General features: G+C 53.9%; 410 protein-coding genes, 10 tRNA genes, 1 other RNA gene and 1 pseudogene (1 of these 422 cut by a window edge). 275 read left to right on the plus strand and 147 right to left on the minus strand.

All coding sequences use genetic code 11. From position 1 onward, the window contains the following. Window positions 1–97: 97 nt before the first annotated feature. Together KUO20_RS04520 and KUO20_RS04525 are read right to left on the minus strand one after the other, a co-directional pair. Window positions 98–1,462, minus strand: coding sequence for a hypothetical protein (locus tag KUO20_RS04520; protein ID WP_235041715.1), 1,365 nt, complete (start codon window positions 1,460–1,462; stop codon window positions 98–100). A gap of 112 nt (window positions 1,463–1,574) precedes the next feature. Then, window positions 1,575–2,381 (minus strand): sulfite exporter TauE/SafE family protein, encoded by an 807-nt coding sequence (locus tag KUO20_RS04525; RefSeq protein ID WP_235041716.1) that lies wholly within the window; start codon window positions 2,379–2,381, stop codon window positions 1,575–1,577. 147 nt (window positions 2,382–2,528) lie between these two features. Between KUO20_RS04525 and KUO20_RS04530 the strand changes: the two genes are divergently transcribed. Beyond that, a complete protein-coding gene (locus tag KUO20_RS04530) occupies window positions 2,529–3,113 on the plus strand; it encodes a hypothetical protein (RefSeq protein ID WP_235041717.1) in 585 nt (194 codons plus the stop codon). Between the two features lie 5 nt (window positions 3,114–3,118). On the opposite strand, the gene KUO20_RS04535 is transcribed toward KUO20_RS04530, so the two are convergent. Further along, window positions 3,119–3,643 (minus strand): helix-turn-helix domain-containing protein, encoded by a 525-nt coding sequence (locus KUO20_RS04535; RefSeq protein ID WP_235041718.1) that lies wholly within the window; start codon window positions 3,641–3,643, stop codon window positions 3,119–3,121. A gap of 284 nt (window positions 3,644–3,927) precedes the next feature. On the opposite strand from KUO20_RS04535, the gene gltX reads away from it, so the two are divergent. From gltX to KUO20_RS04550, 3 genes are all read left to right on the plus strand, one after another. Then, window positions 3,928–5,409 (plus strand): glutamate--tRNA ligase, encoded by a 1,482-nt coding sequence (gene gltX / locus KUO20_RS04540; protein WP_235041719.1) that lies wholly within the window; start codon window positions 3,928–3,930, stop codon window positions 5,407–5,409. A 143-nt stretch (window positions 5,410–5,552) separates the two neighbouring features. After that, window positions 5,553–5,628, plus strand: a tRNA-Ala gene (locus KUO20_RS04545). Window positions 5,629–5,654: 26 nt separating this feature from the next. Further along, window positions 5,655–5,730 (plus strand) — tRNA-Glu (locus tag KUO20_RS04550). A gap of 674 nt (window positions 5,731–6,404) precedes the next feature. Here the strand turns inward: KUO20_RS04550 and gltA are convergent. Then, window positions 6,405–7,691, minus strand: coding sequence for a citrate synthase (gene gltA / locus KUO20_RS04555; RefSeq protein WP_235041720.1), 1,287 nt, complete (start codon window positions 7,689–7,691; stop codon window positions 6,405–6,407). A 501-nt stretch (window positions 7,692–8,192) separates the two neighbouring features. Between gltA and sdhC the strand changes: the two genes are divergently transcribed. The 9 genes from sdhC (at window position 8,193) to sucD (ending at window position 20,019) form a co-directional block, all read left to right on the plus strand. Beyond that, window positions 8,193–8,570 (plus strand): succinate dehydrogenase, cytochrome b556 subunit, encoded by a 378-nt coding sequence (gene sdhC, locus KUO20_RS04560; protein WP_235042418.1) that lies wholly within the window; start codon window positions 8,193–8,195, stop codon window positions 8,568–8,570. Further along, window positions 8,564–8,911 carry a succinate dehydrogenase, hydrophobic membrane anchor protein gene (gene sdhD / locus KUO20_RS04565; protein WP_096281448.1) on the plus strand — a complete coding sequence of 116 codons (348 nt, stop codon included), beginning with the start codon at window positions 8,564–8,566 and terminating at the stop codon, window positions 8,909–8,911. Before sdhC ends, sdhD begins: the two co-directional genes overlap by 7 nt. Before the next feature lie 3 nt (window positions 8,912–8,914). After that, window positions 8,915–10,687 carry a succinate dehydrogenase flavoprotein subunit gene (gene sdhA, locus KUO20_RS04570; RefSeq protein WP_235041721.1) on the plus strand — a complete coding sequence of 591 codons (1,773 nt, stop codon included), beginning with the start codon at window positions 8,915–8,917 and terminating at the stop codon, window positions 10,685–10,687. Between the two features lie 27 nt (window positions 10,688–10,714). Then, window positions 10,715–11,425: a succinate dehydrogenase iron-sulfur subunit gene (locus tag KUO20_RS04575; RefSeq protein ID WP_235041722.1), complete on the plus strand. Its 711-nt coding sequence runs from the start codon at window positions 10,715–10,717 to the stop codon at window positions 11,423–11,425. 410 nt (window positions 11,426–11,835) lie between these two features. After that, the gene (locus KUO20_RS04580) at window positions 11,836–14,670 is read left to right on the plus strand and encodes a 2-oxoglutarate dehydrogenase E1 component (protein WP_235042419.1); all 2,835 of its coding nucleotides are present in this window, start codon (window positions 11,836–11,838) and stop codon (window positions 14,668–14,670) included. 38 nt (window positions 14,671–14,708) lie between these two features. Then, entirely contained in the window at window positions 14,709–16,289 is a 1,581-nt protein-coding gene (odhB, locus tag KUO20_RS04585; protein ID WP_235041723.1) for a 2-oxoglutarate dehydrogenase complex dihydrolipoyllysine-residue succinyltransferase, read from the plus strand. Between the two features lie 105 nt (window positions 16,290–16,394). Further along, window positions 16,395–17,834, plus strand: coding sequence for a dihydrolipoyl dehydrogenase (gene lpdA / locus KUO20_RS04590; protein ID WP_235041724.1), 1,440 nt, complete (start codon window positions 16,395–16,397; stop codon window positions 17,832–17,834). Window positions 17,835–17,980: 146 nt separating this feature from the next. Then, complete coding sequence (gene sucC, locus KUO20_RS04595) at window positions 17,981–19,147, plus strand: ADP-forming succinate--CoA ligase subunit beta (protein ID WP_008958560.1); 1,167 nt, start codon at window positions 17,981–17,983, stop codon at window positions 19,145–19,147. Further along, window positions 19,147–20,019, plus strand: coding sequence for a succinate--CoA ligase subunit alpha (sucD, locus tag KUO20_RS04600; RefSeq protein ID WP_235041725.1), 873 nt, complete (start codon window positions 19,147–19,149; stop codon window positions 20,017–20,019). Before sucC ends, sucD begins: the two co-directional genes overlap by 1 nt. Window positions 20,020–20,087: 68 nt before the next feature. On the opposite strand, the gene KUO20_RS04605 is transcribed toward sucD, so the two are convergent. Both KUO20_RS04605 and KUO20_RS04610 read right to left on the minus strand, forming a co-directional pair. Then, window positions 20,088–21,110, minus strand: coding sequence for a glucosaminyl phosphatidylglycerol flippase (locus KUO20_RS04605; protein WP_235041726.1), 1,023 nt, complete (start codon window positions 21,108–21,110; stop codon window positions 20,088–20,090). Next, window positions 21,088–22,206 carry an N-acetylglucosaminyl phosphatidylglycerol synthase gene (locus tag KUO20_RS04610; RefSeq protein ID WP_235041727.1) on the minus strand — a complete coding sequence of 373 codons (1,119 nt, stop codon included), beginning with the start codon at window positions 22,204–22,206 and terminating at the stop codon, window positions 21,088–21,090. The genes KUO20_RS04605 and KUO20_RS04610 overlap by 23 nt, the downstream gene beginning before the upstream one ends. A gap of 236 nt (window positions 22,207–22,442) precedes the next feature. Here KUO20_RS04610 and KUO20_RS04615 point away from each other — a divergent pair, with 236 nt between their 5' ends. Together KUO20_RS04615 and KUO20_RS04620 are read left to right on the plus strand one after the other, a co-directional pair. Further along, window positions 22,443–22,859 carry a CopG family transcriptional regulator gene (locus tag KUO20_RS04615; RefSeq protein ID WP_235041728.1) on the plus strand — a complete coding sequence of 139 codons (417 nt, stop codon included), beginning with the start codon at window positions 22,443–22,445 and terminating at the stop codon, window positions 22,857–22,859. Window positions 22,860–22,889: 30 nt separating this feature from the next. Continuing rightward, a complete protein-coding gene (locus KUO20_RS04620; protein WP_235041729.1) occupies window positions 22,890–24,011 on the plus strand; it encodes an extracellular catalytic domain type 1 short-chain-length polyhydroxyalkanoate depolymerase in 1,122 nt (373 codons plus the stop codon). A gap of 96 nt (window positions 24,012–24,107) precedes the next feature. On the opposite strand, the gene KUO20_RS04625 is transcribed toward KUO20_RS04620, so the two are convergent. Continuing rightward, complete coding sequence (locus KUO20_RS04625; RefSeq protein ID WP_235041730.1) at window positions 24,108–26,048, minus strand: exoribonuclease II; 1,941 nt, start codon at window positions 26,046–26,048, stop codon at window positions 24,108–24,110. A gap of 161 nt (window positions 26,049–26,209) precedes the next feature. Here KUO20_RS04625 and KUO20_RS04630 point away from each other — a divergent pair, with 161 nt between their 5' ends. Next, entirely contained in the window at window positions 26,210–27,007 is a 798-nt protein-coding gene (locus tag KUO20_RS04630) for a Cof-type HAD-IIB family hydrolase (RefSeq protein ID WP_235041731.1), read from the plus strand. A 53-nt stretch (window positions 27,008–27,060) separates the two neighbouring features. On the opposite strand, the gene KUO20_RS04635 is transcribed toward KUO20_RS04630, so the two are convergent. The 4 genes from KUO20_RS04635 to KUO20_RS04650 form a co-directional block, all read right to left on the minus strand. Next, window positions 27,061–28,701: a BCCT family transporter gene (locus KUO20_RS04635; RefSeq protein ID WP_235041732.1), complete on the minus strand. Its 1,641-nt coding sequence runs from the start codon at window positions 28,699–28,701 to the stop codon at window positions 27,061–27,063. A 106-nt stretch (window positions 28,702–28,807) separates the two neighbouring features. Beyond that, entirely contained in the window at window positions 28,808–29,845 is a 1,038-nt protein-coding gene (locus KUO20_RS04640) for a YcjF family protein (RefSeq protein WP_235041733.1), read from the minus strand. Continuing rightward, complete coding sequence (locus tag KUO20_RS04645; RefSeq protein ID WP_235041734.1) at window positions 29,842–31,230, minus strand: YcjX family GTP-binding protein; 1,389 nt, start codon at window positions 31,228–31,230, stop codon at window positions 29,842–29,844. Before KUO20_RS04645 ends, KUO20_RS04640 begins: the two co-directional genes overlap by 4 nt. 218 nt (window positions 31,231–31,448) lie before the next feature. Continuing rightward, window positions 31,449–32,318 (minus strand): D-hexose-6-phosphate mutarotase, encoded by an 870-nt coding sequence (locus tag KUO20_RS04650; protein ID WP_235041735.1) that lies wholly within the window; start codon window positions 32,316–32,318, stop codon window positions 31,449–31,451. A 148-nt stretch (window positions 32,319–32,466) separates the two neighbouring features. Between KUO20_RS04650 and KUO20_RS04655 the strand changes: the two genes are divergently transcribed. From KUO20_RS04655 to KUO20_RS04670, 4 genes are all read left to right on the plus strand, one after another. Beyond that, window positions 32,467–32,712: a GlsB/YeaQ/YmgE family stress response membrane protein gene (locus KUO20_RS04655; protein WP_235041736.1), complete on the plus strand. Its 246-nt coding sequence runs from the start codon at window positions 32,467–32,469 to the stop codon at window positions 32,710–32,712. A gap of 175 nt (window positions 32,713–32,887) precedes the next feature. Next, on the plus strand, window positions 32,888–35,353 hold the full coding sequence (locus KUO20_RS04660) for a DUF1266 domain-containing protein (protein ID WP_235041737.1): 2,466 nt from the start codon (window positions 32,888–32,890) through the stop codon (window positions 35,351–35,353). Window positions 35,354–35,553: 200 nt separating this feature from the next. Then, window positions 35,554–36,075 (plus strand): C40 family peptidase, encoded by a 522-nt coding sequence (locus tag KUO20_RS04665; RefSeq protein WP_235041738.1) that lies wholly within the window; start codon window positions 35,554–35,556, stop codon window positions 36,073–36,075. 30 nt (window positions 36,076–36,105) lie between these two features. Next, window positions 36,106–37,296, plus strand: coding sequence for an MFS transporter (locus tag KUO20_RS04670; RefSeq protein WP_235041739.1), 1,191 nt, complete (start codon window positions 36,106–36,108; stop codon window positions 37,294–37,296). Here the strand turns inward: KUO20_RS04670 and KUO20_RS04675 are convergent. From KUO20_RS04675 to KUO20_RS04695, 5 genes are read right to left on the minus strand one after another with little or no spacing between them, the layout of a single operon-like run. Beyond that, on the minus strand, window positions 37,289–37,906 hold the full coding sequence (locus KUO20_RS04675) for an ABC transporter ATP-binding protein (protein ID WP_235041740.1): 618 nt from the start codon (window positions 37,904–37,906) through the stop codon (window positions 37,289–37,291). The genes KUO20_RS04670 and KUO20_RS04675 overlap by 8 nt on opposite strands. After that, on the minus strand, window positions 37,899–38,768 hold the full coding sequence (locus KUO20_RS04680) for an ATP-binding cassette domain-containing protein (RefSeq protein ID WP_235041741.1): 870 nt from the start codon (window positions 38,766–38,768) through the stop codon (window positions 37,899–37,901). Before KUO20_RS04680 ends, KUO20_RS04675 begins: the two co-directional genes overlap by 8 nt. A 34-nt stretch (window positions 38,769–38,802) precedes the next feature. After that, complete coding sequence (locus KUO20_RS04685) at window positions 38,803–39,603, minus strand: ABC transporter permease (RefSeq protein ID WP_235041742.1); 801 nt, start codon at window positions 39,601–39,603, stop codon at window positions 38,803–38,805. Continuing rightward, the gene (locus KUO20_RS04690) at window positions 39,600–40,598 is read right to left on the minus strand and encodes an ABC transporter permease (RefSeq protein WP_235042420.1); all 999 of its coding nucleotides are present in this window, start codon (window positions 40,596–40,598) and stop codon (window positions 39,600–39,602) included. The genes KUO20_RS04685 and KUO20_RS04690 overlap by 4 nt, the downstream gene beginning before the upstream one ends. Before the next feature lie 8 nt (window positions 40,599–40,606). Further along, a complete protein-coding gene (locus KUO20_RS04695; RefSeq protein ID WP_235041743.1) occupies window positions 40,607–42,196 on the minus strand; it encodes an ABC transporter substrate-binding protein in 1,590 nt (529 codons plus the stop codon). Window positions 42,197–42,294: 98 nt separating this feature from the next. Here KUO20_RS04695 and nikR point away from each other — a divergent pair, with 98 nt between their 5' ends. Next, window positions 42,295–42,708 carry a nickel-responsive transcriptional regulator NikR gene (gene nikR, locus KUO20_RS04700; RefSeq protein ID WP_235041744.1) on the plus strand — a complete coding sequence of 138 codons (414 nt, stop codon included), beginning with the start codon at window positions 42,295–42,297 and terminating at the stop codon, window positions 42,706–42,708. Between the two features lie 62 nt (window positions 42,709–42,770). Here the strand turns inward: nikR and KUO20_RS04705 are convergent, their stop codons facing one another. Continuing rightward, the gene (locus KUO20_RS04705) at window positions 42,771–43,253 is read right to left on the minus strand and encodes an FKBP-type peptidyl-prolyl cis-trans isomerase (RefSeq protein ID WP_235041745.1); all 483 of its coding nucleotides are present in this window, start codon (window positions 43,251–43,253) and stop codon (window positions 42,771–42,773) included. Between the two features lie 176 nt (window positions 43,254–43,429). Here KUO20_RS04705 and KUO20_RS04710 point away from each other — a divergent pair, with 176 nt between their 5' ends. Further along, the gene (locus KUO20_RS04710) at window positions 43,430–43,711 is read left to right on the plus strand and encodes a hypothetical protein (protein ID WP_235041746.1); all 282 of its coding nucleotides are present in this window, start codon (window positions 43,430–43,432) and stop codon (window positions 43,709–43,711) included. Window positions 43,712–43,821: 110 nt separating this feature from the next. Here KUO20_RS04710 and KUO20_RS04715 read toward each other — a convergent pair whose 3' ends face one another. From KUO20_RS04715 to KUO20_RS04755, 9 genes are all read right to left on the minus strand, one after another. Beyond that, window positions 43,822–44,292, minus strand: a complete 471-nt coding sequence (locus KUO20_RS04715; RefSeq protein ID WP_235041747.1) for an outer membrane lipoprotein — start codon at window positions 44,290–44,292, stop codon at window positions 43,822–43,824. 304 nt (window positions 44,293–44,596) lie between these two features. Beyond that, window positions 44,597–46,195: an isocitrate lyase gene (locus KUO20_RS04720; RefSeq protein ID WP_235041748.1), complete on the minus strand. Its 1,599-nt coding sequence runs from the start codon at window positions 46,193–46,195 to the stop codon at window positions 44,597–44,599. A 262-nt stretch (window positions 46,196–46,457) separates the two neighbouring features. Next, entirely contained in the window at window positions 46,458–46,883 is a 426-nt protein-coding gene (locus tag KUO20_RS04725; RefSeq protein WP_235041749.1) for a GNAT family N-acetyltransferase, read from the minus strand. Next, on the minus strand, window positions 46,883–48,070 hold the full coding sequence (locus tag KUO20_RS04730) for a cupin domain-containing protein (protein WP_235041750.1): 1,188 nt from the start codon (window positions 48,068–48,070) through the stop codon (window positions 46,883–46,885). Before KUO20_RS04730 ends, KUO20_RS04725 begins: the two co-directional genes overlap by 1 nt. 47 nt (window positions 48,071–48,117) lie before the next feature. Further along, window positions 48,118–49,503, minus strand: coding sequence for an adenylosuccinate lyase (gene purB, locus KUO20_RS04735; RefSeq protein WP_235041751.1), 1,386 nt, complete (start codon window positions 49,501–49,503; stop codon window positions 48,118–48,120). 96 nt (window positions 49,504–49,599) lie between these two features. Then, a complete protein-coding gene (hflD, locus tag KUO20_RS04740) occupies window positions 49,600–50,241 on the minus strand; it encodes a high frequency lysogenization protein HflD (RefSeq protein ID WP_235041752.1) in 642 nt (213 codons plus the stop codon). Then, window positions 50,238–51,410, minus strand: coding sequence for a tRNA 2-thiouridine(34) synthase MnmA (gene mnmA / locus KUO20_RS04745; RefSeq protein ID WP_273543303.1), 1,173 nt, complete (start codon window positions 51,408–51,410; stop codon window positions 50,238–50,240). Before mnmA ends, hflD begins: the two co-directional genes overlap by 4 nt. A 104-nt stretch (window positions 51,411–51,514) precedes the next feature. Beyond that, complete coding sequence (locus KUO20_RS04750) at window positions 51,515–51,955, minus strand: NUDIX hydrolase (RefSeq protein WP_235041753.1); 441 nt, start codon at window positions 51,953–51,955, stop codon at window positions 51,515–51,517. After that, window positions 51,952–52,563, minus strand: coding sequence for a pseudouridine synthase (locus KUO20_RS04755; protein ID WP_235041754.1), 612 nt, complete (start codon window positions 52,561–52,563; stop codon window positions 51,952–51,954). The genes KUO20_RS04750 and KUO20_RS04755 overlap by 4 nt, the downstream gene beginning before the upstream one ends. Window positions 52,564–52,783: 220 nt before the next feature. Here KUO20_RS04755 and KUO20_RS04760 point away from each other — a divergent pair, with 220 nt between their 5' ends. From KUO20_RS04760 to clpA, 3 genes are all read left to right on the plus strand, one after another. Beyond that, window positions 52,784–55,018: an NADP-dependent isocitrate dehydrogenase gene (locus KUO20_RS04760; protein WP_235041755.1), complete on the plus strand. Its 2,235-nt coding sequence runs from the start codon at window positions 52,784–52,786 to the stop codon at window positions 55,016–55,018. Between the two features lie 274 nt (window positions 55,019–55,292). After that, window positions 55,293–55,601 carry an ATP-dependent Clp protease adapter ClpS gene (gene clpS, locus KUO20_RS04765; protein WP_235041756.1) on the plus strand — a complete coding sequence of 103 codons (309 nt, stop codon included), beginning with the start codon at window positions 55,293–55,295 and terminating at the stop codon, window positions 55,599–55,601. Window positions 55,602–55,740: 139 nt separating this feature from the next. Beyond that, window positions 55,741–58,014, plus strand: a complete 2,274-nt coding sequence (gene clpA / locus KUO20_RS04770) for an ATP-dependent Clp protease ATP-binding subunit ClpA (protein WP_235041757.1) — start codon at window positions 55,741–55,743, stop codon at window positions 58,012–58,014. A gap of 166 nt (window positions 58,015–58,180) precedes the next feature. Here the strand turns inward: clpA and infA are convergent, their stop codons facing one another. The 3 genes from infA to aat all read right to left on the minus strand — a co-directional run bounded on the left by infA (window position 58,181) and on the right by aat (window position 60,092). Beyond that, window positions 58,181–58,399 carry a translation initiation factor IF-1 gene (gene infA, locus KUO20_RS04775; RefSeq protein WP_007111068.1) on the minus strand — a complete coding sequence of 73 codons (219 nt, stop codon included), beginning with the start codon at window positions 58,397–58,399 and terminating at the stop codon, window positions 58,181–58,183. A gap of 161 nt (window positions 58,400–58,560) precedes the next feature. Then, the gene (locus tag KUO20_RS04780; RefSeq protein WP_235041758.1) at window positions 58,561–59,295 is read right to left on the minus strand and encodes an arginyltransferase; all 735 of its coding nucleotides are present in this window, start codon (window positions 59,293–59,295) and stop codon (window positions 58,561–58,563) included. A 47-nt stretch (window positions 59,296–59,342) separates the two neighbouring features. After that, complete coding sequence (gene aat / locus KUO20_RS04785) at window positions 59,343–60,092, minus strand: leucyl/phenylalanyl-tRNA--protein transferase (RefSeq protein WP_235041759.1); 750 nt, start codon at window positions 60,090–60,092, stop codon at window positions 59,343–59,345. Between the two features lie 162 nt (window positions 60,093–60,254). Here aat and KUO20_RS04790 point away from each other — a divergent pair, with 162 nt between their 5' ends. Further along, on the plus strand, window positions 60,255–63,518 hold the full coding sequence (locus tag KUO20_RS04790; RefSeq protein ID WP_273543305.1) for a DNA translocase FtsK: 3,264 nt from the start codon (window positions 60,255–60,257) through the stop codon (window positions 63,516–63,518). 163 nt (window positions 63,519–63,681) lie between these two features. Beyond that, a complete protein-coding gene (gene lolA, locus KUO20_RS04795; RefSeq protein ID WP_235041760.1) occupies window positions 63,682–64,332 on the plus strand; it encodes an outer membrane lipoprotein periplasmic chaperone LolA in 651 nt (216 codons plus the stop codon). 35 nt (window positions 64,333–64,367) lie between these two features. Here the strand turns inward: lolA and KUO20_RS04800 are convergent, their stop codons facing one another. Next, window positions 64,368–65,702 carry a replication-associated recombination protein A gene (locus tag KUO20_RS04800; protein ID WP_235041761.1) on the minus strand — a complete coding sequence of 445 codons (1,335 nt, stop codon included), beginning with the start codon at window positions 65,700–65,702 and terminating at the stop codon, window positions 64,368–64,370. Between the two features lie 341 nt (window positions 65,703–66,043). Here KUO20_RS04800 and KUO20_RS04805 point away from each other — a divergent pair, with 341 nt between their 5' ends. The 5 genes from KUO20_RS04805 (at window position 66,044) to KUO20_RS04825 (ending at window position 74,923) form a co-directional block, all read left to right on the plus strand. Continuing rightward, window positions 66,044–66,589, plus strand: a complete 546-nt coding sequence (locus KUO20_RS04805; protein WP_235041762.1) for a hemerythrin domain-containing protein — start codon at window positions 66,044–66,046, stop codon at window positions 66,587–66,589. Between the two features lie 185 nt (window positions 66,590–66,774). Beyond that, entirely contained in the window at window positions 66,775–67,581 is an 807-nt protein-coding gene (gene murI, locus KUO20_RS04810) for a glutamate racemase (RefSeq protein WP_235041763.1), read from the plus strand. Window positions 67,582–67,648: 67 nt separating this feature from the next. Continuing rightward, entirely contained in the window at window positions 67,649–68,767 is a 1,119-nt protein-coding gene (gene trmA / locus KUO20_RS04815) for a tRNA (uridine(54)-C5)-methyltransferase TrmA (protein ID WP_235041764.1), read from the plus strand. Between the two features lie 163 nt (window positions 68,768–68,930). After that, a complete protein-coding gene (locus KUO20_RS04820) occupies window positions 68,931–73,766 on the plus strand; it encodes an NAD-glutamate dehydrogenase (RefSeq protein WP_235041765.1) in 4,836 nt (1,611 codons plus the stop codon). Between the two features lie 125 nt (window positions 73,767–73,891). After that, window positions 73,892–74,923, plus strand: coding sequence for a quinone-dependent dihydroorotate dehydrogenase (locus KUO20_RS04825; protein WP_235041766.1), 1,032 nt, complete (start codon window positions 73,892–73,894; stop codon window positions 74,921–74,923). 52 nt (window positions 74,924–74,975) lie between these two features. Here the strand turns inward: KUO20_RS04825 and rmf are convergent, their stop codons facing one another. After that, window positions 74,976–75,185 (minus strand): ribosome modulation factor, encoded by a 210-nt coding sequence (rmf, locus tag KUO20_RS04830; RefSeq protein WP_235041767.1) that lies wholly within the window; start codon window positions 75,183–75,185, stop codon window positions 74,976–74,978. 370 nt (window positions 75,186–75,555) lie between these two features. Here rmf and rlmKL point away from each other — a divergent pair, with 370 nt between their 5' ends. After that, a complete protein-coding gene (gene rlmKL / locus KUO20_RS04835) occupies window positions 75,556–77,841 on the plus strand; it encodes a bifunctional 23S rRNA (guanine(2069)-N(7))-methyltransferase RlmK/23S rRNA (guanine(2445)-N(2))-methyltransferase RlmL (RefSeq protein WP_235042423.1) in 2,286 nt (761 codons plus the stop codon). Window positions 77,842–77,864: 23 nt separating this feature from the next. Next, complete coding sequence (locus tag KUO20_RS04840; protein ID WP_235041768.1) at window positions 77,865–78,200, plus strand: glutaredoxin family protein; 336 nt, start codon at window positions 77,865–77,867, stop codon at window positions 78,198–78,200. Between the two features lie 12 nt (window positions 78,201–78,212). On the opposite strand, the gene KUO20_RS04845 is transcribed toward KUO20_RS04840, so the two are convergent. Next, window positions 78,213–78,494 (minus strand): hypothetical protein, encoded by a 282-nt coding sequence (locus KUO20_RS04845; RefSeq protein ID WP_235041769.1) that lies wholly within the window; start codon window positions 78,492–78,494, stop codon window positions 78,213–78,215. An 84-nt stretch (window positions 78,495–78,578) separates the two neighbouring features. On the opposite strand from KUO20_RS04845, the gene pdxB reads away from it, so the two are divergent. From pdxB to KUO20_RS04860, 3 genes are all read left to right on the plus strand, one after another. Continuing rightward, on the plus strand, window positions 78,579–79,724 hold the full coding sequence (gene pdxB / locus KUO20_RS04850) for a 4-phosphoerythronate dehydrogenase PdxB (RefSeq protein ID WP_235041770.1): 1,146 nt from the start codon (window positions 78,579–78,581) through the stop codon (window positions 79,722–79,724). Between the two features lie 133 nt (window positions 79,725–79,857). Continuing rightward, window positions 79,858–80,949: a cobalamin-independent methionine synthase II family protein gene (locus KUO20_RS04855; RefSeq protein WP_235041771.1), complete on the plus strand. Its 1,092-nt coding sequence runs from the start codon at window positions 79,858–79,860 to the stop codon at window positions 80,947–80,949. Further along, a complete protein-coding gene (locus tag KUO20_RS04860; protein ID WP_235041772.1) occupies window positions 80,942–81,904 on the plus strand; it encodes a diguanylate cyclase in 963 nt (320 codons plus the stop codon). Before KUO20_RS04855 ends, KUO20_RS04860 begins: the two co-directional genes overlap by 8 nt. Before the next feature lie 57 nt (window positions 81,905–81,961). Here KUO20_RS04860 and htpX read toward each other — a convergent pair whose 3' ends face one another. The 4 genes from htpX to msrB all read right to left on the minus strand — a co-directional run bounded on the left by htpX (window position 81,962) and on the right by msrB (window position 85,794). Next, window positions 81,962–82,864, minus strand: a complete 903-nt coding sequence (gene htpX / locus KUO20_RS04865) for a protease HtpX (protein WP_235041773.1) — start codon at window positions 82,862–82,864, stop codon at window positions 81,962–81,964. A 155-nt stretch (window positions 82,865–83,019) separates the two neighbouring features. Next, window positions 83,020–84,267 (minus strand): pyridoxal phosphate-dependent aminotransferase, encoded by a 1,248-nt coding sequence (locus KUO20_RS04870; protein WP_235041774.1) that lies wholly within the window; start codon window positions 84,265–84,267, stop codon window positions 83,020–83,022. Between the two features lie 89 nt (window positions 84,268–84,356). Further along, entirely contained in the window at window positions 84,357–85,313 is a 957-nt protein-coding gene (gene ylqF / locus KUO20_RS04875) for a ribosome biogenesis GTPase YlqF (protein ID WP_235041775.1), read from the minus strand. A gap of 82 nt (window positions 85,314–85,395) precedes the next feature. Beyond that, window positions 85,396–85,794 (minus strand): peptide-methionine (R)-S-oxide reductase MsrB, encoded by a 399-nt coding sequence (gene msrB, locus KUO20_RS04880; RefSeq protein WP_235041776.1) that lies wholly within the window; start codon window positions 85,792–85,794, stop codon window positions 85,396–85,398. A gap of 242 nt (window positions 85,795–86,036) precedes the next feature. Between msrB and KUO20_RS04885 the strand changes: the two genes are divergently transcribed. From KUO20_RS04885 to KUO20_RS04945, 13 genes are all read left to right on the plus strand, one after another. Beyond that, window positions 86,037–86,112 (plus strand) — tRNA-Glu (locus tag KUO20_RS04885). A gap of 25 nt (window positions 86,113–86,137) precedes the next feature. Beyond that, a tRNA-Gly gene (locus KUO20_RS04890) sits at window positions 86,138–86,212 on the plus strand. Window positions 86,213–86,233: 21 nt separating this feature from the next. Then, window positions 86,234–86,309, plus strand: a tRNA-Glu gene (locus KUO20_RS04895). A 24-nt stretch (window positions 86,310–86,333) separates the two neighbouring features. Beyond that, window positions 86,334–86,408: transfer RNA gene (locus tag KUO20_RS04900), tRNA-Gly, on the plus strand. Between the two features lie 21 nt (window positions 86,409–86,429). Next, window positions 86,430–86,505 (plus strand) — tRNA-Glu (locus tag KUO20_RS04905). A 29-nt stretch (window positions 86,506–86,534) separates the two neighbouring features. Further along, window positions 86,535–86,609 (plus strand) — tRNA-Gly (locus KUO20_RS04910). Window positions 86,610–86,774: 165 nt separating this feature from the next. Next, window positions 86,775–87,773, plus strand: coding sequence for an ABC transporter ATP-binding protein (locus tag KUO20_RS04915; protein ID WP_235041777.1), 999 nt, complete (start codon window positions 86,775–86,777; stop codon window positions 87,771–87,773). Then, window positions 87,770–88,543, plus strand: a complete 774-nt coding sequence (locus KUO20_RS04920; protein ID WP_235041778.1) for an ABC transporter permease — start codon at window positions 87,770–87,772, stop codon at window positions 88,541–88,543. Before KUO20_RS04915 ends, KUO20_RS04920 begins: the two co-directional genes overlap by 4 nt. Window positions 88,544–88,577: 34 nt before the next feature. After that, window positions 88,578–89,411, plus strand: coding sequence for an NADPH-dependent 7-cyano-7-deazaguanine reductase QueF (gene queF / locus KUO20_RS04925; RefSeq protein ID WP_235041779.1), 834 nt, complete (start codon window positions 88,578–88,580; stop codon window positions 89,409–89,411). A gap of 73 nt (window positions 89,412–89,484) precedes the next feature. Then, window positions 89,485–90,045 carry a nitroreductase family protein gene (locus KUO20_RS04930; RefSeq protein ID WP_235041780.1) on the plus strand — a complete coding sequence of 187 codons (561 nt, stop codon included), beginning with the start codon at window positions 89,485–89,487 and terminating at the stop codon, window positions 90,043–90,045. Window positions 90,046–90,057: 12 nt separating this feature from the next. Continuing rightward, complete coding sequence (locus KUO20_RS04935; RefSeq protein WP_235041781.1) at window positions 90,058–90,567, plus strand: YiiD C-terminal domain-containing protein; 510 nt, start codon at window positions 90,058–90,060, stop codon at window positions 90,565–90,567. 107 nt (window positions 90,568–90,674) lie between these two features. Further along, window positions 90,675–90,762: transfer RNA gene (locus KUO20_RS04940), tRNA-Ser, on the plus strand. A 442-nt stretch (window positions 90,763–91,204) separates the two neighbouring features. Further along, window positions 91,205–92,305, plus strand: a complete 1,101-nt coding sequence (locus tag KUO20_RS04945) for an endonuclease/exonuclease/phosphatase family protein (RefSeq protein ID WP_235042424.1) — start codon at window positions 91,205–91,207, stop codon at window positions 92,303–92,305. 481 nt (window positions 92,306–92,786) lie between these two features. Here the strand turns inward: KUO20_RS04945 and KUO20_RS04950 are convergent, their stop codons facing one another. Both KUO20_RS04950 and KUO20_RS04955 read right to left on the minus strand, forming a co-directional pair. Next, window positions 92,787–92,942 (minus strand): metallothionein, encoded by a 156-nt coding sequence (locus KUO20_RS04950; protein ID WP_235041782.1) that lies wholly within the window; start codon window positions 92,940–92,942, stop codon window positions 92,787–92,789. Between the two features lie 84 nt (window positions 92,943–93,026). Next, window positions 93,027–93,800, minus strand: coding sequence for a CLCA_X family protein (locus KUO20_RS04955; protein WP_235041783.1), 774 nt, complete (start codon window positions 93,798–93,800; stop codon window positions 93,027–93,029). 178 nt (window positions 93,801–93,978) lie between these two features. Between KUO20_RS04955 and KUO20_RS04960 the strand changes: the two genes are divergently transcribed. Then, window positions 93,979–94,665, plus strand: a complete 687-nt coding sequence (locus KUO20_RS04960) for a type 1 glutamine amidotransferase domain-containing protein (protein ID WP_235041784.1) — start codon at window positions 93,979–93,981, stop codon at window positions 94,663–94,665. A gap of 224 nt (window positions 94,666–94,889) precedes the next feature. On the opposite strand, the gene KUO20_RS04965 is transcribed toward KUO20_RS04960, so the two are convergent. The 3 genes from KUO20_RS04965 to KUO20_RS04975 form a co-directional block, all read right to left on the minus strand. Then, a complete protein-coding gene (locus KUO20_RS04965) occupies window positions 94,890–95,645 on the minus strand; it encodes a MipA/OmpV family protein (RefSeq protein WP_235041785.1) in 756 nt (251 codons plus the stop codon). 330 nt (window positions 95,646–95,975) lie between these two features. Continuing rightward, window positions 95,976–97,433, minus strand: coding sequence for an SLC13 family permease (locus tag KUO20_RS04970; protein WP_235041786.1), 1,458 nt, complete (start codon window positions 97,431–97,433; stop codon window positions 95,976–95,978). A gap of 240 nt (window positions 97,434–97,673) precedes the next feature. Beyond that, window positions 97,674–98,948 (minus strand): M20/M25/M40 family metallo-hydrolase, encoded by a 1,275-nt coding sequence (locus KUO20_RS04975; RefSeq protein WP_235041787.1) that lies wholly within the window; start codon window positions 98,946–98,948, stop codon window positions 97,674–97,676. A 225-nt stretch (window positions 98,949–99,173) separates the two neighbouring features. Between KUO20_RS04975 and KUO20_RS04980 the strand changes: the two genes are divergently transcribed. After that, a complete protein-coding gene (locus tag KUO20_RS04980) occupies window positions 99,174–100,397 on the plus strand; it encodes a YbfB/YjiJ family MFS transporter (protein ID WP_235041788.1) in 1,224 nt (407 codons plus the stop codon). A gap of 114 nt (window positions 100,398–100,511) precedes the next feature. Beyond that, complete coding sequence (locus KUO20_RS04985; protein WP_235041789.1) at window positions 100,512–101,975, plus strand: sodium-dependent transporter; 1,464 nt, start codon at window positions 100,512–100,514, stop codon at window positions 101,973–101,975. Between the two features lie 4 nt (window positions 101,976–101,979). Here KUO20_RS04985 and KUO20_RS04990 read toward each other — a convergent pair whose 3' ends face one another. The 3 genes from KUO20_RS04990 to KUO20_RS05000 are packed head-to-tail and all read right to left on the minus strand — an operon-like array spanning window position 101,980 to window position 104,888. Further along, window positions 101,980–103,089, minus strand: coding sequence for an LBF_2804 family protein (locus KUO20_RS04990; protein WP_235041790.1), 1,110 nt, complete (start codon window positions 103,087–103,089; stop codon window positions 101,980–101,982). 41 nt (window positions 103,090–103,130) lie between these two features. Beyond that, window positions 103,131–104,435, minus strand: a complete 1,305-nt coding sequence (locus KUO20_RS04995) for a Y-family DNA polymerase (protein ID WP_235041791.1) — start codon at window positions 104,433–104,435, stop codon at window positions 103,131–103,133. A 9-nt stretch (window positions 104,436–104,444) separates the two neighbouring features. Next, on the minus strand, window positions 104,445–104,888 hold the full coding sequence (locus KUO20_RS05000) for a LexA family protein (protein WP_235041792.1): 444 nt from the start codon (window positions 104,886–104,888) through the stop codon (window positions 104,445–104,447). Between the two features lie 269 nt (window positions 104,889–105,157). Between KUO20_RS05000 and glyA the strand changes: the two genes are divergently transcribed. After that, on the plus strand, window positions 105,158–106,423 hold the full coding sequence (gene glyA, locus KUO20_RS05005) for a serine hydroxymethyltransferase (protein ID WP_235041793.1): 1,266 nt from the start codon (window positions 105,158–105,160) through the stop codon (window positions 106,421–106,423). Window positions 106,424–106,485: 62 nt separating this feature from the next. On the opposite strand, the gene KUO20_RS05010 is transcribed toward glyA, so the two are convergent. Further along, entirely contained in the window at window positions 106,486–107,298 is an 813-nt protein-coding gene (locus KUO20_RS05010) for a glycosyltransferase family 32 protein (RefSeq protein ID WP_235041794.1), read from the minus strand. Window positions 107,299–107,765: 467 nt separating this feature from the next. Here KUO20_RS05010 and KUO20_RS05015 point away from each other — a divergent pair, with 467 nt between their 5' ends. Together KUO20_RS05015 and KUO20_RS05020 are read left to right on the plus strand one after the other, a co-directional pair. Continuing rightward, entirely contained in the window at window positions 107,766–108,680 is a 915-nt protein-coding gene (locus tag KUO20_RS05015) for an HAD-IIB family hydrolase (RefSeq protein WP_235041795.1), read from the plus strand. Between the two features lie 21 nt (window positions 108,681–108,701). Next, window positions 108,702–109,922 (plus strand): glycosyltransferase family protein, encoded by a 1,221-nt coding sequence (locus KUO20_RS05020; protein WP_235041796.1) that lies wholly within the window; start codon window positions 108,702–108,704, stop codon window positions 109,920–109,922. 38 nt (window positions 109,923–109,960) lie between these two features. Here KUO20_RS05020 and dsbG read toward each other — a convergent pair whose 3' ends face one another. Together dsbG and KUO20_RS05030 are read right to left on the minus strand one after the other, a co-directional pair. Further along, entirely contained in the window at window positions 109,961–110,743 is a 783-nt protein-coding gene (gene dsbG, locus KUO20_RS05025) for a thiol:disulfide interchange protein DsbG (protein ID WP_235041797.1), read from the minus strand. A gap of 14 nt (window positions 110,744–110,757) precedes the next feature. Further along, entirely contained in the window at window positions 110,758–112,524 is a 1,767-nt protein-coding gene (locus KUO20_RS05030) for a sugar phosphorylase (RefSeq protein ID WP_235041798.1), read from the minus strand. Between the two features lie 133 nt (window positions 112,525–112,657). On the opposite strand from KUO20_RS05030, the gene nrdR reads away from it, so the two are divergent. The 10 genes from nrdR to KUO20_RS05080 all read left to right on the plus strand — a co-directional run bounded on the left by nrdR (window position 112,658) and on the right by KUO20_RS05080 (window position 123,280). Further along, window positions 112,658–113,161 carry a transcriptional regulator NrdR gene (gene nrdR, locus KUO20_RS05035; RefSeq protein WP_235041799.1) on the plus strand — a complete coding sequence of 168 codons (504 nt, stop codon included), beginning with the start codon at window positions 112,658–112,660 and terminating at the stop codon, window positions 113,159–113,161. Next, a complete protein-coding gene (gene ribD, locus KUO20_RS05040) occupies window positions 113,158–114,324 on the plus strand; it encodes a bifunctional diaminohydroxyphosphoribosylaminopyrimidine deaminase/5-amino-6-(5-phosphoribosylamino)uracil reductase RibD (RefSeq protein ID WP_235041800.1) in 1,167 nt (388 codons plus the stop codon). The genes nrdR and ribD overlap by 4 nt, the downstream gene beginning before the upstream one ends. Before the next feature lie 57 nt (window positions 114,325–114,381). After that, window positions 114,382–115,548 carry a bifunctional 3,4-dihydroxy-2-butanone-4-phosphate synthase/GTP cyclohydrolase II gene (gene ribBA / locus KUO20_RS05045; protein WP_235041801.1) on the plus strand — a complete coding sequence of 389 codons (1,167 nt, stop codon included), beginning with the start codon at window positions 114,382–114,384 and terminating at the stop codon, window positions 115,546–115,548. A 4-nt stretch (window positions 115,549–115,552) separates the two neighbouring features. Then, window positions 115,553–116,041 carry a 6,7-dimethyl-8-ribityllumazine synthase gene (gene ribH / locus KUO20_RS05050; RefSeq protein ID WP_235041802.1) on the plus strand — a complete coding sequence of 163 codons (489 nt, stop codon included), beginning with the start codon at window positions 115,553–115,555 and terminating at the stop codon, window positions 116,039–116,041. Further along, on the plus strand, window positions 116,038–116,532 hold the full coding sequence (gene nusB, locus KUO20_RS05055) for a transcription antitermination factor NusB (protein ID WP_235041803.1): 495 nt from the start codon (window positions 116,038–116,040) through the stop codon (window positions 116,530–116,532). The genes ribH and nusB overlap by 4 nt, the downstream gene beginning before the upstream one ends. A gap of 36 nt (window positions 116,533–116,568) precedes the next feature. Beyond that, window positions 116,569–117,555: a thiamine-phosphate kinase gene (thiL, locus tag KUO20_RS05060; protein ID WP_235041804.1), complete on the plus strand. Its 987-nt coding sequence runs from the start codon at window positions 116,569–116,571 to the stop codon at window positions 117,553–117,555. Continuing rightward, window positions 117,552–118,025 carry a phosphatidylglycerophosphatase A family protein gene (locus tag KUO20_RS05065; RefSeq protein WP_235041805.1) on the plus strand — a complete coding sequence of 158 codons (474 nt, stop codon included), beginning with the start codon at window positions 117,552–117,554 and terminating at the stop codon, window positions 118,023–118,025. The genes thiL and KUO20_RS05065 overlap by 4 nt, the downstream gene beginning before the upstream one ends. A gap of 160 nt (window positions 118,026–118,185) precedes the next feature. Continuing rightward, window positions 118,186–119,439, plus strand: a complete 1,254-nt coding sequence (locus tag KUO20_RS05070; protein WP_235041806.1) for a DUF945 family protein — start codon at window positions 118,186–118,188, stop codon at window positions 119,437–119,439. A gap of 140 nt (window positions 119,440–119,579) precedes the next feature. Next, the gene (lon, locus tag KUO20_RS05075; RefSeq protein WP_235041807.1) at window positions 119,580–122,096 is read left to right on the plus strand and encodes an endopeptidase La; all 2,517 of its coding nucleotides are present in this window, start codon (window positions 119,580–119,582) and stop codon (window positions 122,094–122,096) included. A gap of 125 nt (window positions 122,097–122,221) precedes the next feature. Continuing rightward, a complete protein-coding gene (locus KUO20_RS05080) occupies window positions 122,222–123,280 on the plus strand; it encodes an oxidoreductase (RefSeq protein WP_235041808.1) in 1,059 nt (352 codons plus the stop codon). A gap of 51 nt (window positions 123,281–123,331) precedes the next feature. On the opposite strand, the gene nudE is transcribed toward KUO20_RS05080, so the two are convergent. Next, window positions 123,332–123,958: an ADP compounds hydrolase NudE gene (nudE, locus tag KUO20_RS05085; protein ID WP_235042425.1), complete on the minus strand. Its 627-nt coding sequence runs from the start codon at window positions 123,956–123,958 to the stop codon at window positions 123,332–123,334. 92 nt (window positions 123,959–124,050) lie between these two features. On the opposite strand from nudE, the gene yrfG reads away from it, so the two are divergent. The 8 genes from yrfG to KUO20_RS05125 all read left to right on the plus strand — a co-directional run bounded on the left by yrfG (window position 124,051) and on the right by KUO20_RS05125 (window position 133,775). Next, window positions 124,051–124,713 (plus strand): GMP/IMP nucleotidase, encoded by a 663-nt coding sequence (gene yrfG / locus KUO20_RS05090; RefSeq protein ID WP_235041809.1) that lies wholly within the window; start codon window positions 124,051–124,053, stop codon window positions 124,711–124,713. A gap of 17 nt (window positions 124,714–124,730) precedes the next feature. After that, complete coding sequence (locus KUO20_RS05095) at window positions 124,731–125,120, plus strand: RNA-binding S4 domain-containing protein (RefSeq protein WP_235041810.1); 390 nt, start codon at window positions 124,731–124,733, stop codon at window positions 125,118–125,120. A 64-nt stretch (window positions 125,121–125,184) separates the two neighbouring features. Further along, complete coding sequence (hslO, locus tag KUO20_RS05100; RefSeq protein WP_235041811.1) at window positions 125,185–126,060, plus strand: Hsp33 family molecular chaperone HslO; 876 nt, start codon at window positions 125,185–125,187, stop codon at window positions 126,058–126,060. 362 nt (window positions 126,061–126,422) lie between these two features. Then, a complete protein-coding gene (locus KUO20_RS05105) occupies window positions 126,423–127,979 on the plus strand; it encodes a phosphoenolpyruvate carboxykinase (RefSeq protein ID WP_235041812.1) in 1,557 nt (518 codons plus the stop codon). A gap of 232 nt (window positions 127,980–128,211) precedes the next feature. After that, window positions 128,212–130,557, plus strand: coding sequence for a Tex family protein (locus tag KUO20_RS05110; protein ID WP_235041813.1), 2,346 nt, complete (start codon window positions 128,212–128,214; stop codon window positions 130,555–130,557). Window positions 130,558–130,737: 180 nt separating this feature from the next. After that, on the plus strand, window positions 130,738–132,378 hold the full coding sequence (gene gshA, locus KUO20_RS05115) for a glutamate--cysteine ligase (RefSeq protein WP_235041814.1): 1,641 nt from the start codon (window positions 130,738–130,740) through the stop codon (window positions 132,376–132,378). Then, on the plus strand, window positions 132,375–132,878 hold the full coding sequence (locus tag KUO20_RS05120) for a disulfide bond formation protein B (protein ID WP_235041815.1): 504 nt from the start codon (window positions 132,375–132,377) through the stop codon (window positions 132,876–132,878). Before gshA ends, KUO20_RS05120 begins: the two co-directional genes overlap by 4 nt. A 42-nt stretch (window positions 132,879–132,920) precedes the next feature. Further along, the gene (locus KUO20_RS05125; protein ID WP_235041816.1) at window positions 132,921–133,775 is read left to right on the plus strand and encodes an alpha/beta hydrolase; all 855 of its coding nucleotides are present in this window, start codon (window positions 132,921–132,923) and stop codon (window positions 133,773–133,775) included. A 29-nt stretch (window positions 133,776–133,804) separates the two neighbouring features. Here KUO20_RS05125 and KUO20_RS05130 read toward each other — a convergent pair whose 3' ends face one another. The 13 genes from KUO20_RS05130 to KUO20_RS05190 all read right to left on the minus strand — a co-directional run bounded on the left by KUO20_RS05130 (window position 133,805) and on the right by KUO20_RS05190 (window position 146,593). Next, window positions 133,805–134,224: a RidA family protein gene (locus tag KUO20_RS05130; protein ID WP_235041817.1), complete on the minus strand. Its 420-nt coding sequence runs from the start codon at window positions 134,222–134,224 to the stop codon at window positions 133,805–133,807. Window positions 134,225–134,235: 11 nt separating this feature from the next. Then, entirely contained in the window at window positions 134,236–134,643 is a 408-nt protein-coding gene (locus KUO20_RS05135) for an acyl-CoA thioesterase (protein WP_235041818.1), read from the minus strand. A 45-nt stretch (window positions 134,644–134,688) separates the two neighbouring features. Further along, complete coding sequence (locus KUO20_RS05140) at window positions 134,689–135,369, minus strand: ABC transporter ATP-binding protein (protein ID WP_235041819.1); 681 nt, start codon at window positions 135,367–135,369, stop codon at window positions 134,689–134,691. Further along, window positions 135,362–136,114: an ABC transporter ATP-binding protein gene (locus KUO20_RS05145; protein WP_235041820.1), complete on the minus strand. Its 753-nt coding sequence runs from the start codon at window positions 136,112–136,114 to the stop codon at window positions 135,362–135,364. The genes KUO20_RS05140 and KUO20_RS05145 overlap by 8 nt, the downstream gene beginning before the upstream one ends. Beyond that, window positions 136,107–137,207: a branched-chain amino acid ABC transporter permease gene (locus KUO20_RS05150; protein WP_235041821.1), complete on the minus strand. Its 1,101-nt coding sequence runs from the start codon at window positions 137,205–137,207 to the stop codon at window positions 136,107–136,109. The genes KUO20_RS05145 and KUO20_RS05150 overlap by 8 nt, the downstream gene beginning before the upstream one ends. Beyond that, entirely contained in the window at window positions 137,200–138,120 is a 921-nt protein-coding gene (locus KUO20_RS05155; RefSeq protein WP_235041822.1) for a branched-chain amino acid ABC transporter permease, read from the minus strand. The genes KUO20_RS05150 and KUO20_RS05155 overlap by 8 nt, the downstream gene beginning before the upstream one ends. 63 nt (window positions 138,121–138,183) lie before the next feature. Next, a complete protein-coding gene (locus KUO20_RS05160; protein ID WP_235041823.1) occupies window positions 138,184–139,326 on the minus strand; it encodes an ABC transporter substrate-binding protein in 1,143 nt (380 codons plus the stop codon). A gap of 16 nt (window positions 139,327–139,342) precedes the next feature. Further along, the gene (locus tag KUO20_RS05165; RefSeq protein ID WP_235041824.1) at window positions 139,343–141,010 is read right to left on the minus strand and encodes a benzoate-CoA ligase family protein; all 1,668 of its coding nucleotides are present in this window, start codon (window positions 141,008–141,010) and stop codon (window positions 139,343–139,345) included. A 169-nt stretch (window positions 141,011–141,179) separates the two neighbouring features. After that, entirely contained in the window at window positions 141,180–142,313 is a 1,134-nt protein-coding gene (locus tag KUO20_RS05170; protein ID WP_235041825.1) for an acyl-CoA dehydrogenase family protein, read from the minus strand. Further along, window positions 142,313–143,125, minus strand: a complete 813-nt coding sequence (locus KUO20_RS05175) for an enoyl-CoA hydratase family protein (protein ID WP_235041826.1) — start codon at window positions 143,123–143,125, stop codon at window positions 142,313–142,315. The genes KUO20_RS05170 and KUO20_RS05175 overlap by 1 nt, the downstream gene beginning before the upstream one ends. Then, a complete protein-coding gene (locus KUO20_RS05180; protein WP_235041827.1) occupies window positions 143,122–143,574 on the minus strand; it encodes a MarR family winged helix-turn-helix transcriptional regulator in 453 nt (150 codons plus the stop codon). The genes KUO20_RS05175 and KUO20_RS05180 overlap by 4 nt, the downstream gene beginning before the upstream one ends. Next, window positions 143,571–144,311 (minus strand): SDR family NAD(P)-dependent oxidoreductase, encoded by a 741-nt coding sequence (locus KUO20_RS05185; RefSeq protein ID WP_235041828.1) that lies wholly within the window; start codon window positions 144,309–144,311, stop codon window positions 143,571–143,573. Before KUO20_RS05185 ends, KUO20_RS05180 begins: the two co-directional genes overlap by 4 nt. Continuing rightward, on the minus strand, window positions 144,308–146,593 hold the full coding sequence (locus KUO20_RS05190; protein WP_235041829.1) for a bifunctional salicylyl-CoA 5-hydroxylase/oxidoreductase: 2,286 nt from the start codon (window positions 146,591–146,593) through the stop codon (window positions 144,308–144,310). The genes KUO20_RS05185 and KUO20_RS05190 overlap by 4 nt, the downstream gene beginning before the upstream one ends. Before the next feature lie 419 nt (window positions 146,594–147,012). Here KUO20_RS05190 and rsd point away from each other — a divergent pair, with 419 nt between their 5' ends. Further along, window positions 147,013–147,501, plus strand: coding sequence for a sigma D regulator (gene rsd, locus KUO20_RS05195; protein ID WP_096281237.1), 489 nt, complete (start codon window positions 147,013–147,015; stop codon window positions 147,499–147,501). Window positions 147,502–147,600: 99 nt separating this feature from the next. Here rsd and KUO20_RS05200 read toward each other — a convergent pair whose 3' ends face one another. Then, entirely contained in the window at window positions 147,601–150,693 is a 3,093-nt protein-coding gene (locus KUO20_RS05200) for an efflux RND transporter permease subunit (RefSeq protein ID WP_235041830.1), read from the minus strand. Further along, window positions 150,677–151,810, minus strand: coding sequence for an efflux RND transporter periplasmic adaptor subunit (locus KUO20_RS05205; RefSeq protein ID WP_235041831.1), 1,134 nt, complete (start codon window positions 151,808–151,810; stop codon window positions 150,677–150,679). The genes KUO20_RS05200 and KUO20_RS05205 overlap by 17 nt, the downstream gene beginning before the upstream one ends. Window positions 151,811–152,090: 280 nt before the next feature. On the opposite strand from KUO20_RS05205, the gene KUO20_RS05210 reads away from it, so the two are divergent. Next, window positions 152,091–153,065, plus strand: coding sequence for a malate dehydrogenase (locus KUO20_RS05210; RefSeq protein ID WP_235041832.1), 975 nt, complete (start codon window positions 152,091–152,093; stop codon window positions 153,063–153,065). 94 nt (window positions 153,066–153,159) lie between these two features. Here the strand turns inward: KUO20_RS05210 and KUO20_RS05215 are convergent, their stop codons facing one another. Next, on the minus strand, window positions 153,160–153,816 hold the full coding sequence (locus KUO20_RS05215; RefSeq protein ID WP_235041833.1) for a histidinol-phosphatase: 657 nt from the start codon (window positions 153,814–153,816) through the stop codon (window positions 153,160–153,162). Between the two features lie 192 nt (window positions 153,817–154,008). Here KUO20_RS05215 and rppH point away from each other — a divergent pair, with 192 nt between their 5' ends. Together rppH and ptsP are read left to right on the plus strand one after the other, a co-directional pair. Beyond that, window positions 154,009–154,524 carry an RNA pyrophosphohydrolase gene (rppH, locus tag KUO20_RS05220; RefSeq protein WP_235041834.1) on the plus strand — a complete coding sequence of 172 codons (516 nt, stop codon included), beginning with the start codon at window positions 154,009–154,011 and terminating at the stop codon, window positions 154,522–154,524. A gap of 63 nt (window positions 154,525–154,587) precedes the next feature. Next, complete coding sequence (ptsP, locus tag KUO20_RS05225) at window positions 154,588–156,849, plus strand: phosphoenolpyruvate--protein phosphotransferase (RefSeq protein ID WP_235041835.1); 2,262 nt, start codon at window positions 154,588–154,590, stop codon at window positions 156,847–156,849. A 9-nt stretch (window positions 156,850–156,858) separates the two neighbouring features. On the opposite strand, the gene KUO20_RS05230 is transcribed toward ptsP, so the two are convergent. Continuing rightward, window positions 156,859–157,641, minus strand: coding sequence for an NRDE family protein (locus KUO20_RS05230; protein ID WP_235041836.1), 783 nt, complete (start codon window positions 157,639–157,641; stop codon window positions 156,859–156,861). Between the two features lie 127 nt (window positions 157,642–157,768). Here KUO20_RS05230 and KUO20_RS05235 point away from each other — a divergent pair, with 127 nt between their 5' ends. From KUO20_RS05235 to KUO20_RS05400, 34 genes are all read left to right on the plus strand, one after another. Next, window positions 157,769–158,971: a response regulator gene (locus KUO20_RS05235; RefSeq protein ID WP_235041837.1), complete on the plus strand. Its 1,203-nt coding sequence runs from the start codon at window positions 157,769–157,771 to the stop codon at window positions 158,969–158,971. 82 nt (window positions 158,972–159,053) lie between these two features. After that, entirely contained in the window at window positions 159,054–159,857 is an 804-nt protein-coding gene (gene lgt, locus KUO20_RS05240; RefSeq protein WP_235041838.1) for a prolipoprotein diacylglyceryl transferase, read from the plus strand. Between the two features lie 120 nt (window positions 159,858–159,977). Beyond that, window positions 159,978–160,751, plus strand: a complete 774-nt coding sequence (locus KUO20_RS05245) for a thymidylate synthase (RefSeq protein ID WP_235042426.1) — start codon at window positions 159,978–159,980, stop codon at window positions 160,749–160,751. Beyond that, entirely contained in the window at window positions 160,748–161,278 is a 531-nt protein-coding gene (locus KUO20_RS05250; protein WP_235041839.1) for a dihydrofolate reductase, read from the plus strand. Before KUO20_RS05245 ends, KUO20_RS05250 begins: the two co-directional genes overlap by 4 nt. A 20-nt stretch (window positions 161,279–161,298) precedes the next feature. After that, window positions 161,299–162,111 carry a ProQ/FINO family protein gene (locus KUO20_RS05255; protein ID WP_235041840.1) on the plus strand — a complete coding sequence of 271 codons (813 nt, stop codon included), beginning with the start codon at window positions 161,299–161,301 and terminating at the stop codon, window positions 162,109–162,111. A 264-nt stretch (window positions 162,112–162,375) separates the two neighbouring features. After that, a complete protein-coding gene (locus tag KUO20_RS05260; protein WP_235041841.1) occupies window positions 162,376–163,470 on the plus strand; it encodes a porin in 1,095 nt (364 codons plus the stop codon). Between the two features lie 221 nt (window positions 163,471–163,691). Continuing rightward, window positions 163,692–164,711 (plus strand): porin, encoded by a 1,020-nt coding sequence (locus KUO20_RS05265; RefSeq protein ID WP_235041842.1) that lies wholly within the window; start codon window positions 163,692–163,694, stop codon window positions 164,709–164,711. Between the two features lie 503 nt (window positions 164,712–165,214). Next, entirely contained in the window at window positions 165,215–166,009 is a 795-nt protein-coding gene (locus tag KUO20_RS05270) for a lipopolysaccharide biosynthesis protein (RefSeq protein ID WP_235041843.1), read from the plus strand. Window positions 166,010–166,118: 109 nt separating this feature from the next. Then, window positions 166,119–167,363 (plus strand): hypothetical protein, encoded by a 1,245-nt coding sequence (locus KUO20_RS05275; RefSeq protein WP_235041844.1) that lies wholly within the window; start codon window positions 166,119–166,121, stop codon window positions 167,361–167,363. Next, window positions 167,360–167,821: an oligosaccharide biosynthesis protein Alg14 gene (locus KUO20_RS05280; protein ID WP_235041845.1), complete on the plus strand. Its 462-nt coding sequence runs from the start codon at window positions 167,360–167,362 to the stop codon at window positions 167,819–167,821. Before KUO20_RS05275 ends, KUO20_RS05280 begins: the two co-directional genes overlap by 4 nt. Continuing rightward, window positions 167,818–168,324 (plus strand): glycosyltransferase, encoded by a 507-nt coding sequence (locus tag KUO20_RS05285; RefSeq protein WP_235041846.1) that lies wholly within the window; start codon window positions 167,818–167,820, stop codon window positions 168,322–168,324. The genes KUO20_RS05280 and KUO20_RS05285 overlap by 4 nt, the downstream gene beginning before the upstream one ends. Next, complete coding sequence (locus KUO20_RS05290) at window positions 168,321–169,409, plus strand: glycosyltransferase family 4 protein (RefSeq protein ID WP_235041847.1); 1,089 nt, start codon at window positions 168,321–168,323, stop codon at window positions 169,407–169,409. The genes KUO20_RS05285 and KUO20_RS05290 overlap by 4 nt, the downstream gene beginning before the upstream one ends. Window positions 169,410–169,453: 44 nt before the next feature. Next, window positions 169,454–170,839 (plus strand): undecaprenyl-phosphate glucose phosphotransferase, encoded by a 1,386-nt coding sequence (locus KUO20_RS05295; protein WP_235041848.1) that lies wholly within the window; start codon window positions 169,454–169,456, stop codon window positions 170,837–170,839. Between the two features lie 110 nt (window positions 170,840–170,949). Beyond that, complete coding sequence (locus tag KUO20_RS05300; RefSeq protein WP_235041849.1) at window positions 170,950–172,224, plus strand: O-antigen ligase family protein; 1,275 nt, start codon at window positions 170,950–170,952, stop codon at window positions 172,222–172,224. A gap of 321 nt (window positions 172,225–172,545) precedes the next feature. Continuing rightward, window positions 172,546–172,926, plus strand: a complete 381-nt coding sequence (locus KUO20_RS05305; protein ID WP_422823135.1) for a DVU3141 family protein — start codon at window positions 172,546–172,548, stop codon at window positions 172,924–172,926. A 50-nt stretch (window positions 172,927–172,976) separates the two neighbouring features. Next, window positions 172,977–174,632 (plus strand): polysaccharide biosynthesis/export family protein, encoded by a 1,656-nt coding sequence (locus tag KUO20_RS05310; RefSeq protein WP_235042427.1) that lies wholly within the window; start codon window positions 172,977–172,979, stop codon window positions 174,630–174,632. 165 nt (window positions 174,633–174,797) lie between these two features. Further along, window positions 174,798–175,613 (plus strand): ABC transporter permease, encoded by an 816-nt coding sequence (locus KUO20_RS05315; protein ID WP_235041851.1) that lies wholly within the window; start codon window positions 174,798–174,800, stop codon window positions 175,611–175,613. Window positions 175,614–175,616: 3 nt separating this feature from the next. Further along, window positions 175,617–176,714, plus strand: coding sequence for a KpsE/RkpR family capsule polysaccharide export protein (locus tag KUO20_RS05320; RefSeq protein ID WP_235041852.1), 1,098 nt, complete (start codon window positions 175,617–175,619; stop codon window positions 176,712–176,714). Window positions 176,715–176,741: 27 nt separating this feature from the next. After that, the gene (locus KUO20_RS05325) at window positions 176,742–178,175 is read left to right on the plus strand and encodes an MBL fold metallo-hydrolase (protein WP_235041853.1); all 1,434 of its coding nucleotides are present in this window, start codon (window positions 176,742–176,744) and stop codon (window positions 178,173–178,175) included. Window positions 178,176–178,216: 41 nt separating this feature from the next. Further along, the gene (locus KUO20_RS05330) at window positions 178,217–179,329 is read left to right on the plus strand and encodes an ABC transporter ATP-binding protein (protein WP_235041854.1); all 1,113 of its coding nucleotides are present in this window, start codon (window positions 178,217–178,219) and stop codon (window positions 179,327–179,329) included. A gap of 62 nt (window positions 179,330–179,391) precedes the next feature. Beyond that, entirely contained in the window at window positions 179,392–179,853 is a 462-nt protein-coding gene (locus tag KUO20_RS05335; RefSeq protein ID WP_337926496.1) for an adenylyltransferase/cytidyltransferase family protein, read from the plus strand. Window positions 179,854–179,861: 8 nt separating this feature from the next. Further along, window positions 179,862–181,136, plus strand: a complete 1,275-nt coding sequence (locus tag KUO20_RS05340) for a tetratricopeptide repeat protein (protein ID WP_235041855.1) — start codon at window positions 179,862–179,864, stop codon at window positions 181,134–181,136. Between the two features lie 35 nt (window positions 181,137–181,171). After that, the gene (locus KUO20_RS05345) at window positions 181,172–182,482 is read left to right on the plus strand and encodes a LicD family protein (RefSeq protein WP_235041856.1); all 1,311 of its coding nucleotides are present in this window, start codon (window positions 181,172–181,174) and stop codon (window positions 182,480–182,482) included. A 12-nt stretch (window positions 182,483–182,494) separates the two neighbouring features. Beyond that, entirely contained in the window at window positions 182,495–185,305 is a 2,811-nt protein-coding gene (locus KUO20_RS05350) for a CDP-glycerol glycerophosphotransferase family protein (protein ID WP_235041857.1), read from the plus strand. Window position 185,306: 1 nt separating this feature from the next. Then, window positions 185,307–187,154 (plus strand): glycosyltransferase, encoded by a 1,848-nt coding sequence (locus tag KUO20_RS05355; RefSeq protein WP_235041858.1) that lies wholly within the window; start codon window positions 185,307–185,309, stop codon window positions 187,152–187,154. 444 nt (window positions 187,155–187,598) lie between these two features. Continuing rightward, the gene (locus tag KUO20_RS05360) at window positions 187,599–189,680 is read left to right on the plus strand and encodes a capsular polysaccharide biosynthesis protein (protein WP_235041859.1); all 2,082 of its coding nucleotides are present in this window, start codon (window positions 187,599–187,601) and stop codon (window positions 189,678–189,680) included. Between the two features lie 84 nt (window positions 189,681–189,764). Continuing rightward, a complete protein-coding gene (kdsB, locus tag KUO20_RS05365) occupies window positions 189,765–191,054 on the plus strand; it encodes a 3-deoxy-manno-octulosonate cytidylyltransferase (RefSeq protein WP_235041860.1) in 1,290 nt (429 codons plus the stop codon). A gap of 189 nt (window positions 191,055–191,243) precedes the next feature. Next, complete coding sequence (locus tag KUO20_RS05370; RefSeq protein ID WP_235041861.1) at window positions 191,244–193,544, plus strand: capsular polysaccharide export protein, LipB/KpsS family; 2,301 nt, start codon at window positions 191,244–191,246, stop codon at window positions 193,542–193,544. A 103-nt stretch (window positions 193,545–193,647) separates the two neighbouring features. Further along, entirely contained in the window at window positions 193,648–194,490 is an 843-nt protein-coding gene (gene kdsA, locus KUO20_RS05375; RefSeq protein WP_235041862.1) for a 3-deoxy-8-phosphooctulonate synthase, read from the plus strand. A 51-nt stretch (window positions 194,491–194,541) separates the two neighbouring features. Then, on the plus strand, window positions 194,542–195,513 hold the full coding sequence (locus tag KUO20_RS05380; protein WP_235042428.1) for a KpsF/GutQ family sugar-phosphate isomerase: 972 nt from the start codon (window positions 194,542–194,544) through the stop codon (window positions 195,511–195,513). A 57-nt stretch (window positions 195,514–195,570) separates the two neighbouring features. Continuing rightward, window positions 195,571–196,161 carry an acyltransferase gene (locus KUO20_RS05385; RefSeq protein WP_235041863.1) on the plus strand — a complete coding sequence of 197 codons (591 nt, stop codon included), beginning with the start codon at window positions 195,571–195,573 and terminating at the stop codon, window positions 196,159–196,161. 186 nt (window positions 196,162–196,347) lie between these two features. Beyond that, on the plus strand, window positions 196,348–197,514 hold the full coding sequence (locus KUO20_RS05390; protein WP_235041864.1) for a nucleotide sugar dehydrogenase: 1,167 nt from the start codon (window positions 196,348–196,350) through the stop codon (window positions 197,512–197,514). A 140-nt stretch (window positions 197,515–197,654) separates the two neighbouring features. Then, window positions 197,655–199,250, plus strand: a complete 1,596-nt coding sequence (pgm, locus tag KUO20_RS05395) for a phosphoglucomutase (alpha-D-glucose-1,6-bisphosphate-dependent) (protein WP_235041865.1) — start codon at window positions 197,655–197,657, stop codon at window positions 199,248–199,250. Between the two features lie 192 nt (window positions 199,251–199,442). Beyond that, complete coding sequence (locus KUO20_RS05400; protein WP_235041866.1) at window positions 199,443–200,216, plus strand: glucose-6-phosphate isomerase; 774 nt, start codon at window positions 199,443–199,445, stop codon at window positions 200,214–200,216. A 6-nt stretch (window positions 200,217–200,222) separates the two neighbouring features. Here KUO20_RS05400 and KUO20_RS05405 read toward each other — a convergent pair. Next, window positions 200,223–201,790 (minus strand): IS3 family transposase gene (locus tag KUO20_RS05405; RefSeq protein ID WP_235040485.1). Its coding sequence is split into 2 segments (ribosomal slippage): window positions 200,223–201,325 and window positions 201,325–201,790, totalling 1,569 coding nucleotides; the frame shifts between segments, so codons are not numbered across the junction. 118 nt (window positions 201,791–201,908) lie between these two features. On the opposite strand from KUO20_RS05405, the gene KUO20_RS05410 reads away from it, so the two are divergent. The 6 genes from KUO20_RS05410 (at window position 201,909) to rnk (ending at window position 208,058) form a co-directional block, all read left to right on the plus strand. Then, window positions 201,909–202,802, plus strand: coding sequence for a glucose-6-phosphate isomerase (locus KUO20_RS05410; protein WP_235041867.1), 894 nt, complete (start codon window positions 201,909–201,911; stop codon window positions 202,800–202,802). 56 nt (window positions 202,803–202,858) lie between these two features. Beyond that, a complete protein-coding gene (locus tag KUO20_RS05415) occupies window positions 202,859–203,719 on the plus strand; it encodes a UTP--glucose-1-phosphate uridylyltransferase (protein ID WP_235041868.1) in 861 nt (286 codons plus the stop codon). Between the two features lie 162 nt (window positions 203,720–203,881). Next, window positions 203,882–204,634, plus strand: a complete 753-nt coding sequence (locus KUO20_RS05420; RefSeq protein WP_235041869.1) for a glycosyltransferase family 25 protein — start codon at window positions 203,882–203,884, stop codon at window positions 204,632–204,634. 27 nt (window positions 204,635–204,661) lie between these two features. Further along, window positions 204,662–205,885, plus strand: coding sequence for a hypothetical protein (locus tag KUO20_RS05425; protein WP_235041870.1), 1,224 nt, complete (start codon window positions 204,662–204,664; stop codon window positions 205,883–205,885). A 256-nt stretch (window positions 205,886–206,141) separates the two neighbouring features. Beyond that, window positions 206,142–207,494: an NADP-specific glutamate dehydrogenase gene (gene gdhA, locus KUO20_RS05430; RefSeq protein ID WP_235041871.1), complete on the plus strand. Its 1,353-nt coding sequence runs from the start codon at window positions 206,142–206,144 to the stop codon at window positions 207,492–207,494. A 150-nt stretch (window positions 207,495–207,644) separates the two neighbouring features. Continuing rightward, entirely contained in the window at window positions 207,645–208,058 is a 414-nt protein-coding gene (gene rnk, locus KUO20_RS05435) for a nucleoside diphosphate kinase regulator (protein ID WP_235041872.1), read from the plus strand. A gap of 6 nt (window positions 208,059–208,064) precedes the next feature. On the opposite strand, the gene rfaH is transcribed toward rnk, so the two are convergent. After that, entirely contained in the window at window positions 208,065–208,601 is a 537-nt protein-coding gene (gene rfaH, locus KUO20_RS05440; RefSeq protein WP_235042429.1) for a transcription/translation regulatory transformer protein RfaH, read from the minus strand. Here rfaH and KUO20_RS16830 point away from each other — a divergent pair. Further along, window positions 208,534–208,731 carry a pentapeptide repeat-containing protein gene (locus KUO20_RS16830; protein WP_422823136.1) on the plus strand — a complete coding sequence of 66 codons (198 nt, stop codon included), beginning with the start codon at window positions 208,534–208,536 and terminating at the stop codon, window positions 208,729–208,731. The genes rfaH and KUO20_RS16830 overlap by 68 nt on opposite strands. A 4-nt stretch (window positions 208,732–208,735) precedes the next feature. On the opposite strand, the gene KUO20_RS05445 is transcribed toward KUO20_RS16830, so the two are convergent. From KUO20_RS05445 to KUO20_RS05470, 6 genes are read right to left on the minus strand one after another with little or no spacing between them, the layout of a single operon-like run. Beyond that, the gene (locus KUO20_RS05445; protein WP_235041873.1) at window positions 208,736–210,049 is read right to left on the minus strand and encodes an aminotransferase class I/II-fold pyridoxal phosphate-dependent enzyme; all 1,314 of its coding nucleotides are present in this window, start codon (window positions 210,047–210,049) and stop codon (window positions 208,736–208,738) included. Beyond that, window positions 210,046–217,497, minus strand: a complete 7,452-nt coding sequence (locus KUO20_RS05450; protein WP_235041874.1) for a type I polyketide synthase — start codon at window positions 217,495–217,497, stop codon at window positions 210,046–210,048. Before KUO20_RS05450 ends, KUO20_RS05445 begins: the two co-directional genes overlap by 4 nt. Continuing rightward, entirely contained in the window at window positions 217,494–219,119 is a 1,626-nt protein-coding gene (locus tag KUO20_RS05455; RefSeq protein WP_235041875.1) for an LTA synthase family protein, read from the minus strand. The genes KUO20_RS05450 and KUO20_RS05455 overlap by 4 nt, the downstream gene beginning before the upstream one ends. Next, entirely contained in the window at window positions 219,112–219,924 is an 813-nt protein-coding gene (locus KUO20_RS05460; protein WP_235041876.1) for an SDR family NAD(P)-dependent oxidoreductase, read from the minus strand. Before KUO20_RS05460 ends, KUO20_RS05455 begins: the two co-directional genes overlap by 8 nt. Beyond that, window positions 219,921–221,159, minus strand: coding sequence for a capsule biosynthesis protein (locus KUO20_RS05465; protein WP_235041877.1), 1,239 nt, complete (start codon window positions 221,157–221,159; stop codon window positions 219,921–219,923). The genes KUO20_RS05460 and KUO20_RS05465 overlap by 4 nt, the downstream gene beginning before the upstream one ends. Before the next feature lies 1 nt (window position 221,160). Then, complete coding sequence (locus tag KUO20_RS05470) at window positions 221,161–223,176, minus strand: capsular polysaccharide biosynthesis protein (RefSeq protein ID WP_235041878.1); 2,016 nt, start codon at window positions 223,174–223,176, stop codon at window positions 221,161–221,163. Window positions 223,177–223,454: 278 nt separating this feature from the next. On the opposite strand from KUO20_RS05470, the gene KUO20_RS05475 reads away from it, so the two are divergent. The 4 genes from KUO20_RS05475 (at window position 223,455) to KUO20_RS05490 (ending at window position 227,840) form a co-directional block, all read left to right on the plus strand. Beyond that, window positions 223,455–225,470: a sensor domain-containing diguanylate cyclase gene (locus KUO20_RS05475; RefSeq protein ID WP_235041879.1), complete on the plus strand. Its 2,016-nt coding sequence runs from the start codon at window positions 223,455–223,457 to the stop codon at window positions 225,468–225,470. A gap of 155 nt (window positions 225,471–225,625) precedes the next feature. Then, window positions 225,626–226,573 (plus strand): AEC family transporter, encoded by a 948-nt coding sequence (locus KUO20_RS05480; RefSeq protein ID WP_235041880.1) that lies wholly within the window; start codon window positions 225,626–225,628, stop codon window positions 226,571–226,573. Between the two features lie 65 nt (window positions 226,574–226,638). Further along, a tRNA-Arg gene (locus KUO20_RS05485) sits at window positions 226,639–226,715 on the plus strand. Window positions 226,716–227,366: 651 nt separating this feature from the next. Then, window positions 227,367–227,840 (plus strand): CreA family protein, encoded by a 474-nt coding sequence (locus KUO20_RS05490; RefSeq protein ID WP_235041881.1) that lies wholly within the window; start codon window positions 227,367–227,369, stop codon window positions 227,838–227,840. A 111-nt stretch (window positions 227,841–227,951) separates the two neighbouring features. Here KUO20_RS05490 and KUO20_RS05495 read toward each other — a convergent pair whose 3' ends face one another. Beyond that, entirely contained in the window at window positions 227,952–228,440 is a 489-nt protein-coding gene (locus KUO20_RS05495) for a pyridoxamine 5'-phosphate oxidase family protein (protein WP_235041882.1), read from the minus strand. A 238-nt stretch (window positions 228,441–228,678) separates the two neighbouring features. Between KUO20_RS05495 and KUO20_RS05500 the strand changes: the two genes are divergently transcribed. Next, window positions 228,679–228,978 carry a DUF333 domain-containing protein gene (locus tag KUO20_RS05500; RefSeq protein ID WP_235041883.1) on the plus strand — a complete coding sequence of 100 codons (300 nt, stop codon included), beginning with the start codon at window positions 228,679–228,681 and terminating at the stop codon, window positions 228,976–228,978. Window positions 228,979–229,069: 91 nt separating this feature from the next. On the opposite strand, the gene KUO20_RS05505 is transcribed toward KUO20_RS05500, so the two are convergent. Further along, window positions 229,070–229,387: a hypothetical protein gene (locus KUO20_RS05505; RefSeq protein WP_235041884.1), complete on the minus strand. Its 318-nt coding sequence runs from the start codon at window positions 229,385–229,387 to the stop codon at window positions 229,070–229,072. Between the two features lie 145 nt (window positions 229,388–229,532). Here KUO20_RS05505 and KUO20_RS05510 point away from each other — a divergent pair, with 145 nt between their 5' ends. Continuing rightward, window positions 229,533–230,492, plus strand: coding sequence for a GlxA family transcriptional regulator (locus KUO20_RS05510; protein WP_235041885.1), 960 nt, complete (start codon window positions 229,533–229,535; stop codon window positions 230,490–230,492). A gap of 154 nt (window positions 230,493–230,646) precedes the next feature. Then, window positions 230,647–231,585, plus strand: coding sequence for an ABC transporter substrate-binding protein (locus KUO20_RS05515; RefSeq protein WP_235041886.1), 939 nt, complete (start codon window positions 230,647–230,649; stop codon window positions 231,583–231,585). 57 nt (window positions 231,586–231,642) lie between these two features. On the opposite strand, the gene KUO20_RS05520 is transcribed toward KUO20_RS05515, so the two are convergent. Genes KUO20_RS05520 through KUO20_RS05535 form a run of 4 tightly spaced genes read right to left on the minus strand, consistent with a single transcriptional unit; the run spans window position 231,643 to window position 234,792 of the window. Then, window positions 231,643–232,464 carry an alpha/beta hydrolase fold domain-containing protein gene (locus tag KUO20_RS05520; protein ID WP_235041887.1) on the minus strand — a complete coding sequence of 274 codons (822 nt, stop codon included), beginning with the start codon at window positions 232,462–232,464 and terminating at the stop codon, window positions 231,643–231,645. A gap of 29 nt (window positions 232,465–232,493) precedes the next feature. Beyond that, window positions 232,494–232,949, minus strand: a complete 456-nt coding sequence (locus KUO20_RS05525; RefSeq protein ID WP_235041888.1) for a thioesterase family protein — start codon at window positions 232,947–232,949, stop codon at window positions 232,494–232,496. Next, the gene (locus KUO20_RS05530; RefSeq protein ID WP_235041889.1) at window positions 232,949–233,902 is read right to left on the minus strand and encodes an L-carnitine dehydrogenase; all 954 of its coding nucleotides are present in this window, start codon (window positions 233,900–233,902) and stop codon (window positions 232,949–232,951) included. Before KUO20_RS05530 ends, KUO20_RS05525 begins: the two co-directional genes overlap by 1 nt. Beyond that, a complete protein-coding gene (locus KUO20_RS05535; RefSeq protein WP_235041890.1) occupies window positions 233,899–234,792 on the minus strand; it encodes a beta-keto acid cleavage family enzyme in 894 nt (297 codons plus the stop codon). Before KUO20_RS05535 ends, KUO20_RS05530 begins: the two co-directional genes overlap by 4 nt. A gap of 250 nt (window positions 234,793–235,042) precedes the next feature. Between KUO20_RS05535 and KUO20_RS05540 the strand changes: the two genes are divergently transcribed. The 8 genes from KUO20_RS05540 to uxuA all read left to right on the plus strand — a co-directional run bounded on the left by KUO20_RS05540 (window position 235,043) and on the right by uxuA (window position 243,741). Beyond that, window positions 235,043–235,798: a GntR family transcriptional regulator gene (locus tag KUO20_RS05540; RefSeq protein ID WP_235041891.1), complete on the plus strand. Its 756-nt coding sequence runs from the start codon at window positions 235,043–235,045 to the stop codon at window positions 235,796–235,798. Then, entirely contained in the window at window positions 235,795–237,006 is a 1,212-nt protein-coding gene (gene manD / locus KUO20_RS05545; RefSeq protein WP_235041892.1) for a D-mannonate dehydratase ManD, read from the plus strand. Before KUO20_RS05540 ends, manD begins: the two co-directional genes overlap by 4 nt. Before the next feature lie 46 nt (window positions 237,007–237,052). Continuing rightward, a complete protein-coding gene (locus KUO20_RS05550; protein ID WP_235041893.1) occupies window positions 237,053–238,075 on the plus strand; it encodes a Zn-dependent oxidoreductase in 1,023 nt (340 codons plus the stop codon). Window positions 238,076–238,136: 61 nt separating this feature from the next. Next, window positions 238,137–239,105: a TRAP transporter substrate-binding protein gene (locus KUO20_RS05555; protein ID WP_235041894.1), complete on the plus strand. Its 969-nt coding sequence runs from the start codon at window positions 238,137–238,139 to the stop codon at window positions 239,103–239,105. Between the two features lie 104 nt (window positions 239,106–239,209). Further along, window positions 239,210–239,791: a TRAP transporter small permease gene (locus tag KUO20_RS05560; RefSeq protein ID WP_235041895.1), complete on the plus strand. Its 582-nt coding sequence runs from the start codon at window positions 239,210–239,212 to the stop codon at window positions 239,789–239,791. Window positions 239,792–239,793: 2 nt separating this feature from the next. Next, entirely contained in the window at window positions 239,794–241,077 is a 1,284-nt protein-coding gene (locus KUO20_RS05565; RefSeq protein ID WP_235041896.1) for a TRAP transporter large permease, read from the plus strand. 2 nt (window positions 241,078–241,079) lie between these two features. Further along, window positions 241,080–242,552 carry a mannitol dehydrogenase family protein gene (locus KUO20_RS05570; protein ID WP_235041897.1) on the plus strand — a complete coding sequence of 491 codons (1,473 nt, stop codon included), beginning with the start codon at window positions 241,080–241,082 and terminating at the stop codon, window positions 242,550–242,552. A 10-nt stretch (window positions 242,553–242,562) separates the two neighbouring features. Continuing rightward, the gene (uxuA, locus tag KUO20_RS05575) at window positions 242,563–243,741 is read left to right on the plus strand and encodes a mannonate dehydratase (protein ID WP_235041898.1); all 1,179 of its coding nucleotides are present in this window, start codon (window positions 242,563–242,565) and stop codon (window positions 243,739–243,741) included. Between the two features lie 71 nt (window positions 243,742–243,812). Here uxuA and KUO20_RS05580 read toward each other — a convergent pair whose 3' ends face one another. The 4 genes from KUO20_RS05580 to KUO20_RS05595 form a co-directional block, all read right to left on the minus strand. Further along, window positions 243,813–245,309, minus strand: a complete 1,497-nt coding sequence (locus KUO20_RS05580) for a sodium:solute symporter family protein (protein WP_235041899.1) — start codon at window positions 245,307–245,309, stop codon at window positions 243,813–243,815. Between the two features lie 144 nt (window positions 245,310–245,453). Continuing rightward, on the minus strand, window positions 245,454–245,846 hold the full coding sequence (locus KUO20_RS05585; RefSeq protein WP_096281009.1) for a RidA family protein: 393 nt from the start codon (window positions 245,844–245,846) through the stop codon (window positions 245,454–245,456). After that, window positions 245,843–247,330 carry an N-acyl-D-amino-acid deacylase family protein gene (locus KUO20_RS05590; RefSeq protein ID WP_235041900.1) on the minus strand — a complete coding sequence of 496 codons (1,488 nt, stop codon included), beginning with the start codon at window positions 247,328–247,330 and terminating at the stop codon, window positions 245,843–245,845. Before KUO20_RS05590 ends, KUO20_RS05585 begins: the two co-directional genes overlap by 4 nt. A 1-nt stretch (window position 247,331) precedes the next feature. After that, on the minus strand, window positions 247,332–248,195 hold the full coding sequence (locus KUO20_RS05595) for a MurR/RpiR family transcriptional regulator (RefSeq protein ID WP_235041901.1): 864 nt from the start codon (window positions 248,193–248,195) through the stop codon (window positions 247,332–247,334). A gap of 137 nt (window positions 248,196–248,332) precedes the next feature. Between KUO20_RS05595 and KUO20_RS05600 the strand changes: the two genes are divergently transcribed. Further along, entirely contained in the window at window positions 248,333–249,541 is a 1,209-nt protein-coding gene (locus KUO20_RS05600) for an amino acid deaminase (protein WP_235041902.1), read from the plus strand. Here KUO20_RS05600 and kduD read toward each other — a convergent pair. The 5 genes from kduD to KUO20_RS05625 form a co-directional block, all read right to left on the minus strand. Beyond that, a complete protein-coding gene (kduD, locus tag KUO20_RS05605; RefSeq protein WP_235041903.1) occupies window positions 249,538–250,290 on the minus strand; it encodes a 2-dehydro-3-deoxy-D-gluconate 5-dehydrogenase KduD in 753 nt (250 codons plus the stop codon). The genes KUO20_RS05600 and kduD overlap by 4 nt on opposite strands. A gap of 29 nt (window positions 250,291–250,319) precedes the next feature. Next, window positions 250,320–251,018 (minus strand): HAD-IA family hydrolase, encoded by a 699-nt coding sequence (locus KUO20_RS05610; protein ID WP_235041904.1) that lies wholly within the window; start codon window positions 251,016–251,018, stop codon window positions 250,320–250,322. Further along, window positions 251,015–251,989 carry a 2-hydroxyacid dehydrogenase gene (locus KUO20_RS05615; RefSeq protein ID WP_235041905.1) on the minus strand — a complete coding sequence of 325 codons (975 nt, stop codon included), beginning with the start codon at window positions 251,987–251,989 and terminating at the stop codon, window positions 251,015–251,017. Before KUO20_RS05615 ends, KUO20_RS05610 begins: the two co-directional genes overlap by 4 nt. A 29-nt stretch (window positions 251,990–252,018) precedes the next feature. Then, the gene (locus KUO20_RS05620) at window positions 252,019–253,002 is read right to left on the minus strand and encodes a sugar kinase (RefSeq protein WP_235041906.1); all 984 of its coding nucleotides are present in this window, start codon (window positions 253,000–253,002) and stop codon (window positions 252,019–252,021) included. 104 nt (window positions 253,003–253,106) lie between these two features. Next, the gene (locus tag KUO20_RS05625; RefSeq protein WP_235041907.1) at window positions 253,107–254,123 is read right to left on the minus strand and encodes a LacI family DNA-binding transcriptional regulator; all 1,017 of its coding nucleotides are present in this window, start codon (window positions 254,121–254,123) and stop codon (window positions 253,107–253,109) included. 135 nt (window positions 254,124–254,258) lie between these two features. Between KUO20_RS05625 and KUO20_RS05630 the strand changes: the two genes are divergently transcribed. Together KUO20_RS05630 and KUO20_RS05635 are read left to right on the plus strand one after the other, a co-directional pair. Next, complete coding sequence (locus KUO20_RS05630; protein ID WP_235041908.1) at window positions 254,259–255,098, plus strand: methyltransferase domain-containing protein; 840 nt, start codon at window positions 254,259–254,261, stop codon at window positions 255,096–255,098. Further along, complete coding sequence (locus KUO20_RS05635; protein ID WP_235041909.1) at window positions 255,095–256,114, plus strand: methyltransferase; 1,020 nt, start codon at window positions 255,095–255,097, stop codon at window positions 256,112–256,114. The genes KUO20_RS05630 and KUO20_RS05635 overlap by 4 nt, the downstream gene beginning before the upstream one ends. A gap of 23 nt (window positions 256,115–256,137) precedes the next feature. Here KUO20_RS05635 and KUO20_RS05640 read toward each other — a convergent pair whose 3' ends face one another. Next, window positions 256,138–256,893 (minus strand): FadR/GntR family transcriptional regulator, encoded by a 756-nt coding sequence (locus tag KUO20_RS05640; RefSeq protein WP_235041910.1) that lies wholly within the window; start codon window positions 256,891–256,893, stop codon window positions 256,138–256,140. A gap of 260 nt (window positions 256,894–257,153) precedes the next feature. Between KUO20_RS05640 and KUO20_RS05645 the strand changes: the two genes are divergently transcribed. From KUO20_RS05645 to KUO20_RS05685, 9 genes are all read left to right on the plus strand, one after another. Continuing rightward, the gene (locus tag KUO20_RS05645; protein WP_235041911.1) at window positions 257,154–257,894 is read left to right on the plus strand and encodes an SDR family oxidoreductase; all 741 of its coding nucleotides are present in this window, start codon (window positions 257,154–257,156) and stop codon (window positions 257,892–257,894) included. A 22-nt stretch (window positions 257,895–257,916) separates the two neighbouring features. Then, on the plus strand, window positions 257,917–258,759 hold the full coding sequence (locus tag KUO20_RS05650) for a fumarylacetoacetate hydrolase family protein (protein WP_235041912.1): 843 nt from the start codon (window positions 257,917–257,919) through the stop codon (window positions 258,757–258,759). Between the two features lie 218 nt (window positions 258,760–258,977). Continuing rightward, window positions 258,978–260,015, plus strand: a complete 1,038-nt coding sequence (locus KUO20_RS05655; protein ID WP_235041913.1) for a zinc-binding alcohol dehydrogenase family protein — start codon at window positions 258,978–258,980, stop codon at window positions 260,013–260,015. Further along, entirely contained in the window at window positions 260,012–261,649 is a 1,638-nt protein-coding gene (locus tag KUO20_RS05660; RefSeq protein WP_235041914.1) for a UxaA family hydrolase, read from the plus strand. The genes KUO20_RS05655 and KUO20_RS05660 overlap by 4 nt, the downstream gene beginning before the upstream one ends. Then, a complete protein-coding gene (locus KUO20_RS05665; protein ID WP_235041915.1) occupies window positions 261,646–262,758 on the plus strand; it encodes a mannitol dehydrogenase family protein in 1,113 nt (370 codons plus the stop codon). The genes KUO20_RS05660 and KUO20_RS05665 overlap by 4 nt, the downstream gene beginning before the upstream one ends. A 75-nt stretch (window positions 262,759–262,833) precedes the next feature. Continuing rightward, complete coding sequence (locus KUO20_RS05670; protein ID WP_235041916.1) at window positions 262,834–263,820, plus strand: C4-dicarboxylate TRAP transporter substrate-binding protein; 987 nt, start codon at window positions 262,834–262,836, stop codon at window positions 263,818–263,820. Between the two features lie 58 nt (window positions 263,821–263,878). Then, a complete protein-coding gene (locus KUO20_RS05675) occupies window positions 263,879–264,352 on the plus strand; it encodes a TRAP transporter small permease (RefSeq protein WP_096280974.1) in 474 nt (157 codons plus the stop codon). Window positions 264,353–264,364: 12 nt separating this feature from the next. Beyond that, window positions 264,365–265,648: a TRAP transporter large permease gene (locus KUO20_RS05680; protein ID WP_235041917.1), complete on the plus strand. Its 1,284-nt coding sequence runs from the start codon at window positions 264,365–264,367 to the stop codon at window positions 265,646–265,648. Between the two features lie 170 nt (window positions 265,649–265,818). Further along, window positions 265,819–266,550, plus strand: coding sequence for an SIMPL domain-containing protein (locus KUO20_RS05685; protein WP_235041918.1), 732 nt, complete (start codon window positions 265,819–265,821; stop codon window positions 266,548–266,550). Between the two features lie 14 nt (window positions 266,551–266,564). On the opposite strand, the gene greB is transcribed toward KUO20_RS05685, so the two are convergent. Beyond that, window positions 266,565–267,098, minus strand: coding sequence for a transcription elongation factor GreB (gene greB, locus KUO20_RS05690; protein ID WP_235041919.1), 534 nt, complete (start codon window positions 267,096–267,098; stop codon window positions 266,565–266,567). A gap of 160 nt (window positions 267,099–267,258) precedes the next feature. Here greB and KUO20_RS05695 point away from each other — a divergent pair, with 160 nt between their 5' ends. From KUO20_RS05695 to cysN, 6 genes are all read left to right on the plus strand, one after another. Continuing rightward, window positions 267,259–267,918 (plus strand): TRAP transporter TatT component family protein, encoded by a 660-nt coding sequence (locus tag KUO20_RS05695; RefSeq protein ID WP_235041920.1) that lies wholly within the window; start codon window positions 267,259–267,261, stop codon window positions 267,916–267,918. A gap of 72 nt (window positions 267,919–267,990) precedes the next feature. Further along, window positions 267,991–268,689, plus strand: a complete 699-nt coding sequence (locus KUO20_RS05700) for an NUDIX domain-containing protein (RefSeq protein ID WP_235041921.1) — start codon at window positions 267,991–267,993, stop codon at window positions 268,687–268,689. A gap of 38 nt (window positions 268,690–268,727) precedes the next feature. Next, window positions 268,728–269,174 carry a DUF1249 domain-containing protein gene (locus KUO20_RS05705; protein ID WP_235041922.1) on the plus strand — a complete coding sequence of 149 codons (447 nt, stop codon included), beginning with the start codon at window positions 268,728–268,730 and terminating at the stop codon, window positions 269,172–269,174. After that, window positions 269,174–269,923, plus strand: coding sequence for a phosphodiesterase (locus KUO20_RS05710; RefSeq protein WP_235041923.1), 750 nt, complete (start codon window positions 269,174–269,176; stop codon window positions 269,921–269,923). The genes KUO20_RS05705 and KUO20_RS05710 overlap by 1 nt, the downstream gene beginning before the upstream one ends. Before the next feature lie 177 nt (window positions 269,924–270,100). Further along, a complete protein-coding gene (gene cysD / locus KUO20_RS05715) occupies window positions 270,101–271,093 on the plus strand; it encodes a sulfate adenylyltransferase subunit CysD (RefSeq protein ID WP_235041924.1) in 993 nt (330 codons plus the stop codon). 13 nt (window positions 271,094–271,106) lie between these two features. Continuing rightward, window positions 271,107–272,549 (plus strand): sulfate adenylyltransferase subunit CysN, encoded by a 1,443-nt coding sequence (cysN, locus tag KUO20_RS05720; protein WP_235041925.1) that lies wholly within the window; start codon window positions 271,107–271,109, stop codon window positions 272,547–272,549. Between the two features lie 71 nt (window positions 272,550–272,620). Here cysN and KUO20_RS05725 read toward each other — a convergent pair whose 3' ends face one another. The 3 genes from KUO20_RS05725 to KUO20_RS05735 all read right to left on the minus strand — a co-directional run bounded on the left by KUO20_RS05725 (window position 272,621) and on the right by KUO20_RS05735 (window position 274,953). Next, window positions 272,621–273,430 carry an ABC transporter substrate-binding protein gene (locus tag KUO20_RS05725; protein ID WP_235041926.1) on the minus strand — a complete coding sequence of 270 codons (810 nt, stop codon included), beginning with the start codon at window positions 273,428–273,430 and terminating at the stop codon, window positions 272,621–272,623. Window positions 273,431–273,505: 75 nt separating this feature from the next. Then, window positions 273,506–274,252 carry an ATP-binding cassette domain-containing protein gene (locus KUO20_RS05730; protein WP_235041927.1) on the minus strand — a complete coding sequence of 249 codons (747 nt, stop codon included), beginning with the start codon at window positions 274,250–274,252 and terminating at the stop codon, window positions 273,506–273,508. Then, window positions 274,249–274,953 carry an ABC transporter permease gene (locus KUO20_RS05735; RefSeq protein ID WP_235041928.1) on the minus strand — a complete coding sequence of 235 codons (705 nt, stop codon included), beginning with the start codon at window positions 274,951–274,953 and terminating at the stop codon, window positions 274,249–274,251. Before KUO20_RS05735 ends, KUO20_RS05730 begins: the two co-directional genes overlap by 4 nt. A gap of 267 nt (window positions 274,954–275,220) precedes the next feature. Here KUO20_RS05735 and KUO20_RS05740 point away from each other — a divergent pair, with 267 nt between their 5' ends. Together KUO20_RS05740 and KUO20_RS05745 are read left to right on the plus strand one after the other, a co-directional pair. Beyond that, a complete protein-coding gene (locus KUO20_RS05740; protein ID WP_422823122.1) occupies window positions 275,221–276,336 on the plus strand; it encodes an App1 family protein in 1,116 nt (371 codons plus the stop codon). Between the two features lie 110 nt (window positions 276,337–276,446). Beyond that, on the plus strand, window positions 276,447–277,121 hold the full coding sequence (locus tag KUO20_RS05745) for a zinc metallopeptidase (RefSeq protein WP_235041930.1): 675 nt from the start codon (window positions 276,447–276,449) through the stop codon (window positions 277,119–277,121). A gap of 102 nt (window positions 277,122–277,223) precedes the next feature. Here the strand turns inward: KUO20_RS05745 and KUO20_RS05750 are convergent. Next, a pseudogene (locus KUO20_RS05750) lies at window positions 277,224–277,382 on the minus strand (DUF1698 domain-containing protein); the annotation flags it as partial. Between the two features lie 352 nt (window positions 277,383–277,734). Here KUO20_RS05750 and KUO20_RS05755 point away from each other — a divergent pair. The 5 genes from KUO20_RS05755 (at window position 277,735) to KUO20_RS05775 (ending at window position 283,589) form a co-directional block, all read left to right on the plus strand. Continuing rightward, entirely contained in the window at window positions 277,735–279,102 is a 1,368-nt protein-coding gene (locus tag KUO20_RS05755; protein WP_235041931.1) for an MmgE/PrpD family protein, read from the plus strand. Between the two features lie 538 nt (window positions 279,103–279,640). Continuing rightward, a complete protein-coding gene (locus tag KUO20_RS05760) occupies window positions 279,641–280,090 on the plus strand; it encodes a tripartite tricarboxylate transporter TctB family protein (RefSeq protein ID WP_235041932.1) in 450 nt (149 codons plus the stop codon). Window positions 280,091–280,099: 9 nt separating this feature from the next. Continuing rightward, window positions 280,100–281,608, plus strand: coding sequence for a tripartite tricarboxylate transporter permease (locus KUO20_RS05765; protein ID WP_235041933.1), 1,509 nt, complete (start codon window positions 280,100–280,102; stop codon window positions 281,606–281,608). 9 nt (window positions 281,609–281,617) lie between these two features. Beyond that, entirely contained in the window at window positions 281,618–282,565 is a 948-nt protein-coding gene (locus tag KUO20_RS05770; protein ID WP_235041934.1) for a Bug family tripartite tricarboxylate transporter substrate binding protein, read from the plus strand. 88 nt (window positions 282,566–282,653) lie between these two features. Continuing rightward, window positions 282,654–283,589: a LysR family transcriptional regulator gene (locus tag KUO20_RS05775; RefSeq protein WP_235041935.1), complete on the plus strand. Its 936-nt coding sequence runs from the start codon at window positions 282,654–282,656 to the stop codon at window positions 283,587–283,589. A gap of 203 nt (window positions 283,590–283,792) precedes the next feature. Here the strand turns inward: KUO20_RS05775 and cmoB are convergent, their stop codons facing one another. Both cmoB and cmoA read right to left on the minus strand, forming a co-directional pair. Continuing rightward, window positions 283,793–284,803, minus strand: coding sequence for a tRNA 5-methoxyuridine(34)/uridine 5-oxyacetic acid(34) synthase CmoB (gene cmoB, locus KUO20_RS05780; protein ID WP_235041936.1), 1,011 nt, complete (start codon window positions 284,801–284,803; stop codon window positions 283,793–283,795). A 2-nt stretch (window positions 284,804–284,805) separates the two neighbouring features. Beyond that, window positions 284,806–285,549 (minus strand): carboxy-S-adenosyl-L-methionine synthase CmoA, encoded by a 744-nt coding sequence (gene cmoA / locus KUO20_RS05785; RefSeq protein WP_235041937.1) that lies wholly within the window; start codon window positions 285,547–285,549, stop codon window positions 284,806–284,808. A 98-nt stretch (window positions 285,550–285,647) separates the two neighbouring features. On the opposite strand from cmoA, the gene pgi reads away from it, so the two are divergent. From pgi to serB, 4 genes are all read left to right on the plus strand, one after another. Next, window positions 285,648–287,330: a glucose-6-phosphate isomerase gene (pgi, locus tag KUO20_RS05790; RefSeq protein WP_235041938.1), complete on the plus strand. Its 1,683-nt coding sequence runs from the start codon at window positions 285,648–285,650 to the stop codon at window positions 287,328–287,330. A 138-nt stretch (window positions 287,331–287,468) separates the two neighbouring features. After that, window positions 287,469–289,364 (plus strand): DNA topoisomerase IV subunit B, encoded by a 1,896-nt coding sequence (gene parE / locus KUO20_RS05795; protein ID WP_235041939.1) that lies wholly within the window; start codon window positions 287,469–287,471, stop codon window positions 289,362–289,364. A 6-nt stretch (window positions 289,365–289,370) separates the two neighbouring features. Then, complete coding sequence (gene parC, locus KUO20_RS05800) at window positions 289,371–291,623, plus strand: DNA topoisomerase IV subunit A (RefSeq protein WP_235041940.1); 2,253 nt, start codon at window positions 289,371–289,373, stop codon at window positions 291,621–291,623. Between the two features lie 3 nt (window positions 291,624–291,626). Next, window positions 291,627–292,556: a phosphoserine phosphatase SerB gene (serB, locus tag KUO20_RS05805; protein ID WP_235041941.1), complete on the plus strand. Its 930-nt coding sequence runs from the start codon at window positions 291,627–291,629 to the stop codon at window positions 292,554–292,556. 120 nt (window positions 292,557–292,676) lie between these two features. Here the strand turns inward: serB and KUO20_RS05810 are convergent, their stop codons facing one another. The 6 genes from KUO20_RS05810 to KUO20_RS05835 are packed head-to-tail and all read right to left on the minus strand — an operon-like array spanning window position 292,677 to window position 298,523. Beyond that, on the minus strand, window positions 292,677–293,063 hold the full coding sequence (locus tag KUO20_RS05810; protein WP_235041942.1) for a Na+/H+ antiporter subunit G: 387 nt from the start codon (window positions 293,061–293,063) through the stop codon (window positions 292,677–292,679). Between the two features lie 22 nt (window positions 293,064–293,085). After that, window positions 293,086–293,355 (minus strand): K+/H+ antiporter subunit F, encoded by a 270-nt coding sequence (locus KUO20_RS05815; RefSeq protein ID WP_096280932.1) that lies wholly within the window; start codon window positions 293,353–293,355, stop codon window positions 293,086–293,088. After that, window positions 293,349–293,846: a Na+/H+ antiporter subunit E gene (locus tag KUO20_RS05820; protein ID WP_235041943.1), complete on the minus strand. Its 498-nt coding sequence runs from the start codon at window positions 293,844–293,846 to the stop codon at window positions 293,349–293,351. Before KUO20_RS05820 ends, KUO20_RS05815 begins: the two co-directional genes overlap by 7 nt. Continuing rightward, window positions 293,843–295,354, minus strand: a complete 1,512-nt coding sequence (locus tag KUO20_RS05825) for a monovalent cation/H+ antiporter subunit D (protein ID WP_235041944.1) — start codon at window positions 295,352–295,354, stop codon at window positions 293,843–293,845. Before KUO20_RS05825 ends, KUO20_RS05820 begins: the two co-directional genes overlap by 4 nt. Next, window positions 295,351–295,683, minus strand: a complete 333-nt coding sequence (locus KUO20_RS05830; RefSeq protein WP_096280926.1) for a Na+/H+ antiporter subunit C — start codon at window positions 295,681–295,683, stop codon at window positions 295,351–295,353. Before KUO20_RS05830 ends, KUO20_RS05825 begins: the two co-directional genes overlap by 4 nt. Next, window positions 295,683–298,523, minus strand: a complete 2,841-nt coding sequence (locus KUO20_RS05835) for a monovalent cation/H+ antiporter subunit A (protein WP_235041945.1) — start codon at window positions 298,521–298,523, stop codon at window positions 295,683–295,685. The genes KUO20_RS05830 and KUO20_RS05835 overlap by 1 nt, the downstream gene beginning before the upstream one ends. 173 nt (window positions 298,524–298,696) lie before the next feature. On the opposite strand from KUO20_RS05835, the gene KUO20_RS05840 reads away from it, so the two are divergent. Continuing rightward, window positions 298,697–299,572: an ion transporter gene (locus tag KUO20_RS05840; protein WP_235041946.1), complete on the plus strand. Its 876-nt coding sequence runs from the start codon at window positions 298,697–298,699 to the stop codon at window positions 299,570–299,572. A 169-nt stretch (window positions 299,573–299,741) separates the two neighbouring features. Here KUO20_RS05840 and KUO20_RS05845 read toward each other — a convergent pair whose 3' ends face one another. Further along, window positions 299,742–301,775: a pyrroloquinoline quinone-dependent dehydrogenase gene (locus tag KUO20_RS05845; RefSeq protein ID WP_235041947.1), complete on the minus strand. Its 2,034-nt coding sequence runs from the start codon at window positions 301,773–301,775 to the stop codon at window positions 299,742–299,744. A 10-nt stretch (window positions 301,776–301,785) separates the two neighbouring features. After that, complete coding sequence (locus KUO20_RS05850; RefSeq protein ID WP_235041948.1) at window positions 301,786–302,151, minus strand: hypothetical protein; 366 nt, start codon at window positions 302,149–302,151, stop codon at window positions 301,786–301,788. 184 nt (window positions 302,152–302,335) lie between these two features. Between KUO20_RS05850 and KUO20_RS05855 the strand changes: the two genes are divergently transcribed. Continuing rightward, on the plus strand, window positions 302,336–303,478 hold the full coding sequence (locus KUO20_RS05855; RefSeq protein ID WP_235041949.1) for a hypothetical protein: 1,143 nt from the start codon (window positions 302,336–302,338) through the stop codon (window positions 303,476–303,478). On the opposite strand, the gene KUO20_RS05860 is transcribed toward KUO20_RS05855, so the two are convergent. The 6 genes from KUO20_RS05860 to KUO20_RS05885 are packed head-to-tail and all read right to left on the minus strand — an operon-like array spanning window position 303,402 to window position 309,187. Continuing rightward, window positions 303,402–304,613 carry a four-carbon acid sugar kinase family protein gene (locus KUO20_RS05860; RefSeq protein ID WP_235041950.1) on the minus strand — a complete coding sequence of 404 codons (1,212 nt, stop codon included), beginning with the start codon at window positions 304,611–304,613 and terminating at the stop codon, window positions 303,402–303,404. The two genes, KUO20_RS05855 and KUO20_RS05860, sit on opposite strands and share 77 nt — an antisense overlap. Before the next feature lie 2 nt (window positions 304,614–304,615). Next, a complete protein-coding gene (locus tag KUO20_RS05865) occupies window positions 304,616–305,863 on the minus strand; it encodes a RuBisCO large subunit C-terminal-like domain-containing protein (protein WP_235041951.1) in 1,248 nt (415 codons plus the stop codon). Further along, window positions 305,860–306,405, minus strand: coding sequence for a VOC family protein (locus KUO20_RS05870; protein WP_235041952.1), 546 nt, complete (start codon window positions 306,403–306,405; stop codon window positions 305,860–305,862). The genes KUO20_RS05865 and KUO20_RS05870 overlap by 4 nt, the downstream gene beginning before the upstream one ends. Before the next feature lie 8 nt (window positions 306,406–306,413). After that, entirely contained in the window at window positions 306,414–307,688 is a 1,275-nt protein-coding gene (locus tag KUO20_RS05875) for a TRAP transporter large permease (protein ID WP_235041953.1), read from the minus strand. Then, a complete protein-coding gene (locus KUO20_RS05880; RefSeq protein ID WP_235041954.1) occupies window positions 307,679–308,179 on the minus strand; it encodes a TRAP transporter small permease in 501 nt (166 codons plus the stop codon). The genes KUO20_RS05875 and KUO20_RS05880 overlap by 10 nt, the downstream gene beginning before the upstream one ends. 3 nt (window positions 308,180–308,182) lie before the next feature. Beyond that, a complete protein-coding gene (locus KUO20_RS05885) occupies window positions 308,183–309,187 on the minus strand; it encodes a TRAP transporter substrate-binding protein (protein WP_235041955.1) in 1,005 nt (334 codons plus the stop codon). A 111-nt stretch (window positions 309,188–309,298) separates the two neighbouring features. On the opposite strand from KUO20_RS05885, the gene KUO20_RS05890 reads away from it, so the two are divergent. After that, window positions 309,299–310,330 (plus strand): LacI family DNA-binding transcriptional regulator, encoded by a 1,032-nt coding sequence (locus KUO20_RS05890; protein WP_235041956.1) that lies wholly within the window; start codon window positions 309,299–309,301, stop codon window positions 310,328–310,330. 41 nt (window positions 310,331–310,371) lie between these two features. Here KUO20_RS05890 and epmB read toward each other — a convergent pair whose 3' ends face one another. After that, window positions 310,372–311,382, minus strand: coding sequence for an EF-P beta-lysylation protein EpmB (gene epmB / locus KUO20_RS05895; protein WP_235041957.1), 1,011 nt, complete (start codon window positions 311,380–311,382; stop codon window positions 310,372–310,374). A 99-nt stretch (window positions 311,383–311,481) separates the two neighbouring features. Between epmB and efp the strand changes: the two genes are divergently transcribed. Together efp and epmA are read left to right on the plus strand one after the other, a co-directional pair. Beyond that, the gene (gene efp, locus KUO20_RS05900; RefSeq protein WP_096280910.1) at window positions 311,482–312,048 is read left to right on the plus strand and encodes an elongation factor P; all 567 of its coding nucleotides are present in this window, start codon (window positions 311,482–311,484) and stop codon (window positions 312,046–312,048) included. Between the two features lie 81 nt (window positions 312,049–312,129). After that, window positions 312,130–313,110, plus strand: a complete 981-nt coding sequence (gene epmA, locus KUO20_RS05905; RefSeq protein ID WP_235041958.1) for an EF-P lysine aminoacylase EpmA — start codon at window positions 312,130–312,132, stop codon at window positions 313,108–313,110. Between the two features lie 14 nt (window positions 313,111–313,124). Here epmA and KUO20_RS05910 read toward each other — a convergent pair whose 3' ends face one another. After that, a complete protein-coding gene (locus KUO20_RS05910) occupies window positions 313,125–314,675 on the minus strand; it encodes a DHA2 family efflux MFS transporter permease subunit (protein WP_235041959.1) in 1,551 nt (516 codons plus the stop codon). Beyond that, window positions 314,672–315,811, minus strand: coding sequence for an HlyD family secretion protein (locus KUO20_RS05915; protein WP_235041960.1), 1,140 nt, complete (start codon window positions 315,809–315,811; stop codon window positions 314,672–314,674). The genes KUO20_RS05910 and KUO20_RS05915 overlap by 4 nt, the downstream gene beginning before the upstream one ends. 212 nt (window positions 315,812–316,023) lie before the next feature. Between KUO20_RS05915 and KUO20_RS05920 the strand changes: the two genes are divergently transcribed. Beyond that, window positions 316,024–316,692: a TetR/AcrR family transcriptional regulator gene (locus KUO20_RS05920; RefSeq protein ID WP_235041961.1), complete on the plus strand. Its 669-nt coding sequence runs from the start codon at window positions 316,024–316,026 to the stop codon at window positions 316,690–316,692. A 25-nt stretch (window positions 316,693–316,717) separates the two neighbouring features. Here KUO20_RS05920 and asd read toward each other — a convergent pair whose 3' ends face one another. From asd to rsgA, 3 genes are read right to left on the minus strand one after another with little or no spacing between them, the layout of a single operon-like run. Then, on the minus strand, window positions 316,718–317,551 hold the full coding sequence (asd, locus tag KUO20_RS05925) for an archaetidylserine decarboxylase (RefSeq protein ID WP_235041962.1): 834 nt from the start codon (window positions 317,549–317,551) through the stop codon (window positions 316,718–316,720). Window positions 317,552–317,561: 10 nt separating this feature from the next. Further along, on the minus strand, window positions 317,562–318,404 hold the full coding sequence (locus KUO20_RS05930; RefSeq protein WP_235041963.1) for a sulfurtransferase: 843 nt from the start codon (window positions 318,402–318,404) through the stop codon (window positions 317,562–317,564). A gap of 18 nt (window positions 318,405–318,422) precedes the next feature. Next, the gene (gene rsgA, locus KUO20_RS05935) at window positions 318,423–319,442 is read right to left on the minus strand and encodes a small ribosomal subunit biogenesis GTPase RsgA (protein WP_235041964.1); all 1,020 of its coding nucleotides are present in this window, start codon (window positions 319,440–319,442) and stop codon (window positions 318,423–318,425) included. 167 nt (window positions 319,443–319,609) lie between these two features. Between rsgA and orn the strand changes: the two genes are divergently transcribed. Continuing rightward, window positions 319,610–320,203, plus strand: coding sequence for an oligoribonuclease (orn, locus tag KUO20_RS05940; RefSeq protein WP_235041965.1), 594 nt, complete (start codon window positions 319,610–319,612; stop codon window positions 320,201–320,203). Window positions 320,204–320,206: 3 nt separating this feature from the next. Here the strand turns inward: orn and queG are convergent, their stop codons facing one another. After that, on the minus strand, window positions 320,207–321,328 hold the full coding sequence (gene queG, locus KUO20_RS05945) for a tRNA epoxyqueuosine(34) reductase QueG (protein WP_235041966.1): 1,122 nt from the start codon (window positions 321,326–321,328) through the stop codon (window positions 320,207–320,209). 201 nt (window positions 321,329–321,529) lie between these two features. Here queG and KUO20_RS05950 point away from each other — a divergent pair, with 201 nt between their 5' ends. The 11 genes from KUO20_RS05950 to KUO20_RS06000 all read left to right on the plus strand — a co-directional run bounded on the left by KUO20_RS05950 (window position 321,530) and on the right by KUO20_RS06000 (window position 334,728). Beyond that, complete coding sequence (locus tag KUO20_RS05950; protein ID WP_235042430.1) at window positions 321,530–323,002, plus strand: NAD(P)H-hydrate dehydratase; 1,473 nt, start codon at window positions 321,530–321,532, stop codon at window positions 323,000–323,002. Window positions 323,003–323,013: 11 nt separating this feature from the next. Then, window positions 323,014–323,529 (plus strand): tRNA (adenosine(37)-N6)-threonylcarbamoyltransferase complex ATPase subunit type 1 TsaE, encoded by a 516-nt coding sequence (gene tsaE / locus KUO20_RS05955; protein WP_235041967.1) that lies wholly within the window; start codon window positions 323,014–323,016, stop codon window positions 323,527–323,529. Continuing rightward, window positions 323,520–324,983 carry an N-acetylmuramoyl-L-alanine amidase gene (locus tag KUO20_RS05960; protein WP_235041968.1) on the plus strand — a complete coding sequence of 488 codons (1,464 nt, stop codon included), beginning with the start codon at window positions 323,520–323,522 and terminating at the stop codon, window positions 324,981–324,983. The genes tsaE and KUO20_RS05960 overlap by 10 nt, the downstream gene beginning before the upstream one ends. A gap of 32 nt (window positions 324,984–325,015) precedes the next feature. Beyond that, window positions 325,016–326,950, plus strand: coding sequence for a DNA mismatch repair endonuclease MutL (gene mutL / locus KUO20_RS05965; protein WP_235042431.1), 1,935 nt, complete (start codon window positions 325,016–325,018; stop codon window positions 326,948–326,950). Between the two features lie 78 nt (window positions 326,951–327,028). Next, a complete protein-coding gene (miaA, locus tag KUO20_RS05970) occupies window positions 327,029–327,967 on the plus strand; it encodes a tRNA (adenosine(37)-N6)-dimethylallyltransferase MiaA (RefSeq protein WP_235041969.1) in 939 nt (312 codons plus the stop codon). A 137-nt stretch (window positions 327,968–328,104) separates the two neighbouring features. Further along, entirely contained in the window at window positions 328,105–328,353 is a 249-nt protein-coding gene (gene hfq / locus KUO20_RS05975) for an RNA chaperone Hfq (RefSeq protein ID WP_235041970.1), read from the plus strand. Window positions 328,354–328,390: 37 nt separating this feature from the next. Then, window positions 328,391–329,701, plus strand: a complete 1,311-nt coding sequence (gene hflX / locus KUO20_RS05980) for a ribosome rescue GTPase HflX (protein ID WP_235041971.1) — start codon at window positions 328,391–328,393, stop codon at window positions 329,699–329,701. A 148-nt stretch (window positions 329,702–329,849) separates the two neighbouring features. Further along, window positions 329,850–331,139 carry an FtsH protease activity modulator HflK gene (gene hflK, locus KUO20_RS05985; RefSeq protein WP_235041972.1) on the plus strand — a complete coding sequence of 430 codons (1,290 nt, stop codon included), beginning with the start codon at window positions 329,850–329,852 and terminating at the stop codon, window positions 331,137–331,139. Then, complete coding sequence (hflC, locus tag KUO20_RS05990; protein ID WP_235041973.1) at window positions 331,140–332,036, plus strand: protease modulator HflC; 897 nt, start codon at window positions 331,140–331,142, stop codon at window positions 332,034–332,036. 200 nt (window positions 332,037–332,236) lie between these two features. Then, window positions 332,237–333,433, plus strand: a complete 1,197-nt coding sequence (locus tag KUO20_RS05995; RefSeq protein WP_235041974.1) for an ATP phosphoribosyltransferase regulatory subunit — start codon at window positions 332,237–332,239, stop codon at window positions 333,431–333,433. Continuing rightward, complete coding sequence (locus tag KUO20_RS06000; protein WP_235041975.1) at window positions 333,433–334,728, plus strand: adenylosuccinate synthase; 1,296 nt, start codon at window positions 333,433–333,435, stop codon at window positions 334,726–334,728. Before KUO20_RS05995 ends, KUO20_RS06000 begins: the two co-directional genes overlap by 1 nt. Before the next feature lie 124 nt (window positions 334,729–334,852). Here KUO20_RS06000 and cobO read toward each other — a convergent pair whose 3' ends face one another. After that, entirely contained in the window at window positions 334,853–335,452 is a 600-nt protein-coding gene (gene cobO / locus KUO20_RS06005) for a cob(I)yrinic acid a,c-diamide adenosyltransferase (protein WP_235041976.1), read from the minus strand. A gap of 246 nt (window positions 335,453–335,698) precedes the next feature. On the opposite strand from cobO, the gene KUO20_RS06010 reads away from it, so the two are divergent. The 4 genes from KUO20_RS06010 to KUO20_RS06025 all read left to right on the plus strand — a co-directional run bounded on the left by KUO20_RS06010 (window position 335,699) and on the right by KUO20_RS06025 (window position 340,659). Further along, on the plus strand, window positions 335,699–336,184 hold the full coding sequence (locus tag KUO20_RS06010; protein WP_235041977.1) for a YajQ family cyclic di-GMP-binding protein: 486 nt from the start codon (window positions 335,699–335,701) through the stop codon (window positions 336,182–336,184). A gap of 80 nt (window positions 336,185–336,264) precedes the next feature. Next, a complete protein-coding gene (gene pepN / locus KUO20_RS06015) occupies window positions 336,265–338,895 on the plus strand; it encodes an aminopeptidase N (protein ID WP_235041978.1) in 2,631 nt (876 codons plus the stop codon). Between the two features lie 41 nt (window positions 338,896–338,936). After that, the gene (gene yegS / locus KUO20_RS06020; protein WP_235041979.1) at window positions 338,937–339,896 is read left to right on the plus strand and encodes a lipid kinase YegS; all 960 of its coding nucleotides are present in this window, start codon (window positions 338,937–338,939) and stop codon (window positions 339,894–339,896) included. 43 nt (window positions 339,897–339,939) lie between these two features. Next, window positions 339,940–340,659, plus strand: a complete 720-nt coding sequence (locus tag KUO20_RS06025; RefSeq protein ID WP_235041980.1) for a hypothetical protein — start codon at window positions 339,940–339,942, stop codon at window positions 340,657–340,659. A gap of 54 nt (window positions 340,660–340,713) precedes the next feature. On the opposite strand, the gene KUO20_RS06030 is transcribed toward KUO20_RS06025, so the two are convergent. Next, window positions 340,714–340,917, minus strand: a complete 204-nt coding sequence (locus KUO20_RS06030) for a cold-shock protein (RefSeq protein WP_096280842.1) — start codon at window positions 340,915–340,917, stop codon at window positions 340,714–340,716. 137 nt (window positions 340,918–341,054) lie between these two features. On the opposite strand from KUO20_RS06030, the gene KUO20_RS06035 reads away from it, so the two are divergent. After that, a complete protein-coding gene (locus KUO20_RS06035; RefSeq protein WP_235041981.1) occupies window positions 341,055–341,711 on the plus strand; it encodes a LysE family translocator in 657 nt (218 codons plus the stop codon). A gap of 73 nt (window positions 341,712–341,784) precedes the next feature. Here KUO20_RS06035 and KUO20_RS06040 read toward each other — a convergent pair whose 3' ends face one another. Next, window positions 341,785–343,734 (minus strand): transglycosylase SLT domain-containing protein, encoded by a 1,950-nt coding sequence (locus tag KUO20_RS06040; protein ID WP_235041982.1) that lies wholly within the window; start codon window positions 343,732–343,734, stop codon window positions 341,785–341,787. A gap of 122 nt (window positions 343,735–343,856) precedes the next feature. On the opposite strand from KUO20_RS06040, the gene KUO20_RS06045 reads away from it, so the two are divergent. The 4 genes from KUO20_RS06045 to sixA all read left to right on the plus strand — a co-directional run bounded on the left by KUO20_RS06045 (window position 343,857) and on the right by sixA (window position 348,016). Then, a complete protein-coding gene (locus tag KUO20_RS06045) occupies window positions 343,857–344,189 on the plus strand; it encodes a YkvA family protein (RefSeq protein ID WP_235041983.1) in 333 nt (110 codons plus the stop codon). Between the two features lie 155 nt (window positions 344,190–344,344). Beyond that, window positions 344,345–346,249: a molecular chaperone HtpG gene (htpG, locus tag KUO20_RS06050; protein ID WP_235041984.1), complete on the plus strand. Its 1,905-nt coding sequence runs from the start codon at window positions 344,345–344,347 to the stop codon at window positions 346,247–346,249. Window positions 346,250–346,404: 155 nt separating this feature from the next. Beyond that, on the plus strand, window positions 346,405–347,526 hold the full coding sequence (locus KUO20_RS06055) for an NAD(P)H-dependent glycerol-3-phosphate dehydrogenase (RefSeq protein WP_235041985.1): 1,122 nt from the start codon (window positions 346,405–346,407) through the stop codon (window positions 347,524–347,526). Between the two features lies 1 nt (window position 347,527). Beyond that, window positions 347,528–348,016, plus strand: coding sequence for a phosphohistidine phosphatase SixA (gene sixA / locus KUO20_RS06060; RefSeq protein WP_235041986.1), 489 nt, complete (start codon window positions 347,528–347,530; stop codon window positions 348,014–348,016). 60 nt (window positions 348,017–348,076) lie between these two features. On the opposite strand, the gene gatB is transcribed toward sixA, so the two are convergent. The 3 genes from gatB to gatC form a co-directional block, all read right to left on the minus strand. Then, on the minus strand, window positions 348,077–349,531 hold the full coding sequence (gatB, locus tag KUO20_RS06065) for an Asp-tRNA(Asn)/Glu-tRNA(Gln) amidotransferase subunit GatB (protein ID WP_235041987.1): 1,455 nt from the start codon (window positions 349,529–349,531) through the stop codon (window positions 348,077–348,079). Further along, window positions 349,531–350,991 (minus strand): Asp-tRNA(Asn)/Glu-tRNA(Gln) amidotransferase subunit GatA, encoded by a 1,461-nt coding sequence (gatA, locus tag KUO20_RS06070; RefSeq protein ID WP_235041988.1) that lies wholly within the window; start codon window positions 350,989–350,991, stop codon window positions 349,531–349,533. The genes gatB and gatA overlap by 1 nt, the downstream gene beginning before the upstream one ends. A 99-nt stretch (window positions 350,992–351,090) precedes the next feature. Next, window positions 351,091–351,378 (minus strand): Asp-tRNA(Asn)/Glu-tRNA(Gln) amidotransferase subunit GatC, encoded by a 288-nt coding sequence (gene gatC, locus KUO20_RS06075; RefSeq protein WP_235041989.1) that lies wholly within the window; start codon window positions 351,376–351,378, stop codon window positions 351,091–351,093. A gap of 229 nt (window positions 351,379–351,607) precedes the next feature. Between gatC and KUO20_RS06080 the strand changes: the two genes are divergently transcribed. The 7 genes from KUO20_RS06080 to tldD all read left to right on the plus strand — a co-directional run bounded on the left by KUO20_RS06080 (window position 351,608) and on the right by tldD (window position 361,522). After that, window positions 351,608–352,645 carry a rod shape-determining protein gene (locus KUO20_RS06080; RefSeq protein ID WP_096280814.1) on the plus strand — a complete coding sequence of 346 codons (1,038 nt, stop codon included), beginning with the start codon at window positions 351,608–351,610 and terminating at the stop codon, window positions 352,643–352,645. A gap of 23 nt (window positions 352,646–352,668) precedes the next feature. Continuing rightward, window positions 352,669–353,613 (plus strand): rod shape-determining protein MreC, encoded by a 945-nt coding sequence (gene mreC / locus KUO20_RS06085; protein WP_235041990.1) that lies wholly within the window; start codon window positions 352,669–352,671, stop codon window positions 353,611–353,613. After that, window positions 353,613–354,101: a rod shape-determining protein MreD gene (gene mreD, locus KUO20_RS06090; RefSeq protein WP_235041991.1), complete on the plus strand. Its 489-nt coding sequence runs from the start codon at window positions 353,613–353,615 to the stop codon at window positions 354,099–354,101. The genes mreC and mreD overlap by 1 nt, the downstream gene beginning before the upstream one ends. Then, entirely contained in the window at window positions 354,098–354,685 is a 588-nt protein-coding gene (locus tag KUO20_RS06095; protein WP_235041992.1) for a Maf family protein, read from the plus strand. Before mreD ends, KUO20_RS06095 begins: the two co-directional genes overlap by 4 nt. Before the next feature lie 70 nt (window positions 354,686–354,755). Beyond that, the gene (gene rng, locus KUO20_RS06100) at window positions 354,756–356,219 is read left to right on the plus strand and encodes a ribonuclease G (RefSeq protein ID WP_235041993.1); all 1,464 of its coding nucleotides are present in this window, start codon (window positions 354,756–354,758) and stop codon (window positions 356,217–356,219) included. A 3-nt stretch (window positions 356,220–356,222) separates the two neighbouring features. After that, window positions 356,223–360,074 carry a YhdP family phospholipid transporter gene (locus KUO20_RS06105; protein WP_235041994.1) on the plus strand — a complete coding sequence of 1,284 codons (3,852 nt, stop codon included), beginning with the start codon at window positions 356,223–356,225 and terminating at the stop codon, window positions 360,072–360,074. Next, window positions 360,071–361,522 carry a metalloprotease TldD gene (gene tldD / locus KUO20_RS06110; protein ID WP_235041995.1) on the plus strand — a complete coding sequence of 484 codons (1,452 nt, stop codon included), beginning with the start codon at window positions 360,071–360,073 and terminating at the stop codon, window positions 361,520–361,522. Before KUO20_RS06105 ends, tldD begins: the two co-directional genes overlap by 4 nt. A 20-nt stretch (window positions 361,523–361,542) precedes the next feature. Here tldD and yjgA read toward each other — a convergent pair whose 3' ends face one another. Then, window positions 361,543–362,064 (minus strand): ribosome biogenesis factor YjgA, encoded by a 522-nt coding sequence (yjgA, locus tag KUO20_RS06115; protein WP_193062528.1) that lies wholly within the window; start codon window positions 362,062–362,064, stop codon window positions 361,543–361,545. Between the two features lie 109 nt (window positions 362,065–362,173). Here yjgA and pmbA point away from each other — a divergent pair, with 109 nt between their 5' ends. Continuing rightward, a complete protein-coding gene (gene pmbA / locus KUO20_RS06120) occupies window positions 362,174–363,514 on the plus strand; it encodes a metalloprotease PmbA (RefSeq protein ID WP_235041996.1) in 1,341 nt (446 codons plus the stop codon). A gap of 13 nt (window positions 363,515–363,527) precedes the next feature. Here pmbA and KUO20_RS06125 read toward each other — a convergent pair whose 3' ends face one another. The 10 genes from KUO20_RS06125 to KUO20_RS06170 all read right to left on the minus strand — a co-directional run bounded on the left by KUO20_RS06125 (window position 363,528) and on the right by KUO20_RS06170 (window position 370,714). After that, window positions 363,528–363,797 carry an HPr family phosphocarrier protein gene (locus KUO20_RS06125; protein WP_235041997.1) on the minus strand — a complete coding sequence of 90 codons (270 nt, stop codon included), beginning with the start codon at window positions 363,795–363,797 and terminating at the stop codon, window positions 363,528–363,530. 45 nt (window positions 363,798–363,842) lie between these two features. Continuing rightward, window positions 363,843–364,775 (minus strand): RNase adapter RapZ, encoded by a 933-nt coding sequence (rapZ, locus tag KUO20_RS06130; RefSeq protein WP_235041998.1) that lies wholly within the window; start codon window positions 364,773–364,775, stop codon window positions 363,843–363,845. Between the two features lie 62 nt (window positions 364,776–364,837). Then, window positions 364,838–365,308, minus strand: coding sequence for a PTS sugar transporter subunit IIA (locus KUO20_RS06135; protein ID WP_235041999.1), 471 nt, complete (start codon window positions 365,306–365,308; stop codon window positions 364,838–364,840). Between the two features lie 4 nt (window positions 365,309–365,312). Continuing rightward, window positions 365,313–365,621: a ribosome hibernation-promoting factor, HPF/YfiA family gene (gene hpf / locus KUO20_RS06140; protein ID WP_007114683.1), complete on the minus strand. Its 309-nt coding sequence runs from the start codon at window positions 365,619–365,621 to the stop codon at window positions 365,313–365,315. 146 nt (window positions 365,622–365,767) lie between these two features. Continuing rightward, on the minus strand, window positions 365,768–367,180 hold the full coding sequence (locus KUO20_RS06145) for an RNA polymerase factor sigma-54 (RefSeq protein ID WP_235042000.1): 1,413 nt from the start codon (window positions 367,178–367,180) through the stop codon (window positions 365,768–365,770). A gap of 123 nt (window positions 367,181–367,303) precedes the next feature. Continuing rightward, on the minus strand, window positions 367,304–368,053 hold the full coding sequence (lptB, locus tag KUO20_RS06150) for an LPS export ABC transporter ATP-binding protein (protein WP_096280778.1): 750 nt from the start codon (window positions 368,051–368,053) through the stop codon (window positions 367,304–367,306). Between the two features lie 11 nt (window positions 368,054–368,064). After that, complete coding sequence (lptA, locus tag KUO20_RS06155) at window positions 368,065–368,556, minus strand: lipopolysaccharide transport periplasmic protein LptA (RefSeq protein ID WP_235042001.1); 492 nt, start codon at window positions 368,554–368,556, stop codon at window positions 368,065–368,067. Window positions 368,557–368,567: 11 nt separating this feature from the next. Beyond that, window positions 368,568–369,137 (minus strand): LPS export ABC transporter periplasmic protein LptC, encoded by a 570-nt coding sequence (gene lptC, locus KUO20_RS06160; RefSeq protein WP_235042002.1) that lies wholly within the window; start codon window positions 369,135–369,137, stop codon window positions 368,568–368,570. Next, window positions 369,138–369,680 carry a KdsC family phosphatase gene (locus KUO20_RS06165; protein ID WP_235042003.1) on the minus strand — a complete coding sequence of 181 codons (543 nt, stop codon included), beginning with the start codon at window positions 369,678–369,680 and terminating at the stop codon, window positions 369,138–369,140. 47 nt (window positions 369,681–369,727) lie between these two features. After that, the gene (locus KUO20_RS06170; protein WP_235042004.1) at window positions 369,728–370,714 is read right to left on the minus strand and encodes a KpsF/GutQ family sugar-phosphate isomerase; all 987 of its coding nucleotides are present in this window, start codon (window positions 370,712–370,714) and stop codon (window positions 369,728–369,730) included. Between the two features lie 276 nt (window positions 370,715–370,990). On the opposite strand from KUO20_RS06170, the gene KUO20_RS06175 reads away from it, so the two are divergent. From KUO20_RS06175 to hisD, 9 genes are all read left to right on the plus strand, one after another. Continuing rightward, a complete protein-coding gene (locus tag KUO20_RS06175) occupies window positions 370,991–371,803 on the plus strand; it encodes an ATP-binding cassette domain-containing protein (protein ID WP_235042005.1) in 813 nt (270 codons plus the stop codon). Between the two features lie 84 nt (window positions 371,804–371,887). Further along, window positions 371,888–372,688, plus strand: coding sequence for a lipid asymmetry maintenance ABC transporter permease subunit MlaE (mlaE, locus tag KUO20_RS06180; RefSeq protein ID WP_235042006.1), 801 nt, complete (start codon window positions 371,888–371,890; stop codon window positions 372,686–372,688). 16 nt (window positions 372,689–372,704) lie between these two features. After that, window positions 372,705–373,169 (plus strand): outer membrane lipid asymmetry maintenance protein MlaD, encoded by a 465-nt coding sequence (mlaD, locus tag KUO20_RS06185; RefSeq protein ID WP_235042007.1) that lies wholly within the window; start codon window positions 372,705–372,707, stop codon window positions 373,167–373,169. 105 nt (window positions 373,170–373,274) lie between these two features. Next, the gene (locus tag KUO20_RS06190) at window positions 373,275–373,886 is read left to right on the plus strand and encodes an MlaC/ttg2D family ABC transporter substrate-binding protein (RefSeq protein ID WP_422823137.1); all 612 of its coding nucleotides are present in this window, start codon (window positions 373,275–373,277) and stop codon (window positions 373,884–373,886) included. Continuing rightward, entirely contained in the window at window positions 373,883–374,221 is a 339-nt protein-coding gene (locus KUO20_RS06195) for an STAS domain-containing protein (protein ID WP_235042009.1), read from the plus strand. The genes KUO20_RS06190 and KUO20_RS06195 overlap by 4 nt, the downstream gene beginning before the upstream one ends. A gap of 93 nt (window positions 374,222–374,314) precedes the next feature. Further along, window positions 374,315–374,566 carry a BolA family protein gene (locus tag KUO20_RS06200; RefSeq protein ID WP_096280750.1) on the plus strand — a complete coding sequence of 84 codons (252 nt, stop codon included), beginning with the start codon at window positions 374,315–374,317 and terminating at the stop codon, window positions 374,564–374,566. 10 nt (window positions 374,567–374,576) lie between these two features. Next, on the plus strand, window positions 374,577–375,839 hold the full coding sequence (gene murA / locus KUO20_RS06205) for a UDP-N-acetylglucosamine 1-carboxyvinyltransferase (protein WP_235042010.1): 1,263 nt from the start codon (window positions 374,577–374,579) through the stop codon (window positions 375,837–375,839). Between the two features lie 18 nt (window positions 375,840–375,857). Beyond that, complete coding sequence (gene hisG / locus KUO20_RS06210; protein ID WP_235042011.1) at window positions 375,858–376,511, plus strand: ATP phosphoribosyltransferase; 654 nt, start codon at window positions 375,858–375,860, stop codon at window positions 376,509–376,511. 13 nt (window positions 376,512–376,524) lie between these two features. After that, on the plus strand, window positions 376,525–377,853 hold the full coding sequence (hisD, locus tag KUO20_RS06215) for a histidinol dehydrogenase (RefSeq protein WP_235042012.1): 1,329 nt from the start codon (window positions 376,525–376,527) through the stop codon (window positions 377,851–377,853). A 27-nt stretch (window positions 377,854–377,880) separates the two neighbouring features. Here hisD and KUO20_RS06220 read toward each other — a convergent pair whose 3' ends face one another. Then, window positions 377,881–379,137 (minus strand): Do family serine endopeptidase, encoded by a 1,257-nt coding sequence (locus tag KUO20_RS06220; protein WP_235042013.1) that lies wholly within the window; start codon window positions 379,135–379,137, stop codon window positions 377,881–377,883. A gap of 131 nt (window positions 379,138–379,268) precedes the next feature. Here KUO20_RS06220 and KUO20_RS06225 point away from each other — a divergent pair, with 131 nt between their 5' ends. Next, window positions 379,269–380,030 (plus strand): Nif3-like dinuclear metal center hexameric protein, encoded by a 762-nt coding sequence (locus tag KUO20_RS06225; RefSeq protein WP_235042014.1) that lies wholly within the window; start codon window positions 379,269–379,271, stop codon window positions 380,028–380,030. An 89-nt stretch (window positions 380,031–380,119) separates the two neighbouring features. On the opposite strand, the gene KUO20_RS06230 is transcribed toward KUO20_RS06225, so the two are convergent. Continuing rightward, on the minus strand, window positions 380,120–380,572 hold the full coding sequence (locus tag KUO20_RS06230) for a Z-ring associated ZapG family protein (protein WP_235042015.1): 453 nt from the start codon (window positions 380,570–380,572) through the stop codon (window positions 380,120–380,122). Between the two features lie 204 nt (window positions 380,573–380,776). Between KUO20_RS06230 and zapE the strand changes: the two genes are divergently transcribed. The 8 genes from zapE (at window position 380,777) to KUO20_RS06270 (ending at window position 387,198) form a co-directional block, all read left to right on the plus strand. After that, window positions 380,777–381,964: a cell division protein ZapE gene (zapE, locus tag KUO20_RS06235; RefSeq protein ID WP_235042016.1), complete on the plus strand. Its 1,188-nt coding sequence runs from the start codon at window positions 380,777–380,779 to the stop codon at window positions 381,962–381,964. Between the two features lie 176 nt (window positions 381,965–382,140). Then, window positions 382,141–382,569, plus strand: coding sequence for a 50S ribosomal protein L13 (rplM, locus tag KUO20_RS06240; RefSeq protein WP_096280728.1), 429 nt, complete (start codon window positions 382,141–382,143; stop codon window positions 382,567–382,569). Between the two features lie 13 nt (window positions 382,570–382,582). Then, window positions 382,583–382,972 (plus strand): 30S ribosomal protein S9, encoded by a 390-nt coding sequence (gene rpsI, locus KUO20_RS06245; protein ID WP_096280725.1) that lies wholly within the window; start codon window positions 382,583–382,585, stop codon window positions 382,970–382,972. Window positions 382,973–383,178: 206 nt separating this feature from the next. Further along, window positions 383,179–383,775 carry a ubiquinol-cytochrome c reductase iron-sulfur subunit gene (gene petA / locus KUO20_RS06250; protein ID WP_235042017.1) on the plus strand — a complete coding sequence of 199 codons (597 nt, stop codon included), beginning with the start codon at window positions 383,179–383,181 and terminating at the stop codon, window positions 383,773–383,775. Next, window positions 383,775–385,034, plus strand: coding sequence for a cytochrome b (locus KUO20_RS06255; RefSeq protein ID WP_235042018.1), 1,260 nt, complete (start codon window positions 383,775–383,777; stop codon window positions 385,032–385,034). The genes petA and KUO20_RS06255 overlap by 1 nt, the downstream gene beginning before the upstream one ends. After that, window positions 385,034–385,789, plus strand: a complete 756-nt coding sequence (locus KUO20_RS06260; RefSeq protein ID WP_235042019.1) for a cytochrome c1 — start codon at window positions 385,034–385,036, stop codon at window positions 385,787–385,789. The genes KUO20_RS06255 and KUO20_RS06260 overlap by 1 nt, the downstream gene beginning before the upstream one ends. Window positions 385,790–385,940: 151 nt before the next feature. Then, entirely contained in the window at window positions 385,941–386,567 is a 627-nt protein-coding gene (gene sspA, locus KUO20_RS06265) for a stringent starvation protein SspA (RefSeq protein ID WP_096280716.1), read from the plus strand. Window positions 386,568–386,631: 64 nt separating this feature from the next. Beyond that, window positions 386,632–387,198, plus strand: a complete 567-nt coding sequence (locus KUO20_RS06270) for a ClpXP protease specificity-enhancing factor (RefSeq protein WP_235042020.1) — start codon at window positions 386,632–386,634, stop codon at window positions 387,196–387,198. Between the two features lie 83 nt (window positions 387,199–387,281). Here KUO20_RS06270 and KUO20_RS06275 read toward each other — a convergent pair whose 3' ends face one another. From KUO20_RS06275 to KUO20_RS06290, 4 genes are all read right to left on the minus strand, one after another. Further along, entirely contained in the window at window positions 387,282–387,854 is a 573-nt protein-coding gene (locus KUO20_RS06275) for a BON domain-containing protein (RefSeq protein WP_235042021.1), read from the minus strand. Window positions 387,855–387,940: 86 nt separating this feature from the next. Next, the gene (locus tag KUO20_RS06280) at window positions 387,941–388,531 is read right to left on the minus strand and encodes a phosphoheptose isomerase (protein ID WP_235042022.1); all 591 of its coding nucleotides are present in this window, start codon (window positions 388,529–388,531) and stop codon (window positions 387,941–387,943) included. Window positions 388,532–388,554: 23 nt separating this feature from the next. Continuing rightward, window positions 388,555–388,926, minus strand: a complete 372-nt coding sequence (locus tag KUO20_RS06285) for a YraN family protein (protein ID WP_235042023.1) — start codon at window positions 388,924–388,926, stop codon at window positions 388,555–388,557. After that, a complete protein-coding gene (locus KUO20_RS06290; RefSeq protein WP_235042024.1) occupies window positions 388,916–390,421 on the minus strand; it encodes a penicillin-binding protein activator in 1,506 nt (501 codons plus the stop codon). Before KUO20_RS06290 ends, KUO20_RS06285 begins: the two co-directional genes overlap by 11 nt. Window positions 390,422–390,535: 114 nt before the next feature. On the opposite strand from KUO20_RS06290, the gene rsmI reads away from it, so the two are divergent. The 17 genes from rsmI (at window position 390,536) to lpxC (ending at window position 409,541) form a co-directional block, all read left to right on the plus strand. After that, window positions 390,536–391,393 (plus strand): 16S rRNA (cytidine(1402)-2'-O)-methyltransferase, encoded by an 858-nt coding sequence (rsmI, locus tag KUO20_RS06295; protein WP_235042025.1) that lies wholly within the window; start codon window positions 390,536–390,538, stop codon window positions 391,391–391,393. A gap of 32 nt (window positions 391,394–391,425) precedes the next feature. After that, an RNA gene (gene rnpB / locus KUO20_RS06300) (RNase P RNA component class A) lies at window positions 391,426–391,797 on the plus strand. 52 nt (window positions 391,798–391,849) lie between these two features. Next, window positions 391,850–392,806: a 16S rRNA (cytosine(1402)-N(4))-methyltransferase RsmH gene (gene rsmH / locus KUO20_RS06305; RefSeq protein ID WP_235042026.1), complete on the plus strand. Its 957-nt coding sequence runs from the start codon at window positions 391,850–391,852 to the stop codon at window positions 392,804–392,806. A gap of 2 nt (window positions 392,807–392,808) precedes the next feature. Beyond that, window positions 392,809–393,144: a cell division protein FtsL gene (ftsL, locus tag KUO20_RS06310; protein WP_096280691.1), complete on the plus strand. Its 336-nt coding sequence runs from the start codon at window positions 392,809–392,811 to the stop codon at window positions 393,142–393,144. Beyond that, window positions 393,141–394,847: a peptidoglycan D,D-transpeptidase FtsI family protein gene (locus tag KUO20_RS06315; RefSeq protein WP_235042027.1), complete on the plus strand. Its 1,707-nt coding sequence runs from the start codon at window positions 393,141–393,143 to the stop codon at window positions 394,845–394,847. Before ftsL ends, KUO20_RS06315 begins: the two co-directional genes overlap by 4 nt. Before the next feature lie 16 nt (window positions 394,848–394,863). Then, the gene (locus KUO20_RS06320; protein WP_235042028.1) at window positions 394,864–396,357 is read left to right on the plus strand and encodes a UDP-N-acetylmuramoyl-L-alanyl-D-glutamate--2,6-diaminopimelate ligase; all 1,494 of its coding nucleotides are present in this window, start codon (window positions 394,864–394,866) and stop codon (window positions 396,355–396,357) included. After that, window positions 396,357–397,715: a UDP-N-acetylmuramoyl-tripeptide--D-alanyl-D-alanine ligase gene (locus KUO20_RS06325; RefSeq protein WP_235042029.1), complete on the plus strand. Its 1,359-nt coding sequence runs from the start codon at window positions 396,357–396,359 to the stop codon at window positions 397,713–397,715. The genes KUO20_RS06320 and KUO20_RS06325 overlap by 1 nt, the downstream gene beginning before the upstream one ends. A 9-nt stretch (window positions 397,716–397,724) precedes the next feature. Continuing rightward, window positions 397,725–398,807, plus strand: a complete 1,083-nt coding sequence (mraY, locus tag KUO20_RS06330) for a phospho-N-acetylmuramoyl-pentapeptide-transferase (protein WP_235042030.1) — start codon at window positions 397,725–397,727, stop codon at window positions 398,805–398,807. A gap of 60 nt (window positions 398,808–398,867) precedes the next feature. Further along, window positions 398,868–400,256 (plus strand): UDP-N-acetylmuramoyl-L-alanine--D-glutamate ligase, encoded by a 1,389-nt coding sequence (gene murD / locus KUO20_RS06335; RefSeq protein WP_235042031.1) that lies wholly within the window; start codon window positions 398,868–398,870, stop codon window positions 400,254–400,256. Beyond that, the gene (gene ftsW / locus KUO20_RS06340; RefSeq protein ID WP_235042032.1) at window positions 400,253–401,434 is read left to right on the plus strand and encodes a putative lipid II flippase FtsW; all 1,182 of its coding nucleotides are present in this window, start codon (window positions 400,253–400,255) and stop codon (window positions 401,432–401,434) included. The genes murD and ftsW overlap by 4 nt, the downstream gene beginning before the upstream one ends. Window positions 401,435–401,452: 18 nt before the next feature. Further along, complete coding sequence (murG, locus tag KUO20_RS06345; protein WP_275415678.1) at window positions 401,453–402,550, plus strand: undecaprenyldiphospho-muramoylpentapeptide beta-N-acetylglucosaminyltransferase; 1,098 nt, start codon at window positions 401,453–401,455, stop codon at window positions 402,548–402,550. Between the two features lie 17 nt (window positions 402,551–402,567). Further along, window positions 402,568–404,016 (plus strand): UDP-N-acetylmuramate--L-alanine ligase, encoded by a 1,449-nt coding sequence (gene murC / locus KUO20_RS06350; protein WP_235042433.1) that lies wholly within the window; start codon window positions 402,568–402,570, stop codon window positions 404,014–404,016. After that, window positions 404,013–404,954: a D-alanine--D-alanine ligase gene (locus KUO20_RS06355; RefSeq protein ID WP_235042033.1), complete on the plus strand. Its 942-nt coding sequence runs from the start codon at window positions 404,013–404,015 to the stop codon at window positions 404,952–404,954. Before murC ends, KUO20_RS06355 begins: the two co-directional genes overlap by 4 nt. A gap of 10 nt (window positions 404,955–404,964) precedes the next feature. After that, window positions 404,965–405,678 (plus strand): cell division protein FtsQ/DivIB, encoded by a 714-nt coding sequence (locus tag KUO20_RS06360; RefSeq protein ID WP_235042034.1) that lies wholly within the window; start codon window positions 404,965–404,967, stop codon window positions 405,676–405,678. Window positions 405,679–405,989: 311 nt separating this feature from the next. Then, entirely contained in the window at window positions 405,990–407,279 is a 1,290-nt protein-coding gene (gene ftsA, locus KUO20_RS06365; RefSeq protein WP_235042035.1) for a cell division protein FtsA, read from the plus strand. A gap of 34 nt (window positions 407,280–407,313) precedes the next feature. Beyond that, the gene (gene ftsZ / locus KUO20_RS06370) at window positions 407,314–408,495 is read left to right on the plus strand and encodes a cell division protein FtsZ (protein ID WP_096280659.1); all 1,182 of its coding nucleotides are present in this window, start codon (window positions 407,314–407,316) and stop codon (window positions 408,493–408,495) included. A gap of 134 nt (window positions 408,496–408,629) precedes the next feature. Beyond that, entirely contained in the window at window positions 408,630–409,541 is a 912-nt protein-coding gene (lpxC, locus tag KUO20_RS06375; protein WP_235042036.1) for a UDP-3-O-acyl-N-acetylglucosamine deacetylase, read from the plus strand. Window positions 409,542–409,654: 113 nt separating this feature from the next. Here lpxC and KUO20_RS06380 read toward each other — a convergent pair whose 3' ends face one another. Beyond that, window positions 409,655–410,119: a DUF721 domain-containing protein gene (locus tag KUO20_RS06380; RefSeq protein ID WP_235042037.1), complete on the minus strand. Its 465-nt coding sequence runs from the start codon at window positions 410,117–410,119 to the stop codon at window positions 409,655–409,657. Between the two features lie 97 nt (window positions 410,120–410,216). Between KUO20_RS06380 and KUO20_RS06385 the strand changes: the two genes are divergently transcribed. From KUO20_RS06385 to KUO20_RS06400, 4 genes are all read left to right on the plus strand, one after another. Then, on the plus strand, window positions 410,217–410,579 hold the full coding sequence (locus KUO20_RS06385; RefSeq protein WP_235042038.1) for a hypothetical protein: 363 nt from the start codon (window positions 410,217–410,219) through the stop codon (window positions 410,577–410,579). Between the two features lie 91 nt (window positions 410,580–410,670). After that, the gene (secA, locus tag KUO20_RS06390; protein ID WP_235042039.1) at window positions 410,671–413,403 is read left to right on the plus strand and encodes a preprotein translocase subunit SecA; all 2,733 of its coding nucleotides are present in this window, start codon (window positions 410,671–410,673) and stop codon (window positions 413,401–413,403) included. A gap of 43 nt (window positions 413,404–413,446) precedes the next feature. Next, on the plus strand, window positions 413,447–414,676 hold the full coding sequence (gene argJ, locus KUO20_RS06395; RefSeq protein ID WP_235042040.1) for a bifunctional glutamate N-acetyltransferase/amino-acid acetyltransferase ArgJ: 1,230 nt from the start codon (window positions 413,447–413,449) through the stop codon (window positions 414,674–414,676). 103 nt (window positions 414,677–414,779) lie between these two features. Beyond that, on the plus strand, window positions 414,780–415,736 hold the full coding sequence (locus tag KUO20_RS06400) for a Nudix family hydrolase (RefSeq protein WP_235042041.1): 957 nt from the start codon (window positions 414,780–414,782) through the stop codon (window positions 415,734–415,736). A gap of 163 nt (window positions 415,737–415,899) precedes the next feature. On the opposite strand, the gene KUO20_RS06405 is transcribed toward KUO20_RS06400, so the two are convergent. Both KUO20_RS06405 and KUO20_RS06410 read right to left on the minus strand, forming a co-directional pair. After that, window positions 415,900–416,802 (minus strand): carbon-nitrogen hydrolase, encoded by a 903-nt coding sequence (locus KUO20_RS06405; RefSeq protein ID WP_235042042.1) that lies wholly within the window; start codon window positions 416,800–416,802, stop codon window positions 415,900–415,902. Between the two features lie 13 nt (window positions 416,803–416,815). Beyond that, window positions 416,816–417,865 carry an agmatine deiminase family protein gene (locus tag KUO20_RS06410; RefSeq protein ID WP_235042043.1) on the minus strand — a complete coding sequence of 350 codons (1,050 nt, stop codon included), beginning with the start codon at window positions 417,863–417,865 and terminating at the stop codon, window positions 416,816–416,818. A 239-nt stretch (window positions 417,866–418,104) separates the two neighbouring features. Here KUO20_RS06410 and KUO20_RS06415 point away from each other — a divergent pair, with 239 nt between their 5' ends. Together KUO20_RS06415 and KUO20_RS06420 are read left to right on the plus strand one after the other, a co-directional pair. Then, window positions 418,105–419,346, plus strand: coding sequence for a lipoprotein-releasing ABC transporter permease subunit (locus KUO20_RS06415; RefSeq protein ID WP_235042044.1), 1,242 nt, complete (start codon window positions 418,105–418,107; stop codon window positions 419,344–419,346). Between the two features lie 43 nt (window positions 419,347–419,389). Further along, window positions 419,390–420,118 (plus strand): ABC transporter ATP-binding protein, encoded by a 729-nt coding sequence (locus tag KUO20_RS06420; protein WP_235042045.1) that lies wholly within the window; start codon window positions 419,390–419,392, stop codon window positions 420,116–420,118. Between the two features lie 34 nt (window positions 420,119–420,152). Here KUO20_RS06420 and KUO20_RS06425 read toward each other — a convergent pair whose 3' ends face one another. Continuing rightward, entirely contained in the window at window positions 420,153–420,704 is a 552-nt protein-coding gene (locus KUO20_RS06425; RefSeq protein WP_235042046.1) for a DUF2062 domain-containing protein, read from the minus strand. Window positions 420,705–420,801: 97 nt separating this feature from the next. Between KUO20_RS06425 and KUO20_RS06430 the strand changes: the two genes are divergently transcribed. From KUO20_RS06430 to murB, 6 genes are read left to right on the plus strand one after another with little or no spacing between them, the layout of a single operon-like run. Beyond that, the gene (locus KUO20_RS06430) at window positions 420,802–423,093 is read left to right on the plus strand and encodes a DNA internalization-related competence protein ComEC/Rec2 (RefSeq protein WP_235042047.1); all 2,292 of its coding nucleotides are present in this window, start codon (window positions 420,802–420,804) and stop codon (window positions 423,091–423,093) included. A 56-nt stretch (window positions 423,094–423,149) separates the two neighbouring features. Next, a complete protein-coding gene (gene msbA, locus KUO20_RS06435; RefSeq protein WP_235042048.1) occupies window positions 423,150–424,886 on the plus strand; it encodes a lipid A export permease/ATP-binding protein MsbA in 1,737 nt (578 codons plus the stop codon). Then, complete coding sequence (gene lpxK, locus KUO20_RS06440) at window positions 424,883–425,896, plus strand: tetraacyldisaccharide 4'-kinase (protein WP_235042049.1); 1,014 nt, start codon at window positions 424,883–424,885, stop codon at window positions 425,894–425,896. The genes msbA and lpxK overlap by 4 nt, the downstream gene beginning before the upstream one ends. 13 nt (window positions 425,897–425,909) lie before the next feature. Next, window positions 425,910–426,119, plus strand: coding sequence for a Trm112 family protein (locus KUO20_RS06445; RefSeq protein ID WP_096280618.1), 210 nt, complete (start codon window positions 425,910–425,912; stop codon window positions 426,117–426,119). Then, the gene (kdsB, locus tag KUO20_RS06450) at window positions 426,119–426,922 is read left to right on the plus strand and encodes a 3-deoxy-manno-octulosonate cytidylyltransferase (RefSeq protein WP_235042050.1); all 804 of its coding nucleotides are present in this window, start codon (window positions 426,119–426,121) and stop codon (window positions 426,920–426,922) included. Before KUO20_RS06445 ends, kdsB (KUO20_RS06450) begins: the two co-directional genes overlap by 1 nt. Beyond that, window positions 426,915–427,940, plus strand: coding sequence for a UDP-N-acetylmuramate dehydrogenase (murB, locus tag KUO20_RS06455; protein WP_235042434.1), 1,026 nt, complete (start codon window positions 426,915–426,917; stop codon window positions 427,938–427,940). The genes kdsB (KUO20_RS06450) and murB overlap by 8 nt, the downstream gene beginning before the upstream one ends. Before the next feature lie 115 nt (window positions 427,941–428,055). Here the strand turns inward: murB and rne are convergent, their stop codons facing one another. Continuing rightward, a complete protein-coding gene (gene rne / locus KUO20_RS06460) occupies window positions 428,056–431,403 on the minus strand; it encodes a ribonuclease E (RefSeq protein ID WP_235042051.1) in 3,348 nt (1,115 codons plus the stop codon). 728 nt (window positions 431,404–432,131) lie between these two features. On the opposite strand from rne, the gene KUO20_RS06465 reads away from it, so the two are divergent. From KUO20_RS06465 to sppA, 3 genes are read left to right on the plus strand one after another with little or no spacing between them, the layout of a single operon-like run. Continuing rightward, a complete protein-coding gene (locus KUO20_RS06465; RefSeq protein ID WP_235042052.1) occupies window positions 432,132–433,073 on the plus strand; it encodes an RluA family pseudouridine synthase in 942 nt (313 codons plus the stop codon). A gap of 40 nt (window positions 433,074–433,113) precedes the next feature. Beyond that, entirely contained in the window at window positions 433,114–433,767 is a 654-nt protein-coding gene (locus tag KUO20_RS06470) for an HAD family hydrolase (RefSeq protein WP_235042053.1), read from the plus strand. 24 nt (window positions 433,768–433,791) lie between these two features. Beyond that, window positions 433,792–434,832, plus strand: coding sequence for a signal peptide peptidase SppA (sppA, locus tag KUO20_RS06475; protein ID WP_235042054.1), 1,041 nt, complete (start codon window positions 433,792–433,794; stop codon window positions 434,830–434,832). A 50-nt stretch (window positions 434,833–434,882) separates the two neighbouring features. Here the strand turns inward: sppA and KUO20_RS06480 are convergent, their stop codons facing one another. Beyond that, window positions 434,883–435,497, minus strand: a complete 615-nt coding sequence (locus KUO20_RS06480) for a Maf family protein (protein WP_235042055.1) — start codon at window positions 435,495–435,497, stop codon at window positions 434,883–434,885. A 250-nt stretch (window positions 435,498–435,747) separates the two neighbouring features. On the opposite strand from KUO20_RS06480, the gene KUO20_RS06485 reads away from it, so the two are divergent. The 15 genes from KUO20_RS06485 to KUO20_RS06555 all read left to right on the plus strand — a co-directional run bounded on the left by KUO20_RS06485 (window position 435,748) and on the right by KUO20_RS06555 (window position 448,884). Next, a complete protein-coding gene (locus KUO20_RS06485) occupies window positions 435,748–436,278 on the plus strand; it encodes a YceD family protein (protein WP_235042056.1) in 531 nt (176 codons plus the stop codon). Window positions 436,279–436,314: 36 nt separating this feature from the next. Then, window positions 436,315–436,485, plus strand: a complete 171-nt coding sequence (gene rpmF / locus KUO20_RS06490) for a 50S ribosomal protein L32 (RefSeq protein WP_096280598.1) — start codon at window positions 436,315–436,317, stop codon at window positions 436,483–436,485. Between the two features lie 43 nt (window positions 436,486–436,528). Next, a complete protein-coding gene (plsX, locus tag KUO20_RS06495) occupies window positions 436,529–437,572 on the plus strand; it encodes a phosphate acyltransferase PlsX (protein ID WP_235042057.1) in 1,044 nt (347 codons plus the stop codon). A 119-nt stretch (window positions 437,573–437,691) separates the two neighbouring features. After that, window positions 437,692–438,651: an ACP S-malonyltransferase gene (gene fabD, locus KUO20_RS06500; RefSeq protein WP_235042058.1), complete on the plus strand. Its 960-nt coding sequence runs from the start codon at window positions 437,692–437,694 to the stop codon at window positions 438,649–438,651. A 57-nt stretch (window positions 438,652–438,708) separates the two neighbouring features. Then, window positions 438,709–439,452, plus strand: coding sequence for a 3-oxoacyl-ACP reductase FabG (gene fabG, locus KUO20_RS06505; RefSeq protein WP_235042059.1), 744 nt, complete (start codon window positions 438,709–438,711; stop codon window positions 439,450–439,452). Between the two features lie 124 nt (window positions 439,453–439,576). Next, window positions 439,577–439,810: an acyl carrier protein gene (gene acpP / locus KUO20_RS06510; RefSeq protein ID WP_008956801.1), complete on the plus strand. Its 234-nt coding sequence runs from the start codon at window positions 439,577–439,579 to the stop codon at window positions 439,808–439,810. 191 nt (window positions 439,811–440,001) lie between these two features. Continuing rightward, the gene (gene fabF / locus KUO20_RS06515; protein ID WP_235042060.1) at window positions 440,002–441,240 is read left to right on the plus strand and encodes a beta-ketoacyl-ACP synthase II; all 1,239 of its coding nucleotides are present in this window, start codon (window positions 440,002–440,004) and stop codon (window positions 441,238–441,240) included. Between the two features lie 6 nt (window positions 441,241–441,246). Then, window positions 441,247–442,086 carry an aminodeoxychorismate lyase gene (gene pabC / locus KUO20_RS06520; protein WP_235042061.1) on the plus strand — a complete coding sequence of 280 codons (840 nt, stop codon included), beginning with the start codon at window positions 441,247–441,249 and terminating at the stop codon, window positions 442,084–442,086. A 30-nt stretch (window positions 442,087–442,116) separates the two neighbouring features. Continuing rightward, window positions 442,117–443,124 carry an endolytic transglycosylase MltG gene (mltG, locus tag KUO20_RS06525; RefSeq protein WP_235042062.1) on the plus strand — a complete coding sequence of 336 codons (1,008 nt, stop codon included), beginning with the start codon at window positions 442,117–442,119 and terminating at the stop codon, window positions 443,122–443,124. A gap of 62 nt (window positions 443,125–443,186) precedes the next feature. After that, complete coding sequence (gene tmk / locus KUO20_RS06530) at window positions 443,187–443,840, plus strand: dTMP kinase (protein ID WP_235042063.1); 654 nt, start codon at window positions 443,187–443,189, stop codon at window positions 443,838–443,840. Then, the gene (locus KUO20_RS06535) at window positions 443,831–444,817 is read left to right on the plus strand and encodes a DNA polymerase III subunit delta' (protein WP_235042064.1); all 987 of its coding nucleotides are present in this window, start codon (window positions 443,831–443,833) and stop codon (window positions 444,815–444,817) included. Before tmk ends, KUO20_RS06535 begins: the two co-directional genes overlap by 10 nt. Window positions 444,818–444,858: 41 nt before the next feature. Beyond that, window positions 444,859–445,194: a PilZ domain-containing protein gene (locus tag KUO20_RS06540; protein ID WP_235042065.1), complete on the plus strand. Its 336-nt coding sequence runs from the start codon at window positions 444,859–444,861 to the stop codon at window positions 445,192–445,194. Between the two features lie 41 nt (window positions 445,195–445,235). After that, complete coding sequence (locus KUO20_RS06545; RefSeq protein ID WP_235042066.1) at window positions 445,236–446,066, plus strand: TatD family hydrolase; 831 nt, start codon at window positions 445,236–445,238, stop codon at window positions 446,064–446,066. Window positions 446,067–446,104: 38 nt separating this feature from the next. Further along, window positions 446,105–446,677 carry a DUF1285 domain-containing protein gene (locus KUO20_RS06550; RefSeq protein WP_235042067.1) on the plus strand — a complete coding sequence of 191 codons (573 nt, stop codon included), beginning with the start codon at window positions 446,105–446,107 and terminating at the stop codon, window positions 446,675–446,677. Continuing rightward, window positions 446,674–448,884 carry an ATP-dependent helicase gene (locus tag KUO20_RS06555; protein ID WP_235042068.1) on the plus strand — a complete coding sequence of 737 codons (2,211 nt, stop codon included), beginning with the start codon at window positions 446,674–446,676 and terminating at the stop codon, window positions 448,882–448,884. The genes KUO20_RS06550 and KUO20_RS06555 overlap by 4 nt, the downstream gene beginning before the upstream one ends. A gap of 84 nt (window positions 448,885–448,968) precedes the next feature. Here KUO20_RS06555 and KUO20_RS06560 read toward each other — a convergent pair whose 3' ends face one another. Continuing rightward, complete coding sequence (locus KUO20_RS06560; protein WP_235042069.1) at window positions 448,969–450,633, minus strand: electron transfer flavoprotein-ubiquinone oxidoreductase; 1,665 nt, start codon at window positions 450,631–450,633, stop codon at window positions 448,969–448,971. A gap of 477 nt (window positions 450,634–451,110) precedes the next feature. On the opposite strand from KUO20_RS06560, the gene KUO20_RS06565 reads away from it, so the two are divergent. From KUO20_RS06565 to KUO20_RS06620, 12 genes are all read left to right on the plus strand, one after another. Further along, window positions 451,111–451,860, plus strand: a complete 750-nt coding sequence (locus tag KUO20_RS06565) for an electron transfer flavoprotein subunit beta/FixA family protein (protein ID WP_235042070.1) — start codon at window positions 451,111–451,113, stop codon at window positions 451,858–451,860. Between the two features lie 40 nt (window positions 451,861–451,900). Beyond that, window positions 451,901–452,827, plus strand: a complete 927-nt coding sequence (locus tag KUO20_RS06570) for an electron transfer flavoprotein subunit alpha/FixB family protein (protein ID WP_235042071.1) — start codon at window positions 451,901–451,903, stop codon at window positions 452,825–452,827. A 105-nt stretch (window positions 452,828–452,932) separates the two neighbouring features. Then, window positions 452,933–453,544 carry a superoxide dismutase gene (locus tag KUO20_RS06575; RefSeq protein ID WP_235042072.1) on the plus strand — a complete coding sequence of 204 codons (612 nt, stop codon included), beginning with the start codon at window positions 452,933–452,935 and terminating at the stop codon, window positions 453,542–453,544. A 250-nt stretch (window positions 453,545–453,794) separates the two neighbouring features. Further along, entirely contained in the window at window positions 453,795–454,016 is a 222-nt protein-coding gene (gene nrdH / locus KUO20_RS06580) for a glutaredoxin-like protein NrdH (protein WP_096280553.1), read from the plus strand. Window positions 454,017–454,029: 13 nt separating this feature from the next. After that, window positions 454,030–454,464 carry a class Ib ribonucleoside-diphosphate reductase assembly flavoprotein NrdI gene (nrdI, locus tag KUO20_RS06585; RefSeq protein WP_235042073.1) on the plus strand — a complete coding sequence of 145 codons (435 nt, stop codon included), beginning with the start codon at window positions 454,030–454,032 and terminating at the stop codon, window positions 454,462–454,464. Then, on the plus strand, window positions 454,446–456,641 hold the full coding sequence (nrdE, locus tag KUO20_RS06590) for a class 1b ribonucleoside-diphosphate reductase subunit alpha (RefSeq protein WP_237673375.1): 2,196 nt from the start codon (window positions 454,446–454,448) through the stop codon (window positions 456,639–456,641). The genes nrdI and nrdE overlap by 19 nt, the downstream gene beginning before the upstream one ends. Window positions 456,642–456,715: 74 nt before the next feature. Further along, complete coding sequence (nrdF, locus tag KUO20_RS06595) at window positions 456,716–457,687, plus strand: class 1b ribonucleoside-diphosphate reductase subunit beta (protein ID WP_096280544.1); 972 nt, start codon at window positions 456,716–456,718, stop codon at window positions 457,685–457,687. A gap of 249 nt (window positions 457,688–457,936) precedes the next feature. After that, on the plus strand, window positions 457,937–458,719 hold the full coding sequence (locus tag KUO20_RS06600; RefSeq protein WP_235042074.1) for a DUF3450 domain-containing protein: 783 nt from the start codon (window positions 457,937–457,939) through the stop codon (window positions 458,717–458,719). Continuing rightward, a complete protein-coding gene (locus tag KUO20_RS06605) occupies window positions 458,716–460,134 on the plus strand; it encodes a MotA/TolQ/ExbB proton channel family protein (protein ID WP_235042075.1) in 1,419 nt (472 codons plus the stop codon). Before KUO20_RS06600 ends, KUO20_RS06605 begins: the two co-directional genes overlap by 4 nt. 1 nt (window position 460,135) lies before the next feature. Next, the gene (locus KUO20_RS06610) at window positions 460,136–460,678 is read left to right on the plus strand and encodes a MotA/TolQ/ExbB proton channel family protein (RefSeq protein WP_235042076.1); all 543 of its coding nucleotides are present in this window, start codon (window positions 460,136–460,138) and stop codon (window positions 460,676–460,678) included. Next, entirely contained in the window at window positions 460,671–461,078 is a 408-nt protein-coding gene (locus KUO20_RS06615; protein WP_096280532.1) for an ExbD/TolR family protein, read from the plus strand. The genes KUO20_RS06610 and KUO20_RS06615 overlap by 8 nt, the downstream gene beginning before the upstream one ends. After that, a protein-coding gene (locus KUO20_RS06620; protein WP_235042077.1) for a TonB family protein crosses the window boundary here: on the plus strand, window positions 461,075–461,373 show its 5' portion. It continues 469 nt past the right edge of the window; the window shows 299 of its 768 coding nt (coding positions 1–299); it begins with the start codon at window positions 461,075–461,077; its stop codon lies beyond the right edge, outside the window. The genes KUO20_RS06615 and KUO20_RS06620 overlap by 4 nt, the downstream gene beginning before the upstream one ends.

Genomic DNA, 461,373 nt, shown 5'->3' on the forward strand with positions numbered 1-461,373 from the left:
ATTGATCAGTAAAGCTATATATGGCAAGAGCGCGAGAAAACTATAGGATTAGTAGCCCCCTGAGGATTCAGGGGAGCTATGACTGGATTCAAATAGTTTACTCATCATCAGTCTTTGTTATCTGTGCTTCAGTTTCTTCTTCAGGATCTTTTTCAGATTGCTTTACGCGTGGAGCGGGAGCAACCCAGGCTTTCAAGTATTGGCCTGCATGGCGGTAAAAGTCAGGCACAATTTTTTCCAGATACTCAATGAAAACGCGATTACCTGAAAACTTTCCACCTAAGTCTAGTGAGGTGAATACTTCAAAGTAAATGGGTAGTGAACTTGTATTCTCAGCATCTAAAATAATCGGGTTTTTTCGGACTTCTTCTAGCGGCTTATCGATATTCATGGCTTGCCCTTTGCGGATAGCCCTAACTCTAACCACTGGCCCTTTTTCACTAGCCGGTAGCTGTCTAGTGAGCCAGTTAATTTTTGCTGAGCTGCTTTTCTTATCTCCAGGTGCTTCAAGCCGCATGCTGCATGTGATCGATTTACGCGCAATGTCGACGATTACAAGAAGGTCAGCCGCAGCATTAGGAATTGCAATGGTGCTGGTGAGAAGGTGCTCTGAAGCTAGCTTATCGCAGTCATCAGTAAGGCGCTGCTTAGGATCATTGCGGTGAGTTCTAGGAAGTTTAATTTCGACTTTTTCACCGACTAATGGCCACATTTGAAGGCAAAGCTCGCGTTGTTCCTGGTGCCAACTACTGATGGTTTTTAATACTTCATCAGAGCTTTTGTTAAGTTTGGAATTATTAAAGGCGCTTTGAACCACCGTTTTCCACTCAGCGTTCATGCTGGTAAAGCCGGCTTTACCACTATTTGGGTCTTCCAGATACTTCACCACTTCATGCAGAATGAACCGTTGATCTTGGCTTTCTATTTTGTCCTGGGTTAAGAGCAGCTGAGCCATCGTCACGATGTATGTCCATGACCAATGAAAAATCTCAACCGTGCGCAAGTTCTTTTTGGGTATGGGAACAGGATGATGGGTTGGTAATGCAACAAACTGGTTGGTAATGGTGATAACAGCATTAATGCCATGTTCTTTGGCTTGTTTGATATATTTTAGTAGCTGCTCTTCTCCAACGGTCTCGCTTCCTACTTTTGCTTCGATCAGGGCATGCCATTTTTTACGACCCGTATCTAGAACGACGAGACCGTCGGGCCTGTCGTCTGGTCCCTTTTTTTTGGCTGGAGTTTCGTCTTTAAAAACTACTTCGGTCCAGGCTTCAAGCTTGGTGCGGGCGCCAACACGCAAGTTGATTGATTGAAGCATCGCTTTGCGAAACTCATATACCGACATGAGTGCTGCCAACAGTATTGAGGTTGCTCGTTCCTCTTTTTTGCTATCAGCCAGAGTGGGGATTAAGCGGGCATATTTACCCTGTGATGTGTAATCAGGACGAGTTTCGCTCATGTGGACTCCTGGATTGTTTTTGGTTAATCAATCCACAAGAGCGAAATTTACTTTGATTGTCAATCAGAAGCTTTAAACGTGAAGGCCATCCCTTGGCGTATGCCGAAATAGCTCACGCCGTAAACACGGTGTAAACCATCTGCAGTGCCAGCCCCATCAGCAAAAAAGCGAATACTCGCTTGAGCAGCGCCACGGGCAGCTTGTGGGCGAGCTTTGCGCCGATCGGTGCCATGAGGATGCTGAAGGGTGCCATTAATAGAAAGGCGGGTAGGTAAACAAAGCCTAGCGTTGCGTCGGGTAGGCCTGAAACGCCCCAGCCATTGATGATGTAGCCAAGTGCGCCCGCCAGCGCGATGGGTAAACCTACGGCTGCCGAGGTGCCTATGGCGCGGGGAAGCGTGACGTTGCACCAGGTGAGGAAGGGGACCGTTAGCGAGCCGCCGCCGATAGCGACCAGCGCCGAAATGCCGCCGATGCCCAGGCCCACACCGCTGACGCCCACGGGGCTGGGCAGGCTGCGGCTGGGTTTAGGCTTAACGTTTATCAGCATTTGAATCGACATCAGTACCATAAAGCAGGCGAAAAAAATCGCCAGGCTGCGGGTGGGAATGAGTGCGGCAACAAAGGTTGCTAAAAAAGTACCCACTAATATGCCTGGGGTAATAAAACGCACGATATCCCAGCGAACCGCCTCGTGCCGATGGTGGGAAAGTAAGCTTGCGGTGGAAGCGGGAATAATCGCAGCCATAGCAGTGCCTAGCGCTAAGTGGGCAAGGTGCTCATGGGGCACGCCTTGAAGCACGAATAACGAGGTGAGAATCGGCACCATAATGCCGCCGCCTCCAATGCCTAATAAGCCTGCCATAAGGCCAACAAAACCGCCCAACGCCACATACGCCACCCACCAAATGATGTCCAAAGCTGCTGCTCCTGAAAGTGTCTTGTTAGCACGATAAGCACATTGTACCGGAAGTAGCGCGTGCCGCGGGTTCAAAAAGGCGTATTCCGCTGTGGCGGCCGCTATGCAGTGGTAAGCTGCAGGCTAGGTAACGTTTTGGGAGTTCGTATGGGCACTATAATAAATCGCGCTGGCGTATTGATCGTGGCTGCTGCGCTGCTGGCTGGCTGTGGAGAAACCGAGCCGCCGGCGAGTGAATCGGTGGCGACGGCGCAACCTGAGCAAGCTCCCCCGGAGTCGTCCGCGGTAGAAGAAGACGTTGCGCCGCTTATCGTCGAGTTATCCACACATGTAGCGCTGCGCACTGATCGGCGCTTAATGGTCGAGGGTGAAAGCAATTTGCCTGACGGTACTCAGGTGCGAATTATTGTCGAGCGTGAGATAAGTCGGGTGCGCTGGCAGGCACGAACTCAGATAGAAGGCGGGCTTTTTGCAGCGGGGCCATTTGGCTCAGGTAGTGGATTACCCGATGGTGGTTACGACGTGCGTGTTGAGGTTTCAGAAGGCAGCGTTCAACCCGTCGCGGTGCAGGCTATCATTGGCCACAATGGCCAGCACCTGGCGGGAGAGCTGGTAAGCCAATCCCGCCATGGGCTGGGCCAAGTGGCCACCTACTCACGGCGCTTTTTGGTAGGGAGTGAACCAAGACGCACGCGTGACCAGGTGGAAGTGCTAGAGAGTCCGGGGAGATAGACGCTTTAGGCAGAATGCCAATGGGCTAGCAATACTGCGTGGATGGCGGTATCGCTGGGGGCCTTGGCGAAGTGCTCGATCACGAAACGATCGTCGCGCTGTACAACGTAATGGCCCGCTTTGTGGAATACATGCGTTGGGCCAAGCAGCAGTAAATCACCAGGGGTGGCCGGTGAGAAGTCTGTGTCAGGGCCGGGTGTGGTCATGACGCAGGGTGCTTTCCAGTCGATCTTTAGCGGCAGATGGCTGGGGACTCTTATTTTCGTTGCTTGTACCTGTTCCCAGGGGAGGGGGCCGGTATGTGTCAACGTTAAAAGCTCAGGAGCACTATCACCTTCTAATAGCGTAGCCAGGGAGCAGTCAAGGGCGTCTGCGAGCGCAACTAAGCGTTCGTGACCGATCTGTTTGATCGCCCCGGATTCCCAATAAGAAATGGTGACATCTGACACGCCAACTTTGCGTGCAAGAGCTGCTTTGTTGAGCTTGGCCCGAAGCCGCAATTGCTTAATACGTGAGCCTAGCGATTCCATTTCATCTTCCTGTTGAATGAGCTAAATAAGCTCGTTGAGATCCATCCACTAAAACAGTGGCGCTATAACCAAGCGTTATATCCTAACTCAGTCTTGAGATACTCACTCAAGATTTTGCTGCAGTGCCATATTAATCGATAGAGTTTTAGCGCGCATTAAGGGACAAATAACGTTGAGTTCCTTCTATGACGCTTTTGAGCGCCAGATGTTCCCCGCGTGACGCTGTAGGTTGCGGCTAAGGTGGGTATAATATGGCCATGCTTATTTGCCAATAGGACGTTTTCATGACCGTACGTACTCGCATCGCACCTTCTCCCACCGGGGATCCCCACGTTGGTACGGCATACATCGCGCTTTTTAATCTATGCTTTGCGCGTCAGCATGGCGGCCAATTTATTTTACGTATTGAAGACACGGATCAAGTGCGTTCCACGCCCGAGTCGGAGCAGATGATTCTCGACTCCTTGCACTGGCTGGGCCTTGAATGGGACGAAGGTCCTGATGTCGGTGGTCCTCATGGTCCGTATCGGCAGAGCGAACGTGGCGAAATTTACGCGCAGCACGTTCAGCAGCTGTTAGACGCTGGGCATGCGTTTAAGTGCTATCGCACCAGTGAAGAGCTAGATGACCTGCGTGACGCCCGCAAAGCGGCGGGCATGCACTTGGCATTAAAAGCCACTGACTTAGCGCTTGATGAGAGTGAGCTTGCGCGCCGCCAGCAAGAGGACTGGCCTTTTGTGGTGCGTATGAACGTGCCTGCTGAAGGCGTTTGCGTCGTCAGTGACATGCTGCGTGGCCCTATTGAAGTGGACTGGGCCCAGGTCGATGCGCAGATACTGCTTAAATCAGATGGCATGCCGACCTATCATTTGGCTAACGTGGTCGACGACCATTTGATGGGTATTACGCACGTACTGCGCGGTGAGGAGTGGATTAATTCCGCACCTAAGCATCAGCTGCTGTATGAGTATTTTGGCTGGGAAATGCCCGTGCTGTGCCATATGCCGCTACTACGCAATCCTGACAAATCTAAGCTTTCTAAGCGCAAAAATCCTACGTCGATTAATTATTATCGCCGTATGGGCTTTTTGCCCCAGGCCGTTACCAATTATTTAGGCCGTATGGGATGGTCAATGCCTGACGAGCGTGAAAAATTCAGCTTGTCAGAAATGATTGCAGATTTCGATGTGACGCGTGTGTCGTTGGGTGGCCCGGTCTTTGATTTAGAAAAATTGACGTGGCTGAACGGTGTTTATATCCGTGAAGACCTGGATGACGATGCATTGTTGAAAGCGCTACGCGAATGGGCATTCAACGAGGCGTATGTGAAGCAAATATTGCCTCAGTTACGGCCTCGGGTCGAAACGCTTTCTGAGGTCATGCCGTTAGCCGGTCATTTCTTCGCGGGTCAGCCGGCGTTAACAAAGCACTCGTTCGATAGTGTGAAGCTAGATGAAGAAGATCTGGTCAAGCTGCTTCAGTTCCTTGTTTGGCGCTTTGAAGGCGTTTCAGCATGGAATAAAGAGGCGTTGCTTGACGAGGTGAAAACGCTGGCCGAGCATTTTGAATTGAAAATGAAGGTGTTCCTCGCGCCGGTATTTATTGCTATCACTGGCAGTACTTCAAGTACCTCAGTGATGGATGCGATGGCGATTCTCGGCTCTGACATGACTCGGGCACGCTTGCGGGGCGCCATTGACGTGCTAGGCGGTGTTTCGAAAAAACAGGCCAAGCGCTTTGAAAAAGAGTTTCGTGATATTGCGTAACAGTTCTATAAGAACAGCCCCGTAAGATAGTCATATCGAAAGCGTCTGTTTTTGTCACTGATGTTGTCAGAACTAAATAGACGTTTTCGCTGTTGACCGAGGTGGGCATAATCAGTATTATACGCTCCGTCTTCGCGACATGTGGGGCCTTAGCTCAGCTGGGAGAGCGCAACACTGGCAGTGTTGAGGTCAGCGGTTCGATCCCGCTAGGCTCCACCATTTTGTTTCGTGAATTCACGTAATATGTCCCATTCGTCTAGTGGTCTAGGACACCGCCCTTTCACGGCGGTAACAGGGGTTCGAACCCCCTATGGGACGCCATCACATCGCTATCCCCTGATCCCTGTTTATTTTTCTGGCAATGAGTCTTCTCATCTGCTGGTTTTTTGCATCCCTGCGATCCACAAAAAAGCTATAAATCGGTATTTTTTAGACGATTTTATGCTTGACTTGTCCACTTTTGCTTTTCCCTCATCAGGGTTGTGCACAACCTGTTGTTGTTAACGTAAAAAACTTTAACATAACTTTAAACTGTTAAAAAACAATGACTTATCGTAGGTCAAAAATTAACCAATTTAAGGCTGGCCCACTGTTCATGGCGATTTCGGGACGTTTTGTAGTGGTTGTGAACAGGGTTATCCACAGATAGTGTGGAAAACATTTTTCTGGATGCTGCGGTTTAAAAGTCAAGCGCTATTGATGCTTAAAAGCACCTTAATCGAGTGGCCCAATCGTCTAATGCCGCTGGCTGAAAAAGATGATGCGCTGCGCTGTTGAGGGAGCTTGATGGCCATTGCGTTAACGGGCGAAGGGCGAACTCTAAGAGACGATCGTGTTAAAGGCGTTGTAGCCGGTAGCGATGGTTCTGCACAGCCTGTGGTGAAAAGAAGGGCGTAAATAACGGGTGGTGATATTAGCTCATACGAAAAAGGCCACCCGTGGGTGACCTTTCGCGTTGCTATCAACCAAGAAGAGGTCGATTTATTTTGCCTGACTTATTTCGTTGGGTAGTCGCGTTGGTCATGGCCAATGTACAGCTGACGTGGGCGACCGATTTTGTAGCTTTCACTGAGCATTTCATTCCAGTGAGAGATCCAGCCAACGGTGCGGGATACCGCAAAAATCACGGTAAACATATTGGTCGGAATGCCCATTGCTTTCAAAATGATGCCGGAATAGAAGTCAACGTTCGGATACAGTTTGCGCTCAATGAAGTATTCATCTTCAAGGGCGATTTGTTCCAGGCGCTTGGCAATTTTGAGCTGCGGGTCGTCAGCCATACCTAGCTCGGCGAGTACCTCGTCACAGGTTTCTTTCATGACCTTGGCGCGCGGATCGAAGTTACGATAAACGCGGTGACCGAAGCCCATTAGCTTGAACGGGTCTTCTTTATCCTTGGCCTTATCAACAAAGCGCTGGATGTTCTCTTCGGAATCGTCACCAATTTCGTCAAGCATTGCCAGGACGGCTTCATTGGCGCCGCCGTGAGCGGGGCCCCACAGTGCCGCGATGCCGGCACTGATACAGGCGAACGGATTGGCGCCTGTTGAGCCCGCTAGGCGTACTGTCGAGGTAGAAGCGTTTTGCTCGTGATCCGCGTGTAGCATGAAGATGCGGTCCATGGCTTTCGCGTATACTGGATTGATTTTGTACTCTTCGCACGGGTTGCTGAACATCATGTAGAGGAAGTTCTCTGCATAGCTCAGGTCATTGCGCGGATAGTTGAACGGTTGGCCAACGTTATACTTGTGTGACATGGCCGCCAGCGTCGGCATTTTTGCAATCAGACGGATGGCGCTAATCTCACGGTCTTCTTGCTGAGTGATGTCCATGTGGTCATGGTAGAAAGCCGCTAAGCCGCCTACAACGCCACACAAAATAGACATCGGGTGCGCGTCACGGCGGAACCCTTTGAAGAAGTTATTGATCTGGTCATGAACCATGGTGTGATTGCGAATACGCGATTCAAAATCGGCGTACTGCTCTTCACTGGGCAGCTCACCGAACAGCAGAGTGTAGCTAAGCTCAACGAAATTTGATTCTTTGGCCAGTTGGTCAATGGGGTAGCCGCGGTGCAGCAATACGCCCTTGCCACCATCAATATAGGTAATGGCAGACTGGCAGGAAGAGGTGGCCATAAAGCCGGGGTCGTAGGTGAACAGGCCTTCAGCACCCAGCTCACGTACGTCGATGACGTCGGGGCCAAGTGTGCCGGAATACATGGGTAGCTCGATCGGTTTATCGATGCCGTCTACCGTCAGTGTCGCTTTCCTGTCAGCCATGCAGGCCTCCTTTCGTATTCGGGTTGGGACATAAAGTCATTGCTGCGCATACCGCGCCGGCGAAAAGGCCTGCCCACTATAGAAGTGTGCGACATTTTGTCAATTATCCGATGCGCTAGGCGTAAACTGTGCAGGTATTATTGTTGTGAATAGTTTTTGTATAAGATTCAAAAAAGCCTACAATATATGAAGGCGTCAAAAAGCGCGAAAAAATTACCATAGTACGTTAACAGGCTTATCAATCTGCTAATCTATGGACACTATAACCATGCTGCAGCGCAAAATCGACTCACTATAAACGGATTTTTTTCCACCAGAGTCGACTTAGGCCTGAGTTCGGTTTGTAAGCGAGGGCGAAGGTTCTTATAATCCACGGCGCGCGACCGGCAGGTAGGTGGTCGTGCCCGACTTGGCAACGGCCGAGCCCCTTCCAGCAACCACTGCCCGCTCGGGCCATGCCCGACCTGTCGCAGAGCGGGCCAAGAGAGTGTGTATAAAGCCGTGAATAGCAAACGACCCGTAAACCTAGATCTATCTACGATACATTTCCCACTACCGGCATTGACGTCGATCACACACCGCATCACGGGTGTCATCCTGTTCGTTGGCCTGATTTTCGCTTTTTGGGCGTTGGGCAAGTCATTGTCATCTCCGGCGGGTTTCGACGCCGTTAGCAATGCGTTAGCCAATAATTTCTTGGCTAAGTTCATTGCTTGGGGACTGTTATCCGCCTTGGCATTCCATTTTGTCGCCGGTATTAAACACCTGCTGATGGATGCCGATATTGGTGTGACCCTTGAAGGTGGCGTGAAAAAGGCCCAGATCACCATCGTGGTCAGTGCCGTTCTGATTATTTTGGCAGGAGTTTGGGTATGGTAACTAATATCACTAGCTTTGGCCGTAGTGGGCTTTCTGACTGGCTGATGCAGCGCGTATCCGCGGTGATTCTGGCTCTTTATACGGTCTTTATCGTCGGCTTCTTGCTGTTTAATCCGAACCTTGATTATTACGCATGGAGCGGCCTGTTCAACCAAACGTGGATGCGAATTTTCTCGCTACTGGCCTTTATCGCCATCGCGGCACATGCCTGGATCGGCCTGTGGACCGTAACCACTGACTATCTTAAGTCTACTTGCCTGCGCATGGGTGCCCAAGCTGTCATCATTTTGGGTATTTTTGTGTACTTGGTGTGGGGCATTCAAATTCTGTGGGGAGCTTGATACATGTCTAATCTGCGTAGCCTGACGTTTGACGCCATTATTATTGGTGGCGGTGGCTCTGGCCTGCGAGCCGCTCTGGAGCTTGCGAAGTCCGGCAAAAAGACGGCCGTGTTATCAAAAGTTTTCCCGACGCGCTCTCACACCGTTTCTGCTCAGGGCGGCATTACCTGCGCGATTGGGTCTGATGATCCGAACGATGATTGGCGCTGGCACATGTACGATACCGTTAAAGGCGGTGACTATATTGCTGACCAGGACGCGGCTGAGTATATGTGTTCTGAAGGCCCGAAGGCGGTATTCGAGCTTGAACACATGGGTCTGCCGTTCTCGCGCTTAGATAACGGCCGCATTTATCAGCGCCCGTTTGGTGGCCAGTCTAAAAACTTTGGTGAAGGCGGCCAGGCAGCACGTACCTGTGCCGCGGCTGACCGTACCGGCCATGCGCTGTTACATACCCTGTATCAGAACAACTTGAAGAACGACACTGTGTTCCTCAATGAGTGGTATGCGGTAGATTTGGTCAAAAATGCTGACGGTGACGTGGTTGGCTGCATCGCTATGTGCATCGAAACCGGTGAAGTGGTTCACGTTAAATCGAAAGCCACAGTACTGGCGACCGGTGGTGCGGGCCGTATTTACGCCTCCACGACCAATGCCTTGATCAATACGGGTGATGGCATTGGCATGGCAATGCGCGCCGGTTTCCCGATGCAAGACATGGAAATGTGGCAGTTCCATCCGACCGGCATTTACGGTGCGGGTACGCTGGTTACCGAAGGTTGCCGCGGTGAAGGTGGCTACCTGATCAATAAAGACGGCGAGCGCTTTATGGAGCGTTATGCGCCGAACGCCAAAGATTTGGCCGGCCGTGACGTTGTTGCCCGCTCTATGGTCATGGAAATTCTGGAAGGTCGTGGCTGCGGCGAGAAGGGCGATCACGTCTTCTTGAAGCTTGATCATCTGGGCGAAGACGTTCTTGGTAAGCGCCTGCCGGGTATCGTTGAGCTTTCTAAGACCTTTGCACATGTCGATCCTGCTACCGATCCGATCCCGGTCGTACCGACCTGCCACTACATGATGGGCGGTATTCCGACCAATATTCATGGCCAGGCGATTACACAAGACGAAAGCGGTAACGATCATATCGTTAACGGCCTATTCGCTTGTGGTGAAGCGGCGTGTGTATCTGTTCACGGTGCTAACCGTTTGGGTGGTAACTCACTGCTTGATTTAGTGGTCTTTGGTCGTGCCGCAGGCATGTTTATCGAAGGTGCGCTGAACGAAGGCATTGAGTATCTGGATGCTACCGATTCTGACGTTGAATCAGCCATGAAGCGTATTACGCGCTGGAATGAGTCGGAAGGTGGTGAAAGCATTCCTGAACTTAAGGCTGAGCTTCAGGAAATCATGCAGACCTCCTTCGGCGTATTCCGCGAAGAGAAAAACATGCTGGAAGGCGTTGAGAAGCTAGCGCTGCTGCGTGAGCGGATCGGCCAGGCGTATCTGCCTGATAAGTCTAATGCGTTCAACACCGCACGGGTTGAAGCGCTAGAACTTGATAACTTGATGGAAGTGGCAGAAGCGACGGCGATCGCTGCCCTTGAGCGTAAAGAAAGCCGTGGCGCCCACTCGCGCTATGACTATCCTGACCGTGATGATGTCAACTGGCTGAAACACTCGCTCTACTTCCCGCTGACCAAGCAGATGAAGCAGCGTGACGTTAACTTCAAGCCGAAAACTGTTGATACGTTCGAACCTAAGGTTCGTACCTACTAAACGCCGCATTGACGAGAGGGAGTCACTATGTCCAATCTTCAGGTATCCGTATACCGCTATAATCCGGAAACCGACTCCGCACCTTACATGCAGGAGTTTCAGGTCGATACCAAAGGCCGCGATGTAATGGTGCTGGATGTTCTTCATCTAATGAAGGAGCAAGACAGCGGTCTGGCGTTTCGTCGCAGCTGCCGTGAAGGCGTTTGCGGTTCAGACGGCATGAACATGAACGGCAAAAACGGCCTGGCGTGTATCACGCCGCTGTCAGACGTTGTGAAAAACAACAAGCTGACCCTGCGCCCGCTGCCTGGCTTGCCGGTTATTCGCGACATGGTCGTTGATATGGGCTTGTTCTATAAGCAGTACGAGCGTATTCAGCCCTACCTGCAAAACGATACGCCTGCGCCGGCTATTGAGCGTCTTCAGTCTCCGGAAGAGCGCGAAAAGCTAGACGGCCTGTATGAGTGTATTTTGTGTGCATGCTGTTCTACGTCGTGCCCGTCGTTTTGGTGGAACCCTGAGAAGTTTGTGGGGCCTGCGGGTCTGCTACAGTCATACCGCTTTTTGGCCGATTCTCGTGATACGGCCACTAGTGAGCGTCTAAGCAATCTGGAAGATCCTTTCTCGGTTTTCCGGTGCCGTGGCATCATGAACTGTGTGGCGGTATGTCCAAAAGGCCTGAATCCTACTCGTGCGATCGGTAAAATCCGCGAAATGCTACTCGCCGATGCTACCTAAGCGTATGACATTTGAGTAAAAAAGTGAGCGCCGCTTAAGTTGAGCAACAATGCCACTTAAATCATGGGGCTTCGCTTGTTATCATAGGGTTCGTCACGTAGTGCGGCGTCACGCCGCACTGCTGACCAGGCAAGTTTGAAAGCCGGTGCCTTGAGTACCGGCTTTCGAGCATGAACTGAAGATTAAAAGCCGTATGAACCGTTAGGTGATGAATTGCTAGACGACGAATTGCTTGATGAAGAATTGCTTGATGAAGAATTGCTTGATGAGAAATCGTTAGATGAATAGGGTTTCCGGCCGCTGGCCGGCGCCGCCGGTAAATGTATCGCCCCGCCGGCAGGGCAACAGCGATGTCGCCGCACGCTTGCGACGATACCGATACCACCCCATCAGTGCAGGGTGACCGAGAGATGCAACAAGGCATAATGGAGTTGATGTGGCGTTCCTCTCACGTTAGTGGCGGCAATGTTCACTACGTGGAAGCGCTTTACGAGCAGTACCTCGCAGATCCTGAGTCTGTCCTTGACGAATGGCGCAGCTATTTTGATCAGCTGCCTCGTCCCGAGGGCGGCGCCTCCCACGATGTCCCACTAAGCCCAGTACGTGATCAGTTCTACCAGCTAGGGCGTGAAAATCGCCCGGGCCGCGTAGTCGCCGCTGCCGATAGCGGAGAGAATAAAAAGCAGGTGAAAGTCCTGCAGCTGATTAACGCCTACCGCTTTCGTGGCCATCAAAAGGCCAATATCGACCCGCTAGGACTGCGTAATCCCACCCCCGTACCGGATCTCGATCTGTCGTTTCATCAGCTTTCAAAAGCTGATTTGGACACCGAGTTCCAAACCGGTTCTTTCTTCTTAGGCATCGACAAAGCACCGCTGCGCGATATCGTGGATGCGTTGGAGCGTACGTATTGCCGCTCCATCGGCTGCGAGATCATGCACATTGTCGATACAGAAGAAAAACGCTGGTTGCAGCGGCGTTTTGAGTCGGTTCGCAGTGCGCCCGAATTCAGCGCTGACGTGCGCAAGCACGTTCTGGAGCGCTTGACGGCGGCTGAAGGCTTGGAGAATTACCTGGCATCCAAATATCCAGGTACCAAGCGTTTCGGCCTTGAGGGCGGTGAAGCGTTTGTGCCCATGATGGATGAACTCATCCAGCGTGCCGGGGGTTATGGCACCAAGGAAGTGGTCATCGGTATGGCACACCGCGGGCGACTTAACCTGTTGGTCAATATTTTGGGCAAAAACCCAGCTGATTTGATCGATGAGTTTGATGGTAAAAAAGTCATCGAGCGTGGCTCAGGTGACGTTAAGTACCATCAGGGCTTTAGTTCTAACGTCATGTCTCCGGGTGGCGAAGTTCACTTGGCCATGTCGTTTAATCCATCGCACCTAGAAATCGTGGCGCCGGTGGTAGAAGGTTCGGTTCGCGCTCGTCAAGATCGCCGCAAAGATGAAGATGGCAGTAAAGTACTGCCTATCAACGTCCATGGTGATGCTTCTTTTGCTGGTCAGGGCGTGGTGATGGAGACATTCCAGATGTCCCAAACCCGTGCTTATAAGACCGGCGGTACCGTCCACGTTGTGATTAATAACCAAGTGGGCTTTACCACGTCACATCCGCTGGATGCACGCTCTACCGAATACTGCACTGATATTGCCAAGATGGTTCAAGCGCCTATTTTTCATGTTAATGGCGATGACCCGGATGCAGTGCTGCACGCAACACAGGTCGCTCTCGACTATCGCCAGCAGTTCAAAAAGGACGTGGTGATCGATCTGGTTTGTTACCGCCGTCGCGGTCACAACGAAGCTGACGAGCCATCCGGCACGCAGCCAATGATGTATGCAAAAATTAAAGGTCATCCGTCTGCACGCACGCTGTATGCCAAGCGCCTGGTTGATCAGGGCGTGCTGTCAGAAGAGTCCGCCAAAGCAATGGTGGAAACGTATCGCAGTGATTTAGTTGCCGGCAACCACGTTGCCAATGCGCTAGTGCAAGAACCCAATGCTTCGCTGTTTGTTGACTGGGCACCTTACCTGGGCCACGAGTGGTCGGGCGATGCAGACACCACCTTCGATATGAAGCGTCTGCAGCAGCTAGCCGCACGCATGTGTGAAGTTCCAGACGGTGTCGAAGTTCAGCGTCAGGTCGCTAAGATTTATGAAGATCGGCGCAAGATGCAGGCCGGTGGGCTGGCGCTTAACTGGGGGTTTGCAGAAACGCTCGCTTACGCCACGCTGTTAGAGCAAGGTCATCCGATTCGTATTACTGGGCAGGACGTAGGACGCGGTACTTTCTCCCATCGCCATGCGGTGGTGCACAATCAGAAAGACGGCTCGACCTATGTTCCGCTGCAGAATATGACCGACGGGCAGCCGTGTTTCACCATTCATGACTCTTTCCTTTCTGAAGAAGCGGTGCTGGCATTTGAGTATGGTTACTCAACGACCGCGCCGAATGATCTGGTGATCTGGGAAGCACAGTTTGGTGACTTCTTTAACGGTGCCCAGGTGGTGGTGGACCAGTTCATCTCCTCAGGTGAGACGAAGTGGGGCCGGGTGTGTGGTTTAACCATGCTGTTACCCCATGGCTATGAAGGTCAGGGCCCGGAGCATTCCTCCGCACGCTTAGAGCGTTTCCTGCAGATGTGCGCCGAGCAAAATATGCAGGTATGTGTGCCGACGACTCCCGCACAGATTTATCATTTGCTGCGTCGTCAGGTAATTCGCCCGCTGCGTAAGCCTCTTGTGGTGATGACACCTAAATCGCTGCTGCGTCATAAAGAAGCGATTTCGAGCCTTGAAGATCTTGCCCACGGTAAGTTCCACATGGTGCTTGCCGATCAAGCAGAGCTTGCGCCAGAAAAGGTTAAACGTGTTGTGCTGTGCGCTGGCAAGGTTTATTACGACCTGGCCGCTTCGCGCGCTGAGAATGAGCGTGAGGACACGGCGATTCTACGCCTTGAGCAGCTCTATCCCTTCCCGAAAGAAGAACTTCTGGAAGCGCTTAAGGACTATACCAACGTAGAAGACATTGTGTGGTGTCAGGAAGAGCCGCTGAACCAAGGCGCCTGGTACTCTAGTCAGCACAACATACGTGCAGTGGCCGATATGCTGAAAGATGGCTTCGGGCGCGATTTGAAATTCGCAGGACGTCCTGCCTCTGCTGCTCCGGCAGCCGGCTATATGTCCGTCCATACTGAACAGCAGCGCCAGCTGGTGGAAGACGCTTTTAACCTATAAGCGGCCACTGGATTTAGAGAACACATAAGGGAAACGACATGGCTACTGAGATCAAAGCGCCAACCTTTCCGGAATCCGTTGCCGAAGGCACAGTGGCGGCGTGGCATAAAAAGCCGGGTGACAGCGTTGAACGTGACGAGCTGATTGTTGAAATTGAAACCGACAAAGTGGTGCTGGAAGTCGTTGCACCGGAAGCGGGTACCCTGACAGACGTGATGGCCGAAGAGGGCGAGACCGTTTCTTCAGAGCAGCTGCTAGGCAAAATCGGTGAAGCCAGTGCCTCTGGCGATAGCGCTGAGAAAGAAGAGAAATCTTCTGACGAGCCGAAAGCCGAGGCGTCTGACAAGCAAGACGAAAAGAAAGAAGCTAAGCCGGAAGAGAAAAAGCCTAGCGGCGGTAAGCAGCACGATGTCAAAGCTCCCAGCTTCCCTGAGTCTATTCAGGAAGGCACCGTGGCAACATGGCACAAAAAAGTCGGCGAAGCGGTGAAGCGCGATGAAGTGCTGGCCGACATCGAAACCGACAAAGTAGTGCTGGAAGTCGTTGCACCGGCAGACGGCGCCCTGGCTGAAATCAAAGCCGAAGAGGGTAGCCAAGTAGAATCCGAAGCGATTCTGGCCGTGTTTACTGAAGGTGCTGGCGGCGATAGCAGCGGTGCTGATGAAGCGCCTGCTAAAGCAGACAGCAGTAGCGATGATGATGGCGCCGATGAGAAAGTGGGCGATAAAATCCTTGCTCCGTCTGCCCGTAAAATGGTTGCTGAGCACGACCTGGATGTCGCCAAGATCGAGGGCACCGGTAAAGGTGGCCGTATCTTGAAAGAAGACGTTCAGAAAGCAGTCAAAGACGGCTCTGCCAAGAAAGCTGCTAAGGCTGCTGCACCGGCGAAAGCGGCCGCTGCACCGGTGGCTGAAGGTGATCGCGTTGAGAAACGTGTACCCATGAGCCGCCTGCGCCAAACCATCGCTAAGCGGTTGGTTCAGGCACAGCAAACGGCAGCGATGCTGACGACGTACAACGAAGTGGACATGACCGAGATCATGGCCCTGCGTGCCCAGTACAAAGAAACCTTCCAAAAAGCTCACGATATTAAACTGGGCTTTATGGGCTTCTTTGTAAAAGCGGCCTCTGAAGCGCTCAAGCGCTACCCAGACGTTAACGCTTCTATCGACGGTACCGACATCGTTTATCACGGCTACCAAGATATCGGCGTCGCGGTATCCACCCCTCGTGGGCTTGTCGTGCCGGTGCTGCGTGATACCGACAGCATGAAAATTGCTGACGTTGAGCGCACCATCGTCGACTTCGGTAAGCGTGCTCGTGACGGCAAGCTGGGCATGGACGACATGATCGGTGGCACCTTTACGATCACCAATGGCGGCACTTTTGGCTCATTGATGTCGACGCCGATCATCAATCCGCCGCAAACCGCCATTCTGGGAATGCACAAAATCCAGGATCGTCCGATGGCAGTTAACGGTAAGGTCGAGATTCGCCCGATGATGTATCTGGCGCTCTCTTACGACCACCGTATGATCGACGGCAAAGACGCTGTCCAGTTCTTGGTTACCCTTAAAGAATTGCTGGAAGATCCTGCACGTCTGCTGCTGGATGTCTAAATAAGCATCGGCATATGACGCTAATGCATCTTCCAGGATTTATCTGCAATCGCACACAGCCTTCCACCCCAGAGGGTGGAAGGCCAGCAAGCTAAAGGAGCCAACATGGCTGATAAGTTTGATGTGATCGTTATCGGTGCCGGCCCTGGCGGTTACGTGGCCGCTATTCGCGCAGCACAGATGGGCCTGAAAGCGGCCTGTGTCGAAAAATGGATCGGTAAAGAAGGCAACGTTGTTCACGGCGGCACCTGTTTGAACGTTGGCTGTATTCCGTCTAAAGCACTGCTTGAAGCCTCGCATAAGTTCGCCGAAGCGAAGCACGATTTCGACGACATGGGTATTCAGGCGAGTGACGTCACGATGGACGTTGCCAAGATGATTGCGCGCAAGGACAAGATCGTTAAGAACTTGACCGGCGGCATCTCTGGCCTTTTCAAAGCCAACGGTGTAACGGCTCTTGAAGGCACCGCTAAAGTGATTTCTGGTAAGCAGGTCGAAGTCACCGATGCTGAGGGCAATACCTCTACTTACGACGCCGATAACATCGTTATTGCCGCAGGCTCTGTGCCGGTTGAAATTCCGCCGACGCCGTTGACTGAAGGCCTGATTGTTGATTCTACCGGCGCGTTGGAATTCACTGAAACACCTAAGCGTCTAGGCGTTATCGGTGCTGGCATTATTGGTCTTGAGCTGGGCAGCGTATGGAACCGTTTAGGTTCTGAAGTGACCGTGCTTGAGGCGATGGACTCTTTCTTACCAATGGTGGATGCCACCGTTGCCAAAGAAACTCAGAAGCTGCTCAAGAAGCAGGGCCTGGATATTAAGCTTGGTGCGCGCGTGACCGGCTCTGACGTCAAAGGCGAAGAAATCGTTGTGACATACAGCGATGCCAACGGCGAGCAGGAAATGACGTTTGATAAGCTCATCGTTTGCGTTGGTCGTCGTCCGTACACCAAAGGCGTCATTGCTGATGGCGTAAGCATTGAGCTGGACGAGCGTGGCTTTATCTTTGTCGATGATCAGTGCCGTACTAATGTGCCGGGCGTTTACGCCATCGGTGACTGCGTACGTGGCCCGATGCTGGCACACAAAGCGTCTGAAGAAGGCATCATGGTCGCTGATATTATCGCGGGCCATAAAGCCGAGATGAACTACGACACTATTCCTAGCGTCATCTATACCTATCCGGAAGTCGCGTGGGTCGGTATCACTGAACAAGATGCCAAAGCGAAAGGTATCGAAGTCAAAACCGGCACCTTCCCGTTCGCGGCCAGCGGTCGTGCGATGGCTAATAACGCCACCGAAGGTAGCGCTAAGATCATCGCTGATGCAGAAACCGACCGTATTCTCGGCATGCACATTGTGGGTCAGCACGCCGGTGAAATGATTGCCCAGGGCGTAATTGCGATGGAATTCGGCTCTAGCGCTGAAGACTTGGCCCTCACCTGCTATGCACACCCGACGATGTCGGAAGCCGTGCACGAAGCAGCACTTGCGGTAGATGGCCACGCGATCCATATGGCCAATCGTAAGAAGCGTAAATAATTCAGTAAGCAACAACGAAGCGCCACCTCTGGGTGGCGCAACACTTTCGGCTTTGTCGTCATACGCAAAGATCGAAAGAACGGGGATGACCAGTTTGATAGAAACTGATCATCGTTCGAGTCACATGCAACCAATGGCATGAATCGATGAATCTTCACGAGTATCAAGGTAAACAGCTGTTTGCCGACTATGGTCTACCAGTGTCTAAAGGCTTTGCTGTCGACACCCCCGAAGAAGCGGAAGAAGCTTGCAAAAAAATCGGCGGAGACATGTGGGTTGTTAAAGCCCAGGTTCACGCTGGTGGCCGCGGTAAAGCAGGCGGCGTTAAGCTGATCAAAGATCCGGCTGAAGCTAAAGCATTCGCTGAAAAATGGTTAGGCAAGAACTTAGTAACCTTCCAAACTGACGAAAAAGGTCAGCCGGTTGCCAAGATTCTAGTTGAAACCTGCACCGATATCGCCGATGAGCTGTACCTCGGCGCTGTTGTTGATCGTACTACCCGTCGCGTTGTCTTCATGGCTTCTACCGAAGGTGGTGTAGAGATCGAGACAGTTGCAGAAGAAACGCCGGAAAAAATTCTTAAAGCAGAAATCGATCCGCTGGTCGGCGCACAGCCGTACCAAGCGCGTGAACTAGCGTTTGCACTGGGCCTGAAAGGCGACCAGATCAAACAGTTCACCAAGATTTTCCTAGGTTTGTCGCAGTTGTTCCACGACAAAGACCTGGCGCTGTTGGAAATTAACCCGCTGGTTGTCACTGAAGAAGGCAATCTGCACTGCCTCGATGCCAAACTGGGCCTCGACAGCAATGCGCTGTACCGCCACCCAGACCTGCAAGCTATGCGCGATCCGTCTCAAGAAGACCAGCGCGAAGCCGATGCGGCGAAGTGGGAGCTTAACTATGTAGCGCTTGATGGCAACATCGGCTGCATGGTAAATGGCGCAGGCCTGGCCATGGGTACGATGGATATTGTTAACCTGAGCGGCGGCAAGCCAGCAAACTTCTTGGACGTCGGCGGCGGCGCAACCAAGGAGCGCGTAGCTGAAGCGTTCAAAATCATCCTGTCTGACGACAATGTTAAAGCCGTACTGGTTAACATCTTCGGCGGTATCGTACGTTGCGACATGATTGCTGAAGGCATTATCGGTGCCGTTGAGCAAGTCGGTGTCAATGTGCCGGTTGTCGTACGTCTAGAAGGTAACAACGCCGAGCTGGGTGCTGAAAAATTAGCGTCTAGCGGTCTGAATATCATCGCGGCTACCAGTCTGACCGACGCGGCTCAGCAGGTCGTTAAAGCGGCGGAGGGCAAGTAATGAGCATCCTGATCGATAAGAACACCAAGGTCATCTGCCAGGGCTTCACCGGTGGCCAGGGCACGTTCCACTCCGAGCAGGCGATTGCCTACGGTACGCAAATGGTCGGTGGTGTTACGCCGGGCAAAGGCGGCCAAACGCACCTCGGTCTGCCCGTTTTTAACACCGTTAAAGAAGCGGTAGAGAAAACCGGTGCGGAAGCCAGCGTTATCTACGTGCCGGCGCCGTTCTGTAAAGACTCAATCCTTGAAGCGGCGAATGCCGGTATCAAGCTGATTGTGTGCATCACTGAAGGCATCGCTACGCTAGATATGCTCGAAGCAAAAGTTAAATGCGACGAGCTGGGCGTACGTCTGATCGGCCCTAACTGCCCGGGTGTTATTACACCGGGTGAATGCAAAATCGGCATCATGCCGGGGCATATTCATCAGCCAGGCCGCGTCGGCATCGTATCGCGTTCAGGTACCTTGACCTATGAAGCCGTTAAGCAGACAACTGATCACGGTTTTGGTCAGTCTACCTGTGTTGGTATCGGCGGCGACCCGATTCCGGGTTCTAACTTCATCGACATCCTTGAGATGTTCGAGAAAGACCCGAAAACCGAAGCCATCGTTATGATCGGTGAAATCGGCGGTACGGCGGAAGAAGAAGCGGCGGCTTACATCAAAGACCACGTTTCTAAGCCTGTGGTTTCTTACATTGCCGGTGTTACTGCACCTCCTGGCAAGCGTATGGGCCATGCGGGCGCAATCATCTCTGGCGGTAAAGGCACCGCTGACGAGAAGTTTGCGGCCCTTGAAGACGCCGGTGTTAAAACCGTGCGCTCTTTGGCTGACATTGGCGATGCGCTAAAAGAAGTTACTGGCTGGTAAGCCATTGACGTTTAGCTGCACGCTGTAAAGGCGCCCTTCGGGGCGCCTTTATTCGTTAGCGGATAAGGTTATTGTTCAGAATAACGACTGAGCAGACGGTAGCCATACACAACGAATAGCGGTGCACCTGCTGCTAGGTAAAGGTGATAGCTGACTAACCGCCACACCAGCACCGCTGCTGCGGCCTGTTCGCGTCCCATCAATGGCAATAATAGGCTGCCCACGCCCACTTCAGCGGCACCCGCGCCACCGGGCAAAAAGCTCAGCTGGCTGGCCGCCATCGAGAGCATTTGGGTTAAGAATGTCCACATCCAATCCGCATGCCCACCAACCCCCAGCACCGCTAAATACAGTAAGCTATAGCGCATTAGCCAATGGATCGTCGTTAGCAGCAGCATGGCCAGTAGCGTAACGCGCGGCAGAGAAAGCGTTACCTTCAACGCATGTCGGCAGCGTAATAAACGGCGTGTTAGCCAGCGGCGCCGGTAGCGGCTTGGCCACGGCGTTGCTAAGCGTTTTGTTCGCAATAAGTACGGCAAATAGCGCATGATCAAACTGATCAGGGCTGCCATGAAGGCTAAGCCAGCCAACGCCCACTGCACTAGCGATTGATGCGGCCACTGGGTATCGGTGACCAGCGAAAAAAGCACCAGCCCACTCAGCATGGCGAGAAAAAACACTAGGTCGCAGCCCTGATCAATCAGAAACACCGCCGTGCCTTTGGCCGGTGGAAAGCCGCGCCTAGCCAGTAGCAATAGCAGCGTCACAGGCCCGCCACTGCCTCCTGGCGTGGCGCACAGCGCAAATTTAGACGCCAGTTCAATACCCAGCGCGCTGCGTTGGCCGAGTCTGCCTGCACGGCCGCCCAGCATTAACCGTAGCCTCACTGCATTAATGTTCCAGCACATAAAGGCCATCGCCAGCATCAGTGCTAATAAGCCCAAGGGGAAATGCCTGACACGCTGCAGCGCCTCAGTGCCGCCCAGCCATGTGGTGAGCACTAACGGCGCAATCAGCGCTAACGCAATCATCACGCCATGGAGCGGCCGCCACTGCAGCAGCCGACGATTAGCGGTGTTGGGGGAGAGCATAGGGCTGGCTGCCGTGACAAAGGAGGCGGTAGTGCTCAAGCAGTGAGTGCATGACGCCGTCCCAATTGAAGTGGCGCTCTACATGCCTGCGCGCGTGATGTCCGCTGGCCGCAACGTCATTGCTGAACAGCGCAACGCAGGCTTCCGCCATCGCCGCAGGGTCTAGCGGGCGGCATAAAATGCCGGCCCCCAGCGGCACGTTTTCTGCGAGCGCGCCCGCTCTGGCCGCGACCACCGGAATTCCGCTCGCCATGGCTTCCTGGGCAATTAAACCGAAGGTCTCCCGTGTGCCGGCATGTAGCAGAGCATCGCTACTGGCCAATGCTTTTGCCACCTCATGCACGCCGCAGCAGCGGTTCACAATGGTGACATTGCTGGCAGCGTGATGGGGCATGCCAGGCCCCATTAGCAGCAAATGATAATCGCCACCTAGCTGGCGCATAGTTGAAAGCAAGATATCGATATTTTTCTCGCGGGAGTTTCGCCCCACGAAGATCAGCAGCTTTTTATCGGGAGGTATGCCCAGCGTTTGGCGAAACGTCGCGTCACGCTGTTGAGGGTTAAAGCGTGCTAAATCGACGCCCAGCGGCTGTACCCTAACGTTGTCGACACCCCAGTCGCGTAAACGATTAGCCATCGCGTTGCAGGGCGCCAGTACGCTATCAAACTGGCGGTAAAGATTGGTGACGTAGCGAATTAGGCGCTTTTCAACGTGGCGTCCAAAGCGATCGCCCATCAAGCGCGGTAGGTCTGAGTGATAAAAGCCTACCACCGGCACGCCAAGTTGTTGGCCTGCGGCAAGCGCCGCCCACGCCGTCACGTAAGGATCACCGGCTTCAATAAGGTCTGGCTGTAGGTCAATCAGGGTGTCTCGCCATGCTCTCCCGCGTAGCGGGAAACGGTAGCCCTGGCCCAGCGGTAAATGTAATGCCGGCAGCGTGTGATGATCGCCAAGGCTATCGCGCTCTGCCCCCGGCACCAGCAGGCTAGTGCGCAGCTGAGGCAGGTGTGAAAACACGCGATGTTTGGCCTGTAAGTAAGTGCGTACACCGCCACTGGCGGGTGCATAAAACATCGTTACGTCTGCGATGTGCAAACTAACCTCCAAAACCTAGCCGTGTCATCGTTTCACCATAAGGGAGAAATAAGTCAGTTCGGCGACAGCGAGCGTGAGCGTCTTGGATTATTAGCGCTGGACTCCTGTTTAAATAAGGCTATGATAAATACCATCCATATGGATGGTATGGGGATGTTTTTTTATTATTGGGTGTCGCTCCGATGCAGGGGGGCGTGTCATTGTTTTCACCTTTATAAAGCAATAAGGAATGGGCCATGAGCGTGCATGAATTTCGCCGTAAAAGCGCAGACTCGAGCGAGAAGATCACCATTAATCTGGGGGTTGTCGATCTGGGGCAGATCGACTTGCTCGTTCAGGAGGGGTTCTATTCCAACCGGACCGATCTAATTCGTACCGCCATCCGCAACCAGCTGGCAACGCATGCCGATGTTGTTAAGGAGACCGTCTCCCGCAAGGCATTCGTGCTAGGCCTGGAGCATTACAGCCGTATTGATCTGGAAGCCCTGCAGTCGGCGGGCGAGACGCTGCAGATTCAGGTACTGGGCATGGTAAGTATTGCCGACGATGTGACGCCTGAGCTTGCCCGCGACACGATTGAATCGGTGGTAGTGCTTGGCGCCCTGCATGCAAGCGCCGCGGTCAAGGCCGCTTTGGCGGATCGCATCTACTAATCTCTGTATGAATCAATAAGGACATTGACGATGATTGACGCCAACATGACCAAGCGAATGGAAGAGGCAACGCGGCTCACGCGCGCAGGAAAGCTGCACGAGGCGATGGCGCTTCTTAACGGCGGCGCACCCGAAACGAGAAGTAAGCAAGCGCCGAGTAAGGCTTACCGGGGCGGCGATACCTACATGGGCACCTGCCAGCGTGTTGAAGACGAACCGACGGTGTCGCGAGCATCAACGGCGCAACCATCCACAGCGTTTGATCGTACCCGTGCGAAAAATGCGGGCACTTTTACTGCCGGTCGCTTTACGCATCATGTTGGCTCGCGTGATTACAAACTGTATCTGCCTAGCGGCTATCACGGCCAGGCGCTGCCTCTGGTGGTGATGCTTCATGGCTGCACACAGAGCCCGGATGATTTCGCCGCGGGAACCGCGATGAATGGTCTCGCCGAAGCGCAGCTGTGCTGCGTGCTTTATCCGGCTCAGCCGATGACCGCTAACAGCTCAAAGTGCTGGAACTGGTTTAGAGCCGAGGATCAGCAGCGCGAGGGCGGTGAGCCAGCCATTCTTGCTGGCATGACACGTCACATCATCGACACTCACGGGCTTGATGCTACGCGGGTTTATGTCGCGGGGCTTTCAGCGGGCGGGGCCATGGCGGTCACGCTGTCGATGACCTATCCGGAGCTATTTGCCGCAGCGGGCATTCACTCCGGCCTGCCTCACGGCGTAGCGCAGAGCCTTCCGGATGCGCTCGGCGCCATGCAAGGCGGAACAGGATCCCTGGGAAGAGGCAACGTAAAAGCCGGCGGATGGGCATCGAAAGTGCCCGCCATTATCTTCCATGGCGACCGTGACACCACCGTGCACCCCAGCAATGCGGAGCGCGTTGCTGCTCAGTACCGCGCAGCAAGTATCGGTGCGGTGCCTAACATAGAGCAGGGTAGAGCCGCGAATGGGCATGCCTATACACGCACAGCGCATAATAACGCCGACGGCATATCACAAATGGAGCAGTGGCAGATACACGGGGCGGGGCACGCCTGGTCAGGCGGCAGTGCTAAGGGAAGCTACACCGATCCTAAGGGCCCTGATGCCAGTAAAGAAATGCTGCGTTTTTTCTTACAACACGGGCATCAGCACGGCTAACCCTAGCGTTGAATAGATACTTTAAGTGACCGCTCGATAGACACAATAACGGCGCCCTAAGGCGCCGTTATTGTGTACCGCTGATGGTTACGTTGCTTAGACCGCTGGCTTAGCAACCAAAGAGCGAGTCTCTTCGCGGGCTTCGGTGAGCACGACGCGAAGCGGATCGCCTAGCTTATAGCGTTCTTCGCCTTCGATCTGAATGCGACCCTCTTTATCATCAATCACCACTTTGCTGCGGTCACTGTGCATTAAGGGGGCGGGTACAAACGCCGTTGCGCCATTCTCCAGCAGGCGAACGCGCATACCGCCACGGTTGATGGCCATAATTTCGGCGTCAAACGCATCTTGATTCTGTGCGGCAGGCGTTAAATAGCGCACGTAAAGCCAGTCTTTCACATCGCGCTCGGCCATACGGTTCAGGCGGCGGCGCTCCGTCAGCTGCTCGGTGAGCTGCTGAGTCGCTTCGGCGGGCGCCTGTTCGCCTTTAAGTACAAGCTTGATGAGGCGGTGATTGACCATGTCGCCGTACTTACGGATTGGCGAGGTCCAGGTGGCGTAGGCCGCGAGACCCAGGCCGAAGTGTGGGCCAGGCTGAGCCGACATCATCGTGAAGCCTTGGAAGCGGCGCAGACGAGCGTCTAACCAAGCGTCATCGCGACTTTCCAGCGCGCGCTTAAGCTCGGTGTAACGGGCAAGCTCGGTTAACGCTTCGCGATCTACCACGATCTCTTGGCCTGCCAGGAATTCTTGGGCGGCCTCGGCTTTTTCCGGTTCAAACGCGCGGTGCACGTTAAAGATCCCGTGGCCGATGTTGGTTGCCAGGAAGTCGGCGCAGCAGGCATTGGCCACAATCATCGACTCTTCGATCATGCGGTTGGCGATACGGCGCTCTTCGGTGCGCACTGCCAATACGTTACCGGCCGCATCCAAATCAAAGACGTAATCCGGGCGGTCTTTAAATACCAGCGCATGCTCGTTGCGCCAAGCGGTTCGCGCTTCAGTTAAATCACGCAGCGCGGTGAGCTGCTCAGCGATAGCGTCCGCCGGTGCCCAGTCGCCTTGACCTTCAATCCAGTCAGAGACGTTGTCATAAACAAGTTTGGCGTGGGACTTAACGTTGGCTGCAAAGAAGCGATACTCGCCCAGGCTGCCGTCGGCATTAATTTCCAGCGTGCAGGCTAGCGCGGGGCGATCCTGGTTTTCCCACAGCGAGCAGAGATCGTCGGCCAGCTGTTCTGGCAGCATGGTGACATTCTGACCAGGTAGGTAAACGGTAAAGGCGCGGACGCGGGCTTCTAAATCAGCGGCATGGCCTTCTTCCACGTAGGCGGTGGGGTCGGCAATGGCCACGCTTAAACGCCAGCCGCCTTCGCTGCGGATGGCGACGTGCAACGCATCATCCATGTCGCGGGTTTTTTCACCATCAATGGTGAAGAAGGGCGTGGACGTTAAGTCTTCACGGGTAAGGCCTTCATCATGCAGCGGCCATTCGCTGCCTGCGTCGGGACATTCTTGCTCCAGCGCGTGGCGGGCCAGGGTGACGCGCCACGGCACGGCCGGGTTATCGCTTTTAGCGACCAGCTCATCAATCTGGGCAAAGAAGGCGCGGTCATCGGCTTTCAGCGGATGGCGCACCAGTCGAGCTACCACCCAGTCGCCGTCGGCAATGCTGTTTTCATCAAGGCTGTTTTTAATTCGCGCCTTAAGCACATTTTTGATCGACGGATGGTCAGGCACGACGGCAAGGCGACCTTCACGCTTTTGCACGCGGGCCACAAATCGATCCAGCCCAGCCTCAATCAGCTTTTCAGGCTCAACGGATTTTTTGTCACCGTTCTCGTGGATAACTGCTTCCACGCGGTCACCGTGAAGCACTTGCTTCATGGCCGGTGGCGGCACGAAATAAGATTCACCGTCGTCAGTTTCAAGAAAACCGAAACCTTTGTCGGTGGCTTTGATCACCCCTTCAGCGCGGGGGGTGGTTTGACGAATCTGTTGCTTGAGCTGGGCAAGCATGGAGTTATTCTGAAGCATGAGCTCAATCAGTTGGCGAGAGTTAGGGTGCCACTATACGGATTCCCGCAGGCCGCGCCAATTGTCACCATGCGAAGTTGGCGCAGATGACGGCGAGTCAAAGGCTTACACGCGCTCAGCGGAATCGGTTAAGCTAAACAGCCATGCCGATGGAGCGCGCTATGACACCCCGCCTGATTGTTTCTGACCTGGATGGAACCCTGTTGGGAGGTGACCACACGCTGCACCCAAGCACCATTGAGGTGCTGCGAGCGCTGGTCAAAAAAGGCCATCACGTGGCGCTTGCCTCGGGCCGCCATTATGACGATATGAAGGTGTTTCGCGATCAGCTAGCAGTTCCTATGCACATGATCAGTACCAACGGCGCCTATGTTCACGACCCGGCAGGCAAACTGCTGGCGTCGTCTCATTTAGCGGGTGAGCACACGCAGGCGCTGATCGACCTGCCGCGCCCGCCTGAGGTGCGGCTTAATCTGTACCGCGAAAGCGGCTGGCATATTGACCAGGATGCCCCGCAGTTGCTCACTCTGCACGCGTCCACCGGTTTTCGCTATCAGGTAGTTCCCCCCGCACAGATGGATAGCAGCGGCGTCGGCAAAGTACTCTATTTAGGCGATCCTAATGCGCTTAAACGTCTTGAGGCGCAGATTCAAAAGGCCTATGGCGACGCGTTGCACATTACTTATTCAACAGAGTATTCGCTGGAAATTATGGCGGGCGGGGTCAATAAAGGCGTGGCGTTAGCAGCGCTGCTTGAACGCTTAGAGTTAACCCCGGCTGCGTGCCTGGCATTTGGCGATAATCTCAACGATACCGAAATGCTCGACCTGGCAGGGGAGGCGCAGATAATGGCGAATGCCCATCCTGCGCTATTTGATCGCATCCGCGGCGCTGAGCGCATCGGCGATCATGGTGATGCCGCGGTTGCCGAGTGGCTGAAAAAGCGGTTTAAGCTTTAAACGTTGAAGAACACATTAAACATCCCTGCTGATCTCTCAGCAGGGATGTTCTTTCAGGAACGTATAAGCCGCAGTTCGCTATTAAGCGCTTTGATGATTGAGTAACACATCAGCAGCATAACGACGGAGAAAGGTATGGCCGTCGCGGTGACGCCTGCCTGAAGTGCGGTCAGACCGCCGCCGATAAGCAGCACAATCGCGATGAGACCTTCAATGATGGCCCAGAACATCCGCTGCGGGCGGGGAGCATCAATTTTGCCACCGGCGGTGATGGTATCAATTACCAGAGAACCTGAATCTGACGATGTTATAAAGAAAATCAGCGCCAGAATAATGCCAAGCGTCGACATCAGGCCTGTCAAGGGTAGCTCATTAAGCATGCCGAACAGCGAAAGCTCGGGTCTGTAATTGTCGATCACGTACTCTTTGACTAGGCTGGTTGCCGGGTCAGCATAAAGCTGTTCAAGCGCGGTTGAGCCAAATACACCCATCCAGATAAAGATAAACATGCTGGGAACCAGCAGTACACAAAGTATGAATTCGCGCACCGTACGACCCTTCGATACACGGGCAATAAACATACCGACGAAAGGTGCCCAGCTGATCCACCAGGCCCAGTAGAAGATTGTCCAGGCCTGGCGATAGGCATCATCATCACGACCAAAGGGCGCTGATAACGGCAGAAATTCAGTAACATAGGTGGTGAGTCCCGACCAGAATCCTGTTAAGGACAGCAAGGTTGGGCCAGCAAACAGAACGAAAAAGAAGAACAGAACTGCCAGCACCATATTGATTTCGGAGAGCTTCTTAACGCCACCCTCAAGTCCACGCCAGACCGAGATCAGAGCCGCTGCCGTGACCAGTACGATGACAATGACCTGGGTCGTAGTGTTTACTTCCAGGCCAAAGACGAAGTTCATCCCCGCATTAGCCTGCTGCGCCCCTAGCCCAAGCGATGTAGCCAACCCAAATAAGGTAGAAAACACCGCCAGGATATCGATCACATGGCCCCACCAGCCCCAGACGCGGTCACCCAAAATTGGAAAAAATACCGAGCGAATCGAGAAGGGTAGACCCTTGTTATAGGTAAATAGGCCCAGCCCTAGCGCCATCACCACGTAAACTGCCCAGCCGTGTATACCCCAGTGGAGATAGGTTCCTGCAAGGCCCATAGCGCTAGCGTCCGCAACCGCTTCGGGATTCAGCTCGCCATTGGCACCGAACGGTGACTCAATGCCCAGGGGCAGGGAAACGTTGGCATGGTAAACCGGCTCCAGCACGCCAAAAAACAGCAAGCCAATGCCAATGCCTGCCGTAAACAGCAGTGCGAACCAGGAGAGGTAGCTGTGATCGGGGCGTGCATCCGCACCGCCCAGTCTGACTGATCCATAAGGTAGAACTACCAGCGCTAGGCAAAATACAATAAAGAAATCGACCAAAATCATGAAATACCAGTCCAGCGTGCCTGTCGAGAATGCGACTATGGACTGGAAAATACTGGCCGCTCGTTCTGGAAACAGCAGCGTGAGTATGATGAAAATGGCCGAGGACAATGCCGATACCACAAAGACGCGGTTATGAATGTCGAAGCCGATAGGGCCAAACTGCCCCTTAATATTGTCCTGACCAACGACATAGTCGGTTTGCATGTCGGTTGATGCCGGGGGCGAATCCGGCTCATTGGGATTGCTCATAACCAATTGTTCCTCATTGGCGCATGCCATATAAAAAACACATCATGAGACTAAAGAACGTTGAATCCAACTTGTTTGCGAGTTGGGTTGGCCGGCGTGTGCCTAATCAGCGGCTCTGCGGCACGGTTTCTTTATCGAGGCGCTTAATTTGCCGCCAAAGATCTTGGCGTAAGTCGGCGAGCTTCGGCTGCTCATCGGCCGTGAAGGGAACCGGGCGGCAAAGGCGTTGAGCGCGAAGCCCTAAGCGTGCGCTCAGCAGCCCAGTGGCGAGCCCTTGCCCGGCTCGGGCAGAAAGGCGCCCGGCTAAATCGAGCGAAAGCATGTCCATGCTGGCGTCGGTGGCCAGTTCACTGGCGCCGGCAAAGGCCATGTTATGCAGTACGTTGCGAAACAGCCGCAGGCGGCTGGCATAGCCTAGCTCAAGCCCGTAAAGGCGGCATAAGCGATCGACCATCGCTAAGCTGCGCCAGGCCACCAGCGCCATATCCACGAGTGTCAGCGGGCTGATCGCCACCATAATGGCGGTTTCACCCGACATGCGTGTAATCAAGCGCTGGGCTTCACGGTCTCTTGGCACCAGCAGGTGATAGCGCAGCAGCGTTTGAATTTCTTCACCGCTATGATGCGGTTGGCTGGCGCGCTGGAAGGCCAGCCAGTGTGGGTCATCGTCGGCGAGCTTGAGCTGGCGTTTAAGCTGTGCCGCCATGGCAAGCGCCTGCTGAGGTGAGCGCAAGGGCAGCTCCGCAAGGTCGCCGCGCAGTTTGTCGTGACGTTTTAAGCGGTGCAAACGACCCAGTTCTTTGAGCAGTGAAAGACTGCCTAAGCCAATCAGGCTAATGCCAAATAGCTGCCACGCAATGGCTAGCCACTGAGACTGTGCCAGCGCGTCTGGAATGCCGGTGACCAGCTCTGCCGTGCCTAGGCCTGCACCGCCCACTAGGGCAAAAAGTAGCCCCCAGCGGCGCTTGCGCGGAGCGCCCAGGCTGGCGGCAGGCAGCGCTTTATCTTCTGCAAGCGGCGCCAGCGGATGATGCTCGCTGGTGCCAGTGAAGGCTTCACGCTGTCGTAAGGTGGCCGCTACTTCGGCATCATCTTCCGGCGCGTCATCCAGCGTGAAGTGACGGCGTGGCTGAGGGGTGGTCATGTCAGTTTGTCTCCAATCAGCCAGTCAATGGCGGCGTCCATGCGAATATGATCCAGCGCTTCTGAGGTGGTTTGCATCGGCCGAAAGCCGGGGAAGTCGAAGCCCTGCTGGTGCCAGAAGTCGGCGGTGGGGAGTCGGGTAGGCACATCGCCGGGATAAACCAGCACGTCTTCGCCTTCTAGCGTCGTGCCGCGAAGTGCCGGCGAACGCTTTCCTTCGTGAGTCACTTCGCGTGCTTCTGTGGCGCGTATCGAGGCGAGCGAAAGCGCTTTAACCGGCACGTTGGCGAAGCGGAGATCTTTCAGCGGCTCTGCCAACAGAGCTTCAAGCAGCTGCACCACGTGCCCGTGCTGATCGGGTGTGACGTGATCGGCCTTGGTCGCCGCAATCGCTAAACGATCAATTCTTGGTGCGAATAGGCGCGTCAGCAGGCTTCGCTTGCCGTAATCAAAGCTGTGCATTAGCTGGCGCAGCGCGCGGGAAAGATCTTCAAACCGTTCAGGCCCGGCGTTGAGCGCGCCTAGCACATCCACTAGTACGATTTGGCGATCAAAGCGGCGAAAGTGATCGCGGTAAAAGGGCTTCACTACCTGCTGTTGATAGTAGCGAAAACGCGCCGCCAGCGTGGCGTAGAGGCTGTTGGCTGGCAATGCTTCCAGCGCCTCTTTGGAGTCGCTTAGCTGCGGTAGGGGGAAAAACTGCAGCACCGGGGCGCCTTCTAACTCACCCGGCAGCAAGAAGCGCCCTGGCTGAAGATCAGAAAAGCCGGCCTGCTTGGCGCGCCGCAATCCTTGCGCGTATTCCTCAGCGAGCGTGGCGAGCTGGGCTTCATCGGCTTCGCTGGCCGGGTCGAGCGAGGCCACGGCTGTCAGCCACTCGCTAAATAGGCCGCGGCGCTGTTCGCCTTCGTGCATTGCCTGTGCTTGGCTCCAGCTATAAAAGTCATGCTGTAGCAGTGGCAAATCCAGTAGCCACTCACCGGGATAGTCAAAAAGATCCAGAGTGAGGTGGGCAATCTCAGGGGTAAGCCAGCCGCTGCGGGCAGGGCGGTAGCGCAGTTGCAAGCGTAGCTCGCTGATGCCGCGGGTTGCTTCCGGCCAGCGCGGCGGCGTATCGCGTAGAGCGGCCATACCTGGGTCGTAGGGAAAGCGGGGCACGCCTAGGTCGGGCTGATTAAGCCGCTGTGCGCCGAGTAGACGGCCTTCACGGGCGGCAGGCAGTAGGTCAAGGCGCGCTTCGACACCGGCATGGCGCAGCTGATTGACCAGTGAGGTCAAAAAAGCAGTTTTACCCGCTTGCGAGAGGCCCGTAACCGCTAAGCGCAGCTGGCGATCGCGCCCCCGCTCTAGCAAATTGCTTAATTCGCGACTTAACGGTTGGCGCATCCTATCGATCCCTTTTATGTTGCTTTCCTATGTTGACTCTGCCGCTCGCCGTTAAAACCCTTGGCTATTGCGGCACTCGTTAGTAGCAGTATGCGCTATGTGGTCAATCATAGCGCTGGCACAGATTAGCCCTGTGTAGAGTAGCCCTGTCTAGATTAACGATGCCTAGGCTTATAACCGTGTTTAGCTAGCGTAGCAACGCATTGATGAACGGGCGATTAACCGCGGCTCAGAGTGGTACCTAGCAGATGCTGGGCAGCGGGCACGAGCCAAACAGGATCCAGGCGCGTATTGGCGGCTTCGACACAGATAAAATGACGTGCCGCGTCGGCGGGTGTGTCGCTGGGAAGATCGTTATTAGGGTGCCATACGACGGTTGAATCGCTCGACTGCTTGCTAATGCGCAGGCTGCGCTCACCGTCGTTTAGCAACACCGCTGCGTTGGTATGGTAAATGCGGTCTACTGCACCCTGAACCGCCAGCGTGCCTTGCTGCTCACTTTCGGCAAAGTCGCGCAGCTTATCGAGATAGCGTGCTCCGGAAAGGCCTTCCAGGCGGCACTGATGGACGTCGGCAACGGCTAGGTAAGTGTGCAGTGCGGCGCTCGTTTTGACCGGCGTTTCGCCAATGTTCTCACTAATGAGCTCAACGTTGAGTCGCTGGGCATTGGCTTGAACGACCAGTCGTGCGGTGAGCTGAGTATGCAGGCGCTGCTGCGGAGAAAGATGCACTTCAATGCCTTCAGCATGCTCGTCAACGGCGTCTAAGTGCCAGTCGGCGTGGCGTGCGAGGCCATGAAAAGGGCCATCATGATTAGGGCTTTCATCGGCATAGCGTTCGTCGGCAAACCACGGCCAGCAGACAGGAATGCCGCCCCGTATTGCGCCTGGTAACGCTTGCGGCGTGGGCGTCAGCCATAGCCAATCGGTGTCTCCCTGGGGACGAAAATGCAGTACGTGAGCGCCCTGTAGGCTGATCACCAACTCGCCCCAAAGCATATTGAAGAGTATCACGTCGCGGCCTTCCCACTGAGCCGTTTGTTGGCCCTGTGTGCTGTTAAGCAGCTGTTTGAGCGAGTCGGGAATCATGAATTTTCCTTTAAAAGTTGCTAAGCATCTATGTCTATAGCGCCGAAAAGTAACGCTATATGCTATGGTAGAACAAGCGTGATTAGTAGGTAAAACGCCTATTCAAATACGCAGGTAAAACCCATCATTGAAATAGTAAGGAGGCTCTATGGGCTCTATTATTGGAGCGTTGATTATTGGTGGTTTAGCTGGCTGGATTGCTGGCAATATCATGCGCGGCGGCGGCTTCGGCATCCTGGGTAATATCGGTGTCGGTATTGTAGGTGCGTTAATTGGCCGTATGCTCTTTGGCCTCCTTGGGCTATTTTCTGGTAATATCATAGGTTCTTTGGTGACCGCGACCGTTGGTGCTGTGCTGCTCCTGTGGGTGATAAGCAAAGTGAAAAAATCTTAACTATTGAGCGACTAGCCTCATGACAACCGCCTGGCCCCGTGCCGGGCGGTGTTGTTTTACGCCTACCTCTACCTGCGAGCGCCTCTGACTCTCGGTGTTTGCGCCACTTTCCGTTACACTAAGCGGCTTTATTCCAGCTATTTGCTGGCGACATTGTGCTTTCTCGAGGTGCCTCTTGACCGACGCGTTAAATGCCTGGTGGGCCCAGCAGCTTTTGCTGTGCGATTGGGCGGTTACTTCTCATCCGCTGGCGGTCGATGCAGGAGCGGCGGAGCAGCGCCTGCTGCAATTAGGGATTACAGGCCGTGGAGAGCTGGCCGAACAGCTATTCCACGGCCTAGGCGCCCCTGCGGGTCGGGCCGACCGTTTGCTTGGCGGCCTGGAGTGGGCCGCTCTGGCGGGCGCCGCGGGCTGGCTTGAGCCCAGCCAGGCGCAAGCCTGGGCGCATCATTTAACGCGTCGTATCATGAGTGACTACAGCGATTTACGCGCGTGGCTGGCCGACCTGCGCCGTTCGCTAGGCGCACGAGGCTGGGAGTTTGGCGCCGACGACCGCTTTATGGATGCCTGCCAGACATTGGCGAATCTTGAAACTAGCGGCGAAGGCATTAGGTGGGGCTCGCTTGAAAGCGCCTTAAGCCAATGCCCGGCGCCGGCGCCGCTATGGCCTCAGCAGCCTCAGGCGCAAAGCTGGCGACTATGCGCATTATTTCGGCCGATTATTGCCTATCCTGCTAGTCAAACGGACTGGCCTGATGCCACCGAGTGGCTGGCCCAGGTGTGGGATGTGCGTGATCGTGATGCACTGCTCGGGGCGATGCTTTGGCTCGGCGCGCAGGGCGAGCGTCAGCGCTGGGATATCGAAGCGCGTGAGCTATTGGGCATGGATAATGCTCAGCGCATGGAATGGCAGCGCAGCGTGGTAGAAGAATCACCCTATGCGCCGGTGTTGAACCAGTTTGTCACCCAAGCCGAGCCATTAGAATGGGCGGCCTGGGACTGGTTACGGTTGGTGGAGCTCGCCTGGGCGGGCGCCTGCTGTGGCTGGCTTAGTCAGGATGAAGCCGATGACTTGGCGGGTCACGCCGCCGATTTAATTAGCGCCCGCTATTCTGACTGGCAGGCACTTGTGGATGCCTACGGGCGAGGGCAGAGCCTTTTTGACGGTATTGATCGGCGCGACAAAACGCCTAGCGAACGATATCAGTTGCTGCTTCATAGCGCCGATAGCCCGTGGCAGGCTGCGCCCAACAAACTATTAGATGAACCGACGCGCAAGGCTTCTCAAGCTCGCATTCGTCAGTGGCGTAATACCTCTCATCACTGGCTTTTGGCGCTGGCAGGCGTTCGCGAACCGGATGTCATGCTGCGTCAGATAGATCCGTCCGCCGCGCTTGCCGAAGAGCAGCGCGCCGATGCGGCGCTGTATTTACAGGAGTCGTTAGATCTTCATGCCGATGAGGGGGCCGGTGCGTTAGCGCGCTACTGGCTACCGGCGCAGGCGCATCATCTTAATCAGCTAGCCGCCGATGCCGTCCATGGCGTGCTGCCACCGTCGCAAAGCTGGTTTGGGCAGCCGACCCCAGAAGAGCTTAAACAGCGCAATGCGGTTAAGGGTGTCAGTCGCCATGCGGCGACTATTCACATGGCCGAAAAGTTCGCTTTCTACCTGCACATGTCGCTGGATAGCGGGCTATTAGAGCGCGAGCCTTTAATGGCGTATGCCAGCGAATTGCGCAGCTGCCTGTGTCGTTTTTATCCCAATGCAAAGCGTTTGCTAGAAGCATGGTTTGCCTGGGAAAGCTGCCTGCCAGAGCCTGAGCACGCCTCGCTAATCAATGAAATTATTTGGCACATTGAAGACCCCGGCAGCCTGTTTCACTGGCTGGACTGGCGCCACGATGCATGGTGCGAGCCGGGCAATCGCCCCACCTTAAGTCACTTCACTGCGATGTCGCTGGTAGGGCCGCTGAACAGCGCCGTGTGGAGCGAACCTCAGCCTGAGAGCGTGCGCGAGTGTGCTGAAATCCGCGAGTGGGTGGATAGCCACTACCATTTGAACAGCGCTGACGATATGCAAGAGTTTCTGGCCTATATGTTGGAGTCTGGCGATCGTCAGGAATACCAGATTAACTACGCGCCCTACACGCTGAACCCTGAGCGGCTGGACGCAGAAATCGCCATTTTGGAATCTGGCGACTGCGCTGAAGATGAGCGCCATCATTTGCTGCGCTTACGCCGCGTTCGCGACAATGAAGATAGCTGTAATGATGTTGATATGGCGGCGTGGGATATTGCTCAGCTGGTCGACTTGGCGATTGCCGCCCGACAGCTTGGTTGGCTCGATGGCCAAGCCTTTGCGACGGTGCTGGATCGAGCCTACCAGCTGGCCGCAAACCATTACGCTGGCTGGCAGGAATACGCGAAGGGTATGTACGCAGGTTTCTCGTTTTTTATGGGCGAAACCCCTGAACGAGAAAGCTTTTTAGCTGGTTTTCGTCAGGCGTTAGTGGCCTGGGTTTGCGGTGCGCCTGTTCTGGCAGGGCCGTGGGTGAGCCTGGATTTTCCGGGTAATAAACCGCGCCATTTTGCACCCTTACATATCGATACGTTGCCGGGCGATCAACGCACCTTACATTGATGCTCGCCAAACATATGATAACTAGCTTATAGTCGTGCGTTGAAAAATTTAATTTTGTTATACCACACTCCTATACATGTCTTGAGGTTAATCGCATGGTTGCGTTGCCACGCCCCGCTGTGACCGCTGTCCGTGTTGCAAGTGTTTGTTTTTTAGTTACATTGGTGGCTGGCTGTGCAGGATCTGCTCGACAGAGCAACATGCAAGCACCTGAGAACTACTTCTCTATGTCGTTGCCGGGAATAGGGGCCAATCCGCAAATGTCGCCGATTGACCCTATCAATGCTCAACTGCTTAGTCAGCAAGTTCCGCCACCAACGGTTATTCGCGAGGCACTTCTGGCACAGCACCAGCGATGGGCCGGAACGCCCTACCGGATTGGCGGCACGTCAGAAAGAGGCATTGACTGCTCGGCCCTGGTTCGCAATGTTTACCGAGACACTTTCAATTTAGAACTGCCGCGTTCCACCCGTGGTCAAGTACACGAGGGACGCCCGATCGACCGCCAACAACTACAGGCGGGCGATCTGGTGTTCTTCAGTCCCCCGGGCCGCTATAACCATGTGGGTATTTACGTAGGCGATGGTTATTTTCTCCATGCCTCAACGTCAAAAGGGGTAATTATTTCCAGCTTGGATAATAGTTACTGGCAGCGTTACTACTGGCAGGCACGCCGGGCGCTGGAGCCGACCCATTTGGCTCAGTTAGGCAGTAATTTCTAGTCGCAAAACGCCTTTTACTTTAGGAATGGCATGATTGAAGCCAAAACGCGCGCCTGGTGGCGCGCTACCTTGGCGCTTTGCCTGGGTTCTTTTCTCGTTTTTATCAATTTATACGCGCCCCAACCGCTGTTGCCAGGGTTAAAAGAGACTTACGGCGTCTCTACCCTCGGTGTTAGCCTACTCATGTCGGTCTCGACGCTTTCTCTTGCCTTGGCACTGCTGGTCTTCGGGCCGCTTTCAGATGCTATTGGCCGCGAAAGCATTATGCGCATTACTTTGCTGCTGGCAGGCGGCTGCTCCCTTGCTTTGGCCTTCGCGCCTACTTTTGAAAGCTTGCTACTGCTGCGCTTAGTGCAGGGCTTTGTGCTGGGCGGATTGCCAGCGGTGGCGATTGCCTGGATGGGTGATGAGTTTGAAAAACCTGCGCTGCTAAGTGCCGTGGGGCTTTATATCGGCGCTAATTCGCTCGGCGGTATTAGCGGGCGAATTGTAGGCGGTGCCGCCGCTGAGATAGGCGGCCCTACCGCTGCGTTTTTGGCCGTAGGCCTCATTACCCTGGTTGGCTGCGTGGTATTTTGGCGCCTGCTGCCTAACAGTCGCGCGTTTGTACCCCAGCGTTTTGAGCTGCGTAAAGCGGCAAGTGATCTACTGGGACATTTGCGTAGCCCGATACTGCTCGCTGCCTATTGCTTGGGTGGCATCAACTTTTTAATCTTTATTAATCAATACAGCTATATCACCTTTCGATTGGCCGACGAGCCCTACACGCTGGCGGCCAGCGGCCTGGGTCTGATTTTCTTAACCTACCTGGGAGGCACTTTTGGCTCCATGATGTCAGGACGTCTAGCCGGGCGCTTTTCACCCGCGGCGTGCATGATGGTGGGGGTGATGATTTTGATGCTGGGTACTGCCATCACGCTGTCGGAATCACTGGTGCTGATCATCGTTGGGCTAAGCGTTAATGCCTTTGGCTTTTTCTTAACTCACTCATTGGCCTCTAGCTGGGTGGGGCGCTATGCCCAGGGAGCCCGCGGCAGTGCCTCGGCGCTGTATCTGGTGTTCTATTATACGGGGGCAAGCCTGGGTGGTTTCTGGCTAGAGCCGTTCTGGCGCTGGGCCGGCTGGTTAGGCGTTGCCGTCGGGTCATGGCTACTGCTGAGCATTACGCTGACGATTGCCTTTGGTCTATGGCGTTTCGAACGCCGCCAGGCCGCTAGTTGATGCGCGTAAGCTGGGCATTGCTTAAGTGATAATGCTGCGTGCATAGCCGTTTCAGTAGCGCGGTATCGTGGCTAATCACCAGCACGCCAAGTCGGCGTTTTTCCGCCTCCTGCTTTAAAGACTGCCAAAGCTCAACCTGAGTGATGGGGTCGAGCATGGTCGAGATTTCATCGGCAACCAAAAAGCGCACCCCTGGTGCCAGGGCGCGTAGCACGCAAACCCGCTGTAACTCGCCTCCGGAAAGCGCGTGGGTAAAGCGCGATAGCCAGCGTGCCTGCACGCCAAACGCTTGGCACTGCGCCTCGGAGGGCGTCCAGGCTTCACGTAGTATTTTAGCCACCCGCCAGCGCGGATTAACCGCAAGCTCCGGCGATTGCGGCAGCCACTGCACGGGCTGCACGCCGCTTTTGGGAAGTGCCGCGTCGTCTAGGCTGACAGCGCCCTCGCGCGGGGTTAAATAGCCTGCCAGCAGTTTTCCTAGCGTTGATTTGCCCGCCCCAGAGTCGCCGCTTAGTCCTACCCACTGTCCAGCGCTTATCGCTAGGGAAACGTTCTGCAGCAGCGGCGCCCCGGCTGCAAAGTGAAAGCTAAGCTGATGCGCTCTAAGCAATGCTGATCTCCTGCTGTGCCTTGATGATGGTGGCGTTGTCGGCGATAGAATCCACGCAAGGCTTGGGGAGCGTAAACGCATTGTCTGGCAACGCTAGCCACAGCGCTTGGGAATAGGCGTTGGTGAGCGTGCTGCCGGTGTCTTGAAAGGCGTGAGCCGGAGCGGTTTCGATCAGCTTGCCGCTGCGCATAATAGTGACGCGGTCGGCAATCGGTAGGGCGTGGCGAAGATCATGAGTGATTAAAATGACGGTTTTGCCTTGATCTGCCAAGTCTCTTAGCGCTGCCAGTACGCGCTGGCGCTGATGGGGGTCAAGGCCCACGGTAGGCTCATCGGCAATCACCAGCTGCGCCTGGCTAACGTGGGCCATGGCCGTTAGAACGCGGCGTGCCATGCCTCCTGAAAGCTCATGGGCGTAGGCCTGCTGAGCGCGAGTATCTAGCTGATAGTGATCCAACGCTTGCCGTGCGGATTGCCGGGCGCCCCCTGAGGGCTGGCCTGCGCGCTCGGCCGCCCAGGCCACTTGGCGCTGGATGCGTACCAGCGGGTCCAGGGCGTTCAGCGATTGCGGGATGAGCGCTAGCTCACGGCCGCGCAGCGTTTGCTGGCTTTGTTTGTCGAGGCGTTGGCCTTGATAGCAAAGCTGGCCGTTGAGCCGTGCCGATGCTGGCAACAGCCCCATAATGGCATACGCCAACAGGCTCTTTCCGGCGCCCGATGCGCCTACCACGGCATGTACCTCACCTGCCGAAAAGTGCAGCGATAGATTATCTAAGCAGATCGACCAGCTACGCTTCCACCAGGCTTTATAACCGGTGCCGTAGTGGGGCAGGCGTAGCGATAGCTGTTCAATGGTTAACATGGCAAGCCTCTTATCAGCCGTTGCTTAAAAAGCGCTATAGCGCTCGCCGTAGATTGCTGCCCAGGCGCTCAAAACACAGCACCATGATGAGTAGCCCTAGCCCAGGAAATACCCCAAGCCACCAATAGCCGCCCGTTAAATAACGCATGGCGTCAGCCAACAGTACACCCACGGCGGGTTGGCTAGGGCTTAGGCCAAAGCCTAAAAAAGTTAATGCCGCTTCGTGCAAGATTGCGTGAGGAAATAGCAGCAAAGCGCCGATCAGGCAGTGGGGTAGCAGGTGAGGTAGTAAATGGCTATGCAGCACAAACCAGCGCGACTTGCCAAGCGAACGAGAAATGCGCACGTAGGGTGCCTGGCGTAAGTGCAGTAATTCAGCGCGCAGCACGCGGGCTAAGCTAGGCCAGTGAGTGGCGGCAACCGCGATAATCACTGCCTGAGTGCCTCCGCCAAGGGCAAAGGCGATGAGCATTAATAAAATAAGATGCGGCACACTAAGCAGCGTATCTATCAGTAGGCTGACCAGGGCATCCAGCCGCTGAGACAGTGTGGCCAATGCCGCCAGGCTTAATGCAATCAGCGTGCTCAGCAGCGCTGCTAGGCAGCCTACCCAAAAGCTAATGGAAAGCCCTGCCAGAGTGCGCGCCCACAGCTCGCGCCCTAGTGCATCGGTGCCAAACCAATGATCAAGGCTCGGCGGCGCTAGCCGTGCTTCAAACTGCATCTGCTGATGAGTGTCACCCAGCAGCCACTGGCTGGCGATGAGCCCTATAATGAGTAGTAGGGTGATGCCAACGCTGAGTAGGGCACGCAGGCGCGGCTGGTGGTGGCTCATAGGCCACCCGATTTGATGCGCGGATCGATAACGCCGTAAAGACTATCGGCGATTAGGTTGCCAATACTGACAAATAGAGCGGTAAACAGCGCAATGCCCAGCAGCAGCGGAATATCGCTGCGCAGGCCAGCGGCCACCGTGGCCTGGCCAAGGCCGGGGTAGGCGAACACTTGCTCAATTAAGATAGAGCCGCCAAACAGCTCGCCCAGTGATGCAAACGCCAGCGTAATGGCAGGTAAGCATGCATGGCGTATGCCGTGTCGCCACGCGACGTCAAGTCGGCTAGCGCCTTGGGCGAAGGCGTGAGTGGCGACTTCTGAGTGCATAAATTCAAGCATGCGATGGCGCGTGTGCAGCGTGATATTGGCGATGCCCAGCAGTGCCAATGTAGCGATTGGCAGTACGAGATGATGCAAGCGCTGAACGAGCGATACCTGCTGACTCAGTATGCCGGTCGGGCCGGCACAGCAAGTGGGTGTCCAGCCCAAAAATACCGAAAACAGCAGCACAGCGAGTATCGCCAGCCAAAAAGCGGGGGTAGAGGCGGTGATATAGGCGTAAGTGCTGATGATCTTATCCAGCGTTGAGCCCTCCTTGGCGCCTACCACAACGCCCAGACTAAAGCCTAGCAGTGCTGACAATAGCCAGGCGCCGCCGAGTAGGGCAATAGAGCGCTGAAAGCGCTGGCCGATGACTTCGCTGACCGGCTGGTTATACACATGGCTCCAGCCTAGGTCGCCGCTCAATAGTTGGCGCAGCCAGTGGCTAAACTGTACGACAGGCGGCGCGTCAAACCCCCAGCGCTGGGCAATTAGCTCGCGCTGTTCAGGGCTAACCTGAGCCATTTGGGGGCCTAAGTAGGCATCAATGGGATCAATTGGCGAAGCCATCATCAGTCCAAATGACACCAATGCCACGCAAAGTAATACCAGTGTGAGGCGCGCTAAACGCTTGGCTATTCCCTGCGCTAATTCCTTTGCTAACCCCTGCGCCATGCGATTAATCAGTCGCACGTCCAGCGCCATTCAAGCAGATTGCTAGTGATTGGCCAGCCGTGCCCATGCGGGGCGATACCCAGCTCACCCATATCCAGACAGCTGTTGGTAAAGTAGACATGCTCAAGATTGGCTAGCCACGCCCAGCTAGCATCACCGCGAACGCCGTAGCCTGTTGTGCCGTCCCACTGGGCTGCGCGCCAGTAGTCGTTGGCTTGTGCAACGCTTTCTGCCGCTTGGGCGGCGTCAAGGTTGGCATCAACCTCAGGATTGGCGTAGAAACCGCTGTTATAGAAACCGTTGCCCGCGTGCTGGCTGTGGAAGAGATAGTAAATCTCTTGCGGGCTGTGGCTGCCAAAGCCAAACATGATGGCATCCTGGTGCAGCGCCTCACGCTGAATTTCATTCCAATGGCGGCCGGTGGGCTGCATGTCAATGCCTAAAGGGCGAACCATCTCGGCGCTGACTTCCGAGAGTAGCTGTCGGGTGGTGTCACTTGAAGGATAGGTGAGCCGAAAGCGTGCAGGCAGGCCATCTTTATAGCGCAAGCCGTCATCACGCAGCTCCCAGCCTGCCTCGTCGAGTATCTCGGCGGCCAGGCCAAGATTTGGCGCTGCTATTTGCTCTTCTTCCGCGCTCCAAGGCAGGCCATCGGCTGGGCCAAACGCCGGCCGACCAAACCCATGAAGTGCCACGTCGACCAGGGTGTCGCGATCAACGGCTAAATTGATCGCCTGGCGAATGGCAATATCAGCGGTCACGTCATTGCCAATGGGGGCACCAGACGCCGCTTGCTCGCCATTCGCTGGCTGCATGGGGAAAAGAATGCCGCGGTTATCGACGCTTTGCATGATCGTTCGGTTCATATGCGGCGGCAGATTGGCGGCCAGTGCGGCGGGGGCAGAGGCGATATCTACCTGGCCCGCATGGGCGGCGCTTAGGGCGGCGTCCTCACCGGTAAATAGAAACACCAGTCGCTCAAAGGCAGGTTCGGGGCCGTAGAAATAAGGGTTGCGTTCAACAATCAGCTGCTCGCCTTCCTGCCATTCAACCAGTTGATAAGGCCCGGAGCCAACAGGGTGCCGGCCGTAGCGCTCGCTGTAGCCATTTTCGCGCTCTGCGCTGGGCACAATGCCGAGTGTCAGCAGCTGGTCGATAAACGTTATTCGCGGGGCCTGCAGGCGTAGCGTAACGGTATGGGCGTCAAGCGCCGTGGCTACTTCAAGGGCGCTTAGATCGGCCCGACCGCCTGCTCGTGCCGCTGTGTTGAAGGTATAGGCGACGTCTTCAGCGGTGAGCGGCGTGCCGTCAGAAAAGCTGGCATCGTCGCGCAGCGTGAGCGTCCAGGTAAGCCGGTCGTCAGAAAGCGACCACGCGGTGGCAAGCTCGGCCTGTGGCGATAGATCTTTGCCCCGTGAGAGTAGCGTCGACTGAAACAGTGGATTGCCGTACTGCCCCCAGCCCAACAGCGGGTCGAAGCCTTGCTCGGGCTCTCCACCAATCGCCAGAATTAATTGCTCTTTTGCCTGTACGCCACCGGCGACAGCTAAACAACTTAGCGCAATACCCAGTAAGATAGGCCTAAATGGTTTAGCCATCGCTTGATCCTTTATGCCGTTAGTATGATGTTTTTACAATAACATCATACTAACGGTGTCGTCAGCACGTGAACAGTCAATCAGCAAAGGGGGCGTGAATGCAGCGTGTAACGGTAACGCTTGACCAGGAACTGCTCGCAGAAGTCGATGCGCTAATGCATGAACGCGGTTACCAGAACCGCTCAGAAGCGATTCGCGACTTAACGCGCAGCGGTTTAAAGCAGGTGAGGGAAGAGGCTGCGCCCGATGCGCCTTGTATGGGCGCGCTGGTGTATGTTTATGACCATGCTGCCCGGGAGTTGTCTAAGCGTCTAACGCGTCACTCCCATGATCATCACCACCTAACGCTTTCAACGTTGCATGTGCACATCAACCATGACAGCTGCCTTGAAGTTGCTCTGCTCAAGGGCCAGGGAAGCGCGTTAAAACAGTTTGCGGCCGAAGTGATTTCATCAAGAAGCGTTCGTCACGGGCAGCTAATGCTGATTCCCAATGATGAAGAAAAAGCTTAATCATAGGCATAAAAAAAGGTGACCCGAAGGTCACCTTTTTTCTGATCGGTATCGCGAGGCACTTAGTGCTCAACGCCACCTTCACCGTGCACGTGGCCGTGCTCAACTTCATCAGCGCTTGCTTCGCGTACTTCAGCGATTTCAACGTCAAAGTTGAGATTCTGGCCAGCCAGCGGGTGGTTGCCATCAACAACGACCGTATCGCCTTCAATTTTCTTGACGGTAACCATTAGCGGGCCGCCTTGAGTCTGGGCTTGGAACTGCATGCCCGGCTCAATGCTCTCAACGCCTTGGAAGGCATCGCGAGGTACTTCTTGCATCAGCTCTTCTTGCAGCTCGCCGTAGCCTTCTGCTGGAGATACTGCAACGTTCAGCTTCTCGCCAGCTGCACGACCTTCTAGCTCTTTCTCAAGGCCCGGAATAATGTTGCCGGAACCGTGTAAATAGGTAAGCGGCTCGCGGCCTTCAGAACTGTCTAACACTTCACCTGCGTCGTTAGTCAGGGTGTAGTGGAACGCGACAACCGAGTTTTGCGCAATTTGCATGGAATAACCTTTCGGGGAGTGCATGTCCCAATATGGTAACGCGTGTGAGCTGGCTTGTCAGGGGGGTAGAGGCGCTTTTTCCCATCCAAGTCTTTAGACGGTGTTGCGCGTTAGGGTGACCAGGGATACCCTACGACCATCACTTTTTCCATTGCCCTATTATTTTGGAGCACTCAATGACGATTTTTTTTATTTGGCTTATCGCGTTTTGCCTGATTGCTTATTTTGTCAATCAGCGCTGGAATAACGGCGTTAGCCAGGGGTTAGATAAGGTACTGCCCGGTTTTTTGAAAAGCGACGGTGATAACCGTTACCTGTGGGTGATCACGCTAGCGGTACTGGGCGCAACGACCCTGGTGCAGCCAGTGGAAATGCTGCTGGTGGCGATACTGCTAGGCCTGATCGGCTGGGGCGTCTCGGCGCTAGTGAGCTGGGCCGGCAACAAGGCTAACTTTTAAACGCCGCTTAGTAGCATCCGATAAAAAAGCCCGGCCATCAATGATGGCCGGGCTTTTTACTAACGTTAAGCGGCCATTGAAAAAGCGTCTTCAATAGCAGCCATTATCCGTTAGTAGGGCGCAACGCTCATGCTGCCGCCATTACCAATCAAGCGTACACGCTGTCCTGCTTGGAAGGGATGATCTGCACGCTGTACAACGACAACGTCAGTGCCGTCATCGCGACGAATTTCCATTTCTAACGCCGCTACGCGGTTAGCACCGCCTTCCGCTGCGGTGCCTGCGACTGAACCACCCAGTGCGCCGGCAACGGTGGCTAGCTGACGTCCTGAACCGCCGCCAATTTGGCTGCCCAAAAGACCGCCGATGATAGCGCCGCCGCCGGTGCCCAGCAGCCCGCCCGCACGGCTTTCAGCCTGAATCTGTACCTGACGAACCGCCACGATCGTGCCGTAAGTCACGTTTTGGCCTGTTTGTGCTTGGCTTCCGCGATAGACATCGCCAGAGTAGCCAGACGTATTGGCACAGCCTGCCAGCGTAAGAATGCTCATCGCGGCAACAGGAAGAAGAAGACGTTTCATTAAAACCTCCAGGGTATATCTATTTGAATAACTGTCTTGAATAGCTGCTATCAATAGGATAAGCAAGCGATGGATTGCGGTTATAGAACAGTGTTCGTTAAAGATAGCTGATGCTAACACCTTTGACCAGCTATCATCTAAAAAGATCAGTGCGGAAAAATAATAACCTATAAATAGCTAGGTCGAGAGTGTAACAGCGTATTAAGAAATCAGTGTGCAAATGCCACAATATAACGACAAACAGGAGACCGTAAGGCCTCCTGTTTAAGCTTCGCTGGATATTTTAACGCATCAGACGCCTTCATTAGCCAAACTGGTTCATGGTGTTATCTTTGCCACCGGCTTTGAGCGCGGCATCGCCGTGGAAAAACTCTTTGTGGTCATCGCCAATGTTGGAGCCGGCCATGTCCTGATGGCGAACCGTGGCAATGCCCTGCCGAATTTCTTGACGCTGTACGCCTTTCACGTACGCCAGCATGCCTTCATCACCGAAGTAGCCTTTCGCCAGATTGTCGGTAGACAGGGCCGCTGTATGGTAGGTCGGCAGTGTGATTAAGTGGTGGAAGATACCCGCATCGCGAGAAGAATCACGCTGGAAGTTACGTGTCCACTCATCGGCCAGCTGGCCAAGCTCGGTGTCGTCGTACTCGGCGCTCATCAGTTTTTCACGCTGATACGCCGCCACGTTTTTACCTTCTTCTTGCCAAGCGTCAAACACCTGCTGGCGGAAGTTGAGCGTCCAGTTAAACGACGGCGAGTTGTTGTAGACCAGCTTGGCATCCGGCACGACATCACGGATACGGTTCACCATGCTCGCAATTTGCCCAACGTGAGGCTTTTCGGTTTCAATCCACAGCAGGTCGGCACCGTTTTGCAGGCTGGTGATGCAGTCCAGAATAACGCGATCTTCGCCGGAGCCTGGCTTGAACTGATAAAGGCCTGAGGCAAGCCGCTTAGGTTTAACCAGCTTGCCGTTCTGTTTGATGACGACATCGCCGTTGTTAATGTCAGCGGCGTTTTCAATCACATCGCCGTCGATGAAGCTGTTGTACTGATCGCCAAGATCACCGGGCTCATGCGTAACGGCAATTTTTTGCGTCAAGCCGGCGCCCAGTGAGTCGGTGCGCGCCACGATCACGCCGTCATCAATACCCAGTTCTAAAAAGGCGTAACGCACGGCGTTAATTTTGGCCAGGAAGTCTTCATGAGGCACGGTAACTTTGCCGTCCTGATGACCACACTGCTTCTCATCAGAGACTTGGTTTTCCAACTGGATACAGCAGGCGCCCGCTTGGATAAATTTTTTGGCCAAAAGATAGGTAGCTTCCGCGTTACCAAAGCCTGCATCGATATCGGCAATGATTGGCACGATATGCGTTTCATAATTGTCAATTTTGCTGATCAGGCGCTGCTCTTCGCCACTATCGCCCGCGTCTTTAGCATCGTCCAAGGCGCGAAAAAGGTGGTTCAGTTCCCAGGCATCGGCTTGTTTCAAGAACGTATAAAGTTCTTCAATGAGATCCGCGACCGAGGTCTTTTCGTGCATCGACTGATCAGGCAGTGGGCCGAACTCGGAGCGCAGTGCGGCGACCATCCAACCAGAAAGGTAGAGGTAGCTACGTTTAGTGGTACCAAAGTGTTTTTTGATTGAAATAAGCTTCTGCTGGCCAATAAAACCGTGCCAGCAGCCAAGCGATTGAGTGTACTGCGCAGTGTTAGCGTCATAGGCGGCCATATCTTCACGCATGATTTTAGCGGTGTAGCGAGCAATGTCGATGCCGGTGTGAAAGCGGTTTTGAGCCCGCATTCGGGCGGCATTCTCAGGTTTAATGGCTTCCCATTTGCCGCCCTGTGCTTCGCGTAGTTGGGCCATGGCTTTGATATCGTCGAGTAGTCCTGACATGAGCTTACCCTCTTTAATAATGGCTTGAGTCGTAATGGTCTTGCGCAAATTAGCAACGCATTGCCGTAACGCTGCAGTGCAACAACTATCGGTGAGTATGCTCAATTCAACAATTGACACTTGGGTGCACAGGCCGTTGTAACCCGACGACAGCGGGGTAGCGGAAGGGAGGGTTTGTGGCGGGTTTAGGTAGTCGTTTTTTGCCAAACAGGCATAAAAAAGCACTGCCGAGGCAGTGCTAGAGATTAATTACGGCGGCTTGTTACGCCAGTGAGAACGTCATATCGCGATGTGGGATGCCCGCATCCATATACTCATCGCCGTGAGCGACGAAGCCTAGCCGCTCATAAAACGCCAGCGCATGAACCTGGGCACTAAGCGCTACCTGAGAGTGGCCCGCATGGCGTGCCGCCTCTATCGCCGCCTTCATCAGCAGGACGCCAATGCCGGTGCCTCGGGCGTTAGCGAGCACGGCAACGCGACCAATATGCGCATCCGGCAGTAGCCGAGCGGTGCCTGCTGGCTGCCCGTCAAGCGTGGCTAGAAAGTGCAGGCATTCAGGGTCAAGGCCGTCCCATTCCTCTTCCTGTGGCACGCTTTGCTCGTCAATGAATACCCGGCGGCGGATCTCGCTGGCAGCCGGGCCAAGTGTTTCCCAATCGCCAGAGCTAACGTGGGCAATCGCCATTAATACTCCTCGTCGTCGCCTTCATCGCTCATAAAGCCGAGGCTACCGGTGTTAACCAGCTGCGTAATCAGCGCTGCTGCGCCGTCAATTTCCATGTCTTCAGCGTAGAGCGGGGTTGCGTCAGCCAAGCGCTGGGCTAGCTCAGCAGAGCAGGCGTGGCTGTCGCCATCGACAAACAGCGTGGTGCCGCCTGCTTCGCTGCGCCAAGCAAAGCGCGAGCCGGGCATGTGATAAAGCGGTTCGCCGTCTTGTAGTTGAGCAACAAGCGCCGCCTCGGTCAGCGGTGTTTCAAGCGGCACCACTTGGTCGACATATTTTGGCTGGGTCATGGCGCGGCCAAACCATTGAGCTACTTGCACCGGATTATCGAGTGTAGACACAATCAGCTGACGCATACGCTCAATGGCTGCATCGTCCAGCTCGCCGGCTAGATTCGCAGGCGCCATACCCGCATCGCTATAGCGCTGGGAGGCGGGAAGCTGTTCGCCCAAAAAGTCCGCATAGGAAGTGATGGCTTCGTCGGCAGAGGGCGCGCGAAAGCCGAGCGAAATAGTCATGCAATCATCGCTTTGACTAACACCGTGGTGCGCCCAGCCGGGGGGAAGGTACAGCATATCGCCCGGTTCAAGCACCCAGTCGGAGTCGGACTCAATGGTAAATTCTTGCAGAATACGCAGATCAATGCCGGCGATAATCGGTGCATCTTCGGTTAATTTGCCACCTAGCTGCCAACGACGGTGCCCGCTGGCCTGGAGCAAAAAGACATCGTATTGATCAATATGCGCGCCCACGTTACCGCCAGGAGGTGCGTAGCTGATCATCACGTCATCGAGTCGCCAGCGCGGTAGAAAATCAAACTCATCCATTAGCGCCGCAACGGCGGGCACGTAGTGATCAACCGCTTGAACCAGCAGGCTCCAGTTAGTTTCCGGCAGCCGTGCAAAGGTGGCTTCATCAAAGGGGCCGTGAGAGACCTGCCAAGGGCCGTCCGGACCTTCTTCCTCGACTAGGCGAGCCTCTACGCCAGGCTCACAGGCAAGCCCTGCCAGTTCGTCGGCCTCGATGGGGCTGATAAGGTCGGGCATGGCGCCACGAATCAGCAGTGGTTTTTGCTGCCAATAATTGGCTAAGAAATCTGCGGCGGTAAGGTCGCCTAGCAGGGTTAGCGGCTTATCGTGATGGTTCATGGCGTATCCTGTCGTGCTGGAGAAGGAAGTGGTCGCAGCAAAGGGCGTTACAAGGAGCCGAGCTGTTTTGTCAGCGCTTCGGCCTGTGCCTGGGCGTTGCCAATGTAGCTTGCCGGTGACAGCGCTTTCAGCTCGGTTTTGACATCATTAGGCAGCTCAAGAGAGTCAATGAACGCGGCAAAGCCGGCCTGATCAATGCGCTTGCCCCGCGTTAACTGCTTAAGTTTTTCATAGGGTTTTTCGATGCCGTAGCGGCGCATTACCGTTTGGATCGGTTCTGCGAGCACTTCCCAGCTGTTATCCAAGTCGGCGTCTATGCGCTCTGGGTTGGCTTCTAGCTTGCTGATGCCTTTTAGGCTGGCGTGGTAAGCAATTAAGCCATACGCCAGGCCTACGCCCAGGTTGCGCAGTACGGTGGAGTCCGTTAGATCGCGCTGCCAGCGAGAAATAGGCAGTTTTTGGGAAAGATGGCCAAGTATCGCATTGGCGAGACCCAGATTGCCTTCAGAGTTTTCAAAATCAATCGGGTTAACTTTATGCGGCATGGTGGAAGAGCCAATTTCGCCTTCAACCGTGCGCTGCTTAAAGTAGCCCAGTGAAATATAGCCCCATACGTCGCGATCAAAATCGATCAGGATCGTGTTGAAGCGGCACATGGCATCAAACAGCTCGGCAATGTAGTCGTGTGGCTCGATCTGAGTGGTGTAGGGATTGAACGTCAGTCCTAAACCTTCCACAAAGGTGCGCGCGTTGGCTTCCCAGTCGACTTCAGGGTAGGTCGTCAGATGGGCGTTATAGTTACCCACGGCACCGTTGATCTTGCCCAGCATTTCCACTGCTTCGATCTGCTTTAGCTGACGCTTGAGACGGTACGCCACGTTTGCCATTTCTTTACCCAGCGTTGTGGGCGTAGCGGTTTGACCATGGGTGCGCGACAGCATCGGCTGGGCGGCATGGGCAATGGCCAGTTTGGCAATGTCGTCAGCCACTTCATGCATGGTGGGCAGCATGGCCTTAAGGCCGTCGCTGAGCATCACACCATAAGAAAGGTTGTTGATGTCTTCGCTGGTGCAGGCGAAGTGAATGAACTCGGTGACCGCATGCAGCTCGGCCTGATCCGCAATCTTCTCTTTAAGGAAGTACTCAACCGCTTTGACATCGTGATTGGTGGTGCGCTCGATTTCTTTGATGCGCTCGGCATCGTTAAGCGAGAACTCGGTAATCAGCTGCTCAAGAAACCCGGTCGCGTCAGCGGACAGAGGCGGCACTTCGGTGATTTGAGCTTGCTCAGCCAGACGCTGTAGCCAGCGAACTTCCACAATCACACGGGCGCGGATCAGGCCGAATTCACTGAAGTGTTCGCGCAGGGCGGCAGCTTTAGAAGCGTAGCGGCCGTCAACGGGGGAGAGAGCGGTCAAAGCGGAGAGTTGCATGGCATCGTTTCCAGGTGGTTCGAGAGCAGGTTATTCAAAAACAAACAGTTCAAAAACAAACGGTTCAAAAGCAGGCTAGTTAATGGCTTCAGCAGCCTAGCTGAGGCTGTCCAGCGCGCGACGAAGCGCTTTACGCTGGAACACAAGCTTCCAGCGGCGCCCGCCTTGCTGGTGCCATAATAGCCCAAAGCGGATGCCGCCCATTAAGCAGGCGCGTACGCGTTCAGGCATCATGCGGCTTTGCAGCAGCGACGGGTCGCCCTGCACCACAATGCGGGTTTTAAAGGTAGAAAGCGTCTCTTGATACGCTTCGCCTAGGCTGGCAACGACGTTTTCATGGGTGGTGCCGAAGTGCTCGGCCTGCCCCTGAATACGCGTTAATTTTTGGCCGAGCGAATCCATCATCGCGTTATTGGTGCGCAGCTTATTCATCAGCATGAGCAGCGAAAAACCGTAGCGCAGCACCACAGGATTGGCCTGTTTGCGGCCCACCAAGGCTTCTAAGGTTTCCAGGCCACGGCGAAGATTGTTGGGATGCCCGCCATAAATGGCTTCGAAGCTAGGAGGGTTGGTATCCACCGTGGCTTCAATGAGCGTGTCCCAGGCGCGCGTGTCGACTTGGCCGGTGCGGGCAAGTTCGTCGACCAGGCTGGCGGCTTGAAATACGCCTGCCAGGGCCAGCGCTTGGCGCACGGCAGGAGAGTCGGGCGCACGATGAATCGGAGTAGTGGAGTTCATGCCGCAGCCTCCGCGTCTTTTTTCCAAGTAGCGCAAATCACACCACCGCCTAAACAGATATCGCCATCGTAAAGCACCAGTGACTGGCCGGGCGTTACCGCCCATTGCGGGTCATCGAAGGTCACCTCGACGCCACCGCTGGGTAGAACGTGTATTTCGCAGCCACAGTCACTTTGCCGGTAACGCGTTTTAGCGGTAAAACGGCCCTGTTGAACCGGCGCCTCGCCCGCCACCCAGTCCATGGCCTCGGTGGCTAGCGTGTCGGAGTAGAGCAGCGGATGATGCTTGCCCTGCACGGCGATTAGCACGTTGCGCTCCAGATCTTTGGCCGCCACGTACCAGGGCTCTTCTGAGTAGTTGGCAAGCCCGCCAATACCTAGCCCCTGGCGCTGGCCAAGGGTGTAGTACATCAGCCCCATGTGCTCGCCAATCACATCGCCTTCCGGCGTTTCAATACGACCGGGCTGCGCGGGAAGATACTGCTGCAGGAAATCGCGAAAGCGGCGCTCGCCGATAAAGCAGATGCCGGTGGAGTCTTTTTTCTTGGCGGTAATCAAGCCGTGCTGTTCAGCGATGGCGCGCACAGCGGGCTTTTCAAGCTCGCCAACGGGAAACAGCGTGCGTGCAATGGCGGCTTCTGGCACCGCATGCAGAAAGTAGCTTTGATCTTTGTTGCCATCCAGGCCTTTTAGCAGGCGAGGGCGACCGTTGTGCTGCGCTTCGCGAACATAGTGGCCGGTGGCGATTTTGTCGGCACCCAGCATTTCGGCGTACTCAAGAAACACCTTAAACTTGATTTCCCGATTGCACAGAATGTCAGGGTTAGGCGTGCGGCCCGCTTTGTACTCGGCTAAAAAGTGCTCAAAGACGTTATCCCAGTACTCTGCTGCAAAGTTTGCGGTATGCAGCTTAATGCCCAGCTTTTCGCACACCGCCTGCGCGTCAGCAAGATCCTCTTTGGCCGTACAGTAATCGGTGCCGTCGTCCTCATCCCAGTTTTTCATAAACAGGCCTTCCACCTCATAGCCTTGCTGCATGAGGAGAACGGCCGAAACAGAAGAATCGACGCCGCCGGACATGCCGACAATGACTTTGCCGCGAGTGGCTGGCCCAGGCGTGGACAGCGCCGGCGCCGTGGAATCAGTGGATGACCCGGTTTGAAATGACATAGGTATCCTTCAGGAACAGTGGTGTGCAACAAAAATAGGAGTATGTAAATAATGAGCTGCAATTGGGCGAAGATTATACACGATGGAGAGGGGCTTTGAGTGGTTCACTCACGAATCACTGCCAGCGGATAACAGCATCCGTTTAAAGCGTCCTCAATACGCTGCAGCACCAGCGGGCTACGCAGTCGTTGCTGCTGGTCTAGCGCACGTATTTGCTCAAGCGTCAGCCAGTGAGCGGCGATAATGTCAGGATCGAGGGCGAGGTCGAGCTGATCAAGCGGTTCAGCCGTAAAGCCGTGGCTGTGAAACGTTTGCCCGCCATCGGCATGGAAAACGTAGAGCCCCAGATAGCCGGTTAGCGATACCTGCCAGGCCGTCTCTTCCTGCACTTCTCGCAAAATAGCCGCGATGGGGCCTTCGCCGGCTTCGATATGCCCAGCAGGCTGGTTAAAAACGCTGGCGGGGCCGCCGCGCTGTTCTTCGACCATCAAGAAATGCTCGCCACGCTGAATCACGCAGGCCGCCGTACTGTGAATCGCACTCACGTTGGTTTTCGACGCTTTGCGGCAGGCTGTGCGCGTTTTCGCTGAGGCGAATTGGCTGGGCGGGGCGCGTGTAGCGTTTCTTTACGCCACTCGCCGGGAGCAAGGTCGTCTAGCCGCCAGGGGCCAATCGCCGCGCGAATTAAGCGCAGCGTCGGAAAGCCAACGTGAGCGGTCATGCGCCGCACTTGGCGGTTACGGCCTTCGCTAATGGTGAGTTCCAGCCAACTGGTCGAAGGATGGCGTTTGGGGTCGATGGACGGTTGGCGCGGCGCGGTCGTGGGCGGCTCAATACGGCTTGCCTTGGCAGGCTGCGTTGGGCCATCTTTCAGTGTGATTCCCTCTCGCAGCGCTTTGAGCGCAGCGTCGTCTATCTGCCCCTCAACCTGAGCCCAATAGGTTTTGGGCTGTTTGTGGCGCGGGTGCGAGATGCGGTGGATTAGTTCGCCATCACTGCTGAGCAGCAGCAGTCCTTCGGAGTCGTAATCAAGCCGCCCCGCGGGATAAATATCTTTTACGTCAATATATTGAGCCAATGTTTGACGCCCTTCGCGGTCGCTAAACTGGCTCAATACTTGAAAAGGCTTGTGTAATAAATAGAGGTTGCTCATGACATCTTTTGATCCATTTCTTGATTCGCGGCCCCTGACGTTTTGATACATCACTCATGCGCAAAAAGTGCAGCGCTGGTATACTCCGGGCTAACTGCTGGGGGCGAGCTTGTTCGCTGAACTCGCACTCTGCTCATGATTTGTTGCCATCCATGGCTTCTTGCCATCTGTAGTGTTTTTCCCATCGTAGCGATAAGAGATAAGAGAGGTTAACGCAAAAATGACCAAAACGCCGAAGATCATCTACACGCTCACCGACGAAGCGCCAGCGCTTGCGACTCACTCCTTGCTGCCGATTATCGACGCTTTTACCGATTCGGCGGGCATCAAAGTAGAGACGCGCGATATCTCCCTGGCCGCGCGGATTATCTCTCAGTTTCCTGATTACCTGAGTGACGAGCAGCAGATCGACGATCATCTGGCGGAACTTGGCGAACTGACCAAGACCCCTGAAGCTAACATTATTAAACTGCCTAACATCAGCGCGTCTTTGCCGCAGTTGAAGGCCGTGATCAAAGAGCTGCAGCAGCAGGGCTATAAGCTTCCTGATTACCCGGAAGCGCCGCAGAGTGATAAAGACAAAGACATTCAAACGCGTTACGACAAAACCAAAGGTAGCGCCGTTAATCCCGTGCTGCGTGAAGGTAACTCTGACCGTCGTGCGCCGCTGTCAGTTAAAAACTATGCCCGTAAATATCCGCACCGCATGGGTGAGTGGAGCAGCGACTCCAAGTCTCACGTTTCACACATGCGTGATGGCGACTTTTATGGCAGCGAAAAGTCAGCGCTGATTGAGCAAGCCAGCGATCTTAAGATCGAGCTAGTGGCAAAAGATGGCACCACGACTGTGCTCAAGCAGAAAACATCGGTGCTTGCCGGTGAAGTTGTTGACGGTGCGGTCATGAGCCGTAACGCGCTGCGTCGCTTTGTGGCTGAAGAAGTCGCGGACGCAAAAGCGAAAGATGTGCTGTTCTCGCTACACCTTAAAGCGACCATGATGAAGGTCTCTGATCCCATCATGTTCGGCATGGTGGTAACTGAGTTCTATCAGGACGTGCTGAGCAAGCACGCGGACGTTCTCAAGCAGGCCGGTTTTGATCCCAATAACGGTATCGGTGACCTGTATTCAGCGATTAAAACGCTGCCTGAAGAGCATCAGACGCAAATTCAGGATGAGATCCAGGCGCTTTATGCCGAGCGTCCGCGCTTGGCCATGGTGAACTCGCACAAAGGTATCACCAACCTGCACGTGCCTAGCGATGTGATTATCGATGCGTCGATGCCTGCGATGATCCGCGACTCCGGCAAGATGTGGGGCGCCGATGACCAGCTTCACGACGTGAAAGCGGTGATTCCTGATCGCTGCTATGCCGGTATCTATCAGAGCGTAATCGAAGACTGCAAGCAGCACGGCGCGTTTGATCCGACCACGATGGGCAGCGTGCCTAACGTAGGCCTGATGGCGCAAAAAGCCGAAGAGTACGGTTCTCACGATAAAACGTTCCAAATCGCCGTAGACGGCACGGTGCGTGTCACCGATTCCAGCGGCAGCGTAGTGCTTGAGCACAGCGTTGAGCAGGGCGATATTTGGCGTATGTGCCAGACCAAAGACGCGCCTGTGCGTGACTGGGTCAAGCTGGCCGTTAACCGTGCCCGTGAAAGCGGCACGCCCGCTATCTTCTGGCTGGACGCCCAGCGTGCCCACGATGCTCAGCTAATCAAGAAAGTAGAAAGCTACTTGAAAGATCATGATACCGAAGGCCTGGATATTCGTATCATGACTCCCGAAGAGGCTATGAGCTTCTCGCTGGCGCGCATCCGTAAGGGCGAAGACACGATCTCCGTCACCGGTAACGTGCTGCGCGACTATCTGACCGACCTGTTCCCGATTATGGAGCTGGGTACCAGCGCGAAGATGCTCTCGATCGTACCGCTAATGAACGGCGGCGGCTTGTTTGAGACAGGCGCGGGCGGTTCTGCACCCAAGCATGTACAGCAGCTGCTTGAAGAGAACCATTTGCGCTGGGATTCGCTGGGCGAGTTTTTGGCCTTGGCCGCGTCTTTGGAACATCTGGGCAGCACCTTCGATAACGCTCGTGCGACCGTGTTGGCGAAAGCGCTTGATCAGGCTAACGGGAAATTCCTGGACAGCAATAAATCGCCTTCACGCAAGGTGGGTGAGCTCGACAACCGTGGCAGCCACTTCTACCTGGCGCTTTACTGGGCACAGGCGTTGGCTGAGCAGAATGACGATGCTGAGCTAAAAGAGCTGTTCGGCCGTTTGGCAGAAGCACTGACGTCCAAAGAAGCTGCTATTTTGGAAGAGTTGAACGGTGTTCAGGGCCAGCCTACCGATATCCGTGGCTACTACCACCCTGACCACGCATTGACTGAGCAAGTGATGCGCCCCAGCAAAACGCTAAATGCAGCGTTAGCAATGGTCGCTAAGGGCTAATCGTACGCTTTGATTTAGCCTGTGAACCCCCGTCCGCTTGGCGGGCGGGGGTTTTTGCATTGCACCCTCTGTTACACCCTGTGCTGTTACACCCTGTGATATTTTAATTTTTCATGAACCCTTGCTGATCGGCAGCGTCTGAGAAGTATTATTAATATTCCTCAGGCTCTTTCATCGGTCAGCGTCGAGACAACTCATTGTGCTGCTTATGTCCAATCTAGAAAGCCCATGCTTGGCCTCTTTCTCCGTGAAAGCCGGAGCGTCGCGGCCAAATATGCCTGATGAAGACGGTGATATAGCGGTTCAGTCAGCGGAACCCGCGCTGGCGCAGCCGCCGCTTTATAAAGTGGTGCTTCATAACGACGACTACACGCCGATGGAGTTCGTCATTGAAGTACTGCAAGATTTTTTCAACATGGATAGCGAGAAGGCCGTTCAAGTCATGCTCGCGGTACATACCCAGGGAAAGGGCACCTGTGGCGTGTTTACTCGTGATATAGCTGAAACTAAAAGCTATCAGGTAAACGAGTACGCCAAAGAGTGTGAGCACCCGTTGATAAGTGATATTGAGGCCGCCAGTTAAAAAGCGTGAGAAAAAATTGGCGGTGAGGCTTGCAACCGTGCCATTTGTACCCGATGTTGAGAGTACTGGTCGATTACACTGATCCGACGCAAGCCCTAGGTGGCGACACGCCCTAGGAAGTAGCGAAAAGGGGACTGCCATGCTGAGCAAAGAACTTGAAATGACCCTGAACACGGCCTTTACCGTGGCGCGCTCTAAGCGCCATGAGTTTATGACCGTTGAGCACCTGCTGCTCGCGTTGCTGGATAATGCCTCCGCAGTTGACGTACTGAAGGCTTGCGGAGCTAATCTCGACAAGCTGCGCTCCGATCTGCAGGATTTTATTAACTCGACCACGCCGCTTATTCCTGAAGGGCAGGGGGATCGCGAAACCCAGCCTACGCTCGGTTTTCAACGCGTTTTACAGCGCTCCGTTTTCCATGTTCAGTCATCGGGTAAGAGCGAAGTTACTGGCGCTAACGTGTTAGTAGCGATCTTCTCTGAGCAAGAGAGCCAGGCCGTATACTTCCTTAAGCAGCAGAGCGTTGCCCGTGTCGATGCGGTGAATTACATCGCGCACGGAATTTCAAAAGTGGCTGGCCACGGCCCTTCGCCTTCTTCTTCTTCAGAAAACGATGATGTGGAAGAGGGCGGCAGTGAAGGTGCAGCGCATCCGCTTCATGGCTATGCCACCAATTTAAACGAGCAGGCGCGGCTGGGTAAAATTGACCCGCTGATTGGCCGTGACCATGAGCTTGAACGCGTCGTGCAGATCTTGGCGCGCCGGCGTAAGAACAACCCGCTGCTGGTAGGCGAGGCGGGCGTGGGTAAAACGGCGATCGCAGAAGGGTTGGCTAAACGCATCGTCGAAGAAGACGTGCCCGATGTTATTGCTGACGCCGTTGTCTACTCATTGGACATGGGCGCTTTGCTCGCGGGCACCAAATACCGCGGCGACTTTGAGAAACGTCTCAAAAGCCTGCTGAGCGAGCTTCGCAAGCAGCCCAACGCCGTGCTGTTCATTGATGAGATTCATACAGTCATCGGTGCTGGTGCTGCCTCTGGTGGCGTGATGGATGCCTCGAACCTGCTCAAGCCGCTGCTTTCTTCTGGCGAGCTGCGCTGCATTGGTTCAACGACGTTCCAAGAGTTCCGCGGTATCTTTGAGAAAGACCGTGCTTTGGCGCGGCGCTTCCAAAAAGTGGATGTAATGGCGCCATCGGTCGATGACACTATTAAAATCCTTAAAGGTCTGCGGTCGCGCTTTGAAGAGCATCATGAGTTGAAGTACACCGACGCGGCGCTGGAAAGTGCGGCGCGCTTAGCAGATCGCTATATCAATGACCGTTACCTGCCCGATAAAGCGATTGATGTCATTGATGAGGCGGGTGCTCATCAACGCCTGCTGCCGCCAGAAATACGTGCTAAAACGATTGACGTTGAGCAAGTGGAAGCCGTGGTTGCATCAATTGCGCGCATTCCGCCGAAGAGCGTGTCCAGTTCAGATCGCAAGCAGCTTGAAAAGCTGGATCGTGATTTGAAAATGCTGGTTTTCGGTCAGGATGAGGCGATTGATAGCCTTTCTGCGGCCATTAAGCTCTCACGAGCCGGTTTGAAGTCACCTGATAAGCCCGTAGGCAGCTTCCTGTTTGCAGGGCCGACAGGCGTTGGTAAGACCGAAGTGGCCAAGCAGCTTGCCCATATTATGGGCATTGAGCTGGTGCGCTTTGATATGTCGGAGTACATGGAACGCCACACCGTATCGCGGTTAATTGGTGCGCCTCCGGGCTATGTCGGTTATGACCAAGGCGGTTTGTTAACCGAAGCCGTGACCAAGCAGCCGCACTGCGTACTGCTGTTAGATGAGATTGAGAAAGCGCATCCGGAAGTCTTCAATCTGCTGCTGCAGGTTATGGATCATGGCCGTTTAACGGATAACAACGGGCGTCAGGCTGACTTTCGTCACGTCATCCTTATCATGACGTCTAACGCGGGTGCAGAGCAGGCCTCACGTCGTTCGATTGGTTTCCAGCATCAGGATCACTCGACCGATGCTATGGAAGTTATTCGGCGCACTTTCTCTCCCGAGTTCCGCAACCGTTTAGACGGCATTATCCAGTTCCATGCGCTGCCTGTTTCAGTGGTGCGTAACGTGGTGGATAAGTTCTTGATTGAGCTACAGGCCCAGCTGGATGAGAAGCGCGTGCAGATGGATGTGGACGATACGGCCAGGAATTGGTTGGCGGATAAAGGCTACGATCCTGATATGGGCGCACGCCCAATGGCGCGTCTCATTCAAGAGAAGCTGAAGAAACCATTAGCCGAGATGATTCTGTTTGGCGAGTTGGCAGAGAGCGGCGGGATTGTTCACGTCAGCCTGGAAGATGGCGAGCTGCATATTTCCACTGAGGTTGAAATGGCTGATGCGCCCTGAAAAGGGCGCTAAGCCCGCCTAGCCAATCATCAATTTAGTATGCACAAATGTATCATGCGTAAAAGCACAGCGCCCTGTCACTGACGGGGCGTTGTCGTTTACAGTGAACGGCGCAGGAATCGTTACCGCCGAACGCGGTCAGCTATCAAACGCGAGCGACAGCGACTTAGCGCGAACGGTAAACGATACGGCCTTTGGAAAGATCGTAAGGCGTTAGCTCTACTTTTACTTTATCGCCGGTCAGAATGCGGATGTAGTTTTTGCGCATTTTTCCGGAGATGTGAGCAGTAACAACGTGACCGTTTTCCAGCTCAACACGAAACATGGTGTTCGGAAGGGTATCGACGATAACGCCTTCCATTTCAATATGATCTTCGCGTGCCATATAGGCATTTCCCCACTTATGAGTTAGTAATGTACAGGTACTTCATGTACGAATTAATCAGGTAACAATACATCATCACTTGGGTGCATCTAGGTAAGCACTCAAGAATCAGCGCTATATTGTGCCGTAAGCCCGCCGCCAAGGCAAAAAAGCTGACGTGTTTAGCGAATTAACTGTCGCCAGTGACGCCCGTCGAGCATTTCCAGCGGTGCAAAAGCCTGCTTGTAGCGCATCTTACGGCACTCTTCGATCCAATACCCTAAATACAGGTGCGGCAGCGCTTTTTCTCGGCTGAGTTCGATTAGCTGGAGAATAGCGAAAGTTCCTAGCGAGCGCTTGTCTAGCGTATCGCTAACGGCAAAGAAAGTGTAAATCGCTGAGAGGCCGTGCTCCAACTGATCAAATGCCGCTACGCCGACCAGCTCGTCGCCGAGATGCATCTCCATAAGATAGGCGTAGGGCTCATCAAGGGTTAAAAACGTGCGGTACTGCTCGCGACTGGGCGGATACATGTCGCCGTCAGCGTGGCGCTGGCGGATGTAGTCAGCGTAAAGCGCGTAATGTTGAGCCGAATAGCGGGCGGGTGCCACGCGAACGCTAATGTCGGCATTACGATGCCCGATTTTGCGCTGAGTACGGTTGGCGGCAAACTGCTCAACGGGAATGCGCACCGAGCGGCATGCGTTACATTCCTCGCAGTGGGGGCGATAAAGATGGCGCCCACTGCGCCTAAAGCCAAGTAACGCCAAAGAGTCATATACGCCCGGTACCGGTGACTCCTGCGGATCGAGAAATAGCGTAGTCGCTTCTTTGCCGGGCAGATAGCTACAGGCATGAGGCACGGTAAGGAAGAAGCGCAAATCCCGCACCGGGCGGGGCGGAGTGTTACTACTCACGGCTTGCCTCCTTGTCGACAATAAATCGTTGCTACAGTGTGAGTTTGTCAATATGCGTTACCCTTGGCGGCAATCGCATGAAGCCAAGGTGACGCCGGAACTGCCGGTGCTTCAGCGGGGGATGAAGCTTGCGCAAAAGCGTCATCGGGCAGCCAGTTTTTAAGATAGTTGATGAATGACGCACGAGCGACTGTAATCGCGCCCAGGCTTGCCAAGTGGGGCGTGTGCATTTGGCAATCAATGAGACGCCCGCCGTGGTCACGCATGGCTTTGACTAAGTGTGCCAGGGCCACTTTTGAGGCGTCGGGGGCACGAGAAAACATCGACTCGCCAAAAAACACTGGGCCCATGGCTATGCCGTATAGGCCGCCGACGAGTTTTTCGTCTTGATGGACTTCAATGCTGTGCGCAATGCCTTGAAAATGAAGCAAGTTATAGGCATCGCGCATTTCATCCGTGATCCAAGTGCCGGCCTCTTCACCGCGTGGAGCCGCGCAGGCTTGAATAACTTGCTCAAAGTGTTGATCCACGGTGATATGGAAGCCACCATGGCGTAATCGTTTAGTAAGACTACGGCGCTGCTTAAATTGCTCCGGTAGGAGTATCATGCGCGGGTCTGGGCTCCACCATAGAATAGGATCGTCGTCGCTGAACCACGGAAAAATGCCGCGACGATAGGCTTCTATTAGCCAAGCAGGGGAGAGTTCGCCCCCGGCAGCCAGCAGGCCGTTGGGTGAGTCCAGCGCTGTATCAGTAGATGGAAAGGTAGGAAGTGGCGAGGAAAGCCAAGGTAGCATTACTTGCTCCTGTTACAACGTGCTTGTACGGCGTATTTGTACTGGGCGCTTAGTTTGTGCTGGTTGCTTAGTGAGCAGCGCTGTGACGGAAGAAGGATGCTCGGTATGATGCAAACTCGCAAGTGGATTAAAGACGCCATTGAGGTGTAAAGGGAGAGTCGCTTGAAAGTGAATAAAGCAGCAAGCAAGCGAACGCAGCGTAACGCGCGTCAAACGCCATCGTCAGCTTCTTCTGCGCGTGTTAATGCCGCGAAAGATAAAGCTCGACGTGTTGGTCTGCGCCTACAAGGCTCAGTGCGCGAATGCGTGGTGGTAGTACTGCTTGCGCTATGTGTTTTCTTATTATTAGCACTGTTTAGTTATCAGCCGTCTGACCCTGGTTGGTCGTATCAGGGGCCAGAAACGGATATTCGTAACTGGATGGGACAGGTCGGCGCATGGTTAGCCGATGTTCTCTACTCGCTGCTGGGCGCTAGCGCGCTTTGGTGGCCGGGTATGTTTGGCTTTGCCGCCTGGTGGTTGATTCGCTCACGTCAGGTACGTTTTGAGCTCGACCCGGTGGCTATTGCGGTGCATGCGGGCGGTTTAGTGCTGCTGATGTTTGGCACCACCATGCTGGGTGCGCTGCATTTTTATCATCCTAATAGCATGTTGCCCTACGCCTCCGGCGGTATTTTAGGTGAAGGCTTAGTGGCTTCACTAAAACCGCTGGTGGGCAGTGGTGGGGTTGGGTTAATTGCCGCCGCGCTGATTTTAAGCGGCTTCCCGCTGTTTAGCGGTATGTCATGGCTCCAGGTTGCCGATGAGCTTGGTAAGCGAATCTGCCGCTTGGGCGGATGGTTCTCGGCCCGTCGGCAGTCGCGGCGTATGCGTGCGGCACAGCGCGCGGCGGCTAAGCCGGCCCCTGCACCCAAGCCTCAAGCGCGCACAGAGGCACCGCCTGCTGAGGTGGAGACACCCGCTGCTAAGCCTGCGGTAAAAGCACCTGCTGGCCGTGAGCGTCGCGAGCCGGGTTTCTCGACTGCCTTCTCAGCGTATGAGCCAACGGCTGAAGAGAGCCCAGACGCCAGCCCCACCATGGGGAATACCACGGACACCTCGATTCCTTGGGAAGCGGCTTCTTTTTCGAGCAATAAGCATGTGCCTGCTCAGTCAAGTGAACCCACACCCAAGCCTGCTGTTGCGGAGCCGGTAGCGCCCGCAGCGCCAATGGCTGAAGCCACGCCGCCTGTTGCGCCGCGCGAAAATGCCTTTGCGTCTGTGACGCCACGCGTTGCAGAGCCTGCGTTTCAGGCAGCTGATAGTGATGAGTTTTCAGCCGATAAACCTGAGTCAGATAAAGCAGAGATAGGGAGGCCTGGTTTAGATAAGCCAGAGATCGCTCAACCAGCAGTAGACAAGCCTGCTGACACAGCAGCGGCCTTCCCGCTGCGGGCGTCGCGGCAAGAAGCGTCACCGGCGTCTGAGACGACCAGCTACTTTGTTAATGATGACGCGGCCGTCGAAAAGCAGCCCATCGAGGCCCCGCACGTTGAGCCGAGCCGCGCTTCATTTGAGCCGCCGGCCAGCGAGCCTGAGCAGCGAGAGCGTACTGCCGCCATCGTGCCCGAGCGGACGCCTGCTTTTGAGCGTGTTGCTGAGGTCGTGCCGGAGCCGGTTTGGGACGATGAAGATATGGATGACGAGCTGGATGAGGCGCCAATGCAGCCCGCCGCCCCTATTCAGCCCACACCGCAGCCTGCATCATCTACGCCAGCAGTACCGCCTGTACAACCTATGCAACCTCAGCCCCCCACTACGCGTCGGGAGCCCACCTTTGCCCCTGAGGAAAGCGCGCCAGAGGCGGATGAAGGCCCCACGCTGTGGACCGTGGAGCACTTGCAAAGTCAGCGCCCGGCGTTTGAAACCATGGACGAGCCCGAGGGCGATGTGCCTAGTTTTCAGTTGCTAACGCCGGCGGAGCCGCATCAGCCCAACTATACCGAAGAGCAGTTAGCCGATATGGCAGAGCTGCTTGAAGTGCGGCTACGCGAGTATGGTGTTAAGGCTGAAGTCGTTGATACATGGCCGGGGCCGGTCATCACACGCTTTGAAATCAAGCCTGCGGCCGGCGTGAAAGTGTCGAAGATCAGTAATCTTGCCAAAGATTTAGCGCGCTCGCTGATGGTCAAGAGCGTACGCGTGGTCGAGGTTATACCGGGGCGTCCGACGGTGGGTATTGAAATACCCAATCCTAATCGCGCCATGATTCGGCTGCGAGAAGTCATTGACTCAGACCGTTACCAGCAAGAGACCTCGCCGCTGACGATGGCGTTAGGCCAAGATATTGGCGGCAGCCCGGTGGTCGCCAACCTTGGCAAGATGCCGCACCTGCTGGTTGCCGGTACCACCGGCTCGGGTAAGTCAGTGGGTGTCAATGCCATGCTGATCTCGATGCTGTTGAAAGCAAAGCCCAGCGAGCTAAAGCTGATCATGGTCGACCCCAAAATGCTCGAACTGTCGGTATATGACGGCATTCCTCATTTGCTGGCGCCGGTCGTCACGGACATGAAAGAAGCTGCCAACAGCCTGCGCTGGTGTGTGGCTGAAATGGAGCGCCGCTATAAGCTTATGGCGGCCATGGGCGTGCGTAATATCGCCGGCTTTAACGGTCGTTTAGATGAAGCTGAACGTGCCGGGGCCCAGGTTGCAGACCCGCTGTGGGAGCCGCAGCCGTGGGAGATTCATCAGCCGCACCCCGTGTTAGAGAAGCTGCCCTACATCGTGGTGGTAATCGACGAATTTGCCGATATGTTTATGATCGTCGGTAAAAAGGTTGAAGAGCTGATTGCTCGCCTTGCGCAAAAAGCGCGTGCCGCCGGTATCCATTTGATTTTGGCCACCCAGCGCCCCTCGGTTGATGTGGTCACCGGCCTGATTAAAGCCAACATTCCTTCTCGGATGGCCTTTCAGGTTTCATCAAGAATCGATTCGCGGACCATTCTTGATCAGGGCGGCGCTGAAAGCCTGCTGGGTCACGGCGATATGCTTTACTTGCCCGCCGGGTCTGGACCGCCTAATCGCATTCATGGCGCCTTTGTTGATGACGATGAAGTGCACCGTGTCGTGGATGACTGGAAGCGTCGTGGCGCGCCTCAGTATATAGAAGAGATTCTCTCTGGCGGCGTGACGGCAGATGCTTTAACCGGCCTTGAGGCCGATGGCGTAGACGGTGACGATGCGGAGCAGGATGCGCTTTATGATGAGGCCGTTCAGTTCGTTACCGAAACGCGCAAAGCGTCTATTTCTGCCGTTCAGCGCCGCTTTAAAATTGGCTACAACCGGGCCGCACGCTTGGTTGATGCGATGGAAAGCGCAGGTGTCGTAACGGCGATGGGATCTAACGGCGCTCGCGAGGTTCTCGCGCCACCGCCGGTTGGTCACTAATCGCTTGGTGTTATTAGTAATTATGCAATAAGCGTGAAAGTTGCGTCGCTGATGAAACCCAGCGGCGCTTTTCACGTCTTAATCACACACGGGCCCATTAAGTCAGCCTGACGAATTTTTATTTGGCAACGAATATCCGGCAACCGTTGCCTAGGGAGATCATATGCGCGATACCCAAACACGACGACATTCATCGCTGGCATTTGCGGCTAGCGCCTTGGGTTTAACGTTCGCAGCGCCAGTATTGGCGGACGATGCCGCTGAGCGGTTAACCGAGCGCCTAGACCCGCTAGAGAGCTATCAAGCGTCGTTTGAGCAGCAAATTTTAGATGGTAGCGGTGATCGCCTGCAGAGTGCGCGCGGTGAAATGTGGCTTTCACGCCCGGGTCTGCTGCGCTGGGAAGTGGATGCACCATACTCTCAGATCGTTGTTTCAGACGGCGACGATGTGTACTTGTATGATCCTGATCTTGAGCAGGTCACGATTCAGGCAATGGATGATCGCGTCACGCACACGCCTGCCTTGTTGTTATCGGGCAGCGCCAGTGACCTAACCGAAAGCTATGAAGTATTTTATGAGCAGAACGACGGCGACGATGTATTTACCCTCGTGCCTATTTCTGCCGATACGCTGTTTGAAGAATTAAGCATGGTGTTCGATGCCGATACGTTAACCGAGCTGTGGATGATGGATAGCACCGGGCAGCGCACCTCGATTACCTTTAGCGATATCACTAGCAATGGCAATGTCGACCGGAGCAAGTTCGACTTTGATATTCCTGAAGGCACCGACGTCATTCGTGAAGAGCTGTAAGCAAGCCTTAGAATAGAACCCACAGATAAGGCGCCCTAGGGCGCCTTATCTGCTTCTTGATCAAGGCTTTCGCGCCATGCCATTATCTCGCCAAAACGCTTCTCCTGACCCAGCAGACTAGGCTTAAAGAAGGTTGCTTTAGGCAGCTCTTCGGGCCAGCAGTCGTGTGCGCTGCCCGCCGGATATCCGTCTGGCTCATTGTGCGCGTAGCGATACCCTTCACCATGACCTAATTGCTCCATCAGCTTGGTCGGGGCGTTGCGCAAATACGTGGGGACTTCAACCTGCGGCTGTTGGCGCACATACTGCTTGGCCTCATTCCAGGCGCGGTCGATGCGGTTGCTTTTAGGCGCGACCGCCAGGTGAATCGCCGCATGGGCAATCGCTCGCTGACCTTCATAATCGCCCAGGCGCAGGTAAGCATCCCAGGCGGCAATCACGAGCGGCAGGGCGCGTGGGTCGGCATTGCCGACATCCTCAGACGCAATGGCGGTCAGCCTGCGTACTACGTCTAGCGGGTCGCCGCCGCCCTGCATGAAGCGCGCCATATAAAGCAGCGCGGCATCGGGCCGTGAAGAGCGGATCGATTTATGAATTGCTGACAGCAGATCGTAATAGCCGTCGCCCTGCTTATCAAACGCGCTTGCCTGATGGCCAATGACATCGGCGAGCACGTCTTTGTACAGCACCTCTGAACCCGCTTCTAAACGGGTGAAGTCGCAGGCCGTTTCTAGTAATCCCAATGCTCTGCGCGCATCGCCGGCGCTTGCGTGGGCGAGGGCGATGAGAACATCGTCATTGACCTGAATAGCGCGTTTGCCAAGCCCGCGCTCGGCGTCTTTAAGCGCTTGACGCATCACTGTGATCAATTCTTCCTGAGCGAGTGATTTGAGCACATAAACCCGCGCTCGCGAGAGCAGCGCTGAGTTGACTTCAAACGATGGATTCTCAGTGGTTGCGCCAATCAGGGTCAATAGGCCCGACTCGACGTGAGGCAGCAAGGCATCCTGCTGGCTTTTGTTGAGACGATGAATCTCATCTAAAAACAGAATCACCGTTGAGGACATTTGCTGTGCCCGGTCAACGACCGCACGAATCTCTTTGACCCCCGCCATTACCGCGCTGAGATGCTCAAGGTGCGCTTGGGAAGCCCTTGCCAATAGTTCAGCCAGCGTCGTTTTGCCAACGCCCGGCGGGCCCCAGAGAATCATCGAGCGCACTATGCCTGACTCCGCCATGCGGCGTAAGGGTTTGCCTGGCCCTACCAGCGCTGGCTGGCCAACGTAATCATCCAAATGACGTGGACGCATACGAAAGGCCAGCGGAGCATCCTCGGCAGGCGCGGCGTGGGCGCTATTAAACAGATCCATGTCACCTTCCGTTGTTTATGTAGGCAGAGAATCGAGGCGCTGAGCAGCAAAGTACCAGCGAGTGTCGATGGTAAACCACGGTTTAGCAGGCTACCTTTGGCATATTCTACTCGCAATATACACTTGCTAGGATAGCGCCTGAAGGGCATTGTGGTTGCTAGTCGTTATTGATAATAATAGGTGATAGCCCTCGCAAGTTGTTGTGTGTACGCACTATGGGCTATGTGTTTTATTAGCTTTACGTTTAATAATGACGCGCTGGGTGGCTGAGCGCTCATGATCGCATGTCGTCACCCCGTAAGGTGCGATGGCAGGCATGACCCAATAAAGGAGACGGTTCGATGTTAAACCAACTGCGTCTAGATCATGCCAACATGGCGAGATTGCTCCACGTGCTGCAGCTCAAGCAAAAAACGCTGGCACTGGGCGAGCGCCCCAACTTCAAGTTAATGCGCGAAGTCGTCGATTACATTTTATCTTACATGGATGGCTTTGCCGCCCCGCTTGAGCGTGTCTGCGTTGAGCGGCTTCAGGTGCAGGCCCCTGAGCATCTTGCGCTCACCGAACAAATGGCGGTTGATTACCGCGAGCTAAAGCCACGCTTGCAGCGTCTATCCAACGATATCGACATGATTCTGATGGACAGCGTGCTGCCCATGGATCGCTTTGCCGAGGACCTGAAGGACTATTTGGAAGCGCATCGTGCCTATCTGCGCCATGAGCGCGAAGGGCTATTCCCGTTAATTGACGAGCACTTTAGCCCCGACGATATGGAGGAGCTGCGACAAGCACTGCCCGCAGGCGCCGAGCAGGAGTTGGAGCGTTTGCAGGAAGCCTATCCAGAACTCTACGCAGAATTGCGCGGTGCCGACGTGCCCGCGGTATAGCCTCAGCGATTACTTACTTCTTGTTAACGTCAGCCAATAATCTCACCCGCGGGGCATGCTAAACTAGCGGCCCCGTTTTTTATGCTGCGCAAGGCTCAGCGATATTTTTTCTCGCCGCTGAAAAAAACAGCGTCAGCAGCGCTATGCAAAGAGCGTCATGAGCAAAACGTTATGCAGAGAGAATCATGCCAGCCCCTGTATTAATTTTTGATTCCGGCGTCGGCGGCCTATCGGTGGCGCAGTCGCTACGCCAGCACTATCCTGATGCCGCCATGTGCTATGCCTGTGATAATGCGTGGCTGCCCTATGGCTTGCGCGATGACATTGCCCTGGCTGGGCGTATTGTGGCCGTGTGTCAAGCCGCCGTTGAGGCCTGCCAGCCCAGCGTACTGGTGGTCGCCTGCAATACTGCCAGCACCTTAGCGTTGGAGAGTTTGCGCGAGCGGTTGACGATCCCCGTGGTGGGAACGGTGCCCGCTATTAAGCCCGCCGCCGCGGTAAGTCAGACGCGCCACATTGGGCTGTTAGCCACGAAAGCAACGGTGGGGCGTCCCTATACCCAGCGCTTGATTGATAGCTTTGCCAGCGACTGTGTCATTACGCGGGTTGCTGCCGATGCGCTGGTGGTCGAAGCAGAGGCGTACTTAGCCGGTGGGGCGCCCAGCGTTGCGCGTATGCAGGCGGCGCTGGCTCCGCTGTGGCAGGCCGCGTTGCCTACGCCTTCAACGCAACCGGCGCTAGACACCGTGGTGCTGGGATGCACCCATTTTCCGTTACTTAAGCCGTGGCTGGCTCAGCTTTCCCCCGTGCCGCTGCACTGGATTGACTCAGGCGACGCTATCGCCAGGCGGGTTGCGCAAGTCGTTGATCAGCTCACAAGCGATTATCACGATGGCCGCTGCTTTACCACCGCGCCCGCTGTTAACCTGACCGAGGGTTTCGCGCGCTATGGGTTTAAAGCGCCCCAGCTGCTAAAAAGCATGGCTAATTAAGACTGATGCCGAACGATGCTAAATCCCATCACCGTTATTGAACTGATTAAATCCATGAGGAGCAGCCTTGGCTATCCCCGTAGTAGAACCTGAACGTTACGCTGAGCAGCTAGCCGCTAAACGCGACTATCTGGAAACGACGTTTGCCGCTTTCCAGCCGCCTGCGTTAGAAGTCTTTGAGTCGCCGCCTGGCTATTACCGCCAGCGCTGTGAGTTTCGTATTTGGCATGAAGATGACGATCTTTATTACGCCATGTTTGAGGTGGATGCTGAAAATCCCAAAAATAAGCGTGTCGTTAGGCTAGACCAATACACCGTTGCCAGTGCGCGCATTAACCAGCTCATGCCTCAGCTGCGTGCAGCCTGCCTTCAATCAGATGAGCTGCGCCGTCGCTTATTTCAGGTCGAATTTTTAACCACCTTGTCAGGCGAGGCGCTGGTAACGCTGGTTTACCATCGGCCCCTAGGGGATGCGTGGGAGCAAGAAGCGCGCGCTTTAGAAGCAGCGCTGGGCATCATGATTATTGGCCGCTCACGTAAGCAGCGCATTGTCTTAACGCGCGACCATGTCTGGGAGCGTCTAGAGGTAGACGGCCGTACGTTGCACTATCAGCAGGTCGAAAATAGCTTCACTCAGCCTAACGCGCATATTTGCCAGGAAATGCTCAGCTGGGCGCGAGAAGTGACGGGCGAACAGCAGGAAGGCACGCAGAGAGATCTAGTTGAGCTGTACTGCGGTAACGGCAATTTCACGATTGCCTTAGCGGATAACTTTCGGCGTGTGCTGGCCACCGAAATTTCCCGCACGTCGGTAGCCAGTGCCAACGTCAATTTAGATGCCAACGGCGTGACTAATGCCCATATAGCGCGGATGTCAGCGGAGGAATTTTCACTGGCGCTCAAAGGCGAGAAAGCCGGGCGCCGCGTGGCGGAAATGGCCTTGGAAGACTACGATTTTTCCACCGTGTTGGTCGACCCACCGCGTGCAGGCTTAGATGAGCAGAGCTGTGAACAGCTCAGTGAATATGCTCAGATCGTCTATATTTCATGCAACCCTGCCACGTTAGCGGAAAACTTGACCATACTGACCAAAACGCATCGGATTGAGCGCTTTGCACTATTTGATCAATTCCCATTTACAAATCACTGTGAATGCGGGGTATTGCTGCAGCGGCGCGACGGCTAGATTTTACCCGTAGCCTAATGCATAAGTGGCATGTGCCATGATTAACCTGTCAGGTGATTAGTGAGGCGGCCACAGGTAGCGTAAGCTAGACGATATGTTGGCCTAAAGGCCTATTGTCCTTCGTTTTTTGGCCGAGAAAAGGCCTAAGCAGTCGAGGTGATGGATGCACTACGTTGCGATTGAAGAGAGCCGGCAAGATCTTTTGAAACAGCTGCAGGAACGACTAAATGCGCGGTTAGAGCCTGCCCGCGCGGCAACTGTAGATGCCTTCGCTCGACACTTTTATGCCACCGTGCCGGTGGAAGACCTAGTGGATCGTCGCTTAGACGACCTGTATGGCGCCACGCTGTCGATCTGGCAGTTCTTGCAGCACCACGACCCGCAAAGCCCCAAGGTACGGGTGTTTAATCCCGACTTTGAAGAGAACGGCTGGCAGTCGACACACACCTTTGTGGCTGTTCTGCATGAGGATATGCCGTTTCTAGTTGACTCGGTGCGTATCGAGCTTAACCGTCGCGGTTTGACGGTTCACGCCATTCAAAACGCCGTGCTGGCAGTGGCGCGTGATGAGCGCCATCAGCTGCAGTCGCTGACGTCGCCACGCGATGAGAACGCGCCTGAAGCGCGTGAGTCGCTAATCGTGATTGAGGTCGACCGCCATACCGATACGGCGCTGCTGGAAAAAATTGAGCAAAATTTGCACGAAGTGCTGCGCGATGTACGTACTGCCGTGGGCGATTACGACGCCATGTGCTCGCAAATTACCGAGTCGATTCAAGAGCTAGAAAAAAACTGCCCGCCGCAAATTGATCCCGACGACCACGAAGAGGCGATTGCCTTTTTAGAGTGGCTACTCAAGGATAACTTTACCTTCCTGGGCTACGATGAATATTGCTTGGAAGACGGCGAGCTAGGAAGCCAACTGCAGCGCGATAACGACAGCGTGCTGGGCGTTTTCCGCCTAGACCAGCCGCGTTACTGTGAGCGTATTCGCACCGAAGAGGGTGTGGATGAGGACAATGGCTACGTGCTGGTGCCCCAGCTGCTTTCCTTCGCGAAAAGTGCGCATCATTCGCGGGTACATCGCCCTACGTATCCTGATTACATCACCGTTGACCGCTACGACGATGACGGCAATGTTATTGGCGAGCGGCGTTTCTTCGGTTTGTTTACCTCGACGGTTTATAACGAATCGCCACGCAATATTCCGCTGCTACGCCGTCGGCTGAAAGCGGTGATGGATATCGCTGGCTTCAATCCTCAGGGGCATAACGGTAAGCAGCTGCTTCAGGTATTGGAAGTCTATCCCCGCGATGATCTGTTTCAGATTGACACCGAGTCGCTTGCCAGCACTTCGCTTGGCATTCTGAATATTCGTGAGCGCCGCCAGGTGCGGCTATTTATCCGCGCCGATATCAGTGGCAAGTTCTACTCCTGCCTGGTCTTTGTACCTCGCGATGTGTTTACGACGGACCTGCGTCAGCGAATTCAAAACGTGCTGTGCGACGAGCTGGATGCCCACTTTGGCGATTTCAATACTTATCTCTCCGAGTCGGTGCTGGCGCGTATTCAGCTGATTCTGCGCTTTAACGGCGATGCGCCAAGCGACTACGATCTCAAGCGCCTTGAAAGCAAAGTGGCGCGGCTAGCGCGTAGCTGGCGGGATGAGCTGCAAAGCGCGATGATTGAAGGCTTTGGTGAAGAGCACGCGAATCACCTGATGGATCAGTTCCGCGAAGCGTTTTCAGCCAGCTACCGTGAAGACTTCTCGGCGCGTACGGCGGTGTTTGACGTCCAGCATCTGCTAACGCTGGACAACGGCGATGACCTTTCGCTGTCGCTTTATCGCCCGCTAGAAGAGCAAGGCGGCGGTGTGAACCTGAAACTGTTCCACCGCGAATCGCAAATTCCGCTCTCAGACGTGCTGCCGATGATGGAAAATCTCGGCCTGCGGGTAATCGGTGAGCGTCCCTACGACATTAACGCCCCCGGCCAGCGCTACTGGATTCACGATTTCGAGCTTGAGCACAGCGGTACGGACGTCAATCTAAGCGACATGCGCGATGTGTTTAGCGAAGCCTTCAAGCGCATATGGGCCGGCGAAGCTGACAACGATGCCTTCAACCGCCTGATTATTGGCGCGGGGCTCGACTGGCGAGAAGTCGCGATGCTGCGCGGCTACGCACGCTATCTCAAACAAATCCGCTTTGGTATGTCTCAGGATTACATTGCCGCTACGCTGGCGAATTATCCGGCGATCACCAAAGAACTGGTGGCGCTATTCAGCCTGCGCTTTGATCCTGAACAGCAGAGCCATGCAACCGATGACTCCATTGCGCGTTTGAACGAGCACTTGGAAGGCGTTGGCAGCCTTAACGATGACCAGCTGCTGCGCCGCTTTATGGAGCTGATCCTCGCCACGCTGCGGACCAACTATTATCAGCTCGCCGAAGACGGCCGCTTTAAAGACTATATCGCCTATAAGCTTGAGCCCTCCAAAGTCACCGGTATGCCTAAGCCGCGGCCGATGTTTGAGATTTTTGTCTGCTCGCCACGGGTTGAGGGCGTGCATCTGCGCGGCGGTAAAGTGGCGCGTGGCGGTCTGCGCTGGTCTGATCGTTTTGAAGACTACCGCACCGAAGTATTAGGGCTAGTCAAAGCACAGCAGGTGAAGAATGCGGTGATCGTGCCGGTAGGCGCCAAAGGCGGCTTCGTTTGCAAACGCATGCCTGAGAATGCCAGCCGTGAAGTGGTGCAAAAAGAAGGCATTGCCTGCTATCAGATATTTATTCGCGCGCTGCTGGATGTCACGGATAACTTAGTCGGCAGCGAGGTTGTACCGCCGACAAATGTTGTTCGCCATGATGAGGACGATGCGTACTTGGTCGTCGCTGCAGATAAAGGCACCGCGACGTTCTCTGATATCGCTAACGCTATTTCTATTGAGTACGGCCATTGGCTGGGCGATGCGTTTGCGTCGGGCGGCGAAAATGGCTACGACCATAAGAAAATGGCGATTACCGCCCGCGGCGCCTGGGAGTCCGTTAAGCGACACTTCAAAAACCTTGATTTGGATACCCAGCGTGAGCTGTTCAGCGTGGTCGGGATCGGCGACATGGCCGGTGATGTGTTCGGCAACGGCATGCTGCTTTCCGACAAAATTCAGCTGGTAAGTGCGTTTAACCATCTGCATATCTTTGTCGATCCTAATCCGGATGCCGACGCCGCCTTTGCTGAGCGCAAACGGCTGTTTGCACTGCCGCGCTCCAGCTGGGAAGACTACAGCCAGGAGCTGATCTCTGCCGGTGGCGGTATCTTTAGCCGCAGCGCTAAGTCGATCGCTATCACGCCTGAAATGCAGCAGGTATTTGGCATTGAGGAGGCGCGCCTTTCGCCTAATGAGCTGATTCGCGCCATGCTCAAATCCAAGGTGGATTTGATTTGGAACGGCGGTATCGGTACCTATGTGAAAGGCTCTGATGAGACCGACGCTGACGTGGGTGACAAAGCCAACGACACGCTGCGGATTAACGGCAACGATTTGAACTGTCGGGTGGTCGGAGAGGGCGGCAACCTTGGTATGACCCAGCGCGGACGTATGGAAGCGGCTGCCAACGGCGTACGTGTGTATACCGATTTCATTGATAACGCGGGCGGCGTGAACTGCTCTGACCACGAGGTCAATATCAAAATCTTGATTGACGAAGTGGTCAAACGTGGCGATATGACTGAAAAACAGCGCAACCAGCTGTTAGCGGAAATGACAGACGAAGTGGCCGATCTGGTCATCCTGGATAATTACCGCCAAAGTCAGGCGCTAGACCTATCGGCGATTCTTTCTAATCAATCGCTGGGGCCCTATCGCCGCTTTATCAGCGAGCTGGAGGCTGCCGGGCAGATCGATCGCGAGCTTGAGTTCCTGCCCACCGATGAGGTGTTAAAAGAGCGCGGCAGCAATGCGCAAGGTATGCGCCTGCCGGAACTTTCGGTACTGATTTCTTATGCCAAGAGCACGCTGAAGGGCGATTTGATCACGTCCGATGTGCCCGACGACAGCTACATTCATCGCCATCTTGAGCGGCTGTTCCCAAGGGTGTTGGTTGAGCGTTTTAAAGATGAAATGTATGAGCACCGTCTAAAGCGTGAAATCGTTGCGACCCAAGTCGCCAACGACTTGGTGGATCACATGGGCATCGTGTTTGTGCGCCGCCTGATTGACTCAACCGGGGCGGGCCGTGCTGACGTTGCGCGCGCCTACGTGGTGGCGCGCGATAGCTTCAACTTGGCCGGGCTGTGGGCGCAAATTGAGGCCTTGGATAACCAGGTGCCTAACCGCATTCAGTATTCCATGATGCTCGATTTGATGCGCTTAATTCGCCGCGCTACGCGCTGGTTCGTGCGCCAGCACATGGGGCTTTCCACCCAGGATACTATTGAGTATTTCGCTCCACGCTTGGCGCAGTTGCAAGAAGGAATCGGTGAGCTGCTGAGTGGCGAAGAGCTTAGCGGCTGGAATGCGCGCCGTGACGAGCTGTTAGACGCCGGTGTGCCTGAAGCCTTAGCGTCTACCGTCGCGGCGTCATCAAGCCTTTACGCCGGCTTAGGTATCATCCAAGCCGCTCGTTTAACCAATGAAAAACCTCAGCGAGTCGCCGAGGTGCTGTACGCCATTGGCAGCCGGTTAGAACTGCCGTGGATGATTCAGCAGGTGAACCAATTGGAAGTTCGTGACGCTTGGCAGGCCCAGGCACGGGAAACTTTCCGTGACGATATCGAGCGCCAGCAGCTGGCCCTAACCACCAGCGTATTGAAGCTTGATGCGGGTAGTCGCGATGCTGAGGAGCGTGTGGCGCAGTGGTTAGATCAGCACGCTGATCTGCATCGCCGCTGGTGTCGTCTTATCGAAGAGGTGCGCAGCGGGAATGAGGGTGGCTTTGCACTCTTCGCCGTGGCGGTGCGCGAACTGGTGGATCTGGCCGAGAGCGATAGCGAAGCCTAACATCGCGGCTTTTATTGCTTAGTCATTGGTTCGTGGTACGTTAAAGCGCGCCCTGGTTCTCCACCAGGGCGCGCTTTATTGCGTTATACTGGCGCCCGTTTTCGATCCGCTTCAAGAGACTCGCCATGTACGCCCTTGCCCGCTCGCTGTTCTTTCGTATCGATCCAGAAACCTCCCACGGGATCGCGCTAAGCGCGCTTGAGTCACTGCATCGTATCGGTGGCGTGCCGCGCTTGTTTGGTCAGCCGGTCAATGATCCTATCGAGTTAATGGGGCTACGGTTTGCTAATCGGGTTGGCTTGGCCGCCGGGCTGGACAAGAATGCAGACCATCTTGACGCGCTGGGTGCGCTGGGATTTGGGTTTGTAGAGGTCGGGACCGTCACCCCAGAGCCACAGCCAGGCAACCCCAAGCCACGGCTATTTCGCTTGGCTCAGCATGACGCGATCATCAACCGCTTTGGTTTTAATAACAAAGGGGTTGAGCATCTGATTCAACAGGTTAAAAAACGCCATTACGGCGGCATTGTGGGCATCAACATTGGTAAAAACCTAACCACCGCGGTAGAGCAGGCGCTGGACGATTACCTGCTGTGTCTAGACGCAGTGCATTCTTGCGCGGATTACATTGCCGTTAATGTCTCCTCGCCGAATACGCCTGGCCTGCGCAGCCTACAGTTTGGTGAACAGCTAGATGCACTGCTGGGGCCTATTCGCGCGCGCGCCACAGCGTTAAATACGCAAGCGGGTCGCCACGTGCCTCTGCTGATCAAAATTGCCCCAGACATGAGCGAAGAAGAAGTCGCGCTGATGGCGGGAAGCATTGAGCGCAACGCGTTGGATGGCGTCATCGCTACCAATACCACTGTTTCCCGTGAGGCGGTTCAGGGCGACCCACAGGCTGACGAGGCCGGTGGGCTGTCAGGGCGGCCGGTTTTCGAGGCGTCTAATCGTATTATTCGACAGCTGCGTGAGCATTTGCCAACGCTGCCCATTATAGGCGTCGGGGGGATTGATAGTGCCGCTGCGGCTACGGCGAAAATTGCCGCTGGTGCGGATTTAGTGCAGCTTTATTCAGGCTTGATTTATCAAGGCCCGAAGCTAGTGGGCGAGTGTGCTAAGGTATTGAAGACATCCGGCACTAAAAAAGCCCACTGAATAGGGTGGGCTTATTAAAAACATTTCGTTTAAACGTTAGAAAATATAAACGTTAAGTCATGACCATGGGATTTTTGTGGATACCGGAAACGCCGGTCATCCCGTCCCACTGGTCGCCGCGACCTTCACGCCAACCGCTCATCCAGTATTCGCGTAAATTGATATCTTGACTGGGACAATCATCACGAGAGCGACCCGATACACCTGCTTTATAGCCGTGGACATATGCCCGCTGGAAGCGATCACGCTTTTGTCGTTTCATTGGCTAACCTCTTTTCACGAAAGCCTTTAAGAAGAAATAGGATGTTATCGAAGCTATTCCTAAAATATGCCCGACAGCATCTGCTATTCCGGGAGCTTGCTTCAAGAGCGAGCTGCCGCATCAACTTAACTGTCTAGCCCTCACGAGCTGAACGGGTCGAGCGGCGAACTCTTATCCATCATAGGCCTCTTTTAAACTACCTTTTTAAGAGACCCTGACAGGTAACGCATGCGTTTTTCAGTAGCTACTCTCTTATTGTTAGACCATGATGGGGTCATCTGTCGACTATAAATTGTCATAAAACGTAAACTCATTTGCTATATATAGGAATATCGCGCCTTTCCGCGCAGCTATTATCATGACCAATACCATGACTGAGCCGAGTCAAAACGCCCCCTTAAGTCTGCTAGCCACCTGCCCGAAAGGCATTGAAGGCCTGCTGCACGATGAACTCATGGCGCTGGGCGCCACGCCGGGTAAAACAACGGTGGCTGGCGTTTATTTTACTGCCAGCCAAGCGATTGCCTATCGCGTATGCCTGTGGTCGAGATTAGCCAACCGCATCATTTTAACGCTGGTGCGCGAGTCGATGATCGATACCGCCGAGCAGGTGCGCGACGTGGTCGCGCGCATTGCCTGGACAAACCACTTGGCGCCCGGCAACACGCTGGCGGTGGATTTTCATGGCCGCAGTGAGCAGATACGGCATACCCGCTTTGGCGCACAAACGGTCAAAGACGGCGTGGTCGATGCGCTGCAGCTGGCGGGGCAGGAACGCCCCAACGTCGATATTAAAACGCCGCATTTGCGTATTTATGCTCACCTGCACCGGATGAACTTGACCATTGGCCTCGATCTTTCAGGTGAAAGTTTGCACCGCCGTGGCTATCGACTCGATGTTGGCCATGCCCCACTGAAAGAAAATTTGGCCGCCGCGCTGCTGGTGCGTGCGGGATGGCCGGAACGACTTAAAGCCGGTGAGCCGCTGATTGACCCGCTGTGTGGCGCGGGAACGCTGCTTATTGAAGCCGCGATGATGGCCGCCGATCAAGCGCCTAACCTCAATCGCGCGCGGTTTGGTTTTCACGGCTGGGCAGGGCACGATGACGCCCTATGGCATGAGCAAAAGCGTGAAGCCGAAGCGCGCGCATCGATTGGCCGTAAACGTTGCAAAGCCCAGCTGTTAGGTTTTGATCAGAGTCCGGCGGCACTAACGGCTGCGAAAGCCAACGCTATGCGGGCCGGTATCCCCGCGTTAATGACCCTGCATGGTCAGAGTCTTGCTCAGCTTACCCGGCCCGATACGCTGACCGCGCAAAGCGGCCTGCTGATTACTAATCCGCCTTATGGCGAGCGCCTGGGTGAGCTGCCCGAGCTTGTGCGCCTATACGCGCAGCTGGGCGAGAAAGCCAAAGCACTGTTCCCTGGCTGGACGCTGGCAGTCTTTACCGGCAACCCTGATTTGGGTCATCGGCTAGCAATGCGGGCGCACAAGCAGTACGCGCTCAAAAACGGCGCCCTGGATGCCAAGCTGCTGCTGATGGATGTGGGTGGGCCGGCGCATGCCCCTGATGCCGAGAGCGCGGCTTCCGCGGATAATGGCGGGGTGGCGTCAGCGGCTAGCGCAGAAAGTCGTGAGGCCTCAAATGAAGTCTCGGCTGCTTCCGATACGCAAGTGGTTGCAAACGATTCAGCTGCGCCAAAAGCTCAAGACAATGCGCAAATGTTTGCCAATCGCCTGATCAAAAATCAGAAGCGCCTGAAAAAGTGGCTGAAGCAGAGCGGCGAAACGAGCTACCGCGTGTACGACGCCGATATGCCCGAGTATGCCCTGGCGGTGGACCGTTACGGTGATCGTGTGCACGTGCAGGAATATGCGGCGCCCAGCTCAATCAACCCTTCTCAGGCGCAAAAGCGCTTGTATGACGCCTTGGAAGTGATGCCAGAGGCGCTGAACGTTGATGCCAGTAAAATCTATATTAAACGCCGCGAACGGCAGACTGGCAGCGCCCAGTATCAAAAGCGTGGCGCGAGCGGTGAGCGTTTTGAAGTGCAGGAGGGAGACGCGCGGCTTTGGGTGAATCTGCGTGACTATCTCGACACCGGATTATTTCTGGATCATCGTCCGGTGCGTCGCATGCTGGGTGAAATGGCCAGCGGCAAGCGCTTCTTAAACTTGTTCTGTTATACCGCTACGGCAACGGTGCAAGCGGCATTGGGCGGCGCTAGTGACAGCGTCAGCGTGGATATGTCTAACACCTATCTTGAGTGGGCTAAAGACAACTTCGCGCTGAATAAGCTTGATACACGCCTGCACCGGGTCGTACGCGATGACTGCTTCCGCTGGTTAGAAACCGCGAGTACCGAGTTTGATCTGATCTTCATGGATCCGCCGACATTTTCTAACTCTAAGAAGATGCGCGACACGCTAGATGTGCAGCGTGACCATCCGCGTCTCGTGGATCTCGCTATGGCGCGCTTAGCACCCGGCGGCACGCTAGTGTTTTCTAACAACCAGCGGCGATTTAAGCTGGATGAAGCGCTCAGCGAACGTTACGCGGTAGAGGATATTACCGGACGCAGCTTTGACCCCGACTTCCAGCGGCGGACTAATTTGCACCATGTGTTCCTACTCCGTCATCCAGCGGCGCATTAAGTCTGCCAGAGGAGAGCATTGGTATGATTCGGCTATCGCTTTATACAACCCAGGGCTGCCACCTATGCACTCAGCTAGAGACGTTGGTGGCCACGCTGACGAATCAACGAGTGTGGCTGCATCATATTGAGATTAGCGATGATGCTGAGCTGGTCGAGCGCTACGGTACGCGCATACCGGTGCTGATGGATAGTCGAGGGGATGAGCTGGAACGTGGCTTCGAATTAGCGCGCTTGAGCGCTTGGCTACGTGAACGCGGCTGGTTGAATGAAACGGCGCTGGCGGCGCTTGCAACGCCGCCAGATGCTGCGGCACCTAGCGGTGCTCATGAGCGTAGCGGGCGACGCTTTTTAGGCTAGCGAGTGAGCTGCTTAAATCAAATCCAGCAGTGAGAGCTGACGCATGGCCTCTTGGCCTTCAGGCGTATGGTCGGCCACTTCCAGTATCTTGCGGAAACCCCGTGAGGACTGGATCGTGGCCTCGTCTTCAAGCCACATCTGGGCTTGGCCCAAGGTGTCGGCTAGCTGATGTTTCAAACCGCCAAACTGAGTGCCAATTTGGCCCCAGGCGCGACTGAAAATCCAATCACCAAACATATCCTGGTGAATATGAACCAACACATAGTCATGGTTGGTTTCCCAGCGTACGATCACAACACTCTCCTTAAATGCCCTTTAAACACGCCTGCACATCAAACTCTCGCGGGCGTATTGTAAAGCCCGGATACCCAAACGCCTATGAAACTTATAATCGACGCCAATATCCCCGCCGCTGATGCCTGCTTTGGCTCGTTTGGTGTCATCAGTCGCGTGCCTGGCCGGGAAATAACGGCTGCTCACCTGCACGATGCCGATGCGCTGATTGTGCGCTCCATTACCCAGGTTAACGAAGCGCTGCTAGCAAACAGCCCGATACGCTTTGTCGGCACCTGCACGATCGGCACCGATCATATCGATCATGCTGCGCTCGCTCAGCGGAATATCACATTCGCAAGCGCCCCGGGTTGCAATGCTGAAGCGGTGGTCGACTACGTGTTGAGCAGTTTATTGACGCTAGCGGAGCGCGATGGCTGGGTGCTTAGCGAGCGCAGCGTCGGTATTGTGGGGGTAGGTAATGTGGGTCGCCGGCTGCAAGCACGGCTAACGGCCATGGGCGTGACTACGCTCGCCTGTGACCCGCCCAGGGCAGAGGCCGAGGGTGAGCAAGGATTTCACTCGCTAGAGGCTGTCATCGAGCGCTGTGACGTGATTTGCCTGCATACGCCGCTGACTCACGACGGCCCTCATGCCAGCTATCATCTGCTCAATGCTCAGCGTATCGATAACATCGCGCCGGGTAGCGTGTTGCTTAATGCTGGGCGGGGTGACTGTGTGGACGGCCTGGCGCTGCGTAGCCGTTTAGCCAGCCAGGGCGATATCCGCGCGGTGCTTGATGTATGGGAGAACGAGCCCGCCATCGACGCTGGCTTACGTGACCTGGTCTCGCTGGCGACACCGCACATTGCGGGGCATAGCCTGGATGGTAAGCTGCGGGGCACTTGGATGATTCAGCAGGCGTTAGCCCGTTACTGCGAAAAGCCTAGCGGCCACTCGTTTGCCGATATCTGCCCGCCGCCTGCGCTGGCATCGCTGCATATACAGCATGCGCTGGCGCCGGAAGATGCGCTGCGGCTATGTGTGCGAGCCGTCTATGACGTGCGCCGCGATCACGATGCGCTGCAGCGCCAAGCATTGCATCAGGGATTGCCCAAAGGTTTTGATGATTGTCGTGCTAACTACCCGTTGCGGCGAGAGTTCGCCACGCTCAACGTGCAGCTGTCAGGGGACGCGGTAGCGCTAGAAGGTATCGTGCGTGGGGCTGGGTTTAATGTGAATGCTGGTTAGCATTCAAAGCTTACTCACATTGGTCTTGGGCTTGGAAGTAATATGAGTCGCTTTTAAACCGTATTGAGTGTTTATCTAGCATTTAACATCTAACGGTTAAACTGTGCGTATTTGCACGTTGGGAGCAATAAAAATGGTCACATTACCCACCGAAGCTATCGGCAGCATACCCCGAACGGAAAAGTTAATGCAGGCACAGCGTCAATTTGATGCTGGCGAGATTGATGCCAAGGTTATGGCCACCTTCTATGACGAAGCTGTTCAACTGACAATGCAAGAGTTAGAAGCAACAGGCTCCCCGATTATTACCGATGGGGAACAGCGTAAAACGCACAGCTTTGCTACCTATTCGGTAGAAGGAGGCGCGAATTTTGCCCCCGATGGACTTGAAATTCCCTTCCAAGATGGTCATGTGCGTCGGTTGCCACGCTTAACGGCTGGGCCTTTTCGCTTTATTCTTTCTGCTTCAGTGTCACTGGCTTCGGCTAAGCTATATACGCAGCGGCCAATGAAGCAAGCGATTATCTCGGTCTCAGCATTAAGTCTGTTTTATCCCCCAGAGGCTATTCCGGGTTATAGCCGCGAAGATTTTTTGGAGGACTTGGTCAATGAGCAGGAAAAAGAAATTCGTGCCTGCTTCGTTGCCGGCGCACAAAAAGTGCAAATCGACTTCACTGAGGGGCGGTTGGCGCTTAAGCTCGACCCAAGCGGTAGCATACTAAATGGGTTTATCGATTTAAATAATAGAGTTCTAGATCGGTTCAGTGATGAAGATCGCCAATGTATCGGTATCCACACCTGTCCTGGTGCTGATCACAACTCCACGCATAGTGCCGATGTAGACTACGCTGAACTACTGCCCAGTCTCTTTGAGCTTAAGGCTGGCAATTTTTATATTGCGATGGCGGCTGAGGCAGAGCCTGATAGGGCACTAAGAATTATTGCCCGCTATTTAAAGCCAAGGCAGCGAGCCTTCATCGGTGTTATTGATGTCAACCATCCTCATGTTGAAACGCCTGAGGAAGTCTGCCAGCGTGTATTGGAAGCAGCGCGTTATATACCGCTTGAGCAGTTAGGCACAACCGATGACTGCGGTTTTTCTCCTTTCTGCGACGACATTTACACTTCCCGTAAAAACGCCTTTGCTAAAATTCGTGCACGCGTATTGGGTACAGAGATGGCTTCAGAGCAACTAACCTCGAAGCTGAGTGCCCGGCATGATTGATGGGCCTGCTTTTTTTCAAAGCTTTGCCATTTTCGATGCTGAGCAACGTTTGGTTGACTGGAATTCGGGGTTTGTGGAAGAGTTTGCTGATGCTGGGCCTTTATTAGTTAAGGGACTTGGGGTACGTGATATTCATGCAGCTTGTTTGCTTCCAGAACGAGCGCTGGATTTATCTTGGGCATTAAATGACGCACCCCCCTCTGTTTTTGAATACATTAATAACCGATGTTCTATTTCTGTTGCCCAAGAGCTTAGCGCCAATGGCAGCATTTTTCGTATTGCTCAGAGCACTCATGCTGCGCCTCAACTTCATCCTGCTATGCCTGACCAGAGTGCTGAATTGCTGCGATCAGCTGCTTTGCAGATTTCAGCCGCTGTACTAAAGCGTCGTGATCAAGAAATGCTTCGGCTGAATGAGTTGGCGCTTACTGATGGGCTGACCGGAGTCGCCAATCGGCGTTATTTTGACGAGTTACTGGGCTTTGAATGGAAGCGCTGTCAGCGTAATCAATTGCCTTTATCCGTCATCTTTATCGATATCGATTTTTTTAAGCGCTATAACGATTTTTACGGCCATCTCCAAGGAGATGAGTGTCTAAATGCTATTGCCTCCAGCCTAAAAGCGGTGCTGAACCGTCCCGGAGATTTGGTAGCTCGTTATGGTGGAGAAGAGTTTATCTGCCTCTTGCCGGAAACCGATCTTTTCGGTGCCAGCCATAAAGCCGAAGAGCTTGAATTGGCCGTCAGAACGCTGACCATTCCCCATGATAAGTCGGAAGTTGCGCCGGTCGTTACGATCAGCCTTGGAGTTGCTACCGCGCAGCAGGTGACGGGAGAGGATGCTTCGGCGCTGGTAAGCGCTGCCGACGAACTGCTTTACCAAGCCAAGGCAGAAGTAAGGGGATGTTATCGTGCTGCACTTTTGCAAAACTGGGTTAGTGTCAAACTGAATTAGTTTGAAGAGTTAATCAAGCCGCCCCTGTGATAGTGCGAGGCGGCTTATGGGTTGCGCTTACTGACGGTAGGCGGCTTCTTTCAGTGCGCGAATGCGCTCATCTAACGGCGGGTGGCTGGCAAACATCTTCTCAAGCAGTGAGCGCGTTTGGCCTTTGGTGATGGCCATAGCACGGAGCGTATCGGGCATCTGATCGGGCATTTCGGTTTCGGTTTTCAGCCGCGCAAGGGCGCTGACCATTGCATTAGTGCCTGCCAAGCGCGCACCGGCTTCATCGGCGCGATATTCGCGATAGCGCGAGAACCAGGCAACGATGGCCGAGGCTAAAATGCCGAAGACGATCTCTGCAACCATCACGACTGCGAAGTAGCCCATAAAGCCTAGGCCTCCGCCATCGCTGCGGCTTTTTAGGAAGCTATCGACTAAGTGCGCTACGACGCGGGCAAAGAACATGACGAAGGTGTTCACGACCCCTTGAATTAGCGCCAGCGTGACCATGTCGCCGTTGGCGACGTGGCCAATTTCGTGGGCCAATACCGCGCGGACTTCTTCAGGGCGCATGCGGTTCATTAAGCCTGCCGATACTGCGACGAGCGCATCGTTTTTATTCCAGCCGGTCGCAAAGGCGTTGGATTGTTGGGCCGGGAATATGCCCACTTCGGGCGTTTTGATACCGGCCTCGCGGGAAAGCTCCGCGACGGTGTCCAGCAACCACTGCTCAGTAGAGTTGGATGGGGTTTCAATAATCACCGTGCCGGTGCTGCGCTTAGCCATCCATTTGGAAATAAATAGCGAGATGATCGAGCCCGCCATGCCGAAGATGAAGCAAAAAATCAGCAGGCTAGTAAAGTTGATGCCTTGACCACGTAAATAGCCTTCAACACCTAGCAGGCGAAGGGTAATGCTGGCGACCAGTAACACCGCTATGTTGGTGCCTAGAAACAGCAGAATTCGCATCATGAGGCAGGTTCTCCCTTAACGTTTATGGAAACGATTTATACACAGCTAGTGAAATGAATCACAGAATAGTTGTTTAGATACGTACTGTTCGTGACAGTTTCAAGTCATCGCTGCGTTAAGTAGCTATTTTAATCGGCGCGTTCACCTTTTCAGCCTCACTGCCGGTAACGCGACAGGAAGTTAGCAAAGCGATCAAGCGCATCACCGAGTTGGTCTGCCCAGGGCAGCGTCACAATGCGCACATGGTCAGGCTCGGGCCAGTTAAAGGCCGTGCCCTGCACCAGCAATATTTTTTCCTGTAGCAGCAGATCGAGCACTAGCTGCTGATCATCTTTAATATTGAACACCTTGGGATCGAGCCGCGGAAACGCGTAGAGCGCGCCTTTGGGCGTCACGCAGGAGACGCCGGGGATGGCGTTTAGTTTCTCGACGGTAATATCACGCTGCGCCAGCAGGCGTCCGCCAGGCAGGATTAAATCATTAATTGATTGATAGCCCCCGAGTGCGGTTTGAATCGCATGTTGGGCGGGTACGTTGGCACAGAGACGCATGGAGGCCAACATATTGAGCCCCTGGATATAGTCTTTGGCATTTAACTTAGCCAGGGTGCCGGAGATGGTCATCCATCCCGAGCGAAAGCCTGCGCAGCGGTAGCTTTTCGATAGCCCGTTCATGGTAATGACGAGCTGATCATCGTCGGCCAGCGCACCGGTGGCGGTGTGCTCTACGCCGTCATACAGAATTTTGTCGTAGATCTCGTCGGAGAACACCACCAGGTTGTGCTGTTTAGCAATCGCCAGCACGTCTTTAACGACCTCCGGCGGATATACGGCACCGGTAGGGTTATTGGGGTTAATCAGCACAATGGCGCGGGTGTGGCTGGTGATCTTAGCGCGAATGTCTGCCATGTCGGGCGTCCAGTCGGCCTGTTCATCGCACAGGTAGTGCACCGCGTGGCCGCCTGAAAGGTGTGCGGCTGCTGTCCAAAGCGGGTAGTCCGGCGCGGGAATAAGCACTTCGTCGCCGTCATTAAGCAGCGCCTGCATCGTCATCACAATTAGCTCAGACACGCCGTTGCCGATGAAGATGTCCTCAATGCCCACCCCTGGAATCTGCTTGCGCTGGCACTCCTGCATAATCGCTTTGCGGGCGGAGTAAAGTCCCTTGGAGTCGCAGTAGCCCTGTGCCGTCGGCAAATTGCGCATCACATCCTGAAGAATCTCTTCCGGCGCTTCAAAACCAAAAGGTGCAGGGTTGCCGATGTTCAGCTTAAGGATTCGCTGACCTTCTTCTTCCAAGCGCTTGGCGTGGTCGAGCACCGGGCCACGAATGTCGTAGCAGACATTGTGCAGCTTATGAGATTTCTTTAGCGGTTGTGGTTCGTGCGACTGCGGGGTATCCATGAGGTGTCTGTCCAAAAGTAGCTAGAGGCCCAAAGTGTCCAAAAGATAAGCGCCTACAAGCCGTTATCGGCTAAAAGGCTGCCAAATCATTATGCGTCGGAAAGGTCTTGATTGTCTTCGTCGTTTTGCACCGGTGGCGGTGGAATATCCGCAGGCGTCTCCAGCGTCATTCGCCCTAACTTGCCGTCGCGCAGTTCGTGGAGCAGAACTTCCGCGCCGCGGTGCAGGTCGACTGCGCCACCGGCACGCAGTCCGCCGCGCCGGGCGGCGATGTCTTTTAAAATGGCATGACCATCGAAGCCTGCAATGGCAAGAAAATCGGGCTTTTTTGGGCCGTCGGCATCAATGTCGTGTGGAATGTCCGGCGCGGCGTAAGGCGGCAGCTCTTTGAGCTTATAGCGCGCAGTGAGCGCCTCAGGATAGCGTTTGGCAAGTTCGGCGCTGGTGACAATTCCTACATCGATGTACTCAATGGCCGTATCACGGATAGCGCCGGTGGCTGCAAGACGATAGGCGCTGGCCTGATCTTCTATTTTGGGCCACAGCACTCCCGGGGTGTCGGTGAGCGCTACACGCCCATCAATGCGCACCTTTTGCTGGCGCTTGGTGACGGCAGGCTCGTTACCCGTTTTAGCAATTTTACGCCCGGCCAGGCCGTTAATCAGGGTAGATTTGCCCACGTTGGGAATACCCATCACCATCACCCGAACATCACGGTCGGGGCGTACCGCACCGGCCAACTCATGGCAAAGTTTGGGGATTTGCTTTAGCTCACGAACGTTAGTGGTGGTGACCGCGAAGGCGCGCATGTTCTCTTGGGCATCGAAAAAAGCGACCCACTCGGCGGTCTTCTCTGGGTCGGCAAGATCGGCGCGGGAAAGGATTTTTAGCACCGGCTTATGGCGCGTCAGCTCGGCCAGCATCGGATTGGCGCTGGAGTAGGGCAGACGTGCATCAAGTACTTCAATGACGACGTCGATTTCAGGCAGCACCTCTTTGATCTGGCGGCGGGCCTTGTTCATATGTCCGGGGAACCAGCCGAGCATGAGTCTCTCCTACAAGCACAAAAAAGCGGGCTGCCATTCTATCAGATGGCGCCCGCCTTGCTGGGTTTCCTTTTAGCCGCGATTACTCGTCGGGGTGAAACTCCAATGACACTGAGTTAATGCAGTAACGCAAACCAGTCGTTTCTGGCGGCCCGTCTGGAAAAACGTGGCCCAGGTGGGCATCGCAGTGGGAACAGACCACCTCAGTACGCTGCATACCATGGGTGCCATCTTGATGCTCTTCCACGCAGCGGGTGCCTAACGGCCGATCAAAGCTAGGCCAGCCACATCCAGCGTCGAATTTATGCTCGTTCTCAAATAGCGGGGCGTTGCAGCACACGCAGTGATAAATGCCTTGGGCATCCAATACCTGATAATCGCCGCTGAACGGGCGCTCTGTACCTTTTTCACGCGCTACGCGGTACTGCTCTGGCGTCAGCTGTTTTTGCCACTCTTCGGGCTTTTTATCAATTTTAGCCATTCTGGTTAATCTCCCTTTGCAGTGCTTGGCCTAAAGGCCGTTAACGCTTCTAACCTAATGACAGCGCTTAGTCACCTTGAGTTTCAGCATGGGCGATTATGTCACGCCTTGCCAGCGGCACGCTGAATCGCGATGTTAAAGGCTTGTGGCGCCGTTAAGCACACTAAACCAGTGTGTTAGAGTGCTTGACAGCTAAGAGAGGTCTGAGTAACATACGCGCCACCTCAACGAGGTATTGAAACGTCCCATTCGTCTAGTGGTCTAGGACACCGCCCTTTCACGGCGGTAACAGGGGTTCGAACCCCCTATGGGACGCCACTTTCGTCGTTAGGTTTATCGGAATGCGGGAATAGCTCAGTGGTAGAGCATCGCCTTGCCAAGGCGAGGGTCGGGAGTTCGAATCTCCTTTCCCGCTCCAAGTATTTGTAATGCTTACAGTGTCCCATTCGTCTAGTGGTCTAGGACACCGCCCTTTCACGGCGGTAACAGGGGTTCGAACCCCCTATGGGACGCCATCTCCGATAGCAAGAATTCTATAAGCGGGAATAGCTCAGTGGTAGAGCATCGCCTTGCCAAGGCGAGGGTCGGGAGTTCGAATCTCCTTTCCCGCTCCAAGTATTTGTAGTGCTTACAGTGTCCCATTCGTCTAGTGGCCTAGGACACCGCCCTTTCACGGCGGTAACAAGGGTTCGAACCCCTTATGGGACGCCATCTTGCGCTTATATGCAGTTTTTTGCGTTGCGGGAATAGCTCAGTGGTAGAGCATCGCCTTGCCAAGGCGAGGGTCGGGAGTTCGAATCTCCTTTCCCGCTCCAAGCGCATTAAGTGTTATTTTCCCCTATTTCTATGATGCGTCAGCTATTTGCTGGGCGTCATTGTTTGTGTGTCTGGCGCTTGGTGAGTGGTCTCTCGCCTTGAAAAATTAGTTTGCGCCCTAATCTTTTACCTTCTCTTCTTATATTTGCTGACAGGACATTTTCATGGCCGAACCGGCATTGTCGATCCGTGGCCTTACCAAAGTGTACGCCAACGGCTTTCAGGCGCTTAAAGGTATTGATCTCGACGTCCAGCAGGGCGATTTTTTTGCGCTCTTAGGCCCCAATGGCGCCGGTAAGTCCACGACCTTGGGTGTTGTTTGTTCGCTGGTGCAAAAAACAGCGGGTAACGTATCTATATTTGGCATCGATATTGATAAAGATTTTGCCAAAGCCAAGTATCAGCTAGGCGTTGTGCCCCAAGAGTTTAATTTCAATCAGTTCGAGAAAGTGCTCGATATCGTACTGGCTCAGGCCGGCTACTATGGTATGACCTCTCGCGAGGCGCTACCGCGGGCCAAGCAGCTTCTTACGGATCTCGGCCTTTGGGAAAAGCGCGATGGCAACGCACGCATGCTCTCCGGTGGAATGAAACGACGGCTAATGATTGCCCGGGCGCTAATGCATCGCCCTCGGCTGCTGATCTTGGATGAGCCCACTGCCGGTGTCGATATCGAGCTGCGGCGCAGTATGTGGGAATACATGAGGCGGATTAACCAAGATGAAGGCACGACGATCATCCTGACGACGCACTACCTGGAAGAGGCGGAGAGCCTATGTCGCAATGTCGCTATTATCAATAATGGTGACATTGTGCGTAATACCAGCGTGCGTCAGCTGTTGGCTGAGCTTGATACAGAGACCTTTCTGATTGATTTGGCTGAGCCGGTCGCAGAGACGCCGCATGTTGAGGGCTTTGAGCTGCATCAGCTAGAGCCCACCCAGCTTTCACTGTTGGTGCATCGCGGCCAGCGCTTGAATGATGTGTTCAATGCGCTAAGTGAGCAGGGTGTGCAGGTGGTGTCTATGCGTAACCGAGCCAATCGCTTAGAGGAGATGTTTGTGTCGATGGTAAAAGGCAGCAACCAGGGGGCGATAGATCAGCGTGCTGACGCTTCAAGCGGTGAGAGCTCGGATGCCGACAACAGGGAGCCTCGCTCATGAATGCAAGCCAAACATTGATCGCTCTGTGGACCCTGGTGCTGAAAGAAATTAAGCGTTTCACGCGCATTTGGCCGCAAACGCTGCTGCCGCCCTCTATCACGATGGCGATGTATTTCATTATTTTTGGCAATTTAATCGGCTCGCGCATTGGCGACATGGACGGCTTCAACTACATGGACTTTATTGTTCCAGGGCTGATCATGATGTCCGTGATTACCAACAGCTATTCCAACGTGGCATCGAGTTTCTTTTCGAACAAATTTCAGCGTTCAATTGAAGAAATGATGGTATCGCCGATGCCTAACTGGGTGATTTTGTCCGGCTTTATTTTAGGCGGTATGGCGCGTGGCCTGGGCGTGGGGCTTATTGTGACCGTGGTTTCGCTGTTTTTTACTCGCTTAACCATGGAGCATACGCTGCTCACAATATTAGTGGTGGTGCTCACGTCTGCGCTGTTTTCCATTGGTGGCTTTATCAACGCTTTGCTGGCCAATAAGTTTGACGACATCTCCATCGTGCCGACCTTTATTCTTACCCCGCTGACCTATCTGGGCGGAGTGTTTTACTCTATCTCGATGCTGCCGGACTTCTGGCAGAGCGTTTCCATGCTCAACCCTATCTTGTACATGGTTAACGTGTTTCGCTACGGATTCTTAGGCGTCTCGGATATCCCCGTTGGCTGGGCGCTCGCCGCTATTTTCGCTTTTATTGTCGTGCTCTTTAGCATTGCGCTGGCGATGCTGGAGCGCGGTAAAGGTATTCGTAGTTAATTGCATAACAGCATTAAGCAGAGAGTGACAGATAATGGCACATCGCCCTGATACTTTAGAAAATGCGCCGCTAGGGCGCGATTCCGCGTATCCCGAGCAGTATGACGCGGCGCTGCTTTATCCCATTTCGCGCGCGGCCAACCGAGCGCCGCTGGGGATTGAAGAGGGGGCTTTACCGTTTGTGGGTGAAGACGAATGGCATGCGTTTGAAGTGTCCTGGCTAAATTCTCGCGGCAAGCCCGTGGTGGCCGTGGCTCGCTTTCGCCTGTCCGCCAGCTCGCCCCATTTGATTGAGTCTAAGTCGTGGAAGCTCTATCTCAATAGCTTCAATCAAACCCGCTTCTACAGCCGTGAAGACGTGATGCAGACGCTTGCCAATGATCTTTCTATCGCAGCGGGTGCCGAGGTAAGCGTTGAGTTATTTGATGTGGATGCCCCTGAGCTTACCGTGCAGTGCTTGCCGGGCGAATGCTTGGACGACTTAGACATCGCAGTTAACGATTACACGCCGAGCAGCGCTCATCTAAGGGTAAGCGATGAGATCGTCGAAGAGACGCTGTATTCGCATCTGCTCAAATCTAACTGTCCCGTTACCGGCCAGCCGGACTGGGGCAGCGTGCTGATTCGCTATAAAGGGCCAAAGATTGATCGCGAAGGGCTGTTACGCTATCTGATCGGGTTTCGTCAGCACCAGGATTTCCACGAGCATTGTGTAGAGCATATCTTTACCGACCTAATGACGTATGCACAGCCCACCCAGCTACTGGTGCTTGCCCGCTATGTGCGTCGTGGCGGTTTGGATATTAGCCCTTGGCGCGCAACGCCAGGGCTGACGCCGCCTACACCGCTGCGGCTGGCAAGGCAGTAAACGGCGGTGTTATAAATGACGATGCTAAAGTAGTCTCACGCGATTGAATTTGAACTTGGATGGGGATTCATTAATGGATGCACTTACGCTTCTTCACAAACGCAGCTCAATGGGCAAACTGGTTGAGCCGGCGCCCAGTGCCGAACAGCTCAGTGCCATTTATCAGGCGGCACTGCGCGCACCCGACCATAAAGAGCTGCGCCCCTGGCGCTTCATTGAATTCAGTGGGGAAGGGCGTGAGCGCCTAGGCGAGCTATTTGCCGAAGCAGAGTTTCAGGAAGACCCTAGCGCCGGCGACGAAGTTCTCAATTCGGCGCGTAAAAAGCCGATGCGCGCGCCGATGGTGATCGCCGTCATCGCAAAGGTCACGCCAGAGCTCGATAAAGTACCTAAAATGGAGCAGGTGATTTCCGCAGGCTGCGCCGCCCACGGTATTTTGCTGGCCGCCCACGCACAGGGCTTAGGCGCTATGTGGCGCAGCGGGAAGTACGCGTTCGACTCGGTGGTACGCAAAGGCCTGAGCCTGAGTGAAGACGATGAGGTTGTCGCGTTCATCTATTTAGGCGCGCTAGGCGGTCGCCATAAGCCAGTGGCGGAGCATAGCGTTGCTGACTTTGTCGAGCGCTGGGATTAGGCAGGCGTCCCTATGAAGCTATCCCGCCAAGCGGGCGTACCGCATCCGCGCCTGCCGCTGCCCAATGGTCAGCAGGAAGATCTCGCTGCCTTTCAGCAGTGGCTAGGCGAGGCGATCCCTATGGTGGGCGCGTTAGGCATCAGCGAAATGGCGCGCGAAGGTGATGCGCTCACCTGGCAGTTGGCACTGGAGCCTAACCTTAACGATAAAGGTACGGGTTTTGGCGGCGCGCTGACGGCGCAAACCACGCTGCAAGGTTGGTGCTGGGTCACGCTATGGCTGCGCGAGCGCGGCATCGCGCGCGATGTGGTGGTGGCTGAGGCTAGCCAGCGCTTTCTTGCCCCGGTCGCGGATAACTATCGTTTAGTATGCACACCGCTTGAGCCCGAAGGCCCCGAGCAGCTTGCCAATAGGCTGGTCGAACGTGGTAAAGGGCGTATTGCACTGAGCCATCAGCTCTACTGTGGAGAAACGCTCTGCTTGGAAGCCAGCGGCAGCTACGCCGTGTTGCCGCAACGCTAATCCATAGGCGCTCCAGGCCTGAAAAGGCTTGCTATTTCGCGGCTTAGACCATAGTATGTGCGCCGTTCTGTTGAGAAAGGTTCAGCCTTTGAATGGAGCCAAAATGTGGAGAGGTGTCCGAGTGGTCGAAGGAGCACGCCTGGAAAGTGTGTAAGCCGCAAGGCTTCGAGGGTTCGAATCCCTCCCTCTCCGCCACAGAATTTAGATTAAGCCGCTGATTTCAGCGGCTTTTTTGTTTCTTGAGTTTGACCGGCCCATACTTTAGTTTTGGCCCTCAACTGAGCAGAGTTGAACAATTTTGGACGCTGCACCACTGTGAGCAAGTCCCTTTACTAGGCGTAAGCCGCCGCCGTCTTTTTTTCAGGCCCTGCATCAACTATTGTTTATTGGCTAATATTTTGAATTTAAAGAGCTTTTATCTAAAGTTTGGTGGGTCTGCTCAGTTTCGACGGATGCTTTTATTGACTTAGATTTTTCATCAATATCCCTGATCGTCTTCGAAAGAACATAAGGGAGTTCCCGCGTTCATTGCCACCAAATTTAGGTGGTGCTAATGAGAGGTGCTATGTCTTTTAAAAGTCTTCTATCTTTTAAAGCTCCAATGTTTTTAAAGCTACTCTTATGGATCATCCGCTTGATGATGGTCTTTCTGGTAGTGGTGAGCCTACTGCCGTTGGTGCCTAGCGGTCAGTGGTGGATAAGGGTGTGGGATTTCCCTCGCCTACAGTTGACCGTATTGCTGGTTTTGCCTCTATCGCTATTGGCAATACACGCGTGGCGAAGCCGACAATGTAAAGAACACAAAGCGTGGCTGGCTGTCATTGTGATGATTGCGGGCTGGCACGCGTGGCATATCTTGCCTTTCACGGCGGTATGGGCGACTGAAGTTCCAACCGCCCAAGCTGAGCCTGACAGGCCTCATCCGACGCTGAAAGTACTCACCGCCAATGTCACCTTCGCTAACGACCACTATGCTGAAATACTAAACATGGTTGAGCAGGAAGATCCAGATATATTGCTGCTGATCGAAGTTGATAGTGCATTGAATGAGGGGCTAGCGTCACTTGATGAGGAGTACGCACACCGAGTTGGAGAAGTTCGTGAAGAGGGGCTTGGAATCGTGATGTGGTCGCGTATCCCGCTGCTGGAAAAAGGGGTTGAGCACTTGGTCTCTGAACGTCGACCTTCGGTCTTCGCGACCCTTGATATGCCAGAAGTCGGGCCAGTACGGTTCATTGGTGCTCATCCGGTTCCGCCAGGGCTACTGGAAAGAAATGCTGCTAACGACGATGAGGAGCGTCAGGACAGTCGTGAACGCGATGCTGAACTGATGCTGATTGCCCGGCATGTGCAAAAAGACCCGGACAACCGTTGGATCGTCGCAGGGGATTTTAATGACGTTGCGTGGTCTAGGACTACTAAGCTATTCGCTGAATTAAGCGATCTTAAGGATCCTCGGCGTGGTCGGCGCTTGTTGAGTACCTATCACGCTGAACGCCCCTGGTGGCGATACCCGATTGACCACATGTTTGTTTCAGACGGTTTTCACCTGATTGATATTGACCGGGTTAGAGTCCAAGGCTCCGACCACTTCGGTATATTGACAACTCTGACTGCTGCGCGGAAGGATCAGGCCAAGCCTGAAGCTTCTGAGGGGCAAGAGCAAGAGGCCGAAGAGATAGTCGAGGAGGGTGAAGCGGACGCCGCTGAGTCTGGTGCAGGCGTTTCTGAGCAGTAAGGTTCAGCTCAAACCATTCCTTTACTTTGTAACACGCCATTCCTAAAGGAGTGTGCGTGAACAAAGAAGTCGAGAGCTGCTGCCAGCTTAGGTCTCTACAGCGTTCCAGTGCGGCTCTTTAACACCGTTACGCCACGGCGTGCCGGATGACGTAGAGTATTGAATTTATACACTGGGCTTCAATGGCGAGATTCCATCGCCATTGAAGCCCAGCATGATTAATTTAGAACGGCAGCCCACCGCTAAAGCCAACACCCAGCACGGCAACGAGAACAACAACGATAACGACGATAGTAGTAGTAGACATTTTCTCTTCCTTTGAGTAGTGAGCGTTGCTACAGCTTAGTCACAATTACGCTATTTCGCACGCTGGCGAAAGGGGCTGAGCAACTTTTCCATATTGGCAGCCTGAGCTGCAAAAACGCCCGGCAGTGGTACTGTCGGGCGCGGTTACAGTAGCAGAAAATGCTAAGTAGAAGGATTATTTCCCGCACTTGCAGTTATGGCCACAGTCTTGAGAGCCATCAGCGTGGCCGGTGGCGCAGGATTCACAGCAGTACAGCTTTCCCTCTTTCTCAACGGGCTTGCTATCGATAGAACACGTACATTTCGGGCATGCGCACGTTTGTTCAGACATAATAAACCTCCAATGTTGACGATATAAGCGTAGACCATTCCGTCGATATATCACCACGCTTTATGCGAACTCTCAGGACGTATGTTAAGCGCTAAGCGCGTTGCCCAGCCTGCCAAAATATTCGCCGAATGCGGTATTAATATGGATCCTTTGCTCGCCCTGGGGGTAAAGCCCTTTGTCTGCCTCCGGCGACGCTTTTGTGCCTTTGACTAAGAAGTGATTGGTGATGGCAGCGTCCTGTATAAAAGCCTCGAAAGCGCGGGCACAAAGTTCCTCGGGCTTACTGTAATAGAGCTGGCCAAGCTGCTTGTCCATCTGCACCGAGCGTTTAAACAGTGTGCTTGGCTGGTCGCCTTCTGGTTGCAAAAGTACGGCCTTGAAGCAGCGCATTAGCAGCTGATTTAGCGAGTGGGGAACCGGCGTGGCTTCGGCTAGCCAGGCAGTCGAGGCGAACATGCTGGCGGGCGTGCCGCGAAAACATTTCTGGGCAATGTAGTGGTCGAAGGCATGAAACCACTCATGCGCAATACTGCCGGGCCCGGCATTTTTAGCGAGTGCAAAGCTGCGTTGGCTGGGGTCGTAGTGAGCAGAAACCCCAGGCCGGCCGCCACAGCCGTATTGTAAGGCTATGGAGCCGCGCAGCGAAATCAGTGTCTCTGGACCCTCTAGAATCAGCATTAGGTCGCACAGCGCATCGTGAAAGAGTTCCGCTGCCCGGTCGCGCTCAGCGCTAGTGACCCAGCGGCCAATTTCAATGGATCGAAAATCGAACTGGCGCCGGATTAAGGCAAAGCTGCTGGCGCATTCAGGGCGGTGTGCTGGCCCATTGCGATAAAAATCTCTCGCTTCAATGCTCACGGCGTGCTCGCTGGTATGAAAAAATAATCACCGCGCTATGTTATCGCATTGGCGCATAGAAGCGCTAAGTGGCTATCTGCTTGTCGCTAGCAATATGGCTTGTAACTCAAGAACTGTGCCCCCAGTAATAGAGGTAGCAATCAACGCTGTTTCTCTACTCACTGTCAGGAGAACATGTATGAGCAAACGTATTTTAATGGTGCTGACATCTCACGACCAGTTAGGTGATACCGGCAAGAAAACCGGCTTCTGGCTAGAAGAATTTGCTGCCCCTTATTATGTGTTTAAAGACGCAGATGCTGAGGTAACTCTGGCCTCACCTAAAGGTGGGCAGCCGCCGCTGGACCCCACCAGTGATGCAGAAGATAGCCAAACCGATGAAACGCGCCGCTTCAAACAGGATGAAAAGGCCAAGGCTGAGCTTGCCGCTACCCATCGTTTAAGCGGTATGAACGCCAATGACTTTGACGCGGTTTTCTACCCAGGTGGCCACGGCCCGCTATGGGATCTCGTCGATGATCCTAATTCTATTCGTCTGATCGAAACGTTTATTGCCCAAGGCAAGCCGGTGGCATCGGTATGCCATGCGCCGATTGTGCTGGTGAATGCCAAAAACAGCGCAGGCGAGCCGCTGGTTAAAGGCCGTCAGGTAACGGGCTTTACGAACGGCGAAGAAGAAGCCGTTGGCTTAACCAATGTCGTGCCGCATCTCGTCGAAGATGCTCTGCAAAAATGCGGAGGCATTTACAGCAAGGCGGATGATTTCACCCCCTACGTGCGTGAAGATGGTCAACTGATCACGGGCCAAAACCCACCTTCTTCTGCGCTCACGGCTGAGACACTGATGGCGTGGCTGGCGCGGTAATCAGCACGATGTGTATATAAAGCGAAAACAGCGGCGGGCATTGCCCACCGCTGTTTTTTAACTACCGGCTGGCCGGCCAGGAAAGAGGATGAGCTCACGCTCATTGCCAACCGGTAAACGAGACCGATCATGCTCGAAGTTGCCTTTGATTCAGGCCTCTTTGGCAGCGTCTAACCGCTGGCGAGATGATGCGACGAAGCTTCACGAAATATAGCGCGGGCCTGTTAAAAATTATAATTGAGAGATAAGCCGGTCACCGTTTGCCAATCGCTGCCTAGCTCATCCACGATAGGGCTGTCGGATGCGCTGCCCGTGAGGTAGCTCGTTCCCACGAAACCTGTTGCCGACCATTCTGGTGTTAACGCGTAAGTCAGGCTGCTGCTTACACCAAGCCGCCAGTATCCGTCGTCAGGATTGTATTGGGCAATGCCGCTGCGCAGGCTGTCGCGTGCTGAAACGCCGAACATATACTCTGTCCATTTTTCGTTTGAGTAATGAACGCTTGGCGATAAAGAGAAAAAGAGGCGCTCACTGAGCGGAGTACGCCAAGCCGCTGCTATTTCAAACTCAGCGCCATCCACATCACCGGTGAACGGCGTGCTAGCTGCTACGCTGTATTGCCATTCTCTTTGCTCATAGCCAACGCGAAGCCCTAGCGTTGCACCGCCATCTACTTCTTCGAAAGCGCTGATATCACCTTTGTTGTCACGCCCAAAGGTGTAGCCAACAAAAGGCGATACGGTCCAGCCGCCATCACGAATAGCGTGCCATTCAATGCCAGAGCGCGGATTGATGGTGAAGGTCTCGCCATAGGTGAGATTTACCGATGGCCATAGCTTTGTGTCGTAGTCGTCGCTGCCTAAGTAATCAGGCGTGTAGAGCACGCCAGCGCCAATACTTCCTTCCCAACTATCTGCCGAGACAATCGGCGAAATAGCCAAGCCAATCACGGCGGCAGACAACCAAGTATATTGAGTCACGGGTATCATCCTTGTAGGTAGCGAAACGTGCATGATTGTATGTTTTTGGTTGGAAAGTTGGCAAGTTGCTTGTTCTAATTTTAAATCTTTCAACCGTCATTTATTTTCGACTGCATATCACAGGTTAGATAAATCCATGGGTATAAGGCGCATTGTGGCCTTCAAGAACAGGGACGTGGCAACAGGGAAGATAAGGCTAGGAATGCTTTAAGTACTCATGGAAGCACAAACAGGACGTTTGTGAAGAAGTATCATGGAAGGTTTAATAAAGCCCCGGCCAAGGAATGGCCGGGGCTTCTTTTTGTGTGCAATCTTAAACTGCTTTATGGATTAAGACGGCATAGGGAGCAGCAACGGCATAATAAAGTAAACAAATAGTGTGATGATAATAGCGCTAACGATATTCATCGCAAAGCCTGCTTTTGCCATTTCCTTAATCGAAATTCGCCCGCTGGAGAAAACGGCAGCGTTAGGTGGCGTGGAAATCGGCATCATAAAAGCGCAGGTGGTTGCCAGAGCAACGGCCACCATTAGGCCCAGCGGATTGCCTGTGGTAATCGCGGCAGCCATTCCCGCCGTAATAGGCAGCGCCATATTGGCCGTTGCGGTGTTAGAGATGATTTCGGTGAGGAACAGCATCAGCAGCACCATAAAGAGAATTAGCACGAAGTAATTAACCCCGTCCAGTACCTCCAGCTGTTGACTGATCCAGCCCGTTAAGTCGCTCGCACTGAAGGCGGCGGCGAGCGTCATACCACCGCCCCAAAGTATAAACAGCCCCCACGGCAGGCGTGCCATATCATCCCACACTAACAGGCTACGTTTTTCGCTGTGGGCTGGGATAATAAATAGTGCCACGGCCGCGATAACTGCAATTAATGTATCGTTTAGCGGTAGATCAAAGAAGGGCGCTAACCAACCCCTTAACGCCCATGCGAGTGCGGTGGTGACAAACACCGCCAGTACGCGCTTTTCTTCGGGCCCCATGGGGCCAAGTGCTTTTAACTCTTCGGCAACGAAGTTAACTTCTAAGCGCGTATTGGGAACCTTGGCATAAATGTGGGTGAGATAGACGTACAAGATGACGAGCATGATCAGAGTGAGAGGCAGTGCAAAAATCATCCAATCTAAAAAGCTAATTTCAACCCCGTCAAAAAATTGCGGGATCATGGCGACCACAATAGCATTGGGCACTGAGCCAATAATCGTTGCCAGGCCACCAATGGAGGCTGAGTAAGCAACGGTAAGTAGCAGCACGCGTGCAAACGAATCGCGCTGCTTGCCATCGAACTGATCGCGCTCATCCAGCTCTCCGAGCAGGGCAATGGCTATCGGTAGCATCATTAATGCCGTGGCGGCATTTGAAATCCACATGGAAAGAAAGGCTGAGGCGATCATCACGCCGAGCACAATGCTACGCAGGCTATTGCCGATACGGCTAACGATATTCAGTGCAATGCGGCGATGTAAATTCCAACGCTCAATGGCAATGGCCAGTATAAAACCACCCATGTACATATAGATAACCGGGTTTGCGTAGCCGACCACGGTGTCATCGAGTGTCATCACGCCGCTTAGCGGCAAAATAATCATGGGTAAAAACGAGGTGACTGGAATCGGTACGGGTTCCGTTACCCACCACACGGCCATCCAGACGGTTAGGCCAAGTACCAGGCGTGGCGCCGGGTCGATAAGTGTGGCGGGCATGAGTAGCTGTACCAGTATGCACAGCAGTGGCCCGGCCAGCAGGGGCGTCCAATGGCGCCAGCCTTGCGATGAAACTCCCATTTATTAACTCCATTGATAAGCAATAATGTGTAAGTACTGGCTAATTAACGGAGGGAATCCTACCACTTTCGTTTATTGAACGTTGGTCGTAAGAATGCAACTTTAGTAGTGGTCGGAAGGTGAGGAAAGACGTAGTACTGAGTAGCGACGGGATGAGCTTAATCAAAAAATGGCCCGCTAGAAGATCTCTAGCGGGCCATTTTAAAAGGACGTAAAAAGCACTAATAGCGCGGGCGCTGCCTACGCAGGCTTAATCTCTTCGCTTTCATCACTTTCACTGTCAGGCTTATCGCTTCCCTGATGGGTTAACGGGCTTGCTTGATCCAAGCGCGGATGGTTGTCCAAGAATTCACGCTGTAAGTCTGGAATAGCATCGAGGGCTTGCAGTGTGTGCGTCAGCGCATGAATAGCGGCCAGTACGTCTTGGGTATGGCCGGTTTCCGAGATGGTATGCATGTTGCGTATCGGGAAGCCAATAGAAGTGGCGGCGCTGTCGATAGAAGCTAATACTCCCGCCATGCCATCGGTTCCGGTATCAACGCCAACAATGTCGCGCTGCAGCGGAATATCATGTTCTTTCGCGGCGCTGGCAATAATACGGTTCAGCTGCTCGCTGGCAATCGATCCCACGGCCATGGTGAAGCCTTTACCCATCTCTAGCGGCTGCATGCGCTTGTCGCCGATACCCGGTGCGCCCACATAGTCGTGGTTAACATCGACGCCAATCAGTGCGTCGGGCTTCATTTCCCCGGCCATCACGCGGCTGCCAAAACGGCCAATCTCTTCATAGCTGGCGATCGCAAACAGTACGCGTACGTTTTTCGTGCCGCCAGCCTCGGCGATCAGGCGTGCTACTTCCGCTGCCACAAAACAACCTAGGCCGTTATCTAAGTAGGCGCCATAAAAGGTGTCGGGGCTAAAGCCGGGGCGAATAGGGCGGTCAAAAATAATCGAATCGCCTGGGCGCACACCCAGGTTCAAGACCTGCTGCTTCTTATTCTTGCCATGAATCTGCAGATCCAGATAGATCTGTTCTTTCTTAATACCCTTACTGCCATCGCGCTGCGCAGGGTCGGAGAAGTGAATAGCGCCCAGCGCTTCGACCGTACCGCCTTCAATGCTGCGATAGCTACCGGGTTTTTCCGGGTCTTCGCTAAATAGCTTCACTTCATGACCAATCAACACAGAAGGTAAGAAGGAGTCGGTGTTAATCCAAATCTTGCCGTCTTCACCAATAGAGCGCACCTGCATACGGATTTTGTCCGCATGGCCGATGATCATCACTTTGAACATGTCATCGCGGTCAGGGTGAGTATCTAGCACCACGCCCGCATTGCCCTTGAACTGATGAAGATGCCAGCTTTTAGGCGCAAAGCTTTCAAAATGGGGCTTGAGCACGCCGTACGTCATTGCGGCTTCCAAGCCCACAGGGCTCGGCGCGGCAAGAATATCGCGCATTAATTTGAACTGTGCCTCAGGCATTGGCTGTGTCCAGGGTTTTGCCGTATCGCTCATCGTTTTTGCTCACTCATTAAGGTGGATGTTTATCGCCTCTAGTCTGCCAGATTCCGGCCCGCCGTGTAGAAAAAGCCGTGGTGAAGGCTTCGCTGGTTCGTGCTCAACCGGTTAGGCGTCATGACGCGCTGCCTAAAACGCCTTACTATGTTAATAAATGCATGTCTGTGAATATATGCATGTTAATTAACATAACAATAAGTGACGTTGTTTTAGGAGCCCTTGATGACCGCAGTAACGCTAAGTTCCCGGCGCTTTAAAGTGCTGCTGGCAGGGGTTTTTAGCCAGATATTATGTGTCGGGGTCGCCCGGTTCGCCTATACACCGTTATTGCCGGTGATGCAGCAGCAGACCTGGATGAGCGATGCTGATGGCGGCTGGCTTGCGGCGCTTAATTATTCGGGCTACATCCTGGGGGCGGTGCTGGCGGCATCCGTGCGCAGTATTTATATCAAGGACACGTTGTACCGGATTGGGTTAGTGCTGGCGGTGCTGACCACCGCTGGTATGGCGTTAACCGATCACTTTTGGCTATGGGCGGGTCTACGCTTTCTGGCGGGCCTGTCTAGCAGTGGCTCAATGCTACTGGCCTCTGGTCTCATTCTCCACTGGCTGATTCAGCATCGTCAGCGCGGCGAGCTAGGTATTCATTTTGCCGGGGTGGGTTTGGGCATTATAGTCGCGGCGCTAGCGGTCGAGATGATGCTCCAGCTTTCGCTTAATTGGCAGACCCAATGGTGGGGCTTTAGTGTGCTGGGTGCTGTGCTGCTAGTGCCAGCATGGCGGTGGCTGCCACGCCCGGTAAAACCCTTACTTGGCGCAGGTGAGGCAAGTGCATCCCCCGTTATGCCGCCTTCGCGTACGTTTATGCGCTTGATGTTGCCTGCCTATTTCTGTGCAGGCTACGGCTATGTCATCAGCGCCACGTTTATTGTCACAATTGTGGAGCGCGAGCCGCTGCTGGTGGGGGCGGGCAACTGGACGTTTGCCCTGGTGGGCTTAGCGGCAGCCCCTGCGGTGATGCTTTGGGATTTGATCGCCCGGCGGATAGGCTATTTGGGCGCACTGATTGTCGCGATGCTGATACAAGCCGTCGGCATCGTGCTGCCCGCCATAACTTCAAGCCTGGCCGGCATACTGCTGAGCGCCGTGCTGTATGGCGGTACCTTCCTTGGCTGTGTCAGCCTTGTGTTGACCATGGCGGGCAGGCTGTATCCATCAAGCCCCGCACGCTTGATGGGCCAGATGACCCTAGCTTATGGCGCGGCACAAATTTGTGCGCCGGCGTTAACCGGTATGCTGGCAGAGGCGTCAGGGCATTATAGCGTTGGGCTTTGGCTGGCCGGCGGTTTTGTGATAATTGGCGCAGCGCTGTTGGCCTGGCTGCGCCAAGTGGATCAAACTGCTCAGCGTTTGGATGCCGCGGCTAAAGCCTCCGTGTATGCCTAATTAATGAAATCGATTGCGTGAAGCGGGTTGAGAGATCGGCATTTGCAGTAGATCTGCGTTAAGTCCGGCAGGCTGCTAGAATAGGCGCCTTTTTATGACAGGATAAATGCGCTAATGACCTCATCTGGGCAACCTCGCACTCAGTGGCTAGGCCGCTGGGGGTTTATGTTGGCAGCAACCGGCTCGGCGGTTGGGCTAGGCAATATCTGGAAATTCCCGTATATCACTGGGGAGTTTGGTGGCGGGGCCTTCGTCTTGGTTTATCTAGCGTGTATCTTTGCCGTCGGTGTGCCGGTAATGATGGCGGAGATTGCCTTTGGGCGACGTGGGCGCGGCAGCCCCGTGGACGCTATTCGACGCGTGGTCAATGAGTCTGGCCGCTCCTCTGCGTGGTCATTGATTGGCTGGATGGCGATGCTGTGCGGCTTTATGGTGCTATCGTTTTATGTGGTTGTGGCCGGTTGGTCATTTGCCTATTTGTGGAAGATGCTGACCGGCGGGCTTTCAGCCAGCAACGTTGATGATATGGCGGCGGTGTTTGGCGCTAATAATGCTAACCCGCTCAACCTTGGTTTCTGGAGTACCTTTGTCACGCTGCTTACGATGCTCATTGTGGGCAAAGGCGTGCAGCGCGGCATTGAAAAAAGCGTCAGCTGGATGATGCCAGGGCTGGTTGTCATGCTGGTCGTGCTGATTGGCTTTGGACTATTTTCCGGTGGCTTTGGCGCGGCGGTGAGCTTTCTATTCTCTTTCAATGCCGGCAGCCTCTCCAGTGAGGGCATGTTGGCAGCGCTCGGACACGCCTTCTTCACGCTCTCACTTGCCTCTGGCGCGATTCTGACCTACGGCAGCTACCTGCCCAAGGACGCCTCTATTGGCCGCACCACGGTGAGCGTTGCCGTCGCCGATACGGTCGTTGCTTTGATGGCGGGCCTGGCGATTTTCCCCGTCATTTTTGCTAACGGAATGAACCCTGGTGAAGGCCCTGGGCTGATCTTTATGAGCCTGCCGCTGGCCTTCCAGGCGATGCCGCTGGGTACGCTATTTGGCATCTTATTCTTCTTAATGCTTTCTATGGCGGCGTTGACCTCCGCTATTTCCATGGTGGAAGCCACGGTCTCTTGGCTATGCGATAACAAAGGGTTGTCGCGCCCGGCCGCTGCTTGGGCAACGGGTATTGTGCTGTGGCTGATCAGTACCCTGGCAATGCTGTCGTTTAATCTGGGCGCTGATTGGACGCTGGCGGGAAAAACCTTTTTCGACTGGCTGGACTACCTGACGTCACGCTGGATGATGCCGCTGGGTGGGTTGGGCATGGTAGTGCTGGCAGGCTATGTATTAAAAAGCGAGACCTTTCGCGATGAGCTGGGGCTGGCGCCGCTATCCTATGCGCTGTGGCTGACCATGGTGCGCTACGTGAGTCCGCTCGGTATTGTGGTGATTTTTGTCGACGCGCTCGGCGTTTATCAGGTTTCGTTTGCCGCGCACTGGCCGTGGCTCCTGGCAATCTTGGTTGCTATGGCGATCCTCGGTGAAATCCTCAGTCCGCGGCTACGTCATGCCCTCAAGTCTGTTTAAACCGTTACGGCACCTCGCCTGATAACAGACGCTGCTGCTGGGCCTTCACATCCTTCTCTAGCAGCGGCGTTTGACACGTCGCAAATACTTCTTTTAAAAATCGCTTCCTCGCACCACGGTAGGTGCCGCTGAGCAGCGCCGTCTGGGTAAGTGCGCTGAGCAGCGTATGCCGTGACGGGCCCGTTAGCTGCGCGTAGTCGTGGAGCGCAGCTGGCCAATCAACGTCAATAGCCTGCGGTTTGTCGGGCAGGCTGTCTAGCAGACGGGCCAGAAGCAGTACTAAATTCGGATGCGGGTGCTGGTTGCGCATAATGAGCTCACCCACCCCTTGTGCCACTAAGCCGCGAGTATGAGCGTCGCTGTCAGCTAGCGTTGCCATTAACTGCTTTATTAGCGCTGGCCCTCGGGCCTGTAAGTAGGCTTCTTGAATAATACTTGCGGCAATCCAGGCGTTCCAAATAGCGTACAGGGGCCCTGTTAACACGGGCAGAAAACCGCGCAGCGTCAGGCGGCCTAATAAGCGGCGTAGCAGTAAACGAAGCAGGAAGCTGCTTAAGCTGATTTTTAAGCGATAAAGCAGGGCCCTGGCGGTTATTTTCCAGCCCTGCAGGTAGGCATGTGGGTCAACGCCATAGATAAGACTGCCCGGGCTTGGGTACTCCAGGGCTGCCCGTGAAACGCCGTGTACCGTCAGTTGAATATCCGGTTCTAGCGGTTCGGTTTGGCCATAGTGCAAGCCTGCCAAGCGCGTAATGTTCGCGACGCCGCGTAGCGCATTCCAGTACAAGAAGCCAATTTCTAGCGCGGTAATGCTGCCTGCCACGGCCATGTAGCCGGCCCAGTAGGGAAGCTGATCTCTGAAACTCAGCGCATTCCAATTATCGGTGGCAAATTCACGCATCCACCATTCCGCGCCGCCAATCAGCGTGCCGGAAATCATCCCGGCAACCGCCGCCCAGGTGATAATCCAGCGCCGTGCGCGTTTCAGCGCCTGCGGGTTGGGTGCTGCCAGTGCCGGATGGCGGCGAAAGTAGCCTTGTATATAGCGGTTTGCCCACCGCTGCGCTAGGCCAGGTGCTGGAGCGTACTCTTGATCGGGACGAGAGAGGGGCATAGAGGCAACGTTATTCGGGCAATGGATGCCTAGGGTAGCGGTTACGTCCGTGAAGTACACGCATCGATAGCGCCAGGATGAGTGCCTGCCTGCATTAACTCATCCCAGCGCGTAGTGAAACGAGGCGAGCGATGGGCGCAGCGCAGCTGCCAGGCGGCCGGCGCATTGGTCATGCCAAAACTAATCGTTCCTTGTCCCATTTGCTGATTGATCTGGTCCACGGTTGCCATCAGCAGTGGATGATGATGGTGGTGGGGCGTTGGCCCTAACAGTGACAGCTGGTGTCGCTCGGCATCGACTAAGTCGACGAGCATTACACCAGCCTTCATAAAGTGGTGATGGGGGCGGTACATTTGCTCCAGCCCTTGGCGAACCGCATCAAGGATAGCGCGGGTATCGTCGCTGGGCGACGGCAGGGCGATTAGCGCCTGCGGGAAGTATGGCGGCTGATCGCGACGGTGGCGGTTGGTATTAAGAAATACCATCACGGCGCTGGCTAAGCTACGCTGCTCGCGCAGCTTTTCAGCGCTACGCTGGGCGTGTCGGCGTAGGGCGTTATGCACTTGTGTAAAGTCGCCAGTCGATTTACCAAACGAGCGCGATGTCATAATGCGCTGGCGCGGCAGATCCAATGCGTTCATTGTTAAACATGGCGTGCCGCGTAGCTCAAGCGCCGTGCGTGCGAGCACTACTGAGAAACGCTTACGCAGCTGTTTTTCATCGCTTTCTCTTAATTCCCAGGCGGTACTCACGCCGCTAATGGCTAGGCGCTCGGCCAGCCGATGCCCGACGCCCCACACGCTGCTCACCGGCGTACGCTTGAGCAGCGCCTCCGTCTTGTGATCCTGCCCTCCAAGTAGACAAACGCCTTGGTAGTAAGGATCTTGCTTAGCAACGTGGTTAGCCAGTTTGGCGAGCGTGTGCGTGGGGGCCAGCCCAACGCATACCGGCAGGCCTAAATGACGCCGAATGCGCTGACGCAGCTTGCGCCCTAGAGCCTCACACTGCTCCGTCGTGAAACCGTCTAAATAGACGAACATTTCATCGATTGAGTAAGGGGCAACGTCCGGGCAGGCATTGCGCAGCAGCTGAGTCAGCCGTGCTGACATATCGCCGTAAAGTTCGTAGTTAGACGACAGCAGGTGGATCTCGCCACGCTGACGCAGCTCTTCAAGCTTAAACGCCGGTGTCCCCATGGGAATATCCAGCGCTTTAAGTTCAGCTGAACGGGCGATAATGCACCCATCGTTATTCGACATAACACCGACAGGCTTGCTTTCGAGCTTGGGCTGAAAGATACGCTCGCAGCTGACGTAGAAATTATTGGCATCCACTAAGCCAATCATCTTAAGCCCTCATCTCAAATATTCATGCACGACGGCGCGCACCACGCCCCATAGCTGGCAGTCGGTGCCTTCAAGCGGCAGGGGCGGATAATGCGGATGGGCAGAGCAAAGATGCGGTGTACCTTGATAGAGCGCGTAGCGTTTAATCAACACTTCGCCGTCAAACATTGCCACCAATATATGCCCTAAGCGAGGTTTTACTCCTCGGTCGACAATCAGTAAATCGCCGTCAAAAATACCCCAGCCTTCCATGCTGTCGCCCGCGGCGGTGATATAAAACGTCTCAGTAGGGTTTTTTATCAACCGTGTGTTGAGGTCTAGCGTGCGTGGCTCATAATCCTGCGCAGGCGAAGGAAAACCGCTAAACCCCGCTCGCCCCGTCAACGTTAGATAAGGCTGCGGCTGAGATATTAACGGCAAGGCAGGGATGAGTAGAGAGTGCTGGCCCGGCATTGTCGGCATCCTGGCTGGTTAAAATATGTATGAATATACAGTATTCGATCTTGGCGACAAAAATGCAAGTCATCAGGGATGAGGTGGATAGCAATCTAAAGATGCGCGAGCTGAAGCTGCTTCTCACAGATACTTACCACCAAGCCCTAAAGATGAATGCTGTTCACTAACAACCTGACGCGGATGCGATGAAAGTCGCGTCAGGCTGCGTTATGATAGCGCCCTCGCTTCTTCCATGATGACTCTTTCTCGTTACGAGGTGCCTGCCGATGTTCAGCCGCGATATGACAATTTCCGGATTTGATGATGTGCTTTTTGATGCCATGCAGAAAGAAGTAGCACGCCAAGAAGCCCACATCGAACTGATTGCTTCTGAAAACTACGCCAGCCCCCGCGTACTGGAAGCGCAAGGCAGCCAGCTAACCAATAAATACGCCGAAGGCTATCCCGGTAAGCGCTACTACGGCGGCTGCGAATTCGTCGATATTGCTGAAAATCTGGCCATTGATTACGCCAAAGAGCTGTTTGGCGCAACCTATGTCAACGTTCAGCCGCATTCTGGCTCCCAGGCCAATAGCGCTGTTTTTTTAGCGCTCGTTAAGCCCGGCGATACCATTCTAGGGATGAGCCTGGATGCAGGGGGGCACCTGACCCACGGTGCCAAGCCAAGCTTTTCAGGCAGGCACTTCAATGCCATTCAGTACGGTTTGAATGAGCAGGGCTTGATCGACTATGACCAAGTGGCCGCGCTTGCTCGCGAGCACAAGCCGAAAATGATCATCGCCGGTTTTTCCGCGTATTCTCAGATCGTTGATTGGGCCAAGTTCCGCGAAATCGCCGATGAAGTGGGCGCTTACCTACTGGTAGATATGGCTCACGTGGCAGGTCTTGTCGCGGCGGGTGTCTATCCAAGCCCGTTGCCCCATGCCCACGTGGTGACATCTACCACCCATAAAACGCTACGCGGCCCGCGTAGCGGTGTGATTCTCTCGGCGGAAAACGACGCTGATATCGAGAAAAAGCTGCAGTCAGCGGTGTTCCCTGGAGGTCAGGGCGGCCCGTTGATGCACGTGATTGCCGCTAAAGCGATCTGCTTCAAAGAAGCCATGGAGCCCGAATTCAAAACCTACCAGCAGCAGGTGGTTAAAAACGCTCAGGCAATGGCCAAGGTGTTTATTGATCGCGGTTATGACATCGTTTCTGGCGGCACCGAAGATCATCTCTTTCTGCTGTCGCTGATCAAGCAAGGCGTTACCGGCAAAGATGCGGATGCGGCACTCGGTCGTGCTCACATTACGGTTAACAAAAATGCTGTACCCAACGATCCACAAAGCCCGTTTGTAACCTCAGGTTTGCGTATTGGTACGCCTGCGGTGACCACGCGTGGTTTCGGGGAGCAAGAGTGCAGCACGCTGGCTGGCTGGATCTGCGATATTCTGGATGTGTTAGCCAAAGGCGAAGACACCAGCGCCATTGAAGCGCAGGTGTTGGACAAAGTCGCTGAGGTTTGTGCGCGGCTGCCTGTTTATAAGTAAACGTCACATTGGCGCTTATGTGAAAAGAGGCCCTGTTAATTCAGGGCCTCTTGCTTAGATACTTACGATTCTTCTTGGCGAACAATGCTCACTTTTTGTTGCTCTTTGGTCCACTTGCCCGCGGCTTTATCGATGTACTGGAAGTGCTCGTTAGTAAAGCTGCCTTGGTTGCAGGCATGGCGGTAAGAAACCGTGGGCACCTCTTGTATGTTTAGCAATTGATTGAACACGCCTGGCCCGGTTAGCTCAAATACGTTAATGAGCTGATTGTCTTTAATGTTGTTATTAACCTGATTGATTAATTTTTCGAGATTCGGGTTTTGAGGCTTGCTGGCAATAAAGTAATTACTGAAATCCCCACGCCGCGTGACGACGTACAGCTCCTCCGTATTTCTGGCTAACGTATCGCTTAACGGCCAAATAGCATGGGCATCGATATCTAAATAAACGCCGCCATATTCTTGTAGTACCAGCAGCCGCCAGAAATCAGCCTGTGCGGCACCTATCTGTAATTTCAAATAGTTCTGAGTGATTTCACTGTCATAGTGATCCGCAATAAACAGATGCCTTGCTTCCGTCACCATAAAGCGATATTCAAAACGTGGGGCCATCAGGCGATTAAATAAATAGTTTAGATAAACAGGCAGCGTCACTTTGTCTGTAAAGTTGGTCTGCCAAATAATCTGCGGGATTGCCACCTTCTTGGCGGTGGGCTGAAGCAACGGCGGCGCATAGGCTGGCAGCGTAAAGCGCTTGTTAGGAAAGGCAGCGTGAAAAGGATAGCAAAGCACTTTGGTGATATTGGCGGCCAGTTTGATGACGCGGCTAGCAATAACAATAATATGCTGCTTAACAGTCTGTCGTTGACGACCCATAGGAAACCTTTACATATTTGGCGATGGGATGAGATGGCGTTACCAGCCCCCTTGGCCCTCTAACAAGGTAACCAATTACGCTGACCGTTGGCTAACGGCTGGTGGGAAAGGGCTCACTCTGCAGTCATTTCTTCGGTGAGTATGCTAGCGCGCATTTTGCTTTAATGCATCATTTTAGAAAGGTTTAGCCTACACGCGGTGGGCAGGTTATTAGCACCACTGTGCATTAGCCACACAGCCGTTGGAAGACAGCAGCACGTGCCAGTTTTTCTATGCGCTTTTTTGGTGCGCTCACGGTGCTGCTTTTTGGTGCTGCCATTGGCTTGAGCGCTATGCCGCTACACTAGTGATATGTAACTCACTGCGAAATAAGAACTTATATTTTTTGGCGTGTTATTTGCGTTATAAGCTTGGTAATCCAGACACGACGTCTTGGCAGTGCGTTAAGACTGAAACGAGGTAGTGCCATGCCTGAAGCCAATCATCCCTCAGCACCCATTTTGTCTATAGATCCTGCTTTGCAGCCTCGCTTAGTTGTCACCGACTTAGATGGCTCGCTATTAGACCACCATAGCTATGACTTCAGTCCCGCTGTGCCGTGGCTTGCCCGATTAAAACAGCTGGGAGTACCGGTAATCCCTGTCACCAGTAAAACCCGTGCCGAGCTAATCCCTTTACGCGAAGCGCTGGGTCTTACCGCAACTCCTTTTATTGCTGAAAATGGCGCTGTCATTGGCCTGCCGCCGGGCTGGTGCCATGCACGCTTAGATCGCCCGAGCAGTGGGCGCGACGGCGTAGTGATCAAGCATCCGGGGGTCGATATTGGCTTTATTCGTGCTCGCCTAAAGGTGTGGCGCGAACGACTTGGGTGTCGCTTTACGCGTATGGGTGAGATGAGCGTCTTAGAAGTGATGGAGCTCACCGGGCTTGACGAAGCGCGCGCCCGAGACGCGCGTCAGCGAGAAGGCAGCGAGCCACTGTTATGGCAAGACAGTGCGGCTGCCTTGGATACCTTCCGCTCTGCCTTGGAAGGCGATGGATTGGCGTTGACCCAAGGCGGGCGTTTTTGGCATGTCATGGGGCGCACCGCCGATAAAGGTAGCGCGGTGGCGTGGTTGATTAAGCGATTTGCCGCCTTAAGAGGGCGCACGCCGCTGTCACTTGGCCTGGGGGATGGGCCCAACGACATCACGATGCTGGAAGCCGTCGATCACGCCGTGGTTATTCGCGGCTGCCATGATTTGATCGTTGAGCCTAAAAACCTGTCGTTATATCGCACGCAAGCAGCAGGGCCGACTGGCTGGGCCGAGGGGGTGGCCCATTTTTGGGGGCGAGACGAACGCCGTTTAGTCGCGGCACCAACATGTGAAGCCGTTATTTAACTCACTCAGGAAGGCAGGCATATGAGCGACTTTCATCAAAACGGCATTATTACTGATTTTCACAACCTCACTCGACGCTCAGTAGAAGCGCTAGAGCAGGAGCTATGTCAATTTTCACGTCGACGCCCAATGGGATTGATCCTGCCTTCGTTATTTTCCGAATTGGAAGGAACCGCATTACCGGCGATTGTTGATGAGTTAGTGAAAGTGCCTTATCTCAATGAGATTGTGATCGGCCTGGATCGGGCTGATCGTGAGCAGTTTTTATATGCCAAGGAGTTTTTCTCTCGCCTGCCTCAGCATACGCGTATTTTGTGGAATGACGGCCCGCGGTTACGTGCCTTGGATGCGGAGCTAGAAGAGCACGGGCTGGGTGCGTTAGAACCAGGCAAAGGGCGCAATGTGTGGTACTGCGCAGGGTATGTCTTGGCGTCTGGGCGGTCATCGGTAGTCGGGCTGCACGATTGTGATATTTTGACCTACGAGCGGGGTTTGCTGGCGCGTTTGATGTATCCGGTCGCTCATCCGAATTTTAACTACCGTTTCTGTAAAGGCTATTACCCGCGCATTGCCGAAGGGAAGCTCAATGGTCGCGTCTCACGGCTATTAGTAACGCCGCTGTTGCGGGCGTTAAAAACCGTTTGTGGGCCGCTGCCTTATCTGGACTATTTGGATAGCTTTCGCTACCCGCTCTCGGGTGAGTTCGCCATGCGCAGCGACGTGTTGGAAGGTATCCGTATACCGGCAGACTGGGGGCTAGAAATTGGCGTTTTGTCTGAATTACAGCGCAACTACTCCCTGCGTCAACTGTGCCAAGTGGATATTGCCGATGCGTATGATCACAAGCATCAGCCGGTCAGCGAAGATGATCCAGACGGTGGTTTAAATCGCATGAGCCTAGATATTTCTAAAGCGCTGTATCGCAAATTGGCGACCCAAGGTATTACCTTTAGCAGCGAAGACTTTCGCACGATTAAGGCCACCTACTATCGTTTCGCGTTAGATTTAATAGAAGCCTACGACCACGATGCGACGATGAACGGACTAAGCCTAGACCGACATACGGAAGAGCAGGCCGTTGAGCTGTTCGCCAGCAATCTACTCGAAGCGGACAACCTGTTTATGGATAACCCGCGTGAGCGACCCTTTATTCCTAGCTGGAACCGTGTGCAGGCCGCTGTGCCTGATCTGCTGGCCCGCATGCACGAAGCGGTAGAGCTGGATAATCAAGGGAGGGTTTAGTGTCTGGCCAAATGCCGCGCTCATCATGAGCGTGGCAGTTAAGGCGCTTCGCTGCCCATCATGTCGATCAGCTGTTCATCGCTAGGCAGGCCTTGAATACGATCAATGCGAACGGTGCCGTTTTCCGTTTCACGCTGAAAGGCACTGGTCGGCGTTGCGTACAATCCTAACTCCTCAAACAGCTGGTTATTGGCATACACCTGTTCTTCGATATCCCGTGGCTGGGCGCTTGCTTCAATACTTTGCTGGCCACTTTCATGTGCCTGCAGCGTGGCAGCGGGATCGTCGGCACCTAGTATAGCGGCGGCTTTGCCGGGGCTGTCAGGGGCTAAAATGCCCACCATAATATGACGCAGCTGCACATCGCCGGCCTCTACCCAGGGGCGAACGTTTTGCCAGAACTGGCGGCAGTAGGGGCAGTTGGCATCGGTGAAAACGTAAATCACTCGGGGGGCGTCGGCATCGCCATCTTGAATCCAGTGGCTCTGTGCTAATAGCTGCCAGGTTTGTGCTTCTAGCGGCGCTCGTACATGCTCATCCAGCTGCGCGTCAGTGAGGTCATTGCCCTCACTATCCATCAGCGTGCCCACAATGACGTGTTCCCCATCGGGGGTTAAGTAGGCGGCCATCTCCTGGCCCTGCCTCGTCACGCCATAGCCGCGTAAATCGCCGGGTGAATCAAACTGTCCATGGATTTCAAAGCCTTGGTCAGCGAGAGACTGTATCGGTGTAGGAAGGTCGTCGGCATAGCCGATGGCTGTGCTTCCCAGTCCTGTGAGTAATAACACGCCACTGATGATGGGTCGGTAATGTAAACGCACGTTCGGTTATATCCTTAGCTGTAGGTGACTAGCCAGCGTACCGCATAAGGAGAAAGAGCGCCTTCAGCATTCCAAGGATTATCGGGATCAAGCGCTTGCCAAGTATGTCTATCCAGCGCCTGTATGACGGCCTCACCGCTATTTCCCAGCGCAAACGGCGTATCGGTGACGTTATACAGCGCTAGCAGACGCCGGCCATCTGCAAGCGGCCCGCGTTCCACGGCGAGTAGCTCAGGGGCGGATGCCAAGACCCACTGTGCGGCATTAGGGTGAAAGCAGGGCTCTTGGCGGCGCTGGTCCAGCAGCCGATTTAAGGTGTGAAAAACATCGTGGGTGGGCGTGGAAGGGCTGTCTAGCAGTAGATCAAGTTCGCTGCGCTGCCATCGGCGTCGGTTAATCGAGCGCAGACGGCCGCTGCGTTCAACGCCTTCTACATCGTTGAGCGTGCCCGTTAGTGTGTGGATATACAGCGCTGGGATCCCTTGTAAGCTCAGCATAATCGCTTGGCTGCATATAAACCGGGCAATCTGCCAAGGGTCTGGGCCACGGCGGGTGCCGCGCATGGCTTCGAACCAGGTAATATTAATCTCGTAAGGCGTGTCGCTGCCATCAGGATTGCTGCGCATGCTGACAAAACCACCAAAACGATGCATGAGTTCCAGCAATGCATCACGCTCATGATCAGGCAGCAGTCCTTCTAGCGGGCGTACGCCAATGCCGTCGTGGCTCGCGGTAAAGTTCAGGTAAGTGCAGTGATCGGGGAGGATGGGTAGGCTCGTTAGCCATGCTTGCAGCGTATGGGTCTCGCCACGGGTTAATGTATGCAGTAGTAAAGGCGGCAGTGCAAACTGATAAACCATGTGCGCCTCATCGGGTTCGCCTTCGGGAAGCCGTTCCAGCCCGAAATAGCTGATGTTCTCCTGATGGGGAACGTTGGTTTCGGTAATGAGCAGCGTGCCGGGCGCGACGTGATCCACTATGGCTCGCAGTAGGCGCACGACGGTATGCGTTTCTGGCAGATGAATACACGAGGTGCCTAGCCGCTTCCATAAGAAGGCCACCGCGTCCAGGCGCACAATCCGCGTGCCTTGCTCCAGGTAGAACAACAAAATACCCACGAACTCTAGCAGTACGTCCGGGTTTTCAAAATTCAGATCAAGCTGGTCTTCGGAAAACGTTGCCCACAGATAGCGCGTGCCGCGACGGGTTGATATCGGCACTAGAAGAGGGCTGCTACGAGGGCGCACTACCTGAGTCACATCGGTACTGGGATCAACCTCGATAAAGTAGTCGCGACCGGGCAGGCTGCCGCTAAGATAATCGACGCACCACAGCGATTCCCGCGAGACGTGATTGAGCACTAAGTCGGCCATCAAATCATAATGGCTGGCGAGCTCGCGAATATGTGACCAGTCGCCCAGGTCGGTATTGACTTCCCGATAGTGGATGACGGAGAAGCCGTCGTCACTGCTCCACGGGAAAAAAGGCAGTACGTGCACACCGCTAATACGCTCGCCTAACCGCGCCTGGAGGAAGTCGCTGAGCACGGCCAGCGGTGGCAGGTCTTCATCAATAATGGAGTCGCCATAGCTGATCACCCACTGATCCTTCTCGCTCCAAGACGGTGCATTGTTAGATTGAGCGTCGATGCCCGTAGACGAAAAGGGTGCAAGCGACAGAAAGTGCGTAATATGCTGGTTTAAACGACGCTGAATCTCGCAAGCTCTAGGGCCATAAAGATGGCTGAGGTAGCCGTGGACAGCCTGCTCAAAGGGGGGCATGACGAACTCCTGATAAACAATCTGCTACAAACGCTGCAGCTTGTGTGCCAAATCGCTACAATGCGAGGTAGATACCGCGTTTAAACGCTAACTCGTGGGCCCGCTGACACGAGCTGACAACAGGTTGACCGCCATGCATTGCCCTTTTTGTGGTGCAAACGATACTCGAGTGACCGATTCGCGGTTAGTAGCCGATGGCGACCAAGTACGCCGCCGGCGCCAGTGTGCGAGCTGCCAAGAGCGCTTTACTACCTATGAAACCGCTGAACTCGTCATGCCGCGGGTAGTGAAATCCGACGGTTCGCGAGAAGGTTTTAATGAGGCCAAACTGCGGGCCGGTATACTGCGTGCGCTAGAGAAGCGTCCGGTCAGCGCAGAAGCCATTGAAGCGGCGGTGGAGCGCATTCGTCAAACCCTGCGCGCGCGGGGTGATCGCGAAGTCAACGCCCGCGATATCGGCGAGTCGGTCATGCTGGCGCTAAAAACGCTGGATCATGTGGCCTATATCCGATTCGCCTCTGTATACCGTAAGTTTCAAGATTTGGACGAGTTTCGCGCCGAGATTGATCGTTTGTCTCAAGAGCCGTCTCAAGTGCCATCTGCCAAGCCTGGCCAAGGCAGCGAGCCGCTGAAATGAGTGCCGCCTTTAGTCAAGCCGACCACCGTTATATGGCGCGGGCGCTACAGCTGGCAAATAAAGGGCTTTACACGACCGACCCTAACCCGCGGGTTGGCTGTGTGATCGTGAAAGATGGGCAGGTTGTTGGCGAGGGTTTTCATCTACGTGCCGGAGAACCTCACGCGGAAATTCACGCCTTAAACGCCGCGGGCGAGCTTGCCCAAGGCGCGACGGCATACGTGACGCTGGAGCCCTGTTCGCACACCGGCCGCACCGGGCCCTGCGCTCAGGCGCTCTTGGTAGCCAAGGTGGCCCGCGTCGTTGTTGCGATGGTCGATCCTAATCCTCAGGTCAGTGGCCAAGGTCTACAGCGCTTGGAAGCGGCAGGCATTGACGTCGCGGTGGGGTTGCTCGAGAGCGAAGCGCGCGCGTTGAACCCTGGTTTTATTGCCCGAATGACGGCTCGGCGGCCCTTTGTGCGCTTGAAAATGGCGATGAGTTTAGATGGTCGTACGGCGATGGGGTCAGGGGAGTCACAGTGGATTACCGGGCCAGAGGCGCGCTGCCAAGTGCAGCGACTGCGCGCACGGTCTAGCGCGATATTGAGCGGCGTTGAGTCGATGATTATGGACGACCCGCGCCTTACGCTTCGCGCTGAACAGCTTCAGCTCGATAATGCTGACGACGTGGTTCGTCGACAGCCTCTGCGGGTTGTTTTAGATACTCGGCTGCGCTTACCTTTAGCCGCTGCCTGTTTGAGCGAACCCGGGCGCACCTTGGTCATCACTACGCCAGAACACTTGGCTGAAAAGCGCGAACGGCTAACCCAGGTGGGCGCTGAAGTACACGTATTGCCAGCCGGTAGCGACGGTCGTATCGATCTAGATTTAATGCTGCAGTGGCTAGCTGAGAATGAGCAGATTAATGAGCTGCTGGTAGAAACCGGCGCGACGCTCGCGGGGGCCATGCTTGATGCTGAGCTGGTCGACGAGCTGCAGCTGTTTGTGGCGCCGACGCTGCTAGGGGGTGAAGCGCGGCCCCTGTTTGCGCTGCCCGGGCTTTCCCGTATGGCCGATCAGCGGCGTTTAACTATTCATGATATGCGCGCGGTGGGGCGTGACTGGCGCATTATCGCTTCCCCTCAGCCGACTAGCGCCAGTGACGATACCAAGGTACCCTGACGCGCGAAATCGCAGCAAACGCGAGCACCTTTCGCGACAACATTTTTTGGAGATTCCATGGCGCACTCCTCCTCTAGGGGACTATCCCCTATCGCTGAGCTGGTGGACGATATCCGCCAAGGCAAAATGGTGATTCTCATGGATGATGAGGATCGCGAAAACGAAGGTGATATCATTATGGCCGCCGAAAAGGTGCAGGCCGAGCATATCAACTTCATGGCCCGTTTTGCCTGCGGTCTTATCTGTATGCCTATGACGCGAGCCCGCTGTGAGCAGCTTAATTTGCCGCTGATGGTGCGCGACAACGGCTCTGGTTTTGGCACCAAGTTCACGCTTTCGATTGAAGCGACTGAAGGCGTTACTACGGGTATCTCCGCTGCTGATCGTGCGCGTACCGTACAGGCTGCCGTGGCTGTGCATGCCAAGCCGGCCGATATTGTTCAGCCGGGGCATATTTTCCCGCTGATGGCCGAGCCGGGGGGCGTGCTGCGTCGCGCAGGGCATACCGAAGCCGCCTGTGACTTAGCGGCGCTGGCGGGATTTGACCCCAGCGGTGTCATCTGTGAAATCATGAATGATGATGGCAGTATGGCGCGCCGCCCAGAGCTTGAAGCGTTTGCTGAGAAACACGATATTAAGATCGGTACCATTGCAGACTTGATCCATTATCGTATTGTCAATGAGCAGACCGTTGATCATATTGAAGCGTCTTCTGTGATGACCTCTCACGGTGAGCTGACGCTGCACGTGTTCCGTGACCGCATTCAGGGCGCTCATCATTTGGCGCTCGTGAATGGCCAGCCTACCGCTGCGGATGTCACCACGGTTCGCGTGCATCTGACCGATACGCTACGTGATGTGATGGGGCTGATGAAAGGTGAGCAGTGCCGCTGGGATGCGCACGGCGCACTTGAAGAGATTGCCGGCTCGGCGCCCGGCGTATTTGTGTTGATCGATGACGGAAGGCCGCATCAGGATTTAAAGGATCAGCTGGATATTTTCCTTGATCGCGTTCGCCAGCCGCGTACCAGCGATTCCGACGGCGCCGGCAATTATTTAACCATCGGCACTGGCTCGCAAATACTGCGCTATCTAGGCGTGGGTAAAATGCGATTACTTAGTTCACCGTGGAAGTTTTCCGCGCTTTCCGGCTTTGATCTCAAAGTCGTTGAGCGTCTTGGCCCTAATGACACGGCGTATGAGCCAACTTCTCAGCAGGAATAAATTGATGCACTCCCTCTCTCAAGTTGAAGGTACTTTTGTTGATGTCGATGGCCGTTACGTCATCGTGGTCGGCCGTTTTAACCACCATATCGTCGATAGCCTGGTAGAAGGCGCTATCGACAGTTTGACGCGTCATGGCGTCGACGCTGAGCATATTCACATTGTGCACGTGCCGGGAGCTTGGGAGTTGCCGCTGGCGGTTAAGCGCGTGCTGACAGTTATGAAGCCTGATGCGGTGATTGCGCTAGGAGCGGTGATTCGCGGCGGAACGCCTCATTTTGAATACGTAGCTGGCGGCTGCAACACGGCTATTAACCACCTGCAGCTTGAATTTGATACCCCGATTGCCAACGGCGTGTTAACCGTTGAAAGCATTGAGCAAGCGATTGAGCGCGCGGGTACGAAGGCGGGCAATAAAGGTACTGAGGCGGCGATGGCAGCAATGGAAATGGTCTCTTTGCTACGCGCACTTTCGGCAGGAGATTCCCAATGAGCGAGCGTAAACCGTCTGCCGCTCAGCAGAGTCGTCACGCAGCGCGTGAGTTAACCGTGCAAGGGCTTTATCAGTGGCACATGACGGGCAAATCCATCACGACCATTGAAGCCGAGTTTCGAAGCCAGGTTGCCGATGATGACTTGGAAGATCACGAAAACTGGGTGAAAGTGATGGAAATCGCCGATAAGGCGCTGTTCCATGAGCTGCTTCACAACACGGTGCGTTTTAAAGCAGAGCTGGACCGTGATATTTCGCCGCTGTTAGATCGCCGCTTGGAAGATCTTGATGCAGTGGAACTTGCGATTTTAAGGCTGGGCGCTTACGAGCTATCGCGCCGTATGGAAGTGCCTTATCGTGTCGTGATTAATGAAGGCGTTGAGCTGGCTAAGTCATTTGGCGCCACCGATGGCCATAAATACGTGAACGGCATTCTGGACAAGCTGGCCATTCGCTTGCGCAGTGCCGAAGTCAGCGCTCGTCGTCTCTGAACGTGAGCGGTATGACAATGCGTTTAAGGGGCCTTTGTGCTTGCCGAATTTGATTTGATTCAACGCTACTTTATGCCGTCGCAGGAGGCGACGGCGTCTGATGGCGTCGCACTAGGATGTGGCGACGATGCCACGCTACTGGTGCCGCAAGCAGGCCAGCGGTTGGCCGTGAGCGTTGATACCTCGGTAGTGGATGTGCACTTTCCCCGCGAAGCCCCGGCATTTGCGGTGGGCCATCGTGCATTGGCCGTAGCGCTTAGCGACTTAGCGGCCATGGGAGCAGCGTCGCGCTGGTGCTTAATGGCGTTGACCTTTGATCAGCGCTCGTTTGCTGACGACGACGCTACCCAGGCATGGCTAGCCGACTATGCGCGCGGCTTTCACGCGCTTAGCAGGCGACATGCCACGACGCTGGTCGGAGGCGATGTCACGTCAGGCGCTCTTTCTATTGGCGTTACCGTGATGGGTGAAGTGCCGGTAGATGAGGCGCTCACTCGAGGCGGTGCTCAGGCGGGCGATTTAATTGCGGTGACCGGTGCGCTAGGCGGCGGAGCAGGCGGTCTGGCGCTCTGGAAACAGGGCGAGCGTGATTTAATGCATCCACTGTTGCAGCGTTATTTATTGCCAGAACCGCGCCTGAGCGCAGGCGTTGCGCTGCGTGGTTTGGCTACCGCGGCCCTGGATATTTCTGACGGTCTGCTGGCCGATTTAGCGCACTTACGCGCGGCCTCTCACGTTGGGGCGGTGATCGATATAGACGCCTTGCCGCTAGCGCAAGGCCTGGAAGGCGCGCTAGGCCGAAAAGCCGCGCGGCAGTCAGCGCTTTGCGGTGGTGACGACTATGAGCTGCTAGTGACATTGAGTAGTGACAATATTGCTAAAGCGCAGCAGCGCTTGGCGCCATTGGGGTTGACGTTAACCGTCATAGGCCGCTGTCAGGAAGCGCTAGGTCTTAGTGCTGCTGATCAGACAGATATCAGTGGCTATGCTGGTTGGCAGCATTTTAGTGGGGAAACGCCATGAATCGAGCACCGAAAAGTGTCTGGCGTCGCCCAACGCATTTTTTTGCCTTTGGCTTAGGCAGCGGTACAGTGCCCTGGGCACCCGGTACGTTTGGCACCCTAGCCGCGATTCCTTTTTATTGGATGATGGCGGATTTACCTCTGGGGTGGTATTTAAGTATCTGCTTTATCGCCTTTATTGTGGGCGTTTGGCTCTGCGATAAAACATCACATGATTTAGGCGTGCATGACCACTCAGGGATTGTGTGGGATGAGTTTGTCGGTTATTGGTTGACCATGGCGGCGGTGCCTTTTTCGTGGGAAGCTGCGCTATGGGGATTTGTATTGTTCCGCATCTTTGATGTCTTTAAGCCTTGGCCAATCCGCTGGGCAGACCGCCGCGTCGCCGGTGGTTTTGGCATTATGATCGATGATGTTATGGCGGGGGTTTACGCCTGGAGTACGATGCACCTCTGGTTCTGGCTGCATTAAGCAAGATACTTATTCAGCGGTCAGTTGCGAGGTGAGCAGGGCGCAGTCAGTAGAACCAGCGCAATAGGTCGGTTTTTCGGGTGCATTTTCTTCGGCTATTGGCTTCAACTATTGGCTTTAAATATGTTTGCGTCGAGTGCGTTGGTTTCAAGGAGAGAGTATGCGCAAGGAACGTCTGATTGTCCCCACGCTGGCGGTAATCGCCGTGGTATGGGTGGCAGCGCAGCTTCTCTCAAGCATTCTTTTTGAACGCAGCCTGCACCAGGCTTTAGAGGATTTAGAGGCGCGTGGCGAGTGGCGTGTTAGCCGCACTGAGAGCCGCCAAGGCTGGTTAAGCTCCCATGGTAGGCTTATTCTATCTCCGCTTTTAGGCCGTCCTTGGCGACTTGAGCTTAACTACAACGCCCGCCACGGTATTTTAAGTACCGACGTCGAAGGTTCCCTTTTACCCCGCTTAGATACCGTGCTGCAGCAAGCCGTGGGTGAAGTCACCGCGCCTTCTGTACCACGCTGGCAAGGTCGCTATCACACCTTGAGCGGCCACAGCGAGCTGCGCCTCGCACTGGCTCCCTTCGTCATTCAGCAAAATGGTCGCGAGCTATCCGTTCGGGGGGCTCGTCTACGCCTGGAAGGCGTGTTTGGCGACTGGCGTTTGCGTGCGATGTTAGATCAGCTCACCTTGACCGATGGCATGTCCCAGCTTGCGGTTGGGCCAACCGTTCTTGAAAGTCGCTATACCTATACCGATGGTGCCTATCACTTTTCACAGCGCGATCATTTAAATATTGAAACCCTGCAGCTGAGCTACCCCGCGTTTGATATGCAGCTTTCGCCCTTAGATTTGCATAGCCACATGGTGTTGGATGAAGGCGAGCTGCGTATTAAAGGTGAGCTAGAGGTCGGCGACGTGCTGGTGCCCTCAGAGGCGCCCGATACGCCGCTAATGAATGGTCGAGTCGAGATGGAGCTTTCTCGCTTGAACGCCGACGCGGTGCGCAATGGCATTCGTCGTTTACGTCAAGAAGCCGCCTGGGGAGACTCAAGCCTGCCGATGGCCGAGGGGTTATTAGCCCGCCTTGAGCCAGATCTACGCAGCATGCTCAGTGATTCACCGCGTCTGGATGTCATGACCGTCGCCGTAGACAGCCCCTTATTGGGCATTCGCTTAGATGCGGACGGCGCGCTCTTTTTCGATGCCCGCAAGTTAGATGAGCTAAGTGTCGTCGATTTGGACAAAGACAAAGAGCAGGCTAAGTGGCTTGAACGCATTGATGGCGATTTCACCTGGCACGAAGCCCCCACCGTAGCCGCGCTGTGGCTAGGCCTGCCGCTCGGCACCCGTGAACTGCAGTTTGACGTTATACGTGGCGTATGGCGGGTTAACGGTCGCCCAATGCCTGAACTTTGGCCGTAATCATTGATGAGTGCTTAGCTTGCCGCATGATTTAAACACTCGGTTATAGGCGTGAAGGGTTGAAGTTTTGGCTATGTGCCCGCATTCCATTGGCAACGTTAGGCGGTTCTCACCGCTAATATCGGTTCATTGGAGGACGCATGAGCGACCAAGATTACGACCGCGATGATGAGCATCTTGACTGGCAAGTAGACGATGAGTTCTCTACAAACTCTGACAAAGCCTCCAACTCTAATCAGAATTCTGATAAACGCTCTCAAAAAGCGAATGAAGATCAGGGCGGCCAAGACTACCGTTCAGACGGAGAGCGGGTAAATTCGTTAGTGCCCGCCAGCGAAATGCTGCCGGAGCGCATCTATCTTCTTCCCATTCATAATCGTCCTTTCTTCCCCGCCCAGGTTCAGCCTTTAGTGATTAACCGGGAGCGCTGGGAAGAGACCATGCGTCGTGTCGGCAACACGCCACACCACATGATTGGCGTTGCGTTTGTTGGTGAGCAGGGCGTCAGCTCCATTGATCACGAAAACTTTCCCGAAATTGGCACCGCCGTCAAAGTCCATAAGCTAAAGAGTGAAGATGAGCAGATTCAGTTTATTGCTCAGGGCCGGCAGCGCTTTAAAATTACCCGCTGGCTCTCCAAAGAGCCGCCTTATTTAGTTGAGGTCACTTATCCAAAAGAGCCGGTTGACGCGGAGAATGAAGAAACCCGCGCCTACGCTATGGCGATTATCAACGGGATTAAAGAGCTGCTGCCGATAAACCCGCTGTATGGCGAAGAGCTTAAGCACTATCTCAATCGCTTTAGTCCCCATCAGCCAGGTCCGTTGACCGACTTTGCGGCGGCGATTACCTCTGCCAAAGGCCCCGAACTTCAGGATGTGCTGGCAACACTTTCGGTAGAAGAGCGGATGCAGAAAGTGCTGCCGCTGCTGCGTAAAGAAATCGACGTTGCGCTGCTGCAGGGCGAAATTAGTGAGCAGGTTAATGCGCAGATGCAGGAGCGTCAGCGCGAATTCTTCCTGCGTGAACAGCTGAAAGTGATCCAGCGCGAGCTGGGTATTTCTAAAGATGATCGTGAAAACGATGTGGATACTTTCAGGGCTCGCCTGGATGCGCTGGTGGTGCCTGAACGCGTTCAAACCCGAATTGATGATGAGCTTAACAAACTCAGCGTTCTGGAAACCGGATCGCCAGAGTATGGCACCACGCGTAATTATCTCGACTGGCTAACTTCACTACCCTGGGGCGTGACCAGCCAGGATCAGCTGGATCTGCCTCGTGCTCGCCAAGTGCTGGATCGGGATCACGACGGCCTTCAAGACGTTAAAGAACGTATTATCGAATTTCTGGCCGAAGGCACCTTTAAGGGCGATGTTGGCGGCTCGATTGTGCTGCTAGTCGGCCCGCCAGGGGTGGGTAAAACCTCGATCGGACGGTCAATCGCTGAGGCCCTAGGACGTCAGTTTTACCGGTTTTCGGTCGGGGGGATGCGCGATGAGGCGGAAATTAAAGGGCATCGACGCACCTATGTAGGCGCTATGCCCGGCAAGCTCGTGCAGGCCTTTAAAGAGGTGGAGGTCGAAAACCCTGTCATCATGCTGGACGAGATCGACAAGCTGGGGCAGTCCTTCCAGGGGGACCCTGCTTCAGCGCTGCTGGAAGTGCTTGATCCCGAGCAGAACGTCGATTTCCTCGACCACTATCTCGATGTTCGGATGGACCTTTCGAAAGTGCTGTTTGTTTGCACGGCTAACACCTTGGATTCGATCCCCGGGCCATTACTTGATCGTATGGAGCAAATTCGTCTTTCCGGCTATATCGCGGAAGAGAAATTAGCAATTGCCAAGAACCACCTGTGGCCGAAACTGCTTAAACGCGACAATTTGCCTAAAAAGCGCATTAACTTAACCGATGCGGCTTTAAGACAGGTGATTGAAGGCTACGCCCGTGAAGCGGGAGTAAGGCAGCTGGAAAAGCAGCTTCACCGCATCGTGCGTAAATCAGCCGTGAAACTGCTGGAAGAAGATATTGAGACGGTCAAGATTTCGGTTAAGAACTTAGAAGAGTTCCTGGGTGCGCCGATCTTCCGTAAAGAGAAAGTGTTAACCGGTGAAGGCGTCGTAACGGGTCTTGCGTGGACGTCCATGGGCGGCGCAACGCTGCCGATTGAGGCGGGTAAAGTGCACTCCTTGGACCGCGGCTTCAAACTCACCGGGAAGCTGGGTGAGGTGATGCAGGAGTCGGCTAATATCGCCTACAGCTATACGCTTGGTCACTTGAAAGAATACGGTGCCGATGCCGATTTCTTTGATTCAGCGTTTGTGCACCTACACGTGCCGGAAGGGGCGACGCCTAAAGATGGCCCTTCGGCAGGCGTTACGATGACAACGGCGCTGATGTCACTAGCCAAACATCACGCTATTGACCGGCCGCTGGCAATGACCGGCGAGCTGACGTTAACCGGTCAAGTGTTGCCGGTCGGGGGTATTCGCGAGAAAGTGATTGCCGCACGGCGTAGCGATATATTCGAGCTAATTCTTCCCGACGCTAATCGGCGTGATTACGAAGAATTGCCGGATTATTTGAAAGAGGGCATGACAGTGCACTTCGCCAAGCGCTATCGCGACGTTGCTGATGTCGTATTTGGCCGTGACTAAGATTAGAGTCAATTCAGAGATTAAAGCGATGCCAATAACCCGGCGCTGCCCTTGCGAGACTGCTTTGCTCGAATGGATAGCTCAAGTCGGGTAATAAATCGCGCTAATACATGTGAAGGAATGCAATGAAGGCGACCATTAACGTTGGATTAGTTGGTTTCGGTTTCGCTAGCCAAACCTTCCACGCACCGCTGATCCAGGCCACGGAAGGCCTGGATTTGGTGGCTGTTTCATCCAGTGATGCCGCCAAGGTGCGGGCATCATTACCGAACGTCGAGGTAGAGAGCCAGGCGCTAGCGCTATGTCAGCGTAGCGATATAGACCTCATCGTTATCCCAACGCCCAACGATACGCATTTTTCACTGGCTAAAGCGGCGCTCTCTGCCGGCAAACACGTGGTGGTCGATAAACCGTTCACGGTCACGTTGTCAGAGGGCAAGCTGCTTAAAAAATTAGCTGATGATAAAGAGCGCCTACTTTCGGTATTTCACAACCGCCGCTGGGACAGCGATTTTCTAACCGTCAAGGCATTGCTTGATGCTGGAACGTTAGGCCGCGTTGTCAGCGTTGAATCACGCTTTGATCGTTTTCGTCCGCAGGTGATTGACCGCTGGCGTGAGAAGGCCGCGCCCGGAGGCGGCATTTGGTACGACCTGGGCCCTCATCTGCTCGACCAAGCCTGCGAGCTGTTCGGGATGCCTCACGCCATTTTGCTGGACGTCAGTGCCCGGCGTGATGGTGCAAAGGCTGATGATGACTTCCTTGCCGTGCTGGATTATGAAAGCTTTCGCGTTACCCTGGCGGCGAGCACGCTAGCGGCCGACCCCACGCCACGCTTTCGGATTCACGGCACTGAGGGCAGCTATGTCAAGTATGGTTTGGATCCGCAGGAGGAACGCTTGAAAGCTGGTGAGATGCCCGGGCCACGCTGGGGTAACGATACTCAGCACGGTACGTTAACGCTACGCGAAGGGAACAGTGACGGCGCGTCGCTAGTGCAACGTGAACATGCCACCTTGCCCGGTGATTATCTTGCCTACTATCAAGGTGTGGCCGCCGCTATTCGTGAGCAGGCGCCGCTGCCGGTTAGCGTGGATGACGCACTGCGCTCAATGGCGTTGCTAGAAGCAGGGCTAGACAGCCACCGTCAACGGCGCTGGATTTCTCTTAGGCATCACTTCTGAAGTGAACGCAGCGTTGGGTAAACGCCAACGCTGCTGCCCGCTCATCTGTGGCTAGAGTAAATCAGTGGCGCTGTTACGTTTTTCTTCCCGCATCTTATCCCTGGCGATATAGAGGGCGGCAATGGTACGCCCTTCATGGAAATCATCGCGCATTAACAGCGCAGGCAGCTCTTCTAAGGCATGCGTTTCCACAATCAGCGGTTCGGGTTCATCACCCGGCAGCCGTTTAGGATATAGGTCGGTGGCGAGCAGCACCTGCATACGATGGCGCATGTAGTTAGGGGCCAACGAAAGCTCGACCAGCGGTTCAATGCAGTGCGCACCAAAGCCGCACTCTTCCATCAGCTCACGATTGGCCGCGGTGATGATGTCTTCACCGGGGTCGACCAGCCCTTTCGGCAGCGTCAGTACGTAATCCTCAAATCCGGCTGCGTATTCTCGGATTAGCAATACGTGATCAGGGTCTGGCATTGCCACAATCATCACCGTCCCGCGATCAGCGCCGGTTAAACGCTCGAACTGGCGCTCCTCGCCGTTAGAAAAACGCAGTGCTAATGACTCCACTTGAAATAAGCGACTTTGCGCCACACATTCACGGGATAGAATTTGCGGTTTGCGCAGGTAATCAGTGCTGCTGCGGGTGTCTGGATCATGAGGAGCGGTGGGGGAGTTGGGCATAAAGGAGTCGGACATAAAAGAGTGCCTCCATGGCTGGTAAAAGGCGGTTAAGCTACAATAGCACGCTTACTCCTTACGCGACCGGAGCGACAATGATTGATTGGCGCGAGATAGACACCGTCCTTCTCGATATGGACGGTACGCTGCTAGATTTACATTTCGATAGCCATTTTTGGCTTGAACATTTACCGCGACGCTACCGTGAGTTGCACCAGTTAGATGAAGCCTCTCAAGAGGCGCTAAAGGCTCGCATTATTGGTGAGCAGGGCACTTTGAACTGGTACAGCCTGGCGTACTGGAGCCGTGAGCTCGGGGTAGACATTGTTGCCTTAAAGCGCGAAGTGCAGCACTTGATTGGCCTGCGCAGTGACGCGCTGGATTTTCTTAAATGGTTAAAGCAGGCGCACCCTCGCGTCATCCTGGCCACTAACGCCGATCGTGCAAGCCTTGCCTTGAAGCTCCCGCTCACTGGCTTGGAAAGCTACCTTGACGCGATCGTTTCGTCCGAGGACGTGGGCGCTGCCAAAGAAGAGCAGGCGTTTTGGTTCGCGCTACAGGAAATCGAAGCCTTTGACCCTGCCCGTACGCTATTTATCGATGACAACGCCAGCGTGTTAGAGAGTGCCCGTGAGTTTGGCATTAAGCATTTATTGGGCATTAAACAGCCGGATAGTCAGCGGCCTGAAAAAGAGCTGCAGGAATTTATTGCTCTGGATCGATTTGCCCAGCTGCTGCCTGAGCAGCTGCCGTCGTAACGACAAGGAGAGCATGCATGAGTGAAAGCGTACGCTTAGATAAATGGCTGTGGGCTGCGCGATTTTTTAAAACGCGCGCGCTTGCCAAAAAAGCGATCGAAGGTGGCAAAGTGCATTACGACGGTGCCCGCGTTAAGACCAGTAAAAATGTCGAAGTGGGGGCCAGTATTCGCGTGCCGCAAGGATGGGAGGTTCTTGAAGTAGACGTGGTATCGCTTTCGAACCAGCGCCGTGGTGCGCCGGAAGCACGCATGCTGTATGCCGAGACCGACGACAGCATCCAGCGCCGTGCGCGTGAAGCCGAGGCGCGGCGGCTCACCAATGAGGCGATGCAGCATCCGCTTAAGCGCCCTGATAAAAAGCAGCGCCGCGATATCCAGCGCTTCCAGCGCCATCAGGGAGACTAATTTCCGCGCTTTTAGTCGTCACCGTTAAACATCAGCTGCACTTTAAACACTAGGTAGTTAAATAATGTCCGATCAAATTCAACGCTTTATATTCGATCAAACCAATGTGCGCGGTGAAATCGTCACCCTGTCGGCCGCCTATCACGAAGTGTTGGATCGCCACGCTTATCCGGCCGCGGTCAATGAGCTGCTGGGCGAGCTTCTGGCCGCGGTGGCGCTGCTGACTGATACGGTTAAGCTGGATGGCACGCTGAGTATTGAAGTGCGCGGGCGAGGCGTGCTGTCGTTATTAATGGCTGAGTCTAACCCCGGCGGTGAGCTGCGTGCGATTGCCCGTATCGCCGAAGATGCCGCGCTGCCAAGTGAGCATGCAAGCTTTCGCGAACTGGTGGGCGAAGGCCAAATTGTGATCACTCTCGATCCTCGTGAAGGCAATCGTTATCAAGGTATTGTGGCGCTAGACCAAGACACGCTGAGCGGCTGCCTGGAGGACTATTTCAGCCAGTCAGAGCAGTTGCCGACTCGCCTATGGCTGGCAGCGAATGAGGGGCGCGCCGGTGGTTTGCTGTTGCAGCGCCTGCCGGAAGCGTCGCAAAACCAAGATGTTGATGCCTGGAGTCGCAGCGTGCAGCTGGCCGATACTATCAAAACAGAAGAGCTGTTGGGTCTTGAGCAGCGTGAAGTGCTCTATCGCCTTTATCATGAAGAAACGGTGCGCGTCTTCGATCCGAAAGCGTTACGCTTTGGCTGCACGTGCTCTCGCGAGCGAATGACGTCCGCGCTGTATTCGTTAGGCCAAGAAGAGCTGCGCGATATTCTCCAAGAACAGGGCGTAATCGACACGCAATGCCACTTTTGTCACACGAAATATCACTACACGGCGGCGGATATTGAAACTTTGTTGGATGACCCAGAGGCGCCATCACCGATAATTCACTGATTGTGTAGTCAGATACAGCCACCAATGGATCTTCTGCCCGTTGGGGGAGGCTCAATGGATTCAATGAATTCGGCGCTTCTGGCAAACGCCCGTTTGATTATTTACTGCGCTGCAACACAAAATGTAGTGCCTATGTAGTAGTTTAACTACACGATCTTTGATCTTCGCCCCCGTTTCCCGGGGGCTTTCTTTTTGCCATAATGCGCCCGACTTCAGCGCACCCAGCCGGTTTTGTCATGGCTGGGATGAACTTTAAGGCGATGGTAATGAAGATGTTTGCACGTTAGACGCATTGCGTTTTTGCAAGCAGCTCCTTTCGCCCGGTAAATGAGACACAACGGCCTCAACGCCCAGGAATCGACATGACCACGACTCAAGCTGCTCCCCAAGCCCACGTCAACCTCAGCAGCGCCGAACTGATCGAGCGCGCAGTGGCACGTGGCGAAGGCCGCCTGTCGGCCAACGGTGCTCTGGTAGTAAATACGGGCCTGCGTACCGGTCGTTCTCCGAAAGATCGTTTCATCGTCGATGAGCCCTCTACGCGTAGTCAAATCGATTGGGGCGGTGTCAACCTGCCTTTCGATGCCGACAAGTTCAGCGCTTTGTGGAACCGGGTTGATGAGTATTTAGTTAGCCAAGAACACTTCGTTACTGAACTGCACGTCGGCAGTGACTCTACTCACTACCTGCCGGTTCGCGTCGCCACCCAAACCGCTTGGCAAAACCTGTTTGGCCGTACCATGTTTGTACGTCCTCAGGCCTACAACCAAGCCGCTAAAGACGAATGGACAATCCTTAATGCCGCAGGCTTTGAGTGTGATCCTTCGCGCGACGGCACTAACTCTGATGGCTGTGTGATCATCAACTTCGCTGAGAAGAAAGTGCTAATCGCCGGCATGCGTTACGCTGGTGAAATGAAAAAAGCCATGTTCTCGGTGCAAAACTTCCTGCTCCCGGCTGCCGACGTGCTGCCGATGCACTGCTCGGCTAACGTTGGTGAAGATGGCGAAACGTGCCTTTTCTTCGGCCTCTCTGGCACTGGTAAAACCACGCTTTCCGCTGACCAGGCGCGCTTTTTGATTGGCGATGACGAGCACGCTTGGGGCGATGGCATTGTCTTCAATATGGAAGGCGGCTGCTACGCCAAGTGCATCGATCTTTCTGAAAAGAACGAGCCGGTTATTTGGAACGCCATTAAATTCGGCACCGTGCTTGAGAACGTTGTCTTGGATGACCGTCGTGAGCCCGATTACGCTGACGACAGCCTGACTCAGAACTCCCGTGCCGCCTACCCGTTAGAGCACGTCGAGAAGCGCGTACCGGAAAACCTGGCGGGCGAGCCGAATGCTATTGTGTTCCTGACTTGCGATATGTCTGGCGTGCTGCCACCGGTGTCCGTGCTGTCTAAAGAAGCGGCGGCTTATCACTTTCTGTCAGGCTACACCGCCAAAGTGGGCTCAACCGAAATGGGTTCGTCTGAAGGCTTGGCCGCGACGTTTTCTACCTGCTTCGGCGCGCCGTTCTTCCCGCGTCCTGCACGTGAATACGCGGATCTTTTGATCAAGCGTGTCGACAAAAAAGACGCTCAGGTATATTTGGTCAACACTGGCTGGACAGGCGGCGCTTACGGTGAAGGCGGCTCACGCTTCTCCATCCCGACGACGCGCGCCATCATCAGTGCTATTCAGTCCGGCGTGCTGCGCGATATCGAAACCAAGCATATTGATGGCCTTAATTTGCAGGTGCCTGTTTCCGTGCCGGGCGTTGATTCTAGCCTGCTTGATCCGCGTGAAACCTGGCAAGACCGTGATGCATACGATCGTCACCTCAAAGAACTGGCGACGAAGTTTGTTGATAACTTCAAGAAATTCGAAGGTGTCAGCGACGCTATCGTCAAAGCGGGCCCGCAGGTGAGCTGAAAATAGGCTTGCCTGTCAGTGTTATCAAAATGGGACAGTGCTTCGGCACTGTCCCATTTTTTATGGGTGGCTGCGGATCATTGTGATGTCGTCTGATCATAGCTTTTGTTTATGGCCGATGACGAGACGCCGCAAATGGGCCTTGCCCGGTTGCGCTGCAAGTCATGCCAGCCGCGGCAGGTTTGTGGTACCTTGGCAACATATCAAATGCTGCATGAGTTAGTTGTAATTTATGGATGTCAATCAGCGTATTATTTCCCGCCTAGCCACTGAACTAGGCGTACGTCCCGAACAAGTTTCTGCCACGGTAGAGCTGCTGGATGGCGGCGCCACCGTGCCGTTTATTGCCCGCTATCGTAAAGAAGTCACCGGCGCCCTGGACGATATTCAGCTACGCCAGTTAGATGAACGGCTGCGCTATTTGCGCGAGCTGGAAGAGCGCCGCAGCGCAGTGCTCACCGCCATTGATGAGCAGGGCAAGCTAGACGGCCCGCTGAAGGCCAGCATTGACGCCGCTGAAACCAAGCAGCGGCTGGAAGATCTGTACCTGCCCTTTAAGAAAAAGCGCCGCACTAAAGCACAAATCGCCCGTGAAGCAGGGCTTGAGCCGCTGGCCGATGCGCTGCTGGCTGATCCTACGCTCAACCCTGAAAGCGAAGCCGCTCATTATTTACGCCCGGCGGAAGGTGATATTCCCGCCATCGAAGATGCCAAGGCTGCGCTAGATGGCGCCAAGCAGATTTTGATGGAGCGCTTTGCCGAAGACCCCGAGCTGATTGGCCAATTACGCGAACGGCTGTGGCAAGAGGGCGAACTTAGTGCGCGCGTGCTTGAGGGCAAACAGCAGGAGGGCGCTAAGTTTTCCGACTACTTTGAGCACGACGAGAAGCTGGCCAAAGCGCCGTCTCACCGCGCGTTGGCAATGTTCCGCGCGCGCAACGAAGGTGTTTTAAGCCTGTCGATTCGTTTGCCTGGTGAAGACGATGCTCCAATTCATCCTGCTCAGGTGACGATTGCCAAGCAGTTCGGCATTAGTGATCAGGGGCGTGCGGCGGATAAGTGGCTCGCTGAAGTTGTCCGCTGGACCTGGCGCGTAAAGCTTTATACCGCACTGGAAACCGAGCTGCTGGGCCGCCTACGCGAAGCCGCTGAATTAACGGCGATCGAAGTGTTTGCAGCCAACCTGAAAGACCTGCTGCTAGCGGCACCCGCGGGCCAGAAGATTACGCTCGCGATTGATCCCGGCCAGCGGACGGGCTGTAAAATTGCGGTGATCGATGCCACCGGGCAATTTATCGACCAAGCGACTATTTATCCTCACGCGCCGCAGAATCGCTGGGATGAGTCGTTAGGCGTGCTAACCAAGCTGATCAAGCAGCACGGCGTTGCGCTGATTGCTGTTGGTAACGGCACCGCTAGCCGTGAAACCGATAAGCTGGCAGGTGAGTTGGTCAAGGCGCTGGCGCCCGCGCATCGGTTAAGCAAAGTGATGGTCTCAGAAGCAGGTGCCTCGGTGTATTCTGCCTCTGAATACGCCTCGCGTGAACTGCCTGATTTAGACGTTACTATCCGCGGCGCGGTGTCCATCGGCCGTCGCCTGCAGGACCCGCTCGCGGAGCTGGTCAAAATCGAGCCCAAGTCGATTGGCGTGGGGCAATATCAGCACGATGTTTCCCAGGTACAGCTGTCGCGTAGCCTGGAAGTCGTGATCGAAGACTGCGTTAATGCGGTCGGTGTCGATCTCAATACCGCCTCCAGCGCGCTCCTTTCACGGGTGGCTGGGCTGAGTGCGGCGCTGGCTGAAAATATTGTTGCTCAACGCAATGCAAAAGGCGCTTTTAAAAGCCGTAAAGAGCTATTAGAGGTAAGCCGCTTAGGCGCGAAAACCTTTGAGCAGTGCGCCGGCTTTCTGCGTATTCATAATGCGAATAACCCGTTGGATGCTAGTGCCGTTCACCCTGAGGCCTATTCTTTGGTGGAGCGTATCGCTAAGCAGGGTGGTCGTGAAGTGAAAGGTTTGATCGGCGATAGCGCGGCACTCAAAGCGTTCAAGCCTGCCGACTTTGCCGACGAGCGTTTTGGGGTGCCTACGGTTAGCGATATTCTTAAAGAGCTAGATAAACCCGGCCGCGATCCGCGCCCTGAGTTTAAAGCCGCTGAGTTTCGTGAAGGGGTTGAAACACTTAAAGATCTCAAGCTCGCCATGGTGCTTGAAGGTACGGTTACCAACGTCACGCACTTTGGTGCCTTTGTTGATATTGGCGTCCATCAGGATGGCCTGGTGCATATCTCGGCGTTATCAGACCGTTTTATCGACGACCCGCGCAGCGTTGTAAAGGCCGGGGACATTGTGACGGTTAAAGTGATGAGCGTTGATATTGCGCGTAAGCGAGTAGGGCTCTCCATGCGCTTGGATGATCAGCCTGAGGCTGAAAATGATGCTAAGAACGGCGCTGACTCGCATAACGCTCAGCGAAAGCCTGCGCGGGGGCAGCGTAGTGCTTCGAAACCCTCTGAACAGGCGGCGCCCATGGGTGCACTTGGCGCCGCTTTGTTAAAGGCGCGTGGCGGAAAATAGTCACAGGCAGCGGTTAAGTTTCGCGTGCCTTGAAAAAGCATGTCTTGAAAAGCATGCCTTGAAAAATGCATGGTTGCCGCCATATCCTGCCTTCTACTCGCGAAGCAGAGATGCTGACGATGCCACCTGATTTCACCAAGGCCCGCCATCGGCGGGCTTTACTGACAAGGAGTGTTCACCTTGCCTGAACCACTCACTGTGCCATCCGCGCTGACCGCGCAAGTTGAACGCCTGCTTCCCAGTGCGCGCCTTGGCCGGTTGGGCCGCCTGCGTCGTGGGCTTGAAAAAGAAGGGCTGCGAGTTGACGCCAATGGCCACATTGCGCAAACCCCGCATCCTCACGCGCTGGGCTCCAAGCTAACTCACCCGCATATCACCACCGACTACTCCGAGTCGCTGATTGAGTACATCACGCCGGTTTACTCACAGCCGGGTGAGGCGCTGTGCTTTTTATCTGACCTGCATACGTTTACCTATCATCATCTGCAAAACGAGTGGATTTGGCCTGGCAGCATGCCGTCCAGGCTGTCGGGTAACGACAGTGTGCCGATTGCCGACTACGGCAGCTCCAATGTTGGCACCATGAAGCATGTCTACCGCAAAGGGCTCGACATGCGCTATGGGCGCATCATGCAGGCGATTGCCGGCGTTCATTACAACGTATCGTTGCCGGATGATATGTGGCACGCCCTGCGTGAAATGGAAAAAGCCACTAACATTCCCTTCAACGATTATCGCTCCACCCGCTATTTCGGCATGATTCGTCATTTCCGTCGCCATAGCTGGCTGCTGCTGTATCTATTTGGTGCGTCACCGGCCATTGATAAAAGCTTTCTGCCTGCAGGCAACGTGCCTGAGAAGCTGCAGTCGCTCAGTGACGACACTTATTTTGCGCCTTACGCGACGACCCTGCGTATGTCGGATCTTGGGTACCAAAATAAAGTGCAGTCGCAGCTTAAAATCTGCTTTAACTCGCTGTCGAATTACGTCAATACGCTGCGTCACGCGATCTCATCGCCATGGCCCGACTATGAAGCAATGGGCGTTAACGTAGATGGCGAGTGGCGTCAGCTAAACGCTAATATTCTGCAAATCGAGAACGAATATTACAGCGATATTCGTCCCAAGCGTGTCGCCAAGCACAACGAAACGCCGAGTCAGGCGCTGGAAGCCCGCGGCGTGGAATATATTGAAGTGCGCTGTTTAGATCTCAACCCCTTCGATCCGCTGGGCGTTAATGAAATCCAAATGCGCTTTGTGGATACGTTCTTGATGTGGTGTCTGCTTAGCGACAGCCCGTGGATTTCCGACGAGGAATGTGACCGCTTAGACGACAACCGCCGTTGGGTCGTCGAGCGCGGTCGCGACCCTGACCTTAAGCTGTTTCATAATGGCAAGCCCACCTCGGTGAGCGAGTGGGGCGAACAGATCTTTGCGGAAATGGGCGAAGTGGCCCGCCTGCTTGACGGAGTAGAAGACGGCGCACCTCACGCAGAGGCATTAGCGAGCCTTGCGCCAAGGCTGAGTGACCCCTCACTAACGCCTTCCGCTCAGGTGCTTGAACGCCTGAAGGAAAACGGCGGCTCGTTAAGTGATTTGATGCTGAGTCTGGCCCAAGAGCAGGCGGAGCAGCTGAAGGCTGCGCCGATGCAGCGCTGTCGCGAGGCGTTATTAGCCCAGCTAATTGAGACATCGCACCAGCAGCAGCATGATATTGAAGCCGCTGATAAAGAGACGTTCTCTGAGTTTTTGCAGGTTTACTTTACTAAAGCACGCGAATCCCGCGCGTTGTCGGCGCTACCTTCTGAGGCTCGCCAATGATCCTGCACTCTTTTCGCTCAATAGCTCTGGCCGGTTTAGCTTTCTGCGTATTGATGATGGCGGTTGCCCTTGGCCTTGAGCATATAGGCGGTTATGAACCCTGCCCGCTGTGTATTTTTCAGCGCGTAGCGGTGATTGCGGCTGGGATTGTGTTCGCCATTGCCGCTATACATAACCCAGCGGGCCGCGTCGGCAAAGTCATTTACGGGCTTCTGTCGCTGGTGGCCGTGGGAGCCGGTGTGTTTGTCGCCGGGCGCCACGTGTGGTTGCAGTCGCTGCCTGCCGACGAGGTTCCTTCATGCGGACCTGGGCTGGATTACATGATGGATATCCTGCCCATGCGGGACGTCGTGGCCATGGTGTTAAACAGCTCCGGTGAGTGTGCCAACATCGATTTCTCGTTGTTAGGGCTCTCACTGCCTGCCTGGACGTTGATCGGTTTTGCCATTTTGGCGATCGCCGTGCTGCGTATGCTAGTGCTAGCCGCGCGTCAACGGTAACGTTAAGGCTGTGCGATAGTGCTATCTGACAAGGAGTGCGGCGTGCTTTATAAACACTTTACCAGCCAAGAAGAGATCGATCGTGCCTACGACCCGATGCTGGGTCGTGACCCGATAGTGTTGGTAAATGATTGGCGGCAGCGCAGCGAAGCATCGCGGGAAAAGCATCGCGTCACCTTAAATCTTGCTTATGGCGCCTCGCTTGCTGAACGTATGGATATCTTCCATGCCGATGGCCCTAAAGCGCCCGTGCATGTGTTCTTTCACGGCGGTTACTGGCGCTCACTCAGTCATCGTGAATTTAGCTTTATCGTCGATGATCTCGTTAAATCCGGTATCACGGTAGCGGTGGTCAACTATGCGCTGTGCCCTCAGGTGCGCTTTAGCGAGCTGGTGCGGCAGAGTCAGGCCGCGGTGGCCTACGTTTCTCGTCATGCCGCCGAGCTGGGCGTTGACTCGGATCAGCTAAGTATTTCAGGGCACTCAGCGGGCGGGCATCTGTGTGCCATGCTGATGTCGACCGATTGGCAGGGCACCTTTGGCTTGCCGAACCAGCTGATTCGTGGCGCGTTGTGCGTGAGCGGCTTATACGATCTGCGGCCGTTTCCGTGGTCGTGGCTGCAGGCTAAGCTTCAGCTGACGGGGCATGATGTGCACGAATTCAGTCCTTTAGGGCTAGCGTGTCGAGTGCCTGCGCCTATGCATCTCGTGGCAGGTGAGCTGGAGCTGGAGGGGTTTCAAAGCCAAATGAGCGACTATAGCGAGCATTTGAGCCAGCACGGTCAGCATGTTACCCAGCAGCTAATCCCCAACGTGGACCACTTCTCAATTCTCGAGCACTATCTTAACGATGGGTGCTTTGTGGAATGGATTAAAGCCTTTCACGGTTTAAGCTAGCGCCCCGCTGGGGGCGCTGTTTATGGCCGCTAGGTGGAGGCGGAAGGTATCACCGCGGTTGCTTCGATCTCTACTTTAGCCTGGTCTTCGACAAGCCCCGCTACCTGAACCATGGTCATCGCCGGGAAATGCTTGCCGAGCACTTCTCGGTAGGCGGCGCCTACGTCTTTAAGGCGGGCTAAATACTCCTTCTTGTCCGTCACGTACCAGGTTAAACGTACCAGGTGCTCTGGGCCTGCTCCCGCCTCTTTTAGTACCGCCACAATGTTTTGCAGCGCTTGGTTAACTTGCACAGCAAAGTCATCGCTTTCAAAGATATGCTCGGCATTCCAGCCAATCTGCCCGCCGACAAAAACAGTCTGGCCGGAGGCAAGTACGCCATTGGCATAGCCTACGGCTGCCTTCCAGTGAGAAGGATGAAGAAGCTGATGAAAGGTGGCGTCACTCATTAGGGCTATCCTTATAGGTTATCAACGGTAATGTGCTGGCGTATCGCGTCGGTCCATGGCATAGACTTACCGCTCGTTAAATCCATAAATACCAAAGTAGAACAACTTGTTAGGCGTTTTTGCTCACCACAGTAAGCAACGATCTTAAGATCCAAACTGCTGCGTCCAATGGCCTGAACGGTTAATTCAAAGTTAAGCAGCTCGCCGAGCCGGCTAGGCGCGTGAAACTGCGTGTCGATAGCGGCGGTGGGCACTCCGGTGCCGCTTTCAACATGCAGCTGATTAAAATCGTGATGCACGACTTCCGCAAACCAGTCCTCGACGACCGAGTTGATCAACTCAAAATAGCGAGGATAAAAAACGATCCCCGCCGGATCGCAGTGCTGAAAGCGCACTTTTCGCTGGGTCCTAAACGCCATGGCTTCCCCCTGTGCTTATTCTCAATGACACGCCCAAGCTCTCAACTAAACGCCCAGATAACGGTCGCGAACAGCGCTGTCCAGCGCCGCCGGCTTGCCATCCCAGACGGTGCTGCCTTTTTCAAGAATGGTGCAGCGGTCAGCGATAGGTAGAATCTCGCTTAATGATTTATCCACCAGCAGCGTTGACTGGCCTTGTTCCTTGAGCAGGCGAATCGCCCGCCATATTTCCTGACGAATCACCGGAGCCAGGCCTTCTGTGGCTTCATCTAACACCAGCAGGCGCGGGTTCGTCATCAGCGCGCGGCCGATTGCCAGCATTTGCTGTTCACCGCCAGACAGCGTTTTGGCCATTTGCGCGCGGCGCTCTTCCAAGCGCGGAAATAATCTTTCCACCCGCTCTAATGTCCACTCGCCCGGGCGGGCGGTGACCAGCAGGTTTTCGCGTACGGAAAGATTGGGAAAGCAGCGCCGCCCCTCCGGCACTAAGCCCAAACCCGCTTTGGCAATTCGATAGGCGGGCAGGCGGCGTAGATTCTGAGATTCAAACTCAATCGTGCCGCGGCTGGCCGGCGTGAGGCCGAATATAGAGCGAATGGTGGTGGTTTTTCCCATTCCGTTGCGCCCCATCAATGCGACCATCTCACCCGCATTCACCTCAAGATTAACGCCAAACAGCGCCTGGGAAGGGCCATAAAAGGTTTCAATATCCGCAATCTTAAGCATCTGAATCTCCCAGGTATGCTTCACGGACGCGCGGGTCCTGTTTAATCGTCTCGCTGTCGCCATGGGCAATGACGCTGCCGGAGACCAGCACTGAAATGCGATCAGCAAGGCGAAATACCGCTTCCATATCGTGTTCAATCAGTAGAATCGGGACTTCGAGTTTTAGCGCTTCAAGCAGCTCAGTGAGTTTGGCAGAGCCCTCTGGGCCTAAACCCGCCATGGGTTCGTCTAACAGCAGGGCGCGCGGCTTAAGTGCCAGGGCGCAGGCCACTTCTACCTGGCGACGCTCGCCGTGAGAAAGCTCGAATACCGGCGTCCAAGCGCGGTGGCTTAGCTGCATGCGCTCCAGCGCCTCATAAGCGGGTTCAAGCAGGCGCTGGTCGCGGGCGACCGGGCGCCAGAAACGAAAGCTGTGACTTTGTAGCGCTTGAACACCCATCATCACGTTACGCATGACCGATAGCGGCTCAGCCAGTGAAGACACCTGAAAGCTGCGCCCTAGCCCCAGGCGAGCGCGCTGGGCAATATTCATGCCGGTAATCTCGGTGTCAGCCAAATAAACGTGACCTTCGTCCGGGCGTATATTGCCGGCGATTTGCCCAATCAGCGTTGATTTCCCCGCACCGTTAGGGCCAATCAGCGCATGAATTTCCCCACGCTTAAGATCCAGCGAGACATCGTTCGTCGCCTGCAGGGCGCCAAAGCGTTTATGCAGATTTTGCAGTGAAAGCACGCGATCATTCATTACGCTCTCTCCCTGCCAGCCAGCCCATGATCCCGTGCTTGGCAAATAGCACGACGCCAAGTAGCACTAGCCCTAAAAACAGCTGCCAGTACTGCGTGATGCCGCCCAGAAAGGTTTCCATCATTACAAATAGAATCGCCCCGGCGAGGGGGCCATAAAGACGCCCTACGCCGCCTAAAATCACAATCACCATCAGCTCTCCCGAGAAATGCCAGCTGAGCACTGACGGGCTCACAAAGCCATTGAGATCGGCATAGAGTGCGCCCGCCAGCCCGGTAATCGCGGCAGAAATCACAAACGCCACCAGGCGAATCGGGTAGGGGCTGACACCTGCGGTGGCTAGGCGCACGTCGTTTAAGCGCGCCATCGTGAGCGCCGCGCCAAAGCGCGATTTCATTAGCCGCGAGGTAATCGCCATTGCCATGACCAGACCCCCAAAGCAGATCAGGAAATAGGTCAATGCATTGGTGGTGTCGACCAGAGGTAGGCTATTGCGTATGTAGATGGGCAGGCCGTCTTCACCGCCATAGGTTGGCCAGGAGTTAGCAAAGTAATAAATCATCTGTGCAAAGGCGAGGGTGATCATAATGAAGTACACCCCTGTCGTTCGCAGCGATATAGCGCCGATCGCCAGTGCCAGCAGCGCGCATAGCAGGGCGGCGGCTAGCCATACCACTAATAAGCTGTCGCTGCCGGGAATGCTCATCGGCCAGGTCATAAACGGCGTGAAATCAAACGCATGATAGGCGCTGATGCCGGCCACGTAGCCTCCCAGGCCGAAATACGCCGCATGGCCAAAACTGACCATGCCGCCATAGCCAATTGCCAGGTTCAGTCCTACCGCCGCCATGGCAATAATGGTGATGCGCGAGGCTAAATTAACGTAGTAGAGGTGGCCAAAAAAATACGCCGCCACGGGCAATAACAACAACAGCCCAAGCAGCGCAATTTGCACCAGTCCTTTGCGGTTAAAATGGCTGTCTGCCTGGATAGCAAGCGCCGCGCCTGAGCCGGCTGAGGAGTGCTCAGGAATAGAAGCACGAGCGCTGTTAGACGTAGACGATCCGTCAGACGTAGGAGTGTTATTAGTCATGGGCGGCAAACAGTCCTTTTGGCTTGAAGGCGAGTATCACGGCCATGAGGATATAAATCAGCATTGCCGCCAGCGCCGCGCCAACCCCGCTGGCCTCAGAAGGTGGCATGAACGCGCGAAAGAAAATCGGCAAATAGACGCGCCCAAGTGTATCCACAAGCCCGACTAACAGCGCACCTAGTAGCGCACCTTTGATCGAGCCAATACCGCCAATCACGATGACTACAAAAGCCAGAATTAGCACCGGCTCGCCCATGCCCACCTGCACCGACTGCAGCGCGCCCACCAGCGCACCGGCTAAACCCGCTAGCGCGGCGCCTAAGGCAAACACGACGGTATACAGCTTGGAAATATTAACGCCGAGTGCACCAATCATTTCGCGGTCGCTTTCGCCGGCCCGAATGCGCATGCCTAAGCGTGTTTTAGAGATAAGAACGTAAAGCGCGATTGAAATAACAATACCGACGCCAATCAGCATTAGCCGATAAAGCGGGTAGCGGGTGTCGCCCGGTAGGGTGACAAAGCCGGTTAGCCAGGAAGGCGGGCTTAGCCGCATGGGGGACGAGCCAAAAATCCAGCGTGTGCCTTCCGAAAAAATCAAAATAAGCGCAAACGTTGCCAATACCTGGTCGAGGTGAGGGCGATGATAAAGCCTGCGTATGACCAGCAGTTCAACCAGCGCACCGACCAAGGCCGCGGCCGTCATGCCCGCTGCCAGCCCCACCAGAAAAGAGCCCGTTGACGCCGTCACCGCCGCAGTAGCGTAGGCGCCCACCATGTAAAAGGAACCGTGGGCGAGATTGATCAGCCCCATCACTCCGAATACCAGAGTGAGGCCGCTGGCCATCAGAAACAGCATCGTGCCAAGCTGTACGCCGTTGAGTATTTGCTCGATTAGCAGTGTCACGGACACGTTAGTTAGCCTTTGCGAAGGAAGAGAGTAAAGGCTGGGTGATAGCACCCAGCCGCGGCGAGTTTACATCTGGCACTCTTCAAAGTAGACGTCTTGAATATCTTCAATGGCGATACCCAGCAAGCGATTGGTGGGCTGGCCATCGTCACCTTCTACGACTTCGCGAACGTAAATATCTTGGATCGGATGTTGGTTAGGGCCAAAGCGGAAATCACCGCGCACGCTGTCAAAGTCTGCTGCGCGCAGCGCTTCGCGGAAGGCGTCTTTATCATCAGGGTGGGCAACATCAAGCGCGCTCAGGATTAAATTAGCCGTGTCATACCCTTGGGCTGCATAGAGCGTCGGCGTGCGGCCATAGGCTTCTCGGAAGCCTTCAACAAAGCGCGCATTGGCGTCATTCTCTAAGTCGTAAGCCCACAGTGACGTGTTGCGTGCACCAATCGCCGCGCTGCCTACCGCTTTAATCAGAATTTCATCAAACGAGAATGCCGCGCCAAAGATTGGCATGTCGACCCCAGAGCCTTCCCACTGCTTCATGAACGAAATGCCCATTCCGCCGGGTAAGAAGAAGAACAGGCTATCGGCATCGCTGGCACGGATTTGAGCAATTTCAGCGGCGTAGTCGGTTTGGCCCATTTGGGTGTAAAGCTCGTCGACAACCTCGCCTTCATAAAGATGTTTAAAGCCCGCTAACGCATCGGTGCCTGCCGGGTAGTTAGGTGCCATGATGATTGGCCGCTCATAGCCTTGTTCGCGCATATAAGCGCCCATCGCGCCATGCAGATTGTCGTTCTGATAGGCCACGTTGAAGTAGTTCTCGTGACACATGCGACCCGCTAAATCAGAAGGGCCTGCGTTGGGTGAAAGATAGAAAGTGCCCTGGCGCACGACGGCGGGAACCACAGCCATTGCCAAATTAGACCAGATGATGCCGGTCAGAATGTCGACCTCATCGCGCTGCATAAACTCATTGGCTAAGCTGCGCGCCAGGTCAGGGCGATTAGCATCGTCCTGAATTAAGACCTCAACATCGTCACGGCCCGACTGTTCAAGCGCCAGCATAAAGCCATCGCGAACGTCCACACCTAAGTGCGAGCCGCCCCCTGACAGGGTCGTGATCATGCCAATTTTGACGTCATCAGCGTGCGCTGTCGCCAAGCTTGAAGAGAGCAGTAAACCAAGGCCCAAGCGAGTTATCTGTTTCATAGCAGTTCCCTCATTGTTAAATCGTTTTTTTGCTTGTGTTAGTGCAAGGAGAGTCAGCGCTGGGATAATGCTCTTGGCTCAAGCGAAAGCGCTGAACCTTTCCCGTTGTTGTTTTTGGCAGAGCTTCAATGAAACGTATGGAACGAGGATACTTATACGGCGCAATGGTCTGCTTCACGAAGTCTTGGAGCATTTGCTGACAAGCTTCATCTTGCTGAAACCCATCGTTTAAAACCACAAAAGCTTCGACAATTTGGCCGCGGGCCTGGTTAGGCGCTCCGATTACCGCGCATTCTTTCACCGCGGGGTGGGCTAGCAATGCCGCTTCGACCTCAGGGCCGGCAATGTTATAGCCTGCCGAGATAATCATGTCGTCGTTGCGAGCGGCGAAATGGAAGTAGCCATCGTCATCCTGATAAAACGCATCGCCGGTGATATTCCAACCATCAGTGACATACCTGCGCTGGCGCTGGTCGGCTAAATAGCGACAGCCGGTAGGGCCGCGAACCGCCAGCTTGCCGACCGTGCCGCGGGGCACATCGTGCATTGCATCATCCACGATGCGCGCCTCGTAACCTGCCACCGGTTTGCCAGTGCAGTTAGGGCGATGGTCGTCCAGCCGATTCGAGATGAAAATATGCAGCATTTCCGTCGCGCCGATACCGTCAAGAATCGGTGTGCCCGTTTGCTTTATCCAGTCATGATAAATCGGTGCTGGCAGCGTTTCGCCCGCTGAAATAGCCACCCGTAGAGTGCTTAGATCCGCTTGAGTGGTGGGCGCCGAGAGCATTGCCCGGTAAGCCGTTGGCGCGGTAAAGACCACCGTGGCCCGATACTCGCGGATAATATCCATCATATTGGGCGGCGAGGCGTGTTCAAGTAACACGGCCGTAGCGCCAAAGCGGAGTGGAAATATTGCCAGCCCACCCAGGCCAAAGGTGAAGGCCAGCGGCGGGGAGCCAACGAAAACATCTTCCGGCGTGACCTGCAGGACTTCTTTGGCGTAGCCATCGGCAATCGCCAGCAGGTCGCGATGAAAATGCATGGTAGCTTTTGGTGGGCCGGTGGTGCCGGAAGTAAAGCCGAGCAGCGCCACGTCGTCGGCAGCGGTATCCACCGCGTCAAAGGTGGCGGGTTTGCCCAGCGCCAAACGATCTAGCTCCGCATCATGATTGGCCGTGCCATCAAAGCCAACGATACGTTTGAGCACCGGACACTGCTGCTGGCATTCCAGCAGTTCGTCGAGTAGGCGCGTATCGCATAAGGCCAGGCTAATTTCTGCCTTATCAATCACCTGACTAAGCTCTTTCGTGCGCAGCATCGGCATGGTATTCACCACCACGGCACCCGCCTTTGTGGCGGCTAGCCAGCAGGCGACCATGGCCGGGTTATTCGCTGAGCGAATCAGCACTCGCTGGCCAGGTGTAACGCCTAGATCTTCTACCAATACGTGCGCCAGACGATTGGTCCACTCGGTGAGCTCGCGATAGGTGCGTCGACGGCCATTGCCCGCTAAGGCAATGCGTTCGCCAAAGCCTTGAGAAAGCAGCCGGTCGCAGAGCTCAACGCCTGCGTTGAGCCGTTGAGGATAATCGCAGCCTGCGAGCAAAAACGCGGGCTGGCAATCAATGGGTGGCAGGTTATCCCGCGCAAAAGTATCAGCATGGGCTGACTGGATGTACATGACCAACCTCCGTATTCGGTGTCGTTGTTTATTCCTGACCACGTCTTGGCTCTGTCTTAAATACGTCTTAAGCGCGGCGCGGGCAGGGATACGGTGTCTGGCGTAATGTTTTATTGTTTTGGATAAAACTTACTTAAGCAGTGTGGCTTCTGGCTGTTTATTCCTTTGCTTATTCCTGGGCGAGCATGCTGCGGGCGATCACTATTTTTTGTACGTCGGACGCACCTTCATAAATACGCAGCGCGCGGATTTCCCGGTAAAGGCTTTCGATGATATGGCCTTTACGTACGCCGTCACCGCCATGCAGCTGAACCGCCTGGTCAATAACGAGCTGCGCTTGATCGGTGGCAAAAAGCTTGGCCATCGCCGCTTCACGGGTCACGCGTTCAGCGCCTTGGTCTTTCGTCCAGGCGGCGCGATACACCAATAGGGCGGCGGCATCGACGTTCAGTGCCATATCGGCTAAGTGGCCCTGCACCATCTGCAGATCAGAAAGCGTGGCGCCGAACAGCTCACGAGAGCGGCTGCGGGATAACGACTCATCGAGCGCTCGGCGGGCGAAACCGAGGGCCGCGGCACCTACCGTTGAACGGAAAACATCCAGTACCGACATGGCAATGCGAAAACCCTGCCCGGCTTGGCCGATCAAGGCGCTGGCCGGCAGCAGCATATCGTTAAAGCCCAGCCGCGCTAACGGATGAGGCGCCACAGACTCTAAGCGTTCACGAATTTCCAGCCCGGGGGTATCTGCCGGCACTAGAAAGGCGGAAAGCCCTTTGGCGCCGGGGCCTTCGCCTGTGCGAGCGAATACCGTGTAAATATCGGCAATGCCGCCGTTGGAAATCCAGGTCTTTTCGCCATTGATACGGTAGCTGTCGCCGTCGCGCTCAGCCGTGGTGTCCAGCTGGGCGACATCTGAGCCAGAGCGAGGCTCGCTGAGAGCAAACGCCGAAAGCGCTTCGCCGCGGCGGGTTTTATCCAGCCACTGTTTCTGTTCATCGCTGCCGTATTGATTGATGGCGCCGGTGCCTAGCCCCTGCATGGCAAAGGCAAAGTCGGCCAACCCATCGTGGCGGGCCAGCGTTTCGCGAATCAGGCACAGGCTGCGCACGTCGATATGCTCGCCCGAGGTGCCTTGTAAGAAGCCCGCGGTGCCCAGGTCGCGTACAAGCTGCACGCAGGTCGCATCCACATCGCTATGCTCGCGAGGCAGCTGCGCTTGGCACCAGGCTTCAAGCTGCTCAGCAAGCTCGCGGTGCTTAGCCTCAAAGAAGGGCCATGTTAGGAAGCTCTTGTCGCTCATCAGTCCCCCTTGAACTCAGGTTTTTGTTTGGCTACAAAGGCGTGGTAGGCGCGTTCAAAGTCATTGGTTTGCATGCAGATAGCCTGCGCCTGCGCTTCTGATTCAATGGCCTGCTCTAGGCTCATCGACCACTCTTGGTTGAGCTGTGTTTTGGTAATGCTATGGCCGAAGGTAGGTCCTTGAGCCAGGCGGGTGGCGTAGGCAAGGGCGTCGTCAATAAGCGACTCAGGGGCCACTACGCGATTATAAAAGCCCCACTGCAGGCCTTCCTCGGCGCTCATGCTGCGCCCGCTATAGAGCAAATCCGCGGCCCGGCCTTGGCCGATAATGCGCGGTAGTATCGCGCAGGCGCCCATATCACAACCCGCTAGCCCCACGCGAGTAAACAGGAATGCGGTGCTGGCGCGGGGGGTGGCAAAGCGTATATCCGAGGCCATGGCGATAATCGCCCCGGCACCGACGCAAATGCCGTCGACGGCGGCGATAATCGGTTTTCCGCAGTTCAGCATCGCCTTGACTAAATCGCCGGTCATGCGGGTGAATTCAAGCAGGCCTTTCATGTCGCGGCCAACTAGGGGGCCAATAATTTCATGCACATCGCCGCCCGAGCAGAAGTTATCGCCGTTAGCGGTAAACACCACCGCGTGAACGTCCGTGGCGTAGGCAAGGTCGCGAAAGGTATCGCGCAGCTCAGCGTAGCTTTCGAAGGTCAGCGGGTTTTTACGTTCCGGACGGTTCAGCCGAATAACCGCGACATCACCCTTCATTTCCCAGATAAAGTGCTCTGGGACTAATTCCGTCATGCTTTTCATTTTATTGTTCTCGTATCGGTAGGTAAGCGGTGAAGCAGCTCGCCTATATGATGAGCATCCGCTTCGGTGACTTCTTCAAACAGTGCGTTCACCCAGCGCTCATGGGCAGCGGCCATGCCGTTAAAGCTTTCCTGGCCGGCCTTCGTAAGACACACACGGGTGGCACGACGGTCGCCCTCAATTGCAATGCGTTGCACGGCGCCATCCTCCACCAGGCGATCAATAATGCCGGTGACGTTGCCGTTGGAAACCCGCAGGCGGCGAGATAGCTCGTTCATTTTCAGGCCCTCTGCATTGGCAGATAAAGCGGCCATGACATCAAAGCGTGGCAGCGTAGAGTCATATTCCGTCCGCAGGCGTTCACGCAGCGCGGACTCTACCTGGCGGGTAACGCGTAGCATGCGCAGCCACAGGCGCAGGCGCTCTTTGGTTAAACGTTCGTCCGTCATACTTCACCGCCTGAAATAGAAATTGCCTGTCCGGTGATCGCGCTACTGTGGGCGCCACATAGCCAAAGGGCCGTTGCACTGACTTCCGCCGGCGTGACCAATCGCCCGGTTGGGTTAGTCGATTCAAAGTGTGAGGTTGCCTGCTCGGCTGACTGGCCCGTTTTGGCCACAATGGTGTCAACGCTGGCAGCCAATAACGGCGTGTCGGTAAAGCCGGGGCACAGTGCATTTACGGTAATGTTGCGAGTGGCCGTTTCGATAGCGAGGGAACGTACCAGGCCGATCACGCCATGCTTTGCTGCGCAGTAAGCGCCCACATAGGCATAGCCTTTAAGGCCTGCGGTGGATGCGACGGCAATCAGGCGGCCGCCGTCATTCAACTTTTTAAGGCCTTCGCGTAGCGTCAGAAACACGCCGCTAAGATTAACGTTGAGCATGCGCTGCCATTGTTCAAGCGACGTTTTGGCGAAGGGCGCGCTTTCCGCCGCACCCGCGTTTGCAACCACAATATCGACTCTGCCCAGCTGTGCAAAAAAAGCCACCATGGCGGCTTCATCGGTGACATCAACGACCGCGAATTGAATACAACGATGCTGGTCAGCGACAGCTTTAAGAGCCGCTTCGCGACGCCCGGTAATCGTCACGTTAGCCCCTGCATTGGCAAAAGCTAGCGCCATGTCGGCGCCGATACCGCTACCGCCACCGGTAATCACCGCTCGCTTGCCGGTCAGGCTCATACCCAGCCCTCGCCACGTTCTGCCAAACGCTGCAGCTGATCGGCACCTGCTCGGTAGGGCGCTGGCCACTCAACGCCGCTGTCGCCTAGCCCTGCCGCCACGTGAAGAAGCCAGTAAGGGTCAGCGAGGTGAGGGCGGGCGATACAGACTAGATCGGCGCGACCGGCCATCAGAATCGAGTTCACGTGGTCGGCCTGGTAAATATTGCCCACGGCCATGGTGGCAATGGGGGTCTCGTTGCGTATGCGGTCAGAAAAGGGCGTTTGGAACATGCGCCCATACACCGGCTTGGCGTGGGGCGACGTTTGCCCGGCTGAAACATCAATGATATCTACCTGGGCATCGCGCAGTCGCTTGGCAATCTCAACGGCATCATCGGGTGTAATGCCTTCTTCGCCACACCAGTCGTTGGCGGAAATACGTACCGAGAGCGGCTTATGAGCAGGCCAAACGCTGCGCACAGCGTTAATTACTTCCAGCGGATAGCGGAGTCGGTTATCAAGATTGCCGCCGTATTCGTCGTCGCGATGGTTGGTCAGCGGGGTAATAAATGAAGAGAGCAAGTAGCCATGCGCCGCGTGAATCTCAATCATGTCAAAGCCCGCGCGATCCGCCATTTGCACAGCGCTGACAAATTCATCGCGCACGCGGTCCATATCGTTGCGGTCCATTGCTTTGGGCACTTGGTTACGCGCGGCCCACGGCACAGCGGAGGCTGAAAGCAGTGGCCAGTTGCCGTCGGCAAGCGGCGCATCCATCTCTTGCCAGCCCAGCTGAGTGGAGCCTTTAGCGCCGGAGTGGCCCAGCTGCGCGCACAGCTTGGCCTTGGTTTCCGCGTGCACGAAATCACATAGCCTGCGCCACGCCGCCTCGTGTTCAGGTGCGTACAGCCCTGGGCAGCCTGGGGTAATCCGGCCGGTGGGGCTAACGCAGGTCATTTCGGTATACATCAAACCAGCGCCGCCTTTAGCACGCTCGGCGTAATGGCTAAAGTGCCAATCGGTAGGGCAGCCATCAATGGCCTTATACTGCGCCATGGGTGAGACCACGACGCGATTGATCAGCGTCATATCACGCAGCTGGTAAGGCGCGAACATCGGTGCGCGGGCGCTGCCAGGGTTGCCCGCTTGGGTTTGAAACCAGCGCTCAGCGCTTTCTAGCCACTGCGGGTCGCGTACTCGAAGATTTTCATGGCTAATGCGCTGGGAGCGCGTCAATAGCGAATAGTTGAACTGCACCGGGTCGAGATCTAAATAGCGTTCTACTTCTTCAAACCATTCGGTGGAGTTACGGGCGGCCGACTGTAAGCGCAGCACCTCGAAACGACGCTCTTCCTCATAGCGCGCAACCGCCGTGGTAATGCTGCTCTCGCTGTGGAGGCAGTTAGCCAGCGCAATGGCGCTTTCAAGCGCGAGCTTGGAGCCCGAACCAATCGAGAAGTGCGCCGTCGCGGCGGCATCGCCCATGAGCACGACGTTTTCATAGCGCCACTGTTCACACAGCACGCGCGGGAAGTTGATCCACGCCGAGCCGCGCACATGGTGGGCATTGGTCATCAGCGAGTGTCCATCTAAGTGCTTGGCAAAGATGCGTTCGCAGACGTCAATCGATGCTTGCTGGCTCAGCTCGCCGAAGCCAAACGCCTGCCAGGTGGCTTCGCTGCATTCGACGATAAAGGTCGCAGTGTCATTATCAAACTGATAGGCGTGCGCCCAGACCCAGCCATGTTCGGTCTTTTCGAAAATAAAGGTAAACGCATCGTTAAAGGTTTGGTGCGTTCCTAGCCAGACAAACTTACACGCTCGTACGTCAATATCAGGTTTGAAATGTTCCGCGTAGGTTTGGCGCGTACGCGAGTTAAGGCCATCGGCAGCCAGTACCAAATCGTACTCGTGCCGATAACGGTCAATGCTGGCTTCCGTGGCATCGGTTTCAAAGCGCATCTCTACGCCCAGTTCACGTGCGCGTGCCTGTAAGAGAATTAGTAGCTGACGCCGGCCAATGCCACAAAAACCGTGGCCTGTGGAAACGGTTTTAACGCCTTTATGAACGACTGCCACATCATCCCAATAAGCGAAATGCTCGCGAATACGCGCTGCACTCACCGGATCATTAGCGGCTAGGTTGTCTAAGGTTTCGTCTGATAAAACCACGCCCCAGCCGAACGTGTCGTCTGCACGGTTGCGTTCGATCACTACGATGTCATGGGAAGGGTCCTGCAGTTTCATACTGATGGCAAAATAAAGGCCGGCGGGCCCTCCACCTAGGCAGGCAATTCTCATTTTTGTTCTCCACAGGGAAACACGCTCTTTTATGAAGATAGAAAAAGACCCAATAAAATTCAAGTATAAAATGTTTAAGTATAAAATATATTTTCAAAATGCTTGCCACTGCACGTATTGCTGCTTTGCTCGCAAAAGCCGCCGGAAGGTGAGAGCATAAAAACGTTAACACCACGCCACGGCCTGCTGCTTGGAGGCGCTTGCCATCGGGCATAGAAGAAAGTGTTATGGTGAGTGAGTTTTTAGTGCTACGGAAACCGTACTGGCTGGGATTGACAGGGGTAGGTAGAGAAGAGAGTCTAAGCCTATTCAATGTTAGTCGCGGCTAAACGAGTCGTTAAATAAATACTTACGCATAGGATTATGCAGAGCGTCACGCATAATTATGAAGAGTTATGCATCGTTAAGGAGATAGCTCCATGCTCGAAGATTGCAAAAATGCCCTGGAGCGCTGGGGAGGCGTGCACGCCTTGATCGACCGCTGGCTAGATCAGCGTCGCCAGCTGTTAATAAGCTTCATTGAGCTAAAAGAGGCGTGTGATGCTGAGCTAGAAGCGGTGAGCAAAGCGCCTATCGATACCTTCAGTGAGCAGTTGATGGACTACATCAGCGCCGGTCATTTTGAAATTTACCCTCAGCTTTCGGAAGAAGCGCAGGCGTTTGGTGATGAGGCCGCGCTAGTCATCGCGGCTAAATTACTGGAGCGCTTAGAGATGTCGACCGAAATGGTGCTGGAGTTTGATGCTGACTTTGGCTCTACGCTCAGCTGCGAGCAGAACATTGCCCGTCTGCCTGCCTGGATTGACCGTTTGGCCCGGGGCCTGACGGAGCGCTTCGCGCTTGAAGATCAACTGATTGCGCGCCTGCATGCCGCTAACAGCCCGCAAAACGCCAAAGCACCTGCTTAATTTCCTCATATAAGCTAACGCAGACAATCTAATAGGCGCCGCCATGCGGCGCTTTTGTCGTCGTGGCACCTTGTTGTTTCTCTGCTTACTTTTACTTGCTTATCGTTCGCTGCTGGCTACTCGTGATTGACGGTGCAATTTGCCGCCAATTACCAGCATGCAGGGGGTGAGCAGTAGTGTGAGCGCGGTGGCGAAGGTGAGGCCGCCTGCAATCGCGCTCGACATCTGTGTCCACCACTGGGCGGAAGGCGCATTAAAGCCTAGCGCAGGGGTAAATAGGTCGACGTTGATACCCAGTACCATCGGCATCAGCCCCAGCACCGTGGTGATCGCCGTTAGTAGTACCGGGCGTAAACGCAAACAGCCCGCTTCCAGGGCCGCCTCGCTTGGCGCCATGCCCTCGCCACGCAGCTCGTTATAGGTGTCAATCAAGACAATATTGTTGTTGACGACGATGCCCGCCAGGGCAATGACGCCCATGCCCACCATCACAATGCCAAACGCCTGACCGGTTATTAGCAGGCCCATCAGTACACCGGCGGTAGAGAAAACGATCGCCGATAGCACCAGACCCGCCTGATAGAAACTGTTGAACTGGGTCACCAAAATAATCGCCATCAGGCCGATAGCGATTAAGAACGCGCTGACCAGAAACTGCATCGACTCCTGCTGGTCTTCCTGCTCGCCAGCAACGTTCACCATTAGCCCGTCGGGTAGGCTGTCGCGGCTGGCATCAAGCAAGGCGCGCAGGCGTTCGTCGGCGAGATAGCCCGGGGCTAGGTCAGCGTCGACCGTAATGGCGCGGCGGCCATCAATACGGCTAAGGGTGCCCACTTTAGGCGCGGGCTCTAGCGTCACGAAATGCGAGATCGGCACCTGCCCGCGCTGAGTGTTTATGGTCAGGCGCTCTAACTGATCTAACGAGCGCCAGTGTTGCGGTAGGCGCACGCGAATATCGACCTCATCGCTGACTTCCGGCGGCCGGTAGCTCGCTACCTGAAGGCCCGTGGTGAGCAGCTGCACCGCGCTACCAATCGTGGTGATGTCGGTGCCCATGCGCGCGGCGGCCTCGCGGTCCACGTTTACCTGCCATTCCACGCCCGGCAGGCTGCGGTTGTCCTGAATATCTACAAAGCCACCCAGGTCGCGCATTAGCTGGGTGAGCTGGCCGACCCCAGTGTCAGCGATATCGGGGTTGGTGGCACTTACTTCTAGCACAATCGGTTTGCCGCCGCCGGGGCCCGATTCCTGCTCCTGAAACTCAAGTGTAATGCCGGGAATGTCGCGGGCGCGATCGGCCATGTCGGCTAATATGTCCCGGGCAGGGCGGCGCTCATGCCAGTCAATAAACTGGAATTGCAGCATGCCAATCACATCATTGCCCATCTGCTCGTTGGGTAGCGCAAAGGAGCGTGCATAGAGCGCCCTCACTTCGCTCAGGCCCGAGAGCTTGGCTTCCACTCGTTGGACAATGGCATCGGTTTCTTCTGCCGAGAAATCACCGCGGGCGCGAACAAGCACCTGAGCACTGTCAGGCTCAACGTTAGGGAAAAAATCGATGCCGTGATTAAAGCGTGCATAGCCGGTATACAGCAGCACCATCAGCAACACGCTGACCAGCAGCACCCACGCCGGATGCTTGAGTAGGCGGCCGAGCACATGTCGGTAGCCGCGGCCAAACGAGGTCGTGGCAGGCTCAAAGCTAGCATCCGCTTGATTCTTGGCAGTGCGGGTAAACAAGCGGCCTAGCGTAGGTAAAAATATCAGCGCCATGGCCAGCGACGCCAGTAGGCACAAAATCACCGTAGCGGGCAGATACTTCATAAATTGACCCACCACGCCGGGCCAAAACAGTAAGGGGATAAAAACGGCTAGCGTGGTGGCGGTAGAGGCAATCACCGGCCAGCTCATACGTGATGCGGCGTTTAGCCACGCCTGGTGAGGCGTTTGGCCATCACGTAAGTAGCGATCAGCAAGCTCGCTCACCACGATCGCGCCGTCAACCAGCATGCCGGCCACCAGAATCAGCGCGAACAGCACCACAATGTTGAGCGTAAAGCCAAACGCCCACACCAGCAGTATGCCGGTTAAGAAGGCACCTGGAATCGTCAGGCCGACTAGCAGCGCCATGCGCCATCCCATCACCGCGACCACCACAATCAGCACCAGCACCACGGCGGTCAGTACGTTGTTTAATAGCTCGGAAAGCATATTTTCAACGGTTATCGACTCATCCAAAATAGTGGTGAAGCTCAGCTGCTCGGGCAGTAAATCACCCGCTTGTTCTAAACTCTCACGCACCGCGCTAATCGTTGCGATGATGTTCGCCCCGGCGCGCTTGGAAACCTCTAGCACTACAGCTGGCTGGCCATCTATACGGGCAAAGCCCTCGGGAGATTTATAGGTAGGCTGAATCCATGCCACGTCGCCAAAGGTGACGACCCGGTCATCCTCGACCTTGACCGGCATGTTCATGACGTCTTCAAGGGACTCAATGATGCCAGGCACTTTGAGCGCTAAACGCCCGGCGCCGGTATCGATACTGCCCGCAGCGACCAAGCGATTATTGCGCGACACTTGATTAAACAGGGCATCAAAATCGACGCCGTAGCTTTCGAGCACTAGCGGATCAACGACTATTTCCAGCAGGTCTTCACGATCGCCGGCAATATCGACTTCTAGCACATCGGCGATGCCTTCAATTTCCTCTTGCAAGCGCCTGGCTACAGTAATGCGTTCGCGGGTATCCAGCTGCCCGGAAAGGCCAATCGTTAGCACCGGGAACTCTGAAACGTTGACCTCCATTACTCGCGGCTCATCGGCTTCTGAAGGTAGTTCGCTACGAGCAATATCTACCCGGTCGCGAACGTCAGTCAGCGCGGTGTCCGGGTCAAAGCCAGGATCAAACTCTAGCGTGATGGAGCCATGCCCTTCGCTGGATTGGGCGGTGAACTTGCGTAGCCCCTCAATGCCGCGAAGCTCTTGCTCCATGGGCCGAATGAGCAGCCGTTCTCCGTCCTCTGGGCTAACGCCTTCCAACGACAGCGAGACATAAATCATCGGAATCGTGACGTCAGGGTTGGCTTCTTTAGGAATCATCTTCCAGGCGACGGTGCCCGCGAGCAGTAAGCTTACCAACAGCAGCAGCGTCGTGCGTGTGTGGGCTAGCGCCGCACTAATCAGCTGGCGCATGAACACTGTCCTGAGCGGTTGAGTGCGAATTCGGCTCTTGGGTAGTCATCTGCGACTGTGCGGGCACCGGCGAGACGGTTTCGCCAATAGCGACTATGCCCGCACCTAGCGTAATCAGGCGCAGCGGGTCAGGTAAGCCCGTGACGTAGGCACGCTGTATGTCGGCGCTGACCAGCTGTACAGCGGTCTGCTGCACTTGGTCGTTAGCATCTAAATGTTTAACGGCCAGTTGGCCTTCGCTGTTAAGGCTGAGTAGCGCCGGCGAAAGCGTATGCACTTGGCGAGGCGGCAGAATAATCGTGAGCTCCGCACTGGCGCCGGCTAGGCGCTTACCGGCCGGGTTATCCAGCGTGGCTTCAATATAAAAGGTGCGTGTGGCTTCTTCGGCACGGTGACTTATAAAGGTCAGCTCGCCTTCCAGGTGGTCGCCATTCAGCAGCCGTGCGGTGACCGGCAAACCCTCGGTCAAATCGCCTACCTGCTGTTGAGATACCCAGGCTGCGCCCTTTAAACGGCGGTCATCCACTAGCTGGGCCCACTCTTCACCGGGCTGCAATAGATCACCCACCTCTACCTGCACGCGATCTAGCACACCATCAAAAGGCGCCGTGGGGCGACTATCATTGAGTTGTTTCTGTAGCTGTGCCACCGAGGCCGCGCTAGCGCTGAGTGCACTCTGTAAGCGCAATAATTCGGGTTGCGAAATTAGCTCTCGCTGGCGCAGATTGCGCGCACCGCTGTACTCCGCTTCGGCCACTGCCAGTTCGTCGCGGGCTTGCTGCAACTGCTCGGGCAGGGCATCGTTATCCAGTACTAATAAAGTATCGCCCGCCTGAACACGGCTGCCTTGAGCCACCGGCTTTTCCGCCACAAAACCCGCCAAGTTGGCACGCAGCGTGGTTTCACGTTCGGCGGTTAGCTGGCCTTGGATAATCTGCTGTGGAATGAACGGCGTGCTCTGCTGCTCAATTACTTCAACGCGCGGACCTGCTTGGCTGCGCGGGGGTGCATCTGGCGGCGTTGTTTGGAAACGCTGGAAATTACCAAACGCTAGCCATATCACCAGTGCCAGCACCAGTAGGCTGGCCAGAGCATAAGAGAAGGGGATTCGTCGCATGGGGGCGTCCATGTCCTTAATAACATGTCCTTAATAAAAAGCTTAACAAAAAAAGCGTAGCAGCAAGCAAGGAGGGCGTTAAGCCGATGACACCATAACGCAACTCGGTGTTTTCAGCGAGTAGCAAGCCGATGGGGAGCGGTAAGTTGTTTAAATGGGTCGTAGTCGCATGTCTGATTGAGTTTTTGCCCGGCTGGGCATACCATCTTGGCGTCTTGAGTTCTGTTGAACCACTCCTCAGGCGAGAACCATCCCTAGGCGAACCAATCAAGGAGCAATGATGAAAGATCCAGTACGTATTGCGATTACCGGCGGTGCCGGCCAGATCAGCTACTCTCTTATTTTCCGCATCGCCGCTGGCGACATGCTGGGGCCGGATCAGCCTGTCATTCTCCAGCTTCTGGAAATTCCTCAGGCAATGGACGCCCTGAACGGCGTGGTCATGGAAGTTAACGACTGTGCCTTCCCGCTGGTGAAAGACATCGTCGCGACTGACGATCCGAACGTCGCGTTTAAAGACGTCGACTTCGCTCTGCTGGTTGGCGCACGTCCGCGTGGCCCGGGCATGGAGCGTAAAGACCTGCTGGAAGCCAACGCAGCGATCTTCTCTGTCCAGGGTAAAGCGCTGAACGACCATGCTAGCCGTGACGTTAAAGTGCTGGTGGTGGGTAATCCTGCCAACACCAACGCGCTGATTGCTTCTTGCAACGCGCCGGACCTAAATGCCGGTCAGTTCACCGCCATGACGCGTTTGGATCACAACCGCGCCCTGACGCAGCTGGCACAGAAAACCGGCAAACACGTGACTGACGTTGAAAGCATGATCATCTGGGGCAACCACAGTGCCACCCAGTATCCGGACCTGGCCCAGTGCAAAGTCGACGGCAAAGCGGCGTTTGATCTAGTTGAGCGCGACTGGTACGAAAACGACTTTATCCCCACCGTGCAGCAGCGCGGCGCGGCTATCATTAAAGCTCGTGGCGCCTCTTCTGCCGCCTCTGCTGCCTCTTCAGCCATCGACCATATGCACGACTGGGCGCTGGGCTCTAAAGGTATCGTCAGCATGGCGATTCCGTCAGACGGCAGCTACGGCATCAAAGAAGGCATCATCTACTCCTACCCAGTGCGCTGCCAGGGTGGCAAGTATGAAATCGTTCAAGGCTTTGAGCTGGACGAATTCAGCCAAGAGAAAATGAAAGCGAGCGAGAAAGAACTGCGCGAAGAGCGTGCAGCGGTTGAGCACCTGCTCGGCTAAACGCATTAACTGCTACGCCAACCCCACAAGCCATGCTTGTGGGGTTTTTTATTGGCACTGACTCCTTACTACTTACTACAACGGTCTACTGATATCAGTCGCGCAGGCTCATGATCCGCCATTGGCGTTCTTCGGCCACTTGGCGCAGGGTGTCGTCGGGGTCTACCGCGACGGGGTGGTCGACTTTTTCCAGTAACGGCAGGTCATTGTGCGAGTCGCTGTAAAACCAAGCGCCGTCCATCGAGAGATCCTGCTGCTCTAACCATTGATTCAAGCGAGTCACTTTGCCTTCACGAAAACTGGGAATGCCGGAAACGCGTCCCGTGTAGCGGCCTTCTTTCACTTCCGGGTTCACGGCGATCAAGTTATCCACACCCAGTCGCTCGGCGATCGGTGCAGTAATAAAGCGGTTGGTGGCGGTAATGATCAGTAACGTATCGCCTTGGGTGCGGTGACGCGCCAGCAATTCTTCTGCTTTGGGCAAAATATGCGGTTCAATTTTGCTAGCCATAAACTGCTGATGCCAAGCAGCCAGCTGTTCGGGCAAATTATCGGCCAGCGGTTTAAGGGCTACTTCCAAAAATGCCGCCATATCCAGCTTGCCCGCATTGTAGTCGGCCATAAAGCGTTCATTGGCTTCGCGGTAAGCAATGGGATCAACGACGCCCTGTTCAAGTAAAAACTCACCCCACGCATGATCGCTGTCGGTGGATAGCAGCGTATTATCCAAATCGAAAATGGCCAGACTCACGATGCTCACCCTTTTTAATCAGTGGTTATAAGTGCTTGGTATTGGTCTACAAAGGGGCGAATTATCGCAGAGTCGCCCAGGCTTTCCCACCTGCGCAGCATAAGCATTCAACACATGGCGTTATAATGTATTGATACGCTTGTCACCCTTGTGGAAAAATGGGGGTAACTGAAAATTTATAAGGTGATGTCCGTGATCGACGCTGACGGCTTTCGCCCCAATGTTGGCATTATCATTGCCAATAGCCAGGGGCAGCTGCTTTGGGCGCGTCGGGTAGGACAGAATGCGTGGCAATTTCCCCAGGGGGGCATCAATGCAAGCGAGACGCCACAACAAGCGCTTTTTCGTGAGCTTTTTGAGGAGATCGGTTTAACCGCCGACGATGTTGATATTGTTGCTTGCACCCGGGGCTGGCTACGCTACCGTCTGCCACGACGTATGATTCGCACACATTCGCGTCCGGTCTGTATAGGCCAGAAGCAGAAGTGGTTTTTACTTAAAATTCGTTGCCAGGAAAGCCAAATATGCATGACGGCTACCCCAACGCCTGAGTTTGATGGTTGGCGCTGGGTCAGCTATTGGTATCCGCTAGGGCAAGTAGTGCCTTTTAAGCGAGAGGTTTATCGGCGTGCGCTGCGGGAGCTTTCTCCCCGCGTTCAGCGCCTGGCACAGGATGATGAATGGGGCGACTGCCCGCTGCCAAACTAGGGCGGCGCGAGTCTGCCAGGAAATTCCTCAGCGAGGCAAATAACAGTGAAAGGTAAAACGTCCATGCTTGAGGTGCTGCGCCGCGTTATTCAGGAAGTGAATAGCGCGCGTACCCTCGACGCCGCGCTGTCTACGATGGTACGCCGAATCCGTAAGGCTATGCAGACCGATGTGTGCTCCTTCTACCTTTATGATAAAGCGCTTGATTCACTGGTATTGATGGAAACCATTGGCCTGCGCACTCAGGCCGTGGGCCGCGTTGTGCTGCCGTTAGGGGAAGGCCTAGTTGGCTTGGTGGCCAAGCGCAGCGAGCCGCTTAATCTTGAAGATGCCCAGGCTCACCCGCTGTTTCGCTATTTTGAATCCACCGGTGAGGAGCGCTACTCAAGCTTCTTAGGCGTGCCAATCATTCACCAACGGCAAATGCTCGGCGTACTGGTTGTTCAGCAGGCTGAAAAGCGCAGCTATGATGATGAAGATGAGGCCTTTCTGGTCACGATGGCCGCTCAGTTGGCGGGCGTGTTGGCGCATGCCTTGGCCACCGGTAACCTAATGCGCCCGGCGCTTGCGGGTGGCCAGGCAATGTTTAAAGGCGTTGCGGCCTCGCCAGGTATGGCTATGGGTGAAGCGGTGGTCATTACGCCACCGGCTGATCTGAACAGCGTGCCGGATCTAGTGCCTAGCGATCAGGACTACGAAGTCGCGCGCTTAAAAGAGGCGATCGGCAAAACCCGTAGCGAAATTCGCGCGGCGGCCGAGCGGTTGGCAAGCCGTATATCGGTTCAAGAGCTGGCGCTGTTTGATGTTTATCAGCAAATGCTGGGCGAAGCGGCGCTGGCCGATGAAGTTGAAAAACGTATTCGTGAAGGGCAGTGGGCCCCCGGCGCTCTGGCCGACGTTGTTCGTCGTCACGTGCAGTACTTGGAGCGGGTTGATGATAACTACCTGCGTGAACGTGCGGCCGATATTCGTGATTTAGGCCGCCGCGTCCTTGCCCATCTGCAGGAAGACACGCCCTCTACGCCAGAAACCTATCCCGATAACGCCATTTTAGTGGGCGATGAAATTAGCGTAGCGATGCTTGGTGAAGTCCCCCGCGATAAGCTTAAGGGGCTGGTATCGGTACGCGGCTCCAGCACGTCGCATGTGGCGATTGTCGCCCGCGCGATGGGTATTCCCACCGTGCTAGGCATGGTGGATTTGCCGCTGCCGCGCCTAGGCGGAGCACCGGTGGTGTTAGATGGCCATCGCGGCCGCCTATTTGTGCGCCCAGCCCCCGAATTGACTGCGCGCTACGCAAGCCTGATTGCGGAAGAGAAGGCGCTTAGCGAGTTTCTGGAGCATGAGCAGGATTTGCCCAGCGTAACGCCCGATGGCTATACCATGCCGCTCATGGTCAATACCGGGCTTGCGGTAGATGCCACCGCGCTGCTGAAAAGTCGCATAGGGGGCGTAGGCCTTTATCGTACCGAAGTGCCTTTTATGATTACCGAGCGCTTCCCCGGCGAAAAAGAACAGACTCGTCTTTACCGCGACCAGTTAGAAGGCTTTGCGCCGCTGCCAGTCGTTATGCGTACGCTGGATATCGGTGGCGATAAAGATTTGCCCTACTTCCCGATTGAAGAGGCTAATCCGTTTCTTGGCTGGCGCGGGATGCGCGTTACGCTTGATCATCCGGAAGTGCTGATGGTGCAGCTGCGCGCCATGCTAAAAGCGTCGGTGGATCTGGATAATCTCTACGTTCTGTTTCCGATGATCACCAACGTAGAAGAAGTGGATGAGGCGCTGCGCCTGCTGGACCGCGCTATTTTGGAGCTAGGCGAGGAAGGTATCAGCGTCATCCGACCTCAGGTGGGGGTAATGATCGAAGTGCCCGCGACCATTTATCAAATGGATGCCCTGGCCAAGCGTATCGACTTTTTCTCCGTGGGTAGCAACGATCTTACCCAGTATCTGCTGGCGGTAGACCGTAATAATCCACGGGTATCCAGCCTTTACGATGCTATGCATCCGGCGCTGCTGGGCGCCTTACAGGAGCTTTCCCACGACGCTAAGCGGCTCAATAAACCTATTTCGCTATGCGGTGAATTGGCCGGTGACCCGGCCGGGGCGCTGTTGCTCATGGCGATGGGCTTTACTAGCCTCTCCATGAATGCCCCCAGCCTGCCTAAAGTGCGCGCGGCCATTCGCCGAGTACCGATGACGGATGCCCAGCAGCTGCTCAAAGAAGTCATGACGTTAGATACGCCTGCGCTTGTGCATGCGCATCTTGAGGCTCGTCTAGATGAATGGCAGCTTTCGCACCTGATGCCGCCGCGAGACTAGAGGGCGTTATTACAAGCCGCTGGGCAGCGCTAGGGACGTTTCACCTTCATCGCTTCCCAGTGGCCCAAAGCGCTGTTCAGTGATGTCGATATTACCTTGGGCATCAAGCGTGAGCCACGACGTGGCGCGCGTGCCATAGCGCTCGCCAACAATAAACGCCGCGGAAAGCTGGCGTTCTAAAGCAACACCTACTCCTGTATCAGGCAGCTCTTCATTGGCGGCTTCTTGCGGGTTTTGCATTGCTTGCTGAACGACGCTGGGCCAACCGCCCAAGAAATTGTTTTCAAATGCGCTGCCAAGTGCACTGCGCACATGCAATAGCTTGGGCCACGGTGAATTAAGGTCGGCGTTGGATAAGCCGTGCACGCCAGGCGGTACTTCATTGAGCGTAAGACGCTCTCGGCTACGGTGCAGTAGCCACAGTCGCTGCGGTGTTGCCACTAACAGGTTAAAGCCGGCGTAGCGTAACGCCTCACCTTGGCTGAGCGCTGTCAGCCACACGTCAATATCATTACATTGCAGGGCATCAGTCACTAACTCACCTCGACTTGGCGCGCCGGGCGGTACGGCGAGCTGGGGGTCGCGGACATTGGTTAATGCAGCCACTACGCCGCCTCGCTTGGCCGCAAGCCAGGAACCACCTGCTTCTAAATCACGCCCGCCTGCAATGTCAGCGCTTCCTTCCCAGTAGCCAAGCGGTGCAGTAGGCCGCGCGTGGAGTTCATCGCGATTGCCGATGAGGCGTAACGGCATGGAGGTATTGGGCTGCCAGGCGAACGTTATTAAGCACATAGCGGAAACTCACTGATCAGGAAAGTAAAAGGCGTTCAATCAACGGCCTGCATGACAGTCACGAAGTGTAGACGTACACTTAGGCCGGTATCATTATTACAGGCCCTATGGCCACCAGGAAGGCGAGATGACGCAACGCTATCAAAGGGAGCATTTTTGGGGAGCCATTATATGGCCACTCCTTTGGCCGTTGTTTTTTTTACAAGCAGCGCTAATACTTCTGTGCCTAGCCGTAGCTGCGATGGTGTGGTGGATGTCGCCAAGCTACGTGTCATGGAGCACTATGCTTTGGTTGGCGCTGGCAATGCTGATCGGCAGTAGTCTGAATGTCGGTGCTTTCCTGATGCTGATTAAAACCCGAGCGCGGCGTAAAGATAGCCACTTTATGCAAGAGCTTGCTGAGCTTGAACGCCATGGTCAGGCGCTGTACGCCACGGCATCACGTTCGCTGCCAGAACAGCGCTGCGCGCCACTTAAAGCCGCCGACGAGTCCCAGCTGCCGCTTCAGCGATTGGCCAGCGTTAATGTGGTATTAGCCGATATCGAACGCTGCATTGTCTGCTCACAAACAGCCGGCGCCGCCGCTAAACAGACGCAGCAAGAGCACGAACAGTCGCTGCTGGACGATATTCAGCAGCAGCAGCGCCAGCTGAAACATTTAACGACGGGGCGTGAACGGGCGCGTGAAGAGTCGCGGTTAAAGTCCGGTTACTTAGCGTTACTGCAGAATGAGACTGACAAGCTGTTCGAGTATCTGAATGCGATGGCTGAGCAGGATCTGACGAATGGCTGCCGACAGCGGGTGCTTGACGTGCGAGAGCGCCTTTCGGATATCCGGTCGCTGCTGGACAACCTTGCTCACCACAATGCTGACAAAAATAGTGATCAGCAGAGAGATCGTTCGGTGCTCCAGGACGATGCCTCGCAACGACACTTGCGTGTGCTGGTGGTCGATGATGGGCCTGTCAATTTGATGCTGGCGCGCCAAATGCTTGAGGCCCAGGGGCTTCAGGTGGAAAGCGTTAGCAGTGGTGAGGAAGCGCTTGAGCGCCAGCGAAGCGCTATGTTTGATTTAGTGTTTATGGATATTTTTATGCCCACGCTTGATGGGCTCGAAACGACCCGGCGCTGGCGCGATTACGAGCGCACTCATGATTGCGGTAAAAGCGTGCTGGTAGCATTAACGGCTAACGGCGACAACGCAGGGCGCGATGCCTGCCTGGCGGCGGGTATGGACGATCTATTAGCAAAGCCGTATCAGCCAGAAACCCTGCTCAATATTATCGTTCACTGGTTTCCGGATACGGTAGAAGCGGATGCTCCTGCATGAGCTGTCGACTCCTTAGTGAAACTCGGGCTGCTGTTTTAATAGCCTCGATTATTGATCCCTTTAGTTAGATTAGAGAGTGTAAATGATTAACTATCCGACGATTGACCCGGTGGCTATTTCTTTAGGCCCGCTGCAAGTGCATTGGTATGGCTTGATGTACGTAGTAGGTTTTGTAGCGGCCTGGTGGCTTGGCTGCCGGCGCGCCTCGCGCTTAGGTCTCAATAATGATGACATTGGTGACTTGCTTTTCTACTGTGCGATAGGCGTGGTGGCGGGTGGGCGGCTAGGTTACGCGCTATTTTATGGGCTGGGGCAGTGGTCCGCCGATATTTTGTGGATTTTCCGCGTGTGGGATGGCGGGATGAGTTTTCACGGTGGCCTGCTCGGCGTATTGCTCGCTGCCTGGATCTTCGCAAGACGGAAAAAGTTAGCGTTTCTAACGCTGACAGACTTTATCGCGCCGCTAGTGCCGATTGGTTTAGGCGCGGGGCGTATCGGTAATTTCATTAATCACGAGCTGCCTGGACGTTTAACGTCGTTGCCATGGGGTATGCCATTTCCAGGCATGGGGCCTGAGCCGCGTCATCCATCAGCGCTGTATGAGGCGCTACTGGAAGGAGCCGTGCTCTTTGCCATTTTATGGTGGGTTTCTGCTAAGCCAACCGCGCGAGGATTTCTCTCGGGCCTGTTTTTAGTCTGCTACGGCGTTTTCCGCTTTATGGTCGAGTTTGTGCGCCTGCCAGATGCCCACATTGGATTTATTGCTTTCGATTGGGTAACGATGGGCATGCTGCTAACGCTACCTATGATTGCGTTAGGACTGATAATCATCGCCTGGTCACGCTCCCAGCCAGTTGATGTTCAAATGCCAAGTACCAATGGGTAAGTATTAGCTGGTTGAGTAAAGGTATCTCTCCACCTAAAATGAACCGCTACTATCGCCTGTTAATTTGGAAATTCTGTGACTGCTATAACGCCCGCGCTAGAGCAACCCTATTTAGATTTGATGCAGACCGTTTTAGAGCATGGCGTTGATCGCCACGACCGCACCGGCGTAGGCACTCGCTCCGTGTTTGGCCATCAGATGCGCTTTGATTTGTCGCGCGGATTTCCGCTGCTGACGACTAAAAAGCTGCACCTGCGCTCCATTATTCACGAGCTTCTGTGGTTCCTGAAAGGCGACACTAATATCGCTTACCTAAAAGACCACGGTGTGCGGATATGGGACGACTGGGCGGATGAAAAGGGTGATTTGGGCCCCGTTTACGGCTACCAATGGCGTAGCTGGCCCGACCCAAAGGGGGGAAGCGTTGACCAAATCGCTAAGGTGCTAGAACAAATTCGTACGACGCCCGAATCGCGCAGGCTGATTGTGTCCGCCTGGAACCCAGCCCAGGTAGATGAAATGCAGCTGCCGCCGTGCCACTGCCTTTTTCAGTTTTATGTGGCTAACGGCAAGTTATCGTGTCAGCTTTACCAGCGCAGTGCCGATATTTTCTTAGGCGTGCCGTTCAATATCGCCAGCTACGCATTGCTGCTAACGATGGTAGCTCAGGTGGCCGGCCTTCAGCCCGGCGAGTTTATTCATACGCTGGGCGATGCTCACCTGTACAGTAATCATAGGGAGCAGGCACAAGAACAGCTGGCCCGCACGCCAAAGGCAGCGCCGCAGCTAGTGCTTAATCCAGAGATCAACGACTTGTTTGCGTTCCGATTTGAAGATATCCAGATTAATGCATACGAGGCACACCCTCACATCAAAGCCAAGGTGGCGGTATGACCAATAACGTCGACCCATTAGTGCCGGTGGCTATGATTGTCGCTATGGCGAGAAATAGAGTGATTGGCGTAGAGGGCAAGCTACCTTGGTATTTGCCTGAGGATTTGAAGTTCTTCAAGCGTATGACACAGGCAAAGCCGCTGGTAATGGGGCGCAAAACGTTTGCATCGATTGGCAAAGCGCTGCCGAACCGGCTCAATGTTGTGGTAACTCGTAATGCTGAGTTTGCTCACGAAGGCGTACGTGTTTGCCATGATCTTCCAGCAGCGCTTGCACTAGCCGACCAGCATGCCACCATTGAGGCAGCAGAAGAGATTATGGTGATGGGGGGCGGCGAGATTTATCGCCAGGCGTTACCCTTTGCTCAGAGGCTCTATATAACAGAAGTGGATTGTGACGTAGAGGGTGATGCCACGTTTCCGGAAATCGATGGCCGGATGTGGCGCGAAGTGCAGCGCGTAGCGGGGCAGCCAGCGGAAGGGCAGCCAAATTACGATTTCGTCGTCTACGAGCGCACCGCCGACTGATAAGGTCAAAGGAGAAGGCTATGGCCGCCAGCTTAATAACTATGCTAGATGATTTGGAGCAGCGTCTTGAGAGCACCCAAGCTGAGCTGCAGGCCCTGCGTGAGGAAAATCAGCGCTTAAACCAGTTGGTAGGCAGCAATGCACTACCGCAGAGCGAGCCGAATGCGACTACGTCCCAGGACTCTCCCGCAGCCGAAGCAGTCACTGCCACTGAAGGCAGTGCGGTAGCTGAAGAAGCTGAAGCTGAAAATCCCGCCGAAGCGTCATCTAATGCTCCGTCTACAGAGCTAGTAAGCAGTGAGGGCCCAGTTGAAAGGCAAAAGGCTGAACCTGCAGCACAACAGCCTTCTTCTGTCGCGCCGCAAGCACCTTCGCCACACGCGCTGCTAAATGAATGGTACGAGCGCTACCCGAAGGCGTTCTTCAAAGGTCATACTAAGCCGCTTAAGGTAGGTATTCATCAAGATTTAGCCGAGCGCGAAGCATGGCCGAGCAAGCTTGTACGTAGAGCTTTGGCTAACTATGTTAATCTGCCGCGCTATATAAAAGCCGTGCGCGCAGGCGTCGAGCGGGTTGATTTGGATGGGCAGCCGGCGGGTAATGTTGATAAGCAGGCGGCGTTGCACGCATCAGAAAAACGCGGTGAGCCGCAAGATGGTGAGTCGAAAGTACGTAAACCGCAAAAAAAAGCTCAATCTAAATCTACCCCAGTCGTTGAGAAAAAACGCCAGGAAGTGCCGAAGTCTGCAGAAGTGGAAAAAATTGAGCCACGCAGCTCGCTTAGCATGGAAGACAAATTGTTAGGGCTACAGCAGAAGTTCAAGGGCGGCTGAGACCGGATGGCGGGGCAGGGGTTCCATAAAAAAGTGCAAATAGTAAAGAAACACTGTTTTTTTCTATTGCGTTCATAGTAATCCCGGTATAGAGTTTGTCCTGCGAGCATTGGACTATAACAAGGCTTAGTTGAGGACATGCCGCATACCTCCGGAAAAGACCGGCGGATGGGAAAAGAGCATGGCCCGCAAAAGCCACCTGCCGGCTTATTAAGAGCCGAGCAGCAACGATCGAAACAGTATACGAGTTAAGGAACTTACATCATGAAAAAAACACTTTTAGCGACTGCTATCGTTGGTGCCTTGGGTGCCTCTGCTGCAGCACAAGCAGCAACTGTATACGACCAAGACGGTACTAAGCTGGATATCTATGGCCGTATCGCCATGGGTATCGCTGGTGGCGGCCCTGAATTCAACAATGACGGCAACCGTGTTGATGACGGCGCTGAGTTCGTAGACGTTTTCTCTCGTCTTGGTCTGCGCATGAGCCATGAAGTTTCTCGTGACCTGACTGCTTTCGGTCGTCTTGAGTGGCGCTTTACTGGCGATGAAAACCGTTCAGATCGCGGTTTTGACTCTATTCGTCAGAGCTACTTAGGACTGCAGAGCGACCAGTTTGGTACTTTCCAAGCGGGTAACTTTGACAGCTTCTACAACCAGTTCGTTTCTCTGCCGTTCGATGTTTACATCGATCGTGGCCTAGAATTCGCTGGTCACCGCAAGCAGTCGCGTGGCGACTCTATCGGTTACTACACGCCTGACCTGAGCGGTTTCACTGCCTTCCTGCAGCTGAAACACTACAGCGAGCGTGGCCTGACTGAAGGCGAACAGTCAGGTGAAGGCTCTGTTGTTGCACCGCAAGGTGGTGTTCGTTACGCACAAGGCCCTGTGACTGTCGGTTTAGGTTTTGTTGAAGACGTTGAGCGTCTTGATACCAACAGCCGTGGTAACGGTGGTGGTAACGGCGAGATGATGTACGGTCTGATCGGTTCTTACGACTTTACTGATCAGTTCTCTGCACGCCTTGGCTATGAAACTCGTGACAACAACAGCGGCTACGATCTTCGTGGCGCTACCGATGAAAATGGCTACGACAAAGTTGGCCTAGGTGGTACTTTCACCACCGGCCCTTGGGCATTCACTGGTGATTTCTACAACGTCGAGCGTGACGGTGAAGAGACCAGCAAATCCTGGGCACTGGGTAGCTATTACAACGTTTCTAGCAGCTTCGACGTATTCCTAGAAGTAGCCGATGCTGATGCGTCTAACCGCATCAACAGCGATACTGATCTTGGCGACGTAGTTGGCGATCTGACTGACGACGTATACTGGCTAACAGGCGCTCGTTACCACTTCTAAGCTTGGTTTAACCACCTTGCTTTAAGGGTAACTGCCTAGCAGAACCAATAGAACCGACCTCTTATGAGGTCGGTTTTTTTTATGGTTTTTTATAAACACACCTAATGCAAATAAGAACGATTTTTCTTTAATAATAACTTGATATTGTATAACATTAGTTCGCCGCGTAGCTGCATAGCTAAAGCTGCCAACAATATTGGTGTATCAAGGGATTATTTCTAATGCAAAAGAAGCAGTTAGCAGTGTGTGTCGCAGGTCTGTTAAGTATTTGCTCGGTTCAAGCTGCAACGCTTTATGATCAAGATGGCACTCAGCTGGATATTTATGGGCGTATCGCTATGGGCATTGCGGGTGGCGGCCCGGAGTATGATAGTACTGGTAATAAAGTCAATAACGACGCTGAATTTGTTGATGTCTACTCCCGGTTAGGGTTTCGAATGAGCCATGCGGTCACTTCTGATCTAACGGCGCTAGGGCATTTGGAGTGGCGCTTTACCGGTGATGAGAACAATACGGGCCAGGGCTTCAACGAAATCCGCCAAAGTTACATTGGTTTATCAAGTCAACAGTACGGCACCCTGCTGGCGGGTAATTTTAATAGCATGTATGCCCAGTTTGTCTCGCTGCCGTTTGATGTGTATCAGGATCGCGGTTTGCTGTTTAAGTCGTCTGGCCTGCAGTCGAGGGGTGACTCAGTGGCCTATTACACGCCGGAGCTCAGCGGCTTTACCTCCTTCGTACAGTTAAAGCACTACAGTGAGCGAGGGCTGGTGAGCGCAGAACAGAGGAGTGAGGGTGACGTCGTTGCTGCACAGGGCGGTGTTCGCTATCAGCATGGCCCGCTCAAAGTGGGGCTGGGTGCGGTAGAAAATGCCGTGCGCGGTGGCGGTAATGGCGAAATGCTCTATGGCGTAATAGGCGCCTACAGCATCACTGATCAATTCTCCACGCGCCTGGGGTTTGAAACACAGGAGAATAGCGACATCTATGGTGGAGGGTTCGACACAGTGGGTTTAGGCGGTACCTACACTACCGGCTCGTGGGCATTTACCGCAGACTACTACAACGTAGACCGCGACGAAGGCAAGCAACGCAATGCCTGGGCAGCAGGCACGTATTACAAGGTGTCTAGCGCGTTTGACGTATTTGTAGAGTTAGCTGATGGTGATGTGCCTAACACACGTTATGAAAGCGTGACTGATAGGACGTATTGGTTGGCAGGGGCGCGCTATCGTTTTTGACCCGGTAGCTTAACGAAAAATCCTGATATTTAGCGTTAAAGTGCATTTGCGCCTTCATTATTAAGTGAAGGCGTTTCTTTATGGCATCGGTTGCCAATAAATTATCATGGATGCTTTAGGAGTGCTATTGTTAGCGTTTGCTTATTTAGTAGGCTACATACTGCTATTTTTTATGCTTGCTAAGTGCTTGGCTACATAAAATTAATCAAAAAAGGCATGATGGCGGCAGTTTTAGGGTGTGTATTGTGAGACTTCCATCGTGTGTGGTGGAGCGTGCAGAAGGATGTGCCTCCTTGATGCTACCTTATGTCCATAATAAATTGAGAGGCGTGCCTAAAGTCAAGCGAGCCAGAGTGGCGTGAGAGTTGACGTTGAAAGTATGTTGATGGCATCGTGTTAAATGGAAATGCTGTTATAATGTGCCAAGGCATGTTTTTTATTAATTACATTTATTTAGTTGATCAAAGCTTAAGTCGCTGCTATGCAAAAAAAGGAGATAGGTAATGAGGGACGTAGATAGCTATAGTCAGAAAGATCATTCAAAGAGAGTGGAAGATTTAGGTCTTGTTGAGTTTTCTGTAATGCTTTTGAAGCAATGGAAGACTATGCTGCTATCCGTGTTGTTTTTGCTTGCTGCTACTATTGCTATCACTTTTTTAAAGCCTGTTAAATATGATTATACGACTATGTATGGTATAGCTTCTTTTGAAACCTCGGAAGGCATTAAGCGAGGTGTGGAGACTCCTCAGGAGGTTATTGCAAAAATAGAAAATATATTCCTTGAGCAAGAGCGTAGGGCTATATTCTCAGAGGGTGAAACAGCTAGCCTTCCTTTTGAAATGAATATCAGTAATCCAAGTAATACGATTTTATTAAGAATAACAAGTATTGCAGATAGTACACATCAGCCTCTAATCGAGCGTTTTCATGAGGGATTGATAGAGGCGCTTAAAATAGATCAGGCGAGCCTAGTTGACTCATTGCGTGGTAGTTTGGAACAGCAGTATGAGGCTTATTCAGAAGCTCTGTCAGTTGCTCAGAATTCAGTTAGTGAAAATGCGAGCGAATTGACAGCTTCGTATTTTGAAAAAGTTTTTTTGATAGAGCGACGCCTTGGGTCTATTAATGAGGGTGATGCTTCCCAGATTGCTGTTAGAAGTATAGAGCCAGTGGGAGTTGGGAGAGGGGTTGTTTTAGCAATAGGTTTAATGCTGGCTTTTGTTTTAGCGCCTTTAGTCGCTGTTTTGGGTATATTTGTTAGGAAGGTGGTTTTTGTTTATCGTAAAGGTAGTCGATAAAATATTTTTATGATCTATGTTTGATGCTGATGAGATTTTCTTCTCGTTAGACTGATGCAGGTTTACGTAAAGATTCGTTTTTTATAATTAGATTCGCTGAGGTTATTAGATGATTCAAGAAGCGGATGTTAGCCTTAAAAGAGTTTTAAATTTATGCTTATTAGCCTTTCTGCTTCTTTGGCCTGTGGTGGATGCCCTTAACGGGTATCTATATTATAACTATTCCTCTTTTACTAGCGTGTCGGCCCCATATAAGGCTTTAGGATTTGTTTTTGTTTTAATGCTGCTTTTTGTTTTTGAGATATTTTCTTTTATAAAGCTCTTTATTCTTGCTGCATTGTCTGTTTTTTGTATAGTGTATCAATACTTGGTTTATGGTTATGCCGTCGAAAGCATTTCTTGGATTGTTAGAGCTTTGCTGACAGTTGCGTTAATACTTTATTTGGTGAGTGGGCGAGGGTGTGATTTTTTTTGGTGTAAAAATAAGCTGGCAAAATTGATGATGTTTTATTTTTTTGTAATGGCTTTTAATGTTGCTCTAGGTGTTTTGGGGGTGGGCGAGTCTCAGTATTCTGGAGGGATAGGTGGTAAGGGATTTATTATCGCAGGGAATGAGATGAGTTTCCTTATGCTTGTGTCTGCAAGTATTATGCTTGTACATGTTTCTGATAGGGTGTGTTTCTTAAAGTTGTTTTTTTTGCTTTTAGTGTTATTAGTATTTTTTTTAATGAAGGCAACTAAGGTTGCTATATTAGGTATATGTTTAGTTTATTTTTGTGTTTTGATACACCGAGGATGTTTTAAAGTAAAATACTTGCCTGTAGTATATTTATCTATGTTGGTGGGTGGAGCCATTGTCTTTTTTTTAGGTTATCAGTTTGTGGTTGCAACGGGCCTTATGGACAGGATGATTTATTTATATCACTTACATGGGGGCTTTTGGGGGGCCATGCTAAGCGGTAGGATAATTTTTTTACAAGATGCTTTTAACGAATTGATTGTTGGTTTTAGTTTTTTTGATGTGCTGTTTGGTATTGGGGTAGATCAGTTGCTTTTTGTCGAAGACTTATTAGTTGAAATAGATCTTATTGATGTGTTCATGGCGTTTGGTGTTGTAGGGCCTTTGGTTTTTTATTTTCCATGGATATTAGGGTTGGTATGGTCATGTGAATTATTTAAAGAAAGCCCTCGAAGCGGCGTGTGTTTCATCTTCCTTATTTTTATTTTCATAGTCGTGAGTGTAACAGCAGGTCACGTAGTCAACTCAGGTATATCCTCTAGCGCAACAGCTTTTTTTATTAGTTACCTGTATATGCTCAAAGAAGAGCAGAAAAATGCAAGGAGAGATGAATGAAAATACTTATGGTGGCATCTTTTGGAGGACATTTTATACAGTTGAAACGCTTGCATCAGCAAATCAGAGAAAGAATTGAAGGTGAGGAGGTGATGTTTGAGTTTGCTACCACGGCTGAAAATGTAGCTCTAAATAATGACAAGGCTCATAACTTCCCGAATGTGCACCGTGGCAGTGGCTGGGGAGTAATGATCGTTGTTTTTAAAAGGGCTTATAAGTTGTTAAAATTGATAAAACCTGATGTTGTTATATCGACAGGTGCTTTGCCAGGGCTAATTGTATGCCTAATGGCCAAGCTATTAGGCAAAAAAGTGATATGGGTAGATAGTATGGCGAACTATCAGAAGCTTTCTTTTTCTGGTCATGTGGCTAAGTATTTTTGCAATATATGCCTTACTCAATGGGAACATTTAGCTGAAAATGATGATCGTGTCGTCTATTGGGGTAAAGTGCTATGATATTTATCACTGTTGGGACTCAGCTTCCTTTTGACCGATTAATCAATCTTTTCACTGAATGGCAAGAGTATTCAAGATATGGTGGTGATGTTATCGCGCAGGTTGGCGAGGGCAGTCACTTCACCAGTTCACGAATTAAGGTAGTCGATTCTCTTTCTAGTGATCAATACTATCATTGGTTTTCCCGTGCAGATGGCGTTGTTTCTCATGCCGGAATGGGCAGCATCTTATCTTGTTTAGACTATTCTAAAAGAGGCGTTTTTCTGCCAAGAGAATATGCATTAGGCGAACATCGTAATGACCATCAATTAGATACCGTCAATGCATTTGAGAGACAGTACGAAACGCTTTATTTTTGTACAGATAAAGAGTCTTTTTTTAATGCTATGAATGTGTTAGTAGAGAATATAGGTGTAGAAGTGCAACCTATGGTTCCAAAAAATGAAAGTGAGCTAGGGAAAAACATTGCAGCTTACCTTGGGTTGGGGGGGCGCTTGCCATGAGGCAGCTAGTACTTTGGACAAATATGTACCCGACGCGACTAGCACCTTATTATGGTACTTTTGTGCGCTCTACCGAGCAGGCATGGAGGAAGTCTTTAGGCGCTGAAAATGTGCAGCTCGTTGCTATTCGAGATAAGCCTGTTGGCGCTTTACAAAAAATTTATTTTTATGCAGAGTTAATGATTAAGTGTTTTCTTTCAATTTATAGAAACCCGAAAGGGGCGATTTTAGAGATTCATTATCCCGTTTATTTTTTGCCGGTTTTATATGCAGCAAAAATTTTTAAACGAAGAAATTATCTTGTATTACGATTTCATGGTAACGATTTAAAACAAATTATCAATTCGAAATTTTTTATGTATTTATATCGAAGCATAAAGAGTCAAGTAGATCTTTACGTTGTGCCGTCCGATTTCTATCGGGAAAAAGTTAGTAAAAACCTAAAAGTTCCCATAGAAAGAGTGATCAAGGTGTTTCCTGACTGTGTAGGAGCGGAGTTTGCCGACACGTCACTTGATAAACCTGCCAATGACAGTGAAAGGTTCGTTTTAGGTTTTGTATCTCGGTTAGAAAGGAAAAAAAATTGCCATGAGCTAATAGAGGCATTTGCTAAGCTTAAAATTCCAAATGCACACCTTGTAATAGCTGGAGATGGCTCGCAGCGTAAAAATTTAGAAGATTTAGCCGAAGAGCGCGGTGTGTCCTCATCTGTTACTTTTTTGGGCGCAGTGCCACGTGAACGGCTGCCCAACATTATGTCGCAGTTTTCGGTGTTTATTTTTCCTTCAGTTTCTAAGACTGAAAGCTTTGGGTTGGTGGCGATTGAGGCGCTAGCTTGTGGAGCGCCTGTAATTGCTAATGAACAACTTGAAGCGGCTTCAGAGTACTTGGAGGTTGACCGCAACGGCTACTATTATAGCGGAGGTGTAGAAGGGCTATGCCATGCGATAGAGACATTTTATGCTTTGGCTGGATCTAAAAAAATCGCGCTTGCAACTCATGCTAGAACGGTTGTGCAGCGGTTTGACTATGATCGTGTATTTACCCGAGGTGTAGAAAAAATATTGAGTAGTCTAAACCGCTAACAAGGAATGTTTATGAGCGTGGATATGACTAGAGGGATGCCGTAATGGGTAAGCTTAAGACAATGACGTTTTCTGAGCGTTACCCGCCTCAGGTAGTGTTTCCATTTTTTGATATATTTGCCATTTTTCTTGGTGGGTGGATAGCCTATGCCATTCGTTTCGACGTTGTTGAGCTTCATGAGCGATACGTATTAGCCATTATATGTATCGCGCTATTAGTATTGGTAATCAATAGCATGACGGGAAGCTATCGTCGCTGGCGGATCATTCCTGTTTATCAAATGCTTGGTAAATTGATGCTAGTGTGGGCGGCGGTAGGAATTACGGCGGCTTCATTAATATTTTTTGCCCATGCAGCTGAACGCTACTCCCGTTTATGGATTGGATTTACGCTAACGATTTCTTTTTTCTTAGCTGGTGGTGCGAGGCTGTTAGTTCAGCTAGGCCTACAGCATGTAAGAGTGCGAGGCGGTGCTCGGCGCCCCGTTTTTTTAGTTGGACCCAGTCAAAATGTATTAAACGTGGCACAGGGTATTCGCCGTGCTGCGTGGGAAGGCCACACCATAGCTGGCGTTGAGCGTTTAAAGGCAAGGCCTACCGATGATGGCGTTGAGCGTATCGTGCGCCGTATTATTCAGTCCAATGCTCGCGAAGTATGGATTTGTGTACCTCTGGAAATGGGGGAGACGGTGCGAGTGCTTTTTTATGCGCTGCGTAATCATACCGCTGAGGTGCGGTTTATCCCTGATTTTCAAGATATGCATTTGTTGAATCATCGCATGAGTGAAGTGGCGGACCATTACGCGATAGATCTTAGTGTTTCGCCGATGAGTGGCATGTCACGCTTTGTAAAGCGTGCTGAAGATCTCATTCTTGGCTCACTCATATCTCTCTTCATCTTGCCAATATGTGCCATGATTGCCCTGGTCATTAAGGTCAACTCTCCCGGACCTGTGCTTTTTAAGCAGTACCGGGAAGGTTCAAATGGACGTTTTTTTAAAGTTTACAAATTTCGTTCAATGTATGTTCATAAAGAAGATAGTGGTCATATCACTCAAGCCAAAAAACATGATCTCCGCATTACCCCGATAGGTGCTTTTTTGCGGCGCACATCCTTAGATGAATTGCCTCAGTTCTTCAACGTGCTTCAAGGGCGCATGTCTATCGTAGGGCCTCGCCCTCATGCGTTAGCACACAATGAACAATACAAGAGTCTTGTCGAATCTTATATGCGCAGGCATAAAGTAAAGCCTGGCATTACTGGTTGGGCACAGGTGAATGGCTTAAGAGGTGAAACGGATACGCTTCACAAAATGCAACGCCGGGTAGAGCACGATTTATGGTATATCGATAACTGGTCGCTTTGGATTGACTTGAAAATTATATTTTTAACCATTTTTAAAGGTTTTATTAATAAAAATGCCTACTAATATAAGTGTTAGCTTCGATAAGCGGAAAAACAAGCTGTGGTAGTATGCCGCTCTTCTCAACCGGCCGCGACTTGACCCGCGCTGTATGATCAATAGGATTTTGTATTCCGATGCTTTCTTCAAACTTATCCTCCCACGAAACCACTTTCTCTAAATTGAGCTGGTTCACTAACGTTGCCGTTTTCCTGTTCGGTGCGATCGCGCTGGTCATTCCTAGCGGTTATTCAGTGGGGGCAGCTTTGCTGCTATTAGGCGGGCTTGGCCTGCTGTTCACCATGCGCGTGCCGCGTCTTTCAAAAGAAGATGTTTGGATAGTAGGTGCTGTTTTGGCCTATGTCCTCGTTGCATTCGCAGAAGTTTGGTGGGATGGCCAGGGCAGCCGAGGATTAGATAAACCAAGTCGTTTCATTTTGGCAATACCTGCGCTTTGGTGGGTACTGCGTTATCCACCTAATATGGCATTTTTATGGAGTGGGATGGCTGTTGGTGCCATTGCTGCGGGAAGTTGGGCAGGATGGCAAAAACTATTTGAAGGTGTAGATCGAGCCCAGGGCTACACATATGTCATTCAATTTGGCAATCTCAGTATGCTGCTGGGTGTCATGTGCTTAGCCGGGCTTGGGTGGGCGATCATGCAGCGCTATCGCCATGCGTGGATATGTCTTTTATTGCTGGGGGCATTAGCCGGTATTCTTGGGTCTTTGTTCTCAGGTAGCCGGGGCGGCTGGGTAGGTTTTCCTATTGTGTTGCTAGTGCTTTACCGCGCCTATGGCAGAAACCTCTCCAACAAGTTAAAAACGGCTGTGGTCGCGGCTGTTATTGTAGGTGCTATCGTTGTGTATGCCGTTCCGCAAGTAGGTGTGCAAGGGCGTGTTCACGAAGCATTTAATGACGTCAGTCTTTATGTATCTGGCGAGAATCGCACCACCTCAGTAGGCGCGCGTTTTGAAATGTGGCGTGGAGCGGCAAATCTCATCCAAGAAAAACCACTACTTGGGTGGGGATATAACGGCTACAAGAACGAGATGCTCGCATTGTCCGATCAAGGGTTCATCTCGCGTGAAATAGGGGAGTATGGCCATGCGCACAATGAGTTTATTGATGCTTTTGCTAAGCGTGGCCTGCTCGGGTTGGCAGTGCTAATTGGGCTTTATTTAATCCCGTTGAGGCTATTTTCAAAAGGGCTCTCTGCGGAGAATTTATCAGACCGAGCGTTAGCAACGGCGGGTGTGTTATTGCCCGTGACATATATCGATTTTGGCTTGTCGCAGGTGTTCCTTACTCATAATAGCGGCGTCATGATGTATGCCTTCTTGCTAGCCATTTTATGGGGTATTCACTCGGGGCGTCTTAGGCGCTTAGCCCTGAAAGGGAACCATCCGTAAAGAAGGCGTTCTTACCCAGGCGATCACAGGCGGCCGATCATTGAAAAATGGTCGGTTTTTTCTTTTTGCCATCGCATGAGTATTGTCATACATATAGGGGCGTGGGAGATACTCCGGTCTCCAATGTAGAGGCGGCGGCGGTAATCCCCTACAATGGAGGCTTGGTGTGAGGAAGTTTTGTCTACAATACACCACCCCATTCACCCGCACAGAAGAGTAGGGCAAGGGAATATGCCCGTTACGATCCCTGGGCGGTAGCGTGCCTTTTATTTGGAATCAATTATGCCAATACCTCAGCGTTCATTTTTATTGCCAGTACGCATGCTGCTGGCAGCAGTGAGTGTGGCCGTTATCAGCGGTTGCGCTACGAATTACCCCTCTGGTAGCAACCAGCAAGAAGCGCGATACGTACTTAATAACGATGCTGCAACGCTGCTCAAGGACGAAAGTCTAAATAATTTCCTTTCCCAAGCACCGGCCAGCGGCATTCTCAACGTGGCGCGCAGCCCCTGGGGTGATAACGTCGAAATTGTGGCTGACGAGTCCTACTTAGCCGCCAGCGGGCGGGAGTGCCGTAAACTTCGCGTAGTTGCAGCAGGAGGCAGCGCTAATAGCGCGCTTGTCTGTGAAACACCCAACGGCTGGGTAAATCAGCGCGTAGTGACGCAGACCGGTACGCAAACAGTTGAAGGGCGCTATTAATGTTCAAGCAAACCGCAGCAATCGTGTCTATTACTTTGTTCAGCGCGCTCATGGGAGGCAATGCCTTTGCGCAGTCGCTTAGCCTTTCCGATACTATTTTGCCGTCTCAGGGGAGCCAGCAAGGGGCTGCTCAGCAACAAGATGAGGTGAACGATACACCTCGTGCAGATTGGCGCAGTGGTACTTATGGCCCTGTGACGCTGCCGCTACAAGGTGCCGATACCTTACCCCCGTTTGGCGCTAGCCTATTTACTGGCGGCTTTCGTGGCGCCATGGGCGATGGTTTAAATCCGGATTATCGTATTAAGCCCGGCGACCAAGTCACCGTCCGTGCCTGGGGGGCGTTTGAGTTTGATCGCGTGCTACCAGTCGATGCTCAGGGCAATATCTTCATTCCTGGTTCCGGCCCGCTTAATGTAGAAGGACAAAGCAGTCAGGAAGTCGATAACAGCGTGCGACGGGCCATTACTGCTGTCTATCCGGATAACGTAGAGGTCTACACTAACTTACAAGGCGTGCAGCCAGTGGCGGTATACGTCACGGGTTATGTAGAAAACCCTGGCCGCTATGCAGGTACGCCCAACGACTCGCTGCTTTATTTCCTAGATCAATCAGGCGGTATTGATCAAGATCTAGGGAGCTATCGACAAATTCGCGTAGTGCGCGATGACCGTACCGTAGCGACCGTCGATCTTTATGATTTTTTAATTAACGGCGAGATTGCCCGCCCACAGTTTCAAGATGGTGACACCATAGTGGTGGAGGAGCGTGGCCCCGCCATTGCCGTGGGCGGTGATGTGCATCGCGAATATCGCTATGAGCTTATTGGTAACCAGTTAAGCGGCGCCGAAGTTGTTACCCTTGCCCGCTTAAGAAGCGGCGTATCACACGTGCTGCTACGCGGTAACCGTGAAAGCGGCCCTATTGCTCAATACTTCCCCATTGATATGTTCTCTGGTCAAGTGATTCGCAGTGGTGACGAAGTGACGTTTAGCGCGGATAAGCGTAGCGAAACTATCGTAGTGCAAGTAGAGGGCAGCTATTACGGGCCTTCTCGCTATGCACTGCCACGTAATGCGCGTTTAAGTGAGCTGCTGGACGCTATTGCCGTACCTGAAAATATGACGGCCGTAGAAAGTATCTCTCTTCTGCGCGAAAGCGTACGTCAGCAGCAGGCTGAGGCTCTTGAAGACAGCTTAAGGCGTTTAGAAACTACCTACTTAGGTGCCGGTTCGCGTACCGACGAAGAAGCGAAAATTCGCCTGCAGGAAGCCGAGTTGATTGAGCGCTTTATCGCAAGAGCTCGCGACTTAGAGCCTAGCGGCCGGTTGGTAGTAGCCAACAGTGGGGGTATTTCTGATATTCGTCTGCAGGATGGCGATGTGATCACCATTCCCGAAATTAGCGATTCAGTTTTGATCAGCGGTGAAATACTCGTTCCTCAAGCCGTTGTTTATCGCCCAGGAATGAGCGTCATTGACTATGTAGAAGGTGCAGGCGGCTTCACTGAGCGTGCCGATGAAGACCAGATTCTGTTGGTTCGCCAAAACGGTGCTGTTGAACATGCCAGCAATTCGCCGCTACGCCCGGGTGATGAGATTTTGGTGATGCCTGCCGCACCCATACACAACCTGCAGTTAGCGGCTACGCTAACTCAAATCTTGTTCCAGATTGCGGTCACCACTCGTGTCGCTTTAGATCTGTAAAAGAATGATTCTGAATAGTAAGTGGTGAATCGAAAGTTTTGCAGCGCGGGTTAAGCCTCTGTAAACCCGCGAAGGCGATTCTCCCGAAAGTGGAGAGTTTCACCCAGCAAAACCGTCATATAATGCGCAGGAACATGCTTTGTTTATCCCTAAAGAATTAACGCTATGGAAAACATAAACGCTCAGCCTACGCCACGGCGTGCCCGCACGCCGTGGCAGGTAACACGGAGTGTGTGGTACGCCATGTTTATGCGCGAAGCCATTTCGCGCACTATGTCCGACCGCATGGGTTGGTTCTGGATGATTTTCGAGCCAGTAGCTTTTGTAGCTATCATGGTGGGGATTCGTAGTTTTATTCGCGGTGATAGGTTAGTCGTTAATGCTGAGTTTATCCCTTGGCTTATTGCTGGCTTGATGGGGTTCCTGTTAGTCCGAGAAGGAATGCTACGAGGAATGGGTGCAATCGAAGCCAACAGTGCGCTATTTGCGTATCGTCAAGTTCAGCCCATCGACCCAGTATTAGTGCGCAACTTTTTGGAAGGCATGCTGCGCAGCTTTGTTTTCTTAATTTTTATTGTGGGTGGCCTAATGATCGGGCTGGATATGTATCCCGATAATGCCATTCGCGCCATGGGAGCTTGGCTATCGCTTTGGAGCTTAGGTATTGGCCTAGGGTTAGTCACTTCGGTATCTGCGACACTGGTTCCCGAAGTAGGCAGAGTAATACGCATGCTTTCTTTGCCGTTGTTAATTCTATCTGGCGTCATATTTCCACTCAACAACCTTCCACACTGGTTGCTGGAATACATAATGCTTAATCCAATACCCCATGCCTTGGAAACATTGCGCTTAGGCTTTTTCGAGAAGTACCAACCCATCCACGGAACCAGCATGCTGTATTTTTGGTTGGTAACGCTTAGCCTAAATGCTCTGGGAATTCTTATGCACTTACGTTTTGTTGATCGGTTAAAGGCCAAATAACACATGCAAGTATCATTGACGCGTTTTGTTAAAAAGTCGCCGCAGTGGGCCGTGGCAATAGCTGCAATTTTAATCGTTTCCTTTTACTGGTTTGTTTGGGCGCAGGAACGTTACGTTTCACGCGCCACCGTGGTGTTAGAAAGCCCGCAGGTCGCCACGCCAGAGTTAAGCCTCTCATCGCTAATGGGTGGTGGCGGTGGTAATACTCATGACTTGCTGCTGTTACGTGAGCATTTACTTTCTGTCGATATGCTCCGCTTACTTGATAATCAGCTGGATATTCGTAAGCACTATAGTGAGCATGGCGATATATTCGCTAAACTACGCAGTGCCGATGTGCCTATTGAGGACTTACATAAATACTACCTTCGCAGAGTAGAAATAGAACTAGACGAGTATGCGGGCGTATTGAATATCGAAGTTCAGGGCTATACCCCCGAGTTTGCCAATCAGGTGACCACTCTGCTGCTAGAGGCAGGTGAAGACCACATGAATCAAATGGGCCACCGGTTAGCGGATGAGCAAGTGCGCTTTTTAGAGCAACAGATGGTGCGCCTGGATGAGCGCTTTAAAGAAACCCGCGCGGCGCTGCTAGAATACCAAAATGAGTTTGGCTTGGTATCGCCCACCGACACTGTCGCAAGCATTAATCAAGTAGTCGCCACACTGGAAGCTGACTTGGCGCGCTATCAGGCCCAGCGCAATGCCTTGGCGAGTTTTCAAAGCTCACAATCGCCTGAGTTACGGCAAGTAGAGCGCAATATTACCGCGCTGCGCGATCAAATTATTGAGCAGCGTGACCGAATAGCTCAAGCATCTGGCGGGTCTTTAAACAGTGTTTCCGCCGAGTATGAAACGCTAGAGCTGCAGGCGCAGTTTGCTCAAGAAACTTATTCCAGCGCGCTCGCCGCATTAGAGAACACCCGTTTAGAAGCTGCTCGCCAACTCAAGCAAGTAAGCGTGCTGCAGAGCCCGTTAATGCCTGAATACCCAACTGAACCCAACCGGCTATACAATAGCAGTGTCTTTGCGATCATCACCATCTTCCTGGCTTTCATTCTTAGCATGATGATGATGATCATCAAAGATCACCGCGATTGACCATGTAAGTAAATAGAAAAGGTTTCAATGCTTGATATCATCCACCACGGTGGCGCCACCGGTGTCACGGGTAGTTGTCATCAACTGCTGCTCAATCGCCATGAATCACTATTGGTAGATTGTGGACTTTTCCAGGGTGAAGATGCCGCCGAAGACAGCTTTGAGCAGCTACAAATTGAATTCGATATCAGCACGGTCAAAGCGCTGGTCATCACCCACGTTCATATCGATCACGTGGGACGGCTGCCTTACTTGCTGGCAGCAGGCTTTACCGGGCCTATCATCTGCTCCATACCTACCGCTAAACTATTGCCGCTAGTCATTGAAGATGCGTTAAAAATTGGCTTTACTCGCAAGGAGCAGCTGATTGAGCGCTTTCAAGCTCAGCCCGACAAGCAAATTGTTAGTGTTCCTTACGGTCAGTGGTACAGCTTAGATTTAATAAGCAACGAAAGCGGTAATGCTTGTATTAACTCTAAAAGTGACTATCTGGCTACAACTCGTGTAAAACTCAAACGAGCTGGGCACATTTTAGGCTCCAGTTTCTTCGAAGTAAGTTACCAAGATGTTACAGCTGGCAAGAAAAAGCGTGTTATATTTTCTGGTGACCTGGGCGCCCATTATGCTCCGTTACTGGCTGCGCCCAAGTCACCCTACGGTTGTGACCAGCTGATCCTTGAAAGCACCTACGGTAACCATCTTCATCCAGACCGCCGACAGCGCCGCGATACCTTAAAAGCCGCTGTGGAGCACGCTCTGGCTAACGGCGGCACGGTGATGGTGCCAGCTTTTAGTATTGGCCGAACGCAGGAACTGCTTTACGAGCTGGAAACCATCATTCATCAGGCGCGCTCACCCCAGTGGAAGTCACTCGAAATCATTGTCGACTCACCACTAGCCGCACGCTTTACTCAGGTTTACCGCGAGCTAAAACCCTATTGGAATAAAGAAGCCCAGTGCCGCCTGCGCAGAGGCCGACATCCGCTCAACTTTGCCAATCTATATACCGTCGATAGCCACGCTGAGCACGAACAAACCGTTGAGTACTTGGCCAAAACTGGCCGCCCAGCGGTAGTGATTGCCGCCAGCGGTATGTGCGCAGGCGGCCGCATCATGAATTATTTAAAAGCCATGCTGAGTGATGAACGCCACCAAGTACTGTTCGTAGGTTATCAAGGTGCAGGCACCCCTGGGCGAACCATTCAGCAATATGGCCCGCAGGGTGGGTGGGTTGAAATTGACGGTCAGCGTCTTGATATTAAAGCAGGCGTTACCTCCATTAGCGGTTACTCCGCCCATGCGGATCAAAAAAATTTGCTCAACTTCGTAAAGCGGATGCATCGCTGGCCGCGCATCATACGCCTCGTGCACGGTGACCAAAACGCCCGCACTGCGCTTAAATACAAACTCGAAAGTCTATACCAGCGTAAAGGCAAGCACGTAAACATTGCTAATGGTTAGGTGCCTACTGCATACCACTCACACCTTACGATTCACTAAACATGATTGAAATTCGTAATCTCTACAAGCGTTACCACAATCACCACGGTAGCGATTGGGTACTTAAAGATATTAACCTCACGATTCCTAGAGGTGTAAGTGTCGGTTTAATTGGTCCTAATGGGGCCGGTAAGTCAACGTTATTGCGTCTTATCGCAGGTATGGATTCACCCGACCGAGGAGAAGTGATTCGTCACAGCCGCGTTTCCTGGCCGGTTGGGCTATCGGGGGGAATGCAAGGCAATATGACCGGGCGCCAGAACGTTAAATTTGTAGCACGCGCCCAGGGAAGTGGCTCCCCAGAGGTAAAGCGTATCATTGAGTTTGTTGAAGAGTTCGCAGAAATAGGTGAAGCCTTTGATGAGCCCATTCGCACCTATTCTTCCGGCATGCGTTCAAGAATTTCGTTCGGTCTTTCGTTAGCATTTGACTTTGATGTTTACATTTCTGATGAGGCCACTGCAGTAGGTGACCGCTCCTTCAAAGCAAAGGCGAAAGAGTTATTTAAAAGTAAAGTAGGTAAGGCTTCCCTCATTATGGTATCGCATGGTGAAGGGATACTTCGTGATCTTTGTCAGGCAGGTATTTATCTTAAGCACGGTGGTGCCTATTGGTACGATGATGTCAATGAAGCAATAGCGACTTATCATGGCGATGTTGATCATCTTTCGGGCTTAGAGCTAACAACCGGCTCACTGGCCGATGTTGATGTTCAGCAGTTGACCAAGGAACAACTGCGTGCGGTAAGGGAAGAGCATAAACGAACCAAGCAATACATGAATGGGCTTGGGGTAATGGCAAAGCTTGCTCAGCAGCAACGGTGGGAAAAATATGAGGTTGAAGTATTAAAGTCTACACATCTTGAAGTGCGCAGAGCGCTCAACGGTTTGACCGAGGTCATTCAGCAAAGCCATGAAAGCCAAGTCAATCGCGCTAATGCAGAAATAAAAAAATTTCAAAACTCAATTATGGCATATAAATTAAATATTAAAGAAGCTGAAAATAATAATCTGGATGTTCAGGAAAAACAGGTTCTTGAAAAAGCACTAAATGAAGCACAAAAACAATTAGCCATAGCAGAATCAGCATTAGAGGAACTCGAAGGTGACGATTAACTTGGCAATATATTGCCAATGTTAGGTGTCATAATAGAATTTACTTGAAAAGAGAAAAGAAAATGGCTAAGACGATTATCACTTATGGCACGTTCGATATGTTTCATGTCGGGCACTTGAACTTATTAAAGCGTCTTAATGAAATGGCGGATAATGTAATCGTTGCCGTTTCCACTGATGAATTCAATGAAGGAAAAGGAAAAAAAACACTGATCCCTTACGACCAACGAGCTTCGATTGTTGAGTCGATTAAATATGTGCACAAAGTTATTCCTGAAAACTCTTGGGAACAAAAGCTTTCCGATGTGAAAGAACATGATGTTGATATTTTTGCTATCGGCAATGACTGGAAGGGAAAATTTGATTTTCTTTCTGAGCTTTGTGAAGTGGTTTACTTGGATCGTACTAAAAATATATCGACCACAGACCTTAAAAAATCGCTCACCCGATTTCTTTCTATTCCCCATAAAGATTTAATGAAGGCATTTGAAGCGCTAGAAATGCTGCGCAGAGACCTGGAGTAACCCTCTGCATGGAAAAAGCAACGTGGGCAAAGCGAGAGCCAAAAGTGCTTCGTGTTTCGAAAGGGCTGGTAACTCCTCAGCGTTGGACGAATCGCGCGCCCCAGCGCATTGAGCGTTTGTTTTGTCAAGCACGCCATGAAGAGCTGCGCGACTATTGCGAGTTGCTGGTGCATCGCAGTGATGCTAGTCACAATAAAACGGTAGATAGCATTGCCGCTAAAGCTCTTTTTTTCCATGCAAGAAGCCATTATTACCAAGGGCAGTGGCAAGCCGTATCCGAATCGTTGAAAAAACTCTTCCACTATTTGCCTAACCACGCAGATGCACACTATTTGGCCGCTGATAATGCCCGGATGGCGGGTGATACCGTTGCGGCCAGAGATTATTTAGAAGCTCTATACCCTAAAAGTAAGCGCTTAAAAACCTGGCTATATATGGCAGAGCTGGTGCAAACGCCAGACGACTGGAAGCGTATGCAGCGCTGTATTAAGCACGCTCTTCAGCTCAAGAAAATACCAGAGTTTAACCCCAGCCTGAACGACTATTTCGCTAAAGGCGCTCAGCGTGGGGGCGATTTTACCGTCGCAAAATCTTATTGGCGTCAGAATCTTAAGGACGCAATACAGAATTCTGAGTCTTTTAGGGTTCGCAGCAGGAAAGTGAATTTTTCGGTACTCGAAGCAAGCCAAGCATTAACGGATATTAAGGCAGCCTTAAGTCTAGCGGGAATTCCCATGTTTTTGGTAAGTGGTACTCTGTTGGGATGCATGCGTGAAGGCGGCTTATTAGGTCACGATCACGATATTGATATAGGTATATGGGACGATATTAATCCCCAGAAATTGATAGAGATAATATCCCAGGCTGGCGTGTTTCACCTATTGCCCCAGCGCTATTCAGGCTGCCTACGGGTGAAACACATCAATAGCACAGCTATTGATGTGTTCACTCACTATCGCGAACGGCATACGTACTGGCACGGCGGGGGTAAAGTCAGGTGGCACAATAGCGCTTTTACGCTAAAGCAGCATAAATTTCTTGCACAATACTATTTCGTTCCTGAAGATCACGACACATATTTGACGGAAAACTATGGTGAGTGGCGCATATCACAGCACACCTTCGACTCAACGTTGGATACCCCAAATGCTGAAGTGCTTTGTGAAGAGGAATTAATTCTTCACGTCTATCAGCAATGCTATAAAGCCGTTGTTAATAATCGCGCTAACCAAATTGAACGTTACAGAACCTTGCTGGCTTCCTTGGGTGAGCAATCTATTTAATGCTATGAACTCAACAGACACTCGAAAGGACTCCAATGAACCCTGTCGTTTACCGAAAGCTAAAGAAGCTGATAACCAAGCCAAGGCTCTATTTTGAAGATGCAAAATTAAACAAGCAGTCTTTTAATTTTAAAAAAATATCTGAAGAGTTAATTAAAGCCGAGATGTTTTTTGAAAAAGGGGAAATTGATAAAGCCAAAGCTTTGGCGGAAAATATACCTCGTTCTTCTCAATTAGGGGCTCTTTTTTTAGCAAAAATAGCATTGTTTGAAAAGCAATATGCTCAGTCAGAACAGGATGCCTTTCAAGTGATGCAACTTTTAAGCCCGTATAGCGCTGAGTTTAAAAAGGCCTTTTATTTGCATCAAGAGGCACTTCGTTGGCAACACCAATACGATTCTGCCCTAACCATGATCGAAAACATGCCATTTAAAGACAATGCTTCTCGATATTATAGAGCATTAAGGCTTGCTTGCTTGGGTGCTAATGCCCCAGCCAAATTTGAAAGACAGCTTATTAGGCTTACATCAAATCATAAGGAATGGCTAAGGGCACGTAATCACTACATTATGCTGCTGCGAGATTTAGGTAAAGAGCAGCGCGCACTAATTGAGGCAAACCGATTAGTGCAGGAGATATTGCGCCAGCCTAAGGGTAAACCAAAATCACCCTGTCAGCGTACAGAATCCCAAAAAGTACAGTGGCAAGCAAAGGCAGCCACTGCACTCTTACAGTTAAAGCAGGATTTAAACAAACATGATATTGAGTTCTTTCTGGTAAGCGGTACTTTATTAGGTTGTGTACGAGAAGGCAGAATACTGGGCCACGATACCGATATAGATGTAGGGGTTCTTCCTCAGACATCTATGAAACAATTAAGACAAGCCCTTAGTGAGTCGTCGCGTTTCAAGTTTCTTGAAGTGTTTAGTGAAAATACTCTGTATGTCGAGCACGCTAATGGCGTACATGTCGATATATTTCGTCACTATGAACAGGATGGAAAGCTTTATCACGGCGGTATTAAATGCCAGTGGTGGAATTCTCCATTTACACTCTTACCTCAAGTTTTTTTGGGGGAACAGTATCTAGTTCCCGAGGACACCAATAAATATCTCACCGAAAATTATGGAGACTGGCAAACTCCGGTCACAGATTTTGCTACTTTTTTAGATACGCCAAATATGGAAATAAATAATCCGGCCAACATGGCCCTATATTACGCCACACAAATTATAACGGCTTATCGCCAAAGTGAAGTCGAAAAATACCAACGTTATCAATGTTTTTTTAAAGCGTTAATGACAAAACTTACGAAGAATATTCGCTTAGACACAAGCGAAAAGTAGGAACCTAAAAATATGACATCATCATTCGATTCTATGGTTACAACATTAAAAGGCTGGCTGCCGCTTAAAAATCCACCTAGCTATACGTTAGGGCTTCAGTTTTTTCGCAAAAAGGCTTGGAAAACAGCTCAGCAGCATTTTCAAAAAGCTGTACGAGAGAGGCCTAAGCATCCGGCCAGTCATTTTAAGCTAGGAATGTGTTATTTTCATCAATTTGATTATACAAAGGCGAGCCGCTCTATCAGCAAGGCCGTGGCGCTTGCACCTGAACAAGTGCAATGGCAAGAACAACAGCAGCAAGTTAAGAATAAATTAAAAAAAATCAATAAGCCGAAAGTTTCTGAAAATAAAGTTATTGCTAATACCAGTGAGCCCCAAGCCTTATTGACTGTCATTCAATTAGCAGCGTTGAATGCTGAATATCACAAAGTAGTTGACCTATCCCGTTGGGTTGAAGAGCTGCTTGGAGCCTCTAAAGCACATAGTATTAGTCTTAAAAAAATACGACATTTCGCCTGCGAAAGTGCTTTAATGAGTGGTGATTTAAACGTTTTTGAAGAATCCTTATTACGGTTGGATGAGCAAGATTCGGCTAGATATCGATATAGTGCTATCGCAAACTATTATCGAGGCAACCTGCAGAAGGCTATTGATGAGTTTCAGTTATTGATCACCGTATCAAATAGTCCCGATGTTATTTATTGGTATTCTAAAGTTCTGGTGGCAAATGGTGATAAGCAGCTTGCTTGGCAGTTATTAGAAAATGTCGCTCGAAAAAGCCGTCGTGCCGCTACTTGGCAACACCTTGCTGATCTAGTGGATACTCTTCCCCAGCTACAGCAGTACTTAATGTTATTAGATGAGTGGTGCGTTAAAAGCTCCACAGCACGGCACCATCGTGACGTAGCTGTGGCAACGTCAAAAGCAGCCATTGCGGGCGGAAACGGGGCCTTAGCTCGCAAAGTCCTTCACGACAGCATTGAGTATCATCAAAAACGTCAAGGAGGGCCAAGCTCCGTATTGCCTGACGATGTAAAGAACGTCCAGGATGCTGGAACACCCATATGGGTAACGCCCTTTGCCTCAGTACCCTATATTGCATTGAAGAGCAGCCGATCAGCTCGGGCAAAAGAGTGCTTACAATCGCTAATGGCGGTCGCGAGTAAAACTGCGAGCACACCCATTGCGTTGCAGTACACGCTTCAGTGGATGCTCAATGATCTACGCAGTGATGCTCCTGCCACGCTTCTGTTTGGTGTCGAGGCGACAGAAAGCCTAGAGTCTTTTTTCGAGTCTCTAGTTAATCAGACTTTTTTTATTCAACAGCACCGAGAAAAAAATAGGTTGGAGCTAAGCCACACGAACGGGTTAAGTGTCACAATTGTTGTGTTTGAGTCGGAGGGAGGTCTCGAAAAATATCATGAGCATGGTGCTACCTATACTCATGCAGTGCTGGAAGCGTCTGTGTTTGAAACGCAAGATTTGAAGTGTTATGTGCCAAAAGAGATTGGTATATATTTCAGTGAAAGCGGCATTGATCAAAACCGCTTAACCGAAGAGTGGTTGTTGATATCTGAAAATAAAACTAAGGTTGATGAAGATGTATATACAGCGCATGCTTACAAGGTTTGGCTATACGCACTGATTAATCAATCAAGTGAATTAGAAGGCCAAGCGGTGCGCGCGCTACGCAAAAGCAATGAGCATAAGCAGCCTTATCAGCGTCAACTCCAAAGCTATACTATTCCTGATGCTGAAACTATCCGCCGCGATGGCGTTAAAGTTGTCCTATATGTTAGTGGCCTTGAAAAAGTGGGCTATCAAGCTAATATGTGGATTCCTGTTCTGGAACGATTAAGCAAGCCAGCTGCGATTGTTGTGCGTGAGAAGCGCATAGCAGAAGAGTTGATTTCTACACAATTACCTATTTATTTTATGAGGACAATGCGTGACGTTGAGTGTTTAGAAGAAGCTGATGTTGAAACTATTTTATATCCTGCTAATACACAAAAAAATATTCACACGCTGCGTTTTCATCGTATGCAACACTATTTTATTAACCACGGCGAAAGCGATAAAGTAGTTAATCAAAGTAAGTTTTTAATGGCCTATGATAAATTATTAGTTGCTGGCCCACTGGCTGAGCGCAGGCTCAGAGAAGCTGGGTTGCCTCTACGTGATAATCAAGTGGTGCACGTGGGTCGCCCCCAAGTTGAGCTGCTGTTAGATAGGGTAGATAGCCCATGTGTTGATATTAAAACAATACTCTATGCCCCTACATGGGAAGGCTTTGTGGAAGAGGCAAATTATTCATCAGTTAGCGAGTTTGGCTACAATTTACTCAAGAGACTCGCTGCAAGTGAAAGTCTTGAAGTTTTATTCAAACCTCATCCTTATACTGGTTACAATAAAAATGATAATAAAGGTTACTATCTGAAAGAGATGATTGCTCTATGCAATAGCAAAGATAATTTGCATTATATTGACTCATCTGAAGGCATACATAAGTATATGAATCAGTCAGACATGCTGATCACAGATATATCAAGCGTGCTGAATGATTATTTATATACGCAGAAACCACTCGCCTTATGTAATGTTCAATGCCTTAGTCTTGAGGAGATGAAGCAACAGTTTCCGTCGTCGAAGGCTGCTTATGTTTTAAACGATAGTGATGAAATTATACCCACTTTAGAGGGGATGATTGATGGCGATGAGAAATTTAATGATCGAAATTTAACACGTGCAGACTCTTTAGGTAGTTTCAATGAGGGGTATATGCGTCGCTTTGATGATGTAGTTACAGATCGTAATGAGGTTTAAAATGTCTTTAGTAACAGTTGCTATCACTGGCTATAATATCAGTGAATATGTGGAAACCGCTATTGATTCGATTTTGAATCAAACCTATAAAAATTTAGAAATAGTTTTTGTGGATGATGGTTCCAAAGATGACACCTTCAGAAAGGCTTGCCAACTTTTACAAGCTTATTCAAAGCGAGTGTTAGTTGCGCAGTATAATAAGGCAGCGGGGGGAGCTAGAAATACGGCAATTAATGTTTCAACTGGAAAGTACATTGTATTTCTCGATGGTGATGATTGGCTAGCCCCCGGTGCCGTTCAGGATTTAGTTGCTACTGCTGCTAAAAAACCTGTTCAAGCTGTATTTAGCGATAGAAACACTTACTATGATAAGACTGGAGTCTCAAAGCCGTCTATCCTTTTCAAGGAAAGAGTAGGTGTTGATATTAAAAAAATTCCTTATATTAAGAAGAGGATAGCTATCCATGGAAAACTTTTTGATAGAAAGTTCTTAGTTGATAATAATGTTTTCTTTCCAGAGAATATGAGTGTTGAAGATTTTGTTTTCTCATATGATTTTTTGGCTAAGGCTAGCTCGGTTTCTACTTTGCCAGTAGCAACTTATTTTTATAGAAAAAGGCAAGGAGGTAATAAGTCTTTAACTCAAGATAGACTTACGGAGTTCTCATTAACTAGTCGCTTTAAGCAAATTGAGATGACCCAAAAGATAGCTGCTACAGAAGGATTTAAAGAAAAATATCCTAATGTAAATGAGATGAAAACAAATTTTCAACACCGATTGATGCGACACATTGTTTGTTTGCCAAAAGAGCAGAATGTTGATTTGAAAGATAACGCTTTTGCTCTCATCAAGAAGTTTGTGAGTAAAAATGAGGAAGATATTTTTCAGAATGTAAGTGCAGGATGTGCTGAGGTTTATTCTGAAATATTATGTGCCTCTCAAAAAGTTGCATTAATTGCTATAGATAATTATGTAAAAAAAAGAATTCAGACTTCTAAACCACTGTTGAATTCTCTTCCAAAAAGTAAAGTTGGCGTTATTAATTTATTCTATTGGGATAAGAAGAAAAATTTTGGCGATAAAATTGGACCTTTTTTGGTGAAGCAGGCATCTGGTCGGCTAGTGCAAAATGTATTTCAGCAGCCAGATGAGGATCATGGATTATTAGTGGTTGGTTCGATAATTGGTATGCTAGACCGGCCGGGTCTTGATATTTGGGGGAGTGGCTTAATCCGACCTCTTTCTAAATCAAAAGCAGCTGAGTTAGCAAAGTTTGAACCTAGAATGATTTTGGCTGTACGTGGTTACAAGACCTATTCTGAATTGCGTCAAAAGCTTGGCTGGGATGTGCCTCGTGTATTTGGCGATCCTGCGTTACTGCTACCTAATTATCTTTCTAAGAATAAGAATAAATCGAAAACTTTAGGTAAAGTGTGCATGGTTCCACATTATAGCCATGCTTCACTCTTTAGTCATCTGCCAGAAAGTGAAAATCTTTCTGTTTTGAGTGTTAAAGATGATCCGCTAAGTGTAGTGAATGATATTGCCACATCAAAGGTATGTATATCTACTTCCTTACACGGCATCATTGTTGCACACGCATATGGTGTGCCATGGGTATGGTTGCGCATTGCTGACAAAGTCTTAGTTGGAGATGCATTTAAGTTTGAGGACTTTTTTACTGTTTTGAATGCTGGTGCAGTTGCAACCTGCGATGTAAAAGAGGAACAAGCTTTATTGTTGTCTGAGTTAGAAATTTTAAAGTTGGCAGAAAAAGCAAATTTGCCGAAGAATAAATTCGATTTCACGGATTTGGATGATGCGTTGAAGAACTATATAAATTCGTGAATTTTGTTGTTTCTTTGGTTTTGCTTAGAGCCGGACTAATAATAGCGCCCATTTTTTTCAGCTTGGTTGGTATTTGGTGGTAGTGTAACAGTGCTGATTGATTCGTTATTTATGCCTGCTAATTAGATTGCATGTAGTGTGAATTTGCCAAATAGAGGCTTGATTATCGAGTGGTGGATATATGCTTATAATGGAAGGTGGAGGCTGCTGTACAGGAATTTGAACTCATTAGATAATCGATGTCTTTATAGTCAAGCTTGAGCAATGTTAGCAGCCGAAATTTACGGATTTACCTGTCATTATCCGCCATGGTTGGCCTTGGATAAGAAGATAGCTGGGCATTAAGATACTTTCTTGCATCTAGTTGTCATTACATTGTCGCATTCTTTTGGGCGGAATAAGCCAGCTATTATGCTGGTTTTTTTATTACGGGAAATTCATTGGGTGTTTATTGCAACCTCTAAACCGATAGCTGAATCACCGGTGACTACTCTTTTGCTTGGAGGGGAGTGTTGCTGGAAAAAGCGCTGGCCCCGATTTCGTCGAGTGCAGGCGGTTGTTGGCTGGGGTGCTAAGCCCAGCGGGCAGCGGGCTGAGGCGTGGGCGCTGAAGTACAGGGTGCCATGTTGGCATCTTGAAGATGGCTTTTTACGCTCTTATTTGCCTGGTCACTCATCGGTGGGATTGTCCCTAGTAGTGGATGAACAGGGTATCTACTACGATGCCACCCGTCCTTCTGATCTTGAATCACTTCTGGCGTCTAATGCCGATCTACTGAGTGGCCTGGAAGACAAAGTGGCTCTAGCCCGTTCTTTGATCACCACACATGAATTAAGTAAGTACAACCATGCGCCCACCTTTAAGACTTCGGACTTGTCTAGCCAAGATGAAGAGCGGGTGTTGGTGGTTGATCAAACCTTTGGTGATCTTAGCGTGATGCTTGGGTTGGCAGATATTGAAACGTTTGACCTGATGGTTGAAACGGCTTTGGCTGAGAACCCGCATGCGACTATTTATATTAAGACGCATCCTGAGGTAAGCAGCGGCAGTAAGACGGGTTTTTTGTCGGCGTGGCCTGTGCATCCTCGAGTCGTCATGCTACGTGATGCGGCCAACCCTATCAGCCTCTTAAAGCATATGAGCCGTGTCTATGTGGTTAGCTCTACGTTGGGATTTGAGGCGTTATTGGCAGGTAAGCCCGTTACTGTTTTCGGTATGCCTTGGTATGCCGGGTGGGGATCGACTGATGATCGCCAAATCTGTGAGCGTCGAAATCGCCAGCGTTCAGTAGCGGAACTTTTTGCTGCGGGCTATTTTCACTATACCCGCTACGTAAACCCAGAAACTCATGACCCAGGCAGTATATTTGATGTAATCAGGTGGCTAATTCGGCAGAAAGAGTCTGAAACGAGCGTTACTGGGCGTAGAGTGGCTGTTGGATTAAACGCTTGGAAGGCTGTGAACCTAGCGCCTTTACTAAGTTTGTCAGCTCATCGCCTTCATTTTGTACCAAATGTGGAAGAGGCTCGCGCGTTAAACCTTACCCAGAGAGACAGCCTGTTGGCCTGGGGGCGAGATGCTCCTGAGGGTGTGAAAGAACTGTCAGATGAAACCGGTGCGAGACGCTGGCGGATCGAGGATGGATTTATACGATCGGTTGGGCTGGGGGCGCATATGGTGCAGCCTCTTTCCTTAGTGTTGGATGGTCAGGGTATCTACTTTGATCCATCTGAACCTTCTGATCTTGAAGCTTTGCTGGCAGCCATCGACTGTTCCGAAGAGGAGCTATCAAGTGCTCGGTTGGCTCGTCATATCATCGTTCGTGAGGGGCTGACTAAGTATAACGTTGATCCGCGGGCGAAGCCTCAATGGGCAGGCCAGGCGCGGGAGGTTGTCTTTGTTCCAGGCCAGGTGGAGGACGATGCCTCTATTCGTTATGGCACTTCAACGATCAGTACCAATCTTGGCTTGCTGCAGGCAGCTCGTAAAGCTCACCCTGATTCCTATGTCGTTTACAAGCCGCATCCGGATGTCATGTTTGCGATGCGTCAGGGCAATCTGGCGGATGCCAAGCAGTGGGCTGACTATATAGAAACCAAGTGTTCGGTTGTGAGTTGTTTGGAGCATTGCGATGTGGTCCACACCATGACGTCATTAACCGGCTTTGATGCGCTGTTGCGAGGTAAGAAAGTGGTCACCTACGGTGAGCCTTTTTATGCAGGCTGGGGGTTGACCGAAGATCGCGTCCAGAGTGGTAAAGCGCTGAACCGGAGGCAGCGGAAGTTGACGTTAGATGAGCTGGTAGTGGGTGCATTGCTGCGCTATCCGCGGTATTGGGATCCTGTCATGAAAGGATTTACCACCTGTGAGTCTGTTCTTCGGCAGATCATTGCTCAGCGTAATGCGTTGGAAATAACGGGCAAATTAGGGAATAAAAAATTGAGCTTTTGGCGGCGTAAATGGCGTAAAAAACAGATACTCAAGAGTGCGCGTTCCAGTGCCGTTAAGCCTGTTGATGTGCATTAATGGTTGTGTTTTTTGAAGCGGACGTTTTTACCATATATTATTTTTGAACCGAGTTCGTTTTGAATTCAGGTTAAGGAGTTGTGAGTGTCTGAGTCACAGCGCGTTGTTTTAGTTATTCCTGCACGCTATGGTTCCAGCCGTTTGCCGGGTAAACCACTGGCTGACTTACTTGGCAAACCCATGGTGCAGTGGGTATACGAAAAAGCACAGCAGGTTCCTTCGGCCAGTCAGGTAGTGGTGGCAACCGACGATGGACGTATTGTTGAGGCGGTACGCCGTTTTGGTGGCAACGTTATTTTGACATCATCTGATCATCCCTCTGGTACCGACCGGTTAGTGGAAGTGATGGAGCAGGTGGATGCCGATGTGTATATCAATCTGCAGGGAGATGAGCCGTTGGTGCGTCCCGACGACGTGGAGCGATTGGCCCAGGGGATGTTAGCGGATAGCGCAACTGATGTAGGCACTCTTTATCACGCCATCGAGCCTGAGGAAGCGCAGAATCCCAATGCGGTGAAAGTGGTGCTTGGTCATCAAGGTAATGCGCTATATTTCAGCCGTTCACCCATCCCATATCCACGTGAGCTTGAGCACCACCCTGGCTATTTTAAGCATGTGGGTGTTTATGCATATAGAAAGGGGGTTTTGAAGGCATATTCTAGCTTGCCGGCCTCGTCACTGGAGCAGACAGAGCAGCTTGAACAGCTGCGGCTACTTTCGGCGGGAATGCGAATTCGCGGGTTTGAAGTTGAGCCTACCGGCCCCGGCGTTGATACACCAGAATGCCTGCAAAAGGTGCGCGCCATACTCGCCGGTGAGCCCTACGTTCTTGTCTCTCCATTGGCCCGTATTAAGTTATTGATCACGGATGTGGACGGGGTGCTTACCGACGGTGGTATTTATTACGATGCTACCGGTGAGTGCATGAAGAGGTTCCATGTGCGTGATGGGTTGGGAATACGGCTATTGGAAGAGAGTGGTATACGTGTTGCTGTTCTCTCGGGACGTGATTCAGCTACGCTCCGAAAGCGTGTTGCCGATTTAGGGATAACGCTATGTGCCTTTGGTGTTAAGGATAAAGAGACTGCGTGTTATCGCCTGATGGAAGAGGCTGGCTTTACAGCGGAACAAACCGCCTGTATTGGAGATGATTCCATTGATCTACCGGCATTTTCAGCCTGTGGGTTATCCTATGCGGTGGCAGATGCCCCTATTTATGTTAAGCAGCAGGCCTCAGGTGGCGTGCTTACGCTGGCGGGTGGGCAAGGCGCACTGCGGGAACTGGCGGATGCGATTCTGGTTGCCCACGGTAAGGCCGATGTTTTCAATTCAGCCGTAGGTTTTAATGCGGTGGCGGGAGGCGTGACCCAATAGCGTTACGGTGGTTTTTTTACTGTCATCAATTTGTCGTAATTCCCTGCATAAAATAGCCAGCCATAGTGCTGGCTTTTTTTATGGATTAAAAAGCACGCGCTTTCTGGCGATAGTCTGGCGAATGAAGTGGCTGAAATAAGAGGGGCTATCGAGATGGACTGTTCGCTGCCGAAAAAGGGTATTAAGTACATGAGCAAGCTGACCAAGTTTTTCAAGCATCCTGTACGGTTTTTCAAAGATGCTCAGAAAAAAGCGCTTTATAGGAAAAGAGCTGGTGAGCTGATTAATCCCATCTTTGCCTTTCATGTGAATGATTGGAAAAAGCCGATACTTCAGCGTTGGTTTCCCGATAGGACATTTGTTTTTGTACCTATAAAGGTGAAACAGGATGAGCTAAAGCGTAAATGGATACCGCTCATCAAGGCTTCCCGGCAGGGGGAGGTATTTAGCTGGGGGGTAAATTTACCGGACGAGGTTAAAAGGCTGGGCAAAAAGGTGACTCACATTGAGGATGGTTTTATACGCTCGATGGAGCTTGGGGCGTTTCATACGCCGCCCTTGTCTTTGAATTTCGATACCTCTGCGGTTTACTTCGATAGCTCCCAGCCTTCCGATTTGGAGCAACTGCTCGCTAACTACAATTTTGATGCGGATTCTGAGTTGATGCAGCGGGCCGTCAAATTACGAGAATGCATCGTGGCCCATGGGATCAGTAAATATAACCATGCCGCCCATGTGGATATCATCAGCGTGTATGGCCCGAAAACGAAAGAGCGAATTTTGGTGATTGGGCAGGTTGAAGACGATGCTTCAATCCGCTACGGCTGCGATAAAAATTACACCAATAACGATTTGGTGCGTATAGCCAGCCTTGAGAACCCAGATGCAGAGATCATCTATAAACCACATCCAGATGTTCTCAATAGGAAAAGACAATTTCTGTCTGACCCCGAAGAAGTAAAGGATATTGCTAGCATTATCTATAGCGATATTCCTCTGACCGATGCATTCGAAACGATTGATCGTGTTTATACCATTACCTCTCAAGCGGGCATTGAAGCGTTGATCAGAGGTATCCCTGTCACAACGCTGGGCTGCCCGTTTTATGCTGGATGGGGGATCACCGATGATCGCCAGCAGAACCCAAGGCGGAATCGAACACTGACTGTCGATCAAGTATTTGCCGCTTCTTTTATTCTCTATCCCCGTTACTTCAGTGATGTATATAAACGTGATGCGTCGCCAGAGGAAATTGTGGAGCACATCATTAAGGCCAAAAAATTGCGCGCTGCGTTGTTGCTCAATCAACAGATCGAGCGGAAAAGTCTCTATGCATTTCACGTTAATGATTGGAAGCGTGACTTTCTGAACACCATTTTCGATGACAAGCATATTATCTATTTACCATTCAAAATAACGGATAAAGAGTTCACATCTAATTGGCTAGAAAAGATCAAAAAGGATCGGCAGGCAGAAATACTTGTTTGGGGTATGAATGCGCCTGGCTCAATCAAGGCTGCCGGTAAAAAGATCACTTATGTTGAAGATGGTTTCGTTAGGTCTGTTGGGTTGGGCTCAGCGAGAACGCTACCGTTTTCACTTAATTTCGATACCCGAACGCCTTACTTCAATGCACAAGAACCCTCTGATCTGGAAACGCTGCTGAATACCTATGATTTCAAGCGCGATCCTGAGTTGCTTGATAGGGCACGGGTGCTAATGGAGAAGATTCTGGCGCTGAAAATGAGTAAATATAACCACGCTAAGCCTGTTTCGGTTAGTGATATATATGGTCCTAAACAGCAAAAACGGGTACTGGTAGTCGGTCAGGTCGAAGATGACGCTTCTATTCTATATGGCTCCAATAAGCGTATGAATAATAATGACTTGGTGCATTGTGCATTTATGGAAAACCCCGACGCCCATATTATTTATAAGCCTCACCCAGATGTTCTCGCAGGGCGGCGTAAGCACCTTTCAAATTCTGCCGATGTCGCACACATCGCTCAAATTGTTGATCAAAGCTTATCGATAGCGGATGCCCTAGAAACCATCGACCATGTTTATACCATCACTTCCCAGGTGGGTTTCGAAGCGCTGCTGAGAAATATTCATGTCACCACCTTCGGTTGCCCGTTCTATGCAGGGTGGGGGCTGACGGATGATAGGCAGCTCAATTCCAGAAGACAGACCAAATTAAGTGTTCTCGAACTGTTTGCAGGTTCCTATCTGCTATATCCCCAATATTTCAATCCCTACTCTAAAGAGCGGATTTCAGCCGAAGAGGCTATCGGTGCGCTGGCTCAATTGATCGCTGCCCATAATAGCTACACTCCGCCTGATGAAAGTGCGGCACATTGTGCTGATGGGTTGTTAAATGAGCAGACCACGATTATCTCTGCCCCCAATGCCATGCCAGATGATACAGAACATTCCCTGATGTTCACGGTCAAGGTGAGGAAGTCACAGCTAGCACTGGAAGGTGCATGACCAACAGGCATTAATCATAAAACGGTGGTTGTCTTTATTCACTGACCGTTACTGATCCCACTAACACGGGTTGCCAGTTCACGTTTTAAAGGAAGACGAAATAATGACATTGGATGGCTACGGTATTTCAATTGCTAATACGAATGGGTTTACTTTGTTGGCGGGTATCAATGTTCTTGAATCGCGCGAGCTAGCACTCACTGCTTGTGAGCACTACGTAGAAGTCTGCAGCCGCTTGGGCATTCCTTATGTATTCAAGGCCAGCTTTGATAAAGCAAACCGTTCTTCCATCCACTCCTATCGTGGGCCTGGCTTGGAAGAGGGTATGCGTATTTTTGAAGAGATCAAAAAGACGTTTGATGTCCCCATCATTACTGACGTACACGAACCCTGCCAGGCAGAAACGGTAGCAGAGGTAGTCGATATTCTGCAGTTGCCTGCATTTTTGGCCCGCCAGACAGATTTAGTCATGGCATTGGCCAGTACAGGCAAGCCTATTAATATCAAAAAGCCCCAATTCCTAAGCCCTGGGCAGATGATCAATATTGTTGAAAAGTTTAAGGAAGCCGGTAACGATAAATTGATGTTGTGCGATCGTGGAACCTGCTTTGGTTACGACAATTTGGTTGTGGACATGCTGGGCTTTGGCGTTATGAAAGAAAGCTGTGGCGACCTGCCCATTATTTTTGATGTTACTCATGCATTACAGCAGCGTGACCCTCTGGGGGCAGCGTCGGGCGGTCGACGTAAACAGGCTTTGGAGCTCGCCCGGGCAGGTATGGCGACGGGTATTGCGGGGTTGTTTCTGGAGGCTCATCCAGACCCAGAAAATGCTAAATGCGATGGCGCTAGTGCATTGCCCCTACACCTGCTTGAACCATTTCTTACCCAGGTAAAAGCGATTGATGATGCCGTAAAGTCCATGCCCCCACTGGAAATAGAGTAGCTACCACGGAAGCATAAAAATGTGGTTGGTGGGAGTAGATGATTGAATAACGTGATGGAAAAGGAAACTAAGTACATGTCGAGCGTCAGCATCGGTAAACAGGTTTTTGAAGTACAGGCCAGGGCATTGGAAGCGACGACCGCTCGACTCAATGGTACCTTCGACCAAGCTGTCAATATGATTCTCGAAACATCTGGACGCGTAGTAGTATCTGGCATGGGTAAGTCTGGCATTATCGGTAACAAGATTGCAGCCACCTTAGCTTCCACCGGTACGCCTAGTTTCGCTGTGCATCCTGCTGAAGCTTACCATGGTGATTTAGGTATGTTCACTGGTGGGGATATAGCGATTCTGATCTCATACAGCGGCGAAACGGAGGAAGTGATTCGGCTAATTCCTTCATTGCGCCACTTCGGAGTTAAAATTATCGCTGTGGTTGGCAACCCGGATTCCACGCTGGGCCGCAACAGTGATCTGATACTGGATGTCTCGGTGGAGCGTGAAGCGTGCCCGAATAACTTGGCACCAACCACGTCAACGACCGTCGCCCTGGTAATGGGCGATGCGTTGGCGGTTGCGTTGATCGAACGGCGTGATTTTAAACCCCACGATTTTGCGGCCTTCCACCCAGGCGGCAGCCTTGGTCGTCGTTTGCTGACGCGCGTTAAGGATGTCATGCATACTGACCTACCTATATGTAGCCCTCAAGGTAGTCTCAAAGAAGTCATCATGACGATTACACAGGTTGGACTTGGGCTTGCCGTCGTTGTAAATCGGGGATTCATTCAGGGCGTAATCACCGATGGTGATCTGCGTCGTGCCCTATTTAATTACAACAGCCTGGATGGCATGACTGCCTCTGATGTGATGACTCTTAGCCCTCTGACGGTCAATGAGAAAGAAATGTTTGCTGACGCCGAAAACATTATGTTGAGAGCAAATGTCACGGCGCTATTGGTGGTGAGCGAAGAAGGTGTTCTAAGTGGTGTGCTTAAACTCCAAGACGCCAGTAAGGTGTCCTGATTCTAAAGAAACCGACTCAGGTCGACTTCTTTAATTAAGCTAGGAAGAGCCGCAACTATGAATGTGACGGGTAGCATTGAGCATAATTCGGTACTGCTTGGAAAAGGGGCGGTCCTGAAGGGGGAGTGTGTCATCAATTTTTGGCGGGCCTCAAGCAAGAATGTCGTCAAAATAGGTGAACGTGCTAGCTTTAATAATCTAAAGGTGGTTTTTAAAGGACACGGTAGCACTTTGCATATCGGTGATGATGTTAAATGGACTGGTCACATACTAATCGTCGGCAATAATAGAAGCGTGCACATTGGTTCGCGATCAACAGCCCAGGGTGTTTACCTTTTATGTAGAGATAAAGACGTTACCATCGGTGCAGACTGCATGTTGTCTCGGGAGATCGAAATAAGGTCAACAGATGTCCATAAGATTTTTTCAATGGATACCGAGGTACAGGTAAACGAGCCTGGTGATGTAGTGATTGGCGACAGGGTGTGGGTGGCGGCGAGAGCACTTATCTCTAAAGGAGCCATCATACCTTCCGGATGCGTGGTGGGAGCATGTTCGTTTGTTAACAAGCCATTCTCTTCCGAAAATACGCTATTGGCTGGTGCGCCTGCTAAAATAATAAGAGAAAAGATTCGTTGGGAGAGGTAGGGTTACTTGTTCTGGCAAATGCTCCTGGACTTATTGTTGTCAACAATTCTGCATGGCATTTTGTCAAAATAAAAAATGATAGAATGCTGTTTGACAGGCTTTAGTCATTTTTTTAACCGTCATTGCGGTACTTCATTCTGAATCTCAATACGTTGAGGTTTTTATGTTTTTTTGAGTAATGTTTAGATGAAAATTGCCGTTGCTGGAACAGGCTATGTAGGTTTATCCAACGCGATGCTGCTAGCGCAGCACCATGAAGTGGTCGCGGTGGATATTGTGCCGGAAAAAGTCGAGCTGCTGAATAATCGCTGCTCGCCGATTGAAGATACTGAAATAACGGCCTTCTTAGGCCGAGATGACCTAAATTTTATAGCCACATTAGATGCCGAACGAGCCTACACGGATGCTCAGTTCGTCATCATCGCCACGCCCACAGATTACGATGCGCAAACGAACTATTTTAATACTCAAAGCGTAGAAGCGGTCATCGAGCAGGTAATGAGTATTAATCCTCATGCCGTAATGGTTATTAAGTCTACGGTGCCGGTGGGGTACACCAAAGGGGCTTCTGAGCGTTTTAATACCCAAAACCTTATTTTTTCGCCTGAGTTTTTGCGCGAAGGTAAGGCGCTTTACGATAACCTTTATCCTTCGCGCATCATTGTGGGTGAGCGCTCTGAGCGTGGCGAGGCATTTGCTGAACTTCTTAAGCAGGGGGCGAAGATTGACGATGTCGAGGTGCTGCTGACTAATAGCACCGAAGCCGAGGCGATAAAGTTATTTGCGAATACCTACCTGGCAATGCGAGTGGCTTATTTTAACGAACTAGACACCTATGCGGAAACCCACGGCTTAGATGCCAAGCAGATTATTCAAGGCGTTGGCCTCGACCCGCGAATTGGTAAGCATTACAACAACCCAAGCTTTGGGTACGGCGGTTATTGTTTGCCGAAGGATACTAAGCAGCTGCTTGCCAATTATGCCGACGTGCCGAGTAATATGGTTCAAGCGATTGTTGATGCGAATCGTACGCGCAAAGATTTTATTGCTGAATCAGTGCTGCGACGCAATCCGACCGTGGTAGGCGTTTATCGGCTTATCATGAAAACAGGCTCGGATAATTTTCGCGCCAGCGCCATGCAGGGCGTTATGAAGCGCATCAAGGCAAAAGGTGTGGAAGTGGTCGTTTATGAACCGGTGTTGCAAGACGATAAGTTCTTCGGCTCAACCGTGATGCGTGATTTGGCCACCTTTAAAGACAAGTGTGACGTCATATTGACTAATCGAATGGTGGCTGAGCTTAGCGACGTGGAAGCGAAAGTATATACCCGCGACCTGTTTGGCAGTGATTGAAAACAGGCAGTGTTGAAAAGGAAGCATTAATGATGACATGGCCCCTTGCTCAGGGGCTTTAGTCATTATGGTGCTTGTTATTATAGACTTGTTATCTGTGATCATCGCTCGCGGGTCTTGTTGTTAAAAGGAGTTTACAAATGGAAGCCATTTTAAAAGCATTTCACGAACAACAGCCCGATGCTAGTGTGGCTAAAGAGCTAGTCTCTTTTGGCACATCCGGTCACCGTGGCCGCTCACTTGAGCGAACGTTCAATGCTGCACATATCTACGCAATCACCCAAGCGGTAGTCGATTATCGACGTGAAGAGGGCTATCAAGGGCCGCTGTTTTTAGGCTTTGATACTCATGCGCTTTCTCGCCCAGCTTGGGAGTGCGTGCTGCAGGTGTTGGCCGCTAATAAGGTTCCGGTCTTTGTTGAGAAGGCTCACGGCTATACCGCGACACCCTTAGTTAGCCACGCCATTTTGCAGCATAATCGCTCTCAAGATCAGATTGAATCTCATACCGGCTTGGCGGATGGCTTGATCATCACGCCATCACATAACCCTCCGGAAGATGGTGGCATTAAGTACAACCCCCACCATGGCGGTCCCGCTGACACGGATGCGACGGGCTGGATAGAGCAACGCGCCAATGAGTATCTACTTCGCCATTTAGACGATGTTCTCACCGTCTCTATTGAAGAGGCGATTGCGCACGCTCAAGAGTACGATTACACCGCGCATTATGTGACTCAGCTTGGCACCGTGGTGGACATGAGTGCGATTCAGAAATCGAACCTAACGCTGGGCGCTGACCCGATGGGCGGCACGGCGCTGCCGGTATGGCAGGCGGTCGCGGCGCATTACCAATTGAATCTTGAGGTGGTGAATACCACCATTGATCCTGAATTTGGGTTTATGCCGCCGGATCACGACGGTAAAATCCGCATGGATTGCTCAAGCCCCGCTGCCATGGCCAATTTATTAAAGATTAAAGATCGCTTTGATATCGCCTTTGGTAATGATCCTGATGCGGATCGCCACGGCATTGTTGATGCTAGCGGATTGATGAATCCGAACCACTTTTTAGCCGTGTGTATTGATTATCTGATCACACATCGCCCAGAGTGGGGCGCTACCTTGAAAATAGGTAAAACACTGGTCTCATCTTCCATGATTGATCGCGTGGTTGATTCGCATCAGCGTGAGCTTTATGAGGTGCCAGTAGGCTTTAAGTGGTTTGTGGAGGGCCTGCATGAAGGGTGGTTGGCCTTTGGCGGTGAAGAAAGCGCTGGCGCCAGCTTGCTGACTTGCGATGGAAGTGCATGGTCTACTGATAAAGACGGCATTGTGTTGTGCCTTTTAGCGGCTGAGATCATGGCAGTCACGGGCAAAACGCCTAGCGAGTATTACCGTACACTCACTGAGCGCTTTGGCGAGCCTTTCTACAAGCGTGTTGATACTGCCTGTTCGTCTGAAGAGAAAGCAGCATTTAAAAAGTTAAGCGCTGATAGTGTGACTGAAAAAAACCTGGCAGGTGATGCCATTACTGCCGTGCTAGTCGCAGCGTCTGGTAATGGCGCTTCTATCGGCGGTATTAAAGTCACCACTGAAAACGGCTGGTTTGCCGCACGCCCCAGTGGCACTGAGTCACTTTACAAAGTGTATGCAGAAAGCTTTAAAGGCGAACAGCACTTAGATGAGCTGATTGAGAATGCCAAGACGTTACTTTCAAGTGTGTTAAAGGGATAGCACCGCCATAAGGTGCCATATTGTGCCGCAATGACACATTGATGCGCGTTCTTTGTGGCTTTGGATAATATACCATATTGATGCCATCGTACTGTAAATTATACAGTTACCTATAAAGGTGGCGTGGCTGGCTTGGAGCTTGCTTTGCAAAGGTAACGGTTGTTATCTAGTCATTATCACGGAAGATACACTATGAATGCTCCTCTCACTGCGGTGAATCACCGCCTATATACGCCTGCTAATGAGCTAGCGGCTCATGCTGAGCATTTGCAGGCGATGTCGTTAAGCGATTTACTCGTCAGCGATTCTGCGTCTGCCGTTCAACGTGCTGAGTCACTGGCGTTTACTGTTGGTACGCTTCATGTGGACTTCAGTAAGCAGCGCCTGACGACAAGAACTATCGCTTTACTCGTAGAGTGGGCGCAGAGCTGTGGGTTGGAAAAAAAACGCGAGGCACTATTTGCGGGTGATGTGGTTAACCCTTCAGAGCATCGTGCAGCGCTGCACATGGCCGCTAGATGGCCTGCTGGTGTGACACCCCCTGAGGGCATGGCACCCGGCGTGAGTTTTTGCCAACAGCAGCGTTTAAACATGGCTGAAATGGTTGAGCGTTTACATTGTGGCCAATGGTTTGGCGCAATCGGCCAGGCCATCACTGATGTGGTACATATTGGCGTTGGTGGCTCTGATTTAGGGCCCAAAATGATCAGTGAAGCGTTATCCGATCGACCAAGCCAAGCTCACTTAAACGTTCACTATGTATCGAGTATGGATGGGGCTCAGCTTCTGCCGCTAATGGAACGTTTAGATCCAGCTACTACGCTGTTAGTGCTGGCTTCTAAATCGTTTACCACCGCGGATACTCAGTTCAATGCTCGTACTGCCCTGGCATGGCTGAGTGATTCCCTTGAGGTCGATGTGGCAACGGTTTGTCGCGGTAATCGTCAAGTAAGTTGTCGTCTCTGACTATATTTATGCAGCCTTCTTTTCTGGTTCGTTTACCGTCACACTCAGCTCTCTTTCTGGGTTAAGTGATACTGTCTTTACGGGTGTCCAGTTACGTGTGTTGCCGCTCCATCGCGCTGGGTTGGCGTTGCGCGCTGCTCGATTGATTTGATCGCGCTTAATCAGTATTTCCGTGTCCTGACCCGCGTGCCGTTGGGCGGGGGTGACGAGACGGATTCCGCTGTGGCGGTGCTCGTGGTTGTACCACTGAACGAAGCCAGCTACCCATTCCCGTGCAGCATCAACATGGGCGAAGCCCTTCGTTGGATAACAGGGACGATACTTGCACGTACGGAACAGCGACTCTGAGTAAGGGTTATCGTTGCTGACCCGGGGTCGACTGAACGAGGGGGTGATGCCTAGCTCATGCAGTTTCTCTAATAGCGTGGCCCCCTTAAACGGGCTGCCATTATCGGCATGAAGTACCAAGGGCTGATCGACGACCTGCTCGGCCAGCACTGCACGTTCCAGCACCGTGCGGGAGTTATGGGCTGATTCCGCGAGGAAGACTTCCCAGCCGATGATTTTGCGGCTGTAAATATCAAGCATCATGACCAGATAGTAATACTCACCTTTGATGGGGCCACCCAGCCAGGTCGCGTCCCACGTCCAAACGCAGTTAGGCGCCGTCGCCTGATACGTCGTCGGTCGGGCGTGACGCTTCGGCAACTTGGCGCGGCCCCGATGGATCGCTTCTTTGTGTTTATGCAACACGCGATAGAAGGTGGAAGCTGAGGCGAGGTAGCGCGCTTCCTCATCGAACAGTCTTACCACGATCTGTTCCGGCGGCAAGTGGGCATAGTCTGGCCGGTGGCAAATGTCGAGGATTTCCTGCTGCTCTATCGGCGTGAGCGCATTCGCCGGTGTGGGCCGCTCAACTAAAGGCCGCAGGTCTTCGCGAAGTTCACCATCGCGTGTCCAGCGTTGATACGTCCGAGCACTCATGCCCAGTTCACGGCAGGCGGCTGCTAAACGTGCACCGTGAGCACGGGCGTTATCGATCAGCGCAATGGCATGTCGGCGATCAGGGGTGCTAATCATTCGTCCTCGTCCCCCCAGATCGCCGCTGCTTTTTTTCGCAGCGTTAACAAGGCCGCTGTTTCGGCTAACGCACTGTTCTTGCGAGCCAGTTCTTTCTCCAGTGCTTTAATATGTTTGCGCTGCTGTTTGAGCTCATCTGCCTCACGCTGGCGTTCTGACTGTGACAAGCAGGCCGCCTGTTCACAGTCAGAACGCCATTGCTCCAATTGTTCTGGATAGAGGCCGCGACGGCGGCAATACTCAGCCACGTCGTGAGCATTCATTGAGGCCGTCTCAACAACAGCGCTAAATTTATCACGGGAAGACCATCCATCAGCGCCTTTGCCCAAGGCATCTGGTAAACATTTTCCATTAATACGTGCTTCTTTACGCCATTTATAAACCGTGGCTAATGAGATGCCTTCCTGTGCTGCAATCTCATGGGGTGAAAGGGCATGAGGCGGCAGTAATTTGGCCACCACCGCTTGCCGACGTTCATCTGAATAGCGAGGCATGAGTGTCTCCTTTGACCCCCTGATCAATGTTTAAGAAAGAATATCAGAGGGTGCGACACTTATCCTGACACTGGGGGGTCGCCACCAATTGATCGGGGTGTCTTCCAAGCCTGAAAAAATGACCGAGTTTGGCGTCCCAGAGGCTCACCAACTGGTTTTTAAAGACTGGATCGGCGGGCGTTTCTCGCTGTGGTCGCCCATTGGTGTCAGCATTGCTATTCAGCTAGGTATGAGGAGCTTTAATGCGTTGCTGGAAGGCGCGCATGCTATGGATCATCATTTTCTTGAAACACCGCTTACAGAGAATGTACCTGCACTGCTCGCATTAGTGGGCGCTTGGAATTGCCAGTTTCTCAATATCTCGACCCATGCGGTATTACCCTATGATGGCCGGTTAAAAAGCCTGCCTGCTTATTTACAGCAGTTAGAGATGGAGTCGAACGGTAAGAGTGTGTGTCTTGATGGTCGCTCGGTTACCCATACGACCTGTCCCATTATTTGGGGGGATGTGGGGCCGAATGCGCAGCATGCATTTTACCAATTGTTGCACCAGGGCAGTCATACGGTAAGCGCAGATTTTGTGGCCGTCGCCAAGCGCAAGGTGAACGCAACGCCACGAGTAGAAAAATCGCTGGCGACTCAGGAGCAGCTAACCTTAGCTAACTGCTTAGCGCAGGCTCAGTTGTTTGCATTGGGGGATGATGCTATTCCTAGCGCACTGCGTGGGCACATGGCACAAGGTTATCGCGGTAATCAACCCAATTCGGTGCTATTGCTTAAGCAATTAGACGCGTGGAGTATGGGGGCCTTAATAGCGCTTTATGAGCACAAGGTGTTTGTGCAATCGGTGTTGTGGAATCTTAATCCCTTTGATCAACCAGGTGTTGAGCTAGGTAAAAAGCTTGCAAATAGCTTGTGCCATACATTGGAAGGCAACCCCGCTGAGCAAAGTGTGGTGAGCGATCCAAGCACCGAACAGCTGGTGCGAAAAGTAGGCGAATGGCGTCACTGATGGTGCCAGCTCAGCCATGAATCAAACGACTAGTAACGTTATAAAGGAAATCATTAATGACGCAGGTGCGTAAAGCGATTATTCCCGTAGCAGGTTTTGGTACCCGTTTATTGCCAATCAGTAAGGCAATTCCCAAAGAGATGGTGCCGGTAGTCGACCGTCCATTGATTCAGCATGTGGTGGAAGAAGCGCTGGCGGCAGGGATTAATGAGATTATCTTGGTGACGCGATCAGGAAAATCCGCCATTGAAGATCACTTCGATGCGCATGCTGAGCTTGAAGACTCACTGGCTAGCAAAGGTAAAGACGCGCTGTTAGAAGTATTGGCTGCTATCGCCCCGCCGCAGTTAAAAATTACCAGCGTGCGACAGCCTAACGCGAAAGGTCTTGGGCATGCGGTATTTTGCGCAGCTCATTTACTAGGCGAGAACGAGCCCTTCGCTGTGATTCTGCCCGATGTGCTGGTCAAACCACAGGCGGGCGATGCTCGCTGTGACCTTGGTGACATGGTGATGCGCTGGGATGCGAACAGCGCTGCGCAAATCATGGTGGAAGCCGTGCCGGAGAATGAAGTGTATCGCTACGGCATTGTGGACTGTGGCGGCAGCGAACCGAATGCAGGTGAAAGCGCCGATATGCGTGGCGTGGTTGAAAAGCCTAAGCCAGAAGAAGCGCCTTCGCGTCTTTCTGTCATTGGGCGCTACGTGCTGCCTTACCGTGTGATGGAGCTATTAAGCGATCAGTCACCCGGTGCCGGTAACGAGATCCAACTGACCGATGCGATTGACCGTTTAATGCAGGAAGGCCATTCAGTGCAGGCTTTCCGCATGACAGGCCGTACCTTTGATTGCGGTCACATTGAGGGCTGGTTGAAAGCGAATACTGTTCTCGCTCGGGAAGCAGGTTATGATGTATAGCTAGTGACGAAGCCTAATACATATAATCATGAAGTTGGCAGGCGACATAGGCCGCCTGCTGTCGTTTAAAGACTTTATTATTACGAATAAATGGCTTCTAAAGTTGCAGGTATGAGGATTGAATCTCAGCCTAAAAACATCCATGTTTGATGGAGAATTCTAGTGAGAAAGGAGTCTTTTGATTTTTATGTTTTGACCATGAGAACCCCTGAAAGGGTTGAATCAATTGAACGTCAGCTATCTAATATGTCTATTGATTATAAGTTGATTGATGCTGTTCGATATAGCAAGGAGACTTTTAATGATTCTGTTTTTATTGACAAAAAAATTGTTTTCGGTAGAAATGGTAGAGCACTTACCAACGGTGAAGTAGGTTGTTTCTTAAGCCATAAGAAAATATGGGAACAAGTTTTTCTGTCTTGTAATGCTGGAGTTGTTTTTGAAGATGATGCCATTGTCGATAAAAGACTTGTGGGTTTTTTGGCACAGCTTGAATGTAGCAAGCTTGACTATGATGTTATTCTTCTTGGTCACTCTAAAAAAGATCATCGATCTCGTAAACTTTACCATTTTTTAGAGCCTCTTAAAAATCACATTAAATTAGGAGATTACTCTGTCGGTAGAGGATTTAAAACCTGGCCTTCTGGCGCTGTCGGATACGTTGTGACTCCACAAGGAGCTGAGAAACTTCTAAATTCTTCTATTGAAATTAAAAGCGTTTTAGATGATTGGCCTTTGTTTGAGCAGCAAGGCGCTATTGTTAAAGAAGTTAGGCCTTTGCTTGTTTGGGAAGATTTTATCAATATGAAAAGTTCTTTAGAAAATGATAGGAAAACGCCAGCAAGAAAAAAAATATTTTTTCTTGCTCGCATTTTAAGAGGTCTTGTTAGAAATGCTATCTCTAAATTAGGTTGATACTGATATATGGCACGATTTTTTAGTATGCTTGATAGAAGCCTTCCCTTTTTAACCGCCGCTAGCCCAGGTGGTTTTAGAATATTTGTGCTGGGCTTTACTGGTTTTTTTATGGCCCGAGAAGATATTACATACTTTTCGGCTGAATATACATTGGCATCATTTTTCGTGATGATATCTGGAATCGGATTTGCCACCATTTTGATGAAAAGTATGGCAGAAAAAGAAAGCTTTGCGCTTTTTCTGAACTATGCAATTTCTTCGGTCTTCATCGGAGGGGGGGTGTCGATATTTTGTTTGTTTTTGATCTCTTATATCGTACCCGTGCCAGATTTCTATTCGGTTTTCGTATTGATAGTGGTTACTTCAGTTTATCAGGTGTTTCGTAATTACTTGGTTTTTAAGCGAAGCTTTTTAATGCTGTTGGTTAATGATTTATTAGTTGGCATTTTCTTTGTCGCAGTATCGTTGGTGCTGTTTTTGAACTTTGGTCATTTAGATGTCGCTGATGTGTTAGATCTACTGTCAGTTTCATATTCTTTAGCCTTGCTAATGATGATTTCATTTATGTTGATAATCAAAAAGGTACGATTGGCAGATGGAGTGGGATGGGTGTCTAAACAGAGTGTTATATCTAGTTTAGTTGTAGGTCTATCTAATTCTGCCAGTAGCGGAGTCGGTTTTATTCTTCCATCGCTTTTTGTTTCACTAGGTGGAGGAGATGTCGCTATAGTAGCTTCGCTGGCAGCCGCTGTTTTTAGTGCGATGTCAGCTCTGCCCCGGGGTATGATCAATAATAATGCTGCCAGTTTGTCACGAATGGTTTTAGTTCGTGAATACTCTTATCAATTTATTATTAAGCTAAAGCAAAAAATAAACAGATTGGTTTTTGTGTTGGTGCCTTTATTGTCTTTTCTAATAATTTTTTACTTCTATGTGATAGGCACTGTCAGTGAGTTTTGGATGGTGATTTTTTTTGTATGTTCTTTTGGATTTAACGTCGCATCTGGGCAGTTAGGGGTAGTAGAGTCAGTGCTCATTAATTTTTGTGGATATGAACGTCTTTCACTTTATTTTAATGCCGCTGTCTTTAGCTTGATAATGACTTTGTTTTTTATCGTAAAATATTTGCCTTCCGCGGGTGAGCTTATATTTTTAGTTTATTTTATTCCCATTTTCCTAGGAATTGTTAATATTTTAAGGATGCTCTGGTATCAGAAATTAGTTAAGCGGTTTTTTCAACCATGTTGATCTCTTCTCTCAGTCCAGTACAGTTCTTTTAGTCTAGCTGTAAGATTAGCTATGTTGTTTTCGTTTAAAAATCGTTTATTTTATTTTGATGTTGCACCAGCCTTGTGCAAAAAAATATAGACTTTGGTCTTAATTTTGCGCATTAAAACGTTATACCGAACCGGCATAGGGTATGCAGGAGGGCGCGCCCGCAGTTAAATAAGACAGCGCTCTGGCCAGCCCACTGATCTTTGACACTGCAAGGGTATGTCGCTTTATGCCTTACGTTCACGACACGCTTACTAGGCTTGCCAAAAGCAGCCCAGCCCAATCTGAATTTTATCAAGCCACAGAAGAAGTGCTTGAATGCCTGCGTCCGCTGTTTGAGCGGGCTCCGCACTATCTTGATCACAGTATTATCGAGCGAATAGTTGAGCCGGAACGCCAGGTGATGTTTCGCGTCAGCTGGTTAAACGATGCCGGTCAGGTCAAGGTTAATAAAGGCTACCGCGTCCAGTTCAACTCTGCGCTTGGGCCCTATAAGGGCGGCTTGCGTTTTCACCCTAGCGTTACCTCGGGCACCATTAAGTTTTTGGGATTTGAGCAAATCTTTAAGAATGCGCTGACCGGTTTGCCTATCGGTGGAGGTAAAGGGGGTTCCGATTTTGACCCTAAAGGGAAGTCGGATAATGAGATTATGCGGTTTTGCCAGTCTTTCATGTCGGAGCTATATCGGCATATAGGCCCTAATAGCGATGTTCCCGCTGGTGATATCGGCGTTGGCACGCGTGAGATAGGTTACCTTTTCGGCCAATATAAGCGTCTGACGGGCCGTTATGAGGGCGTGCTAACAGGTAAAGGGATTAGCTGGGGCGGCTCGCTTGGCCGCAAAGAAGCGACGGGCTATGGCGCCGTCTACTTTGCCCAGAATATGCTGGCGGCGCGCGATGAAACGCTAAGTGGCAAAACCTGCCTGGTGTCTGGGGCAGGCAATGTCGCTATCTATACCATCGAGAAACTTTACGAGCTAGGCGCCAAACCAATCTCGTGCAGTGACTCTCAGGGGACTATTCATGACCCCGAGGGTATTGATCTTGATTTGCTGAAGCAGCTTAAAGAAGTTAAGCGGGTTTCTTTAGAAGCGTATGTTAATGAGCGGCCTAACGCGCAGTATATTTCCGTTCGTGATTATCCTGAAGGTGGTCATGCCGTATGGCATCTTCAAGGGGATGCGGCTTTTCCTTCCGCCACGCAAAATGAGCTAACGGAAGTCGATGCACGGGTAATGCTAGTTAACGGCGTGCGCTGCGTGAGTGAAGGGGCCAACATGCCCTCTACTACAGAGGCGGTAGACCTCTTCTTGGAAGCCAAGATTGACTATGGCCCCGGTAAGGCGGCTAATGCAGGTGGTGTTGCGACGAGCCAGCTGGAAATGGCCCAAAATAGCAGCATGGAGCGTTGGCCGATGGAAAAAGTCGATCAAAAGCTCAAGCAAATCATGAGTGATATTTACCAGCAGTGCGCTACGACGGCGGAAGAGTTTGGTGAGCCGACCAATTTAGTCCTAGGGGCTAATATTGCGGGCTTCCGGAAAGTCGCTGATGCCATGATCGAACAGGGCGTCACCTAATCGCCTTTGTTATGTGAATCGCCTATACTGATGGCATACAGTCCTTCCCTTCTGGGGGAGGACTGTTTTTGTTGGTAGCTTTTCATACCGTTAATTCATCTTCAAAACAAATTAATTTTTTGATTTTGTTGCTTTCTAAGGAGAGTAAGCATGGGGCAGCGTCCTCCTATTACCATTAACCGTCTTGATGCCGAGCGCCTTCAGCGCCTGATTGATAGTGCATCTGACAAGGACTTGATGGTGGCGGAACTACTCGAAGAAGAGTTGTCTCGTGGGGAAGTTATCGATCCTCAAGAAATTCCTGACGATGTTGTCAGTATGAATAGCCAGGTACGTTTTACCGATTTGTCTAGGGAGCGCAGCATGGTTCGCACCTTAGTGTACCCCCACTTGCTGGACAGTGTGGCTGATGGGATTTCAGTGATGGCCCCCATCGGTGCGGCGTTAATTGGCTTAAAGGTCGGCAGCGTCATCGAGTGGCCATTACCTAATAACACCGAAGTTCGCCTGCGTATCGATGCTATCGTTTGGCAGCCAGAGCGCGAAAAACAGTTTCATCGCTAGGTGACGCTAGGATTTTACCAAGCTGCCCACAGGTAGTTCGATGTGCTGAGGGCGCTGCAAAACATTGAGTAAAACGATGGCGCGTTCTTCGCCTTTGCAGTGCGTGAAAATAGCTTCTAAGTCTTTAAACGGGCCATCAGTGATAGTAACTTTCTCGCCGGCGCTGAAGTAGCTATGAACGCCTTCCTGACGATGTGGCTGTGCACGTAACGTTTCGACCAGCGATGCGGGCACAGACACCGGCCTGTCGCCGAAAGTTAGCAGCCGGAGGACGCCACGGGTGGAGCGAATGGGTCGCCAGTTGCTGGCTATCTGGTCTAAGCAGATAAACAGGTAGTAAGGAAACAGAGGTTCAACGACGGTGGTTAGCTTACCTTGACGTTTGCGTTGGGCATTCAGCACCGGATGGAACACTTCATAACCTTGGTTAGCGAGGTGCTCGGCGGCGCGAAATGACTCGCTTCCTTTGCACTGAATAACATACCAGGCGGAGGCTTGGTTTTCAGATGCCAGGTTTTCAGATGCCAGGTTTTCAGATGCCAGGTTTTCAGATGCCAGGTTTTCAGATGCCAGGTTTTCAGAGACCAGGTTTTCAGAGACTGAGTGTTCTGAGACGGTGCTTTCCGCGCCTTCGTCGACGTCCATGCGATCATCCTTAGCTTTGAAGCGCTGATTTATTAGGGCAGCAGTCTGGCGAGTGCATCTAGCGTTTGATCAACCTGCGACTGAGTATGATCACACGAAAGGAAGAAGCGTAGCCGCGCGCTTTTTTCAGGAACCGCCGGGTGCAAAATTGGCTGTACGTTAATGTGCTGAGCCAGTAGCCCATGGGAAAGCCGAGCGGCGGCGGCTGAGCTGCCAATAATCACCGGGACCACCGCTGCACCGATGCTTTTGCCGGTATCCAGCCCGCGCGCCTTTGCCTGCTCAAGGAAGTAGCGCGAAATGCTGTGGAGTCGCTGTACGCGTTCCGGCTCCTGCTGAAGTAGTTCTAGGGCCATCAAGGAAGGCGCAGCCACCTGGGCTGGCATGCCAACGCTGTAGAGAAAGCCTGGCGCAAGGTAGCGAAGCATTTCAACCAACGGTTTGCTGCCGGCAATATAGCCCCCGCAGCCCGCCATGGATTTACTCATGGTGCCCATCCAGATATCCACGTCTCGCGAGTCGATATCAAAATATTCGCGCAGCCCAAGGCCGGTATCGCCCATCACACCAAAAGAGTGTGCTTCATCAACCATTAGCCATGCTTGATGGCGCTGCTTAATTTCGATAAAGCGGGGAAGCTCAGGGATGTCGCCATCCATGCTGTAAAGCCCTTCAATCACCACCAGCACGCGTTCAAACTGATGGCGGTGACGTGCTAACAGGGCTTCCAGCGCAGCGGGATCGTTATGGCTAAACGACATGCGTTTAGCGCCAGATAGCTGCGCGCCGACTAACGAACTGTTGTGAATATATTCGTCGTGAAGCACCAGGTCTTTAGGGCCAAGCAAATAGCCAAGCGTTGACACGTTGGTCGCGTGGCCGCTGACAAAGGCGACGGCATCTTCAACGTCATACGCCTTCGCAAGGGCCTGTTCCAATTCCTGGTGGATGGGCCGCTCGCCGGAAACCACGCGGCTGGCAGAAACCGATGTGCCATAGCGTGCTACGGCATCACAGGCGGCTTGGTTAATGCGCGGGTCGCCGGAGAAGCCAAGGTAGTTGTAGCTGGCAAAGTTAATGCAGGTTTGTCCATCGATGACGCTGGTCGCTCCGGCGGTGCCTTCATGCACTTTAAAGAACGGATCGATCAGGCCCAGCTGCTCCGCAGCTTGACGCATCATGGCAATTTGCTGGTAGCCAGGCTGGGCATCAAAGCGTGTGAAACGCTCGGGCACCGGACGCTGCTCTGCCCCTTGCTCAGATGAGGCATTGCTAGCACGCGACGTGGAACGCCTGCGTGCTTGTTCCAGAAGCTGTTGTTTCAGGTCAGAGCGCTTAGCAGTCATGATGTCTCGGTTGTCGATGATGATGTCGCGGGCGCCGGCTCGACGGTCAATTTTTCACTGCCGAAACCCTCCGTGCCGTGCTGTGCGGCCAGCGAAGCAATCGCATTCTGCGAGTCGTCGTCAATGTCGTCGTGCTGATGCATTTTTTGAATCAGCACACCCGCCAATTTATCCAATGTCGATGCTTCACTGAGTACCATGACTGACACCTGGACGCCCAAACGGTTCTCAATGGCCGTCATTAGCTCAACGCCCATCAGCGAGTCAAAGCCCATGTCGTAAACCGAGCGATGAACATCGAGCTTGTCTTCATCAATCAGCAGGATGCTGGCAAGCTCAGTGCGCAGCAGCTCTGTTACCGTGCTGTGCAGCTCCTCAGGAGAAAGGTCGGCCAGCAGGGCGCTGATGTCATCGTCTGCATCCACGCTGTTATCGTCGTCGCTGGCGCGGGCAATTTCGTTAAAGCGTGGCGCTTCAGCTGTCGGCAGGAAGCGAGCAAGCGCGCCCCACTCAAGCTCTAGCACGCCCAGGCTTGGCCCTGGCGTTAACAGCATTTGTTCGAGCACGTTAAGCGCGTCATCTGAATGCAGCGCCGAACCGCCTAGGCGTTCTTGCAGCGCATCCCGAGTGCGGGTGTTGCGCGCCAAAAAGCCAACATCGTCAATTGCGCCCCAGCGTACGCAGGTTGCCGGTAAGCCTGCCGCGCGCCGGTTTGCGGCAAAGCCTTCCAGCCAGTGGTTAGCCGCCACGTAGCTGGCTTGGCCCGGGTTGCCGAACAGCGTAGTGGCAGAGGAGTAGACAATAAAGAAGTCCAGCGTCGTCTCGCGCGTCAGCGCATCTAAATGCCGGGCGCCGTCTATTTTGGGCGCCAATACTTTCTGGATACGCTCGGCATCTAAGTTGCGAATCAAACCGTCGTCAATCACCGTGGCGGCGTGAACAATGCCGCGCAGCGGTGCGAGCTCGCTTTTCGCCCGCTCAAGTGCTGCTGCCAGTGCGGAGCGATCGGTAATGTCACAGGCTAAGGCGAGTACTTTCACGCCTTCCCGCTCAAACGCCGCAATAGCCGTTTGGGCCTCTTCGCTGGCGGGGCCGCTGCGGCTAAGCAGAATCAGCTGCCGGGCGCCTTTCGCTACCAGCCACTGAGCCGTTTTTAAGCCAAAGCCGCCGAGGCCGCCCGTCACTAGGTAGCTGGCATCTGCGGATAGCTGCATCGCTGCTGTGCCCATTAAATCGTTCTTGGGCGGCGAGATAGCCTGTTCGTACGTCACAACCACTTTGCCGATTTGTCGCGCCTGCTGCATGTAGCGGAAAGCGTCAATCACCTGGCTGTGGCTGAACGAGGTAAACGGCAGTGGGTTCAGCGTGCCGTCATTAAACAGTGCCATCATTTCGCCAAACAGGCGCTGGGTGAGCGCAGGCTGCACCTTCATAAGCTGGTCGGAATCGATGCCAAAGTAGCTCAGGTTGTTGCGGAAGGGGCGCAGGCCAATGTGAGTGTTTTCATAGAAATCGCGCTTGCCTAGTTCCAGAAAGCGACCAAACGGGCGCAGCGCGCGCAGGTTCTGATTGATTGCTTCCCCGGCTAGTGAGTTAAGCACCACGTCAACACCTTCGCCCTGGGTATCTTCGAGGATCTCCTCGGCGAAGGTGAGCGAGCGTGAATCGTAAAGCCGCTCGATGCCCATCAGGCGTAGGAAATCGCGCTTTTCGTCAGAGCCGACCGTGGCGTAAATTTCCGCACCCAGCCACTGAGCGATTTGTATAGCCGCAATGCCCACGCCGCCTGCTGCGCCGTGAATCAATACTTTTTCGCCTGGTTCTACCCGGGCTAAATGCTTTAGCGCGTAGTAGACCGTGAAGAAAGTGGTGGGAATAGTGGCCGCGGCGGCAAAGCTAATGCCTTCCGGCAACGGCGCGACAGCATGTTGGCTAGCGATGACGCGGTCACTGAAGCTGGCCGGGCCGAAGCCCACCACGGCTTGCCCAGGCGTCACGTGCGTCACGTTGCTGCCCACGGTTTCCACCACGCCCGAAAACTCAAGGCCTAGCGTTGGTCCGGCAAAGCCGTTTTCAATCGCTTCATCAGAGAGCAGGCCCAGGGTATACATTACATCGCGGAAGTTCAGCCCGGTGGCTTTAACGCGAATTTCTACTTCGTCAGCATCGGCTTCGGGCAGTGGGCGCGGGCGCCATGCCAGCTGGCGTAGCTGGCCGGGCATAGCAAAACCCAGCGTCATCGCCTGGCGCGGCTGCTCGCTTGAGGCTGGCGCTGCTGGCTGCGGCGCGGGTAGCGTGCGTAGTCGCGTCGCAAAGCGATGGCCTTGGCTATCGATCAGTGCTTCGTTTTCGCTATCCGGCTGACTGAGTATCTTCGCCCATGTTTTAAGAGCCGGCCCGCTAATGGCCGCCGGTATATCCAGCAGATAAACGCTATGCCCCACGGCTTCATTGGCAAGCGAGCGGCCAAAGCCCCACAGCACAGCATCGCCTGGTGCATCGTTATCATCAGGCGTGTGGCTAGTGCCTGGCATTGTTTGCCAAAGCGGGCTAAGACCACGGGTGACCAGCCATAGTGAGGCCGCGAGCGACTGCTGCTCTAGTGCCAGCGTCCACTGCAAAGCGTGTTCGCAGCGTGCAGTTTGCTCGGCGGTGCTGCTTGCGCCTAGGCCGCGCAGGTCGATCACATTAAGCGTTAGATCACTATGGTTCACTAACTCTGGCTGGGCCAGCACATCAGCCAATAACTCAGCAGGTGCGTTTTGGCTGACGCTGAGCAGGGCTGGCGCACCCAGCTGCTGCAGCGTTTCAACTAAGCGTGCTGCGAGGGTTTCGCTAGCTGAATCAGCGACCACCAAGTGGCGTCGTGAGGTGGCGGTTGAAACCGCTGCCGCTGACGTTTCTGGATAGTGTGCATGCAGAAGATAAGCGCCGCTGCCGCTTTCTTCTAACGCTATGGGCGCAGAAACGACAAAGCCTTGATCGTTTAGCCAGCCGATCAGCGTATCTTGCTCCAGCGCCGTTTGATCGATACCCGGTGTGGCCAGCAGATCATCAAGCCAGCGGCTGGGAGCAATGCCCACCAGCATTAGCTGAGCGCCAGGGGCCAGCTGCGCGGGTAGCGCTTCAATTAACTGACGCGTGGCGAAAGGCTGAGTGACATCGATGCTGACGAATGCCAGCTGTGCTTTTCCAGCGCAAGCCGGTTCAGCAAGCGAAGAAGAATCCTCTTGGCTCAGATGCTGTACGTCTATCAGCGGGAAGCGTTCTTGCAGCTGATCGGCCTGATGGCGGGCGGTGTCGTGGGTGGTAATCACACGATAATGGCTGAGGTCGCTATTGGTTGCTTGCCCGCTGCGCTCCAGTAAACGCTCGCCAAGCGCAGGCGCACTAGGGCCGGCTTCCAGTAGCTGCAGGCGCTGCCCGGCGGGTAGTGACGCTAACAGTGCGTCCACCAACTCCCCCAGCTCGCCCGCGATGGCTTGCCAGCCGCTTTCACCCACTAGAACACGATTTAAGCGCGCTAGTTGGTTATGGCTAATGCCTAGAGAGTCTAAGTCGCTGGTGCCGCTACGCAGTGCCTGCTGATGTAATCCCAAACGGCCAACGAGGTGAATCGGGGCAAAGTAGTCTGGGTAATCTTGTACCAGCAGTTGCCAGATAACGTCTGGTGAATGCTGATCTTGAGATGCTTCGTGCGCTGTTTTTTGAGCTGTTTGTTGAGCCAAGCTTTGCTGGGTAAACGCCTCGCTCAGGCTATCAAGCAGCGGTGCTACCTCATTGCCATAGCGTTGGCCGGTTCGTTCAGCGTAAGTGCTGGCGATATTGGCCAGCTGCGTCAGTGCTTCGGCGGGGAATGCCAGCGGTCTGGCCTGTAGCGGCGCTGGGGTGAGCTCAATATCAAGATAGCTAAAGTGCTGATGATGGGCGCGGTTGAGACGAATTGCTTTAAAGCGCGTTTTGCTCAGTACGGCAACAGCGTTCCCGGCCGCGTCATACAGCTCAAAATCAGCGGTAAACGAGTGCGGCGCACGTTTGCCCATCACCGCGCGGGCTAATACGGGCGCGCCTGCCTGGGTATTTACCTGAATGCGCCCAACGCGTACCGGCACAAAGGCCAGCTGCGCAGCAAACTCGCTGTGCTGCGCGAGCAGCGGTATAAACATTTGAAAGGCGCTGTCGAGAATGCCGGGGTGAACATGCAGTGTGGTGAGCTGCGCCTGAATCGAGTCCGGCAGGGCGATTTCGCCTATGACCGCATCGCCTTCAATCCATCCGCGTGAAATGGCCTGAAAAGAAGGGCCGTAGTGCAGGCCAATGCGCTCGGCCATTTGCAGGTGGTCGTTTAGCGTATAGTCCGGCGCGCGGCTGGGGAGCACGGGTGCTCTGCGATTAAGCAGGAAGCCACGGCTCTCACGCATTGTGCGGGCCACGGCGTTGAGCTGCCATTCACTGCTGGTCGCTGGTTCGCGAGAGTGAATTTCAAGACGGCCGTCTTCCGGCAGATAGGTAAGGCGCATGGCGCGACCATGTGTGCCGTCTAGCAACAGCGGGGCGCGAATTTCCAGCTCTTCTATATCCAGCAGCGGAGTGTCTTTTAGCTGCAGCGCTGCCGCAAGCGTGAGCTCTACAAAACCGGCGCCGGGGAAAACCGCCCCTTCGCCAACCACGTGGTCTGCCAGCCAGGGCAGGCGCTGGGTATCAAGTTGGCTTTCCCACGTGTGTTCATGCTGAGACAGCGGGTAGCCCAGCAGTGGATGCTGATAATAGCGGCCGAGCAGACCTTGGCTGTCGCCGGTGCTTTGTACCCAGTGATGCTCGCGTTGCCAGGCATAGCGCGGCAACGAGACGCGCCGACCCTCAACGGGGAAAAAGTTGCTGTCTAGAGCAAGGCCGCTCAGCAGCATCTGGCTTAAGCAGCGCTGTAGTCCATCCAGCCCCGATTTGTGGCGCTCAATGGTGCCAAAAACGAGGCCTGGGCATTCTAATTGGCGCAGTGAGTCGTTGAGATAGCGACGCAAAATAGGGTGCGCGCCGATTTCAATAAACACGTTATTGCCTTGCTGAATCAACGCGCTTGCGGCAGCGTCAAACAGCACCGGTTCACGGATATTCTTCCACCAATAGGTGGCATCTAACTCATGACCGTCAATCAGCGTGCCGGTCACGGTGGAATAGTAGGGAATTTGCGTGGGCTGCGGGGTAATGTCGCCCAGTGCATGAACGACGCCTGCTTCAATGCTATCCATTGCCGGGCTGTGGAAGGCGTAATCCAGCGGTAAACGCTTAGCGAAAATACTTTGCTCGCTCAGGGCCGCTTCCAATGCGCTTAGCTGTGCGCTGTCGCCTGCCAGGGTAATGCCTTTCGGGCTGTTAATGCTTGCCAGGCAAACGTTTTCGAACGCAGGCTTTGCCAGCCATTCGGCAATGTCGTCGGCGCTGATAGCGACAGCGGTCATGGCGCCTTGGCCACGCGTTTTACCCTGATAGTCGCTACGAAAGTAAATGACTTTGACCGCATCTTCCAAGCTTAGCGCGCCGCTGGCCCAGGCGGCGGCAACTTCACCGACGCTATGGCCGAAAACCGCGGTGGGCATAATGCCTTGTTGGCGCAGCCACTCTGTGAGAGCTATCTGCAGTGCAAACAGAGCAGGTTGCGCTATCTCAGTCAGTGCAAAACGGTCTTGCTCTGGCTGGGCTTCGGCCTTTGGATTTTCAGTATTGTGACCTTCAAGCTCGGCGCGTAAAGAGAAACTACCGTACTGCTGGAATAATGCATCAACACGGTCTATCGCCTCAGCGAAGACCGGTGAGTCCTGTAGCAGGTCGCGCCCCATGGTTTCCCACTGGCAGCCGTTGCCGTCATAAACAAAGACAGGCCCCGCCGCGTTGGATAAGCGCGTAAGTAGCGTGGCGCTTTTTGTTTCACCCGCCGCAAGTTTACTCAGCGCGATAGCCGCTTCTTCTGGCGTCTGAGCAAACAACAGAGCGCCGTGGCTATGCTGGTCGCGGCGGTTAAACAGCGTATGGGCTATATCGTACAGCTGCGTAGTGCCGTTTTCGCGCAAATAGCTGGCCAGCGCTGCGGCGCTTTGCGTGAGCGCGGCTTCGCTGCGCGCGCTAAGGCGAATGGGTAGCTGTGCGCCGGGCGCTTGTGGCGTTGGCTGAGCTCGTTCAGGTGGGCTTTCTAAAATAACGTGGGCATTGGCCCCGCCAAAACCGAAAGAGTTAATGCCAATAACCAGCCGGCCCTGTTTTTTCAGCGCTTGGCCCTTGGTGACCACCGATAGATTCCACTCATCAAATTTGATGCGTGAGTTCAGTTTACGAATGCCAATGGTGGCCGGTACTTCGCGGTGCTGAATGCTATAAAGCGCTTTTGCTAGCCCCGCAACGCCAGAGGCCGTTTCCAGGTGGCCAAGGTTGCTTTTAACTGAGCCAATAAGTAGCGGTGTTTTACGGTACTGACCGAGCGCCTCGCCAATGGCGCGAGCTTCAATCGGGTCGCCCACAGCGGTGCCGGTGCCATGAGCTTCTAAGTAGTCGATCTCATCCGGCGCTATGCCCGCCTGCTGATAGGCGCGCTTCATCAAGTCAATCTGGGCGCTGGGGTTCGGGACGGTCAGGCCAGATTTGTGACCGTCGGTGTTAACCGCCGAGCCTGCGACAACGGCCATAATATTGTCGCCATCGGCAACCGCTTGATCATAATCTTTGAGCAGGAAAATGCCGGCGCCTTCCGAGCGCACATAGCCGTTGCCCGACTCATCGAATACTTGGCAGCGGCCCGTCGGTGAGAGCATGCTGGCTTTGGAGAAAATAATAAAACCGTAAGGGTGCAGGTGTAGGCTAATGCCGCCTGCCAGCGCCATATTAGTTTCACCGCTGCGAATCGATTGGCAGGCCTGGTGAAAGGCCACCATAGACGACGAGCAGGCAGTATCCAGCGACATGCTGGGACCATGTAAATCGAACACGTAAGACAGCCTGTTCGATGCAATGCTCGACGTATTGCCGGTAGCGGTTGAGGCATCAATCGCCGCCATATCGTCTGCGATGCGATAGGAATAGTCTAAGCTGGCGACGCCTAAAAACACCCCGCACTGGCTGCCACGCAGAGAGCTAGGCGCGATGCTGGCATCTTCCATGGCCTCCCAGGCAAGCTCTAGCAACATGCGCTGCTGAGGGTCCATGTTGGCCGCTTCACGTGGCGAAATACCAAAAAACTCAGCGTCAAACCCGCTGATATCACCCAGGCTACCGGCGGCAAACGTCACGCTGGTGCCGGGGTGGCGTTTATCCGGGTGCTGAAAAGCCTCGTGGCTCCAGCGGTCAGCGGCCACTTCAGTGACTAAATCTTTTTCGGCTTGCAGATCCTGCCAGAACGTTTCAGGGGTGGTGCCGGGGAAACGATGGGCGGCACCGATAATGGCAACGCGTTTAGTCATTCTTGCTCCTGAGGTTCTGGTTCTGCCTTGATCATAACGCTACTTATATCGTGTCCAAACACTTGTTTGAATAACTGGACGCCAAGTTCGTTTGCGGCTAATTCGTAAGGCTCGTTGGCACATGCCAACCGTTCGCCCGCTGCTGGCAACTGCTCTGCCTGTGGGCCCTGCGTTGACCATATCATGTAGGGGGTACGGCTATCCGGCGGCGTAAAATATTCATAGGCCTCCGGTAGAATAGGCACATGGTCACCATACCAGCCTAGCAGCCCCTGTCGATTTGCTGTATTTAATGCGCTTTTAACGCTCGCTAGCATCTTGTCGGATTCACTGAGATGGTGCAAATAGACAGCAAGATCACGTAAATGATTCGGTAACGGCCAAGTTGCGCCGGGCATTGTTGTAGCTAGCGTGTCTTGACGGGGCGTTTCTAAGTGCAGCGGGCCGTGATTTTCCATGGTGATCACAAAAACAAATAGCGGCCTATTATCGTCATCTTCAAGCAGGCGTCCAATCTTTCGTGCCACCGCTCTGTCACCGATATATTGACCTGCTTTGTCGCTGCTCTCAAATGCACTGATATCGATGAATTGGTCAAAGCCCATTTGCGGCATCACTTTGTGGCGAAAATAAAAACTTGCCAGGTAGGGATGTACGCAGACCGTACGGTAACCCGCAGCTTTAAGGGCACTTGCCAAGCTGGGCAGCGGGTGGCGCGATAACGTACGGTAAGGGTTGAATTGGCGCGCTCCCCATTTTTCAGGAGCGATGCCCGTTAGTACGGCGCATTCGGTGCGAACGGTATTGGCGCCCCAGGCAGGCACGTTTAGCGAGCCGTGAAGCGTAGCGCTTGCGCGGGTGGCATCAAAATGATGAAGAAGGCCGCTGTCAATCTCGTCACACCACGAGCGTGGGTCAAAAAATGACTCGCTCTGAATTAATACCACATTGGGCAGTGATTGCTTGGCTTGATGCGCTTTCGCAACGTCCGTTAATGCGTGAAAAGGCGATTGCTCAGGTTTAGGCACTGGGGAGCGCATCAGTGCCACGCCGTAGGCCCAGAGGCTGGCAAATAGCCCTAACTGGTGCATGTCGTGTACGGGTTGCAATGTGATGGCAGGCTGCTTAGGGAGACTGAACGACAGCAGCAGCACGCCTATGGCAATGATCTCAAACGCACCGATTAAGAAGCGGCTCGCGCCTTCGCTCGTAACAAGCGACGTTTCCAAATAGAAAAAAACACCGATAGCCACAGCCCCGGCGCTGCTAGCGGCAATTGCAAGCCCAACGCCAAAGAAGGGAACGTAAAGGCGTGGATGCAAAATAGCGTCCCAGAAATATTCAAAATCGTGGCAGATAAACGGCTCGTTGAGCGTGCGTGATTTGCTATTGCTCGACTGAATAACAACCAATTGCAGCGAAAGCACTACCACTACCGTAAACCAGGGGCGTTGTAGCAGTAATGCCAAGAGTCCAAAGAGCAGCAGCCAAGAGCCGGTATGGGTGACATTAACCGCGATGCTGCGCTGCCAAAATGGGCGCGGTCGCGGGTTGAGCAAAGCTTCAAAAGCGCTGCACATTATCAGCCCCACAAGAAGTGGCCACATCAGCGCACTAATCATGAGGCGTCTCCCCGTGATGATTAAAGCCCAGGCGTTGAATTAGCCACTGAGAAACGCCACCGGGCAGTACGGCAAGCCACCAGGTGCCAAAGTTAAGCGGGAAGGGAAAGCTAATGCGCGAGCGATTAGTCGCGATGCCGCGCTTAATCGCCTTAGCGGCGCGCTCGGGGGGCCATTCCCAGGGTTTAGGCCCAGGCATAGCGTCACACATAGGCGAGGTAACATAGCCGGGCATCACCACTGTCACGCCAATGCCGTGAGGGGCTAGCAGCCCGCGAAGGCCTTCGCCGTAAGCTTTTATGCCTGCTTTACTAGCGCTGTAGCTGGGCGTAGTGGGCAAGCCGTGCCATGCGGCAAGCGAGCTAATAAAGACCAGCTGACCGCTGCCACGATTTTGCATAGCAGGTACTAAATGCTGTGCCATCGCGATAGGCGTTTTAAGGTTAAGATCTAGCAGCGCTTGTACTTCTCCCCAGGGCTCTAGCATGTCGGCTCCTTGGGGATGGGTGTTTTTGCCCGCGTTAGCGATGACGATGTCTGGCACTTGGTTGGTGCATAGTTCGTCCAGCCACGCCTTTAGAGCATGATCATCGGTTAGGTTGATGTTCGAAAGCGTGACCTTGGCACCCTGATGGCGGCAAATCTCGGCTAGGGCCTCTAGTTTATCCTGCTGTCGTCCGTGCAGGATAAGCTGCGTATTCGGAGCAGCGTAGGCGCGCGCCAGGGCACCGCCAATGGCGCCGGTAGCGCCGGTGATCAGGACGCAGCGATGATGGTTTTCAGCCGCTTTCTGAAGGGTGGTCATAGCAGTTTCTCCAGCGGCGACGGGCAGGCTTCTAGCACCCGCGCGGCGTTGTCGACGGCTAAATCAATGCTAGGCTGGCAGTAATAGCCGCCATTGATTTGAACCGCATGCATCACCGTTTTCTGAAAATAGCCAAACAGCTCTGCGCTAGGCGGCTGTGGCTGCTGCCAAAAGTCTTCAAGGCTGCCTTGGTCGGTGAGCCCCGTCAGATTGTAGATAGGGTCGCTTAGTGCGAACGTTGGGCAGTGTTTTTCAAGCGAAACGATACCCACCGTACTGTTAACGGTTACGTTGCCTTTGGCGTGCTTGAGCAGCGCGTTAAGGTCGCCAGACTCCAGGTAAACAATGCGCCCTTGCAAGCCGTAGTGATCAGCGAGCCGGCGGATGATTTTAGGATAGTTGGTGAGGCCCATATCCAGCGGATGATTCTTAATGCACAGCATCGCATCGCTGGGTGCATGCTGCGCAAATGAGCCCATAACATGCTCCATCACTGCCTGCATATCGGCGTAGGGTGAGTGGTAGCGAATCTGGGCATCGCTGTTTAATTGCAGCGGCAGCATAAAGTAGGGGCGGCCGCTCTCAATCAGTTGTTTGATACGCTGGGCGTCGCGTTTTTTCCAGAACTTCAGCTGGGTGAAGCGCTTGACGTAGCCTGCATACTCAACGGGTGCGCTAATTGGCGCATGATTGCGATAGCGGGGCGCGACCAGCGAGTTCGCCAGGCCAGCCAAGTGATAGCTAACGTCATGCATTGCGCGAATCTTAAAAGAAGATCGAAAGCGCACCGGGGTGGGTGGTTCGGGTAGCGCTTTGCCGGTCTCGTAAAACCAGCGTGGATCACGGGGCAACAGCGAATGGCCATTAACGCCTTCACGCTCTAAGGTAATCCAGAAGGGGCGAAAGTAGCCTTCTTCAAACACATGAGTACGTACGCCAGCTGCCGCCGCATTATCGACCGCGGGGCGATGAATGGGCCTACGGTCACCAAACATCACTTGGTCAGTAATGGCGTACTTTTGCCACAGTGCTTTGATATAACCAGGTAGCTCGTCTTCAGCGCCGCGAAAGAGGTGGCTTTCGCCATGGGTACGCTGCCAGTAGGCGATATCGCCTGCATTGAAGTTGACCTTTACAACGCGATGCCCGTCATTCACCAGGCGCTTGGCTAAGCGTGGGTAAAACGGTGAGCACACGCCTTGCAAAAATAAGAATGCACGCTTCGGATGCTTCAACTCAATGCCTTTTAATCAACAAGTTACGATAACAGCGGTAAAGATGCTGTTTCCATGTAGGGGTAGAATGTTGTGTTCTTGCCTGTTCCAACAGGCTAACGACCGTTTCAGCATTGCATAGCTGCCCGGACGCTGGGTCCACATAGCCGGGATACAAAATCAGCGTGCCTGCAACCAGCGCGTCCAATGAGAGCGTACGCGTGCGGCGTGGGCAGCTAAGCGAATCCTGTGTTAACCCCCAGCCAGCATAAAATGGCAGACCATACGTGCACACTTCACGCTTGCGCAGCAGTGCTTCAAATCCTGTTAAGGAACTCATCGTGTGAACGGCATCAACACGCTCTAATAACGCCGCGATATCGAGACCGCTGGCCTCTAGATCATACAGGCGTTTGGCATTGGTATCGAGTTTACCGATGCGCGCCCCGCTCAATACGTCAGGGTGGGCTTTATAAATAATAAAAGCGTCTGGGTGGGCGCTACGAACGGCGCTTAATAACCCGCTATTGGTGGTGATATGGGGTGAGCCTGTAGCAATAGAAGCATCGCTTTCCACCTGGCCGGGTACCAGAATCGTATAACGATCCTGAGGTAGATCAATGCCTGTTTGTCCGCGCACGTTGTATTTAGAGAGCTTGAGCGCCACGAGCCGTTCACGCAGTTGCTGGGCGCGAAGTAGTAGGTCATCGCTAAACGTGGTGTTGGTGAGCAGTGTCTCTAAGTCACTGGGTTGGCCGGGATCGTAATAGATACCCTGGGAGTCAATGACGAGAGACAGCGGCTGAGTTAAGTCAACTCCCAGGCCCACCGAGCGAATAAAACCATCTTCCATCCGCCATAATGTTTCCATGTGCTGGTCATATTGGCGTTTAAAGTTCGCATCAATGCGGCTTGACCAGACCAGTAGCCGCTTTGGATCTGGCTCAGTGGTTAGCGCACCAGGTAGCTTTGGCTGATACTCGACCTGAGCGGCGGTGCCTAGAAAATCGCCAATAAAGCGTCGCTTCCAGGATGAAAAGCCACAGGCTAACCATGCGCCTCGATAGCGTTCCTGCTGGCGCTTTTGATCGGTGATCAGGGCGATGGTTTCTTCCAGCGTGGCGGGCTGTTGGGTGTAAGGGTTAGCGTAGCGGCAGTAGCGCAAATAGGCCGCGGCAAACACTTCTGTCAGCGTACGCGCTTGGCGGCGTCGATGGCAGGGAATTTGATCAAGTGTTAATCCCCAGCCTGCGTAAAACGGTATGCCGAAACAGTTGACCTGCTTGCCCGCTAGTAGGGCTTCAAAGCCGAGTTGGCTGGTCACCACATAGACGTGGTCCACGTGATCAAAAAGCGCCCAGGGATTGAGATCTTCACTGATGACATGGCAACGAGGGTGCTCAGCAGCTTTTAGCAGGTGGCCTTGCTTCTTACCCGCGATGACGTCCGGATGAATTTTAACCAAAATCTCAGCATCGGGGTGCTCGCTCAAGGCCGCTTCAAGCATCTGCTCAAAGCTTTCAGCACTCGCGCCGCCATAATGAATGGACGCGTCGCCAGCGGTTTGATCAACAACCAATACACGCGCCTGGTTTGATGCCTGAATAGGGTGGTCCGCGGCGTGGTTATATTTGGATAGCCGATAGCGGGCAATCAACGCCATACAGCGCGTTGCTTGGTCTAGCTCTTCATCATCAAAGGTATCGGTGTTGAGCCAGTTTTCTAAGTCAGAGGGGCGCGAGGCATCGTAATAAATACCGGTATGGTCGACGACAAGACTATGTGGCTGAAAGCCATTAACACCCAGGCCTAGCGAACGTAGGAAGCCATCCTCTAGCGCAATATAGGGCAGTTGATGGCGCTGAGCATAACCACGAGCACGCACGCTGGTCTGCTTTAATCCCCAGCCGACCACCGCGTTTGGTTTCCGCTTCACTGGATTTATGCGTTCAAAACGATCAAATTCGGTCAGCAGGGCAGGCAGGGCACTAACCTTGCGAATGCCTGATGATGTGTAGCCTGCTGTTCGTTTCGCCATAAATTAAGGCCGCAGTGAGATGACAAAAGAGTAGGCGGGCGAACATACGTGAAATAGCGGTAGGTATCAATTCAGCAGTGCGGGTTGTGCATACTTCTGACCGTTGCCTGCCATGTAACGCTGAACGCGATTTTTAAATAGCAGTGAATCTCCGTATAACTTACATGTTTTAACGCGCGCCCAATGCTCTTTTTTGATAACCTCATGATGTGAATATAATTAATAATACTGAGGTTTTAGTTGCGGCGAATGAATGTGACCTATAGCAAGTTAATCCGATGCCATTAGTGCAGCGTTTAAAATTCAAGCGATTTCCTCGCTTTCATTCTTTAAAAGGTCGGCTTCTGCTGGGCTTGGCTTTTACCTGGCTTCTAGTCGTGACGTTAGTGCTTGGCATGGCTTGGCAAGCAGGCAAAGCGATGGTGCAAGAGACTAATATGGTTCATCTGCGCTACGAAGCTACGTTACTAGCTGATGAGGTCACCCAGCAAATAGAGTCGCGCTTTCAAGCGCTTAATTATTTAAGCGCCATCATTGGTAATCGCGATGATACGGAATGGTTAAACGCCCAACTGCGAGTAAACGACGCCCTAATCGCATGGTTTGAGGGTGTGATAGTGGCGGATTCAAGTGGACGCATAATAGCTGACTGGCCCGCCGTTAGTGGACGCATTGGGCTCGAAAGTGAGGAGCGTGAGTACTTTAGAATGGTTCGTGGTACTCGTCAGCCTTACGTCAGCGAACCCTTTATAGGGCGTGCGAGTGGCATTCAGATGGTGCTGGTAAGCGTTCCACGTCTCAATGCAGAGGGCGAATTCATCGGTTTGATTGGCGGCATTGTTAGCCTCAATTCTGGCGGTTTATTTGATCGTTTGTCAAAGGTGCGATTGGGCGAGAAAGGCTATGCAGGTGTCGCTACGGCTTCGGGCAAAATTTTATATCACCCAAATAAATCGCTGATTAATTCTTTTGTACCCAGTGCTTCATTTAATCCTTGGTTGGACTTGGCGCTGGATGGATGGGAGGGCGATAGCCTTGGAGTACTCGAAGATGGTCAAATGGCGCTGCAATCATACGCTCAAGTATGGCCGGCCAGCTGGATAGTGGGTATCTATTTACCCGTTGATCAGGCTCAGATCCCACTATCAGAGTTTATTTATCGGCTATGGTGGACGTGGTTGGTGCTCGTCATATTGATGATGCCATTGATGGGGTGGGTTCTCGCGCGCGTTTTGACACCACTGAAGCATTTAGAGGTGCAAATTGGTGAGGTGGGAGTAGGTGAGCGTGAGCAGGTTGCCCTAGCAACGAGCATGGAAGAGTTGCAGCAGGTTGCTTCCACTTTTAATCGGGTCGAAAGCGAGCGCCAGCAACTCGTCGAACATTTACAAGAGCGCCAAGCTTTTTTAGATTCTGTTCTCAATGCTACGCCTCAGGGAATGTTTATTACCAATTGTGATGGTGCTATCACCTATATGAACCCGGCATTGCTGGAAATGCTTGGCATTGATAGCGCCTTCCAAGTAGAGGAATTGTTGCAGCATATCCATAGCGAGGATCGTGCTGGCGCTAAAGACATGTGGCGGCATAGCTTGAAGAATGGCAGTGATTTCGTTAGGCAACTGCGCTTTAAGCGTAGTGACAGCGAAACGTATTGGCTGGATTTTCATGCGCGGGCGGTTGTGCTCAAGCTGGGTGGGCAGGCGCTAGGTTGGGTGGGTGTTGTTAAGAACATCACTGAACGTCGCGAAAGAGAAGCTATTCAGCGTTGGGAAGCCGAGCACGATCCACTGACCGGCCTATTGAACCGGCGAGGCTTTGAACGGCGTCTCGAAGAGGCTTTTGCTGAATTTAAAAAAACCAATACCTCTTCGGCATTGCTACTTTTTGATTTAGATCATTTTAAACCTATTAATGATCAAGGTGGCCATGCTCTGGGCGATGAAATGTTAAGGAGAGTCGCCCAAGTCGTGGTCTTGAAAGTCCGTCGTAGCGACCATGTGGCGCGCCAGGGCGGTGATGAGTTTGGTGTGCTGCTTTCTAAATGCACCCTATCGCAAGCAGAAAAAATTGCAGACACGTTGCGTCGCGCCGTTAGCGCTGTTTCGGTTATTCATGAAGGTAAGGAATACAGGGTGACAATGAGTATTGGCGTCACGACTTTTAATGAAAGCGATACGAACGAGGCTGATGTACTTGTTCGTGCCGATTTAGCCAGTTATGAGGCTAAAAATCTTGGCCGAGATAGTGTCGTGGTGAATGTTCCTACTAACGATCATAATTCCGCCGGGTGATGAGATTAATAGAGATAGCTTCGCTAAAACGCAGTCAAATGACATGTGATTCTGGCCACCAGTTTTCTACTGCCAATCGTTCATGGCTTCGCCAGTCGACAAATCATGCTTGGCAGTAGAGTATAAGCAGGTGCTTAATTGACCGAGATATTGTTGTGAACCTACTTGAACTGTTTGCCCGCACGCTTGATGTCACGCTGCCTGTTTTTGCAATGGTATTTGTTGGCTTGATGCTAAAACGGTTGAAGTGGATCGATAGTGCTTTTGTCTCGACGGCCTCTGCGCTGGTTTTTAAAGCAACACTCCCGACGCTAATTTTTATTAGCTTGATCAAGGCGGACTTGGGCGTTGCGCTGGACGTATCGCTCATGGTGTTCTTCGCTGCCGCCACCCTGGGCCAGTTTCTACTCAGCTGGCTGTGGGCGCATTACCGCGTGCCACGTCAAGAGCGCGGCATTTATGTGCAAGGGGCATTTCGCGGCAATTGCGGCGTGGTGGGGCTGGCACTGGCAGCGGGCATGTACGGTAACTATGGCATTTCAGCGGGTAGCCTGCTGCTAGGCGTGGTGATTGTGATGTACAACGCGTTTTCGGTTGTTGTCCTGGCGTTCTATCAACCGGGTCAGTCAACGGACTGGCGCAGCCTGTTAAAACACGTAGCCACCAACCCGCTGATTATTTCCGTGTTTGCGGCACTGCCTTTCACCGTGTTTGCGATCCCGTTACCCAGTTGGCTAATTACCTCAGGCGATTACTTTGCGTCTTTAACACTGCCGCTGGCATTGATTTGTATCGGTGCAACACTCTCAGTGTCGAGTATGCGTACCGGTAGCCAGGTGGCCCTAGGCTCAAGCTTGATGAAGATGGTGACAATGCCGGTGCTCTCCACCGTAGCGGCGTGGATGGTGGGTTTTTCGGGCGAGCAACTAGGTTTATTGTTCCTGTTCTTTGCCAGCCCAACCGCTGCGGCAAGCTTTGTAATGGTCAAAGCGATTGGGGGTAATGTGGCATTAGCGGCCAATATCATCGCGATCACCACACTCATGGCGAGCGTCACCGTGACGGTCGGCGTTTTTGCCTTACGCTTGCTGGGGTGGATTTAGCCTCCTCGGTGGCCCTGCCTAGGCTGACGCGTTATACTGCCGCCCGCTTATTTTAGAAAGCTTAAGTCCCTGTAGCTCAGTAGGATAGAGCAGCCGCCTCCTAAGCGGCAGGTCGCAGGTTCGACTCCTGCCAGGGACGCCATATCATTTATTCTAGTCTTCACTGCCACTTTTTTAATCCCCGCCGTTATGGTCTTTAGGCCGCATCCAGATTGGAATCCCTCCTCAGCTCGAAGCTTAAATGGCTGATCAGCGTCAGCCTGGGTATTAAGAAATCCCTATTTAATCCGTTCCCGCTTATACTCCGCTGCCAAAAAAATAAACGAAGGGAACGCAGGTGACTATCCGAGCAATAATATTAGTACTGGTGCTATGCTTCGCCGGGGCCGTGAGTGCTGAGCAGCCAGCGGTCGATTCAGAAACATGGATAACCCAAGCTGAGCTGCAAGTGAGTGAGGAGAACGCAGAGTGCGGTCTGGTTTTAGATACTCTTCCCACAGAGCTGGCCTTAGCCCAAGGCGGTTGCTGTAAAGTTTGCAGGAAGGGTAAAGCGTGCGGCAACACCTGCATCAGTCGCAGCTATACCTGCCATCAGCCAAGTGGCTGTGCTTGCGATGGATAGACACAGCACTGTGGTGTTTCCTAGGGACGCCATATCCCCACCAAAGTCGTTTTTCTTCATTTACATCTTCGTTTTGCTTTGTGATTTTCAGCGGCTGCCGTTTAAATGGCAGGCGTTAGCCATGCTCTGCGTCTAACGCTTACTCCGCTACTTACGGAAAGGACACTCCCCATGTTTTTCTCTAAACGCATTGTTCTAAACACACTTGTCGTGATGTTGGCGCTTATGCCGTCGGTGCTGTTGGCGCAGGATGCTCATATTGGCAGCGTGCGTACCGAGTTTCGTATGCTTGGGCCGAATAACACCATTGAAGTAGAGCGTTTTGATGACCCGAAGGTGCAGGGTATTTCCTGCTACATTTCCTACTCGCAGGTCGGCGGCATTTCCGGGGCGGTAGGGTTGGCTGAAGAGGCAAGTGAGGCCAGCGTGGTATGCCGGCAAACGGGAGAGATAGTGTTCGCCCCGGCTGACGTAGAGGAGCAAGAGGTGATTTTTACCCAGCGCCGCTCAGCATTGTTCAAAAATCTGCGCGTTGTTCGTATGCACGACACCGAAACGCAAACCTTTGTTTACCTTACCTACAGCACTCGGCTAGTGGATGGGTCGCCTAAAAATGCTATTACGGCCGTTCATTACGGTGATTGATAGTCAACGCTTCTGGCCTTGAAGCGGTTCAGGTCGGCTATGCGATATAAGAAAGTAGATATAACGGCGTAACGGAATAAGCGCCCCGTAGTAGGGCGCTTGGGTATGACGTTAACCGCCGAACTTTTCGTTTTCACCGAGGTTCGGCGTGGCGTCCTTTTTCAGGTTAGCTTTCGCAATTTCGTAAAGCTGGAAGGCTTTGCTCTCTTTTGACTTCCAGTGCTCGCCCATCTCCACTTTAATTTCCAGCAGCGCAACATCCGGGTCGTCTTTGCCTTCAGGGAACCAGGCTGCAATGAAAGAGTTCCAGTATTTCTCGATCAGGTCGCGATCATCGGTAAGGTTAGCTTTGCCGGAAAGCGAAACGTAAACGCCATCTTCTTGATCGGAAAAGCTAAGGCACACATCGTGATCTCTTTTGGCTTCAAACACCTTTTCGGCGCTGCGCCGAGTAAAAAACCATAGGGTGCCGTCGTACTCTTCTTGCACTAGGTGCATTGGCCGGGCGCGCGGGGTGTCGTTGTCTAGCGTCACCAGCATGCCAACTTTGATATCTTTGATCATCTTCCAGATCTTTTGCTTATGTTCAGGGCTGGACATAGCTTCACTCTCCTTATGAATTCAATACTGGCCTTGTGGATTCGATCTTGGCCTTATGATCAGGGTACTGCCCGCAGATACAGCTCATGCCTATCTACAAGAGCTGTACATCTACGAGACTGATTACAGCTTAGCTACCATTTTTGATAACAGCAAATGGCGGCATCAATAAGATAGCCATTGATAGCGTGCGGCGCTAAGGTAATGAATGAGTGTTCGAAACATAAAGGAGGCCGCCATGCGAATGATTTCAACGCCGGTAGAGGCAGGATGTAACGTTAAAAGGCTGATGCGTGATGGCCGCCAGGTTTTTTTAATGAGCGGTTTGCTGTTGCTGGCAGGTTGTGCAAGCGAGGGTGGGGGCGATAACACGCAAAACTACATGACCCAGCGTGCAGCTCAATACTGCGAAAGTATTGGCGGTGAGACGGAGGTTCAAGAAACCAGCTTGGGCACCGGACGATATTGCCGCTTACCCGATGGGCGAGTAGAAAATCAGGGGCAGCTCTATCGCAATGAGCGGATGGAGAATGACTGATCAGTGCTCGGTGCTACCAGTTTCAGCGTGTTTAAACTCAGAGGTCAGGAGCCAGAATTCAGGAGCCAGAGTTCAGGAGCCATAAACATGGCTATTTGAGCGTGCTGCTTTTTCTACGCCAAACGCTAATAGCAATGGCTAGTACGGCACAGGCTGCTGCTGGTAGCAGTACGTCGAGCGCTGAGTCGAGGGTCCAGCCGCGCCAAACGCCCTCGAACATGCCAACCGGTAATGTTTCACCCCATTCCCAGCCGCGTTGAATACCCAGCCGATATTCGTGCTGTGCAATCTCTCTTCCCAGTAGCAGCGCAATGGCGATAGAGCCTCCCACTCTCGCTGAGACTAGCCACAGCAAGGCGCACTGAATCAGCAACGCAATAATGACGTGCTCTAAATGTGTAATGTTCATGATGACGTCCCCTATGCGGCACTGTTTCGACTAACTGGTACTGAATATACAACGCCATTATTTTCGATGGATTGCCGATCTTGATAGCCGAACACGCTATGGTAGAGCTGCTTATCTAAAAAACGTTTCAATTCTAGGCAATGCTATGCGTCTTGATTACCAAGGCCCTTTACCTGAAATGGTGGGGTTTTTATTGTTACCGCAGTTTTCCATGATGGCTTTCTTCGCAGCGGTTGAGCCGTTACGGATCGCAAATCGTATTTCTGATCGCCCACTGTTTGATTGGACGCTGATTAGCGCTGACGGTGGGCCGGTAACGGCGTCGAACGGTATGACGTTAATGGCCGATCAATCAACTGGCCAGGTGCACCATTTGCCCTCACTGGCAGTGTGCAGCGGTTTCACGCCAGAAGCCCACCTTACTCGGCCCTTAATGGCATGGCTGCATCAGTTAGACCAGGCAGGCTGCTGCTTAGGCGGCATTGATACTGGAGCATTTTTGCTGGCATCCACCGGGTTGCTAACGCATGAACGGGTGGCGCTGCACTGGGAGAGCCTGCCTGCTTTTCGCGAACACTTCCCGGGTATCGAGACAACCGACGAACTGTACGAGCTGGGCGAGCGGCGTTTTTCCTGCGCGGGTGGGGCGGCCGCTATGGATATGGCGCTAGAGGTGATTGCGCGCCGCCATGGAGTTAAGCTGGCGATTGATGTTTCTGAGCAGCTAATTCACGACCGTATTCGAACACGTAGCGACCAGCAGCGCATGGCGTTGGTGAAGCGGCTAAGTACTCATAACCGGCACGTGGTAGAAGCGGTTGCGCTAATGGAGCAAAACATTGAAGAGCCGCTCAGCCTGGAAGAAGTAGCAAGCCGCGTTGAGGTATCGGTTCGCCAGTTGCAGCGCTTGTTTGAGCAAGAGCTAAGCATGACGCCTCGCCAGTGGTACTTGCAGCTACGCGTTAAACGCGCCAAGCGGCTGCTGGTCGAGACCGACTTAGCGGTACTGACGGTGGGGCTGGCCTGTGGGTTTAGTTCGTCATCAAGCTTTGCGCGCACGTTTCGTGCCCATTACGGCTACTCACCAAGAGCCGTTCGCAACTGATGATTTCCAACTCCGTCTCAGAAAAGCCCTTTATATAAGAAGTGGCGCCTTTTGGTTAGTAAACGTCGCTTCATGCTTAGTGACCTGTTAGGAGCAGCGCATACTGGTTTAATACAGTAAATAACATAATCCAGTTAATAAAAGGTTTAGCCTCATGTCTGACACTACCAAGTCGTTGTCGCTTACAGCGGGTTTTCTACTTTCTGCGTTCGCTGCCGCCCCAGCGATGGCGGAGCTTGATGAACTGCGCTTTGGCGTGCCGCCGTGGCCTGGCGTTACCGTGAAATCGGAAGTGGCTGCTCAACTACTTGAGACAATGGGGTATAAAACGCGCCAGCAAGATTTAGCCGTGAGCATTATTCTGGGCGGCTTGTCGCGTAATGATCTGGATATCTACTTAGGCGGCTGGTATCCCGTCCAGACCGACATGATCGAGCCCCTGGTGGCTGACGGAAAAGTAGAAAAAGTGGTTTCCAATATCAAAGGCGCTAATTCAGGGCTCGTCGTGCCGCAGTATGTTTATGATGCGGGGGTGACCACCGTGGCTGAGTTGGCCGAACATCGTGATCAGTTCGATGGCGAAATCCAAGGCATTGAAGCGGGCACCGGCATTAACGAGGCGATCCTTAACGCCATTGATAACGACATTGGAGGCCTGGGGGATTGGCAACTGAGTGAAAGCTCAACCTCGGCCATGCTGGCTCAAGCTGAACAAAAAATAGCCGATGAAGAGTGGGTGACGTTTGTCGGCTGGGAGCCTCACTGGATGAACGTGAGCTTCGATTTGGCGTATTTAGCCGATAGCGATGATGCAGGCGTGGCCTCAATCGAAAGCACCGTCTGGACAGTCACACCTGCCAGCCTGGCTGAGGAAGCCCCCGAGGTTCACCGTTTTTTGTCACAATACGTGATCGATATTGAAGACCAAAACGACTGGGTGCATGAGTATAGCTATGAAGAGCGTGCGGCGGATGATGTCGCGCAGGAGTGGATTAGTAACAACTTGGACACTGTAGCCCAATGGTTAGACGGCGTTAAAACCCGCGATGGCGAACCCGCCATTGATCAGGTGCGTGCGCAGTTCGGTTCTTAACGTATCGGTTGATCTTAAAACGGCTGATCTTAAAACGGTTGTTCTTAAAGCAGCGCCTTATTCATTCAGGCGCTGTTTTAGTTTAAGGCAAAAGTCCTGCCATGCCGCGCCCATTGCGGGCAGTTGCGATTGGGCGTGAAGGGCGGCGTGCACCATTTGCGGTGCACATCGATAGCCGACCGAAGCCCCTGCTTTACGCCAGTTAGTAACGGCAGCTTCCATTGGCAGCGTTAGCGGGTCGTGCGCTACCGTCAATACTTCAATGCAAGTGCCAGGAGGGCGTCGATCACCCTGATGTGCATTGATTTCTGGGCAGTATTTTCGAATGCCGAGTACGTCACTGCGTGACAGCAGCGGTGCATCTTCACCGAGATATTCCAGCAACAGTTCGCCAATCGGCGGGTAAATCAACCCTAACGCCGGTGCCTCGATAAGTGAATGCGCAAGGTCGAGAGTTAACCTCCCGCCGGCGCTGTCACCCACTAACGCGATAGGTTGAACGGCCGTTCGTACCGTTTGGCAGTCTGCCAACATAGTCGCGTAATCTACCTCTGGCGCCAGCCGATAGTTCACGCTGACCAATTCACGCCCTAACGCTTGAGCTAAGCTTACGGCGGTGCCGTGGTGGCTCTCCACTGAGCCGATGGTGAATCCGCCGCCATGGATAAACAGCACGCAGCCCGATGTTGGCCGTTGGGGAATAAAGCGGCGCACGCTAACGCCGCTCAAAACAGTATTTTCAATCCGCATTCCCGGCGGGTCAGGTGGAGCGAACGTGCGGCAAAGCTTATCGTAGGCGCTGCGCGCTTGTGGCAAGGGCAGCTCCTCCATTGCAGCCAGCCCTTCGCTAAAGCGCTCAATAAAGGCGTCTACGTTCATCTTTATTGTCCCTATTAGCGTCGTAATCCTTAGCGTCGAATGCCAATGGTGCGGCCAGCAAGTTCCGGCCAGGCATCGCTGCTTGCCCGTGGCAGTGCTGCTACAAGATGCGCGACCGCGTCTGGAAACGGGCTTGATCGCCCAGAGTCCTGTGCCATGCCCATCAGCATTTGTTCGCTGGTCGCCAGTAGGTTGCCCGCATCGTCTAGCATGGCAAAAAACACGTGCAGACGTTTTGCATCGTTATCGAGTAGCGTCAGTTCTATCTTAAGCGATTGGCCTTGATGGGCCTCGCGCCGATAGCAAAGGTGGGTTTCCAGGGTATAAGTCGTGTAGCCATAGTGCTCACGGCCCGCTTCATCTAAGCCTATGTGGTCTATCAGCGATTCGCAGGCTTGGGAAAAGACGCGGGCGTACTCCGCGTCGTTCATGTGTCCGTTGTAGTCGACCCACTCGGGGGCAACGTGGGTTTCATGGATGATCATTAAATGCGTCCCTTTAGTCCTTCGGCTTCCGGCCAATATTTTTGCACTACTTCCAGCAGCTCGACTAAAAAGTCATCCCGACGCCGGTCCAGCGTGGCCACTGAGCGCCCCGCGGCTTGATGCTCACAGCCCTCGACCACTTTGTCGATTAGCTCATCGGTGAGTTCTGGAGCCTCTAGCTTGGTCCAGGGGAGTTTTAACGCGGGGCCAAACTGTTCCAGCATATGGCGCATGCCAGGCTCGCCGCCGGCTAAGTGGAAGGTGAGGAACGTGCCCATCAGCGGCCACCGCAGACCACAGCCATAAACCACGGCGGCATCGATTTCTTCAGTGGTGGCCACGCCATCGTTGACTAAGTGTAAGGCTTCGCGCCACAGCGCTTCCATTAAGCGGTCGGCGATGTGGCCCTCAATTTCACGACGAACCACCAGTGGTCGCATGGCGAGCGACTGATAAAGCGCTTGGGCGCTAGCAATCTGCGCGGGCTGTGTGGCTTCACCCCCGACAAGCTCAACCAGCGGCAATAAATATACCGGGTTGAAGGGGTGTGCGACGATGACACGCCCCGGCGCTTGCTGGCAGTTCTGCTGCAGGTCGGTAGGTTTAAAGCCAGATGTGGACGAGCCAATGATGACGTCGGGTGCCGCGGCGGCGTCAATGGCGGCCAGAATCTTTTGTTTAAGCTCTAGTCGCTCAGGAACGTTTTCCTGAATCAGGTCCGCACCGTTAACTGCCTCTTCAATCGTCGCTGCAAACGTCAGTCGGTCTGGGCTGGCGTTGGGTGCCAGGCCAAGCTGTGTTAGCGAGGGCCAGGCGTTGTCAATAAACGCTTGGGTGCGCGCTGGTGCGTTCGGATCAGGATCAAAGGCAACCACATTCCAACCCTGGGCGAGGGCGCGAGCAATCCAGCCGTTGCCAATCACGCCGGTACCGATAATGGCTAAGCGATTCATAGGCCACCTCCGACAGGGTCACGTAATTTAAGGTGAGCACGGGTTTCAGCAGGTGTCATCACCCGGGCGCCAAGATTCTCAATGATGGTCGCGGCTTTCTCGACCAGTTGGCCGTTGTTGGCCAGCACGCCTTTCTCCAAAAACAGGTTATCTTCCAAGCCGACCCGTGCGTGACCACCCAGCAGCACCGCTTGGGCAACCATCGGCATTTGATGGCGGCCTATGCCAAAGGCCGCCCAGTTGGCGTTTTCCGGAAGCTTATTACGCATCGCCAACATAGTTTCGGTGTCCGCTTCGGCGCCCCAAGGAATGCCCAGGCAGAGCTGGTAAAGCGGGTCGCCGTCGATCAAGCCTTCTTGCTGAAGCTGGCGGGCAAACCAGACGTGGCCTAGGTCAAAGCATTCTAGTTCCGGCTTAACGCCGGCAGCCTGAACGATGCGTGCATGTTCACGCAGCCAATCGGCATGATTGACGTAGACCATGTCGCCAAAGTTGAGGCTGCCGCAGTCTAGGGTGCAGAGCTCCGGGAGTAGCTCACCCACCGGCGCATGGCGCTCCGCAGGCGTCTGAATATCAGTGCCCGGGCCTCCGCGAGTGGGGTCTTGCGCATCCGGTATCCAGTCACCGCCACCGCCCGCTGTGATATTCATAACGATATCCACATCGGCCTCGCGGACGCGCTCCATCACTTCACGAAACTGCTCGGTAGAGTGGCTAATACCACCGGTTTGCGGATCACGAACGTGGATGTGCGCGATGCTGGCCCCGGCGCGCGCGGCTTCAATGCAAGAAGCTGCAATGGCCTTGGGCGTAATGGGAACATTGGGGTTTTTAGCGGTGGTATCACCTGCGCCAGTAACGGCACAGGTGAGAATGACATTGCGGTTCATAGCGCGCTCTCTAATAAGCAGTTTGTTCACTTACTAGTGTGTCGTCATGAGCAGCAAAAAGTTGTCGAAAAGCGTCAATCAATATACATAAAATGCAGTTTGGGCAGAAAAAAATCAGCGCGCTGCGCTAGTTCCGAGCGACTAAAGTATAAGCGCTGGGGGCTTTCTCTATCCCCTCCATACTACCATACTAGTCATATCAGAAGGTGCCGCCACCGGTGGCAAGCTTCCATATCCGGATTCAGGTTTTATGCAGACGACATTACAAACGCTATGGCAGGAAACCCGCGACAGCGACTCAGTTCGCCAGCGGCTGTTTCAAGTATTAAGGCAGTCGATCATTCAGATGGTGCTGGCGCCTGGCCAAGCGCTGTCTGAAAAAGAAATTGCTGACACGTTCTCTGTCAGCCGCCAGCCAGTGCGGGAAGCGTTTATAAGGCTATCTGAGGCTGGACTGGTGGAGGTGAAGCCTCAGCGCGGCACCTACGTGGTCAAGATATCGCAGCGAGCGGTGTTAGAAGCGCGCTTTGTTCGCGAGTCAGTTGAAGTGGCGGTCGTGAAGCTGGCGGCAGAAAAAGGCATTGATGCAGCCATTTTAACGGAGCTGCATGATTTGTTGGCGCGGCAACGGCGCTGTGTGGAATCGCATGATCACGACCGCTTTTATCGGCTGGATGAAGCCTTTCATCGCACGCTTTCACTGGGCGTAAAGCAGCAGACTGCCTGGAAAGTCATCGAAGAAGTGAAGGCGCAGCTTGACCGCGTACGCTATCTCAGTGTGCCGCATAGCACGCCGCTGGAGCGGCTGGTGGATCAACATACCAACATCGTTGCGGCTATTGAGGCGCGTAACGTCGCGCAAGCAGAGCAGGCCATGTGCCTTCATTTACGCGAAATACTCGTGTCTATGCCTGATTTAGTGCGCCGTTTCCCCGCCATGTTTGAAGGCCGAGAAGCGTTCGATGCACAACCACCCCATTCTCTGATGCAGGAGGCGATTCAATGAAGATCGAGCATGCTTATACCATTGTGACCTCGCCGGGACGTAATTTCGTCACCTTAAAAATAGTAACGGATCAAGGTACTTACGGCATTGGTGATGCCACCTTGAACGGTCGGGAAATGGCCGTCGTTGCGTACCTTGATGAGCATGTCATTCCTGCTTTGATAGGGCGCGATCCTCAGCGCATTGAAGATATTTGGCACTATCTCTATCGCGGTGCTTACTGGCGTCGTGGTCCCGTCACGATGAGCGCAATTGCCGCCGTGGACATGGCGCTTTGGGACATTAAGTCCAAGCTTGCGGGCATGCCGCTGTATCAACTGCTGGGTGGCAAAAGCCGGGATCGCGTCATGGTGTATGGCCATGCGACGGGGCGCGATATTGAAGCGTGCCTAGAAGAAGTCGCTCGCCATGTGGATGAAGGCTATAAGGCGGTGCGCGTCCAGGCGGGTGTGCCCGGTATTGCCAGCATCTATGGCGTCGCTAAAAAAGATGGCGAGCCTTACGAGCCTGCCGATGCTGATTTGCCCGCAGAGCACGTGTGGAGCACCAGCAAATATCTAAACCATGTGCCTAAGCTGTTTGCCGCCGTGCGCGAGCGTTTCGGTGAAGATTTGCACGTACTTCATGATGTTCACCATCGCCTGACACCGATTGAGGCAGCAAGGCTAGGTAAAGAAGTAGAGCCCTATCATCTGTTTTGGCTTGAAGACTGCGTACCGGCTGAAAACCAGGAGGCCTTTGGGCTTATCCGTCAGCACACCACCACGCCGCTCGCGGTAGGCGAGGTGTTTAACAGCATTTATGACGCTAAAGCACTGATTGAAAATCAGTGGATTGACTATATTCGCGCCACGCTCACCCATGCGGGCGGTATTACTCACGTGCGTCGCATCGCTGATCTGGCGGGTCTTTATCACGTGCGGACTGGTTTTCACGGGCCAACGGATCTTTCGCCGGTGTGTCTGGGCGCGGCGATTCATTTTGATACCTGGGTGCCCAACTTTGGTATCCAGGAATATATGCCGCACACCACCGCCACTGATCAGGTATTTCCACACGATTACCGGTTCGAAGACGGTCACTTTATCGTGGGTGAAACGCCAGGCCATGGCGTCGATATCGACGAAGAGTTAGCCAAACAATACCCCTATAAGCGCGCGAGCTTGCCGGTTAACCGGTTGGAAGACGGCACTCTATGGCATTGGTAAATTCGTGGCATTGGTGACTTTGAGAACGGGTAAGGAGATTCGGTAAATGAAAGCATTTCAAGTTAAGGCGCCGCACGACTATCAGGTTGCCGATATTGAAACGCCGACGGCGAACGCGGGAGAAGTCCTGGTACGAGTAGCGTTTGCCGGTATCTGTGGTTCTGATATGCACATCATCCATGGCGATAATGCCTTCGTACGCTTTCCGCGTATTACCGGCCATGAGTTTGCTGGCGTCGTCGAATCCCTAGGTGACGACGTGGAGGGTGTGGCGGTTGGTGATCGCGTATGCGTTGATCCCGTGATCAGCTGCGGTGAGTGCTATCCCTGCAGAATTGGCCGCCCTAACGTGTGCGGCTCACTTGAAGTTATCGGCGTGCATCGTGACGGCGGTTTTGAGGAGTTGGTTGCCGTTCCTGCCGCTAACGTGCACCGCTTGCCTGATCACATTGGGCTCGATGCCGCTGCTTTGGTTGAGCCTTATACCATCGCGGCCAACGTCCTTGATCGCATGCAGCCGCATCCTGGCGATCGCCTGATGATTCTTGGTGCGGGCGTTATTGGTATGACGATTCTACAAATGGCCTTAGCGAAGGGCATTAAAGACGTCATCGTCACGGATGTGATTAACGAGCGCCTGGCAGCGGCTAAAGAGCTGGGTGCCACGCACGTGTTTAATAGCCTTGAACACGATGTTGAAAAAGAAGTGCTCGCCTTGACCCAGGGCGAGGGCGTGCCGCTGATTGCCGATGCGGCCTGTGTTCCTGCGCTGCTACCTCAAATGCTGCGCCTGGCATCAGCTGCCGGCCGTATTGGCTTGCTCGGCTTTAGCGTTCAGCCAAGCGACCTTGTGCAGCTAGAGGTTATTAAGAAAGAGCTGACCCTGGTGGGGTCGCGTCTTAATAACCGTAAGTTTCCAGAAGTGCTTGGGCTAATGGCCAGTGGTCAGCTCGATCCATTGGCGCTGGTGAGCCATCGATTACCGCTTAGCGACATGCCAAGCGCCATCGATATGCTTGACCACCGTCCTGAAGAAGTCCGAAAGGTACTGATTCAAATTAGTACCTAGCGGTGCATGCCAACTCACGTTCCACTAACAATAAACAAGTGCAAATGTGCAGGAGTAGAAAATGATTAAGCAACTGTTAACAACGGCGGTACTTGGAACCATGCTGCTGAGTAGCCAGGCGGCATTAGCGGCAGACTACACGCTGCGTTTTGGTCACTTAGCCAACGAGCAGAATATCTGGCATCAGGCGGCTGAGAAGTTCAAAGAAGAGGTCGAGGCCAATTCCGACGGTCGTATTGAAGTTCGTCTTTATCCCAGTGAACAGCTGGGGAGTGAACTGGACGTGATTAACAGTATCCAGCTGGGTACAGCGGATATGACCATTACCGGCGAGAGCCTGCAAAACTGGGCGCCTAAGGCAGCCATGATGGCCGTTCCCTACGCATTCAGGGACTCCGAGCATATGCAGGCCGCGGTTAACGGCGATGTAGGCGCTCAGATTGAAGAGCAGATCATTGAGCGGACAAACCTGGTGCCGTTGGCGTGGTTTGAGCGCGGCCCGCGTGAGCTGACGTCTAACCGTCCTATCCGCACGCCGGATGAACTGGATGGCCTACGCCTACGTGTGCCGAACGTGCCGCTATTCGTTGATACCTGGCAGTCAATGGGCGCTCGACCAACTCCAATGGCGTTTAGCGAAGTATTTACCGCACTTCAGCAAAACACGCTGGAAGGCCAGGAAAATCCACTTAGCCTGATCGAAAGTGCCAGCTTCAATGAGGTACAGGACTACGTCAACATGACCGGGCATGTGCGCAGCTGGATCTACGTCGTCATCGGGCGCAATCAGCTTGAAGACATGCCTGACGAGCTTCAGCAAGTAGTGCGCGATGCGGCGCAAACCATGCAGACGTATGAATCTGAGCTGTTTATCGAGGACCAGGCTCGTCTGGAGCAAGCCCTGCAGGAACGCGGTATGGAATTTGTGGAAGTCGATCTTGATGCGTTCGCCGAAAAAGCACGCCCAGCGGTACTTGAGGCATTAACCGAAGAGCAGCGCGAACTCTTCGACGCTATTCAGGACCTGTAAGGCCGTTGGAAATGAATTTGTAGTGAATCGGTAATGCGGGTGGGCTGGTCTCGTGCCAGCCCATCCGCTATTTGCAAGAGCAGCTTGCCCATGAGGATACGTTTATGAGCTCGGATCAAAATGCGCTTGAACAGGAAGCGTTAGACAGTCTGGATTCGATGTCGTCGGTGCCAAAAATCCAAGGCCCCATTGGGCGCATGATTGGCTGGGTAGATACCTGTTTTCTGACCCTGTCGGTCCTGGCATTAATTGCCATTGCTGCCACGGTACTGCTGCAAGTTTGTTCACGGCTGTTTTTACCGTTCTCCATTGCCTGGACCGAAGAGCTCTCGCGCTATTTGTTTATTTATATGGTGGCCTTATCGGTAGGCGTTGTACTGCGTCAGAATCGAAACATCAGCGTTGAGCTTTTTCATCATATGCTGGGCCCACGCGCCAAGGCTGGGTTTCAGGCACTGATTTACTTAATGGTGGGCTTATTTGCTTTTCTAGTACTGCCGTACGCTTGGCAGTATGCACAAAACGGCGCATGGCAGACCTCGCCAACGCTGCGTGTACCTATGCTGTATATCTTTTTCTCAACGGTAGTCACCTTTGCGCTGCTCCTGGTTTACAGCTTGCTAGGATGCCTTGAGGGAATTATCGCAATGTGTCGCTCCTCTGCCTCGCTTGATCAGGAGTTGTAAGCATGGAAGTTATTATCCTCTTTAGCGTCTTTTTAGTCTTACTGGTGGTGGGAATGCCCATCGCGTTTTCGCTCGGCATCGCGTCACTGTCTTATCTACTGTTGGAAGGTATTTCGTTAACGATTGTGCCGCAACGTATGTATGCGGGTATCGATACTTTCGTATTGCTGTGTATTCCCGGCTTTGTGCTGGCAGGCAATTTGATGAATGTGGGCAATATCACTGAGCATATTGTGCGCTTTGCGAATGCGCTGCTGGGCCATATCCGTGGTGGTTTGGGGCTTGCCAACGTAGGCGGCTCAATGATTTTTGGCGGTATTTCCGGCACGGCCGTCGCGGACTCCGCCAGCATTGGCGCGGTAATGATTCCGGGCATGGCGCGGTCGGGCTATGACAAACCGTTTGCAGCAGCGGTCACGGCAGCATCGTCTACCGTAGGGCCGATTATTCCCCCCAGCGTGCCGATGATTATTGCGGGCTCTCTCAGCGGCATTTCAGTCGGGCGCATGTTCCTTGCGGGTGCCATTCCAGGCCTGCTGATGGGGCTTGCCATGATGATTACGGTTTACGTTCTGGCCGTGCGTCGCGGGTACCCAAAAGAGAAGCGCGTGCCGGTCATGCAGTTGCTTAAAGAAGCCAAAACGGCATTCTGGGCACTCTTGATGACCGTGATTATTCTCTACGGCATCATTGGCGGTTTATTCACGCCGACCGAAGCATCGATTGTCGCCTGCCTTTATGCGCTGGTAGTCGGCATGTACGTTTATAAAGGACTGACGTGGAGAAAACTTCCCTCGATCTTAGCTGACACAGTTTTAACCTCGTCGGCGCTGCTGCTGATGGTTGGGCTGGCAAACCTGTTTGGCTGGATACTGACCAGCGAGCAGATTCCTCAGATGATTGCGAGCCTGATTTTATCCATCAGCGATAACCCGCTGATTGTACTTTTGATCTTGAATTTAATTTTGCTGTTTGTGGGTGCCTTTATGGAAACCATCGCAGCATTGATCATTCTTTTCCCCGCGCTGGTCGGCGTGGCGACTGGCGTTGGTGTCGATCCGGTGCACTTCGCGGTGATTGCCGTTATGAACCTGATGATTGGACTAACAACGCCGCCGGTGGGCGTGTGCCTGTTTGTCGTCGCCGGGATTGGCAAGCTGCCGATGCTGACGGTCGCCAGAGCGATCATACCGTTTTTGCTGTGCAACTTAGCGGTACTATTTCTCGTGACCTACGTTCCTGCCATTTCGCTTTGGCTGCCTAATCTGTTGATGGGGAGTAATTGAAAATGGCGACACAGCGTATAGACGCGATGCCTAAAACGGGTCAGATTGGGATTGTGCATTTAGGTTTAGGCGCTTTTCATCGTGCACATCAGGCGGTTTACCTTGAGCGCTATCGACAGCGCAGCGATGACGGCGAATGGGGCGTATGCAGCGCAAATTTACGCTCAAGTATTGAGTTGGTTGATAGCTTGCGCGAGGCTGATTATCGCTACCATGTAGCTGAATATGCCGATATCCAAACGCTAACGCTGCGCGAAATCGGGGTTATCGAAGAAACGCTATTTTCCGGATGCGATGCAGCGGGTAACTGGGGGCGCGATCGAGAAACGCTGCTTACTCGGCTAGCCGCGCCGACTACTCGGATTGTGACGTTAACCGTCACGGAAAAAGGCTACTTTCTTAATCCGGCCACGGGTGAGCTGCGCATTGATGACCCGATGGTAGCCGGCGATATTGCCTCGCCTGAACAGCCCCGCACTGCGCCAGGGCTGTTGGTAGAAGCATTGGCACGACGCTATAGCGCGGGCACTGAGCCATTCACGGTGCTTTCTTGTGACAACATGTCCCATAACGGTCAGCGTACGCGAATGGCCGTTTTGCGCCTTGCCGAACAGCGCAGCGCTGAGCTGGCTCGCTGGATTGAACAGCGAGTCGCGTTTCCCAGCAGCATGGTTGACCGTATTGTGCCCGCGATGACCGATGCGGATTTCGAGCGCCTTGCGGCATTAGGTGTTAACGACCCTAACGCCGTCGTGGGCGAGGCATTTTCACAGTGGGTCGTAGAGGATAACTTCCCCACAGGCCGGCCTCGCTGGGAAGTCGAAGGGGTTGAAATGGTGCGTGACGTCGCGCCATTTGAAACCATGAAGCTGCGCATGTTGAACGGCAGCCACTCACTGCTGGCTTACCTTGGCGCATTAGCCGGAATCGAAACAGTAGTTGACGGCGTTGACCAGCCAGCGCTGCGGGCACTGCTGCGCCGCTATATGCTTGAAGAAGCAGCCCCTACGCTCGATATGCCCGAAGGCGCCGATCTCGTTGTTTATGCGCACTCGCTGCTGGCTAGATTTACCAACGACAGCCTGCGTCATCGCCTACAGCAAATTGCCATGGATGCCAGTCAAAAGCTGCCTCAGCGCTGGCTAACCGGTGCCTTATCTCGCGCTAACGCGGGGCAGGCTTCGCCGTGTGTGGCGTTGGGCATGGCGGCATGGATCCACTATACCGCGGGCTATGATTTAAACGGGCAGGCGTATTCTGTCGATGACCCGATGGCCAAGCGTTTTGCTGAACTGCATCACGCCCACGGCGGTCACCCTGATGCACTTGTAGGCGCGTTTTTAGCAATCGATGAAATAGTGCCTGCAGAGCTTGCCACGAATCAGCCCTTTGTTAACGCGGTGGCGTCAGCGTATCGCGTGCTGAAACAAGACGGGCTGAATGGGGCGTTAGCCGCACTAGATCGCGAACAATAGGGAGAAAGTAATGGAGCATACGTGGCGCTGGTTTGGTCCTAATGATGCCGTCCGACTTGAGGAAGTTCGCCAAACAGGTGCGACTGGTATTGTCACGGCACTGCATGAGATACCCAATGATCAGGTGTGGTCGGTCGCTGCCATTCAAGCGCGCAAGGCTATGATTGAAGCTGCCGGGCTGCGCTGGTCGGTGGTTGAAAGCGTGCCGGTGAATGAAGCGATCAAAAAAGGCCTGCCCGAGCGCGATGCGCTGATAGCAACGTATTGCCAGACGCTGCGCAACTTGGCGGCCTGCGGAATCGATACCGTTTGCTACAACTTTATGCCGGTGCTCGACTGGACGCGTACCGACCTTACCTATGCATTGCCGGATGGCGCGTTGGCGTTGCGCTTTGATCAGGTGGCCTTTGCAGCGTTTGATTTGTACCTGCTTCAGCGCCCAGGTGCTGAAGCAGAGTACAGCGATGAAGATAAGTCGCAGGCCAGCTGCTACCTGGAAGGGTTGGATAGCGATGGCCGTGAAAAGCTTATCAATACATTGATCGCAGGGCTGCCCGGTGCCGAAGAGCACTATACGCTGGAGCAGTTTCGAGGCGTGCTGGCCGAGTACGCTGAGATTGATGCGACGCGACTGCGGGATAATCTAGGCTATTTTTTGCAGGCCATTATCCCGGTAGCGGAAGAGGTGGGCATTCGTATGGCGATTCATCCGGATGATCCGCCTCGATCGCTGCTGGGATTGCCTCGGGTTGTTTCAACTCGTGACGATGCGCAGTGGATTATCGATTGCGTGCCAAGCCCGGGTAATGGTTTGACGCTGTGTACGGGCTCTTACGGCGTTCGTGAGGACAATGATTTGGTTGCCATGACGCGCCACTTTGCCCCGCATATTCACTTTATCCACCTTCGCGCCACAAAGCGCGAAGAAGATGCGCGCTCGTTTCACGAGGCGCCGCATCTCAATGGCGACGTGGATATGGTCGGCGTCATAAAGGCGCTGGTGGAAGAGGAATGCCGCCGTGAAAAAGAGGGTGGCGCGCGTTTGCCGCTCCGCCCCGATCACGGTCATCACATTCTGGATGATCAGCAGCGTAATACGGCACCCGGTTACCCGCTTTACGGCCGCATGCGCGGCCTGGCCGAGCTTCGCGGTGTAGAGCTTGCCGTAAGGCAGTTAGCCGTGAGTTAGTCGCTTAATGTGCAATGAAAAAAGCCCCGCTGATGACAGACATCAGCGGGGCTTTTTTACGCGGCTGGCCGCTAGCTATTCTCGGATGTTTCCGTCTTAGTCAGGGTTGGCTCAGGCACTTGCTCCATACGCTGGCGCTCTTGGTCGAGAATTGCCAGCGCCTGCTCTGAAGTGACGCGTGAGGCGGGTGTAATGAGAGTAACGATCACTCCTGCAACCAAGGCGGCTAGCACTGCGGGAATGCTCGGGTTGCCCCAGAAAGCCGTCCATTCGCTGTTAGCGATAATGGTGAGTGATGTTGCTGAAGCGAAAATTAGCGTGGCGATAGCGCCTTGCCAGTTATAGCGTGGCCAGAATCGACCCAGCATGGCTGTCACAAACAAGCCTGACAAGATCGTTGAGATCATTCGGGTGATGTAGGTGATCACGTTGTCTGAGGCAAGCGCGAAGAGTAGCGCCAGGCCAATGGTGGCGACGAGCGCAATACGCGAAAAGCGCACGACGTTGCGTGCTGAAGGTGTGCGTCCCATGACGAGCACATATAAATCACGAATCAGCGTGGAAACACCGGCAAGGGCGTCTGAGCTTGCACTCGACATGGTCGCAGAAAGGCCGGCTACTAATAGCAATAGCCCTAGCCCGAGTGGCATGATTTCAGTCGCCAGAAAGGGGAAAGCGTAGTTACTATTATCAAGCCCAGGATTAAGGGCGTGGGTGGCCATGCCAATGATCGCGGGGATGATAGAAAAGCCTAGGTAAAGCACCCCCGTGATTAAGAACGAGCGACGGACTGACTTAACGGACTCGCCAGAATAAATGCGCTGGCGGAAAGACGGTGTTGCCAATACGCCAATAGCAATAACGACTGCTAACGAAAGGGCGGGGAGTGCGCCTATTTTATCAATGCCTAGAAAGCTTGTGGCACTAACCTCCATACCTGCCGTTAACCCTGAGAAACCGCCGACTTCGATCAAAGCAAGCACGGCCATCAAAATGAAGCCCGCAAAGAGCACGACGGCTTGAATGGTGTCGGTCCAGATAACTGCAAAATATCCTCCCACCACGCAATAAATACCGAAGCCTAAGGCGACGAGAATGCGGGCAGTGGTCAGATCAATCCCCGCCATCCAGGAAAGATACAGACCGCCCCCCAGAATATGCGCGCCCAGCCAGCCTATGCAGGCGATATAGATCAGCAGGGCAACGACGTTGCGTACTAGACGGTTAGCGCCAACGTAGTAGGCCAATTCTTCGCTCATGGTCATAAACCGAAACTTACGAACCGGTGCAAAACAAACGGCGAGCAATAAAATACCCACGGCGCCGCCGAGCCCGTATAGCGCGCCGGCCCAGCCATTGGCGTAGCCGAAACCGACGGCGCCCATACTGGAACCGGTTCCCACCATAGTGGCCACCGTTGTGCCCACCGTGAGAAAGAGAGGAACGCTGCGCCCGCCGAGTAAAAAGTCGTCGCCACTGCCGCGTTTGTGTCTTGAAACCCACCATCCAAATACCACCATCGCGACAATGTAGAGCACAAAGGTGGTGAGGAATATTTGACTGTTCATGGTAACCTCTTATCGTTGTTTATCCGGCCGTTGTCGCGGCCGCCAGTAGGCAATGCAAGCGACTACCGCGAGGCTTTTTTATCCTAATCACGCGGTAATCTGGCGCCGCACCCTTGCCGGGGTGCGGCGTTTTCTTTATGGCTTTTAGGCGCGGTCAGCGCGGTAACACTTCACGTCTACTTCCACTTTACAGTCCACCACTAAGTCCTGAACGCTACAGATGCGCGCCGGCGGGTTATCGCCAAATATTTCCTTAAAGACTTTATTGAAAGAGCTAAAATAGCGTGCATCCGTTAGCACGGTGGTGACATGAACGACATCTTCGACGCCATATCCGGCTTCTTGCATGATGGCGATGCAGTTGTCGAACGCGAGGCGGGTCTGCTCAACGATGCTGCCTTCAACGACTTCACCGTCGGTCATAGGCGTTTGGCCTGATACATATAGCCAGCCGCCTGCTTCTACGGCGCGTGCAAAGGGTAGCTTTTGTCCGCCGGTGCCTACGCCGCCTTCAGTGCCGTATCGAGTAATGCTCATGGTGTTTGCTCCTGGTTGGGTTGAACGATGAAATTGTTTTGAGGAATACGCTCAGTGCGGCGTAACATTCGCCCATGGCGCTGGTCGGTAATAGCGCCCTGGTAATAGGCGATCCTGCCATTGACCACGACCATATCGATGCCTTTGGCAGCCGCGATGGGGGTCTCGTAATTAGCGGTATCTTCTAATGCGTCGAGATCAAAGAGAGTGAGATCGGCGTAGGCGCCGATGCGCACAGTGCCGCGATCCGTTAAGCCAAAGTTGGCCGCTGAAAGACTGGTCATCTTGCGCACCGCTTCTGCCAGTGGCATTAGGTTTAAATCACGGCTGTAGTGGGCAAGAACGCGCGGGAAGGCGCCCCATAGCCGTGGATGCGGGTGCGGGTCGTTGGGCAGGCCATCGGAGCCCACCATGGAGAGCGGGTGCGCGAGCACTTGCTGCATATCCGCCTCACTCATGTTGTGGTAAACCGCCCCTGCAGGCTGAAGCTGCTTGGCAGCGTCCAGTAATGGTAAATTCCATTCGGCAGCGATGTCTTTCAGCGGGCGCCGCGCCTGTTCTGGGTGGGGGTGTGACCAGGTAATCGTAATCTCAATTTCATCGGTCACTTGGCCCAGGTCGAGAGTAGAAGAACCCGCCGTGTAGGGGTAGCAGTCACAGTGAGCATGTTGATGCTGTGCGGCGATTTCAAGTTTATTAAGTGCTTTCCCAGCACCTCCCCAGTTGCCTGCGCCGGCGCATTTTAGATGTGAGATCACTAGTGGCACGTTGCCATTGCGAGCAGTGCTAAAGGCCTCGTCCATCGCATCCAGCAAGCCGGCAAACTCATCGCGAAGGTGAGTGGTGTAAACGCCACCCGATTCCCCGACGACCGCTACCAGCGGGGCCATCTCTGCGCTCGGCGCGTGGATCGCATTACGATAAGCAAGTCCTGAACTTAGCCCAAGCGCGCCCTCATCAAGCGCTTGACGCAGACGTGAAGCCATCGAATGGATCTCGTCTTCGCTGGCAGGTCGCGAGAAACTGTCCATGACCTGGCTACGCAAACTGGTGTGTCCCACTAATGCCGCCACGTTAATACTTGGCATCGCGGCGTCTACCGCGTTGGCATAGTCTGCAAAGCTTGGATAGCGGAAGTCTTCTAAATCGCCCAATAGGTTCATCGGATCGGGAACGTTATGGGTTAGTGTGACGGGGCTGGCACTAATGCCGCAGTTACCCACTACTACGGTGGTTATTCCCTGGGTCAGTTTTGGCAGCATTGCTGGACTACGCACGACATTCGTATCGTCGTGGGTATGAACATCGATAAAGCCCGGCGCCAGGTAGCGCTCTTGCGCATCAATAATGGTGGTGGCCGTTGCATCGGGCATATTGCCAATGGCGCAGATGCGCTCGCCTTGAATAGCAACATCAGCACGAAAATGTGGTGCGCCAGAGCCATCGAGCACATTGGCATTACGAATTAGCAGGTCATAGACCATTTTAGTCTCCTAATGGCTGGCGATTATCGCCACCGCGATGGTCATCTAGGCTCAGCTTGAGCCGGCGCAGCTTAGTGCGCGAGCGCTCGCGATGGCGCATAGCAAGCTCAAGTGCCAAGACATCAATGACGGCTAGCATGGCGTAGCGGGAGGCCGAAGGATGATAGATAAAATCGGTTTCACGCGAGGTCACCGGCAGCACAATGTTGGCAGTGTTGGCGAGCGGCGAGTTCATCGCCGTAATAGCGATAACGGTGGCGCCGTACTGCTTGGCAATTTGCGCAGACTCCACCATTTCAGGGGTGTAGCCGGTGACAGATAGAACAACGACCACGTCATCCGGCTCAAGCGTTGATGCCACCATGCGAGGCAGCAGCGCTTGAGGATAGGCGCATACTGCATAGCCAAGGCGTACTAGGCGAAACTGCAGTTCCTGCGAGAGAATGCTGGAACCACCCCCCGCGCCAAAAACGAGTATTTGGCGCGCTTTATCCAACTGCTCAACGGCGCCGGGTATATCCGCCTGAGCGAGAAGATCGCGGTTAAACGCCAGCGTCTGCATAGCAATGTCATACACCACGCTTGAGCTATCGTCAGGGGTCGCTTCTTGAATAAAGCGTCGGCCTGCTGCCAACGCTCGATTTAAGCGTGTTTTTAAGTCACGTACGTTGGTGCAGCCGACGGCGCGTGCAAAGCGCGTCACGCTTGCATCGCTAACACCGGCGCGCTGGGCAATCTCACCGATACTAGCTTCGGTGACAAAATCGATATCGGCGAAGATAAGCTCAGCCACTTTTTTTTCCGCATCGCGAAGCGCGCTAACGTCAGTCGTAATACGAGATAAAATATCTATTTCTTGGCTCACCGTAGACTCCTGAAGGTTGCCTTGCTTTAAAAGTATGTTAGTTTCTAACTTGAAGTCAATAATTGTGAAAGTATCTAACATTATCGCTTGGTCAGCCGTCCTGATAAAGCGTAGGTAAAGAGCGAGGAGATGGGCGCATGGAAGTAGTGACGTTAGCAGTGGAAAAAGGCAGCGTGGAGCTGGGTCCCAATCTCTTGTCCGGTGTCAGCCTACCCGCCGCGGTAGTGCATGAAGGGCCACTTGACCATAACCTGGCTTGGATGCAGCGTTTTGCAGAGGCCCACGGTGCTCGCTTAGCGCCCCACGGCAAGACCACCATGACGCCAGCACTTTTTCGTCGCCAGCTTCAGGCAGGGGCGTGGGGCATAACACTGGCGACCGCACCACAGTGTCGTGCTGCTTTCACCCATGGCACCACGCGATTATTAATGGCTAATCAGTTAGTTGGACAGGCGAACATGGCGATTATCGCGGGCCTGATCGAGCAGGGGGCTACGTTTTACTGTGTGGTTGATAATCATGACAACGTGCGCGAATTAGGGCGCTTCTTTGCCGACCGTGGCTTGACGTTATCGGTTCTCATTGAAGTGGGCGTAGCGGGGGGGCGCTGTGGCTGTCGCAGTCAGCAGGAAATTCTCTCACTGGCGGAGGTCATTGCCGGTGAGCCTGCCCTTTCATTAGCGGGCTTAGAAGGCTATGAAGGCGTTGTTCACGGTGATAACCCAGAGGCGGGCATCCGTGCCTATGCCAAGTATTTAGTGGATGTTGCTCTAGAGCTTGAGGCTGAACAGCGCTTTTCCGAGCCCAGTCCCATTGTGACGGCGTCGGGTTCGGCCTGGTACGACGTAATTGCTGAAGCCTTTCAAACATCCCAGCTTCAGGAGAAGTTTACCCCCGTGCTGCGCCCCGGTTGTTACGTCGTACACGATCACGGGCTGTACCGTGAAGCGCAGTCTGCGGTGCTAGAGCGCCGCCCTGATTTGCATCAAGGGCTTGAGCCAGCGCTGGAAGTTTTTGCCCAGGTACAGTCGCTTCCTGAGCGGGGGCTTGCCATCGTTGCATTAGGAAAACGCGATATTGGCTATGATCCGTTACCGGTGGTCTTACGCCGCTATCGGGAAGGCGGTGACCCAGCGCAGCTTTTGTCAGTGGCTGGCTGGGAGGTGACGAATATTATGGATCAGCACACCTTTATAAAGCTTCCCGAAGGAGCATCGGATGTGAAAGTGGGGGATATCCTCGCTTTTGGTGCTTCCCATCCCTGCTTAACGTTCGATAAATGGCGCCAACTGCTGCTAATAGATGCAGATCTCAACGTTAAGGAGCGCTTGGCCACCTGCTTTTAGCGAGCGAGCCAACCACCGTCAACGGCTAAGGTTTGGCCATGGACGTAGCGGGCGGCGTCAGAGCACAAAAAAATCACGGCGCCCGCTAAGTCTTCAGGTGTGCCCCAGCGGCCCGCTGGAATACGGGCCAGGATTTCGTCATGGCGCTGAGGATCATCGCGCAGCGCTTGGGTATTGTCCGTTGCCATATAGCCAGGCGCGATGGCGTTGACATTGATATCCTGCGCAGCCCATTCGTTGGCCATCAGGCGCGTCAGGCCTAGTATGCCGCTTTTACTGGCGGTGTAAGAGGCGACGCGGATGCCGCCCTGGAACGAGAGCAACGAGGCAATGTTAACGATTTTGCCCGGTGCCTTACGTTCAATGCAGTGCTTGGCAACCTGCTGGGCCAGAAAGAACGCGGCCTTTAAGTTAACGTCTATTACCGAGTCCCAGTCGTCTTCAGAGAACTCAATCGCGGGAGCTCGGCGGATTATTCCCGCGTTGTTAATCAGAATATCCAGCTTGCCAGCGTGAGCGATGGCTTGATGAACGATGTCGGTCGGCGAGTCATGGCCTAACTCTGCTTCAATGCTGTAAAACCGCTTGCCTAAGGCCTCGACCTGCTGGCGCGTGTCATCAGCAGGTTGGCGGCTGACGCCAACGATGTCTGCCCCTGCCTCGGCTAATGCCAAGGCAATACCTTGGCCTAAGCCTTTATTGCAGCCGGTGACCATGGCTACTCGGCCTTGTAGTGAAAATAGCTGCATTGACTCCCCCTATATATCACCCAGAAACACTAGACCGTTGCTTTAAGAGACAAGCGTGCGATAGCGGCTGGCAGTTCACTGGCGTGATGAATGCCCAGCGCACCTTCAGGCGTGTTTTCTTCTTCTGGAAAGTGATTGAGATGCACCACGTGCATACCCGCCCCCAAACCTGCTTCTACGCCCACGGCTGCGTCATCAATCACGATGCACGCCTGGGGGGCGTAGCCCATCGCGGCTGCCGCCTGCCGATAAAGCTCAGGGTCTGGCTTCCATACATTGAGGGTATAGGCGCTGAACAGGCGGTCGCCAAAATGATGGCCAAGCTCGGTGCTTTCTAGCGCGCAGCGGATTTTGGGTTCAGGACCGTTGGAAACCACCGCTTTAGGGTGGGCTCCTAGCTGTTCCAGTGCGGCGGGCATGCCGGGAATCGCTTCAAGCTCTGAGCGCATACGTGTCTCCATACGTGCGCGCATGCCTGCTTCCAGCGCGGAAAAATCGCTGTCAGTGAGCGCTTGAAAGCGGCTTTCCAGCGTTTGAACGATGGTCTTAAAACGCACTCCCCGAAATTCCTCCATGTACTGCTGGGCGGAAAACGGCAAACCGAATTCGGGAAGAATAGTCCCCATGACGTCGGCGAGCAGCACCTCGCTATCAACCAGCGTGCCGTCGCAGTCAAAAAGTAGGCAGAAAGGAGCTGGGATTAGTTTAGCGGGCGTCACACTGCTCATTGCCATGTTTCTTCGTTGACCAGGCTAATGGGCCGCTCGCCCTGCAGCGCCAGGCGGACATTATCCACCGCGCGCTGGGCCATCGCATCGCGCGTTTCATGGGTGGCAGAACCAATATGAGGCAAGGCAACGACATTCGCCAGCGTGGTCAGCGGTGATGAGGCGGGCAGCGGTTCTTGCTCAAACACATCCAGACCGGCCGCTTTAATCACGCCGTTTTCGAGTGCCTGGATCAGCGCATTTTCATCGACCACTTTGCCACGGGCGATATTGATGAAGATGCCCGATGGCTTCATCAGTGCAAACTCTTGGGCGCCGATCAGGCGCTCGGTTTCAGCGGTAAGAGGAACCGTCACGCAGACAAAATCGGATTCAGCCAGCAGCTCGCTGAGTTCGCGGTGCTGGGCGCCTAGTTCACGGTCTAATTCAGGCTTGGCAGAGGCTTTCGCGTAAAGCACCTTCATGCCAAACCCCAGGGCACCGCGCCGAGCGACGGCTTGGCCAATGCGTCCAAAGCCGACCATGCCCAGCGTTTTGCCGTGCACATCGCTACCGAACTGTTCAGGGCCAACGCCGGCCTGCCACTGGCCATCTTTGACCCACTGGGCTAATTCAACCACGCGCCTTGCGGTGGCCATAATAAGCGTAAAGCCCGTATCAGCCGTGGTTTCGGTGAGTACGTCAGGGGTATTACACAGCATAATGCCGCGCTTAGTGAGTTCATCAACGGGGATGCTGTCATAGCCGACAGAGATGGTCGCGATGACGGCAAGATTGGGCGCGGCGTCTAAAATCTCTGCTGTAATCGGCAGGCCGGAGCCCACAATGCCATGGGCCTGGGCCAATAATGCGCGAGTCTCTGGGGCATCAAGCTTGGCTGATTTAGACAGTACGTCTACCTCAAACAAGTCGCTAAGCTCTGCTAGCTGAGCATCATTAAGACGTCCTTGAACCACTAAGCGTTTTTTCACTGATACTTCCTTATTAAAATTGTGTCGAGTTAAGCCGTCGGCTGGTCGGCTTCAAGCGTGCTTAGTCGCTCGCGATCAGGCAGACCCTCCATATCGCCAACGACCTGAATCGCTTGAGCGCCAATCAGGTTGCCGCGCATGGCCGATTGGCGTGCAGAGCGGCCGTCTAACAAGGCGCTGATCACACCCACTGCAAAGCCGTCGCCGGCACCTACGGTATCCACAACCTCGGCTACTTGGCAACCGTCTACTGTAAAGCTCTCTTCTTGACCGTCTAAATGGCCGCGATAATAGCTGCCTTCTGGCCCCAACTTGATTATGACGGCGCTGGCGCCTTGATCAAGATAGTAACCTGCTACGTCGTAGGGCGTCTTCTGACCGGTAAGTAGCTGGCCCTCTGAAAGCCCTGGCAATACCCAGTCAGACAAGGCGGCAAGGGCATTGAGCGTCTCGCGCATGTCGGATTCGCTGGCCCACAGGCTGGGGCGTAAATTGGGGTCAAAGGAAATGCTGGCACCGCCCGCACGTGCCTCTTTGAGCATGTGATAGGAAAGCTCGCGGGCACTGGCAGACAGCGCCGGGGGAATGCCGGTGGCGTGCACATGGCGAAGCGCCGAGAAATCGACATCGCTAGCGTCTTGCGGGGTTAGGTGGCTAGCGGCACTGCCGCGACGAAAGTACTCAACGCGCGGGTCGGCACCATCAAGCGCGCGCTCTTTAAACAGTAGCCCCGTAGGATGCTCGCTATCGTTATGCAGAAAGCGGCAGTCGAGCCCTTCATGTTCGAGCGTTTGGCGAATAAAGTCGCCAAAACTGTCGCTGCCCACCCGGCTTAACCAGCCAACATGAAACCCTAATCGTGCCAGGCCAATCGCGACGTTAGTGTCTGCTCCGGCAATCCGGCGCTGAAAATGCTCTATTTCCGAAAGCTTGCCTGGCGACTGTGCCACAAACATGGTCATGGCCTCGCCAAAGGTGAGAATTTCCGGATGGTTTGAAAATGAAGGAGGCATAAGTCATCTCGTAATGTTGTAAGTAGCCCAATATGGGAACGATACCATTTGTGACCGCAATGATTAATTCGTGATCGCAGTGATTGATTTGTGCTGCAAAAATATTAGCGCTGCGTAGAGCCGCGTGCCATCAATTTGGGTGGAAAGCTGAGCTGTTTAGGCATGGCCACTTTGTGAGGCGTAATGCGATGCATCAAACAATGCACGGCAGTTTTGCCGATTGTATCGGTGGGCTGAGCAAGTGTTGTGATGCCGGGAGCGACGAGTGCACACCAGTCGAGCTCGTCGATGCCCATTAGTCCTACCTCGCCCAGGCGCAGCCCGAGCTTTTGAAACAGCCGTGCGACGTTTAACGTCACGTTGCCGTTAGCGCACAGAACCGCGCAGCTCAGCGTGCTGTGCTCGCTGAGAAAGCGGCGAAGCGTCTCAAGCGCAGCGGTATCGCCATCGGCTGGTAGCAGCAGCGTGGCGTGCGTCAATTCGCGCCGTGTGGCGTCATGAGTAAAGTGGGTTAATCGCTGCTGTCGGCTACTCGACCGCTCAGGCGCTTCGCTGACATACAGCACGGCTTGGTAGCCTTGGGTAGAGAGATGATCGAGCGCCAATGCGATGGCTCGCTGGTTGTCTAGGCCTACCACCTCCGCATCGACGTGATTCACTTCACGGTCGAGCAAGACAACGGGTGTTCCCTGGCTGATAAACCGATGCAGCTGGCGCTCTGGGCTACCGGCGGCATTAACCACCAAGCCTGCCACCTGATAAGCGCCCAGCAGCGCCAGATGCTGGCGTTCCTGCGCGGGGTCATTGTCGGTGTTGCACATCAACAGCGAATAGCCATGCTGGCGGCATGCTTGTTCAACGCCGTGCGTAATCGCGACCGAGAAAGGATTGCGGATATCTGCCACCAGCATACCGATTAGCTTGGAATGGCCGCCTTTTAAACCGCGCGCCATTTGGTTGGGCTGATAGCCCAGCCGCTCCGCCGCCTCGGCAATACGTATCTGCAACGGAGGCGATAACCGCTCGCGCTCATCGCCGAAGTAACGCGAAACGCTGGTTTTAGACGCGCCGGCTAAGCGCGCGACTTCAATAAGGGTGGAACGGCGAGCGGCGGTGGACATGGCGAGCGACTGTGAAGTGGGAACGTTCCCACGATAAAAGGTTTAGCGCGTGGGAGCAACCGATTTACAAGCAAGCGTTTGACCGCTAAGGAAGGTAAACTACGGGCCCTTTATGCCTAAAGCGACGCCCGTGGTATGCACCCCAACGATATGTCGAAGAGCAACCTTATAAGTAGCTACGAATTAACGCAGGCTGGCGATCGCTATTTTGACGGTTTAGCCGATAAGTTTTCCCGCTCTCTCTATCAAGCGCCCCGAGGCGAGCTGCGCCTAGCCATGCTCGACTATCTGTTGCCTACCATGCTGGCGTTAAAAGGCCAGAAGGTGCTGGATGTGGGCGGGGGGTTGGGCCAGCAAGCGGCGTGGTTTGCTGAGCGAGGGCACGCGGTGACCATGTCTGAACCTTCAGAAGATATGCTGAATTACGCTAAGCATTGGCACCGTGACGCGAAATCGCTACCGGAAGAGGCCGTTACTTATGTGCAGGCGCCGCTGCAGTCATTAGCCGATCAGGCGCCCGGGCCATGGGCGCTGATTACCTGCCATGCGGTGCTGGAGTGGCTGGGCGATCCGCGGGCGGCAGTGGCTACCTTGAGCACGTTATTAGCGCCCGGCGGGCAGCTGAGTTTGATGGTATTCAATCGCGACGCGCTGCGTTTTTCGAACGCGGTCAAAGGCAATCTAGAAAAGGCTTTGAGCGACCGTTTAGCAGGTAAAGGCAAGCGCCAGCGATTGACGCCCATCTCACCCGTGACCCACGCTGATATTGAGCAGTGGAGCGCTGAGAACGGGCTGCGGATAGAGGCCGTCGCCGGCATTCGTGTGTTCCAGGATTATTTGCGCCAGCCACCCACGACGCCGGTTGAGCGTGAAACGCTGCTGGCACTGGAAAAACAGTACTGCCGCCAAGACCCGCATTGGCGCCTAGGCCGCTATCTACTTTACACATTAAGCAAACCGGAGATCACTGAATGAGCGCAAGAGTGCCCGCGTGTCAGTTACTAGAACGTCAGCAGGATAATTATGCCGCGCTGTGGGTCATCGACCCTCCCATGGATAGCTGGCTGGTGGATCAGTCAGCGGGCGTGGTCAGTGGCAATCAGGGCGTGTTGAACGAGTGGGCCGCCAAAGGCAAGCAAGCGAACAACCCTTTTGAAAGAGCCGTCGGTGAGCCGTTGGGCAAAGAGGTCGTATTGTTTTGGCCCAAAGCGCACCAGCTGGGCATCTGGTGGCTTAAGTGGCTGTGCGAGCAGCTACCCACCGGCACGCCCATTGAAATAGTGGGTGAGCATCAGGGGGGCATTAAGCGGGTGCCTAAGATACTGGCTGAGCTGGGGATGCCCTGCGATAAGCGAGACAATGCGCGGCGCTGCTCGCTTTTTGTCACGCGCAGCGCGGCGTTAGACTTAGCCAATGGGAATGCGGCCAGCGAAAGCGCTTGGCAACGTTTTGAGGCCGTCGGGGTAACGCTGGAGAGCCATCCCGGCGTTTTTGGTCATGGCAAAGTGGATGAAGGCACGCTGCTGATGCTGGAAAGTCTCGACAGCTGTTTGCCAAACAAGCCGCTTAAAGTGCTCGATATGGGCTGTGGCGACGGCATTGTGAGCGCTTGGCTGGCGCAGCGTGGCCATCATGTGACCGCTGTCGACGTCAGCGCTTTTGCAATAGAAGCCTGTAAGCGCACGTTGGCCGCTAATGGGCTGGCAGGGCGTGTGCTGCATAGTGATGTTTTTAGTGCGCTGGAAGGCGAGCAGTTTGACTGGATTATCAGCAATCCGCCGTTTCACAAAGAGCGTGATATTAGCTATGGACCCAGCCAGCGCTTAATCAACGGAGCGCCAGAGCATCTCGTCGCGGGTGGCCGTTTAGTGATTGTCGCCAATGGCTTTTTACCTTACCCAGAGCACTTGCAGCGCGCGTTCCAAGACTTTCAAACCCTGGCGGATAACCGTCGCTTCAAAGTGTATTCAGCGATCAAACCATCGCGCTAGTGCGGTGGCTTAAGTACGGCGGCTCATTCTGCGAAGAAAACGTTGAGCACGTGGTCCAGATGTACTTCCATCGCATGGCGGGCCGCATCGGGATCACGTGCCTCAATGGCCTCAACGATTCGTTCGTGGTCGTCCTGAGAGCGTTGCGGCATGTCCGTTTCCATAAACAAGTCTTGGAGTCGGCGGAACATGGGGCCGTATTTATGCCCAAGCAGGTGCTTGATCAACAGCGCATAGGCCGCGTTGCCCGATGCTTCGGCAATGCGGATATGCAGCAGGCGATCCCCCGCGCAGTTGCGCCCGCCGTTGGCGTTGTCGGTCACGTTGCGCTTATACGCTAAGCGCATCGCTCTCAGATCCTCTTCAGATGCATTCTGGGCTGCCAAGGCAGCAATTTCTGGCTCCAGGTAGCGACGTGTCTGAAGAAGAGAAAAGGGCGGGATTTCTTCATTTAAATTGAGCTCGATTTCGCTCTCGAACTCGGGGTCCAGCGCCCAGGGTTCGGTGCGTGCAGCTGCGCGCATCACCGGTTCGATAGGTGTGTAGCGAGACTCAAGTACCACCACGCCATGGCCAACACGCACGGCCACTTGGCCTACCACTTCCAGCGCAATCAAGGCTTCTCTAACGGATGCACGACTAACGCCAAGCGATAGGGCAAGCTCGCGCTCAGCAGGGAGTAGCGTTCCCGGCGGGAATTCTCCTTCGCTGATAAGCTGCTGAAGCTGATCAGCAATCTGACGATAAAGGCGCTGTGAGCGGATAGCTTGAATCGGCATTCGTGGTGCTTCCTGTCCATTTTTTCGATGGTTTTCGGCTACAAGGCGTGGCGACTAAAGTCTATAAAGACAAAAGTTTATAGCGACTAAAGTTCATCTCTAAAAACCGGCATTTGGGCTTTTTGTGGCTTGCCAGGATGAAAGAAACTCGCTCATACTCGATTCATTGGTCAGGCCATTGGATATCTGGATGATCTGGCCTTATGTATGTTCCCACGATTTTCAGAGACGTGCCATCGCTATTAAAGGTGTGATATAGCATGAGACTCAAGAATAAAACTGCACTGATCACCGCCGCTGCGAACGGCATTGGGCGTGCCAGCGTCGAGCGCTTTGTTGCCGAAGGCGCGCGCGTATTCGCTACCGATATTGATATTAGCAGCCTAGAAAATATGCCGGGCGTTGAAGCGTATCGCCTGGACGTAACGGACAGCCAGGCGATCCATGAGTTGGCTAGCTCGCTGCCAGCCTTGGACATCCTGTTTAACTGCGCAGGCATGGTTCCCGGAGGCAGCATTTTGGAGTGCGACGAAGCCTCGTGGCAGCGCTCCATGGACCTGAACGTCACCTCGATGTTTCATACTCTGCAGGCTTTCTTGCCCGGTATGTTAAAAAACGGTGGCGGCAGCATTATCAATATGGCGTCACTGGCGTCTAGCATTAAAGGTGTGCCCAATCGCTGTGCCTACGGTACGTCCAAGGCGGCGGTCATTGGACTAACCAAGTCGGTAGCAGCCGACTTTATGACCCAAGGCATTCGCTGTAACGCGATTTGTCCTGGCACCGTTGAGTCACCTTCGTTGAAGCAGCGTATCGCTGAGCAGGCCCGCCAAGAAGGGCGCAGCGATGCCGAGGTGCTTGAGGCGTTCAAGGCGCGGCAGCCGATGGGTAGACTAGGGCGCGTTGAAGAAGTGGCGGCGCTAGCGACATTTTTGGCCTGCGATGAGTCGCAGTTCATTACGGGCACCACTCAGTTAATTGATGGTGGCTGGGCCAACTGATCATTATAGGAGTCATAACAATATGAAACTCGTACGTTTTGGACAGCCGGGCCAAGAGAAGCCGGGCATTATCGACAGCCAGGGCGCTGTGCGTGACCTTTCCGCCATCGTTGATGATATTGCCGGCGATGTGCTCAGCGATGAAGGGCTGCAGGCGCTTCGCGATCTGGATCTTTCATCATTGCCAGAAGTCGCGGCGGATACTCGTCTAGGACCCTGCGTAGGCCGCATTGGTAAGTTTATTTGCATTGGCCTTAACTATTCCGATCACGCTGCGGAAACGGGTTCTGAAGTGCCGCCAGAGCCGGTCATTTTTAACAAATGGACCAGCGCGGTGTGTGGGCCTAACGACAACGTGGAAATTCCCCGCGGCTCCAAGAAGACCGATTGGGAAGTAGAGCTTGGCGTTATTGTGGGCAAGGGCGGGCGCTACATTGATGAAGCCGATGCCATGTCTCATGTGGCGGGTTTTTGTGTAGTTAACGATGTCTCTGAGCGCGAATATCAGCTGGAGCGAAGCGGCACCTGGGATAAAGGTAAAGGCTGCGATACGTTTGGCCCCTTGGGCCCTTGGCTCGTATCACGCGATGACGTTGCTGACCCTCATCAGCTGAATATGTGGCTTGAGGTGGATGGCCACCGCTATCAAAACGGCAACACCCGCACAATGGTGTATCAGGTGCCTTTTCTGATTAGCTACCTGAGCCAGTTCATGAGCCTGCAGCCGGGTGACGTTATTTCAACCGGAACACCGCCTGGCGTGGGCATGGGCCAGCAGCCAGCAGTTTATCTTCGTGATGGGCAGCAAATGCGCTTAGGCATCGACGGTCTGGGTGAGCAGCAACAGCGCGTCGTTCAAGCCTAGGATAAAGAGCATCAGTTAGATCTAACGTCGGCGTCAGCGGCTTACTTTGCCGCTGACGCTTTAGTCAATGAGTTTGTCAGACCACATGCTGGTGAAATTTTACGCCGCCAAAGGTCAGACCACTGGATCAATGTACCTGTTCATTTAACGTTCTTATCAGGCTGTGTGGCACACGGTCTGTGCTTGGTGACCAGTGCTACGCGAAAAGGAATGCACTAATGCAAGTTCTCGTCTGTTCAAAACCGCATCACCTCGAGCTAAGCCAGGCCAGCCGCCCAGCGTGTATCACTGGCCACGCGGTTGTGCGTATTCGTCGTATTGGTATCTGCGGTACGGATATTCACGCCTATGGTGGCAACCAGCCCTACTTTGAATATCCTCGGGTGTTGGGCCACGAGCTTGCCGGGGAAGTGGTCGAGACTGCGGACGAGCAATCGCAGCATTTGGTCGGTCAGAATGTTTACGTGATTCCTTATCTACATTGCGGTGAATGCCGCGCTTGCCTGCAGGGAAAAACCAACTGCTGCCAGCACATGCAGGTCATTGGCGTGCATCGAGACGGCGGAATGGCCGAGTACTTAGCCGTTCCAACCAGCCACCTTGTAGTCTCAAAAACGTTGAGCCTTGATCAGCTTGCGCTCGTGGAATGTATGGCTATTGGTGCGCATGCGGTACGACGTAGTCAGCTGCAGGCGGATGAACTGGCCGTGGTGGTTGGAGCCGGCCCTATTGGAATGGGCGTGCTGCAGGTGGCTAAAAGCCGTGGCGCGCGTACGCTGATGGTAGACACTAATGCTTCACGATTAGCTTTTTGCCGCGATGTGCTGGGTGCTGATGCCGTTGCGAACCCGCTGGAAGACGATGTTGCTGAACGCATCAGCCAATTGAACGGCGGGGCGCTGGCAGAGGTTGTTTTCGATGCAACCGGCAATCCTCGCGCAATGGAGGCCGGTTTCGATCTTGCCGGCCACGGCGGTCGTTATGTGCTGGTCAGTATCGTCAAAGCCGATATTTCATTTAACGATCCTGATTTCCATAAGAAAGAACTCACGCTGATGGGCAGCCGCAATGCGACGCCTGAAGACTTTGCCTGTGTCGTGTCGCTCATGGAAAGTGGCGCTATCAATGCCGATGCGATGATTACGCATCGTGCGCCGCTCACGGATGTGCCCGCCAAAATGCCGCAGTGGTGCGACCCTGCCAATCACGTCATTAAAGCCATGATCACCATCGATACTGACGAGGCGCACTCATGAGTGACCTGATTGCGACGCAAACGCCGCATCTCACTCTGCGCGTTCACGCGCTGGATAATGTCAGAGTGGCACTCACCGACCTGCCCGCAGGCACGGTGGTTGAAGATCATGACACACAGATTACTCTCCCTGGCCCCGTGCGCCATAAGCATAAGTTTGTGCTCGGTGACATGGCGGTTGGTGATTTGGTCGTCATGTACGGCGTTACGGTGGGTAAAGTGACTCAGCCGATTGCCGCAGGCGGCGCGCTTACCACCGAAAACCTAGTGCATTCGACGGATGATTTGTCTGCCAATAGCCAACAAACTGCGTGGCAGCCGCCCGCGGTCGCCGCGTTTGAGAAGACCACGTTTGACGGCTATCACCGCCCCGATGGCCGAGTTGGAACGGCCAACGTGTGGCTCGTGGTGCCGTTGGTGTTTTGTGAAAACCGTAATATTGAGGTGCTTCGCCAGTGCGTTGCTGATGCCCTGGGTGACGATCCTTTTCAAGACTACAAGCGCATGGCGCGGCAGTTATTGCATGGCGAGAGTGCGGCTGCGTCCGCGATACCGTCGGGAGAGCGTTTGTTTCCTAACGTTGATGGCGTGCGTTTTCTGGTTCATCAGCTGGGCTGTGGCGGCACCGACGGCGATGCCGAAGCGCTCTGTCAATTGCTGGCAGGCTATATTTGCCACCCCAACGTAGCGGGGGCAACGGTGCTGAGTTTGGGCTGCCAGAAAGCGCAGATCACCATGCTACAAAATGCCATCGCAGAACGAGATCCCGCGTGCTACAAGACCGTTAGCTATTTCGAGCAGCAGCGCTCTGAGAGTGAAGAAGTGTTAATTCGCGATGCGCTAACGGCTATTTTTGATGGCCTCAAGCAGGCCAATAAAGTCACCCGGCAGCCCGCGCCGCTTTCTGAGCTCACGCTAGGCGTTGAGTGTGGCGGTTCGGATGGTTTTTCCGGGCTTTCGGCCAACCCGCTAGTAGGCGCGGTGGTTGATCGTTTAGTTGCGCTGGGTGGCAGCGGGATTTTAAGTGAGTTTCCTGAGCTGTGCGGTGTCGAGCATGAGCTGCTTGCTCGCTGCAGCGATCCAAACGTTGCCGAGCGGTTTAGCTCGCTGATGGCGGCCTATCAGCGCCATGCCCATGCGGTCGGCGCCGATTTCTCTATGAACCCTTCGCCGGGCAACGTGCGTGATGGCTTGATCACCGATGCGATGAAGTCAGCCGGGGCTGCCAAAAAGGGCGGCGATAGCCCGGTGGTTGACGTACTTGATTACACCGAGCCCATGACGCGTAAGGGGCTTAATCTACTGTGCACCCCAGGCAATGACGTGGAGTCGACGACAGGCTTAGTGGGTTCCGGCGCTAACCTTGTGCTGTTTACGACCGGATTGGGTACGCCGACCGGGAACCCCGTGGCGCCAGTGATTAAAATTGCCAGCAACAGCGAACTCGCCAGCCGTATGAGCGACGTGATCGACTTTGATGCCGGCCCTATTATTCGCGGTGAAGCTGATATCGCAACACTGGCTGATGAACTGCTGACGATGTGTATCGACACCGCATCGGGGCGCTATGTCACCAAAGCCGTGCGGCTTTCACAGCTGGACTTTATCCCCTGGAAGCGGGGCGTCTCGCTGTGAGCCTCCCACTGCATCAAGCAAGCATCGTTCAGTTTGGTACCAGCCGTTTTCTGCTGGGCCACGTGGCCGCCTTTGCTGGCGAAGCCATAGCCCAAGGCGTTAGCCAGGAAGCGGTGCTGGTAGTGCAGACTTCTTCTCGTCCGGAAGGCAAAGCCAAAGCTTCGGCTCTGGCGCAGCAGGCTAGCTACCCTTTACATGTTAAAGGCTTGCGCGATGGGTTACCTGTTGATGAGCAGTATGCCGTTGGCAGTGTCGCCGGCTGTATGGTGGCTGCACAAGAGTGGGCATCATTAGAGCGCCACTTTATCGAAACGGCCCGCTGGGTGGTGTCCAATACGGGCGATAGCGGCTATCAAGTAGCCAATGATTTCAGCTTGGCGGATGTACCTTCCAGTTTCCCAGGCAAACTTACCAAGCTGCTTTATGCGCGTTTCAAGGCAGGGCGGCCGGGGCTGACGCTCCTCCCCTGCGAGTTGATTAGCTGCAACGGTGACGTGCTAAAAGAGCTTGTCGCTACCTTGGCGCGAATGGACTATCAAGATGCCGACTTTGACGCATGGCTGGTGTCCCAGTGCTGCTGGGTTAATACGCTGGTGGATCGCATCGTTTCGGCGCCGCTTGAACCCGTCGGCGCCGTTGCCGAACCCTACGCGCTTTGGGCCGTGCAACAAACGCCAGGCCTGGTCATGCCGTTTGAACATTCTGCCGTGCAAGTGGTGAGCTCACTGCAGCCTTATGAATTACGCAAACTGCATATTCTCAATCTGGCGCACAGCTACCTGATAGATCAGTGGCGCTATCTGGGGTTGAGTGAATCAATAACCTACGTAAGAGAAGCCATGCAGGAGCCGCGGCTGCGTACGGCACTTAATGAGGTGATAGCAGAGGAGGTGCTGCCCACATTATCCCGTGAGCTGCCCGATATGGATTTAGCAAGCTACTGGCAGAGCACGCTGGAGCGATTCGATAATCCCTATCTGGATCACCGCTTAGAAGATATCGCGAACTATCACCACGACAAGCTGGAACGTCGTTTGAAACCCGTGGTGAGCATGGCTAAACAACATAGCATTCTAACGCCTCGGCTTGAAAAGGCGCTTGAGCGATAAGCATTGGAAACCGCGGCTTACCATGTGTTTGGCCGTCACTATCACTGCAGTTAAACAAAAAAAGTGGAGTACTACATGCGCCTTAATAAACTCACTCTTGCTATGACGCTTGCGACCGCAACCAGTATTGGCATTGTTAGCACCGCGAATGCCAGCACGGTGATTCGCGTGGCTTATGGCAACCAGCCCGGCGAGCCGGTGGACGTTGCTGTCAACCAGTGGGCCGAATGGGTGAACGAGGCTAGTAACGGCGAGCTGGAACTGAAGGCGTTCCCCGCAAGCCAGCTAGGCTCGGAAACCGACGTAATGGAGCAGGCGCGGTTTGGCTCAGCCATTATTTCGATTACCGCCTACAGTAATTTTCTTGACTCAGTGCCTGATCTGGCCGTTTTAGATGCGCCGTATTTAAGCGAAGACTTCGACTCTAAGCTCAAGGTTTTTGACTCCGAGTGGTTTGCTGAGCAAATGACCCTCCTACAGTCGTCTGGCTACCACATTGTCATCCCTAACGCGGTGTATGGCGTTCGCCATTTGCTCACGCGTGATCCGGTCAATACGCCGGAAGACCTCGACGGTGTTGGCGTGCGCGTGCAGAACTCGCAGATGTATGTTGAAGCGATTCGCGCCATGGGCGCAACGCCGACGCCTATGTCGCTGGGTGATGTCTATCCCGCCTTGGCTCAGGGAATGGTCGACGGTGTCGAAAACCCGGCTGCCGTACTTTACGGCGGAAAATTTTATGAAGTGGTCAAGCACTTGAGTTTAACGGCGCATATGCACACCGTTGCGCCTTTCGTTACCGGCCAGGCCTTCTGGGAACAGCTTGATGAAGAGCAGCAGCAAATTTTGACCGATACAGGCCAGCAAATGGCTGAATACCTGGCTGAGCTTGTCGCTGAGGATAGTGAACAGGCGCTGGAGAAGCTGCGTAGCGAAGGCGTGGAAATTCACGAAGTAGATACCGCTCCTTTCCGTGAGCGGGCAGCCGAGCAAATTCCCTCCGCTTTTCCGCAGTGGACAGATGGTCTCTATGACAACGTCTATAAGATTATCAACGGCTGATTAGCGTGTGATTTTATGGCTCTCCGGCGTGCCGGAGAGCCTAATCAAGGAGGCTGGTATGAAGCGTATTTTTACGTGGCTGGATCGGGTCATGCGCCTTGATGAGGTTATCGCCACCGCCGCTGTTTTTGCTCTTTTCCTGGTGGCTATTAGCAACATATTTATGCGCTATCTGTTTGGTTCGCCGCTGGCTTGGACAGAAGAGATACTCCAATTGCTGCTGGTATGGGCCACCTTTTTAGGCGCCAGTGCGCTGGTTAGGCGCCGTGAGCATGTGTTTATCAGCTTCGTTACTGACAAGCTTCCACCTCGCTTAGCACATTGGAATGAGCAGGTGTTCAGCGTTGGCATCATTTTGATCAGTGCGCTGGTCATGCTGTATTGGGGAACTCAGCTGCTCAGTTTCTCAGCGTTTCGCAGCACCCCGATGCTGCAAATTCCCTATTACTGGATTCACGTAGCCATCCCTGTCAGTGCGGTGGTGATGATTTATCACTGTGTGGTCCGGCTGATTCAGCGACATACACCATAGGAGCTCAACCACATGGCTGTGAGTATTGCTATTGGCGCACTGTTTTTGCTGTTTCTTGTAGGGACGCCCGTCGCCTTCGCGCTGTTTTTTTCTACGTTTCTTTACTTCATTGTCGGGGCCGATCAGCCGACGATGCTGCTGATTCAACGCCTGGCTGGGGGCTTGGAATCCGTATCGTTATTAGCGATACCGTTTTTCATTATGGCCGGCGTGTTCATGAACTATTCCGGCATTACGGACCGGCTGCTCAAACTAGCAGAGCTGCTTACACGGCGTATGCACGGTGGTTTGGCGCAGGCCAACGTTCTGTTAAGCACCTTTATGGGCGGGCTGTCTGGCTCTAACATTGCCGATGCCGCGATGAACTCAAAACTGCTGGTGCCTAGCATGACCGCTAAAGGCTATCCCAAGCCTTTTTCCAGTGCGGTAACGGCAGCTTCGTCGTTAATTACCTCTACTATCCCTCCCGGTATTGCATTGATCGTCTATGGCTACGTCAATAACGTATCGATTGGGCGGCTATTTCTGGCGGGGGTGGTGCCCGGCGTGTTGATGGCCATCAGCTTGATGGTGTTGGTGTCTTATTTATGCCGTCGGAATAACTATCAGCCGCCTGAGCGCAGCAAAGTGAGTCGCCATGAGTGGGTTAGCGTCACGCGGGCTGGCATCATCGCCTTAATGCTGCCGCTGGTTGTGATCGGGGGCATTCGTATTGGTGTCTTCACGCCAACCGAAGCCGGCGCTATTGCGGTGCTCTACGCGCTGATTGTAGGGGTCTTCGTTTACAAGCAGATGTCGGTCAAGAGCATTGCGCTGGCCACCAATGAATCACTGTTGGCGTCGGTCAATGTGCTCTTTATCATCGCTGTCGCTTCGGGCTTTGCGCGTTTTCTTACCTGGGAGCAGATCCCTCAGGAAATCGCTATGCTGCTGTCTTCAGAGGTGGGTAGTGCCATTGTCTTCCTGCTGTTGGCCAACTTGCTGCTGCTGGTGCTGGGAATGTTTCTGGAGGGCAATGCGATATTGATTGTGCTGTCTCCGTTATTAGCCCCTGTGGCTGCTCAGTTCGGCATCGATCCGGTTCACTTTGGTATCATTTTTATCATTAATGCCACGATTGGAACCATAACGCCGCCCTTGGGCACCGTCATGTTCACTACCTGCAGCATCACAGGCGTCAAGGTTGCGGACTTTATACGTGCGGTCATGCCATTCTGGATGGTGATGGTAGGCATACTGCTACTGACCACCTTTGTGCCGGCGATCTCTCTTGCCCTGCCCGCGTTAGTTTTCTAACCGTTCTGTTTATATCCCTTTGCTTGTCTAAATAGATAAAGGCGCAGAAGATTCTTCTGCGCCTTTATCCTTGAAATTGCCACATTCAGCCACCGACGAGGCAGCCATTCGGGTCTATGATGTGTCACAAGCATTGGGCGATTTGACAGGCGTTAGTCGAGGTGGCCGTTATGACAGGAAACGTTCGAAATACTGCGGTGCTGGGCAGTGCCGTTTTGCTAGGCGGCCTGCTCGCATTGGGGCTCGTGTGGAGCGGCAGCTACATCAAAGGGGCGGCTGAGGTATGGCAGCAGTCGTCGCGTAGCGTCACCGTGCGAGGGTTGGCCGAGCGAGACGTCGAGGCCGACTTGGTATTGTGGCCGTTTAACTACACGGTGAGCGCCAATAGTTTAAGTGATCTAGAGCAGCAGCTAAGCAACGGCGAGGGAGCAATTCGCGATTTCCTCCAAGCTCAAGGCTTCGCTCCCGAGCATGTGAGCTCGACACCGCCACGCATTACTGATCAGTACAGCAACCAGTACGGTGGCGGCCAACGCCCCGATGAGCGCTACCGTGCCGAGGCAACGCTGCTATTGCGCTCACCTGACGTGGAAGGGGTGATTGAAGCGATTCCCAATGCGACCTCGTTAGTGCGAGAGGGCGTACTGCTTTCACCTAGCTACGAATACCGCACGGAATTTCTGTTTACGGGCCTTGATGCCATTAAGCCTGAAATGATTGCGGCCGCAACGGCGGATGCGCGTAACGCTGCACAGCAGTTTGCTGAAGATTCGGGTAGCCAAGTGGGCCAGATACGCCAAGCGACCCAAGGCTACTTTTCGATTGAAGATCTAGATAGCTACACGCCGCAAACCAAGCGCGTGCGCGTGGTGACTACGGTCGACTACTCGCTAAAGGATTGAGCCTTACAGCGTCGCTATGAGCCGGTGTAATCGATGACGGTGATGGTATAAAACGTATAGCCGTTAGGCGTAAGCACTTTTGCTTCTTCACCGACCTGTTTACCTAGCAGCGCTTTGGCCATGGGGGCATCGATACTGATCCAGCGCTTTTTGGTATCGATCTCATCGTGGCCAACAATTCTAAGATGAACCTGCTCGCCGTTTTCATCTTCCAGGCTCACGTAGGCACCAAAAAACACTTTGCTGGTGTCGGCGGGAAGACGGTCAACAATTTGCAGCTCATCCAAACGCGTCGTCAGGTAGCTAATTCGCGCAATCACGCGATTTAGCTCTTTCTTATTATAGGTGTAATCAGCGTTTTCACTGCGATCGCCCTGGGCTGCGGCTTCGCCGACTTTGGCCGAAATTTCCGGGCGTTTAACGCGTGACAGGTGATCTAAAATAGCGCGTAAGCGTGAAGCGCCCTCGCTGGTAATCAGGTTGCTCTTAGGGGCTTGACGCGGATCTTTTGCTGGATCGCGCCAGCGGGTCATGTTGCGGCCTTTCATTACCGGTTCCCTATTATGTATCGAGCTATCTACCTTACGTTAATTGCGGGAAGCATACCAAGCAACATGCGACTGGCGAATCATTCAAACGTTCGTTACATTGTTGGAGAGGCCCGCCGTTGTTAGGTCTCCACGGGACAACAATAATTTAGGAGCATGTATGCGAACTCTGTCTTTTTCACGTCTACCGTTAGCGCGCTCGTTAATGGCGATCCTCATTGGCAGCGCGCTTACGCTGTCACCACTTGCCGCCACGGCCTCTGAAGGCGAGCTGTTCTCGCTCAAGAATCGCTGGGAACATACCGTCACCGACATGCCGGTGAATGAGCGGGAAAGCACCCTGAAGGCGCTGGCGGTAGAAGCAGGGCAGTTGGCTGAGCAACATCGCGATAACGCCGACGTGCTGGTCTGGCAGGGCATTATATTGGCGTCTTATGCCCGTGAACGGGGCGGTTTAGGGGCGCTGGGCACCGCGGGTGATGCTCGTGATGTGCTTGAGCAGGCAATTGAAATTGATCCCCAGGGTAGCAACGGCTCGGCTTATGTCACCCTAGGTGCTTTATACGACCGTGCACCGGGGCGCCCCATCGGGTTTGGTAATAGCGATACCGCCGAGCGGATGTTCCAACGTGCTTTAGAGATTCGCCCCGACGGCATTGACGTTAATTATTATTACGCAGCTTTTCTAAAAGAAGAGGGCAATGAGCAGGCCGCCCGGGAACATGCGCAGCGCGCGGTAGAAGGTGCGGCCCGCGATAGTCGACAGGCGTCTGATGAAGCCTTGCGACGTGATGCACAGGCAATGCTAAGCGAGCTTTAACCTAGCGTCTGAATTGGCATTCCCAGTGGCAAGCATTGATAATAGCGTCATTATCATCACTGGGAGTGCCTCATGGCGACCCGCTCCAAGAACGTATCTTCTCCAGGCTCTGTACAGCCAGCCGCTCCTTTTAAGAACACCACGCTTAGCGTTGCGTTGCTAAATGGCGACGACGTTGAGCTGTTCAAGCGTGAAACGCTGCACCAGGGGTTTTTTCGTCTCGATGGGTTAGAGCTCCGTCACCGCCTCTTTGAAGGCGGTTGGAGCGAGCCTATGCGCAGAGAAGTGCACAGCCGCTTTGATGCGGTAGGGGTACTGCTTTACGATCCAGAGCGTGATTCACTGGTGTTAATCGAGCAGTTTCGTGCGGGCGCCGTTGATGATGCTTTATCGCCCTGGAAGCTAGAGTTTGTGGCCGGCTTAGTGGAAAAAGGCGAGTCGCTGGAAGACGTTGCCCGCCGAGAGGCGTGGGAAGAAGCCGGCTGTAAAGTAACGGAGCTCACCAAGCTGCACACTTATTACCCAAGCCCCGGTGCCTGCAACGAGCAAGTGACTTTGTTTTGTGGTTTGGTAGATACCCAAGGATTAGGCGGTATCCACGGGTTAGATGAAGAGCATGAAGATATTCGTGTCCACGTGGTGCCGTTTGCTAATGCTTGGGAACTATTGGGCCTGGGAAGACTCGACAACGCCATGTGTTTGATTGGGCTACATTGGTTAAACAGCCAACGAGCGTCACTGCGCGCCGCCTCTCAGCGGGCGTCGATCTAACGTAAAATACATGCAAAAGTAAAAAACGAGGAGTGAACATGGCGAGAACGGCCTATGTCACCGATTTAAAATCGCTCCAGGGGGAGTGCAGCGCCAACTACTTACGTCTGGTGCGCCTGGTCGGCGATATGGAGGCCGGCCAGCGTCGTGATATCGCCCTGCGGGGAGATAAACAGCATTTTGGTGACTTGCATCTTTATATTCACGAGCAGGCGCCTTACACCACGATGGTGGATGTGTTTCAAAGCGGGCCGCTAGATACCGTCATGGAAAGCCCGCGTATGCGCGTGCATCTCTATCACGATGTGCGCATGGCGGAAGTGACCGACTTTCAACGTGAGCGCCATTTCAACGGCCGCTATCGGTATCCCAATGCCCGCATGCATCAACCGGATGAAAAGCTTCAACTGAACCGCTTTTTAGGTGAATGGCTGGCTCATGGTCTTGCCCACGGCCACAGCGTTGACGTGCCGGAGATTCCCTAATGCGCCTGGTGCAAGTTACCGATGCCCACCTTTACGCTGATATCAATGCGCGTTCTCGGGCGGGCGTGCCCTGGCGGCAATTTCAGCAGGTGTTAAGCGCGGTGGCGGACGAGCAGCCTGATATCGTGCTATTCAGTGGCGATATCAGCCAAGACGAGTCCGCTGAATCTTATGCCTTAGCGGTTCAGGCCATGGACACACTGCCGTGCCCCTGGTATTGGCTGCCAGGCAATCATGATCAGCTGGCGCTAATGACCGCCGAGCGCCCGCTGATGAATGACGTAGCGTGTGGTGCATGGCGTTTGCTGCTGCTTAATACGCGCGTGGAGGGCAAGCCTTTTGGGGAGCTGGGCAGCGAGCGATTAGCGGCATTAGACGAGCAGCTAAAAGCAGATGATCGGCCGACGCTGATTGTGATGCACCACCCGCCAGTGGACGTTGGCGCCGCATGGATGGACGCCATTGGTCTGCAAGATAGAGAGGCGTTTTGGCAGCTGCTGAGCACGTATCCTCAGGTTAAGGTCATCCTGTTTGGTCACGTGCACCAAGCCTATGCCCAGCGTCATGAAATAACCAGCCATGAAGTAAGCCACCATGAGATCGGCGTCTACGGCTGCCCGGCAACGGCCGACCAGTTTTTACCCGGTGCTGAGCATTTTGCTATTGATGAAGCGTCACGGCCCGGCTATCGGGTGATCGACCTAGAAGGACGCGAGTGGCAAACCTGGGTCGAGCGCGTCGCGGTATAGCTATTTTACGGCTATGAATATCTCGATAGTCGATAAAGATATAAAAAGATAGTTATTAATTCTTTTGGGTTATTATAAGCCCAGCGTTACCCTACCTGCATTCGAACGTACATTTTAAGAACGTACACTGTATTTAATAGCTTGTACGATGAGCTAGTTCTTGCGAGGTATGGGCACATGACCCAATTTTCTACACTGTCCTCAGAGATACCGTCTTTAAAAACGGTCTCTTCATCGCCACTGCGCGAAGTGTCTGTTACACCTGACGCCGCGCGCTTGACCCACCTTAAACAGTTAGAAGCTGAGTCTATCCATATCATCCGTGAAGTTGCGGCTGAGTTTTCTAACCCGGTCATGATGTACTCGATCGGTAAAGACTCTTCGGTCATGCTGCACCTAGCGCGTAAGGCCTTTTATCCCGGTACGCCGCCATTCCCGCTGTTGCACGTTGATACGACGTGGAAATTCCGCGAGATGATCGAGTTTCGTAACCGCATGGCGGCGGAAGCGGGTATGGAGCTGATCGTGCATACCAATGAAGAAGGGCGAGCCGCCAATATCAATCCTTTTGATCACGGCAGCGCTAAATATACCGACATTATGAAAACCCAGGCGCTCAAGCAGGCGCTGGACAAGCATGGATTTGATGCCGCTTTTGGCGGCGCGCGCCGTGATGAAGAGGCGTCGCGGGCCAAAGAGCGCGTTTACTCATTTCGCGACAAATACCATCGCTGGGACCCTAAAAATCAGCGCCCTGAACTGTGGAATGTGTATAACGCCAAGGTCAATAAAGGCGAGTCAATTCGCGTGTTTCCGCTTTCCAACTGGACCGAGCTGGATATCTGGCAGTACATCTATCTAGAGTCGATTCCTATTGTACCGCTGTACTACTCGGCCAAGCGCCCCATCGTTGAGCGCGACGGTATGCAGGTGATGGTCGATGACGATCGCCTGCCGCTGGCGACTGGTGAAGTGCCTGAAGAAAAGTCGGTACGGTTTAGAACGCTTGGCTGTTACCCGCTGACTGGTGCGGTGGAATCAACGGCCGCGACGCTTCCGGAAATTATCCAAGAGATGCTGCTGACCCGAACAAGTGAGCGAAGTGGCCGTGCCATTGACCGCGACCAAGTCGGTTCGATGGAGAAGAAAAAGCGCGAAGGCTATTTCTAAAGGAGTAGGGCTAATGTCACATCAATCGACGTTAATCGCTGACAATATCGATCAATACCTGCACGAGCACGAAAATAAAGACCTGCTGCGCTTTATTACTTGCGGCAGCGTCGACGACGGTAAATCAACCCTCATTGGCCGTTTGCTTCACGATTCTAAAATGATCTTTGAAGATCAGCTGGCAGCCATTACTCAGGCCTCTAAAACCAGCGGTACTACCGGTGATACCGTCGATCTGGCGCTGTTAGTGGATGGCTTGCAGTCAGAGCGCGAGCAGGGCATTACGATCGATGTGGCGTACCGTTTTTTCTCCACCGATAAACGCAAGTTTATTATCGCCGATACGCCGGGGCACGAGCAGTACACGCGCAACATGGCCACCGGAGCCTCAACGGCGAGCCTGGCGATTATTTTAATCGATGCCCGCTACGGCGTGCAGACGCAAACCCGTCGCCATAGCTTTATTGCCGACCTGCTGGGTATCCAGCACCTGGTCATTGCGGTCAATAAAATGGATTTGGTGGGCTTCTCCGAGCAGCGTTTTAACGAAATAGTGGCTGAATACCGTGCGTTTGCCACGAACCTTCAGGCGCCGGACATTCGCTTTGTGCCTATGTCCGCGCTGAATGGCGACAACGTGGTCAATCGCAGCGAGCAAACGCCCTGGTATTTTACCGCCGACTACCAGGGAAAAACGCTCATTGAGCTACTCGAAAGCGTTGAAATTAGCCGCGATCAGAACCTGACCGATTTGCGCTTGCCAGTTCAGTACGTCAACCGTCCAAATCTTGATTTTCGCGGCTATTGCGGCACCTTAGCGGCGGGCGTATTGCTCCCTGGGCAAGCCATTAAAGTGCTGCCTTCGGGCAAAATATCCAAGGTGGCAAGAATCGTGACCTTTGATGGCGATCTCGCGGCGGCTTATCCAGGCCAGGCAATTACCGTTACCTTGGAAGATGAGATCGATATTTCACGCGGCGACTGGATCGTGGCCGCCGAAAGCGAGCTGCCGCTCTCAAATACCTTTAAAGCCGATATCGTCTGGATGCAGGAAGAGGCATTAACTCCCGGCAAGCTCTACGATTTCAAGTTAGCGACCCGCGATCTTTCCGGCCAGGTCAGTACCATTGATTATCAAATCGATGTGAATACGCTAGAAAAGCATGCCACGCATTCGCTAGGGCTCAATGCTATCGCTCGTTGTGACGTTGAATTGACCGCTGCGATTCCGGTTGATGATTACCGTACCAGCCCTGGTACCGGCAGCTTTATCATCATTGATCGGCTGACCAACGTTACCGTCGGTGCGGGGATGATCAGAGGCGTTGCCGGTGAAGCGAGCGATGCGGCGAAGACCACCGACTGGGCCGCCTTTGAACAAGACCTCAATGCGCTAGTGCGTAAGCATTTTCCCCATTGGGAAGCTAACGATATTAGTAAGCTGTTAGCGCGATAAACTGCATGGGCGGTTAATATATAGCAAAACGGCACGCCTTTAAGGCGTGCCGTTTTGTTTAGACGAGAGGGCTACTCAGCGTTAGGGAAAAACAGCTGCTGTCCATCGACTTCAAAATCGGCAATCGCTTGCTGACCTTCTTCAGATACCAGCCATTCGTGCCACTGAGCGGCCAGGTCATGCTTCAAGTGCGGGTGACGTTCTGCTGAGAGCAGCAGACTGCCGTACTGATTGAACAGCGCCTCGTCACCTTCAAACAGTAGCGTTAAGTCCTGCGGGTTTTCAAACGCCACCCAGGTAGCGCGGTCGGTGAAAGTGTAGGCACCCATGCCCGCTGCCGTGTTGAGTGTAGGGCCCATGCCGCTGCCTAGCTCGCGATACCATTCGCCCTGCGGAGTGATGCCGGCATCTTCCCACAAGCGCAACTCTGCTCGGTTGGTGCCGCTGTCGTCACCGCGCGAGGCGAAGGGGGATTCATTCTCAGCAATCAACTGCAGAGCATCAACAACCGTTTCGCTCTCACTGATGCCGGCAGGGTCACTGCTCGGGCCAACGATTACGAAATCGTTGTACATCACATTAAGGCGCTCAGTCGCGTAACCGTCAGCCACAAACTGCTCTTCACCCGCCGTATCGTGAACCAGCAGGCTATCGGCATCGCCACGGCGGCCTATTTCGAATGCTTGACCGGTGCCTACGGCCACGACGCGAACGTCTATTCCGGTTTTTTCAGTAAAGGCGGGAATAATGGCGCCAAATAGACCCGAATTCTCAGTAGAGGTCGTCGAAGCCAGCGTAATGTAGTCATCGTCTGCTAGTAGCGTGCCGCTCCAGGTTAGGCTCAGAGCGCCTGCTGTCATCAGTGCGGTGGTCTTATTCATTGTAGTGCTCCTTGAACTTTGCTCATCATTGCCAGGGTAAATCAATGTTAATGCCAGTGTGAAGCAAAGCCAGCGCTACCACACCAGCTCGCCGCGAATAAAGGCGCTCGCCTCACTGCAGGTAGGCGCGGAAAAAAATTGCTCGGCGGGGGTGTGTTCAAGCAAATGCCCGTTATGCAGAAACACGACGTCGTCGGCTAAGCGACGTGCTTGGTGCAGGTCATGGGTGGACATCACGATGCGTGTGCCACGGCGATGAAACTCCAGCACCGCATCCTCAACGGCCTTGATGGCAGCAGGGTCTAGTGCAGAGGTCGGCTCATCGAGAAACAGTACCTGTGGGTTCAGCAGCCAGGCTCGCGCTAACGCTAATCGCTGCTGCTCCCCGCCAGACAGCACGCGCGCAGGGCGCTGCGCTAAATGCGCTAAACCAAACTTGTCCAATGCCTGCATCGCCTGAGATTTGCGAGAAACGCTGTGACCTGCTGTGCGACTAAGCGCTGGCCGCAACGTTTTGTTAATGGCTAGCACATAGGTGAGGTTATCAAGCGCTGAGCGGCGCAGCAGTACGGGGCGCTGAAACACCATAGCCTGCGCAGGAGGCGCACCTTGCCAATGCACAGCGCCACTGGTAGGGGTCAATAAGCCATGTGCTAGGCGCATTAGAAGGCTTTTGCCTGCACCGTTCGGGCCCATGATCAGCGTACGCTGGCAGCCCGATAGGCGAAGCGAGATGGGCTTAAGCAACGTATGGCCGCGGTGGGTAAACGCAGCGCCTTCAAACGCAAGTGTCGCCACCGGAGGCGGTTGGCTTGCATTCATCCCAACCTCCTTTTGGCCGCTTCGCCGATCATGTGCGCAATAGCGTTAATCATCGTCACCAGGGAGAGTAAAATAATCCCTAAGCCGAGCGCCATGGGCAGGTTGCCCTTGCTGGTTTCTAAGACAATGCTAGTGGTCATCACGCGAGTCACGCCATCAATATTGCCACCTACAATCATGACCGCACCTACCTCTGCACTGGCGCGGCCAAAGCCTGCCAGAATGACCGTTAGGAGCCCAAAGCGCGCATCCCACAGCAGCGTTGGAATCATGCGTTGGCGCGTTAGTCCTAATGACTGCAGCTGCTCGGCATACTCGCCATGCAGCGTTTCAATCTGCTGGCGGGTCAGTGCGGCGATGATTGGCAGGACTAATATGACCTGGGCGATGACCATGGCAGTAGGTGTAAATAGCAGCCCCCAGCTTCCTAATGGGCCGGCGCGTGAAAGCAGTAGATAGACGCACAGCCCTGCCACGACGGGTGGCAATCCCATTAATGCATTGAGAATGACGATAACGGCATTACGCCCCGGAAACCGCCAAAGGGCCAGGGCAGCACCTAAGGGCAGCGCTAATAAGCTGGCGATCACTACCGCCATAAGTGATACCTGCAGGGACAGCATCACGATGGAAATGAGCGCGCTGTCCATACTCAAAATAAGAGCGAGGGCAGTGCTAAAGGCATTGTCACTGGTTAGCATAGTGGCTGGTCGGCATGGAACGTAGGCATCATTCTTATGTGTAATTAAGCATGATGTACTGAACCGCCAATAATTGCACACCTGACGGGCATTAATTGTGCATCGTGGTTCATCAGCGCTAAGCGATTAGCAGGAGTGCTTGACGCTGTTACCATATACGCCAAACTGATAATTGGCGGTTGCCCCCTGTCATCACGAAAAGGACTGCACGATGAATCAATTACTGAATGGCTTCGTTTACGCTGGCCAGTGCGCTTGATGGGCCTAATGCGCCGGTGGGCAAGCTTTGTCAAAAGGGTAGTGCACATCATTGCCAAGCCTATTAAGGGCGATAGTGGCCGTGGTGGCATGGTGGTTCATCCCTATCGAGGTTACGGCTCACAGAGTGAAGTGTTTGTCATGGGGCGAGTCTTTCGTCAGGCTGCCTTAGGCCGCGCTATCCCACGGCATGGAATGCTGCGTGATACTGCCGACGTTGCACGCCGAATTTTTCGTCGCGGCCTGGCTAACGCCCAGGTCGAAATTCATATTGGCGAAAACCAGCTCTGCGTTGGCACGGATCGCGATGGCTATTTTGACGTGCATTTGCCGATTAGCCACGCCCTGCCCATTGATGTGTCTTGGCACCGTGCCGACATTTTGGTGCATTGCCCGGGCGAGAACCCGGTGCGCGCTCAGGTCGAAGTGTACGTGCCGCCGCCAGAGGCAGATTTACTGGTGATCAGCGATATTGATGATACGGTCATGTTCACCGGCGTGGCCGAAAAGCTTAAAATGCTCTATCGCTTATTCGTTAAAAAACCTCATCGCCGTACTGCCTTTCCCGGCGTAGCAGCGCTTTATCAAGCGTTACATCGTGGCGTTAGTGAGCGCGCCGAACGGCCCATTTTGTATGTCTCGCGTGGGCCCTGGGCAATTTATGAAATGCTCGAGACGTTTTTCCAAATTAACCGTATCCCGGTTGGGCCCATTTTGTTTTTACGCGAGTGGGGGATCTCCTGGCGCCGCCCTTGGCCGCGCCGTGCCGAAGAGCATAAGCGGGATCTCATCGACCGTATGCTGACGCTCTACCACGATATGCCGTGTATTTTGATTGGCGACAGCGGCCAGCACGACCCAGAAGTTTATATCGAGATCGTCAAGGCTTACCCGCACCGCATTAAAGCCATTTATATTCGCCGCGTAGATAAAGATCCTAAGCGGGAAGAGGCGATTCAAAGGCTGCGTGATGAGCTGGCCGGTACCGATTGTGATTTGGTGCTCGCTGCCGACAGCGTGCTGATCGCTGAGCACGCCCACTCCCAGGGCGATATCTCTGCCCATGGCTTAGCGGCGGTGAAGCGCGATGTTGAAGAGCATCGCAATGATCCTGACCCTAGCTAAACAGCCTGGGGCGGTGAGAAATCGTCAACTGCACTTATGCCATGATCATGGTAAAACAATCGGCCTGTTCACGGGCCTAGAGACAGCCCCTTCATCTGCGGTGAATTGCCATGGTCGTTGTGTTAATCGTGCTGGCGCTGGCTATTTTTGTGCTCCCCAATGTATGGGCTAAATGGGTGCTCAAACGCCATACGCGTGGACGCGATGACTATCCGGGAACGGGCGCTGAGCTTGCTGAACACTTGCTTCGCCGCCTAGGCGTGGAGGGCGTCAACGTAGAGCGCACTGAATACGGGGATCATTACGACCCAGAAACGCGCTGCGTTCGCCTTTCATCAGATCATTATGATGGCCGATCGCTCACGGCGGTGACGGTGGCTGCCCATGAGGTTGGGCATGCCATTCAGCATCATCAAGGCTATTCGCCGCTGCTTGCGCGCAGCCGTTTAGTGGGGGTCGCTCAAAAGGCTGAAAAGCTTGGCGCTATTTTAATGATGGCCGCGCCTTTTCTATTCCTATTAACGCGGCTGCCGGGCGGGCTTGCCATCGTTGTGGCGGTGGCGGTTATCAGTTTTGGCACCGCCGCGGTGGTGCATCTAGTGACGCTGCCGGTGGAGTTTGACGCAAGCTTTAATCGGGCGCTGCCGCTGCTGAAAGAATACGTGCCGCCTTATGACATGGCCGGCGCGCGGCACGTACTTACTGCCTGTGCTTTTACCTATGTGGCGGCATCACTCGCCAGCGTCATAAACCTAGGCCGCTGGCTGGTGATTTTACGGCGCTGAGCCTAGCCGTGTTACCTGACAATATTTTATTGAAAATAGCGTGTCTAAAAGGGCTTATTAGCCAAAATGAGCGCTCGACGCGGTGCCAGGCGCCAAAGCCTATTTGAGCTGCTGAAGATGTTCAAGCGGTGCGGGGCGGTGATAGAGCGCGCCCATAGAGAATGCCGTGTCGAAAAAGCCCAGATTCTTGGGTACATCTTCAATACCAACACTGATGGTCAGTGCTGCATTATCTAGCAGGTACGCAACGTTTTTTTGCATGTCGCTAAAGCTACTGAGTGTGGTAAAGCGCCTATCAATAGCTATTTTAGGGATACTGCTGCATTAATTAGATCGGTATTCAAATAATTTATACCCCCCTTAAAAAAACCAATTTGTTGAGCCGCGCTCTTCTATGACATTTTGTAGTACTTATTATGTGCTTAACTATGTCAATAGGATTGGACGATGGACGCATGCCTGCCGATTAATACTGTTTGTTTGTTAAATGATCTAAAGTTTATGAGAGAGCTTTTGTCTTTTGCATAATCTCTTTGGCTAATAAATTTTTATTTATTAAATTATATTCAGAGTTTTTGAATGCTCTCTTCTCTATCTTTAGAGGAAGTTCGCGATGATGTTTTCAAGGGAATTATCAAAATTAATTATATCTTTATGTGATGAAGATCTTACATTAAGTGCTCTGGATAATGCGAAGACGGTTATATTGGATACATTAGGCTGCGCTTTAGCTGGTGCGAATGAGCCAGCCGTCGAAATGTTAGTTACCACTCCTGGTATTGCTACGAAAGGAAACGTTAGGTTAATTGGCCGAACTGAACGATTAGATGTACTCAATGCGGCGCTGGTTAATGGCACGGCGGCGCATGCTTTGGATTTTGACGATGTAAATACAGCCATGGGGGGGCATCCTTCCGCCCCTGTACTTTCTGCATTAATGGCTTGCTGCGAACTTGCACCATATTCTGGAAGAGAGCTGCTGTTAGCATTTATAACGGGATTTGAAACAGAGACTCGTTTGGCGCGTGCGGTTAACTTTCATCACTATCAACTAGGATGGCACCCTACCGCCACGCTGGGAGTATTTGGTGCTGCTGCTGCCTGCGCTAAGTTAATGAAACTGAATGAGGAGCAAGTAGCAACTTCGCTCGCATTTAGTGCAAGCCTAGCCAGTGGGTTGAAAGCTAATTTTGGCACTATGACAAAGCCCTTTCATGTGGGCCATGCCGCGCGTCATGGGCTAATGGCTACATTAATGGCACGCCAAGGATGGACCGCTAGCGCAGATGCATTCGAACACGAACAGGGGTTCTTTAATGTGTTTAATGGTAAAGGTAACTATAACTTTTATCGTGCGCTTGAAGAGTGGGCAGCTCCTCTAGACATAGTATCCCCTGGTATTGGCATCAAGCTTTATCCATGTTGTGATAGTACCCATACTAGTATCGATGCCGTAAGGCTTTTACACGCTGAGCATCAGTTCAATGAGGTTGATATTGAGCGAATTGAGGTAATGATCCATCCTCTTAGGTTAACCCATATCAATCGTCCTAATCTTCGTAGCGCAACAGATGCAAAGTTTAGTGTTCAGTACTGCATTGCATGCATGTTAATTGATAAAAAGATTGATTTTAATAGCTTTTCGCCTTTGGCATACGAAAACTCTAAGGTGCAGGCTTTAATGTCAAAAATTCAAGTGTTTCCACATCCCACCCCTGAACAATCTTCGGTTGGAAACTATCTAACGGATTTTCGTATACAAATGAAGGACGGTATTTGGCTCGAAAAACGAATGGAACAACCGCTAGGTCGACATATTGACGAGCCTGCTCCATTAGAGTTAATCCTAGAAAAATTTGAAAGCTGTGCTTCTTTGGTATTGAAGGCTAGTGCTGTAAAGAAACTCTCCAACGCGGTCATGAATATAGAGAATTTTTCGGATGCTTCTGAACTTGTAAAGCTCTCCTCGCTAGATACTTGAAACGATCGTTAAATAAAGTCAGCTCATTGTCTTTTCGCTAAGCTAATGATTATACTCTAGCTGTATGCATATACTCTCTATCGTCCTCTGGGTAGATTGTAAAGAAATCAATAGTGTAGAAAGAAACGAAAACTCCAGTAGCAGTAGCGGCAACACAAAAAGTTCAAAAGCGGTAAGTTATTCTAAAAAGCGATGGGTTTTATATTGTTTGTTTTAATTAATTTTTTTATGCGTTATATGATTGGCTTTTGTAGTTCCTAAAGATAGCACCATGCGCTAGGAATCAAATTTAGCAGCATGCTGTGAGTGGAGCCGTGTATATGATTAATTAAAAAGATGTTAATAATTAGTCTAATAGACTTTTGTTGTAGATTGTTTTTTTAAATTATTATTTTTTAAGCTATTGTTTTTTAAGTTTTTTTTAATTATATTTTTAATTTTTTTCGGGTATAGGTCGAGGCTATATCTTTTGACAAAAAACGCATTCGATTGCCCTTGGCCTTTTATTTAAAGTGTTATTTCTAACGGAGGGGTTTTAATGAAAATATTTTTAAGGCGAGTCACGCCAACAGGTTGTGCATGTATAGGGTTGCTAGGAGTCGCATTGTTCTTTGTAGTGATAGGGAGTCGTTTGGATTTTGATGCTGCTTTTTTTCCTGTCACTATTTTAGTAGCAATCTCTGCCCTTAGTATCATTCTTTTTTTCCAAGAGGGCCTTTTTAAGGCATCAGATAGTGCCGTTAAAGACTTATCAGTTCCTATTGGTAAGGTTTTGCTAGGGATTTTATTTACAGCTATATATGTATTAGCTGTTCATTTTATAGGTTTTTTCTTCTCTACCTTTATAATGATTCCTATTGTGAGCAAGGTGTTTGGTTATCAATGCTGGTCGCGAAGCATCATTTGTTCATCTGTATTTACAATAATGCTTTATCTTCTATTTGAAATTGCTATGGGAAGAAGTTTGCCCCACGGCCTATTGATCTGAGGTTGACATATGTTTCATGCATTATGGGACGCATTGCCAGGTATTTTGGACTTAAGTAGTCTATTGGCAATTGCAGTGGGTGTTGTCGCCGGTATATTTCTTGGGGCTCTTCCTGGCCTTAGCGCTACACTAGGTATTTCTGTATTACTGCCTTTTACTTTTGGGTTAAGTCCCCAAGTTGCTTTAGGTATGATGGCAGGGATTTATAATGGATCAATGTATGGTGGAGCTATTCCGGCTATTCTGCTTAATATTCCTGGGACGCCTTCTGCAGTAGCGACGACATTTGATGGCTACCCGATGGCGCAGCAGGGGCGCGCAAATGAAGCTTTACGGGTTGCATTAGTTTCTTCCGCTATTGGTGGTATTGCCAGTGGCTTAGCGTTAATGCTTTTAGCACCTCCACTAGGCAGTGCAACACTCATGTTTGGGCCTATTGAGATATTCTGGGTTTCAGTTTTTGGTATTTTGAGTATTGCGTTGTTAATTAAGGGAAATGCAATAAAAGGCCTCATTAGTGCAGGCATAGGCATTTTTGTGGCTACTGTTGGCATTGATCCCGTAAGTGCAAGTGAGCGTTTTACATTTGGTTCTATATATCTTGGTGATGGTATAAGTGTCATTGTACTTCTTATCGGTCTATACGCTCTTCCTCCAGTAATTGATACGCTAACTAATCCTTCATCTAATAATAAACAACACCAAAATAACTATAGTGCTGGAGGTGTTGCATCTTTTATCTCAATGTTAAGATTTTGGAAAACTTGGATAAGATCTTCATTGATCGGTATTGCAGTAGGTATTTTGCCAGGAGCAGGTGGATCATTTGGAACCTTCATTAGCTATAATGAAGCAAAACGCAACGCTCGTAATCCGGATGACTGGGGTAAGGGGGAACCAGAAGGCGTGGCTGCTGCAGAAACTTGCAACAATGCTGATACTGCTGCTTCAATGATTCCTGCGTTGACACTTGGTATACCTGGTACTTCGGTAGCCGCCGTTATGCTTGGTGGTTTTTTAATTCACGGTCTTCAGCCGGGTCCCAATTTGTTCCGAGAGCATCCAGATGCTGTTTTTGGCTTTATGTGGCAGTTCTTAATTGCCTCAGTAATGTTGATTTTTCTTGGTGGATCGGTAGCAACGAGAATTTTTTCGAAAGTTCTTTACTTGCCTAAGCAATTGCTCGCAAGCACCATTTTATCATTGATGGTTGTGGGGGCTTATTCTATTCATGAATCTATGTTCGATGTTTATTTAATGCTTGGTTTTGGCGTTATTGGATATATTCTTGATAAATTGAAATTCCCTATGGCTCCAGTAGTCCTTGGTGTTATTTTAGGTGGCTTTATGGAGTATAACTTTCGGCTATCTATGCTTATGAGTGGTAATGATATTAGTGTCTTGTGGGGGTCTATAACATCTGTAGTTTTGATAGTATTAGTCGTCGGGCTAATAGCTTTAACTCTGCTGAAAGATAAGGTTTCGGCAATGATCGGCAAAAAATACCAACCTAGGTGAGGGCTTGAAATGAATTACAATAAAACTTTATTAGCAACGATGTTTGCATTGTTAGCGCCAGTGGCAGCCCAGGCTGATTTTCCTCAAAAAAATATTACGATTGTTGTTGGATATGGTCCAGGAGGAGGGTCTGACATAACCGCACGCGTGGTTTCTCAGTATCTTGAGAAATACCTAGATGGGAATGTCAGTGTTGTGGTGAGAAACGTTCAAGGTGCTGGCGGAGTCATTGCATTAACTCAAGTTTCTCGAGCCGAGCCTGATGGCTATACCATCGGTGCATTTAATGTGCCTGCATCTAACGGTAGGATGAAAGATCGCTCTGTTTCATATGGACTGGATAGTTTTGATTTTCTGGCAGGTGTAGCATCAGACCCGAATACGTTAGTCGCATTGAAAGGAAGCGGTATAGAGACCCTTGATGAGCTAGCAGAAGCATGTGCTAGTGAAGAGCGTCTGACATTGGGTGTTGCTGGGTTCGGTGGTGAAGACCATTTTGCCGCCCGGCAAATTGAAGATAAACTAGGGTGTAGCTTCACCTATGTTCCGTTGGGTGGGGATGGCCCAGCTCGAACAGCCGTAATGGGGGGGCATGTTAACTTGGCCGTCGTGAATGTCAGCGCGGCTTATAATTACCAGGAGGCGCTCAGTTTCCTTGGTGTGATGGATCAATCTCGTTCTCAATATGTAGAAGAAGTGCCAACTTTTATAGAGCAAGGTTATGATATTGAGATGGCTTCTACTCGAGGCTATGTGTTGCCTGCCGGAACACCGCAGGAGATTGTAGAACAGTATCTTTCTGCATTTACAGAGATGTTTAATGATCCTCAGTTTATTCAGGATATGGGACGTGAGGCGGTGCCTGCGATTTATTTCGATGCAGTGGAATGGACAACGTTAGCTGAAGCTCAGGATAAAATAGTCACAGAGCTTTGGGAAAACTCTCCATGGAAGTAGTCCGAGAGGTCTTAAGGTTTAAGTGAGGATGCTGTGGGTATGGTGCGGTCGGCTCTAATGAGGGTAGGCCGAAAGAGAAGGAGGAAATATGAAAGCCAGTATTCGCAGTCTTGAAGTATTTCGTTCAGTGATGCATACGGGGTCTGTCAGTAAAACAGCCATTGAATTAAATGTATCTCAGCCAACAGCCAGCGGGATTATTAAACGCTTGGAAGACATTATCGGCGTACCGCTTTTTAACAGGTTAAATTTCGGTCTATCTCCGACGCCAGAAGCTGTTCAGTTGCTGCCAGAGGTAGAGAGAATATTTGATCACTTTGCACACATGCAGGCCAAAATTGATAACATCGTCCAGGGTGGCGATGCCTTTTTAGCGGTTCAGTCGATTCACTCAATGTCCAAGCGTTTTGTTGCACCAACGATTAAAATATTCACTGAATTGCACCCCCGTGCTCGTATATCAATTCACGCTGGGCAGTCTTCCCAAGTTATTGGTAATGTGGAAGTAGGCTCATTTGATGTTGGATTTATTTATGGCACTAAAGCGAGTGAAGTGCTTGAAGCGTTGCCGCTGAAAAAAATACAGTATCGTTGCATCGTACGTGAAGACAGCCCCTTGGCGTCAAAATTAATGTTAGATATTGATGATATCCTTACTGAAAAGCTAATACTTAACCGGAGTGGTACTTATTTGCGCCAAGCAGTAGAGCGTACATTTCAAGCGCAAGGGATTACTTTAACACCACAAATTGAAGCAGGTACGATACAAGCCTATGAGTTGATCAGTAATGGTGTTGGTATAGGTATTCTTGATGATTCACTCATTTCAGAGGGATATTACAAGGGGTTGGTGTCCTTGCCCACAGCGTTTGATATTAGCGTTCAGGCATCGCTAATCTATAATAAGAATATCTCGCTATCCTATTTTGCTAAACAGTATATTGAGTTGGTTTGTAATTATTTTCATGATGACGAGGGGGTTGAGGTAAGTGCACTAAAAAATGTGCTGAATAGCTCACCTTAATATGAAGTACGATGAGTTGAATAAATTGTCGAGTAATTTGCTCTTGCTATGTTTGGGGACCACGTTTGAGTGCAATAATGAGCCCTATCATCGGTGAAAATGTGGTCATGAACTACATAGAACAGACGATTAAAAAACGTGCCATCATCCAGCCCTGTCTAATAGCGCGATTCATTGAAAATGGCTTATCGACAATAGTATGCCTAGAAAGGCTTATTGGCCAAAATTACTGCCCGACGCGGTGCAGGGTAGCCTTCTATGGTTCGGGTGCGGTCGTCAGGGTCAAGAAAATCAGCCAGCGACTGATAGGTCATCCATTCGGTTGAGCGCTGCTCTTCGAGCGTGGTGACGGCTTCATCGACCACTCGCACGTTGGTGAAGCCGCAGCGCTCCAGCCAGTGGCAAAGCGCTTTTGATGAAGGCAGAAAATAGACGTTGGGCATCGCGGCGTAACGCTCGCCGGGAACAAACACCGTCTGCGCATCGCCTTCAACGACTAACGTTTCTAAGACCAGCTCGCCGCCAGGCGCCAACGCCGCTTTTAGCTGCTGTAGATGTTCCAGAGGGGCAGGGCGATGGTAGAGCACGCCCATGGAAAATACCGTATCGAAAAAGCCAAGGTTCTCCGGCACATCTTCTATGCCGACGGGTAAAAACTGCGTTCTCCCGCCGTCGGCATCGCCCACAAAGTGGCGAACCGCCTGAAACTGCCAATAAAAACGCGGTGATGGATCGATCACTAGTACGAACGCTGCGCCGGCGCCGGCCATTCGCCATGCGTGATAACCACTGCCACCCCCGACATCAAGCACTTTACGATACTTTAGCGGCGCCAAATGCGGTAAGACTCTTTGCCACTTCCAGTCTGAGCGCCACTCGGTATCAATATGAATGCCGCCCAGCTGAAAAGGGCCTTTGCGCCAGGGCGCGAGCTTTTTGAGCAGATTAAAGCATTGGCGCTGTTGGCTATCATTGAGCGCCATATCAACGCTGACGGTATCGCTGTTTAAATCTACGCGGCGCTCAGCTGTTAGAGGCGGAAGCTTGGCCACGGCTTTTTCCCAGGCGGAAAGGTCGCCGTGGCGGTTGCGGTCAAGCCCATGGGCCAGTTGTTCAGGAAGCTTCGCTAGCCAGGGTGTTAGCGAGGCATCAAGCGTTGCTTGATCTAAAAAAGCCTGATAAATCGCGCGATGATCGTCGGATAACGGCGCCACCTTTAACCCTCCTTAAACGCAATCAGCGAGGCAAAATTCAGGTACTGAAACCACGTCATTGAGCGGGGAAATCCTGCTTTTGCTAAACGCCCATGAAGCGCATCTAGCGTGTCGGGTACCAGCACGTTCTCAAGCGCGGTGCGCTTCTGGCTTATCTCTAAGTCGCTGTAACCGTTGGCGCGCTTAAAGTCGTGGTAGCGTTCAACGCGCCAGGCATTGTCGCGTTCGTCAGCGTCCACGGTTTTTTCTGAGAGGATCAGCACGCCGCCGGGCTCCAGCGCGGCATACAGTTTCGCCAACAGGGCATCGCGATCAGCGGCGGGAAGAAACTGCAGCGTAAAGTTGAGAATGATCAACCCAGATGGCGCATACTCAAGCGTGCGAATATCGGCCTCTTCCACCTGCATGGCGTGATCAGAACACTCTGCAAGGAAGGTTTGGCGCGCCTGGCTTACCATGGCGGGTGAAAGATCGACCCCGGTATAGCGAAAAGCGTCTGGTGGCAGCGTGCCTGCCAGGGCAAGCCCTGAGGCACCAAGCGAGCAGCCTAAATCATAAACGTGGGCGCCATGGCGCAAGTGACGCTGGGCAATCAGGCTCAGCATGCCCAGAATTTGCCCATAGCCAGGCACCGATCGACGAATCATGTCAGGGAAGCACGCGACCACCTTTTCGTCGAATGAGAACCGCGCTACTCGGTCAAGGGGTGTCGAAAAGATAGCGTCACGGTAAGATGCATCACTCATGGGCAAGCCGGGATCATGGATGGGGCGTCATAGTTTACCCGCCCTGATATGTCTATAACAGACCCTGCTGCACGGATCGACGCCACTGGAGATGTGAAATGGCCTCAGCATCAAGCGCTACCCCCGATATGTTACCCGCTTGGCAGACGTTGAAGCATCATGCGCAAGCGCTGCAGAACGTTCACTTGAAAACGCTGTTTGGCACCGAGCCTTCGCGTTGGGAAAGCTTTACTCGCCAAGTGGCGGGCTTAACGCTGGATCTTTCCAAGCAGCGCTGGGATGACGATACCCTAGAGCACCTCTTTGCACTGGCCACTGAAGCGGGCGTCCCGTCAGCGATTGAGGCATTACTTAGCGGCAAGCGTGTGAACGTCAGTGAAAATCGGCCCGCTTTGCATACGGCGTTGCGCCTGCCCGCCGATGCAACGCTGGACGTTGAAGGGGACGATATCGTTGCCGCGGTGCAGGAAAGCCTTGCCCAAATGGAAAGCCTGGTCAGCCGTTTACACGCCGGGCAGTGGCGTGGCGCGACCGGTAAGCCAATTCGCGATGTCGTCAATTTAGGTGTGGGTGGCTCTGACCTAGGCCCTTTGATGGTGACTCACGCCCTGGCCGATTTTCGCCCCAAGGGTATTCATCCTGTAGAAGTGCACTTTGCTTCCACGATGGATGGCTCGCAGCTGGCCGACTGCTTAAGCCGTTTAAATCCTGAAACGACCATTTTTGTTTTGTCATCTAAATCGTTCACAACGATCGATACGCTGTCTAACGCCAACACTGCCCGTGAGTGGCTCTTAGGCCGGTTAACGCAGCATGGCTCGGCGCCTATTAGCGCTGAGATGGTTGTGCGCCAGCACTTTATTGGCGTTTCGGCGAGCCCGGACAAAATGACCGAGTGGGGTATTACGCCAGACCATCAGTTAACCTTCTGGGAATGGGTCGGTGGCCGCTATTCACTGTGGGGCACCATTGGGCTGCCGATTGCGCTCGTGGTGGGGATGGAGAACTTTCGCGAACTCCTAGCCGGCGCCCATTCCATGGATCGGCATTTTGCCGAAGCGCCCATGGAAGATAACTTGCCCATACTGCTTGGGCTGGCCGGTATCTGGAACGTCAACTTCCTGGACATTCGTGCGCACTCAATTCTGCCCTATGACGGGCGGCTGGAATATTTCGCGGCCTATCTCGAACAGTTAGAAATGGAATCCAACGGTAAGTCGGTCACCCGCCAAGGCCAGCCGGTTAACTATTCCACCTGCCCGGTGCTTTGGGGTCAGCTGGGTCCTAATGCTCAGCATGCGTTTTATCAATTGCTGCATCAGGGCACTCAGCCTGTCGTTTGCGACTTTATTGCGCCGCTTAAACGCTACGATGAAGTCGAAGATCCGGATACCCGCCGTGATCTTAAAACCCAGCACCGCTTATCGCTGGCCAACTGCTTTGCTCAGTCGCGTGTGCTGATGCTCGGTGACGACGCCTTAGAAGACGATGGGCCGCGCCCGGAGCACAAACGCTATCGTGGCAACCAGCCTTCGACCACGGTGCTGCTTGACCAGCTGACGCCGTCCACACTGGGGGCGCTCATCGCGCTCTACGAGCACAAAGTATTTGTCCAAGCGGTGATTTGGGATATCAATCCGTTTGACCAGTGGGGCGTAGAATTAGGTAAGAAAATTGCCACGGATACGCAAAAAATTATTGATCATCAAGGTGATATTTCACTTATGGATGCCTCTAGCCGCGGCCTGATCGAGGCGTTTTGGGCCGCTGAGAAGGAGTAGTCAGCAGCCCTGCCAAAGCGCGGCAGGGCGACTCTGACACTTTGCCAATAAGCATGGCTAGATATACAGCTTTTTGCTTTTCAGCTATCCTGTGTTCCTTTGCTAGCTGCCAGCACTTTTTTCAGGAATCGACGTTACATGACCCAGTTTGATGCCTCTCAGTACGGTGCGAGTTCCATCGAAGTCCTGTCCGGGCTCGAACCGGTACGTAAGCGTCCCGGTATGTATACTGACACCTCACGACCCAACCATCTTGTTCAGGAAGTCATTGATAATAGCGTCGACGAAGCGCTGGCAGGTCACGCCTCAGTCATCAACGTTGTGCTGCATAGTGATGGCGGGATTGAAGTGCAGGATAACGGCCGGGGTATGCCCATCGACCTGCATCCCGAACACGGCGTGTCGGGCGTTGAACTGATATTTACCAAGCTTCACTCAGGGGGAAAGTTTTCTTCCACAAGCTATCGCTTCTCGGGCGGCCTGCACGGCGTTGGGGTGTCAGTGGTTAATGCGCTGTCGCGACGGTTAGACGTGGAGGTTACCCGTAATGGCGCACGCCACGCCATGGCTTTTGAGTTTGGTGAGAAGGTCGAAGAGCTGCATGAAATTGGCAAAGCGCCAAAGCGTGCGAGTGGCACCCTAGTGCGTTTCTGGCCAGATGAAAGCTATTTCGATAGCCCTAAATTAGCGCTAACGCGGCTGAAACATTTGCTGCGTGCCAAAGCCGTGCTTTGCCCAGGGTTAAAAGTCACGCTGGTAGAGCCCGATGGCACGTCCTCCGAGTGGGAGTTTGCCGACGGCCTGCGTGATTATTTGGTAGAAGCAACGGACGGCTATGAAGTGCTGCCCCGTGAGCCTTTTGTTGGCCACTTCAATGACGACGAGCACGGCGTTGACTGGGCGATTCAGTGGCTACCCGAAGGCGGGGAGGCGCTGTTGGAAAGCTACGTCAATTTGATACCCACGCCCCAAGGCGGCACTCATGTGAACGGGTTTCGTTCCGGCCTGCTGGACGCGCTTCGTGAGTTTTGCGAATACCGCAGCCTGCTGCCCCGTGGTATCAAAATCACCGCTGATGATTTGTGGGAGCGCACCTCGTTTGTACTCTCGGTGAAAATGCTCGATCCGCAGTTTGCCGGACAAACCAAAGAGCGGCTGTCTTCGCGAACCATTGCAGGCTTTGTATCGGGCGTGGTCAAAGACGCTTTCTCACTGTGGCTAAACCACCACGTCGATCAAGCCGAAGCGATTGCTGAAATGGTGATTAGCGCGGCGCAAAATCGGCAGAAGAAAGCCAAAAAAGTACTGCGTAAAAAGGTCACGTCTGGCCCGGCTTTGCCCGGTAAACTGGCCGACTGTTCCGGCCAAGACCCCGCGCAAAGCGAGCTGTTTTTAGTGGAAGGGGACTCCGCTGGCGGCAGTGCCAAACAGGCACGTAACCGTGAAACCCAGGCGATCCTGCCGCTGCGCGGTAAAATATTAAACACCTGGGAAGTCGAGACCCACGATATCTACAGCTCTCAGGAAGTTCATGATATTGCGGTCGCCATTGGCGCCGACCCAGGCAGCGACGGCCTTGATAAGCTTCGTTATCACAAAATTTGTATTCTCGCCGATGCCGACTCCGACGGCCTGCACATTGCCACGCTGCTGTGCGCGCTTTTTGTGCGCCACTTCCCAAGCCTGGTAGACGCTGGGCATGTCTATGTCGCGATGCCGCCGCTTTACCGCATTGATCTAGGTAAAGAAGTGCATTACGCCCTAGATGAAAGCGAAAAAGCCGCGATTCTCAAGCAGCTGGCCAACAAGCGCGGTACGCCTAACGTGCAGCGTTTTAAAGGCCTGGGTGAAATGAACCCGCTACAGCTTCGTGAAACGACGATGGCGGTGGAAACCCGTCGACTGGTTCAGCTCACGTTGACCGAAGGCGACGGCACCATGGAAATTATGGATATGCTGCTGGCCAAAAAGCGTGCCGGTGACCGCAAAAAGTGGCTGGAAGATTACGGCAACCTCGCAGACATTGAGGTATAACACCCGATGACCATGGATATTCAAGTAGCAGAGGGCGACGTCGAACGCTTGTCCCTGCGCGACTATACCGAAAAAGCCTACCTCGATTATTCGATGTACGTGATTCTCGACCGTGCGCTGCCCAATGTTGGCGACGGCATGAAGCCCGTGCAGCGGCGCATTATTTACGCTATGCGCGAGCTGGCGCTGCACGCAAGTGCCAAGTATAAAAAGTCGGCGCGTACCGTCGGCGACGTGCTGGGTAAGTTTCACCCCCATGGCGACAGCGCTTGCTATGAAGCCATGGTGCTGATGGCGCAGTCGTTTAGCTATCGCTATCCGCTGGTGGATGGTCAGGGCAACTGGGGCAGCCCCGATGACCCTAAGTCGTTTGCCGCCATGCGTTACACCGAAGCGAAGCTTTCCAAGTTTGCCGAAGTGCTGTTAGGTGAGCTAGGCCAAGGCACCGTTGATTGGGCGCCCAACTTTGATGGCACCATGCAGGAACCGCTGGTACTGCCCGCCAAGTTGCCGCACGTATTGCTAAACGGCGGTACGGGCATCGCGGTGGGTATGGCCACCGATATTCCGCCGCATAACGTAGCTGAAATTGTCGAGGCGACCTGTCATCTGCTGCGTAACCCAAAGGCGACCACCGCTGATTTAATGGAGTTCGTGCCCGCGCCCGATTTTCCTACCGACGCGGAAATTATCACCCCGCCTGCGGACCTGCGTAAGCTCTATGAATCAGGCCGTGGCTCGGTGAAGCTGCGCGCGCGCTATATTCGTGAAGAAGCCAACATCGTTATCACCGCGGTGCCGTATCAGGTTAGCGGCGCCAAGGTGCTTGAGCAGATTGCCGCTCAAATGCAGGCTAAAAAGCTGCCTATGGTGGCCGACCTGCGCGATGAATCGACCCACGAAGAGCCAACGCGCTTGGTGATTGAGCCGCGTTCCAGCCGTATTGACGTTGAGTCGCTGATGGCGCATCTGTTCGCCACGACCGATTTAGAAAAGAACGTGCGGGTCAACATGAATGTGATCGGCTTAGACGGCCGGCCACGGGTAATGCCGCTGCCTGAAATGCTGGGTGAATGGCTGCAGTTTCGTCGCAGCACCGTACGCCGCCGCTTAGAGCATCGACTAGGTAAAGTTGAAGACCGCCTGCACATCTTGGAAGGCCTGCTGACTGCCTACCTGAATCTCGACGAAGTGATCCGCATCATTCGGGAAGAGGATGATCCTAAGGCTTCGTTAATTTCCACCTTTAGTCTTTCTGATCGCCAAGCAGAAGCCATTTTAGAGCTGCGCCTGCGTCATCTTGCCAAGCTCGAAGAGATGAAAATTCGTGGCGAGCAGGATGAGCTGGAAAAAGAGCGCAAGCACTTGCAGGGTTTGCTGGGCAGCGAAGCTAAGCTCACCACGCTAATTGAAAAAGAAATTCGCGCCGCCGGTAAAGAGCACGGTGATGCGCGCCGCTCACCGCTGGTTGAGCGCGAAGAATCCAGGGCGCTTTCAGAAGTAGAGCTGCTGGGCGCTGATCCCATTACCGTAGTGCTATCAGACAAAGGCTGGATTCGGGCGGCCAAAGGGCACGATATCGACCCCGAGGGGCTTTCCTATAAAGCCGGTGACAGCTTCCAGCTCGCGGCGCGGGGCAAGACCAATCAGCCGCTGGTACTGTTGGATGATACCGGGCGTGCCTATACGCTTTCAGCGCATAATCTTCCTAGTGCACGGGGCCAGGGTGAGCCGGTGACTGGGCGCGCCAATGTGGCGGCTGGGGCGAAAATGGCGGGGCTGATGTTTGCACCACCCGAGCGGCGTTTTGTGCTGGCCACTGACGGCGGCTACGGTTTTGTCGCTAGGCTCGACACGCTCACCGGCAAAAATAAAGCCGGTAAAGCGGTATTGAGCCTGCCCAAGGGCTGTAACGTGATGGCACCTATTGAAGTACCGGAAGGCGATGAGCTTTGGGTCGCTTCGGTATCAAATGAAGGGCGTTTACTGCTGTTCCTCTTGGCTCAATTGCCTGAGATGTCCAAGGGCAAAGGCAATAAGATGCTCGATATACCTGGCCCTAGAGCGGCACGCCGGGAAGAGTTTGTAAGTGGCATTGTAGTGTTAGCTTCCAGCGATGCACTGGTGCTGCATGCCGGTAAGCGCAAGCTGACGCTTAAAGCCGATGACTTGGCCTATTACCGCGGTGAGCGCGGCCGACGCGGCAGTAAGCTACCGCGCGGTTTCCAAAAAGTAGATCGTTTAGAGGCAGGGGAATAAGTAATGGCACGCGGTGAATTTATTCTAACCGTCTTAGGATCGCGTTTGACTGCGGATACTCAGTCGCAGGTAGATGCCTTAGTAGCGCAATTTGGCCTTGAGCAAAAAAGTACCCAGCGGCTTGCCGATGCCTCATTGCCGGGTGGCGATGGAATTGACTGCATTGAACACCGCTTGGTCGGTGACAGCGTTGACCTTGAGGCAGTACGCAAAGCGACATTAGCCCTGGGTGAGACGCTGGGCGTGGATGTTGTCATTCAGGATGATACCCGTGACCGAGTTCAACCTCGCTTGATCTGCTTTGACATGGATTCCACGCTTATCAAAGCGGAAGTGATTGATGAGCTTGCGCGTCGTCACGGGGTAGGAGACGACGTCGCTGCGATTACCGAGCGTGCCATGCGCGGTGAGCTCGATTTTCAGCAGAGCTTTCGCGAGCGCATGAGCAAGCTAGCCGGTTTGGATGAGTCGGTGTTGGCTGACATCGCTAAAGAATTGCCGCTGATGGATGGCGTTGAACGCTTGATGGCCAACCTAAAGCGCTTGGGTTATCGCACGGCGATTCTCTCCGGCGGCTTTACCTACTTCGCTGGCTACTTGCAGGAGACGCTAGGCTTTGACGAGATCCATGCTAACGAGCTGGTGATTGAGCAGGGCAAGGTGACCGGTGACGTTCGCGAGCCGATTGTCGATGCCGAGCGCAAAGCGGAGCTACTAGCCGCCATTGCAGAGCGTGAAGGCTTTAGCCTGAATCAAACCATTGCGGTGGGCGATGGTGCGAACGATCTTAAGATGCTCGCGAGTGCCGGCTTGGGCGTCGCTTTTCATGCTAAGCCCGTGGTGCGTGCCCAGGCGCGTCAGGCAATCTCAACGCTAGGCATTGATGCGTTGCTGTACGTGATGGGCTATCGTCAGCAGGATTTAACGCCGTAAAATACACATAAGGCGGTGCTTTTCAGCACCGCCTTATGTCGTTGTTACGAGACGCTTTGGAACTGCTTTCAACCACTGCTTTTAACCACTGTTTTTAAAAACGGTTTTTAACAACTTATATTAGCCATGGCCCTTGTCGGGATGTGGTACAGGCTTTTCGCCGATTTCTTCGGGCTTAAGCTCCAATGGCTTACCCTGGGTTTTATCGGTATGCTTTAAGCACATGTGCAAGCCGGACTTAGCCAGCAAGTGGGCGCTCACGGGGGCGGTGATAAACAGAAATAGCGTAATGAGCAGCTCTTGAATATCCGGCTTACCGTCCACACTCCAGAAATACAGCATCGAAGCAACCAGCATGCAGCCGATTCCCAGCGTGGTGGCCTTGGTAGGGCCATGCAAACGCATATAGAAATCTTTCAGATGCGCCATTCCCAGCGAACCGATAAAGACGAAGATACCGCCAGCGATCAGCAGCAGTGAAATAAGCGCTTCAATGATTACTGACATAGTGTCCCCTGGCTCATATTCATCATTCGATAATATCTCCGCGCAAAATATATTTACACACTGCCACGGTGCTAATGAAACCTAGCATCGCGATCAATAGCGCCGACTCGAAATACGTTTTGCTGTTAAGCCATAGCCCCAAGAGCACAATGAGCGCAATTGAGTTTACGTACATTGTGTCCAACGCTAATACCCGATCAGGCAGACTGGGGCCGATGGTGAGCCGGTAAAGGTTCAGCAGCAGTGCCATCACGACCAGGGTTAAGGTGATGTACAGCGCTATGCTTAACATTCGTAAATCTCCTTTAATGGACGCTCGTAGCGCTCACGGATCTGGTTAATTAGCTCCTCTTCATCATCCACGTCTAGGGCGTGAATCAGCAGCGACTTACCGTCCAGACGTAAGTTAGCCGAGACGGTGCCCGGCGTAAGGCTAATAGTGCTGGCCAGTAAGGTGATGGTGAACCGCTCTTCGAGTATTAGCGGGTATTCAATAAAGTGGGGGCGAAGCTTACGCCAAGGATTGGTAATTAAATAAGCCACTTCAAAGTTGGCAACGACGATATCGCCAAGAACGCGAAAGAAGAAGCGCAGCAGAGCGAAAGGCTTAGAGATGCGTGGGCGTGCATCCCAAAAGCGATGCGTCAGCAGGGGGATCAAAATGGCTAAGGAGCCACCTAGTACAAATTGACCAATGGCGTAGCTGCGCACTAACAACAGCCAAACCACCAGCAGTAATAGGGATAAAACAGGCGTGGGCAGCCAGGCGCGCGGGGCAATCATTGAGCTTCTCCAGCGTCAGGTAGTAGCGTGCGAATAAGCACCTGCGGGTTAGCTAACTGCTCAGCCGTGGCTTGTGTGTAGGTGCTCACCGGCCCCGCAAATGCCACTAACAGCGGAGCTGCGCTAAGCAGCCAGATAACGCCAAACCACTGGCGATACGGTAACGGACTGCCGCTAATGTTACCGCGATAGCTGCGCCAAAACAGCGTAGATCCAGCGCGCGCCAGGGCGACCATGGAACACAGTCCTGCTATCAGCAACAGCGGCCATAGCCATAGGCGCTGAGTGCCTACTGCTGAATTGAGCATTAACGCTTTACCAATGGCGCCCGACAGCGGCGGCATGCCCGCTACGGCGATAGCCCCTAGAAAAAATAGAATTCCCAGCGCGGTGCCTTGTACCATGGGCCGACCCTTGACTAGGCGAGTGCCGGCTTTGCCACGCTGCAGGCCAATCATTTCTGCTAGCAAAAACAGCCCGCCGGTAATCAGCGTCGTATGTATCAAGTAGTACAGTAGTGCCGAGGTCGCTTGAGGCGTGCCTATGCCGATGCCGGCTAGCAGCGTGCCCACTGACACCAGCACTAAATACGCAACCAATAGCCGCAAGTCCCGTGCAGCCATTACGCCCGCGCCCGCGGCTGCAATAGTGGCCAGCGACAGCCACCAAACCCAGGGCTGTTCAAGCGCTTCCAGGGCACCGGCACTATCGCCAAAAATCAGCGAATAGACGCGTAGGATCGCGTAGATGCCCACCTTCGTCATAATGGCGAAAAGGGCGGCGACTGGCGCCGGCGCTGATGCATAGGCTTTGGGTAGCCAAAAGTAGAGCGGCAACATAGCGGATTTTAAGGCAAAAACGACCATCAGCATCAGTGCGCCAGCCGTGACTAAGCCTTCGCGCTCAACCGGCAGGTCAGCCACCCTAATAGCCATGTCGGCCATGTTGAGGGTGCCCGTTGCGCCATAGAGTATTCCCACTGCGATCAAGAACAGCGAAGAACCTGCTAAATTGAGCACCACATAGTGCACGCTGGCTTGAATGCGCGCTTTACCACCACCGTGCAGCAGCAGGGCGTAAGACGCCAGCAGCAGTACTTCGAAAAAGACGAAAAGGTTGAATAAGTCGCCGGTTAAAAAGGCACCGTTAATCCCCAACAGCTGCCATTGAAATAGGCCATGGAAATTGCTGCCCTTTTCGTCGTCACCCGCGCAGGCAAATACCACCGCACCCACTGCTAGCGTGGCGGTTAACAGCACCATTAACGCAGAGAGACGATCCAGCACCAGTACGATACCAAAGGGTGCCTGCCAATCGCCCAGCGCATAGTAAGTGACGTCGCCGCTGGCGGCTTGGCGTACTAAGCCTATCGCCACCAGCAGTAACAGCAGCGTAGCCGCCACGCTAACCGTGCGCTTATAGCGCACTAAGCCTTGGCGCTGATAGAGCATTAAGATGCCCGCGATCAGTGGCAGGACAATAGGAAAAACAATCAGGTGCTGCATCATTCTCGGTCTTCCTTATTGCCGTCGACGTGGTCGTTGCCCACTTCGCTGCGTGCCCGCATGGCCAGGATCACTACAAAGGCCGTCATCGCAAAGCCGATAACGATGGCGGTAAGCACCAGCGCTTGAGGAAGAGGGTCGGCAACGTTTCCGCCCTCGGACACAATCGCGGCGCCGTCAGTGGTCAGTCCGCCCATCGAAAACAGAAACAGGTTTACCGCGTAAGACAGCAGCGTAAGACCCACCACGACGGGAAAGGTACGGCCCCTCAACGTGAGATAGAGACCGGAAGCGGTTAATACACCGGTGGTCATCGCGTAAAGCAATTCCATTAACGAGGCTCCTGAGTTACTGAAGAGGCAGGGGGCGCGTCGATATCTTTTTCCGTCGCTTCGGTCACCGGGCGATGCGCGGTGGTGACTTTACCAAGGTTGGCAAGAATCATCAGCGTGGCACCGACGACGGCCAAGTAAACGCCCAGATCAAATAGCAGCGCGGTGGCCAGCTCAAACGTGCCTATCAGCGGAAGACTAAAGTAACCGAAGGCGGACGTTAAGAACGGATGCCCAAACAGCCAGCTGCCTAGGCCGGTGAGCGTGGCCACGGCCACCCCGATAACGGCCACCGGTTGGAATGGGAAATCCAAACGTTCTTGTGCCCACGCCACGCCACGCGCCATATACACCAGGATAAGCGCGACGGCGGTAATTAATCCGGCAATAAAGCCGCCGCCTGGCTGGTTATGGCCGCGCAAGAAAATAAACGCAGATACCAGTAGTGCCAGTGGAAGCAGCGTCATTGATATGGACGTAAGCACCGCGGGGTAGCGGTCAGGTGACCAAACGCGTCCTTCGCCGTCGCTATGTGGCATAAACAGACGCAGGCGATTCAATAGCTTAAATATCGCTAGGCCAGCGATGGCCAGCACGGTAATTTCACCGAGGGTATCGAAGCCACGAAAGTCGACCAATATAACGTTGACCACGTTATAGCCACCGCCGCCAGGCTTACTGTTTTCTAAAAAGAAGTTGGAAATTGACTGCGTCTCATGGGTCATGACCGCGTAGTTAAGGCTGGCAACCACTAAGCCTAGCGAACCCGCCAGTAACAAATCGCGGATATTACGCAGCGGGCTGGATTCTCTGGGTGTTTTCTGCGGTAAGAAAAATAGCGCCAGCATCAGCAAAATCATGGTCACAACTTCGACCGACAGCTGTGTTAAGGCAAGGTCCGGCGCTGAGAAGCGTGCGAAGGTGAGCGCGACAAAGAGGCCCACTACCGACAGCATCAGCAGAGAAATAAGCCGATAGCGGTGAGTGGCAGCGGTAGCTATGCCACCGAACATCAGCATTCCCGCACCTAAAATGAGCACGCCGTCTAAGGGTTGATTGCCCGCCGCGCCGGTTAAGTCGGGTATTTGAACGAGGCCGATGCCGCCCATCAATAGCGCCGCTAACCATAGCCAGCCCACATAGCGCTGTAAGGAGTTACCGTCGAGCGCTGTAATAAGCTGTTCAGCACGGAAGCTAATGGCGATAAGGATACGTTCAAATATACGGCGAGCATCCACGCCCTTAAACTGCTGAGTAAAACGATGAACGTTGCCGTAGCGCCAATAAAGCGTGATGCCGGCCACCAACGCGAGCATGCTCATCAGCAGTGGCAGATTGACGCCATGCCAGATCGCTAGATGGATTTCCAGGGGGCTACCAATCACGGCCCGACTGGCAAGCGCTAGGATGTTGGTGGCCATCACTGCGGGAAATAACCCGACCACCACGCACAAGGCAACCAGTATTTCCATCGGCAGGCGCATCAGGCGAGGCGGCTCATGAGGCGACTTAGGCGGTGCTTCGCGAGCGGGCTTGAAGAAGACTGCGTGGACCAAGCGCAGCGAGTAGGCCACCGACAGAACGCCGCCGATCGTTGCTAGCGCGGGTAATAGCCAGCTTATTCCGCCTAGTACGGGGGTTGCCAGCGTCTCGGTAAAGAACATTTCTTTAGATAAGAAACCGTTTAACAGTGGAACCCCCGCCATGGACGCTGCCGCCAACGTGGTTAGCAGGGCCGTGACAGGCATCGCTTTTCTCAGGCCACCCAACTGCTTAAGTTCGCGGGAACCGGCTTCGTGATCAATGATGCCCGCACTCATAAACAGCGCGGCTTTGAAAGTGGCATGATTGAGAATATGAAAAAGGGCCGCCAAAATTGCCATTGGGCTGCCAATACCCAGCAGCACGGTAATTAAGCCCAGATGGCTAACCGTAGAAAACGCTAATATGCCTTTCAGGTCGCTCTTTATAAGCGCAAACCAAGCGCCATACAGCATCGTTACGATGCCGACCAGCGAGACAACCACGCTCCAAAGCTCGCTGCCAGCAATCGCCGGATGCAGCCGTGCCATCAGGAAAATGCCCGCTTTAACCATGGTGGCGGAGTGTAGGTAGGCCGACACCGGCGTGGGAGCGGCCATCGCGTGGGGCAGCCAAAAATGAAAGGGAAACTGCGCTGATTTGGTAAAAGCGCCGAGTAATACTAAGCACAGCATCAGTGGGTAGCGCGGGTCGGCAAGAATCGCATCGCCGCTTGCTAATACGTCGCCCATGCTGAAACTGCCCGCCATATTGCCAAGCAGTAGCAAGCCCGCTAACAGGGCAAGCCCACCGGCGCCGGTGACCGTTAGCGCCATGCGGGCGCCTTTACGAGCATCCGATTGATGTGACCAATAACCAATCAGTAAGAATGACGAGAGGCTGGTTAATTCCCAGAAAAACCACAGCAGAATCAAATTATCTGACATTGAAATGCCCACCATTGATGCCATAAATAGCATCAAGAAGGCGTAAAATCGGCCAAAAGGCTCATCTTTGGCGAGATAGTAATGGGCATAAAGAATAATCAGTAGACCAATGCCCAGGATCAGCAGGTTAAATAGTAGCGATAATCCATCCAGCCGAAACGCTAAGCTTAGCGCCAGCTCGGGCATCCAGGTGGCTGAAAAACGCAGCTGCTCGCCATCTTGTAGCGCCGGCACGTTGAGTAGCGTCATTGCTAGGGCGGTCGCTGGTAGCACCGCGGTCATCAGTGAACAGGCACTGCGACCAAATCGTGCGGTGAGTAGCGGCACCAGTACGCCTAGCAAAGGCAACAAGGCTATCCAAAGCAATGTCATGGGTGTCATCCAGCGGCTAAGTTAAAAAAGTCAAAAGAACACCACCAGAGCGCCTGGAGAGGGTTCTGGTCGTGCAGGATACATCAAGTGGAACAAGAGGATATCACTTGTGCAGTAGCTGTGTAATTTTAGTATAAAGTGTGACGGTCAACCGATGAGAGATTTTTTGTTCCATGAGTGAGCCCTTTAATACCTGGCAGGCCCGTTTTGAAAAGCTACGGTCGAACAAGCTTTTCGAAGCCGTCGTGATTGCCATTATCGTTGTTTCTGCCTTAGTGATAGGGGCTAAAACCTACGAAGAAACCTCACGGATTGAGCAGTGGCTGCTGTATTTAGATGTCGCCGTCACTATCTTCTTTTTGATAGAAATTTTAATCAGGATGGCCGCTGAGCGCACTCTTCTGAGCTTCTTCAAAAAGGGCTGGAACGTTTTTGATTTTCTGATTGTGACCGCCAGTTTAATCCCTATGGATGATTCTGAAATGGTCCTGTTGGCGCGGCTGCTGCGTATTTTTAGAGTGCTGCGCTTGGTGTCGATGATTCCTGAACTGCAGATGCTGCTCAATGCCCTGGTGAAGTCGGTGCCGCGGATGGGCTATGTCGTTCTGCTGATGTTTATCATTTTCTATATTTATGCCGCCATTGGCAGCTTTCTATTTCATACCGTTGATGAGGGGCTGTGGGGCAATATTTCGCTGGCAATGCTAACGCTGTTCCAGGTGGCGACCTTTGAAAGCTGGGCGACGGCCGTGCTTTACCCCACCATGGAAGTTTATCCCTATGCCTGGATATTCTTTTTAACGTTTATCTTTCTGAATGCGTTTATTTTTCTCAACATGATGATTGGCATAGTGCTGGATGTGATGCAGAAGGAGAGCGCGCAAATGGCGCTGGACAGCGGCGAAGGCGAAGAAGCCGAGCTGCACTCACTGCGCAATGATGTTCGCGGACTGAAAGCACAGCTTGATCGCATGGAGTCAGTCCTCGTTCAGCGCGATGGAAATTCGCCACAGCAGGCCGCTGATAGTAATAAAACCAGCCACGAATGATGTTTTTCGGTGGGCGGCTTGGCTATTAAAGGTGTCAGAAGAAATGTAAAGGTATCAGAAGACATTCGCTGAGCGTTTTTTGGCGATCGAAAGCAGAACGGGGCGGCCCTTTGCAAAGCAAAGAGTCACCCCGTCGGACTACGCGACTTTAGCGTAGGCTTTACTGGCGTTATTTAGGCAGTGCGTAGACCGCGACTTGATCGCCGACCTGATCCTTGAGAATGGAGTTGCCGCCGGCGATAAAGGCAACGTATTGACGGCCTTCATATTCGTAGACGGCAGGAATGGACACCGACGGTGCCTGTGCTTGGTCAGACCACAGCTCTTCACCCGTTTCCAGAGAGTAGGCACGCACCTTGGCATCCATCGACGCGCCGATGAAGATAATACCGCCAGCCGTTATTGCCGGGCCGCCAATCGTAGGTGAGCCCCAGCTCTCTGGCATGAAGAAACCATACTGTTGCGTTACACCCACTGGCCGGCGCCATTTGACGTCGCCGGTGGTCATATCCAGCGCCACAAGCTCACCGAAAGGCGGTTCCCAGCAAGGCATGCCAAGCCAGTTACGAGCTACCTCAAGACGCATGCCGTAGGGCGCGCCTTCCTGGGGTGAAAAACCACTCTCGTTGCCTGAACCGCTATCCGCTTTATCGTAATCTTCCCGGCTGTAAAGTTTCACGTATTGCACGATGTGAGACGTGTTGACCACCGCAATCTGGTTCTCAGGGTCAAAGGCAACGCCTCCCCACTGAACGCCGCCGGAGCTGTCTGGGTAGGTGAGTGCCCCTTCGCCTTGCGTGGTTGGCGGGGTGTACATGCCTTCATACCAAAGATCTTCCCACAGCGCCGAACATTGGCCAAAGCTAACCGCGTCGGCAAGTGCCCATATCTTAGGCTTCTCTGACTGGTCTAGCAGCGGTGCGGGCTTGGTTGGGAAGGGTTGAGTAGGGGCGTAAACCTCGCCTTCAACCGAGCCATCGCCGCCTGGCACCGGACGTTCCTCAATAGGCCAAACGTCTTCGCCGGTTTCACGGTTTACGACGAACAGGAAGCCCATTTTGGTTGCCTGGATCAGAGCCGGAATCTCTTCGCCGTCCACGGTAATATCCATCAGCGTGGGGGCGGAGTTAATATCGTAATCCCAGATGTCGTGATGCACCCATTGACGCGACCACACTACCTCACCGGTTTCGATGTCGAGTGCCGTCGTCGACGTCGCTAGTGGAGCACTCTCAGTGCGATTGCCGCCCCAGTAATTGGGTGAAGGCGAAGAGACGGGCAGATAGACCAAACCAAGCTCTTCGTCCGCGGACATGTGCGTCCAGATGTTTGCTGTGCCGCTTTGCTCACGCACTTCTTCGGGCAGTACCTCAAACGTCCACTCACGCTCGCCGGTACGCGCGTTGATCGAGAACACGTTGCCTGGAGGCGCCTGCTCAAATGCCCAGTCTTTACCTGCCCAGCCGAGTATCAGATGATCACCGACCACGGTCGGCGGCTGAAGCAGCGAAAGCGGCCACTCAGCGTTGGTGTTATTCCACTGGTTGACATCCAGTACGCCATTGTCGGCAAAGCTTGCACACGGCTCGCCGCTATCGGCATCGACTGCGAACAGCTGCGCATCCATGGTGCCCAGGTAGACTATTTTCTGACAGGCTTCGCCAGCGTCAGGTTCAGCGGCCTCCCAGTAAGCAACGCCACGGTTTTTTAAGGCCGGCTGGGTCAAGGCCTCGAGCGTGGACTGCGTATCAAAGCTCCACTTTTCTTCGCCAGTGCCAGGGTCAAGCGCCAGAATGCGGTAGAAGGGCGTACCGATATAGAGCGTATCGTTGGCGAATACCGGCGTTGCGGACCAGACGGTCGGCGGCAGATCACCGTGGCCATCTGACACATCGCCGGTATGCACTTCCCAGACCTTCTCTAGGTCACCCACGTTGTCGGCATTAATTTGCTCAAGCGGGCTGTACTTTTGTGCATTGAGCTGGCCGTGAAAGCTATCCCAGGTCGGCTCGCCGGGTACTAGTGGAATCGGGGCAGCGTTAGTCTGTGGACCTTGTTCCTGGGAGCCGGTCTTCTGCGGGCTTGGCTGATCTTGTGCCAGCAGCGTGATCGGCGTTAGACAAGCGGCCAGAGCGGTGGCTGTGCCCAGCACCGATGTAACAGATCTAAAGCGAGGATGGGTAGCAGGTAAAAAAGTTGGCATGGACGGCTCCTCAGAAGTGGGCGGGGCGGGCGTGGGATGATGGGCGGGCGATATCAATAATAAGGCCAATCAGGCCGACCACCATTGCCGCGTCGATCCACCTCTGGTGCAGCAGTAATCCAGCGAAAAAAGTACCGGCAATGCCAATCAGAATCAGCAACCGTAATGCGATAGTGGCGCCGCGCCCCGTGACCAGCATAAGAAGTAGCGCCATGACTGCCAGGGCAAAACAGGCCGCGCCGGCAACGAGCGCGCCGAGCGTGCCGGTGACCCCGGTCAGCGGCGTGAAATAGGCATAGAGGGCGATGGCGAGCCCGACGAGCGAAGCTATCAACAGCACGATAGCGCCCATTTTAGCCCTGAGTGGTTGCGACATGGCGTTCTGGTCTCCAGGTGGGGAATGCCTTAACACGAATTCAATATTGAGAATAAAGTTAGCCTGGTAACTTTACCATAGGGCTATGTTTATTCGTATCTAATTTGCCATAGCCCGCCAGCGTGTTTTGTGAATGAGTGAGCGCGTTACAATAATAGTCACTGCCCAATAGGAAGAGCTAAGTATGCGTATCTTTTTTACAATGCTGGCACTAGCGACCATGTTGGCGGGTGGTCTATCGGCGCTGGCCTCGAGTGAAGCCTTTGAGCCACGACTAGTGCGGCTTGAGGTGCAGCGCGCACTCCCCAGTATTGAAGCGTCACTGGCTCAAGAGTCCGCGGATATCAACGCCGTTTTTCTTCATTACGCCAACGACCAGGCGCTTTGGATGAGCGCCCATTTAGCCATCTTGCGTTATGGCGATACCGCCCGTGTTACGTTACTGGAGTATGCCGCACTGCCTGAGTTTCAGCAGCTGCTCGTGCGTTTTGGCCCCGATGCCATACTGCCGATTATCTACTATCGCGATAATGATATCGCCACGCTGCGTGCTCAGGCTTGGGTGGGTGAGCACTACCAGCAGCTGAGCCGCTGGTGGAATGAGGACGCTGAGCAGGCGCAGCGCCAAGGCGAGGCAACAGAAGTATCCGAGTGGAGCCCATATCGGCGAGGCCAAATAGGCATTGCCTTACTGGACGCTGAAGGGCATGGCTTGCTCAATCAGTTTGTGGTGGATAGCGCGGGCGATGTGCATTGGCTCCAAGGTGAGCGTGTCGTCGCAGGACTCAGCGATTTCTTTACCAGCGGTCTTCGTAATCTGGAAAATCAATGGCGCCGCGACGAAGCGATTGGTACCGCGGACGTGGGTTGGGCGGGTGTCGATCTTTTATTGATGGCCAGCACCGTTAAAGTGCTGCGGGTGGGGCGTTTTGCGAGAGGCGCACGGCTAGGCAGTGTTGAGGCCCAGGGAGCGCGCACTGGATTACGCTCAGGCATAGCGGCAGGCGGCGGGCGGTTTGCCAGTCTGCCACGTATGGCCAAAGTGGCAGCAGTTGCTGGCACTGCTTATGTGGTGGTTCGCCACCCGTCGCTGGTAAGCGCACTGGGCGCCAATGTAGCTAAATGGTTCAGCTTGCCAATATGGCTGGGGCAGTTCGCACTCTGGCTGCTGGTGCTGCTGCCGGTTCTTCTGATGGTGCGCTTTGTTTGGCGCTGGGTACTGCTACCTGTTTTATGGCTTCTACTGCCGCTTATTCGTCGTTTTGACAGGTTAGCTCGCAAACCTTATCAAACAGCGCGACTGAGCCCATTTGGCCGCCCTTCATAATGACTGGGAGGCGGTGGCCATTGGCAAAGTTTGCCGCACAAACGGGGACGCCCGCTTCCAATGGGCCGATATAGTCGATGCTCTGTGGCTGTAAATGATGGATCGCCAGGCTAGACGTATCCCCACCGGCGATCAGCAGAGTGCCGATGTTGCCGGAACGAACCAGCTTTGCAATCAGCGCTGCAGCATACTGAGCGACCTCTAGCGCGGTTAGCCCATGCGTCGTATCGTCATCCAGCACCGCAAGCGTTGCTTTACCGTCTTGCAGCGGTGCCGTTATTTGCGCATAGAGTTCTTGCGGTTGGCTGGCGAGCTGGCGTGCCGATACCGTCACGATTGTCATGCTATGAGAAGCCGCAACCTGGGCAGCGGTGACAGAAGACCGGCTGCCCGCAAACACAAGCAGCGGGCCGGGTAGGCTGCTAGGCATCTCGATCGTCTGATGATTGGGATAAAGCGCTTCTGCAACGCTGCTGGCACCCACCCACAGCTGGGGCGCAGGGGCATGACGAAACCGCTCGCCAATGCGTGTTAAATCACTAGCGTCAAGCGCATCGCATAGCACCGGCGCGTTGGGCAGGGCTACATCAGTGTGCAGCGCGACCCTATCTAAGCCGTGAACGTTGGTAAGACCCATATCGCTAAAGTGGCGGCGTAGGTCGGCTTCCTGCATGGGCGTGACGGGGTGGCGATGCATCACTGGGTGGCGGTCGATGCGATATACCTGGCCATCAGCGCCCTTGGCAAACAAATTGCCAAATAGGCAGTAGCGACCCAGGCTTGGCTGGCCCCCTACGATCAGCGTGGTGGCTGGCTTTAGCTGAGTAGACAGCGCGTCCATAGCTATCGCAATATTGCCGGTGTGGACGCTGCTATCAAAGGTAGAGCACACCTTTAAATGCACAACGTCGGGCGCGTGCACCTGTAATTGATGACCTATACGCTGCATTTCTGAGCGAATCGCCTGCTGATCCATACTGCGTGCCGCGGTGGCTATCCCAAAGGCATCCAGATCGGCCACTTCATCGCAAGAAGGAACCGTCAGGTAGAGCCGGGCGTTTAAGCCGGCGCGGCGTAGGGTTGCCAACGTATCTGAAGCGCCGGTGAAGTCATCCGCGACAAATATATAGCGCATGCTTAACGTCCGCCGTAGAAGTCGAGAGCCTTGGCAAGCGCCGGGCGGTTGGAGCACTCCAGCGGCGTACCGGCTTCAATGCTTTGCCAGGCTTCCTGAAGGCTGGCAACCCCCGCGGCGACACCGTCTGGATGCGCAAGAATGCCGCCGCCAGCCAGGAACATGAAGTCAGCGCTTTGGGTTTTCTCGAGCGTCAGCGGCAGGGTGCCGGCCCATTGCCCGGAGGAAAATACCGGCATCACGCGATCATCCGTAGCACTTAGCGCCGTGAGCGAAAGCTTGGCCGCATTGGCCACTTCTTCGGTCAGGTCAGCAAATTTTCCACCCATGCCGTGCACGTGCATATGGTCGATGCCGGCTAAGCGGTACAGCGTTTGATAGGCGGAAAAATCAATACCTAGCGCCGGGTGGCGTGCGAAGGCGCCAAAACCGTTACGGTGGCCGTGAATGGCCAGTGGCGTAGAGGCGCGCAGGCTTTGCATTGCAGACAGCCCGCACCAGTTTAGGCTCGCCATCACGCAGCTGCCCCCCTCGGCCTGGACATGGTCGGCGTGACTGCGCATGGCATCCAGTTCATCGGTGATATTAAACGCGATCATAACGTCGCGACCACTGCGTTCTCTAAACTTTCTAACGCGTTCCATCACGGCGCTGACGCGCTCTTTAACCGGCGCGTAAGGGTGATTGCCCGCAATTTCATCATCTTTAATGAAATCGACGCCGGCTTCGCAAAGCTGTTCGACTAAATCGGCCGTTTCCGCCGGAGTCATACCAATATTAGGCTTTAAAATAGTGCCAAAAAGCGGACGTTTACTAACGCCGGTCACCGCACGGGTGCCCGAAACGCCGTGAGCGGGTAGCGCATAGCGATCTCGATATTCGGGGCGCAGGTGCAGGTCCATCAAGCGCAGCCCGGTGAGCTCGCCTAAATCGAAAAGGTTACCGGCCACGGTAGCGGCAAGGTTCGGTAGGTTCACCCCGACGTTGTCTTCCGGGTACTCAATCTCTACCGCCACTTTTTTCCAAGGGCCTTTAATTTCTTTACGTTCCAGGTAGGCGCTGCGCAGGCTGGGTGAGTCCAGCTCCTCCAATACTTCTAAATGCGTCACTCGGGCGCCAAATCGATCTCTGATTGCTTGGGTCTCGCCTTGTACTTTGACGAACGTGCCTGAGCTTTGCTCACCGGCCATCATTTCTGCTACAAGCGATGGATCTAACGGCGTTTCTATCTGATAAGCAGCGCGAATCATGCTTCTGCCTCACTTAGATTCGGGAAGGGGCGCACCGGATCACTGCCGTCCCAGTTCTCTGATGCTTCGCGAATCATGCGAAACATTTTGCCTTTTGGGCCAAGCACTTCAGAAAGCTCAATCACGGTGCCGGGGTGGTATTCGCGATCAAAATAAGCAAAGCGTCCGTTGGTGCCTACCTCACCGCTCATTTTGACGTGATAGCCACGTGCCTGCATGTTAGCCAGATCGGTATCGTAGTCTTCAGTCCAGAAGGCGACATGCTGCAGCCCCGTGTTACCCGCTTGCATAAAGTCACGGTACATCGAGGGGGCATCATTGCGGGTTTGAATCAGCTCAACCTGAATGAAGCCAGAGTTAGCCAAGGCCACCGAGTTGTGCACATCGTACTGCTTACCGTCATAGGTGTAGTTCTCAATCGGCACCCGCGGGTTGTAGAAAAAAGGCCCCACGCCCATCACATCGGTCCAGTACTTCATGGCCGCTTCGATATCGTTGACCACATAACCTAACTGACGAATAGCTCCAAGATATTGGCTCATGACATTTCCTACATGACAAGGTTAGGCAGCCAAGTGGACAGAGCGGGTATTAGAGTAACCGCTGCCAGGGCTGCAAAAAGAGAAAGATAGAAAGGGGCGACGCCGCGGATAATTGACGATAACGGCATCTTGGTAATGATCGATACCATATAGAGACTCATGCCCACCGGCGGTGTTAGCAGCCCCAGCATTAGATTGAGTACGAACACGACGCCGAGCTGCTCAGCAGGCACGCCTGCCTGTAACAGAGCGGGCGCGACAATCGGGGCGATAATCAGTATTGCCACGATCGCTTCTAGAAACATGCCCACCACTAGCAAAAGTACGTTCAGCAGTAACAGCAGCACCAAGGGGTTGTCCGACACGCTTAGCAACCACTCGCCTGCATGGGCAGGCACACGGTCCATTGTGAGTACCCAGGCAAATAAGGCAGCGGACGCGACAACAAACAGTACGTTGGCGGTCGACAGCACGGTTTCTCTCGTGCAGCTCAGGAAGGATCGCCACGTTAGCGAACGATAAATGGCCAGGCCAATGAGAATGGCATAGGCGGTCGTCATTCCAGCCGCCTCAGTGGGGCCAAAAAAACCGCTGATCATGCCGCCCACTAGAAGTACAGGGGCGAGTAGGGCAGGCAACGAGATCAGCGTCTTTTTACGAAAGGCTTTGAAGCTTGGCTGGGCATCGTCGCGTGGCAGCTTATAGTGCCTTGCCATCACGGCGACTTGGACCATCAGCGCAATCGCTACGACGAGCGCAGGAACGACCCCCGCCAGCAGCGCACGGATGGTGGAAACTTCCGCGGCGGTGGCGAAGATGATAAGCGGAATAGACGGTGGAAAGATCGGCCCGATAGTGGCGGCGGCAATCGTCAGCCCAGCAGCAAATCGCTTGGTGTAACCCTGTTGCTCCATCTGACGAATTTGAATGCCACCCAATGCGCCGATGTCAGCGAGTGCCGCGCCGGACATGCCTGAAAAGATCAGGCTGGTGAGTACATTAACGTGCGCCATGCCCCCGCGAATGCGGCCCACCACCATGCGCATTAATTCAAATAGGTGGGTGGTGACTCCCGTCGCACCTAGCAGAGACGCTGCCAGTATAAACAGCGGTACCGCCAGCAAGGGCGTGCTGTCCAGGGTGTTAATAGCCCGCTGGGCCATAACAGTGAACGGCAGATCGTAGAGAAAGATCACCAGTCCAGCCGATAAGCCCAAGCTAACAGCAACCGGCGCACCAATCAGTAGGCTGGCTGCAAAGAAGAGCAATAACGTTAGGGACATACTAAAGCCCTCCGGCGCATTATCCGTCCTAGACGATAGAGTGATATAAGCGCGAGTAATCCGATGCTGATAAGTGCCGGCATGTATAGCCACAGATTAGGGATGCCAAGTGCCGGTGAAGAAAAGCGTGCTGCTCTGAGTAGAAAGCGATAAAAGCCGTAAAGCGTCAGCACACAAAAGCCGAGCGTTGCCAGTTCTGCAATGGCTAAACACAGCGTGCGCTTAATACCGGATAGCGCATCGGCTAGCATGGTTACTGCCACATGTTGGCCATGAAACAGTAAGTAGGGCGTCGCCAGATAGACCATCGCAATGCCGGCAAACCGGGAGGCTTCATCCGCCCATGGCAGGCCAACGCTGAAAAAGTTTCGGGCCAGCACCTGCGAGACGACTAATGCGGTAATAACAATCAGCAGCAGCATCGCAATACCAACACAAACTTCAGACAGCCGACTAAGACTGCGCCCTAGCAGGGATTCATGACCGTTCATGGCTTAACGCGTTTCGCTGATGAGTTGATAAAGATCGCCGTACTGATCGTCGAATTCTTCGGCAATTCTTGCTTGGACGCGGGTACGGAAAGCATCAACGTCGAGCCCTTCGTCAGGACCGATAATCTGCATGCCCGACTCCCTAAGCTGAGCAAGATCACTCGCTTCCGCTTCCAGCATGGCCGTTGTGGCACGTTCACGTACTTCTAACGCGGCTTCAGCAATCGCGGCTTGGTTCTCAGGAGATAGTGACTGCCAGGTGTCATCGTTAATCACTATGACCTGGGCGGCACTGATGTGGCCGGTCAGCATTAAGTGACTTTGTACTTCATTCAATTTTGCAGTCACCACCACGTTGACCGGGTTTTCCTGCCCTTCAACCACACCGGTTGCCAATGCCGTTGGCACTTCTGACCAATCAACGGGAACAGGAATAGCGCCCATTCCTTCAACGGTCGCCATGTAAATAGGGAAAGGGATCGAACGGATCTTGACACCTTCTAGATCTTCCGGAGTGTGGATTTCCTGATTGGCCGTTAGGTGGCGAGTGCCGAAGTAGAACGCATACAGCAAGCGTACGCCTGACGCATCGGCTAACTCTTCGTTCAGTGTGCTCATGACCGGAGAGTCAACGTCCATCACGGCCATGAGGTGGTCAACGTCGCGATAAAGATACGGCGTGTCAAAGGCTGCAAAGGGGGCATAAAGTGAGCCAATGGCGCCCGCAGTGTTGTGGGAAAGCGCGATGGACCCGGTCGAGACGGCCTCAGCAAGTTCTTGCAAGCGGCCAAGCTGTGAGTTGGGATATATCTCAACGGCCACGTCGCCATTGGTTTTTTCTTCAATCGCTTCAGCCAGCCATTCAGCCTGCATGCCGGCAATTGAGTTAGGCGTATGCATATGACCATAGCGAAGCGTGACTTCCTGCGCAGCCACACTGCCTGCGCTCAGTGCGACAGTGCCTGCAATTAACGCGAGATGGCTATTACGGAATAGTTTAACTAGCATTGTTGTTCTCCAGACTATGATTGTTTTTTATTGTTTTGTAGCCAAGTGACTTCCACCTGCTACGAGCTAATAGGCTAGGGCAGGGCTGCTCCTTTAGGCAATGAGGAATTCATGATGGTTTTTGATGTAAAGCGACCGTTAATACCTGATATCGCAGCCGCCGCCGGCGTGTCGACAGCAACCGTTGACCGTGTGCTCAATCGACGCCCCGGCGTGCGTAAAGTCACGCTTCATCGCGTGCTGGAAGCCGCGGTAAAAGTGGGCTACCTAGGTGAAGATGAAGTCAAAATGCGCCTTGGGCCGATCTTTTCCAAGGTTGTTTTTCTATTGCCGCAGGGAACCAATCCTTATTTAACGGGGCTGAATTCTTATGTGCGGGCCTTGGCGGAACAGTCAATGGAGCCGCTTAAAGTGCGCAGTCACTTTATTGAAAGCTTCAATCCGGAGGCGTTAGTTCGCGCACTTCGGCGCTATGGAAAAACCTCAGATACCGTCATTTTCATGGCTATAGAGCATCCAAAAGTGCGCCAAGTGATTGATGAGCTGATTATGGCGGGCAAGCGGGTCATTACGATTATTTCAGACCTGCCCACGTCGAACCGGCATGCCTATATTGGTATCGATAACTTCGCCGCAGGGCGAACGGCGGCGAAAGTCATGGGCGGCTTTTGTCATGTGCCAGCAGGGAAGTTGGCCCTCGTGGCTGCCAGCCGTGCCTATCGCGCCCATATGGAGAGGGAAATGGGGTTCTTGGCATTGGCCGAGGAGAGTTTTCCGCATCTTACGGTGATTGGCCCCCATGAGGGGCACGACAACCGAGATGAGAACTATCACAACACCTGTCGCTTGTTGGAACAGCATCCTGATCTCGTCGGTATCTACAACGTGGGCGGCTCGTCCGATGGCATTGGCCGCGCACTGCGTGAATCAAAGCGCGACAAAGAGATATGCTTCATCGGCCATGGGCTAACCCCCGATACCCGGGGCATGTTAATCGAAGGCGTGATGGATATGGTGATCACCCAGAGCCCACATAGCATCTATGCACAGGCCATTGAGATAGCCAGCGGCGAGAAGAAAGAGCCCGCCCCGACGACAATGGCGATCTATTTTGCAGAAAATCTTCCCGCTGTGAGTGGGTAGTAATGCGTTAAAAGTCGATCCGGCAGATGAGTGCCGCGATATTAAAGCGGCGTTTTGCTCCCTTTGCCGGGGATTTCCCGCACTAGGCGTGGCATTAAAAAACCGGGCAAGTGATCACGAAGCTCGGCGATCAGTTCCTTTGCTTCATTGTCCGCCACATCAAAATGCGCCGCGCCCTGTACCGGGTCCAATACGTGCAGGTAGTAAGGCAGTATGCCTGCTTCAAACAGGCGCTCGGAAAGAGTGGCCAGCGTCGTCACATTATCGTTCACGCCGCGCAGTAGCACGCTCTGGTTAAGTAGCGTCACGCCTGTTTGCTTCAAGCGCGTGCAGGCATCTATCACGGCTTGGTCAATTTCGTTGGCATGGTTGATGTGCAAAACGATCACTTTCTGTAGCCGCGTATTGCTTAGCCATGCCAATAAGGTGTCGTCAACTCGGTCAGGTATTACCACCGGCAGGCGGGTGTGAACGCGTAGTCGTTTAATGTGCGGGATGCCTTCAAGCTGATCAACCAGCCATGCTAGCTGGCGGTCATTGGCAGCCAGCGGGTCGCCCCCGGAAAGAATCGCCTCATGGATCGACGTATCTGTTCGCAGGTAGTCGAGCGCTTCTTGCCACTGCGCCCGCGAAGGGGCGTTGTCGCTATAGGGAAAGTGACGGCGAAAGCAGTAGCGGCAGTTGATCGCGCAGGTCGGGCTGGCAATTAACAGTACACGGTTAGCGTATTTGTGGATTAACCCTTTTGCCGGTTGATGGTCGCTCTCTTCCAGCGGGTCAGCCACATAGCCTGGGGGCGTAAGCGCCTCTTTATCGACGGGCAGAACCTGGCGTAGCAGCGGGTCGTTTAGATCGGCATACGCTATTCTGTTGAGATAAGCATCGGGCACGCACACGTCAAACAGCGCATGCCCCGTCTGGGCGCCTGCTAGCCACTGGCTGCTTAATCCTAGCCGGTCACACAGAACCTGCGGGTCGCGAATGGCCATAGAAAGTTGCTGTTGCCAAGTCAGGGGCGTCTTAGACGCGGCAATAATGATGTTCTCCTGCAAAAAAGCCCTCCTTCGGGTTATCATGCGACGCACTGATCATAAGCGTGAAGCCGCGGCTTCGCAGACCACGTAGCTAAGAATAGGTAATTGAGAGGCGATATGGCGAACTATTCTACCAATGAATTCAAAGCCGGTTTGAAAGTAATGCTCGACGGTGACCCTTGTTCGATTGTCGAGAACGAGCTGGTCAAGCCCGGTAAAGGGCAGGCGTTTAACCGCGTTAAAATGCGTAACCTGATGACTGGCCGTGTGGGTGAGAAGACGTTCAAATCTGGTGACTCGCTGGAAGGCGCCGACGTCATGGATTTAGAGATGGAATATCTCTATACCGACGGTGACATGTGGCACTTCATGAAGACCGATGGCTCCTTCGAGCAGTATGCCGTGGAAAAGAAAGCCCTAGGCGATACCTCAAAATGGCTTAAGGAGCAGGTGCCTTATACCATTACGTTGTGGGACGACAAGGCTATTTCTGTTACGCCGCCCAACTTCATTGAGCTGGAAGTCGTCGAAACAGACCCTGGCTTGAAGGGCGATACGGCCCAGGGCGGCTCTAAGCCTGCAACGCTTACCTCGGGTGCCGTGGTACGCGTGCCGCTGTTTATCAACCGGGGCGAAGTGCTAAAAATTGATACGCGCAGTGGTGATTACGTCTCGCGCGCTTAAATCAGTTTTGCTGCCGATGATATGATTTAAAGGCCACGCAACGAGCGTGGCTTTTTTTCGTGCTTTGCCCTAGGAGTCGTCATGGCCATTGATTGGCAACCCACAGCGTCTATCGAAACATTGCGCGAGCGTGCGCGTTTAATGGCCAGCGTGCGAGCATTTTTTGCTGTGCGTAATGTGCTAGAAGTCGAAACGCCGGTGTTAGGGCAGGGCGGCAGCACGGATGTGCATCTGGTCTCACTGAATACCCTGGCACGCACTGACCGAGGTCAGCGCAGTCTCTGGCTGCAAACCTCGCCTGAGTTTCATATGAAGCGGCTGCTGGCTGCCGGCAGCGGGCCGATTTTTCAGCTAGCCAGAAGTTTTCGCGATGGTGAAGTGGGTGCGCGGCATAATATCGAGTTCACCATGCTGGAGTGGTATCGGCCTCAGTTTTCGCTCAATGAGATGATTGCTGAAACGGCGGCGCTGGTCATGGCCCTGCTGCCAGCGGCGCCTGGCGACATCGTGCATTATCGTTACCGCGAGCTATTTCATACCCATCTGGCGGTTGACCCCTTTACATCGTCGCTGGAAAAGCTGCGGGCGCTGGCCTCAGAGCGGGGGCAAATGTCTGCCCATGCCTTGGCCGATGAAGGGCGTGATACCTGTTTGGACTTATTGATGAGCATGGTAATTGAGCCTCAGCTTGGCCAGCAGGAGCTGAGCGTGGTCACCGATTACCCTACCAGCCAAGCGGCGCTGGCTCGACGCCATCAGGATGCGGATGGCGAGTGGGTGGCGTCTCGTTTTGAGCTTTATGTAAACGGTATTGAGCTTGCCAACGGCTACGATGAGCTAACTGATGGGGAAGAACAGCGCCAGCGCTTTAATGATGATAACGCCGAGCGGCGGCGTCTAGGTTTGCCGGAAGTGGACATTGACGAGAACCTGCTGGCAGCGCTTGAGCACGGCATGCCCGAGGGGGCTGGCGTGGCGCTGGGTATTGATCGTCTTATTCAGCTGGCGCTGGGGAAGGCGCGCCTGGAAGACGTGCTCGCGTTTTCAACACCTAACTGTTAGAAGTGGCATAAGCTTTATGCCTTGATGCGCTTGAGTAGAAACACTAGCGGTACCGTGGCGATATAGATCAGGCCCATCCACGTAAAGATATCGTTAAAGGCCAACACCTGGGCCTGCTGTGAGACTCGCTGCGCCAGCAGGGCAACGGCCGCGTGATAGGCATCAGGCACCGATCCGCTGAGCATGGCTTCATACTTGGCGATTTCCGTCACCACCACCTCGCGGCCGGTGTCGATGGCTGGGATTAGCTGATTCCAGTGATAGTCTTCGCGGATGTCGCGTACCGTATCAAGCAGCGCAAGCCCCATGGCGCCGCCTAAATTGCGCATCACGTTAAACAGCCCGCTGGCATTGCCAACTTCGCTGGGAGGAAGGGTGCCTAGCGCGATTCGCGAGGCCGGAATGATGCACATGATCAGCCCCATCCCACGCACAATTTGCGGCACGCAGAACTGCCAGAACCCTGACTCCACGGTGAGGTTGCTGTTCATCATGGTGCCCACGCCTACCAGCAGCAAACCAAAAAATAGCATCACGCGAAGGTCTAGATGATTAGTGGCCTGGCCGACGATTGGCGCACACAGGAACATCGTTACCCCGGTGACAAACATGACTTGGCCAATCTGTAGGCTCGAGTAGCCGCGTACGTAGCCAAAGAACAGCGGCATGATATAGACCAGCCCATACAGCGCGATGCCGATAATAAAGCCCATGCCGGCGCCGATCGCAAAGTTACGGTTGGCGAAGGCGCGCAAGTCGACAATCGGGTGAGCGCTGCGCAATGTGCGAGTGAAAAACCATACGCCCGCCAGTAGACATACCAGGCTGAAGATAATGATGCGGTCACTGGCGAACCAGTCATCGCCCGGGCCCTCTTCAAGAACGAACTCAAGTGAGCCTAGAAACACCGCGATCAGGGCCAGGCCGATAAGATCAAGGTTGCGGGCCAGCGCGTGATTTGGTTTGTCGATATCTAAAAATTTCCATGCTGCCCAGCACACCAATATTCCCGGAATGATATTGGCTAAGAATAGCCAGTGCCAGCTCTGGGTTTCGGTGATGTAGCCGCCCACCGTGGGGCCGATTGAAGGCGCCATGGTCACGACCATACCAATCACTGCCTGTACGCTGCCCATCACTCGGCGGGGAAAGATCGAGAAGCTGACCGCTTGCGTAATCGGAATCATCGCGCCACCCATGAAGCCCTGAATGGCGCGCAATACGATAAGTTGTTCGATTGACGTGGCCATGGCGCAGCCAAGGCTTGCCAAGGTAAAGCCCGCGCAGGAGAGGGTAAAGGCTACGCGGGTCGAAAGAATCCGCATCAGCATACCCGATAGCGGAATCATCACTATCTCTGCAATTAGATAAGAGGTTTGCACCCAGGATATCTGATCTGCGCTAGCCGAAAGACCCGACTGGATCTCGTTTAGCGAGCTGGCGACGATCTGAATATCCAGAATCGCCATAAACATGCCAAACACCGCGGCAATGAAGCCGACTCGCTGGCGCCAGGACGGCATGTCGCTGACGCCTACTGTCGGGCTTTTGGCCGCTTCGCTCATAGGTCGGAGTGTTCCTGGGTGCTGTCAGGGCTATTCACACGGGCAAACTCTGCTTCATTGCCTGGCTCAAGATCGCGAGTGTCGATTTCCGGCACTGCCGAAAGACCTGCACGCAGCAGATTTAGCGCATTTTCTGGGCCGGTAAAGCGAATCTTGACGGGCACTCGCTGCACGATTTTATTGAAGTTGCCGGTAGCGTTATCTTGAGGCAACAGGCTGAACTCAGTGCCCGTGGCCGGAGACAGGCTGTCGACCACGCCCTGATACGTGATATTCGGGTAGGCATCTAAATGAATATTGACCGGCTGACCGATGCGTATCCGCTCAAGCTGAGTTTCCTTGAAGTTAGCCGCCACATAGGCTGATTCAATGGGCACCAGCTGCAGCAGCGTTAGCGACGGCTGAGCCAGCGCGCCGGCCTTCACCTGCAGGTTGCCGATGATGCCCGCCCGCGGCGCGACGATACGCGTTTTGTCGAGCTGATGCTGGGCGTAGTCGAAATCGGCGCCTGCGGCATCCAGATTGGCTTCGGCGCGAGTCACGTCGCTTTCGGCCACTTCCAACTGACGCCTGGCCGAGACAGCCGCGGCGCGGCTCTGGGCTAGATTGGCCTCAGCAACCCTGAGCGTGGTCTGGTCGTCCTCGTTTTGCTGGCGAGAACCATAGTTGCTGGCGGCAAGAGAAGACGAGCGTTCAAGATGCTGGCGAGCCTGGCCGACATCGGCTTCGGCGGCATCCACCTGGGCGTTGGCCTGGTCGATAGATGCCTGCTGTAAGGCTATCTGACGCTGTGACTGAACGATTGACGCCGCGGCCACCGCCTGTTGCGCTCTAGCTTGAGCCAGCTGGTCGCGGTAGCTGGCATCGTCCAGACGTATGAGTAGATCACCTTGGTTTACCGTTTGGTTGTCATGCACGGCCACTTCCACGACGCGTGCCGACAGCTCTGCACGCACGGCGACGCTATCGGTGCGCACATAGGCGTTGTCGGTTTCTGCCATGAATCGCCCGGTCTGCCACCAGCCGACGCCCCACCAAATCAGCGCCCCTAGCGCGATTAAGCCGATGATGACAGCCATTATCTTGCCCTTGGATTTTTTACCGGGATGAGCTTCTTGCTTGCCATCTTCCGACATGGACACTCCTTAACGATGTCATCCCTAAGAAACGCTATCACCCCGAAGAGACTGCTCAATGGTGAGAAGTGACATGCTGAACGTAGGCGGGAATGGTTGTGAAGACACATAGTGTAATGAATGCTACATTACATGGCTAGTGTAGAAAATAACTGTTTACGGCAGCGTCTGTATAATTAACGCTCTTTTAGCCTGCCTCTATAGGAGTGTGGATGTCTCTTCCAATCATGAAAGATCCGGCCGATAGTGCTAAAAAAACCGATGCGACGCCGACGGCGCGCGGCGTGGCCCGTCGTGAGCGCTTGCTAGACGCGGCGCGAGATGTGTTTCTCGAGCAGGGTTATGCTGGCGCCAGTGTTAATGAGGTGGTTGCCCGTGCGGGCGGCTCATTGGCAACGCTCTACAAGCAGTTTGGTAATAAAGAGGGGCTGTTTATGGCGGCGATGGAGCGTCATATCGCTACCGCTTGGACGGTGCTAGAAGAGGGGCGGCGTGATCAGCAGGCCCCCGAGCAGGTGCTTTACGAGCTGGGCCGCCGCATGCTGATGCTGGTGTTCGATGCCGGCGTGATTCGCTTGGTGCGAGGCCTAGCGTTTGAGGCCGAGCGAGCCCCTGAACTTGGCGAGATGTTCCTGACCCGTGGCCCAGATCACACCCGCCAAGCGCTCGCCAACTACCTTCGTGATCAGGTTGAAAGTGGCCGCCTGGCGCTTGAAGAGCCCCGTGAGGCTGCCGGTATTTTCATGGGCATGCTGCTTGGCGAGTGGCATATCGACGCCTTGCTCGGCCGCGAGCTGCGGTTTGACGAGGCAAAGTGTAATGCCCGCGCACGGCGCTGCGTGGAAATATTTCTCGCTGGTGTGACCCGCCCGCAGGCTTAATGCCAATGATTATTCCGTGAGCTCTTCAGCAGTGGCCCAGGGATTGACCCATCTGAACCGCAGTGGTTTGAGCCGATTCGTCAAAGCTCACGGGCTTGGCAAAGCACATCACTACCGTAGAGCCGAGTTTGAAGCGCCCCATCTCGGCACCTTTGGCTAACGTGATAGGCTGACCAAATTGCATGCGCTGTGGCTTGCCCGACAGCGGCGTGACCTGCCCGGACCAAACGGTTTCAATCGCCGCAACAATCATCGCGCCGACTAAGACCATCGCAAGGGGCCCGTGTTCGGTGTCAAAAATACACACCAAGCGTTCATTCCGTGCGAATAGCCCCGGCACGTAAATGGCCGTCGCTTGATTCACGGAGAACAGCCTCCCCGGGACATAAATCATTTCCCGCAGCGTGCCGGTGACCGGCATATGTACGCGGTGATAGTCCCGCGGTGAAAGATAAACGGTGGCAAAGCTGCCGCCGAGAAACTCTTCAGCCAAAGCGGTATTGCCACCCAGCAGCGTCTGAGCCGAGTAAGTGTGACCCTTGGCCTGCACTAGCTGACCCGCTTGCAGGCGCCCGTATTGCGACAGCGCGCCATCGGCCGGGCTTAGTATGCCTTCACCCAGAGGGCGAGCATCTGGCTTTAAGGCGCGGGTGAAAAAGTCGTTGAACGTTGCGTACGCGCTAGGATCGGGCTCTAAGGCTTGGCTCATATCCACATTAAAGCGCTTGATAAAGGCTTTAATCAGGTTGTTTTTCACCCACGGATTGTCGCATTGAGCAAAATGCCCCGTCAGGCGCGAAAGCGCGTGGTGGGGCAGCGGATATTGAAGTAGCGAAAAAGCTTTTTGGGAAACGGTCACGGTCGTCGGTTCACTTCTCAATCGGTGTGTCGTCGCGGTTGCCCCACTCGCCCCAGGAGCCAGCGTAGCCGCGCATATTAAAGCCCAGCGCCTTGCCTACCAGCCACGTAAAGCTGCTGCGGTGATGGCTTTGGCAGTGGGTCGCCACTTCCATATCCGGCGTTAGGCCCAGGGCGCCCAGCTCAGTGATGAGTTCGGCATAATCACGGATACGCAAAGCGCGATGGCGATCCATGACCTGCAGCCAATCCATGTTGACTGCTCCCGGTATATGGCCCAGGTGCTTGTTGTTACCCCGCTCGCCGTCGTATTCACCCTGCGAGCGAGCATCCCATACGGCGAACTGCTTATCGTCGAGCTTTGACTTGATCTCTTCACACGTAATAAGGGCGTGCGGGTTAAGAATGTCAGCCTGGTAGTCGCTGGGAGTAGGGGCGTTGGATTCGCTGCTTTCCTCAAGCCCTGCGTCACGCCAGGCATGAATGCCGCCGTTTAGATAGGAGTAGCGGGTATGGCCGATCAGGTCTAGCGTCCACAGAAGGCGTGCTGCCCAGCCGCCACCTTCATCGTCATAAGCCACGACGTGGGTGTCGCGTGTCAGGCCTAGCGCACTAAACAGGCGGGACAGCGCTTCAACGCTGGGGACGTCGTTGGGCACCGGCCCTTCGCCGCGCATTAAATAGCGAAAATCGAGGAAAACAGCCCCCGGCACGTGGCCCTGACGATAGCTATCGCCATTAACGGGCACGTCGATAATCAGCAGCTGGGGATCATTTAAGTGTTCCTGAAGCTGCTCAGGCTCTACGATCAGCGAAAAAAGATTGGCTTCTGACGATAGGCTTTCAGTGCTCATGGGTAACTCCTGTAAACGTTAGCCATCCAGGCTATCAAGAATGCGTCGATAGCTGGCAAAACGGGCGGGATGAATCTTGCCGGCCTCAACCGCTTCGAGCAGCGCGCAGCCGGGCTCGGCGCGGTGACGGCAGTCACGAAAGCGGCAGTGGCCAATGAAGGCATGAAACTCAATAAAGCCGTCGGTGACTTCCTGCTCATTAAGGTGAATCAGGCCAAACTCACGAATGCCCGGTGAGTCGATTAAATCACCGTCGGCCACTTCTTCACGGCTCATCGTATAAAGGCGCGCCGTCGTGGTGGTATGTGTGCCTTTACGAGAGTCTTCCGAGAGCGCGCCAATGCGCAGGGTTTCATCCGGCAGCAGCAGGTCAATCAGCGATGACTTGCCCACGCCGCTCTGACCAACAAATACCGACGTGCGCCCCTCAAGCTGGCTACGCAGCTCATCAAGCCCCGTCTCTGTGGCGGTGGTGGTGCGCACGACCGGGTAGCCCAGAGCGCGGTAGCGCTCCAAAAGTTTGCCCAGTTCGCCGCCATCCTCGGGCAGTAAGTCGGTTTTGTTGAGGACCAAGACTGGCGTAATGCCGGTGGCTTCGGCAGCGACGAGATAGCGGTCGATCAAATTAGCATGGGGCGCGGGCTCCACAGCAAACACAATCAGCAGCTGATCAATGTTAGCCGCAACCGGTTTTAGCAGGCCCCGGGCGTCGGGGCGCTTAAGTACGCTGTCGCGTTCTTCTCGCGCTACCACAACGCCTGAGCCTTCTTGGCCGGCGCGCCAGATCACGCGGTCACCGGTGACCAGACCGTCTAGGTTGGCGCGTAAGTGGCAACGCACCGGTTCATTATCGCTATTGCGCACCTCTAAGGTGCGCCCAAAGTGAGCAACGACTCGGCCCGGTTGTTCGGCACCGTATTCGCCAGCAGAAAGCTTTTCAGCGTCTTGCACATCGCGCTTTTCAGCACGCTGGGCGCGTTCCGCCTGAACCTTGTCGACTCGCCACTGCTGCTGGCGACTTAATTTGCGTTTGCTCATGTCCACCTGATGCTAAGTACAATAGCGGCCATTGTACCTACCAAGTAGCCAAGCTGTCCTGCATGGGCTGCTTGGCAATGCGATTTAAGGCACTATTCTGATTTTAAACTGACTTTACGCCATAATTGCACGCTGATAACGGCTATTTTGGCAAAGGAATGAACGCAATGAGCAATGATACGACCGAGACCGACGTGCCCCGCGATGACTTATTGATATGGATAGACCTGGAAATGACCGGTCTAGATCCTAATAAGGAGCGCATTATTGAAGTGGCAACGCTGATTACCGATGCGGATTTGAACGTGGTGGCAGAAGGGCCGGTCATGGCCGTGAAGCAGCCCGACAGCCTGCTGGCGCAGATGGATGATTGGAATCAGAAAACCCACGGCGAATCGGGTCTGGTTGCTCGGGTGAAAGCCAGTCAGGTGGAAACCGCAGAAGCTGAGCAGAAAACCTTGGCGTTTTTAAAGCAGTACGCCGTGGCCGGGTCGTCACCGATGTGCGGCAATAGCATCCATCAGGATCGGCGTTTTTTAGAGCGTGAAATGCCTGAGCTTCTCAACTTCTTTCACTATCGCAATCTCGATGTATCGACGTTGAAAGAAGTGGCGAAACGCTGGAACCCAAGCGCGCTGGCAGGCTTTAGTAAGCGCAACGTGCACCTAGCAATGGACGACATTAAAGAGTCTATTGCCGAACTTGCCCACTATCGAACGACTTTTTTACGCGTTGATCAGGGCCGCGACGAAGAAGAGTAGCCATTAGGCGGTGGCAATACGCTCGCCACGTTTGAGGCGCTGTTCCTCCAGCGCCCAGGCCACGTGCTCGCGCACCAGTTCGCTGGGAAAGCCGCGCCGCGCCCACAGCGCCGCTTCCGTGGCCTCGCTCCATGGAGCGTTGCCAAGGCCAATGGCGATGTTGCGCAGCCAGCGCTCGTAGCCAATGCGCCGGATGGGGCTGCCCGCGGTCTTGTCCAGGAACTCCTCTTCGCCCCAGGCGAACAGGCTGATAAGCGCTGCGCGGTCTAAATCATGGCGCGGTGCAAAGTCATCTTCCTGGGTAATGCGAGTGAAGCGAGTAAAAGGGCAGACTAGCTGGCAGTCGTCGCAGCCATAAATCCGGTTGCCCATGGCGCGGCGAAACTCAATGGGTATTGCGCCGTGGAGCTCAATGGTGAGATATGAAATGCACTTGCGCGAGTCGACCACTTTGTCGTCAACGATGGCGCCGGTGGGGCAGGCGGTACGGCAGCTGTTGCAACTTCCGCAGTGCTCATGCTCAAAGGGCGCATCAATAGGCAGCGGTAGGTCGGTGTAAAGTTCGCCAAGAAAAAACAGCGAGCCCGCTTTAGGGTTGAGCAGCATGGCATTTTTGCCAAACCAGCCTAACCCGGCCTTTTGGGCCAGGGCGCGCTCCATCACCGGCGCTGAATCGACAAACGCGCGGTAGCCGAACACGCCGACTTCCTGCTCAATTTTTTTTGCTAATAGAGCTAACCGTTTACGGATGAGCTTGTGATAATCGCGCCCCAGCGCGTAGCGCGATACGTAGGCTTTGCTGGGCTGGCCAAGCACTTTGGTGGTTTCTACCTCGGGGGGCAGGTAATCCATTCGGACGCAGATAATGCGCTGAGTGCCGGGTTCCAACTGCGCAGGCCGCGTGCGTTTGGTACCGTGTTTGGCCATAAAGCCCATCTCGCCGTGATAGCCTTTTTCTAGCCATGCGTCGAGATGAGCCTCGTGGGCCGACAGTTCAGTATCGGTGATGCCGACTTGCTGAAAGCCGAGCTCCTGCCCCCAGGTCTTGATTAGACCAGCAAGGCGAGCAAGCTTTTCGTCAGTCAATGCATCGCTAGGGCGTTCAACGGCAGTGAAATCCGGCATAGTTAATCAAATCAGTCGTTCATCAAATAGATAGAGAGTTAAATAATATAGTCAGGTCGTCGTCAGTCTAGTCATGCAAGCTAAACAGTTGCCAGCACAGCGGTTGTCAGACTGCGACAAGGTTTTAAGCGCGCTATGCTAACGCATTGGCAGCCATCAAAATACGTGAAAGGAGAGATCGTGACGGTCCCGAATACTTCCATGCTACGCCCTCTGTATAAAGCCGCCCAGGTGCGCGAGCTTGACCGACGCACGATTGCCGGTGGTATTGATGGCTTTGCATTAATGCAGCGCGCTGCATCCAGCGCTTGGCATTGTTTCCGCTCACGCTGGCCGCAGGCGCGCAGTTTAACGGTGATATGTGGCCATGGTAATAACGGCGGCGATGGTCACGTGCTCGCGGCGCTGGGGATGCAGTCTGGTCTTAAGGTTCAGCGGATTACGCTTAAGCCTCTTGATGAGCTAACCGGTAGCGCGGCCCGCGCCGCAGAGCTGGCAACCTCGGCAGGCGTTGGCTGCGAAGAGTGGCATGCGGGCATTGCGTTAACGGGCGAGGTGATTATTGATGCGCTGCTGGGCACCGGTTTTAATGGTGCAGTAGAAGGGCGCTTCAAGCGTGTCATTGAAATGATCAATGCCGCTGATCGACCGGTACTGGCGATTGATATCCCCTCTGGGCTGGTAGCCGATACCGGTGCCATCCCCGGTGTAGCGGTTAACGCTGCCTGCACGGTGACTTTTATTGGCGATAAAGTCGGTTTGCACACGGGCGATGCGCCGGCCTGCACCGGCGAGATCGATTTTCGCTCCCTGGGCGTTAAAGCCCAGGCGTATTTTGATATTCCCCCCGCCGCCTGGCGACTGGATGAGTCGCTGTTGGCGGGCGCTTTTACACCGCGCCTGCGCACTAGCCATAAAGGCACAATGGGTCATGTGCTGGTGATGGGGGGCGCGCCTGGATTTGGCGGGGCCGCTTTATTGGCGTGCCAGGCGGCTGCGCGCATGGGCGCGGGAAAAGTAAGTTTGGCAACGGCGCCTGAACATATCACTGCCAGCTTAGTGCGCTGCCCCGAGGTGATGGCGCATGGGGTGCGCGGTGGCGCTGAGGCAGGCGAATTGCCACGCCATGCCGATGTTGTCGTTGTGGGGCCGGGGCTTGGCCAGGCGGCCTGGGGGCAGGCCGTGCTGCAAAGTGCGTTGCAATCGGACGCGCCGCTGGTCGTTGATGCCGATGCTTTGAATCTTTTGGCGCGCCAGTGGCCTGATGTTCAACGGGATAACTGGATTTTGACGCCGCATCCTGGCGAAGCCGCAAGGCTGCTGGGGTGTACGATCGCCGATATTCAGGCCGATCGACCTGCTGCCGTTCAAGCACTGCAGCGAGCACGCGGCGGCGTGGTGATATTAAAAGGCGCAGGCAGCTTAATCGCCGGCCCTGGCGGCTTGGTCGTTTGCCCGTATGGCAACCCAGGCATGGCCAGCGGAGGAATGGGCGACGTGCTGAGCGGCATGCTGGGAGCGTTGATCGCCCAGCGCGGTGAGGTTGAGTTCTGCGCTTGGCTTGGCACGATGGTGCATGCGTTAGCAGCTGACCGTGCGGCTGAGCAAGAAGGCGAGCGTGGCCTGCTGGCCAGTGATCTGGCATCCTATGCGCGAAAATTGATTAATCCTTGAAGGCAGCCCACATGCAGGTGCAATTAGATAATGAAGATGCCCAGGTAACCTTTGGTGAGGCGCTAGGGCATGCTTTGCAAGGCCGCGGGCTGGTATATCTTGAAGGTGAGTTAGGCGCCGGTAAAACAACGCTCTCGCGCGGCATTCTGCGTGCCTATGGTTATCAGGGGGCTGTGAAAAGCCCTACCTATACGCTGGTAGAGCCTTACGAGATTGGACCTCAGCGGGTGTATCATCTGGATTTGTATCGACTGTCTGATCCAGAAGAGCTTGAGTTTATCGGTGGTCGCGATGTGCTGGCCGACGCTGCCCTTAGTATTGTTGAGTGGCCCAGTCGTGGCGAGGGTTGGTTGCCTGCACCTGATCTTCGCTTAATGCTAGAGGTGGCTGCTCACGGGCGTTTGGCCTCATTAACGGCGTGCAGTGATAAGGGTAGGCTTGTGCTGGCATTATTACAGCGCCAAGTGGATGAAGGAAGTCAGGTTCGTTCCGACCAGCTGGAGAGTGGTGTGATTCAATGGAAATGAAAGGCGCAGTAGCACGCGCATGCCGGCTGCTGGCCACGGGTCTTTTTACCTTAGTGGCGGTCAATGTTCAGGCGGCGACTGTGGACAGTATACGTTTATGGGCGGCGCCTGATCATGCGCGCCTGGTGTTCGATTTGTCGGCTGCCGCAAATGCCAACGTCTTCTCGTTGGAAAATCCCGCGCGGTTAGTGATCGATTTAGACGATACGCAGATGGATACTGACCCCAGCACGCTGCCGCTTCACGACAGTGCCATCACGTCGGTGCGTTCAGGGTTGCGTGACGGTGGTGGCTTGCGGGTAGTGCTTGAGCTTAATCGCGAGGTAGAGCCGCGCCACTTCGCCCTAACGCCGAACGACCAATACGGGCATCGTCTGGTCGTTGATCTTGAGTATCCCGGCGAGAGTGCCGTTGAAAATCCCATTGATCCCATTGAGGCAATGATTCGGGATCAGGAAATTCAGTCGCAGCTTGCCATTGCTCAACAGCAGGTGCCGGGCAGTCCGCAGGTGTCTGCACCCGCCGAGCCAATAGAAGTGCAGGAAGCTAAGCCGCATCCGCGTCGAGATATTATTATTGCCGTTGATGCCGGACACGGCGGCGAAGACCCGGGCGCGATTGGCCCTTCAGGTACCCGCGAAAAAGACGTCGTGCTTGAAATTGCCCGACGTTTAGCCGCTGAGGTGAACAGCACCGAAGGGTTCAAGGCGGTGCTGACGCGCGACGGTGATTACTACATTGGCTTGCGTCAACGTACGGCGCTGGCCCGCGAACAAAAAGCCGATTTCTTTGTTTCAATTCATGCCGATGCCTTCACCAGTCCGCGCCCTCAGGGCAGCTCGGTGTATGCGCTTTCTCAACGCGGGGCAACCTCGGAAACCGCGCAGTGGCTGGCCGATAGCGAAAACCGCTCTGATCTTATTGGCGGTGTCGATGGCAGCCTTTCGCTGCGTGATAAGGATCAAGTGCTGCGCGGCGTGCTGTTAGATTTGACTATGACGGCCACGTTGAACGATTCGTTATCCATCGGCGGGCAGGTGTTAGAGCAGCTTGGGCGGATCAATCAGCTGCATAAACCGCGCGTCGAGCAGGCCGGGTTTATGGTGCTTAAATCGCCTGATATTCCGTCGCTACTGATTGAAGTTGGCTTTATCTCCAATCCTGATGAAGAGCGTCGCTTACGCGACCCGGTGCATCAAACGGGGCTGTCGCGGGCTATTTTTGGCGGTCTGCGCGAGCATTTTGTTCGCTATCCGCCGCCCGCCAGTTTGCTTTCTTGGCAGCGTGATAACCAGCGCCGGCCGTCAGGTAACGAGTACCGCATTCAGTCAGGCGATACGCTGTCGGCGATTGCCATCCGCCACGGCGTGCCAGTGAACCAGCTTCGCCAGGCCAATGACTTAAACGGTGACGTTATTCGCGTTGGCCAAGTGCTACAAATTCCCAGCTCATGAGGTGCTGTTTATGAGGTGCTGTGTTGACTGATATGACCGCTACCGCATCGCGTATTCATGTGCTCGACCCGCGCTTGGCCAACCAGATTGCGGCCGGCGAGGTCGTTGAGCGCCCTGCATCGGTAACCAAAGAGCTGATAGAAAACGCCATTGATGCCGGCAGCCAGCGTATCGATGTCGATATTGAGCAGGGCGGTACGCGGCTCATCAAGGTGCGTGATGATGGTATCGGCATCGGTGAGCAGGACTTGCCGCTGGCCTTGGCGCGCCACGCAACCAGTAAAATTGGTAGCCTGGAAGACCTGGAGGGCGTTAGTTCGCTAGGTTTTCGGGGTGAGGCGCTGGCGTCTATCAGTTCAGTTTCACGCTTAGAGCTGATCTCTAACGCTGAAGATGACCCTCGCCATGGCTGGCGAGTGGTGGCAGAGGGGCGTGGAATGGAGGCCAGGGTCACGCCAGCGCCGCACCCCCGAGGCACCAGTGTTGGCGTGCGCGATTTGTTTTTTAACACGCCGGCTAGGCGTAAATTCTTACGTACCGAAAAGACAGAATTTGCTCACGTGGAAGAAGCGTTTCGCCGTCAGGCGCTGTCGCGTTATGACATCACGTGGGTGCTGCGGCACAATCAAAAGGTCATTCATCAGCTGCCTTCCGGGCACTCTGTCGCAGCCCGAGAGCGTCGAATTGCCTCGCTGCTCGGTAAGAATTTTATTGAGCATGCTCGCTACATTGAACGCGAGGCGGGCGGCCTGCGGTTAAGTGGCTGGGTAGGTCTGCCTACTCATTCGCGCTCGCAGGCCGATCAGCAGTATTTTTTTGTGAATGGACGTGTGGTTCGCGATCGGCTCGTCGCCCATGCGGTGCGCCAAGCTTACCGTGATGTGCTGTTTAATGGCCGTCATCCGGTGTTTGTGCTCTATCTTGAACTTGATCCTGACGTTGTCGATGTCAACGTTCATCCGACCAAGCACGAAGTACGCTTCCGTGATGGCCGCATGGTGCACGACTTTCTGTATTCGAGTCTGCACCACAGTCTGGCGTCCTCTAAGCCCTCAGCTGATCATGATGCCGACGGCGATGAGGTAAACGAGAGCGACGACGGTCATTCACAAGAGGGTGTAGCAGAAAATGCCGAGCAGCCGCGCTGGCAGCAGCAGGGGATTGCACTGACTCACTCGCCGGATCGCCACCCGGGCGCTGAGCGCGTGCGCCGCTTCATGCAGGGCTATCAGGCGCTTCATCCCAATCATGAAGAAACCCTGTTGACCCCGCAGACTAGCGATTCAAATGAGCTAGGCGGCAGCGCGATGAGCAACAGCCATGGCGCCAACCAAGTGCGCGAAGCGCCGCTGGCAATGCCGGATGACGACCCGACCGCGCCGCCGCCGCTGGGGTTTGCGCTAGGCCAGTTACACGGTATTTATATTTTGGCGCAGAACGCGCAGGGGCTCGTGTTGGTGGATATGCACGCTGCTCATGAGCGCATTGTTTACGAGCGTATGAAAACCCAGCTTGCAGCCGCGAAAGGCTTAGATGCTCAGCCGCTGCTGGTGCCTGTTTCTATTGCCGCTAGCGGGACGGAGGTGGCGACGGCCGAGAGCGAGCAGGCGGCCATTGCCAAGCTGGGTATTGAGCTTGATATTGCCGGGCCAGAGACATTGCTGGTTCGCCAGATGCCAGCGCTACTGGCGCAGGCCGATCCTGAAGCGCTAGTGCGCCAGATGCTTGAGGAACTCGCCCGCTATGGCCGTACTCACCAGGTTGAAGCGCGGCTGCATGAGCTGCTCTCCACGATGGCCTGCCATGGTAGCGTGCGCGCCAATCGGCGGCTTACCCTTGATGAGATGAATGGGTTGCTGCGCGATATGGAGCGCACCGAGCGCAGCGACCAGTGTAATCACGGTCGCCCCACCTGGACGCAAATGGGCTTAAAGGCGCTTGATCGTTTGTTTTTACGTGGGCAGTAGCCACTAGTCGCTTGATAAGTGATGTCTTGTTCAATAGGCGCTAAGGCGCCTTTTTTTAATCCGGAGTTTTAACAGCGCATGGCTGATACGCGCCCCTGGGCGATTTTTTTGATGGGCCCTACGGCTGCGGGTAAAACCGACGCCGCTATGGCGTTACACGAGCGCTTGGGGCACGAGCTGATTAGCGTTGATTCAGCCATGGTTTACCGCGGCATGGATGTTGGCAGCGCAAAGCCTAGTGCTGCAGAGCTTGCCCGCGCGCCGCATCGCTTGATTGATATTCGTGACCCTGCGGAGCCTTATTCAGCCGCTGATTTTCGTGAGGATGCACAGGCGCACATGCGACAAATTAGCGCGGCTGGCAAGGTGCCCCTGCTGGTAGGCGGCACCATGCTGTATTTCAAGCAATTGATGGAAGGCGTTGCCAATCTTCCCTCGGCGGATTCGGCTATCCGTCAACAGCTTGAGGATCAGTGTCAGGCGGAGGGGCTTTTGGTGCTCCATAAGCGCTTGGCGCAGGTTGATGCGCTGTCCGCTGAGCGCATTCATCCTAATGATCCTCAGCGCATTATGCGCGCGCTGGAAGTTTATTACGTCAGCGGACGGCCGATGAGCGAACTTTGGGCAGAGCAGCAGCCGGAAACCTTTCCATGGCGGGTGCTGTCGATAGCTTTAGCGCCTAATGATCGCAGCTTCTTGCATCGGCGTATCGAGCAGCGCTTTGAACTAATGCTGGGCGAAGGCTTGATAAATGAAGTCGCCGCCCTCAAAAAGCGTAATGACTTACATTCAGGCTTGCCTGCTATGAAAAGCGTTGGCTATCGCCAAGTCTGGGAATATCTGGATGGCGAGTACGATTATGCCACTCTCGTTGAGCGTGGCGTCATAGCTACGCGCCAGCTTGCTAAGCGTCAATTGACGTGGTTAAGAAGCTGGCCTGAGTTAACGTGGGTAGATTCGCAGCGTGACGATGTGTTCGATAACGTGCTGAAAATCGTGCGTGAAAGCGGTGCTTAGCGTAAGATGATGATCTAGTGAATGTGTGTTTTCGAGCGGCCAGTTGACTAGGCCTTTCGGGCAACAAGATTGCGGCGTAGCACCAGTAGGGCACGCCATTGATAATTAACCCCAACGACAGTTTTAGGGAGAGCAACATGTCCAAAGGGCAGTCCCTTCAAGATCCTTACTTGAATATTTTGCGCAAGGAGCGCATTCCGGTCTCTATCTTTTTGGTCAACGGCATTAAGCTGCAGGGCCAGATTGAATCGTTTGACCAGTTTGTTATCTTATTGCGTAATACCGTCAGCCAGATGGTTTATAAACACGCTATTTCTACGGTTGTGCCTTCTCGCAATGTACGCTTGCCTGCGCCAGATCTGGCAGAGCAGGATGCAGAGATTTAACACCGCTGGAAAAGCAAGAGAATCCACGAGGTATTGATTGTTTTTCGAACGCCCAGACGCCGGTGAAACGGCAGTTCTTGTTCACGTTGATTTCCATGATGAACAAAAACGTGAAGACCCGGGTGAGTTTTTAGAGCTCGTGCGCTCTGCTGGTGCAGAGCCTGCGACTCTACTCACTGCTAGCCGACATCGTCCAGATTCGCGCACTTTTATTGGATCCGGTAAGTTGGAAGAGTTGCGGGCATTGCTTGCGGCTCATAAAGCAGAACTGGTCATCTTCAACCATAGCTTAAGCCCCTCTCAAGAGCGCAATGTTGAGCAAGAGCTCAAATGCCGAGTGTTAGACCGTACCGGTCTTATTCTCGATATCTTTGCGCAGCGGGCACGAACTCATGAAGGTAAGCTGCAGGTAGAGCTTGCCCAGCTTGAATATATGTCTACTCGCTTAGTGCGAGGCTGGACACACCTAGAGCGCCAAAAGGGCGGTATTGGCCTGCGCGGCCCGGGTGAGACACAGCTTGAAACTGACCGACGCCTATTGCGTGGTCGGATTAAATCGATTCATAAGCGGCTTGATAAAGTGCGTAGCCAGCGAGACCAGAATCGTCGCGCCCGCGCTCGCGCTGAAATCCACAGCGTCTCGTTAGTGGGTTATACCAACGCCGGTAAGTCAACGTTGTTTAACGCGTTAACCAACGCCGATGTGTATGCCGCGGATCAGCTGTTCGCAACGCTGGACCCGACGCTACGCCGCCTGGAAATTGCAGACGTTGGCCCTGTGGTTATGGCAGATACGGTTGGTTTTATTCGCCATTTACCACATAAGCTGGTTGAGGCGTTTCAGGCAACGCTGCAGGAGGCGTCCGAAGCTTCACTGCTGGTGCATGTTATTGACGCCGCGGATCCTGACCGCGAACTCAACGTGAAGCAGGTAGAGTTAGTGCTAAAAGAGATCGGTGCTAACGATGTGCCGGTGCTCAAGGTTATGAATAAAATTGATAGGCTGGGCAGCGCGCCGCGCATAGAGCGTGATGGCCAGGGCGTCCCGGAAGTCGTTTGGCTCTCGGCGCAGGAAGGGCAAGGCCTTGATTTGCTGCACGAAGCGCTCAGTGAGCGGTTGGCAAACGATGTCATTGGCTTTTCGCTGACACTCAGTCCTGAGCAAGGTAAGCTGCGTGCAGGGTTGCATGAGCTTAATGCCGTTCGCACAGAGTCCTTTGATGAGCAGGGTCATTCTGTATTGGGTGTGCGCCTGCCACGGCGTGATTTTAATCAGCTGATGGCGCAACTGGGCGAGCGCGCCAATACGTATCTACCTAAAGCACTACGTGAAACCGATGAGTGGTAGTCTAGTTGTTAAGATATTCCGTGCACTGCCGGTTTTCTGTTTCGCATAAGAATGAGACAAGATTTATATAGCAACAATATCAAAACGCGACGGCTTCTCTTACCGGTGGAGTCACGTCCGTTAGTGAATTTCTTAGTGGAGACGATGTATGGCCTGGAATGAGCCTGGTGGTGGGAACAAGCACGACCCGTGGAGCAGCGGCGGCCGACGTGGTGGAAGCGACGGCGACAGAAGCCAAGATGGCAACAACGGCGGCAATAACGGCGGTGGCAACAACAATGGTAATAAAGGGGGCAATAACCAAGGCCCGCCTGACCTTGATGAAGCGCTGAAGAAATTCCAGGAAAAGCTTAGCGGCATCTTTGGCGGTGGCAAGAAGAGCGGCGGTAAAAAAAGTGATGGGGGCGGTAGCGGTAAAAACCGTAATCCTCTTGCTTTGCCAGGTCTGCTGATTGTCGTTGCGCTGGCTATCTGGGCTGCCATGGGTTTCTACCTCGTTGACCAATCTGAGCGCGGCGTTGTACTGCGCTTCGGTGAATTCCAGGGGATTGTCGACCCAGGCCTTCAGTGGAACCCACCGCTGATAGACGAAGTGCGTATGGTTAACGTGACGCGGGTGCGTTCGCTGACACAAATGCAGTCGATGCTGACGCGTGATGAAAATATTGTAGAAGTGGAAATTTCGGCGCAGTACCAGGTCGCTAACCCTCGCGATTTTGTACTAAACGTGCGTGATCCCGCCATTTCGATTGAAAACGCGCTGGACTCTGCACTGCGTCACGTGGTCGGCGGTACCGATATGATCGATATCCTTACCTCTGGGCGTGAAATTTTGGGCAGCTCTGTGTCAAGTCGTCTGCAGTCTTACCTCGACAACTATGGTGCCGGTATTCGTCTGCAAACTATCAACATTGAGTCTACCTCTGCGCCTGGGCCCGTTATCGATGCCTTTGATGACGTTATCCGCGCTCGTGAGGATCGTCAGCGTACGATCAACGAAGGGATGGCTTATGCGAACGCTATCATTCCTGCGGCTCAAGGTCAGGCGCAGCGTGTGGTAGAGCAGGGTCAAGGTTATCGCGAATCGGTTGTCGCCGAGGCGCAGGGTCAGGCCAACCGATTTAACTCGCTGTTGACCGAGTACCGTAATTCGCCTGAGACCATGCGTGAGCGTATGTACTTAGACACGATCGAAGACGTGTTCAGCAGTACGCCTAAAGTGCTGTTAGACGTCAGCGAGAACGCGCCTTTGATGTATCTCCCGCTAGATCAGATGCGTGGCGGCAGCGGCGGTAATCGAACTGGCTCGTCGTCTAATAGCAGTAGTGATGGCAGTCAAGAGCAATTAGATCCTGATGTGATTGAGCGTTTGCGCAGCACGCAGAGCAGCTCTTCAGGCAATACCAATAGTAGCTCCATCCGCAGGGAGGGCCGGTAAATGATTAATAATCGATCCTTACTAGTGGTTGGTGTTTTAGCCGCAGTCGCATGGCTTGCGAGCAACACTCTGTACGTCGTTGACGAAACCGAGCGCGCTGTTAAATTGCGTTTTGGTGAAGTCGTTGAAGAAAATATTCAGCCTGGTTTGCACGCAAAAGTGCCCATTGCCCAGACGATCCGTAAGTTTGATACTCGCTTACTGACACTGGATACTGATACCAGCCGCTATCTGACGCTTGAGCAGAAAGCGGTCATCGTAGATTCCTACGTGAAATGGCAGGTCATTAACCCCACTCGTTACTACGAAGCAACGGCTGGCGATGAAATGATGGCCGTTCGCTTGATTCAGCCGCGCGTTGACGAAAGCCTGCGTAACGAGTTTGGCCGTCTTAATCTCCAAGAAATTATCGCTGAGCGTCGCGATGACCTGATGGTTGGGCCAACCGCTGAGCTTGATGAGCTGATGCGCGAAGAGCTAGGCGTGGCCATCCGGGATATTCGTATTAAGCGAATCGACTTGCCCGAAGACGTTTCCGCTGCAGTTTTCGAGCGTATGCGTTCTGAGCGTGAGCGTGAAGCTCGCGAGTGGCGCGCTCAGGGTCAAGAAGAGGCGGAGCGTATTCGCGCTAACGCGGATCGTCGCCGTCAGGTATTGCTTGCCCAGGCTAACGAACGTTCTGAAACGTTACGTGGTGAGGGTGATGCGCAGGCCGCTGCGATCTTCTCCGAAGCCTATGGCCAAGATCAGGAGTTCTTTTCTTTCTGGCGCAGCCTGGATGCCTATCGCGCAAGCTTCTCTGGCGATGGCAATTTGATGGTTTTAGAGCCTAATAGCGATTTCTTCCGCTACTTGCGTAGCGCTGATCCAGAAAGTGGTGAAGACACAGGCGAATAATTCGCAGGTGTTCGTGGTGGTCCTCGTCTTAGCTGGTTGACGGCCAGGCGGGGTTCACCTAGCCAATAAACGTGATAGAATTTGTTAACCGGGCGTCGCCCGGTTTTTTTGTGGCCCTCATTTAATGCGAGCGGCATCGACGGTCGTGAGCCGTTACTGCTTGAATTTGTTGGGCCTTCATCGTCTGTAGGATTGTTTACATGACCATCGCTGACCGCTGGCTACTGCCCGACGGCATGGATGAGGTGCTTCCGCCTCAGGCAAGCCGTATGGAAGAACTGCGCCGTGCGCTGCTTGATCTTTACCATTGCTGGGGCTATGACCAAGTAATGCCGCCACCGGTAGAGTTTTTAGACTCTTTGCTCACCGGTACCGGTACGGACCTTGATCTGCAGACCTTTAAGCTGACCGATCAGCTAACGGGCCGTATGATGGGGGTTTCGGCGGATGTTACGCCGCAAGTCGCGCGTATGGATGCCCACTCATTAAGACGCCAGGGCCCGGTGCGGCTATGCTATTGCACTAATGTGCTGCGCGCTAAGGCCGATCAGCACCAGGGCGGGCGTAGCCCCGTGCAGGTAGGCGCAGAGCTTTTCGGTCATGCGGGGCTTGATGCCGATAGTGAAATTATTTATCTAGCCTTGGCCAGTTTAAAGACTGCTGGTGCAGAAGAAATTCATCTGGCGCTGGGGCATATCGGTATCTATCGCAGCCTTGTTGAGGCGGCGGCGCTGAATAATGAGCAAGAAAGAGCGCTCTTTGAAGCCCTGGCGCTAAAATCGCCTAGTCAACTGGCAGAGGTTGTGCAGTCGAGTGTCTCAGAGCCTGCATTGGCCGAGATGCTGCTGGCACTTGGAGAGCTGCACGGCGGGGCAGATGTATTGAGCCAGGCGCGGGATCGCTTTGCCGGCGCACCCGCGACGGTAACGGCGGCATTGGATCAGTTGGATGCTCTTTATCAAGGTGTGCTCGCACGCTTTGACGTGTCGCTGTACTTTGATTTGGCTGAGCTGCGCGGTTATGAATACCATACCGGTATGATGTTTGCCGCCTACGTGCCCGGCTATGGGCATGCGCTCGCGAAAGGCGGGCGCTATGACGATACTGGTCGGGCCTTTGGTCGTGCGCGTCCGGCGACTGGCTTCTCAATGGATCTGAAACAGCTAGCTTCGCTGGCGTTAGTATCGTCGAGCCGCGGTAGCATTTGGGCGCCTGCTCATCAGGATGAGTCGCTCAACGCTGCCATTGTCGCGCTGCGTGAGCAGGGCGAACGCGTGATTCAAGCGCTGCCTGGGCAGCGTACTGGGCCGGCGGAGCACGACTGTGACCGCTGTCTTGAGCTTATCGATGGTCGTTGGCAGCCAACGACCCTGACACAAGAGACGAGTGCATCATAATGGGTAAGAATGTCGTAGTGCTAGGCACCCAGTGGGGTGACGAGGGCAAAGGTAAGATCGTTGATCTGCTAACCGAGTCCGCATCTGCCGTGGTACGTTTTCAGGGTGGTCACAATGCTGGCCATACGCTGGTCATCGACGGTGAAAAAACCGTCCTGCACCTGATTCCTTCAGGTGTTCTACGTCCAGGCACAAAGTGTGTGATCGGCAATGGCGTGGTGCTTTCACCAGAAGCGTTGATCAAAGAGATCCGTGAGCTGGAAGCCAAGGGCGTACCCGTGCGTGAGCGACTGCGCCTTTCGCCTGCCTGCCCGCTAATTTTGCCGTACCACGTACGTTTGGATCAGGCGCGTGAAAAAGCCCGTGGTATCGCTAAGATTGGCACCACCGGCCGCGGCATTGGCCCCGCCTATGAAGACAAGGTGGCGCGCCGTAGCCTGCGTTTAGGCGATATGCTGCACCGCGAGCGTTTCGCTTCTAAGCTGGGAGAAGTGCTCGACTACCACAACTTTGTGCTAGTTAATTACCACGGCGAACCGGCAGTCGATTTTCAAGAAGTACTCGACTCGGCCATGCAGATGGCTGAAGAGCTTCGCCCGATGGTATGCGATACGGTCAGCATGGTGCACGACCTGCGTAAGGCCGGTGAGAACATTCTGTTTGAAGGTGCTCAGGGTTCACTGCTGGATATCGATCACGGTACTTACCCTTACGTTACTAGCTCCAATACGACTGCTGGTGGTGTTGCAACCGGTTCTGGCGTTGGCCCGCTGTATTTGGATTACGTGCTGGGTATCACTAAGGCATACACCACGCGCGTGGGCTCTGGCCCATTCCCGACGGAGCTTTTCGACGTAGACGGGCGCCACCTTGCCGAGCGCGGTCATGAGTTTGGCGCTACCACTGGGCGTGCACGTCGCTGTGGTTGGTTTGACGCTGTGGCGCTACGCCACGCGGTGCAAATTAACTCTGTCTCCGGTATCTGCTTGACCAAGCTTGATGTACTAGACGGGCTGGAAAATATCCGTGTATGCGTTGGTTACCGCAGCAAAGATGGCTATGTGATGGATAACCCGGTGGATTCAGAAGGCTTTGAAGCTATCGAACCGCTTTATGAAGATCTGCCAGGCTGGAAAGAGTCGACCCTCGGTGCTAAGCGAGTAGAAGATTTGCCCGCCAATGCCCGTGCTTACATCAGCTATCTTGAGCAGCAGGTAGGCACCAGTATCGATATTATTTCCACCGGCCCGGACCGTATGGAAACAATCGTATTGCGTAACCCCTTCACAAGCTAATGATGGGTAGCGCAGGCTGAACGTCAGCCAGTGGACGCGAAAAGGGGCAATTTAATTGCCCCTTTTTTTATAGTTAAAATAGCGTGCTGAAAATCGCGTCTTTAAAACCGATTTTTACGGAAGGCTAGTAGTCGATACCTCTACGCGCTTGAAGTCCGTTGTTGAAAGCATGGCGGACTTCCTGCATTTCGGTCACCGTATCGGCCATGGCGACTAGCTCGCGATGAGCATTACGACCGGTAATGATGACCGTCTGTTCCGGCGGGCGATTCTCCAGCGCCTGTTTCACCGTTTCAATCTCTAAATAGCCAAACTTGAGCATGTAGGTAATTTCATCCAGCACCACTAGGTAGGTCTCTGGGTCGGCCAGCATGCGCTCGGCCTCTTTCCATACCGCGTGGCAGGCGTCGGTATCCGCCTGTCGGTTTTGCGTATCCCAGGTAAAGCCTGTGGCCATAATCGCTACTTTTAAATGGCTGTCTTCTTCTAAGCGATTGCGCTCGCCACACTCCCATAATCCTTTGATAAACTGCACAACTGCCACGTTATAACCATAGCCCAAGGCGCGGGTCACCGTTCCCCAGGCTGCCGTGGTTTTGCCTTTCCCATTGCCGGTGTTGACAATAATAAGGCCGCGCTGCTCATTGGCGCTGGCGACTTTCTCATCTACGCGCGCTTTGAGCTTCTCCATCGATGCTTTGTGGCGGGTGTCGCGATCGCTCATGGTGCCTCCTAAAAAGCGCTTACTCTGGAAAGTGGTCAAGATAGCGCATTAGCGTAAGCCATCTACTTTGCATTGAACATTCTTTTGAGTCAGCTTTTGAGTAGCTTCTGTACAACTAATTATGAACTTATGTTAGGCATTGTTTAGTTAATAGGTGCTTAAAACACACAACAAGACGAAGAGAATTGGCCGGTAGGGGGCTGCCTGCTCTAGAATGGTGGGCCATGTCTTGTCAGGAATTGAATCATGCCCTCATTTGATATTGTCTCAGAGTTCGATCAGCACGAAGGTGCTAACGCCGTTGATCAGGCAAACCGCGAAGTGCAGTCTCGCTTTGACTTTAAAGGCGTCAATGCCATCTTCACACTTGAAGCCGATAAAGTGCAGCTAGAAGCGGACGTTGATTTCCAGCTCAAGCAAATGCTGGACGTACTGCGCGGCCGGCTAATTGCTCGCGGCATTGATGCTCGCTGCATGGATATTCAAGATCCCGTGCTTTCCGGCGTTAAGGCGCGCCAAGAAGTGGCGCTAAAGCAGGGGCTTGATGCGGCAGAGGCAAAAGATGTGGTCAAGCGCATCAAAGCCAGCAAGTTAAAAGTACAGGCGCAAATTCAAGGTGAGAAAGTGCGCGTCACGGGTAAAAAACGCGATGATTTACAAGGGGTCATGGCGTTACTACGCGCTGAAGAAGGGCCCGACTTGCCGCTGCAGTTTGATAACTTTCGCGACTAGTACGAGGGATTTAACGTAGTCCATCGCCATCGCCCTCATTTAATCATGTGAATGATCGTTTTAAACAGGAGTCATGCACTATGTCTGATCCGCAGCCGGTTTTTTTAAGCGACTACCAGCCACCCGCCTACCGGGTTACCCATGCCGAGCTGACGTTTGATCTTGACCCCGCCGCGACCCGTGTGAAAGCGCGCCTATCGATTGAACGTCATGCGGACGCTGACGCCGACGCGCCGCTACTATTAAACGGCGAGCACTTAAAACTGATTTCCCTCGCCATTGATGAAACGGCGCTGGAGGCATCGTCGTACAAGCTTGATGACAAGTGCCTGCGTATTGCCCAGGTGCCTGAACTGTTTGTGTTGGAAAGCGACGTTGAAATTGCTCCGCAGGCTAACACGGCGTTAGAAGGTCTTTATCAATCTAACGGTATGTACTGTACCCAGTGCGAGGCTGAAGGTTTTAGGCGCATTACGTTTTATCCTGATCGTCCCGATGTCATGGCGACGTTTAAGGTAACCGTTATTGGAGACCGTCAGCGTGAGCCGGTGCTGCTCGCCAACGGTAACCCGATTGAGCGCGGTGACTTAGAAGGCGGCCGCCATTTTGCTACGTGGGAAGATCCACATCCCAAGCCCAGTTACCTGTTTGCGCTGGTGGCAGGAGACCTTCAGTGCGTCGAAGACTACTTCACCACCATGAGTGGGCGTGAGGTCACGCTGCAGATTTGGGTCGAAAAAGACAATCTCGATAAAACTGAGCATGCGATGTCGTCGTTAAAGCGAGCGATGGCATGGGATGAGCAGGCCTACGGCCGTGAGTATGATCTTGATCTGTTTATGATCGTTGCCGTCAATGATTTCAATATGGGGGCAATGGAAAATAAAGGCCTCAATATTTTTAACTCCGCCGCCGTATTAACGCATCCTCATACCGCCACCGATGCAGCGTTTCAGAATGTAGAAGGCATTGTGGCACACGAGTACTTTCATAACTGGTCCGGCAATCGGGTGACGTGCCGGGACTGGTTTCAGCTCTCACTGAAAGAAGGTTTTACGGTCTTTCGTGATCAGTGCTTCTCGGCGGATACGAACTCTGCGCCGGTTAAGCGTATTCAAGACGTGTCTTTTTTCCGTACTGCGCAGTTTGCCGAAGATGCTGGCCCCACTGCGCACCCGATCCGCCCCGACCGCTTTATTGAAATTACCAATTTCTACACCCTGACGATTTACGAGAAGGGTGCCGAAGTTGTACGCATGCTGCGTAATTTGGTTGGTGAAGAGCGTTTTCGTCAGGGCTCTGACCTTTACTTTGAGCGTTTCGACGGGCAAGCGGTAACGATTGGAGACTTTGTTGGCTGTATGGCGGAGGTTTCCGGCCAGGATTTTAGTCAGTTCATGCGCTGGTACTCTCAGGCGGGAACGCCGGATATTGATGCTCACGGCGAGTACGACTACGTTCACGGTGAATATCGTCTAACGCTTCGCCAGCGCACGCCGGCAACACCAGGGCAGCCGGACAAGCTGGCGCTGCATATTCCTGTGCGTATGGGGCTCGTCGGCACTAAGTCTGGGCAAGACCTCACGCTGACACTAAATGGTGAAAAATTAGGCAAAGATGCGGTTATTCATCTGCGTGACGATGAGCAGACGTTCATCTTTACCGATGTGGCTGAAGCGCCCGTGCCGTCACTGCTGCGAGAGTTTTCTGCACCTGTGAAGCTGCACTATCCCTACTCGCGAGAAGATCTGGCGTTTTTGTTAACCCATGATAGCGATGGCTTCAATCGTTGGGATGCAGGTCAGCGCCTCGCATTATTGGCATTAGATGACCTTATCGCTGCACATCGCAACGGCGTGGAAAAGGTCATGGATAGCCGCGTGATAGACGCCTTTAAGACGCTTTTGACCGGTTCAATGAGTGATAAGGCGGTACTGGCAGAGATGCTAACGCTGCCTTCTGAAGCGTATATTGCCGAGCAGCAGCCCATCGTTGATGTCGATGCTATTCATGCTGCCCGTGAGTTTGTGCGCCAGTCGCTGGCGGTGGCTCTGCGTAAAGAGTTTATCGCTGTTTACGAAGCCAATGTGACTGAGCAGCAATACGCGCCGACGCCAGAGCAAATTGCCCAGCGCAGCCTGAAGAACGTTGCACTCAGCTACTTGATGTCGATTGAAGATGAACAGGGCTTGGCACTGTGCGAAGCGCAGTTCAGCGCCGACCATAACATGACCGATGTGCGTCAAGCGCTTACGTTAATGGTGCACAGTGATCGTGATGACTTGGCGTCGCCGGCGCTAAAAGCATTTGGAGAAAAGTGGGCGCACGACCCTTTAGTGATGGACCAGTGGTTCACTATTCAGGTATCGCGCCCTCAGGCCGATGTTTTAGAGCGCGTTAAGTATTTAATGCAGCACCCTGCGTTTTCGCTTAAAAATCCCAATAAGGTTCGCGCACTGATTGGCGCATTTGCTCAGAACCGGGTTAATTTCCACCGCTTGGATGGCCAGGGCTATCAATTGCTGACCGATGTGGTGATTGAGCTCAACCGCCTTAACCCTGAAATTGCAGCACGTCTGATTACGCCGTTAACACGCTGGCAGCGCTTCGATGAAACCCGTCAGGGATTAATGCGGTCTCAACTTGAGCGTATTCAAAAAGAGCCGCTATCTTCAAATGTATATGAAGTGGTCGAGAAGGCGTTGGCATGACGGTAAGCAACGGTGGTTAACCAAGGAAAGGAACAATAACGGTGACAGACTCTCAGCAGCATTATTTACTCATTATTAATGGTAAATCTGCCGGTAACCCGGCATTGCGCGACGCCGTTGATGAGCAGCGCCAAGCAGGGATGCTAATCACCGTTCGCGCTACTTGGGAAGGTGGCGATGCTGCTGATATCGCTGAGCAGTCAGCGGGGATGGGGATCACACATGTGATTGCCTGTGGCGGGGATGGCACCGTTAGCGAGGCCATGAATGGCTTGATGCGGCTGCCCCACGATCATCGCCCGGCACTGGGTATTGTGCCACTGGGCAGCGCTAATGATTTTGCTACCTCCGTAGGCTTGCCTTTAGAGCCAGGCCCGGCGTTAGCGGCAGCGATGACGCTAACCTCGCACCCCATTGACGTTGTACGCGTGACGGCAGGCAGGGATGGCGAGTCGACGACCAGCTATTATGTCAACATGACCACCGGCGGTTTTGGCGCTGAAATTACCTCCTCAACGCCCAAAACGCTCAAGCGTTTGCTGGGCGGTGGCGCCTATTCGCTGATGGGCGCATTAAAGGCTTGGCGCCATCGCAGCTATCGCGGCAATCTTCACTGGGATGGCAAGGAGGAGAGCGCTTCGCTGCTGCTACTGGCGCTGGGCAATGGCCGCCAGTCAGGCGGTGGGCAAGTGTTAGCGCCGCGCGCCAAGCTTGATGACGGGCGCTTGGATGTGCTGCTGGTGAAGGACTTTAATTCCGTTACCGAACTGACCAAGCTGATTGGTGAGCTGCAAGATTTCCCTTATGACGGAAAATTTGTTCGTTACTTCACCACTAGTCAACTGACGGTAACCACCCAGGCAGATGATCCTCCCTGGCCGCTCACTCTAGACGGCGAGGCGCGCTGGTACGATCATTTCTGTGCTGAAGTGGTGCCGCTTGCGCTGCGCGTGCTGATACCCGAGGATTGCCCGTTGCTATCTTCCGCCCATCAGCATTAATGGGTGGACACAGAATTTTATTGTTATGAAGGAGACGTATCAAATGGCAAATCGCGTGTGGATACCTGCACTTGCCGCCGTGGCATTAATGCTAAGCGCCTGTGGAGACTCTCAAGAAGATCCTGCCGTGGCACCCGCTGATAATGCTGAAGTGGCGGATGAAGAAACGGTACGCGAGGATGAAGGGCCCGCTGCGGCTGAAAATGCGGCAAAGATGGAGACGCCTGAAGAAGTAGAGGATGACATCGAAGCACGTCAGGCCGAGGAGCAGCTTGAGCGCGCCGATGCCCTCCGTGAAGACGAAACGCAGGAAAGCAATACCGAGGGTGCCGCACCGAGTGAAGCGTTAGAGGCGAGTGAAGAGACGCTGGCTGCTGACCCTGATGATGCGCTCAACGAAGATAGCGCAATGCCCGGCGAGGCAACGCGTTCCGATGTTGATGACATAATTGCAGAAACCGAGCGCCGCTTTGAGGAGGCCGAAAAGCGTCTTGAGGAGCAGTTTCAGGAGGTTGAGCAGCAGGCTCCCGCGTTTGAGCCGATGGAAAGTGAAGATATTCCGCCTAGCTGGGAAACCGACAGCAGTATTTCAGAGCGCACGCCGTTAGACGACGGTCTTGAATCTACCGATGTAGACGCTTTAATTGAAGATACTGAGCGCCGCTTTGAAGAAGCCGAGCAGCGTCTTGAGGAGCAGTTTAAAGAGATGGAAAGTGAAGAGGCTCAGAGCGGGCCAGCGTTGCCATCGGAACGCCAGAATTAATGACTAGCAATAAAAAAGGCCCGCATCAGCGGGCCTTTGTCCATCCGTTCGCAATTAAGCTGGTTGGATGTTTGAAGCCTGAAGGCCTTTTTTACCCTGAGTCACTTCAAAGCTGACTTTTTGACCATCTTGCAGGGTCTTGAAGCCTTCAGCTTGAATTTCGGAGAAGTGGGCGAACAGATCGTCTCCGCCGTCATCAGGAGAGATGAAGCCGAAGCCTTTAGTATCGTTGAACCACTTAACTGTGCCAGTTGCCATTTTCTAATTTCCTTAACTTGCTTAGTAATCAAACGGGCAACTCAATTGTCCACCCGCTACAATTACTCTAGATGTAAATCCGGCTGTCGTCCAGCCAGATTCCTAAGATTTTTTCATTTCGTGGCGAGCAAACAATCATGATGCAGTTTGGCTTTATTGATCCGCAGTTTCTGTCTTTTCTAGTGGCGATCACGCTATTAACCATTAGCCCTGGGGTGGATACGCTGCTGGTGATTCGCAATACCGCACGTGGAGGTATTCGTGATGGAGTCACCACCAGCGTTGCTATCTGCTGCGGGCTATTTGCTCATGCGACTATTTCCGCGCTGGGAATTTCATTGATACTGCTGCAGTCAGCGTGGGCGTTCAATATGCTGAAACTAGTGGGGGCGGGCTACCTGATTTGGCTGGGCGTGACGAGCCTTTTGGCGGCGCGCCGTGGGCAGCCCCTGCCCATCAAAGGAGTGTTACAAGGTGGCGCTGTCGTATCTCGCTGGCAGCCCGTGAAAGAAGGATTCTTGTCTAATGTGCTGAACCCCAAAACGGTGGTGTTCTACATGGCCTTTTTACCGCAGTTTATTGCACCTAGCGACCCTGTGTTATTGAAGTCGCTGTGGCTTGCGGGCGTGCATTTTATGATTGCTAACGTTTGGCAAATTGGCGTTGTGCTGATGGTAGGCAGTGCGAGTAAGTGGCTGGCCAGTGCGCGTGTTGCGCAAACCTTAAACGCCGTGACCGGCACGGTGTTGATCGCCTTTGGTATCCGGCTTGCGCTAACGCAGCGCCCCCTATAAAGGGGGCGCTGCGCAATGCATGGTTATATGAGTGGTGATGCCGCGCTAAGCGGCTTCGCCGTTTCGCCTAGATTCAGCGGCGGGCAAGTAGCGCGCGGTCATAGCGTACCTGCTGCTCAGCGTCGCTAAGCAGCGAAACGCCTTCACTATCTCCGCCGTTGGCGAGGCTCTCGAAAATTACTCGATAGCTGAGAACCGCTTGTACGTAGTCGCGAGTTTCACGGAAAGGAATGCTTTCCACGAACAGATCAAACTCTTCTACGCTATTGCCGAGCCACTGGTCAACGCGGCCGGGGCCTGCATTGTAAGCCGCCGTCGCTGCAAGGCGATTGCCTTGGTAGCGCTGCAGCTTATCGCGTAGGTAGGTACTGCCTAACCGGATGTTTAGCTCAGGATCTAGTACGCCATAAGGCCCTGGATCGCTAATCCCCAGTTCGCGGCTGACCTGGCTTGCAGTGCCCGGCATCAGCTGCATTAATCCGCGTGCGCCTGCCGGTGAGAGAGCGTTGGGATTATAGGCGCTTTCACGGCGAGTAATGGCCATCAACAGGTAAGGGTCTACGCCGGTTAGCCGGCCCCAATGTAAAAAGCTGTCGTGATAGGCCTGGGGGAAGCGCCAGTCGAGGGCGTCCCAGAGCTCCCCGGCAATGGTGGTTTGAACTAAACGTGCGTGCCACTGCTGGCTGGCGGCGTAGTCTGCCAATGCCCTGGCTTGTTCGGGGGTGCCACTCTGAACGGCGTGCAGCCACTCGCTGTTAGCTAACCCATCTTCACCAATGCGCAGTAGCGCTTCAGTACGCTGGACGGTCGGTAGCTGAGCGATGCGCTGTCGCGATGCTTCGTCAAAATGATTGCGCTCAAGATTCAACTGATATGGTTGACCAAGTTTTTCGGCAGCGGCAAAACCATAAAAACTGCGATCAGTGGCGGCCTGCTGATAGCGTGATTCGGCGGCTACCTGGTTGCCAAGCTGGCCGTTTGCACGTCCCAGCCAATACTGCCAGCGGCTGTTTTCCTGCTGGCTGGCCGGCATTTCAGCAATCCAGTGGACGACATCGTTCCAGCGTCGTTCTGCCAGCGCACGGCGCACGCGCAGCTCTAGTACGCGCTCGCTATCCAGTGACGGAAGCACGCTGTCGACCCAGCTAAGCGTGCCCGGCACCTCTCGTACCAACGCATAAAAAGCCAGTTCTTCCTCAATGGCCTGCTGGTCACTGGGAAGCAGGCTTAGGCGCGGTGCTATTTCTTGCCACGCGGCAAAGGCAGCGGGGGTGTCTTCGCGGGTGAAGCGTTGCATCGCTGCTCGATAAAAGCTTGCGGTTGCTGCGCACTCAGGGCCCAAGCATAGCGGGGCCTGGGTAATTGCCCGGCTGCGTGCTGAAACGTCATCAACGTTGTCTAGCGCGGTTTGCCACTGTCCGCTTAGAAGCCCGCCCAGGTAGCTTGAGAGGCTGTTTTCTCCCGCCTGCCACGCCAGCATCTTGCGCTCCCAAATTGCCGTGGCGTCAATTGTGCCGTTGGCACGCAGTCGCTCAAACAACGTATCACAAGCATTTGGCTGAGAACCGCCGGTCAGCCACAGATCAAGACCCGCCTGATTAGCCTGCTGCGGCTGGGCATTCAGTAGTGCGGTGTAGTAATAGCATTGGCGTGCGATGCCGGCCGGTTCGCCATCAGCCACGCTAAGCAGATCGCTATAACGTCCCGCATGGCCATACTTGGCAATGGCTTGACCGCGAATCCACCCGGCCAGCGGTGAATCCGCATAGTGATCCATAAATTGCTGGACTCTTTCAGGGGACACATTCGGCAGCTGTCCTCTTATGCGGTGATAATCAACGTAGCCGCGCAGCGGGTGGTCTTCAATCAAGCGCTCGTCAACGCGCTGCCACTGCTGCTCCCTGGCTGCGCTGAGGGCATCACGAAGATCGCTATCCGAAGCGGCCCAGGACAGCGTGGGAATTCCAGCCAGCAGTGCCGTACACAGTACACGAGCGGTATGGCGAAATGGCGAAACCAACATGGTGCTCTCTCTCTATTGATTGACGTCTATTTAGGTCTGAGGGATTGCTGAGCAACCGCTAAAATGAACCAATGTTTACAATGATGATCCGACAGCTTAGAGACTAGGAGGATTCAATTACGATGGCTCCATTATCCACTTGGTGGTTCTTGCGTCGACTCAAATCACGCGTTTGGGCCACAAAACGCATTCTGCGTGCGTTAAAATTGTTTTTACCCATGACCCGGGACGTGTTGCGAGGCGATTTCCGGCCTGTTCCTTGGTCGGCATTCGCTATGATGGCATTGGCGCTGGCGTATTTAGTCATGCCGTTCGACCTCATTCCCGATTTTCTGATGCTGATTGGCGTTATTGATGATGTGCTAATTGTGGGGTGGCTGTTAAACCGTATTGATCAACGCTTAGAAGGCTATCGTGCCTGGAAATACACCGACCCCGATATGACGCCGTCTTAATACTTGCCCGCTAGTTATCACCTACCTGCTTGAAAAAACGTTGCTTAACACCATATAAGGCTCACGAAACTAGATTATGCCTCTGGGCGCTTGGCGCAGAGGCGAATGACTCAACCTGATCCTAAAACGTGATCCATAAATAAGGGGCTAAGCGCATGACTACTGCTACCCATGAAGAAACTCTTGGCTTTCAAACGGAAGTTAAGCAGCTCCTGAATCTGATGATTCACTCGCTGTATTCTAATCGCGAAATATTCTTGCGCGAGCTTATCTCGAATTCAGCGGATGCCTGCGACAAGCTTCGCTATGCCGCATTGGATAACGATGCGCTGTATGAAGGCGACAGCGAGCTGCGCATCGAAATTGAGCATGACCGCGATGCCAACACCATTACTCTGCGCGATAACGGCGTGGGTATGAATCGCGAAGATGTCATCGCCAACCTGGGCACTATTGCGCGCTCGGGCACGGCTGAATTTCTTAAGCAGCTTTCCGGCGAGCAGCAAAAAGATGCCAAGCTGATCGGCCAGTTCGGTGTGGGGTTCTACTCAGGCTTTATTGTGGCTGATGAAATTGCGGTGCGTACGCGTAAAGCGGGCACGGAGGCGGCTCAAGGCGTTGAGTGGCGTTCAAAAGGCGAGGGCGAGTTTACCGTTGCCGATATCGAGCGCGCGCAGCACGGTACCGAAATTACCCTGCACTTAAAAGAAGATGCAAAAGAGTTTGCCGACGACTATCGCCTGCAAGGCTTAGTGCGTAAGTACTCCGATCATATCGAAGTGCCTGTCCGTATGCCGAAAACCGAAACGGCTAAAGACGACGAAGGCAACAGCATTGAAGGCAGTGAAGTCACGACGTGGGAAACGGTTAACGAGGCGACGGCGCTATGGGCGCGTCCGAAGAGTGATGTTTCCGAGGACGAGTACAAAGCGTTCTACAAGCACGTGGCTCACGATTTTTCTGACCCGCTGGCCTGGAGTCACAATAAAGTTGAAGGCAAGCTTGAATACACTAGCCTGCTGTATGTGCCCGGCCGTGCGCCGTTCGATATGTTCGACCGTGATGGTTCTCGCGGCGTTAAGCTCTATGTACAGCGCGTCTTTATTATGGATGATGCTGAACAGTTCCTGCCGCTATACCTGCGTTTTATCAAAGGCGTGCTGGATACCCGCGAGCTGTCGCTAAACGTATCTCGCGAGCTGCTCCAGCAAGATCCTAAGGTCGACAAGATCAAAGCAGCGCTCACCAAGCGCGGCTTGGACATGCTTAAAAAACTTGCCAACGACAAAGAGCAGTATCAAACCTTCTGGAATACCTTCGGCAGCGTGCTGAAAGAAGGGCCGGGAGAAGATGCCGCTAACCGTGAAAAAATTGCCAGCCTGCTGCGCTTTGCCTCAACGCACACCGATACGTCTGCCCAAGAGCATGCTTTAGCCGATTACGTTGAGCGCATGAAAGAGGGCCAGCAGAAGATTTATTATGTGGTTGCCGATAGCCTCAATGCGGCAAAAAATAGCCCGCATTTGGAGATCTTCCGTAAAAAAGGCATCGAAGTACTGCTGCTTTCTGATCGCATCGACGATTGGTTGATGAGTCATTTAACCGAATTTGATGGCAAAACCTTTGCCGATGTGGCCAAAGGCGAGCTTGATCTTGGCGATGTTGAGGACGAAGAGGAAAAGAAAGCCCAGGAAGAAACGGCCAAAGCTAAAGAAGATCTGGTCAAGCGTGTGAAAGAGGCACTAGGTGATGGTGTTCAGGACGTTAAAGTGACCCATCGCCTGACCGATTCACCGGCCTGCGTCGTGTTGCCCGAGCATGAAATGGGCTATCAAATGCGCCGTATTATGGAAGCAGCGGGACAGCCGCTGCCCGAAGTGAAGCCGATTCTTGAGCTTAACCCGGAGCATGCGTTAGTGGCGCGCCTTGAAAGCGCCGAGGGCGACCTGTTCACCCAGCTTTCCTACATTCTGCTGGATCAGGCCATTATTGCCGAAGGCGGGCACTTGGATGACCCCGCCGCTTACGTGAAGCGTCTTAATAGCGTGCTGACCGCCTAATTTAAGCGCTTTTTTTAGCACGTTCTTAGGCAATGTCGGTAACGTATCGTTGCTATGCCGTCGGCCCGTTTGGTTATCCAAGCGGGCCGTCTGCTTTAATAAACCGACTTTGATACAGTAGCTATACGTTCCGCGAGACTTATTAGGACATTATCATGGCTGAGCAGCAAACCAACGACGTGGTGCCCATTAACGTTGCGGTATTGGGAGGCGGCAGTTTCGGTACAGCGCTGGCAAGCATTGCCGCTGATAATAACGCCCGTGTTCGCCAGTGGATGCGTGATGAAGCGCTGGTGGCGCAGATTAATCAGGAGCATCGTAACGGGCGCTATTTACCCCATTACGCCATCAACCCAGCCGTGCAGGCCTCAACCGATCTTAAGGCCGTGTTGGCCGATGCCTCGCTGGTGCTGATCGCTATTCCCTCAAAGGCCTTTCGCAGCGTAGTGCAAGCGGCCAAAGCATGGCTAACGCCTGAGCAGATTCTGGTCAGCACCACGAAAGGGATTGAGCCGGATAGCTTTTTATTAATGAGCCAAGTGCTTGAGCAAGAAACCGGCTTTGAGCACATTGGTGTGATTGCAGGCCCCAATTTGGCCTCTGAAATTGCCGATAAGCAGCTGACCGCTACCGTGATTGCAAGCGCTGACCCGTTGACGCGCACGCGCGTTCAGCAGGCGTTAGGCTGCCGCTACTTTCGCGTTTACGCCAGTGATGACCGTCACGGCGTTGAGCTAGGCGGAGCACTGAAAAATATTTATGCGATAGCCGCAGGAATGGCGGCGGCGCTGGGCATGGGTGAAAACACTCGCAGCATGCTGATGACGCGTGCCTTGGCAGAGATGAGCCGCTTTGCCGTCGCTGAAGGCGCTAATCCGATGACGTTTTTGGGCTTGGCGGGCGTCGGAGACCTGATTGTTACCTGCTCGTCTAACTTGTCGCGCAACTATCGGGTCGGGCATGCCATGGGTGAAGGGCGCACGCTGGAAGAGGCCGTTAGTTCGCTGGGTCAAGTCGCAGAAGGCGTCAATACCGTCAAATTGGTGTGTGCTAAAGCGCGTGAAATGGGTATTTATATGCCGCTGGCTGAGGGGCTTTCTCGCGTGCTGTTTGACGGCGTACCGGCACAGGATATGGCGCGCACATTAATGATGGCAGAGCAAAGCAGCGACGTAGAGTTTATCTTGCCTCGCGAGTCTGTTCAGCAGGCCCATCGAGATCAGCCTACTCAGCATTCTTCCCTTCAAACCCCGTCACCGCTAAAGAAAGGGCATTAGCATGCAACGTCTGCTGATTATGCGTCACGGCGAGGCCGCGCCGGGATTTCCCGATAATGCGCGCCGGTTGACCCCACGCGGCATGCAGGAAGCCGACACAATGGCGCGCTGGCTGGCGCAGCGCGTTGCCAAGGGCGAGCTGCTCATGCCTAGCCTTTACGCTAGCCCCTATGTGCGCGCACAGCAGACGGCACAGGCGCTGAGTGATGCGCTGGGTATTGGGCATGAGACGCTGGATTTTATTACCCCCGATGATGCCCCTGCGGCCATCAGCGACTGGCTGCTTGAGCAGGAAGACGGTGCGCCGATCATGCTGGTCAGCCATATGCCCCTGGTGGGAAATTTGACGAGTTGGCTGGTGGAGGGCAGCTACGCCCAGGGCGTTGGTTTTCCTACCGCGGCCATTGTCGAGCTGAAAGCCGAAATTTGGGCCGCAGGCTGCGCGCAGTTAATGAGTTTTACCCAGCCTAGCCAGCTGGCGAGTGGCTAACGTGCCATAAAAAAGCGGCTGCCGAGGCAGCCGCTAACGTCTTAGAATATTCAGGCGAGATTAAAGCAGCGCATCCAGTTTCTGCTTCAATATGCCGTTCACCTGCTGTGGATTAGCGGTGCCCCGTGACGCTTTCATCGCCTGACCAACAAAGTAGCCAATCATTTTGCCGCGCTTGTCGGGTTCCGAGTCGCGGTATTGGGCCACCTGGGCGGGGCTGTCTGCGATCACTTTGTCAATCATGGCTTCAATGGCGACGGTGTCAGTGACTTGCTTGAGACCTTTAGTCTCAATGACTTCATCGGCTGTTTCGCCCTGGCCGTTCCAAAGCGCCTGGAAAACGTCTTTAGCCGCTTTGCCGCTAATCGTATCATCGAGCACACGACTAATCAGTTCGCCGAGCTGGTGTGCGGATATGGGGCTGTTGGCAATGCTTAGGTTTTCGCGATTAAGCGCACCGGAAAACTCGCCCTGCACCCAGTTTGCCGATTGCTTGGCATCGCCGCACACGCTATGCACTGCTTCAAAGAACTCGGCCATATCCCGGCTAGCGGAGATGACGTTGGCATCATACGCCGACAGGCCTAGCTCACTTTGAAAGCGCTCGCGCTTGTCAGCAGGCAGCTCGGGCAACTGGCCACGCAGATGGTCCAGGTAGGCCTGGTCGAGCACGATCGGCAGTAGGTCCGGGCAGGGGAAATAGCGGTAGTCGTTGGCCTCTTCTTTGGTGCGCATGCTGCGCGTCTCATCACGGTCTGGATCAAACAGGCGTGTTTCTTGAACGACCTTACCACCGTCTTCGATGAGCTCAATTTGGCGTTCAACCTCAAAGGCGATCGCGCGCTCGACAAAGCGGAATGAGTTGACGTTTTTGACTTCAGCCCGAGTGCCTAAAGTGGTCTGGCCTTTCGGACGCACCGAGACGTTCACGTCGCAGCGCATAGAGCCTTCCGCCATATTGCCATCGGAAATGCCCAGGTAAGTAACAATGGAGTGAATCGCCTTGAGGTACGCGGCGGCCTCTTTGGCATTGCTCATGTCGGGCTCAGAAACGATCTCTAACAGCGGGGTGCCCGCGCGGTTGAGATCAATGCCCGTCATGCCCTGGAAGTCTTCGTGCAGCGACTTGCCTGCATCCTCTTCAAGGTGCGCATGGTGAATGCGAATACGCTTGGTGCTGCCATCTTCCAAGGTGACCTCAACATCGCCAGGGCCCACAATCGGATGGTACATCTGGCTAGTCTGATAGCCCTTAGGCAGGTCAGGGTAGAAGTAGTTTTTACGATCAAATATGGATACTTCAGCAATCTCGGCATGCACCGCTAGGCCAAACTGAACGGCCATCGCAACGGCCTGTTCGTTGAGCACTGGCAGCACGCCCGGCAGACCTAAATCGACCGCGCACGCCTGGGTGTTTGGCTCAGCGCCAAACGCCGTTGAGGCGCCGGAAAAGATTTTTGAGCGCGTAGCGAGCTGAACGTGGACTTCAAGCCCAATCACGGTTTCCCATTGCATTAGGCGTTCTCCTCGGCAAAAGCAGGACGTTGTAGGTGCCAGTCAGTCGCTTGCTGGAACTGGTGGGCGACGTTAAGCAGCTGCGCCTCAGCAAAATGGGTGCCTAGAATCTGCAGACCCACGGGACGCTTGCCGACAAAGCCGGCGGGTACGCTAATGCCGGGAATGCCCGCTAGGTTAACCGCGATGGTGTAAATATCCTGCAGGTACATCGATACAGGATCTTTTTTAGCACCCAGGTCGAAGGCGGGCGTAGGCGATGCCGGGCCCATCAGTACATCCACGTCTTCAAATGCGTCTAAGAAGTCCTGGCGGATCAGGCGGCGCACTTTTTGTGCCTTGGTGTAGTAGGCGTCAAAGAAGCCTTCTGAGAGCGTATGAGTGCCGATCAGAATGCGCCGCTTTACCTCTTCACCGAAACCTTCAGCGCGTGAGCGGGTATATAAATCAGTTAAGTCGCTGGGGTTTTCGCAGCGGTGGCCAAAACGCACACCGTCGTAGCGTGACAGGTTTGAAGACGCTTCGGCGGGCGCAATGACGTAGTAAGCGGGAATCGCATAGTGCGTATGCGGTAGGCTAACGTCACGCACCGTGGCGCCCAGCGACTCGTAGACGCTGACCGCTTCGCGCACGGCTTTTTCGACCGCGGGGTCTAATCCGTCGCCAAAATATTCTTTAGGTAGGCCGATTTTGAGCCCTGAAAGTGGGGCGTTAAGCCCCTCTACATAGTCTGGCACGCCACGCGCAACGCTGGTTGAATCGCGGCCATCGTGGCCTGCAATGACCCCTAGCAAGTGTGCGCAGTCTTCAGCGCTGCGCGCCATGGGGCCTGCCTGATCAAGGCTTGAGGCGTAGGCGATGATGCCGTAACGCGACACTCGGCCGTAGGTAGGCTTCAAACCGGTAATCCCACAAAACGCGGCCGGCTGGCGGATGGAACCGCCGGTGTCGGTGCCCATCGCTGCGGGTACTAAACCTGCCGCCACAGCTGCCGCGCTGCCGCCGGAGCTGCCGCCGGGTACTGCCGTCAGATCCCAGGGGTTTTTTACCGGGCCGTAAAAGCTATTTTCATTGGAAGAGCCCATGGCGAACTCATCCATATTGGTTTTACCCACGCTGACCGTGCCCGCGGCGTTGAGCTTTTCAACCACGGTGGCATTGTAGGGCGCAATAAAATTATCCAGCATTTTAGAGCCGCAGCTGGTTTTTACATCGCGAGTACAAAAAATATCTTTGAGAGCGAGGGGAATGCCCGTGAGCGTTCCTGCTTTACCAGCGGCGCGCGTACTGTCGGCTGCGTCAGCCTGTGCCAGCGCCTGCTCTGCGGTCACGCTGATAAAGCTATTGAGCTTGCTATCAGCCTTTTCAATACGCTGTAGATAATGCGAGGTCAGTTCGCGGCTTGAAAACTCGCCTTTTTTTAAGGCGGCGGCGAGTTGCGTTAATGTTTTCTCATACATGACCCAGAAGCTCCGTTCAGGGGCGAAAAAAATAGCGGCGAAAGTGGCAGCCCGGTAATCTCAAACGCGTGTTGATTCAACAGCTTTATTCAACAAAGTTTATTCAACAACGCGGGGGACGAGATACAGGCCGTTTTCCACTGCCGGAGCACAGCGCTGAAACGTGTCGCGCTGGTTGGTTTCTGTGACTTCGTCGGCGCGCAGCCGCTGGGTCGCATCTAACGGATGAGATAGCGGTAAAACACCTTCAGTATCAATGCTTTGTAGTTGGTCGACCATATCCAGAATCCGGCTTAGGTCATCTACAAAGCCACTGGCTTGGTCATCGCTGACGGCGAGTCGGGCTAGGTGGGCAGCCCGGCGCACATGAGATTCTTCAAGCGCCATGATCGGAATTTCCTCATAAACGTAAGGGAACATAATCCGCTTTAAGCGGTATACATACCGATATCAAAAAAACGTCTTGTGTCGCAGACGTGGAAAATAGCCGCAAAAGGTACCACATCTTGGCCTTAACGGGCAGTATTAGGCACGACTCGTGCTTGCTGCCAGGGGGTTGCGGTGATACCGTTTGCATCCGCACAGGGTTCCCGGTCTGCACTAGGTAACGACATCCATGTTTAAACGTTTGAGGGGGCTGTTTTCCAGCGATCTGTCGATCGATTTGGGTACGGCCAATACACTGATTTATGTACGCGGTCGCGGTATCGTGCTTGATGAGCCGTCCGTGGTCGCTATTCGCCAGTCTGGCACAATGCGCAGCGTTGCGGCAGTCGGCACCGATGCCAAGCGAATGCTGGGTCGTACGCCTGGCAATATCACTGCGATCCGTCCGATGAAAGATGGCGTTATCGCCGATTTCACCGTGACCGAGCAGATGCTCCAGCATTTTATCCGCAAAGTTCACCAAAGCACCTTTTTAACCCCGAGCCCGCGTGTGCTGGTGTGCGTTCCTTGCATGTCAACGCAAGTCGAGCGTCGGGCGATTCGTGAGTCGGCGGAAGGTGCCGGTGCCCGCGAGGTGTTCTTGATTGAAGAACCCATGGCGGCAGCCATTGGCGCAGGCCTTCCGGTTGATGAAGCCCAGGGCTCAATGGTCGTGGACATCGGTGGTGGTACCACTGAAATTGCGATTATTTCACTCAACGGCGTGGTCTACTCCGAATCTATTCGAGTGGGTGGCGACCGTTTTGATGAAGCCATTACCGCCTACGTTCGTCGTCACTACGGCAGCTTAATTGGTGAAGCGACGGCCGAACGCATCAAAGAAGAGATTGGCTGTGCTTATCCGGGTGGCGAACTGCGCGAAATAGACGTGCGCGGACGTAACCTGGCTGAAGGCATTCCACGCAGCTTTACGCTAAATTCTCACGAAACGCTTGAAGCCCTGCAAGAAACGCTTGGCTCCATTGTTTCCGCGGTCAAAAGCGCTCTTGAGCAGTCGCCGCCAGAGCTGGCCTCCGATATCGCCGAGCGTGGCTTGGTGTTGACCGGTGGCGGTGCCTTGCTTCGCGATCTCGATAAGCTGATTGCTGAAGAAACAGGGCTGCCGGTGATTGTGGCTGAAGACCCGCTGACGTGCGTTGCGCGCGGTGGTGGTAAAGCGCTGGAAATGATTGATCAGCATACCTTTGAGTTGCTGTCGAGCGACTGATCTCAGCGGTTAATGCGGGGGGATTGCCTATTAAACCGCTGTTTTCGCACGGGCCATTGCCGGGCTACCGGTTGTTTTTTTGCGTGCTGGCCGCCAGTGCCTTGATGTTTGTCGACCATCATTTCACGCGTATGGAGCAGGTGCGCGCGCAAATGTCGATGGTCGTGGCGCCTATACAATGGGTCGTTAGCGTGCCTAGCGACCTATTGAATTGGGGGTCGCTTGCGCTCTCCGATCAACAGGCGCTGGTGGACGAAAATCGACGCCTGCGCGAGCAAATTTTAACGCTTTCCCATCGCGGTCAGCGCATGGCTAATCTGACGGCAGAGAATAGCGAATTACGTGATTTGCTGAATGCCGCCGAGCGGCGTGATATTCCCTATATCACCGCTGAGCTGTTGTCGTTAGATAACGATCCATTTAGTCATCAAATGGTGGTTAACCGCGGTCACCGTAACGGTGCCTACGTGGGGCAGCCGGTCATTGATGCGTCGGGTTTGGTCGGCCAAATTACCGCGGTGTCGGCTTACTCTAGCCGCGTACTGCTATTGGCTGATGCTAGTCATGCCTTGCCTGTGCAGCTAAATCGCAACGGTCTGCGTTTTATCGTGCAGGGTGCCGGGCGCTACAGCAGCGTCAATGTAATGCACGTGCCGGATACGGCAGACATTCGTGAGGGCGACCTGCTAACAACGTCAGGCCTGGCCGGGCGTTTTCCTCCCGGGTACCCCGTGGCCCGAGTGACCGAGGTCTACCATGATCCGGGTCAACCTTTTGCACGCGTAACGGCTGAGCCAATGGCACAGCTGCAGCGCTCGCGTCACTTCTTGCTGCTCTTTCCGCCGCCTCAGCAAGAGATAGACGAACATGCGTGGGATGAGACGCTGGATATCTCTGCAGCAGCGCTGCGCTCTTCGCTTCAGCTATCCAATCCTGATCCAAATGTATCACCTCAAGAGGTGCCCTGATGGCCCGCGCACCGATTGTTCCGCTACTGTTTATTTGGCTAAGCCTGCTATTAGCAGTGTGCCTGCAAGTCATGCCGCTGGCCGATGGCTGGCAGGTATATCGCCCTGAATGGCTGGGCCTGATGCTGATCTACTGGTGTATGCGCACGCCCGATCGAGTCGGCGTTTTTCACGGCTTTGTGCTGGGCATTCTGATGGATTTAATAGAAGGCACTGCGCTAGGCCAGCATGCGATGGTTTATGCGCTGCTGGCTTTTTTATGTGCCTTGGTATACCCCCGATTCCGCGCCTATTCACTGGTGCAGCAGTCGGCGCTCGTGCTGGTGCTCATTGGCTTAGTGCAGCTTGTTGCGCAGTGGTTACGTACTATCGTGGGCGATTTTTCAATCCATTTGGCCTTTTTGATTCCTTCCTTGATTAGCGCTCTGCTGTGGCCTTGGCTATCCACTATGTTCCAAGCATTGGAACGCCGGTTAGCCGCTTCGTGAGCGCTTCTGCACCGGTTTTGTGTCTGGCCTCTGCATCCCCGCGTCGGCGTGCGTTGCTGGCTTCCATCGGCGTGCCGGTGACGGTTCATCCCTGTGATATTGATGAAACGCCGCTGGCAGGGGAGTCGGCGACGGCTTACGTGTATCGCTTAGCGATTGCCAAAGCAGAGGCGGCGCTGTCGCTTACTGACTTGCCAACCTTAGGTTCCGATACCGCTATTGCTGTTGATGGGCGTATTCTAGGTAAGCCTGCGGATGCTCAAGAGGGAGCCTCGATGCTGCGCCTATTGTCAGGGCGATCGCATCAAGTGCTCACTGCCGTAGCTGTGACCGGGCCGGAGGGCATGCTCTCTTGCTGCGTCACCACTCAGGTGACGATGCGCGTAATCGAAGAGCAGGAAATCTCCACCTATTGGCAGACCGGTGAGCCGGCTGATAAGGCGGGAGGCTATGCCATCCAAGGTTTAGCATCGATATTTGTAAAAGAGATTCAAGGCAGCCATTCTGCAGTAGTGGGGCTGCCGCTATTTGAGACGACGAGCTTGCTGCGCCGACAGGGAGTTCCTATCTGGCAGTGCATTTAACGCGCTAAGCGCGAGTCGATCGGCGCATGTATCGCTAGCAAGGAATACGTCAACCTATAAGGATTTGTGCATGAGCGGTGAAGTTCTCATCAATTTAACACCAATGGAAACCCGCGTTGCGCTGGTGGAAAATGGCGTTTTGCAAGAGGCACTGATCGAGCGCTCCCGTCGGCGTGGCATCGTGGGCAATATCTACAAAGGCAAAGTGGTGCGCGTGCTGCCGGGTATGCAGGCTGCTTTTGTCGATATTGGCCTTGAGCGTGCCGCTTTCATTCATGTGCACGAAGTGATGCCCCCCGGCACGCCTCAGGATGAACAGCAAACGATCGCTCAGCTGCTGCATGAAGGTCAGGCGCTCGTCGTACAGGCGACCAAAGACCCTATTGGCAGTAAAGGTGCGCGCTTAACCACGCATCTGTCGATTCCTTCGCGCTACTTGGTTTATATGCCTGATTCGCCACACCACGGTGTTTCTCAGCGCATTGAAGATGAGCATGAGCGTGAGCGCTTAAAGGCGCTGTTGGACGCCAGCGTCAGCGAGCAGGCGCTAGAGGTGACGGGCGGTTTTATTGTTCGTACGGCGGCCGAAGGCGTGGGCGACGAAGAGCTTAAAGGCGATATGAATTTTCTGCTGCGGCTATGGCGTAACGTCAGTGAGCGGAAAGTCAGCGCGGCCCCGCAAACCGTTATTTATGATGATCTGCCGCTATTTATGCGCACGCTGCGTGACGTGATGCGTGATGACATCGAAAAAGTGCGTATCGATTCGCGTGAAAATTTTGTCAAGCTAGTCGAGTTTGCTGAAGAGTTCATGCCTAATGCCGTTGATCGCATTGAATATTATCCTGGCGAGCGGCCCATTTTTGATCTTTACAGCGTCGAGGATGAAATTCAAAAGGCGTTGGGTCGTAAGGTACAGCTGAAGTCGGGTGGCTATCTCGTGATTGATCCGACCGAGGCAATGACCACCATCGATGTTAATACCGGCGGCTATGTCGGCCACCGCAATCTTGAAGAGACTATCTTTAAAACCAACCTGGAGGCAGCAACAGCGATTGCTCGCCAGCTTCGGCTACGCAATTTAGGTGGCATCATCATTATCGATTTTATCGATATGATTGACGTTGAACACCAGCGCCAGGTCTTGCGCGTTTTAGAAAAAGCCTTAGAGCGTGATCATGCCAAAACCAAGTGCACGGGCGTCACAGAGCTTGGGCTGGTTCAGCTTACCCGCAAACGTACCCGTGAAAGCTTGGAACAAACACTCTGCGAGGCTTGCCCCACCTGCAGCGGCAGGGGAACGCTGAGAACCCCAGAAACCGTCTGCTACGAAATCTTTCGAGAAATTTTGCGCGAAGAGCGCGCCTACAGTGCTGAAACCTACATGGTGCTTGCCTCGCAGTCAGTTGTTGACCGGTTGCTGGATGAAGAGTCCGCGGCGGTGGCAGACCTGGAAACCTTTATCAACAAAACGATTCGCTTCCAGGTTGAGCAGCACTACTCCCAAGAGCAGTACGATATTGTGCTGATGTAAATCATGCAGACTCGTTTCCTGGTGCGTTGGAGTTTGGTGGCCGTGGCATGGGTATTGGGCAGCATCGCCGTACTGCTGCTGTTGCTCCGCCTGGTGATGAGCCAGTCCGACGCCTTAACCCCGCGTATTGAAGCGCTGCTTGAAGCGCGTATTGGCGTGCCCGTCACTATCGAGCGATTGTCGCTGTCTCTTGCACGTAATGATCTGTTGCTAAGCCTTGACGGCGTGAATGCGCAAGCGCCGGATGGCCAAGCGCTATTTTCTCTAGACCATGCGGGACTGCGGCTGGATACGTGGGCGTCACTTGCCAATTTAGCGCCGATCTTTAGCGACGCTCGCATCACCGGCACGCAGTTTCATCTCTATCAGGGCGCTGGTAGCGCGTGGCAGTGGCCTGAGCCGGCTCAGCTACCGCTGTTATCGCCCGACCCCGATATGGATTTAGCCACTGTCGACGACTGGGCCGGGTTAATTTTGCGCCAGAGGCTGTGGGTTGATGACACCCGCGTCGTGCTGCATGGCCGGGAAGACACCGTGCTGCTGCACGCCCAGACTCTGCTACTGACCGGTGATGAGCGACGTACTCGGCTTGAAGGCGCTATCGATATTGCGCAATCACTCCAGCAGGCGCGCGAGGTTGCTCTGCCCGCGGCTGAAATAAAGGTCGAAATGCAGCCTGGCCAGCGTGGCTTTAGCGACTTTTCGGCAGCCTTGCAGTTGGATGTTCAGTTAGATCAGCTGGTCGTGTTAGCCGCCATGTTTCGTCCCGACCATATGCCTTATTTAGAGCAGGCGGGTGGCAGTGCGCGGCTATGGGGACGTTGGGGCGCCGGGCGCCTTGAGGAGGCCAGGGTTTCTGTCGAGATTCCTGAGCTGACGTTGCGCCACGACATTCAGTACGCGGTGTTAAGGGATATTAAAACCAGCGGCTTGTGGCAGCGCGACGGTGACGGCGGTGAGGCATGGCTAAGTGGCGATGCGGATAGCGTTGAGTGGGCGCAGCCACCGGGTGCCAGCGTTGGGCCTGCTTTGCCAAGACATTGGCATGCCACGCATCAGCCGGGCCGGTGGGAGGTGCGCACCAGTGCCTTTGAGCTCGCGTCGCTTACCGCTTGGCGTGACTATGTCTTGCTGCCCGAATCGTTGACCCGCGTTTTGCAAACGCTCTCGCCGCGCGGTCAGGTGCAGGGGCTACAGGTGGGTCAGTGGGATGGCCGCTGGGGAGTAGACGCCGCACTAACCGGTGTTGAAGTGTCGCCATGGGAACAGGTGCCCGGCGGCGGCCCCCTCGATGCCTGGGTCCAGGCGCGCGACTTTCGCGGTCAGGTGCAGTTTAGTAGTGACGGTGACAGCACCCTTTATTTCCCCGAGTTTTTTGCCGCTCCCATGCAGTTGCAAAGCGCCGAAGGAGAGGTTGAGTGGGTCTACGACGGCCCTAATACGATGGTCAGCGGCAAGCACCTTAACGTTGAGTGGGACGGAGCACAGGTATCGGGTGGCTTCGGATTGGTCAGCGGTGATCAGCGCGGCCATTTTGGTTTAGATCTTGATTTTAGTGACGTGGACGCCCTTGAGCGCCCGTTGGCTCAGTGGCTGCCGCTAGGCGTTATGGATGATGAGCTGCAGGACTGGCTGCTTGATGATATCGGCGGCTACGTGACCGATGGATCATTACAGCTGAGCCTGCCTATTGGTGAAACCGTCAGTGCCGATGACTTTACCGCGACGCTCGCGCTGGCCGTTACCCAAGGACATTTGCCCATTGCGCCCGGCTGGCCGCGCCTTGACGATATCGAGGGCCGCCTCAAGTGGCAGGATAAAGTGCTAAAAGCGGAGATAGAGAGCGCCCAGAGCCATGGCGTGGCAGCTTCCAAGGGCGAGCTAGTAATGGAGGATGAGACGCTTAAGCTCTCCGGAGAATTACAGTCGGAAGGCTCGGCGCTTATATCGTTTCTTCAGGCCATGCCTGATATTGATCTTTCGCAGTTGAGTGATTTGCGGGTAGCCGGTGACGTTGATGGCGATATTGCGCTGTCGCTGCCGCTGCAAACGCCTGAGGCTATCCAGCTAGAAATTAATGCGCTGCCACGGTTCTCTGAGGTTGTTTATTTGCCGCTGGGAGTGCGTCTTCGCTCGGCCGAAGGGGATCTACGCTGGTTGCAAAATGGTGAAAGCGGAGGGCTGGTTGGCACGGCGAATGGCCAGGTTTTGGGTGGGGAAATAAACGCCGATATAGATACGCTGGGCGACGGGATTCAGCTGCAGGGCAGCGTCGCGACGGCGGCACTTTTCGGTTTGGCAGGGTTAGACGATAGCCAGGGGCGTTTGCCGCTAGAGGGGCAGCTGCAGTGGAAGGGCCGCGTAGGCCTGTTGCCCACACCGACCGTAAGAGTGGAAAGTCGTTTAGTCGGCGTTACTAGCCATTTACCTGAACCGTTTGCAAAAACGCCCCAGCAGCCTTGGCCTTGGGTATTGACCGCCGATATCGACTCTGGGCGTATTGAAAGCCGCCTAGCGGATATTTTTTCTGCGCGAGGGCTGTTCGGTAATCAAGCGCTGGCTGGCACGGTGCATCTGGGCAGTGCCGCAGAGCAGGTGCCTGCTTGGCCAGCTCAGCCAGGTATAAGCCTTGTTGCGAATGTGCCGCGCATTGATCCTCTGGCGTGGCAGCAGGCTATTAAGCCGATGATGGCGCTAGGTGCATCTCAGCCGAGTGGCGAAGATAATCAGATGCCGCTGAATGTCTCGCTAACGACGCCCTGTGTGATCTATCAGGCGGAATGTTTAGGCAATGTCAACGCGTCAGGTAGTGTCAGCGGCGGCCAGGTCGATCTTGATGTGGCCGGCAATCTAGTCACCGGGCATTTGCTGTACAATAGTGATTCGCCGCAGCCGCTGGATATTGCGATTGAGGGCATTGCGCTAGATCGCCTGTTGAAGCTTGCCAATGTAGAGCATGACAGCGAAGCGCCAGCCCCCGATTCTTGGTGGCAGGCGGTTGAAACCCAGCGCAAGCCGCCTGCTGTGATTCCCGATTGGCTAGCCGATGTGCCCAATGGCCGCTTGCGGTTAGCAGAGATAGCCATGGGGCCACGTCGCTTTGGCCCGTTGACCGCTTATTGGCAAACCGATGGACAGGGGTTTTCGCTAACCCCGGTCGGTCTCACCATAGGGCAGCTTTCCGCTCGCGGCGAGCTTCACTGGGAAGGGGATTCAACCACCAGCCACACGCGGGCGGATATCTCTATTCAAGGTGGAGACATCGGCACGGCGCTTGAGCGGCTTGATCAGCCTATTGTGATGCGCAGCCGCAGTACCGACGTAAACGCATCACTGGATTGGCCGGGCGCGCCTTGGCAGCTCGATTTACGTAATGCCGATGGCTATCTAGATACAGACATGCGCGATGGCCGTTTTGCCACGTTAGAGTCTGCGCCAGCGCGTTTAGTCGGGCTGCTCAATTTCGATAATATTTTACGCCGCATACGCTTAGATTTTTCTGACGTTACCGGCCAAGGCACGGCGTTTGATCGTGTCAATGGCACCGCCGATGTCACCGATGGACTGCTAACGCTGCGAGGGCCATTGCAAATTGAAGCTCCGGCCACCACCTTAACAGTCACCGGTAATGTCGACCTGATGACGCGTGAACTTGATCAGCGGCTTGGCGTCACACTGCCAGTGACACAAAGTTTACCTATCGCGGCAATTGCTGTTGGTGCGCCCATTGTAGGCGGCGCGCTATTTATCGCAGACAAGCTTTTTGGTGACGCGCTAGATCGGGTCACGACACTTCATTATCGCGTGCGAGGCCCTTGGACCTCGCCGCAGGTTACTTTAGAGGGCCCCCTATGACCGTACATAAAAGTGATATAGACGCGGCTGCCGCCATTTTGCTGACACCCGGGGGGCTGGATTTAGACGCTCTGGAAACCGGGCTTGGCTACGCGATGGGCGCGGGCATAGACTACGCCGATCTGTATTTTCAACGTACCTGGCAAGAAGGCTGGGTGTTAGAGGATGGCGAAGTAAAAGAGGCCAGCTACAGCATTGATGGCGGTGTTGGTGTGCGCTCACTGGCGGGTGAAAAAACTGGCTTTGCCTACTCAAACCAAATCACCGCCGATGCGCTAATGGACACTGGCCGCACCGCGGCAGGCATTGTGCGCAGCGGTAAGCGCCTGCCTGGACAAAGGGTACGCCCGGTGTCTGCTATGTCACGCTATGCCGGGATTGATCCATTGGCTGGGCTGAGCGCGGAAGATAAAGTGGCTATGCTTAAGCAGGCCGATCGCGTGGCGCGTGCAGCGGATCCGAGCATTAGCCAAGTGAGTGCCTCTCTCTCCGGTACCTATGAGGTCGTACTGGTGCGGGCCAGCGATGGCACTCTGGCGGCGGATATTCGCCCGCTGGTGCGCTTCAACGTTAGCGTTATTGCCGTTAAAAACGGCCGTCGTGAACGCGGCAGCGCGGGCGGCGGTGGGCGTTATTCAATGGCCAAGCTGCGCGATGAGCAGGTGGCGGAGCACTACGCTAAAGAAGCCGTGCGTCAGGCGCTGGTAAACCTTGAAGCCGTTGATGCGCCCGCGGGCCAAATGCCCGTGGTTCTGGCGTCAGGATGGCCGGGTATTTTGCTGCATGAAGCCGTGGGCCACGGCCTTGAAGGAGATTTTAACCGTAAGGGAAGCTCCGCTTTTTCCGGGCAAATGGGCAAACGGGTCGCTGCGAAGGGCGTCAATATTGTGGATGATGCGACGCTAGTCGATTGCCGTGGCTCAATGAGTATTGATGATGAGGGGACGCCCGGCCAATACACGCCGCTTATCGAAGATGGCATTTTAACCGGCTACATGCAGGATAAACTCAACGCTCGCTTGATGGGAATGGCGCCGACGGGTAATGCGCGGCGCGAGTCATTTGCCCACATGCCGATGCCGCGAATGACCAATACCGTCATGCTGGCTGGTCAGGATGAGCCTAGCGACATTATCAAAAGCGTAAAGCGCGGCATTTACGCGGTAAGTTTTGCGGGTGGCCAGGTTGATATAACGTCGGGTAAGTTCGTATTCTCCGCCAGTGAAGCTTACTTAATTGAAGATGGCAAAGTGACGGTGCCGGTCAAAGGCGCGACGCTTATTGGTAATGGCCCGGAGGCGATGGGGCGCGTTTCGATGATCGGCCACGATATGGCCCTTGATACGGGGATTGGTGTGTGCGGTAAAGAAGGCCAAGGAGTGCCGGTCGGTGTTGGCCAGCCCACCCTTAAGTTGGATGAGCTGACGGTAGGCGGTACTCATTCATAATCGCCGTCTTAAGCTCGGGCTTAAAGTGCCAGAGTTTCGCGCAGGTGTTTGAAGAGCTTGCGCGAACTAGTTGGCGGCTTGCCCTCTTCGCGTTCTCGCTGGGCGTTGCGAATGAGCTGACGCAGCGTTTGACGATCGGCGTCGGGGTATTCCGTCATGAACAGATCGACAGCTTCATCGCCCTCGTCAATTAAGCGTTCGCGCCATTTTTCGAGGCGATGAAAGGCATGATCGCGCTGCTCTTGTTCCTGATCAATGGAATCGAATACGCCTTGAATAGCAGTGAGATCTTCTTTACGAATTAATTTGCCAACGTACTGCATATGACGTCGGCGACCTTCATGAGAACGAATGCGCGCGGTCTCTTCAATTGCGCGCAGCATATCGTCAGAGAGGGGGAAGCGGGCTCGTTCCGCTGGTCGCATAGCGATCAATGTTTCCCCAAGTGCCTGTAAGGCATGCATTTCGCGTTTGAGTTGCGACTTGCTAGGGCGTTCTTCCTGTTCTTCTACTTCAACTGGATCGGGACGTTGCTTACGCATAATATGACTCACAGACAAGATTCGTTGCGGCATTATACCAGCTGCGAGTACAACATTGATTCGCCGAAGACAATTCTATTGAGAGAGATTCGGTGAAAAAGGAGGCCATATGGCACAGGCATTTGATGCATCCGCGCAGCAGTCGCTACTCACCGCGCGGGCCGAAGAGGCGCTAGCGTTGGCAAAACGCATGGGCGCAGATGCCGCCGAAGTGGGCGCAAGCGTTGATCAGGGTATGGGCGTGAGCGTGCGTTTGGGCGAAGTTGAGACGGTTGAGCTCTCCCGCGACCAGGGTATTGCCGTGACGCTTTACGTAGGACAGCGTAAGGGTAGCGCTTCATCTACAGATGCCAGTAGCGCGTCGATTCAGGCCGCCGTAGAGAAAGCGTTGGCGATTGCTCGATATACCGGTGAAGACCCCGCCGCAGGGTTAGCCGATGCGTCGCTGATGGCAAGCGAGCAGCCCGATTTAAAAGTGCACTATCCTTGGGCGCTAACCACAGATGAAGCGATTGAATTAGCGCTTGCCTGCGAGCAGGCAGGGCGTGACGTGGAAGGAATTTCTCAGTCGGATGGCGCCTCGCTGTCCAGCGGTGAAGGGGTGCGTGTTTATGCCAACAGCCATGGCTTTTTAGGCACTCAAAAAGGCAGCAGCCATTCACTCTCGTGCATGCTGATTGCCCAAGATGCCGGCGGCATGCAGCGTGACTACGACTATACCTCTGCGCGCGACCCCAAAGCGCTGCGTGACCCCGCTGACGTAGGGCGTGAAGCAGCCGCACGCACGCTGCGTAGGCTGGGTGCTCAGCGTCCGCCCACTGGGACCTTTCCGGTGTTATTTGATCCGTCGTTATCCGGTGGTTTGATCGGGCATCTGTTGGGCGGTATCGCCGGTGGTGCGCTCTATCGCCAGTCGTCTTTTTTATGTGATCGGCTTGGTACTGCGCTCTTTCCCGACTGGTTTAGTCTTGAAGAGCGGCCCATGGAAGTGGGCGCTACCGCGAGCTCACCGTTTGATGGCGAAGGGGTGCAAACGCGCAATAATCGCTTTATCGATCAGGGGCGTATCGAAAGCTATATGCTGTCTTCCTACAGCGCTAGGCGGATGGGTATGCAGACCACGGGTAATGCCGGTGGGGCGCGCAACGTACGCCTGACTGCGCCGCTGAAGCCTCGCGAAGCGTTGCTGCAGGAGATGGGGAAAGGCATTTGGGTGACGGAGCTGATGGGCCAGGGCGTTAATGGCGTTACCGGCGATTACTCCCGTGGCGCGGCCGGCTTTTGGATCGAGAACGGTAAGGTTCAATATCCGATCGAAGAGTTCACGATTGCTGGTAACCTGGAGCGGATGTTCGCAGGCCTAGTGGGCATTGGTGATGACACCGATACCCGTGGCAGCGTGCACACGGGTAGCTGGCTGATTGATGCCATGACAGTGGCCGGTAATTAATCAGTGTAAATGGCTACTGATCTTCCTCAAAGCGAGCTTCGAACAGCGCTTGAATTGCATCAAGCGCCTGTTCTGCATCGTCGCCCTCGGCATGGATAGTTAGCTCAGTGCCGCACGGGGCGGCGAGCATTAATAGCGACATAATATTAGCGGCATCGGCAATCTGTTGCTGCTTATAGACACGTATATTAGCCGTGAACTGTTGGCCGCATTTAACGAGCTTCGTCGCCGCGCGGGCATGTAGTCCGCGTTGATTGGTGAGTGTGAGTGTTCTTTCTGGCACCCTGGTTCCTTTTCGCCGAGTGGTGTCATTAATCAATAGACGTGCTTAAGACGTTGGTGGTTGATCGCTGATCGAGGGGAGGCTGGCCAACGGCGTCGAGGGCTGTTCGCTCAGCGTATACTGCAGGCCTAGCTCGCGGTGACGCAGTTGAACTTCGCCTACACGAGCCGCTAAGCCTTTTGCAAGCTGCTCCACCATATAGACAGAGCGATGTTGACCACCGGTGCAGCCAATAGCAACGGTCATATAGCTGCGTTGGCTATCCTGATAAGCCGGTAGCCAGCGTTCAAGCCATGCCTGGATATCGTCACGCATGGCGTCCACAACGGGATAGCCTTTTAAGAAGGCAACGATGTTGGCGTCACGACCTGTCGATTGCCGCAGCGTTGGATCCCAGTAAGGATTGGGAAGGCAACGCACGTCGAAGACGAGATCAGCATCCAACGGCACCCCACGCTTGTAACCGAACGATTCAAACGTCAACGTCAGCTGGTCTCGCCGTTGATGAGCCACCTGATCAGTGATGCGGCGGCGTAGATCGTGTACTGACAGTCGCGATGTGTCGATCAATAGATCGGCCAAATCACGTATGTCGTGCAGCGTCTCTTCTTCTTTATTGATGGCCTCTTCAAGGGTCATTTCGCTATTGCGCGTCAACGGATGTCGGCGGCGTGTGGCAGAGTAACGCTCTAGAAGAATACGGGCATCAGTCGTTAAGTAGATGACTTGAAAATCAATGGTGCGCTGGCGCAACTCTTTTAATAGCGAGGGCAGACGTTCAAGAGCCCCCGGTAAGTTGCGTGCATCGATGCTGACGGCCAAATGGGCACGGTCACCCTGGTCGCGTAATTCGTCGACCAGTGATCCCAGCAGCATGACGGGAAGGTTATCAATCGCGTAGTAGCCTAGGTCTTCCAACGCTTGTAAGGCGATAGATTTGCCAGACCCAGAACGACCGCTGATGATGACCAGTTGCATAGAGTTTCTCTTCGCGTTAATCCAACGGCTTAAATGGGGGCTTGGTGATCAGTGATCGCCGTTTAATCCGCTGAATGCTCACGAATTTTAGCGGTAATGAGATCAAGTAGTTCGCGCTGACTGCCTGCTTTGCGTAGCTGCTGGCGAGTATCCGCATCATTCATGACGGTGGCTACTTGGCCTAACAAAGAGAGGTGTGTGTCGTCCGCTTGTTCCGGTACCAGAAGTACAAACACTAGATCAACGGGGTCGCCGTCAATAGCATCAAAATCAATCGCTTCTGAGAGCTTTAAAAAACCAGCAATAGGCGTAGAACAGTGAGGGCTGCGGGCATGGGGAATAGCCACGCCGTTGCCAATTCCTGTACTACCTAGGCGCTCTCGGCCGATTAATCGGCTGAACACTTCTTGGCTATCGAGGCTGGGCGTATTTTGGGCGATAAAGGTGCTGAAAAATTCCAGCACCCTTTTTTTGCTGCCCCCAGGTACGTCGAAGAGAACGCGTTCTGGGGGGAGTATGGTTTCCAACGTCATTGAATTAACGCACACCAGCGCCTTGGGCGCGGGCTTGTGCTTTTTCCTTATGTTTAACGAGTTGACGATCAATTTTGTCCGCCAGCGCATCGATAGCGGCGTACATATCACTGTCTAGGGCTTCTGCATGTAAATCAGCACCTGCTGCATGCAGTGTGCAGGCTGCCTGCTGGCGTTCTTTCTCCACCGATAGGGTGACCTGCACCGTGGTTATATTGTCGTAATGACGCTCAACACGCTCAAGCTTTTCATTAACATAGTCACGCAAGGCGTCAGTCAGTTCTACGTGATGACCAGTGATATTTACTTGCATTGACGTACTCCTTATCTATCGGGCTGTACTTAGGAACGGTACTTAGGGACTGTACTTAGTACTTAGATATGTAGCCCTTTTGATTGTAACCCTTTTTGCTCCGTTGCAAAGCCCTTGTCGAGAGTTTCGCTGAAACCTGGCAGCTCCTAGCGTAAACGGCGCCGCTCACTGGAAGAGGGAATGCCCATGGCTTCACGGTATTTGGCTACCGTGCGGCGCGCAACCTGAATGCCGCCTTCTTCTAATAACGTCACTAAGCGGCTATCCGAAAGCGGCTTGCCGGGGGCTTCTTCGTGAATCAGTTTCTTCAGGCGGGCGCGTATCGCGGTGCTGGAGTGGCTGTCGCCATCCTGGCCGCTCACCTGGCTAGAGAAAAAGTATTTCAGTTCAAACACGCCGCGCGGCGTATGAATATATTTCTGCGTTGTCACCCGTGAAATCGTTGATTCATGCATCTCAACGGCTGAGGCTATATCGGCCAAAATCAGCGGTTTCATGGATTCTTCGCCGTGTTCGAGAAAGCCGATTTGACGGGTAATGATTTCACGGCCCACTCGCAGCAGCGTGTCGTTACGACTCGAAAGGCTCTTAATTAACCAGCGCGCTTCCTGCAGGTGTTCTTTCAAAAACTGATTATCCTGACTTTTATCCGCACGCTTTATCAAACTGGCGTAGTCAGGTTGAATTCTCAGCCGAGGCAGGGCGTCCTGATTGAGTTCTAAATGCCAGCCCTCATTATCATGACGCACTACTAAATCGGGCGTGATATAGCTGTCGTTGGTCACGCCGTAAGCGCTGCCTGGGCGTGGATCTAGGCTGCGAATTAGCTGGATAACATTGGCTAGCTGCTCGTCATCGAGCCCTAAGCGGCGCTTGAGTAAGCGCATGTCATCTTTGCTGAGCGCTTCAAGAAACTGGCGCACTAGCCTGCGGGCAGGCACCAGCAGCGGCGTATCATCTGGCAGGGCAGCGAGCTGCAGCATCAAGCATTCACGCAGGTCGCGGGCAAAAATACCGGTGGGCTCGAACTGCTGCAGCTTGAGTAATGTTGTTTCCACTTCGCGCTGGCTAAGGCCATCAATACCCTGGGCGCGTAGCCCTTCACGAATATCATTAAGCGGCTGGGTCAAGTAGCCGTTGGCGTCTAGGGCGTCGATGAGACTCTCGGAAACCAGCTGCTCACGCGCGCTAAAATCGGTCATGGCGAGTTGCCACAATAGGTGGCCGTGAAGGCTCTGTTCGGCAGCCTGGCGCTCAAAATCAGGGCCCTCACTGCTGCTGCCCGTGCCGCCAAGGTCTTGATAGGTGTCCGACCAGTCGCTATCAACGGAAAGCTCGGTGGGGATGCTCTCTGACCACTCCTCCTCTTTAGGCTCGCTCACGGCCTCTTCACCGAACTCATCTTCCTGTTCCAGCATAGGGTTGGCATCTAGGGCCTGCTGAATTTCCTGGCGAAGGTCCAGAGTCGATAGCTGCAGCAGGGCGATGGCCTGCTGCAGCTGAGGTGTCATGGTCAGCTGTGTCCCAATGCGCAGTTGAAGAGAAGCTTTCATGACCATTTGAGAACCACTCGTTAATCGGAATGCTTTACCCTAGTGCGAGTGGGGGCTGGGTGCAAGTGCAATAAGCATGCCATTGGTAGTTAAAGCGTTATAAAGCGGGATTTATGGGCAAAAATAAGCCTACAGACGAAAATCTGCGCCCAGATAAACATCCCTGACTTGCTGGTTAGTGAGGATCGACGCCGGGGGGCCGCTGGCGATGATATGGCCATCGCCGACAATGTAAGCGATATCACAAATGTCCAGCGTTTCACGGACGTTATGATCGGTAATCAGAACGCCAATATGGCGCTGTTTTAGCGCGCGAATGATGGTTTTAATCTCGCCCACTGAAATGGGGTCAACCCCGGCAAAGGGCTCATCTAGCAAGATGAAGGCGGGTTCAGTTGCTAGCGAGCGGGCAATTTCTACACGGCGGCGCTCCCCGCCTGAGAGGCTCATGCCTAGATTGTCGCGAATATGGGTGATGTGGAAGTCTTCAAGCAAGGCTTCCAGGCGCTCTTCGCGGCCTGGGCGGTCGAGTTCTTTGCGCGTTTCTAATATCGCCATAATATTATCGGCAACCGATAATTTGCGAAAAATAGACGCTTCCTGGGGCAGGTAGCCAATGCCTGCCGCTGCGCGTTCATGCATCGGGGCGCGGGTTAAATCTAAGTCGTCAATGCCCACTTTGCCGGCGTCAGATTTGACCAGCCCGACAATCATATAAAACGACGTGGTTTTGCCCGCGCCGTTAGGGCCGAGTAAGCCGACGACGCTGCCTTGGGAGATTTCCAAGTTAATATCTTTAACCACTCGGCGGCGTTTGTAACTTTTCGCCAAGTGGTGGGCATATAGTGTTTTTATCGGCGCATTGTCAGCAGTTGCCATCGATTGACTCTCTATTGTTCCGGCTGAATAGTCATGCGGATACGCTGGGGCTCGCTACCGTCAACGTCTGAACGCGCTTGAATCACTTCACGGTCAATGAAATATTCAAGCCGCCCGCCGGTAAATGTGTCGTCCTGCTGGGTCAGTTCAGCTTGATCAATGAGCTCCACTCGGCGTTCGGCGACGTGATAAATAATCCGCCGAGCCCAGCCTTCCGTCGGGCCTTCTTGTCCTTCGACCTGATGGCGTAAGTAAGCACGCTCGCCGGTAGACGTTGCGCGCGAAAGCTCGCCCGCCTCATTGCGTTGAATTTCCACTCGCTCACCGCGCAGCTGCATTTCGCCCTGGCGAATATTCACATCCCCGGTGTAAACGGCGGTACCCGCGCGCTGATCAAGATCTAAGCGGTCGGCTTCCACCTCCACAGGCGCTTGGTTGGTTTGGGCTGCTGCTGATAGCGGCACTGCGAGCGCAAAAAGGGCGGTGTAGATAAGTGCTTTCATGGCGACTCCTGTTAGCGTTGTGTGGCAGGTGGATGAGTGCCGCGCACACCGTCAGATAAGCGGACCTGGCTATCGTTTAACCATGCATCCATATGTGAAGCGTTCATTTGCTGGGGCGGCTGTTGCAGTAATACCGGTGCCTCGCTCCATGCATGCTGAGTGAGACCATCATAGTGCAGTTCTTCAGTATCCAGCTGCCATCCTTCGTCTGGCGCAATCAGTCGCGCGGAGCCTGACATAACGAGGGCCTGAGTATTGGTATTAAGCGTGCCGACATCGGCACTGGCTAGCCACTGGCGCTCATCGCTGTCATACAGGGTTGCCTGAGGGCTCTCAGACCAGGTTTCCCCGCTTTGCGGCGTATGGATGAGGCGCGGTGTTTTTAGTGACTGTAAGACGTTACCGTTGTCGCCAAACAGAGTGATTTCAGCATCCTGAAGTACGTGCCCTGGCTCTTGGGCCTGCGCTTCTGGATCGATAGCGATTTTTTGAGACCCGCCAGGACCAAGCCACACCAATAGCACGCCCAGGGCGATAAAAAGCCCTGTTAATCCTAGACGTGTTTTAAGATGCTTAAGCATTTATGTGCGGCCGTGCAAGTAAGTGTCGAGCACTGCGCTCCAGTGCCCTTGGGCTTCAAGCAGAGTATCGCAAATTTCGCGTACCGCGCCGTGCCCGCCAAGCCGTTCCGTTGTCCAGTCGGCATGAGTGTGCATATAGTCCGGCGCGCTGGGAACGGTAATGCCGACACCGCAGCGCTTGATAACCGATAGATCCGGAAGATCATCGCCGCAATAGGCGACTTGTTCTAGCTCTATATCCAAACGTTGGCACAGGCCGCGCAAGGTGGCGAGCTTATCCTCACAGCCTTGAAAGACATGGTCGATACCCAGCGCCGCGGCACGCTGGCTAACCATGGGCGAATCGCGGCCAGTAATCAGCGCGACGTGGATGCCGACCCGCTTAAGCAGCTTTAGACCATGGCCATCCTGAGTATGAAAGGCTTTAATTTCGATGCCGTCAGCCTGAAAGTAAAGTCGACCATCGGTGAGTACGCCATCAACATCTAACGCCAATAGTCGAACGCGGCGGAGTCGATCAAGTAGGGCTGCAGATAGGGTCATAAAGCCTCCATTCTTTTAAGAAGTCGCTAAATCTTGCGATAAATACGTTAAATAACGCCGCTAACAAGCAAGTCATGCATATGTAAGGCACCAACCGGGCGCTGTTGTTCATCAACCACCGCGAGTGCCGTAATTCGGCCCTCTTCCATAATGCGTACCGCCTCTGCTGCTAGTATGTCGGGGCCGATACGTTTACCTGGCCGAGTCATGACATCATCAACTAAGACGTCGCGTAAGTTGTGGTATTGGTCCAGCGTGCGCCGCAGGTCGCCATCGGTATATACCCCGGCTAAGCGACCGTCACTATCAACCACGCAGGTAAAGCCTAGCCCTTGACGGGTAATCTCTAATAAGGCATCACGCAGCGGGCTGCCTAGCGGAATTTGCGGCAAGCGCGCGCCATCGTGCATAAGATCCCTCACGCGCAGCAGTAAACGTTTGCCTAAGCTGCCACCCGGATGCGAAAGAGCGAAGTCTTCAGCGGTAAAGCCTCGGGCTTCCAGCAATGCTACGGCGAGCGCATCACCCAGCGCTAGGGCGGCCGTGGTTGAGCTAGTGGGGGCAAGGTCCAGCGGGCATGCCTCGCGCTCAACGCCGCTATTTAGATGCGCATCAGCATGCTTGGCAAGCGTGGAGCCGGGCCGTCCGGTCATGCTGACCAGCGGCGTACCTAGGCGTTTCAGCAGCGGCAGAAGGGCGGTCACTTCGGCCGTTTCACCGGAGTTAGACAGCGCCAGCACAACGTCGGCACGAGTAATCATGCCCAGATCGCCGTGACTGGCTTCGCCTGGGTGAACAAAGAAGGCGGGTGTGCCGGTGCTGGCCAAGGTGGCGGCAAGCTTGCCGGCTATATGACCAGATTTACCCATGCCGGTGACCACGACGCGCCCTTGGCAGGCGAGTATAAGCTCGCAGGCGCGGTCAAAGTTTTCGTCTAACTTGGCTTGCAGGCCACCAATAGCTGCCTGCTCAATTTGCAGCGTACGTAAGGCGCTTTCGCGCAGTAGGCTGGGGGAGGCGAGAGGCTGGCGCATAGCGATATCTCTTGGCGATTGAATATATAAAGGGCGACAGCCGCTAAGAATAACATCTTGGCAGTGCTCGTAGGCAGTACTTCAGCCGCTATTGGGGCAGATGTGCGTGGGCATGCTGTGCCTGTTGATCGTAACATCGGTTAGCGTGATAGCGCTTAGTAGAGTTATAGTACGTTGTTCGATAATGTATTAGAACGCTGTTTTTTTAAATGCGGCATCGGCAAGTGGCGTATAATAGCTAGCCCTGGCCGCGTCGCGCTAAGAGTCAACTGAGCTATGACAGAGACACCCTTCATAGAAATTGAAGATCTTTATTTTTCTCGTGGCGATCACGAGATTTTTCGTGGCGTCAATATGTCGATTCCGCGGGGTAAAGTCACTGCTATCATGGGGCCCAGTGGCACCGGCAAGACAACGCTGCTTAAGCTCATAGGTGGCCAGCTGGCGCCGGATCGAGGGCGAGTCTTAATTGATGGTCAGGACGTTCATCGCCTGTCACGCAAAGCGCTGTTCACGCTACGCAAGCGCATGGGCATGCTGTTTCAAAGTGGTGCGCTCTTTTCAGATTTAGACGTGTTTGAAAATGTTGCCTTTCCGCTGCGCGTGCACACCGACTTGCCCGACACAATGGTGCGTGATCTGGTGCTGTTAAAGCTGCAGGCGGTAGGTTTGCGCGGAGCGCGTGAACTGACTCCCGCCGAGCTTTCAGGCGGAATGGCGCGGCGAGTTGCCTTGGCGCGAGCCGTCGCGCTAGACCCCGAGCTTGTTTTGTACGATGAGCCTTTCGTTGGCCAAGACCCTATTTCAATGGGCGTTTTGGTTCAGCTGATTAAGCGTCTCAATCAGGCGCTACAGCTAACCTCTGTCGTGGTCTCGCACGATATTAAAGAAACACTGAGTATTGCGGACTACCTCTATTTGATTGCTGATGGCCAAGTAGTGGCGCATGGCACGCCGCAAACGCTGGATACCAATCAGGACCCGCGGGTTAGCCAATTTGTGCATGGCGAGCCCGATGGTCCCGTGCCGTTTCACTATCCCGCTGAGGCGTTTTATCGCGATATTCTGGGGCAGGCCGCGCAACGATAATAGGCTAAGGAGCCTCTGACTAACGCCGTGTAGGCAAGCGCAATAGTTAATCAGAGGTTCCCTAAATGTATAAAGGCAGGATCAATGCAGTCAAAATTCTCAAACGGCACCGCGCGTATCACCCGACTGGGGCGCAGAGGATGCGATTTAATGGAAGCCTTAGGCCGCGCTGGGGTGTTTCTTGCCCAGTCGGCCGTTGGCGTTCCCTCGCGGGAGGGTTGGCGGCTATGGGTGCATCAAATGCACTTTGTGGGCGTGCTCTCGTTGGCTATTGTGCTGGTTTCTGGGCTGTTTATCGGCATGGTGCTCGCGCTTCAGGGTTACACCATTTTGGTGGACTTTGGCGCTGAGCAAGCGCTGGGTCAAATGGTGGCGCTGTCTCTACTGCGTGAGCTCGCGCCGGTGGTGGCCGCGCTGTTGTTTGCTGGCCGCGCCGGCTCTGCGTTGACCGCCGAAATTGGTTTAATGAAAGCCACTGAGCAGTTAACCAGTATGGAGATGATTGGCGTTGATCCACTGCGCAGAGTCGTGGCGCCACGGCTATGGGCGGGGTTTGTGTCACTGCCTATTCTGACCGTCGGGTTTAGCGTGGTGGGTATTTGGGGTGGTTATCTAGTCGGCGTTGAGTGGTTAGGCGTGTTTGAAGGCTCCTACTGGAGCAACATGCAGGCCAACGTCGCCTTCGTCAGCGATATTGGTAATGGCATGATCAAAAGCTTGGTCTTTGCCCTGGTGGTGACGTGGATTGCTGTCTTTCAGGGCTATGATCTGGTGCCTACCTCTGAAGGTATCTCTCGCGCTACCACGCGCACGGTTGTGTATTCGTCGCTTGCAGTTCTGGGGCTTGATTTTGTGATGACGGCCGTCATGTTTGGCGGCCTTTGATGGGTGGAGTCGTTTCATGAGACGTAGTAAAACCATGGAGTTTGGTGTTGGCCTGTTTATGATTGCCGGCATTTTGGGCTTGGTATTTCTCGGCTTGCGCGTCAGTGGACTAACGCTTTCAGCGCCCTCGCAGTCGTTTCAGCTGGAGGCCAACTTTGCCAATATCGGCGGGCTAAAGCCGCGTTCGCGGGTCACTATGGCGGGCGTAACGGTAGGGCGGGTAGAAAGCATTGAGCTAGACCCAGAGTGGTATGATGCCCGCGTGGTATTGAGCTTGAACAGCGAGCTTGAAGGCCAGCTGTCTAGCGACTCCATTGCTTCTATCCTAACGGCAGGTCTTTTAGGTGAGCAGTATATTGGCCTGAGCGTAGGCGGTGATCCTGACATGCTCGAAGACGGCGACTCGATTCGTGACACCCAGTCGGCGCTGGTGTTAGAAGAACTTATTCAACAATTTGTGTCCAATATGGCAAGTAGTTAATGGCAGCAAGTCGCTAAATGCCATTCTCATAGGATAACGAGTAGGGAGATTAAAGTGATGAAAAAAGTAAATAACACCGTTAGCCTTTGGCTTGTCTCAGTCACGATGCTGGTAGCAATGTCGGTGCCGTTTCAGGCGCTGGCGCAGTCTCAATCGCCCGAAGATATGATCCGTGACAATATCAGTTCGCTAATGGGGGACCTTGACGGTAGAGAAGACTACTACGCCAATAACTTGAATGAGCTTGAAGCGCTGGTGGACAGCAGCCTCGATCAAGTAGCTGACTTTCGCTATATCGGTGCTAGCGTCATGGGTAACTATTTCCGCAATGCCTCGCCAGAGCAGCGTAGCCGTTTTGCCGATGTGTTTCGTCAAACGCTGATTGACACCTATACGCGTGGATTGGTGACCTTTGATTATGACGAGCTGCGAGTGTTGGATGCTCAGCAGGCTCAGCGCTACGACGACCAGGCTAGCGTTGCCATGGAAGTGGTTGCCAACAACGGCCAAGTGTATCCCGTGAGCTATAGCCTGCGGCTGTCAGATGGCGAATGGCGAGTGGTTAATGTGATCGTCAATGGCATTAACTTAGGGCTGACGTTCCGTAACCAGTTCGACCAGGCGATGCGCGATAATAACCGCGATTATGATGCGGTCATCAATGGATGGTCGCCCGAAGTGGGCGTTGATGAGTTGGAACAAGGAGGCGATGCGTGACAGTGCTGTATTCACACACTGACGTCTCTATTAACGTAGAAAGCACGACCTTAAAGGTCGTAGGCGACGTAAACGTAGCACTGGCGGCCGATTTGGCCGCCAGTGGCGTTAAGTGGCTGAAAAGCACAGACCTAGACGCCGTGATGTTTGATTTTAGCGGCGTCGATAAAGCCAGCAGCGTTGCCATTAGCGTATTGTTTGAATGGCTGCGTATCTGCCAGCTGCGTGCCATCACGGTCGATGCGATCGATTTGTCTGAGCCCCTTAAGCGGCTAGCGTCCTTGGCTGAGTTGAACGAATTAATTGAGCATCCTGCCACGACGCTAGCCGTTTAACAGTGCGGCATCGCCAAGCGCACCGCTTTTCTTTATTATGTCGACCCGCTTACGCTCATTAATTACGATGACCCCAAAGGAGTTTTTTGCCCCATGCAACCCAACGAGGTAAAGGCACTGCTTGAATCCCGTATCGACGGATGTCAGTTTCATATCCAGGGTGAAGGCTGCAATTTTCAGGTGATTGCGGTTGGCGAAGCCTTTGACGGCCTTTCTCCGGTCAAACGTCAGCAGTTAGTTTACTCTGCGCTCAGCGACGAAATCGCTTCGGGTGCCCTTCACGCTATTAGCATCAAAACGTTTACTCCGACGCAGTGGCAAACTGCGTCGGAGAACGTTCAATAACGGCATTCCTATGGATAAATTACTCATTACCGGCAACGGGTCGGTAGATGGCGAAGTGTGGGCAAGCGGTGCTAAAAACGCAGCGCTGCCTATTCTATGTGCCAGCCTGTTGTCCGATGGCCCCGTGATTATTGGTAATCTTCCGCACCTACAAGATATTACCACCACGCTAGAGCTGCTAGGCCGTATGGGCGTCGAGCCGGTGATGGGCGAGAAGCTGAGCATACAGCTGGATGGTTCGCAGGTTACTCACTGCCACGCGCCTTATGAACTTGTTAAAAAGATGCGTGCGTCTATCCTCGTTTTAGGCCCCTTGCTTGCTCACTTTGGCAAGGCCGATGTATCGCTGCCCGGCGGCTGTGCGATTGGCTCGCGTCCGGTGGATCTACATATTCGTGGCTTGGAAGCCATGGGGGCGGAGATCCGCGTTGAAGCAGGCTATATCCGTGCGCGCGTCGATGGTCGCCTTAAGGGTGCCACTATTTATTTCGATACGGTGACGGTAACCGGCACCGAAAATCTGCTGATGGCTGCTACCTTGGCCGAAGGCAAAACGATTCTCGAAAACGCTGCCCGCGAGCCTGAAATTGTCGATTTGGCACAGTGCTTGATCAAGATGGGCGCTAAAATCAGCGGCCATGGCACTGATACCATCACTATTGAGGGTGTCGAGAAGCTACACGGCTGCGAACACGATGTGATGCCTGATCGTATCGAAACCGGTACTTTCCTGGTCGCTGCTGCTATGACCGGTGGGCGGGTAAAGGTTAAGCACACCCGTGCGGACATTCTTGACGCCGTTATCGCGAAGTTAGAAGAGGCTGGTGCCGAGGTTACCAGTGGCGATGACTGGATTGCGCTGGATATGCATGGCCAGCGTCCCAAGGCCGTTAATATTCGCACGGCGCCTTATCCTGCTTTCCCTACCGATATGCAGGCACAGTTTGTCGCTATGAATGCGGTGGCCGTCGGCAATTCTCGCGTGGTTGAGACCATTTTTGAAAATCGCTTCATGCACGTTCAAGAGCTTAATCGAATGGGCGCTAAGATCGTGTTGGAAGGTAATACGGCCTTGATTGAAGGGGTTGAAAAGCTTTCCGGCGCGCCGGTAATGGCCACCGATCTGCGTGCCTCTGCGTCGCTAGTCATTGCGGCGATGATGGCCGAGGGCGAAACGCTGGTAGATCGGATCTACCACATTGATCGTGGCTACGAATGTATCGAAGAGAAAATGCAGCTGCTGGGTGCGCGTATTCGCCGTATCCCAGGTTAAAACCGACGGGCCGAAACGATGAGTAAGCAACTGATTTTAGCCCTCTCGAAGGGCCGTATTCTTGAAGAAACGCTGCCGCTACTGGCCAATGCGGGTATCACGCCCGCAGAGGATCTAAGCAAAAGCCGCAAGCTGCTATTTGATACCAATCTGCCCGATGTAAAGCTGGTGATTTTGCGGGCGACCGACGTGCCAACTTACGTTCAGCTCGGCGCTGCCGACGTAGGTATCGCAGGTAAAGATGTGCTGCTTGAGCATGGTGCTGAAGGTCTTTATGAGCCGCTGGATCTGGATATTGCGCGCTGTAAATTGATGACAGCTGGCGTCAAGGGGCAGCTGCCTGCTCGCGCTCGGCGTCGTGTGGCGACTAAGTTTGTCAATATAGCTCGTCGCTACTATGCCGAGCAGGGAATTCAGGCTGAGGTGATCAAGCTTTACGGTGCTATGGAGCTTGCGCCCCTGATGAACCTAGCCGATGAGATTGTCGATATCGTCGATACCGGCAACACTCTGCGCGCGAACGGGATGGAACCACGTGAGTTCATTGCCCATATCAGTACGCGATTAGTGGTTAATAAAGCGGCCATGACGATGAAGCATGAGCGTATCCAGCCGCTCTTGGCGCGTTTAGAAAGCGCGGTCAAAAAGCGCCAGATAGCCCTTGCCGATTGATTTAAGGTGATCCATGAACGAGCTCACAAGCGAACAAGTTGCTGCCACGGTGTCACGCCTGTCGACCAGCGCTACTGACTTCCACCAACGTCTTGATGCTTTGCTGGACTGGGAAGGCGTGTCCGATAAAGCGGTGCAGGCACGGGTTGATGAAATTCTTGCCAGCGTGAAGCAGCATGGCGACGCTGCCGTGATCGACGCCACTAACCGTTTTGATCGCCTTTCCGCCACGCGCATGGACGAGCTGCAGCTAACACCCGAGCAGTTGAAGCACGCATATGATCACTTGCCCGCCGAGCAGCGCGATGCGCTGACGAATGCCGCGGAGCGAATTAAGCGCTATCACGAGCGTCAGAAGCCGAACTCTTGGCAGTATGAGGAAGCTGATGGCACGGTGTTAGGGCAAAAAGTGACGCCGCTTGATCGCGCCGGTATTTATGTGCCTGGCGGTAAGGCGGCTTATCCGTCGTCGGTGTTGATGAATGCCATTCCTGCTCATGTGGCGGGGGTGCGTGAAATAGTCATGGTGGTGCCCACTCCGGATGGTGTCTTAAACCAGCTGGTGCTAGCCGCAGCGCATTTGGCCGGTGTCGACTATGTGTTCACTATTGGCGGCGCTCAGGCAATCGCCGCGCTCGCGTATGGTACTGAAAGCGTGCCTAGGGTCGACAAAATTGTGGGGCCGGGCAACATTTATGTCGCGACGGCTAAGCGTGCGGTGTTTGGTCAGGTGGGCATTGATATGATCGCCGGTCCGTCGGAGATCATGGTTGTTTCCGATGGGCAAACGGACCCCGACTGGCTGGCGATGGATTTGTTTTCTCAGGCAGAGCACGATGAAGATGCTCAGGCGATATTGATTAGTTGGGATGCCGAGCACTTAGACGCCGTTGAGGCCGCAATTGAGCGATTGCTGCCGAGTTTAGAGCGGGAAGATATTGTGCGTGAGTCGCTGCGCAACCGCGGTGCCCTCATTCATTGCCAGGATGCCGAAGAGGCCGTGACGATCATCAATCGCGTTGCGCCTGAGCATTTAGAGCTATCGGTCAATGCGCCCGAGGCATGGCTAGACGATATTCGTCACGCCGGTGCGATCTTTATGGGGCGTTACACCGCGGAAGCATTAGGTGATTACTGTGCCGGGCCGAATCACGTGCTGCCCACGTCAGGCACAGCGCGTTTCTCTTCTCCACTAGGCGTGTATGACTTTCAGAAGCGCTCATCCATCATTCACTGCTCTGCTGCCGGAGCATCTGAGCTGGGCAAGATCGCTTCGGTACTGGCCAGGGGTGAGTCGTTAACTGCTCACGCGCGCTCCGCAGAATACCGTATCCGCGATTAAGCTTCTCGTAACGCCAACGTGACAATATTATGAGTCGCGTTGGCGCGGCACGACTTCGTTAATGGGGATGGCCGGCGGCGGCCGCTCTCCCACCACTAGCGTCATGTCCATACGCTCGCCGCTACGTACGATGGTCAGCGGCAGCGAAGTGCCCGGTGGAATAGAGGCGATGTCACTCATCGCAGTGCGCGCATCTAAGATAGCCTGCCCATCAACGGCGAGCAGTACGTCGCCAGGCTCCAGGCCTGCTTCTGCGGCGGGGCCATCACTGACGACTCCAGCGACGATAACGCCCTGCGGTGTTTGCAGGCCAAAAGAGGCGGCAAGCTCGCGGGAAAGTGCCTGCGCCTCGATGCCAAGCCAGCCACGAATAACGCGCCCTTGAGTGACAAGTTCATCGAGTATGCTGTGGGCGAGATTGGCAGGGATTGCAAAGCCAATGCCCTGTGAGCCGCCTGAGCGCGAGAAAATAGCCGTATTGATGCCTACTAGCGCGCCGTCAGGATTGACTAACGCGCCCCCCGAGTTGCCTGGGTTGATGGCGGCATCGGTTTGTATGAAGTCTTCGTAGGCATTGAGCCCTAAATGATTACGCCCAGTGGCGCTGATAATGCCCATGGTCACCGTTTGGCCCACGCCGAACGGATTGCCGATGGCCAACGCGACGTCGCCAACCGCCACGTCTGCTGAGTCGGTCAGCTCAATAACCGGCAGATCGTCTAGCTCAATCCGCAGCACGGCTAGATCGCTTTCAGGATCAGTCCCAATCACTTCAGCTAACGTCTCACGTCCATCGCGTAAGGCCACTTGAATTTCATCGGCACCGTTGATGACATGGTGGTTGGTTAGCACATAGCCATCGTCGCTCACGATAACGCCAGAGCCCAGGCTCGAAAGCATGCGCTGATGGGTGGTCGAATCATTGCCCTGATCATCAAAAAACTGCTGGAAAAAAGGATCAGACATCAGCGGGTGCTGGTCGCGCTCTACAATGCGTGAAGAGTAAATGTTGACGACGGCGGGGGCGGCTTGATCTACCGCGTATGAGTAGCTAGAGGGCCCCTGGTTGCGTGCCATCGGCTCTGCTTGATGTATCTCGGGAGCAGGGCGGTTAGGGCTTGGTTCGACAACGGCCGGCACCGTGACCACGGTAGGAGCAGGTTCTTGCGGCGCTGGGCTTTGAAACGGGTTTGATAACAGATCTGGAAGTCCCGGCAAGATCAGCAAAGCGATCAATACGCCAGTGATGACTGGCCATAAATAAGGCAGCACATAGCGTCTCATGCAAAAAATTCCTTAACGAGTCAGTCTTGCCAATCGTGACAAAAGAAGCGAGTTTAACAATAGCCGTATGGTAACACTTTCTTAGCGAGTTCCTCACGGGTGCAATTCAACCATTAACGAAAGGAGTCAGTATGATATATCGCGACCAACTAGTGGCAGCCTGTGATCATCAGCTGCGCGCCGCCCAGTTCAAAGATTTTACGATTAATGGGCTGCAGGTCGCAGGCACTGACTGTGTTAAACGCGTGATGACGGGCGTGACGGCCTGCCAAGCACTGCTGGATGAAGCGGTCGCTTGGAAGGCAGACATGGTGCTGGTGCATCACGGCTACTTTTGGAAAAACGAGCCCGTTGCTATTACCGGTATGAAGCAAAAACGCATTAAAACGCTGCTCGATCATGGGATTAATTTACTTGCGTATCACTTGCCTCTTGATGCGCATGCAGAGTTAGGTAATAACGCCGAGCTGGCCAGGCGCTTGGGTTGGAAAGTTGAGGGGTGCATTGACGGTGAGCTGGGGGAAGGGCTCTTGTGGTCTGGGCGTTTAACTCAGTCGAGCTCAATACAAGCGTTGGCTGCACAAATCTCGCAGGCGCTGCAGCGTGAGCCGCTGGTGATTGAGGCGCCGCAAGTGGGCGAGGTTGAGCGTATTGCTTGGTGCACCGGCGGTGCTCAAGACATGATTACCTCAGCATATGAAGCCGGTGCGCAGGTATTTGTGTCGGGTGAGATATCTGAGCGAACCACGCATCTTGCACGCGAAATGGGTATTCATTATATCGCCGCGGGCCATCATGCCACCGAGCGTTACGGTATTCAGGCGTTGGGCGAGTGGCTGGCCGATGAGTATGCGATCGAGCATCGGTTTGTGGATATTGATAATCCTGCCTAGAGGTCTTCTTAACCAGTGGGCCCCGACGCGTTTTTAGCCATCAGTCGCGAATAACGGCTTTTGACGGCTGTCGGGGCCTACTATATCGATTAATAGCGTGGTGGCTGGGGAGTGGCTGCCTCGTTGCTTTTTAAGCCGAAATTTTCGGATAGCGTGCCACCTTTGCCATCAGCGTAATCACGCGGCATAGCGGGCGTGGTGTCATCTTCTGCTGGCTGCTGCTTTGAATTGATACCGGAAAGATCAAGGCTGGGCTGAATAGCGGCATCCCGAATATTCCATTCCGCGGCGTCCTCTTTGAGCTGAAGCTCCAGCTGGTTGGCTTCATCACGAATATTGCTCAGGCGCTCATAGATGCCGGTTAAATGGCTGCCTACGCTGGTCTTCATTTCGGCGATTTGATGTTCGCGTTCAAGTAGCTGCTGGCGCATGGAGGCCGTCTCGCGCTGGCTTTTGCTGAATAGGCGATAGCAGCCCATTCCGATAATAAAACCGACGATAAGACCGATAACAGCAAAGGTTAATGGTGAGCTTGCGTCCACAGTGTTCTCCCTGGCGCCTTGTATATAACAGCCGACGCTATTAGCCAGCTGTTGTGAACTAACAGACTGCCATTATAGGCGTCAGTCCACTAGTCGGGTCAATCCGCTCATGCGTTATGGTGCCTCAATGGGTATAATCGCAGCCTTTTGAGGCGGGCAGTGACGATTCTAGCTGCCGCTTTACACGCTGTAGGAGGCGATTGCATGTCATCAACATCTGCTGCGGGTAGGTCTGTGCCAAAAGCGCGTCCTGCGACGCCTATAGAGCGCTATCGCGCGGATTTAGAACGCGATGATTTTCAATATGATGCAGCGCAAGAAACGGCAGTAAAGCACTTGCAGCGACTTTACGATGAGCTTGTTGCGGCGCCCACAACCATGCCCAAGGCGCTGGTTGCCCATAAGGGGCTGAAAGCAAAAATGGCGGGTTTGATGGGTAAGAAGTCATCTTCTTCTCGTGAGCCCATGCTGCCTCAGGTAAAAGGGCTCTATTTTTGGGGCGGCGTAGGGCGTGGTAAGACCTACTTAGTGGATACCTTTTATGAGGCGCTGCCTTTTTCCGACAAAATGCGCACTCACTTTCATCGCTTTATGCAGCGCGTTCACAATGAGTTGACGCACTATAAGGGCGAGAAAAATCCCTTAACGCTGATTGCTGGAAAGTTTGCCGCCGAGTATCGCGTAATCTGCTTTGATGAGTTTTTTGTCAAAGATATTACCGATGCAATGATTCTTGCCAACCTGCTGGAGGCGCTTTTTGAGCGTGGCGTGGTGTTGGTAGCGACCTCTAATATCGTGCCTGACGATTTGTACAAAGAGGGACTGCAGCGGGCACGTTTCCTACCGGCTATCGAGCTGGTTAATCGTCATTGCGACGTAGTAAATGTCGATTCTGGCGTGGACTACCGGCTGCGTGCGCTAGAGCGTGCAGCCATTTTTTACTCGCCGCTGGATGATACGGCTGAGCGCGAGCTGTCGAGAAGCTTCAAAGAAATAGCGGGCCATGAGGGCGAGTCAGATGCCTCGCTAGAGATAAATGGTCGCGTGCTAAAAGCGCGTCGACTGTATGAAGATATTGTTTGGTTCGAGTTTTTAGAGCTATGTGATGGCCCGCGTAGTCAGAATGACTATATTGAGCTGGCCCGAGAGTTTCATACCGTAGTGGTGTCTAACGTTGTGCGTATGGATGCCAAAACGGATGATCAGGCGCGCCGTTTTATTAATATGGTCGATGAGTTTTATGATCGCGGCGTAAAGCTGCTGATGTCCGCAGAGGTGTCCATTGAGCAGCTGTATAGCGGTGGAAAGTTGACGTTTGAGTTCCAGCGTACTCTCTCTCGCTTGCAAGAAATGCAGTCGAAAGAGTATCTAGCGTTAGCACATAAACCCTAGCCTTTGCTGCTAGTGTAAAAAAGTGGCGATGCGGCTTAACTTGTCTCGGCCCTTGCTGTAGAATGCCGCCTCGCTACATGTTGCTTGTAATGCAGGCAACCAAGAAAAATAGGGATGGTGCTTCGCCGTGTAAGCGGTGTGAGTCGCCCAATACATTTAATCTGGTGATTTCATCCATGAAGACGTTCAGTGCTAAGCCTGAGTCCGTCCAGCGCGACTGGTATGTTGTCGACGCTAAGGACAAAACGCTCGGTCGTCTGGCAACCGAGATTGCTCGCCGCTTACGTGGCAAGCATAAGCCCGAATTTACTCCTCACGTTGATACTGGCGACTACATCGTCGTCATCAACGCAGAGAAAGTCCACGTGACCGGTAACAAGGCGAAGGCTAAAACCTATTACCGCCACACTGGTTATCCGGGCGGTCTGCGCTCTATGACATTCGACAAAATGCTTGATCATGCGCCTGAGCGCATCATTGAGTCTGCCGTTAAAGGTATGTTGCCGAAAGGTCCTTTGGGCCGCGCCATGTACACTAAGTTGAAAGTGTACGCCGGTGCTGAGCATCCGCATGCTGCCCAACAGCCGCTTGAACTGAACATCTGAGGAAATCTTCGCCATGACACAGCAGTATTACGGTACCGGGCGCCGCAAGACTTCCACCGCTCGCGTGTTTATGAAGCCGGGCTCTGGTAAAATTACCGTCAACAATCAAGACCTTGACCTTTATTTTGGTCGTGTAACGGGTCGTATGGTTGTTCGTCAGCCGCTTGAGTTGACTGAAACGGTCAGCCAGTTTGACATCTTCGTGACTGTCGCTGGTGGCGGCGGCTCTTCTCAAGCTGGCGCTATTCGTCACGGCATTACTCGCGCCCTGATGAACTACAACGAAGACCTTCGTCCTTCGCTACGTGCCGCTGGCTACGTAACGCGTGACGCACGTCAAGTTGAGCGTAAGAAAGTTGGCCTACGCAAAGCACGTCGTCGTCCGCAGTTCTCTAAGCGCTAATTTTTACCAGCGCTGCAAAACGCCCAGGTCATCGACCTGGGCGTTTTTTATTGGAATCTTAAAAAAGATAGGCTGCCCGAATTATTGTCGCCGCGTACGGTTGTTCTTGTGCGCGGCGAGTTGTTTTTTTAGCATAGGGCATCATTAATTTTTGTTCGCATCACGGCTTTTCAGCGTAGCGGGTAGGCTAAAGAGGGTAATCTGAAATGGCAGATAGCGGCATTAACAAAAGCCGACGCCGTTTCCTCGTGGTTGCCACTTCCGTTGTCGGGGCGGTGGGTGCTGTCGGGGTGGCGGTTCCCTTTGTGTCCTCTTGGCAGCCTAGTGCGCGAGCCAGGGCAGCCGGCGCCCCCGTTCGTGCAGATATCTCGCGTCTTGAGCCTGGGCAGAGAGTGACCGTTGCGTGGCGCGGTCGGCCTGTGTGGATTATTAATCGCACGCCCGAAATGATTGCGCGAACGCAGGCGATAGATGTGGCGAGCTTGGCAGACCCAGATTCAAAGGCCCCGCAGCAGCCAGCCTATATTGCCGGTGGTCTACGCTCTGTTAAGCCTGACATTGGCGTGCTTGTGGGAATTTGTACCCACCTGGGATGTTCTCCGCTTTTCCGGCCAGAGCCTGATGCCGCCGGAGTGGGTGTTGATAATTGGCCGGGCGGTTTCTTTTGTCCTTGCCATGCCTCGCGCTTTGACTTAGCGGGCCGCGTATTCAACAACGTTCCTGCGCCAACCAATCTTGAGGTGCCGCCTTATCGATTTGAAACCGATGACATCATTGTTATTGGCGAAGATGAGGAGGCTTAATGGAAAAGTCCAATAAAGCCAAGGCTGAAAAAGGGGCTATGCGCTGGATAGATGAGCGCTTCCCCGCGACACAGGTGTGGCAAAATCATCTTTCTCGATACTACGCACCGAAGAACCTTAACGTTTGGTACTGTTTTGGCTCATTAGCGCTGCTGGTTTTAGTGAATCAAATTCTGACGGGCATTTGGTTGGCAATGAGTTTTAACCCCTCCGCTGAGGGTGCGTTTGCATCCGTTGAATATATTATGCGTGACGTGGAGTGGGGATGGCTGATCCGCCATATGCACACCACGGGCGCTTCTGCCTTTTTTATCGTTGTTTATCTGCACATGTTTAGGGGGCTTTTATATGGCTCTTATAAGGCGCCGCGCGAGCTAGTGTGGATCTTTGGCATGAGCATCTATCTCGTGCTCATGGCCGAGGCCTTTATGGGCTATTTGCTGCCATGGGGGCAAATGTCCTACTGGGGCGCGCAGGTCATTACCTCGCTGTTCTCTGCTATTCCCGGGTTTGGTCCTGATTTGGCGCAGTGGATACGCGGTGACTATCTTATTTCGGGTATTACGCTTAACCGTTTTTTTGCGTTGCATGTTATTGCTCTGCCCATCGTTATTCTGGCGCTTGTGGTGCTACATATTATTGCGCTGCATGAAGTAGGTTCCAATAATCCTGATGGGATTGAGATCAAGCAGTACAAAGATGGGGCAGATGTGCCGCTGGATGGAATACCTTTTTATCCTTACTACGTGGTCAAAGATCTTGTTGGCGTGGCCATATTCTTATTCGTTTTTTGCGTGGTGGTGTTCTATTTTCCGGAGGGCGGCGGGTTTTTTATTGAAAAAACCAACTTTGAACCCGCCAATCCTCTGCAAACGCCCGATCATATTGCACCCGTTTGGTACTTCACGCCTTTTTACGCCATTTTGCGTGCGATCACCTTCTCGGTGTTTGGCTTAGAGGCTAAGTTCCTGGGCATTCTGTTTATGGGAGGGGCCATTGCGGTGCTTTTCGTTTTGCCTTGGCTTGACCGCAGCCCGGTGCGTTCTATGCGCTATAAAGGGTGGGTGTCTAAAACGATGCTGCTTCTGTTCGTGGTTAGCTTTGTGCTGCTAGGGGTTTTAGGTGTTTTGCCGTCAACCGTCGGACGAACCATTTTGGCGCAGGTGTGTACATTTGTTTATTTTGCTTTCTTCCTGCTAATGCCGATTTATACCAAGTTTGAGAAGACGAAGCCGCTTCCAGACAGGGTAACCGGCTAATGAGAAAGCGCCGATTGAGAATGTTATTAGCGGGATGTTTTGCCGCCCTGTTGGCAGCGGCGACTGCTAGCGCGGCCCATTCGATGGAGCCTGACCTGCAGGATCAAGCGTCGCTGCAAAATGGCATGAAGCTTTATGTGAACTACTGCATGGGCTGTCATTCGCTGGAATATCAGCGTTTTTCTCGTGCGGCTGATGATTTAGGGATTCCGCAGGACTTGGCCAGGGCGAATCTGATTTTTTCGTCTGAATTGGCTTATAACGATCAAATGCTTACAGCGCTTGAAAGTGACGATGCCAAGCAATGGTTTGGTGCTGTGCCGCCAGACTTAACCCTGCAGGCGCGCCTGCGCAGCCCTGATTGGATTTACGCTTTTTTACTCGGCTTCTATCAAGATGCTAGTCGACCAACGGGTGTGAACAATACGGTATCTGATTTAGTGGCAATGCCTAATGTGCTGGAACCTTTGCAAGGTGTGCAGACGCTGGCCTGCGCTGAAGTAGATGGCCGAGACGCGAATGCGTTGTCGGCTCAAGGCTCATCCTGTGAGGGGCTGAAAATAACCCAGCCAGGTGAGCTGGCGCCCGCTGAGTTTGAGCAGGTCGTTTATGATTTAACTAATTTTCTCGTTTATGTTGGTGAGCCTTCCAGGCTTAAGGCTCAGGCGTTGGCGCCTAAAGTGCTGATCTTTATTTTCATTTTTGTGGTGATGGCTTACCTGCTCAAGCGCGAGTATTGGCGAGACATTCACTGATTCGCCGGTGCTGGCGGGCAATCGGGCGCACGACAAAGGCCGCGCGCCTTTTTGACTGCCAGCATGGCAACAAAAGCAAAGCAAGCTGGCTTCCCCTAAGGGAGTGCTGGCGTGTTATTATCCAAGATTGTTTTGATGCGAGGATGCTTTCATGGGTGTTGTGGCCAAGCGGTCGTCGATGATCTTTTACTCGGGTAGTGATGATCATTTCAGTCATCGTGTGCGCATTGTGCTGGCCGAGAAGGGGGTTGCCGTTGATATCGTCGATGTTCTCGACGAAAAACCACCGGAAGAGCTGGCAGACCTCAATCCGTACAATAGCGTACCGACGCTATTAGATCGTGACCTGGTTCTTTATGAATCTAAGGTCATGATGGAGTATTTGGATGAGCGTTTCCCGCATCCTCCGCTATTGCCTGTTTATCCTGTGGCGCGTGCACAAAGCCGCCTATGGATGCACCGCATTGAGCGCGAGTGGTGCCCGATGGTCGACCAAATTCGCAGCGGTGGAAAAAAAGAAGCGGATAAGGCGCGTAAAGAACTGCGCGAGAGCCTCATTGGTATCTCGCCGATCTTTGAAGATATGCCTTACTTCATGAGTGAAGAGTTTACGCTGGTGGATTGCTGTTTAGCACCGGTTCTATGGCGTTTGCCGGATCTCAATATTGAACTGCCCGAAAAGCAGGTCAAGCCCTTGTTGAGTTACATGTCGCGAGTATTTGAGCGTGAAGCGTTTAAGGCATCTTTAAGTGAGCGTGAAAAAGAGATGCGCGCTTGAATTCATTCGGCTCCCTTGCCTTGAGTAAAGGCAGGGAGCCTTACTGTTGGAGGAGGGAGTCTAGATGAAATCGAGTCGCCCCTATCTCGCCCGAGCGCTTTATGAGTGGTTGTTAGATAATGAGTTAACCCCTTACCTGGTGGTGGATGCCACCCAGCCAGGTGTCGAGGTGCCTCGTCAGCTAGTGCAAAATGGCCAGATTGTATTGAACGCGGCGCCGACGGCGGTGCGTGATTTTTTCATGGAAAACGAGGCGATCAGCTTTAATGCTCGCTTTGGCGGTCAGCCCATGCAGGTGATGATTCCTACGCCGGCATTAATTGCTATTTACGCCCGTGAGAACGGTGCGGGGATGGTGTTTGGTCAGGAGCCCGAGCTTGAAGATGGAGCCGAGTCCTTTGGGGATATTGAGGATAGCGCTAGCGCTTCTGATCCGTCAGAGCTTTCAGCTAAAAAACGAGAGCCTTCAGCTACAAAACGAGAGCCCTCAGCCAAACGAGAATCTGCTAAACCAGAGCTGTCGATCACCGCGCCAGTTCCTGAGGGAGGCGATAATTCCAAGGCTTCTTCAAAAGCAGCGGGTGATGATGCTAAGCCGAAGAAAAAGCCAACGCTAAGGGTCGTTAAGTAGTCAGCCCCGTGTTGGTCAATAAAGCTACGCAATAAAAAAGCCTCGCTCTTATCTAAGGGCGAGGCTTTTTAGTGGCGGCGCAGTTAGTCGATGTATTCAAACACCTTCACAATGCGCTGCACGCCGCCCACGGCGGAAGCGGCGTTAACGATACGGTCTGACTCTTCACGCGTAACAATCCCCATCAGGTAGACGCTAGCGTTTTCGGTGGTCACTTTTATTTTTCCAGAATCGATATGATCATTCGTCGCCAAGTGGCTGACCACGTTGGTGGTGAGCCATGTATCGGTCAGGCGTTGGCTGGCCGGAAGGCGTGCCGCAACGGTCAGCTCGTTATGTACTTCATTAACGCCTCGCAAACTGCCTGTCACTTCGCCAGCCATGTCGCGAAGCTCTTCGCTGGGTACTTGGCCAACCAGTAAGACAGCGCCATTAAAGCTATTAGCCCGTATGCGCGCATCGCCCAGTCGCGCATCGGCGCGTTCTAGCGCGCGCTCAACTTCACGCTCGATTGTGGCATCAACGGCTTCAACGTCGTTACTACGTTGGGAGTAGTTAGATTGATTGGACGCTGAGTTATTGGCACAGCCGCTGAGCAGCAATACTGCGCAAAGGGTGGTCGCCATTAAGCTGAGGGGAGAGAGGCGCTGGGTCATTGTATGGCTCCATGATGCAAGTGGTTTACGCATAGTTATATATGAAACATGCTGATAAGAAAAATACTGATAAAAACGCGAAGCCGTTAGGCGCTGCCAAACAGCTGTTCATCAATCAGGTCGCATAAACAGTGAATGACCAGTAGATGAACTTCCTGAATGCGAGCCGTAGAGGTGGCGGGTACGCGAATCTCGCAGTCATCCTGCCCCAGCAGTGACGCCATGTCGCCACCGTCACGTCCGGTTAGCGCAACCACGGTCATATCACGGTCATGGGCGGCTTGGATGGCTTGTACAATGTTGCCGGAATTGCCGCTGGTGGAAATGGCCAATAGTACATCGCCAGGTTGGCCTAGCGCGCGGATCTGCTTGGAAAAGACTTCGTTGTAGCTGTAGTCATTGGCAATGGACGTAAGCGTAGACGTGTCGGTGGTGAGCGCCAATGCAGGCAGGCTAGGGCGCTCTCGCTCGAAGCGATTGAGCAGCTCAGATGAGAAGTGCTGGCTGTCGCCTGCGCTACCGCCATTGCCGCAAGAAAGAATTTTTCCTTCGCTGACGAGACACTGCACCATCATTTGGCTCGCCACTTCAATAAACGGTGGAAGTACTTCGCTGGCGTAGGTTTTGGTGTCAATGCTGGCGTTAAAGTGGCCAAGTATACGAGTCTGAAAGTCCATCAGGGCTTCCTGGTTAGATAGAGTCAAAAGGCATCAAAAGCAGCTTTCGCCCAATGAAACTCTAAGTTGGGCGGCTTGCCAATAATTGCCAGGATATCAAACCGGCAGGGCGATGAAAGCCCGCCGCGAGCGAGATATAGCCTTGCTGCGCGTATTAGGCGCTGCTGCTTTTGATACGTGACGGTTTCCAGCGGGTGCCCGTAGCGCGTGGTGGTGCGATGTTTGACTTCGATAAACACAAGAATATCGCCATCCCGCATCACCAAGTCAAGCTCACCCCCTTTCACGTAATGATTCTGCGTAACGAGGGTGAGGCCTTGCTGGCACAGCCATTGAGCAGCAACCTGCTCTATGGCCGCGCCGCGCGCCCGAGCGGTTTGTGCATTATTCGCCACTGTTGTCCAGGTTAGGAATTAAAATAGGGGCGGGGGCGCCGTTTTGAAATTTCGCCCACGGCAGTTCGCGATAAATGCGTCCGTCACTTCTCAAGGACAGCGTGCCGGTGCTACCACTTAAACCTTCTAACTCCGCTAAGTTAGAAAAGCGAAGAGCCAGCTCGTAAGCGTCAACACCCATCGCCATCAGGCGGAACATCGAGGCATCGGATTCATCGCGTAAGCTGCGGTAAGAGGCTGAGAAGGGCAGTGCTTCTTCGCCACCGACGGCCGCGTCCGGAATTTGCCACGGAATATCCATAAACATCACGCCGTTAAGATCTTGGTCCAGGCGGGTTTGCAGGCGCCCTTCGTGTAAATGTGAGGTGGCATAGATGGGCAGGTCGGGAGCGTAGTAATAATCCATCGTGGGGGGCACTTGGCGAGCATATTCTGGTAAGGCAAGCAGAAAGAGAGCGTCAATATTGCCTAGGCGTGCACGCTCGCCGCTAACGTTGAGTGCGCTTTGAACGGCAGTGGAAACTGAGCTTTCGGGATTGTAGCGAACGGCATTGGTAATTTCGCCACCCTGGCTTTTCCACTCATTCCAGAAAGCTTCGCCTACGCGGCGACCCCAGCCATTGTCGGGCACCATCATCGACATTTGACGATGACCATCCTGCCAGGCGCGGCGGGCAGCTTGACGGGCTTCATCTTCAGCGGAAAGGCCATACTGGAACAGGCGCTGTGCCTGGTTGTGGTCACCGCTGCCGTAATTGAGCGCTAGTGTCGGCAGGGGTACGCTGTCGCGCTGTTCTAGCTGAGTGACCTGGTCTTTATCAAGCGGGCCAATCATTAGCTGGGCATTCATTTGCTGAGCCTGCTGATAAAGCTCGTCTAACGAGTAACGTGAGGCATCTATAAAGCTGAGCTCAGTGTTATCACCCTTGGTGTCATGGTGCTTGCGCATGGCGGTCGCGATGGTGTTGGCAACGCTGCTAAGCGGGCCCGATTCGGGCAGCGCAACCACAATGCGGCGTATTTCTTGGCCTTCAAGCTCGGGTAGCGCAACATTGGCCATGCCCTGCTGATCTAACGCTTCGCGCGCCCAGCGCTGGCGTTCTTCCAGGGTTTCCTGTTGATTGGCCTGCATCGGCAGTTCGTCGCTGAGTACCTGAGTGGCGCGTAGCACGGCACGCGGGTCATCTAGTGCTCGGGCCAGTTCAGAGAAAAGCAGCGCCCAGCGCACGCGATCGCCTTCCGATAAGAGGCTTTCATCAATGGCGTCGGCGGTTTCAAACGCCTTATCGCGCTCACCTTGGCCGGCCAAAATGCTGGCTGCTTCGAGACGAGTTTTGGCGGCTTGCTCCGGTGCTTGTTGTTCTGCCTGGCTGAGTAGTTGGCCGGCGTCCCCACCGGACATGCGGTCGACCACGCTGGGTGACTGCATAGCACAGCCAGCAACCAGAAGTGCCATGAGGGCAGCGGCGAGTAAGCCACGTAATGACTGTTTCATGTATCCTTCCTTAAATGTCCATTTGCGCTGTCGCAGCTTGCCAGCGACTGACAAGGCCACTGCACAAGCATAGCGCACCGGCAGAGCAAGCCATCAACGAATCGAGAGTCATCAATGACAGATCATAATCCGGGCACATTGTACGTGGTTGCTACGCCAATTGGGAACTTAGACGACTTAACCACGCGTGCCGCCCGCGTATTAGGGCAAGTATCGCGCATTGCCGCGGAAGATACCCGTCATAGTGCCCGCCTGTTGGCACATTTAGGATTGAACAAGCCGATGCTCTCATTGCATGAGCATAACGAGGCGCGCCGGGTAGATACGTTAGACAGCTATCTTGCCGCTGGCGAAGATATCGCGCTGATCAGCGATGCAGGTACGCCGCTGATTAGCGACCCAGGTTTTGTACTGGTGCGCGAGCTGCGGGCTCGTAATCGTCACATTGTGCCGATCCCAGGCCCTTGCGCACTCATTACAGCGCTTTCGGGGGCAGGTTTGCCGACCGATCGCTTTGTGTTTGGCGGTTTTTTGCCCGCTAAGCCAGGCGCACGCCGCCAGGCGTTAGAGGCTTGGAAGACCCGCGAAGAGACGCTTGTGTTTTATGAATCTCCTCATCGCATCGTGCATACCCTGGAGGCCTTGCAAGAACAGATGGCTGAGCGGGACGTAGTGCTGGCGCGTGAGTTGACGAAAACCTTTGAGACGTTTCTGCACGGCACCCCTGAGCTATTATTGGCACAGCTGGCGGCGGATCCGAATCAAGCGCGTGGCGAGTTTGTGGTGATCGTGGCCGGCGCGCCGCCCGTTACGCAAAGTGAGCGCCAAGATATTTCAGCGGATGCGCTGTTAGAAACGCTATTGGCGGAGGGTGTCGGAGTGAAGCAGGGCGCCGCGATTGCTGCGCGAATACTCGGTGGACGCAAGCAAGCTTGGTACGCTCGTTTGCAAGCAATCAAAGGTGAGCATTGAGGCTAGGCGAGGGCGCTGGTATGCTTGCCGCCGGAGTTGGCCAGACAGTCGCCGCTGATACCCCTTAAAAGGTGTCGGGGGAGGAAAGTCCGGGCTCCATAGGGCAGAGTGCCAGGTAACGCCTGGGCGGTGCGAGCCGACGGAAAGTGCAGCAGAGAGTAGACCGCCTAAGCCCCCGGATATAAATGCTGGGGGCCGGTAAGGGTGAAAGGGTGCGGTAAGAGCGCACCGCGCGCCTGGCAACAGTGCGTGGCATGGTAAACCCCACTCGGAGCAAGACCAAATAGGGACCCAATGGCGTGGCCCGCGCTGGGTCCGGGTAGGTTGCTTGAGCGCTGTGGTAACGCAGCGCCTAGAGGAATGGCTGTCCACGACAGAACCCGGCTTATCGGCCGACTCCCCTTTTTTATACCAAGGCGTGCCTGCACGCCTTCCCAAATCTTCTGTGAGAGAAACATGTCTTCTCCTGACGCTGAACAGGTTGCTAACCGCTTTCGCCATACCAGCGTATTACTGGAGGGTGCTGTCGATGCCTTGGTCAATGACATCCAAGGTGTTTATCTGGATGGTACTTTCGGGAGAGGTGGCCACTCACGCGTGATTTTAGATCGGCTTGATGAGCCGGGCCGGTTGCTGGCGATGGATCGCGACCCTCAGGCCATTGCGGCTGCCGCTGAAATAGACGATTCACGCTTTCACATTACTCAGCGTGAGTTTGCCCAGCTGGGCGAGTTTGCCCGCGAGCAGGGCGTGTTCGGAAAGCTTTCAGGGATACTGCTAGACGTGGGCGTTTCATCGCCTCAGTTGGATGATCCTGAGCGCGGTTTTAGTTTTATGCGCGACGGTCCGCTGGACATGCGCATGGATCCTACCCAGGGACAAAGCGTTGCTGAATTCCTGGCGCGGGCGAGCGAAGCCGATATTGCCTACGTGTTCAAAACCTATGGCGAAGAGCGCTATGCCAAACGCCTAGCGCGTGCCGTGGTGACCCGGCGAGTTGAAAAGCCGTTCACCCATACGGTGGATTTAGCCGAAGTGCTAAAAGTCGCTCATCCCGCTTGGGAGAAAGGGCGCCACCCGGCGACGAAAGCATTCCAAGGGCTGCGCATTTTTGTCAACGGTGAGCTTGAACAGTTAGACAGCGCGCTTGATGCCGCGTTAGAGGCGCTGGCACCCGGTGGGCATCTGGTGGTGATTAGCTTTCACTCATTGGAAGACCGTCGCGTTAAGCGCTTTATTCGTCATCACGTGCGCGGCGATACTCATCTGCCGCGCGGCGTGCCTATCCGCGACGATCAGTTGAATCGACGCCTTGAAGCGCTGGGCAAAGGCGTGCGGCCAAGCGACGAGGAAGTGGATGCTAATCCTCGTTCACGCAGCGCCGTGATGCGGGCTGCGCGTAAACGGATGTAATCATGAGCATGGATCGGATTGAGCAGTGGGCAACCACGCTACGCACCGAATGGCCGTTTAAGCTGCGCCTGCGCACCTGGCCCGTCATCATTAGCCTGTTGTTTTTACTCTGCATGGCCTCTGGGTTGAGCGTCGTCGTCACCACTTACATGACGCGGGTTCAATTTGCTCAGTTGCAACAGCTAGAGCAAGAGGAGAGTCAGTTGCAAACTGAATGGGGTCAGCTATTGCTTGAGGAAGGGGCTTGGTCAACACCTGCGCGTATTGAGCAAATTGCGACTGACCGACTAGGTATGCGAATTCCTGATGTTAACGATGTCGAGGTGATTCGACCATGATGCGCGAGCGTCGAGGCGGCACTTCTCGTCAGCAGCCCGTTGCGCCTGCTTTAGGCGGCGGGCGTTTTCTTTTTATTATTATCGCCATCGCCTTGGCGTCTACGATTCTGATTGGCCGTATCACTCTTTTGCAGGTTATTGATCGTCCCTTTTTGCAAAGCCAGGGTGATGCTCGAACCCTTCGTCATGAAGCGATACCCGCCCACCGAGGTATGATTACAGATCGCAATGGCGAGCCGCTGGCTATTTCTACACCCGTAGTAACCCTGTGGGCCAACCCACAGGAATTGCCAGCAGACGCTATTCAGCGCGTGATGTTAGCGCAAGCGCTAGGCATGACGCTGGACGATTTTGAATCGCGGGTCTCACGCTATAGTGAACGTGAATTTATGTATTTACGTCGCCAAATGACGCCTGCTGCCGCTCAGCGAATTCTCGACTTGCGCACCCCAGGCGTTTATCCCCAGCGCGAATATAAGCGCTATTATCCTGCCGGTGAAGTGGCTGCCCAGCTGTTGGGTGTGACCAACGTGGATGATATCGGCCAGGAAGGGTTAGAACTCTCCTATCAGTCTTACTTAGCCGGGCACCCGGGACAGCGCCGCGTTATTAAAGATCGCCGCGGCCGCCTGGTGCGTGAGCTGGGTGTGATTAGTGATGCCCAGCCAGGGGGTGAGCTGATTTTATCGATTGATCAGCGCATCCAATACATGGCCTACCGCGAGCTGCGAGCGGCGGTCGCCAAGCATGATGCGGATGGCGGCGTGCTGGTGATGATGGACGCTCGCACTGGCGAGGTGCTGGCGATGGCCAACCTGCCTTCCTACAATCCTAATAACCGAGCGGGGCTTGATCCTCGTGGGCTGCGTAATCAGGCGCTGGTGGATGTATTTGAGCCAGGCTCGGTCATGAAGCCATTAGCGATGGCCGCTGTACTGGAAAGTGGCGTCGTTGATCGTGATGCCTTGGTAGATACCTCGCCTGGCTGGATGCGGCTGGATCAGTTTACCATTCGCGATTTTCGTAACTACGGTGAGCTGGATCTAGCGGGGATCCTTGAGCACTCTTCAAACGTGGGTATGTCTCGTTTGGCGCTGCGTCTTAGCGATACCGCGATTTGGGAAAAGTATAATCAGTTAGGGTTAGGGCAGGCGCCTGGCACCGGTTTCCCCGGTGAGTCGACGGGCAGTTTGCCTGCTCCAGTGCGCTGGTCGCGCAGTGAGCGGGCAACGCTTTCCTATGGATACGGTCTCTCCGTTTCAGCGGTCCAGTTGGCGAGTGCCTACACCGCTATTGCAAACAACGGCGAACGTTTGCCACCGTCTTTACTGCGCCTGTCTGAACCACCTCAGGGTATACCGGCGATGTCGCCCTCGGTTGCCAATGACCTGCTAAGTATTCTTGAAACCTCGGTTGCCGCCTATACCGGCGGACGACGAGCACGCGTTGAAGGCTATCGCGTGGGGGGTAAAACGGGCACGGTGCGTAAAATAGGCCAGCAGGGCTATACCACCGATGCTTATCGCAGCGTTTTTGCTGGGATTGCGCCTATTTCAGATCCTCGAATTGTTACCGTTGTCATGATTGATCACCCCAAAGCGGGTGAATTTTACGGCGGCGCCGTTGCGGCACCCGTATTTTCCAGCGTGACGGGTAATGCTTTACGCTTGTTAGATGTGCCGCCTGATCACGAGGCGGAGTAGCTTTTAAGGAGATGGCATGACGCTGAGTCCAGGCGATGTGTTGACGGCGCTTAGGCAGATATGGCCAGCGTCACCACTGCCCGTTGACCTACCTACGCTCCCTGCAAAGGTGCGGATCGAAACAGATTCGCGCAAGCTGCAGCCGGGCGATATTTTTGTAGCGGTGCCGGGTAGTCAGCGTGACGGCCGCGATTTTATTGAGCTGGCCATTGAGGCTGGCGCTGCGCTTATCTTGGCGCAAGGCTCCCATGACGATGTGCAGTTAGAGGGCCGGGTGTTGACGCTGCCGCACCTGTCCGCGCGGCTGGGCGAGTTCGGCAGCGCGCTCTTCAAAGTGCCGTCTGAGCTTGAGGTCATCGGCGTTACCGGCACTAACGGTAAGAGCTCAGTGACGCATTACATCGCGGCCCTCAGCGAAGCGCTGGGAACAAAAGCGGGTGTCATTGGTACGCTAGGCATGGGGCGCCCCGGTGCGCTTAATGATAGTGGCTTAACGACGCCAGGCCCGCTGATGCTTCAGGCGGCGCTGGGCGAGCTTGCGCAGCAGGGCGTTCGTCGTGTGGCGGTCGAAGTCTCTTCTCACGCGCTCGATCAGCGGCGCTTGGAAGCCGTCAACGTTAGCGTTGGCGTGTTTACCAATTTGACCCGCGATCACCTGGATTACCACGGCAGTATGGCAGCCTACGCGGCATCCAAAGCGAAGCTATTTCGTCGCTCAGAGCTTCGCTTAGTCGTTGTGAATGGTGATGATCCGCTGGCGCGCTTAATGCTGGCAGGCTGCGCCGAAGGCGTGCGTGTCTTGGCAACGGGCCAAGACGAGGGGGTCACGCTAAGGGTGATGGATTGGCAGGCTTTTGAACATGGCCAGCAGGCTATGATTGCAACGCCGGAAGGCGAGAAAATACTGTCGTTAAAGCTGATGGGCCGCTTTAATTTAGACAACGTGCTGCAGGCAATGGCCGTGCTTTACGGAATGGGGGAGTCAATGTATGCGCTTTTTGAGGCCGCATCATCGCTCACTCCCGTACCCGGCCGCATGGCGCTCTACCGCGATACTGATACGCCTAGCGTGGTTGTCGACTATGCCCATACGCCAGACGCTTTGCGCAGCGCATTGCAAGCGCTGCGAGCGCACTTAGGCAGTGCAGGCAAGCTATGGTGCTTGTTTGGCTGCGGGGGTGATCGCGATACGGGTAAGCGTGCCGAAATGGCCAAGATCGCCGAGCAGCTCGCCGATAACGCTGTGATTACCGACGATAACCCTCGCTATGAGGCGGCTGCGGATATTCGTCAGCAGATTCTGGCAGGCTTCTCTGCTGCCGCGCGACCCATTGAAATAGCGGATCGCCGTCAGGCCGTAGCGACGACTATTCACGACGCTAGCGCTCAGGACGTGGTGCTTATCGCTGGCAAAGGGCATGAGGCGTATCAAGATATTCAAGGGGTGCGCCACGCCTATGAGGACAGTCAAGAGATCCTGCGCGCCTTTGGCGCACGGAGAACCTTATAATGCGCTGGACGCTCGGTCAGCTAGCCACAATGCTCGGCATTGAAGCGCCTGCCGCCAACGCTGAAGTGTTGATTAGCTCGACTGTCATCGATAGCCGTAAAATTGAGCCCGGGTGCCTTTTTGTGGCGTTAAGGGGCCCTAACTTTGATGGTCATGACTTTGTACAGCGTGCCTATGAACTTGGTGCAGCGGCTGTTTTGGTGGATACGTCTATCGACAGCGATCTGCCTCAGTTGGTATGCCCCGACACGCGGCTAGGGTTGGGGCTGCTAGCCGGGGCGCATCGTCAAACATGGCAGGGTGCTTTAGTCGCTGTAACTGGCAATAGCGGTAAAACATCCGTTAAGGAAATGTGCGCGGCGCTGCTGGCGCCGCTGGGCGATGTTTTAGCCACTCAAGGCAATCTGAATAATGATATCGGCGCGCCGCTTACGCTGTTGAGATTAATGCCAAGCCACGCTGCTGCCGTGATAGAGCTAGGGGCGAATCATCTAGGTGAAATTGCCTGGACGGTTCACATGGCAAAGCCGGACGTTGCGCTTATTACCAACGTGACCGGTGCTCATGTCGGGGAGTTTGGCGGAATGGGCCAGATCGCACAGGCGAAAAGCGAGGTGCTGGATGGCCTAAGCGAGCACGGTACGGCCATAGTGAATCGCGACGATCGCTATTTTTCTTTTTGGGCCGCGCGCAATGCGCCTCGGCAATTAGTTAGTTTTGGCTTTCACAGCTTGGCTGATGTTAGTGCCTCAGCGCTTTCCTGTGATCCTCAAGGACGTTATGCTTTCACGCTTATGCATAATGGTGCAGCGCTAGGCCGCGTTCAGCTGCAGTTGCTGGGTAAACATAATGTGAGCAATGCGCTTGCGGCCGCGGCCGCGGCGCTAGTGCTAGGCGTTACTGCAGAGCAGGTTGTTCAACGCCTTCAGTCTCTGCAAACATTATCGGGTAGGCTGGCCGTAGTGCCTGGTTTACGCGGTGCTAATGTACTCGACGACACTTACAACGCTAACCCTGGCGCGGTCAAAGCGGCGCTAGATACGCTGGCAAGCTTTCCTGCGCCACGCTGGTGTGCGCTAGGTGCGATGGGTGAGCTAGGCCGTGAGTCGGACGCGCTGCATGCAGAGATTGGCCGCTATGCCGCGGCACTGGGAATTGATGAACTATTGACGCTAGGCGAGGCTGCCCGTGCCGCCAGCGATGCCTTTGGTCGTGGGCTGCATTTTAACGATCACGAGGCGCTAACGCGCCATGTCACTAATACTTTGCCGCCTGATACCACGTTGCTGGTGAAGGGATCGCGCAGTGCAGGCATGGAACATGTCGTTAACGCGCTGCGTTCGGATGAAATAAGGTAAACGCCGTTCATGTTACTTCACTTGGCGAATTTTTTATCGCAGTACCAATCTGCTTTCCAGGTTGTTAATTACTTAACCCTGCGGGTGATTTTAGGTGCCCTCACGTCATTAATGCTGTGCCTATGGCTAGGGCCATGGATGATTAGGCGTTTGGTCGAAGGGCAAATTGGTCAAGCAGTCCGTGATGATGGGCCTAAGTCTCATCTCTCTAAAGCAGGCACGCCCACGATGGGCGGGGCAATGATACTGCTGGCGATTGCGATCAGTACCTTGCTGTGGGGTGACTTAACCAACCTGTATATTTGGATTGTCTTGGCGGTCACCTTGGGTTTTGGCGCCATTGGCTGGGTGGACGATTATCGCAAAGTGGTTGAGAAAAACCCGCGGGGTCTGCCTGCTCGATGGAAATATTTTTGGCAATCTATCGTGGGGTTAGGGGCCGCGGTGTTGCTTTATGTAACCGCCTCTACGCCGGTTGAAACCAGTTTGCTCGTGCCGCTATTCAAAGACGTTGCCCTGCCTTTGGGCGTTTTCTATATCGTTCTTACCTATTTTGTCATTGTCGGTAGCTCCAACGCGGTGAACTTGACCGATGGTCTTGATGGCCTGGCGATTATGCCCACCGTGCTGGTGGCGATGGGGCTGTCGGTTTTCGCGTATGCAAGCGGCAATACCGTGTTTGCCGACTACCTGCACATTCCGTTTATTGCAGGCACCGGTGAACTAGCGGTTTTTTGCGCCACGATTGCCGGTGCTGGGCTGGGTTTCTTGTGGTTTAACACCTATCCCGCGCAGGTGTTTATGGGCGATGTAGGCGCGCTAGCACTGGGCGCTGCGCTCGGCGTGGTGGCGGTGATTGTTCGCCAAGAAATAGTGCTATTTATTATGGGCGGCATTTTTGTCGTGGAAACGGTGTCAGTGATTCTTCAGGTGGGTTCTTACAAGCTGACCGGGCGTCGCATCTTCCGTATGGCACCTTTGCACCACCACTATGAATTGAAAGGCTGGCCCGAGCCTCGCGTCATCGTACGCTTCTGGATCATTACCGTAGTGCTGGTGTTGCTCGGCCTTGCGACGCTCAAAATTCGTTAATGCACGTGGTCATGACGGCCACCCCAATTGGGCGTGGCGCTGTGCGACAAGGAGCGGGTGATGGTTCGAGTAGCTAAAGGTTTGACGCTAGTGGTAGGGCTAGGGGTCTCAGGTCGCGCTATTTGCCGTCATTTAACGCGCTTAAATCTGCCCTATATGGTGGCCGACACGCGTGCCGAGCCACCGGGGCTGGATGACTTTCGCGCTGCTCATCCTGGGGTTGCTATTCACTGTGGCTCGCTCTCAGTACTTGATCTGAGCGATGTGCAGGAGGTGGTAGTGAGTCCTGGTCTTGATCCTCGTATGGCGGGACTAGAAAACCTTGCTGATCAGTTAAACCCTGACACAGGTGAGCCAATGGTGGTGGGTGAAATTGCGCTTTTTGTGCGTGCAGCCCATGCGCCTATTGCGGCGATCACCGGATCTAACGCCAAGTCTACGGTTACCACACTGTTGGGCGACATGGCGGCTGCCGCCGGTGTTGATGCAGCTGTAGGCGGTAATTTAGGCACTCCCGCGCTGGATTTATTGGCCAGCCATCCTAATGCTGAACTTTTCATACTTGAGCTTTCCAGTTTCCAGCTTGAGACAACGCCTCGTTTAGGCGCCAGCTGTGCCGCTTTTTTAAATTTGTCGGAAGATCACCTTGATCGTCATGGTGATATGCACGGTTATCGCGGGGCAAAGCAGCGAATTTTTATCGGTGCGCGACACGCCGTTGTCAACGCCGATGAGCCGCAAACGTGGCCGGACCAGCCGGTTGCCCAGATTGCTCACTTCTCAACGAAAGCGCCCAGCAATTCTGAGTGGGGCTTGGCGCTTCATCACGATACGTTGACGTTAATGCAGGGTGATAAGCCTTGGCTGGCGGTTGATGAGATGCCAATGACCGGCCAGCACAATTACGCAAACGCACTTGCGGCGCTAGCAATGGGGCAGGCGCTAGGCTTTGCCGAAGTGGCCATGTGTAATGCCCTTCGCGAATTTAAAGGCTTGGCGCACCGCAGTGAAGTGGTGGCGCGTATTAACGACGTTACCTGGGTGAACGACTCGAAAGGCACCAACGTAGGAGCTACGTTAGCGGCCATTAATGGTATTGGCGCTTCGCTGGAAGGGCGCCTAATTCTATTGGCTGGCGGAGTAGGTAAGGGGGCGGATTTTTCTCCTTTAGCGGTGCCGCTTGCCTCATGCGCGCGGCATGTATTGCTATTCGGCTTAGATGCCCCGCGCTTAGCTGACGCCTTAATTAAGCATGTGAGCGTTCAGGAAGTAGACAATTTGCCCCAAGCCATGGAGGCTGCCTTTAAACTCGCTCAACCCGGAGATTGCGTGCTCTTATCCCCCGCCTGTGCCAGCCTAGATCAGTTTGCCAATTATCAAGAGCGCGGTGGGATGTTTCGACGCTGGGTAGAGCAGAAGGCGCAGCGTGCCACCGAGGCTTCGCTATGAGCAGACTTCAGCGTTTACGCGATGCACTTACGACCCGCGATTTACCTTGCGATATTTGGCTGATTATCGCCGCCGTTGCTTTAGCGGGGCTGGGGTGGGTCATGGTCAGCTCAGCATCGATTGGTCTGTTGGAAGATACCTTTCATTACTCGCGTCAGCATGGCGTTTTTCTAGTGATCTCTATTGTCGCCTGTATCTTTATGCTCTGCGTGCCGCTTGAAGTTTGGCGCCAAAATGCCGCACTGATTCTGATGGCCAGTATTTTTCTGTTGATTCTGGTGCTGTTCGTTGGCCAAGAGATTAATGGCAGTAAGCGCTGGATTGCGCTGCCCGGGCCATTGCCTAGCTTGCAGGTCTCTGAGTTTGCCAAAATTGGGCTTATTTTCTATATGGCGGCGTTTATGTCGCGCTTTACTTATGATCTCCGTCAGCGGGCATTTAGCATGTGGCGCCCGCTGGCTGTGCTGGCGGCACCGGTTGGCCTGCTGTTTCTAGCCCCCGACTTTGGCGGCATGGTGGTGCTCTCTATTTGTGTCATCGGTATGCTGATGATGAGCGGAGCGTCGCTGGTATTGCTGGTTGGTAGTGGCGGGCTGCTCGGTTCCGGCGCTGTCATGATGGTGATCATTGAACCCTACCGACTGGCGCGCTGGACCAGTTTTCTAGATCCTTGGGCGGATCAGTTCGCTACGGGCTATCAGTTGACTCAGGCGTTAATTGCGTTTGGTCGTGGCCATGTTACAGGCACTGGTTTGGGCAATAGTGTACAAAAGCTTCACTATCTGCCAGAGGCGCACACCGACTTTATTTTTGCCGTCATCGCTGAAGAGCTCGGCATGATTGGCGCCATTATTGTTGTCTTGCTGTTTACTGTTTTTATTGCCCGCGCTATGTGGGTCGGGCGGCGTGCTGAGCTAGCGGGCCATCTGTTTGGTGCCTATGTTAGTTACGGTATTGGCTTTGTCATAGCGGCTCAAGCATTTATCAATATTGCAGTGAGTTCAGGCTTGCTGCCTACCAAAGGGCTAACGCTGCCGCTGATAAGCTATGGCGGCTCAAGCCTGTTGGTAACCGGTATGATGGTGGGGCTACTGCTGCGCGTCGATGCCGAAACACGCCATCGTCCTCGGCGTGCGTCCACCCCTTATAAGCCGCGCCATGAGCCGCGTTTATCGTAGGCATTTTAGGAGTTTAATGTGACCACGAACGCACGTCGAAGAGTGCTGATTATGGCAGGTGGAACCGGTGGCCACGTGTTTCCAGCGCTTTCCCTCGCTCAGGCACTGCAAGTGCAGCAAGTAGACGTTGAGTGGCTAGGCAGCCCTAGGGGCATTGAAAATCGCCTTGTTCCTGAAGCGGGCATTACATTGCGCACCATTGCAGTAAGCGGACTACGTGGCAACGGGCTAGTGGGCTGGCTCAAGGCGCCGCTAAATCTTACCCGCGCCGTTTTACAGGCGCGTGCAGTTATTCGTGATTTTAAACCGCAAGTAGTGGTAGGGCTGGGCGGCTTTGCCAGCGGCCCCGGTGGGCTTGCGGCATGGCTAATGCGCATTCCACTGATTATTCATGAGCAGAATGCTGTGGCGGGGCTCACCAACCGCGTTTTATCACGCTTAGCCAAGCGCACCTTTGCGGCATTTCCGGAAGCTTTTGGCGCGCGAGCCGACGTTATAGGCAATCCGGTGCGTGACGATATTGCTAGCCTAGGCAGTGTGCCGCGTGATGTGGCTGAACTTTCCGCACGCCCTCTGCGGCTGTTGGTGGTAGGAGGCTCGCTTGGCGCGGTTGCCCTAAATGAGCGCTTGGCACCGGCCTTAGCACAGCTGCCTGCAGAGCAACGTCCGCAGGTGCGCCATCAGGCAGGCAAAGGCCGCGACTCAGAGACAGCAGCGCTTTACCAGCAGCATGGTGTCGTCGCGGAGATCAGTGCGTTTATCGATGACATGGCTGCTGCCTATGATTGGGCTGATTTAGTCGTATGTCGTTCGGGCGCCTTAACGGTCGCTGAGCTGGCCGCGGCGGCCAAGCCAGCGCTGCTGGTGCCTTTTCCATTCGCGGTTGACGACCATCAGCGTATCAATGCCCAAGTGTTGGTAAACGCCGGTGCTGCACAGTGCGTTGTTCAGTCAGATTTGACCGTTGAGCGGTTAACCGATTTTTTAAATGAATTGCTCGTCCCAAATACCCTGGCAATGATGGCGTCTAAAGCACGCCAAGCCGCCCATTTAGACGCCACAGAGCGCTTGGCGGAAGGGTGTTTGGCGATGGTGTCGTTAGGAGACTACGCGTGACCGATTTAATCAAGTCCATGACGCCCCAACGTGGTTGTACAACCGCTCCGGGAATGCGCCGCATCCGGCGTATTCATTTCGTGGGCATCGGCGGTGTCGGCATGTGCGGTATCGCAGAGGTACTCGCCAATCAGGGTTACACCGTTAGCGGCAGTGACATGAGCGCATCTTCCGCGGTAGAGCGCCTACGTCAGTGCGGTGTATGTGTCGAGATTGGCCATGCTGAAGCCCATGTTGATGGAGCGGACGTGGTGGTCGTATCAAGCGCCATTGATGATACAAACCCGGAAATTCGCTGGGCCCACGAGCACCGCGTGCCGGTCGTGCGCCGGGCAGAAATGCTGGCGGAGCTGATGCGTTTTCGACATGGCATTGCCGTTGCCGGTACTCATGGAAAAACGACGACGACCAGCTTAACGGCGACGCTGCTCGCCGAAGGTGGGCTCGACCCTACGTTTGTGATTGGTGGCAAGCTCACCAGCGCCGGTGCTAACGCACGCTTGGGCGCCGGTGATTACTTGGTTGCTGAAGCAGATGAGTCAGATGCCTCGTTTTTACATCTCCAGCCGATGGTATCCATTGTTACCAATATCGATGCTGATCATATGGCGACGTATGGCGGAGACTTCGAACGGCTGAAGAGCACCTTTATCGAGTTTCTGCACAACCTACCGTTTTATGGATTGGCTGTGCTTTGCATTGATGACCCGCACATTCGCGGCCTTTGTGAACAAGTGAAGCGCCAGTTCGTGACCTATGGGTTTGACAGCGATGCCGACTACCGCATTGTGGATTTTTCTCAGTGCGGTGGTGAGGTCACGTTTACTGCGCTGCGTCCGGGAGACGTTGCGCCGTTAACGGTACGTTTGGCGATGCCTGGGCGTCACAATGCACTGAATGCCATGGCGGCGATTGTCGTGGCCACCGATGCAGGCGTCAGCGATGCCGCGATCTTAAGCGGTTTAGCCGGTTTTGCTGGGGTAGGGCGTCGCTTCCAAGTGCATGGCCATTTTCCTGCGCCAAAAGGCGGTGGCGACATCATGCTGGTAGATGACTACGGTCATCATCCGCGTGAAGTCGATATGGTGATTCAGGCCATTCGCGCTGGCTGGCCCGAGCGCCGCTTGGTAATGCTCTATCAGCCCCATCGCTATAGCCGGACCCGTGATTTGTACGAAGATTTTGTGCGGGTACTTTCCCAGGTCGATACGCTGGTGTTGCTTGATGTTTATAGTGCTGGTGAAGCTGTAATTCCCGGTGCAGAAGGGCGAACGCTGGCAGGGTCTATTCGCCAACGTGGCGAAGTAGACCCGCTATTTGTAGAGCATAAGCATGAGCTGCCGATGCTGCTCACCAACGTGCTACGCCCCGGTGATATTTTGATTACTCAGGGGGCCGGCGATGTGGGCGGAATTTCTCTTCGCCTGGCGCAGGCGCAGCTAGTGATGAATGAGGTAGAACTGTGAGCGTTGATGTGACCAATACACAATCATCTGAAAACGTCGTTGTGGTTTACGGCGGCACCTCTGCTGAGCGTGAGGTATCGCTCAAAAGCGGCACCGCGATTCTGGCGGCGCTCAAGCGTAAAGGCGTGGCGGTATGTGGCTATGATCTTCGCGATAAAGGCTTAGTCGGCTTGGAACAGCTGGCGCCTTCCGTGGTGTTTGTCGCTCTGCACGGACGCGGTGGAGAAGACGGAACGCTACAGGGCGCGTTGGAGTTGCTCAATATCCCATATACGGGCAGTGGTGTTCTTGCCTCTGCGCTGGGTATGGATAAGCAGCGCACTAAGCAAGTATGGCGCGCGGTGGGTCTGCCAACACCTGAAAGCATTATGCTGGATGCAAACTCTGACTGGTCTGCCGTGGTAGCTGAGCTTGGTTTGCCGCTGATTGTGAAGCCGGTGCATGAAGGCTCAACGCTGGGTATTAGCATTGTGAAAAGTCAGGCAGCGCTGGAGGCGGCCTACCACGAAGCCGCGCAGTTCGATGCGCGCGTCATGGCGGAGCGTTTTGTCGTTGGGGATGAGTACACCGTCGCGCTGCTGGGCGATCAGGTGCTGCCGGCGATTCGCGTTGAGGTGCCGGGTGGATTTTACGACTACGAAGCCAAATATATCGCCAATACGACGCAGTATCATCTGCCCTGTGGTTTGTCTGTTGAGCAAGAGAAATCACTTGCCGTGCTCTGCCAGCAGGCGTTTGCCGCTATTGGCTGTGAAGGCTGGGGGCGTGTTGACGTTATGCGCGACGGCGAAGGGCGCTTTTGGCTACTGGAAGTCAATACCGTGCCGGGTATGACCGATCATAGCCTGGTTCCTCAGGCGGCCGCTTACGCCGGAATTGAGTTTGATGATCTAGTGTTAAAAATACTTGATACCGCAAGCGAACAGTTCACATCATGAAGAGTGCCTTATGAAAAGGCGTAATGCTTGGCTCGGGATTGTCCTGCTCGCTTTGCTCATGGGAGCCGGCGGGCGTGCGCTTTGGCTGTGGCTAGATCGCCCCATTGAGCGGGTATCTATTCGCGGCGAATGGGAGTACGTGAGCGCCGATTATTTGCGCACCCAGCTTGCTCCGCTGGTCGTGAACGCCACCTGGCTATCGGCAGACCTGGGTGAGCTTCGCGATCAAGCGCTTAATATCGGCTGGTTGAACGAAGTACGTATTTCCCGTGAATGGCCCAATGCCTTAGTGTTTGAGCTGGTTGAGCAACAGCCCGTTGCACGTTGGAACGATGATTTTTTAGTTAATCCCGAGGGCGAGGCTTTTGCCTTTGCCCCGCTTTCTCCGCCGTCGGGGCTGCCTGATTTAGCGGGTCCTAACGGTAGCAGTGAAGAAGTATTGCGTTATTACCAGCGATTAAAGTCTCACTTTGCACAGCTATCGCTTGATCTTACGCAGCTGCGTTTAGAACCAAGGGGGGCTTGGCGACTTCAGTTAAATGACGGAGCTTGGGTAATGTTGGGGCGTCGGCAGCACGAAGTCCGCTTAGCTAGATTGTCTGCGTCATGGCAACGAGAGCTATATTCTCTTGGTGACAAGATTCGATATATTGATCTTCGCTACCCTAATGGCGTTGCCGTTGCGTGGCATGGAGAAAGTGAATTTGAGGAGCCAGATGAGTAACAGTGCTACTACTTAGTGCAAATAAGGTGTAAAAGTAAGTGGTTGCCATCGCTGAAAAGTCGATATTAGGCTTCATTTTGCTTTCAAAGCCTATTATTGTGTGTTTGTACTAGTCGTATTGCTACTATTGTTTCTATACTATGGGCCACGCGCTGGTTAAATAGTTTTTTAATTCGACTATTTGTACTTAGCAAGAGTTGAGAAACATCACTGATTATTTCGGGTTGTACGCCTTCAATGTTTAACGTTGGATTAAGCGCCTCCCTATTTATATTTACTTTTAAACATGACGCAAGGAGATTCACCGACTCATGGCAGGCTCACCCAACGCATCCAATATGGTGGTCGGGCTGGACATTGGAACGTCCAAGGTCGTCGCGATAGTCGGTCAACCTACCGATGACGGCGGAATTGAAATTGCCGGTATTGGCTCGCATCCTTCGCGTGGCATGAAACGCGGCGTGGTGATCAATATTGAATCCACCGTACAGTCTATTCAGCGGGCAGTAGAAGAAGCTGAGTTAATGGCTGGCTGTGATATTCACTCGGTATATGTTGGCGTCGCGGGCAGCCATATTAGCTCAATGAACTCTGATGGCGTCGTAGCTATTAAAGAGCGTGAAGTAACCCCTTCAGATATTGAGCGTGTTATTGATTCGGCTCGTGCTCGTGCTATTTCAGAAGGGCAGCGTGTCCTTCATGTCTTGCCTCAAGAATTTTCGATTGACACCCAAGGCGGCATTCGTGAGCCATTGGGGATGTCAGGCGTACGTTTAGAAGCGCAGGTACATTTGGTTACCGCGGCATTAAACGCGGTGCAGAATATTGAAAAATGTGTGCGGCGGTGTGGCTTGGAAGTTGACGCCATCATTTTAGAGCAGCTTGCCTCAAGCATGGCCGTGCTCACAGAAGATGAGCGCGAGCTAGGCGTATGCATGGTAGACATCGGCGGCGGCACTACCGATATGGCTATCTTTACCGAAGGTGCTATACGTCACACAGCGGTTATTCCTATTGCTGGCGACCAGGTCACCAACGATATTGCAATGGCGTTGCGTACGCCCACGCAGCATGCAGAAGAAATCAAAGTTAAATACGCTTGTGCGCTTACTCATTTAGCGGCAAGTGATGAAATGATTAAAGTTCCTAGCGTTGGCGATCGCGCTGCTCGTGATTTATCACGTCAGGCGCTGGCTGAAGTGGTAGAGCCACGTTACGAAGAGCTGTTTACGCTAATACGAGATGAATTACGTCGCAGTGGCTATGAGGATATGGTCGCTGCAGGGATAGTGCTTACCGGCGGTACTTCACGCATGGAAGGCGTTAGCGAATTGGCGGAAGAGATTTTCCATATGCCTGTTCGTATCGCTTGCCCTCAAAATGTAAAAGGTTTGGCGGATGTCGTCCGTAACCCGATTTATGCTACGGGTGTTGGCTTGCTGCACTATGCCTTGCAGGAAACGCGTCATGGGCAAGGCTTGAAAAGCCACGGGGGAGTTGTTGCAGCTCATAAAGGCCGCAACGAACTTGCCCGGCGTGATATCAAGGAAGACCATTCGACGCTGGCAAGATTTAAAGGCTGGTTCAAAGGAAATTTCTGACAGGGCCGCAAGCGCGGTTCAGGAGACGGGGCTTATGTTCGAATTGGTAGATAACGCACCCTCGAGCAGTGCGGTCATCAAAGTGGTGGGTGTTGGCGGCGGTGGCGGCAATGCTGTTAACCACATGGTCGAAAGCAATATTGAAGGCGTAGAATTTATTTGCGCCAATACTGACGCGCAGGCATTAAAGCGCGTGTCGGCTAAAACGGTATTGCAGCTAGGCAGTGAGATCACTAAAGGATTGGGTGCAGGTGCCAATCCTGAAGTGGGCCGGCAGGCGGCCATGGAAGACCGTGAGCGCATTGCTGAATTGCTAGTAGGCGCTGACATGGTGTTTATCACCGCCGGTATGGGCGGTGGTACCGGCACTGGCGGTGCGCCGGTAGTTGCACAGGTCGCCAAAGAGCTGGGAATACTCACCGTTGCGGTAGTAACGCGCCCCTTCCCCTTTGAAGGGCCGAAGCGTATGCGTGCAGCTGAAGAGGGTATGAAAGAACTCTCACAGCACGTTGACTCGTTGATTACGATCCCTAACGAAAAGCTGCTTTCAGTGCTGGGTAAAAATGCCACGCTGTTGACAGCGTTTAGCGCTGCTAACGATGTGCTGCTGGGAGCGGTTCAGGGCATTGCCGAGCTGATCACTAGCCCAGGTATTATCAACGTCGACTTTGCAGATGTGCGTACGGTTATGTCCGAAATGGGCATGGCGATGATGGGTACCGGCGGCGCGACGGGTGAAAACCGTGCTCGTGAAGCGGCTGAAAAAGCTATCCGTAGCCCGCTATTGGAAGATATCGATCTTCATGGCGCGCGCGGCATTCTGGTTAACATCACTGCGGGTCCTGATCTGTCGATTGGTGAGTTCAATGATGTGGGCGCGACGGTGCAAGAATTTGCTTCTCCAGACGCTACCATTGTTGTGGGCACCTCTATTGATATGGAAATGTCCGATGAACTGCGTGTCACCGTTGTGGCTGCAGGCTTAGATGGCAATCACAAAGCTAAAACGGCTGCGCGTGAACCGGCACGTCGTTCGGCTGCAGAATCTTCATCTGACTATCGTAAGCTGCAACAGCCAACAGTGATGCGTCAGCAGGCGACGGCACGCTCTGAAGCGCCGGAGGCCAACGCTAAACCCCGTTCTGAAAAGCGTCGGTCAACTGAAGCCGATGACTATCTGGACATCCCTGCGTTTCTACGCCGCCAGGCGGATTGATCCTCTTTATCAGGCAGGTGTTAACAGTGAGCAAGCGTTTTATTGGCTAAAACGCTCGCTTACTGTTAAAGTGAACACTGTTTGATAACTTTTTTCCTGCGGTAATCACCGACATAAGAGTACGACTACTATCCATGATCAGACAACGCACCCTTCAAAACGTCATTCGCGCTACCGGAGTGGGCCTGCATTCTGGCAAGAAAGTCCATCTGGCTTTGCGTCCGGCGCCAGCCAATACAGGGATTGTGTTTGTTAGAACCGATCTGGAACCCGCTGTGGACGTGCCCGCAAAAGCTGAGTTGGTAGAAGATACTCGGCTATGCACGGCGCTTTCGTATAACGGGGTTAAAGTAGCCACGGTTGAGCATCTAATGTCTGCCTTTGCAGGGCTCGGTATTGATAATGCTTACGTTGATGTTAGCGAGCCTGAAGTGCCTATTATGGATGGCAGCGCTAGCCCGTTCGTATTTTTGATTCAGTCAGCGGGTATTTTAGAGCAGGACGCCCCTAAGAAATTTATCCGTATCAAGCGTCGCGTTGCCGTCACCGATGGCGACAAAGAAGCCGTTTTTCTGCCCCATCAAGGGTTTAAGGTGTCGTTTGCGATTGACTTTGATCACCCCGTCTTTGAGCAGCAAAAGCAGACGGCGCTGATTGATTTTTCAACCACTTCTTTCGTTAAAGAAGTATCGCGTGCACGTACCTTTGGTTTTATGCGCGATTTAGAGTTTTTGCGCTCTAATAACCTTGCGCTAGGCGGCAGCCTAGATAATGCGATCGTGGTAGACGATTATCGCATTGTTAATGAAGGTGGCCTGCGTTACGAAGACGAGTTTGTTAAGCATAAGGTTTTAGACGCAATCGGTGATTTATATCAGCTGGGCTATAGCCTGATTGGTGAGTTCCGAGGCGTAAAATCAGGTCACGCGCTTAATAACCAGCTGTGTCGTGAGCTAATGGCGCAGCCAGATGCCTACGAAATTATTACCTTTGAAGAAGAGAAGGCGATTGCCCCGATCTCTTATGCAGCCCCTGCTATGGCGTAAGGCAGTTATCAACTGTTGAATCGTTAGCTGTTAACTTTATAAAGCACCACTTATGTGGTGCTTTATGCATTTCAGGATTGCTTAGAAAAGTAAATTTTCGTTCGAAAGGGCGGTTACTTGGTCGGTGGGCGGGCGTGCGAAGCAAGCCTTTCAAGTGCCCGCTTGAGTGCTGGGTTGGTGGTGTCTTCGGCGCACTCAGCCAATGTTTTGCCAGCATCTAATGACAGGATACGGGTATTGCGGGCAGGGGCCACAATGGGGCGTACTGGGCGAACTTTAAACGTGAAGCCATTCACGCCTTCAAAGCCAGGCAGCTGGTGAAGCAGTTCTAGCAGGCGGCGCTGTTCGAAGCGCAGCCACGTCAGCCAGCTAGCTTGGCCGCTAATAACGGTTAGACGTCCATCGCGAAAGCCACCCACGAATATATGTTCGCGCATTTCTTCGGGTAAATGCGCGCGTAGGTGGCGCTGCGCCTGATCGATTAAGCGAGATAGGCGCATTAACTGGCTAATATCGCCGGACTTTGACAGCAGACGGGCGATGGGCTGTGCGTGAGAACGCTTAACCTTTATACTCATACACTTAATTCCTAGGTACCCCTAAATCGTCACATCGGCGGATTCAAGCCGATTACCCATTTGCAGAGCCTACCACGCTCAGGAGCCGGTCTACAGCATGTCGCCCACGCTTGAAGTACAAACTGCTTTGCCGCGGCGCCAACGCCGCTACGGTATAGCACGTTGGTGGCTGGCTGGTTTGCTAGTAAGTTGCCTTCTGCCTGCGAGTTTAAGCCCCGCAGATGCTTTTCGCGGCGGTGAGCGCAACGTTGCTATCTGCTTTTGGGTGCCCGCTATTTTACGCGCCCAGTCGCACTGGGTTGCCAAAAGGCGCCGAGCGCTGCGCCGCTGGTCTCAGCATCGCCGTAGTGTTACGCCGATACGGGCGCGATTTAACTGGCTTCCCCCGCTAATAGCCCTCGTCGCGGCGCGCGATGTCTTGACCCAGCGCGGCCCGCCTTCCTATCGAGGCATTTGTTAATACAGCTACTTTGTCCCTGCTCTTGAAGAAAAAGAGCTTGCAGAAAAAAAGGGCAGCTCCCGAGGGGCGCTCGTGAATATCTGGATATTTCATGCTTAATAATTTGTTACGAAAAGTCGTTGGGTCTAAGAATGATCGCGAAGTAAAACGCATGCATAAAAATGTGCCGCAGATTAACGCTCTTGAAGCAGAGTTTGAGGCACTTAGCGATGCTGACTTACAGGGCAAAACTGCCGAGCTTCGTCAACGTCTGGATGCGGGCGAGCCGTTAGATAGCCTGTTAGCGCCAGCCTTTGCTATCGTTCGCGAAGCCAGTAAGCGCGTTATGGGGATGCGTCACTTCGACGTCCAGATGGTCGGCGGGATGACGCTGCACCGTGGCCGTATTGCTGAAATGAAAACGGGCGAGGGTAAAACGCTCGTTGCCACGTTATCGGTTTATCTAAATGCGCTGACCAGTAAAGGTGTGCATGTCGTTACAGTGAACGATTACTTGGCGCGTCGTGATGCTGAGTGGATGCGCCCGCTTTATGAGTTTCTAGGCCTGACCATAGGCGTTATTTTCTCTGGCCAGACCGGTGAAGAGAAGCGTCATGCTTATCAGTGCGATATAACCTACGGCACCAACAACGAGTTTGGCTTCGATTATCTGCGCGATAACATGGCATTCTCGCTGGAAGATAAGGTGCAGCGTGGCCTGCATTTCGCGATTGTCGATGAGGTTGACTCGATTCTTATCGATGAGGCGCGTACGCCGCTGATTATCTCTGGGGCGGTCGATGAAAATACCGATCTCTATAATGTGGTTAACGTACTTGCCCAGCAGCTTGAGCAAGGTGAAGCATCTGAAGATGAAGATGCCCCGGTAACCGGTGACTTTGTTGTTGATGAAAAGCAAAAACAAGTCGAGTTGACCGAGCAGGGGCACAACAAGGTTGAAGAGCTCATGCGAGCTGAAAACCTGCTCGGCGCCGAAGAATCTCTTTACGCCGCACAAAACCTTAATTTGCTTCAGCATATGCATTCAGCGCTGCGCGCTCGCTACCTGTATAACCGCGACGTTGACTACATTGTGTCGGAAGGTCAGGTGGTGATTGTTGATGAGCACACCGGCCGCTCAATGCCTGGTCGCCGCTGGTCAGAAGGCCTGCATCAAGCCGTTGAGGCTAAAGAAGGCGTCACCGTACAGCGTGAAAGCCAAACGCTGGCATCGACCACCTTCCAGAATTACTTCCGGCTGTATGAGAAGTTAGCCGGGATGACGGGTACTGCCGATACTGAAGCGTTTGAGTTCCGCCAGATTTATGGCCTAGACGTTATCGTTATCCCGACCAATCGGGCCTTGGCACGTAAAGACCTGAACGACCTGGTTTATTTGAGCGCTGAAGAAAAATATGAAGCGATCATCAAAGACGTAAGAACGGAGACGGAAGCTGGGCGCCCTGTCTTGGTCGGTACCGCTTCCATTGAAACATCGGAATATCTTGCCACTCTGATGAGCGAAGCAGGACTCACCTTTAACGTCCTTAATGCTAAGCAGCACCAAAGTGAAGCCGAAATCATTGCCCAGGCAGGCCGCCCAGGCGCGATTACGATTGCCACCAACATGGCGGGTCGTGGTACCGACATCATGCTGGGGGGTAACTGGGAGGCCGAAGCTGCCAAACTGCACAACCCTAGCCAAGCGCAAATTGATGAACTGAAGGCCGAGTGGCAGGCGCGTCATGATGGCGTGTTAGCTGCAGGCGGTTTGCACGTAGTGGGCTCTGAGCGCCATGAGTCACGGCGTATCGATAATCAGCTGCGCGGACGTGCTGGGCGTCAAGGCGACCCTGGTTCAACGCGTTTCTTCCTGTCGCTCGAAGATAGCTTGATGCGTCTGTTCGGCTCTGATCGTGTCAAGCGCTTGATGCAGGCATTAGGTCTTGAGCGCGGTGAAGCGATTGAGCATAAAATGGTGTCCAACGCCGTTGAGCGTGCGCAAAAGAAAGTCGAAGGCCGCAACTTCGATATTCGTAAGCAGCTGTTGGAATACGATGACGTTGCCAACGATCAGCGTCGTGTTATCTATGAACAGCGTAATGACATTCTGGCTGCCGACAACGTCGCTGACGCCGTTATTGGCATCCGTGAAGAGGTAATGGAAGAGGCGATAAGCGACTATGTGCCTCCCCAGAGCCTGTCTGAGCAGTGGGATTTGCCTGGTTTAGAAGCGCATCTCAAGACGGAATTTAATCTTGATGTGCCCGTCGTAAAATGGGCCGCAGAAGATGAGCGCTTCAGCGAAGAGCAGCTGCGCGAGCGACTGCAAACGATGCACCGTGAAGCCTATGCCGCCAAAATTGATGCGGCGGGTGAGAAGCTCATTCGGCGTTTTGAGAAGCAGGTCATGCTGCAAGTGCTAGACACTCGCTGGAAAGAGCACCTGCAGTCAATGGACCACCTGCGTCGCGGTATTCACCTGCGCGGCTATGCTCAGAAGAATCCCAAGCAGGAGTATAAGCGCGAATCGTTCGAGCTATTCCAGCACCTGCTGACTCATATTAAAGCCGACGTAACGCGTATTCTTAGCCACGTTCAGGTACGTCAACCTGAAGAGGTTGATGCCCTTGAGCGTAGCAGGCGTGAAACGTCAGAGCGCGAAGCGACTACTGCTGCAAGCCGGCATGATGACCCTGCCGACGAGCAGCCGGAAAACGCGCAAGATGAGCCAGTCGTTGACGGACGCCCCGTGCGTCGCGAAGGGCCTAAAGTAGGCCGCAATGACCCGTGTTTTTGTGGCTCGGGTAAGAAGTATAAACAGTGCTGCGGCAAGCTGAGCTAACGTCGAAAGCGTCTCAATATGGGCCTGCCTAAAGGAGAGAATCATGGCAGTTGGAAATGTTCCTTTTCCAGAGATGCTGCCCCTTAACGGGGTGCGCCTGGGAACGGCAATGGCGGGTATTAAAAAGCCGGGTCGGCGTGATTTGGTAGTTATTGAGCTACCTGAGTCAGCAACGGTATCCGGTGTCTTTACCCGCAATGCCTTTTGTGCGGCGCCTGTGGTAGTGGCGAAGCAGCACCTTGAGCACTGCCGTGCTCAGGGCCGATCACCACGTTTTTGGCTGATTAATACCGGTAATGCCAATGCCGGCACCGGTGAAACCGGCATGCGCGATGCCCATGACAGCTGTGCAGCGCTTGCTGAGCAGTTAGGGGTTTCTGCGCAGGACATCTTGCCGTTTTCAACCGGTGTGATTGGTGAGCCGCTGCCGATGGATCGTCTGTTGGCGGGCTTCGCCCCCGCCCTTGAAAGCCTGTCCAGTGACGGTGTCGCCTGGCAACATGCGGGCCAGGGTATTTTAACGACCGATACCAGGCCAAAAGGCGCGACTGCGACGCTGGAGATTAATGGCCAGCAGGTGACGATTAACGGCATTACCAAAGGGTCGGGCATGATCAAGCCCAACATGGCGACCATGTTGGGGTTTGTGGTGACTGACGCTACCATCGAGACGCCGTTGTTAGATCGCCTGCTGCGCGAAACGGTAGATCGCTCGTTTAATTGCATCACCGTGGATAGCGATACTTCGACCAATGATGCCTGCATGCTTGCGGCCACCGGCACGGGGCCTAGCATTGTCGATGAGGGTGACGTGTCGGCATTCCACGATGCGTTGCAGGGGGTGATGACCGAACTTGCCCAAGCGATTATTCGCGACGCAGAAGGGTCTACAAAATTTGTGACGCTTCACGTTGATGGAGCGAAAAGCCGCGAAGAGTCGCTTGATGTGGCTTTTACCGTGGCGCATTCGCCGCTGGTGAAAACCGCGCTGTATGCCTCGGATGCTAACTGGGGGCGTATTTTAGCGGCAGTGGGTAGGGCGCCTGTCAGCGATTTTGATGTTAATCGTGTGGTGATTGATTTAGGCGACGTTCGTTTAGTCGAAAATGGCGGACGAGCAGCCAGCTACACCGAAGCCGCGGGAAGCGCAGTGATGGCGCAGGCTGAGATTGCCATTCGCATTAATTTGGGTCGCGGTGATGAAAGTGCCACGGTGTGGACGTCTGATCTCTCCCATGACTATGTGTCTATCAACGCGGACTACCGTAGCTAACGAATTACCTCCAACGCTGACGCGATGGCGGGGGTAAAGGCAAACGCAGTGAGATAGTAGCGACGGCAGTAGCGTCGCTGCGCAGACAGTGGATAAAGACGCAATGAGTGTAAAGGTGAAACGGCGGGTTCACGTCGCGGCGGCTGCAATTGTGAGCGCCGATCGGAAGCAAGTATTGATCGCTCGTCGGCCGTCAAACGTTGACCATGGCGGGCTGTGGGAATTTCCGGGAGGCAAGCTTGCGCCTTACGAGACTGGCCTTGAGGGTCTAAAGCGTGAGTTGCACGAAGAGCTGGGGATTGAAATTGTGTGCGCCCAGCCGTTGATTCGCGTGCATCATGAGTATCCTGACAAGCATATTTTGCTGGATGTATGGCAGGTGCATGAGTTTGCTGGCGAGCCATTTGGCCGTGAAGGGCAGGCGGTTCGCTGGGTGCCTATGGGTGAGCTTTCAAACTATCCCTTCCCCGCCGCTAATTTACCTATCTTGCGTGCAGTCAGACTGCCAACCGAGTACCTGATCACCGGGGAAGAGGCTGACGATGCGCGGTTTGATGCATTTTTAGAGCGTGCATTACGCGAAGACCAGATTCGCTTAGTTCAGCTGCGTGCAAAGCAGCTGGACGACGCGGCCTACGTTGCGCGTGCGCAGCGAGCCTTGCAAATGTGTCGTGAGCACGGCGCGCGGCTACTACTCAATGGTGAACCCGCGCTGCTAGAGCAGGTTGATGCCGACGGTATTCATCTGACCAGCGAACGTTTGATGCAGCTTGAGCGTCGCCCCATTGCGGAAAACAAATGGCTATCAGCGTCTACACATAACCAAACACAGCTGAAAAAAGCGGCGGTGTTAGGCTGCGACTTTGTCAGCCTTTCGCCGTTACGTACCACGCCCTCGCACCCTGAGGTTTCACCGCTTGGATGGCATGATTTTCAGCAATTGGTTGAGCGTGCCGGTATGCCCGTTTTTGCATTGGGAGGCATGACGCGTTTTGACGCTAACCATGCCCGCGCCGTAGGTGCTCAAGGTATCGCGTCGATTCGCGATTTCTGGAAGTAGTCTACCGCGCTAGCTAATCACTAGTGTGGAATGAAAAACGCCTGCCCCAGTCGTCACTTAGGCAGGCGTTTTTGTATGCTCATGAAACCTATTGTACTTATGAAATCTATTGTGCTTATGAAGCTTATGGCGCATTTAACTTGAGCAGAATTTTCGGCTTTCCCTAGTCACGATAGCGGCGGGTTATATCTGCGTAGGCATCCACGCGACGATCTCGCAGGTAGGGCCATATGCGTCGCGTGTTTTCACTGCGCGCCATGTCCAGCGTCACCACTAGCTGCTCCGCGTCTTCTCCTGCATGTGCTAATAACTCCCCCTGGGGTCCGCATATAAAGCTGCCGCCCCAGAACTGAATGCCGCCACCTACGCCTGAGTGGTCTGCTTCAAACCCTACCCGGTTGGCTACTATTACGGGCAGACCATTCGCCACGCCGTGAGCACGCTGGATGATCGTCCAGGCATCTTTCTGGCGAACGTGTTCGGCTTCGTCATCGCTTGGGTCCCAGCCAATCGCCGTCGGATAAAGCAATAAATCCGCGCCCGCGAGAGCCATCAGTCGCGCGGCTTCTGGATACCACTGGTCCCAGCAGACCAACACGCCCAAGCGCCCTAGTGAAGTGTCAATCGGGGTAAATCCTTCACCGCGTGCGCTGTCGTAATCGCCTGGGGTGAAATAAAACTTCTCATAAAAGCCTGGATCATCGGGTATATGCATTTTGCGGTACTGACCTACGCGGCCTTTAGCCCGGTCATATACCACTGCCGTATTGTGATATAAGCCCGGCGCGCGACGTTCAAATAGCGAGCCGACCAGCACAATATCAAGCTCCTGGGCGAGCGCTGCCAGACGCTGTCCCGTTGGTCCATCAAGCGGTTCAGCCAAGTCGAACAGCGCGGGATCCTCAAACTGGCAGAAATAATGGGTGGCATGTAGCTCTTGGAGCAACACCAGTTGAGCACCTTGGCGAACGGCATCGCGAATACCTTGTTCGCTCACGGCAAGGCTTTGGGCTTTATCTGGCCAAGCGGGCTGCTGAACAACCCCCACGGTTAGCGTAGTCGACATGATGACTCCTATATCAAGTAGTGAGCGCGGCCAGCGTGCCTTGGGGTAGCTGCATGGTTAAGCAGTGTAGGCTGCCGTGTTGGCGAATAACGCTATTGCACTCAATCGGGATAAGCGTGTGCTCAGGAAAAGCGAGCGCTAGCGCCTGAAGGGCTGCGACGTCGGCTGGATCACCATAGGTGGGTACCAGTACGGCTTGATTGATGATCAGAAAGTTAGCGTACGTCGCCGGTAGGCGATGGCCGTCGTCTGGGTCGAAGCAGGCCTGTGGCCAGGGCAGCGCAATAAGACGATAGGGCTCGCCATTGCGTTGCCGAAAGAGTTGAAGCTCCTGCTCCATAGCCGCTAATGCCGGGTAGTGCGCGTCATTAGGATCATCGCAACGCACGTAGGCAATGGTAGCCAGATCACAGAAGCGAGCGAGCGTATCAATATGGCTGTCGGTGTCATCGCCTTCTAAATGGCCGTTAGCCAGCCACAGCACGCGGTCAATGCCAAAATCTGCCGCCAGCTGTGCTTCTACGTCTGTACGCGAGAGCGTGGGATTGCGATTAGCGTTCAGTAAGCAGGCTTCGGTGGTGAGTAGGGTGCCTTCGCCATCTGTCTCGATGCCGCCGCCTTCCAGCACTAAATCCCGCGACGCTACTGGGCATGACCAAATGCCTGCGTCGGCAAGTCGCTGCGTTAGCTGATTATCGTGCTCGGCGGGAAATTTGCCGCCCCAGCCTGTGAAGGTGAAATCGAGCATTAGCCGCTGGCCATCTTCATCTACAACCGTAATCGGCCCATGATCCCGCGCCCAGGTATCATCGGTGGGAGCAACCACCAGCAGCAGTCGTTCACTCGGCACTTGATAGGCCGCGAACGTGGCCGCTAAACGTTCTTTCGTTAACTCATTGGGTACGCAAATAAGTACGCGTTGATAGCGCGCAGTGGCCACGACAATGCGTTCAAGCGTCGCTTCGATGCAAGCCAGTAGGGGTGCCCAGTCACCGTCATGACGAGGCCAAGTGAGCTGAATACCATCCTGAGGATGCCATTCGGGTAGTAAGCGATAAGTCATAGTAGCCAACGTCTTGAATGCCCTTTTCGAAGAGTGTATCGAGTAGATTGCAGGCCGCTTCTAAAAACACCGGCTTACACTGCGACAAGCACTAAATCGCCGCAATGTAGGCGGTGGCGAGGTAAGTTGCAAGCATGCGCTGTGAACGCTCACGGTGTAGACCGCTCTAATGGCTGTTTGAGCATGCAGAGACATTAAAAAAACCGTACCATGAGGGCTTATTGATAAGGAATCACGCCATGCTTGATCGTTTGCCTTTTCTGGTGGGGCTGCGCTACGTGCGCGCTAAACGCCGAAACCACTTTATTTCGTTTATTTCGCTGACCTCAATGCTGGGGTTAATGCTGGGCGTCGCGGTCCTTATCCTAGTGCTGTCGGTGATGAACGGCTTCGATCATGAGCTGCGGACACGCATTTTGGGCATGGTGCCTCATGCTAAAATTGAGTCCCGGGAAGGCTTAGTTGAATGGCAGTCGTTGGCCGAGCAGTTGATGCAGCGTGAGCACGTTATTGGCGCAGCGCCCTATGTTGAACAGCAGGGCATGTTTTCGGTCGGTGGTCGCAACCAGGGGGCCATGGTCAATGGCATTAATCCTGATTGGGAAGATAAGGTGTCCATCATCAGCGATCACATGCGTGAAGGTAAGCTGGCTGACCTTGTGCCCGGTGAATGGCACGTGGTGATGGGCTCGGCACTGGCGCGCAGTTTGGGTGTTGGCGTGGGCGATCGTGTCACGCTTTTGGTGCCCGAAGCATCGATTACACCCGCAGGAGTCTTTCCACGCTTAAAGCGCTTTACCGTGAGCGGTATTTTTAGCGTCGGCGCTGAGCTTGATGCCAATTTGGCTTATGCCAATATTGAGGATATGCAAACCCTTGCGCGGCTAGGCGATGCAGTGGGCGGTTTGCGCCTGGAGTTAGATGATCTGTTTGCGGCCAGTAGCGAAACCCAGGCTATTGTCAATGAGCTTGGTTCCGGCTATCGCGGCAGCGACTGGACATTTACCCAAGGTAATCTGTTTCAAGCGATACAAATGGAAAAGCGCATGATTGCGCTACTGCTCACCGTTATTATTGCCGTGGCAGCGTTTAATATCGTTTCGACACTGGTCATGGTCGTCACCGATAAGCGGGCGGATATCGCCATTCTGCGCACTATTGGTGCTAAGCCAAGCTCGATTATGGGCATTTTTATTGTTCAAGGCATGGCGATCGGGATTATTGGTATCGCCATTGGTGTTGCGGTGGGTGTGCTGCTCGCGCTGACGATTGCGGACCTCATTGGCTGGGTCGAAGGAACGCTGGGTATTCAGTTCCTAGATGCCGGGGTTTACTTCATCAGTGACCTGCCTTCACGTCTGGAGTGGAGTGATGTCAGTCGTATCGTGTTGGCCGCTTTTGGACTGACGTTCCTATCAACGCTCTATCCCGCTTGGCGCGCAGCGCGGGTTCAGCCTGCCGATGTATTGCGCTATGAGTAGTCATGAGAGCGGCAATAATGAGAGCAGCAATAAGGATGCCAGGATGTCTATGAATACGATGCCTCTGAACACACGCCAAGACGCGGCGATTATGCTCGATTGCCAGGCGCTGAGCAGGGTGTATAGCGAAGGGCCCCAAGAGCTCACCGTGCTGGATCAGCTCAACTTGCAGGTGCGCGCCGGAGAGCGGGTGGCTATCGTCGGCAGTTCGGGGTCAGGTAAGACAACGCTATTGAATTTGCTGGGCGGTCTTGACCGCCCCAGTGAAGGCAGCGTGATTATTGGCGGAGAGCCGCTGGCCGGTTTGAATGAAACGGCGCTTGGCAACTTTCGGAATCGCTATATTGGCTTTGTGTATCAATTTCATCATTTGCTGGCGGAGTTCAGCGCTGTTGAAAACGCCGCTTTGCCACTGATGATTCGTGGCCAGTCGAAAAAAGCGGCCGAGCAGCGCGCTATGCAAATACTTGAGCGGGTAGGCATGACGCCGCGGGCTAATCATCGGCCTGGCGAGCTGTCCGGGGGCGAGCGTCAGCGCGTGGCGATTGCGCGTGCGCTGGTGACGGATCCAAGTCTAGTCTTAATGGATGAGCCGACGGGCAACCTGGATCAGACCACGGCAGCCACTATTTTGGCACTGATGGATGAGTTGGCGAAAGAAAGCGCCTGCGCGTTTGTCATTGTGACCCACGACGTTGGCTTGGCTGCTCATCAAGATCGCGTACTCAAGCTAGATGCGGGAAAACTTATCGAGCAAGCGCCCGCCCTTTAATCAACAGGCTAAATCATCAAGCTAGTCATCCAGCTTAGTCATCAAACTCTGCTTCGATGCGCGCACGCCGCTGCCGACGTTTTAGGCGGCGGCGTTTCCAATTATAAGAAACGTGCCAGCGCCAAATCAGGCGAATACCAATATTGGCGACGATAGCTAAAAAAATCGCTGTTACTAATGATCCGACCATCAGCGGCGGCATAATGTCGTGCATCTGTTCGGCAATCCAGTGCGTTGAAATCTTAGAGGGAGCCTCCCGCACCGGCGCGCCGAGTATAAATGTGCCAATTCGATAGTTGCCGTAGAAAATGAGTGGCATCGTTAGAGGATTGGTAATCCATACCAGGCCGATCGATAGAGCTAAGTTACAGCGCGTTAAGCGAGCGCCCAGCGCTGCCACCACCATTTGAAAAGGGATGGGTAGCATGGCGCAAAACACGCCCACGCTAAACGCATTCGCAACGCTTCGGCGAGTTAAAAGCCACAACCCCGGGTCTGCAATCAGCGGCGCTAAGAACCGTAATGAGCGCTGTTTCCTGATAGTGTCGGGTTTGGGCATGTAGCGCTGCAGGAATCGGCGCGGCATAGCGGACACTCTTACCTATCGATCTCGCCTATTATCCATATAGCGTCGCCCTTAAGCTATGCTGGGCAGTGAATGAACTAACACAAAGGAGAGCTGCATGCGGTTCGGTGTTGCTATGCCAGCCGCTTTTGCGGCATTAAGCGGGGGATTTTTTGCTTGGTATAGCACTTTTATAGGGATGACATCCAGCGCGCTCGGATGGGGGTTGGTGGCTACGTTATTCGCGATGACGTGGCGCCCGCGTCTTGGTATTTGGCTTTTAATCGGCCTATGGGTGTTTGTTAGCGTACAGCGCGAGTGGTCTGGCCGCCTGCCGGCTGGGCTAAGCGGCGAAGATATTGTTGTTGAAGCAACCGTTTTAACAGCTCAGCCGCTCTCTGTACCGTCCTCTCAGGCTACTCGACTATTGCTAGCAATTGATGCGTGCCATAGCCCAGCGCAGCGTCCTAGCTGCTCAGCGCTCTCTAAAGTGCGGGTATCGGCCTATAGCGATGAGGTATTTAAGCCCGGGGAGCAGTGGCGAATGACGCTGCGTTTGCGTCCTCCTAGCGGGTTTGCCAATCCACATGCCTTCAATTTTGAGCAGTGGCTCTGGCGAGAGGGTATTCATGCGACGGGGTATCTGCGTCAGGATCCCCCGGCTGAACAACTATCGACCGCTAGCGTCTCCTTACGCCAGCTAGCGCTAAGCTTTCTATCACAACAAGCACTTAGCGAACGTACCCAGCGTTGGTTGGCGGCGCTGACGCTGGGTGAAAGCGGGCAGCTGACACAAGACGATTGGTCACTGCTTAATGCCACCGGCACCACGCACTTGGTGGTGATTTCGGGATTACACGTTGGCTTAGTGGCTTCGTTTGTACTGCTGTTATCAAAGCTCGCTGCACGGCTATTAACTCCCGCCAACTGGCGCATGCGAGTCTGGCCATGGTGGGCAGCAGCAGCGGGCTGCGTCGCATACGCCGTACTCGCGGGAATGGCGCCGCCCGCTATGCGCGCAATGATGATGACGCTCATTGGACTGTGGGTACTTAGCGGCCGACATGCCCCCGGCGCTTGGCAGGCGTGGTGGCTGGCGCTCGCGCTAGTGCTGATGTTTGATCCTTTGGCGTTGTGGCGGCCCGGCATGTGGCTGTCGTTTGTCGCTGTCGCATGGTTGATCGTTATTTGGCAGGGGCGTCAACGCCCTCGGGGTATTAAAGGGTGGTGCTGGGCGCTGATCCGAACGCAATTACTCTTAGCGCCGCTGATGGCCGCCGCTGTGCTGGTGGCATTTGGCAGAGTGGCCCCGATGGCTCCGCTGATAAACTTAGTTGCCGTTCCCTGGGTTAGCTCGATCATGGTGCCTACGGCATTATTAGGCTGGCTGCTAGCGCCATTTCCTTTCTTGGGCCATGTGGCATGGTGGATATTTGAGGCAGCGCTCAACGTTTTTCATCTTTTGCTGACGCTGTCGTCGCAACAATGGCCGCTTTGGGAGCCTGACCGACTGCTGACGTATCCGCTAGCCTTTGCACTGCTGCTATTGTCACTGTGCTGGGGGCTGCCGGGTGTTCTGACTAGCCTGCGGCTGCTTTCGGCCGCGCTGATAGTCGCGTTGCCTTGGTGGTCGCTTGCGCCGCCGTTTGCGCAAGGCGTTATTAGAGTGAGCGTGCACGATGTGGGCCAGGGGCAGTTGATCGAGCTGCGTAGTCAGCACTATCGTCTTCTCTATGATGCCGGGCCGCGGTTTAGGGGTGGGTTTATGCCCTTAGAGACGCTGTGGTCGCCGGGACAGCGTTTTGATCAAGTAATTATTAGCCACGCCGATAACGACCACGCAGGAGGGGTTGAGGCGTTACTCTCTGATCATCAGGTCAATCAGTGGCTGGCTCCTTTGGGGGAATCACTGCCCGTGCCAAGCGTTGCTTGCGCGCGAGGCCAGGCATGGGAGCGCGATGGGATTGGCTTTCGTATTCTCTGGCCACCTGCCGGTGCTAATACGCTTTCTGCTAACGACCGCTCCTGCGTACTGGAAGTCAGTGTAGGCGAGCACAGGCTGTTGATAACCGGCGATGTTGGTGCCGACATAGAGCGGCGCTTATTACATGAGATGTTGCAGGGCGTGCGCTCGCCGGTCAGTGTGCTGGTGGCCGGGCATCACGGCAGCCGCACTAGCTCGGGCATTCAATTTGTGCGCCACACTGCGCCCCAGCACGTTATTTTCAGCGCAGGAAAGAGCAATCAGTTCCAGCACCCGGCTGATCAAGTGGTACGACGTTTTCGCCACGAAAATAGCTGTTTATGGAGCACCGCGCAGGATGGTGCGCTGCGTTTTTGGCTAGATGCTAACGATTCCATACAAATCAAAACGACACGTAAGCTATCTGGGCAACGCAACCGGTGTTGAAGCACGCCGCCTTAAGGTAGAATTCAGCGCACTGCACACTATTGCCAGGAGCGCGTGTGACCGATTCAAGTTGGGATGTCTATAAGCGGTTGTTGAGCTACGTTAAGCCACATTGGCAGGCGTTTGCGCTGGCGCTGGTGGGGTTTGTGGTTTATGCCGCATCAAGTACCGCATTGGCGGAAATGATGAAGCGCCTGATTGATGGCATTCAAAACCCAGATGCAGCCTTTCGGCTATTTCTGCCACTGTTTGTCATTATTATGTTTTTCGCCCGTGGGGTCGGCACCTTCCTCAGTACCTATTTCATGTCCTACGTTGGGCGCTATGTGATTCACACGCTGCGCTGTGATGTGTTCGCGCATTTGCTTCATCTTCCCGGCTGGTTTTTTGATCATCATTCGAGCGGCCAGCTGGTGTCGCGAGTAACCTATCACGTTGAGCAGGTGGCCGGGGCAGCCACCAAAGCAGTGACCATCATTCTTCGCGAAGGTCTTTTCGTGATTGGTTTGATTCTCTACCTGCTTTGGACTAACTGGATGCTAACACTGCTTTTTTTGGGTGTGACGCCCATCATAGCCGTGGTGGTTAGCTATGTAAGTAAGCGATTTAGACGTATTTCAAAACGCATTCAACACTCTATGGGCGATGTGACCCACATTGCCTCGGAAGCCCTTTCGGGTTATCGCGTCGTACGTACTCATGGTGCTGAAGCTTATGAGAAGCAGCGCTTTGAGCGGGTGAGCGAAGAGAACCGCCGTCAAAGTATGAAGGAAGCCATGACGCGTGCCGTTAGCTCACCGGTGATTTTGATGCTCGTGGCCATCTCCATGGCGCTGCTGGTTTGGCTTGCCATGTCACCCTCGCTAATGGCCAGCATGACGCCCGGTGAGTTCGTGGCGTTTATTACAGCGGCAGCGCTGATGATTAAGCCAGTGCGCCAACTGACTGAGATTAATGGTGAAATCCAGAAAGGGTTGGCCGCGGCATCGGAGCTGTTTGGATTGCTAAATATGTCGCCTGAACAGGACACTGGAAGGCACATAGCCAGTCGTTTAAAAGGCGATGTTGTGATGGATAGCGTCAGTTTTCGCTACGCCGACGACCAGCCTGACGTGCTACATAACATTAACCTTCACTTGGCACCAGGAGAGTTAGTCGCCATCGTCGGGCGCTCGGGAAGCGGAAAGTCGACGCTGGTTAGCCTGTTGCCGCGCTTTTATCGGTCTAGTCAGGGCGCGATTACTATTGATGGCATTAATGTTGACGACTACGCGCTAGGGCCACTGCGTCAGCAGATTGCTCTGGTCTCTCAGCAGGTGACGCTGTTTAATGCCTCGATTGCCGATAACATTGCCTACGGCGTGGCCAATCCTGATATGCAGGCGATTAAAGCCGCCGCCGAGGCTGCCTATGCGCATGAATTTATCGATAAACTGCCCAACGGCTATGCCACCACGGTTGGTGAAAATGGCGTGATGCTGTCGGGTGGGCAGCGTCAGCGTTTGGCAATTGCCAGAGCGATCTTTAAGGATGCGCCGCTGCTAGTGCTGGATGAAGCAACGTCTGCACTGGACACTGAATCTGAGCGCTATATTCAAAAAGCCCTTGAGCGTGTTTGCGAGGGGCGTACCACGCTGGTCATTGCACATCGGCTTTCGACTATTGAGCGAGCCGACCGAATTGTGGTGATGGATCAAGGGCGTATCATCGAGGAAGGCTCCCATCAGGCACTGCTTGAAGCGGGCGGCGCCTACGCGGCGCTGTATCAACTACAGTTCCAAGAAGCGGTATGAAGCTGCCTGCGAAAACGCTAGCAGAACGATGGCTGAAAGGCGCTTATCAAGGCAGCCGCTGGCTAGCGCTACTTAAGCCGCTAGGGGCTCTATACCAGCGGGGTATGGCGCGTCGTGAGCAGGCATACCTTCGCGGAAGCAAAGCCTCTTGGAAGGCGCCGGTGCCGGTCATAGTGGTCGGCAATATCACCCTTGGCGGAACGGGTAAATCCCCCTTGGTGGCCTGGCTTGCTAGCTGGCTGGTGGGGCAGGGCTACACACCAGGGATTGTGACGCGAGGCTATGGCGGAAAAGCATCGCACTATCCGCTGCGGGTAACTGCCAGTACCAAGGTGGCTGAAAGTGGCGATGAGCCGCTTATGCTGGCCCAGCAAACCGGGCTGCCGGTGGTGGCGGATCCCAATCGCGTTCGGGGCGTTCAGGCGCTGATAGCAGCGGGGTGCGATATTGTTCTCAGTGACGATGGGTTACAGCACCTGGCATTGGCTAGAGATATCGAACTGCTCGTTGTTGATGGCGCCCGTGGCCTTGGCAACGGTGCCTGCCTGCCGGCCGGGCCGCTGCGTGAATCGCCTAGTCGGCTACAGCGAGTCGATGCGGTGATCGTCAATGGGGATTTAAAGCGGCCGCTGCCCGTTGCGCCTGTCACTCCTATGCAGCTGGCGCCGGTGTGCTGGCGACGCCTGGCAGACGGCACTCGCTTTCCGTTAACGCCTTTGCCGTTTGCATTGCCGGTGCATGCCGTGGCGGGCATCGGTCATCCCGAGCGCTTTTTTCAGACGTTATCGGCCCTTGGTGTTGAGGGTGACTGGCACCCGTTAGCGGATCATCAACATTTTTATGCTGACGCGCTAAGCTTTGCAGAAACGCGGCCGGTGGTGATGACGGCTAAAGACGCCGTAAAGTGTTATGCCCTGGCACCGCCCAATAGCTGGATATTAGACGTGGAAGCGACGCTTCCATCCGAATTTGAACACTGGCTGGCAGCGCGACTGTCGGCACTTTCCTAAAGGAGACGTTCGCATGGATAAGGAACTGCTGGCAATGCTGGTCTGCCCGTTGTGTAACGGTAAGCTAAAATATGATCGTGAGGGGCAAGAGCTTCGCTGCCACTACGATGGCTTGGCCTATCCCATTCAAGAAGGCATCCCTGTCATGCTGCCCGAAGAAGCCCGCGCAATGGATGCCGATGAAAAGCTGCCTACGTCGCCGGGACGCACTGGAGACGCTTAATGGCTGTTACTGATTTTACGGTGCCTGACGTTACCTTTCCTGATTTTACCGCTGTTGTTCCCGCGCGCTATGGCTCTTCCCGGTTACCCGGTAAGCCGCTGCTTGAGATTGCCGGTGAGCCAATGGTCGCGCACGTTTGGCGGCGTGCTTGTCAAAGCCATGCGAGTCGGGTGGTGATTGCAACCGACGATACGCGCATACGCGATGCCATGCAGACTTATGGCGCTGAGGTCATCATGACGCGCGATGATCACCCTTCTGGCACTGATCGTTTGGCCGAGGTGGCGGACATTTTGGCCTTGCCGACGGATGCGCTGCTGGTTAACGTCCAGGGCGACGAGCCGTTGATTCCTCCCGCTTTGATCAACCAGGTGGCTTTGCGTCTGGCTGAGGACCAAGAAGCGTCGATCGCAACGCTGGCAGAGCCGATTAGCGACGTCGAGTCGCTGTTTAATCCCAACGTGGTCAAGGTGGTGCGCACTTTGCAGGGGAGAGCGCTGTACTTTTCCCGTGCCCCGATTCCCTGGGATCGCGAGCATTTTAAACAGCCGCCCACACTGCTCGCGAGCGATCAGTGGCTGCGTCATATCGGCATCTATGCTTATCGTGTGCGTTTTCTAGAGGCGTATCTCGATTGGCCAGCGTCAAGCCTTGAGCAGCTTGAACAGCTCGAGCAGCTGCGTGCGCTACAGCACGGTCACGTTATTCAGGTGGCTTTAGCCTGCGAAGTAAATCCCGCCGGTGTCGATACCGCTGAAGACTTGGAGCGAGTACGGGCGCTATTTGCCGAGCCAGATGTTTAAAGTGGCTGAGTTGGACATTACTCACAATGTTGATCTCACGTCCGCCAATACGCTGGCGCTAGCATGCCGGGCTGAGCGCTTTTCAGCCCCAGGCACCTTGTCTGCGCTGCGTAATACCCTAGCGAAAGCGAGCGGCGAGGAGTGGCCAGTCACGCTGTTAGGCGGCGGCAGTAATGTGCTGTTGCCCGAGCAGTTGCCGGGTTTGGTGATACGTCCCGCGCTTAATCAATGCTGGCTCAGCCAGCGGCAGGGCCATGTGCTGGCGCATGTAGGCGCGGGTGTAAACTGGCATGCCTTAGTAATGGCGACTGCCCGGCGAGGGCTGTGGGGAATCGAGAACCTGGCGCTGATTCCCGGCAGCTGCGGGGCAGCGCCGGTGCAGAATATTGGTGCTTACGGTGTAGAGCTCGCCGATACGCTTGAATCGGTGCAGATCATGGCGCTGGCCACCGGCCAGCTTGACTGGTTAAGCGCGCAGGAGTGCCAGTTTGGCTATCGCGACAGCGTGTTTAAAGGGGCGCTAGCCGATAAAGTAGTGATTACTCAGGTAGTGCTGCGCTTATCACGAAAGCCGGCTTTGCAGCTCGGCTATGGTGATCTTGCTGCACGATTATCGCCGGCGCCTACGCCGCTTGAGGTTGCTGAGGCGGTGTGCACGATTAGGCGTGAAAAATTGCCTGACCCGCAGGTGCTTGCCAACGCAGGGAGTTTTTTTAAAAACCCTCTGATATCTGATGAGCAGGCGACCCGTCTGCTGTGCCAGTATCCTGCCATGCCGCATTTCCCCCAGATGAAAGGACAGACAAAGCTAGCGGCCGGCTGGTTGATCGACCAGTGCGGTTTAAAAGGGATGCGCGACGGTGCTTTTGGTGTCCATCAGCATCAGGCGCTGGTGCTGGTGCATTTTGGTGGCGGCGATCGCCATGGCTTGATGAAAATAGCCAGCTACATTGCTGCCCAGGTGGAGGCACGCTTTGGGGTACGACTATCACCAGAGCCGCGTTTAATTAATCCTTAAATCGGCTCTAAACGCATCGGTGCCAATATAAAAGCTATTACAAAAGCTAGTGCAAATCTGTAACAAAAAAATCCCCGCCGAAGCGGGGATTTTGCTGTTGCCACACGCCATCAATTTATTCTGGAAGCGTGTCTTGCTGTGCCTGTTTACGCTTCTCGCGCGGATCGTTGTGCGCACGAGTGCGGCGACGCGGCTTCGGCATGTCTTCAGCAGGTGCTTCTTCGGCAGTCGTTGTTTCAGCTTGCGCTTCACTAGCTACCGGGAGGGCAGGCTGAGGCTCTGCATCCGCTGTCGGTGCGAGATCAGCCTGCGGCTCAACGACTGAATGCTCGCTGCTGAGCTTCTCGTCAGTCTGTTTCTCAGGCTCTTGTTTCTCAGGCTCTTGTTTCTCAGATTCTTGCTTCTCAGGTTCTGGTTGCGCAGAAGCCTGCTGATCAGTGCCTTGCGCTATAACGCTAGGCTGCTCTTCAGCCGCAGGCGTTGGCTGTTGAGCCTCAGCGATACGCTCAGAAACACTAGCAGCGGCTGCTTGCTGGAGCGATTTTTCAGCGTCGCTGGAGGCAGCGGCCTGACTATTGCTGCTTGGCTCACTCTGATCAGCGTTTATGGTCGGCTCGACAGTACGCGGCGTTTCAACGTTTTCAGGCACGACCGGCTCGTCAACGTAGGGCGCTTGTTGATTTACAGGGGCCTGCTGAACGTCTGGCTGCTCCGTTGGCGCTTCAGCTTCGGTCGCTTGGAAAGGCTCAGCTGCCGGCGCGTTGCTGGCTGGTGTCACCGACTCGCTTGGTTTAGCAAAGGCTTCTTGCTGCTCAGCGATTTCTGCTTCAGGCGCTGTCACGGCCGCTTTAGGCTGACGACGCTGGTGCGTTGATCTGCGCGCTTTGGCATTCTCCGTCACGGGGCGTTCAGCCGTCGTCGTGTTGTCAGTGTCGATAGCGTCTTGTGACGGCGCGACTTCGGGCAGGGCAACGTTGTCTGCTAGTGCAGCATTGTCGTTATCCGCCGATTCCGCCGCCGATGTTTCATTAACAGGCACTTCACTAACAGGCACTTCACTGGCAATCGCTTCGCTGACCACGGGCTGCTCGGCAGACGCTTCACTTGGCGTTGGCGTGGTCTCTAGTGCTTCGCTGGGCGCCTCGGCCTGCAGTTTTAGCTGCTCGGCTTCTGCCTGAGGATTAATGGCCTGGGTGCGCGAACGATTACGTGGGTTGTTACGCGTACGCTTGGGCTTATCGTCATCCTGCTTGGCTTTCGGCTGAACGTCAGTACTGGCCGGCTGTTTAACCGCTTCCTCGCGCTGATTTTCGCGAGCAGCTTCGCGCCGCGGCTCTTTCTGTGCGGCGGGCTTGCTAGCGATATCATTGCTATGGCTGTCTTTTGCGGTATTGACGCTGTCTTGCGCGTTGCTCTCGTTTTGCTGAGGATGGCGACGACGATTGCGCGTACGGCTAGGGCCGCTGCGTTTATCGCTATTATCATCGCTCACCGGGCGTGGCGTGCTGCTGCTGCGCGGCTCGGCTTTTTGCTCAGTTTTGGCAGGACTTTCGCTGCGCGATTCGGTTCTGCTGTTATTGCTATCGTTGCGCTCACCGCGTGCCGGGCGCTGACGTGACTCGCTGTTACGCTGACTGCTTCTGCGCTCGGTTGAGCGACGTGGCGCTGGCGTTTCAACCTTCGGCGCAGGCGCTGGCTCAGCGGACGTATCGTCGCTGCCCAGAAGCTTTGCAAAGCCGCGCATGAAGCGCCCAATAACGCTAGGCTGCTCGCTAGGGGCTGCGGCTGCTTTGGTCGCAGCAGGCGTGGGAGCAGGCGCAGGCGCTTTTTCTTCAGTTTGTAGCGACGCCGGTGCCGGTGCGTTGTGGGTAACGCTTTTAACGGCAGCTTCAGCACGTTGAGCGGGGGGTACAAAGCTCGGTGCAGGCTCTTTACCTACGTCGGTATCGGTCGACAGTTCAAAGCTTGAAAGGCTTTGTGTGTCGTCTTCATCTATATGGTCGTCACGCAGGCGCTGGACATCGTAATGCGGCGTATCCATATCAGGATTAGGCAGCAGCACCACGCGCACACCCTGGCGAGATTCAAGATCTGCCAGCACGCTGCGTTTTTCGTTGAGTAAGTAGGTGGCGACCGGTACCGGCAGAATGGCGCGAATCTGCGCGCTATTCTCTTTCATGGCCTCTTCTTCAATCAGGCGCATGATGGAAAGCGAGAGCGAGCGCACGTCGCGAATGGTGCCCTGGCCATTACAGCGTGGGCAAACCACGCCGCTGGTTTCACCCAGCGACGGGCGCAGGCGCTGACGAGACATTTCCATCAAGCCAAAGCGCGAGATGCGGCCGATTTGCACTCGCGCACGGTCCAACTTAAGCGCGTCACGCATGCGGTTTTCAACGTCACGCTGGTTGCGCGCAGGCCCCATGTCGATGAAGTCGATAACCACCAAGCCACCGATATCGCGCAGGCGTAGCTGGCGAGCGATTTCATCGGCGGCTTCGGAGTTGGTCTGTAGCGCGGTTTCTTCGATGTCGCTGCCGCGGGTGGCGCGGGCAGAGTTGATATCGATGGAGACCAGGGCCTCGGTGTGATCGATAACAATCGAACCACCAGACGGCAGCTTTACTTCGCGTTGATAGGCTGTCTCGATTTGCGATTCGATCTGGAAGCGCGAGAACAGTGCGACTTCATCAGAGTAGAGTTTAATTTTTTGCTGATAAGAGGGCATAACCTGGCGGATAAAGCCCAGCGCTTCGGCATGAACCTCTGGGCTATCGATCAATACTTCGCCGATGTCCTGGCGCAGATAGTCGCGCATGGCGCGGATGATGACATTAGATTCACGGTAGATCAGGAACGGAGCAGGGCGCTTAGCCGCTTCAGTGGTGATGGATTCCCATACTTGAACTAGGTAGTCCAGATCCCACTGCAGTTCTTCTGGGTTGCGGCCAATGCCTGCGGTGCGCACGATCAGCCCCATTTTGTCAGGCACGGTCAGCTGGCCCATGGCATCTTTGAGCTGGCTGCGTTCGTCGCCTTCAATGCGGCGCGAGATGCCGCCAGCGCGAGGGTTGTTCGGCATTAACACTAAAAACCGGCCTGCCAAACTGACAAAGGTGGTCAGCGCGGCACCTTTGTTGCCACGCTCTTCTTTGTCGACCTGAACAATGACCTCTTGGCCTTCTCTGAGCACTTCTTTAATGCTCGGACGCCCGGAAACGTCTTTAACGAAGTATTCGCGAGAGATCTCTTTAAGCGGCAAAAAGCCGTGACGGTCAGCGCCGTAATCGACAAAGGCGGCTTCTAGTGAAGGTTCTACACGGGTAATTTTACCGCGATAGATATTGGCTTTTTTCTGTTCTCGAGCGCCGGATTCGATATCTAAATCGTACAGGCGTTGTCCATCAACCAAGGCGACACGCAGCTCTTCAGGCTGGGTCGCATTAATAAGCATCCGTTTCATGTTATCTCGCATAGCGTTACGTGCCGGCGAACTACCTAAGGCGTGGCGTAGGTGAATCGCTGGTTGCTGCGTGCTTGTGCTCGGCGCATAGCTATGCTGACGCGTAAAACCGGGAAGGCGTCATCGCCGACCCGGCCAATAGGGCGTTGAGTACGTGGCGGAGGCAGGACATATTCCGGTGGCTGTCACGTCCATCCGGCCCTGCTGACACCGCCAACACCTGGCATTCATCAATTCACCAACGCCGACCACCGGCACAGCGTTGAACTTGTCGTCCTGAGTCAGCCGGCACCTTGTGACGAAAAAGGAGGGGTTGCTCAGCACGTGGCGTTTTTAAGTTTCTAACCCGCCGTTAATGGCTGGGCTTACGTACATCTGCCGACAAAAAACGGGCGGCAGATTTGCTGCATTTTTAGATCAGATTTCGATGCCGGAAAAACGGACAATGCGTACACTGGTGCCGCTTTTCGTGCTCAGGCCTGCGTGTTTGTCGGGCAGGCGCATTAACCAAACTCAGCGTTGATACATTTTGCTAAGCAATTTTGCCAATTAGCTATTGATCAGCTAGTGATAGCGCTAGATAAGGAAGCTTTCTGCGCTAGGCTGGTGAGCATTTTTGAATATAACAGTAAAGACAACGACCAGCAATTGACGCAATGCTCTTGGGTCTACGCTAGAATGCCGTTTTTAGCCTGACGTCATCGAGTAACAGCAGGAGTAAGCAAGTAATGTCCGAAGGGCGTGAAGTACAGTGGGTGGATATTGCCCCGGAACAAGCAGGGCAGCGAATTGATAATTTTCTCATGACGCGTTTGAAGGGAGCGCCGCGCGCGCTTATCTATCGAATCGTGCGCAAGGGAGAAGTTCGCGTTAATAAAAAGCGCGTTAAGGTGGATTACCGGTTGCAGGCGGGAGATTTGGTTCGCGTGCCGCCGCTGCGTTTGGCACCGCGTGAAGCGGTTAAAGAGGTCAGTGATAACCTGCGTGATCTGCTAGTCGGCAGCGTCATTATGGAGGGCCCCGATTGGATGGTGCTCAACAAGCCTTCGGGGCTTGCCGTGCATGGTGGCAGCGGCGTTAAGATTGGCTTGATCGAAGCGCTGCGCCAAGTGCGTGATGATTTGAGTTTCTTGGAGCTGGTTCACCGGCTTGATCGCGATACGTCAGGCTGCTTGCTGCTTGCTAAATCCCGCGATGCGCTAGTGACGCTCAACGAGTCATTAAAAAAGCACGGTATGGATAAGCGCTACTTAGCCCTGGTGAGCGGACGCTGGCCTGCGCGTAAAACCTATGAAAGCGCTCGCTTGGATCGCTTTGATGCAGGCAATGGCGAGCGGCGGGTTAGGGTCGACCCTAACGGGAAGGTCTCGCGCACGCATTTTTCGGTGGTCGAAGCGTTTGAGAAAGTCACCCTCATCGAAGCTGAGCCGGTGACGGGGCGCACGCATCAAATTCGCGTTCACGCCGCCCATGCAGGCCACGCGCTGCTGGGGGACGATAAATACGCCACTCGTGAAAGTGGCTTTCTGACTAAGCAGCTAGGGCTGGGACGGCTTTTCTTGCATGCCCGCGCGCTGACCTTTCCTGAACCCACGAATGGCCGCCCGGTAACGGTTAAAGCGCCGCTGCCAGAGGCTCTGGAAGAAGCGCTTAAGCGCGCCCGTCGATAAGCGGCCCTTGACTCATTTGCCTGCTAATTAAGGAGCTGCAATGCAGTACGAGCTGATGATATTTGACTGGGACGGCACGCTGATGGACTCGGTGCCGCGTATTGTATCGTGCATGCAGGCTGCTGCTTTAGAAGCCGAGTGGGGCGCGCTTTCGGCGCCTGAGGTTGAAGATATTATTGGCCTAGGCCTGCCTGAAGCGATTGCTAAGCTTTGCCCCGGTATTTTACCCGCCCAGGCAGAGCGCCTTCGCGAGCGCTATTCGCACCATTTTGTGCATGCTGACGCAACGCCAATGATGTTTTTTGCCGGCGTAGAAGCGCACATCGCTCGTCTGCGCGAACGCGAGGGGCAGCGCTTGGCAGTAGCGACAGGTAAAAGTCGCCGTGGCCTTGACCGTATTTTTGCTGAGACGGGTAGCGGTGCGTGGTTTCAAGCCAGTCGTACGGCGGATGAGACCCGCTCAAAGCCCCATCCGCAAATGCTTTCCGAGCTGCTGGCAGAGCTGTCGATTCCGGTTGAGCGGGCGGTGATGGTCGGCGATACCGAGTATGACTTGGAAATGGCGCGAGCGATCGGCATGGATCGTATCGGGGTAACCTATGGTGTGCATACGCCAGAGCGCCTCTCGCTGAGTCGTCCTCAGTGGCTGGCGCATAGTGTCGATGAGCTTTTTGAGCGATTGCATGGCGAGTAGCCTGCGTCTATATAAGGATATTTTATGAGTGACGATCGCTGGACAGACGGTGCCGAGGTTTCATCAGAAAACGTAGACCCACTGGCGGGTGCCCCCGGAGACGACGCTGAAACGTTGCGTGAGCGTCAGCGCCTGGCGCAGGTGGATATGATGGATCGTTGGGTCGGCGGTGTTTTAACCGAGCAGCGCCGCACCCGACGCTGGAAGTTATTTTTCCGTTTGATGATGCTCGCGGTGGTGTTGGTAGTGCTATTTGCCACGCTTTATGGACTGTTTTGGAACAGTTCAAGCTCCGCAGGGCCTACCCAGCGCCATTTAGGTATTGTGGAGGTTAATGGCGTGATCGCCAGTGATTCTCCTGCCAATGCTGAGCGCATTATTCAGGGGCTTAATCGCGCATGGGAGGCGGAAAGCGCAGCCGCCGTGGTGCTGCATATTAATAGTCCTGGCGGTAGTCCGGTGCAGTCGCAGCGCATCTATGCGGAGATCATGCGTCTACGAGAGCAGGGCGATAAGCCGATTATCGCGGTTATTGAAGATATCGGTGCCAGCGGTGCCTATTACATTGCCGCGGCGGCTGACGACATTGTCGCATCGCCTGTGAGCCTGGTCGGCTCTATCGGCGTTATCTATGCGGGGTTTGGCTTTGAAGAGGCAATAGCCCGAATCGGCGTTGAGCGTCGCGTGCTGACCGCGGGCGAGAACAAGGCCTTCTTAGATCCTTTTCAGCCGCTAGATGACGACGCCGAGACGTTTTGGCAGGGCGTACTTAGCCAGACTCATCAGCAGTTTATTGACGATGTGCGTGCTGGAAGGGGCGATCGGCTCAGCGACAGCCCGGATATTTTCTCTGGCCTGATTTGGAGCGGCGAGCAGAGTATCGAGCTGGGCTTGGTCGATCAGCTGGGTAGCCTTGAGCAGGTGGCGCGCGAACAGGTTGGCGAGACGAACTGGATTGACTACACGCCGAGTATTGATCCATTTGAGCGCCTGACGCGACGCTTCGCTCAAGTGGCCGCTGAGGTGTTGGGCGTTCGTGCCCCTAACACCCCGCTGCGCTTTTAGTTTGAGCTCGCCTGTATAGTGATACCTGTATTGGGTGCGGCGGCTGCCTGTTATGAAGCGCCAAGCGGGTCTAGGCCCGCTTGGCGTAGCATGTCGCACAGTGCAATCAGCGGTAGCCCAATCAGTGCGTTGGGGTCGCGACCCTCAAGTTTTTCAAACAGCGCAATGCCTAGTCCTTCCATTCGAAAACTGCCAGCGCTGTCTAGCGGCTGCTCTTTGGTGACGTAGTTCTCGATTTCTTGTGTGGTCAGTGTGCGAAAAACCACCTCGAAAGGCTCCACGTGCACGTGATGGCGCTGATGGCGTGTATCTAACAGCGCAAGCCCGGTGAGAAAAGTGACGCGCTGGCCAGAAAAGCGGGCAAGATTAGCGCATGCTTTTTCGGACGTATGCGGCTTGCCGAGAATGTCGCCTTCAAATACCGCGACTTGATCGGAGCCGATAATGCAGTGGCGTGGAAAGCGCGTTGCGACAGCATTGGCTTTGCTAAGCGCGAGGCGATGCACTAACGCATGCGGTGTTTCGCCGCTATGCGGCGTCTCATCAATGTCCGGCGAGTAGCATTGGTAAGGAAGCTGCAGGCGGTCAAGCAGCTCGCGTCGCCAGCGTGAGCTGGACGCCAGCACCAGCTCGATGGTTGATGGCTCGGTCATTGATGAGGTCATAAAGGCTCCTGGCAGCATGATGGTGCTCACTGATTGTAGGCTGTGATTGTGTTGATGCAGCCTAATTAAGTAGTAGAGCGCCTAAGCGATAGAGTGTAGCGAAAGCAGCTAAAGGTGCCTATACGCTGCTGGATTGAGTCCCAGATGGACTGCTTATTGAGCCTTATTTGAATTATTTGTTGAGGAAGCGATGAAGAATTGTGTAGACGGCTTTGACACCAGCAGGGGGAGTGCCTATCATTGCGCGCCTATGTTGACCTCACAACTCCCCAGCCGGGTTGAGCCTTATAAGCTTGCAGCCCGCCACGAACGAATAGAAGGCTTGGTAGCGCTTGATAAGCTGCCACGTCTTGCCGATGAAGCGGGTATCCAAACTGGCGACTGTCATGTCGTGCTTGAGTTTGGCGTCGATGCTCAAGGCCGTCGTGAAATTCGTGGCCACTTGCAAGCGACGTTGGCGCTTGCCTGCCGACGCTGCCTGGTGCCGCTGCCTCAACAGGTGGACAGTGACTTTCTGCTTGGAATGATCACTGATGAAGCCTTAGCGGCCGAGCTGCCTGCGAGTCATGAACCGGTGCTGGTGGAAAAGGAACAGCTGGATCTTCTGACCGTGGTTGAGGATGAATTGATCCTTAGCCTGCCTCAGGTGGTCTATCATGATGAAGCCGAATGTCATGTCTCGGCGGAGCAGCTGGTCAGCAAAACAGAAGGCGCGGCGACAGAAGTAACGCCAGCGACGAACCCTTTCGCGGTGCTGAATGTCTTGAAAGGCAAAAAATAAGCACCCTTTACCTTAAATACCTTGGAGTAAACACCCATGGCAGTTCAGCAGAATCGTAAAACTCGTTCCAAGCGCGGCATGCGTCGTAGCCACGATGCACTTACCGGCCCGACTCTGTCTCAGGACAAAGAAACCGGTACGACTCACCTGCGTCACCACGTTGCCTCAGATGGCTTCTACCGTGGTCGTAAGGTTGTTGAGGTATAGGTCTCAACGGCACTGTTAAGCGGCTAAACGGATTCGGTGCGGTATGCGTCTAGCGATTGATGTAATGGGGGGTGACCAAGGCCCTCTTGCAGTTATCGCTGGCTCTGCCAGGGCTGTGGTGGAAAACCCAAGCCTAGAGCTGATTTTGTTTGGCCCGCGTCAGCAGATTCTTGCTGAGCTTTCGCGCTTGCCGCAGCCTTTGGCTGCGGCAGCGTCGCGTTTGGTGGCCTGTGATGCTCCCGATAGCATTTTGTCATCTTCGACCGCTGCCTGGGCGTTACGCAAAGGTCGTTCGAGTAGCATGGCGCATATGCTGCGCAGCGTTGCTAAGGGCGAAGCGGTGGCGGGCGTCAGTGCGGGCAATACGGCCGCGCTGGTGGCGCTTGCAAGGCGAGAGCTGGGAATGATCAAGGGTATTTCTCGCCCAGCGATCAGTACGGCCATTCCGGCCCGCGCTGGGCGTCGCTGCTATTTGCTTGATTTAGGTGCTAACGTTGATTCGCCCGCTAGTCGACTGGTCGATTTTGCACGCATGGGTGCGGCGATGGCGCAATGTGTCGATGGTACGCCGATGCCTCGAGTAGCGCTGCTCAACGTTGGTTCAGAAGCTACCAAAGGAAGCGCAAGCGTGCGGGAGGCCGATCGTCTGCTGCGCGAGTATGCTAACGATGATGCCTTTACCTACGAAGGCTATGCCGAAGGTGGCGATCTGTTTAAGGGCCAGTTTGACGTGGTGGTGTGCGATGGCTTTGTGGGTAATGCCGTTCTTAAGGCAAGCGAAGGTTTGACAAGTATGCTGGTCGAGCGCGTACAGATGGCCTTTGAGTCGCGTCTGAGCGGTCGTTTGGCAAGCCTGCTGGCCAAGCCTGTGTTAAAGCGGTTGAAGCGTGAGCTTGATCCCGTGCGTTATAATGGGGCTAGTTTGTTAGGGTTGCGTGGGATTGTGGTAAAAAGTCACGGCAGTACGCATGCCGATGGTTTCTACTACGCTATTCAGCGGGCGCTAAAGGAAGTAGAGCACAATTTACCTGCGAGGATCGCAGGCCGCTGGCAGGCGTCATCTTTTGAAAGCGATGGCGCTCGCTAGCCATGAGTAGATAATAAGTAGTAAGAATTTTTTGCGGGTTATAGGCGGCATCAGGATGTGCCAATAGACCCGCCGATCGCTCATATGAGCAAATGCCTACAAGAGCAAAGGTGAACGACATGTCTCAACCCCTTGCCCTCATTTTTCCCGGGCAAGGCTCTCAGCAGCTGGGAATGCTGCGAGAGCTGGCCGAGCGCTATAGTGTAGTGGGAACGACATTTGAGGAAGCATCAGATGCTTTGGGCTATGACTTGTGGAAAGTCGTCCAAGAAGGTCCTGAAGCATCGCTTAATGCAACTGCATGCACCCAGCCTGCACTGCTCTCTGCAAGCGTCGCTATTTGGCGCGTCTGGCAGGAGTTAGAAGGGCCGCGCCCGAGTGTGATGGCTGGCCATAGCTTGGGCGAATACAGCGCGATGGTGTGTGCTGGCGTCATGAGCTTTGCCGAAGGCGTCAATTTAGTACGTCTGCGCGGTGATGCTATGCAGGAGGCAGTGCCCGCAGGGGAAGGCGGCATGGCGGCTATCCTTGGCCTGGCAGATGATGCTGTCGAGACCGCTTGTGAGAAAGCGGCTCAGGGTGAAGTTGTTTCTGCTGTCAATTATAACTCTCCGGGGCAAGTGGTTATTGCCGGCGCTAAAGCGGCCGTTGAGCGGGCAATGGTGGCCTGCCAAGAGGCGGGCGCTAAGCGCGCTATGGCGCTGCCGGTTTCGGTGCCTTCACACTGTGCACTGATGCGGCCTGCTGCTGAGCGGCTGGATGCGGCGATGCAGGCTATTGAACTGCGCGCGCCACGCTATAAAGTGATCCAGAATGTTGACGCCCAGGCCCATGCCGATATTGCTACACTGCGTACGCGCCTTATTGAGCAGCTGTATCAGCCGGTGCGCTGGAGTGCTTGCGTTGAAGTGATGGCGGGTCAGGGCGTTGAGATATTTATTGAGTGCGGGCCAGGAAAGGTGTTGACTGGTCTTAATAAGCGTATCGTGAAGGGTAGTAAGGGGCTGGCAGTGAATGATCCTGACAGCCTGAACTCGGCGCTAGCGCTGGCGCGTGAGACGTTGATTGGCAAGGCGTGACCGCAGGCTGTTTTGATCGCTATCCTAACGTGTTGACACGGTTGAAGGCAGAACGTTATGACGCAAGAACGTAGAGTGGCACTGGTGACTGGCGCGAGTCGTGGGATTGGGCAAGCAATTGCCCGCGAGCTAGGTCGCCAGGGGCGCATTGTGATTGGCACGGCAACGAGTGAGTCCGGTGCTGAAAAAATTGATGCTGATCTCAAGCAGAATGGTATCGAAGGTGCCGGCCTATGCTTGAATGTGACTGATCAGGCCAGCATTGATGACGTGTTGAAAACCATCACTGCGCGCTTTGGTGCACCGACTATCTTGGTTAACAATGCGGGTATCACGCGCGACAATTTGCTGATGCGCATGAAAGAGGACGAGTGGGACTCCGTCATGGATACCAACTTGAAATCTGTCTACCGTGTGAGCAAAGCTTGCTTGCGTGGCATGACCAAGGCGCGTTTTGGGCGTATCGTGTCGATTAGTTCTGTAGTGGCAACCATGGGCAACCTGGGCCAAACTAACTATGCGGCCGCTAAAGCAGGAATGGAGGGCTTTAGTCGCGCTTTGGCACGTGAGGTTTCCTCGCGCGCCATTACGGTCAACGCAGTGGCGCCTGGGTTTATCGCCACTGATATGACCGGAGCACTACCTGAGGCGCAGCATGAAATGCTGCTTAAGCAAATTCCGTTGGCTCGTTTAGGCGCACCGGAAGAGATCGCCGCAGCGGTGGGTTTTTTGACCAGTGAAGCAGCCGGTTATATCACCGGTGAGACGCTTCACGTTAACGGCGGCATGAATATGCGTTGATGGCCTTGGGCTTGGCGGTTGCGTCTATCCAAGGGCGTCTATAAACTACCCCGCAGCTTTTGGCTTGCGGTTTCCAAATAGCTGGTTATCAAAAACGGCTAATGTGAACGACTGGAGTACGTTAATGAGTACTATTGAAGAGCGCGTGAAAAAAGTTGTAGCAGAGCGCCTGAACGTTAAAGAAGAAGACATCCAAAACAGTTCTTCTTTCACTGAAGACTTGGGTGCTGACTCGCTCGACACCGTTGAGCTGGTAATGGCTTTGGAAGAGGAATTTGATACTGAAATTCCTGATGAAGAAGCTGAAAAGATCACCACGGTTCAAGAAGCCATCGATTACGTGAACGCCCACCAGTAAGGGCTGTATCGATGCATCGAACCTGGGTGGGGTGCTAGCACCCGCCTTAAAAGCCGTCCTTTCGCAGGGCGGCTTTTTTGCATTGCTGCAACAATGCTTATAACGTTCAAAGTCCGTTATACTACTGACCAAATTTAAGCAGCAAATGACCCAAGTGGGTTGCGTCACCATGGATGCCTGGAGGAAAGCAGATGGCACGGAAAAGGGTAGTGGTAACTGGGCTAGGCCTGGTGACTCCGGTGGGTAATAGTGTTGATGAGTCGTGGGCTAACATTGTTGCGGGCAAAAGTGGCATTACACCGATTGAACATTTCGACCCCAGCGGGTTTAACACGCGCTTTAGTGGTTCTATTAAAAACTTTGATATTAGTCCGTACCTGAACCCTAAAGACGCCCGCAAAATGGATCTATTTATCCAATACGGCATGGCAGCGGGGGCTCAGGCGGTTGAAGACTCGGGTATCGAGTGCAGCGAAGAAAATGCCGATCGCATCGGTGTGGCTATTGGCTCAGGCATTGGTGGTTTGCCAATGATTGAGCATAACCACAACGCGCTGAATAAAGGCGGCGCTCGCAAGGTGTCACCGTTCTTTGTGCCAGGCTCTATCATCAATATGATTTCCGGCAACATGGCGATTCAGCATGGTTTTAGAGGCCCCAATATTGCGATTACGACGGCCTGTACGTCAGGCACGCATAATATTGGCTACAGCGCGCGTACGATTGCCTATGGTGATGCGGATGTCATGGTTTGTGGTGGTGCCGAAATGGCCACTACGCCGCTAGGATTGGGTGGCTTTTCGGCGGCGCGCGCGCTTTCCACGCGTAACGATGATCCTGAATCGGCCAGTCGCCCGTGGGATAAGGATCGTGATGGCTTTGTACTGTCTGACGGTGCCGGTGTACTGGTACTTGAAGAGTATGAACATGCCAAAGCCCGTGGCGCGCATATGTATGCTGAGCTGGTTGGATTCGGCATGAGTGACGATGCGTACCACATGACCTCGCCACCCGAAGATGGTCGCGGCGCGGCGCTCTCTATGCGTAATGCGATCAAAGATGCCCAAATAGATGTGTCCAAGCTGCATTATATTAACGCACATGGAACGTCGACGGCCGCCGGAGATTTAGCCGAGAGTCGTGCTATTGAAAGCGTTTTGGGTGATGCCGCTAATAGTGTGGCCGTCAGCTCGACCAAATCAATGATTGGGCATTTGCTGGGTGCGGCTGGCGCGGTAGAAGCGGTATTTTGCATCCTGGCTATCCGTGATCAGGTGGCGCCGCCAACGATTAATTTGGATAACCCGCAGGAAGGCTGCAATCTCGATTACGTGCCGCATACCGCCCGTGACATGCGTATTGATATGACGCTGTCCAACTCGTTTGGCTTTGGTGGTACTAACGGCTCGCTGCTATTTAAGAAAGTCTAGTCAGCGATGATGCCGCCCCCGCTATCAACTGATGAGCCCACGTTTGATGGCCAAGTGCCCTTCGATGATCGTGGGCTCGCGTACGGTGATGGCGTGTTTGAAACCGTGCTGTTGCGCGCGGGCAAGCCCGTTCTGTGGGATTACCACACTGCGCGCCTGAGGCAAGGGTGCCAGCGGCTGGGTATTAGCGTGCCTTGCCAGGCGTCGCTTGAGGCAACATGGCAGGGCGCGCCTACCGCCGCACTGGAAGTGCTTAAAATCATCCTGACTCGGGGCAGCGGTGGCCGTGGCTATGCCCAGCCCGACACCGTCATGCCGCGCTTGCTCAGCCGACGAGCACCATTTCAGCCGTCGCCTGAGCGCTGGTGTTTGGGGGTCACGGTGCGGCTTTGTGACCTTCGCCTAAGCCATCAGCCGCGACTGGCGGGTATAAAGCATCTTAACCGCTTAGAAAACGTGCTGGCTCGTCAAGAGTGGAGTGATGCCGGTATTGCTGAAGGCCTGCTCGTCGATAGCGACGATGTTGTCGTGGAGGCCACCAGCATGAACGTGTTCTGGCAGCAGGCGGGAGAAGTGTTTACACCGATGACTGACCAGTGCGGTGTCGCGGGCACCCTGAGCGCCGCATTAATGGACCGGGGGGCTGTAAAGCAAGCGACGCTGAGGCTTAGCCAATTGCCGGCGGTAGAACACTGCTGGGTAGCGAACTCTGTTCAGGGCATGTGGCCCGTTACCACGCTGTTGGGAGCCGACGGCTCGGTGCTACAGCGCTGGCCTGCACGAAAAACGGATTCTCTGCAGCGTTTGGCGCACCAGTTATTAGGCTATGCGCCAGAATCTTATTAGGTATCGCCCCGCAATTTTCAACGAGGTGTCATGGTGAAACGGTTATTTACCGCTTTGTTAGTAGTAGTGGTCGTTGGGGCTGCAAGCGTTGTGGGCGGCTATTTTTATTGGCAAAGTCGGTTAAATGCACCGCTCGCTCTGGATGCGCCAATGCTCTATCAGGTGCCTTCCGGTGCCGGATTCAATCAGGTGGTTGGGCAATTAGAAGCGCAAGGCGTGGTGGACGATGCCTGGGCATTTCAGCTGTTAGCAAAGGTCGAGCCTGAGCGTGTGCCGCGTTTACGTACCGGCGAGTACCAGCTATTGCCTGAAATGAGCGGGCTGGAAATGATGGCGCTGTTGGGTAGTGACAACGTTGTGACCTACTCGCTGACTATTCCTGAGGGGTGGTCGTTTCGACAAATGCGCGAGCTGCTGAATGCGGCGCCGAAACTTGCACACCGTACGGCAGATATGAGCGATGCCGAGGTCATGACGCTGCTTGATCGTGAAGACGTATTCCCGGAAGGCTGGTTTTTCCCGGATACCTATCGCTATCATCTGGGTATGAGCGATGTGGATGTTTTGCGCCAATCATTGGCGCGCATGGAGCGTATTCTTGACGACGTTTGGGAAGAGCGTGGCGATGACTTAACCATTGAGTCCTCTTACGAAGCGCTTATCATGGCCTCGTTAATTGAGCGTGAGACCGGTGCGCCACAGGAACGCAATGAGATTGCCGGTGTGTTTAAGCGACGCATGGAGCAAGGCATGCGCTTGCAAACAGATCCAACGGTTATTTACGGTATGGGCGAGCGCTATGACGGGCGAATCACCCGCGCCGATCTGCGTGAAGCAACGCCTTACAATACCTATATGATTGACGGCATGCCGCCCACGCCTATTGCCATGCCGGGGCGCGCGTCGTTAGAGGCCGCGGTGAATCCATTGCCGGGTGAAACGCTTTACTTCGTTTCCCGTGGAGATGGCACTCACCAGTTCTCGCGTACGCTGCGTGAGCATAATAATGCCGTCAATCGCTATATTCGTAATCGATAATCGCCGGGATCTTTCGCTAACGATCGGTCACTAACGATTTATCACCACAGTAAGGAAGCACGATGACCAAGCGTGGACGCTTCATTACGCTGGAAGGCGGTGAGGGCGTGGGAAAATCCACTAATGTAGGCTTCGTCGCCGAGTGTTTGGAAGCCCAGGGCCTGGAGGTGGTGCGTACCCGCGAGCCGGGTGGCACCGAGCGGGCCGAAGCCATTCGCGCACTGCTGCTGGACCCCGCCCCCCAAGAGCCGCTGCATGTCGACGCTGAGCTGCTGTTGATGTTTGCTGCGCGGGCACAGCATCTGGCGGAAAAAATCCTTCCTGCGCTGGCGCGAGGCGCCTGGGTGGTGTGCGACCGTTTTACCGATGCTACCTTCGCTTACCAGGGCGGTGGTCGTGGCATCCCCGTAGCGCGCATCGCCGTATTGGAAGCGTTTGTTCAGCAGGGGCTGGCGCCCGATTTAACGCTGCTGCTCGATATGCCTGAGGCAGCTGCGAAGCAGCGCCTAGAGTCACGTTTGCGTGACCGCTCAGAGAAGCGGGATCGTTTTGAACAAGAACACGCCAATTTTTTTCAGGCCGTGCGGGGCGCCTACTTAGCGCGTGCCGAGCAGGCGCCCGAGCGTTTTGCCGTGATTAATGCCCAGCACGCGCTAGAAGGCGTTCAGGCACAAATTCGTCAGGCGCTGATGGCGCGGGTTGCTGAATGGTATTAACCGGCGTTATGCCGTGGCATCAAGCCACCTGGCAGCAGTTAATCCGCTTGGCTGACGGGGGGCGAATGCCCCATGCGCTTCTCATTAACGGTGCCCATGGCGTTGGCAAGCAGCAGCTTGCCGAAGCGTTGATCGCCCGAACGCTATGTGCAGGCCCTGCAGATCTTGCCTGTGGGCACTGCCATAGCTGTTCCATGCTGGCATCCGGGTATCATCCGGACCTGCTGCGCGTCTCGCCGGAAGAGGGCAAACGCCAGATTAGGATTGATCCCATTCGCGAGGTTAACCGCTTTGTCTCGCAAACAGCTCAGCAGGGTGGCTACCGGGTCATCGTTATTTCTCCCGCGGAGGCAATGAACATTGCTGCCGCCAATGCGCTGCTTAAAAGCCTTGAAGAACCCGGTGAGAAGACGCTGTTTATCCTGCTGTCAGACGTGCCTTCGCGCATGCTGCCTACCATCCGCTCTCGTTGCCAGCAGTGGTCGCTACCTACCGTTGCCTTTGAGGCCTGCCGTGGCTGGCTAATTGAACAGCTTAACAGCGCTGATGAAGCCTATTTTTGGTGGCAGGTAGCGGGCGGTCTGCCGCTGCTTGCCGTTGAGTTGGCCGCGCCGGAAGAGCGCGCCCTGCGTCATAAAATCCACGACAGTTTTGAACAGCTAGTGCGCGGCGCCGAGCCGGTTTCAGAAGCCGCGCGTTTGGATCGCCAGGCGATTGATGCCATCTTGTGGTACGGTATTGCCTGGCTTGAGGACTTGATTCGCCTGGGTTTATCCGGCGATGCGGCGGTGCTGCATAACCCTGATCTTGAGCCTCTTTATCGGCAAGCGGTTAAAAATGGTCGCGTGCAAGACTGGTTTCGCTTGTTGGATTATGCACGCGAGCAGCGGCGGCTATTGTCGGTGGGGGCCAACCCCAATCCCCAGCTGGTGCTAGAAGCGTGGCTGGTACGCTGGGCGGCGCTGCTACGCTCATAGCCGCGTTAATGTTCTTATCTCGCCACTGCAACGAGGTCGCTATGACAGCTCAGAAAGCGCTATCACTCAACGTCCCCGATGTGCCAACGCTGCTCTCTGCCTACATGCCTTTTCTGAATCGCGGCGGCATCTTTATTCCCACGCTAACGCCTTATGCGATGGGCCAGCAGGTTTTTTTATTACTCACGTTGCCGGGCGAAAGCCAGCGTCGCTCAGTGACGGGGCAGGTTGCATGGGTGTCGCCCGAAGGCGTTAGCGGGCAACGTATTGCTGGTATTGGCGTGCACTTTAGCCCGCAAGACTCATCCGTGCGTGAGCGGATTGAAACGCTGCTTGCCGGCCAGTTAGATAGCGCTGGGCCATCGTTCACGCTCTGAATACACTGTTAAGCTTCTTTTCATTCGCTGTAGAGATCCGCATGTTTGTCGATTCCCACTGTCATCTAGACCGTTTATCCGACCAGACCCATGGAGGCGATCTCGCCGCCACCTTGGCGGCTGCGCGCGCTGCCCACGTTAGTCAATTCCTGGCCGTTGCGGTCAACTTAGATGATATGCCAGCGCTAGCGGCAATAGCGCGTGATCATCAGGATGTGGCGATTTCCGCTGGCCTGCATCCGCTGCATACGTCTGAAAGAGAGCCCAGCGTTGAGGATATTAAAGACGCCGCTGAGCAGTACGGCGCGGTAGCCATCGGCGAAACGGGCCTGGATTATCACTATCGCGATAGCGTTCCGGTTGAAATCCAGCATGAGCGCTTCAAGCGTCATTTGATTGCCGCACGGGAGCTCGCCCTGCCGGTGATTATTCACACGCGAGAAGCTAAAGAGGAAACCCTGGCCCTGCTGCGCGAATATAGCGATCCTCAAGTGGGCGGTGTATTACACTGCTTTACTGAGGACTTGGCGATGGCGCGTGAAGCGGTGCGGTTGGGCTTTTATATATCTCTCTCGGGTATTATTACTTTTGCCAGTGCAGCGGCGCTGCGAGAGCTGGCCCGCCAGCTGCCGTTGGATCGCTTGCTGATTGAGACCGATAGCCCCTATTTGGCACCAGTGCCGCATCGTGGCAAGCCCAATCAGCCAGCCTGGGTAGTGGCCGTCGCCGAGTGCATTGCTCAAGAGCGGGGCATCAGCGTTGATGAAGTCGCGATGCAAACCACCGCGAATTTTTATCAGCTGTTTCGTGCGGCCGCGCCTGATACCCCTGAGCATGTTAAGGAGGCGCTGGCGCAGTCGGGACTTGTGTAGCCTGGTAGAGCCATCGGCATGATTAAACGAGGTGGGTAATGAATATTGATCGACTGATACAGCAGCGCGATACGGCAGAAGAGAATGCCAGCGCTATCCCTCCTTTAGATAAGTGGCATCCGGCGCTTTCCGGTGACATGAATCTAAGTATTCATGCTGATGGTACCTGGTGGCACGAGGGACAGCCGTTTGCCCGCACCAAGGTGGCTCGTTTGCTGGCAACGCTATTGCGTCATGATGCCGACGGATACTGCCTAGTAACGCCGGTTGAGCGCTGGCGGGTTCAGGTTGAAGATCTTCCGCTGGTCGCCGTTGAAGCCGATTTTCATGATGATGCCTGGTGGTTCACTACCCAGTTTGATGATGTTGTTCGCTTAGATACCGAACACCCGCTGAGCGTTACTTTAAATTCACAGGGTGAGCAAGTGCCGCAGCTGCCGGTACGCTTTGGGCTAGCCGCACGGCTGCACCGCAATGTTTACTATCAGCTGGTTGAGGCCGCAGAGACCCGCGACGTCGGCAATGGCGTGACGGAGATAGGCTTAATTAGCGCGGGGCACTGGTTTGCTCTGGGCCAGCTGGACGATGATTCAACAGGCGAGGCGCCGTGAAGTTAACCGCTGAACAGCAAGCCGTCGTTAATCATAGTGCTGGGCACGCGCGGGTAGCGGCCGTCGCGGGGGCAGGCAAGACCACGACTATGGCTGCCCGAGTACTGTATTTATTGGCAAGCGGTGTGCCGTCCAAGCGTATTTTGGTGCTGATGTTTAACCGCTCTGCGAAGGATGATTTTCAGCGCCGCTTAGCGTCAATGGCGCCCGCCGGGCAAGTGCTGCCCGACGTGCGGACCTTTCATTCGCTGGGGCATCGCTTAACGCAAAGCCTATGCCGCTGGGGTGCGCTTGCCTCACGTCATCTGTTATCCGCCGATTGGCAGTTAGAAAGGCTGCTCCGTCAAGCGAGCCTTAATGTGCTACGTGATGCCGTCGAGCGCCGCGATGCTGCTCTGGAAGGTGATCGGCTTGAAACCCTGGCGCACTTCTGTGGCTTAGTGAAGGCGGAAATGATCACGCCCGAGGCGCTTTACGAGCGGCTTAATTTCGACACCGATACCGACTATTTTCCGGCTGCGTTTGCCGAAGCAGAGCGGCTATTAGAATCTGAAGGTGTCATGACGTATGCTGACTTACTTTATCGGCCGCTGCAGGCTTTAGAGTCTGATAGCGCGCTGCGGGATCGCGTTGAAGGGTTTCTCGATCACGTCATTATTGATGAATATCAGGATATTAACGCCGCGCAGCAGCGACTCTTATCCGTGCTCGTTGGCAAGCACGCCAGCGTAATGGCGGTCGGCGATGCCAATCAGTGTATTTATGAGTGGCGCGGTGCCAAGCCCGATACCATGCTAGAAAATTTTACCGCCACTTTTGGCAATGCTACCGACTATCCGCTCTCTACTACCTTTCGCCACGGCCATGCCCTGGCGTTAGCCGCTAATCATGCCATCGCCGCTAATCAGCGTCGCCCCAACCAGCTGTGCCTCGCAGCGCCTAATAATCCAGAGACCCGCCTACTAGTCGGGCAAGGTAGCCGCTTGCTACTTGATGCGTTGATGGACTGGCAGGCCCAGGGGCGGGCGCTTAACGAAACCAGTTTGCTGGTGCGCAGCTGGGCGCTGTCGGTGCCGTTTCAACTAGCGTTGTTACAGGCCGGGATTCCGTTTCGCCTTCAGCGTGAAGATCGTTTCGTCTTTCGTCTGCCGTTGGTGCAGGCGCTGGCGGGCTATTTAAAGCTGTCGCGTCGATCTGTTCTTCTGCGTGACCCACAGCAGCTTTTGTTACTACTTTCCCAGCCGACTCCTTTTGTTGCCCGTGAGCGGCTGCAGCGCCTAGCTGAGCAGCTGGCCGCTACTCAGCAGTGGCCAGAGCGGCATGATCCGGTGCTGACAGAGCTAAAGCCAATCCAGCGCCGCACGTTAAAAAAGCGCTGGGTGCTGCTGTGCGAGCTGCCTCAACTGAGTGCCTGGCCGCCAGCAAAGCTGTTAAGGCATGTCGTTGATAGCATTGACGCGGAAAAAACGCTCAAACGTGCCGCCGCGCGTCGCGATAAGGGCGAAGAGGATGTTCGGCTTCTCGACGTGTTGATCGAGCAAGCGCAGAGCGTCCAAGATCCCGATGCCTTTATCGAACTACTAGAGCGCCCGGTCGAGAATCAGGCGGGTGGTGTGCTTATTAGTACCGTACACGGCGCCAAAGGGCTGGAATGGCCGCTGGTTGCCGTGGCTGGTGTCAATGAGGAAGATTTTCCCCACTACAGTCGCGATAATCCGCTCAGCGATGAGCGTTTGGAAGAGGAGCGAAGGCTTTTCTACGTGGCGATTACACGGGCTCAAGAGCAACTGCTGGTGCTTCATGATGGTGGTGCTCATCGTCCAAGTCGTTTTATTGCTGAAAGCGCTTGGCAGGACAGTATGCGCGTGGCGTCTTGCTTGGCGAGTGGCAGTGCGCCAGCGACTTCGTTGCAGGTGACTTCGGTTGGGCTGGTTGAGCGCTATTTAATGCGCTTAGGCCGTGACGATATTGTGCTTGCCGCGGCGCAGCTTGAAGAGGCTAAAGCAGCGTATGCTGCAGGCACGCATTTTTATCCCGGTCAGCGGCTTTTGCATGCAGTGTTTGGAGAAGGGGAGGTTGCGGCAGTAGAGGGAAATGCCAGTGATCCGGTCATTGATGTGCGCTTTGATCAGGCCGGCCGGCGCCGCCTTATCGCGCGTCGTGCGCCCATTGAGCTGCTGGAAACACCGCAAAAAGCCGTGCTTTGATAGGGTGGCGGTGAAGCACGTGTGCCCAACGCGTTACGGCCATTCGCTAGCCGTAACGCGACTGATGGCATCGCAGAGTATGGATTACATATTAGGGTAGTTAGGACCGCCGCCGCCCTCTGGCGCTACCCAGGTGATATTTTGCGCCGGGTCTTTAATATCGCAGGTTTTGCAGTGCACGCAGTTCTGAAAATTAATCTGAAAGCGTGGCTGTCCGGCGCTATCCTCAACCACTTCGTAGACACCGGCCGGGCAGTAGCGCTGTGCCGGCTCGGCGTACTTGGGCAAGTTATCGCGAATCGGTAGCTCTGGGTCATCCAGGTGCAAATGACACGGCTGGTCTTCTTCATGGTTGGTGTTCGACAGAAATACTGAAGTGGGCTTGTCAAAAGAAAGCTTACCGTCCGGCTTGGGATAGTTAATCTTCTCAAACTCGGCCGCAGGCTTTAAAGCCCCATAGTCAGTGGTGATGTCGTGCACGTTGGGCAGTTTGTTGCCCAACAGCTGGTGCGCAAAATTATACGCGCCGCCGCCAACGGTGCCGTATTTGTGGATCGCAGGGCCGAAGCTGGCGCTTTCCTTCAGCTCTTGATAGGCCCAGCTAGCTTCCCATTTGTGAGTAAAGCTAGTTAATTCCTGCGCGCCTTCATCACCACCCTGGATTGCTTCAAATACGCTCTCTGCCGCCACCAGGCCGGATTTCATGGCGGTGTGCAGACCCTTAATTTTAGAAAAATTGAGAGTGCCCGCATCACAGCCGATGAGAAGGCCGCCAGGGAAGGTCATTTTAGGTAGGCTGTTTAATCCCCCTTTGGTGATAGCCCTGGCGCCGTAAGCAACCCGCTTGCCGCCTTCTAAATACTGGCTAAGCACCGGATGGTGTTTCATGCGCTGAAATTCATCAAACGGTGAAAGCCATGGATTCTGATAGCCTAAATCCATGATCAAACCCACCACGACCTGCTGATTTTCTGAGTGATAGAGAAACCAGCCGCCGTGGGTGTTTTTGTCTAGCGGCCAGCCTGAGCCGTGTACCACTAAGCCGGGTTCATGCTTGTCAGCAGGCACGTCCCACAGCTCTTTTAAGCCAATGCCATAATGCTGAGGGTCGCGTCCTTCATCTAACGAGAAGTCTTTAATTAAACGTTTGCCTAAATGACCGCGCGCGCCTTCTGCAAACAGCGTGTATTTGGCGCGCAGTTCCATACCGGGCATATGGCCATCTTTGGGCGTGCCGTCGGCGCTGACGCCCATATCACCAATGAGGATGCCGCGCACGGCGCCATCTTCAATAATGACCTCTTGGGCCGCGAAGCCGGGGAATATTTCAACGCCCAGCGCTTCTGCCTGCTCGCCCAGCCAACGGCATAGGTTGCCTGCACTAATAACGTAGCGTGACTGCTCGCTGCCGGTGTTATGCATGCTCTTAGGGACGAGCGCATTAGGCACTTTTTGCGCTTTTGCGGCGTCTTTCAGTAAGAAAACATCGTCGCGAATCGCCGGGGTCGTCAGCGGTGCGCCGCGTTCTTTCCAGTCTGGGAACAGCTCCGTTAGCGCGCGGGGTTCAAACACCGCGCCTGATAGGATATGTGCGCCGACCTCGGAACCCTTTTCTACCACGCAGACCGTGAACTCTTGCTCTGCATCGTTGGCCTGTTGCATCAGGCGGCAAGCGGCGGCAAGCCCGGAAGGGCCGGCGCCGACAATGACGACATCAAAGTCCATTACATCGCGTTCAACAGTTTCCACCCGGTTTCTCCTTATTCTCTTTAAGTGCCGCTAATCATTAAAGCTAGCTGACAAGAGAGCTAGCGCATAAAAAGCTGGCCTTAATTTAAAACGGTCGTTTGCTTCTGGTTGTTGCTCATCATAGGCATAATACCTGTGTCACGTCACGCCTACGATGGTCAAAGCAGCATTTCTCAATGCTTTACCGCGTTGTTTTTCAGCCTCATCACCCAGGTATGAACCAGTGGCGATTGGTGCTAGCCGGTAGGCTGTGGCAAATTGGTAGCGTTTTTCAACGCTGTGGCTATCAAGCACGTACATAAGTTTTAGAGCGTGGCTCGGCTATTAGTGCCCAGCGGCGCCTAGGTTAAAATGTTTCAAGGCGGTATTTGCTAACAAGGCGGGATTTGATAGCACGTTAGGATTTGATAAGAGGTGCCTGCTGGGCGGGTGCCGTTTCTGGTTAACGGCTTTTATGACAAGACAAGCGAGGAACCTATGAAAGTACTCGTCGCGGTTAAACGCGTCATCGACTACAACGTCAAAATTCGCGTTAAAGCGGACCACTCGGACGTTGATCTGACGAACGTTAAAATGGCCATGAACCCCTTCTGCGAAATTGCCGTGGAAGAAGCGGTGCGCCTGAAAGAGAAGGGCGTGGCCACGGAAGTCATCGCCGTCTCTGTTGGCCCTAAAGCTGCCCAAGAGCAGCTGCGTACCGCGCTGGCGCTGGGCGCCGATCGCGCTATTCATATTGAAACTAACGAGCGCGTGGAATCCCTGGCGGTGGCCAAGCTGCTGGCCAAGGTCGTCGATGAAGAACAGCCCGGCCTGGTGATTCTCGGCAAGCAGGCGATTGACACCGACAATAACCAAACTGGCCAAATGCTCGCCGCGCTGACCGGCTTTCCCCAAGGCACCTTCGCCTCTGAAGTGGCGGTCGACGGCGACAGCGTTAACGTCACCCGCGAAATCGACGGCGGTCTGCAAACTATCGCCCTGACGTTACCTGCCATCGTCACCACCGACCTGCGTCTCAACGAGCCCCGCTACGCCAAGCTGCCCGATATCATGAAGGCCAAGAAAAAGCCGCTGGATGTTAAAACCCCCGCCGACTACGGCGTTGAGGTGGCCTCCAAGGTCAGCCTGCTCAAAGTAGAGTCGCCCGCTGAGCGCAAAGGCGGCGTCAAAGTTGCCTCGGTAGACGAGCTGGTCGACAAACTAAAAAACGAAGCCAAAGTGCTTTAACAAAGTACATTAACAACAGGCTTTGAAAGGAGCTAATTCCATGAGCATTCTGGTACTTGCTGATCTTCACGAAGGCCAACTGGCCGGGGCCACCGCTCACGTTGTAGCGGCTGCTAAAGCCATTGGTGGTGATATTGATGTTCTGGTTGCCGGCGAAGGCGTTCAAGCCGCCGCTGACTCTGCCGCTAAGCTGGATGGCGTGAGCAAAGTGCGCGTAGCCGACAATGCCGTTTACGCCCATCAGCTAGCCGAGCCCATGAGCGCGCTGCTGGTTGAACTGGCCGGTGATTACACTCATGTCCTCGCCAGCGCCTCCACCACCGGTAAAAACGTGCTGCCACGCCTAGCCGCGTTAAAAGACGTCAGCCAGCTTTCTGACATTATCGCCGTCGAAAGCGCTGATACCTTCAAGCGCCCGATTTATGCCGGTAACGCCATTGCCACGGTAAAAAGCGACGATGCGCTTAAAGTGATGACCGTGCGTACCACCGGCTTTGATGCGGTGGGCGAAGGTAACAACGCCCCGGTAGAAGCGGTCGACATTGTTGTGGAAAACAGCCAGTCCCGCTTTGTCAAAGAAGAGCTGGCGGCGTCCGACCGCCCCGAGCTAGGCGGCGCCAAGGTCGTGATCTCTGGCGGCCGTGGTATGGGCAACGGCGAGAACTTCAAGCTGCTCGACGGCATTGCCGACAAGCTAGGTGCTGCCATTGGTGCGTCTCGCGCCGCGGTTGACGCAGGCTTTGTGCCTAACGACATGCAGGTCGGTCAAACGGGCAAGATTGTCGCCCCGGATTTGTACATTGCGGTGGGTATTTCTGGCGCTATTCAGCACTTGGCGGGCATGAAAGACTCTAAGGTGATCGTCGCGATCAACAAAGACGACGAAGCGCCGATCTTCCAAGTGGCCGATTACGGCCTGGTCGGTGATCTGTTTGAGATTCTGCCTGAGCTTGAGAGTAAGCTGTAGGTGCTAAGATAAAGAGTAAGAAAAACCACCTCGGTGGTTGAAAATCTGCGGGCTGACCGCATATCTGTAGTGTAAGCAACGAAAGCCACTCAAGGAGATGATGATATGGCACATACATTACCCGAATTGCCGTACGCATATGACGCTCTCGAACCAAACATCGATGCGATGACGATGGAAATTCACCACTCTCGTCACCATCAAACCTACATCACCAACCTGAATGCCGCGCTAGAAGGTACAGGTCTTGAAGATGTTCCTGTTGAAGAGCTGGTTGCCAATCTGGATCGTGTTCCAGAAGCCAAGCGCCAAGCAGTTATCAACAATGGCGGCGGTCATGCCAACCACTCTATGTTTTGGCAGATGCTGTCGACCAACGCTGGTGGTAAACCGCAGGGCGATGTTGCTAAAGCAATCGACGCTGAACTGGGTGGCTTAGAAGCTTTCCAGGAAGAGTTCAAGAAAGCGGCGGTGGGTCGTTTTGGCAGCGGCTGGGCGTGGCTGTCTTTGACGCCTGAGAAGAAGCTGGTAGTGGAAAACACGTTGAACCAGGATAGCCCGCTGATGCACGGCAACACGCCGCTGCTTGGTCTGGATGTTTGGGAACACGCCTACTACCTGAAATACCAAAACAAGCGTCCTGACTACATTGCCGCGTTTTTTAACGTTGTTAATTGGGAAGACGTTGAACGTCGCTATCAAGCAGCGATTAGCTGATAGTGTAATGATTTGCTAGCAGCGTTTGCTCGTAACGCTGTGAAAAACCGTCCACTTTTTAGTGGGCGGTTTTTTCGTTATGGAGCGCAGAGTTAGCGCTGAATTGTCAATACGGCAAAAAAGAAAAATACCACATGTGCTTGAATTGATTTTTAAGTGGTCTATATATAGTATCCATGGTGCCTTTGGGAGGGGAGAGGCGCTACATGTGCTCTATCCTAAAAATGCCGCTTTGAACAGAGGAACATCCATGGAAATTCAGATTTATAGCAAGCCTGCGTGTGTACAATGTACGGCTACTTATCGCGCGCTTGATAAGCAGGGTCTTGAGTATAAGGTTATCGATATTACCGCGGAGTCTGGTGCGCAAGAAGAAGTCGAAGCGCTAGGCTATCGCCAGCTTCCTGTCGTCGTTGTCGGTGAAGATCACTGGTCGGGTTTTCGTCCTGATCGTATTCAAGCACTGGCCTAGATAGATCATTGTCATGCTGGCAAATTGCTCAGAAACATCGGTAGCCGGCACGTTGGTTTATTTCTCTACCAAGTCAGGTAATACCCATCGTTTTGTAGAAAAGCTTGGTTTCGCCGCAACGCGGCTGCCGCTGAATAGAGATGAGCCTGCTGTACGCGTCGACCAGCCCTTTATTTTAATTACGCCTACCTATGGTGGTGGCGGGGCGCAAGGCGCGGTGCCAAAGCAGGTCATTCATTTTCTCAACGATATACATAACCGTCACCTCCTGCGGGGGGTAATTGCAGCGGGAAATACTAATTTTGGCGATGCGTATGGTCTAGCTGGCCGTATCATTGCGAAGAAGTGTAGCGTCCCACTGCTGTATCGGTTCGAACTTTTAGGCACCGACGATGACGTCGCCAATGTCCGCAAAGGAGTAGTAGAGTTTTGGAAACGACAAGCGTAGCCACAAAAAACTCAGTCACACAAAACGGGGCAGAAGCAAAGCGGCCAGCGGCGGCTTCTGAGACGCGTACTCTGGATTATCATGCGCTTAATGCCATGCTCAATCTGTACGGTGCCGATGGCGAACTGCAGCTAAGTAAAGACCGTGAAGCGGCCAGGCAGTATTTTTTACAGCACGTTAACCAAAACACGGTGTTCTTCCACTCGTTGGAGGAAAAGCTCGATTACTTGGTTGAAGAGCAGTATTACGAAGCCGAAATGCTTGCGCAGTACAGCTTTGCCTTTGTAAAAGCGCTGTTTGAGCAGGCCTATGCGTACAAATTCCGCTTTCCCAGCTTTTTGGGTGCCTTTAAGTATTACACCAGCTATACCCTGAAGACGTTTGACGGCAAGCGCTACTTAGAGCGTTATGAAGACCGTGTCTGCATGGTAGCGTTGACGCTTGCGCGCGGTGAAGAAGCGCTGGCCAAATCGCTAGTGGATGAGATCATCAGCGGACGTTTTCAGCCCGCCACGCCTACCTTTTTGAACTGCGGTAAGCAGCAGCGTGGCGAGCTAGTGTCGTGCTTCTTGCTACGTATTGAAGACAATATGGAGTCGATTGGCCGGGCGATTAACTCCGCGCTGCAGCTCTCTAAGCGCGGCGGCGGCGTGGCCTTTTTGCTCACCAATATTCGTGAGTCTGGCGCGCCTATCAAGCGTATAGAAAACCAGTCGTCGGGCATCATTCCGATTATGAAGCTGCTGGAAGACGCCTTTTCCTACGCTAATCAGCTGGGTGCTCGTCAGGGTGCGGGGGCGGTATATCTTAACGCCCACCACCCGGATATCCTGCGCTTCTTGGATACAAAGCGAGAAAATGCCGACGAGAAGATTCGCATCAAAACGCTATCGCTGGGCGTGACGATTCCGGATATTACCTTTGAACTCGCCAAGCGCAACGACGACATGTATCTGTTCTCGCCCTACGACGTAGAGCGTGTTTACGGCGTGCCGTTTGGTGACATCAGCGTCACCGAGAAGTATCACGAAATGGTGGCGGATGCGCGCATTCGCAAGCATAAAATTAATGCGCGGGCGTTTTTCCAAGTGCTGGCTGAACTGCAGTTTGAGTCGGGCTATCCGTACATTATGTTTGAAGACACGGTCAACCGGGCTAACCCGATAGCTGGCCGTATCAATATGAGCAACCTTTGCTCTGAGATTCTTCAGGTTAATACGCCCACCGAGTATGACGAAGACCTCGGCTACCGCCATGTGGGTCAAGACATCTCGTGTAATCTGGGGTCGATGAATATCGCCAAAGTGATGGACGCTGGCGATATCGGTACCAGCGTTGAAATCGCTATCCGTGGCCTTACTGCCGTGTCGGAAATGAGCAACCTACGCAGCGTACCTTCTATTGCGGAAGGCAATGCGCAGTCGCGGGCGATAGGCTTGGGTCAAATGAACCTGCACGGCTATTTGGCGCGAGAGCATATTTATTACGGCTCTGATGAAGGCTTGGATTTTACCAACCTGTATTTCTACTGCGTGGCTTTCCATGCCATCCGCGCATCTAATAGCTTAGCCATTGAACACAGCGGTACTTTTGCAGGCTTTGCAGATTCTACCTACGCCTCAGGCACGTTTTTCGATAAATATACCGATCAAGCGTGGCTGCCGCGTACTGATAAAGTACGTGAGCTGTTTGAGAAAAGCGGGATTGTCTTGCCTAGTCAGCAGGATTGGGAGGAGCTGAAAGCATCGGTCATGGCACACGGTTTATATAACCGTAACTTGCAGGCCGTACCGCCTACCGGGTCGATCTCTTACATCAATAACTCGACTTCCAGTATCCATCCGGTGGCGGCGAGAATTGAGATTCGTAAAGAGGGCAAGCTTGGCCGTGTTTATTATCCGGCGCCGTTCCTGAATGAAGCTAATTTTGACTATTTCCAGGACGCCTACGAAATTGGTCCGGAAAAAATCATCGATACCTACGCCGAAGCTTCGCAGCACGTTGACCAGGGCCTATCGCTGACGCTGTTCTTCCCGGATACCGCCAGTACGCGCGATATCAATAAAGCGCAGATTTACGCCTGGCGTAAAGGCATCAAAACCCTTTATTACATTCGTCTGCGTCAGAGTGCGTTAGAAGGCACCGAAGTGGAAGGCTGTGTTTCGTGCACGCTGTAACCAGCAAAGCGCTTTGCGCCCCGTGTCTATTATTGAACGCTACGTTTTGCTAACCGAGCTTTGAGAGCAATGCCATGAACACCATGCAACGTTTGTCGCGGGTTGACGCGATTAACTGGAACCGGCTTCAGGATGATAAAGACCTGGAAGTATGGAACCGCTTAACCAGCAATTTCTGGCTGCCTGAAAAGGTGCCGCTTTCTAACGATATCCAGTCGTGGAATACGCTGACTCAGCAAGAGAAGCAGCTGACAATCCGAGTGTTTACCGGTCTTACGCTGCTGGATACCATTCAAAGCAGCATTGGTGCGCCGGTGCTGATGGAAGACGCGCGGACGCCTCACGAAGAGGCGGTTTATACCAATATCGCCTTTATGGAGTCGGTGCATGCGCGCTCCTACAGCTCTATTTTCTCTACGCTTTGCGCCACGCGCGATGTTGATGATGCGTTCCGCTGGAGTGAAGAGAATCCCACGCTGCAGGCGAAATCTCAGCTGATCCTAGAGCGCTACCGCTCCGATGATCCGCTGATGCGTAAAGTGGCCAGCGTTTTCCTTGAGTCGTTTTTGTTCTACTCCGGCTTTTACCTGCCGATGTACTGGTCAAGCCATGCCAAGCTGACCAATACCGCTGACCTGATTCGTTTGATCATTCGTGATGAAGCGGTTCACGGCTACTACATTGGCTACAAGTTCCAGCAGGCATTGGCTGAAGCGACGCCGGCACGACAGCAAGAGGTGAAAGATTACGCCTATGAGCTGTTGCTGGAACTGTACGATAACGAAGTGCGCTACACCGAGTCGCTGTATGACGAGGTAGGCTTGAGTGAAGACGTTAAAAAATTCCTTCATTACAACGCCAACAAAGCGCTAATGAACCTAGGGTTTGAGCCGCTGTTTCCCAGCAGCGTCACCGATGTTGACCCTACTATCATGGCCGCGCTGTCACCCAATGCCGATGAGAATCATGACTTCTTCTCAGGCTCAGGCTCTTCCTACGTGATCGGTAAAGCCGTCGCCACTGAAGACGACGACTGGGCGTTTTAATCGCGCACGCTGAAAGCTAGGTTAGGCTTGCTAGACTATTATTAAAGGCGGTAACTCATCAGAGTTGCCGCTTTTTTTTATGCAAATGTTGGGCGTAAAATCGGCTAATTGCTAATGATAAATATTGTCATTAATTCTATTAGTGGTAGGCTATGCATCGTAAAAAGATGAACGCAAATCGTTCTAATACCTAATTAGTTTTTAGTCGGGCAGTCGCAGTTGCCCGCTACTCAGTGACGGAGAGTCGACGTGCTGAACAGGCCTTTCTTTGCTTTGCGTGGATGTTGGCTAGCGGGAGTGCTGGCCAGCAGCGCGCTAATGGCAAGTGATCAAGCAGTGGCTCAAGCGGCCCAAAGTGTACAAGCCCAGCAAACCCAGGCAGCTCTCCAGGAACAGATAGATGCCGCTGATGAGCAAACTCGCTCTCAGTTAGAAGAGCTGCGTCGTTTAGAGCGTGAAAGCCGCCAGCTAACGACTGATAACGCCTCCTTAGCCGGGCGTTTGGCCTCAGAGGACGAGCGTCAGCAGCGCCTTGCTACCGCGTTAGATACTCTTGAAGAAACCCGTGCAGCGCTTCCCGTGATTGAGCAAAATATGTCCGATCAGCTCAGCCAATGGATCGAAAGTGATCTGCCATTTTTACGCGATGAGCGCCTAGCGCGCGTCGAGCGCCAGCAAGATGAGCAGGGCGATAATACCATTGAGCGTATTGGCGGGCTGCTTGAAGCGTGGCGCGTTGAGCTTAACTACGGGCGCGAAATCGATAGCTGGCGCGGCCGTTTGCAACAAGATGGGCGTGAGCGGGAAGTGGACTTCTTGCGTATTGGGCGTATCGGCTTTTACTACCTGACACCGGATGGGCGTGAAGGTGGCGTTTGGAATGCAGAAGACGCCGCATGGCAGGCCCTGGATGATTCCTACCTGCGCGAAGTGCGCAACGGGCTGCGCATGGCGGAAGACCAGCGCGCCCCGGATCTATTAACCTTGCCGCTCTCGATCAGTGCCAGTGAACCGCGGGGAGAGCAGCCATGAGCCGTTTTTGCTTAACCAATGATCGTCTATCTACTCATCGTTTAGCTCTTCATCGGCTATCTCTTCACCGACTATCCCTTCGCCGAGTTGGCTATGTTTGCGCTCTAGTGGGGCTGGTAGCGGTTAGCGGCCTTTCAATGGCGCAAACGGATAGCACAACCTCGCTGCGCGAGGCCCGCGAGGCCGCCGAAACGCGTGATCAGCAGCGGCTAATGGGCTTTATAGACGATCAGCAGGCATTAGCGTCTGCGCTGGAGCAGGCGCGTGCTGAGAATGAGGATGCTCAGCAGCAGTACGAAGCGCTACAGGCGCAGCAGGCAGAACAGGCACAGCAGGCCGGTGAGTTAACTGAGCGTCAGTCTGAACAGGGTGAGGCAATGTCCGGTTTGCTGGCGAGTCTTGCTCAGCACAGCGCAGATATTCGCAATGAGTTAGGCGGCGACAGCCTTTTAGCACTCAGTGAAGAGGCGCTGCCGCCGCGCTTAGATAATGTAGAAGTGCTGGAGCGCCATCAGTTAGAAGACGTGGTTGATCGGCTAGCCGCATTGACCGCTAGCACTGGGCGCGCGGAGCGTCTTGAGCTAGCGGTGGCGGATGCCAATGGCGACATAGCGCCTCAAACCGTTGTACGGCTGGGCGATTTTGCTATTTTTAGCGAGAATGAATTGCTCCAGCGCAGCGAAGGAGACGGCGGTTTGGCGGTGTTGCCCCGTACCCCGCGGCAAATTGGTGCGCTTTTGCCCGCTTATTTTCAGGACGAAAGTCGTGTGTTCGCGGTTGATCCAACCCAGGGCAGCGTGCTGGAAGCACTCGCTCAGCAGCCCAGCTTATGGGAGCGTTTTCAGCAAGGCGGCTATGTGGGGTATGTCGTTGTGGCGCTCGGCATTATTGGTCTCGTGGTTGGCTTAGGGCAGTACGCGTATCTGGTGCTGGTGAGCATGCGCGTGCATCGTCAGCGCCAATCGCTAGGCCAGCTGCAAACCAATAATCCGCTAGGGCGTGTACTGCTGCGCTTTGAAGGTATGGATAAGCATCAAACCTCTGAAGCATTGGAGGCACGCTTAGACGAAGCGGTATTGGCCGAACTGCCGAAGCTTGAACGCAGCCAGCCCATGGTTAAGCTGCTGGCGGCTATTGCGCCGTTACTCGGTTTGCTGGGTACCGTCACCGGTATGATTGTGACCTTCCAGGCGATTACCGTCTTTGGTACCGGTGACCCCCAGTTAATGGCAGGTGGGATTAGCCAAGCGCTAGTTACCACCGTGCTGGGTCTCATTACAGCGGTGCCGCTACTCTTTGTGCAGACCGCGCTTGCTGGTCGTAGCCGCTATTTAACGCACGTGATCGAAGGGCAGGCGAGTGCGACATTGGCCGACCACCTTGAGACTCACGCGCCCGCTCATACGGTGACTTAACATGTCCTCTCTTCCTCTATGGCTCGAACCCGTTGAGCGCTTGGTGGAAGCTGGCGGCGCTGTATTAGTGGTGCTGGCGGTAGTGGCCGTGTTGGTTTTCGCCATGGCCATGGAGCGCTGGTGGTATTACCGCATCACTTGGCGCGTAGCCCGGCGCGAGCTATTGCATCGCTGGGCCGCACGCAGCGATCACGCTAGCTGGAGCGCGCGGACATTGCGCCAAGTATGGGCCGAAGCATTGGTGGCCAAACTGCGCAAACCGCTGCCATGGCTGAAGCTGCTGGTGGCACTATGCCCCTTGTTAGGTCTGCTGGGTACGGTGACAGGCATGATCAGTGTGTTTGATAGCCTATCCCTAAGTGAGACTCATCAGGCTCGCGCTATGGCTGACGGCGTGGCGCGAGCCACGCTGCCCACGCTGACCGGTATGGCCATTGCGGTGGTAGGGCTATTATTTATTAGCCGCTTAGAACACGTTATTCGTCGTGAGGACCAGCGGCTGCATGATCGCTTGGCCCGGGCGTTGGAGGAAAGTGATGCGTAGACGCCGTTCTATAGATAACAATGCGGAGAGCAATGAGGTCAACCTCACTCCGATGCTTGATGTCGTATTTATTATGCTGATTTTCTTTATCGTCACCACGAGCTTTGTCAAAGAGAGCGGTGTCGAGATTGAACGCCCTGAATCCAGTGCTGCCAGCCCACGCCCGGATGCTCAGGTGCTGGTGGCTATTTCGCCTGAAGGTGCGGTGTGGGTCGACGGTAGCCCTGTCGACGTGCATCGGATTGGTCAGCAGGTGGCCGGTATGCTGAGTAAAGATGGCTCTGTTGTCATCCAGGCGGATCGCGCGTCCACCACCGGGCTGTTGATTGAAGTCATGGACCGCTTGCGTGAGGCGGGGGTCGACCAAGTAGCAGTGGCGGCGAGTCGGAGCGGGCCATGATGCGACATGGGCTGTCGTTATTAGGCGGCGCGGTACTGGCGGTAGGCTTGTTTTGGCTGCTGGCGCAATTGGTGGCGCCGCCGGAGCGCACGCCAGAAAAGATCACCATGAGCATGGCCATGAATATGGTGGAGATGCCGGACGTCGCGCCTGAGCAAGAAGCTCCGGCACCGCAGCCTGCCGAGTCAGCTGCGCAGCAGGCGCCTCCTCCTATGCCGACACCAGAGCCACCGCCGGTGTCAGACAGCGCGATTACCATGCCGGAAATTGAACTGCCGGATGAGCCTGTCGAGCC

Source organism: Vreelandella profundi, assembly GCF_019722725.1.
GTDB lineage: Bacteria > Pseudomonadota > Gammaproteobacteria > Pseudomonadales > Halomonadaceae > Vreelandella > Vreelandella profundi.

Excerpts from the sequence above, each read along its gene's own strand:
- KUO20_RS05415 (WP_235041868.1), top strand. The coding sequence starts at position 202,859 with ATGACGCAGGTGCGTAAAGCGATTATTCCCGTAGCAGGTTTTGGTACC.
- rsd (WP_096281237.1), top strand. The coding sequence starts at position 147,013 with ATGCTCGAAGATTGCAAAAATGCCCTGGAGCGCTGGGGAGGCGTGCAC.
- KUO20_RS05725 (WP_235041926.1), bottom strand. The coding sequence starts at position 273,430 with ATGAATAAGACCACCGCACTGATGACAGCAGGCGCTCTGAGCCTAACC.
- KUO20_RS05250 (WP_235041839.1), top strand. The coding sequence starts at position 160,748 with ATGACCAATAACGTCGACCCATTAGTGCCGGTGGCTATGATTGTCGCT.
- KUO20_RS05260 (WP_235041841.1), top strand. The coding sequence starts at position 162,376 with ATGAAAAAAACACTTTTAGCGACTGCTATCGTTGGTGCCTTGGGTGCC.
- hflK (WP_235041972.1), top strand. The coding sequence starts at position 329,850 with ATGGCCTGGAATGAGCCTGGTGGTGGGAACAAGCACGACCCGTGGAGC.
- KUO20_RS04990 (WP_235041790.1), bottom strand. The coding sequence starts at position 103,089 with ATGCCCCTCTCTCGTCCCGATCAAGAGTACGCTCCAGCACCTGGCCTA.
- KUO20_RS06485 (WP_235042056.1), top strand. The coding sequence starts at position 435,748 with ATGTTGACCTCACAACTCCCCAGCCGGGTTGAGCCTTATAAGCTTGCA.
- KUO20_RS06000 (WP_235041975.1), top strand. The coding sequence starts at position 333,433 with ATGGGTAAGAATGTCGTAGTGCTAGGCACCCAGTGGGGTGACGAGGGC.
- KUO20_RS05695 (WP_235041920.1), top strand. The coding sequence starts at position 267,259 with ATGCGAACTCTGTCTTTTTCACGTCTACCGTTAGCGCGCTCGTTAATG.
- petA (WP_235042017.1), top strand. The coding sequence starts at position 383,179 with ATGGCAGATAGCGGCATTAACAAAAGCCGACGCCGTTTCCTCGTGGTT.
- nudE (WP_235042425.1), bottom strand. The coding sequence starts at position 123,958 with ATGCCCAACTCCCCCACCGCTCCTCATGATCCAGACACCCGCAGCAGC.
- KUO20_RS06605 (WP_235042075.1), top strand. The coding sequence starts at position 458,716 with ATGAGCCGTTTTTGCTTAACCAATGATCGTCTATCTACTCATCGTTTA.
- KUO20_RS05010 (WP_235041794.1), bottom strand. The coding sequence starts at position 107,298 with ATGGGTCGTCAACGACAGACTGTTAAGCAGCATATTATTGTTATTGCT.
- KUO20_RS05320 (WP_235041852.1), top strand. The coding sequence starts at position 175,617 with ATGCAAGTATCATTGACGCGTTTTGTTAAAAAGTCGCCGCAGTGGGCC.
- KUO20_RS05525 (WP_235041888.1), bottom strand. The coding sequence starts at position 232,949 with ATGATCATCCATGAAACCCACGTTGCCCCCGAGTGGGTCGACTACAAC.
- KUO20_RS05585 (WP_096281009.1), bottom strand. The coding sequence starts at position 245,846 with ATGAGCATTACTCGATACGGCACTGAAGGCGGCGTAGGCACCGGCGGA.
- KUO20_RS05825 (WP_235041944.1), bottom strand. The coding sequence starts at position 295,354 with ATGATGCAGCACCTGATTGTTTTTCCTATTGTCCTGCCACTGATCGCG.
- KUO20_RS05830 (WP_096280926.1), bottom strand. The coding sequence starts at position 295,683 with ATGGAATTGCTTTACGCGATGACCACCGGTGTATTAACCGCTTCCGGT.
- KUO20_RS04960 (WP_235041784.1), top strand. The coding sequence starts at position 93,979 with ATGAGCAAACGTATTTTAATGGTGCTGACATCTCACGACCAGTTAGGT.
- KUO20_RS05270 (WP_235041843.1), top strand. The coding sequence starts at position 165,215 with ATGAGGGACGTAGATAGCTATAGTCAGAAAGATCATTCAAAGAGAGTG.
- gdhA (WP_235041871.1), top strand. The coding sequence starts at position 206,142 with ATGCCTTACGTTCACGACACGCTTACTAGGCTTGCCAAAAGCAGCCCA.
- KUO20_RS04800 (WP_235041761.1), bottom strand. The coding sequence starts at position 65,702 with ATGGATCTGTTTAATAGCGCCCACGCCGCGCCTGCCGAGGATGCTCCG.
- tldD (WP_235041995.1), top strand. The coding sequence starts at position 360,071 with ATGACCGTACATAAAAGTGATATAGACGCGGCTGCCGCCATTTTGCTG.
- parE (WP_235041939.1), top strand. The coding sequence starts at position 287,469 with ATGACCCAGTTTGATGCCTCTCAGTACGGTGCGAGTTCCATCGAAGTC.
- lpxC (WP_235042036.1), top strand. The coding sequence starts at position 408,630 with ATGATCAGACAACGCACCCTTCAAAACGTCATTCGCGCTACCGGAGTG.
- yjgA (WP_193062528.1), bottom strand. The coding sequence starts at position 362,064 with ATGCGTAAGCAACGTCCCGATCCAGTTGAAGTAGAAGAACAGGAAGAA.
- KUO20_RS04840 (WP_235041768.1), top strand. The coding sequence starts at position 77,865 with ATGATTCGGCTATCGCTTTATACAACCCAGGGCTGCCACCTATGCACT.
- KUO20_RS04640 (WP_235041733.1), bottom strand. The coding sequence starts at position 29,845 with ATGACCACCCCTCAGCCACGCCGTCACTTCACGCTGGATGACGCGCCG.
- KUO20_RS05200 (WP_235041830.1), bottom strand. The coding sequence starts at position 150,693 with ATGCGCCAGCTGATTAGTGCGGCGCTAGCCCACACACGCACGACGCTG.
- rsmI (WP_235042025.1), top strand. The coding sequence starts at position 390,536 with ATGACAGATCATAATCCGGGCACATTGTACGTGGTTGCTACGCCAATT.
- KUO20_RS06035 (WP_235041981.1), top strand. The coding sequence starts at position 341,055 with ATGATGCAGTTTGGCTTTATTGATCCGCAGTTTCTGTCTTTTCTAGTG.
- lptC (WP_235042002.1), bottom strand. The coding sequence starts at position 369,137 with ATGCTTAAGCATCTTAAAACACGTCTAGGATTAACAGGGCTTTTTATC.
- KUO20_RS05675 (WP_096280974.1), top strand. The coding sequence starts at position 263,879 with ATGAAGCGTATTTTTACGTGGCTGGATCGGGTCATGCGCCTTGATGAG.
- KUO20_RS05460 (WP_235041876.1), bottom strand. The coding sequence starts at position 219,924 with ATGACCACCCTTCAGAAAGCGGCTGAAAACCATCATCGCTGCGTCCTG.
- KUO20_RS05960 (WP_235041968.1), top strand. The coding sequence starts at position 323,520 with ATGGAAATGAAAGGCGCAGTAGCACGCGCATGCCGGCTGCTGGCCACG.
- KUO20_RS05660 (WP_235041914.1), top strand. The coding sequence starts at position 260,012 with ATGAGTGACCTGATTGCGACGCAAACGCCGCATCTCACTCTGCGCGTT.
- plsX (WP_235042057.1), top strand. The coding sequence starts at position 436,529 with ATGCGTCTAGCGATTGATGTAATGGGGGGTGACCAAGGCCCTCTTGCA.
- KUO20_RS06380 (WP_235042037.1), bottom strand. The coding sequence starts at position 410,119 with ATGAGTATAAAGGTTAAGCGTTCTCACGCACAGCCCATCGCCCGTCTG.
- tsaE (WP_235041967.1), top strand. The coding sequence starts at position 323,014 with ATGCAGGTGCAATTAGATAATGAAGATGCCCAGGTAACCTTTGGTGAG.
- KUO20_RS05150 (WP_235041821.1), bottom strand. The coding sequence starts at position 137,207 with ATGACTAATAACACTCCTACGTCTGACGGATCGTCTACGTCTAACAGC.
- KUO20_RS05950 (WP_235042430.1), top strand. The coding sequence starts at position 321,530 with ATGCTACGCCCTCTGTATAAAGCCGCCCAGGTGCGCGAGCTTGACCGA.
- mutL (WP_235042431.1), top strand. The coding sequence starts at position 325,016 with ATGACCGCTACCGCATCGCGTATTCATGTGCTCGACCCGCGCTTGGCC.
- rapZ (WP_235041998.1), bottom strand. The coding sequence starts at position 364,775 with ATGCAACTGGTCATCATCAGCGGTCGTTCTGGGTCTGGCAAATCTATC.
- rpsI (WP_096280725.1), top strand. The coding sequence starts at position 382,583 with ATGACACAGCAGTATTACGGTACCGGGCGCCGCAAGACTTCCACCGCT.
- mlaD (WP_235042007.1), top strand. The coding sequence starts at position 372,705 with ATGAGACGTAGTAAAACCATGGAGTTTGGTGTTGGCCTGTTTATGATT.
- KUO20_RS05705 (WP_235041922.1), top strand. The coding sequence starts at position 268,728 with ATGGCGAGAACGGCCTATGTCACCGATTTAAAATCGCTCCAGGGGGAG.
- KUO20_RS05015 (WP_235041795.1), top strand. The coding sequence starts at position 107,766 with ATGCCTGAAGCCAATCATCCCTCAGCACCCATTTTGTCTATAGATCCT.
- kdsB (WP_235042050.1), top strand. The coding sequence starts at position 426,119 with ATGGCTGTTACTGATTTTACGGTGCCTGACGTTACCTTTCCTGATTTT.
- KUO20_RS05860 (WP_235041950.1), bottom strand. The coding sequence starts at position 304,613 with ATGCGCTATATATTTGTCGCGGATGACTTCACCGGCGCTTCAGATACG.
- KUO20_RS06575 (WP_235042072.1), top strand. The coding sequence starts at position 452,933 with ATGGCACATACATTACCCGAATTGCCGTACGCATATGACGCTCTCGAA.
- hisG (WP_235042011.1), top strand. The coding sequence starts at position 375,858 with ATGAGTAAGCAACTGATTTTAGCCCTCTCGAAGGGCCGTATTCTTGAA.
- KUO20_RS04970 (WP_235041786.1), bottom strand. The coding sequence starts at position 97,433 with ATGGGAGTTTCATCGCAAGGCTGGCGCCATTGGACGCCCCTGCTGGCC.
- KUO20_RS05490 (WP_235041881.1), top strand. The coding sequence starts at position 227,367 with ATGTTTTTCTCTAAACGCATTGTTCTAAACACACTTGTCGTGATGTTG.
- KUO20_RS05030 (WP_235041798.1), bottom strand. The coding sequence starts at position 112,524 with ATGCCCCCCTTTGAGCAGGCTGTCCACGGCTACCTCAGCCATCTTTAT.
- pabC (WP_235042061.1), top strand. The coding sequence starts at position 441,247 with ATGATGCCGCCCCCGCTATCAACTGATGAGCCCACGTTTGATGGCCAA.
- KUO20_RS05285 (WP_235041846.1), top strand. The coding sequence starts at position 167,818 with ATGATATTTATCACTGTTGGGACTCAGCTTCCTTTTGACCGATTAATC.
- KUO20_RS05565 (WP_235041896.1), top strand. The coding sequence starts at position 239,794 with ATGGAAGTTATTATCCTCTTTAGCGTCTTTTTAGTCTTACTGGTGGTG.
- zapE (WP_235042016.1), top strand. The coding sequence starts at position 380,777 with ATGTCATCAACATCTGCTGCGGGTAGGTCTGTGCCAAAAGCGCGTCCT.
- KUO20_RS05310 (WP_235042427.1), top strand. The coding sequence starts at position 172,977 with ATGGGAGGCAATGCCTTTGCGCAGTCGCTTAGCCTTTCCGATACTATT.
- KUO20_RS05770 (WP_235041934.1), top strand. The coding sequence starts at position 281,618 with ATGAATTACAATAAAACTTTATTAGCAACGATGTTTGCATTGTTAGCG.
- KUO20_RS05915 (WP_235041960.1), bottom strand. The coding sequence starts at position 315,811 with ATGTCGGAAGATGGCAAGCAAGAAGCTCATCCCGGTAAAAAATCCAAG.
- KUO20_RS05745 (WP_235041930.1), top strand. The coding sequence starts at position 276,447 with ATGGTCGTTGTGTTAATCGTGCTGGCGCTGGCTATTTTTGTGCTCCCC.
- KUO20_RS05760 (WP_235041932.1), top strand. The coding sequence starts at position 279,641 with ATGAAAATATTTTTAAGGCGAGTCACGCCAACAGGTTGTGCATGTATA.
- sdhA (WP_235041721.1), top strand. The coding sequence starts at position 8,915 with ATGTCTAATCTGCGTAGCCTGACGTTTGACGCCATTATTATTGGTGGC.
- KUO20_RS05175 (WP_235041826.1), bottom strand. The coding sequence starts at position 143,125 with ATGAAAAGCATGACGGAATTAGTCCCAGAGCACTTTATCTGGGAAATG.
- ftsA (WP_235042035.1), top strand. The coding sequence starts at position 405,990 with ATGGCAGGCTCACCCAACGCATCCAATATGGTGGTCGGGCTGGACATT.
- epmA (WP_235041958.1), top strand. The coding sequence starts at position 312,130 with ATGGCCATTGATTGGCAACCCACAGCGTCTATCGAAACATTGCGCGAG.
- KUO20_RS06260 (WP_235042019.1), top strand. The coding sequence starts at position 385,034 with ATGAGAAAGCGCCGATTGAGAATGTTATTAGCGGGATGTTTTGCCGCC.
- KUO20_RS06290 (WP_235042024.1), bottom strand. The coding sequence starts at position 390,421 with ATGAAACAGTCATTACGTGGCTTACTCGCCGCTGCCCTCATGGCACTT.
- rsmH (WP_235042026.1), top strand. The coding sequence starts at position 391,850 with ATGTCTTCTCCTGACGCTGAACAGGTTGCTAACCGCTTTCGCCATACC.
- mnmA (WP_273543303.1), bottom strand. The coding sequence starts at position 51,410 with ATGTCATTTCAAACCGGGTCATCCACTGATTCCACGGCGCCGGCGCTG.
- KUO20_RS06535 (WP_235042064.1), top strand. The coding sequence starts at position 443,831 with ATGGTATTAACCGGCGTTATGCCGTGGCATCAAGCCACCTGGCAGCAG.
- KUO20_RS05515 (WP_235041886.1), top strand. The coding sequence starts at position 230,647 with ATGTCTGACACTACCAAGTCGTTGTCGCTTACAGCGGGTTTTCTACTT.
- serB (WP_235041941.1), top strand. The coding sequence starts at position 291,627 with ATGGCACGCGGTGAATTTATTCTAACCGTCTTAGGATCGCGTTTGACT.
- KUO20_RS04535 (WP_235041718.1), bottom strand. The coding sequence starts at position 3,643 with ATGGAATCGCTAGGCTCACGTATTAAGCAATTGCGGCTTCGGGCCAAG.
- KUO20_RS05635 (WP_235041909.1), top strand. The coding sequence starts at position 255,095 with ATGAGCGCAAGAGTGCCCGCGTGTCAGTTACTAGAACGTCAGCAGGAT.
- KUO20_RS04920 (WP_235041778.1), top strand. The coding sequence starts at position 87,770 with ATGAATGCAAGCCAAACATTGATCGCTCTGTGGACCCTGGTGCTGAAA.
- KUO20_RS05105 (WP_235041812.1), top strand. The coding sequence starts at position 126,423 with ATGACCACGACTCAAGCTGCTCCCCAAGCCCACGTCAACCTCAGCAGC.
- sdhD (WP_096281448.1), top strand. The coding sequence starts at position 8,564 with ATGGTAACTAATATCACTAGCTTTGGCCGTAGTGGGCTTTCTGACTGG.
- miaA (WP_235041969.1), top strand. The coding sequence starts at position 327,029 with ATGGCTGATACGCGCCCCTGGGCGATTTTTTTGATGGGCCCTACGGCT.
- KUO20_RS04985 (WP_235041789.1), top strand. The coding sequence starts at position 100,512 with ATGACCTCATCTGGGCAACCTCGCACTCAGTGGCTAGGCCGCTGGGGG.
- nrdI (WP_235042073.1), top strand. The coding sequence starts at position 454,030 with ATGCTGGCAAATTGCTCAGAAACATCGGTAGCCGGCACGTTGGTTTAT.
- KUO20_RS06225 (WP_235042014.1), top strand. The coding sequence starts at position 379,269 with ATGATATATCGCGACCAACTAGTGGCAGCCTGTGATCATCAGCTGCGC.
- KUO20_RS05740 (WP_422823122.1), top strand. The coding sequence starts at position 275,221 with ATGCGCCGGTGGGCAAGCTTTGTCAAAAGGGTAGTGCACATCATTGCC.
- KUO20_RS05500 (WP_235041883.1), top strand. The coding sequence starts at position 228,679 with ATGCGAATGATTTCAACGCCGGTAGAGGCAGGATGTAACGTTAAAAGG.
- pmbA (WP_235041996.1), top strand. The coding sequence starts at position 362,174 with ATGGCACAGGCATTTGATGCATCCGCGCAGCAGTCGCTACTCACCGCG.
- KUO20_RS06540 (WP_235042065.1), top strand. The coding sequence starts at position 444,859 with ATGACAGCTCAGAAAGCGCTATCACTCAACGTCCCCGATGTGCCAACG.
- KUO20_RS05650 (WP_235041912.1), top strand. The coding sequence starts at position 257,917 with ATGAAACTCGTACGTTTTGGACAGCCGGGCCAAGAGAAGCCGGGCATT.
- KUO20_RS04935 (WP_235041781.1), top strand. The coding sequence starts at position 90,058 with ATGAAGCTATCCCGCCAAGCGGGCGTACCGCATCCGCGCCTGCCGCTG.
- KUO20_RS04805 (WP_235041762.1), top strand. The coding sequence starts at position 66,044 with ATGTTAAACCAACTGCGTCTAGATCATGCCAACATGGCGAGATTGCTC.
- lptB (WP_096280778.1), bottom strand. The coding sequence starts at position 368,053 with ATGGCAACTGCTGACAATGCGCCGATAAAAACACTATATGCCCACCAC.
- KUO20_RS05130 (WP_235041817.1), bottom strand. The coding sequence starts at position 134,224 with ATGAGTGACGCCACCTTTCATCAGCTTCTTCATCCTTCTCACTGGAAG.
- KUO20_RS05755 (WP_235041931.1), top strand. The coding sequence starts at position 277,735 with ATGATGTTTTCAAGGGAATTATCAAAATTAATTATATCTTTATGTGAT.
- KUO20_RS06175 (WP_235042005.1), top strand. The coding sequence starts at position 370,991 with ATGACAGAGACACCCTTCATAGAAATTGAAGATCTTTATTTTTCTCGT.
- ftsL (WP_096280691.1), top strand. The coding sequence starts at position 392,809 with ATGAGCATGGATCGGATTGAGCAGTGGGCAACCACGCTACGCACCGAA.
- KUO20_RS05210 (WP_235041832.1), top strand. The coding sequence starts at position 152,091 with ATGAAAGATCCAGTACGTATTGCGATTACCGGCGGTGCCGGCCAGATC.
- KUO20_RS06565 (WP_235042070.1), top strand. The coding sequence starts at position 451,111 with ATGAAAGTACTCGTCGCGGTTAAACGCGTCATCGACTACAACGTCAAA.
- hflD (WP_235041752.1), bottom strand. The coding sequence starts at position 50,241 with ATGAACTCCACTACTCCGATTCATCGTGCGCCCGACTCTCCTGCCGTG.
- KUO20_RS04635 (WP_235041732.1), bottom strand. The coding sequence starts at position 28,701 with ATGAGCAATCCCAATGAGCCGGATTCGCCCCCGGCATCAACCGACATG.
- KUO20_RS05170 (WP_235041825.1), bottom strand. The coding sequence starts at position 142,313 with ATGAGCGACAAGAGCTTCCTAACATGGCCCTTCTTTGAGGCTAAGCAC.
- KUO20_RS05300 (WP_235041849.1), top strand. The coding sequence starts at position 170,950 with ATGCTTTCTTCAAACTTATCCTCCCACGAAACCACTTTCTCTAAATTG.
- KUO20_RS05070 (WP_235041806.1), top strand. The coding sequence starts at position 118,186 with ATGCGCAAGGAACGTCTGATTGTCCCCACGCTGGCGGTAATCGCCGTG.
- gltX (WP_235041719.1), top strand. The coding sequence starts at position 3,928 with ATGACCGTACGTACTCGCATCGCACCTTCTCCCACCGGGGATCCCCAC.
- lpxK (WP_235042049.1), top strand. The coding sequence starts at position 424,883 with ATGAAGCTGCCTGCGAAAACGCTAGCAGAACGATGGCTGAAAGGCGCT.
- KUO20_RS06470 (WP_235042053.1), top strand. The coding sequence starts at position 433,114 with ATGCAGTACGAGCTGATGATATTTGACTGGGACGGCACGCTGATGGAC.
- sixA (WP_235041986.1), top strand. The coding sequence starts at position 347,528 with ATGCAACGTCTGCTGATTATGCGTCACGGCGAGGCCGCGCCGGGATTT.
- KUO20_RS05080 (WP_235041808.1), top strand. The coding sequence starts at position 122,222 with ATGAAGGCGACCATTAACGTTGGATTAGTTGGTTTCGGTTTCGCTAGC.
- sucC (WP_008958560.1), top strand. The coding sequence starts at position 17,981 with ATGAATCTTCACGAGTATCAAGGTAAACAGCTGTTTGCCGACTATGGT.
- KUO20_RS04760 (WP_235041755.1), top strand. The coding sequence starts at position 52,784 with ATGACCAAAACGCCGAAGATCATCTACACGCTCACCGACGAAGCGCCA.
- KUO20_RS06550 (WP_235042067.1), top strand. The coding sequence starts at position 446,105 with ATGAATATTGATCGACTGATACAGCAGCGCGATACGGCAGAAGAGAAT.
- KUO20_RS05455 (WP_235041875.1), bottom strand. The coding sequence starts at position 219,119 with ATGATTAGTGCGCTGATGTGGCCACTTCTTGTGGGGCTGATAATGTGC.
- KUO20_RS04530 (WP_235041717.1), top strand. The coding sequence starts at position 2,529 with ATGGGCACTATAATAAATCGCGCTGGCGTATTGATCGTGGCTGCTGCG.
- KUO20_RS05475 (WP_235041879.1), top strand. The coding sequence starts at position 223,455 with ATGCCATTAGTGCAGCGTTTAAAATTCAAGCGATTTCCTCGCTTTCAT.
- KUO20_RS04695 (WP_235041743.1), bottom strand. The coding sequence starts at position 42,196 with ATGGCTAAACCATTTAGGCCTATCTTACTGGGTATTGCGCTAAGTTGT.
- KUO20_RS05445 (WP_235041873.1), bottom strand. The coding sequence starts at position 210,049 with ATGACTGCTAAGCGCTCTGACCTGAAACAACAGCTTCTGGAACAAGCA.
- pepN (WP_235041978.1), top strand. The coding sequence starts at position 336,265 with ATGTCTGATCCGCAGCCGGTTTTTTTAAGCGACTACCAGCCACCCGCC.
- KUO20_RS05655 (WP_235041913.1), top strand. The coding sequence starts at position 258,978 with ATGCAAGTTCTCGTCTGTTCAAAACCGCATCACCTCGAGCTAAGCCAG.
- KUO20_RS06010 (WP_235041977.1), top strand. The coding sequence starts at position 335,699 with ATGCCCTCATTTGATATTGTCTCAGAGTTCGATCAGCACGAAGGTGCT.
- msrB (WP_235041776.1), bottom strand. The coding sequence starts at position 85,794 with ATGGCTAAAATTGATAAAAAGCCCGAAGAGTGGCAAAAACAGCTGACG.
- murB (WP_235042434.1), top strand. The coding sequence starts at position 426,915 with ATGTTTAAAGTGGCTGAGTTGGACATTACTCACAATGTTGATCTCACG.
- KUO20_RS05610 (WP_235041904.1), bottom strand. The coding sequence starts at position 251,018 with ATGAGCAGTGTGACGCCCGCTAAACTAATCCCAGCTCCTTTCTGCCTA.
- cmoA (WP_235041937.1), bottom strand. The coding sequence starts at position 285,549 with ATGAGTGATGCATCTTACCGTGACGCTATCTTTTCGACACCCCTTGAC.
- parC (WP_235041940.1), top strand. The coding sequence starts at position 289,371 with ATGACCATGGATATTCAAGTAGCAGAGGGCGACGTCGAACGCTTGTCC.
- KUO20_RS05245 (WP_235042426.1), top strand. The coding sequence starts at position 159,978 with ATGCAGACCGTTTTAGAGCATGGCGTTGATCGCCACGACCGCACCGGC.
- queF (WP_235041779.1), top strand. The coding sequence starts at position 88,578 with ATGGCACATCGCCCTGATACTTTAGAAAATGCGCCGCTAGGGCGCGAT.
- manD (WP_235041892.1), top strand. The coding sequence starts at position 235,795 with ATGAAGATCGAGCATGCTTATACCATTGTGACCTCGCCGGGACGTAAT.
- KUO20_RS06040 (WP_235041982.1), bottom strand. The coding sequence starts at position 343,734 with ATGTTGGTTTCGCCATTTCGCCATACCGCTCGTGTACTGTGTACGGCA.
- cysN (WP_235041925.1), top strand. The coding sequence starts at position 271,107 with ATGTCACATCAATCGACGTTAATCGCTGACAATATCGATCAATACCTG.
- KUO20_RS05810 (WP_235041942.1), bottom strand. The coding sequence starts at position 293,063 with ATGTCAGTAATCATTGAAGCGCTTATTTCACTGCTGCTGATCGCTGGC.
- KUO20_RS05020 (WP_235041796.1), top strand. The coding sequence starts at position 108,702 with ATGAGCGACTTTCATCAAAACGGCATTATTACTGATTTTCACAACCTC.
- KUO20_RS06570 (WP_235042071.1), top strand. The coding sequence starts at position 451,901 with ATGAGCATTCTGGTACTTGCTGATCTTCACGAAGGCCAACTGGCCGGG.
- KUO20_RS05280 (WP_235041845.1), top strand. The coding sequence starts at position 167,360 with ATGAAAATACTTATGGTGGCATCTTTTGGAGGACATTTTATACAGTTG.
- KUO20_RS05630 (WP_235041908.1), top strand. The coding sequence starts at position 254,259 with ATGCACCCCAACGATATGTCGAAGAGCAACCTTATAAGTAGCTACGAA.
- KUO20_RS04655 (WP_235041736.1), top strand. The coding sequence starts at position 32,467 with ATGGGCTCTATTATTGGAGCGTTGATTATTGGTGGTTTAGCTGGCTGG.
- KUO20_RS06055 (WP_235041985.1), top strand. The coding sequence starts at position 346,405 with ATGGCTGAGCAGCAAACCAACGACGTGGTGCCCATTAACGTTGCGGTA.
- KUO20_RS06170 (WP_235042004.1), bottom strand. The coding sequence starts at position 370,714 with ATGCGCCAGCCTCTCGCCTCCCCCAGCCTACTGCGCGAAAGCGCCTTA.
- KUO20_RS06200 (WP_096280750.1), top strand. The coding sequence starts at position 374,315 with ATGCAACCCAACGAGGTAAAGGCACTGCTTGAATCCCGTATCGACGGA.
- KUO20_RS05930 (WP_235041963.1), bottom strand. The coding sequence starts at position 318,404 with ATGAGCACTGAAAGCCTATCGTCAGAAGCCAATCTTTTTTCGCTGATC.
- KUO20_RS04730 (WP_235041750.1), bottom strand. The coding sequence starts at position 48,070 with ATGAACCATCACGATAAGCCGCTAACCCTGCTAGGCGACCTTACCGCC.
- KUO20_RS05535 (WP_235041890.1), bottom strand. The coding sequence starts at position 234,792 with ATGAACCGCAATGTCATTCTCACCTGTGCCGTTACTGGCGCAGGTGAT.
- KUO20_RS05700 (WP_235041921.1), top strand. The coding sequence starts at position 267,991 with ATGGCGACCCGCTCCAAGAACGTATCTTCTCCAGGCTCTGTACAGCCA.
- lon (WP_235041807.1), top strand. The coding sequence starts at position 119,580 with ATGAGCGACCAAGATTACGACCGCGATGATGAGCATCTTGACTGGCAA.
- greB (WP_235041919.1), bottom strand. The coding sequence starts at position 267,098 with ATGAAAGGCCGCAACATGACCCGCTGGCGCGATCCAGCAAAAGATCCG.
- KUO20_RS06545 (WP_235042066.1), top strand. The coding sequence starts at position 445,236 with ATGTTTGTCGATTCCCACTGTCATCTAGACCGTTTATCCGACCAGACC.
- KUO20_RS05670 (WP_235041916.1), top strand. The coding sequence starts at position 262,834 with ATGCGCCTTAATAAACTCACTCTTGCTATGACGCTTGCGACCGCAACC.
- KUO20_RS04625 (WP_235041730.1), bottom strand. The coding sequence starts at position 26,048 with ATGCTTCAGAATAACTCCATGCTTGCCCAGCTCAAGCAACAGATTCGT.
- pgi (WP_235041938.1), top strand. The coding sequence starts at position 285,648 with ATGGCCTCAGCATCAAGCGCTACCCCCGATATGTTACCCGCTTGGCAG.
- aat (WP_235041759.1), bottom strand. The coding sequence starts at position 60,092 with ATGCTACCTTGGCTTTCCTCGCCACTTCCTACCTTTCCATCTACTGAT.
- KUO20_RS05120 (WP_235041815.1), top strand. The coding sequence starts at position 132,375 with ATGATCCTGCACTCTTTTCGCTCAATAGCTCTGGCCGGTTTAGCTTTC.
- murC (WP_235042433.1), top strand. The coding sequence starts at position 402,568 with ATGACGCCCCAACGTGGTTGTACAACCGCTCCGGGAATGCGCCGCATC.
- KUO20_RS05265 (WP_235041842.1), top strand. The coding sequence starts at position 163,692 with ATGCAAAAGAAGCAGTTAGCAGTGTGTGTCGCAGGTCTGTTAAGTATT.
- KUO20_RS05180 (WP_235041827.1), bottom strand. The coding sequence starts at position 143,574 with ATGACGGACGAACGTTTAACCAAAGAGCGCCTGCGCCTGTGGCTGCGC.
- KUO20_RS04615 (WP_235041728.1), top strand. The coding sequence starts at position 22,443 with ATGAGCGTGCATGAATTTCGCCGTAAAAGCGCAGACTCGAGCGAGAAG.
- KUO20_RS06615 (WP_096280532.1), top strand. The coding sequence starts at position 460,671 with ATGCGTAGACGCCGTTCTATAGATAACAATGCGGAGAGCAATGAGGTC.
- ribBA (WP_235041801.1), top strand. The coding sequence starts at position 114,382 with ATGGCGCACTCCTCCTCTAGGGGACTATCCCCTATCGCTGAGCTGGTG.
- KUO20_RS05560 (WP_235041895.1), top strand. The coding sequence starts at position 239,210 with ATGAGCTCGGATCAAAATGCGCTTGAACAGGAAGCGTTAGACAGTCTG.
- KUO20_RS05550 (WP_235041893.1), top strand. The coding sequence starts at position 237,053 with ATGAAAGCATTTCAAGTTAAGGCGCCGCACGACTATCAGGTTGCCGAT.
- lpdA (WP_235041724.1), top strand. The coding sequence starts at position 16,395 with ATGGCTGATAAGTTTGATGTGATCGTTATCGGTGCCGGCCCTGGCGGT.
- KUO20_RS05730 (WP_235041927.1), bottom strand. The coding sequence starts at position 274,252 with ATGAATGCAAGCCAACCGCCTCCGGTGGCGACACTTGCGTTTGAAGGC.
- KUO20_RS04995 (WP_235041791.1), bottom strand. The coding sequence starts at position 104,435 with ATGATTGGCTTAGTGGATGCCAATAATTTCTACGTCAGCTGCGAGCGT.
- KUO20_RS06415 (WP_235042044.1), top strand. The coding sequence starts at position 418,105 with ATGCTTGATCGTTTGCCTTTTCTGGTGGGGCTGCGCTACGTGCGCGCT.
- KUO20_RS05340 (WP_235041855.1), top strand. The coding sequence starts at position 179,862 with ATGGAAAAAGCAACGTGGGCAAAGCGAGAGCCAAAAGTGCTTCGTGTT.
- KUO20_RS06045 (WP_235041983.1), top strand. The coding sequence starts at position 343,857 with ATGGCTCCATTATCCACTTGGTGGTTCTTGCGTCGACTCAAATCACGC.
- KUO20_RS05425 (WP_235041870.1), top strand. The coding sequence starts at position 204,662 with ATGCTTGATAGAAGCCTTCCCTTTTTAACCGCCGCTAGCCCAGGTGGT.
- KUO20_RS04620 (WP_235041729.1), top strand. The coding sequence starts at position 22,890 with ATGATTGACGCCAACATGACCAAGCGAATGGAAGAGGCAACGCGGCTC.
- KUO20_RS05510 (WP_235041885.1), top strand. The coding sequence starts at position 229,533 with ATGCGTCTTGATTACCAAGGCCCTTTACCTGAAATGGTGGGGTTTTTA.
- yrfG (WP_235041809.1), top strand. The coding sequence starts at position 124,051 with ATGATTGATTGGCGCGAGATAGACACCGTCCTTCTCGATATGGACGGT.
- KUO20_RS05580 (WP_235041899.1), bottom strand. The coding sequence starts at position 245,309 with ATGAACAGTCAAATATTCCTCACCACCTTTGTGCTCTACATTGTCGCG.
- KUO20_RS04665 (WP_235041738.1), top strand. The coding sequence starts at position 35,554 with ATGCAAGCACCTGAGAACTACTTCTCTATGTCGTTGCCGGGAATAGGG.
- KUO20_RS05350 (WP_235041857.1), top strand. The coding sequence starts at position 182,495 with ATGACATCATCATTCGATTCTATGGTTACAACATTAAAAGGCTGGCTG.
- KUO20_RS06080 (WP_096280814.1), top strand. The coding sequence starts at position 351,608 with ATGTTTAAACGTTTGAGGGGGCTGTTTTCCAGCGATCTGTCGATCGAT.
- odhB (WP_235041723.1), top strand. The coding sequence starts at position 14,709 with ATGGCTACTGAGATCAAAGCGCCAACCTTTCCGGAATCCGTTGCCGAA.
- pgm (WP_235041865.1), top strand. The coding sequence starts at position 197,655 with ATGGAAGCCATTTTAAAAGCATTTCACGAACAACAGCCCGATGCTAGT.
- fabD (WP_235042058.1), top strand. The coding sequence starts at position 437,692 with ATGTCTCAACCCCTTGCCCTCATTTTTCCCGGGCAAGGCTCTCAGCAG.
- murI (WP_235041763.1), top strand. The coding sequence starts at position 66,775 with ATGCCAGCCCCTGTATTAATTTTTGATTCCGGCGTCGGCGGCCTATCG.
- KUO20_RS06275 (WP_235042021.1), bottom strand. The coding sequence starts at position 387,854 with ATGACCCAGCGCCTCTCTCCCCTCAGCTTAATGGCGACCACCCTTTGC.
- KUO20_RS04825 (WP_235041766.1), top strand. The coding sequence starts at position 73,892 with ATGTACGCCCTTGCCCGCTCGCTGTTCTTTCGTATCGATCCAGAAACC.
- KUO20_RS06270 (WP_235042020.1), top strand. The coding sequence starts at position 386,632 with ATGAAATCGAGTCGCCCCTATCTCGCCCGAGCGCTTTATGAGTGGTTG.
- KUO20_RS05400 (WP_235041866.1), top strand. The coding sequence starts at position 199,443 with ATGAATGCTCCTCTCACTGCGGTGAATCACCGCCTATATACGCCTGCT.
- KUO20_RS06025 (WP_235041980.1), top strand. The coding sequence starts at position 339,940 with ATGGCAAATCGCGTGTGGATACCTGCACTTGCCGCCGTGGCATTAATG.
- KUO20_RS06190 (WP_422823137.1), top strand. The coding sequence starts at position 373,275 with ATGCTGGTAGCAATGTCGGTGCCGTTTCAGGCGCTGGCGCAGTCTCAA.
- KUO20_RS05870 (WP_235041952.1), bottom strand. The coding sequence starts at position 306,405 with ATGAGCCAATATCTTGGAGCTATTCGTCAGTTAGGTTATGTGGTCAAC.
- KUO20_RS06385 (WP_235042038.1), top strand. The coding sequence starts at position 410,217 with ATGTCGCCCACGCTTGAAGTACAAACTGCTTTGCCGCGGCGCCAACGC.
- KUO20_RS05820 (WP_235041943.1), bottom strand. The coding sequence starts at position 293,846 with ATGATTGCCCCGCGCGCCTGGCTGCCCACGCCTGTTTTATCCCTATTA.
- KUO20_RS04930 (WP_235041780.1), top strand. The coding sequence starts at position 89,485 with ATGGATGCACTTACGCTTCTTCACAAACGCAGCTCAATGGGCAAACTG.
- kduD (WP_235041903.1), bottom strand. The coding sequence starts at position 250,290 with ATGCAGCTATTTTCACTACAAGGCCGAGTAGCCATGGTCACCGGCTGC.
- mreD (WP_235041991.1), top strand. The coding sequence starts at position 353,613 with ATGGCCCGCGCACCGATTGTTCCGCTACTGTTTATTTGGCTAAGCCTG.
- clpA (WP_235041757.1), top strand. The coding sequence starts at position 55,741 with ATGCTGAGCAAAGAACTTGAAATGACCCTGAACACGGCCTTTACCGTG.
- htpX (WP_235041773.1), bottom strand. The coding sequence starts at position 82,864 with ATGATGCGAATTCTGCTGTTTCTAGGCACCAACATAGCGGTGTTACTG.
- acpP (WP_008956801.1), top strand. The coding sequence starts at position 439,577 with ATGAGTACTATTGAAGAGCGCGTGAAAAAAGTTGTAGCAGAGCGCCTG.
- KUO20_RS05640 (WP_235041910.1), bottom strand. The coding sequence starts at position 256,893 with ATGCCGATTCAAGCTATCCGCTCACAGCGCCTTTATCGTCAGATTGCT.
- KUO20_RS05920 (WP_235041961.1), top strand. The coding sequence starts at position 316,024 with ATGTCTCTTCCAATCATGAAAGATCCGGCCGATAGTGCTAAAAAAACC.
- hpf (WP_007114683.1), bottom strand. The coding sequence starts at position 365,621 with ATGCAAGTAAATATCACTGGTCATCACGTAGAACTGACTGACGCCTTG.
- KUO20_RS05160 (WP_235041823.1), bottom strand. The coding sequence starts at position 139,326 with ATGAAACAGATAACTCGCTTGGGCCTTGGTTTACTGCTCTCTTCAAGC.
- KUO20_RS05355 (WP_235041858.1), top strand. The coding sequence starts at position 185,307 with ATGTCTTTAGTAACAGTTGCTATCACTGGCTATAATATCAGTGAATAT.
- KUO20_RS04720 (WP_235041748.1), bottom strand. The coding sequence starts at position 46,195 with ATGTCAGGACTACTCGACGATATCAAAGCCATGGCCCAACTACGCGAA.
- KUO20_RS04645 (WP_235041734.1), bottom strand. The coding sequence starts at position 31,230 with ATGCGCCAACCGTTAAGTCGCGAATTAAGCAATTTGCTAGAGCGGGGG.
- KUO20_RS05290 (WP_235041847.1), top strand. The coding sequence starts at position 168,321 with ATGAGGCAGCTAGTACTTTGGACAAATATGTACCCGACGCGACTAGCA.
- KUO20_RS05315 (WP_235041851.1), top strand. The coding sequence starts at position 174,798 with ATGGAAAACATAAACGCTCAGCCTACGCCACGGCGTGCCCGCACGCCG.
- KUO20_RS05505 (WP_235041884.1), bottom strand. The coding sequence starts at position 229,387 with ATGAACATTACACATTTAGAGCACGTCATTATTGCGTTGCTGATTCAG.
- KUO20_RS05335 (WP_337926496.1), top strand. The coding sequence starts at position 179,392 with ATGGCTAAGACGATTATCACTTATGGCACGTTCGATATGTTTCATGTC.
- KUO20_RS05495 (WP_235041882.1), bottom strand. The coding sequence starts at position 228,440 with ATGTCCAGCCCTGAACATAAGCAAAAGATCTGGAAGATGATCAAAGAT.
- lgt (WP_235041838.1), top strand. The coding sequence starts at position 159,054 with ATGATTAACTATCCGACGATTGACCCGGTGGCTATTTCTTTAGGCCCG.
- KUO20_RS05330 (WP_235041854.1), top strand. The coding sequence starts at position 178,217 with ATGATTGAAATTCGTAATCTCTACAAGCGTTACCACAATCACCACGGT.
- KUO20_RS06315 (WP_235042027.1), top strand. The coding sequence starts at position 393,141 with ATGATGCGCGAGCGTCGAGGCGGCACTTCTCGTCAGCAGCCCGTTGCG.
- KUO20_RS04715 (WP_235041747.1), bottom strand. The coding sequence starts at position 44,292 with ATGAAACGTCTTCTTCTTCCTGTTGCCGCGATGAGCATTCTTACGCTG.
- infA (WP_007111068.1), bottom strand. The coding sequence starts at position 58,399 with ATGGCACGCGAAGATCATATTGAAATGGAAGGCGTTATCGTCGATACC.
- KUO20_RS04945 (WP_235042424.1), top strand. The coding sequence starts at position 91,205 with ATGATGGTCTTTCTGGTAGTGGTGAGCCTACTGCCGTTGGTGCCTAGC.
- KUO20_RS04915 (WP_235041777.1), top strand. The coding sequence starts at position 86,775 with ATGGCCGAACCGGCATTGTCGATCCGTGGCCTTACCAAAGTGTACGCC.
- secA (WP_235042039.1), top strand. The coding sequence starts at position 410,671 with ATGCTTAATAATTTGTTACGAAAAGTCGTTGGGTCTAAGAATGATCGC.
- KUO20_RS05880 (WP_235041954.1), bottom strand. The coding sequence starts at position 308,179 with ATGAACGGTCATGAATCCCTGCTAGGGCGCAGTCTTAGTCGGCTGTCT.
- nrdF (WP_096280544.1), top strand. The coding sequence starts at position 456,716 with ATGAACACCATGCAACGTTTGTCGCGGGTTGACGCGATTAACTGGAAC.
- KUO20_RS05275 (WP_235041844.1), top strand. The coding sequence starts at position 166,119 with ATGATTCAAGAAGCGGATGTTAGCCTTAAAAGAGTTTTAAATTTATGC.
- KUO20_RS04650 (WP_235041735.1), bottom strand. The coding sequence starts at position 32,318 with ATGATTCCCGACTCGCTCAAACAGCTGCTTAACAGCACACAGGGCCAA.
- KUO20_RS05205 (WP_235041831.1), bottom strand. The coding sequence starts at position 151,810 with ATGCGACGAATCCCCTTCTCTTATGCTCTGGCCAGCCTACTGGTGCTG.
- KUO20_RS05325 (WP_235041853.1), top strand. The coding sequence starts at position 176,742 with ATGCTTGATATCATCCACCACGGTGGCGCCACCGGTGTCACGGGTAGT.
- KUO20_RS04630 (WP_235041731.1), top strand. The coding sequence starts at position 26,210 with ATGACACCCCGCCTGATTGTTTCTGACCTGGATGGAACCCTGTTGGGA.
- KUO20_RS05735 (WP_235041928.1), bottom strand. The coding sequence starts at position 274,953 with ATGCTAACCAGTGACAATGCCTTTAGCACTGCCCTCGCTCTTATTTTG.
- nrdR (WP_235041799.1), top strand. The coding sequence starts at position 112,658 with ATGCATTGCCCTTTTTGTGGTGCAAACGATACTCGAGTGACCGATTCG.
- murD (WP_235042031.1), top strand. The coding sequence starts at position 398,868 with ATGGTTCGAGTAGCTAAAGGTTTGACGCTAGTGGTAGGGCTAGGGGTC.
- KUO20_RS05850 (WP_235041948.1), bottom strand. The coding sequence starts at position 302,151 with ATGTCGCAACCACTCAGGGCTAAAATGGGCGCTATCGTGCTGTTGATA.
- cysD (WP_235041924.1), top strand. The coding sequence starts at position 270,101 with ATGACCCAATTTTCTACACTGTCCTCAGAGATACCGTCTTTAAAAACG.
- sucD (WP_235041725.1), top strand. The coding sequence starts at position 19,147 with ATGAGCATCCTGATCGATAAGAACACCAAGGTCATCTGCCAGGGCTTC.
- tmk (WP_235042063.1), top strand. The coding sequence starts at position 443,187 with ATGACCAAGCGTGGACGCTTCATTACGCTGGAAGGCGGTGAGGGCGTG.
- KUO20_RS05410 (WP_235041867.1), top strand. The coding sequence starts at position 201,909 with ATGACCGAGTTTGGCGTCCCAGAGGCTCACCAACTGGTTTTTAAAGAC.
- KUO20_RS05875 (WP_235041953.1), bottom strand. The coding sequence starts at position 307,688 with ATGTCCCTAACGTTATTGCTCTTCTTTGCAGCCAGCCTACTGATTGGT.
- KUO20_RS04755 (WP_235041754.1), bottom strand. The coding sequence starts at position 52,563 with ATGAGCAACCTCTATTTATTACACAAGCCTTTTCAAGTATTGAGCCAG.
- KUO20_RS05295 (WP_235041848.1), top strand. The coding sequence starts at position 169,454 with ATGGGTAAGCTTAAGACAATGACGTTTTCTGAGCGTTACCCGCCTCAG.
- KUO20_RS04690 (WP_235042420.1), bottom strand. The coding sequence starts at position 40,598 with ATGGCGCAGGGGTTAGCAAAGGAATTAGCGCAGGGAATAGCCAAGCGT.
- htpG (WP_235041984.1), top strand. The coding sequence starts at position 344,345 with ATGACTACTGCTACCCATGAAGAAACTCTTGGCTTTCAAACGGAAGTT.
- KUO20_RS05145 (WP_235041820.1), bottom strand. The coding sequence starts at position 136,114 with ATGAATGATCGCGTGCTTTCACTGCAAAATCTGCATAAACGCTTTGGC.
- KUO20_RS04520 (WP_235041715.1), bottom strand. The coding sequence starts at position 1,462 with ATGAGCGAAACTCGTCCTGATTACACATCACAGGGTAAATATGCCCGC.
- KUO20_RS05910 (WP_235041959.1), bottom strand. The coding sequence starts at position 314,675 with ATGAGCGAAGCGGCCAAAAGCCCGACAGTAGGCGTCAGCGACATGCCG.
- KUO20_RS04975 (WP_235041787.1), bottom strand. The coding sequence starts at position 98,948 with ATGAGCGATACGGCAAAACCCTGGACACAGCCAATGCCTGAGGCACAG.
- sppA (WP_235042054.1), top strand. The coding sequence starts at position 433,792 with ATGAGTGACGATCGCTGGACAGACGGTGCCGAGGTTTCATCAGAAAAC.
- KUO20_RS05555 (WP_235041894.1), top strand. The coding sequence starts at position 238,137 with ATGATTAAGCAACTGTTAACAACGGCGGTACTTGGAACCATGCTGCTG.
- rpmF (WP_096280598.1), top strand. The coding sequence starts at position 436,315 with ATGGCAGTTCAGCAGAATCGTAAAACTCGTTCCAAGCGCGGCATGCGT.
- gatA (WP_235041988.1), bottom strand. The coding sequence starts at position 350,991 with ATGTATGAGAAAACATTAACGCAACTCGCCGCCGCCTTAAAAAAAGGC.
- KUO20_RS06610 (WP_235042076.1), top strand. The coding sequence starts at position 460,136 with ATGTCCTCTCTTCCTCTATGGCTCGAACCCGTTGAGCGCTTGGTGGAA.
- orn (WP_235041965.1), top strand. The coding sequence starts at position 319,610 with ATGAGCAATGATACGACCGAGACCGACGTGCCCCGCGATGACTTATTG.
- rplM (WP_096280728.1), top strand. The coding sequence starts at position 382,141 with ATGAAGACGTTCAGTGCTAAGCCTGAGTCCGTCCAGCGCGACTGGTAT.
- lolA (WP_235041760.1), top strand. The coding sequence starts at position 63,682 with ATGCGCGATACCCAAACACGACGACATTCATCGCTGGCATTTGCGGCT.
- ribH (WP_235041802.1), top strand. The coding sequence starts at position 115,553 with ATGCACTCCCTCTCTCAAGTTGAAGGTACTTTTGTTGATGTCGATGGC.
- purB (WP_235041751.1), bottom strand. The coding sequence starts at position 49,503 with ATGCAACTCTCCGCTTTGACCGCTCTCTCCCCCGTTGACGGCCGCTAC.
- KUO20_RS05885 (WP_235041955.1), bottom strand. The coding sequence starts at position 309,187 with ATGCTAGTTAAACTATTCCGTAATAGCCATCTCGCGTTAATTGCAGGC.
- gltA (WP_235041720.1), bottom strand. The coding sequence starts at position 7,691 with ATGGCTGACAGGAAAGCGACACTGACGGTAGACGGCATCGATAAACCG.
- clpS (WP_235041756.1), top strand. The coding sequence starts at position 55,293 with ATGCCTGATGAAGACGGTGATATAGCGGTTCAGTCAGCGGAACCCGCG.
- KUO20_RS06135 (WP_235041999.1), bottom strand. The coding sequence starts at position 365,308 with ATGACGTTGGAAACCATACTCCCCCCAGAACGCGTTCTCTTCGACGTA.
- KUO20_RS05520 (WP_235041887.1), bottom strand. The coding sequence starts at position 232,464 with ATGAACGTAGACGCCTTTATTGAGCGCTTTAGCGAAGGGCTGGCTGCA.
- ftsW (WP_235042032.1), top strand. The coding sequence starts at position 400,253 with ATGAGCAGACTTCAGCGTTTACGCGATGCACTTACGACCCGCGATTTA.
- hslO (WP_235041811.1), top strand. The coding sequence starts at position 125,185 with ATGTCCGATCAAATTCAACGCTTTATATTCGATCAAACCAATGTGCGC.
- KUO20_RS04950 (WP_235041782.1), bottom strand. The coding sequence starts at position 92,942 with ATGTCTGAACAAACGTGCGCATGCCCGAAATGTACGTGTTCTATCGAT.
- nikR (WP_235041744.1), top strand. The coding sequence starts at position 42,295 with ATGCAGCGTGTAACGGTAACGCTTGACCAGGAACTGCTCGCAGAAGTC.
- fabF (WP_235042060.1), top strand. The coding sequence starts at position 440,002 with ATGGCACGGAAAAGGGTAGTGGTAACTGGGCTAGGCCTGGTGACTCCG.
- KUO20_RS06465 (WP_235042052.1), top strand. The coding sequence starts at position 432,132 with ATGTCCGAAGGGCGTGAAGTACAGTGGGTGGATATTGCCCCGGAACAA.
- KUO20_RS06430 (WP_235042047.1), top strand. The coding sequence starts at position 420,802 with ATGCGGTTCGGTGTTGCTATGCCAGCCGCTTTTGCGGCATTAAGCGGG.
- ribD (WP_235041800.1), top strand. The coding sequence starts at position 113,158 with ATGAGTGCCGCCTTTAGTCAAGCCGACCACCGTTATATGGCGCGGGCG.
- KUO20_RS05190 (WP_235041829.1), bottom strand. The coding sequence starts at position 146,593 with ATGAGAATTGCCTGCCTAGGTGGAGGGCCCGCCGGCCTTTATTTTGCC.
- ylqF (WP_235041775.1), bottom strand. The coding sequence starts at position 85,313 with ATGCTCGGCTGGTTCCCCGGACATATGAACAAGGCCCGCCGCCAGATC.
- KUO20_RS05140 (WP_235041819.1), bottom strand. The coding sequence starts at position 135,369 with ATGCTTAAGATTGCGGATATTGAAACCTTTTATGGCCCTTCCCAGGCG.
- rnk (WP_235041872.1), top strand. The coding sequence starts at position 207,645 with ATGGGGCAGCGTCCTCCTATTACCATTAACCGTCTTGATGCCGAGCGC.
- KUO20_RS06405 (WP_235042042.1), bottom strand. The coding sequence starts at position 416,802 with ATGTCGACTACGCTAACCGTGGGGGTTGTTCAGCAGCCCGCTTGGCCA.
- KUO20_RS05765 (WP_235041933.1), top strand. The coding sequence starts at position 280,100 with ATGTTTCATGCATTATGGGACGCATTGCCAGGTATTTTGGACTTAAGT.
- KUO20_RS05530 (WP_235041889.1), bottom strand. The coding sequence starts at position 233,902 with ATGAATCGCTTAGCCATTATCGGTACCGGCGTGATTGGCAACGGCTGG.
- cobO (WP_235041976.1), bottom strand. The coding sequence starts at position 335,452 with ATGAGCGATCGCGACACCCGCCACAAAGCATCGATGGAGAAGCTCAAA.
- rng (WP_235041993.1), top strand. The coding sequence starts at position 354,756 with ATGAGCGGTGAAGTTCTCATCAATTTAACACCAATGGAAACCCGCGTT.
- KUO20_RS04820 (WP_235041765.1), top strand. The coding sequence starts at position 68,931 with ATGCACTACGTTGCGATTGAAGAGAGCCGGCAAGATCTTTTGAAACAG.
- KUO20_RS04580 (WP_235042419.1), top strand. The coding sequence starts at position 11,836 with ATGCAACAAGGCATAATGGAGTTGATGTGGCGTTCCTCTCACGTTAGT.
- rsgA (WP_235041964.1), bottom strand. The coding sequence starts at position 319,442 with ATGAGCAAACGCAAATTAAGTCGCCAGCAGCAGTGGCGAGTCGACAAG.
- KUO20_RS06410 (WP_235042043.1), bottom strand. The coding sequence starts at position 417,865 with ATGACTTATCGCTTACTACCCGAATGGCATCCTCAGGATGGTATTCAG.
- KUO20_RS05540 (WP_235041891.1), top strand. The coding sequence starts at position 235,043 with ATGCAGACGACATTACAAACGCTATGGCAGGAAACCCGCGACAGCGAC.
- hisD (WP_235042012.1), top strand. The coding sequence starts at position 376,525 with ATGAACGAGCTCACAAGCGAACAAGTTGCTGCCACGGTGTCACGCCTG.
- KUO20_RS06255 (WP_235042018.1), top strand. The coding sequence starts at position 383,775 with ATGGAAAAGTCCAATAAAGCCAAGGCTGAAAAAGGGGCTATGCGCTGG.
- nusB (WP_235041803.1), top strand. The coding sequence starts at position 116,038 with ATGAGCGAGCGTAAACCGTCTGCCGCTCAGCAGAGTCGTCACGCAGCG.
- pdxB (WP_235041770.1), top strand. The coding sequence starts at position 78,579 with ATGAAACTTATAATCGACGCCAATATCCCCGCCGCTGATGCCTGCTTT.
- KUO20_RS05095 (WP_235041810.1), top strand. The coding sequence starts at position 124,731 with ATGAGTGAAAGCGTACGCTTAGATAAATGGCTGTGGGCTGCGCGATTT.
- KUO20_RS04870 (WP_235041774.1), bottom strand. The coding sequence starts at position 84,267 with ATGGATACCCCGCAGTCGCACGAACCACAACCGCTAAAGAAATCTCAT.
- sspA (WP_096280716.1), top strand. The coding sequence starts at position 385,941 with ATGGGTGTTGTGGCCAAGCGGTCGTCGATGATCTTTTACTCGGGTAGT.
- KUO20_RS06165 (WP_235042003.1), bottom strand. The coding sequence starts at position 369,680 with ATGACCCTATCTGCAGCCCTACTTGATCGACTCCGCCGCGTTCGACTA.
- ftsZ (WP_096280659.1), top strand. The coding sequence starts at position 407,314 with ATGTTCGAATTGGTAGATAACGCACCCTCGAGCAGTGCGGTCATCAAA.
- hfq (WP_235041970.1), top strand. The coding sequence starts at position 328,105 with ATGTCCAAAGGGCAGTCCCTTCAAGATCCTTACTTGAATATTTTGCGC.
- KUO20_RS04705 (WP_235041745.1), bottom strand. The coding sequence starts at position 43,253 with ATGCAAATTGCGCAAAACTCGGTTGTCGCGTTCCACTACACCCTGACT.
- lptA (WP_235042001.1), bottom strand. The coding sequence starts at position 368,556 with ATGAAAGCACTTATCTACACCGCCCTTTTTGCGCTCGCAGTGCCGCTA.
- KUO20_RS05570 (WP_235041897.1), top strand. The coding sequence starts at position 241,080 with ATGGCGACACAGCGTATAGACGCGATGCCTAAAACGGGTCAGATTGGG.
- KUO20_RS05620 (WP_235041906.1), bottom strand. The coding sequence starts at position 253,002 with ATGCCTCCTTCATTTTCAAACCATCCGGAAATTCTCACCTTTGGCGAG.
- hflC (WP_235041973.1), top strand. The coding sequence starts at position 331,140 with ATGATTAATAATCGATCCTTACTAGTGGTTGGTGTTTTAGCCGCAGTC.
- KUO20_RS05345 (WP_235041856.1), top strand. The coding sequence starts at position 181,172 with ATGAACCCTGTCGTTTACCGAAAGCTAAAGAAGCTGATAACCAAGCCA.
- KUO20_RS05845 (WP_235041947.1), bottom strand. The coding sequence starts at position 301,775 with ATGCCAACTTTTTTACCTGCTACCCATCCTCGCTTTAGATCTGTTACA.
- KUO20_RS05235 (WP_235041837.1), top strand. The coding sequence starts at position 157,769 with ATGACGCAACGCTATCAAAGGGAGCATTTTTGGGGAGCCATTATATGG.
- KUO20_RS05230 (WP_235041836.1), bottom strand. The coding sequence starts at position 157,641 with ATGTGCTTAATAACGTTCGCCTGGCAGCCCAATACCTCCATGCCGTTA.
- KUO20_RS05065 (WP_235041805.1), top strand. The coding sequence starts at position 117,552 with ATGAATCGAGCACCGAAAAGTGTCTGGCGTCGCCCAACGCATTTTTTT.
- KUO20_RS05995 (WP_235041974.1), top strand. The coding sequence starts at position 332,237 with ATGACCATCGCTGACCGCTGGCTACTGCCCGACGGCATGGATGAGGTG.
- gatC (WP_235041989.1), bottom strand. The coding sequence starts at position 351,378 with ATGGCGCTTGAAGAATCTCATGTGCGCCGGGCTGCCCACCTAGCCCGA.
- KUO20_RS04710 (WP_235041746.1), top strand. The coding sequence starts at position 43,430 with ATGACGATTTTTTTTATTTGGCTTATCGCGTTTTGCCTGATTGCTTAT.
- mlaE (WP_235042006.1), top strand. The coding sequence starts at position 371,888 with ATGCAGTCAAAATTCTCAAACGGCACCGCGCGTATCACCCGACTGGGG.
- KUO20_RS06325 (WP_235042029.1), top strand. The coding sequence starts at position 396,357 with ATGCGCTGGACGCTCGGTCAGCTAGCCACAATGCTCGGCATTGAAGCG.
- KUO20_RS05135 (WP_235041818.1), bottom strand. The coding sequence starts at position 134,643 with ATGGCGTTTAGGACCCAGCGAAAAGTGCGCTTTCAGCACTGCGATCCG.
- glyA (WP_235041793.1), top strand. The coding sequence starts at position 105,158 with ATGTTCAGCCGCGATATGACAATTTCCGGATTTGATGATGTGCTTTTT.
- KUO20_RS06360 (WP_235042034.1), top strand. The coding sequence starts at position 404,965 with ATGAAAAGGCGTAATGCTTGGCTCGGGATTGTCCTGCTCGCTTTGCTC.
- KUO20_RS06030 (WP_096280842.1), bottom strand. The coding sequence starts at position 340,917 with ATGGCAACTGGCACAGTTAAGTGGTTCAACGATACTAAAGGCTTCGGC.
- murA (WP_235042010.1), top strand. The coding sequence starts at position 374,577 with ATGGATAAATTACTCATTACCGGCAACGGGTCGGTAGATGGCGAAGTG.
- rmf (WP_235041767.1), bottom strand. The coding sequence starts at position 75,185 with ATGAAACGACAAAAGCGTGATCGCTTCCAGCGGGCATATGTCCACGGC.
- uxuA (WP_235041898.1), top strand. The coding sequence starts at position 242,563 with ATGGAGCATACGTGGCGCTGGTTTGGTCCTAATGATGCCGTCCGACTT.
- gatB (WP_235041987.1), bottom strand. The coding sequence starts at position 349,531 with ATGCAATGGGAAACCGTGATTGGGCTTGAAGTCCACGTTCAGCTCGCT.
- KUO20_RS05835 (WP_235041945.1), bottom strand. The coding sequence starts at position 298,523 with ATGACATTGCTTTGGATAGCCTTGTTGCCTTTGCTAGGCGTACTGGTG.
- KUO20_RS05855 (WP_235041949.1), top strand. The coding sequence starts at position 302,336 with ATGCGTATCTTTTTTACAATGCTGGCACTAGCGACCATGTTGGCGGGT.
- KUO20_RS05390 (WP_235041864.1), top strand. The coding sequence starts at position 196,348 with ATGAAAATTGCCGTTGCTGGAACAGGCTATGTAGGTTTATCCAACGCG.
- KUO20_RS04725 (WP_235041749.1), bottom strand. The coding sequence starts at position 46,883 with ATGGCGATTGCCCACGTTAGCTCTGGCGATTGGGAAACACTTGGCCCG.
- nrdH (WP_096280553.1), top strand. The coding sequence starts at position 453,795 with ATGGAAATTCAGATTTATAGCAAGCCTGCGTGTGTACAATGTACGGCT.
- KUO20_RS05600 (WP_235041902.1), top strand. The coding sequence starts at position 248,333 with ATGGAAGTAGTGACGTTAGCAGTGGAAAAAGGCAGCGTGGAGCTGGGT.
- KUO20_RS05165 (WP_235041824.1), bottom strand. The coding sequence starts at position 141,010 with ATGTACATCCAGTCAGCCCATGCTGATACTTTTGCGCGGGATAACCTG.
- argJ (WP_235042040.1), top strand. The coding sequence starts at position 413,447 with ATGGCAGTTGGAAATGTTCCTTTTCCAGAGATGCTGCCCCTTAACGGG.
- KUO20_RS05385 (WP_235041863.1), top strand. The coding sequence starts at position 195,571 with ATGAATGTGACGGGTAGCATTGAGCATAATTCGGTACTGCTTGGAAAA.
- KUO20_RS05470 (WP_235041878.1), bottom strand. The coding sequence starts at position 223,176 with ATGGCGAAACGAACAGCAGGCTACACATCATCAGGCATTCGCAAGGTT.
- KUO20_RS04670 (WP_235041739.1), top strand. The coding sequence starts at position 36,106 with ATGATTGAAGCCAAAACGCGCGCCTGGTGGCGCGCTACCTTGGCGCTT.
- rne (WP_235042051.1), bottom strand. The coding sequence starts at position 431,403 with ATGAAACGGATGCTTATTAATGCGACCCAGCCTGAAGAGCTGCGTGTC.
- KUO20_RS05645 (WP_235041911.1), top strand. The coding sequence starts at position 257,154 with ATGAGACTCAAGAATAAAACTGCACTGATCACCGCCGCTGCGAACGGC.
- KUO20_RS04855 (WP_235041771.1), top strand. The coding sequence starts at position 79,858 with ATGGTCACATTACCCACCGAAGCTATCGGCAGCATACCCCGAACGGAA.
- KUO20_RS06280 (WP_235042022.1), bottom strand. The coding sequence starts at position 388,531 with ATGGACTTTCAGACTCGTATACTTGGCCACTTTAACGCCAGCATTGAC.
- KUO20_RS06320 (WP_235042028.1), top strand. The coding sequence starts at position 394,864 with ATGACGCTGAGTCCAGGCGATGTGTTGACGGCGCTTAGGCAGATATGG.
- KUO20_RS06445 (WP_096280618.1), top strand. The coding sequence starts at position 425,910 with ATGGATAAGGAACTGCTGGCAATGCTGGTCTGCCCGTTGTGTAACGGT.
- fabG (WP_235042059.1), top strand. The coding sequence starts at position 438,709 with ATGACGCAAGAACGTAGAGTGGCACTGGTGACTGGCGCGAGTCGTGGG.
- KUO20_RS06105 (WP_235041994.1), top strand. The coding sequence starts at position 356,223 with ATGCAGACTCGTTTCCTGGTGCGTTGGAGTTTGGTGGCCGTGGCATGG.
- KUO20_RS04685 (WP_235041742.1), bottom strand. The coding sequence starts at position 39,603 with ATGAGCCACCACCAGCCGCGCCTGCGTGCCCTACTCAGCGTTGGCATC.
- KUO20_RS05110 (WP_235041813.1), top strand. The coding sequence starts at position 128,212 with ATGGATGTCAATCAGCGTATTATTTCCCGCCTAGCCACTGAACTAGGC.
- KUO20_RS05305 (WP_422823135.1), top strand. The coding sequence starts at position 172,546 with ATGCTGCTGGCAGCAGTGAGTGTGGCCGTTATCAGCGGTTGCGCTACG.
- KUO20_RS05450 (WP_235041874.1), bottom strand. The coding sequence starts at position 217,497 with ATGACTAAACGCGTTGCCATTATCGGTGCCGCCCATCGTTTCCCCGGC.
- KUO20_RS05710 (WP_235041923.1), top strand. The coding sequence starts at position 269,174 with ATGCGCCTGGTGCAAGTTACCGATGCCCACCTTTACGCTGATATCAAT.
- KUO20_RS05775 (WP_235041935.1), top strand. The coding sequence starts at position 282,654 with ATGAAAGCCAGTATTCGCAGTCTTGAAGTATTTCGTTCAGTGATGCAT.
- efp (WP_096280910.1), top strand. The coding sequence starts at position 311,482 with ATGGCGAACTATTCTACCAATGAATTCAAAGCCGGTTTGAAAGTAATG.
- KUO20_RS05890 (WP_235041956.1), top strand. The coding sequence starts at position 309,299 with ATGATGGTTTTTGATGTAAAGCGACCGTTAATACCTGATATCGCAGCC.
- KUO20_RS05840 (WP_235041946.1), top strand. The coding sequence starts at position 298,697 with ATGAGTGAGCCCTTTAATACCTGGCAGGCCCGTTTTGAAAAGCTACGG.
- KUO20_RS05680 (WP_235041917.1), top strand. The coding sequence starts at position 264,365 with ATGGCTGTGAGTATTGCTATTGGCGCACTGTTTTTGCTGTTTCTTGTA.
- KUO20_RS04980 (WP_235041788.1), top strand. The coding sequence starts at position 99,174 with ATGACCGCAGTAACGCTAAGTTCCCGGCGCTTTAAAGTGCTGCTGGCA.
- KUO20_RS05625 (WP_235041907.1), bottom strand. The coding sequence starts at position 254,123 with ATGTCCACCGCCGCTCGCCGTTCCACCCTTATTGAAGTCGCGCGCTTA.
- KUO20_RS04680 (WP_235041741.1), bottom strand. The coding sequence starts at position 38,768 with ATGTTAACCATTGAACAGCTATCGCTACGCCTGCCCCACTACGGCACC.
- KUO20_RS04860 (WP_235041772.1), top strand. The coding sequence starts at position 80,942 with ATGATTGATGGGCCTGCTTTTTTTCAAAGCTTTGCCATTTTCGATGCT.
- rlmKL (WP_235042423.1), top strand. The coding sequence starts at position 75,556 with ATGACTGAGCCGAGTCAAAACGCCCCCTTAAGTCTGCTAGCCACCTGC.
- kdsA (WP_235041862.1), top strand. The coding sequence starts at position 193,648 with ATGACATTGGATGGCTACGGTATTTCAATTGCTAATACGAATGGGTTT.
- KUO20_RS05590 (WP_235041900.1), bottom strand. The coding sequence starts at position 247,330 with ATGGTCTATGACCTGCTAATTCGTAATGCCAATGTGCTCGATGGCTCT.
- KUO20_RS05685 (WP_235041918.1), top strand. The coding sequence starts at position 265,819 with ATGACAGGAAACGTTCGAAATACTGCGGTGCTGGGCAGTGCCGTTTTG.
- mltG (WP_235042062.1), top strand. The coding sequence starts at position 442,117 with ATGGTGAAACGGTTATTTACCGCTTTGTTAGTAGTAGTGGTCGTTGGG.
- KUO20_RS05865 (WP_235041951.1), bottom strand. The coding sequence starts at position 305,863 with ATGATTCGCGCTGCTTATCAGATAGAAACGCCGTTAGATCCATCGCTT.
- ptsP (WP_235041835.1), top strand. The coding sequence starts at position 154,588 with ATGCTTGAGGTGCTGCGCCGCGTTATTCAGGAAGTGAATAGCGCGCGT.
- KUO20_RS05185 (WP_235041828.1), bottom strand. The coding sequence starts at position 144,311 with ATGAGCCTGACCGGCAAGCGAGCGGTGATTACCGGTGGCGGTAGCGGT.
- KUO20_RS06145 (WP_235042000.1), bottom strand. The coding sequence starts at position 367,180 with ATGGTCATGAAAGCTTCTCTTCAACTGCGCATTGGGACACAGCTGACC.
- queG (WP_235041966.1), bottom strand. The coding sequence starts at position 321,328 with ATGCCGGATTTCACTGCCGTTGAACGCCCTAGCGATGCATTGACTGAC.
- KUO20_RS06400 (WP_235042041.1), top strand. The coding sequence starts at position 414,780 with ATGAGTGTAAAGGTGAAACGGCGGGTTCACGTCGCGGCGGCTGCAATT.
- KUO20_RS05255 (WP_235041840.1), top strand. The coding sequence starts at position 161,299 with ATGGCCGCCAGCTTAATAACTATGCTAGATGATTTGGAGCAGCGTCTT.
- KUO20_RS06220 (WP_235042013.1), bottom strand. The coding sequence starts at position 379,137 with ATGAGACGCTATGTGCTGCCTTATTTATGGCCAGTCATCACTGGCGTA.
- KUO20_RS06420 (WP_235042045.1), top strand. The coding sequence starts at position 419,390 with ATGTCTATGAATACGATGCCTCTGAACACACGCCAAGACGCGGCGATT.
- KUO20_RS04575 (WP_235041722.1), top strand. The coding sequence starts at position 10,715 with ATGTCCAATCTTCAGGTATCCGTATACCGCTATAATCCGGAAACCGAC.
- KUO20_RS05370 (WP_235041861.1), top strand. The coding sequence starts at position 191,244 with ATGAGCAAGCTGACCAAGTTTTTCAAGCATCCTGTACGGTTTTTCAAA.
- KUO20_RS06425 (WP_235042046.1), bottom strand. The coding sequence starts at position 420,704 with ATGCCGCGCCGATTCCTGCAGCGCTACATGCCCAAACCCGACACTATC.
- KUO20_RS05000 (WP_235041792.1), bottom strand. The coding sequence starts at position 104,888 with ATGCCGGGCCAGCACTCTCTACTCATCCCTGCCTTGCCGTTAATATCT.
- mraY (WP_235042030.1), top strand. The coding sequence starts at position 397,725 with ATGTTACTTCACTTGGCGAATTTTTTATCGCAGTACCAATCTGCTTTC.
- KUO20_RS06480 (WP_235042055.1), bottom strand. The coding sequence starts at position 435,497 with ATGACCTCATCAATGACCGAGCCATCAACCATCGAGCTGGTGCTGGCG.
- KUO20_RS05815 (WP_096280932.1), bottom strand. The coding sequence starts at position 293,355 with ATGTTAAGCATAGCGCTGTACATCACCTTAACCCTGGTCGTGATGGCA.
- KUO20_RS04605 (WP_235041726.1), bottom strand. The coding sequence starts at position 21,110 with ATGCTCTCCCCCAACACCGCTAATCGTCGGCTGCTGCAGTGGCGGCCG.